The organism is Cytobacillus sp. C11.1 (genome assembly GCF_058145115.1).
The window spans coordinates 2,531,105-2,992,477 of sequence record NZ_CM176935.1; the positions used below are offsets into that span (position 1 = coordinate 2,531,105).

445 protein-coding genes, 3 rRNA genes, 17 pseudogenes, 6 riboswitches and 4 other annotated features (2 of these 475 only partly in view) are annotated in these 461,373 nt (G+C 40.6%); of the genes and pseudogenes, 364 read left to right on the top strand and 101 right to left on the bottom strand.

Translation table 11 applies throughout. The features are described from left to right. A protein-coding gene (locus tag AC3ZVC_RS12585) for an AIM24 family protein (protein WP_490063611.1) crosses the window boundary here: on the top strand, positions 1-509 show its 3' portion. 184 nt of this gene lie to the left of the window's left edge; only the last 509 of its 693 coding nucleotides appear in the window; its start codon lies off the left edge, out of view; it ends in the stop codon at positions 507-509. Between the two features lie 216 nt (positions 510-725). On the opposite strand, the gene metA is transcribed toward AC3ZVC_RS12585, so the two are convergent. After that, entirely contained in the window at positions 726-1,634 is a 909-nt protein-coding gene (gene metA, locus AC3ZVC_RS12590; RefSeq protein WP_490063612.1) for a homoserine O-acetyltransferase MetA, read from the bottom strand. A gap of 181 nt (positions 1,635-1,815) precedes the next feature. On the opposite strand from metA, the gene AC3ZVC_RS12595 reads away from it, so the two are divergent. The 19 genes and pseudogenes from AC3ZVC_RS12595 to AC3ZVC_RS12685 all read left to right on the top strand — a co-directional run bounded on the left by AC3ZVC_RS12595 (position 1,816) and on the right by AC3ZVC_RS12685 (position 25,738). Next, on the top strand, positions 1,816-3,504 hold the full coding sequence (locus AC3ZVC_RS12595; RefSeq protein WP_490063613.1) for a formate--tetrahydrofolate ligase: 1,689 nt from the start codon (positions 1,816-1,818) through the stop codon (positions 3,502-3,504). A 101-nt stretch (positions 3,505-3,605) separates the two neighbouring features. After that, entirely contained in the window at positions 3,606-4,139 is a 534-nt protein-coding gene (locus AC3ZVC_RS12600; protein ID WP_490063614.1) for a hypothetical protein, read from the top strand. A 256-nt stretch (positions 4,140-4,395) separates the two neighbouring features. After that, complete coding sequence (locus tag AC3ZVC_RS12605; protein WP_490063615.1) at positions 4,396-7,473, top strand: GNAT family N-acetyltransferase; 3,078 nt, start codon at positions 4,396-4,398, stop codon at positions 7,471-7,473. 11 nt (positions 7,474-7,484) lie between these two features. Continuing rightward, positions 7,485-8,339 (top strand): amidohydrolase family protein, encoded by an 855-nt coding sequence (locus AC3ZVC_RS12610; RefSeq protein ID WP_490063616.1) that lies wholly within the window; start codon positions 7,485-7,487, stop codon positions 8,337-8,339. Positions 8,340-8,439: 100 nt separating this feature from the next. Next, positions 8,440-9,288 (top strand): DegV family protein, encoded by an 849-nt coding sequence (locus AC3ZVC_RS12615; protein ID WP_490063617.1) that lies wholly within the window; start codon positions 8,440-8,442, stop codon positions 9,286-9,288. Positions 9,289-9,590: 302 nt separating this feature from the next. After that, on the top strand, positions 9,591-10,238 hold the full coding sequence (locus tag AC3ZVC_RS12620; RefSeq protein ID WP_490063618.1) for an HD domain-containing protein: 648 nt from the start codon (positions 9,591-9,593) through the stop codon (positions 10,236-10,238). Continuing rightward, positions 10,235-12,115 carry an ABC-F family ATP-binding cassette domain-containing protein gene (locus AC3ZVC_RS12625; RefSeq protein WP_490063619.1) on the top strand — a complete coding sequence of 627 codons (1,881 nt, stop codon included), beginning with the start codon at positions 10,235-10,237 and terminating at the stop codon, positions 12,113-12,115. The genes AC3ZVC_RS12620 and AC3ZVC_RS12625 overlap by 4 nt, the downstream gene beginning before the upstream one ends. A 140-nt stretch (positions 12,116-12,255) precedes the next feature. Beyond that, positions 12,256-13,392, top strand: a complete 1,137-nt coding sequence (locus tag AC3ZVC_RS12630) for a conserved virulence factor C family protein (protein WP_490063620.1) — start codon at positions 12,256-12,258, stop codon at positions 13,390-13,392. A 249-nt stretch (positions 13,393-13,641) separates the two neighbouring features. Further along, entirely contained in the window at positions 13,642-15,312 is a 1,671-nt protein-coding gene (gene ilvD, locus AC3ZVC_RS12635) for a dihydroxy-acid dehydratase (RefSeq protein WP_490068920.1), read from the top strand. Between the two features lie 373 nt (positions 15,313-15,685). Continuing rightward, entirely contained in the window at positions 15,686-16,120 is a 435-nt protein-coding gene (locus AC3ZVC_RS12640) for a BrxA/BrxB family bacilliredoxin (RefSeq protein WP_490063621.1), read from the top strand. A 631-nt stretch (positions 16,121-16,751) separates the two neighbouring features. Then, the gene (locus AC3ZVC_RS12645; protein ID WP_490063622.1) at positions 16,752-17,525 is read left to right on the top strand and encodes a class I SAM-dependent methyltransferase; all 774 of its coding nucleotides are present in this window, start codon (positions 16,752-16,754) and stop codon (positions 17,523-17,525) included. A 317-nt stretch (positions 17,526-17,842) separates the two neighbouring features. Further along, a pseudogene (locus AC3ZVC_RS12650) lies at positions 17,843-19,022 on the top strand (LL-diaminopimelate aminotransferase). 21 nt (positions 19,023-19,043) lie between these two features. Beyond that, entirely contained in the window at positions 19,044-19,631 is a 588-nt protein-coding gene (locus tag AC3ZVC_RS12655) for a YpjP family protein (RefSeq protein WP_490063623.1), read from the top strand. A gap of 110 nt (positions 19,632-19,741) precedes the next feature. After that, complete coding sequence (locus AC3ZVC_RS12660; protein ID WP_490068921.1) at positions 19,742-20,323, top strand: TerD family protein; 582 nt, start codon at positions 19,742-19,744, stop codon at positions 20,321-20,323. A gap of 81 nt (positions 20,324-20,404) precedes the next feature. Continuing rightward, positions 20,405-21,175, top strand: a complete 771-nt coding sequence (locus tag AC3ZVC_RS12665; protein WP_490063624.1) for a TerC family protein — start codon at positions 20,405-20,407, stop codon at positions 21,173-21,175. A gap of 141 nt (positions 21,176-21,316) precedes the next feature. Beyond that, positions 21,317-22,527: pseudogene (locus tag AC3ZVC_RS12670) on the top strand (HpcH/HpaI aldolase/citrate lyase family protein). Beyond that, positions 22,454-23,830 carry a phosphoribosyltransferase family protein gene (locus AC3ZVC_RS12675; RefSeq protein WP_490063625.1) on the top strand — a complete coding sequence of 459 codons (1,377 nt, stop codon included), beginning with the start codon at positions 22,454-22,456 and terminating at the stop codon, positions 23,828-23,830. The pseudogene AC3ZVC_RS12670 and the gene AC3ZVC_RS12675 overlap by 74 nt, the downstream one beginning before the upstream one ends. After that, a complete protein-coding gene (locus tag AC3ZVC_RS12680; RefSeq protein WP_490063626.1) occupies positions 23,823-24,941 on the top strand; it encodes a cysteine protease StiP family protein in 1,119 nt (372 codons plus the stop codon). The genes AC3ZVC_RS12675 and AC3ZVC_RS12680 overlap by 8 nt, the downstream gene beginning before the upstream one ends. After that, entirely contained in the window at positions 24,938-25,738 is an 801-nt protein-coding gene (locus AC3ZVC_RS12685) for an HAD family hydrolase (protein ID WP_490063627.1), read from the top strand. The genes AC3ZVC_RS12680 and AC3ZVC_RS12685 overlap by 4 nt, the downstream gene beginning before the upstream one ends. Here the strand turns inward: AC3ZVC_RS12685 and AC3ZVC_RS12690 are convergent. After that, positions 25,735-25,983 carry a hypothetical protein gene (locus AC3ZVC_RS12690; protein ID WP_490063628.1) on the bottom strand — a complete coding sequence of 83 codons (249 nt, stop codon included), beginning with the start codon at positions 25,981-25,983 and terminating at the stop codon, positions 25,735-25,737. The genes AC3ZVC_RS12685 and AC3ZVC_RS12690 overlap by 4 nt on opposite strands. 321 nt (positions 25,984-26,304) lie before the next feature. Between AC3ZVC_RS12690 and AC3ZVC_RS12695 the strand changes: the two genes are divergently transcribed. The 7 genes from AC3ZVC_RS12695 to AC3ZVC_RS12725 all read left to right on the top strand — a co-directional run bounded on the left by AC3ZVC_RS12695 (position 26,305) and on the right by AC3ZVC_RS12725 (position 32,991). After that, the gene (locus tag AC3ZVC_RS12695) at positions 26,305-27,948 is read left to right on the top strand and encodes a YceG family protein (protein ID WP_490063629.1); all 1,644 of its coding nucleotides are present in this window, start codon (positions 26,305-26,307) and stop codon (positions 27,946-27,948) included. Between the two features lie 2 nt (positions 27,949-27,950). Further along, positions 27,951-29,057, top strand: a complete 1,107-nt coding sequence (locus AC3ZVC_RS12700; RefSeq protein WP_490063630.1) for a toxic anion resistance protein — start codon at positions 27,951-27,953, stop codon at positions 29,055-29,057. 52 nt (positions 29,058-29,109) lie between these two features. Further along, entirely contained in the window at positions 29,110-29,721 is a 612-nt protein-coding gene (locus AC3ZVC_RS12705) for a TerD family protein (protein ID WP_490063631.1), read from the top strand. Positions 29,722-29,962: 241 nt separating this feature from the next. Then, a complete protein-coding gene (locus tag AC3ZVC_RS12710; RefSeq protein ID WP_490063632.1) occupies positions 29,963-30,664 on the top strand; it encodes an anthrax toxin lethal factor-related metalloendopeptidase in 702 nt (233 codons plus the stop codon). Between the two features lie 133 nt (positions 30,665-30,797). Beyond that, a complete protein-coding gene (locus AC3ZVC_RS12715) occupies positions 30,798-31,592 on the top strand; it encodes a thymidylate synthase (protein ID WP_490063633.1) in 795 nt (264 codons plus the stop codon). Then, positions 31,589-32,074: a dihydrofolate reductase gene (locus tag AC3ZVC_RS12720; RefSeq protein ID WP_490063634.1), complete on the top strand. Its 486-nt coding sequence runs from the start codon at positions 31,589-31,591 to the stop codon at positions 32,072-32,074. Before AC3ZVC_RS12715 ends, AC3ZVC_RS12720 begins: the two co-directional genes overlap by 4 nt. A gap of 185 nt (positions 32,075-32,259) precedes the next feature. Continuing rightward, positions 32,260-32,991, top strand: a complete 732-nt coding sequence (locus AC3ZVC_RS12725; RefSeq protein WP_490063635.1) for a lysophospholipid acyltransferase family protein — start codon at positions 32,260-32,262, stop codon at positions 32,989-32,991. 61 nt (positions 32,992-33,052) lie between these two features. Here AC3ZVC_RS12725 and AC3ZVC_RS12730 read toward each other — a convergent pair whose 3' ends face one another. After that, positions 33,053-33,289 carry a hypothetical protein gene (locus AC3ZVC_RS12730; protein WP_490063636.1) on the bottom strand — a complete coding sequence of 79 codons (237 nt, stop codon included), beginning with the start codon at positions 33,287-33,289 and terminating at the stop codon, positions 33,053-33,055. Between the two features lie 173 nt (positions 33,290-33,462). Here AC3ZVC_RS12730 and ilvA point away from each other — a divergent pair, with 173 nt between their 5' ends. From ilvA to AC3ZVC_RS12780, 10 genes and pseudogenes are all read left to right on the top strand, one after another. Next, positions 33,463-34,731 carry a threonine ammonia-lyase IlvA gene (gene ilvA, locus AC3ZVC_RS12735; protein ID WP_490063637.1) on the top strand — a complete coding sequence of 423 codons (1,269 nt, stop codon included), beginning with the start codon at positions 33,463-33,465 and terminating at the stop codon, positions 34,729-34,731. 144 nt (positions 34,732-34,875) lie between these two features. Continuing rightward, a complete protein-coding gene (locus AC3ZVC_RS12740; RefSeq protein ID WP_490063638.1) occupies positions 34,876-35,079 on the top strand; it encodes a twin-arginine translocase TatA/TatE family subunit in 204 nt (67 codons plus the stop codon). Positions 35,080-35,231: 152 nt separating this feature from the next. Continuing rightward, positions 35,232-35,972, top strand: a complete 741-nt coding sequence (gene tatC / locus AC3ZVC_RS12745) for a twin-arginine translocase subunit TatC (protein ID WP_490063639.1) — start codon at positions 35,232-35,234, stop codon at positions 35,970-35,972. Between the two features lie 106 nt (positions 35,973-36,078). Next, on the top strand, positions 36,079-36,330 hold the full coding sequence (locus tag AC3ZVC_RS12750) for a DUF2535 family protein (RefSeq protein ID WP_490063640.1): 252 nt from the start codon (positions 36,079-36,081) through the stop codon (positions 36,328-36,330). A gap of 172 nt (positions 36,331-36,502) precedes the next feature. Further along, positions 36,503-37,348 carry a DegV family protein gene (locus tag AC3ZVC_RS12755; RefSeq protein ID WP_490063641.1) on the top strand — a complete coding sequence of 282 codons (846 nt, stop codon included), beginning with the start codon at positions 36,503-36,505 and terminating at the stop codon, positions 37,346-37,348. A 207-nt stretch (positions 37,349-37,555) separates the two neighbouring features. Beyond that, positions 37,556-39,172: an ATP-binding protein gene (locus tag AC3ZVC_RS12760; protein ID WP_490063642.1), complete on the top strand. Its 1,617-nt coding sequence runs from the start codon at positions 37,556-37,558 to the stop codon at positions 39,170-39,172. 87 nt (positions 39,173-39,259) lie between these two features. Continuing rightward, positions 39,260-40,239: pseudogene (locus AC3ZVC_RS12765) on the top strand (nucleoside hydrolase). Between the two features lie 271 nt (positions 40,240-40,510). Further along, positions 40,511-41,089 (top strand): SCO family protein, encoded by a 579-nt coding sequence (locus AC3ZVC_RS12770; protein ID WP_490063643.1) that lies wholly within the window; start codon positions 40,511-40,513, stop codon positions 41,087-41,089. Between the two features lie 55 nt (positions 41,090-41,144). Beyond that, positions 41,145-42,053, top strand: coding sequence for an SGNH/GDSL hydrolase family protein (locus tag AC3ZVC_RS12775; RefSeq protein ID WP_490063644.1), 909 nt, complete (start codon positions 41,145-41,147; stop codon positions 42,051-42,053). Continuing rightward, positions 42,037-42,627, top strand: coding sequence for a YpmS family protein (locus tag AC3ZVC_RS12780; protein WP_490068922.1), 591 nt, complete (start codon positions 42,037-42,039; stop codon positions 42,625-42,627). Before AC3ZVC_RS12775 ends, AC3ZVC_RS12780 begins: the two co-directional genes overlap by 17 nt. Before the next feature lie 79 nt (positions 42,628-42,706). On the opposite strand, the gene AC3ZVC_RS12785 is transcribed toward AC3ZVC_RS12780, so the two are convergent. Further along, entirely contained in the window at positions 42,707-43,477 is a 771-nt protein-coding gene (locus AC3ZVC_RS12785) for a DUF4397 domain-containing protein (RefSeq protein ID WP_490063645.1), read from the bottom strand. 387 nt (positions 43,478-43,864) lie between these two features. Between AC3ZVC_RS12785 and rsgA the strand changes: the two genes are divergently transcribed. The 4 genes from rsgA to AC3ZVC_RS12805 all read left to right on the top strand — a co-directional run bounded on the left by rsgA (position 43,865) and on the right by AC3ZVC_RS12805 (position 46,554). Next, complete coding sequence (gene rsgA / locus AC3ZVC_RS12790) at positions 43,865-44,923, top strand: ribosome small subunit-dependent GTPase A (protein ID WP_490063646.1); 1,059 nt, start codon at positions 43,865-43,867, stop codon at positions 44,921-44,923. 138 nt (positions 44,924-45,061) lie between these two features. Beyond that, complete coding sequence (msrA, locus tag AC3ZVC_RS12795; protein ID WP_490063647.1) at positions 45,062-45,601, top strand: peptide-methionine (S)-S-oxide reductase MsrA; 540 nt, start codon at positions 45,062-45,064, stop codon at positions 45,599-45,601. After that, entirely contained in the window at positions 45,598-46,038 is a 441-nt protein-coding gene (gene msrB, locus AC3ZVC_RS12800) for a peptide-methionine (R)-S-oxide reductase MsrB (RefSeq protein WP_214727555.1), read from the top strand. Before msrA ends, msrB begins: the two co-directional genes overlap by 4 nt. Positions 46,039-46,056: 18 nt before the next feature. Beyond that, positions 46,057-46,554, top strand: coding sequence for a PTS sugar transporter subunit IIA (locus AC3ZVC_RS12805; RefSeq protein WP_490063648.1), 498 nt, complete (start codon positions 46,057-46,059; stop codon positions 46,552-46,554). A gap of 49 nt (positions 46,555-46,603) precedes the next feature. On the opposite strand, the gene AC3ZVC_RS12810 is transcribed toward AC3ZVC_RS12805, so the two are convergent. Both AC3ZVC_RS12810 and AC3ZVC_RS12815 read right to left on the bottom strand, forming a co-directional pair. After that, positions 46,604-47,203, bottom strand: a complete 600-nt coding sequence (locus AC3ZVC_RS12810) for a DUF502 domain-containing protein (protein WP_490063649.1) — start codon at positions 47,201-47,203, stop codon at positions 46,604-46,606. A gap of 38 nt (positions 47,204-47,241) precedes the next feature. Then, complete coding sequence (locus AC3ZVC_RS12815) at positions 47,242-48,333, bottom strand: SGNH/GDSL hydrolase family protein (protein WP_490063650.1); 1,092 nt, start codon at positions 48,331-48,333, stop codon at positions 47,242-47,244. A gap of 192 nt (positions 48,334-48,525) precedes the next feature. Here AC3ZVC_RS12815 and AC3ZVC_RS12820 point away from each other — a divergent pair, with 192 nt between their 5' ends. From AC3ZVC_RS12820 to AC3ZVC_RS12895, 16 genes are all read left to right on the top strand, one after another. Further along, positions 48,526-48,693 (top strand): YjcZ family sporulation protein, encoded by a 168-nt coding sequence (locus tag AC3ZVC_RS12820; RefSeq protein ID WP_214727551.1) that lies wholly within the window; start codon positions 48,526-48,528, stop codon positions 48,691-48,693. 594 nt (positions 48,694-49,287) lie between these two features. Further along, entirely contained in the window at positions 49,288-50,754 is a 1,467-nt protein-coding gene (locus tag AC3ZVC_RS12825) for an NAD(P)/FAD-dependent oxidoreductase (protein WP_490063651.1), read from the top strand. Between the two features lie 122 nt (positions 50,755-50,876). After that, on the top strand, positions 50,877-51,851 hold the full coding sequence (locus tag AC3ZVC_RS12830) for a S66 family peptidase (RefSeq protein ID WP_490063652.1): 975 nt from the start codon (positions 50,877-50,879) through the stop codon (positions 51,849-51,851). Between the two features lie 205 nt (positions 51,852-52,056). Then, on the top strand, positions 52,057-53,193 hold the full coding sequence (locus AC3ZVC_RS12835; protein ID WP_490063653.1) for a hypothetical protein: 1,137 nt from the start codon (positions 52,057-52,059) through the stop codon (positions 53,191-53,193). 59 nt (positions 53,194-53,252) lie between these two features. Beyond that, positions 53,253-56,264 carry a tetratricopeptide repeat protein gene (locus AC3ZVC_RS12840; RefSeq protein ID WP_490063654.1) on the top strand — a complete coding sequence of 1,004 codons (3,012 nt, stop codon included), beginning with the start codon at positions 53,253-53,255 and terminating at the stop codon, positions 56,262-56,264. A gap of 242 nt (positions 56,265-56,506) precedes the next feature. After that, on the top strand, positions 56,507-57,865 hold the full coding sequence (locus AC3ZVC_RS12845; RefSeq protein ID WP_490063655.1) for an aspartate aminotransferase family protein: 1,359 nt from the start codon (positions 56,507-56,509) through the stop codon (positions 57,863-57,865). Position 57,866: 1 nt separating this feature from the next. Continuing rightward, on the top strand, positions 57,867-58,559 hold the full coding sequence (locus AC3ZVC_RS12850; RefSeq protein WP_490063656.1) for a CoA transferase subunit A: 693 nt from the start codon (positions 57,867-57,869) through the stop codon (positions 58,557-58,559). After that, on the top strand, positions 58,544-59,206 hold the full coding sequence (locus AC3ZVC_RS12855) for a 3-oxoacid CoA-transferase subunit B (protein ID WP_490063657.1): 663 nt from the start codon (positions 58,544-58,546) through the stop codon (positions 59,204-59,206). The genes AC3ZVC_RS12850 and AC3ZVC_RS12855 overlap by 16 nt, the downstream gene beginning before the upstream one ends. 55 nt (positions 59,207-59,261) lie before the next feature. Further along, positions 59,262-60,527, top strand: a complete 1,266-nt coding sequence (locus AC3ZVC_RS12860; RefSeq protein WP_490063658.1) for a peptidase — start codon at positions 59,262-59,264, stop codon at positions 60,525-60,527. 251 nt (positions 60,528-60,778) lie between these two features. After that, complete coding sequence (gene ablB / locus AC3ZVC_RS12865; RefSeq protein ID WP_490063659.1) at positions 60,779-61,636, top strand: putative beta-lysine N-acetyltransferase; 858 nt, start codon at positions 60,779-60,781, stop codon at positions 61,634-61,636. Between the two features lie 352 nt (positions 61,637-61,988). Further along, the gene (locus tag AC3ZVC_RS12870) at positions 61,989-63,440 is read left to right on the top strand and encodes a sigma-54 interaction domain-containing protein (protein WP_490068923.1); all 1,452 of its coding nucleotides are present in this window, start codon (positions 61,989-61,991) and stop codon (positions 63,438-63,440) included. Between the two features lie 167 nt (positions 63,441-63,607). Continuing rightward, a complete protein-coding gene (kamA, locus tag AC3ZVC_RS12875) occupies positions 63,608-65,038 on the top strand; it encodes a lysine 2,3-aminomutase (protein ID WP_490063660.1) in 1,431 nt (476 codons plus the stop codon). Positions 65,039-65,048: 10 nt separating this feature from the next. Beyond that, positions 65,049-65,333 (top strand): YokU family protein, encoded by a 285-nt coding sequence (locus AC3ZVC_RS12880; protein ID WP_490063661.1) that lies wholly within the window; start codon positions 65,049-65,051, stop codon positions 65,331-65,333. 127 nt (positions 65,334-65,460) lie between these two features. Beyond that, positions 65,461-65,652: a hypothetical protein gene (locus AC3ZVC_RS12885; protein ID WP_214727538.1), complete on the top strand. Its 192-nt coding sequence runs from the start codon at positions 65,461-65,463 to the stop codon at positions 65,650-65,652. 242 nt (positions 65,653-65,894) lie between these two features. Next, a complete protein-coding gene (locus AC3ZVC_RS12890; protein ID WP_144541832.1) occupies positions 65,895-66,116 on the top strand; it encodes a YozE family protein in 222 nt (73 codons plus the stop codon). A gap of 416 nt (positions 66,117-66,532) precedes the next feature. Continuing rightward, positions 66,533-67,228, top strand: a complete 696-nt coding sequence (locus tag AC3ZVC_RS12895; RefSeq protein WP_144541834.1) for a hypothetical protein — start codon at positions 66,533-66,535, stop codon at positions 67,226-67,228. 24 nt (positions 67,229-67,252) lie between these two features. Here AC3ZVC_RS12895 and AC3ZVC_RS12900 read toward each other — a convergent pair whose 3' ends face one another. After that, positions 67,253-67,417: a hypothetical protein gene (locus AC3ZVC_RS12900; RefSeq protein WP_490063662.1), complete on the bottom strand. Its 165-nt coding sequence runs from the start codon at positions 67,415-67,417 to the stop codon at positions 67,253-67,255. Positions 67,418-67,615: 198 nt separating this feature from the next. Here AC3ZVC_RS12900 and AC3ZVC_RS12905 point away from each other — a divergent pair, with 198 nt between their 5' ends. Then, positions 67,616-67,789, top strand: coding sequence for a YozD family protein (locus AC3ZVC_RS12905; RefSeq protein WP_463445612.1), 174 nt, complete (start codon positions 67,616-67,618; stop codon positions 67,787-67,789). A 364-nt stretch (positions 67,790-68,153) separates the two neighbouring features. Further along, positions 68,154-68,924: a sporulation protein gene (locus AC3ZVC_RS12910; protein WP_490063663.1), complete on the top strand. Its 771-nt coding sequence runs from the start codon at positions 68,154-68,156 to the stop codon at positions 68,922-68,924. A 62-nt stretch (positions 68,925-68,986) separates the two neighbouring features. Here AC3ZVC_RS12910 and AC3ZVC_RS12915 read toward each other — a convergent pair whose 3' ends face one another. Beyond that, positions 68,987-69,856 (bottom strand): glycerophosphodiester phosphodiesterase, encoded by an 870-nt coding sequence (locus AC3ZVC_RS12915; protein ID WP_490063664.1) that lies wholly within the window; start codon positions 69,854-69,856, stop codon positions 68,987-68,989. 705 nt (positions 69,857-70,561) lie between these two features. On the opposite strand from AC3ZVC_RS12915, the gene AC3ZVC_RS12920 reads away from it, so the two are divergent. Then, on the top strand, positions 70,562-70,870 hold the full coding sequence (locus AC3ZVC_RS12920; RefSeq protein WP_490063665.1) for a YodL domain-containing protein: 309 nt from the start codon (positions 70,562-70,564) through the stop codon (positions 70,868-70,870). Between the two features lie 45 nt (positions 70,871-70,915). On the opposite strand, the gene AC3ZVC_RS12925 is transcribed toward AC3ZVC_RS12920, so the two are convergent. Both AC3ZVC_RS12925 and AC3ZVC_RS12930 read right to left on the bottom strand, forming a co-directional pair. Continuing rightward, the gene (locus AC3ZVC_RS12925) at positions 70,916-71,065 is read right to left on the bottom strand and encodes a hypothetical protein (protein WP_009332577.1); all 150 of its coding nucleotides are present in this window, start codon (positions 71,063-71,065) and stop codon (positions 70,916-70,918) included. Positions 71,066-71,080: 15 nt separating this feature from the next. After that, a complete protein-coding gene (locus tag AC3ZVC_RS12930) occupies positions 71,081-71,209 on the bottom strand; it encodes a hypothetical protein (RefSeq protein ID WP_009332576.1) in 129 nt (42 codons plus the stop codon). A 154-nt stretch (positions 71,210-71,363) separates the two neighbouring features. Between AC3ZVC_RS12930 and deoD the strand changes: the two genes are divergently transcribed. The 4 genes from deoD (at position 71,364) to AC3ZVC_RS12950 (ending at position 75,825) form a co-directional block, all read left to right on the top strand. After that, positions 71,364-72,068, top strand: coding sequence for a purine-nucleoside phosphorylase (gene deoD, locus AC3ZVC_RS12935; RefSeq protein ID WP_490063666.1), 705 nt, complete (start codon positions 71,364-71,366; stop codon positions 72,066-72,068). Positions 72,069-72,270: 202 nt separating this feature from the next. After that, on the top strand, positions 72,271-73,161 hold the full coding sequence (locus AC3ZVC_RS12940; RefSeq protein WP_490063667.1) for a M15 family metallopeptidase: 891 nt from the start codon (positions 72,271-72,273) through the stop codon (positions 73,159-73,161). A 787-nt stretch (positions 73,162-73,948) separates the two neighbouring features. Then, on the top strand, positions 73,949-74,155 hold the full coding sequence (locus AC3ZVC_RS12945; RefSeq protein ID WP_490063668.1) for a heavy-metal-associated domain-containing protein: 207 nt from the start codon (positions 73,949-73,951) through the stop codon (positions 74,153-74,155). Positions 74,156-74,346: 191 nt separating this feature from the next. Beyond that, positions 74,347-75,825 carry a lmo1851 family serine protease gene (locus AC3ZVC_RS12950; RefSeq protein WP_490063669.1) on the top strand — a complete coding sequence of 493 codons (1,479 nt, stop codon included), beginning with the start codon at positions 74,347-74,349 and terminating at the stop codon, positions 75,823-75,825. Between the two features lie 202 nt (positions 75,826-76,027). On the opposite strand, the pseudogene AC3ZVC_RS12955 reads toward AC3ZVC_RS12950, so the two are convergent. Next, a pseudogene (locus AC3ZVC_RS12955) lies at positions 76,028-76,216 on the bottom strand (transposase); the annotation flags it as partial. 429 nt (positions 76,217-76,645) lie between these two features. Here AC3ZVC_RS12955 and AC3ZVC_RS12960 point away from each other — a divergent pair. Further along, on the top strand, positions 76,646-77,572 hold the full coding sequence (locus AC3ZVC_RS12960; RefSeq protein ID WP_490063670.1) for an LCP family protein: 927 nt from the start codon (positions 76,646-76,648) through the stop codon (positions 77,570-77,572). Between the two features lie 99 nt (positions 77,573-77,671). Here AC3ZVC_RS12960 and AC3ZVC_RS12965 read toward each other — a convergent pair whose 3' ends face one another. Further along, positions 77,672-78,286, bottom strand: coding sequence for a class I SAM-dependent methyltransferase (locus AC3ZVC_RS12965; protein ID WP_490063671.1), 615 nt, complete (start codon positions 78,284-78,286; stop codon positions 77,672-77,674). A gap of 116 nt (positions 78,287-78,402) precedes the next feature. Here AC3ZVC_RS12965 and AC3ZVC_RS12970 point away from each other — a divergent pair, with 116 nt between their 5' ends. From AC3ZVC_RS12970 to AC3ZVC_RS12985, 4 genes and pseudogenes are all read left to right on the top strand, one after another. Further along, complete coding sequence (locus AC3ZVC_RS12970) at positions 78,403-78,804, top strand: hypothetical protein (protein WP_490063672.1); 402 nt, start codon at positions 78,403-78,405, stop codon at positions 78,802-78,804. Next, a complete protein-coding gene (locus AC3ZVC_RS12975; RefSeq protein WP_490063673.1) occupies positions 78,797-79,717 on the top strand; it encodes a CobW family GTP-binding protein in 921 nt (306 codons plus the stop codon). The genes AC3ZVC_RS12970 and AC3ZVC_RS12975 overlap by 8 nt, the downstream gene beginning before the upstream one ends. A gap of 87 nt (positions 79,718-79,804) precedes the next feature. After that, positions 79,805-79,966: pseudogene (locus AC3ZVC_RS12980) on the top strand (DUF2188 domain-containing protein); the annotation flags it as partial. A 308-nt stretch (positions 79,967-80,274) separates the two neighbouring features. After that, positions 80,275-81,111 carry a hypothetical protein gene (locus tag AC3ZVC_RS12985; RefSeq protein ID WP_490063674.1) on the top strand — a complete coding sequence of 279 codons (837 nt, stop codon included), beginning with the start codon at positions 80,275-80,277 and terminating at the stop codon, positions 81,109-81,111. Between the two features lie 59 nt (positions 81,112-81,170). On the opposite strand, the gene AC3ZVC_RS12990 is transcribed toward AC3ZVC_RS12985, so the two are convergent. Continuing rightward, positions 81,171-81,413 carry a DNA alkylation repair protein gene (locus AC3ZVC_RS12990; protein WP_214729017.1) on the bottom strand — a complete coding sequence of 81 codons (243 nt, stop codon included), beginning with the start codon at positions 81,411-81,413 and terminating at the stop codon, positions 81,171-81,173. Positions 81,414-81,527: 114 nt separating this feature from the next. On the opposite strand from AC3ZVC_RS12990, the gene AC3ZVC_RS12995 reads away from it, so the two are divergent. The 7 genes from AC3ZVC_RS12995 (at position 81,528) to AC3ZVC_RS13025 (ending at position 87,409) form a co-directional block, all read left to right on the top strand. Beyond that, complete coding sequence (locus tag AC3ZVC_RS12995; protein ID WP_490063675.1) at positions 81,528-81,794, top strand: hypothetical protein; 267 nt, start codon at positions 81,528-81,530, stop codon at positions 81,792-81,794. A 185-nt stretch (positions 81,795-81,979) separates the two neighbouring features. Next, a complete protein-coding gene (locus AC3ZVC_RS13000; protein WP_490063676.1) occupies positions 81,980-82,960 on the top strand; it encodes a YncE family protein in 981 nt (326 codons plus the stop codon). Next, positions 82,957-83,637, top strand: coding sequence for a response regulator transcription factor (locus tag AC3ZVC_RS13005; protein ID WP_490063677.1), 681 nt, complete (start codon positions 82,957-82,959; stop codon positions 83,635-83,637). The genes AC3ZVC_RS13000 and AC3ZVC_RS13005 overlap by 4 nt, the downstream gene beginning before the upstream one ends. Beyond that, positions 83,634-85,037 (top strand): sensor histidine kinase, encoded by a 1,404-nt coding sequence (locus AC3ZVC_RS13010; RefSeq protein WP_490063678.1) that lies wholly within the window; start codon positions 83,634-83,636, stop codon positions 85,035-85,037. The genes AC3ZVC_RS13005 and AC3ZVC_RS13010 overlap by 4 nt, the downstream gene beginning before the upstream one ends. Positions 85,038-85,074: 37 nt before the next feature. Then, a complete protein-coding gene (locus AC3ZVC_RS13015; protein WP_490063679.1) occupies positions 85,075-85,551 on the top strand; it encodes a FixH family protein in 477 nt (158 codons plus the stop codon). Positions 85,552-85,990: 439 nt separating this feature from the next. Then, positions 85,991-86,752: a CAP domain-containing protein gene (locus AC3ZVC_RS13020; protein WP_490063680.1), complete on the top strand. Its 762-nt coding sequence runs from the start codon at positions 85,991-85,993 to the stop codon at positions 86,750-86,752. A 159-nt stretch (positions 86,753-86,911) separates the two neighbouring features. Further along, positions 86,912-87,409, top strand: a complete 498-nt coding sequence (locus tag AC3ZVC_RS13025; protein WP_490063681.1) for a GNAT family N-acetyltransferase — start codon at positions 86,912-86,914, stop codon at positions 87,407-87,409. On the opposite strand, the gene AC3ZVC_RS13030 is transcribed toward AC3ZVC_RS13025, so the two are convergent. Then, positions 87,406-87,903, bottom strand: a complete 498-nt coding sequence (locus tag AC3ZVC_RS13030; RefSeq protein ID WP_490063682.1) for an Hsp20/alpha crystallin family protein — start codon at positions 87,901-87,903, stop codon at positions 87,406-87,408. The two genes, AC3ZVC_RS13025 and AC3ZVC_RS13030, sit on opposite strands and share 4 nt — an antisense overlap. Before the next feature lie 27 nt (positions 87,904-87,930). Then, positions 87,931-88,410, bottom strand: a complete 480-nt coding sequence (locus AC3ZVC_RS13035; RefSeq protein ID WP_490063683.1) for an Hsp20/alpha crystallin family protein — start codon at positions 88,408-88,410, stop codon at positions 87,931-87,933. 473 nt (positions 88,411-88,883) lie between these two features. Here AC3ZVC_RS13035 and AC3ZVC_RS13040 point away from each other — a divergent pair, with 473 nt between their 5' ends. Next, complete coding sequence (locus AC3ZVC_RS13040) at positions 88,884-89,657, top strand: SDR family oxidoreductase (protein ID WP_490063684.1); 774 nt, start codon at positions 88,884-88,886, stop codon at positions 89,655-89,657. Between the two features lie 272 nt (positions 89,658-89,929). On the opposite strand, the gene AC3ZVC_RS13045 is transcribed toward AC3ZVC_RS13040, so the two are convergent. From AC3ZVC_RS13045 to AC3ZVC_RS13055, 3 genes are all read right to left on the bottom strand, one after another. Next, the gene (locus tag AC3ZVC_RS13045) at positions 89,930-91,297 is read right to left on the bottom strand and encodes an MATE family efflux transporter (protein WP_490063685.1); all 1,368 of its coding nucleotides are present in this window, start codon (positions 91,295-91,297) and stop codon (positions 89,930-89,932) included. Positions 91,298-91,490: 193 nt separating this feature from the next. Further along, the gene (locus AC3ZVC_RS13050) at positions 91,491-92,315 is read right to left on the bottom strand and encodes a sulfite exporter TauE/SafE family protein (protein WP_490063686.1); all 825 of its coding nucleotides are present in this window, start codon (positions 92,313-92,315) and stop codon (positions 91,491-91,493) included. A gap of 182 nt (positions 92,316-92,497) precedes the next feature. Beyond that, positions 92,498-93,607, bottom strand: a complete 1,110-nt coding sequence (locus tag AC3ZVC_RS13055) for a mechanosensitive ion channel family protein (protein WP_490063687.1) — start codon at positions 93,605-93,607, stop codon at positions 92,498-92,500. Between the two features lie 530 nt (positions 93,608-94,137). Here AC3ZVC_RS13055 and AC3ZVC_RS13060 point away from each other — a divergent pair. After that, positions 94,138-94,296, top strand: coding sequence for a hypothetical protein (locus AC3ZVC_RS13060; protein ID WP_214728989.1), 159 nt, complete (start codon positions 94,138-94,140; stop codon positions 94,294-94,296). Between the two features lie 320 nt (positions 94,297-94,616). On the opposite strand, the gene AC3ZVC_RS13065 is transcribed toward AC3ZVC_RS13060, so the two are convergent. The 4 genes and pseudogenes from AC3ZVC_RS13065 to AC3ZVC_RS13080 form a co-directional block, all read right to left on the bottom strand. Next, complete coding sequence (locus AC3ZVC_RS13065) at positions 94,617-95,177, bottom strand: GNAT family N-acetyltransferase (RefSeq protein ID WP_490063688.1); 561 nt, start codon at positions 95,175-95,177, stop codon at positions 94,617-94,619. A 311-nt stretch (positions 95,178-95,488) separates the two neighbouring features. After that, positions 95,489-96,612: pseudogene (locus AC3ZVC_RS13070) on the bottom strand (amidohydrolase). Positions 96,613-96,930: 318 nt separating this feature from the next. Next, positions 96,931-97,515 carry an undecaprenyl phosphate transporter UptA gene (gene uptA / locus AC3ZVC_RS13075; RefSeq protein ID WP_214728983.1) on the bottom strand — a complete coding sequence of 195 codons (585 nt, stop codon included), beginning with the start codon at positions 97,513-97,515 and terminating at the stop codon, positions 96,931-96,933. Between the two features lie 34 nt (positions 97,516-97,549). Then, positions 97,550-98,329 (bottom strand): undecaprenyl-diphosphate phosphatase, encoded by a 780-nt coding sequence (locus tag AC3ZVC_RS13080; protein ID WP_490068924.1) that lies wholly within the window; start codon positions 98,327-98,329, stop codon positions 97,550-97,552. A 317-nt stretch (positions 98,330-98,646) separates the two neighbouring features. Between AC3ZVC_RS13080 and AC3ZVC_RS13085 the strand changes: the two genes are divergently transcribed. The 9 genes and pseudogenes from AC3ZVC_RS13085 (at position 98,647) to AC3ZVC_RS13125 (ending at position 105,722) form a co-directional block, all read left to right on the top strand. Beyond that, complete coding sequence (locus AC3ZVC_RS13085) at positions 98,647-98,985, top strand: DUF4870 domain-containing protein (RefSeq protein ID WP_490063689.1); 339 nt, start codon at positions 98,647-98,649, stop codon at positions 98,983-98,985. 58 nt (positions 98,986-99,043) lie between these two features. Beyond that, positions 99,044-99,184 (top strand): annotated as a pseudogene (locus tag AC3ZVC_RS13090) (WCX domain-containing protein); the annotation flags it as partial. A 340-nt stretch (positions 99,185-99,524) separates the two neighbouring features. Next, on the top strand, positions 99,525-99,725 hold the full coding sequence (locus tag AC3ZVC_RS13095) for a PLDc N-terminal domain-containing protein (protein WP_490063690.1): 201 nt from the start codon (positions 99,525-99,527) through the stop codon (positions 99,723-99,725). Beyond that, positions 99,725-100,630, top strand: a complete 906-nt coding sequence (locus tag AC3ZVC_RS13100; protein WP_490063691.1) for an ABC transporter ATP-binding protein — start codon at positions 99,725-99,727, stop codon at positions 100,628-100,630. The genes AC3ZVC_RS13095 and AC3ZVC_RS13100 overlap by 1 nt, the downstream gene beginning before the upstream one ends. Continuing rightward, on the top strand, positions 100,627-101,403 hold the full coding sequence (locus tag AC3ZVC_RS13105; protein ID WP_490063692.1) for an ABC transporter permease: 777 nt from the start codon (positions 100,627-100,629) through the stop codon (positions 101,401-101,403). The genes AC3ZVC_RS13100 and AC3ZVC_RS13105 overlap by 4 nt, the downstream gene beginning before the upstream one ends. Before the next feature lie 84 nt (positions 101,404-101,487). Further along, a complete protein-coding gene (locus tag AC3ZVC_RS13110; protein WP_490063693.1) occupies positions 101,488-102,333 on the top strand; it encodes a patatin-like phospholipase family protein in 846 nt (281 codons plus the stop codon). Between the two features lie 278 nt (positions 102,334-102,611). After that, positions 102,612-103,952 (top strand): S8 family peptidase, encoded by a 1,341-nt coding sequence (locus AC3ZVC_RS13115; protein ID WP_490063694.1) that lies wholly within the window; start codon positions 102,612-102,614, stop codon positions 103,950-103,952. Between the two features lie 307 nt (positions 103,953-104,259). After that, positions 104,260-105,048 (top strand): hypothetical protein, encoded by a 789-nt coding sequence (locus tag AC3ZVC_RS13120; RefSeq protein WP_490063695.1) that lies wholly within the window; start codon positions 104,260-104,262, stop codon positions 105,046-105,048. Positions 105,049-105,146: 98 nt separating this feature from the next. After that, positions 105,147-105,722, top strand: a complete 576-nt coding sequence (locus tag AC3ZVC_RS13125) for a TlpA disulfide reductase family protein (protein WP_490063696.1) — start codon at positions 105,147-105,149, stop codon at positions 105,720-105,722. 42 nt (positions 105,723-105,764) lie between these two features. Here the strand turns inward: AC3ZVC_RS13125 and AC3ZVC_RS13130 are convergent, their stop codons facing one another. Next, positions 105,765-106,568, bottom strand: coding sequence for an EcsC family protein (locus AC3ZVC_RS13130; protein WP_490063697.1), 804 nt, complete (start codon positions 106,566-106,568; stop codon positions 105,765-105,767). Between the two features lie 351 nt (positions 106,569-106,919). Here AC3ZVC_RS13130 and AC3ZVC_RS13135 point away from each other — a divergent pair, with 351 nt between their 5' ends. The 7 genes from AC3ZVC_RS13135 to AC3ZVC_RS13165 all read left to right on the top strand — a co-directional run bounded on the left by AC3ZVC_RS13135 (position 106,920) and on the right by AC3ZVC_RS13165 (position 113,748). Then, entirely contained in the window at positions 106,920-107,108 is a 189-nt protein-coding gene (locus AC3ZVC_RS13135; protein ID WP_490063698.1) for a hypothetical protein, read from the top strand. A 45-nt stretch (positions 107,109-107,153) separates the two neighbouring features. Then, complete coding sequence (gene ribD, locus AC3ZVC_RS13140; protein WP_490063699.1) at positions 107,154-108,251, top strand: bifunctional diaminohydroxyphosphoribosylaminopyrimidine deaminase/5-amino-6-(5-phosphoribosylamino)uracil reductase RibD; 1,098 nt, start codon at positions 107,154-107,156, stop codon at positions 108,249-108,251. Beyond that, positions 108,251-108,904, top strand: coding sequence for a riboflavin synthase (gene ribE / locus AC3ZVC_RS13145; protein WP_490063700.1), 654 nt, complete (start codon positions 108,251-108,253; stop codon positions 108,902-108,904). Before ribD ends, ribE begins: the two co-directional genes overlap by 1 nt. Positions 108,905-108,934: 30 nt before the next feature. Further along, positions 108,935-110,128 carry a bifunctional 3,4-dihydroxy-2-butanone-4-phosphate synthase/GTP cyclohydrolase II gene (locus AC3ZVC_RS13150; protein ID WP_490063701.1) on the top strand — a complete coding sequence of 398 codons (1,194 nt, stop codon included), beginning with the start codon at positions 108,935-108,937 and terminating at the stop codon, positions 110,126-110,128. Between the two features lie 15 nt (positions 110,129-110,143). Then, entirely contained in the window at positions 110,144-110,614 is a 471-nt protein-coding gene (gene ribH, locus AC3ZVC_RS13155; RefSeq protein WP_214728955.1) for a 6,7-dimethyl-8-ribityllumazine synthase, read from the top strand. Positions 110,615-110,946: 332 nt separating this feature from the next. After that, positions 110,947-112,245 carry an NCS2 family permease gene (locus AC3ZVC_RS13160; RefSeq protein ID WP_490063702.1) on the top strand — a complete coding sequence of 433 codons (1,299 nt, stop codon included), beginning with the start codon at positions 110,947-110,949 and terminating at the stop codon, positions 112,243-112,245. Between the two features lie 258 nt (positions 112,246-112,503). Then, positions 112,504-113,748, top strand: coding sequence for an EAL and HDOD domain-containing protein (locus AC3ZVC_RS13165; RefSeq protein WP_490063703.1), 1,245 nt, complete (start codon positions 112,504-112,506; stop codon positions 113,746-113,748). A 120-nt stretch (positions 113,749-113,868) separates the two neighbouring features. Here AC3ZVC_RS13165 and AC3ZVC_RS13170 read toward each other — a convergent pair whose 3' ends face one another. Further along, positions 113,869-114,174 carry a hypothetical protein gene (locus tag AC3ZVC_RS13170; RefSeq protein ID WP_490063704.1) on the bottom strand — a complete coding sequence of 102 codons (306 nt, stop codon included), beginning with the start codon at positions 114,172-114,174 and terminating at the stop codon, positions 113,869-113,871. A 111-nt stretch (positions 114,175-114,285) separates the two neighbouring features. Here AC3ZVC_RS13170 and dapF point away from each other — a divergent pair, with 111 nt between their 5' ends. Beyond that, positions 114,286-115,269 carry a diaminopimelate epimerase gene (dapF, locus tag AC3ZVC_RS13175; RefSeq protein WP_490063705.1) on the top strand — a complete coding sequence of 328 codons (984 nt, stop codon included), beginning with the start codon at positions 114,286-114,288 and terminating at the stop codon, positions 115,267-115,269. A gap of 15 nt (positions 115,270-115,284) precedes the next feature. Here the strand turns inward: dapF and AC3ZVC_RS13180 are convergent, their stop codons facing one another. Then, entirely contained in the window at positions 115,285-117,123 is a 1,839-nt protein-coding gene (locus AC3ZVC_RS13180; protein ID WP_490063706.1) for a DNA ligase D, read from the bottom strand. 145 nt (positions 117,124-117,268) lie between these two features. Between AC3ZVC_RS13180 and ku the strand changes: the two genes are divergently transcribed. From ku to AC3ZVC_RS13220, 8 genes are all read left to right on the top strand, one after another. After that, entirely contained in the window at positions 117,269-118,123 is an 855-nt protein-coding gene (gene ku / locus AC3ZVC_RS13185) for a non-homologous end joining protein Ku (protein WP_490063707.1), read from the top strand. A gap of 344 nt (positions 118,124-118,467) precedes the next feature. Next, positions 118,468-119,127 (top strand): phosphatase PAP2 family protein, encoded by a 660-nt coding sequence (locus tag AC3ZVC_RS13190; RefSeq protein WP_490063708.1) that lies wholly within the window; start codon positions 118,468-118,470, stop codon positions 119,125-119,127. Positions 119,128-119,193: 66 nt separating this feature from the next. Continuing rightward, positions 119,194-119,739, top strand: coding sequence for a glycerol-3-phosphate responsive antiterminator (locus tag AC3ZVC_RS13195; protein ID WP_490063709.1), 546 nt, complete (start codon positions 119,194-119,196; stop codon positions 119,737-119,739). A gap of 188 nt (positions 119,740-119,927) precedes the next feature. Beyond that, positions 119,928-120,752: an MIP/aquaporin family protein gene (locus AC3ZVC_RS13200; protein ID WP_490063710.1), complete on the top strand. Its 825-nt coding sequence runs from the start codon at positions 119,928-119,930 to the stop codon at positions 120,750-120,752. Positions 120,753-120,787: 35 nt separating this feature from the next. After that, entirely contained in the window at positions 120,788-122,278 is a 1,491-nt protein-coding gene (gene glpK, locus AC3ZVC_RS13205) for a glycerol kinase GlpK (protein WP_490063711.1), read from the top strand. Positions 122,279-122,461: 183 nt separating this feature from the next. Continuing rightward, positions 122,462-124,126 carry a glycerol-3-phosphate dehydrogenase/oxidase gene (locus AC3ZVC_RS13210; protein WP_490063712.1) on the top strand — a complete coding sequence of 555 codons (1,665 nt, stop codon included), beginning with the start codon at positions 122,462-122,464 and terminating at the stop codon, positions 124,124-124,126. A gap of 258 nt (positions 124,127-124,384) precedes the next feature. Further along, positions 124,385-125,350, top strand: coding sequence for a nucleoside hydrolase (locus tag AC3ZVC_RS13215; protein WP_490063713.1), 966 nt, complete (start codon positions 124,385-124,387; stop codon positions 125,348-125,350). 92 nt (positions 125,351-125,442) lie between these two features. Then, positions 125,443-126,336 (top strand): NAD-dependent epimerase/dehydratase family protein, encoded by an 894-nt coding sequence (locus AC3ZVC_RS13220; protein ID WP_490063714.1) that lies wholly within the window; start codon positions 125,443-125,445, stop codon positions 126,334-126,336. A 28-nt stretch (positions 126,337-126,364) separates the two neighbouring features. Here the strand turns inward: AC3ZVC_RS13220 and AC3ZVC_RS13225 are convergent, their stop codons facing one another. Together AC3ZVC_RS13225 and AC3ZVC_RS13230 are read right to left on the bottom strand one after the other, a co-directional pair. Continuing rightward, entirely contained in the window at positions 126,365-126,490 is a 126-nt protein-coding gene (locus tag AC3ZVC_RS13225; protein WP_490063715.1) for a DUF2500 family protein, read from the bottom strand. Then, positions 126,477-126,584, bottom strand: coding sequence for a hypothetical protein (locus AC3ZVC_RS13230; RefSeq protein ID WP_490068925.1), 108 nt, complete (start codon positions 126,582-126,584; stop codon positions 126,477-126,479). Before AC3ZVC_RS13230 ends, AC3ZVC_RS13225 begins: the two co-directional genes overlap by 14 nt. A 130-nt stretch (positions 126,585-126,714) precedes the next feature. On the opposite strand from AC3ZVC_RS13230, the gene AC3ZVC_RS13235 reads away from it, so the two are divergent. From AC3ZVC_RS13235 to AC3ZVC_RS13260, 6 genes are all read left to right on the top strand, one after another. Beyond that, a complete protein-coding gene (locus AC3ZVC_RS13235) occupies positions 126,715-127,209 on the top strand; it encodes a hypothetical protein (protein ID WP_490063716.1) in 495 nt (164 codons plus the stop codon). Between the two features lie 844 nt (positions 127,210-128,053). Beyond that, positions 128,054-128,136, top strand: a riboswitch (ZMP/ZTP riboswitch). Between the two features lie 86 nt (positions 128,137-128,222). Then, complete coding sequence (locus tag AC3ZVC_RS13240; RefSeq protein ID WP_490063717.1) at positions 128,223-129,101, top strand: bifunctional 5,10-methylenetetrahydrofolate dehydrogenase/5,10-methenyltetrahydrofolate cyclohydrolase; 879 nt, start codon at positions 128,223-128,225, stop codon at positions 129,099-129,101. Positions 129,102-129,309: 208 nt separating this feature from the next. Further along, positions 129,310-129,510 carry a cold-shock protein gene (locus tag AC3ZVC_RS13245; RefSeq protein WP_009332508.1) on the top strand — a complete coding sequence of 67 codons (201 nt, stop codon included), beginning with the start codon at positions 129,310-129,312 and terminating at the stop codon, positions 129,508-129,510. 308 nt (positions 129,511-129,818) lie between these two features. After that, the gene (gene cshA, locus AC3ZVC_RS13250) at positions 129,819-131,264 is read left to right on the top strand and encodes a degradosome RNA helicase CshA (RefSeq protein WP_490063718.1); all 1,446 of its coding nucleotides are present in this window, start codon (positions 129,819-129,821) and stop codon (positions 131,262-131,264) included. A 156-nt stretch (positions 131,265-131,420) separates the two neighbouring features. Further along, on the top strand, positions 131,421-131,621 hold the full coding sequence (locus tag AC3ZVC_RS13255) for a cold-shock protein (RefSeq protein ID WP_110064024.1): 201 nt from the start codon (positions 131,421-131,423) through the stop codon (positions 131,619-131,621). A 106-nt stretch (positions 131,622-131,727) separates the two neighbouring features. Continuing rightward, complete coding sequence (locus AC3ZVC_RS13260) at positions 131,728-132,225, top strand: metallophosphoesterase family protein (RefSeq protein ID WP_490068926.1); 498 nt, start codon at positions 131,728-131,730, stop codon at positions 132,223-132,225. Positions 132,226-132,256: 31 nt separating this feature from the next. Here AC3ZVC_RS13260 and AC3ZVC_RS13265 read toward each other — a convergent pair whose 3' ends face one another. Continuing rightward, on the bottom strand, positions 132,257-133,096 hold the full coding sequence (locus tag AC3ZVC_RS13265) for a GNAT family N-acetyltransferase (RefSeq protein WP_490063719.1): 840 nt from the start codon (positions 133,094-133,096) through the stop codon (positions 132,257-132,259). A 168-nt stretch (positions 133,097-133,264) separates the two neighbouring features. Between AC3ZVC_RS13265 and AC3ZVC_RS13270 the strand changes: the two genes are divergently transcribed. Then, positions 133,265-133,666 (top strand): cytosolic protein, encoded by a 402-nt coding sequence (locus AC3ZVC_RS13270; RefSeq protein WP_214728919.1) that lies wholly within the window; start codon positions 133,265-133,267, stop codon positions 133,664-133,666. 39 nt (positions 133,667-133,705) lie between these two features. On the opposite strand, the gene AC3ZVC_RS13275 is transcribed toward AC3ZVC_RS13270, so the two are convergent. Beyond that, positions 133,706-133,906 carry a DUF6509 family protein gene (locus tag AC3ZVC_RS13275; protein WP_490063720.1) on the bottom strand — a complete coding sequence of 67 codons (201 nt, stop codon included), beginning with the start codon at positions 133,904-133,906 and terminating at the stop codon, positions 133,706-133,708. 392 nt (positions 133,907-134,298) lie between these two features. Here AC3ZVC_RS13275 and AC3ZVC_RS13280 point away from each other — a divergent pair, with 392 nt between their 5' ends. The 6 genes from AC3ZVC_RS13280 to rrf all read left to right on the top strand — a co-directional run bounded on the left by AC3ZVC_RS13280 (position 134,299) and on the right by rrf (position 142,645). Next, a complete protein-coding gene (locus tag AC3ZVC_RS13280) occupies positions 134,299-134,508 on the top strand; it encodes a cold-shock protein (protein WP_490063721.1) in 210 nt (69 codons plus the stop codon). A 655-nt stretch (positions 134,509-135,163) separates the two neighbouring features. After that, the gene (locus AC3ZVC_RS13285) at positions 135,164-135,847 is read left to right on the top strand and encodes a hypothetical protein (protein WP_490063722.1); all 684 of its coding nucleotides are present in this window, start codon (positions 135,164-135,166) and stop codon (positions 135,845-135,847) included. A 96-nt stretch (positions 135,848-135,943) separates the two neighbouring features. Beyond that, positions 135,944-137,197, top strand: coding sequence for a two-component system sensor histidine kinase NtrB (locus AC3ZVC_RS13290; RefSeq protein ID WP_490063723.1), 1,254 nt, complete (start codon positions 135,944-135,946; stop codon positions 137,195-137,197). Positions 137,198-137,534: 337 nt separating this feature from the next. Next, positions 137,535-139,085, top strand: a 16S ribosomal RNA gene (locus AC3ZVC_RS13295). A 307-nt stretch (positions 139,086-139,392) separates the two neighbouring features. Further along, a 23S ribosomal RNA gene (locus AC3ZVC_RS13300) occupies positions 139,393-142,326 on the top strand. Between the two features lie 202 nt (positions 142,327-142,528). Continuing rightward, positions 142,529-142,645 (top strand): 5S ribosomal RNA (rrf, locus tag AC3ZVC_RS13305). The 16S, 23S and 5S rRNA genes sit together here, the layout of an rRNA operon. Before the next feature lie 379 nt (positions 142,646-143,024). Here the strand turns inward: rrf and AC3ZVC_RS13310 are convergent. Then, positions 143,025-143,648 carry a LysE family transporter gene (locus tag AC3ZVC_RS13310; protein WP_490063724.1) on the bottom strand — a complete coding sequence of 208 codons (624 nt, stop codon included), beginning with the start codon at positions 143,646-143,648 and terminating at the stop codon, positions 143,025-143,027. A gap of 169 nt (positions 143,649-143,817) precedes the next feature. Here AC3ZVC_RS13310 and mgtE point away from each other — a divergent pair, with 169 nt between their 5' ends. Together mgtE and AC3ZVC_RS13320 are read left to right on the top strand one after the other, a co-directional pair. Continuing rightward, positions 143,818-145,173 carry a magnesium transporter gene (gene mgtE / locus AC3ZVC_RS13315; RefSeq protein WP_490063725.1) on the top strand — a complete coding sequence of 452 codons (1,356 nt, stop codon included), beginning with the start codon at positions 143,818-143,820 and terminating at the stop codon, positions 145,171-145,173. A gap of 72 nt (positions 145,174-145,245) precedes the next feature. After that, the gene (locus tag AC3ZVC_RS13320) at positions 145,246-145,425 is read left to right on the top strand and encodes an H-type small acid-soluble spore protein (protein WP_110067783.1); all 180 of its coding nucleotides are present in this window, start codon (positions 145,246-145,248) and stop codon (positions 145,423-145,425) included. Positions 145,426-145,458: 33 nt separating this feature from the next. Here the strand turns inward: AC3ZVC_RS13320 and AC3ZVC_RS13325 are convergent, their stop codons facing one another. Continuing rightward, complete coding sequence (locus AC3ZVC_RS13325) at positions 145,459-145,611, bottom strand: hypothetical protein (RefSeq protein ID WP_490063726.1); 153 nt, start codon at positions 145,609-145,611, stop codon at positions 145,459-145,461. A 193-nt stretch (positions 145,612-145,804) separates the two neighbouring features. Between AC3ZVC_RS13325 and AC3ZVC_RS13330 the strand changes: the two genes are divergently transcribed. The 5 genes and pseudogenes from AC3ZVC_RS13330 to AC3ZVC_RS13350 all read left to right on the top strand — a co-directional run. After that, a complete protein-coding gene (locus AC3ZVC_RS13330) occupies positions 145,805-146,146 on the top strand; it encodes a metal-sensitive transcriptional regulator (protein WP_214988252.1) in 342 nt (113 codons plus the stop codon). 13 nt (positions 146,147-146,159) lie between these two features. After that, on the top strand, positions 146,160-146,366 hold the full coding sequence (gene copZ, locus AC3ZVC_RS13335; protein WP_490063727.1) for a copper chaperone CopZ: 207 nt from the start codon (positions 146,160-146,162) through the stop codon (positions 146,364-146,366). Between the two features lie 150 nt (positions 146,367-146,516). Further along, positions 146,517-148,952 (top strand): heavy metal translocating P-type ATPase, encoded by a 2,436-nt coding sequence (locus AC3ZVC_RS13340; RefSeq protein ID WP_490063728.1) that lies wholly within the window; start codon positions 146,517-146,519, stop codon positions 148,950-148,952. Between the two features lie 29 nt (positions 148,953-148,981). Next, positions 148,982-149,122, top strand: a complete 141-nt coding sequence (locus AC3ZVC_RS13345; RefSeq protein ID WP_490063729.1) for a hypothetical protein — start codon at positions 148,982-148,984, stop codon at positions 149,120-149,122. A gap of 118 nt (positions 149,123-149,240) precedes the next feature. After that, a pseudogene (locus AC3ZVC_RS13350) lies at positions 149,241-149,465 on the top strand (glutaredoxin family protein); the annotation flags it as partial. 40 nt (positions 149,466-149,505) lie between these two features. On the opposite strand, the gene AC3ZVC_RS13355 reads toward AC3ZVC_RS13350, so the two are convergent. Further along, complete coding sequence (locus tag AC3ZVC_RS13355; RefSeq protein ID WP_490063730.1) at positions 149,506-149,751, bottom strand: hypothetical protein; 246 nt, start codon at positions 149,749-149,751, stop codon at positions 149,506-149,508. Positions 149,752-150,149: 398 nt separating this feature from the next. Then, positions 150,150-150,344: riboswitch (cobalamin riboswitch) on the top strand. Between the two features lie 137 nt (positions 150,345-150,481). Between AC3ZVC_RS13355 and AC3ZVC_RS13360 the strand changes: the two genes are divergently transcribed. From AC3ZVC_RS13360 to AC3ZVC_RS13375, 4 genes are all read left to right on the top strand, one after another. Then, the gene (locus tag AC3ZVC_RS13360) at positions 150,482-152,704 is read left to right on the top strand and encodes a ribonucleoside-diphosphate reductase subunit alpha (protein ID WP_490063731.1); all 2,223 of its coding nucleotides are present in this window, start codon (positions 150,482-150,484) and stop codon (positions 152,702-152,704) included. Between the two features lie 12 nt (positions 152,705-152,716). After that, positions 152,717-153,754 carry a ribonucleotide-diphosphate reductase subunit beta gene (locus AC3ZVC_RS13365; protein ID WP_490063732.1) on the top strand — a complete coding sequence of 346 codons (1,038 nt, stop codon included), beginning with the start codon at positions 152,717-152,719 and terminating at the stop codon, positions 153,752-153,754. Between the two features lie 104 nt (positions 153,755-153,858). Beyond that, positions 153,859-154,533 carry a response regulator transcription factor gene (locus AC3ZVC_RS13370; RefSeq protein WP_490063733.1) on the top strand — a complete coding sequence of 225 codons (675 nt, stop codon included), beginning with the start codon at positions 153,859-153,861 and terminating at the stop codon, positions 154,531-154,533. Continuing rightward, positions 154,530-155,909, top strand: coding sequence for a sensor histidine kinase (locus AC3ZVC_RS13375; RefSeq protein WP_490063734.1), 1,380 nt, complete (start codon positions 154,530-154,532; stop codon positions 155,907-155,909). Before AC3ZVC_RS13370 ends, AC3ZVC_RS13375 begins: the two co-directional genes overlap by 4 nt. A 342-nt stretch (positions 155,910-156,251) precedes the next feature. Here the strand turns inward: AC3ZVC_RS13375 and bioB are convergent, their stop codons facing one another. Both bioB and AC3ZVC_RS13385 read right to left on the bottom strand, forming a co-directional pair. After that, positions 156,252-157,244, bottom strand: a complete 993-nt coding sequence (bioB, locus tag AC3ZVC_RS13380) for a biotin synthase BioB (RefSeq protein ID WP_490063735.1) — start codon at positions 157,242-157,244, stop codon at positions 156,252-156,254. A gap of 18 nt (positions 157,245-157,262) precedes the next feature. Further along, positions 157,263-157,859, bottom strand: coding sequence for a biotin transporter BioY (locus tag AC3ZVC_RS13385; protein ID WP_490063736.1), 597 nt, complete (start codon positions 157,857-157,859; stop codon positions 157,263-157,265). A gap of 193 nt (positions 157,860-158,052) precedes the next feature. Here AC3ZVC_RS13385 and AC3ZVC_RS13390 point away from each other — a divergent pair, with 193 nt between their 5' ends. From AC3ZVC_RS13390 to AC3ZVC_RS13400, 3 genes are read left to right on the top strand one after another with little or no spacing between them, the layout of a single operon-like run. Beyond that, positions 158,053-159,120 (top strand): ABC transporter permease, encoded by a 1,068-nt coding sequence (locus AC3ZVC_RS13390; RefSeq protein ID WP_490063737.1) that lies wholly within the window; start codon positions 158,053-158,055, stop codon positions 159,118-159,120. Further along, positions 159,120-159,836 carry an ABC transporter ATP-binding protein gene (locus AC3ZVC_RS13395; protein ID WP_490063738.1) on the top strand — a complete coding sequence of 239 codons (717 nt, stop codon included), beginning with the start codon at positions 159,120-159,122 and terminating at the stop codon, positions 159,834-159,836. Before AC3ZVC_RS13390 ends, AC3ZVC_RS13395 begins: the two co-directional genes overlap by 1 nt. Next, entirely contained in the window at positions 159,820-160,209 is a 390-nt protein-coding gene (locus tag AC3ZVC_RS13400) for a hypothetical protein (protein ID WP_490063739.1), read from the top strand. The genes AC3ZVC_RS13395 and AC3ZVC_RS13400 overlap by 17 nt, the downstream gene beginning before the upstream one ends. 45 nt (positions 160,210-160,254) lie before the next feature. Here the strand turns inward: AC3ZVC_RS13400 and AC3ZVC_RS13405 are convergent, their stop codons facing one another. Further along, positions 160,255-160,761, bottom strand: a complete 507-nt coding sequence (locus tag AC3ZVC_RS13405) for a DoxX family membrane protein (RefSeq protein WP_490063740.1) — start codon at positions 160,759-160,761, stop codon at positions 160,255-160,257. Between the two features lie 251 nt (positions 160,762-161,012). Here AC3ZVC_RS13405 and AC3ZVC_RS13410 point away from each other — a divergent pair, with 251 nt between their 5' ends. The 12 genes from AC3ZVC_RS13410 to AC3ZVC_RS13465 all read left to right on the top strand — a co-directional run bounded on the left by AC3ZVC_RS13410 (position 161,013) and on the right by AC3ZVC_RS13465 (position 170,348). After that, the gene (locus tag AC3ZVC_RS13410) at positions 161,013-161,246 is read left to right on the top strand and encodes a hypothetical protein (RefSeq protein WP_490063741.1); all 234 of its coding nucleotides are present in this window, start codon (positions 161,013-161,015) and stop codon (positions 161,244-161,246) included. A gap of 146 nt (positions 161,247-161,392) precedes the next feature. Further along, positions 161,393-161,662 (top strand): DUF2188 domain-containing protein, encoded by a 270-nt coding sequence (locus AC3ZVC_RS13415; protein ID WP_490063742.1) that lies wholly within the window; start codon positions 161,393-161,395, stop codon positions 161,660-161,662. 273 nt (positions 161,663-161,935) lie between these two features. Continuing rightward, the gene (locus AC3ZVC_RS13420) at positions 161,936-162,088 is read left to right on the top strand and encodes a hypothetical protein (protein ID WP_490063743.1); all 153 of its coding nucleotides are present in this window, start codon (positions 161,936-161,938) and stop codon (positions 162,086-162,088) included. Positions 162,089-162,564: 476 nt separating this feature from the next. After that, positions 162,565-163,317 (top strand): DeoR/GlpR family DNA-binding transcription regulator, encoded by a 753-nt coding sequence (locus tag AC3ZVC_RS13425; RefSeq protein ID WP_490063744.1) that lies wholly within the window; start codon positions 162,565-162,567, stop codon positions 163,315-163,317. Beyond that, the gene (pfkB, locus tag AC3ZVC_RS13430; protein WP_490063745.1) at positions 163,314-164,243 is read left to right on the top strand and encodes a 1-phosphofructokinase; all 930 of its coding nucleotides are present in this window, start codon (positions 163,314-163,316) and stop codon (positions 164,241-164,243) included. Before AC3ZVC_RS13425 ends, pfkB begins: the two co-directional genes overlap by 4 nt. A 1-nt stretch (position 164,244) precedes the next feature. After that, a complete protein-coding gene (locus AC3ZVC_RS13435) occupies positions 164,245-166,116 on the top strand; it encodes a PTS fructose transporter subunit IIABC (protein ID WP_490063746.1) in 1,872 nt (623 codons plus the stop codon). A 651-nt stretch (positions 166,117-166,767) separates the two neighbouring features. Then, on the top strand, positions 166,768-167,637 hold the full coding sequence (locus tag AC3ZVC_RS13440; RefSeq protein WP_490063747.1) for a GNAT family N-acetyltransferase: 870 nt from the start codon (positions 166,768-166,770) through the stop codon (positions 167,635-167,637). 60 nt (positions 167,638-167,697) lie between these two features. Further along, complete coding sequence (locus AC3ZVC_RS13445; RefSeq protein ID WP_490068927.1) at positions 167,698-168,513, top strand: DUF2935 domain-containing protein; 816 nt, start codon at positions 167,698-167,700, stop codon at positions 168,511-168,513. A gap of 82 nt (positions 168,514-168,595) precedes the next feature. Next, positions 168,596-168,880, top strand: a complete 285-nt coding sequence (locus AC3ZVC_RS13450; protein ID WP_490063748.1) for a hypothetical protein — start codon at positions 168,596-168,598, stop codon at positions 168,878-168,880. A gap of 96 nt (positions 168,881-168,976) precedes the next feature. Further along, positions 168,977-169,066 carry a putative holin-like toxin gene (locus AC3ZVC_RS13455; protein ID WP_219993454.1) on the top strand — a complete coding sequence of 30 codons (90 nt, stop codon included), beginning with the start codon at positions 168,977-168,979 and terminating at the stop codon, positions 169,064-169,066. 282 nt (positions 169,067-169,348) lie between these two features. Then, positions 169,349-169,474, top strand: a complete 126-nt coding sequence (locus tag AC3ZVC_RS13460; RefSeq protein ID WP_490063749.1) for a hypothetical protein — start codon at positions 169,349-169,351, stop codon at positions 169,472-169,474. 112 nt (positions 169,475-169,586) lie between these two features. Beyond that, positions 169,587-170,348, top strand: a complete 762-nt coding sequence (locus tag AC3ZVC_RS13465) for an alpha/beta fold hydrolase (protein ID WP_490063750.1) — start codon at positions 169,587-169,589, stop codon at positions 170,346-170,348. Positions 170,349-170,472: 124 nt separating this feature from the next. Here AC3ZVC_RS13465 and bcbE read toward each other — a convergent pair whose 3' ends face one another. Further along, entirely contained in the window at positions 170,473-171,732 is a 1,260-nt protein-coding gene (bcbE, locus tag AC3ZVC_RS13470; RefSeq protein ID WP_490063751.1) for a bacillibactin exporter BcbE, read from the bottom strand. A 177-nt stretch (positions 171,733-171,909) separates the two neighbouring features. On the opposite strand from bcbE, the gene AC3ZVC_RS13475 reads away from it, so the two are divergent. The 13 genes from AC3ZVC_RS13475 to AC3ZVC_RS13535 all read left to right on the top strand — a co-directional run bounded on the left by AC3ZVC_RS13475 (position 171,910) and on the right by AC3ZVC_RS13535 (position 184,326). Further along, positions 171,910-172,551 (top strand): MOSC domain-containing protein, encoded by a 642-nt coding sequence (locus AC3ZVC_RS13475; RefSeq protein WP_490063752.1) that lies wholly within the window; start codon positions 171,910-171,912, stop codon positions 172,549-172,551. 306 nt (positions 172,552-172,857) lie between these two features. Beyond that, positions 172,858-173,110, top strand: a binding site (T-box leader). Between the two features lie 42 nt (positions 173,111-173,152). Then, positions 173,153-173,401 (top strand) — a binding site (T-box leader). Positions 173,402-173,466: 65 nt separating this feature from the next. Then, positions 173,467-174,861 (top strand): anthranilate synthase component I, encoded by a 1,395-nt coding sequence (trpE, locus tag AC3ZVC_RS13480; protein ID WP_490063753.1) that lies wholly within the window; start codon positions 173,467-173,469, stop codon positions 174,859-174,861. Then, positions 174,858-175,469 (top strand): anthranilate synthase component II, encoded by a 612-nt coding sequence (locus tag AC3ZVC_RS13485; RefSeq protein ID WP_490063754.1) that lies wholly within the window; start codon positions 174,858-174,860, stop codon positions 175,467-175,469. Before trpE ends, AC3ZVC_RS13485 begins: the two co-directional genes overlap by 4 nt. Continuing rightward, positions 175,441-176,466, top strand: coding sequence for an anthranilate phosphoribosyltransferase (gene trpD, locus AC3ZVC_RS13490; RefSeq protein WP_490063755.1), 1,026 nt, complete (start codon positions 175,441-175,443; stop codon positions 176,464-176,466). The genes AC3ZVC_RS13485 and trpD overlap by 29 nt, the downstream gene beginning before the upstream one ends. Next, positions 176,467-177,261 (top strand): indole-3-glycerol phosphate synthase TrpC, encoded by a 795-nt coding sequence (gene trpC, locus AC3ZVC_RS13495; protein ID WP_490063756.1) that lies wholly within the window; start codon positions 176,467-176,469, stop codon positions 177,259-177,261. It abuts the gene before it with no gap. Next, complete coding sequence (locus AC3ZVC_RS13500; RefSeq protein WP_490063757.1) at positions 177,258-177,881, top strand: phosphoribosylanthranilate isomerase; 624 nt, start codon at positions 177,258-177,260, stop codon at positions 177,879-177,881. Before trpC ends, AC3ZVC_RS13500 begins: the two co-directional genes overlap by 4 nt. Continuing rightward, a complete protein-coding gene (trpB, locus tag AC3ZVC_RS13505; protein ID WP_490063758.1) occupies positions 177,878-179,083 on the top strand; it encodes a tryptophan synthase subunit beta in 1,206 nt (401 codons plus the stop codon). Before AC3ZVC_RS13500 ends, trpB begins: the two co-directional genes overlap by 4 nt. Further along, positions 179,080-179,865: a tryptophan synthase subunit alpha gene (gene trpA, locus AC3ZVC_RS13510; protein ID WP_490063759.1), complete on the top strand. Its 786-nt coding sequence runs from the start codon at positions 179,080-179,082 to the stop codon at positions 179,863-179,865. The genes trpB and trpA overlap by 4 nt, the downstream gene beginning before the upstream one ends. A 204-nt stretch (positions 179,866-180,069) precedes the next feature. After that, the gene (locus AC3ZVC_RS13515; RefSeq protein WP_490063760.1) at positions 180,070-180,858 is read left to right on the top strand and encodes an ABC transporter ATP-binding protein; all 789 of its coding nucleotides are present in this window, start codon (positions 180,070-180,072) and stop codon (positions 180,856-180,858) included. Further along, positions 180,842-181,597 carry an ABC transporter permease gene (locus AC3ZVC_RS13520; protein WP_214726503.1) on the top strand — a complete coding sequence of 252 codons (756 nt, stop codon included), beginning with the start codon at positions 180,842-180,844 and terminating at the stop codon, positions 181,595-181,597. The genes AC3ZVC_RS13515 and AC3ZVC_RS13520 overlap by 17 nt, the downstream gene beginning before the upstream one ends. 15 nt (positions 181,598-181,612) lie before the next feature. Then, complete coding sequence (locus AC3ZVC_RS13525; RefSeq protein WP_490063761.1) at positions 181,613-182,605, top strand: aliphatic sulfonate ABC transporter substrate-binding protein; 993 nt, start codon at positions 181,613-181,615, stop codon at positions 182,603-182,605. Between the two features lie 405 nt (positions 182,606-183,010). Next, positions 183,011-183,589 (top strand): LemA family protein, encoded by a 579-nt coding sequence (locus AC3ZVC_RS13530; protein ID WP_490063762.1) that lies wholly within the window; start codon positions 183,011-183,013, stop codon positions 183,587-183,589. Then, on the top strand, positions 183,586-184,326 hold the full coding sequence (locus AC3ZVC_RS13535) for a TPM domain-containing protein (protein ID WP_490063763.1): 741 nt from the start codon (positions 183,586-183,588) through the stop codon (positions 184,324-184,326). The genes AC3ZVC_RS13530 and AC3ZVC_RS13535 overlap by 4 nt, the downstream gene beginning before the upstream one ends. A 459-nt stretch (positions 184,327-184,785) precedes the next feature. Here AC3ZVC_RS13535 and AC3ZVC_RS13540 read toward each other — a convergent pair whose 3' ends face one another. Next, on the bottom strand, positions 184,786-185,262 hold the full coding sequence (locus AC3ZVC_RS13540; protein ID WP_490063764.1) for an SAM-dependent methyltransferase: 477 nt from the start codon (positions 185,260-185,262) through the stop codon (positions 184,786-184,788). A gap of 334 nt (positions 185,263-185,596) precedes the next feature. Between AC3ZVC_RS13540 and cdaS the strand changes: the two genes are divergently transcribed. Then, entirely contained in the window at positions 185,597-186,196 is a 600-nt protein-coding gene (cdaS, locus tag AC3ZVC_RS13545; RefSeq protein ID WP_490063765.1) for a sporulation-specific diadenylate cyclase CdaS, read from the top strand. Positions 186,197-186,225: 29 nt separating this feature from the next. Here the strand turns inward: cdaS and AC3ZVC_RS13550 are convergent, their stop codons facing one another. After that, positions 186,226-186,381 (bottom strand): hypothetical protein, encoded by a 156-nt coding sequence (locus AC3ZVC_RS13550; protein ID WP_214726497.1) that lies wholly within the window; start codon positions 186,379-186,381, stop codon positions 186,226-186,228. Positions 186,382-186,547: 166 nt separating this feature from the next. On the opposite strand from AC3ZVC_RS13550, the gene AC3ZVC_RS13555 reads away from it, so the two are divergent. Both AC3ZVC_RS13555 and AC3ZVC_RS13560 read left to right on the top strand, forming a co-directional pair. After that, positions 186,548-187,897, top strand: coding sequence for a TrkH family potassium uptake protein (locus tag AC3ZVC_RS13555; RefSeq protein ID WP_490063766.1), 1,350 nt, complete (start codon positions 186,548-186,550; stop codon positions 187,895-187,897). A gap of 30 nt (positions 187,898-187,927) precedes the next feature. Then, a complete protein-coding gene (locus AC3ZVC_RS13560) occupies positions 187,928-188,599 on the top strand; it encodes an SOS response-associated peptidase (protein WP_490068928.1) in 672 nt (223 codons plus the stop codon). Positions 188,600-188,628: 29 nt separating this feature from the next. Here the strand turns inward: AC3ZVC_RS13560 and AC3ZVC_RS13565 are convergent, their stop codons facing one another. Beyond that, entirely contained in the window at positions 188,629-189,093 is a 465-nt protein-coding gene (locus AC3ZVC_RS13565) for a DinB family protein (protein WP_490063767.1), read from the bottom strand. 248 nt (positions 189,094-189,341) lie between these two features. On the opposite strand from AC3ZVC_RS13565, the gene AC3ZVC_RS13570 reads away from it, so the two are divergent. Next, positions 189,342-191,474, top strand: a complete 2,133-nt coding sequence (locus AC3ZVC_RS13570; protein WP_490063768.1) for a peptidoglycan D,D-transpeptidase FtsI family protein — start codon at positions 189,342-189,344, stop codon at positions 191,472-191,474. A 96-nt stretch (positions 191,475-191,570) separates the two neighbouring features. On the opposite strand, the gene AC3ZVC_RS13575 is transcribed toward AC3ZVC_RS13570, so the two are convergent. Then, positions 191,571-191,750 (bottom strand): hypothetical protein, encoded by a 180-nt coding sequence (locus AC3ZVC_RS13575; RefSeq protein ID WP_214726494.1) that lies wholly within the window; start codon positions 191,748-191,750, stop codon positions 191,571-191,573. 99 nt (positions 191,751-191,849) lie between these two features. After that, a complete protein-coding gene (locus AC3ZVC_RS13580) occupies positions 191,850-191,987 on the bottom strand; it encodes a hypothetical protein (protein ID WP_490063769.1) in 138 nt (45 codons plus the stop codon). A gap of 154 nt (positions 191,988-192,141) precedes the next feature. Here AC3ZVC_RS13580 and AC3ZVC_RS13585 point away from each other — a divergent pair, with 154 nt between their 5' ends. Further along, positions 192,142-192,420: a hypothetical protein gene (locus AC3ZVC_RS13585; protein ID WP_490063770.1), complete on the top strand. Its 279-nt coding sequence runs from the start codon at positions 192,142-192,144 to the stop codon at positions 192,418-192,420. Between the two features lie 187 nt (positions 192,421-192,607). Further along, positions 192,608-193,021 carry a VOC family protein gene (locus AC3ZVC_RS13590; protein ID WP_490063771.1) on the top strand — a complete coding sequence of 138 codons (414 nt, stop codon included), beginning with the start codon at positions 192,608-192,610 and terminating at the stop codon, positions 193,019-193,021. A 330-nt stretch (positions 193,022-193,351) separates the two neighbouring features. Here the strand turns inward: AC3ZVC_RS13590 and AC3ZVC_RS13595 are convergent, their stop codons facing one another. Continuing rightward, positions 193,352-193,864, bottom strand: a complete 513-nt coding sequence (locus AC3ZVC_RS13595; protein WP_490068929.1) for a DUF3231 family protein — start codon at positions 193,862-193,864, stop codon at positions 193,352-193,354. 164 nt (positions 193,865-194,028) lie between these two features. Between AC3ZVC_RS13595 and AC3ZVC_RS13600 the strand changes: the two genes are divergently transcribed. Then, complete coding sequence (locus tag AC3ZVC_RS13600) at positions 194,029-194,349, top strand: hydrolase (protein WP_490063772.1); 321 nt, start codon at positions 194,029-194,031, stop codon at positions 194,347-194,349. A gap of 278 nt (positions 194,350-194,627) precedes the next feature. Here AC3ZVC_RS13600 and AC3ZVC_RS13605 read toward each other — a convergent pair whose 3' ends face one another. Both AC3ZVC_RS13605 and AC3ZVC_RS13610 read right to left on the bottom strand, forming a co-directional pair. Next, positions 194,628-194,831, bottom strand: coding sequence for a hypothetical protein (locus AC3ZVC_RS13605; RefSeq protein ID WP_490063773.1), 204 nt, complete (start codon positions 194,829-194,831; stop codon positions 194,628-194,630). Between the two features lie 64 nt (positions 194,832-194,895). Continuing rightward, positions 194,896-195,225 carry a hypothetical protein gene (locus tag AC3ZVC_RS13610; protein WP_490063774.1) on the bottom strand — a complete coding sequence of 110 codons (330 nt, stop codon included), beginning with the start codon at positions 195,223-195,225 and terminating at the stop codon, positions 194,896-194,898. A 331-nt stretch (positions 195,226-195,556) separates the two neighbouring features. Here AC3ZVC_RS13610 and AC3ZVC_RS13615 point away from each other — a divergent pair, with 331 nt between their 5' ends. The 12 genes from AC3ZVC_RS13615 to AC3ZVC_RS13670 all read left to right on the top strand — a co-directional run bounded on the left by AC3ZVC_RS13615 (position 195,557) and on the right by AC3ZVC_RS13670 (position 205,805). Next, positions 195,557-196,639 (top strand): hypothetical protein, encoded by a 1,083-nt coding sequence (locus tag AC3ZVC_RS13615; protein ID WP_490063775.1) that lies wholly within the window; start codon positions 195,557-195,559, stop codon positions 196,637-196,639. Further along, positions 196,626-198,794, top strand: a complete 2,169-nt coding sequence (locus AC3ZVC_RS13620) for a molybdopterin oxidoreductase family protein (RefSeq protein ID WP_490063776.1) — start codon at positions 196,626-196,628, stop codon at positions 198,792-198,794. Before AC3ZVC_RS13615 ends, AC3ZVC_RS13620 begins: the two co-directional genes overlap by 14 nt. Next, on the top strand, positions 198,795-199,355 hold the full coding sequence (locus AC3ZVC_RS13625; protein ID WP_110065303.1) for a 4Fe-4S dicluster domain-containing protein: 561 nt from the start codon (positions 198,795-198,797) through the stop codon (positions 199,353-199,355). Between the two features lie 12 nt (positions 199,356-199,367). Then, positions 199,368-199,892, top strand: coding sequence for a Rieske (2Fe-2S) protein (locus AC3ZVC_RS13630; protein WP_490063777.1), 525 nt, complete (start codon positions 199,368-199,370; stop codon positions 199,890-199,892). Then, entirely contained in the window at positions 199,882-200,073 is a 192-nt protein-coding gene (locus AC3ZVC_RS13635) for a hypothetical protein (protein WP_214726483.1), read from the top strand. The genes AC3ZVC_RS13630 and AC3ZVC_RS13635 overlap by 11 nt, the downstream gene beginning before the upstream one ends. Before the next feature lie 4 nt (positions 200,074-200,077). After that, a complete protein-coding gene (locus AC3ZVC_RS13640; RefSeq protein ID WP_490063778.1) occupies positions 200,078-200,389 on the top strand; it encodes a hypothetical protein in 312 nt (103 codons plus the stop codon). Continuing rightward, positions 200,376-200,651 carry a hypothetical protein gene (locus AC3ZVC_RS13645; protein ID WP_490063779.1) on the top strand — a complete coding sequence of 92 codons (276 nt, stop codon included), beginning with the start codon at positions 200,376-200,378 and terminating at the stop codon, positions 200,649-200,651. The genes AC3ZVC_RS13640 and AC3ZVC_RS13645 overlap by 14 nt, the downstream gene beginning before the upstream one ends. Before the next feature lie 5 nt (positions 200,652-200,656). Further along, on the top strand, positions 200,657-202,165 hold the full coding sequence (locus AC3ZVC_RS13650) for a nitrate/nitrite transporter (protein WP_490063780.1): 1,509 nt from the start codon (positions 200,657-200,659) through the stop codon (positions 202,163-202,165). A 43-nt stretch (positions 202,166-202,208) separates the two neighbouring features. Further along, positions 202,209-202,859: a sensor histidine kinase gene (locus AC3ZVC_RS13655; protein ID WP_490063781.1), complete on the top strand. Its 651-nt coding sequence runs from the start codon at positions 202,209-202,211 to the stop codon at positions 202,857-202,859. 92 nt (positions 202,860-202,951) lie between these two features. After that, entirely contained in the window at positions 202,952-203,605 is a 654-nt protein-coding gene (locus AC3ZVC_RS13660; protein WP_490063782.1) for a response regulator, read from the top strand. Next, entirely contained in the window at positions 203,595-204,053 is a 459-nt protein-coding gene (locus AC3ZVC_RS13665) for a GAF domain-containing protein (RefSeq protein ID WP_490063783.1), read from the top strand. The genes AC3ZVC_RS13660 and AC3ZVC_RS13665 overlap by 11 nt, the downstream gene beginning before the upstream one ends. 24 nt (positions 204,054-204,077) lie before the next feature. Beyond that, a complete protein-coding gene (locus AC3ZVC_RS13670; RefSeq protein WP_490063784.1) occupies positions 204,078-205,805 on the top strand; it encodes a PAS domain-containing sensor histidine kinase in 1,728 nt (575 codons plus the stop codon). Positions 205,806-205,969: 164 nt separating this feature from the next. Here the strand turns inward: AC3ZVC_RS13670 and AC3ZVC_RS13675 are convergent, their stop codons facing one another. From AC3ZVC_RS13675 to fbpA, 4 genes are all read right to left on the bottom strand, one after another. After that, positions 205,970-207,160 carry a chromate transporter gene (locus AC3ZVC_RS13675; RefSeq protein WP_490063785.1) on the bottom strand — a complete coding sequence of 397 codons (1,191 nt, stop codon included), beginning with the start codon at positions 207,158-207,160 and terminating at the stop codon, positions 205,970-205,972. A 13-nt stretch (positions 207,161-207,173) separates the two neighbouring features. Further along, positions 207,174-207,482 (bottom strand): PadR family transcriptional regulator, encoded by a 309-nt coding sequence (locus AC3ZVC_RS13680; RefSeq protein ID WP_490063786.1) that lies wholly within the window; start codon positions 207,480-207,482, stop codon positions 207,174-207,176. Between the two features lie 154 nt (positions 207,483-207,636). Next, positions 207,637-207,774: a hypothetical protein gene (locus AC3ZVC_RS13685; RefSeq protein WP_490063787.1), complete on the bottom strand. Its 138-nt coding sequence runs from the start codon at positions 207,772-207,774 to the stop codon at positions 207,637-207,639. A 13-nt stretch (positions 207,775-207,787) separates the two neighbouring features. Then, positions 207,788-207,952, bottom strand: coding sequence for a Fur-regulated basic protein FbpA (fbpA, locus tag AC3ZVC_RS13690; RefSeq protein ID WP_490063788.1), 165 nt, complete (start codon positions 207,950-207,952; stop codon positions 207,788-207,790). Positions 207,953-208,133: 181 nt separating this feature from the next. Here fbpA and AC3ZVC_RS13695 point away from each other — a divergent pair, with 181 nt between their 5' ends. The 16 genes and pseudogenes from AC3ZVC_RS13695 (at position 208,134) to AC3ZVC_RS13770 (ending at position 225,875) form a co-directional block, all read left to right on the top strand. Further along, entirely contained in the window at positions 208,134-208,457 is a 324-nt protein-coding gene (locus AC3ZVC_RS13695) for a MerR family transcriptional regulator (protein WP_490063789.1), read from the top strand. A gap of 158 nt (positions 208,458-208,615) precedes the next feature. After that, positions 208,616-209,368 carry a threonine/serine exporter family protein gene (locus tag AC3ZVC_RS13700; RefSeq protein ID WP_490063790.1) on the top strand — a complete coding sequence of 251 codons (753 nt, stop codon included), beginning with the start codon at positions 208,616-208,618 and terminating at the stop codon, positions 209,366-209,368. A 42-nt stretch (positions 209,369-209,410) separates the two neighbouring features. Beyond that, positions 209,411-209,854 (top strand): threonine/serine exporter family protein, encoded by a 444-nt coding sequence (locus tag AC3ZVC_RS13705; protein ID WP_490068930.1) that lies wholly within the window; start codon positions 209,411-209,413, stop codon positions 209,852-209,854. A 74-nt stretch (positions 209,855-209,928) separates the two neighbouring features. Beyond that, positions 209,929-211,446, top strand: a complete 1,518-nt coding sequence (locus AC3ZVC_RS13710; protein WP_490063791.1) for a M3 family metallopeptidase — start codon at positions 209,929-209,931, stop codon at positions 211,444-211,446. A 113-nt stretch (positions 211,447-211,559) separates the two neighbouring features. Next, positions 211,560-213,275, top strand: a complete 1,716-nt coding sequence (locus AC3ZVC_RS13715; RefSeq protein ID WP_490063792.1) for an ABC transporter ATP-binding protein — start codon at positions 211,560-211,562, stop codon at positions 213,273-213,275. 516 nt (positions 213,276-213,791) lie between these two features. Continuing rightward, positions 213,792-215,390: a serine hydrolase domain-containing protein gene (locus tag AC3ZVC_RS13720; protein ID WP_490063793.1), complete on the top strand. Its 1,599-nt coding sequence runs from the start codon at positions 213,792-213,794 to the stop codon at positions 215,388-215,390. 68 nt (positions 215,391-215,458) lie between these two features. Next, complete coding sequence (locus tag AC3ZVC_RS13725; protein WP_490063794.1) at positions 215,459-217,573, top strand: glycoside hydrolase family 3 protein; 2,115 nt, start codon at positions 215,459-215,461, stop codon at positions 217,571-217,573. Between the two features lie 201 nt (positions 217,574-217,774). Then, entirely contained in the window at positions 217,775-219,034 is a 1,260-nt protein-coding gene (locus AC3ZVC_RS13730) for an exo-beta-N-acetylmuramidase NamZ family protein (protein WP_490063795.1), read from the top strand. A gap of 154 nt (positions 219,035-219,188) precedes the next feature. Beyond that, on the top strand, positions 219,189-220,565 hold the full coding sequence (gene nagE, locus AC3ZVC_RS13735) for an N-acetylglucosamine-specific PTS transporter subunit IIBC (protein WP_490063796.1): 1,377 nt from the start codon (positions 219,189-219,191) through the stop codon (positions 220,563-220,565). Between the two features lie 345 nt (positions 220,566-220,910). Next, positions 220,911-221,051, top strand: a complete 141-nt coding sequence (locus tag AC3ZVC_RS13740; protein WP_490063797.1) for a hypothetical protein — start codon at positions 220,911-220,913, stop codon at positions 221,049-221,051. A 152-nt stretch (positions 221,052-221,203) separates the two neighbouring features. Then, the gene (locus tag AC3ZVC_RS13745) at positions 221,204-221,635 is read left to right on the top strand and encodes a hypothetical protein (RefSeq protein ID WP_490063798.1); all 432 of its coding nucleotides are present in this window, start codon (positions 221,204-221,206) and stop codon (positions 221,633-221,635) included. A 126-nt stretch (positions 221,636-221,761) separates the two neighbouring features. Beyond that, positions 221,762-222,103 (top strand): nuclear transport factor 2 family protein, encoded by a 342-nt coding sequence (locus AC3ZVC_RS13750; protein WP_490063799.1) that lies wholly within the window; start codon positions 221,762-221,764, stop codon positions 222,101-222,103. Between the two features lie 126 nt (positions 222,104-222,229). Further along, entirely contained in the window at positions 222,230-223,105 is an 876-nt protein-coding gene (locus tag AC3ZVC_RS13755; RefSeq protein WP_490063800.1) for a carbon-nitrogen hydrolase family protein, read from the top strand. Between the two features lie 3 nt (positions 223,106-223,108). Next, the gene (locus tag AC3ZVC_RS13760; protein ID WP_490063801.1) at positions 223,109-223,777 is read left to right on the top strand and encodes a GNAT family N-acetyltransferase; all 669 of its coding nucleotides are present in this window, start codon (positions 223,109-223,111) and stop codon (positions 223,775-223,777) included. Then, positions 223,774-223,935 (top strand): annotated as a pseudogene (locus AC3ZVC_RS13765) (GNAT family N-acetyltransferase); the annotation flags it as partial. The gene AC3ZVC_RS13760 and the pseudogene AC3ZVC_RS13765, both read left to right, overlap by 4 nt. Before the next feature lie 581 nt (positions 223,936-224,516). Beyond that, entirely contained in the window at positions 224,517-225,875 is a 1,359-nt protein-coding gene (locus tag AC3ZVC_RS13770; protein ID WP_490063802.1) for an LVIVD repeat-containing protein, read from the top strand. Positions 225,876-226,128: 253 nt separating this feature from the next. On the opposite strand, the gene AC3ZVC_RS13775 is transcribed toward AC3ZVC_RS13770, so the two are convergent. Continuing rightward, positions 226,129-226,470, bottom strand: a complete 342-nt coding sequence (locus tag AC3ZVC_RS13775; RefSeq protein ID WP_490063804.1) for a cupin domain-containing protein — start codon at positions 226,468-226,470, stop codon at positions 226,129-226,131. 189 nt (positions 226,471-226,659) lie between these two features. Here AC3ZVC_RS13775 and fdhF point away from each other — a divergent pair, with 189 nt between their 5' ends. From fdhF to AC3ZVC_RS13800, 5 genes are all read left to right on the top strand, one after another. After that, positions 226,660-229,629, top strand: a complete 2,970-nt coding sequence (fdhF, locus tag AC3ZVC_RS13780) for a formate dehydrogenase subunit alpha (RefSeq protein ID WP_490063806.1) — start codon at positions 226,660-226,662, stop codon at positions 229,627-229,629. Continuing rightward, entirely contained in the window at positions 229,622-230,188 is a 567-nt protein-coding gene (locus AC3ZVC_RS13785) for a helical membrane plugin domain-containing protein (RefSeq protein ID WP_490063807.1), read from the top strand. The genes fdhF and AC3ZVC_RS13785 overlap by 8 nt, the downstream gene beginning before the upstream one ends. A 280-nt stretch (positions 230,189-230,468) precedes the next feature. Next, positions 230,469-231,368 (top strand): HD-GYP domain-containing protein, encoded by a 900-nt coding sequence (locus AC3ZVC_RS13790; protein WP_490063808.1) that lies wholly within the window; start codon positions 230,469-230,471, stop codon positions 231,366-231,368. A 14-nt stretch (positions 231,369-231,382) separates the two neighbouring features. Beyond that, positions 231,383-231,703 (top strand): 8-amino-7-oxononanoate synthase, encoded by a 321-nt coding sequence (locus AC3ZVC_RS13795; RefSeq protein ID WP_490063809.1) that lies wholly within the window; start codon positions 231,383-231,385, stop codon positions 231,701-231,703. Between the two features lie 194 nt (positions 231,704-231,897). Beyond that, on the top strand, positions 231,898-233,025 hold the full coding sequence (locus AC3ZVC_RS13800; protein WP_490063811.1) for an NADH-dependent flavin oxidoreductase: 1,128 nt from the start codon (positions 231,898-231,900) through the stop codon (positions 233,023-233,025). Between the two features lie 338 nt (positions 233,026-233,363). On the opposite strand, the gene AC3ZVC_RS13805 is transcribed toward AC3ZVC_RS13800, so the two are convergent. The 3 genes from AC3ZVC_RS13805 to fdhD form a co-directional block, all read right to left on the bottom strand. Beyond that, positions 233,364-233,696 (bottom strand): hypothetical protein, encoded by a 333-nt coding sequence (locus AC3ZVC_RS13805; RefSeq protein WP_214988547.1) that lies wholly within the window; start codon positions 233,694-233,696, stop codon positions 233,364-233,366. 125 nt (positions 233,697-233,821) lie between these two features. Beyond that, positions 233,822-234,247, bottom strand: a complete 426-nt coding sequence (locus tag AC3ZVC_RS13810; RefSeq protein WP_490063812.1) for a CBS domain-containing protein — start codon at positions 234,245-234,247, stop codon at positions 233,822-233,824. A 189-nt stretch (positions 234,248-234,436) separates the two neighbouring features. Further along, on the bottom strand, positions 234,437-235,240 hold the full coding sequence (gene fdhD / locus AC3ZVC_RS13815; RefSeq protein WP_490063813.1) for a formate dehydrogenase accessory sulfurtransferase FdhD: 804 nt from the start codon (positions 235,238-235,240) through the stop codon (positions 234,437-234,439). A gap of 214 nt (positions 235,241-235,454) precedes the next feature. On the opposite strand from fdhD, the gene AC3ZVC_RS13820 reads away from it, so the two are divergent. The 21 genes and pseudogenes from AC3ZVC_RS13820 to pssA all read left to right on the top strand — a co-directional run bounded on the left by AC3ZVC_RS13820 (position 235,455) and on the right by pssA (position 261,648). Beyond that, positions 235,455-235,814: a Na-translocating system protein MpsC family protein gene (locus tag AC3ZVC_RS13820; protein WP_214726946.1), complete on the top strand. Its 360-nt coding sequence runs from the start codon at positions 235,455-235,457 to the stop codon at positions 235,812-235,814. Positions 235,815-236,421: 607 nt separating this feature from the next. After that, complete coding sequence (locus AC3ZVC_RS13825; RefSeq protein WP_490063814.1) at positions 236,422-237,696, top strand: C40 family peptidase; 1,275 nt, start codon at positions 236,422-236,424, stop codon at positions 237,694-237,696. Between the two features lie 267 nt (positions 237,697-237,963). Beyond that, complete coding sequence (locus AC3ZVC_RS13830) at positions 237,964-238,656, top strand: FadR/GntR family transcriptional regulator (protein WP_490063815.1); 693 nt, start codon at positions 237,964-237,966, stop codon at positions 238,654-238,656. A 64-nt stretch (positions 238,657-238,720) separates the two neighbouring features. Then, entirely contained in the window at positions 238,721-240,046 is a 1,326-nt protein-coding gene (locus AC3ZVC_RS13835) for an FAD-binding oxidoreductase (RefSeq protein ID WP_490063816.1), read from the top strand. After that, a pseudogene (locus AC3ZVC_RS13840) lies at positions 240,047-241,401 on the top strand ((Fe-S)-binding protein). Beyond that, complete coding sequence (locus tag AC3ZVC_RS13845) at positions 241,401-242,858, top strand: FAD-binding oxidoreductase (RefSeq protein ID WP_490063817.1); 1,458 nt, start codon at positions 241,401-241,403, stop codon at positions 242,856-242,858. The pseudogene AC3ZVC_RS13840 and the gene AC3ZVC_RS13845 overlap by 1 nt, the downstream one beginning before the upstream one ends. A gap of 205 nt (positions 242,859-243,063) precedes the next feature. After that, complete coding sequence (locus AC3ZVC_RS13850; protein ID WP_490063818.1) at positions 243,064-245,241, top strand: malate synthase G; 2,178 nt, start codon at positions 243,064-243,066, stop codon at positions 245,239-245,241. A 64-nt stretch (positions 245,242-245,305) separates the two neighbouring features. Further along, positions 245,306-246,085, top strand: coding sequence for a fumarylacetoacetate hydrolase family protein (locus tag AC3ZVC_RS13855; protein WP_490063819.1), 780 nt, complete (start codon positions 245,306-245,308; stop codon positions 246,083-246,085). A gap of 68 nt (positions 246,086-246,153) precedes the next feature. Next, on the top strand, positions 246,154-246,930 hold the full coding sequence (locus AC3ZVC_RS13860) for an IclR family transcriptional regulator (protein WP_490063820.1): 777 nt from the start codon (positions 246,154-246,156) through the stop codon (positions 246,928-246,930). A 236-nt stretch (positions 246,931-247,166) separates the two neighbouring features. Then, a complete protein-coding gene (locus AC3ZVC_RS13865; protein ID WP_490063821.1) occupies positions 247,167-248,957 on the top strand; it encodes an L-lactate permease in 1,791 nt (596 codons plus the stop codon). A gap of 266 nt (positions 248,958-249,223) precedes the next feature. Next, positions 249,224-249,622, top strand: a complete 399-nt coding sequence (locus AC3ZVC_RS13870) for a GntR family transcriptional regulator (protein ID WP_490063822.1) — start codon at positions 249,224-249,226, stop codon at positions 249,620-249,622. After that, the gene (locus AC3ZVC_RS13875; protein ID WP_490063823.1) at positions 249,606-250,502 is read left to right on the top strand and encodes an ABC transporter ATP-binding protein; all 897 of its coding nucleotides are present in this window, start codon (positions 249,606-249,608) and stop codon (positions 250,500-250,502) included. The genes AC3ZVC_RS13870 and AC3ZVC_RS13875 overlap by 17 nt, the downstream gene beginning before the upstream one ends. Further along, entirely contained in the window at positions 250,477-252,435 is a 1,959-nt protein-coding gene (locus AC3ZVC_RS13880) for a DUF6449 domain-containing protein (RefSeq protein ID WP_490063824.1), read from the top strand. The genes AC3ZVC_RS13875 and AC3ZVC_RS13880 overlap by 26 nt, the downstream gene beginning before the upstream one ends. 27 nt (positions 252,436-252,462) lie before the next feature. Then, positions 252,463-252,990, top strand: coding sequence for an RNA polymerase sigma factor (locus tag AC3ZVC_RS13885; protein WP_490063825.1), 528 nt, complete (start codon positions 252,463-252,465; stop codon positions 252,988-252,990). An 865-nt stretch (positions 252,991-253,855) separates the two neighbouring features. Beyond that, positions 253,856-254,422, top strand: a complete 567-nt coding sequence (locus AC3ZVC_RS13890; protein ID WP_490063826.1) for a competence protein ComK — start codon at positions 253,856-253,858, stop codon at positions 254,420-254,422. Positions 254,423-254,496: 74 nt separating this feature from the next. Beyond that, on the top strand, positions 254,497-255,264 hold the full coding sequence (locus tag AC3ZVC_RS13895; protein WP_490063827.1) for a 3-hydroxyacyl-CoA dehydrogenase: 768 nt from the start codon (positions 254,497-254,499) through the stop codon (positions 255,262-255,264). A gap of 175 nt (positions 255,265-255,439) precedes the next feature. Continuing rightward, entirely contained in the window at positions 255,440-256,585 is a 1,146-nt protein-coding gene (locus AC3ZVC_RS13900; protein WP_490063828.1) for an acyl-CoA dehydrogenase family protein, read from the top strand. A 12-nt stretch (positions 256,586-256,597) separates the two neighbouring features. Then, positions 256,598-257,749 carry a thiolase family protein gene (locus AC3ZVC_RS13905; protein ID WP_490063829.1) on the top strand — a complete coding sequence of 384 codons (1,152 nt, stop codon included), beginning with the start codon at positions 256,598-256,600 and terminating at the stop codon, positions 257,747-257,749. A gap of 20 nt (positions 257,750-257,769) precedes the next feature. Further along, positions 257,770-259,338 (top strand): fatty acid--CoA ligase, encoded by a 1,569-nt coding sequence (locus AC3ZVC_RS13910; RefSeq protein ID WP_490063830.1) that lies wholly within the window; start codon positions 257,770-257,772, stop codon positions 259,336-259,338. A gap of 20 nt (positions 259,339-259,358) precedes the next feature. Continuing rightward, entirely contained in the window at positions 259,359-260,486 is a 1,128-nt protein-coding gene (locus tag AC3ZVC_RS13915; RefSeq protein ID WP_490068931.1) for a CaiB/BaiF CoA transferase family protein, read from the top strand. 466 nt (positions 260,487-260,952) lie between these two features. After that, positions 260,953-261,648, top strand: a complete 696-nt coding sequence (gene pssA, locus AC3ZVC_RS13920) for a CDP-diacylglycerol--serine O-phosphatidyltransferase (protein ID WP_490063831.1) — start codon at positions 260,953-260,955, stop codon at positions 261,646-261,648. A 121-nt stretch (positions 261,649-261,769) separates the two neighbouring features. On the opposite strand, the gene AC3ZVC_RS13925 is transcribed toward pssA, so the two are convergent. The 3 genes from AC3ZVC_RS13925 to AC3ZVC_RS13935 all read right to left on the bottom strand — a co-directional run bounded on the left by AC3ZVC_RS13925 (position 261,770) and on the right by AC3ZVC_RS13935 (position 264,159). Further along, positions 261,770-262,144, bottom strand: a complete 375-nt coding sequence (locus AC3ZVC_RS13925; RefSeq protein ID WP_214728228.1) for a nucleotide excision repair endonuclease — start codon at positions 262,142-262,144, stop codon at positions 261,770-261,772. A 112-nt stretch (positions 262,145-262,256) separates the two neighbouring features. Continuing rightward, positions 262,257-263,597 carry an FAD-dependent oxidoreductase gene (locus AC3ZVC_RS13930; RefSeq protein WP_490063832.1) on the bottom strand — a complete coding sequence of 447 codons (1,341 nt, stop codon included), beginning with the start codon at positions 263,595-263,597 and terminating at the stop codon, positions 262,257-262,259. Positions 263,598-263,703: 106 nt separating this feature from the next. Continuing rightward, positions 263,704-264,159, bottom strand: coding sequence for a hypothetical protein (locus tag AC3ZVC_RS13935; protein WP_490068932.1), 456 nt, complete (start codon positions 264,157-264,159; stop codon positions 263,704-263,706). A 266-nt stretch (positions 264,160-264,425) separates the two neighbouring features. On the opposite strand from AC3ZVC_RS13935, the gene adhP reads away from it, so the two are divergent. From adhP to AC3ZVC_RS13975, 8 genes and pseudogenes are all read left to right on the top strand, one after another. Next, a complete protein-coding gene (adhP, locus tag AC3ZVC_RS13940) occupies positions 264,426-265,442 on the top strand; it encodes an alcohol dehydrogenase AdhP (RefSeq protein ID WP_214728266.1) in 1,017 nt (338 codons plus the stop codon). Between the two features lie 596 nt (positions 265,443-266,038). Beyond that, positions 266,039-266,809: an ABC transporter ATP-binding protein gene (locus tag AC3ZVC_RS13945; protein ID WP_214728234.1), complete on the top strand. Its 771-nt coding sequence runs from the start codon at positions 266,039-266,041 to the stop codon at positions 266,807-266,809. Positions 266,810-266,867: 58 nt separating this feature from the next. Further along, positions 266,868-268,775 (top strand): AMP-binding protein, encoded by a 1,908-nt coding sequence (locus AC3ZVC_RS13950; protein WP_490063833.1) that lies wholly within the window; start codon positions 266,868-266,870, stop codon positions 268,773-268,775. Beyond that, complete coding sequence (locus tag AC3ZVC_RS13955; RefSeq protein ID WP_214728238.1) at positions 268,775-269,659, top strand: branched-chain amino acid ABC transporter permease; 885 nt, start codon at positions 268,775-268,777, stop codon at positions 269,657-269,659. The genes AC3ZVC_RS13950 and AC3ZVC_RS13955 overlap by 1 nt, the downstream gene beginning before the upstream one ends. 3 nt (positions 269,660-269,662) lie before the next feature. Next, positions 269,663-270,723, top strand: a pseudogene (locus tag AC3ZVC_RS13960) (branched-chain amino acid ABC transporter permease). 96 nt (positions 270,724-270,819) lie between these two features. Further along, the gene (locus AC3ZVC_RS13965) at positions 270,820-271,998 is read left to right on the top strand and encodes an ABC transporter substrate-binding protein (RefSeq protein WP_490063834.1); all 1,179 of its coding nucleotides are present in this window, start codon (positions 270,820-270,822) and stop codon (positions 271,996-271,998) included. Between the two features lie 273 nt (positions 271,999-272,271). After that, positions 272,272-273,059 (top strand): annotated as a pseudogene (locus AC3ZVC_RS13970) (ABC transporter ATP-binding protein). Then, the gene (locus tag AC3ZVC_RS13975) at positions 273,059-274,231 is read left to right on the top strand and encodes a phenylacetate--CoA ligase family protein (protein ID WP_490063835.1); all 1,173 of its coding nucleotides are present in this window, start codon (positions 273,059-273,061) and stop codon (positions 274,229-274,231) included. The pseudogene AC3ZVC_RS13970 and the gene AC3ZVC_RS13975 overlap by 1 nt, the downstream one beginning before the upstream one ends. A 752-nt stretch (positions 274,232-274,983) precedes the next feature. Here the strand turns inward: AC3ZVC_RS13975 and AC3ZVC_RS13980 are convergent. After that, entirely contained in the window at positions 274,984-275,598 is a 615-nt protein-coding gene (locus AC3ZVC_RS13980; protein WP_490063836.1) for a class I SAM-dependent methyltransferase, read from the bottom strand. A 99-nt stretch (positions 275,599-275,697) separates the two neighbouring features. After that, entirely contained in the window at positions 275,698-276,495 is a 798-nt protein-coding gene (locus AC3ZVC_RS13985; protein WP_490063837.1) for a DUF169 domain-containing protein, read from the bottom strand. Positions 276,496-276,687: 192 nt separating this feature from the next. Between AC3ZVC_RS13985 and AC3ZVC_RS13990 the strand changes: the two genes are divergently transcribed. The 7 genes from AC3ZVC_RS13990 (at position 276,688) to AC3ZVC_RS14020 (ending at position 284,041) form a co-directional block, all read left to right on the top strand. Continuing rightward, a complete protein-coding gene (locus AC3ZVC_RS13990) occupies positions 276,688-277,104 on the top strand; it encodes an SRPBCC family protein (RefSeq protein ID WP_490063838.1) in 417 nt (138 codons plus the stop codon). Next, positions 277,104-277,466, top strand: coding sequence for an ArsR/SmtB family transcription factor (locus AC3ZVC_RS13995; protein WP_490063839.1), 363 nt, complete (start codon positions 277,104-277,106; stop codon positions 277,464-277,466). The genes AC3ZVC_RS13990 and AC3ZVC_RS13995 overlap by 1 nt, the downstream gene beginning before the upstream one ends. A gap of 577 nt (positions 277,467-278,043) precedes the next feature. Further along, on the top strand, positions 278,044-279,414 hold the full coding sequence (locus AC3ZVC_RS14000) for an MATE family efflux transporter (RefSeq protein ID WP_490063840.1): 1,371 nt from the start codon (positions 278,044-278,046) through the stop codon (positions 279,412-279,414). 144 nt (positions 279,415-279,558) lie between these two features. Then, entirely contained in the window at positions 279,559-280,614 is a 1,056-nt protein-coding gene (locus AC3ZVC_RS14005) for a hypothetical protein (RefSeq protein WP_490063841.1), read from the top strand. A gap of 71 nt (positions 280,615-280,685) precedes the next feature. Further along, positions 280,686-281,372, top strand: a complete 687-nt coding sequence (locus tag AC3ZVC_RS14010; RefSeq protein ID WP_490063842.1) for a response regulator transcription factor — start codon at positions 280,686-280,688, stop codon at positions 281,370-281,372. Continuing rightward, on the top strand, positions 281,356-282,777 hold the full coding sequence (locus tag AC3ZVC_RS14015; RefSeq protein WP_490063843.1) for a sensor histidine kinase: 1,422 nt from the start codon (positions 281,356-281,358) through the stop codon (positions 282,775-282,777). Before AC3ZVC_RS14010 ends, AC3ZVC_RS14015 begins: the two co-directional genes overlap by 17 nt. A 232-nt stretch (positions 282,778-283,009) precedes the next feature. Continuing rightward, a complete protein-coding gene (locus tag AC3ZVC_RS14020; RefSeq protein WP_490063844.1) occupies positions 283,010-284,041 on the top strand; it encodes an STAS domain-containing protein in 1,032 nt (343 codons plus the stop codon). Positions 284,042-284,074: 33 nt separating this feature from the next. Here AC3ZVC_RS14020 and AC3ZVC_RS14025 read toward each other — a convergent pair whose 3' ends face one another. After that, entirely contained in the window at positions 284,075-284,776 is a 702-nt protein-coding gene (locus tag AC3ZVC_RS14025; RefSeq protein ID WP_490063845.1) for a hypothetical protein, read from the bottom strand. 229 nt (positions 284,777-285,005) lie between these two features. Between AC3ZVC_RS14025 and AC3ZVC_RS14030 the strand changes: the two genes are divergently transcribed. The 6 genes and pseudogenes from AC3ZVC_RS14030 to AC3ZVC_RS14055 all read left to right on the top strand — a co-directional run bounded on the left by AC3ZVC_RS14030 (position 285,006) and on the right by AC3ZVC_RS14055 (position 289,558). Then, positions 285,006-285,392, top strand: a complete 387-nt coding sequence (locus tag AC3ZVC_RS14030; RefSeq protein ID WP_490063846.1) for a VOC family protein — start codon at positions 285,006-285,008, stop codon at positions 285,390-285,392. A 15-nt stretch (positions 285,393-285,407) separates the two neighbouring features. Continuing rightward, a pseudogene (locus tag AC3ZVC_RS14035) lies at positions 285,408-285,518 on the top strand (GNAT family N-acetyltransferase); the annotation flags it as partial. A gap of 17 nt (positions 285,519-285,535) precedes the next feature. Then, positions 285,536-286,051, top strand: coding sequence for a GNAT family N-acetyltransferase (locus tag AC3ZVC_RS14040; RefSeq protein ID WP_490063847.1), 516 nt, complete (start codon positions 285,536-285,538; stop codon positions 286,049-286,051). Positions 286,052-286,153: 102 nt separating this feature from the next. Next, complete coding sequence (locus AC3ZVC_RS14045) at positions 286,154-286,831, top strand: NAD(P)H-dependent oxidoreductase (RefSeq protein WP_490063848.1); 678 nt, start codon at positions 286,154-286,156, stop codon at positions 286,829-286,831. A gap of 273 nt (positions 286,832-287,104) precedes the next feature. Then, positions 287,105-287,920 (top strand): GNAT family N-acetyltransferase, encoded by an 816-nt coding sequence (locus AC3ZVC_RS14050; RefSeq protein ID WP_490063849.1) that lies wholly within the window; start codon positions 287,105-287,107, stop codon positions 287,918-287,920. A 273-nt stretch (positions 287,921-288,193) separates the two neighbouring features. Further along, positions 288,194-289,558: a S8 family peptidase gene (locus AC3ZVC_RS14055; protein ID WP_490063850.1), complete on the top strand. Its 1,365-nt coding sequence runs from the start codon at positions 288,194-288,196 to the stop codon at positions 289,556-289,558. A gap of 414 nt (positions 289,559-289,972) precedes the next feature. Here the strand turns inward: AC3ZVC_RS14055 and brnQ (AC3ZVC_RS14060) are convergent, their stop codons facing one another. Both brnQ (AC3ZVC_RS14060) and AC3ZVC_RS14065 read right to left on the bottom strand, forming a co-directional pair. Next, the gene (gene brnQ / locus AC3ZVC_RS14060) at positions 289,973-291,310 is read right to left on the bottom strand and encodes a branched-chain amino acid transport system II carrier protein (RefSeq protein ID WP_490063851.1); all 1,338 of its coding nucleotides are present in this window, start codon (positions 291,308-291,310) and stop codon (positions 289,973-289,975) included. A 50-nt stretch (positions 291,311-291,360) separates the two neighbouring features. After that, positions 291,361-291,603, bottom strand: a binding site (T-box leader). 178 nt (positions 291,604-291,781) lie between these two features. Further along, positions 291,782-292,153, bottom strand: coding sequence for a cyclic-phosphate processing receiver domain-containing protein (locus AC3ZVC_RS14065; protein WP_490068933.1), 372 nt, complete (start codon positions 292,151-292,153; stop codon positions 291,782-291,784). A gap of 457 nt (positions 292,154-292,610) precedes the next feature. Between AC3ZVC_RS14065 and AC3ZVC_RS14070 the strand changes: the two genes are divergently transcribed. From AC3ZVC_RS14070 to AC3ZVC_RS14080, 3 genes are read left to right on the top strand one after another with little or no spacing between them, the layout of a single operon-like run. Beyond that, positions 292,611-293,117 (top strand): GNAT family N-acetyltransferase, encoded by a 507-nt coding sequence (locus AC3ZVC_RS14070; RefSeq protein WP_490063852.1) that lies wholly within the window; start codon positions 292,611-292,613, stop codon positions 293,115-293,117. A gap of 12 nt (positions 293,118-293,129) precedes the next feature. Continuing rightward, entirely contained in the window at positions 293,130-293,306 is a 177-nt protein-coding gene (locus AC3ZVC_RS14075) for an amino acid transporter (RefSeq protein WP_490063853.1), read from the top strand. An 18-nt stretch (positions 293,307-293,324) separates the two neighbouring features. Continuing rightward, positions 293,325-293,804: a GNAT family N-acetyltransferase gene (locus tag AC3ZVC_RS14080; protein WP_490063854.1), complete on the top strand. Its 480-nt coding sequence runs from the start codon at positions 293,325-293,327 to the stop codon at positions 293,802-293,804. Positions 293,805-294,079: 275 nt separating this feature from the next. Here AC3ZVC_RS14080 and modB read toward each other — a convergent pair whose 3' ends face one another. Together modB and modA are read right to left on the bottom strand one after the other, a co-directional pair. Then, positions 294,080-294,733 carry a molybdate ABC transporter permease subunit gene (gene modB / locus AC3ZVC_RS14085; protein ID WP_490063855.1) on the bottom strand — a complete coding sequence of 218 codons (654 nt, stop codon included), beginning with the start codon at positions 294,731-294,733 and terminating at the stop codon, positions 294,080-294,082. Further along, on the bottom strand, positions 294,733-295,488 hold the full coding sequence (gene modA / locus AC3ZVC_RS14090; RefSeq protein ID WP_490063856.1) for a molybdate ABC transporter substrate-binding protein: 756 nt from the start codon (positions 295,486-295,488) through the stop codon (positions 294,733-294,735). The genes modB and modA overlap by 1 nt, the downstream gene beginning before the upstream one ends. A gap of 404 nt (positions 295,489-295,892) precedes the next feature. On the opposite strand from modA, the gene AC3ZVC_RS14095 reads away from it, so the two are divergent. After that, entirely contained in the window at positions 295,893-296,513 is a 621-nt protein-coding gene (locus AC3ZVC_RS14095) for an HAD-IA family hydrolase (RefSeq protein ID WP_490063857.1), read from the top strand. A 273-nt stretch (positions 296,514-296,786) separates the two neighbouring features. Continuing rightward, positions 296,787-297,341: a DUF3231 family protein gene (locus AC3ZVC_RS14100; protein WP_490063858.1), complete on the top strand. Its 555-nt coding sequence runs from the start codon at positions 296,787-296,789 to the stop codon at positions 297,339-297,341. 213 nt (positions 297,342-297,554) lie between these two features. On the opposite strand, the pseudogene AC3ZVC_RS14105 reads toward AC3ZVC_RS14100, so the two are convergent. Then, a pseudogene (locus AC3ZVC_RS14105) lies at positions 297,555-298,755 on the bottom strand (iron-containing alcohol dehydrogenase). A gap of 198 nt (positions 298,756-298,953) precedes the next feature. Here AC3ZVC_RS14105 and AC3ZVC_RS14110 point away from each other — a divergent pair. The 6 genes from AC3ZVC_RS14110 (at position 298,954) to AC3ZVC_RS14135 (ending at position 303,673) form a co-directional block, all read left to right on the top strand. Then, the gene (locus tag AC3ZVC_RS14110) at positions 298,954-299,382 is read left to right on the top strand and encodes a MarR family winged helix-turn-helix transcriptional regulator (RefSeq protein ID WP_490063859.1); all 429 of its coding nucleotides are present in this window, start codon (positions 298,954-298,956) and stop codon (positions 299,380-299,382) included. A 105-nt stretch (positions 299,383-299,487) separates the two neighbouring features. Next, complete coding sequence (locus AC3ZVC_RS14115) at positions 299,488-300,429, top strand: ring-cleaving dioxygenase (protein ID WP_490063860.1); 942 nt, start codon at positions 299,488-299,490, stop codon at positions 300,427-300,429. 19 nt (positions 300,430-300,448) lie between these two features. Continuing rightward, entirely contained in the window at positions 300,449-301,051 is a 603-nt protein-coding gene (locus tag AC3ZVC_RS14120; protein WP_490063861.1) for an alpha/beta hydrolase, read from the top strand. 111 nt (positions 301,052-301,162) lie between these two features. Then, the gene (gene wrbA, locus AC3ZVC_RS14125) at positions 301,163-301,774 is read left to right on the top strand and encodes an NAD(P)H:quinone oxidoreductase (RefSeq protein WP_490063862.1); all 612 of its coding nucleotides are present in this window, start codon (positions 301,163-301,165) and stop codon (positions 301,772-301,774) included. 72 nt (positions 301,775-301,846) lie between these two features. Continuing rightward, positions 301,847-302,695 carry a pirin family protein gene (locus AC3ZVC_RS14130; protein WP_490063863.1) on the top strand — a complete coding sequence of 283 codons (849 nt, stop codon included), beginning with the start codon at positions 301,847-301,849 and terminating at the stop codon, positions 302,693-302,695. A 555-nt stretch (positions 302,696-303,250) separates the two neighbouring features. Next, a complete protein-coding gene (locus AC3ZVC_RS14135) occupies positions 303,251-303,673 on the top strand; it encodes a DUF1801 domain-containing protein (protein WP_490063864.1) in 423 nt (140 codons plus the stop codon). Positions 303,674-303,918: 245 nt separating this feature from the next. Here the strand turns inward: AC3ZVC_RS14135 and AC3ZVC_RS14140 are convergent, their stop codons facing one another. Further along, on the bottom strand, positions 303,919-304,695 hold the full coding sequence (locus AC3ZVC_RS14140; protein WP_490063865.1) for a PAS domain S-box protein: 777 nt from the start codon (positions 304,693-304,695) through the stop codon (positions 303,919-303,921). 357 nt (positions 304,696-305,052) lie between these two features. On the opposite strand from AC3ZVC_RS14140, the gene pepF reads away from it, so the two are divergent. The 3 genes from pepF (at position 305,053) to zupT (ending at position 309,564) form a co-directional block, all read left to right on the top strand. Further along, entirely contained in the window at positions 305,053-306,873 is a 1,821-nt protein-coding gene (gene pepF / locus AC3ZVC_RS14145) for an oligoendopeptidase F (RefSeq protein WP_490063866.1), read from the top strand. A 205-nt stretch (positions 306,874-307,078) separates the two neighbouring features. Then, positions 307,079-308,431, top strand: coding sequence for a glycosyltransferase family 2 protein (locus tag AC3ZVC_RS14150; RefSeq protein ID WP_490063867.1), 1,353 nt, complete (start codon positions 307,079-307,081; stop codon positions 308,429-308,431). 323 nt (positions 308,432-308,754) lie between these two features. Continuing rightward, complete coding sequence (zupT, locus tag AC3ZVC_RS14155) at positions 308,755-309,564, top strand: zinc transporter ZupT (protein ID WP_490063868.1); 810 nt, start codon at positions 308,755-308,757, stop codon at positions 309,562-309,564. Between the two features lie 58 nt (positions 309,565-309,622). On the opposite strand, the gene AC3ZVC_RS14160 is transcribed toward zupT, so the two are convergent. Next, a complete protein-coding gene (locus AC3ZVC_RS14160; protein WP_490068934.1) occupies positions 309,623-310,489 on the bottom strand; it encodes a YitT family protein in 867 nt (288 codons plus the stop codon). A gap of 166 nt (positions 310,490-310,655) precedes the next feature. On the opposite strand from AC3ZVC_RS14160, the gene AC3ZVC_RS14165 reads away from it, so the two are divergent. Then, positions 310,656-311,147 (top strand): NUDIX domain-containing protein, encoded by a 492-nt coding sequence (locus AC3ZVC_RS14165; protein WP_490063869.1) that lies wholly within the window; start codon positions 310,656-310,658, stop codon positions 311,145-311,147. A gap of 805 nt (positions 311,148-311,952) precedes the next feature. Here the strand turns inward: AC3ZVC_RS14165 and AC3ZVC_RS14170 are convergent. Then, on the bottom strand, positions 311,953-312,972 hold the full coding sequence (locus AC3ZVC_RS14170) for a DUF3231 family protein (protein WP_490063870.1): 1,020 nt from the start codon (positions 312,970-312,972) through the stop codon (positions 311,953-311,955). Positions 312,973-313,459: 487 nt separating this feature from the next. Here AC3ZVC_RS14170 and AC3ZVC_RS14175 point away from each other — a divergent pair, with 487 nt between their 5' ends. Continuing rightward, positions 313,460-313,993 (top strand): P-loop NTPase family protein, encoded by a 534-nt coding sequence (locus tag AC3ZVC_RS14175; protein ID WP_490063871.1) that lies wholly within the window; start codon positions 313,460-313,462, stop codon positions 313,991-313,993. 216 nt (positions 313,994-314,209) lie between these two features. Then, positions 314,210-314,617 (top strand): NUDIX hydrolase, encoded by a 408-nt coding sequence (locus AC3ZVC_RS14180; protein ID WP_490063872.1) that lies wholly within the window; start codon positions 314,210-314,212, stop codon positions 314,615-314,617. 117 nt (positions 314,618-314,734) lie between these two features. On the opposite strand, the gene madM is transcribed toward AC3ZVC_RS14180, so the two are convergent. Beyond that, on the bottom strand, positions 314,735-315,499 hold the full coding sequence (gene madM, locus AC3ZVC_RS14185; protein ID WP_490063873.1) for a malonate transporter subunit MadM: 765 nt from the start codon (positions 315,497-315,499) through the stop codon (positions 314,735-314,737). Then, the gene (gene madL / locus AC3ZVC_RS14190; protein ID WP_490063874.1) at positions 315,480-315,893 is read right to left on the bottom strand and encodes a malonate transporter subunit MadL; all 414 of its coding nucleotides are present in this window, start codon (positions 315,891-315,893) and stop codon (positions 315,480-315,482) included. Before madL ends, madM begins: the two co-directional genes overlap by 20 nt. 292 nt (positions 315,894-316,185) lie before the next feature. Here madL and AC3ZVC_RS14195 point away from each other — a divergent pair, with 292 nt between their 5' ends. The 9 genes from AC3ZVC_RS14195 (at position 316,186) to AC3ZVC_RS14235 (ending at position 324,159) form a co-directional block, all read left to right on the top strand. Next, on the top strand, positions 316,186-316,833 hold the full coding sequence (locus tag AC3ZVC_RS14195; RefSeq protein ID WP_490063875.1) for a GntR family transcriptional regulator: 648 nt from the start codon (positions 316,186-316,188) through the stop codon (positions 316,831-316,833). A 14-nt stretch (positions 316,834-316,847) separates the two neighbouring features. Then, positions 316,848-317,774 carry a malonate decarboxylase subunit epsilon gene (gene mdcH / locus AC3ZVC_RS14200; RefSeq protein WP_490063876.1) on the top strand — a complete coding sequence of 309 codons (927 nt, stop codon included), beginning with the start codon at positions 316,848-316,850 and terminating at the stop codon, positions 317,772-317,774. Between the two features lie 34 nt (positions 317,775-317,808). Continuing rightward, on the top strand, positions 317,809-319,455 hold the full coding sequence (gene mdcA, locus AC3ZVC_RS14205) for a malonate decarboxylase subunit alpha (RefSeq protein WP_490063877.1): 1,647 nt from the start codon (positions 317,809-317,811) through the stop codon (positions 319,453-319,455). 22 nt (positions 319,456-319,477) lie between these two features. Continuing rightward, positions 319,478-320,347 (top strand): triphosphoribosyl-dephospho-CoA synthase, encoded by an 870-nt coding sequence (locus tag AC3ZVC_RS14210; RefSeq protein WP_490063878.1) that lies wholly within the window; start codon positions 319,478-319,480, stop codon positions 320,345-320,347. Positions 320,348-320,365: 18 nt separating this feature from the next. Continuing rightward, positions 320,366-320,677, top strand: coding sequence for a malonate decarboxylase subunit delta (locus AC3ZVC_RS14215; protein ID WP_490063879.1), 312 nt, complete (start codon positions 320,366-320,368; stop codon positions 320,675-320,677). Continuing rightward, on the top strand, positions 320,655-322,346 hold the full coding sequence (locus tag AC3ZVC_RS14220) for a biotin-independent malonate decarboxylase subunit beta (protein WP_490063880.1): 1,692 nt from the start codon (positions 320,655-320,657) through the stop codon (positions 322,344-322,346). The genes AC3ZVC_RS14215 and AC3ZVC_RS14220 overlap by 23 nt, the downstream gene beginning before the upstream one ends. After that, entirely contained in the window at positions 322,340-322,981 is a 642-nt protein-coding gene (locus tag AC3ZVC_RS14225; protein WP_490063881.1) for a malonate decarboxylase holo-ACP synthase, read from the top strand. Before AC3ZVC_RS14220 ends, AC3ZVC_RS14225 begins: the two co-directional genes overlap by 7 nt. A gap of 273 nt (positions 322,982-323,254) precedes the next feature. Beyond that, complete coding sequence (locus AC3ZVC_RS14230) at positions 323,255-323,668, top strand: Rrf2 family transcriptional regulator (RefSeq protein ID WP_214724271.1); 414 nt, start codon at positions 323,255-323,257, stop codon at positions 323,666-323,668. A 158-nt stretch (positions 323,669-323,826) separates the two neighbouring features. Then, on the top strand, positions 323,827-324,159 hold the full coding sequence (locus tag AC3ZVC_RS14235) for an IDEAL domain-containing protein (RefSeq protein WP_490063882.1): 333 nt from the start codon (positions 323,827-323,829) through the stop codon (positions 324,157-324,159). An 88-nt stretch (positions 324,160-324,247) separates the two neighbouring features. Here the strand turns inward: AC3ZVC_RS14235 and AC3ZVC_RS14240 are convergent, their stop codons facing one another. After that, a complete protein-coding gene (locus tag AC3ZVC_RS14240; RefSeq protein ID WP_490063883.1) occupies positions 324,248-325,024 on the bottom strand; it encodes a manganese catalase family protein in 777 nt (258 codons plus the stop codon). Between the two features lie 161 nt (positions 325,025-325,185). Beyond that, positions 325,186-327,231: a molybdopterin-containing oxidoreductase family protein gene (locus AC3ZVC_RS14245; protein WP_490063884.1), complete on the bottom strand. Its 2,046-nt coding sequence runs from the start codon at positions 327,229-327,231 to the stop codon at positions 325,186-325,188. A gap of 297 nt (positions 327,232-327,528) precedes the next feature. On the opposite strand from AC3ZVC_RS14245, the gene AC3ZVC_RS14250 reads away from it, so the two are divergent. The 7 genes from AC3ZVC_RS14250 to AC3ZVC_RS14280 all read left to right on the top strand — a co-directional run bounded on the left by AC3ZVC_RS14250 (position 327,529) and on the right by AC3ZVC_RS14280 (position 335,312). Then, positions 327,529-328,209 carry a response regulator gene (locus tag AC3ZVC_RS14250; protein WP_490063885.1) on the top strand — a complete coding sequence of 227 codons (681 nt, stop codon included), beginning with the start codon at positions 327,529-327,531 and terminating at the stop codon, positions 328,207-328,209. A gap of 149 nt (positions 328,210-328,358) precedes the next feature. After that, positions 328,359-329,603 carry a helix-turn-helix domain-containing protein gene (locus AC3ZVC_RS14255; RefSeq protein ID WP_490063886.1) on the top strand — a complete coding sequence of 415 codons (1,245 nt, stop codon included), beginning with the start codon at positions 328,359-328,361 and terminating at the stop codon, positions 329,601-329,603. Between the two features lie 20 nt (positions 329,604-329,623). After that, entirely contained in the window at positions 329,624-329,875 is a 252-nt protein-coding gene (locus AC3ZVC_RS14260) for a PTS sugar transporter subunit IIB (protein ID WP_490063887.1), read from the top strand. Positions 329,876-330,155: 280 nt separating this feature from the next. Next, on the top strand, positions 330,156-331,217 hold the full coding sequence (locus AC3ZVC_RS14265; protein WP_490063888.1) for an SDR family oxidoreductase: 1,062 nt from the start codon (positions 330,156-330,158) through the stop codon (positions 331,215-331,217). A gap of 320 nt (positions 331,218-331,537) precedes the next feature. After that, complete coding sequence (locus tag AC3ZVC_RS14270; RefSeq protein ID WP_490063889.1) at positions 331,538-333,076, top strand: spore germination protein; 1,539 nt, start codon at positions 331,538-331,540, stop codon at positions 333,074-333,076. After that, a complete protein-coding gene (locus AC3ZVC_RS14275; RefSeq protein WP_490063890.1) occupies positions 333,073-334,176 on the top strand; it encodes a GerAB/ArcD/ProY family transporter in 1,104 nt (367 codons plus the stop codon). The genes AC3ZVC_RS14270 and AC3ZVC_RS14275 overlap by 4 nt, the downstream gene beginning before the upstream one ends. Then, a complete protein-coding gene (locus AC3ZVC_RS14280; protein ID WP_490063891.1) occupies positions 334,173-335,312 on the top strand; it encodes a Ger(x)C family spore germination protein in 1,140 nt (379 codons plus the stop codon). Before AC3ZVC_RS14275 ends, AC3ZVC_RS14280 begins: the two co-directional genes overlap by 4 nt. Positions 335,313-335,425: 113 nt before the next feature. On the opposite strand, the gene AC3ZVC_RS14285 is transcribed toward AC3ZVC_RS14280, so the two are convergent. Further along, positions 335,426-336,520 (bottom strand): aromatic acid exporter family protein, encoded by a 1,095-nt coding sequence (locus tag AC3ZVC_RS14285; protein WP_490063892.1) that lies wholly within the window; start codon positions 336,518-336,520, stop codon positions 335,426-335,428. 215 nt (positions 336,521-336,735) lie between these two features. Between AC3ZVC_RS14285 and AC3ZVC_RS14290 the strand changes: the two genes are divergently transcribed. Further along, a complete protein-coding gene (locus AC3ZVC_RS14290) occupies positions 336,736-337,251 on the top strand; it encodes a YbaK/EbsC family protein (protein WP_490063893.1) in 516 nt (171 codons plus the stop codon). 303 nt (positions 337,252-337,554) lie between these two features. On the opposite strand, the gene AC3ZVC_RS14295 is transcribed toward AC3ZVC_RS14290, so the two are convergent. Then, positions 337,555-338,346, bottom strand: coding sequence for an alpha/beta fold hydrolase (locus tag AC3ZVC_RS14295; protein WP_490063894.1), 792 nt, complete (start codon positions 338,344-338,346; stop codon positions 337,555-337,557). A 239-nt stretch (positions 338,347-338,585) separates the two neighbouring features. On the opposite strand from AC3ZVC_RS14295, the gene AC3ZVC_RS14300 reads away from it, so the two are divergent. Beyond that, positions 338,586-339,761, top strand: a complete 1,176-nt coding sequence (locus tag AC3ZVC_RS14300; RefSeq protein ID WP_490063895.1) for a M20 family metallopeptidase — start codon at positions 338,586-338,588, stop codon at positions 339,759-339,761. Between the two features lie 124 nt (positions 339,762-339,885). On the opposite strand, the gene AC3ZVC_RS14305 is transcribed toward AC3ZVC_RS14300, so the two are convergent. From AC3ZVC_RS14305 to AC3ZVC_RS14315, 3 genes are all read right to left on the bottom strand, one after another. Next, complete coding sequence (locus AC3ZVC_RS14305) at positions 339,886-340,095, bottom strand: methionine aminopeptidase (protein WP_214729399.1); 210 nt, start codon at positions 340,093-340,095, stop codon at positions 339,886-339,888. Positions 340,096-340,220: 125 nt separating this feature from the next. After that, complete coding sequence (locus tag AC3ZVC_RS14310) at positions 340,221-340,514, bottom strand: HesB/YadR/YfhF family protein (RefSeq protein ID WP_490063896.1); 294 nt, start codon at positions 340,512-340,514, stop codon at positions 340,221-340,223. Positions 340,515-340,604: 90 nt separating this feature from the next. Beyond that, a complete protein-coding gene (locus AC3ZVC_RS14315) occupies positions 340,605-341,507 on the bottom strand; it encodes a LysR family transcriptional regulator (protein WP_490063897.1) in 903 nt (300 codons plus the stop codon). 195 nt (positions 341,508-341,702) lie between these two features. Here AC3ZVC_RS14315 and AC3ZVC_RS14320 point away from each other — a divergent pair, with 195 nt between their 5' ends. Further along, positions 341,703-343,511, top strand: coding sequence for an assimilatory sulfite reductase (NADPH) flavoprotein subunit (locus AC3ZVC_RS14320; protein ID WP_490063898.1), 1,809 nt, complete (start codon positions 341,703-341,705; stop codon positions 343,509-343,511). Positions 343,512-343,536: 25 nt separating this feature from the next. Next, positions 343,537-345,255 (top strand): assimilatory sulfite reductase (NADPH) hemoprotein subunit, encoded by a 1,719-nt coding sequence (cysI, locus tag AC3ZVC_RS14325; RefSeq protein ID WP_490063899.1) that lies wholly within the window; start codon positions 343,537-343,539, stop codon positions 345,253-345,255. 237 nt (positions 345,256-345,492) lie between these two features. Here cysI and AC3ZVC_RS14330 read toward each other — a convergent pair whose 3' ends face one another. After that, positions 345,493-346,524: a M14 family zinc carboxypeptidase gene (locus AC3ZVC_RS14330; protein ID WP_490063900.1), complete on the bottom strand. Its 1,032-nt coding sequence runs from the start codon at positions 346,522-346,524 to the stop codon at positions 345,493-345,495. 251 nt (positions 346,525-346,775) lie between these two features. On the opposite strand from AC3ZVC_RS14330, the gene AC3ZVC_RS14335 reads away from it, so the two are divergent. The 5 genes from AC3ZVC_RS14335 to AC3ZVC_RS14355 all read left to right on the top strand — a co-directional run bounded on the left by AC3ZVC_RS14335 (position 346,776) and on the right by AC3ZVC_RS14355 (position 349,924). Further along, complete coding sequence (locus AC3ZVC_RS14335) at positions 346,776-347,936, top strand: pyridoxal-phosphate-dependent aminotransferase family protein (RefSeq protein ID WP_490063901.1); 1,161 nt, start codon at positions 346,776-346,778, stop codon at positions 347,934-347,936. A 15-nt stretch (positions 347,937-347,951) separates the two neighbouring features. Further along, a complete protein-coding gene (locus tag AC3ZVC_RS14340; RefSeq protein WP_490063902.1) occupies positions 347,952-348,428 on the top strand; it encodes a GyrI-like domain-containing protein in 477 nt (158 codons plus the stop codon). Positions 348,429-348,594: 166 nt separating this feature from the next. Then, a complete protein-coding gene (locus AC3ZVC_RS14345) occupies positions 348,595-349,122 on the top strand; it encodes a DinB family protein (RefSeq protein ID WP_490063903.1) in 528 nt (175 codons plus the stop codon). 32 nt (positions 349,123-349,154) lie between these two features. After that, positions 349,155-349,628: a GNAT family N-acetyltransferase gene (locus tag AC3ZVC_RS14350; RefSeq protein ID WP_490063904.1), complete on the top strand. Its 474-nt coding sequence runs from the start codon at positions 349,155-349,157 to the stop codon at positions 349,626-349,628. Beyond that, positions 349,625-349,924 (top strand): class I SAM-dependent methyltransferase, encoded by a 300-nt coding sequence (locus AC3ZVC_RS14355; RefSeq protein ID WP_490063905.1) that lies wholly within the window; start codon positions 349,625-349,627, stop codon positions 349,922-349,924. The genes AC3ZVC_RS14350 and AC3ZVC_RS14355 overlap by 4 nt, the downstream gene beginning before the upstream one ends. Before the next feature lie 225 nt (positions 349,925-350,149). Here AC3ZVC_RS14355 and AC3ZVC_RS14360 read toward each other — a convergent pair whose 3' ends face one another. Then, a complete protein-coding gene (locus AC3ZVC_RS14360; protein ID WP_394140201.1) occupies positions 350,150-350,290 on the bottom strand; it encodes a hypothetical protein in 141 nt (46 codons plus the stop codon). A gap of 68 nt (positions 350,291-350,358) precedes the next feature. On the opposite strand from AC3ZVC_RS14360, the gene AC3ZVC_RS14365 reads away from it, so the two are divergent. The 4 genes and pseudogenes from AC3ZVC_RS14365 to AC3ZVC_RS14380 all read left to right on the top strand — a co-directional run bounded on the left by AC3ZVC_RS14365 (position 350,359) and on the right by AC3ZVC_RS14380 (position 353,798). Then, positions 350,359-350,922 (top strand): phosphoglycerate mutase family protein, encoded by a 564-nt coding sequence (locus tag AC3ZVC_RS14365; protein ID WP_490063906.1) that lies wholly within the window; start codon positions 350,359-350,361, stop codon positions 350,920-350,922. A 15-nt stretch (positions 350,923-350,937) separates the two neighbouring features. Further along, positions 350,938-351,959: pseudogene (locus tag AC3ZVC_RS14370) on the top strand (DUF2332 domain-containing protein). Between the two features lie 159 nt (positions 351,960-352,118). Further along, positions 352,119-353,069, top strand: a complete 951-nt coding sequence (gene trhO, locus AC3ZVC_RS14375) for an oxygen-dependent tRNA uridine(34) hydroxylase TrhO (RefSeq protein WP_490063907.1) — start codon at positions 352,119-352,121, stop codon at positions 353,067-353,069. Positions 353,070-353,177: 108 nt separating this feature from the next. Beyond that, entirely contained in the window at positions 353,178-353,798 is a 621-nt protein-coding gene (locus tag AC3ZVC_RS14380) for a LysE family translocator (RefSeq protein WP_490063908.1), read from the top strand. Between the two features lie 68 nt (positions 353,799-353,866). Here the strand turns inward: AC3ZVC_RS14380 and AC3ZVC_RS14385 are convergent, their stop codons facing one another. Next, complete coding sequence (locus tag AC3ZVC_RS14385; protein ID WP_490063909.1) at positions 353,867-354,628, bottom strand: hypothetical protein; 762 nt, start codon at positions 354,626-354,628, stop codon at positions 353,867-353,869. Positions 354,629-354,727: 99 nt separating this feature from the next. On the opposite strand from AC3ZVC_RS14385, the gene AC3ZVC_RS14390 reads away from it, so the two are divergent. The 4 genes from AC3ZVC_RS14390 to AC3ZVC_RS14405 all read left to right on the top strand — a co-directional run bounded on the left by AC3ZVC_RS14390 (position 354,728) and on the right by AC3ZVC_RS14405 (position 359,468). Next, positions 354,728-355,195: a hypothetical protein gene (locus AC3ZVC_RS14390; RefSeq protein WP_490063910.1), complete on the top strand. Its 468-nt coding sequence runs from the start codon at positions 354,728-354,730 to the stop codon at positions 355,193-355,195. 115 nt (positions 355,196-355,310) lie between these two features. Beyond that, positions 355,311-358,520 carry a DEAD/DEAH box helicase gene (locus tag AC3ZVC_RS14395; protein ID WP_490063911.1) on the top strand — a complete coding sequence of 1,070 codons (3,210 nt, stop codon included), beginning with the start codon at positions 355,311-355,313 and terminating at the stop codon, positions 358,518-358,520. Positions 358,521-358,533: 13 nt separating this feature from the next. Continuing rightward, complete coding sequence (locus AC3ZVC_RS14400) at positions 358,534-358,746, top strand: helix-hairpin-helix domain-containing protein (RefSeq protein WP_490063912.1); 213 nt, start codon at positions 358,534-358,536, stop codon at positions 358,744-358,746. A 275-nt stretch (positions 358,747-359,021) separates the two neighbouring features. Further along, a complete protein-coding gene (locus AC3ZVC_RS14405; RefSeq protein ID WP_490063913.1) occupies positions 359,022-359,468 on the top strand; it encodes a GyrI-like domain-containing protein in 447 nt (148 codons plus the stop codon). Positions 359,469-359,497: 29 nt separating this feature from the next. Here AC3ZVC_RS14405 and AC3ZVC_RS14410 read toward each other — a convergent pair whose 3' ends face one another. Continuing rightward, complete coding sequence (locus tag AC3ZVC_RS14410) at positions 359,498-360,124, bottom strand: metal-dependent hydrolase (RefSeq protein WP_490063914.1); 627 nt, start codon at positions 360,122-360,124, stop codon at positions 359,498-359,500. Between the two features lie 228 nt (positions 360,125-360,352). Between AC3ZVC_RS14410 and AC3ZVC_RS14415 the strand changes: the two genes are divergently transcribed. Both AC3ZVC_RS14415 and AC3ZVC_RS14420 read left to right on the top strand, forming a co-directional pair. Beyond that, the gene (locus tag AC3ZVC_RS14415; RefSeq protein ID WP_490063915.1) at positions 360,353-361,519 is read left to right on the top strand and encodes a TraB/GumN family protein; all 1,167 of its coding nucleotides are present in this window, start codon (positions 360,353-360,355) and stop codon (positions 361,517-361,519) included. Positions 361,520-361,691: 172 nt separating this feature from the next. Then, positions 361,692-362,699, top strand: a complete 1,008-nt coding sequence (locus AC3ZVC_RS14420) for a DUF3231 family protein (protein WP_490063916.1) — start codon at positions 361,692-361,694, stop codon at positions 362,697-362,699. A gap of 131 nt (positions 362,700-362,830) precedes the next feature. Here the strand turns inward: AC3ZVC_RS14420 and AC3ZVC_RS14425 are convergent, their stop codons facing one another. Both AC3ZVC_RS14425 and AC3ZVC_RS14430 read right to left on the bottom strand, forming a co-directional pair. Next, on the bottom strand, positions 362,831-363,994 hold the full coding sequence (locus AC3ZVC_RS14425) for an ABC transporter permease (protein WP_490063917.1): 1,164 nt from the start codon (positions 363,992-363,994) through the stop codon (positions 362,831-362,833). Then, positions 363,954-364,883, bottom strand: coding sequence for an ABC transporter ATP-binding protein (locus AC3ZVC_RS14430; protein WP_490063918.1), 930 nt, complete (start codon positions 364,881-364,883; stop codon positions 363,954-363,956). The genes AC3ZVC_RS14425 and AC3ZVC_RS14430 overlap by 41 nt, the downstream gene beginning before the upstream one ends. A 309-nt stretch (positions 364,884-365,192) precedes the next feature. Between AC3ZVC_RS14430 and AC3ZVC_RS14435 the strand changes: the two genes are divergently transcribed. After that, the gene (locus AC3ZVC_RS14435; protein WP_490063919.1) at positions 365,193-366,611 is read left to right on the top strand and encodes a hypothetical protein; all 1,419 of its coding nucleotides are present in this window, start codon (positions 365,193-365,195) and stop codon (positions 366,609-366,611) included. A 162-nt stretch (positions 366,612-366,773) separates the two neighbouring features. After that, positions 366,774-367,337: a maltose acetyltransferase domain-containing protein gene (locus AC3ZVC_RS14440; protein ID WP_490063920.1), complete on the top strand. Its 564-nt coding sequence runs from the start codon at positions 366,774-366,776 to the stop codon at positions 367,335-367,337. A 194-nt stretch (positions 367,338-367,531) separates the two neighbouring features. Here the strand turns inward: AC3ZVC_RS14440 and AC3ZVC_RS14445 are convergent, their stop codons facing one another. After that, positions 367,532-367,873 (bottom strand): hypothetical protein, encoded by a 342-nt coding sequence (locus AC3ZVC_RS14445; protein ID WP_490063921.1) that lies wholly within the window; start codon positions 367,871-367,873, stop codon positions 367,532-367,534. A gap of 593 nt (positions 367,874-368,466) precedes the next feature. Here AC3ZVC_RS14445 and dnaN point away from each other — a divergent pair. The 10 genes and pseudogenes from dnaN (at position 368,467) to AC3ZVC_RS14495 (ending at position 380,861) form a co-directional block, all read left to right on the top strand. After that, the gene (gene dnaN / locus AC3ZVC_RS14450; RefSeq protein ID WP_490063922.1) at positions 368,467-369,597 is read left to right on the top strand and encodes a DNA polymerase III subunit beta; all 1,131 of its coding nucleotides are present in this window, start codon (positions 368,467-368,469) and stop codon (positions 369,595-369,597) included. Between the two features lie 15 nt (positions 369,598-369,612). Beyond that, the gene (locus AC3ZVC_RS14455; RefSeq protein ID WP_490063923.1) at positions 369,613-369,882 is read left to right on the top strand and encodes a hypothetical protein; all 270 of its coding nucleotides are present in this window, start codon (positions 369,613-369,615) and stop codon (positions 369,880-369,882) included. A 197-nt stretch (positions 369,883-370,079) separates the two neighbouring features. Then, positions 370,080-370,772 carry a response regulator transcription factor gene (locus tag AC3ZVC_RS14460; RefSeq protein WP_490063924.1) on the top strand — a complete coding sequence of 231 codons (693 nt, stop codon included), beginning with the start codon at positions 370,080-370,082 and terminating at the stop codon, positions 370,770-370,772. Then, positions 370,750-372,993: a sensor histidine kinase gene (locus tag AC3ZVC_RS14465; RefSeq protein ID WP_490063925.1), complete on the top strand. Its 2,244-nt coding sequence runs from the start codon at positions 370,750-370,752 to the stop codon at positions 372,991-372,993. The genes AC3ZVC_RS14460 and AC3ZVC_RS14465 overlap by 23 nt, the downstream gene beginning before the upstream one ends. A gap of 6 nt (positions 372,994-372,999) precedes the next feature. Further along, positions 373,000-373,509, top strand: a complete 510-nt coding sequence (locus AC3ZVC_RS14470) for an RNA polymerase sigma factor (protein WP_490063926.1) — start codon at positions 373,000-373,002, stop codon at positions 373,507-373,509. A 271-nt stretch (positions 373,510-373,780) separates the two neighbouring features. Next, on the top strand, positions 373,781-377,464 hold the full coding sequence (locus AC3ZVC_RS14475; protein ID WP_490063927.1) for a nitrate reductase subunit alpha: 3,684 nt from the start codon (positions 373,781-373,783) through the stop codon (positions 377,462-377,464). After that, positions 377,454-379,000 (top strand): annotated as a pseudogene (narH, locus tag AC3ZVC_RS14480) (nitrate reductase subunit beta). Before AC3ZVC_RS14475 ends, narH begins: the two are co-directional and overlap by 11 nt. After that, the gene (gene narJ / locus AC3ZVC_RS14485; protein ID WP_490063928.1) at positions 378,975-379,532 is read left to right on the top strand and encodes a nitrate reductase molybdenum cofactor assembly chaperone; all 558 of its coding nucleotides are present in this window, start codon (positions 378,975-378,977) and stop codon (positions 379,530-379,532) included. Before narH ends, narJ begins: the two are co-directional and overlap by 26 nt. After that, a complete protein-coding gene (gene narI / locus AC3ZVC_RS14490; RefSeq protein WP_490063929.1) occupies positions 379,529-380,239 on the top strand; it encodes a respiratory nitrate reductase subunit gamma in 711 nt (236 codons plus the stop codon). The genes narJ and narI overlap by 4 nt, the downstream gene beginning before the upstream one ends. A gap of 145 nt (positions 380,240-380,384) precedes the next feature. Beyond that, positions 380,385-380,861, top strand: coding sequence for a hemerythrin domain-containing protein (locus AC3ZVC_RS14495; protein WP_490063930.1), 477 nt, complete (start codon positions 380,385-380,387; stop codon positions 380,859-380,861). Positions 380,862-381,205: 344 nt separating this feature from the next. Here AC3ZVC_RS14495 and AC3ZVC_RS14500 read toward each other — a convergent pair whose 3' ends face one another. Next, on the bottom strand, positions 381,206-382,699 hold the full coding sequence (locus AC3ZVC_RS14500; RefSeq protein ID WP_490063931.1) for a nitrate/nitrite transporter: 1,494 nt from the start codon (positions 382,697-382,699) through the stop codon (positions 381,206-381,208). 408 nt (positions 382,700-383,107) lie between these two features. Between AC3ZVC_RS14500 and AC3ZVC_RS14505 the strand changes: the two genes are divergently transcribed. From AC3ZVC_RS14505 to AC3ZVC_RS14530, 6 genes are all read left to right on the top strand, one after another. Then, positions 383,108-383,587 carry a hypothetical protein gene (locus AC3ZVC_RS14505; RefSeq protein WP_490063932.1) on the top strand — a complete coding sequence of 160 codons (480 nt, stop codon included), beginning with the start codon at positions 383,108-383,110 and terminating at the stop codon, positions 383,585-383,587. A 109-nt stretch (positions 383,588-383,696) separates the two neighbouring features. After that, positions 383,697-384,137, top strand: coding sequence for a hypothetical protein (locus tag AC3ZVC_RS14510; RefSeq protein WP_490063933.1), 441 nt, complete (start codon positions 383,697-383,699; stop codon positions 384,135-384,137). Between the two features lie 507 nt (positions 384,138-384,644). Further along, positions 384,645-384,827, top strand: a complete 183-nt coding sequence (locus AC3ZVC_RS14515; RefSeq protein ID WP_214723300.1) for a DUF3934 domain-containing protein — start codon at positions 384,645-384,647, stop codon at positions 384,825-384,827. Positions 384,828-385,291: 464 nt separating this feature from the next. Then, positions 385,292-385,642, top strand: coding sequence for a nuclear transport factor 2 family protein (locus AC3ZVC_RS14520; RefSeq protein WP_490063934.1), 351 nt, complete (start codon positions 385,292-385,294; stop codon positions 385,640-385,642). A 19-nt stretch (positions 385,643-385,661) separates the two neighbouring features. After that, positions 385,662-386,030: a hypothetical protein gene (locus tag AC3ZVC_RS14525; protein WP_490063935.1), complete on the top strand. Its 369-nt coding sequence runs from the start codon at positions 385,662-385,664 to the stop codon at positions 386,028-386,030. Between the two features lie 150 nt (positions 386,031-386,180). Beyond that, positions 386,181-386,720, top strand: coding sequence for a DUF1572 family protein (locus tag AC3ZVC_RS14530; protein ID WP_490063936.1), 540 nt, complete (start codon positions 386,181-386,183; stop codon positions 386,718-386,720). 151 nt (positions 386,721-386,871) lie between these two features. On the opposite strand, the gene AC3ZVC_RS14535 is transcribed toward AC3ZVC_RS14530, so the two are convergent. The 4 genes and pseudogenes from AC3ZVC_RS14535 to AC3ZVC_RS14550 all read right to left on the bottom strand — a co-directional run bounded on the left by AC3ZVC_RS14535 (position 386,872) and on the right by AC3ZVC_RS14550 (position 390,108). Beyond that, positions 386,872-388,173, bottom strand: coding sequence for a hemolysin family protein (locus AC3ZVC_RS14535; protein WP_490063937.1), 1,302 nt, complete (start codon positions 388,171-388,173; stop codon positions 386,872-386,874). 89 nt (positions 388,174-388,262) lie between these two features. After that, a complete protein-coding gene (locus AC3ZVC_RS14540) occupies positions 388,263-388,457 on the bottom strand; it encodes a hypothetical protein (protein WP_490063938.1) in 195 nt (64 codons plus the stop codon). A 57-nt stretch (positions 388,458-388,514) separates the two neighbouring features. Continuing rightward, positions 388,515-388,682 (bottom strand): annotated as a pseudogene (locus AC3ZVC_RS14545) (MerR family DNA-binding transcriptional regulator); the annotation flags it as partial. Between the two features lie 199 nt (positions 388,683-388,881). Continuing rightward, positions 388,882-390,108, bottom strand: a complete 1,227-nt coding sequence (locus tag AC3ZVC_RS14550; protein WP_490063939.1) for a dicarboxylate/amino acid:cation symporter — start codon at positions 390,106-390,108, stop codon at positions 388,882-388,884. 146 nt (positions 390,109-390,254) lie between these two features. Continuing rightward, positions 390,255-390,395: riboswitch (cyclic di-AMP (ydaO/yuaA leader) on the bottom strand. An 866-nt stretch (positions 390,396-391,261) separates the two neighbouring features. On the opposite strand from AC3ZVC_RS14550, the gene AC3ZVC_RS14555 reads away from it, so the two are divergent. Then, on the top strand, positions 391,262-391,492 hold the full coding sequence (locus tag AC3ZVC_RS14555; RefSeq protein WP_490063940.1) for a hypothetical protein: 231 nt from the start codon (positions 391,262-391,264) through the stop codon (positions 391,490-391,492). Positions 391,493-391,603: 111 nt separating this feature from the next. Here the strand turns inward: AC3ZVC_RS14555 and AC3ZVC_RS14560 are convergent, their stop codons facing one another. Further along, on the bottom strand, positions 391,604-392,143 hold the full coding sequence (locus tag AC3ZVC_RS14560; RefSeq protein ID WP_490068935.1) for a helix-turn-helix domain-containing protein: 540 nt from the start codon (positions 392,141-392,143) through the stop codon (positions 391,604-391,606). A gap of 257 nt (positions 392,144-392,400) precedes the next feature. Here AC3ZVC_RS14560 and AC3ZVC_RS14565 point away from each other — a divergent pair, with 257 nt between their 5' ends. The 5 genes from AC3ZVC_RS14565 (at position 392,401) to AC3ZVC_RS14585 (ending at position 395,629) form a co-directional block, all read left to right on the top strand. Then, positions 392,401-393,186 (top strand): DODA-type extradiol aromatic ring-opening family dioxygenase, encoded by a 786-nt coding sequence (locus AC3ZVC_RS14565; RefSeq protein WP_490063941.1) that lies wholly within the window; start codon positions 392,401-392,403, stop codon positions 393,184-393,186. Positions 393,187-393,205: 19 nt separating this feature from the next. Beyond that, positions 393,206-393,634: a DoxX family protein gene (locus AC3ZVC_RS14570; protein WP_490063942.1), complete on the top strand. Its 429-nt coding sequence runs from the start codon at positions 393,206-393,208 to the stop codon at positions 393,632-393,634. 142 nt (positions 393,635-393,776) lie between these two features. After that, positions 393,777-394,985, top strand: a complete 1,209-nt coding sequence (locus tag AC3ZVC_RS14575; RefSeq protein WP_490063943.1) for a S1C family serine protease — start codon at positions 393,777-393,779, stop codon at positions 394,983-394,985. Between the two features lie 366 nt (positions 394,986-395,351). Continuing rightward, complete coding sequence (locus tag AC3ZVC_RS14580; RefSeq protein WP_490063944.1) at positions 395,352-395,492, top strand: hypothetical protein; 141 nt, start codon at positions 395,352-395,354, stop codon at positions 395,490-395,492. Then, positions 395,483-395,629, top strand: a complete 147-nt coding sequence (locus AC3ZVC_RS14585; RefSeq protein ID WP_490063945.1) for a hypothetical protein — start codon at positions 395,483-395,485, stop codon at positions 395,627-395,629. The genes AC3ZVC_RS14580 and AC3ZVC_RS14585 overlap by 10 nt, the downstream gene beginning before the upstream one ends. Positions 395,630-395,930: 301 nt before the next feature. Here AC3ZVC_RS14585 and AC3ZVC_RS14590 read toward each other — a convergent pair whose 3' ends face one another. Continuing rightward, positions 395,931-396,476, bottom strand: a complete 546-nt coding sequence (locus AC3ZVC_RS14590; protein WP_490063946.1) for a GNAT family N-acetyltransferase — start codon at positions 396,474-396,476, stop codon at positions 395,931-395,933. Positions 396,477-396,617: 141 nt separating this feature from the next. On the opposite strand from AC3ZVC_RS14590, the gene AC3ZVC_RS14595 reads away from it, so the two are divergent. From AC3ZVC_RS14595 to AC3ZVC_RS14685, 19 genes are all read left to right on the top strand, one after another. Next, positions 396,618-397,079, top strand: coding sequence for a GNAT family N-acetyltransferase (locus tag AC3ZVC_RS14595; RefSeq protein ID WP_490063947.1), 462 nt, complete (start codon positions 396,618-396,620; stop codon positions 397,077-397,079). Positions 397,080-397,218: 139 nt separating this feature from the next. Next, the gene (locus AC3ZVC_RS14600; RefSeq protein WP_490063948.1) at positions 397,219-397,803 is read left to right on the top strand and encodes a DUF899 family protein; all 585 of its coding nucleotides are present in this window, start codon (positions 397,219-397,221) and stop codon (positions 397,801-397,803) included. Between the two features lie 341 nt (positions 397,804-398,144). Beyond that, positions 398,145-398,669 (top strand): DinB family protein, encoded by a 525-nt coding sequence (locus AC3ZVC_RS14605; RefSeq protein WP_490063950.1) that lies wholly within the window; start codon positions 398,145-398,147, stop codon positions 398,667-398,669. A 38-nt stretch (positions 398,670-398,707) separates the two neighbouring features. Further along, positions 398,708-399,574, top strand: a complete 867-nt coding sequence (locus AC3ZVC_RS14610) for an amidohydrolase family protein (RefSeq protein ID WP_490063951.1) — start codon at positions 398,708-398,710, stop codon at positions 399,572-399,574. Positions 399,575-399,717: 143 nt separating this feature from the next. Next, complete coding sequence (locus AC3ZVC_RS14615; protein WP_490063952.1) at positions 399,718-400,884, top strand: endonuclease; 1,167 nt, start codon at positions 399,718-399,720, stop codon at positions 400,882-400,884. Between the two features lie 164 nt (positions 400,885-401,048). Next, positions 401,049-401,231, top strand: a complete 183-nt coding sequence (locus tag AC3ZVC_RS14620; protein ID WP_490063953.1) for a DUF3896 family protein — start codon at positions 401,049-401,051, stop codon at positions 401,229-401,231. 98 nt (positions 401,232-401,329) lie between these two features. Further along, a riboswitch (cyclic di-AMP (ydaO/yuaA leader) is annotated at positions 401,330-401,480 on the top strand. 77 nt (positions 401,481-401,557) lie between these two features. Further along, positions 401,558-402,214, top strand: coding sequence for a potassium channel family protein (locus AC3ZVC_RS14625; protein ID WP_490063954.1), 657 nt, complete (start codon positions 401,558-401,560; stop codon positions 402,212-402,214). A 52-nt stretch (positions 402,215-402,266) separates the two neighbouring features. Next, positions 402,267-403,634, top strand: a complete 1,368-nt coding sequence (locus tag AC3ZVC_RS14630; protein ID WP_490063955.1) for a TrkH family potassium uptake protein — start codon at positions 402,267-402,269, stop codon at positions 403,632-403,634. A gap of 582 nt (positions 403,635-404,216) precedes the next feature. Continuing rightward, the gene (locus tag AC3ZVC_RS14635) at positions 404,217-405,008 is read left to right on the top strand and encodes a DUF4240 domain-containing protein (RefSeq protein WP_490063956.1); all 792 of its coding nucleotides are present in this window, start codon (positions 404,217-404,219) and stop codon (positions 405,006-405,008) included. Between the two features lie 871 nt (positions 405,009-405,879). Beyond that, the gene (locus tag AC3ZVC_RS14640) at positions 405,880-406,305 is read left to right on the top strand and encodes a hypothetical protein (RefSeq protein ID WP_490063957.1); all 426 of its coding nucleotides are present in this window, start codon (positions 405,880-405,882) and stop codon (positions 406,303-406,305) included. A gap of 97 nt (positions 406,306-406,402) precedes the next feature. Then, positions 406,403-406,672 carry a DUF1450 domain-containing protein gene (locus AC3ZVC_RS14645; RefSeq protein WP_490063958.1) on the top strand — a complete coding sequence of 90 codons (270 nt, stop codon included), beginning with the start codon at positions 406,403-406,405 and terminating at the stop codon, positions 406,670-406,672. A 375-nt stretch (positions 406,673-407,047) separates the two neighbouring features. Beyond that, positions 407,048-407,491, top strand: a complete 444-nt coding sequence (locus tag AC3ZVC_RS14650; RefSeq protein ID WP_490063959.1) for an ArsI/CadI family heavy metal resistance metalloenzyme — start codon at positions 407,048-407,050, stop codon at positions 407,489-407,491. A gap of 175 nt (positions 407,492-407,666) precedes the next feature. Then, positions 407,667-408,035 carry an ArsR/SmtB family transcription factor gene (locus AC3ZVC_RS14655; protein WP_490063960.1) on the top strand — a complete coding sequence of 123 codons (369 nt, stop codon included), beginning with the start codon at positions 407,667-407,669 and terminating at the stop codon, positions 408,033-408,035. Continuing rightward, a complete protein-coding gene (locus tag AC3ZVC_RS14660; protein WP_490063961.1) occupies positions 408,028-410,157 on the top strand; it encodes a heavy metal translocating P-type ATPase in 2,130 nt (709 codons plus the stop codon). Before AC3ZVC_RS14655 ends, AC3ZVC_RS14660 begins: the two co-directional genes overlap by 8 nt. A gap of 170 nt (positions 410,158-410,327) precedes the next feature. Beyond that, a complete protein-coding gene (locus AC3ZVC_RS14665; protein ID WP_490063962.1) occupies positions 410,328-411,644 on the top strand; it encodes an MFS transporter in 1,317 nt (438 codons plus the stop codon). A 371-nt stretch (positions 411,645-412,015) separates the two neighbouring features. Then, positions 412,016-412,236 (top strand) — a binding site (T-box leader). Positions 412,237-412,297: 61 nt separating this feature from the next. After that, positions 412,298-414,001 carry a 2-isopropylmalate synthase gene (locus tag AC3ZVC_RS14670; RefSeq protein WP_490063963.1) on the top strand — a complete coding sequence of 568 codons (1,704 nt, stop codon included), beginning with the start codon at positions 412,298-412,300 and terminating at the stop codon, positions 413,999-414,001. An 887-nt stretch (positions 414,002-414,888) separates the two neighbouring features. Continuing rightward, positions 414,889-415,395 (top strand): GNAT family N-acetyltransferase, encoded by a 507-nt coding sequence (locus AC3ZVC_RS14675; protein ID WP_490063964.1) that lies wholly within the window; start codon positions 414,889-414,891, stop codon positions 415,393-415,395. A 25-nt stretch (positions 415,396-415,420) separates the two neighbouring features. Then, on the top strand, positions 415,421-415,882 hold the full coding sequence (locus AC3ZVC_RS14680; RefSeq protein ID WP_490063965.1) for a GNAT family N-acetyltransferase: 462 nt from the start codon (positions 415,421-415,423) through the stop codon (positions 415,880-415,882). A gap of 92 nt (positions 415,883-415,974) precedes the next feature. Beyond that, the gene (locus AC3ZVC_RS14685) at positions 415,975-416,847 is read left to right on the top strand and encodes an AraC family transcriptional regulator (RefSeq protein WP_490063966.1); all 873 of its coding nucleotides are present in this window, start codon (positions 415,975-415,977) and stop codon (positions 416,845-416,847) included. A gap of 44 nt (positions 416,848-416,891) precedes the next feature. On the opposite strand, the gene AC3ZVC_RS14690 is transcribed toward AC3ZVC_RS14685, so the two are convergent. Together AC3ZVC_RS14690 and AC3ZVC_RS14695 are read right to left on the bottom strand one after the other, a co-directional pair. Then, a complete protein-coding gene (locus tag AC3ZVC_RS14690; protein ID WP_490063967.1) occupies positions 416,892-417,752 on the bottom strand; it encodes a transporter substrate-binding domain-containing protein in 861 nt (286 codons plus the stop codon). A gap of 366 nt (positions 417,753-418,118) precedes the next feature. Then, the gene (locus tag AC3ZVC_RS14695; protein WP_490063968.1) at positions 418,119-420,314 is read right to left on the bottom strand and encodes an FUSC family protein; all 2,196 of its coding nucleotides are present in this window, start codon (positions 420,312-420,314) and stop codon (positions 418,119-418,121) included. Positions 420,315-420,509: 195 nt separating this feature from the next. Between AC3ZVC_RS14695 and AC3ZVC_RS14700 the strand changes: the two genes are divergently transcribed. From AC3ZVC_RS14700 to clpP, 11 genes are all read left to right on the top strand, one after another. Then, positions 420,510-420,848: a YolD-like family protein gene (locus tag AC3ZVC_RS14700; RefSeq protein WP_490063969.1), complete on the top strand. Its 339-nt coding sequence runs from the start codon at positions 420,510-420,512 to the stop codon at positions 420,846-420,848. A 170-nt stretch (positions 420,849-421,018) separates the two neighbouring features. Continuing rightward, a complete protein-coding gene (locus AC3ZVC_RS14705) occupies positions 421,019-421,171 on the top strand; it encodes a hypothetical protein (RefSeq protein ID WP_490063970.1) in 153 nt (50 codons plus the stop codon). A 271-nt stretch (positions 421,172-421,442) separates the two neighbouring features. After that, positions 421,443-422,459, top strand: a complete 1,017-nt coding sequence (locus AC3ZVC_RS14710) for a DUF3231 family protein (RefSeq protein WP_490063971.1) — start codon at positions 421,443-421,445, stop codon at positions 422,457-422,459. A gap of 184 nt (positions 422,460-422,643) precedes the next feature. After that, a complete protein-coding gene (locus AC3ZVC_RS14715) occupies positions 422,644-423,123 on the top strand; it encodes a tetratricopeptide repeat protein (protein WP_490063972.1) in 480 nt (159 codons plus the stop codon). Between the two features lie 137 nt (positions 423,124-423,260). After that, the gene (locus AC3ZVC_RS14720; RefSeq protein WP_490063973.1) at positions 423,261-423,818 is read left to right on the top strand and encodes an MEDS domain-containing protein; all 558 of its coding nucleotides are present in this window, start codon (positions 423,261-423,263) and stop codon (positions 423,816-423,818) included. 29 nt (positions 423,819-423,847) lie between these two features. Then, positions 423,848-424,603 (top strand): GNAT family N-acetyltransferase, encoded by a 756-nt coding sequence (locus AC3ZVC_RS14725; RefSeq protein WP_490063974.1) that lies wholly within the window; start codon positions 423,848-423,850, stop codon positions 424,601-424,603. 203 nt (positions 424,604-424,806) lie between these two features. Beyond that, entirely contained in the window at positions 424,807-425,430 is a 624-nt protein-coding gene (locus tag AC3ZVC_RS14730; protein WP_490063975.1) for a YhbD family protein, read from the top strand. 11 nt (positions 425,431-425,441) lie between these two features. After that, a complete protein-coding gene (locus AC3ZVC_RS14735; RefSeq protein ID WP_490063976.1) occupies positions 425,442-426,161 on the top strand; it encodes a polymer-forming cytoskeletal protein in 720 nt (239 codons plus the stop codon). A 566-nt stretch (positions 426,162-426,727) separates the two neighbouring features. Continuing rightward, positions 426,728-426,806: riboswitch (ZMP/ZTP riboswitch) on the top strand. A gap of 68 nt (positions 426,807-426,874) precedes the next feature. Next, on the top strand, positions 426,875-428,074 hold the full coding sequence (locus tag AC3ZVC_RS14740) for a phosphoglycerate dehydrogenase (RefSeq protein ID WP_490063977.1): 1,200 nt from the start codon (positions 426,875-426,877) through the stop codon (positions 428,072-428,074). A 353-nt stretch (positions 428,075-428,427) separates the two neighbouring features. Then, a complete protein-coding gene (locus AC3ZVC_RS14745) occupies positions 428,428-429,105 on the top strand; it encodes a sigma factor-like helix-turn-helix DNA-binding protein (RefSeq protein WP_490063978.1) in 678 nt (225 codons plus the stop codon). 26 nt (positions 429,106-429,131) lie between these two features. Continuing rightward, the gene (clpP, locus tag AC3ZVC_RS14750) at positions 429,132-429,713 is read left to right on the top strand and encodes an ATP-dependent Clp endopeptidase proteolytic subunit ClpP (RefSeq protein WP_490063979.1); all 582 of its coding nucleotides are present in this window, start codon (positions 429,132-429,134) and stop codon (positions 429,711-429,713) included. Positions 429,714-429,857: 144 nt separating this feature from the next. Here clpP and AC3ZVC_RS14755 read toward each other — a convergent pair whose 3' ends face one another. Next, a complete protein-coding gene (locus AC3ZVC_RS14755; RefSeq protein ID WP_490063980.1) occupies positions 429,858-430,517 on the bottom strand; it encodes a GntR family transcriptional regulator in 660 nt (219 codons plus the stop codon). Between the two features lie 313 nt (positions 430,518-430,830). On the opposite strand from AC3ZVC_RS14755, the gene brnQ (AC3ZVC_RS14760) reads away from it, so the two are divergent. The 9 genes from brnQ (AC3ZVC_RS14760) to AC3ZVC_RS14800 all read left to right on the top strand — a co-directional run bounded on the left by brnQ (AC3ZVC_RS14760) (position 430,831) and on the right by AC3ZVC_RS14800 (position 438,949). Next, positions 430,831-432,180: a branched-chain amino acid transport system II carrier protein gene (gene brnQ, locus AC3ZVC_RS14760; RefSeq protein WP_490063981.1), complete on the top strand. Its 1,350-nt coding sequence runs from the start codon at positions 430,831-430,833 to the stop codon at positions 432,178-432,180. A 264-nt stretch (positions 432,181-432,444) separates the two neighbouring features. Beyond that, a riboswitch (purine riboswitch) is annotated at positions 432,445-432,548 on the top strand. A gap of 135 nt (positions 432,549-432,683) precedes the next feature. Further along, on the top strand, positions 432,684-433,556 hold the full coding sequence (locus AC3ZVC_RS14765; RefSeq protein WP_490063982.1) for a 5'-methylthioadenosine/S-adenosylhomocysteine nucleosidase: 873 nt from the start codon (positions 432,684-432,686) through the stop codon (positions 433,554-433,556). Between the two features lie 116 nt (positions 433,557-433,672). Next, positions 433,673-434,401 carry a ZIP family metal transporter gene (locus tag AC3ZVC_RS14770; RefSeq protein WP_490063983.1) on the top strand — a complete coding sequence of 243 codons (729 nt, stop codon included), beginning with the start codon at positions 433,673-433,675 and terminating at the stop codon, positions 434,399-434,401. 85 nt (positions 434,402-434,486) lie between these two features. Continuing rightward, the gene (locus AC3ZVC_RS14775) at positions 434,487-434,642 is read left to right on the top strand and encodes a hypothetical protein (RefSeq protein WP_490063984.1); all 156 of its coding nucleotides are present in this window, start codon (positions 434,487-434,489) and stop codon (positions 434,640-434,642) included. Next, on the top strand, positions 434,639-434,770 hold the full coding sequence (locus AC3ZVC_RS14780; RefSeq protein ID WP_490063985.1) for a hypothetical protein: 132 nt from the start codon (positions 434,639-434,641) through the stop codon (positions 434,768-434,770). The genes AC3ZVC_RS14775 and AC3ZVC_RS14780 overlap by 4 nt, the downstream gene beginning before the upstream one ends. Before the next feature lie 136 nt (positions 434,771-434,906). Beyond that, positions 434,907-435,116, top strand: coding sequence for a DUF2187 family protein (locus AC3ZVC_RS14785; protein WP_214724332.1), 210 nt, complete (start codon positions 434,907-434,909; stop codon positions 435,114-435,116). Positions 435,117-435,579: 463 nt separating this feature from the next. Beyond that, on the top strand, positions 435,580-435,906 hold the full coding sequence (locus tag AC3ZVC_RS14790) for a YnfA family protein (protein WP_490063986.1): 327 nt from the start codon (positions 435,580-435,582) through the stop codon (positions 435,904-435,906). A 165-nt stretch (positions 435,907-436,071) separates the two neighbouring features. Then, on the top strand, positions 436,072-437,754 hold the full coding sequence (gene ggt / locus AC3ZVC_RS14795) for a gamma-glutamyltransferase (RefSeq protein WP_490063987.1): 1,683 nt from the start codon (positions 436,072-436,074) through the stop codon (positions 437,752-437,754). A gap of 40 nt (positions 437,755-437,794) precedes the next feature. Beyond that, positions 437,795-438,949 (top strand): M20 family metallopeptidase, encoded by a 1,155-nt coding sequence (locus tag AC3ZVC_RS14800; RefSeq protein WP_490063988.1) that lies wholly within the window; start codon positions 437,795-437,797, stop codon positions 438,947-438,949. Between the two features lie 963 nt (positions 438,950-439,912). Here AC3ZVC_RS14800 and AC3ZVC_RS14805 read toward each other — a convergent pair. Continuing rightward, complete coding sequence (locus AC3ZVC_RS14805) at positions 439,913-441,058, bottom strand: MFS transporter (RefSeq protein ID WP_490063989.1); 1,146 nt, start codon at positions 441,056-441,058, stop codon at positions 439,913-439,915. A gap of 702 nt (positions 441,059-441,760) precedes the next feature. Here AC3ZVC_RS14805 and AC3ZVC_RS14810 point away from each other — a divergent pair. Next, positions 441,761-442,258, top strand: coding sequence for a GNAT family N-acetyltransferase (locus tag AC3ZVC_RS14810; RefSeq protein ID WP_490063990.1), 498 nt, complete (start codon positions 441,761-441,763; stop codon positions 442,256-442,258). Positions 442,259-442,839: 581 nt separating this feature from the next. Here the strand turns inward: AC3ZVC_RS14810 and AC3ZVC_RS14815 are convergent. Next, on the bottom strand, positions 442,840-443,334 hold the full coding sequence (locus tag AC3ZVC_RS14815; protein ID WP_490063991.1) for a MerR family transcriptional regulator: 495 nt from the start codon (positions 443,332-443,334) through the stop codon (positions 442,840-442,842). A 229-nt stretch (positions 443,335-443,563) separates the two neighbouring features. Between AC3ZVC_RS14815 and AC3ZVC_RS14820 the strand changes: the two genes are divergently transcribed. Next, positions 443,564-443,854 carry a hypothetical protein gene (locus AC3ZVC_RS14820; RefSeq protein ID WP_490063992.1) on the top strand — a complete coding sequence of 97 codons (291 nt, stop codon included), beginning with the start codon at positions 443,564-443,566 and terminating at the stop codon, positions 443,852-443,854. A gap of 159 nt (positions 443,855-444,013) precedes the next feature. Here AC3ZVC_RS14820 and AC3ZVC_RS14825 read toward each other — a convergent pair whose 3' ends face one another. Beyond that, entirely contained in the window at positions 444,014-444,256 is a 243-nt protein-coding gene (locus tag AC3ZVC_RS14825; RefSeq protein WP_490063993.1) for a DUF2164 domain-containing protein, read from the bottom strand. Positions 444,257-444,566: 310 nt separating this feature from the next. On the opposite strand from AC3ZVC_RS14825, the gene AC3ZVC_RS14830 reads away from it, so the two are divergent. The 4 genes from AC3ZVC_RS14830 (at position 444,567) to AC3ZVC_RS14845 (ending at position 447,926) form a co-directional block, all read left to right on the top strand. Then, the gene (locus AC3ZVC_RS14830; RefSeq protein WP_490063995.1) at positions 444,567-445,040 is read left to right on the top strand and encodes a hypothetical protein; all 474 of its coding nucleotides are present in this window, start codon (positions 444,567-444,569) and stop codon (positions 445,038-445,040) included. Then, complete coding sequence (locus AC3ZVC_RS14835) at positions 445,037-445,546, top strand: hypothetical protein (RefSeq protein ID WP_490063996.1); 510 nt, start codon at positions 445,037-445,039, stop codon at positions 445,544-445,546. Before AC3ZVC_RS14830 ends, AC3ZVC_RS14835 begins: the two co-directional genes overlap by 4 nt. Positions 445,547-446,009: 463 nt before the next feature. Beyond that, positions 446,010-447,137 carry a YVTN family beta-propeller repeat protein gene (locus AC3ZVC_RS14840; protein ID WP_490063997.1) on the top strand — a complete coding sequence of 376 codons (1,128 nt, stop codon included), beginning with the start codon at positions 446,010-446,012 and terminating at the stop codon, positions 447,135-447,137. Positions 447,138-447,719: 582 nt separating this feature from the next. Further along, entirely contained in the window at positions 447,720-447,926 is a 207-nt protein-coding gene (locus tag AC3ZVC_RS14845) for a transcription initiation factor TFIIIB (RefSeq protein WP_490063998.1), read from the top strand. A 48-nt stretch (positions 447,927-447,974) separates the two neighbouring features. Here AC3ZVC_RS14845 and AC3ZVC_RS14850 read toward each other — a convergent pair whose 3' ends face one another. Then, positions 447,975-449,387: a vWA domain-containing protein gene (locus AC3ZVC_RS14850; protein WP_490063999.1), complete on the bottom strand. Its 1,413-nt coding sequence runs from the start codon at positions 449,385-449,387 to the stop codon at positions 447,975-447,977. A 197-nt stretch (positions 449,388-449,584) separates the two neighbouring features. On the opposite strand from AC3ZVC_RS14850, the gene AC3ZVC_RS14855 reads away from it, so the two are divergent. Beyond that, positions 449,585-450,130 carry a GNAT family N-acetyltransferase gene (locus AC3ZVC_RS14855; RefSeq protein WP_490064000.1) on the top strand — a complete coding sequence of 182 codons (546 nt, stop codon included), beginning with the start codon at positions 449,585-449,587 and terminating at the stop codon, positions 450,128-450,130. A gap of 77 nt (positions 450,131-450,207) precedes the next feature. On the opposite strand, the gene AC3ZVC_RS14860 is transcribed toward AC3ZVC_RS14855, so the two are convergent. Together AC3ZVC_RS14860 and AC3ZVC_RS14865 are read right to left on the bottom strand one after the other, a co-directional pair. Further along, a complete protein-coding gene (locus AC3ZVC_RS14860; protein WP_490064001.1) occupies positions 450,208-451,443 on the bottom strand; it encodes a Bcr/CflA family efflux MFS transporter in 1,236 nt (411 codons plus the stop codon). A gap of 478 nt (positions 451,444-451,921) precedes the next feature. Then, complete coding sequence (locus AC3ZVC_RS14865) at positions 451,922-452,647, bottom strand: MurR/RpiR family transcriptional regulator (RefSeq protein ID WP_490064002.1); 726 nt, start codon at positions 452,645-452,647, stop codon at positions 451,922-451,924. 268 nt (positions 452,648-452,915) lie between these two features. Here AC3ZVC_RS14865 and AC3ZVC_RS14870 point away from each other — a divergent pair, with 268 nt between their 5' ends. Both AC3ZVC_RS14870 and AC3ZVC_RS14875 read left to right on the top strand, forming a co-directional pair. Further along, entirely contained in the window at positions 452,916-454,352 is a 1,437-nt protein-coding gene (locus AC3ZVC_RS14870) for a glycoside hydrolase family 1 protein (RefSeq protein ID WP_490064003.1), read from the top strand. A gap of 357 nt (positions 454,353-454,709) precedes the next feature. Further along, positions 454,710-455,483, top strand: coding sequence for a TerC family protein (locus AC3ZVC_RS14875; protein WP_490064004.1), 774 nt, complete (start codon positions 454,710-454,712; stop codon positions 455,481-455,483). A gap of 161 nt (positions 455,484-455,644) precedes the next feature. Here AC3ZVC_RS14875 and cysP read toward each other — a convergent pair whose 3' ends face one another. Beyond that, the gene (gene cysP / locus AC3ZVC_RS14880) at positions 455,645-456,724 is read right to left on the bottom strand and encodes a sulfate permease (protein WP_490064005.1); all 1,080 of its coding nucleotides are present in this window, start codon (positions 456,722-456,724) and stop codon (positions 455,645-455,647) included. Between the two features lie 590 nt (positions 456,725-457,314). Here cysP and AC3ZVC_RS14885 point away from each other — a divergent pair. Further along, positions 457,315-457,755: an SRPBCC family protein gene (locus AC3ZVC_RS14885; RefSeq protein ID WP_490064006.1), complete on the top strand. Its 441-nt coding sequence runs from the start codon at positions 457,315-457,317 to the stop codon at positions 457,753-457,755. 403 nt (positions 457,756-458,158) lie between these two features. Further along, a complete protein-coding gene (locus AC3ZVC_RS14890; RefSeq protein WP_490064007.1) occupies positions 458,159-458,857 on the top strand; it encodes a Type 1 glutamine amidotransferase-like domain-containing protein in 699 nt (232 codons plus the stop codon). Between the two features lie 173 nt (positions 458,858-459,030). Here AC3ZVC_RS14890 and AC3ZVC_RS14895 read toward each other — a convergent pair whose 3' ends face one another. After that, the gene (locus AC3ZVC_RS14895) at positions 459,031-459,594 is read right to left on the bottom strand and encodes a cysteine hydrolase family protein (protein ID WP_490064008.1); all 564 of its coding nucleotides are present in this window, start codon (positions 459,592-459,594) and stop codon (positions 459,031-459,033) included. 117 nt (positions 459,595-459,711) lie between these two features. Between AC3ZVC_RS14895 and AC3ZVC_RS14900 the strand changes: the two genes are divergently transcribed. Further along, the gene (locus tag AC3ZVC_RS14900; RefSeq protein WP_490064009.1) at positions 459,712-460,167 is read left to right on the top strand and encodes an Lrp/AsnC family transcriptional regulator; all 456 of its coding nucleotides are present in this window, start codon (positions 459,712-459,714) and stop codon (positions 460,165-460,167) included. A 386-nt stretch (positions 460,168-460,553) separates the two neighbouring features. Here AC3ZVC_RS14900 and AC3ZVC_RS14905 read toward each other — a convergent pair whose 3' ends face one another. Then, positions 460,554-461,373: the 3' portion of a DUF3231 family protein gene (locus tag AC3ZVC_RS14905; protein ID WP_490064010.1), read on the bottom strand. The gene runs 188 nt beyond the window's last position; the window shows 820 of its 1,008 coding nt (coding positions 189-1,008); its start codon lies beyond the right edge, outside the window; the stop codon is at positions 460,554-460,556.

Sequence of the window (461,373 nt, forward strand, 5' to 3'; positions counted from 1 at the left end):
AGCATGGATTAGGCAAAATGTTTAAAAAGGCGCTCACCGGAGAAGGTACATCTCTCATGAAAGCAACTGGTAATGGAAAGCTATATCTTGCAGATCAAGGGAAAAAAATATCTATCTTGAATCTCGATGGCGATTCTATTTTTGTAAACGGCAACGATCTGTTAGCATTTGAGCCTTCCATTAAATGGGATATTAAGCTGATGAGAAGGATGGCCGGAATGCTTGCGGGAGGCCTGTTCAATGTACGTTTGGAGGGTTCCGGAATGGTTGCCATTACCTCGCACTATGAACCGTTAACCTTGATGGTAACAGCGGATAACCCGGTGTACACAGACCCGAATGCTACGGTTGCCTGGTCAGGTGCATTGGAACCTGAATTTGTGACAGATATCTCATTTAAAACCTTTTTGGGCAGAGGGAGCGGTGAATCGATCCAAATGAAGTTTTCCGGAAACGGTTTCGTAGTAGTCCAGCCGTTTGAAGAAGTATACTACGCACAGCAGTCATAAGAAAAGCCGGTTTTGCGAGGGAAACCTCTTCAAAACCGGCCTTTTTGATATTAGCTAAACATGTTTTATTGTTTTATCCGTGTACAAATCAATTTTACCGCGAAATATCAACACCGGGAAATATCACGTATATCCGGAAAACCGCATATTTGCCATTGAAAATCCATCAGAGCACCAAACTCCCCGAACAAAAGCTCAGCAATGCGGGGCTCAAAATTAATCCCACTCGAAAGGGGTTTCCTGATAGACATAGTAGTTCAGCCAGTTAGAAAACAATAAATGAGCATGAGAGCGCCACTTGTTATAGGGTTCCCTGCCTGGGTCGTCATTGGGGAAGTAGTGTTTAGGAACAGGTACTTGCAGCCCTCTGCTTCTATCCCTTGTGTATTCTTCAGCAAGAGTTGCAGCTTCATATTCCAAATGACCGGTTATCATGATCTGTTTGCCGCCATTAGCACTCATAATGAAAGGGCCGGCTTCTTCAGAGGATGATAGCAGTTTTACTTCAGGGTGCTCGAGCAGTTCTTCTTTATAGACGTCAGTATGGCGTGAATGAGGAGCGAGGAAAATGTCATCGAATCCTCTTAGCAGCTTCTCGGTTCTGTCATGAACTTCATGCGCATAAATACCGGAGCATTTTTCAGGCAGCTCGTATTTGCCGATTCCGAAGTGGTAAAATAACGCTGCCTGTGCACCCCAGCAAATATGCAGGGTAGAGGTAACATTGGTTTTCGTCCACGCCATGATCTCGGTAAGTTCTTCCCAGTAATCTACATGCTCAAAGTCAAGGAGCTCTACAGGAGCGCCTGTAACAATCATACCGTCAAACTTTCGATTTTTAACCTTAGCAAAGGTTGTATAGAACTGCTCCAAATGCATCGGACTAGTATTTTTTGACTGATGTGTGGCAGTTTTTAAGAATGAGATGTTAACCTGAAGCGGAGTGTTGCCAAGAAGCCGCAGAAGGTGTGCTTCCGTTTTTTCCTTTTCTGGCATCAAATTTAAAATAAGAATATTTAAAGGACGGATATCCTGGTTTCTGGCACGGTCCTCATCCATCACGAAAATATTTTCTTCCTCTAAGATTTCCCTGGCCGGAAGCAGCTTAGGAATTTTAATTGGCAAGTGATCATCTCCCTGAGCAAAATTTCAATTAAACTTATTATAAAGACGATTCACAATTGTATCAATGCTTTAGTGTACGAAAATCTCAAAAATATCAAAAGTAACTGGCAATTATCCGACTAAGGAATGGTACAATATATCTGTAAGGAACCTATACATATTGGATTCTAGGGGGATACAAATGAATGTGAAACCGGTTGTGAAATCAGACATTGAAATCGCTCAAGCATCAACAATGAAACCTATTAAAGAAATCGCTGAAAAAATCGGGCTTCAGGATGATGATCTAGAGCTTTTCGGTAAGTATAAAGCGAAACTTTCATCAGAGGCTTTAAAAAAAATCAGGACGAATGAAAGCGGAAAAATAATCCTGGTCACTTCCATAAATCCTACACCTGCAGGGGAGGGGAAATCCACTGTAACGGTTGGTCTTGGTGACGCTTTTAACCGGCTAGGGAAAAAAGCAATGGTCGCCATGAGAGAACCTTCCCTGGGACCTACAATGGGAATTAAGGGAGGAGCAACCGGCGGCGGCTATTCGCAAGTCCTGCCAATGGAAGATATAAATCTTCACTTTACAGGTGACCTCCATGCCATAACAACAGCCAATAACGCGCTGGCGGCTCTGATCGATAACCATCTTCAGCAGGGGAATCAACTGAAAATCGATCAGAGAAGAATTGTATGGAAACGCGCACTTGACTTAAATGATAGAGCTTTACGCAAAATCGTAATCGGGCTGGGCGGTCCTGTGCAGGGTGTTCCGCGCGAGGATGGCTTTGATATTACCGTTGCTTCTGAAATTATGGCGGTTTTATGCCTTGCATCCGATCTTAAGAACTTAAAAGAAAGACTCGGAAAAATGGTCATTGCCTATAATTATGAAAAGCAGCCGGTTACAGTTGCTGAGCTTGGTGTGGAAGGCGCCCTAACCTTGCTTCTAAAAGAAGCGGTTAAACCGAATCTGGTCCAAACAATCGAGCATACGCCAGCATTAATCCATGGCGGCCCGTTTGCAAATATTGCACATGGATGCAACAGTGTCATTGCCACGACTGCAGCATCCAAGCTAGCTGACTATGTAGTGACAGAAGCCGGCTTTGGCGCTGATCTTGGTGCTGAAAAGTTTCTTAATATCAAAGCCAGAACAGAAGGAATAGACCCGGAAGCGGTAGTCATTGTAGCTACCATAAGGGCCTTGAAAATGCATGGCGGTGTGGCAAAGACTGAGCTGAGCAGAGAAGATACAAAAGCCCTTACTGCAGGATTCTCGAATTTAAAGAAGCATGTTGAGACCATTGAAAGCTTTGGGCTGCCTTACGTTGTGGCCATTAATCGATTTATTTCCGACAGCGAAAATGAAGTGAATACACTTAAGGATTTATGCAATCAGTCCGGCATTCCTATTGCGCTGACAGAGGTTTGGGAAAAAGGCGGGGAAGGCGGCATCGAGCTTGCAGGCAAGCTGCTGGAAATTTTAGAAGAAAAAGAGGCACAATTCAATCACTTATATGAACTTTCGCTTCCGATTGAAGAAAAAATCCAAACGATTGCCCAGAAAGTTTATGGTGCAGATAAAGTTGAGTACTCATCTAAAGCTAAAAAGCAAATCAGTGATTTTGAAAGCTTTGGCTGGGGCTGTCTGCCGATTTGTATGGCTAAAACGCAGTATTCCCTATCCGATGATCCCGCAAAGCTGGGAAGGCCGTCCAATTTTACAATCACTATCAGGGAGCTCAAGCCTTCCATCGGGGCTGGATTTATTGTCGCCCTTACCGGAGATGTCATGACAATGCCTGGGCTGCCTAAAGCTCCTGCAGCCATGAATATGGACGTGGATGATGACGGTAATGCACTTGGTTTATTTTAAGAAGGTTTGTACTTGGTAACTGTCTAGCTACAGCGTCTACCCCATCAAGTTGTCGGGGTTACCAAGTCGCTTGCGGCTTTTTTGTAAGGGAGGTTCTGCACATGTTTGACCCTACAGCGTTTGAAAATATGAAGGTTGTGTTGGATGGCGGCTTTTATGATCGGGATCTTAGCGGTGAGATTAGAATCATTGACCGAAATGATGTCTTAAACTCTGCAAAAATGTCCCGTAGTTATGAGGTAGCCTTTAAAGAAAATGTTGAAGGACATGACGGTATTACCTGTACTTTTACTATGGAGGCTGGGCTCAAAAATCTGGCTGCTGAGCTTTTGCCTGAAGCACAATCAGAAAAGCTGGCAGGGTGTAAAGTATATGTAAAGTTTACAATTAAGCAAAAAAATGACTTAAAGCTCTTTCAAGAAACGCGTGAAATTTTGAGAGATATTTGGGGAAGAGAGCGAAGCATAATACAGATTGCAAAATTCAATCCGGAGGAGATGGATAATCAGATTGAAGCGGAATCTGTTGTACATTTCAACCGCCTGATATATGAAGAACAAATTGATGATCTTAGCGATATGATTGCCTATATGATTACTTCCTTGCAGGCTCTGAGAAACATTAGGTTTTCATAATTCCAGCTGGTTTTTAATAAAATAGCAAATAGCGTCTTGCTCATAAAGGGAGCGAGGCGTTTTTTTATTAAAATTATCCTGAAAATTCAAAATTATATTTACAAACAAATGCTCTGACTAATACGATTAAGAAGGAATGGGAAAACATTCCTAAAAATACATTAAAGGAGGAGAAGGAAATGGTGAAAAAATTTTTTATTAACAAGGAAAAGGAAGAGGAAAGGCATGAAGTAACGTAGTCAAGGAGGATAATTTGATGATCCAAGGTACGGACACGATTAAAATTACTGAGTATGATGAGGGCCATGCAGCAGGTATCGCCAAAATGTGGAACCTTAGCCGCGATAGCTGGGGCGGGGATACAAGCGTCATGACTGAAGAACAGGTGAAAACAAAGGAAGCCAATAACGGAAATATTGCTTTATATTTAGCTATGGATGGCGAAGAGGTAATCGGTTACTGTGGACTATCAGAATATAAGGAGGATACAGGTTCATTATATATCCCGCTTCTAAATGTGAGGCCTGATTATCATGGACGAAAAATAGGAAAGCTGCTCGTTTTAAAAGCGCTTCAAAAAACGATAGAATTGGGTTGGCCTCGTTTGGATTTATATACATGGCCAGGAAATGTAAAGGCTGTTCCACTTTATAAAAAATGCGGGTTTTTCTGGGAGGACAGGGATGATACCACCCATTTGATGAATTTTATCCCGGCCGTCCATCAAACTCCGCTGCTAAAATCGCTCCTAAAAGATCTTGATTGGTATAAGGACAGTGTGAGAAAAATTGAGGTTAAGCCTGATGGTGTCAAGGAAGATGGCTTTACTTTTTATGAGTATGAATGGAGTAATGAACAGACATCTGCGCGAGTTAGGTTTGAGAAAACCGGCAGGGGAATCAGTTTAATAGAGACAGAGAAGTATTTTCTTGAACTAACCATGAATAGTCATGAAACAATAGAAAATGAAACCCAGAGTTTCCTGCTGAAGTTTGTGAATAAAACTGGAAGACCTGTTTCTTTTAGGGCAGCAGGAGACAATCATGGCAGAATAGAGTCAGCTTATTCATATGAGAAGCTGGTTGAAAACGAGGCGGCTATTAATGGTCAGTTAATTGTTCATGAAGGAGAGGAACCAAGTGTATGGAAAACTCACCCTTCCATGGGGGTAAAGGTTTGGGTGGATGGAGAAGAATGTGAACTGCGCCTTGGTTTGCTTCCCAAGCAGCCTGCCAAAATAACCGGCGGTGCAAAAGGAAACCTGCGTTTTCTAATTCAGGAAGCGGAACTGGAACTTGAAGTGGAAAATAACCTGAAAGAGGATGCTATATTTTGCCTATCGGTTCAGGAGGATGAGCATGTTTCATTAAATCAATGTGATTATTCCATAAAACTTCTTAAGAATGAACGGAGGCTTATAAAAGTACCTTTCATTGTGAAAAAGTATGGCTTTTATCAGCCGGAGATCGATATTACAGTAAAGAAAAAAGATGGAAATGAGCTGACTTTTAAAAGCAAAGCAGTTGGTGTTCCCCTTAAGAGTTTTGGGCAGAAATTCGGCGGGGAATCAAAAGATTATTGGCACATCTGTAATGGAATCTGCCAGGTAAATATCAGGAAATTGGATTATAAAATTACTGCAGGCCGGAACGAAAATGTAAATCAGCATTTCGCCTTCTTCGTTCCTAAACTGGGCAAGCCATATTCAACCGAATTTTCAAAGGCACAGCCTGAAAGTGCAGTTTGGTTTACAGATGAGACAGCGATAACCTTCAAACTGGTTTTCCGTTCAAAAGATTTCCCTGGAATACTTGTCTCTATGTATACGTCTTTATATGGCGAAGGAATCGTAAAAACATGGGCTGAACTAAACAATAAAGGGGAGATATTTTCTGATAACTTATCTTTCAATCAGCCTCTATATCATGAGAAGCACCATACCTATTTCCCTCTCGACAATCAAGTTGTAGAGTTCTCGAGTGTCAAAGACCTTGAATTTGGGGAGATTTCTGCAAGCAATTTGACGGAAAATTGGTATTTCTCCACAAATATAAGAGAACCGATTGGATTTTGCTGGCCGAAAAACGCCAAGGCCCACCCGGATGGCTGGCAGTTTTATTATGAGTATGAAGTGGGGAGCATCAAACCTGGTGATCGAGTTAAATTGGAACCGGCCTATTTATCAATAGGCGCTTTTCAGACTTGGGAGGAGCTGCAGGCGTTCGCCAATATGGCTGTTCAAAAGAAAAACAAGGGTGTGCAGAATGAAAAAGCGCTCATTATAAATGGAGGCAATCCTGTGGCAGCCGATCTGGAAAAAGTGAAAGTCACCTTGAAAACACACCGTTCAAGCTATCTCAACGGCAGTATTGAGCTTTTCCTAAATAGTGATAAAAAACAATCCGCAATTGTAAATCAAAAAGAGGAAATGATAGATTATTCAGCGAAGTTGCCTATTAGAGGGGCAGCCCCTCTATCAATTGTGAAAGCTAATTTGAATATGGATAGTGAAAGAAAGCAGCTATGTGATCTGCTTCTTGTGCCTTCGGGTGATGTCCGTACGTTTACGGAAAAACAGGTTGGCAACACTGTTTATATGATGGACAATGGAGTCATTCGTTTGAAAGCAGCACCAAGTTTTTATCCCGGACTTTTTTCGCTCGCCTATCAGGAGCAGGAATGGCTTGATACCTCATTCCCTGAAAAAGTTGCTAAAGGCTGGTGGAATCCATGGGCTGGGGGCATGAAGACAGTCCCTTCTCAAATGAGTGTTTTTTCTTTATTAAAGGAGGATATTGCTGCAATATTTACAAATATTAAAGACTCCCATGGAAATGAGTGGACAGCTCTTGCCCTGCGGACAAAAGTTATTCAGCATTCCCTGTGGAAAGGTCTTGATTACACCCAGTACTTTGCGCTGCTGCCGGGGGTGCCGGTTATGGCGCATTGGGTAAAAGTGGCTGATTCAGGCGGAAAAACGTTCTTAAATGAGAAATGGATTACAGATCTATTTTTGTCAGGCGATTCTTTAACAGATCTTACTCTATCAATGCTAGATAAAGGTACTGAGTCAAACTATCAAGCTGGAATTGAGGAGCAATCGTTCACGATGGAAAACGGCGCTTATATTTCAAACTGCCATGGACATGCAAAAATGTATGTGGCAGGGAGTCATGATCGTGAATACCTTGGGGCTTACATGAACAAAGAAGCTTTTCAGATTATTTCTGAACGGCAAGCAATCCCTATGGCAAAACCCGGATATATCCTATTTGATGAAAGAAGCATCAGCGGAACAGTGCTTAAAAGTCTGCATAATCTAGAATTCCATTAGAAGGAGAAATCATGAAAGTCATAGATGCACATATTCATTTTTCCGATATTAAGTCATTTCATCAAACAGCAAAGGAGCTGTCTATTGTAGATTATTCGTTAAAAGGACACCAAGTAGAGATTCAAAGAGCGAATGTAGTTCTTAGCATTGCAATGGGCCTAACGGAAACAGATCAAATGGGCTTTCCTGACTACGCAGCAAGGACACCAATGGGTCTAGATCTTGATGCAGCCATACCGGATCATATCGTTTACTGCCCGGGCATAAACCCATATGATTTGAATGAAGCAGCACTTAAAAGATTGGAGATGGACCTGCAAAAGCCCAATGTAGTAGGGATTAAAATTTATTTAGGCTATTACCCTTATTATGCGTATGATGAGGTCTATGAGCCAGTGTATGCCCTTGCGGAAAAATATAGTGTTCCGGTTGTTTTTCATACTGGAGATACTTATTCTGAAAGAGGGCTCCTGAAGTATTCCCATCCTTTGGCGATTGACGAAGTCGCAGTAAAACACCGTAATGTGAATTTCATGATGGCCCATTTTGGGGATCCTTGGACCTTGACGGGAGCTGAAATTATTTATAAAAATTCCAATGTCTATGCAGACCTATCCGGTTTGATTGTAGGAACCGAAAAAGAGCTGAAAAAACGCAGCGAAGGTCGATTTTTGGATCATCTCCGACATGCTTTGGTTTTTGCCGATTCTTATGATAAATTGCTTTTTGGGACCGATTGGCCGCTTGCACCTATTGGGCCATATATTGATTTTATTAAAGGGCTGATCCCGGAGGAGCATCATGATGATGTTTTTTACAACACTGCTATAAGGGTTTTTCCAAAGATTAAGCCATTCCTGCCATAATGAACAGAGGCTGGGGTGAATGAATTTGTTCGCTGCCAGCCTTTCATATAGTCTTATTTACATACATACATGAATAAATAATTAAAAAGGGGGCGCTTAAATGGCAAAAGTTGCGTGGGTTACCGATAGTACCGCATTTTTAAATGATGATTTAAGGAATCATCCGGATTTGTATCAGATACCAATGACAATCATTATGGATGGCAAAGAATATACCGATGGTGTTGATTTAACCTCTGAAGAGCTTTATGCGCGTTTGAAGACTCTAGAAACTCCCCCAAAAACATCTCAGCCTGCGATAGGGGCTTTTCAGGATTTATATGAAAAGCTGAAGGAAAACTATGATTATATTATTGCAGTCCTTGTATCCGCTAAGCTGAGCGGGACTGTTTCATCAAGTGAACAGGCATCTCAGCTGGTTGATATACAAGTGTATAGTGTAGATTCCAAAATTCTATCATACCCTTTAACCAGAATGATTTTAAAAGGGATGGAATGGACAGAATCAGGAATGGAAGTTGAAGAAGTTATAAATAAGCTTGAGATGCTGCGGGATACAGGTGAAACGTATGTGCTGATCGGAAGCCTGGAACAGCTTCATAGAAGCGGAAGGATGTCGGGCGTCCAATTTTTCCTGGGAAGCATGTTAAATGTAAAACCGATTATCTCTGTCCATGATGGTGAACTTAGTGTCAGGGAAAAGGCCAGAAGCGAGAAGAAGGCAAAAGAAAAAATTGTGAAGCTGCTAAGGAACGCGCATGAAAAGAAACCGCTGAAAGAGGTTTTTATTCTATATGGCTTGCATCCTGAAGAAGCAGAAAAGTGGAAAGAAGAGCTTCAAGAAGAATTTCTGAATATTAAATTCGGCTGCTACTCTTTGGGGGCTACAATTGGAGTGCATGCAGGGGAAAACACGCTCGGAATCAGCTGGTTAAATGGCCTTGACTGACAGTGAGTGAACTGTTTAATAGAAACCTGGTTCAGAGAAATCTTTTAAAATGGTTTCTTGGACCAGGTTTTTATGCTTGCTGCCTAGGTTAATGGTTTATTCGCTAATTCTCATGATCTTTATTCGCAAGTTATGCCTGGTTTATTTGAAGATTCCTAAGTTTGTTCGCATATTCTTCAGTCTTAATGGTAATGTCCATATTTCGGCCCACAAGTCTAAGGATATGGAATAACCTTGGCAATGTTCCTTTTTCTCGACTAGTGTTAAAATGGACTGTGGAGTTTGAAAGCAGGTGAAGATTAATGAATAACAAAATCATACATATAACAGAAAAATTTGTCCGGAATACGCTAGGAGAAGATTCAACCGGGCATGATTGGCATCACATCGAACGGGTGCGAAAAAATGCACTTTACATAGCTGAAGAAGAGCAAAGAGGCGATTTGTTTATTATTGAGATGGCAGCACTGCTTCACGATATTCCTGATGAGAAGCTTAACGCATCAAAAGAGGCAGGGGAAAAAAAGCTTTCCGATTTCCTGCTGGCCTTGGAAATAAAAAAAACAGCCATAGCTAGAATCAGTGAAATTATTTATTCTATTTCCTTCAAAGGCGGAAAAAACACGAAGCTTTTAAGCCCGGAAGCAGAAATTGTGCAAGATGCGGACAGGCTGGACGCTATCGGAGCTGTAGGGATTGCGAGAGCCTTTGCATATGGGGGCAAGAAAGGGCAGGTAATTTACGATCCGGGCTTAGAAAGCAGAAATGAAATGACGGAAGATGAATACCGGCATGGAAAATCATCATCCATCAACCATTTTTATGAAAAACTCTTAAAGCTGAAAGAAAGGCTGAATACAGATACAGCAATAAAAATGGCAGAAGAGCGTCACCAGTTTATGGAGAAATATTTGCAGCAATTTTATAAAGAATGGAATGGTCAAGCATGAAAATGATCTCTGTGGAGAATGTAACAAAAACCTATGGGGAAAAAGAACTTTTTAACAATATTTCTTTTACAATCTCCGAAAAAGAAAGAGTTGGCCTTATCGGTGTAAATGGGACTGGGAAATCTTCACTGTTGAAGGTTATTGCCGGAGTTGACCAGCCAGACTCGGGTGAAATTGTTACTCCAAAGGATTATACAATTTCCTATTCTGCCCAGCAGCCTGAACTAAATTATGAACTGACAGTACTTGAACAAGTTTTTGCCGGTAATGCCCCTATCCTGGTATTGCAGAGAGATTATGAACTTGCCCTTATGCAGCTAAATCAAAATCCCGAAGACTCAGCTATACAGGAAAGACTTTATGAACTTCAAAAGAGAATGGATGCGCTGAATGCCTGGGAAGTAAACACAGATGCTAAAACGATTTTAACAAAGCTGGGAATTGAAGATTTCAGCAAAAATATCGGAGAGCTATCGGGCGGGCAGAAGAAAAGGGTAGCCCTTGCACAGGTGCTGATCCAGTCACCTGACTTATTGATTCTTGATGAGCCCACAAATCATCTCGATTTTGAGTCTGTCAAATGGCTTGAAGAATATCTCGGGCGATACAGGGGAGCACTTTTGCTGGTAACCCATGACCGTTATTTCCTTGATCGGGTGACAAATCGAATGTTTGAACTCGAAGGTGGAAATCTTTACAGCTACAAAGGCAATTATGCGGCTTTTTTGGAGGCTAAGGCAATAAGAGAAGAAAATGAGGCCGCGACTGTCGAAAAGCAAAAAAACCTCTTTAGAAGAGAACTTGAATGGATCCGTAGAGGGGCAAAAGCAAGAACAACAAAACAAAAAGCCAGGATCCAGCGTTTCGAGGCACTCGATAGCCAGCTTGCTTCTGTAAAATCCTCAGAAAAGCTTGATATGTCGTTAAGCGGCAGCCGGCTGGGTAAGCAGGTCTTTGAATTGGAGTCCGCTTCAAAAAGCTACGGCAGCCAGGTGATATTGGATCAGTTTGACCTCTTGGTAAAACCAGGAGACCGTATTGGAATCATTGGCAGGAACGGAAGTGGAAAATCCACGCTGCTTAACATCCTGGCAGGAAAGATTCCGCTTGATTCCGGTGAACGGATCATCGGCCAAACAGTGAAAATCGCTTACTACACCCAGGAAAGCGAAGATATGGATGAAACTAAACGCATGATCGAATATTTAAAGGAAACAGCCGAGGTAGTGGAAACCTCTGATGGCAAAACGATATCTGCCGCCCAAATGCTGGAACGCTTCCTGTTTCCGTCCTTTACGCATGGTACTCCAATCCGAAAGCTTTCAGGAGGAGAAAAACGGAGGCTCTATCTCCTGAAAATCTTAATGTCTGAACCGAATGTACTGCTTCTCGATGAGCCCACTAATAATCTTGATACCCAAACATTAACGGTTCTTGAGGATTATTTGGAGGATTTCCCGGGAGTAGTCATAACGGTATCCCATGACCGTTATTTTCTTGATAAAGTTGCCGATCAGCTTCTTGTTCTAAAAGGCAAAGGGAAAATTGATTCTTTTTATGGAAATTACAGTGAATTTCTTGAAAAAGAAAACGCGAAGCCTGTTCAGGAAAGTATACCTGCTGATGAAAAGCCAAGAGAAACCAAGCAGAAAAAGAAGAAATTGACTTATATGGAGAAAAAAGAATGGGAAGAAATTGATAGTAAGATTGAGAAAGTCGAAAGCAGATTAGAAGCCATAGCCTCTGAAATGGCCAATATAGGCAGTGACTTTGAGAAAGCACAGACTCTTATGGAGGAAGAAGCTAAATTAAATGATGAGCTGGAGCACTTAATTGAAAGGTGGAGCTATCTTTCAGAAGCAGCGGAAAATGAATAAGCAGTTCGATAAGAGGCTCGGGGCTAATGCTCCGGGTTTCTTTTCATTTCTTAATGAAAACAGATGAAATGCTACTCGATTTTTCTTGTGTTAAAATATAACCAGTTACCAACGTGAAAATACTAAAAAGGGTGATACTTTTGAAGATAAAGGCAATTGAACCAACCCCAAGTCCCAATACAATGAAAGTTATTCTTGATGAAGAACTTCCGATGGGAAAAAGCAATAACTATAAAAAAGATAAAAGTGAGGGTGCTCCTAAGGTCATTCTGGATATCCTCCACATAGAAGGAGTAAAAGGCGTTTATCATGTTGCAGACTTTTTGGCAGTTGAAAGAAATGCCAAATATGACTGGAAAGAACTGTTGCCTCAAGTCCGATCTGCATTTGGCGAAGATGTAGAAAATGAAAACAGCGATGAAACAAAGATTGATGAGCACTTTGGAGAAGTGCAAGTGCTCATTCAAATGTATAAGGGAATTCCGATGCAGGTCAAGCTAACCGATGGTACGGAAGAAAAACGCTTTGGCCTGCCTGAAAACTTTATTAAAACAGTATCAGAAGCTCAAGATCCAGCTGATAATGTTGTGATGGTCCGTAAGTGGAAGGAATTCGGCGTCCGTTATGGCGACTTTGAACAGGTCGGCCATGATATTGTTGAGGAGCTTATGGCAGCCTATCCCGAGGAGAGGCTCCAAGCACTTGTCCAAATAGCTAAAAGTCCGGAAAAAACAGAGGAAAAGCATGCCCGTCCGCGATTAAAACTTTCGATTGAAGACCTTGACTCTCCTGATTGGCGAGTCCGCTATCAAAAATTTGAACAAATGGAAGATCCTGCAGTGGATGATCTGCAGGTCCTGGAAAAAGCCCTGAATGATGAAAAAGCTTCGATTAGAAGGCTTGCAACTGTTTACCTGGGCATGATAGAAGATAAAAAAGTCCTACCTCTTCTATACAAAGCTTTAAAGGATAAAACGGTAACTGTAAGGCGTACTGCTGGAGACTGTTTATCAGATTTGGGCTTTAAAGAGGCGATGGATGCCATGAAGGAAGCATTGCAGGATAACAGCAAGCTTGTCCGCTGGCGTGCAGCCATGTTCCTTTACGAAGTGGGAGATGAGAATGCCCTTCCTGCTCTCAAGGCGGCTGAGGATGATCCAGAGTTTGAAGTAAGCATGCAAATCAAACTGGCAATTGAAAGAATCGAACATGGTGAAGAAGCAAAAGGTTCAGTATGGAAGCAAATGACTAAATCACGTAAACAGGAAAAAGAATAAAAAGTTAAGGCCGCTCGAAAGGTACACACACCGAGGAGCGGTTTTTTGCTATTTTCTTGCACGGACTGCTGTTTTACCCTTTTAAAGTAAAAAATTATATTAAATTAGTGAAAATTATTGAAATTGTTTGAAAAAAGGTCTATATTGAAAAGAAAATATTTGGGGGATTCACATTAAACAATCCCATAGAGTAATAGTTTTTGAATCTAGGGTAAATTGGAGGTTTTACATACTATGTCTGATACACAGATGAGAAGTGACATGATTAAAAAAGGAACGGACCGTGCCCCGCACCGCAGTTTATTGCGTGCTGCCGGCGTAAAGGAAGAAGATTTTGGGAAACCATTTATTGCAGTGTGCAACTCTTATATAGATATCGTTCCAGGGCATGTCCATCTGCAGGAATTCGGAAAAATCGTTAAGGAAGCTATTCGCGAAGCGGGCGGTGTCCCGTTTGAATTTAATACAATCGGGGTTGACGACGGGATTGCTATGGGTCATATCGGAATGCGTTATTCCCTGCCAAGCCGTGAAATCATTGCTGATTCACTGGAAACAGTCGTTTCTGCACATTGGTTCGATGGAATGGTTTGTATTCCGAACTGCGACAAAATTACACCAGGTATGATGATGGGTGCTTTGCGTGTCAATATTCCTACTGTTTTTGTCAGCGGAGGCCCAATGAAGGCCGGAGTAGATTCAAGCGGCAAGCCTTTATCCTTAAGCTCTGTATTTGAGGGAGTTGGTGCCTATGAGTCTGGGAAAATCGATGAACAAAAGCTGCAGGAAATAGAACAGGTTGCTTGCCCGACATGCGGATCATGCTCCGGAATGTTCACTGCCAACTCCATGAACTGCCTTGCTGAAGGCCTTGGTCTTGCATTACCTGGAAACGGGACAATTCTGGCTGTATCAGAAGAACGTAAAGAGTTTGTTAAACGTTCTTCCAAGCAATTGATGGAGCTTATCAAAAAAGATATCAAACCACGCGATATTGTTACCATTGATGCAATCGATAACGCGTTTGCTTTGGATATGGCGATGGGCGGCTCAACCAATACAGTACTTCACACTTTGGCATTGGCACATGAAGCCGAAATTGATTACCCAATTCAACGCATTAATGAAATTGCCAACCGGGTGCCGCACCTTGCTAAGATCGCGCCTGCTTCGGATTATCATATTGAAGATGTGCATAATGCTGGAGGTGTCAGCGCCATCATCAATGAATTGCTAAAAAAGCCTGATGCTCTAAATGGAGACTGTCTGACAGTAACAGGTAATCCGCTGCGCGAGAATGTTGCCGGCAGCGAGATTTTGGATAAAAATGTGATCCGTCCATTGGATAATCCGCACTCCGAGCGCGGTGGTCTCGCTGTATTATTCGGAAACCTGGCGCCGCAAGGTTCCATCATTAAAGTCGGTGCAGTTGATGAATCTGTCGGCGGCTATCATAGAGGACCTGCTATTTGCTTTGATTCCCAGGAGGAAGCTCTTTCCGGAATCATTACGGGAAAAGTACAGGAAGGCCATGTTGTCGTAATTCGTTATGAAGGCCCTAAAGGCGGGCCGGGTATGCCTGAAATGCTTGCCCCTACTTCCCAGATAGTCGGCCGGGGTCTGGGTGCGAAAGTTGGCCTGATCACAGATGGCCGATTCTCCGGTGCATCCCGCGGCATCAGTATCGGACACATTTCTCCTGAAGCAGCAGAAGGCGGCCCGATTGCTTTTGTTGAAAACGGAGATATCATAGAGCTTGATTTAAACAACCGGACGATCAACCTGGAAATTTCCGATGAGGAATTTGAAAATCGGAAAGCTAATTGGAAGGGTTTCGAGCCAAAGGTTAAGAAAGGCTACCTGGCACGATACTCCAAGCTTGTTACCAATGCCAGCACAGGCGGCGTGATGAAAATATAAATTGCTAAAGGAAGCCAGTCTTTTTGGACTGGCTTTTTGCTGTTAAGGGCTTTGGCCGATAAATGTATAGATTTGGCCGATAAATAGTCTTGTATGGCCGATAAAATATATAAAATCTTTTAAAACTGGCAAGAATTTAGATATTTAAGCCGTTACCCCATTTGGAAATTTTTAATTGTTGTTCCTAAAATCGTTTTATTAACTAAATCGGTGAAAAAGGCACCTTATAAGGCGAGTTTTACTCTTTTAACAGCAGAATCATAGTTGAAGCAATTAATAGCCTAATAGGCAGCCTCGAAAAATTGCATTAACGTGAGTGATTATAGTATGCTTACTTTACAAAATGCAGTAGCAGTAGAAGGAGGCAATAAATATGTCAATGGCGTATGAAGAATACATGAGACAAATGGTCAAGCCAATGCGTGAAGAGCTTGTACAGGCAGGATTTAAGGAGCTGACAACGCCTGAAGAAGTAGAGCAGTTTATGGAAGGCCTTGAAGGTACAGCGCTTGTTGTGGTTAATTCTGTATGCGGATGTGCAGCAGGTTTAGCGCGTCCTGCAGCAACGCAGGCAGTTTTAAGAAGCGAAAAGAAACCGGATCATTTAGTAACAGTGTTTGCAGGCCAGGATAAAGAAGCAACTGCGAAAATGCGTGAATACTTTGAGGGATATGAGCCTTCATCTCCTTCAATGGCCCTTTTAAAGGGGAAGGAAGTTGTTCACTTCATTCACCGCTATGATATTGAAGACCATCCAATGGAAGCAATTATGGAAAATCTACTGGCGGCGTTTGAAGACAACTGCTGATTTATTAAGGTATATTTTTTTAAAGGGGTGTCAGCTGGCACCCTTTTCTTTGTAAATTTTATTGGCTGTTTTCGCAAAGTTTGTTGCTTACAAACTAGTTTTAATTACTGAGTTGATTGGAGCGGAAGGCACTTGATCCTCGAAAATGCATTCGCATTTTCTTCGTGCGGTGCTTATTCGGGAGGCTTATTCAATGTCCTGCGGGAAGAGAGGGAGCGGGAGACCCCGCAGGCGTGAAACGCCGAGGAGGCTCCCGTTCCTCCCCGCGGAAAGCAAGTGACTGGAGCGGAAATCAACGAGCAAGCTTTATAGTCTAAAAACAACAATCTATATGAAAAGAGTCATTTTATTATTAAAAGCTATTTAATAACTTTTGCACTCCGTTGATTGGAGCTAAGGGCGCGAGACTCTCGAAAATGCATTCACATTTCCATTATGCGGTGTTTATTCGAGGATGCTTATTCAAAGTCCAGCAGGAGAAGCGGATCAAACAGGCTTAGTGCTTGATGAGCGTCGGACCGTCCGCGGTTCGCTGAGTTTCTTGAAGGGAAATCAACGGGCAAAGTTTATAAGCAAAAACAACAATCTATGAGAAAAGAGTCTTATAAAAAAAGAGCCAGGTGAACTCGATTTGATAATTACAACTGCAGGACGGACCAATCAGGAAATGAAGGAAAAGGCCAGAAGAATTGCTGCCGAATTGGACGCAGAATATATTGACAGAAATAAAAGGTCCGTGGGAGCCATTCAGAAACAAGTGCAGGATGATTGCATTGTAGTGGGGAAGGAGCGCCTTGAGCTTTTTCCAGTGGGTGAAAACCAGCCATTCTTTTTCCACCCCAATTCAGCAATGTTTAGAATAAAGCGACTGATAAAGGGAGAAAGTGATCCTTTTCTTCAGGCAGCCCGACTTCAGAGAGGCAAAAGTATGCTGGACTGTACGCTTGGACTTGCCTCTGACAGTATTATGGCGAGTTATACTGTTGGTCAAGAAGGGGAAGTAACAGGGTTGGAGGGCAACCGTTACCTCGCTTTTCTAGTAGGAAATGGGCTGAGGCAATGGGAATCAGGGTTGGAATCAATGAACCAATCAATGAGGAGAATCCACGTTAAAACCACAAACTCTTTTCCTTATTTGGAAACGCTTCCTGATAATAGTTATGATGTAGTCTATTTTGATCCGATGTTCGAAGAAAGTATCCTTGAGTCAGATGGAATCAAAGCTCTCAGCCGATTTGCTGTATATGCAGACCTGTCGGAGGAAATGCTTTTTCACGCAAAGAGAATTGCCAAAGAAAGAGTTGTATTGAAAGACCATTTTAGAAGCTCCAGATTTCAGCAATATGGCTTCAGAGTTTATAAAAGAAAAACCTCCAAATTTCATTTCGGTGTCATTGAAAAATGAAAAAGGTGCCGAGTTTACGGCACCTTCACAGTTAATCAGCAATGGCCAGATAAACAAAATAAGCCATCAAAAGTAAGCTTGCAATAACAAAGACAAGAGACCAATCCATCCTGATTTCCCCCTTTTTCTTCTTCTGAACTCGTATAAAACGATTTGTTCCTTATTATTCCCGCTTTATTGCTTTGTAATCACATGATACTTATTTTTCACTATATATCTATTGTTTTAAAAACCGAAAAATGAAATCAATTTTCATTTGCTCCCAAAAGCAGTATAATAGAAAAATAGAAAAGAGATACATAGTGAGGACAGATATTATGAAATTCCCTATTTCAAAAAGAATGGCATCTTTTCAGGAAAGTGTCTTTGCGGAGTTGGCGCAAATTAAGAATTCTAAACTTTCAGACGGAATTCCGATGATTGACCTTAGCATTGGCAGCCCTGATTTGCCGCCGCCAAGTTTTATTACAGATGAATTGGCTAAAAGTTCGCTGAATCCGGATTTATACGGCTATTCTTTAACGGGTACAAATGAGTTCCATTCCTCGGTCTGTGATTATTATAAGAGTAACTTTGGAGTATCCCTTGATCCTGATTCCGAGGTGCTCCTGTTGATGGGTTCCCAGGATGGACTTGTGCATTTGCCTATGGTTCTCTGTGATCCCGATGACTATATTCTTGTACCAGATCCGGGATATACAGCCTATGCTGCAGGTGCAGGCATGGCTGGGGCTCAAATGTATTCTATGCCGCTGAAAAAGGAAAACAAGTTTCTTCCTGATCTGGGTGAAATTCCTGAAGAGATCCTTATAAAAACAAAGTTAATGATATTAAATTTTCCAGGTAACCCTGTTCCCGCGATGGCTACTGAGGAATTTTACCTTGAAGCCATTTGTCTTGCTAAAAAGTATAACTTTGTTATTGTGCACGACTTTGCTTATTCGGAGCTTTACTATGAATGCAAGCCGCTAAGTTTTTTGTCTGTAGAAGGGGCCATGGAAGTCGGGCTGGAAATGAATTCCCTGTCCAAAAGCTTTAACATGGCTGGCTGCCGGGTAGCTTATGCGGCCGGAAATAATCAGCTGATTACAATGCTGGGTAATTTCAAATCCAATTTGGATTATGGAGTATTTCTGCCGGTTCAGGCTGCAGCTTCTAAAGCGTTAAGAGATCGAATCGGGCTTCTTAAATAGCTTGAGGGATATTTACAGGAACAGAAGAGATGTTTTGGCAGAGGGTTTAAATGAAATCGGCTGGAATGTCAGCAAGCCAGAAGGCTCTATGTTTTTATGGGCAGAGGTGCCTGGGCCATACAAGTCCAAAGAATTTGCAATTGAATTAATTAACCGGGCGAATGTTGTGGTAACACCAGGCAATGCCTTCGGCGAGTGGGGAGAAGGATATGTGCGAATTGCTCTGGTTCAGCCTGAAGAAGTTTTGAAACAGGCTGCAGCCAATATCGGAAAAAGCGGTATATTGAAAGAAGTCCGTGCTTAAAGGGAAAGGTGGATGAAAAGAATGCCAAAATGGCTTAGAAAATCCTTTGTTGTGCTGGTAACCATTTTAACCTTTGGCATGGTTACACCGTCTCAAGCTTTACTTTATGAAAATACGAACCAGTTAAAGGCTTCTAAAGCATCAAATGTTGAAAATACAGATGGAAGTGCGGAATCTTCTGCTGAAGAAGACCAGTTTATTGATAAAGAAGTCTTTATCAGGCAAATGGTCAAAGAAGCAGAACTGCAGTCATATGAAAAATTCGGAACAAAAATTGGCCCGGTTATTGAAGATGAGTTCAATGAAGTTATTCTTCCGAAAATTGAAAAAGCCATCCAGGATGTGACCGTTCAATTTCCTGAAGAAAGCATGGCACACTTAATGGTTACTGAAACCCCTGGGGGTGGTTTATCCGAAAAGATCTTTCATATCGCCAATAGCCAAACGAATGAAGACGTCATCCGCTTCCATGTAAGAAGAGACCATCCGCCTCAGCAGGGCTATTGGTTTAATTTCCATTATCATACACATCATGACAACTTTCAGGCTCATCACGAATTAGGGGCAATTTATTGGGACAAAAATACTCCTCCAAAATGGATGAGTTAAAAGTTTGAAATAAATTTCATATTATGAAAAAATAATTTTATGGATTATGAAACTTTCCATAATATCTACCGTATATACATTTATTCTATTTAATGGAGGTTTGATTGGAAATGGCAGTAAGCTTATCAAAAGGACAAAAAGTGGATTTAACAAAAACAAACCCTGGAATGACTAAAGTAGTAGTCGGTCTTGGATGGGACACAAACAAATATGATGGCGGAAATGATTTTGATTTAGATTCTTCCGTTTTCCTTCTTGGAGATAATGGAAAAGTAACCTCTGAAAGCGATTTTGTTTTCTATAACAACACAACTGGTGCTGGCGGGGCTGTTGTACATACTGGCGATAACCGTACAGGTGAAGGGGCTGGCGATGACGAGCAGGTGAAAATTGACTTGGCGAATGTACCTGCAAGCGTTCAGCGCATTACTTTTACTATTACGATTCATGATGGTGAAGCACGCAGCCAAAACTTCGGACAGGTGTCCAATTCTTATGTGAGAATCCTAAATGAGGATTCAGGTGAAGAGTTGATCCGTTATGACCTTGGTGAAGATTTCTCTATTGAAACAGCACTTGTAGTGGGTGAATTATACAGACATAATGGAGAATGGAAATTCAGTGCAATTGGCAGCGGATATCAGGGCGGCCTTGCTGCATTGGCAAAAGATTTTGGTTTACAGGTTGGGTAATTAAGAGGTATATTTGCATAATCAGGCTCGGCAATGCCGGGTCTTTTATACGGACAAATACATGGGGGGAATAATACAAGAATGGAAGTTTTAGAGGCAATTCTGAATACTTATGCCGCATTTTTTGACTGGGAGATGTGGGTAAAGGCTTTATCCAATCCTGTTAACTGGGGGTTAATTGGTACACTAGTTATTATGGAAGGCCTTTTGTCAGCAGATAACGCATTGGTTCTTGCGGTTATGGTTAAACATTTGCCGGAGGAAAAACGAAAAAAGGCTTTATTCTATGGTTTGCTGGGTGCTTATATTTTCCGTTTCATTGCAATCGGAATTGGTGTATACCTCATTGAATTTTGGTGGGTTAAAATTATTGGTGCGGGTTACCTGGCCTGGTTATCCATCAAATACTTTATAGACAAGAAAAAGGGTCTGGGCGAAGAGGAAGAAGATATTGAAGGCATTAATCAGAAAGGCCTTCTAATCCGTTTATTCGGCCCTTTCTGGGGAACAGTTGCAGCTGTTGAGCTGATGGATATCGCATTCTCTGTTGACAGCGTATTAGCAGCTTTTGGGATCAGCCAGGAAATTTGGGTTCTGCTATTAGGCGGAATGCTTGGCGTATTGATGATGCGTGGAGTTGCCGGAGTCTTCTTGAAGCTTATTGATAGAATACCTGAACTTGAGACTGCAGCTTATGTATTAATTTTAATTATCGCAGCAAAGATGCTTTTAGGCGTATTTGGTGTTCATGTGGAACATGTTCATTTCTTTATTCTTCTGCTTGTTGTATTTGGAGGAACATTCATTGTTCACTACAGAAACAAGAAGAAAGCCCAAGAAACTGCCAATTAACTATAAAATAAATATTCATAACTAACTATCAGCAAAAGGGATCAGACACATGTCCGCTCCCTTTCTTTTTATCTTTTTTTGCATAAAAGGGGTAAAATGTATTGGATTTTAACCTATATAAGAAAGAGTTGAGCAGCAAAAATGAGACTATTTTCCGATCTCCCGGATGAAAAATTAAAACAGGTCTTTTATAAAAAACCTGGATATTTTAATAAAAGATCCGATAGGGATTTGTTGGCATACTCGCTGGGTGCAACCTTATATATGCCGGCAACGAGGCCGAATATTCATCAGGATCTCTCTCAAAAAAGCATTCCGGCCTGACCTCCATGGTCATTTGCCTGGAGGATGCAATAGGGGATGATGAGGTAGAAAGAGCAGAAGAACTGCTGTCTGCAGAGTTGGAAAGCCTCAGTTTGGATTTGGCAAAAGGCCTATGCCACGAAGAAGACCTCCCTTTAATTTTTGTGAGAATTAGAAGCTTTGAGCAGCTCCTCAGATTAAAAAGGAAAGTTCCTAATGGTTTGCATCTCTTAACAGGATTTGTGCTGCCCAAATTTTCTCCAGCAGAGGGAAGCAGAGTCTTAAGCGAAATTAATAATCTTAATAACAATGGTTATTGCTTATATGCAATGCCGATTCTTGAGACCAAACAGATCATACAAAAAGAAACCAGGCTTCAGGAGTTAATCGGCATTAAAAAGGTTCTGGACCGGTACGAGAATTTAATACTCAATGTCAGAATTGGAGCTACTGACTTTAGCGGCCTGTACGGTATCCGCAGAAATTCGGATACGACAGTTTACGATATCGCGGTGATTAGGGATTGCATTTCCGATATCATTAACGTTTTTTTGCGCGCTGACAACCCGTACGTCATTTCCGGCCCTGTATGGGAATATTTCTCATCAAAGGAACGTCTTCTTAAGCCACAGATCAGGCAGACTCCTTTCCGGGAACGGCTGGGGCAAGATGGAATCAAGATGCGCACTGATTTGATTGATAAGCATATGGATGGGTTAATTAGGGAGATAGCCATGGATATCTCGAATGGACTGACTGGTAAAACCATTATTCATCCTACCCATATTCGGCCTGTACAGGCTCTTAATACGGTTACTCTAGAAGAGTACCTTGATGCAAAGAGCATTGTGGACCAGGCAGATGGAAAAACTGGTGTGATGAAAAGCTCTTATCAAAATAAAATGAATGAAATTAAGCCTCACTTGTATTGGGCTAAAAAGATATTGTTAAAATCTGAAATTTACGGGGTGCTGCATGAGGAATACACATACATTGACATTCTCCAAAACGAAACATTCACTTCAGATCCTCAACTCGTTAAGCGTTGAGATAGATATTACAGACAATCCATATGAGATTCCTGCAGAGGACTTATTTGTTATGGCCGCGAGAATTAACAAAAAAAGATCCTTTTTGTTTGTCAGCAAAGTTCTCGGGAAGCATATTCCGATTAATCCGCAAATCGGGCTTCTGACTGGCGAACTCCTTGCCAACCGTTATATGGAAAAGGTTAAGAATAAAGAGACTGGAAAAACTTTTGAGCTTCTTTCTGCATTTAGGAATGGCACAATGGCCTATAACACAAGACCTTTTATTGATGATGATGAAAGACCAGTTATTATTGGATTTGCAGAAACTGCAACCGCTCTCGGACATGCTTTTTTCCAATCGTTTAATAAAGCGGATTTCTTTCATACTACGAGAGAGGAGCTTGTGGACAAGGATTCTGTTATTGCATTCGAAGAAGAGCATTCCCATGCCACTTCTCACCGCTGCTATATTGATGAAAGCCTTTTGGATAATAAAAGGGAAATTATTCTTGTCGACGATGAAATGACTACCGGAAAAACAGCCATAAATATCATCAGGTCCATACATGAGAGATTTCCTAGAAAAGTATATACTGTTGTATCTATTTTGGATTGGCGTTCTGATAAAGATCATAAAAGTTTTGATGATCTTGAAAAGGAATTGGGTATCATCATCAATAGCGTTTCACTTCTAAAAGGCATCATTCAGGTAGTGGGCTCACCTGATATAAGTGAAGTTCATGTAAAGCCTGGAACGGACAAAATTTCTGCTGTCATTTCATATATTTATATAAACAAAGAACTCCCGAATCTGCTGAATCAGGCAGCCTACCCATCATTAACACTAGGTGGAGATATTAGGCATGTCCCTTATGTAAAGGAATCCGGCCGGTTTGGAATGGATGCGGAAGGCCAGGCCAGGCTGAACCAGTCACTAGAGGAGATTGGGCAATATCTTTCCAGTAAACGGGATGGCCAGAACACGTTATGTTTGGGAACAGGGGAATTTATGTATATCCCGATGAAACTAGCGTCATTTATGGGTGAAGGTATAAAGTTCCACTCCACAACCCGGAGCCCGATATTTGTAAGGAATGAAGAAAATTACGGTGCTCAATATGGACTTTCTTTTCCAAATCCTGAAGATCCTGATATGTCACAGTTTGTATATAACATTCCTGAAGATCGCTACGATGAATTATTTCTATTCTTTGAGAGAGAGGTATCTCGTACCGCACTTGAACCTTTCATCAGCAATTTAAAGAGCTGCTTTAAACATATTAAGATCGTTTTCTTCAATGGAGGTGAATCAAATGACTAGAGTTGTAGATCAAAAGAATCAATTTGGTTCATATAGTGAAAATGATGTCGTTTTTTTATTAAAGGATTTAAGCAGTTTTTCTCTTGAGGGGACAATTGAGCAAAGGGAAAAGAATATTCAGTCCGGTCAGCATTACAGTGAGACACTCCCGATTGAGTATCAGCCTCCCGAGAATTACTTGAAGGTTTTTTGGGAAACACTTGAAGAGTACAAACGAAAAGTAGCTTTGTGCACAGGCATTGTTTCTGAACAGATATGGAGACAAAAAGGTAAAAATACCATTTTAGTATCATTAGCAAGAGCAGGCACCCCGGTAGGCATTTTAATAAAGCGGTATCTTTCTGAAATTTATGGGGTGAACCTGCCGCATTACAGTATATCAATTATCCGGGACAGGGGTCTTGATGAAAACGCAATTAAGCATATTTTAAACTCTCACCCTGGAAGCAATATACAATTTGTTGACGGCTGGACCGGCAAAGGGGCTATTTCGATTGAATTGACTAAGGCTTGCAAGGGGTTCTATGGGACTCATGGGGTTATGCTGGATGATACATTAGCCGTACTTGCAGATCCAGGGCATTGCACAACTCTTTATGGGACCAGGGAAGACTTTTTAATTCCAAGTGCCTGCCTAAATTCTACGGTTTCCGGGCTGGTAAGCAGAACTGTTTTAAATCATAACTTAATTGGGCCTGGTGATTTTCATGGTGCCAAATATTATAAAGAACTTGAAAATGCCGATGTTTCGAATGAATATCTTTCAGTTGTGGGAAATGAGTTTCAATCCATTAAGCAAGAAGCTGCAGAAACAGCTGCAGTCCTGATGTCAAACCCAGGGGAAGCAACCTTTCAGGGAATGAAGGAAATCCGGGAAATTAAAGAAGAATTTAAAATTGAATCAATTAATTATGTAAAGCCTGGTGTTGGAGAAACAACAAGAGTTCTTCTCAGAAGGCTTCCATGGAAAATTCTTATGAAAGATCCGGAGAGTCCGTATGTCCGCCATATTGTAATGCTGGCCAGGGATCGCAATGTGGAGATTCTCCATTATCCCAACATGAGTTACACCTGCTGCGGCTTAATTAAAAAGGCGGGGAAAGAGCAATGATGATGTTTGCATCGGATTTGGACAGAACGCTTATTTATTCAGACAGAGCCCTCGCTGATTTAGGACATCCTGGCAAAGGCAGCTTAGTAGCGGTTGAGCGCAACGAGGGAAAGGAAACCGCCTTCATGACTAAGGAGGCACACGAGAAATTAAAAGAGGTCAGCTCTCAAATCCTCTTTGTTCCTGTAACGACCAGAACGTACGAACAATTTAACCGGGTATTTATTTTTCAAGAGGACTTTCCTGCACCATACGCTGTTACATCGAACGGAGCGAAAATTCATTTAAATGGAAAGCCTTTGGAGGAATGGACGGGGATAGTCCTGGACCGTTTAAAGACCGAATGTGCAATTTTTGAGGATATGATAGAGAAAACTAAAGGGTTTGAATTGGATGGTACACTTAAAACAGCAGATAATCTTTTCTTTTATTATATCTTGAATGAGAAACTAACAAGTGATGCAAAAAGCATTATAAGCAATCTGGCTGAATCATTTGGCTGGAGAGTCTCCGTGCAGGGCCGAAAGCTTTATTTTATGCCTAACCCAATATGTAAAGGCGAGGCAGTAAAGTTTATTAAGGACCGGGAAGGAATAAGCTCTGTTTATGGAGCGGGGGATTCAGTGCTTGACCATGATTTTCTGCAGTTTTGCGATTATCCATATGTTCCGAACCATGGGGAGCTTGCCAAAAATAAAGCACTTTGCCTCCCATATAAAATTTCCAATAACACGGGAGTTAAGGCCGGTGAAGAAATTCTGGCTGACATCTTGAACAATATTAAGCAAAAAATTTAATCCGGCTGGTCCCCCAGCCATTTTTTTAAAGCCAAAAACAGGCAAAGCCCGAACGAATATGCCCCTATAAATATCAAGCTTCCAATAGCAATTGATTGATGCAGGGAAAAAGTAAGCATTGCCAGAAGAAAAGACCAAAAAAAGACATCCATAAAAACAAAGGCACTTGAACACAAAACATTTTTAATGATTTCCAAATCGTCCTCTATACCTCGGTATCTTGCTCTTCCAAAAAGCAGCCTCATACTGACTCACCTTCTTCTGCGGGGTACTCCAATTTATGCGGGGACGGGAAAAAAGGTGAAAGCGGCTATTTAGGTTTATAATTTATATTCATGTGCAGGCAGCGATGATTTTATCGAAAATGAAACTTTTTTCTCTGTTGCTCCGTAAAAGAAAGTGAATCTAATTTAGAAATAGCATACATACCTATGATATGATGGTAATAAGTTTACATATTTCTGCCGGCTTTTTTAGTCAGCAAAGGCGCTTTCGTGGAAAGGCGCCGGTTTACTAGTTTTAAATAATGCTAAGCCATCTTTCGCTCATAGAGGGAAGGGATATAAATGAACCCATCATATAATCAAATAAAAGCTCACATGCTGCAGGTTACATATGAAAACTGGCTTTCACAGCTGAAACAGACCAATCAGGAGAGAGAGAAATTTTTTGAGGAACAGTATACCCTTCATATAGGACAAATTGTTGCCCGTTTTCTCGGAATCCCCCTGGACGAAGATGATTATTATAATCGGCTGTTTGATCTTAATCATACAGAAAGTGCAGGCCTGCTCCTTTTAAGTGAAGACCAACTTGATAAAACCATTAATAATCAGCAATTTCAAGCGATCCAAAAGGTGCTGAATATTAACCGCGAGCAAAATTTATCCATAAACCGATTTGCTGCTTTTCTCGATGGTGAACAGCTGCTGATGAAATCTCCAGTACCTTCATTGCATAGAAAAATTAGAGAAGCAATGATCAAAATGCTTCAGCTGTTTTCTGAAAATGAACCGGATGGTTTAAAGAGCCAGGAAATTCGCAGGGTACTGGTGGATGTCATTAAGTGGTCCTTTAACCACCTGGGACAAGAGATATTGGAAACTGATCCAGAAAAAGCCATGCCTAAAATCCTATGGTATGGGGATGGGAAAAAGAGCCATTTGTATTTTTTATACTACTTGTTAAGTCTGGGCTGCGACATTATTTATTTTTCTCCATCGGGCGAGGATCTTCTTGCAATGATGGGTACTGACATTCAAGAGTCATTTGTTCATCATTATCCTGAGAAGAAGAAGCCGGAGCCGTTTCCGAAAGAAAAAAGGAGAAGAAGCGCAACAGTTGCCTACAGAGCGTCAAGGGAGATAGAAACAATTCTGAACCATGAGGGTTCAGGATTGTATAAACCATGGCAGCTCCGGGATTACACACCTTCTTCAGTCACACTAAAAACCACCTATGATGAATTATTTATTTTGATAAAAGAGAAGGCCATGATACGGCCCAATTTTGAAGTGAAAGAAGGGCGGGTCAACATTCCTTCTGTTTTCGCAAAAATTCAAGGTGTAAGCAAGAATCGGAAGGAGTACTGGGATCGGATACAAACGATAAGCCAGTATGAGCAAAGTTTATTGATTCGAAGGTTTCCTTTCACAAACAGCGTTAGTAATGATTTTCGGTTCCATTACCGAAATGCTTTGGATAGCGAAGGGCTGCTTGATCCTGAAAAAATGGCAGCTGCCCACTATTGGAAATATCAGCATCTGCCTGCAGGGCTGCAAAGCGGAATAGCGATGGCGATTAGAAATATCTGTGCCCGCCCATATTTAAAGCCCCTCCCCCAGGAATCGGAAGAGGAGCTGAAAATTTATCTTTTTACCCAGAGCATGCAAATTCCGCCCAGCATATTAAAGCTCATGCAGCAATTTGATTATTCTCAGGACGTGCCAAAGCTCATTCTTTACAATAATGAGCTGAATGGGACCATGGTAAGAACGGATGCCGCTCTTTTATTGCTGCTCAATCAGTTTGGGCTGGATATTGTGTTGTATAATCCCCCGGGCCATAACGATATTGAAAATTTCATTTCTGAAGGTTTATATGATGTCCATTGGCTGGAGGATGTTGTATTTGAGCAGGAATTTAAAGAGCCTTCTTTTTTGAAGAAGGTCCTCTTTCAAGGATTATTAAAAAATTTAAAGGGTGATTGAAAATGAATCCGACTCAGCAAACAGATTTAAATTTAACAACCCAGGCTCAGGATGACAAATTAACTGAAAATAAGGTATCTGAAATTAAGCTGGCATTAAGGCAGGAGCCTGAAGTGCAAAATTTGGCCAGATCTATTGATGAAAGGGATCAGATTCAGATCCTTGAATTCGGTAAAGAACCGGCTGTCCAAATCTCCCGCTTTTCTGATCAAATATTAAGCAATATGCGAACTACGAAAGTAGAAGATTCTGGTGAACTATTAAAGCAGCTTGGCAAGATTATGGACAAATTCGACAAAAAAGATTTTGAACAAAGCTCTAAAGGGTTATTTGGAAAGCTTTTCAAACGCGGAGAAAAAATGATTGAGAAGCTTTTTGGAAAGTACCAGACAATGGGGCAGGAAATTGACAAAGTCTATGTTGAAATTTCCAAATATCAAAGCGAAATGGTAGACTCCACTACCATGCTGGAACAAATGTATGAACAGAATTACCAGTATTATTTGACGCTGGAAAAGTATGCGGTTGCCGGGCAAATGAAAGCTGATGAACTTAAGGGCAATCAGCTTCCACAGCTTGAAGCACGGGCTGAACAAGGCGACCAAATGGCAACCATGCAGCTTGATACTTTAAGAAACGCCATTGAGCTGCTGGAACAAAGGGTTTACGATCTTGAAATGGCTAAGATGGTTGCCCTGCAAACAGCACCGCAAATTCGTCTCCTGCAAAGAGGAAATACGAAGCTAATTGGAAAAATTAACTCAGCATTTGTTACGACCATTCCAATCTTCAAGAACGGTCTTATCCAGGCAGTTGCTGCAAAAAGGCAAAAGCTTGTTGCAGATTCTATGAGCGAGCTTGATAGAAGAACCAACGAAATGCTGGTGCGCAATGCTCAAAATATTTCAAATCAAAGTGCAGATATCGCACGTCTGGCTGGAGGTCCAAGCATTAAGATCGAGACAATTGAGGAATCCTGGAATATTATTATGAAGGGCATGCAGGAGACAAAATCGATCGAAGAAGAAAACAAGCGCTTGCGTCAGGAAGGTACGAGAAGACTTGAGCAGCTTCAGGATAATTTTAAAAAAATGAAGCAGCAAGGATAAGCTGACTGCTCATTTTGATTAATAGAAAATAAATTAATGAGGTGGAAATGATATGGCAATTAACTTGCAAAAAGGACAGCGTGTTGACTTAACAAAAGGAAATCCAGGACTAACTAAAATTATGGTAGGATTGGGCTGGGATCCGGTTCAAAACCGCGGAGGCGGCGGGCTCCTTGGGTCATTATTTGGCGGAGGCGGCGGTGCGAATATCGACTGCGACGCTTCTGTAATTATGCTTGGGGAAAATGAAAAGCTTAGAAACAACAGTGACGTCATTTATTTTGGTAATTTAAGAAGCGGAGATGGAAGCGTTCAGCATAGCGGGGACAATCTTACCGGAGATGGTGACGGTGATGACGAACAGGTCATGATTGATCTAAGCAGAGTGCCAGCGCATATCCATAAGATGGTTTTTGTTGTAAACATTTATGATAGCGTAAAAAGGAAACAGCATTTCGGTATGATTCAAAATGCATTTATCCGTGTTGTAAATTCTTCCAATAACCAGGAAATGATCCATTACAATCTTACAGATGACTATAGTGGAAAAACTAGTTTGATTGTTGGCGAGATTTACCGCCACGGAAGCGATTGGAAGTTTGCTGCTGTTGGAACTGGAACAGCATCGCCAGGACTTTCCGACGTTGTGCGCTCATACACTTAATAAAAGCTAAATACCTTAAAAGGACCCGCTATTCAAACGGGTCCTTTTTGAATTTTCACTTAATTTCCCATGATTTGTTTCCTTCAAGTTGATTCTTGATATGTTATAATTTTAATAGAGTATTAGGACATAAATCATAGAAATTCTCCTTACTGGCAGTTAACTCCACCTACTAAACATCCCGCAAAGCCCTGTTACTCATAATTTATACATCTTAGACTTCCAGAAGGGATAATGATAAATGCGTAAAATGGCTCTTACTTTTGCTATAATGATTGTTTCCCTTGCACTTTTAGGGAATTCACAGGCTGCTTTAGGCGGCATAAAACTTAAAGACTATCCTCAATCATCTAAACTTAAAGAATCGCTCATCCTAAATTCTCCAGATCAGCTGGGCGAAATCTTTATTTTGCCATTGGAGGCTTTTGATGAAGCTGAGGCTTCAAATATGATTTCAAGAGTAGACAATCTGCCCGCTTCGCTGTTATCAAAAATTCAGAATGAAGATATCTCTGTTAAATTATTTGTTGGGAAACTGACTGATAACCCCACTGCCCAGCATCTTGAGGGAGTTATCCCCCGGGGCTATAACGGAGATACAACCTGGGATGATGTGCCTGGCATAGGGGGAGCTAAAACGGTCCTCGTAAAAATTGGCTTCAGTGAAAAAGGAAAAGGACATGGATCCATTAACCTGGAGCTGCATGAACTTGCTCATTCGATAGACCGGCACGTTTATGACGGCATCCGTTATAACCAAAAATTTCTTGCCGCGTGGAAAGCAGAAAAGGCTAAGCTATTTCCTGGACAAAGTTATTTTTTAACATTCCCGGAGGAGTATTTCGCTGAAGTCTTTGCAATGTATTTTGCCGGGGGAGAGTCACGAAAAATAATAAGGGTGAATGCACCGAAAACCTATGAATTTATAAAAAAATTAAAATAAATTCCCCTGTTTACATGCAGGGGTTTCTTTGTTTGCAGACTATTCAATATTAACTCATTATAGGTAACTGCTAGTTTTTTTCGTTAAGTTTCCGTACAATAGCATTAAGCATTTTAAAAAAGGTTGGGTTGATATGAAACAGTATTTGGAGCTTTGTAAGCATGTATTGGAAAATGGAACAAAAAAAGAGGACCGGACGGGTACAGGCACCATCAGTACCTTTGGTTATCAGATGCGCTTTGACCTGCAGGATGGTTTCCCGCTCGTTACAACGAAAAAGTTGCATTTAAGATCTATAATCCATGAGTTGCTTTGGTTTTTAAATGGCGATACAAATGTAAAATACCTTCAAGAAAATGGCGTGCGAATTTGGAATGAATGGGCTGACGAAGAAGGCAATCTTGGGCCGGTTTATGGCCATCAGTGGAGATCTTGGACCGGTGCTGATGGAAATACAGTTGATCAGATCAGCGGCCTGACTGAACAGATTAAAACAAACCCCGATTCCAGAAGATTGATTGTTAACGCCTGGAATGTTGGTGAGCTTGATAAAATGGCTTTGCCTCCGTGCCACTGCATGTTCCAGTTTTATGTTGCAGACGGTAAGCTTTCATGCCAGCTTTACCAAAGATCGGCGGACGTATTTCTTGGCGTGCCGTTTAATATTGCATCCTATGCTTTGCTGACGATGATGGTTGCTCAGGTTTGCGATCTGGAGCCTGGTGAATTCGTTCATACCTTTGGCGATGTGCATATCTACCAGAATCATATTGAGCAGGTGAATCTGCAGCTTAGCCGCGATCCGCGCTCTCTTCCAAAAATGGTTATTAATCCTGCAGTTAAGGATATCTTAGGTTTTAAATTTGACGATTTCGAACTTGTAGGGTATGAACCCCATCCACATATTAAAGGGGTTGTCAGTGTATGATCTCTTTAATGTGGGCGATGGATGAAAATCGCGTAATTGGAAAAGACAATAAACTTCCCTGGCATTTGCCTGAGGACTTGAAATTTTTTAAAAGAACTACTATGGGGCACCCAATCGCAATGGGGCGTAAAACCTGGGATTCAATTGGAAGGCCTCTTCCAGGGAGGGAAAACATTGTGATTTCCCGGAACCAAACCTTTACGTGCGAAGGTTGTACAGTTTTAAATTCAATTGAAGAATTGCTTAAATACAGCGGGGAGAACGAGGATGAAATCTTTGTCATTGGCGGTGCAGAGATTTTTAAAGCAATTCTTCCCGCAGTTGATCGGCTTTATTTAACAATGATTTATAATCAATTTGAAGGGGATACATTTTTCCCTGAATTGGATATGGCAGAATGGGAACTCATTTCAAATGAAAAGGGTATTAAGGACGAAAAAAATCCATATGATTATGAATTTTTAATTTACAAAAGAAGCTAGCTTGTAAAGCAGCTCCCATATGGGGAGCTGTTTTATTAATATTTCCAATAAAAACGTGGGCTTATAGCCTGGTTTTTGCATGGAAAGAGACTTAACCGGCTGGCTGTACAAAAAAATTTAAAACATATAGTGAATGAAATTTTATTAATATATAATGAGAGACGTCTGAACATCAGGAGGTTATTATGCTTCGATTGATTATCTTTTTCCTTTATATGGGTGGATACCTGACTTATAGTCTGCCTGCTTTGTACCGCATGAAAAAGTTGGATCCAAGTCTGTCAGCGGAGGAGCGTGATAGAATTATTCACAATGTACCGCAAAGGTGGTCCCGAACGGTTATGAAAATATCAGGTTCAAAAGTTAACGTTTCAGGGCAGGGAAACATTCCTGAGGGACCTGTTGTAATGGTTTGCAATCATGAAGGCGATTTTGATATTCCTGCTCTTTTAGCTTCTATTGATAAACCCTTTGGATTCATTTCCAAGGTAGAAGTAAAAAAAGCTCCCATTATCTCATCATGGATGAAAGTCATGAATTGTGTTTTCATTGACCGAAGGAACCGTGAAAGTGCCATAAAATCCCTTAGGGAAGGTGCTGAGCTTTTGAGACAAGGACATTCTCTTGTTATTTTTCCTGAGGGAACCAGAAGCAAAGGGGGCCCTATAGCTCCTTTCAAAGTAGGCGGTTTCCGCCTTGCACAGGATGCAGGTGTGCCGATTGTTCCTATTTCAATCAAGGGGACTGCAGACGTATTTGAAAAGAAAGGCAGGCTTATTAAGCCCGCTCTAATAAATATTCGCGTATGCCCCCCTGTCAATCCGAGAATCGTCAAAGAAAAGGATGCGAAGCTTCTTGCACATGATGTTAGAGAGATTATTTGCAGCAGTTTGTCCGAAAAGAGAATTGCTTCATAATTGGAAAAGACCCCAATTTTCCGGGGCCTTTTTTATATGGCTTTCTCTATTGCCGTTTGTACTAAAGATTCGGATTGACCAGATAATCGGATAACTTTTGGATCATTCCATGATACTCCCTTGGGTCGCAAAACTCGTCCGCTGAGAAATTCGTTTTAACCCACTGTATTAACTCATTGGCGCTATTAAAATACTCTCCGCTCGTGTCGCTCTTCCGAATCATATATCTTCCATTGTCCTCATCCAATGTAACTTCTACCGGCAACGCACTATCCAGACTGCATAAAGAAAACTCCATACCTGCACCCCTTTTAAAATATGAATTAACTTTTGCTTATTATATGTTAGTTTCCTTCAATTCTATCCATAAAAGAATTCGAAAACTGTAAATTTTTAAAAAATGAGATTGAAATCACGATTTCGCATGGTATAATGTACAAATTAATAACTTGTAAAGAAGAGGGTGGCAAAATGGAACAGAAGGTAATGACAAAGAAATGGGTGCAGTTGGAAGATATTTTGATTGCATACCAGCAGCTCAAGGATATTGTTGCCCATACGCCTTTACAGAAAAATGAACGGCTATCTGAAAAATATGGGTGCAATGTTTATTTGAAAAGAGAAGATTTGCAGCATGTCCGCTCATTTAAATTAAGAGGTGCCTACTATAAAGTTAAATCCTTAAATGCATCTGAACTTGAAAACGGCGTTGTCTGTGCTAGTGCAGGAAACCACGCACAGGGAGTTGCATATGCCTGCAGGCACCTGGGCGTCCAGGGGAAAATTTTTATGCCGGCAACTACGCCTAGACAAAAAGTAAGCCAGGTGGAGCTATTCGGCAGGGACTCCGTGGAAATCATCCTCGTAGGAGATACTTTTGATGATTCCTATCATGAAGCTATAAAATGTGCTGAGGCGGAAAGCAGAGCATTTATACATCCATTTGATGATGAAATGGTGATTGCTGGACAGGGTACCGTAGCAGTTGAAATGCTGAATGACTCCGAGGAACCTGTGGATTACGTTTTTGCCAGTATTGGCGGAGGCGGATTGATGGCGGGATTAAGCACTTACATAAAAAGCATCTCCCCGGAAACTCAGATGATCGGGGTAGAGCCTGCAGGGGCACCATCCATGAGCGAGTCAATCAGGACCCAAACAGTGGCTCCTTTGGATGAGATTGATAAATTCGTAGATGGGGCAGCGGTCAAGTGTGTCGGTGAAAAAACCTATGAAATTTGCAGTGAACTCGTAGATGATATTTTCATGGTTCCTGAAGGAAAAGTCTGTACCACCATTCTTGAATTATACAATGAGCATGCAATTGTCGCTGAACCGGCTGGAGCCATGCCGATTGCGGCCTTGGATTTGTGCAGCGAACAAATAAGAGGAAAAAATGTCGTCTGTGTAATCAGCGGCGGAAATAACGATATTGGGCGCATGCAGGAAATTAAAGAAAGGTCATTGCTGTATGAAGGCCTTCTTTACCACTTTATTGTTAATTTCCCGCAGCGTGCCGGAGCGTTAAGGGAGTTCCTTGATGAGGTGCTTGGGCCAACAGATGATATTACCCGCTTTGAATACACAAAGAAAAATAATAAAGAAAACGGCCCTGCGCTTGTTGGAATAGAACTTAAGCATAAAGAAGATTATAGTGATCTAATTTTAAGAATGAATAAAAAAGGTTTCTCCTATACAGAGATAAACAAAGACAGCAATCTTTTCCATTTGCTGGTATGAAGTCTCCGTCGAAAGATACGCGTAAGGTATAAAAAGTTTCTTTTGTGAATTTAATATGAACTTTTTTCTGTATCTGCGACAATTACCCTGAAAAATACTATAATCGAATTAGATTTAATATGTATTTTAAAGGGGATGTATTGCATGCTTTCGAATATCGGTGTTCCAGGGTTAATTTTGATTCTTGTGTTGGCCCTTATAATTTTTGGACCAAAGAAGCTGCCGGAAATCGGGCGTGCTTTTGGGGAAACTTTAAGGGAATTCAAGAAGTCAACTCGTGACCTGACAAGTGATGTAATGGAAGAGCTTGAAGATGATACAAAGAAAAAACGGTTAAATAAGGTGTGAGGAATTACTTCTTGCGCCTTTTTTCTTTTTAGCTGGAAATGTTATAGCCCATTTTTGGACACTATGTTGATGGGAGAGAAAGGCGAGCCTCTCGGATAAAGTAATAGAGGCTGTGTTAGATTCCGGCTTCATTAAATTTGCAGGAGAATAATATGGAAGATAAAGAGCTTAATTTAGTCGATCACCTGGATGAATTGAGAAAAAGGCTTATCATAACAGCAGCAGCATTTATTGTATTTTTTATTGCAGGTTTCGTATTTGTAAAAGATATTTATCAGTGGCTCGTAAAAGATTTAGATGTTAAATTAATTGTTTTGGGGCCCAGCGATATTATTTGGGTGTATTTTATGCTTGCGACTGTCATTGCGGTGGCAGGAACCATTCCGGTCTTGGCTTTTCAAATTTGGCTGTTTGTAAAGCCTGCTCTAACTGCGGCTGAACGAAGAGTTTCACTCTCGTATGTACCGGCGCTTTTCATATTATTTATTGCAGGCTTATGCTTCGGGTATTTTGTTATCTTTCCAACTGTCTTAAGCTTCCTTGTCGAATTGGGAGGAGAAATGTTTGAGGCCAATTTCACAGCTGATAAATACTTTCGTTTTGTCCTTCATATGACCCTGCCGTTTGGGATTTTATTTGAGCTCCCAGTGGTCATTATGTTCCTGACTTCTCTCGGGATTATTAATCCGTATGTGCTTACTAAAATAAGGAAATATGCTTATTTTGTTCTAATTGTAATATCTGTAGTCATTTCTCCACCTGATTTTATGTCTGATATTCTCGTAACAATCCCTTTGCTGCTTCTATATGAAATCAGTATAAACTTATCTAAAATTGTTTATAAACGAAAGCTGAAGAAAGACCAGAATGCGGAAGCTTCGAAATATAGTTAATAAATCTTTTTAATAAAAAAATTAGTTAGACAGCATATTCAGACACATTTCGAGCCATAATTGGGGTATAATATAAACAAACGGGTGAAAAAAGAGGATTGATATTTTGCTATTCAAAAGCCTAGAGTTCAAAAATGCTGTTGGACAGAAGGTAAAAATCGTGGAAATTCCTGTATTGGAGAAAGATAGCCATTATTATTTTATGATCCAAGTCCGTTTACAAACTTTTATTACCGCCGTATATGGCAGTGGAAAAACAAACAGAAGCCACTCATTTAGAGAGTACCTAAAAAGAGTTTTAAAGTGGCCGGTTTATGAAGAAATTTTTAAAACTCCTGAGCTAAAGAATAATGCCTAACACTTTGGGTACCGGCAATTGCCGGTACTCTTTTATTATGGGCCTGATTTGTTTAAAGCAGTCAGGCAGACAAATATAGTAAGCGAATGCTCGTTTTATGTTTCGCTTTATTTGTAGATTGCTTAAAGGTATAATATGAACTAATTGTTGATGCTAGGGATGTGAAATCATAATGAGCAAAATTAAAATTGTAACAGATTCTACTGCCGATCTGTCTATTGAAATGATTGAAAAGTATGATATTGAAGTCGTTCCATTATCGATCCATATTGATGGAAATACATATTTAGACCGGGTTGACATTACCCCATCTGAGTTTATGCGGAAAATGAAAGCAGCTACTGAGCTTCCTAAAAGCTCCCAGCCTCCCGCTGGAGCATTTGTAGAAGTTTATGACCGATTTGGAAAAGAAGGATATGAGATTCTTTCAATTCATATGACAGGCGGGATGAGTGGCACAGCTCAGTCTGCTGAAAGCGCAGCAGGAATGTCAGCTGCAAAGGTTTCAGTAGTAGATTCCAGATATATTTCCAAAGCACTGGCCTTTCAAGTGTTGGAAGCAGCAGAAATGGCTAAGGAAGGAAAAAGTGTGGAAGAAATTGTTGAGCGGCTGGATACAATTCGTGAGAATACAAAATTATTTGTAGTGGTGGATACGCTTGAAAATCTTGTAAAAGGGGGAAGAATTGGCAAAGGCAGAGCGATGATTGGATCTTTGCTTAATATAAAGCCAATTGCATCCCTTGAAGGAGGCGTATACACACCAGTTGCAAAGGTAAGAAGCCATACTCAGGTTGCAAAATATTTGGCTAAGCAATTTGCCGAGGATGTTAAGGGGAAAGCAATTAAGGGGGTAGGCCTCGTGCATGCAGAAGGTCATGGGCTTGCTTCTAAGCTGAAAATGATGATTGAAGAAATGACTGGTTACGAACACATTAAAATAGAAGAAACAACGCCAATTATCAGCACCCATACTGGTCCTGGAACAATTGGCTTTATGTATTATTTGGAAGATTAACTATTGACGCATGGTTCCTTTATGGAACCTTGCGTTTTTTTTATTTGGCTCTTTATGGATTTGTCTAAAACCTATTTTTGAGTAGTTTTTATACATGAGTAATTGTATGCAATCTTTAAAACTTTTCTCAATTAAGAGGTATTTTTGCGAGCTTTAACGAAATAGGTTAGTTAGCTATTTACAATAGAAGGATTCGGTGAATGTTTTATGAAAGATCAAATCAAAAACCTTCCTTTATTCAGAAAAGTGCTGTTATTCTCCTTTCTTATAACATTCTTCGTTACAGTGTTTACAGCGGGTATCAGCTTTATGGTTGAAACCAAACAGATGGAGGAACAGCTTTCAAACAGGGTAACGGAAATGGCTTCTCTTTGGAGCTCTGTTATTGCTTTTGAAGATGTTGAAAAAGTAAAGGAATTTCGAGATCCTGAACATCCAGCCTATAAAAGGCTTGAATATGTAATCTCTTTAGTAGATGAAAAAGCATCCTTTTCTAATGCTTCCCTGTTTATGCCTAAAAAAAATCATGATAGTTCAGTGATGTACTTAGTAACTTCTAAAAGCCAAAAAAATATTGGGTTGGAACCCTTTTCTAATTATTCAGCAGGAGAGGCATTTTTGGAGGGTTTTTCTAAGTCGATTAGCCATAAGAACACAGCATCCAGCAAAGTTTATCGCGATCAATATGGAATGTGGATTTCTGCCTTTGCACCTATAACAGACTCGCAGGGCAATATTACAGCCATTCTATGTATTGATATTGATGCAGCAGTGATAGACTCATTTCAGAAGGATTTGGCTTTGTATCTGTCAGGTTTCTTTTTAGCCATTATCATCCTTGTATATTTTATTTTAAGACGCGGACTTAAAAAAGTTCTAGAGCCGATCAATGATATAATCTCAGGCTTTAAAGAAGTGAGCAGCGGAAACTTTAATGTGAAGCTAAAGCCATCAAATCAGTCGGATTTGGGGGTTCTTTCCGAAAGATTCAATTTTATGACAAACCAGTTGTCCATTCTTTTTGAGAGATTGTCTGCAACTTCGGAACAATTCGGATCCGTTCAAAGGACCATCCCCTCTTCACACCGGTTTGAAGAAGCTATAGGCGAAATGGAACACATTATGCAAAGAACAAAAATCCTGAGGGAGCTTCAAAGAGCGGAAAAGATGAATGCAATCGGCCAGCTTGCTGCATCGGTCGCCCATGAAATCAGGAACCCAATGACAGTGGTAAAAGGTTTTCTGCAAATCTTTTTGGCAAAAGACCAAATGAGCGAAGAAGAACGCATGTATATAAAGCTAATGATTGATGAAATGGAAAGGGCTGAGACAATTATTAATGATTATTTATCACTCGCTAAACCAGATTTGGATCAGGTTGAAGACCTTGAGGCGGGTGAACTTGCGTCAAAAGTGATGGATTTAATGAATTCTTATGCAATTATGTCTAAAAACATCTCTATTGCATCGAATATTTCCGGTGGTGTTTTCATTAGGGCGAACACGAGTGAGCTTAAGCAAGTACTGATCAATATTTATAAAAATGGCATTGAAGCGATGAAAGATGGAGGAAGATTATCTCTATCGGTCTTTCAAGATGGCCAATATGGAGTTTTTGAAATAAGGGACACAGTGATAGGCATGACAAAAGAGGAACTGGAAAGATTGGGTACAGCCTTTTATTCTTTAAAGGAAAAGGGAACAGGAATGGGACTGCTGGTTTGTTACCAGATCATTGAAAGAATGAAAGGACGAATAGAGGTTGACAGTGAAAAAGGAAAAGGAACAGTTTTTAAAATTTACATTCCAATAGCCAAAGGGTAAAAAGGATACAAGCCAGATGACCTGGAATTGAAAAATTTTGCCATTTCTTTTTCCACCCTGAATACATTTAATTAGGGAGGTGGGGGGATGAAGAAAAAAAATGTTCTATTTTTCAGTGACTTTGGAATTGATGACTTTGTTGCTGTTATTTTTGCCTTTTTCTCTGAAGAGATTAATATAGTTGGCATTGTAGCTGATTATGGGAATGTGTCGAGGGAAGATGCGTTGAGAAATGCTGCTTATCTGAGGGAGTTGACCGGCCAAAAGGACATACCTGTATTTAGCGGAGCCGTTTTGCCCCTGACTGGAGAAGTTCCAATATATTACCCAGATGTTCACGGATTGGAAGGGCTTGGCCCGATTGTACCAAAAATAGAACAAAATGTTGATTTGTTTGAAAACTTTGATGAATTTAAAGAGCTGATTAATAGATATGAGAATGACATCTGCATAGTTAATGTCGGCAGGCTTTCTTCTTTGGCGGCCGCGTTTATCCTTTACCCTGGACTAATGGGAAAAGTAAAAGATTTTTATATAATGGGTGGTGCTTTCAATGTCCCCGGGAACGTTACCCCTGTAGCAGAAGCCAATTTTTACGGTGACCCATACGCGGCAAATGTTGTTTTTGATAATGCACCGGTAAAAATTCACGTGTACCCGCTTGATGTTACAATGTCTGCAATTATAACTCCTGCTGTAATAGATGCTCTGGATGCTTATTATCAATCTGTACAAAATAAGGTGGGTCTCCTAGTGAAACCAATGGTTGACTATTATTTCCAATTTTATAAGAAAACTTATCAAGGCATTAGCGGGAGCCCTTTGCATGATTTATTTACGTTTTGGGCCATGCTTGACATGGCAGAAGTTCAGTATAGGGAAGTGCCTGTAAGATAATAGTAAATAGAGGTGAAGCATTTGGGCAAAGCATCGGTGACTTTAGGAATGTTCCACCTGAGGATAAGATGAAATACCGTATCCATAAAATAGCCGTGCAATTTAATTATTCTTCTTTTATTAAAACATTTTATGATGTTATGACAAACCATAAGACAAGAACACCCTAATTAGCAGGGTGTTTTTTCTCTTCTACTGCCACATGGAGCAAGGGTCAGGGGAGACCCCGCAGGAGCGTAGTGACGAGGAGGCTCCCCGGGCCGCCCTCGGAAAGCGAAGCAACTGGATGCAACCTTTGATATAAAAGTGGAAAATACACTTGTCAGAACAGGTGTAATCGACTAATGAAATTCTGTTCACAGGTTTGTCACAGGTATTTCTTTCTTCTTTCATGAATATTTGCTAAAATTAGCTTCGTAACTAATTAAAGCAGGTGAAATTATGAAATTACGAGTTTTGGCAATGATTAGCTTAGCTGCTATTCTACTTCTTTCAGCATGCGGACAAAGTGGAATAAAAAATGCTTTAAATTGGGAGCTGGCAGATTTTACTTATATCAATCAAGATAATAAGGAATTCGGTTTAAAGGATCTTGAAGGTAAGGTTTGGGTTGCAGACTTTATTTTTACAAACTGTGAAGATGTTTGTATGCCCATGACAGCCAACATGAAAAAGCTTCAGCAGCTGGCTGAAGAAGAAGGCATTGAAAATATTGAGTTTGTTTCCTTTAGTGTTGACCCTAAAGTTGATACACCGGAAGTGTTAAAAGAGTTTGGATCTCAATATAGTGCAGATTTCAGCAACTGGCATTTTCTGACCGGTTATGCCCAGGAGGATATCGAGCAGTACGCTATGGATTACTTTAAAACAATAGTGAAAAAGCCGCAAACTGGAGATCAGGTAATTCATGGGACAGACTTTTACCTAGTCGATCAGGAAGGCAAAGTAATGAAATACTATACTGGACTTGCTGAAATTCCTTTAGATGAGATCATCAAGGATATCAAAGCCTTACAATAGACCTTTATAAGGTCTATTTTTCTTTTTTGTCTTGTTAATCAAACTTTAAGAGGGTTTGTTTTTTCAAATAAGACGCACATGTTATAATATGAATGACTTAATGGGGGCAGGTGATAAAATGTTCAGAAAATTCACCTTCATCTTTTTTAGCTTGTTTCTGCTGGTTTCCTGCAGTTTTAGTCCTTTAACTAATAAGGATATAGTTCAGCCTAACAAACAATCAGAACTATCTGCGAAAGAACAAATTCCACTGGGTTTCTTTCCAAGAAATCTTACGATTGCATCTGTTGGGGATTCCTTAACTCAGGGTGTTGGCGACAGCACTGAACGAGGCGGCTATTTGCCTTATCTCGAAGAGCTATTGGAACAAGAGAGAAGTGTTCAAGATGCAGCTTTATATAATTTTGGTGTTAGAGGCAATCGTTCCGATCAATTATTAAAAAAATTAGCGACTGATGAAGTAAAAAATGCTGTGAAAAATACAGATGTAGTTATCATAACCATTGGCGGCAATGATGTAATGAAAGTGGTGCGGGAAAATTTTTCAAACCTAAAAATGAAAGCTTTCACAAAGGAAAAGATAAATTATGAAAAAAATTTAACTGAGGTTTTAAATACAATAAAAGAGGTAAATCCAAATACTAAGATTGTTTTAATAGGTTTATATAACCCTTTCTTAAAGTGGTTTTCAGAAATTAGGGAAATTAGTGATATTCTTGAAGACTGGAATAATACAAGCCAAGCCATATTGGCACAGTATCCAGGAACCTATTTTGTTGAAATAGATGATATATTCCAAAATACTCAGGAAAATCTCTTATTTACCGATTATTTTCATCCAAATGACAAAGGATATGAATTAATAGCAGGGCGTGTCTATGAAACCCTGACAGAAGAGGTTTTAAAGGAGCTGCCATATAAAAGAGAAACAGCAGGAAATGGAGAGAGTGCAGTTGAAAGATAACAAGTGGAAAAATCTTTTTTTTGTTTTACTGGCGATTAATGCATTCATTATCATATTTTTGCTGATTTTTATTAGCTTGCCAGCTGAAGATGAAGAATATTTAGCTAACAAAGTTAATGAAAGTAATTATGTACCTTTTAATATTCAGGCAAATAAAGAGGATCTTAATAGGGTAATCAACCATTATCTTGAAAAAGAAGGGCTGACTGGAGGAGCGATTGATTATAAAGTGCTGCTGAATAACGAAGTGGATTTATATGGTTCAATCCCATTTTTTAGCCAGGATCTGCAAATGAAGCTTTCGTTCGAACCGGAAGCATTGGAAAACGGGGATGTAGTTCTTCAGCAGAAATCAATATCCGTCGGGCAGATGAATCTGCCTGTCTCCCATGTTCTAAAATTGGTCAGGGATCGTTATAAACTTCCCGAAGGGGTCACCATTCAGCCTAAGGAAGAAAGAATATATGTGTCACTGCAAAAAATGAAGCTTAAAAGTGATGTGAAAGTAAAAGTGGATGAATTTAATTTAAAACAGGATGATATCCGATTTACTCTTTTAGTTCCTGTAAAATAATTAGCATGGATAAGGAATCCTTTCAGAAACTGAAAGGATCCTTTTTTTATTATATGCTGGCTACTTTTTCGAATCAGCATCAGCCAGGAAGAATGATTGCTTCTAATTCAGGCTCACCGGCTACGGAGCCCACTGCCAATAAGGTATATACCTGATCTGCCTTAAATTGGGTGCGCGGTATTGCTAAGGCAACATTGGGAGTACCGGCAATTCTCGCTTCCAAATCGACAGTCATAGGGGTTAAAGCCAGATATTTGCTGGCCTGCCGGAACGATATGTTCGGAAAAATCACATCCCGATTTTTCACAGCAATATCGACAGCCGGGGCATCCGGTGAAAGATGGACAAACCTGATTTTTGTTTCTCCGGATGGCACATCAGGCTGATCTTCTAAAACCACAAGCTTTAACTTTGCGGCGTTTCCTGCGGCAATCACTGTATATACCTTCCCAGATTCAACTGTAATCTTTCTGCTTAATACAGTAGAAACCATATTTCCTGCCGGGTAAATATCAATCTGGTATCTTCCTGCCGGCAATGATAGGTAATCACTTGCTTCTTTATATGGAAAGTCCTTCAATATTCTTGTGCCGTTTACATAGATATCAACCGGGCCAGCATCAGGTGATGTATGAACAATGCGTACTTTTGCTGTTGCTTGCTGGGTTTCTTCACCTGCCGGCATCATATTATTTGTGCGCATCATATGCATTGCATAGTTAAGACAGTGAAGATGTTTCTGATAATAGGCAATATGTTTAGCCGGATCTATATATTTAAAGTATTGTGCTAAAAGGTCATACTTTGCTGCTTTTTGAAAATACCATTGGTGGTTTCTGTCTTTAGCCATACTCCTCGCTCCTATCTCATTTGCTTACATCCATAACATATGCGTTTCTTTGGGTTGGTGTCACAACTTGAAGGAGCCCTTTAATCATTTAAGATTAGGATGAAAATTAAATAAAGTCTTTACTTTTGGCGTAATCTTCCATATAATAAAAATAAATAAACGAAAGCGGGTGATGTGCTATGGCAAAAGGAATTCTTGTTTATACGTTCATTGTAGATAATTCAGGCACAGCCCAATTGGAATTCGTTTAATCGAGCGGAAACTGTAATGTTTTTCCTATGCTTATTAAACCATGGGCTGATGGCCTATGGTTTTTTTGTTTGCGAAAATACGGAAGTGGCATAAGAAGTGCTTTCCAAAATAATAATAAGCATGGAGGAACAAACCTTGACTATTAATAACTATGGATTTGATGATTATTTTAAAGAAGCATTTTCAGCATATGAACAAAAGGAGTATCAAATTGGACGTGTCGCCTTAGAGCATAAAAGGATGTACCGTGTCTGGACGGAAAAAGGGGAATTGCTTTGTGAAGTAACAGGCAAATTCTCATTTGAAGCTACTGCCAGAGAAGACTACCCTGCAGTTGGTGATTGGGTTGTAATTAAAGAGAGGGCTGGTGAACAGCGTGGGTCGATTCATGCTGTGCTGCCAAGAAAAAGCAAGTTCTCAAGAAAATCTGCGGGGGTAAGTACGGAAGAACAAATTGTTGCCGCTAACGTGGATACCATCTTTCTAGTTAACTCACTTAACGAGGATCTAAATTTAAGGAGATTGGAAAGATACTTGCTATTATCCTGGGAAAGCGGTGCTAACCCTGTCATTGTTCTGACAAAGGCAGATCTTTGCAGTAATCTGCTGGAAAAGCTTGAAGAAGTAGAAAGTATTGCAATGGGGGTCCCTATTGTTTCAATTAGTGTAGTAGAAGAGAAGGGAATAGAAGGCTTGAAGCCATTTCTTGGACCAGGTAAAACAATAGCATTGCTTGGTTCGTCAGGTGTAGGAAAATCGACACTCACAAATTATCTGCTTGGGCAGGAAAAGCAAAAAGTTCAGGATATCAGAGAAAGCGATGATAAGGGGAAACACACAACTACTCACCGTGAACTCATTCTGCTTCCTGAAGGCTCGGTGCTGATTGACACTCCGGGAATGAGAGAGCTTCAGCTGTGGGAAAGCGAAAGCGGACTTGCTGAAAGCTTTACTGATATAGAATCAGCCGCAAAAAACTGCAAATTCAGGGACTGTACACACGAGAATGAACCTGGATGTGCTGTTATCCTGCAGGTCGAGAAAGGTACCCTTTCCGGTGCGCGCCTTAATAGCTATAAAAAGCTTCTGAAGGAGCTTGCTTATTTAGACAGAAAACAGGATAAGCGGGCACAATCGGAGGAACGCAAACGCTGGAAAAAAATCAGCGCCGGCGTAAAGCATAAAAGAGTATAAAATTTCAGAAACCTCTTCATTGAAGGGGTTTCTTTTGCATATGAAAGATATTTTCATTAATCTTATGTATATGGCGTAAAATCTTCTTTTAAAGGGAAAAAGTAAAAGGTAGAGAAGTGCCGGAAAGAGGTGGACAGAATGGGAGATAAACAATACGAAGCAGCAACATTTGCAGGAGGCTGCTTTTGGTGTATGGTGAAGCCATTTGATGAACAGCCCGGAATCAAGGAAGTGATATCCGGCTATACCGGAGGAAATGTGAAGAACCCTACCTACCAGGAAGTATGTTCAGAGACAACTGGCCATTATGAAGCAGTCCAAATCGTGTTTGATCCCCAGGTTTTTCCTTACGAAAAGCTCCTGGAATTGTATTGGCAGCAGATTGATCCGACAGATGAGGGCGGCCAGTTTTACGATAGGGGCCAGTCATACCAGACAGCCATTTTCTATCACAATGAAAGCCAAAAACAACAAGCAGAGGAATCGAAGCAAGAGCTGGAGAAAAACGGTCCTTTTACAAAACCGATTGTGACAAAGATCCTTCCGGCTTCAGACTTTTACCCTGCAGAAGATTATCACCAGCATTACTACAAAAAGAATCCAGGAAGGTACGAAGCATATCAGACCGGATCAGGAAGAAAGGCCTTTATAAAGGCACGTTGGGGTGAAAGCATATGAAGAGCAATAAAGAGGAATTAAAGCAGAAACTCAATCCTATGCAGTATGATGTAACTCAGAATAATGGTACAGAACCTCCATTTCGCAATGAATACTGGAATGAATTTAAAGATGGAATATATGTGGATATTGTATCTGGAAAACCTCTCTTCAGCTCAAAGGATAAATATGATGCAGGATGTGGATGGCCGAGCTTTACCAAGCCTATCGAAGAGAATGAAATTTTGGAAAAAGAAGATCAGAGCCATTTCATGGTCAGGACAGAAGTGAGAAGCAAAACAGCAGATTCACATCTTGGCCATGTTTTTGATGATGGGCCGGGACCTGCCGGCCTGCGTTACTGCATTAATTCAGCTGCTCTTAGGTTTATTCCTAAGGAGAAGCTAGAGGAAGAAGGTTACAAAGAATATCAGAAATTATTCGATGATGCAAATTAAGAATTGGAAGGTGTTTTTATGTTTAAAAAGCTATTTGGAAAAAAAGAAGCCTTAAAACCTTTAGAAGTTAGGGCTGCATTAACAGGCAGAGCTATTAATCTTGAAGAAGTTCCGGATCCAGTGTTTGCTGAAAAAATGATGGGGGATGGCATTGCTATCGAACCTTCAGAAGGGGTAGTTGTCTCACCAGTAAATGGAGAGATTATGCAAGTTTTCCCGACAAAGCATGCCATTGGAATCCGTGCTGAAAATGGGGCGGAAATTTTAATTCACATCGGTCTTGAAACGGTCTCCATGAAAGGGGAAGGATTTGAGACACATGTTTCTGAAGGCTCAAAAGTTAATGCAGGCGAAAAGCTAGTTACGTTTGATTTGGATCTTGTTAAAGAGAAAGCGAAAAGCACGGTTACTCCAATCATCGTAACAAATGGCGACAAGATTGCATCACTTGAGAAAAACGCTGAAGGTCCTGTAACAAGAGGTAACTCTCCAATCATGACTATTACGGCGAAATAAAAAGAAAAGCCGCCTTGTGAAGGGCGGCTTTCCTTTTTATAATTTATTATTACATAGAATGTTCCTTCACTGGATTCCCCTTTGAAGTCATTCCGCCTGAGAGAATAAACTTCATGGCGTTTTCAGGCTTAACATCAATAATCTCAACATGTTCTTTGGGGATTAAAAAGGTGAAGCCTGCTACCTGAAAAGTTTGGGGAACATATACAGCTATATATTCCTTTAGGGGATGATAAAAATCCTCCAGCTCTTCCGATGTTATGAACCCAAGGCTCTTCATTTCAGTTCCTGGTATCGTAACAAGTGCTACTTTTGAGAATGACTTTTTTTCGCCCAAAAAAGAGTGGACAGTATCCTTAATCACCGAGTAAATTGTTTTAACAAGGGGAATTTTTTCAAGGAGGCGATCAACTAGCTTGATAATGGAACCGGTAATAAATTTTGTTGAAAGCCACCCAAATAGAGTAATCAGTACTAATGTAGCCAAAAGTCCGACACCTGGAATATAATCTTCTTTCAGGTAGGGCTTCAGAACATTCCCCATAAGGCTATCCAAAAATAAAAAAGTTTTGACGACTACAAAAATCGCTAAAATAATGGGTACAATGGTTATAATCCCATTAATAAAATTCTTTAACAAGCTTTTCATTACTTTATTTCTCCTCTTCCAAGCGGGAAAAAATTTTTCTATTCTGCTTTTGTCAGGATGGAAGAAATCTGTATGACAGAATCGTCCAAATTATTATTGACTGATTTTTCACCCGTCACAATAAACTTTACATGATGGGGACCATTTTCGAGCCCGCTCGCAATATACTGATATCTTTCTTTTGTTAAAGGCCACCATGCAGAAAGCGATGTAACAAAAACTTCATCAATAAAAACATCCATCTTGCTGCCCATTTCGCTTCTGATCATATTTACTCCTAAAAAAGGACCGGTAAACTGATATTCCAGGCTGTCACCAGGTTGGCTGCTTTCCCAAATGCCGTCCTTGTGTATAAATGAACCTGATATGTCTGTTACATGCGGTATAGAAGCAATTTCAAAGTCTGTATCCTCATTAATTGGAGCGGATAAGGCAGCTGTTTCTGCTTTATTAGCAATAAATTCTTTTAACTGTTTATATAATGTATCTGCATAGATTTCATAGCCTGCATCATTGGGATGGACCATATCCTTTGTCAGTTCCTCGATAGGCTGTCCTGATTGTTCAAAGGGTTTTCTCATATCAATATTTTTTGCTCCATAATGTTTTGAAATAGTTGTTATAGCCTGGGCAAACGCTGCATTGTCAAGCGGGCTTTCAGTAATTGTAATAATTTCTGTATCTGGATAAAGCTGTTTAGTCTTCCGGATTAAACCTTCATAAAAAAAAGAGAATTCCTCTTCATTCATATATTTACGGTCATTTTCCCCAAAAACGATAAACGTTAAGTCAATTTTTCCAAAATGCTTTGATTGCTGCAGCTTATAGAAACCTTCAAACGCAGTTGCGCCGCTTTGTACTAATGAATGTCGCTTGGCTTTAATCCCATACTCTTTATGCAAAAGGCGTTCAAGCCGGGAAAACCATGCCGTTGATTTTGAGGTTGCGCCTGAACCCCTGCCGATGCTATCTCCAATGATAAGATAATTGATATTCTCTTTGCTGGCCAGTTTTTCATAAACACTAGTAGGATTGGCGCTTTCTACTTTTGTTATGCTATCAAATAATTGATACAAACCATAAATAAAAGTGATGATAAAAAAATATATGCCAATCTTCCTTTTTTTCATTGGTTTGCCTCCCCATTTATATACAATTTCCTTATTGTTATCGTACCCTAATAATGCCTATGGTGAAAAGCTTAAATATGAGGTAAAGCGATTTTTTATTAAAAATGGGCAAATGCACATGCGGGTCAAGTCCCTGCCACATACATTAATATTGAAAATGCCCAAGAAATCTTTGTTGAGGAGTGATTGTTAATGTATAAAGGTGCAGTTGCTGGTGCAGGTTACGACCAATGCTATCCTGGATATGGATATCCTGTAGCAGGTGCTCATTACGGCGGAGGTTATGGCGGATTTGCCTTAATCGTTGTATTGTTCATTTTATTAATTATCATCGGAGCATGCTGCTGCGGCAAGTGGTAATATAATGGATTTAAAGAGGGCTGTCCTTAAGGGGCAGCCTTTTTTATATTTGGCTGTTTTCGCAAAGTTTGTTGCTTACAAACTAGTTTTAATTACTGAGTTGATTGGAGTGGAAGGCACTTGACTCCTGCGGGAAGAGAGGGAGCGTGAGACCCCGCAGGCGTGAAACGCCGAGGAGGCTCCCGTTCCTCCCCGCGGGTTCGCTGCGTGACTGGAGCGGAAATCAACGGGCAAGCTTTATAGTCCAAAAACAACAATCTATACGAAAATAGCCTTATATTTTGTTCCTTTGGGGGAGGTCCATTTTGAAGGGAGGCGTAAAGAGAACGTAACGTAGGAACGCCGCTCGGAAATACATTAACGCTCGTGAAAAGCAAACGACCTCGAGCGTAAACGCCGTGAATACGGCACTATCCCCATCCATACATATCTTTATCTGAATTTATACAATTAAAAGTAAATTGCTTAAAAACCGAACGTTAATCATTTTTAATAAAATATAGTTCGTAAATAAATTGACCGATTAAGTTAAATTTGATATAGTTACATTTGGTTAAAGAAATAAACGAAAAATGCGTCTGGGGGAATGGGACGATGAAAACAAATTATGATGTAATAGTTGTCGGCGCTGGGCCGGCGGGAATATTTACTTGCTATGAGCTAACGCTGAAAATGCCTGAAGCTAATATCTTATTAATTGATAAAGGTCATGATATATATAGAAGAAATTGTCCAATTTTACAGAAAAAAATTGAGAAGTGCCCGCCGGCTGCAGGGAGAAAAGAGTTTGCAGGATGCCTTCCCGCGTGTTCTATCACAAATGGTTTTGGCGGAGCAGGGGCTTATTCAGACGGAAAGTTTAATATCACAAGTGAATTTGGCGGCTGGATGACCGATTATCTTCCTGATTCCCAAGTTGTTGAATTGATTAAATATGTAGATGAAATTAACCTGCAGCACGGGGCGACTGAAAGCATTACCGATCCGATGACTGATGAAGTGAGGGACATCGAGCGCCGCGGATATGCAGCCGGACTTAAGCTTCTACGTGCCCAGGTGAGACATTTAGGTACAGAACAAAACCTTGAAATTCTAAAAAGCATTTATGAATATCTTCGTGAAAAAATTGATATGTCCTACAAGACAGAGGTTGGAGATCTAATCACAGAAAAAACAGCTGATGGCCATAAGATTGTGGGAGTGAAGCTGAAAGCAGGAAATGAAATACATGCTGAAAAAGTGGTTGTTGCACCTGGAAGAGATGGATCTGTCTGGCTTGCGAACCTTCTAAAGTCGCGCCGTTTAAAAATGATCAATAATCAGGTGGATATTGGTGTTCGTGTTGAAACATCCAATATTGTCATGGAAGAGATAAATAAGCATCTTTATGAAGGAAAATTCACCTTCAACACTTCAGTTGGAACTAGAGTCCGAACCTTCTGCAGCAACCCATCAGGGCACGTAGTAGTTGAGAATCATTCGGGAATTATGCTTGCAAATGGCCACGCTTATAAAGACCCAAAGCTGGGAAGCCCGAATACAAACTTTGCGTTGCTTGTTTCCCATACATTCTCTGAGCCCTTCGATAAGCCGAATGAATACGCTCACGAAATTTCAAGGCTTGCGAACAGTCTCTCAAATGGCGGGATCATCGTTCAAAAGTATGGGGATATTTTAAAAGGCAGAAGATCTACAGAGAAAAGAATTAAAGAAGGCTTCCTGGAGCCAACTTTAAAAGAGGCTGTACCAGGAGATTTAGGCCTTGTTCTTCCATACAATACAATGAAAAGCCTAGTAGAAATGACAGAGGCGTTAAACCATGTTTCACCTGGCCTTGCATCCGAGCATACACTTTTCTACGGTGTTGAAGCAAAATTCTATTCGGCCCGCCCGAGGTTAAACGATCGATTTGAAACAGAAATCAGCGGCCTTTATGTCGGTGGAGACGGTGCAGGAATAACAAGAGGGCTTGCCCAGGCAGGTGCTTGCGGAGTTTGGATTGCAAGAGACATTGTTGAAAAAACAAAGAATGCCCCAAGAAGGGAACCTGTAACTGTATAAAGTAATAAAGGGCCTTGCTGCAAAGCAGGTCTTTTTTTGTTATACAGTGATAACCATCATTCCAGGATCTGCAAATCTCTGTTAAAATATTTGTATTTAACAGTATAAGGAGAGGAAGTACAATGCTTGCAGAGCGCTTGAAGCCTGGTGATGAAATCAGGGTGATTGCACCGTCCAGAAGCATGGCAATCATTAAGGGGGAGCAATTAAGAATTGCACAGGAGCGATTAAACCAACTTGGTTTCACAGTTACTTTTGGAAAAAACGCAGAAATCCATGATGAGTTTTTCAGTTCTTCTATCGAAGACAGAGTGGAGGACTTGCATGAAGCCTTTACCGATCCGAAAGTAAAAGGGGTTCTAACAGTAATAGGAGGCTATAACGCAAACCAGCTTTTAAAATACATAGATTTTGAACTTATAAAAAACAACCCAAAGGTATTTTGCGGATTCAGTGATATTACTGCATTGCAGGGTGCGATTTATAAAAAAACGGGATTAATTACGTATTCGGGTCCCCATTTTTCAAGTTTCGGTGTTAAACATGGGTTCGAGTACACCCTCGAATCCTTTATTAATGCCGTCACAAATGATGCGCCGTATGAAATTGTCCCTTCTACCCACTGGAGTGATGACCCGTGGTATTTGGATCAGGAAGACAGGAAATTCTTAAAACAAGATGGCTATATAGTCCTTCAGGAAGGAGAAGCAGAAGGCGTTTTGATCGGCGGGAATCTTTGCACCCTTAACTTGCTTCAGGGAACCGAATTCATGCCTTCACTTAAAAACTCAATCCTATTCATTGAGGATGATGAAGAATCCCACCCACTCGCATTTGACAGGGATCTTCAATCATTGCTTCATCTTCCAGATGCACAAAGTATACAAGCAATTTTAATTGGCAGATTTCAGAAAAACTCCCAGGTAACTGAAGAAGCTCTGCGAAAAATTATTGATTCTAAAAAGGAGCTTAAAGGGATACCGGTCATTGCCAATGTGAACTTTGGCCATGTGCATCCTTTTGCCACCATCCCGATTGGCGCAAAAGCAGCTATTTCTGCCAATGGGACAGATACTGAAATTTGGATTGAACAATAGTAAAATTAAGCTCCGGCGGTAATGTCGGGGCTTTTTATTTGCAAGGCTTTGTTAAAGCAGACTGTTGATTTTGGCACTCTGCTGATTGAAGGGAAAATAACAGACATGCTTAACAAACCTATTTGTAAAAAATACAACCATTTCCTGTAGTATTTATCTGTTAAACTTTGTATGATATTTCTAACTTATCCAAATGAGGTGCAGGATGGAAATCATCAATGAGCTAAAAAGATTAGTAGAAAACAGGGCATTTATAAGTGCACTTAGTGTTTTATCAAAAGAATTGGACGAAATAAATAAATTAAAGCTTTCAGATATCAAAAAAAAATTGGCGGAAATCTCTTCGGTTGAAGATTTTAAAATGCTCCTTCAATTATTTGACCGGGGGATCATGTACCAATACAGCGGGTTCCTTGCTCGGTATGCACATCGCCGTTTCAACACGCTTCAAACTGCAGTTTGGTATTGCGAGGAGTTGAATGACAGCGGAAAAGCATTGGAAGCTGATGAGATTATATCTGAATATTTGAGTGAACAATCAGGGGAAGAAAATTCAGAGCTGGCAGTAAGTGCTTTGTTTACAAAGATTCATAGCCTTTTGGAGATGAAGAGAATGAAAGAAGCCGAAAAATGGCTTGCTGAAATGGAGGCTATTGCCAAGAAGCCGATATGGGATAAGACAGGATTTTTTTACCTGCAGACTGGTGATCGGGCTAAAGCAGAGATTTGCTTAAAGAAAGGTCTGAAGGAACAGGAGCGCGGCCATGTATGCTATCTTTTGCTATCCGATTTATATGCAGCAAATGGTGAACCGGAAGAATCTCTGAGCTTGATAAAAGAAGGAATCGTGCAGCATCCAGAAGTCCCGGCTTTACATATGGAACTGATCCGCCGCTACAGAGATGCAGGTTTAACTGATGAAATGCTTTCAGTAATGGACCAGCTTGATAGTCTTGTTCCCTCTCACGGATATAGACAATATTTTGAACATCTCAGGACTCTTTCTTTTTATCAGAAAAATGATCTTAAAAATCTGAAAGAATATGTGGATAAAAAGAAACTGAAGGAAAGTCCCTTTTCACTAAAAAATGCAATCAATTATGAAACGACCGTGAAGAAGCTTTCTATCACACCTGTTATTCAGAAAAGCAATTATTGTGTCCCTGCCAGCTTTGAAATGCTCTATTTATATTACGGAAAAAAAGCAAATCAGGATGAAATTGCCGAACATATTTTTGATGTATCAGGTTCAAAGCTATCTGCCTCTGTGATTATCTTGAAAAAGAAGGCTTCTCTTGCCGGTTTTTTACAGGAAGTGAAAAACGATATAAAGCTTTACTGAAAAAAGGTATACCGATCATACTTAGCGTCGATTTTGAGCATTCATCCCATGTCCAACTAATGACCGGATTTGATGACCGTTTTGGTTTTTATATGGTTCAAGATCCAAATTTTCTTGAAACTATGTATGTTACATATGGAGAATTTCTAAAGCTTCATATGAACACAAGCTTTTTGTCAATTGCAGCAGTTCCTATAGAGAAGGAAGACGAGCTGAACTTTTTAAATATTGTGGAAGATCAGTATTATCGGGAACTGCACTCCCTATCAGAGAAAGTTGAAGAGGATGAAAAGGAAAACACACCCATTATTGCCGATTTCTTAGCCTCCAATATGAATGAACCTTATACGCTTATTTATGCAGTAAAGTATTTATCTGGCGATATGCATAAGGAATTTGTTATAACTTGTGCAGCAAAACTGCTGGCCAGCCATCCAGAGTCTGACTTTTTTAAACTTCATGCAGCTCAGGCTTATATCCGTTTACAGGAAATGGATAAGGCGGAGAGGGTATTATCGATGGTTGAAAGAAAAACCTTTAGTCCTTTATATCAGTTTTTGCTGGGAAGGATCCATCTTTATAAAGACAAATACGAGTCTGCTATAACTTTATTCAGAAAATCTTTGGAGCTTGACCCTGATCAATTCTACACATGGAGTTATGTTGCTTTATGCTTCCTTTATAATTCTGAGCCTAAAAAGGCAAAGGAAATTTCAGATATTGCGATGTCGTTTTATGTACATGACCGCTTTATTAGGGTCAACCATGCTTTAATTCTCTCCGATTTGGAATTGGCAACAGAAGCCCGCTTTATTTACGATCAATTGCTGCGGGAGGATAAAGGTGATGCACATGTATGGTACGAGAGAGCAAAACTCGACCAAATAAAAGGAAAGCTGCGCAAGGCTGAGAGAGGGTTTATCGTTTCGGCCAGCTTGGATCCGGAAATCCCTTACCCATATTTGGCTCTTGCCGATTTGTATGAATATAACTTGGAAGACGAAACTCGAGCTGAAGAAATCTTAACTAGAGGCAAGAAGCTTGTCAATAGTCCTCAGCTTCTTATTCGTTTAGGTGACTTTTACAAGGATCATGAGGAATTTGAAAAAGCAGAGCAAGTTTACGATTCTTGCATAAATCACTACCCGGAAGAGATATTCGCATATCTTGGTTATGCATATGTTCTTTCAGAAATAAAGAGGATAGATAGGGCAGTTGAATTTTTAAGAAAACATGCTGGACGTTTTGGAGGGGATAGTGAGTTTTTGATTAATGGAGGAAAGATGTTTGCCGATTGGGCTGCAGAATCAGAAAACAGCAGCCTGCTAGAGGAGGCATTAACCTTAATTGAAAGAGGTTTTGACTATATTGATCAAAATCTGGTTGAGGCCCTGGAGCTCTATGTGAATATCCTGGAAGAGACACCATTTCTAGAGCGAGGCATATCTTTCCTTAAAGACAAAGCTGAGGAAGAAAAAGATCAAATTGAGTATCTTTGCTATGCAGGGACTTTATATGAAAGTGCTGGCCAGTATGGAGAGGCAATTCGTATTTACGAAAAGGCCATTAGGATACACGAAACTGGTTTTCCTTATTACAGGCTTGGCGAAACTTATTTTAAGCTTGAACATTTCGAACACGCTCTTGAAGCGTTGAATCAGAGTATAGTTCTTAATCCTAATGCAGAAGGAGCATATACTAGGCTTGCACAGATATACGGAATACTAGGTGATAAAAAGCAGGAAGCAGCCTATATGCTTCAGCTGCTCGATATTGCTCCTCTTAGAGTTAATGTTGAATATTTAACAAGCTTGATTACCAGTGAAGGTCTTAGTGAGTTTATAGAAAGATTGCACCTGAAAAAAGGCGAAGTTCTTGAAACATGGAGGCTGGACAGCCTGGCATATGCGTATGGTGCAGCAGGTGACAGTAAAGAGGAAGAGAGATGCCTGCAGGAAGCTTTGCAGCTATATCCAGACTTGTCTGAGGTAAAGCATCATTATTCAAAATTTTTCATGAAGAAAAAGAAAAATAAAGAAGCAAGACGTTTGCTGGAAGAATTAATTCAAGAAAACTGGGAAGATGAAGATTTATATGAGACTTTAATTGTGTTATTTGCAGAGACTAAAAAACTTCTTCAGCTTCCTATGTTTATGGCTAAGGTTAGATCAGATAAGAGTGAAAAAAGCCGGGTTTTTTACATGGCAGCACAAGCTTTGGAACAGTATGGAAGCGCCATAGATTGGGAGACTGAGCAAAGGCCTTCGCTCTTCGGAAGGGTTGTTCAGAAAATGAGGGATAAAACAAGGCAGATTACCTTATATGGGGTAATTATTGATCTATATGAATTATCGATCAAACATGACCCTATGAATAAGAGTGCCCCGGTTGGCCTGGCCAGATTCTATGAATCTGTCAATTTAGAGGAAGATGCAAAGAAGGTATTAAAAACTTCCCTTGAGAAAGGATGGGATTTCTTAACAGCCTACCAGCTTGCCCAGCTGCATCTATCTGGGGGCAGTGATCCACTCGAGGATGCAGCAGAAGTAAATAAAGCTATAAAGCTGCTGGATGCCTGTCTCGAAGAAAATCCTGGCGATACCCATCTTATGCTTTTAAAGGCGATTGCTTATACACAAAGAATGAGATTTACCCAGGCAGAAGAGCTTTTCACCAAAATTATTATGGAAAATCCCTATGAAACTGAAGCACATTTTAGATACGGCAATCTTTTAAACACAAGAAGGAGATATGAAGAAGCGATAGCAGTTATGGAGGAAGGTCTAAAAATCCATCCGAAAGATTCTTCACTTTTTATTGAAATGGGCATCTCTTATCATAAAATGAAAAACGTGGAAAAATCCCTCCAGCTTATGGATGAAGTGCTTGGTATAGATCCGGATCTATTAATGGCAAGATATAATAAAGCATGTTATCTATCAATCTTACACCGGCTTGTAGAAGCTGAAGCAGAACTGGATTATGTATTTGCTCATGACGAAGATGGATTTTTTCATGAACTTGCAGAAGAAGACAATGACCTTATTAATTTGAAAAAAAGCATGATTTAATTATGCTTTCAGCCACCATTGTGTGGCTGTTTTTTTTTTGCCTTCATTAGTATATTTCATTTTGGGGATATCGGCATTCTTTAAGAAAGATTTAATAATTCATTTCATACAATTTAATATATTGGCCAAAACACAGGATAGGTTTTTAAGCCAGAAGGCTGTTTGGATGTTAAGCCAGCAGCAGAGAACATATAAGCCGCAGGCGATTTTTCGCATTTTTTAGGGTGGAGGGAGTATTCTTAATGGACCAGTCGAACTTAATTAAGCCGATGCTTGATGGGCAATATCCGGTGATTGACTACGGCAAGGGCGTCTATTTATATGATAGCGATGGAAAGGAATACCTGGATGCGTCATCTGGCGCGATTACCGCGAATATCGGCCACGGTGTAAAAGAGATTATTGATGCCATGCATGAACAGGCAAAGAAAGTCTCCTTTGTGTACCGTTCTCAATTTACAAGCGAGGCAGCAGAAAAGCTTGCCCGTAAAATAGCTGAATTATCGCTTGGTGAATTAAATTGGAGTTTCTTTGTGAACAGCGGTTCGGAGGCCACAGAAACAGCTATGAAAATTGCAATCCAATATTGGCAGGAAAAAGGGATTCAAACAAAAACAAAGGTTCTCTCAAGGTGGATGAGCTATCATGGTATCACACTTGGAGCCTTGTCGATGTCAGGGCACACCGGAAGAAGGGCTCGTTTTATACCGCTTCTTGAGGACTTTCCTGTCATCCACCCTCCATATTGCTACAGATGCCCCTATAATCTCGAAGCGCCTGATTGTGGCTATTTATGTGCACATGAATTGGATACAGTAATCAAGCGTATAGGTGCGGAGAATATAGCTGCATTTATTGCAGAGCCGGTGATTGGTGCTGCCGGAGGAGCTATTGCCCCTCCCAGGGACTACTACAAGGTTATTAAAGAAATATGTGATCGAAACGAAATTTTATTTATAGCAGATGAGGTTATGACCGGATTTGGCAGGACAGGCACGATGCTTGCTTCAGAACAATGGAGTGTCGAACCTGATATCGTCGCACTGGGAAAAGGAATGGGGGCAGGATACGCACCGATAGCCGCTGCCCTTGTCAGTGATAAGGTTATGGAGCCGATTCTGGAAGGATCCAAAAGCATCATGAGCGGCCATACTTTAAGCGCTAACCCTCAATCCTGTGCAGTTTCACTGGCTGTTTTGGAATATATCGATAAAAATAAAATCATTGCTGAGGTGGGCAGCAAAGGAGTGTATTTAAAAAACAAGCTGTTAAAGCTGCAAACCAGGTTTCCTTTTATCGGTGACGTAAGAGGAAAAGGCCTAATGGTCGGACTTGAATTTGTAAAAGACCCTTTCACGAAAGAGCCATTTTCAAGAGAACTGGCGCTTACTCAAACAATAATAAATGTTGCACAGAGCCAGGGGCTGCTCATTTATCCTGCAGGTGCCGGTACTAATGGCAATAACGGAGATGCTATCTTGATTGCACCGCCATTGACAATAACCAAAAGAGAAATTGATGAGCTGGTGAAGCGCCTTGATACAACACTGCAAGTTTTTACTGAGAAATATCTGACCCTTGCTGAGGAAGAGGCTGAGTAGAATGGAGAACACTTTTCATAAAATCATCGATATTAATACAGCAATGGAACATTTTTGGGATGGCATGACCATAATGTTTGGAGGATTCGGTGGAATTGGTACACCTCCGACCATGATAGACGGAATTTTGGAAAAAGGGATAAAAGACTTAACCCTAATCGGAAATGATTCTGGCTTTCCCCATATTGGCATTGGAAAGGTAGTGAGTCAGGGGAGAGCAAAAAAAATGATTGCCTCCCATATAGGTTCGAATCCGGTCGCTGGCCAGTTAATGACAGATGGAAAAATGGAAGTGGAATTTTCGCCGCAAGGAATACTGGCAGAGAGAATTCGTGCGGGAGGAGCAGGTATTCCTGCAATTCTTTCTGATATCGGCATGGATAATGACATCGTAACAGGCAATAAACAAAGATGCAGATTAAATGGAAAAGAATATCTGATTGAGACAGCTTTAACTGCGGAGATATCCATTGTGTTTGCGAAAAAGGCCGATCCATATGGGAACTTGATTTATGACAAGAGTGCCAGAAATACCAATCCGCTTGTAGCAATGGCCGGGGATATGACTATTGCAGAAGTGGAAGAGATCGTCCCGCTAGGAAGTCTTGATCCGGATGAAATAGTTACGCCCGGCGTTTTTGTCGATTATATTGTCCCTTCGAAAGGAGTAAATTGGAAATGGGCATGGGAGTAGAAATCAGGAACCGTATAGCAAAGCGTGCTGCGGAGGAAATAACGAACGGAATGATTGTCAATCTTGGCATTGGAATCCCTTCGCTGGTTCCGAACCACTTGCCTGAAGGTACGAAGGTTATGTTCCATGCTGAAAATGGCATTACAGGAATGGGGCCTAGTCCGGAGAAAGGGAAGGAAGACGAAAATCTCTGCAATGCCGGCGGTTTTCCTGTTTCAGCAGTGAAGGGGGCATCTTACTGCGATAGTGCTGTTGCCTTTGGAATGATCCGAAAGGGAAGGGTAGATATGACCATTCTTGGCTCCTTACAGGTAAGTGAAAAGGGGGATTTAGCCAACTGGATCGTGCCCGGCAAAAAAGTGCCAGGGATGGGCGGTGCAATGGAGCTCGCACAAAAAGCCAAAAAAGTTATTGTAGTAATGAACCAGACAGACAAACATGGAAATTCAAAAATCGTTAAGGAGTGTACGCTCCCCCTCACATCCGCCAACTGTGTCGATATGATTATAACGGAAATGGCGGTTTTTCAATTGTCCCATGATGGACTGAAATTAATGGAATTATTTTCTCCTCATTCGGTTAACGAAGTAAGAGCTAAAACGGGCTGCAGCTTTACTATTGCTGAAAATATAAGAGTGATTGGTTAATATACCTCTGCTCACCTCATAGTGTTAAGGAATTAGAATAAGGGAGAGAAATTATATGGAAGCTCAACAAAAAATTAAACAATGGCTAGAAGAAAATAAACAACGGGGAGTAAGAATTCTCCAGCAGCTTGTCCAAGAAGGCAGTACCCGCGGAAATGAAAGCAGGGCGCAGGCTGTGATCATTGAAAAATGCCGGAAACTGGGACTAAACCTCGATATTTGGGAGATTGGAAAGGATGTTTTGATCAAACATCCGGCCTTTTCCTCTGACAGAAAGGATTTTTCCGGAAATCCCAATGTAGTAGCAACCTTGAAAGGAGCAGGTGGCGGGAGATCCCTGATCTTGAATGGGCATATCGATGTAGTGCCTGCAGGGGACAGGAATGATTGGGAATATGATCCTTTCAGCGGCAGGATCGAAGACGGAAAGCTATACGGGCGGGGTTCGACAGATATGAAAGGCGGAACTGTCTCACTTCTGCTTGCAATGGAAGCAATTATCTCTTTAGATATTAAGCTGAAAGGCGAGGTGATTTTTCAAAGTGTCATAGAAGAAGAGAGTGGCGGCGCCGGTACACTGGCTGCTGTCTTGCGGGGATATAAAGCCGATGGGGCGATTATACCCGAGCCTACTAATATGAAGATTTTTCCAAAACAGCAGGGGTCCATGTGGTTCCGCATAACAGTCAAAGGAAGATCTGCGCATGGAGGCACCCGCTATGAAGGAGTTAGCGCAATAGAAAAAGCAATGATTGTTATGACAAAGCTGCAAGAATTGGAGAAAGCTAGAAATTTAAAAATAACAGACCCTCTATATAGCAACATTCCTATTCCGATTCCTATTAATATTGGGAAAATAAATAGCGGTGAATGGCCTTCTTCAGTTCCCGATGTTGCGGTAATTGAAGGAAGGATGGGCGTTGCTCCGGATGAAGATATGAAATCAGCTGAAAAAGAGCTCGAATTATGTATGAAGAAAGCTGCTGAAAAAGATGACTGGCTTAAAATGAACCCTCCTCAAGTCGAATGGTTTGGCGGACGATGGATCCCAGGGACCCTGGAAGATAATCATCCGCTTATGTCCGTTCTATCCAATTCCTTTGAAGCAGTTAAAGGGAAGCAGCCTGAAGTAGAAGCCTCTCCCTGGGGAACGGACGGTGGAATTTTATCCAGGATAGGAGATACCCCTGTTGTTGTGTTTGGCCCGGGCGTTACAGAAGCAGCCCATGATGTAAATGAGTATATTCCCATTCAGGAAGTGTTTGACGCTGCTGAAATAATTGCTCTTGCTATTATGGATTGGTGTGGTACTGAAAATTGATCGGCACAATTGAAGAAAATCTTTTATTAAACAGGCATGGGTCGTGAAGGCTTTAAATATGCAGTCGAAGCAATGGCGGTAAAGAAGGCTGATTGGCTTTAAGGTTGGATAAGTGCAGCATTTTGAAGTTGGCCTAAATGGTCCGGGTTGGCCGGAATTTTAGTGAAATCGGCCGGTAAATCATGATGAACCTTATATTGCCTGGCCGAATGGCCGGGTAATTTTATTAAAAAATAAGGGGGTCTAGATAGATGAATAGTACTGCAACCATTAAAACGGTTAAAAAAGAAAATTTCTCAGTGGAAATGTACATTGATTCTTTCAATAAACGTGTAAGAGTGGATGGTTATTTAGGAAATTTACAGGAAGCGATCCTCGAAGCAGAAGCAGCTGTGAACGCACATCAAAGTGAAAAATTAATATTCAGAGGAAGAGCGGAGAATTACGCTGCCCTGCTGGCCCACGGTTTTCAGTGCGAGGCGATCATCGATGGTTATTTCCTTGGGTCTGACCAATATTTTTTCTGCAAATATTATTCGGATCAAAGAAGGACAAGCGGACATTGGATTACTGAGGATAGTATTGTTAAAAATGTTCTTGCCCTTGAAAAAAACAGGGACGTGATTATGCCTCCTGCCGAATACAAGCTAATAAAAGTAACACAGCTGGATGCCGAGAAGCTTGCCGCCCTCTATCGAGAAGTTTTTCAGATTTATCCCACACCGCTCCATGATCCCGTATATATAAAAAAAACAATCCAAGAAGGCACCATTTATTATGCATTTCAGTATGGAGAGAATCTGGTCAGCGCAGCTTCCGCAGAAGTAAATCTTTTTTATAAAAATGCAGAATTAACAGATTGCGCTACACTTCCTTCCCACCGCAAACACGGCTTGATGAAAATTCTGCTTGAAAAATTGGAAGAAGATTTGCAGTCGCAGGGAGTCTATTGCGCCTACTCCATTGCCAGAGCCCTGTCATTTGGCATGAATGCGGTCCTTCATCAGCTTGGCTACAAGTATCGGGGCCGTCTTCTCAATAACTGTTATATTTTCGATAAACTTGAGAATATGAATGTTTGGATAAAGGATTTGGCGGCATTGGATTGAAAATTCGCCTCTTCTAAGAGAGGTTGAATTTCTTTACTATGGTGGTAGTTAATCCAGTTGAATGACGATAAAAAAGATGCGGCTCTCCAGAGAAAAATCCAGCTGATTAACGACGAAAAAGGGAGCGTCTCTCGAGGTATGGTAGTTAATGCTTAGGGCGAACAACGATAAAGATTCAGTCCTTAAGAAATAGCATTTAATCTGCTTTTACCGGTGACACTTTTAAAAACTGCAAAGACAGCCCTTCATCAAAAGAATACTCTCCCATAACCCAAAAAAAGCGCCAGATTTTCGGCACCATGATGACAAGTTTTCGGCACTCCCTCATATACATGTAGGGGAGGGGATCATGATGTCCGATACACAAGCTATGTCAAAGGAAGTTCTTGCTGCCATTTTAAAAGGTATCGATGAAGGGATCCATGTAGTGGATTTGAATGGGAAAACCATTTTTTATAATGAAATTGCTGCTAAGCATGATGGTTTGGACGTCTACGAGGTTCTGGGCAAATCAGTTCTGAATGTTTTTCCATCATTGGATGAAGAGACAAGCACGCTATTAAAGGTAATCAAAACCAAAAAACCGATTTACAATCAAACACAATCGTATGTTAATGTCCATGGCGTACAAATTGAAACGATCAACACAACACTGCCAATCCTGGTAAATGGGAAAGTAGCCGGAGCAGTTGAAATTGCAAAAGATTATTCAAGACTGAAGCTTCTCTCGGAAAGCCTGCTTGATTTGAGGAAGAAAATAAATAAGCCTGCGAAAAAGACAAACAAAATGAACACTGTCCAATACACCTTGGACAGTCTCCTTACGATTAACAAGGAAATGCAGAAAATAAAAAATGAAGCAGCTAAACTGGCAAAGTCAGACTCTCCCATTCTTGTATTTGGAGAAAGCGGATGCGGAAAAGAACTATTTGTCCAAGGGGTCCACCATGCTTCGTCAAGGAGTAACGGCCCTTTCATTGCCCAGAATTGTGCAGCTATTCCGGAGTCGCTTCTGGAAAGTATTTTGTTTGGGACTGCAAAAGGGAGCTATACCGGTGCAGTAGACAGGCCTGGATTGTTTGAGCTGGCGGATGGCGGCACTCTTTTTCTGGATGAAATCCATGCGATGCCCATTGAGCTTCAGGCTAAACTGCTCAGAGTACTTGAGGATGGGATGGTAAGAAGAGTAGGCAGCACGAAAAGCTTCCAGGTGAATGTGAGGGTGATTGCGGCCATGAATATCCATCCCGGTGTGGCACTTGAAAAAATGCAAATTAGGACAGATTTATTTTATCGTTTAAACGTCCTTACATTCGGGCTGCTTCCATTAAGGGATAGGACAGAGGATATTGAATTCCTTGCGATGCATTTTATAAAGCAGTTCAACCGGGTGTTTAATAAAAATATTACAGACATTGGTAATGAGGTAAATCAATTTTTCAAACGCTATACCTGGCCGGGCAACGTCCGGGAGCTAAAGCATACGATCGAGTACATGATGAATGTATGCGAGAAAGACTTTCTGGAGGAAGAAGATCTGCCAGTCATGCTGAAGCAGCAAATACAATCACATAAAAAAGACCTGACAGCAAGGGGGTTATCATTAAAGACGAACATGGAGGGTCTTGAAAAAGAACTAATTGAATTTGCCCTTAAGCAAACAGATGGAAATATAAAAAGAGCGGCAAAGCTATTGGAAGTTCCCCGTCAAACCCTTCAATATAAGCTATCAAAGTATAAAATCAGGATTCAAGAAGAAAACTCCAGTAGCCTAAATGAATATAACCATCAAAGTGCCGATTAATCGGCATTTTTTTAGGTATATGAAAAACCACCTTAATAATAATATCCCCCAAATCAAAAGCAACCTTCCATTTCAGTCCCTTTTTCATAGGATAATATAAAAATTCTTTAAATTGGCACACTTCTTGCAAGATAACTAGATAAGAATCTGACATAGGGGGAATTTGTATGAAAAACTTTTTATATAAGCCAGATCGGCACTGGAAGGACATAGAGCTTTGGAAGGATGTCACGGAGGAGCAGTGGAATGATTGGATCTGGCAGCTGACAAATACGATTCGCACAGTTGATGATCTTAAAAAAGTCATTAACCTTACTCCTGATGAGGAAGAAGGAGTGAGGATTTCCACTAAAACCATTCCATTAAATATTACGCCTTACTATGCATCGCTTATGAATCCGGATGATTCGCGCTGTCCAGTCAGAATGCAATCCGTCCCAATCTCAAAGGAAATCTATAAAACGAAATATGATCTCGAAGATCCGTTGTATGAGGATGAAGATTCTCCGGTGCCAGGGCTGACTCACCGCTATCCTGACCGTGTCCTTTTCCTGGTAACTAATCAATGTTCCATGTATTGCCGGTATTGCACAAGAAGAAGATTCTCGGGGCAAATTGGCATGGGAGTCCCGAAGAAACAGCTTGATGCAGCAATTGATTATATCCGTAATGCTCCTCAGGTCAGGGACGTACTAATTTCTGGTGGTGATGGTCTATTAATTAATGACAATATTCTTGAATACATTCTGAAAAACCTGCGGGAAATCGACCATGTCGAAATCATTAGAATCGGAACAAGAGCTCCGGTTGTTTTTCCGCAGAGAATCACTGAAAATCTCTGCAATATTTTAAAAAAGTATCATCCGGTCTGGTTAAATACTCATTTTAATACATCCATCGAAATTACCGAAGATTCCAAGAGGGCATGTGAAATGCTTGCCAATGCAGGGGTGCCGGTTGGAAACCAATCCGTCATCCTCGCCGGAATAAACGACAGCGTTCCAATTATGAAAAAGCTTATGCATGATCTTGTAAAGATCCGTGTTCGCCCTTACTACATTTATCAGTGTGATCTTTCTGAAGGAATCGGTCATTTCCGTGCGCCTGTATCAAAAGGACTTGAAATCATCGAAGGTTTAAGGGGGCATACTTCCGGCTATGCTGTTCCGACTTTTGTTGTCGATGCACCTGGAGGGGGAGGGAAAATATCGCTTCAGCCAAATTATTTAATCTCACAAAGTGCAGACAAAGTGGTGCTCCGCAATTTTGAAGGTGTAATCACCACATATCCGGAGCCGGAAAATTATGTACCTGGCCGGGCAGAGGGGTATTTTAAAGAAATTTATCCAGAGATGGATGAGAAAAGATCAAATGTTGGTATAGCCGCTTTGATGAATGACCAGCAATTTAATCTTGTACCTGAAGGACTTGCAAGACTTGACCGCCGTGAAAAATATGAAAGCGACCCTTCACATAGCTCACTAAAAGATAAGCGTGACAAGCGGGATGAATTAAAGGAAAAAAAATTTAAAGCCCAGCAGACAAAGCAGAAACCGGAAGATATAAGTGATGCGGAGCCGGCAGCGGCAAAGGAATAGGAGGAAAAGAATGCAAAATATATGTGCTTGGTGTGAAAGTAAAAATATATCTGGTAGCAGGGAAACCGTCTATTGGGAGCTCCCGGATGGAACCCGGGCCATTCAAATTAATGACACACCTTCAACGGTCTGTAGGGATTGTGACATGGTGTATCAGTCTGATGATCTTGTGAAGGAAATTGAGGATCAATTGTTTTTAATCGACACGAAGAAAATTGGAAAAGAAATTAGTTATGCAAAGCTAATGGAGCAGCCAAGGCTTCTGAAAAGAAATTATTTTGATTTTACTTCATAGGAGAAAAATCACAGTCAGGAAATAATTCACAGTTTTTTCACCGGTTCGTCACAAACTTCAGATTCCCTTTCTTTATAATAGACTAGAGGGTATACAGTATTTATATATAGTCACTGGGGGAAGAGCGATGGAACTAGCGTTAATGTTAATGCTGGCAGCAGCAATGGGCGTTTTATTCTTATGCGGTTATTATGTCGGTGTTATAAAAGAAAAGTACGGAAAGAATTGGCTTCATGCTGTGCCTGTTACGGTAGCCATTCTTATGTTTAATGTGATATGGGCAATTACTGAAATAGCCAAAACAGACCGCTGGCAATAATAATGAAAAAACTAAAAATCAAGCACGTTGCACTGGAGCTTGTTGAAGACAATTTTTCACAGTGTTATTTGCACCATTGGATACTATAAATTAATTGGTATTGAAAAAAGCAATCCGGATTCCGGATTGCTTTTTTTCTCCTAAAATGGTCCTGTGAGTAGACGCACCCAAGGGGTTTATCTTATAGTAGTAGATAAAATACTGAAGGAACCAGTTGAATAAATTTAGAGGAAGGCGTTAATATGTCCAAAACCTTTTACCATTTTTTAATGAAGTACAGGCATCCTGAACCAAAGGATAGCATCAGCCATTTTGCCAACCATGCATACGAGGACCACAGTTTTCCGAAAACATCCTATGATTATGATGAAATCAGCTCTTATTTGGAATTGAACGGAACCTATATGGAAAGCATGTCGGTCTTTGATGAAGCATGGCAATTGTATGTGCTTTCCGAAAGCTGATGGCCCTATAAATGTAGTTCTCATACATTTAAGACATAGCGGCATTTGAAACACTCCTGCAGAGGAGTGTTTTTTAGTTAAAGGCTCTGTTAAAGGTTATTGTTTTTTTTAGCACCCTGTTGATTGGAGCGGAAGGCACGAGACTCCTGCGGGAGTGCGGATCAAAGGGAGACCCCACAGGAGCAAAGCGACGAGGAGGCTCCCGGACCGCCCGCGGAAAGGGAGTACCTGCAGCGGAAATCAACAGGCCAATTTAACAGAGCCTAGTTAAAAATAACTGGGGGGTGGGCAACAGTCCACCCCATGCGCCAGCGCTTTTCTGTTTGATTGTAATGAACGTACGGACGATTTTCAGGAAAAGTGCATATACTATTGTATTCAATACTCACGACTCAGTCATTGAGAGGATGGAGGACATGAGCAAAAGGAAAAAACCAAAGTACAAAATCGGTGATACAGTCGTGATCACTATTTATGGTACAGTCGGTAAAGTGACGGATGTAAAGTGGCTTGATGATATGTACGTCTATGAAGTCAATAAAAGTGAAGGTCTCTATATGGAATCCAGCCTTCAAATGCTGTCTGAGTATGAAGGTGAGATCATGGAAAAGGAGCATATTGACATCGAATATAAATACTTTTTTGGCGATCTTGTCCAGGTGAAGGGGTATGGTTCGGATCTTTTCAAAATAGTTGGCTTCAGGACAGAGATTTGGAGATACAAAGAGGATGCGTGGGAAGATGTAATTTATGAGCTTTCCAGAATAAATGACGGAGAATGGCTTGAGGCGGGAGAAGAAGAACTGACACTCGTTGCAGATGCAGAAAGTGCGGATGCCTTTATTCAAAAATTAGGCCTGCTTTATATGATTAACAAGAAAGAAAAGCTTCCTGAATTAAAGGAAACGGCCAATTCATTCCGCAAAGCTGAAAAGGAACTGCTTGAAGGCATAAAAGAAAGAAAAGTGCTGATAGATGGTTTACTTGATATATATAATGATTATCGCATTCTTTATGAAATGTTTCATGATGATGAGTATAAGCATATCATGCGCGTCATACTCAGAAAGCTGAAGCACCTTGCCAATAATGATGGAAAAAGCACCGTTTAATATTTAGCAAACGCTTAAATGCTGCTAATAGAACCAGGACATCAAAATATAAACCATGAACGGAATGCCAAACCAAACAACAAGCTTGTACCATCCATTTAATAGATTCCCAAATAAGCTAATAATCGAGCTTTCTTCGTTATTTACATCATCTTTTATTAGAGCGGCTAGTCTGGATATGCTGGACATTTTAGTTTCCTCCCCAAAAATATTTTCTGTAAACCGATCATCATTTTAAGCTGCTTATCCCATATGTATGTCCTAATTAAGGAAAAATGCCAAAGAATATTAAAAATTTATATGAAATAAAGAAAAAGACTTTTCTGACAGTTGTTTTGCATGAATTTAGAGAGAGCATCATACATTTTGTACAAAGGGGGCGATGCTGTGAAGGAAATAGAGGTCGTGATTGATACGGAGGAAATTGCCGAATTTTTCTTTCATGAGCTGGCAAAAAGGGGATATGTGCCTACTGAAGGAGAACTGGATGAACTCGCAGATATCACGTTTGAGTACTTATTGAAAAAATGTATTATCGATGAGGAAATTGAAGACGACTAATATAGAAAAATGACGAGGAAAGACGCTCGTCATTTTTTTGCGCGGTAAGAGGCAGGGCTCCGCATTAAATAGTTTGCTAATCATACATAGGTTGGGCCAATACCGCTTTAAAAATTCGCTGCAATAATAACGGCTGCCGACATAACGGCAAAAGGCTTTTCCGGCAACGGATAAAAAATTTATGGCAGCCCACGGGAAAAGTGAAACTTTCTTTTTCTTTAAACGTATATCTTTTTATGAAAGAAATTCTTTGTTTACAATTGTAGAAGCCGCCGGAAAAGGTAGAAAAAGTTGGCGGGATGGAAGGTGAAACTTCTTTGTAAAGAGAAATTTATAAATATAATTTGACTAGGGAGAGAAGAACATGTCATTTTTTAACAAGGTCTTAGCAAGTGTGGGAATTGGGTCTGCAAAAGTGGATACCAGGCTTGAAAGAGATACTGTTTCACCCGGAGATGTTTTAAAGGGAGTTGTTGTAATTTCAGGCGGCAATACCGAACAGAAAATAGACGATATTTATCTTTCTTTGAATACGACTTATATAAAGGAATCGGATGATAAAAAGTATACGGTCTCAGGGTTGATCGACCGTTTCAGGCTGGCGGAATCGTTTACCCTCTCTGCAAATGAGCGAAAGGAAATTCCGTTTACCTTTAATTTGCCTTCTGATACCCCGTTATCTTTTGGAAAGACAAAAATTTGGGTTGCCACTGGGCTGGATATAAAAAATGCGGTGGATCCTACTGATCAGGATTTTATCAGGGTCGTCCCCAATCCGTTAATGGATTCGGTTTTAAACGCTGTATCCAATATGGGCTTCCGATTACGGGAAGCTGAATGCGAGCAGGCTTCGCACCGTCTACGCCGCAGGCTGCCATTTATACAGGAATTTGAATTTGTGCCAGTATCCGGCCCTTATAGAGGCCGCCTTGATGAATTGGAAGTTGTATTTTTCCCTCAGCCAAGCGGAGAGACAGAAATACTTATGCAGGTAGACCGCAGAGCAAGAGGGCTAGGCGGATTCCTGGCAGAAGCGCTTGAAATGGATGAATCATTTGTTCGATTTACAGTAACAAATGGAGATATCCCTTATATGCAGCAAAAGCTTCAATCAATGATAGCAAAATATGCTTAATGTAATATCTTAATAAATAGAAACGATGGGGGAATTCCCATCGTTTTTTAATTTCTGAAAAATTATGTCAGCAAGGTTTTTATAAAATCCTGTCCTTTCAAAAAGGGTGTTATTAACGCATACAGCCTTGAATCCGGTATTCTTTTTTCTTCATCAGAGATTATCCCATGAACGCCGAGCCGCTGCATGTCTGCGAATTGGTACTGTTTTTTTATGGTCCAGGAGTATATTTCATATCCGAATAACTCAGCTTGTGTTATGAAGGATTTGGAGAGTAAAAGGTGGTGGACAGATAGAAAAGAGGCGAATTGGCGGTAGGAAGCCAAATGAAGCATATCCAGCTGCTTGCTTAGGAGTATGCCTGCTGGAATATCTGGAGCCAGCTGGTGAAATTTTTTCATTTCATTCACATGGAAGGATTGGACCTTAATGTTTTTTACAAGTTGTCCGTCTTTCTTGTAGCTCATTAACATCTCAGCAAGCACCTCCGTCATGCCAGGCTGATTTTCCGGGGCTTTCATTTCAATCAGTAATCCGATTTTTCCGATAAAACGATCTAATACTTCATAAAGCAGCGGTACTTTCTCCTCCGCAAATTCAGGGGAATACCACGAACCAGCATCAAGTTTTTTTATTTCCTCAACAGTCAGATCCGTAATAAAGCCCTCACCGTCTGTAGTCCTTTGGACATCTGCATCATGAATGACAACAAGGTGTCCATCTTTACTGAACCTCACATCCAACTCAATATAATCAAAACCTAAATCGACCGCTTTTTCAAAAGAAGCTATCGTATTTTCTGGCGCATAAGTAGATGCTCCCCTGTGGGCTATGGATTTAAAGGATATGAGAGGCTGAAAAAAGTAAGAAAATGACGTTAAAAGAAGACTTACAATGATTGAAAACAAAAATGTTTTTTTAGAAACCCTCAACTTTTCATCACCCCTAAAAAAGTCTTTTGTATATACTATGCAGGGTGGACTCGTTTGAAAGCGGTTTCATTATAAAAATTTTCGCGAATCGACAAAACTAGTACTTTTTTGCTGAAGGAAACGACAAGAAAAGTGCCTAATTAAACAATAATAATACCTGATTATATTAGTAAGGACCAGATTATGCAGTGTTGAATGGTGCAATAGAGCTTCATGAAGCCGAAATTCTTTGGAGAAGGGGCGGGATAGTCGTCATAAAGCGTTCGTGGGGACGATATTCTTCTGAGAAGAAGGAGAATGGTCGCCATAGGGCGTTCATGCGGCCGATATTCTTGTAAGAAGAGGGAGAATGGTCGCCATGGAGCGTTCATACGGCCGATATTCTTGTGAGAAGAGGGAGAATGGTCGCCATGGAGCGTTCATGCGGCCAATATTCTTGTGAGAAGAAGGAGAATGGTCGCCATAGAGCGTTCATGCGGCCAATATTCTTGTGAGAAGAAGGAGAATGGTCGCCATAGAGCGTTCATGCGGCCAATATTCTTGTGAGAAAAAGGAGAATGGTCGCCATAGGGCGTTCATGAAGTCGAAATACCACCCAGAAAGAGGAAAATGGTCGTCATAGAGCATTTCATCAGGAAATCTACATAAACAGAAGAAGTATTCAAGGAGTTAAAGGGTGATACCACAAAACCGAGGGGGATGCATATGCTGAAGGAATTAACCAGGATCAGAAGAAAAGAATATGATGTGACGATTTTCCAAACACCCAAGTTTAGGGAGACAAAGGGGTTTCAGCAAGTTTATCGCTTGAATGTTGAAGGATCAACCCATGAGGAATGCCTTGATAATGTTTTTAGTCGATTTAATGTACCAGATAGGATTCCAGTTGACTTTAGCGGCCGGTTTATTTCAACGGGAGACATTCTTTTTATTGATGAAGGCCGGAGAGGACAGTATTATTACCAGCTTAAGCCTGGCGGCTGGGAAGAAATAAATCGTATACATATCCGATAACAAAATTTTTGAGAGGAAGGCAAGCTGTGCCTTCCTCTTTTCTATTTACTCGGTTATGTTGGACCCGGGGCTGTTTTTACGCTTATTGGCCGTATATTCTTTACCGTGGGCCTCTTGTTCGGCAATTATGGCTTCGGCAGGTATATGATTGTTTTTCTTTGGCGAATTTATGCGGTTGCGATGCTTTTTGCCCATCTGAATCCCTCCAAATTATCGATTGCTTTTTGTTTTAACTGTTTTAGATGTATGCGGTTCAGTATTTGCCCTGGAAGACGGGTTTGTTTCATTTGCATGCTGAACGGCTTGTCTCAGTTTTTTGCTCATCCCTTTTTGTGGCATGTTTAGAACCTCCTTTGGAAAAGCTAATGATAGCTTTCCCGAAAAGGGAGAAAACATGCTTTTACTTATTTGTTTCTAAGTTCTTGCCACATATGGTATAGTGTGACTTGGAAGCATTTACACAGGCTTCAGAAGGAATTGGAGGTAATGATTGATGAGTGTACATATTGGTGCTAAAGAAGGTCAAATTGCGGAAACGGTCCTTCTTCCGGGAGATCCGTTACGTGCAAAATATATTGCAGAAACATTCTTAGAAAATGCGGAATGCTATAACGAAGTCCGTAACATGTTCGGCTATACAGGAACCTATAAAGGCAAGCGCATTTCTGTACAGGGGACAGGCATGGGTGTTCCTTCCATATCCATTTACATTAATGAACTAATGCAGAGTTATAATGTACAAAATTTAATTCGGGTGGGAACTTGCGGTGCGATCCAAAAGGACGTAAAAGTCCGGGATGTTATTTTGGCAATGAGCTCTTCGACGGACTCCCAGATGAACAGGCTTACATTCGGCGGAGTTGATTTTGCTCCCACAGCCAACTTCGACCTGCTGAAAAAAGCATATGATGCTGGTGTAGAAAAAGGTCTTAATCTTAAAGTAGGAAATGTTTTCACAGCTGATATGTTTTATAATGATAACGCCGAACTTGAAAAATGGGCTAAATATCAAATTCTTGCCATTGAAATGGAAACAGCCGCGCTTTACACGCTTGCTGCAAAGTTTGACCGCAAGGCCTTATCTGTTCTGACAGTAAGCGATCATATCTTAACTGGCGAAGAAACAACAGCTGAAGAAAGACAAACCACTTTCAATGAAATGATTGAAGTTGCACTTGAGGCGGCTATTAAGGAATAACTCTGAAAACTGGTTCATATTTATGAGCCAGTTTTTTATTTTTATTTATGCTAAGGATTAAATTGGAACGATTCGGCGATTAATTGAATGACAAATGCAGAGATCTATGCCGTTTGTCCTGTTTTTTCCGCAGGTATGGAATAGTTGACTTGTAGTGTTAAAATAGTAATGTTGCAAAGAAATTTGAAGATAGGTGAAATGAATGAATAAGATTTTGATATTAGCTGGAGCGCTTAGCCTGTTTCTCTCTGGCTGCAGCCAACTGGATCCATATATGGATAAAGTTAAGCCGCTAATCGAAAAAGTACCTTTCCTGCAAGAAGAGAAGAGTATGGAGGAAAAACAAGATAAAGAAACATCTTTACAGGAAGAAGAGAGTAACACCAATGAGGATTCCGGGCATGCCGGCACAGAGAACAATAATGAAACTTCCACCGAAAAAGATCCTCTATCATTGGAAGCTTCGTACTTTAATGATGTTAAAGTAGTTAATGGAAAAAACGTAATCCAAAACCCCGAGAACGTTATGGTTCTTGTGAATAAACAATTTAGCCTGCCAAATGGTTATGAACCTTCGCAATTGGTTATTCCTGATGTTTCTTTTTCTTACGGAAAATTAGATTTGGAAAAAAGCTATATGCGAAAAGATGCTGCAACGGCTTTAGAAAACCTATTTAAAGAAGCCCAGGAAGCAGGAGTGGAACTGTTTGCTGTTTCAGGCTACCGCTCTTATGATCGCCAGACTCAGGTATTTGAAGCTGAGGTAAACAGAGTTGGTGAAGAGAAAGCTGTGCAGGCAGTAGCCTTTCCCGGCAGCAGTGAACACCAGACAGGCCTTACAATGGACATCTCCAGCCGAAGCGCAAATCTGGAGTTGTCTGAGAAATTCGGGGAAACAAAAGAAGGAAAGTGGATTGCAGAAAATGCTCATCGCTACGGATTCATTCTCCGGTATCCCAAAGGAAAAGAAAGCATTACTGGATACAAATATGAGCCTTGGCATTTCCGATATGTTGGCATTGATGCCGCTGCAGTCATTTACGAAAAAAAATGGACGCTAGAAGAATACTTTAATATTGTTAAGAAAATTTAGAGGCCTGATTTAAGGCCTCTTTTTAATTTCCTTTTTGTTTTTTAGCTTTTTGGCCCGTTTGAAAAAAATAAATGATTGCCAATATAAAAGGAACGGCAGGAAGAAACATTAGGTAGCGCAGGCCGTTCTCTGCCCCTGATAAGAAGAAAGCTAAGGGGAGCAGAAGGAGGCCGCTGAGTGATGCTAGCTTCCACGACTGATTCATTATTCCGGAAATAAGGCTTATAAGAGAAAGGGCAAAGCTTAGCCATAATAAAGCGGTTATCATCATGTGATCACTCCTTTAAAGAAATTCTGAAACTCTTGAGGTTTGCAGCGGGCTGTTGAAAGGGAAATGGAGATGGCTGGCGGTCCATTAGAAAAAGCTGGTTATATAACAAAATATGTTTATATTGGCAAAACAATTAATCTTTTATTTTTCTTGATATTTCCATACGGATTAAAGCGCTTGAAAAACACTTACCATTTATTGGCTTGATGCATAATCCCAAGGTCTATTATAAGAACCTGATTTAGTACTTTAGTTCAACCGATATAAAAAGCAGTTACCCCCGCATTAGGCACCATCCAAGGTGCATTTCTTCTAGAGAAGAAATCACCAAGCTGCATCATGAACTTCTGCGTTCTAAATATCAATCCTTTTATTCATTAACTATTCGTCGTTATTGCTCTTGATAACTACTTTTTTCTTGTATGAACCGCAGCATAAATCAGCCAAATGTTTATCTTAATCCTCAAATGAGGTAATAATAAAGTAAGGTCAACTGGTAAGAAGGAGGCGCTGATATTGGAAAAGGTTGCATTAAAGGTTGTGGGCATGACTTGTGGCCATTGTGAGGAAGCTGTTAAAAATGCACTAATGTCTGTTGATGGCGTGGCAAGTGTCTCAATAGCTTTCCATGAAGAACAGGTTGAAGTGGAGTATGACCCAGAAAAAGCAACTGAGAAAAATCTAATAAATGCAGTCAAAGGTCAAGGCTATGGAGTGGCCTGATATAAAAAGCGCTTAGCATTTACGCTAAGCGTTATTTTAAGTTTAAATGGGAGGAGTTTAGCTTACACCAGGAAACTAATTTAAGAAACCGGTTTCGTGCATTTTTCTTTGTTATTTTTTCGATAAAAATGTTATTCTAATCATTAAGGATTGTACATAGTAATTTTACGGTCATGAAAGTGGTGAAGAGTTTGCAAAATGAAGATTTAAACAACGGGACATCTGAAACTCCGGATAAAAACAACTCAGGTTTTATCCGCATGAAAAAGTTTCATTTTGTTATGCTGCTGTTTTTTATCGTCTTCTTATCAGCGGGCATTACTACATTTGCCCTGGCGTTTGGAGATGAAAAAGCAGTAGATGTAGGAACCAGCGAGAGACGGGAATTCGATAAGCTTTATACAGCTTATGATACGTTAAAAGCAAACTATTTCCAGGAAGTAGACCAGGAAAACCTTATCAATGGTGCAATTAACGGCATGCTTGAAGCTCTGGATGATCCATATTCGGATTATATGAATGAGGAGGAAGCGAAAAGCTTTCATCAAAGCATCTCATCCTCTTTTGAAGGAATCGGTGCAGAAATTCAGGAGCAGGAAGGCTATATTGTGATTGTTTCGCCTTTGAAAGGTTCTCCAGCAGAGAAAGCAGGACTGAGACCGAATGACAAGGTTCTGTCTGTTGATGGTAAGAGCCTGCAGGGGATGAGTTCAACAGAAGCGGTGATGCTGATCAGAGGTGAAAAAGGCACAAAGGTTGAACTTGCTATTCAGCGCCCGGGCGTGGATGAACCAATGAATATCTCTATTACACGTGATACAATCCCGCTTGAAACCGTGTATGGTGAAATGCTGGAGGATGGAATTGCTAAGGTGCAAATTACAACCTTCTCAGAAAATACTTCTAAAGAGCTTGTTGAAACTCTGAATGAGATGCAGCAGCAAGGAATGAAAGGCTTAATCCTTGATTTAAGACAAAATCCGGGCGGCCTGCTAGATCAGGCAGTCAAAATTTCAAGTCTTTTTGTTCCAGATGGTGAAATTTTATTCCAGATTGAGGACCGCAATGGCAACAGAGAAGAAGTGAAATCAACTAAGGAAGAAAATCCTAATATTCCTTTAGTGGTTGTCATCGATAAAGGAAGCGCAAGTGCATCCGAAATTTTGGCCGCAGCTGTCAATGAATCAGCAGGTGTTCCGCTTGTTGGTGAAAAATCGTTCGGGAAAGGAACTGTCCAGCGCGCACAAGACTTCTCTGATGGCTCTAACATGAAGTTTACTACAGAAAAATGGCTCACACCTGATGGCAATTGGATCCATAAAAAGGGAATAACTCCTGACCATAAAGTATCATTGCCTGAGTATGCAACATTGCCATTTATCAATCCAGATACAGAATTAAAACTTTCTTCATCTTCTAATCAGGTAAAAGCAGCACAGCAAATGCTGAAAGCTCTTGGATATGAACCTGGCAGAGAAGATGGTTTCTATGATGAAAAGACAGAGCAGGCTGTTAAAGAATTCCAGGCTGCTGAAAAACTTGAAGAAACTGGCGTGTTAGCAGGACAGTCTACAATCAAGCTGATGGAAAGACTTCGTGAGGAAATCGATAAAAATGACACACAAATTCAAAAGGCTGCTGAAATTTTAAAAGAACAAATAGGTTCCTAAACAAAAAGCTCTCCAATTTTTGGTGGCCACTGAAAATCTGTCGATTTTTTAGGTTTTCTTGAGAATCCAAACGAAAAGAGCCGATTCAATTCCATGTTTTTGGAATTAAATCGGCTCTATTTTTTTTGTGTTTTTTGCTTTTATTTTTGCACTAGTAGTTTTAGAATTCTTTTTAAATTTACTGTAAATATGGCCATGGCACCTTGAACATGCGGATGGGATCGATTGCGTTCCGGCAATTATCAAGGCAATACTTATTCTTAAGCTCTTCATAAACAAAGGTAAAGTCGACCAAATCATTAATCCGGCGCAACATATTATCCTTTGGCACGATAAGGTCATAGAGACCCATATAAGGACTTAGCTTGATTGATTGTTGCATTGACATCATTGGAACCACCCATTTCGAATAGATTATCTCCTTTATAAAACAAAGAAAGACCAAGTCCCTTAAAAAATCAGGGACTTGGCCTTTTTAATAGTTTGGTTAAGGTTACCGGTTTAACAGCACTAGGTTGATTGGAACGGAAGGTGCGAGACTCCTGCGGGAACAGCGGGACAGGTGAGACCCCGCAGGCGCTTTAGCGCTGAGGAGGCTCACCGCACGCCCCGCGGAAAGCGAAGCATCCTGGAGTGGAAATCAACCGGCCCATTTATCAAAGCTATCCTTTAAGGACTTTTTCAGTGGCCTCAATTTTAGGAGGGCTTTTTTTATGAAAACATGTATTGCTTCTATAGAAAGTGGGTATATAAAGCATTTTTCTTTCCAACAATGATACTAAACTTAATCTAAGAGCATTAACAATCAGGGGTGAATAACATGAAGAAAATTTTGATTGTATTTTTGTTTGCTGCGGCGATCCTTTCTGGATGTACTAGTTTCTTTCAAAAAGAAAACGCTAAAAAGCTTTCTGAAAATAGCCAGGCAGAAAATAAGTCTGAAAATCAGGAAGATAGGAATCCTTTTAAGCTCTCTAATGAAACCAGAAATTTTTTATTAATCGGTGTAGATAGCCGGGGAGAAGAAGATTCTCGTTCCGACGCAATCTTGCTTGCAAGGTATGAGCCTTCAGGTGATTCAATCAAATTGGTTTCTTTGATGAGGGATAGTTATGTGAAAATCCCTGATTATACATACACCTATAGCAAGCTTAACCATGCCTACTATATAGGCGGCAAGGAATTATTAAAAGAGACGATTGAACAAAACTTTGGTGTGCCAATTGATTATACTGCAGTCATTGACTTTCAAGGCTTCATAAAGATGCTGGACGCCATTGCACCAGATGGAATTGAAGTGAACGTAACCTCTGCTATGATTGAAGATATGGGGCTGGAACTTGAACCAGGGCAACAAAAGCTTAAGGGAAGCGATCTATTATCTTACGTCAGGTTTCGCCATGACGGGCAAAGTGACTTTGGAAGAGTGGACAGACAGCAGGAAATTTTAATCTTACTAAAGGACCAGGTGATGAAAGAATTCACTTCGCCAGCCGGCATTGCACGATTTCCGGATGTTGTAAGCCAGACAATGAAATATGTTGATACCGATTTAAAGCTTGACGAAGCTCTAGCCATCGGCGCCTCTTTCTTGATGAATCCTGTAACTGAAATTGAAACACTGAAGGTACCTGTTTCAGACAGTTACGAAAATAAAACTTATGAACATGCTGGAGCGGTCCTCCAAATAAACTTTGAGGAAAATACAGAAGCTCTTAAGCAATTTCTGGAGGCTGAAAAGAAATAGAGAAAGAAATAAAAAAGAGGACTAGAAAAATGGAGATGCAAATTTCCAAGCTGGATATCGTGTCTGAACAAAGATAAAGAGGAGCTTGTATGCTCCTCTTTACTTTTTTCTGCAAACCGCAATACCGATCGGATAATGTTTACCTACTCTTTTAGGTTCGATAAGAACGCTTCGCTGATAATAAAATTCCGTGTCATCGTACGGTTCAAACAATTCGATAAATTCTTCTTCAGTCAGCTGGTGAATATGGAAAGGTTCCCTTGTCGGCTTGCCTCTGCCTGCGCCGAAAGGGGTGGACAAAATAAGTATACCTCCAGGCTTAAGCATTTTAAAAAGATTATCAAGGAATGCTTCTTCAGTATCAAGATGCTCAATGGTCTCAAAGCTGGTTATAACATCAAAAAAACCTAACTCGTCAGGAAGTTTATCATCTGCGGCGTTTGCTTTAACATATTGGACGAGAGGATGGTAATGGTGGTGCCTGGCATACTTCAATGTTTCTTCATCAATATCCACAGCAATAATTTCATCAATTTCTTCCTTTTTGGATTTAGCCATAATCTTGGAGCCATAGCCCGTACCGCATGCAATATCGAGGACCCTGCCTTTTGCGTAATAGAGGGAGAAATAATAACGGGCCAAATGTTCAAGCAGCATGCCATTTGTAATAGGCAATTCCTCTGGAATAATTCTTTCTCCGGTATTTTCTAGCATTCAATACACCATCCTTTAATAAGGAGATTATAACAAATATGCCTTATGGTTTGTACGCACTCAAAAAATCATATAAAATGTCTCATTAGACAGGATAGCTATAAAGAGGTGATCCTTTGAAACAAATAGTAGAACTCCATGAACGAACTCGGGATAAAATAGCCTTTATAGAAAAAGAATGTGAAAAGCTGGCGAAAAAGCTTCATAATAAATATAAACAAGACTTCCAAATCGTAAACGAACATCTTGTTATAGATCTAGTAAGGAGCATTAAAGGAAGGAATGTCAACAATAATGATGTTTTTACAGTTGATTATGAATCTTCCCTGGAAGTTGGAATCGAAACAGAAGATGACTATTTTCCAAACGCCTATATTCCTATTTGGAAATGCAAGCAGGAGATGTTTCAATCTGTAGGATATTTAACAGATTTGAATATGGATTTGATCGAGAAAAAAATGGAAGTGATGATTGAAGAAATGCTGTCAGAACGTGAAGAAGGGGAAAAGCATGAATAAAACAGAAATTTATATATTATCCGGATTTCTCGGAAGCGGGAAAACCACACTGCTTAAACAGCTGCTGGAAGATGAAAAGCAACAAGGCAGAAAAGTAGCAGTAATGATGAACGAGCTCGGAAAAGTGTCGATTGACTCAGACACAGTAGATGAAGATGTCCCTCTGAAGGAGCTTCTTGACGGCTGCATTTGCTGTACGATTTCAGATAAGCTTGAGGCACAGCTTCAAGAGCTGCTTACAGTTGAAAAGCCGGAAGCCATTTACATTGAAACAACTGGGGCTGCGCATCCTGTTGAAGTGCTCGATAGCATCCTCTCACCCCTATTTGCAGACCGCATGGTTGTTAAGGGGATTATATCTGTAGTGGACGGCCCTCGATGGCTAAATCGCAAATCGTTGAGCCCACAGGTTCAGCAGCTGTTGATCGAACAAGTCCGTCATGCGGACTTAATATTATTAAATAAGTCAGACGCATTGACGGAAGCAGAGCAAGCTCGTCTCACCATGGAAATCCAAGCTCTGAATAGCCATGCATTTTGTATATTAACATCATATTCAAAAGTCGCTATAAAACAGGTCAGGAGCATGTCCTCGGGTGAAAAGAATAAAGCATCCAGTTCACATGTTTTCTCGGATTTAAAGTTAAGTACATATGTTTATCAGTTTCAACATCCAGTAAACCAGTCTGGCTTTGAAGACTTTCTAAGGAGCCTTCCTGATACTGTCTACAGAATTAAAGGATACTTGAAATTGGATTCATCACGTTACCCTTTTTTATTTCAATTCTCTTATGGAATGCCGTTGTATATGCAGGAAAATATCAATATGCCGCTGAACATGGTCTTTATTGGAGAAAACTTGGATTGGGACAAGATTGAACAGCAGCTTCATACACTTGAAGCTAAGACATAGAAGAGCCCTTAGTGCTGAATTTTCCTTTGTTTATCAGAAAGGCATCCGGGTATACTTTCATTAAATACGATTAAGGAGATGGTAAGAATGCCATGGACCAAAAATGATTATCCTGATGCAATGAAAAATCTCGAACCTGATGTCCGTGACAAAGCAATTGAAATTGCAAACGCATTGCTGGAAGAGGGATACGAAGATGGAAGAGCTATTCCGATTGCTATAGACAAAGCAAAAGAAACAGTTAAAAATTAATACAACCGGCCTTATGCAAAAGGCCGGTTTTTTCGTAAATGAATAAAGATTTTTTTAAAATATGCTTCTCCTAAAAATTCTGCCCTGTCACCGGAAACCTGAAAGGTCATTGAATTTGCGGGGAAGGCACTCATTATCATTTCAGCTGCTGTTAACTTAGTGCCAATTATTTTGACTATTATTTAATTCAATCGTGCCTGGTTTAGGTGCGATTTTTTACGGTTCCATGAATGAAGTTAGCAGGCTTTTGGAAAACTTCTTTATATAGTGCTGAACTGAAAAATAATAAAAAATGAGTGGAGCTAATGAAAACTTTTAAAGCAATGGTTTTGGCAGTTGTTCTCCTGTCTTCAGGCGGTTCATCGGTATTTGCAGAGGAAGAGGGGATAAGCTGGCAAATCGAAATGCTTCCCTGGGAAAAAGTAAACGGAATTCTGCCGAAATACAGCAAATTTACGGTTTTGGATGTTGAAACAGGCAAAAAATTTAAAGTCCAAAGGAGAGCAGGGAGCCATCATGCGGATGTGCAGCCATTAACTGCCAAGGAAACGAAGATTATGAAAAGCATTTATGGAGGGAAGTGGAGCTGGAAAAGGCGCGCTATTATCGTTATCCATGGTGACCGATGGATTGCTGCTTCCATGCATGGCATGCCTCATGGAGGCGGCGCATTAAAAAATAACTTTCCCGGCCACTTTTGTATACACTTTTATGGCAGTACAACACACCGTACGAATTTTATGGACTTATCTCATAAATTGATGATATTAAAAGCAGCCGGCAAGCTTGAAGACTATCTGAATGGGGCAAATCCTTATGATGTAATAAGTGCATTTGTTGCAGGATTGAAGCAGCAAGATCCCAAGATAGTAAGGGCTATATCCCTTCAAACATTGAATTGGAACAAATTGATGCCAAAAATAGCGAATGTAAGACTAAGCGCAATGCCAGTTTTACCTGCTGAAGACTTAGCAGAAGAAGTAAGCCTCGAAATACCGGTGGAAATAGATTGGTTTATAAAAGATCAGGGGAGGAAGCATTTTAGAGGAAGCATTTACTTGGTCCGTTTCTCCCCGGCAGACTCATGGAAGGTGGATAACGATCGGTTTCTGCAGGATAATGGTTTCATCTCAAAGAAATAAAAGCTCGGGAAAAATCTCGAGCTTTTATTTTTTACTATTCAAGGAGACCAGCATTTTTCCTATAGCTTTTCACCAAATTTAACAAATGTACGTTCATCCTCTACAAGTCCGCATGCAGCACATTGTACTCTTTTTTCAGGGCCTTTATATGGCATGTGAAAAGGGGACAGCTGTTCACTGCTATACTCCTCGAGCACCTGCCCTGTCTGAGGATCCATCTTGATCGATTGTGGAACCTGCTGAATAATATTAAAACGGCTTCTGTTCGTCTTGCAGTTTGGGCACCGATATGGTGAACTCATATAATCATTCTCCTTTCTAGCATATTAGCTATATTTTTTGCATTTGCAAATTTATTTATGTAAAAATACATCTATAGAATATTAATTTTCCTGAATTGGAAGGATGTGCATAGAGTGGAGCCGAACTTTGCTCATTTACTTAATGAATATAGAAAACTCTGGAATAATCGAAAGCTTGCCGGAGATGAAGATGCAGAAGCCGTTTTAAAAGAAGCAATCGAAAGAGAGCTAAAGGATGAAAATTCCCATCCGAGAGTCCGTAAACCGCTTTATGAAAAGTTTTTCCTTGCTGTGAAAAGAGTGACAGGCTCAAATTTGGATCCCGCTGACAAAAATGTCCTCATCCAATTACATATTGATAAGCTTGAAGGTTTGAAATAGGAAGTGTCAGCTTCCTATTTTTTTGTAAGCTAGAATTTCTTTCAATTTTATTGCCGTATGGTTCTTGCCAAAACTTTGGCAAACGCCATAATCATTCGCTTTTCTTCAAGATTCAAAGTCCCTTCACATTTAGCACACAAAATTAATGTATGATGGAGTTAAGATTGTCTTAAGGAGAAAATGGTATGTTTAAAAAATTTTGGTTTTTCGCAGTGATTTTGATAACCCTCCTTCTTTCTTCTTGTACAGAAAAAATACAGCCCTCAATACCGGAGGATCTTTCTTTTGCCGCAACTGTCAATGTAAAGGATATGACAATTTCGTTTGTGGACTTAAAGAAACTAGTTCTTGCAGAGGAATGGAAAATGGAAAAGCCTTATACAGGTGCACTTATCCTGCCTGATCGGGATACGATCCTCTTTTACGGGAATCAGCTGGAAACTGCTGATTTATATTCTTTAAAAGAAGGAAAAAAGATAGGCAGCTGGGAAACGGGAACCGGTATTGTAAACGGAATTTTGCTGGATAACATGACAGAAGTCGCTCTGGTTGACCAGGACCTGAACAAAATACGCTTTTTTGATATAAAAGGGAAAGAACTCAAACAGATCGATACTGAAAGCGATCCGCTTACAATCTTGGAGTCAAAGAAAGCCAAAAAGCTATTTGCGCTAAGCTTTAATAATGAAAAACTGGCTGTGATCGACCTTCAAACAAAAGAGAAAACAGATGAATTTGTCATCCATCCTTCTGCTGCCGGCGCTTGGCTAAATGAAGAAAGTAATGAAATATGGATTGGCGGCCATGGAGAAGGTATTGAAATTGAACAAGATATTCATATCTATGATACGGAGACAGGAGAGATAAAGAAGACGATCCCGGCCCCGTCCATGCCAATTAATTTTCTTGAAAAAGATAACCACGTATATGTTTTAAGCCATGGGTCAAACATGTTATATAAACTAAAAGAATCAGGTGAGCTGGATGCCTCTGTTTCCATCGCTGCCAATCCTTTTGAAATGGCTTTTACCGAAGGGAAATTATTGGTTGCCGGCTATGACAGCAACGATGTCCATATCTTGGATCCTGAAAATTTAAAATCGCTGAAAACGATAAAGGTTGGGGAAGGACCCTTCAAAATTGTTTTAAGGGAGAGAATGAAATGAGCATGCTGAACATCCTAATTATTGATGATGAAGCAGATATGCGGCACCTAATTGAAATGTACCTGGGGAATTCCGGGTTTCAATGCTATGCTGCAGCAAACGGAAGTGAAGGGTTTAAAATTCTTGAAAATAGATCGATCGATTTAATCATTCTCGATATTATGATGCCAGAGGAAGATGGATTTGAGGTCTGCTTAAGAATCAGGGAGAAATCCGATATACCAATTATTTTTCTTTCGGCAAAAGGAGAGGAATGGGATAAAGTAAAAGCCCTTCAACTCGGGGGAGATGATTATATTGTTAAACCCTTCAGCCCTGGAGAACTCATTGCCAGAATGAATGCGGTACTCCGGAGAACAGGCGGAGTGAAGGTTGATACAGGTTCACTGCAAATTGGAAAAATTACAGTTGAAAAGAAGGCAAGGAAAGTATCTGTAGAGGGAAAGAATATTGCACTAACTCTGAAAGAATTCGAACTTCTCCTGTTTTTTATCGAACATAAAAACCATGCATTAAGCAGAGAGCAGTTGCTTGAGCGGGTATGGGGGATGGATTATACAGGCAGTTTGAGAACGGTTGATACACATATAAAAACATTAAGAATGAAATTGGGTGTTGGCGACTATATCCAGACTGTTTGGGGAGTGGGCTATAAATTTGAGGTGCCAGGTGAATGAGGTTTTTGACTAATAGTCTGGCCAAAAAAATGTGGCTGACTGTAACAGCTGCTATTTTAATTACAATCCTTTATTCCTACTTTTTATCTTATCTTTTTTATGAAAAAATTTATGTGGAAAATGTCGAGAATTCCCTGTTGGCTGAAGGAAAACGTCTGGCAATGGAGTATGGTGGCGGTCCATTGGAAGATGATCTCCGGGAGAAAATTGACTGGTATAATTCCAAATCGGAAACAGAAATTTTTATCGTCAGCAACCCTAGGGAGCTAAGTGCCTGTTTGCCTTTTGAAATAGATTATCAGACTTTGATAGGACAGGCTGAGCGGGAAGAACTCCTTAAAGGCAATGCTGTACAAAAATTGGGCTATGAAGAAAGGTTCGACCGTAAAATCATGGGTGTGATCATCCCGCTGCTGGATGAAGATAGGCTTCAGGGCATCATTTATTTATATTTGCCTCTTGCAAAAATTTCCGAAATCACCCAAGGTTTTGCTTATCTCTGGTTCATTGCAGCTACTATTTTTACAGTAGTCAGTATTGTTTTTGGAACCATGCTCATCAAAAAACTGACCAAACCGCTGCTGGATATGAAGAATGCTGCTGAGCATGTATCCCAGGGACAATATGGTGTGCATTTGGCCATTGATTCTAAAGATGAGATCGGTCAGCTGGCGTATGCATTTAACCATATGTCTTCTTCTATACAAAAAGAGGACGAACGGAAAAGAGACTTTCTGGCAAATGTCTCACATGAGCTCAGAACACCTATAAGTTATGTTAAAGGCTATAGTGATGCCCTTATGTCTGACATGGTCCAATCAGATGAAGAAAGAAACAATTATTTAAGGCTCATTCATAGAGAGGCGGGAAGAATGGAGCGACTCGTTGGGGATTTGCTTGATTTATCCAAACTTGAATCAGATGAATACAAACTGGAGAAAATGCCTCTGCCGCTGGCACAGCTTATAGAAGATGCTATAGAAAAATACGAACCTTTTATTCAGGAAAAAGGGCTTGAGCTTCAATATGATTTAGACCCGGACATTATTATTAACGGAGATGAAGGCAGAATTGAGCAGGTAATCCAAAATATTATGGATAACTCACTTCGTTACACAGAAAAAGGGGAAATAAGCATCCGGTTATTTCGAATGAAAGAAAAATGCTGGATCGAAATAGAAGACACCGGGATAGGTATTCCTGAAGGACACTTAAACAAAATTAAGCAAAGATTTTATAGAGTGAATAAAGGGCGTACTAGATCAGATGGAGGTACCGGGCTTGGACTTGCTATCGCAGAAAAGCTTGTGAAACTCCATCAAGGTGATTTAATCGTATTAAGTGAAGTTAATAAGGGAACAACGGTGAGGATTATTCTTCCTGTCCTTGCATTGGAATAGATAGATCAACTAACTGATATATTAAAGGAGATATATAATGAACAGAATAAAACATATTATTCTTCCTATGCTATTGCTGGTCTTTGGCTTATCAGCATGCGGAGATAATAACGCTGTTGAGGAAGAGCCACAATTTCTTGAAGTAGAATTATCTATCAACCCGGAGAAAGCAGAAGTAAATGAACCGGTAGTTTTTGAAGCAAAGGTTACTTATGGAGAGGAAGAAGTGACAGATGCAGATGAAGTAAAGTTTGAAATCTGGAGAGCAAATGATGAAGAGCATGAGAAAATTCTTGTTGAACACGCTGAAAAAGGGATCTACCGTTTGGAAAAAAGCTTTGCAGTAGAGGGAACCTACTATATATACTCCCATGTAACTGCACGGAGAATGCATAATATGCCTAAAAAAGAGTTTATCATTGGGCAGCCTAGTGAACCTGAAGAAGATTCCTCAGGTTCTGAAATGAAAGATAAGGAAGGTTCCGAAGACACGGAAGAACATAGCAGCCACTAAAAAAGCAGCCAATGGCTGTTTTTTTCTATTTTTGCTCAGGTTTTTATCCATCATAGGCACTATTACCCATATTTTCATAAAAAACCTATCATTTTTGTTACATCGCTGTAATATACGTAAAGATACCGGTCCATCTAAAAACCTGTCAACAGCAATGTTTTAGTATATAACTGGCATTGATTTGGGAGGTTTTCCACTATAGTAAAAAACACCCATTCATAATAGTACCCGTTTTTATAAGTCCATAAACCTTTTAATATAGGGATTTACTATTTTTTTTATGATTTTTACAGTCTACTAATTTTCTAAAAAGGGAGCTTTTTTTGCACAATTGTAAAATCGAACCAAAAATATTACGAAAAACCCTGTGATATGATTATGTTGCAAGTCACACAGCAACAACAACAAAGAAAACAAACAACAGGGAGGATTTTAATAGATGAATAAAAAAGTAATTTTTTCAGTAGCAGCGGCAGCAGCATTACTAGTATCTACTCCAGGAGTTAATAAGGCAGACGCAGCTTCAAATTGTCCTACTCCTGAACAAGCAAAAATAGTTCAATCACAAGCTGGCAATCTAAGCCAGGAACAAATCAATAGTATTCTTCAAAAATATATGAAAAACTTCAATATTAATTGGGGAAATGTTCAAGTAAATAAACAAGAAGTACAACAGCCGAAAGCTCCAGTACAAGAGCCGAAAGCTCCAGTACAAGAGCCAGCTAAAGCTCAGGAACCTGCAAAAGCACCAGCTCAACAGCCTGCACAACAGCAGCAAGCACCTGCTGAGCAGCCAAAAGCAGCAGCACCGGCTACTTCTGAAGTAAGTGCATTTGAACAAAAAGTATTCGAATTAACAAACCAGGAACGCGCAAAAGCAGGCGTACCAGCACTTAAACTAGATGTTGAATTAAGCAAAGTAGCACGAGAAAAATCTCGTGATATGAATGCTAAAAACTACTTCAGCCATACAAGCCCAACTTACGGTTCACCATTTGATATGATGAAGCAATTTGGCATCTCTTACCGTACTGCTGGTGAAAACATTGCAATGGGTCAGCGTTCACCTGAAGAAGTTGTAAATGCATGGATGAACAGTGAAGGCCACCGTAAAAACATTATGAATGCAAGCTTCACACATCTTGGTGTAGGACATGTTGCAGACGGCAACTACTGGACACAAATGTTCATTGGAAAATAATATATGATTTTTTCAAAAGGGCAGCCTGACAAGGCTGCCCTTTTTTATATTTTATTTGCTGTAACTATATATTATACTTGTTTATTTAATGTATGTATTTACTTCGCGAAAGGAACATTATTTAAAAGACATTACATCAGAAATGACAGGTGATTTTAAGTGGAAATACGCAAAGGTACAGAACAGGACCTGGGAAAAATTATGAATATTGTTAAACAAACAGTTGATATCATGGAATCTGAGGATAATGACCAATGGAATCGCACATACCCACAGGATCAGGATTTTTTAACTGATATTAAAGCAGGAACATTATATACTGCTGTCCTGAATGGAAGTGTCACTGGTTCCATTACAGTTGATCAAGTTCAAGCTGAAGAATATAGAGGTGCCGGGTGGAGAAAAGATGCGCCATGCTATGTATTCCACCGCCTTGCAGTGGATCCTGAAATCAGGGGAGAGGGAATTGCCAGCAAGCTTATTAAATTTGCTGAAAGTTATGCTGTAGGCCAAGGTGTTACATACATGAGAACGGACACATACTCACTAAATAAAAAGGCACAAAGCTTGTTTGAAAAAAACGGATATACAAGAGTTGGCACGATATTCATGGACAGAGACAATCCGTTTTATTGCTATGATAAAATTTTAGTTTAACTCTTTCCATCATTCTTCATATAAATAGGCACCTTTTCATCCCCATTATCTTCAATTGGAAGGATGATCGATAGAATTCCATGGCTGAAGGAGGTTTCGATACTGTTTTTATCAATGGGCAGAGGAATCGTCAGTTTCTTTTCAAAAGTTCTGCTCGGCCTTTCCTTTAAAAAATAACGAAAATGATTCTGAAATGAACTGCACTTTCCTTTAATAACAAGGTCATGGTGTATAAGGGATACCTTTATATCGTCTTTCTCCAGTCCAGGAACCTCTGCTTCAATAATAATCCTTCCGTCGGCTTCGTACATATCACAGCGGGGATAAACTTCTCGGGTGGAAAGGAAAGCATTGATTTTTCCTTGTTCAAGACCGGAAATAGATCGTTTTTTGTTTAAGTCCGAACTTTCCTGCGCCCAAAACCCCTTCCAAAAGTCTAGATCTTGATACTGGGAAGACAATTTAATCAATTCTGTCCATTTTTGCATATCCATGATCGGTCTCCTTCCTTAACACAGAAGTTAAAGGATTTCAGTTACATCTATTTCCGAATATTGCATATCCACATTTTTCGGTATCTTAATCTCCAAAAATCCGTCCTTGAAGTGTGCAGTTGAACCTTTTCTTTTTACTATAGCAGGGAGGGTAATAATATGCTTATCATCCTTCTCAGGTATATGTTCAATAATCATTTGATTTGAGGTGTGATAAAGCTTCATATCTTTGAGCCAATTTTCCTTTTTAATGGGCACTCTAACATATACATAATCATGGGTCTCAAAGACAGAGGAATCCAAAACTGAGGGATTCGGCTGTTTTTGACCTGCTGCCGCTGTATTGAATCCTTTCATAAAGTCCGGGGTGCCGGACATTCCTTGCGTATTTGGAGGGAACATTTGCCCCATGATATTTTGGACATATTTATCTATCTCTTCCGGCTTCATCTGTTGCATAAGATTTTTCATATCTTTATTAAATGGAAAAAGATTCCACGGGAACATCCTTCTCATCCTTTCCTTGCAATACTGCTGACAAGGCTCAGCCAGGCATTTAAAGTCCTTTTATACTATGCTGAAAAGAGCCTATCCGTTAAGGATTTTCACTGTAAAAGCTTGCCTGCCCTTAAATATTTGGCTCTGTTAAATTTGCCTGTTGATTTCAGCACGAAGCACTCCCTTTCCGCGGGCGGTCCAACGCTCCCTGCGGGGTCTCCCTTTGATCCGCACTCCCGCAGAACTTTGAATAAGCTTCCTTGAATTAACACCGCACGAAGGAAATTGCGAATGCATTTTCGCGGGATTAGTGCCTTCCGCTCTAATCAACAGGGTGTTAAAAAACAACAATAAGTTATAACAGAGCCAAATATTTAAATGGAAGGAAGAAAAAACTTCTTATTATTTGCATAAATACAGCGTAGTTACTAGTATATTGTTAATGGCTTATATAAATTTTTAAAAAATTGAGGGGTAATTTTGTGAGAGATAAAGCAGCTTTAATCACGGGAGGAGCAACAGGGATCGGTAAAAGAACGGCGATTGCGCTCGCTCAAAATGGTGTCCATCTGGTGATCAATTACCGTAGCAGTCAAAAGGAAGCTGTTTCATTGTGCAAGGAACTGACCGATAAGTATAGAACGAGAAATATAGCTATTCAAGGAGATATTACCATATCCTCGGATTGTGAAAAGATGGCTGAGGCTGCACTTAGCGAGTTTCCTGCAATTGACATTTTAATACATAATGCAGGCCCATACGTTCACGAACGGAAAGAGATGGCAGATTATACATTTGAACAATGGAATTACCTTATTAATGGAAACCTGAATGCAGTTTTTTATTTATCAAAGCTGCTTCTTCCGAAGATGAGGGAAAACAAGTGGGGACGGATTGTTACCATCGGTTTTGATAGGGTTGAAGCAGCCTCAGGCTGGATTTATCGCTCTGCTTTTGCGGCTGCCAAAACAGGTGCAGCTTCATTGACAAAATCAATTGCGCTTGAGGAAGCTCGAAATGGAATAACCGCAAATATGGTGTGTCCCGGCGATATTGTAGGAGATTGGAAGGAAAAAACCATTGAAGATACCCATCAAGCTGAAGACAGCTCCTCACCTGTGGGCAGGCCCGGAACAGGTGAAGATATCGCAAGGGTAATCAGTTTTCTGGCCGATGAAAAATCAGGTTTCATTACAGGCAGCATCATCCCTGTTACAGGCGGGAAAGACGTTTTGGGAAAAATATTTCAGGAATAACAAAAGCCATCGCTAAAACACGATGGCTTTTGTTTTCTTTTTGGCTATGTTAAGGCTTGGTACCATGTGGTTGGAACGGAAGACCGAGATTCTTGAAAATCATTCGTATTTCCTTCGTGAGGTAAAAATTCAAGGATGCTAATTTAACGTCGAGCGAGAGAAGCGTGTCAAAGGGAGCCCCCCATTGGCGCTGGGCGCGAAGGAAGTTCCTAGACCGCCTGTCATTCGCTGACTGTCTGGAGTGGAAATCAACTGTTAACAGAACCTTCCTTTTAAGAATTTTTCTGCAATCCGGCAGGAAATTTACTTTTTTGAATATAAATTAGGCGGGTTGTTAAGGTGATTGCACCTGCAGCCAGTCCAGTAATTAAACCGATCCAATAGCCATATGCTCCCCAGCTTGTATAATTGGCAAGATAATAGCCGAAAGGAAGCCCGATCACCCAGTAGGAAATAAGCGACATAATAAAGGTGACATTAACATCCTTGTAACCGCGCAATGCCCCTTGGACTGGTGCCTGAATGGCATCGGAAAGCTGGAAGAACATCGCATATATCAGGAAATTTGCCGTCAGTTCTAAGACATTAGTATCTTTTGTATAGATGGAGGCCACTTCTTCCGGAAAAAGCAGAAGGATTGCAGCGCATACCAATGCCATTAAAACAGCTATGATTACCCCGATCCAGCTGTACTCTTTCGCATCCCCATACCTTGCAGCCCCGACTTCAAAACCTACTACAATCGTTAAAGCCATTGAGATGCTAAGTGGAATCATATAAAGCAAAGAAGCAAAATTCAGTGCAATTTGATGGGCGGCAATTACCTTTGTTTCAAAATTGCTCATGAATAGAGTAACGGCAGAAAATATGCTCGTTTCGAAAAAGATCGATAAACCAATAGGGATGCCGATCAATAGAATTTCTTTCCATTTTGCCAAAGAAACTGCATAAAGCTTTCGGAATACTCCATAAGATGAAAAAGGAGTATGTTTGTGAATAATATAAAATGAGATAATGGTAATAAGCCAATAGGTAATGGCAGAAGCAAAGCCAGCTCCAGCGCCGCCCAATTCTGGAAAGCCAAACTTTCCGTAAATGAATAAATAATTAAAAACCACGTTGATAGGCAGGGATATGAGTGTGATAATCATGCTTACCCGTGTCTTTCCGAGAGCATCGATAAAAGATCTTAACACATTGTAAGCAAATAGGGGAATCAATCCAATGCTTAAAGCTGCCAGGTAATCAAATGCAGTTTCGTGTACCCGGCTTTCCAGACTCATCCCGCTTAAAATGGGCGTTAGAGAAAATGTACCTGCTGCAAAAACAATGAGGCCCATAATAACTGACAAATAGACACCCTGTATGACGGAAAAAGCAACATCACCCTGTTTCTTCGCCCCAACCAAATGCGAAACGATCGGTGTAACAGCCAGAAGGATACCGCTCAGCCCAGTAAAAACAGGAACCCAAAGGGAAGAGCCAATAGCTACTCCTGCCAGATCATCTGAACTGTAACGTCCCGTCATCAAAGTATCAATAAAAGTCATTGAATAGATGGCAAGCTGTGTAATAAGAATAGGAATTAAAATAAATAAAAGCTGTCGCAGTTTGTCTTTTTTGTTGTATGTCTGATTCATGAAATTTCCTCTTTCTGTGAAGTGACGAAAGAATTATAACATAGAAAGGGGAAGCAGGCTTGTTTTTATCTATATGGGATTAATTAGTTATATGAATTATCCTTAACAATCAAGTTTAATTGCAAAAAAGCGCCTCAAAATTGGGACGCTTTCCTGAAATTTATTCATTTAAAGGTTTGTTTACTATAACAAACTAAAATATTTGCAAGGTTGAGGTCACGCCTACAATTATTAACAAACTAAAGACCAAACGCTTAAAGTTTTGTTCGTTGACTAATTTACGGAGTGGATGACCAAGTAAAAATCCTATAAAGGTAGGCAATATCAGAATTACTACAGTTAGGAGAACTTCAGGGTCATTATGTTTATTAAATACGAATAAAGATAATGAAAGGGCAATAGAGTATTGTATAAAAAAATAATTAACTGTAGTTGCTCGGAAGATATTCCTTGGTAAAAATTGAACTAATATCGCGACTACTGGAGGGCCGGGCAATCCTGCTACACCGGTTAGTAATCCAGATAATAAACCAGCTGCATAAAAGCCTTTTGGAGTGGTATTTGTTTTCGAATGAGGGTCGCTTTCTGCCGAAATGCCAGTTGCTGAGGTTTCGGCAGCAGTATTGTTTGAAGTGCCTGGGTTTCGTTTTTTCTTATCAAGTTTAAACCATTGCAATAAAACATAGATTAAAACCGTAGCACCTACTATTGCTTTAAGATGGCCAGCATTTAACTTTTCGCTCCATATAACCCCAATCAAAAGCCCTGGAAAACCAACTAGTAAAAGTCGCCATATAAGATCCCATCGAGCCAGTCTAAAGCTCTCCTTTACCTGCAGAGATAATGTGAATAATGATAAGATCATACAGATTAATATTGCCTGATAACCTGGAAATACATATAGTAATAGGGGAATAGCAACAAGTGAAAAACCAAACCCAGTCAATACTTGTAAACCTGCAGCTATCATTACAGCAATACTGCCTAACAATAAATTAAACAAGAAAGCGTCAATCATAGGGTTCCTTCTTTCTACTCAATCTGTTTTATTAAAAATCATAATATTTTTAATATTCATTAATTATGATATACAACTTCCGCTACTCATTCAATCTTGATTTTCTTACCTTTTAAGAATCATTAAGAAACAGGCTGCCAGGAAGCAAAAAAAGTGCCCCGCAAGCAGGGCACTTTTTCCTCTTAAGAATGTGAATGCAATCGTTCTTTTTTGAGCAGATCTTGCTGTTCTTCAACTGCCAATCCGTCTTTTTGGACAATAAGTGTACGGGTAGGGAAGGCGACTTCTACACCTTCTCCTTCAAGCAAGTCCATAATCCGGAAATTAACATCCTCTTTGATGTTTAAGTACTCAGCAAATGTAGTAACAGTGGTAAAGAAGTAAAGGTATATATCGAGACTGGAATCGTTAAAACGATCAAACTTAACAAGGATTGTATCGTTATGAATTTCTTCGTGCTCAATGAGCATCTGCTCGATTCTCCTCACCAATCTTTCAAGCTTATGTTTTGGTGTAGTATAGGTAACGCCCAGATGGAAAGCAATCTGCCTTTTACCCATTTTGGACCAGTTGATGATCGGTTCATTGGCGAGCGTAGAATTCGGAACCGTTACAAGCGCCTGGGCGAACGTTCTGATTTTTGTACTTCTAAAAGTAATATCCTCTACTGTTCCCTCCACACTCGGTGTCTTAATCCAATCGCCAATAGTAAAAGGCTTTTCTGTCACGATGACGACTCCGCCAAAGAAGTTGCTGACTGTTTCTTTTGCAGCAAGGGCGAAAGCCAACCCTCCAAGCCCCAGGCCGGCAATAAATCCGTTTATGTTATAATTCCACTCCTCCGCAATAATAGTAATGCCCAACACAACGATAATCAGTTTTGCTATTTTCGTTATGAAAGGAATAACAATCCTGTCGACATCAATGTCAAGCCTATTCATGATGCGCGGGAAAAGGAGCGTAATGGTTGTACTTAAATTAAAAAGGCCCCATGTGATTAATAAAACAAAAAGTGACCGAAAAAATTGTGCTTCCCGATTATCGGCAATAAGATCATAAGGGAAAAATTTAAGTGCAAGCTGAAGTCCAATGATGACAAAAAGCCACCTTACCGGCTTCTCAAAAGCAATTAGGATATTTGCGGCGGTTTCGACTTTTCTCTTTTGCATAAACGAAAGAATCATTTTGAAAACGTATGTTGTAAACACCTTTCTCAGTGCTAAAAACAGTAAAAGTATACCTGCCGAGATGCCTATCTGCACCCATGTGTTTTCTAAATTTAAGAATTCCATCCATTATCCTCCATATCTAAGGTTATTACTATGCTGACAGTTGAAGAAATAACCCGATTACTTTACCATCATTTCAAAAATAGTTTAATAGTGAAAAAGATTTATTTTTATTGGATTTTAACATAGTTTGATATTTTATCAAAAATTATAAGTGGTCATGAAATCCAAGACCAGGCACATAGGTTATAAGGAAAAGCTTTTGGAGAGGGTGTTGAAGGTGGCATATCAGGGCAAAGGATGTTATTCAAAACTTAGAGAAAGTAAGTTATGCCTTTAAAGAACGCTAAAGGAACGTAGTCAGAATCCTGTAGGTATAGGAATTACTGCTTTACTCCTCACCGAAAAGAAATAATCATGTGGAAAAAAAGTAAAAATATTGACATAAGATTTTTTCAATTATGTGAACTTTTAAAAATTGTGAATGGAAACGCTTACATATGTGGAATATATATTAATAAAGATACCATTTCAATTTTGTTATGCATTGTTATTCCTGTCTGCAACATATTTTTTTGAAGGGGGCAATGGAGATGAGCTTTAATTTAAACAGGATTAATCCGAATCAAACTCAAGTCATGTTTTTTGATGGCCGTTTTGAAACACTGACAAATGAAGAATTGGAAGAGCTGCTGTCACAGATGGGAATTAGTGAAAAAGCGGAGGAACAGGAATCCAGTGTAACCAGTTAACAGCTGCCCGCATTGGGGCAGCTGTTTTTTCTCTTATGGACTCTGTTAAACTTGCCTGATAATTTCCGTTCCAGCGATAAGCGAACCCCTGACCCGTTGGGCACCCCGGTTTCCGGCGCTGAGGTATCTCAATTTTACTCTCTTCTCCCGCTAAACGTTGAATTTACTTCCCGGAATTTATATTGAAAGAAAATGCGAATGCACTTTAGAGGATCTGCGTCCCTGTTCCAATTAACAGGTACCAATGTTATCAATGAGCTCTAACCGAGACAACATAATAAAAGCACTGGCTTAAAAGAGCCAGTGCTTTTACATCTCTGCTAAGCCTCCAGTAATTGGGACGATTCTTGGGCTGCAACTCCTTGCCGCATAACATGCAGCGTATATAAATCCTTTGGAATTTCGTATAAATTGTATATATCTCCAGCCGCATTTAGCTGATCATAAACAGACTTTCTTGTTTCATTTGCAAGGATGACATAAGGAAGCTTTTCTGCCGCTTTTTGCGAGCGAATATTTTCTTTTCGAATTCTCATGAAAATGGTTTCAATGCCTGTTTCATAAAAGAGTTCTTCAAAGAATGCATCCTTGGCTAATTCGTTGTAGCCTTTTCCATGGTAGGGTTTTCCTAACCATGTGCCTAAGAATCCAGCATTATCCTGGATATCGAATAAATTAATCGTCCCAATCGGAGTGCCCCATTCATCAAGAATAGTGCGTGAAATCAATTCACCGCGTTCTTCTGCTTCGATTGTCTGCTTTGTTATAAACATAAATTCATCATGGGAATCGGCTTTTTGGCGAACAAAAGGGAAGACATCAGGGTGCGTCATTAAATCATACAAAGCATGGCAGTCGTGAAGTTCACGTTTCTTGAGCATAGGTTATCCCTCCAATTGAGGGCAGTCCTACTCCATGCCAAATAGAGCCTTCGGTCCACCCTCGAAATTTTTTATAATGTTGCAAAAAATTTCGGGGTGGGAATCGAACCCACTAGAACCAGATAACCTGGTGGCGCACCATTTGCCTTCCCTATAACTATCGTTTCCGATATTTGATTGTCTGTCGTTTAGAAGCAAAATTTTCACTTCACTTAAGGTATAATACTAAAAAAAATTCAAAAAGGAAATAGGTTTTTCGATTATTTTTTTTGCGGTTTTCTGTCAAATAACACCAGCAATTTTCGACAGATTCACGACTCTTTGTAAGCAATATTTCCTCCTATGATCGTCCACTTTGGCTTAGCTGAAAAATGGAATGGATGGTGGCTCCATAAAACCAAATCAGCATCCTTTCCTTCTTCTATGCTGCCAAGCTGGTTATCAATCCGCAAATTTCTTGCCGGCAGAATTGTAATCCCTTCCAAGGCTTTTTGCTCTGATAGGCCCTCCCGGACAGCAATGGCCGCACACAAATTTAAATATTGTACAGGTGTGTAAGGGTGATCTGTTGTTATAGAGACTTCCACTCCATGCTCGGTCAGCTGCTGATAGGTTTTCCAGGTTTTGTTTTTCAGCTCAACTTTTGACCGCCTTGTCAGCGTGGGCCCGACAGATACTTTTAAATTTAGCCCTTCTAGTTCCTCTGCAATTAAATGGCCTTCCGTACAATGTTCGATACGAGATCGAGGTTAAATTCTTCAGCAAAACGGATGGCTGAAATAATGTCATCAGCTCGATGGGCGTGTATTCGGACTGGAATCTCCCTTTTTAAAGCTTTAACGAGAGGAGCAAATCTCAAAGCTTCCGGATTATCACAATGAATTGCCTCATAAAAAGCTTCCCTAAGCATCCCCATAATGCCCATTCTTGTGATGGAGTCTTTGTTTCCCTGGCTGTGAATCCGCTTGGGATTTTCTCCAAGGGCGATCTTTAGTCCTGCCGTTTCCTGAATGAGCATCTTTTGAATATTCTTTCCCGTCGTTTTAATAACAGAAGTTGTACCGCCAATAACGTTGGCGCTGCCGGGCATGATATGGGCTGTTGTTATTCCATACTTCACCGCATCCGAGAAAGCAGGGTCCAAGGGATAAACTCCATCCATTGCCCTGATATGCGGGCTAAGCGGCTCAATTGTTTCGTTGGCATCGTTGCCGGCCCACCCCGTTCCTTCATCATAAAGACCAAGATGTGTATGGACATCTATGAAACCGGGAAGAAGATGGAGGTGATTGCAATCAATAATTTTTACATTAGAATCAGTTTTAAGGTTTTTACCGAGCTTTAAGATTTTCCCATTCTCTATCAAAACGTCACCGTGAAAAGAAGCTGAAGTGACAGGGTAAATTTGTGCATTTTTTAATAAGGTTTTTGTCATAGTTTTCGTCCTTTAGTCCTGTAGTATTTTTTCTATTTTACAAAAATGGAACGAAAAGGGGAACAGGAATTTTTAAAAAAAGAACGTTTTCAGCAAGCACATTGTAATATATGCAGGGCCAGGCTAAGTTGATGATATATTAAAAGTGTGACGATATTTTGCTATCGCTGACAATATATATTCAGTTGATAACTTTTCAGCCGAAGTTAAAGATAAAAGCTTCTCCAACTATAAAAGAGCGTGAAATTAGCATTCCACACTCTTTCTTAAATTTAATAATTTTTTCATCATCTTTTAACGATAAATTATAAAAGGCCATCATTCTTTCCATTTTTTATAAAGAAAATAAAGCAAACCCGAAGAAAAGGCGAAGATTACAATCGGTATAATAAAGGGCTTCGCATACTCCTTGATATCTCTCCAATGATCTCCAAGTTCCATTCCCAACAATAAAAAGAGGACAGTCCATGGCACCATTGCCGCTATAGTATAGACTGTGAAAACGGAAAGGGGCATTTTTGCAATGCCGGCAGGGATGGAAATGGCATGGCGGACTACGGGGATAAATCTGGCTGTAAAGATAACTCCTGTCCCGTATTTTTCAAACCATTTTTCGGAGGCATCCAAATGGCTTTTCTTAATCAATAAATACTTTCCATACTTATCAAGAACGGGTCTTCCTCCATATGCGCCAAGCCAATATAAAAACAATTGGGCCAAGGTTCCTCCTGCAATGCCGGCAAGCAGGGCTCCGGCAAAGTGAATGTCGCCTGCACTGACTAAGAAACCGCCATAGCTTAGGACTATTTCACTTGGGATAACCTCAACCATTAAGCCAAGTGCAATTCCAGCATACCCCAGCTGGGAAAGCACTTCAAAAATAACGCTAATCAAATCTTTCAATCGGAAACCTCCCCAGCAGGATTTTAATGAAAAATTAAAATATCCCGGTCATCTGCAGGACTAATACAGTAAACCCAAGAATCCAAACGTAAACAGCAAACACTTTCAACGATTTTCTTTTTAAAAAGTTGATCATCCAAACAACGGCCATATATCCAAAGATGGCAGATGACAAGGTTGCCATAAGCATACTGCCAAGGGTTACCGCTTCTGTATGACCTGACATTAACTCACCAAATTGGAGGACAATACCCCCTGCGATGGCAGGAATGGAAAGCAGAAAGGAAAAATAGGCGGCTGTTTCCCTGTCCAATTTCCGAAAAAGGCCAGCTGCAATGGTTAGCCCAGACCTGGATACTGCTGGAAAAATTGCGGCAGCTTGGAAAGTGCCGATGAAAAGGGCGTCCCCGTAGCTGATGCTATCCATCTTTTTGGCACCTTTTTTTATGCCGTCAGCCATCCAAAGAATGAACCCGGTAAATAAAAATTCCCACCCGATGGTAACTCCTGATTTTGAAATGGAATCAAACAGGTCACTAAGCAATAAACCAACGATTACTGCCGGAATTGTGCCGATTACAAGCAGCATGGACAACTTGCCAAAAGGCTTCTTTAAAATTTGGAGCAATTCATTTTTGTATACGACGAGGACTGCCAGCAGTGTTCCGATATGAAGCATGGTATCCAGGAACAGGCCAGCTTCGTCAAGCCCGAAAAGATGCCTCCCCAAGTACAAGTGGCCTGTACTGGAAATGGGCAAAAATTCCGTAAGTCCCTGGATGATTCCAAGAATAAAAGCTTCAAGCTTTGACATCATCTATATCACCTTCCTAATCGCATAAATAACAAAATTAGGCAAAAGGACAGCAAAAATGCCTGTCTCTTTCATATGTATTCAAGTTGTCCCAATCAAGAACTGAAAAAATCAGGCTTTTGCGGTTCAGGAAGTGCAGCCATAAAAATTAAGCTTCATTGCTGATTTTAATCCTCTAACGAATATCAACGGTCAAGTTTAACAGAACCAAAAATTAAAAATTCTTGAAACCTTTTTGAATGAATAACGTAAATAATATAGAAGCAGGAATTATCAATTTAATTTTTAATTAAAGTGAAATTTTAGGAGGAAGCAGAATGAACGATTTAAAAATGCCTTCCAATGATGAAAGGCTTTTAGCAGCTGCCATCTATGTAACCAGTTTTTTTACCACTTTTATCGGACCGCTTATTATCTGGCTTTTGAAGAAAAATGACTCGGAGTTTGTTGATTATCATGGAAAGGAATACTTAAACTTCCTGATTTCTTATACAGTTTATAGTGCAATCAGTGTTGTTTTAATGATTATCTTAATCGGTGTCATTACTATTTGGATCGTAGGGATTCTGGCCTTTATTTTCACGATCATGGCTGCAGTCAAAGCATATGAAGGAAAGGAATATAGAATACCGCTGGTTTTCAGGATCTTGAAGTAATCGAGGAAGAGCCCATGGCCGTTGCCACTGGGCTTTTTTTAATAGATTAACAGCCAAGGCAATCGTAAGTGATGGTTTGGTAAAATGGCTGCTGAATTGGGGTAATAAGGCCAAGGTTCTTTCTCCGCCTGCCCTTGTTGAAGAAGTAGTAAATGAAATCCGCCAAATGATGAAAGTGTACGAAAACGCGGGAGATTGATCCAGTTTTTATTGAAATTTTTAATTTTTCATAAACACTCTATTCATAGGAGTGTTTTTTTATTTAGCAATGTAAAAGCTCCTTGTTGATATTAGCACATGTTGATTGGAGCGGAAGACTCCGGGCTATTCCAAAGCCAAGCGGGAAAAGGATAGCAATAGGAATCACCGCAGGCTTAGAGCATGTGGAGCGTCGTACCGCCCGCGGAAAGTGAGTACCTGGAGCGGAAATTAACAGCCAAATTTAACAGAGCCTATTTAATAAATTTTATTTTCCAGTGAACGATTTCTCGATCTGCACGTCATATGGATGACAAAAGCGATTGAGGGAGGAAATTAAATTGGAAATAATAGAAGGCATTAACTGGGCAATTCTTGCTCCTTTTATAATAATACAGCTTATTTTAATGATTGTTGCCATTATTGATTTAGTAAGAATAGAAAAAGCAAATGGCCCAAAATGGGTATGGGCTTTAATCATTCTGTTTATTAATCTGCTTGGCCCGATTATTTATTTCATTTTTGGAAGGAGAAGTTACTGATGCCTGTCGTAAGCATTAATGGATTAATGAAAAGGTTTCAGGAACAGGAAGTGATTAAGGGGCTGAACTTCGAATTAACAGAAGGTAAGTGCGTAGCACTTCTTGGTGCTAACGGAGCTGGGAAGACAACAACTTTGAAAATGCTCTCGGGCCTGATGAAGCCTGACTCCGGAACGATTGTTTTCGAGGGAGCAGAAAAAGGGGATTTTCGAAGTTTAATAGGCTATCTTCCACAGTATCCTGTTTTTTATGACTGGATGACAGGCAGGGAATTTCTTGAATATACAGGTAAGCTTGCGGGGCTTTCCAATAAAGAAGCTAAAGGAAGAGCGCAGGGGCTTCTTGAGCTTGTCGGTATCGCTGAGGCAAAAAATCGTCGCATCGGAAAGTATTCAGGAGGCATGAAGCAGCGGCTGGGTATTGCACAGGCCATTATCCACCGGCCAAAACTAGTAATGCTTGATGAACCTGTTTCTGCACTTGATCCATTTGGACGCAGGGAAGTGCTTGAGCTTATGGAACAGCTAAAAAAAGAAACAACCATTCTGTTCTCAACCCATATATTGAATGATGCTGAAGAGGTTTGTGATGAAATATTATTTCTCCATAATGGTAAACTGGTTGAAGCAGGGACCATGTCTCAACTGAAAGATAAACATCAGCAGGCCAAAATTGACTTGGTTTTTAAAGAAAACACTTCTCGATATGCCGAAGAATTATCAGCTCTTTATCCAGTTACCTCTTTAAAAATAAATGGTGAAAAGGCCAGCTTGTTCGTTGAGGATGTAGAAGGAGCCAAAAAGTTATTCTTAACAGAGATTACCAGCCGCAGTCTGCCTTTAATTAAGTTTGAGATTAGCAGAACAAGTCTTGAAGATGTATTTATGAAGGTGGTGCAAAAATGAAGCAATGGCTGACATTATATAAGAAAGAGCTTCTCGAAATGGTCCGGAATTATAAATGGATTTGGGTTCCTCTTACTTTTATTTTAATTGCTGTAAAAGAGCCGCTGACATTATTTTATATGCCGCAGATTATTGATTCGCTGGGCGGGCTGCCGGAGGGGGCTGTCATAGAACTCCCTGTTCCGTCTGCAGGTGAAGCCCTCGCGGCAAGCCTTAGCCAGTTTAATACATTCGGTGTACTAATTATTGTTTTAATTACTATGGGGGTAATAGCCGGAGAAAGGAAAAGCGGTGTAGCAGGAATTATTTTAGTTAAGCCGGTATCTTATGCCCGTTTTGTAACAGCAAAGTGGGCTGGTGTTATGCTGCTCATTTGGTTCTCTTATTTTTGCGGCTATTTTCTCTCCTGGTATTATGTAGGAATCCTGTTTGAGTTTATTTCTTTCACCGATTTTATACAATCCTTTTTTGTTTATGGAATTTGGCTGACATTTGTTCTAACGATTACAATTTTTTTCAATAGCTTTTTACAATCGCCTGGTGCTGTTGGTTTTATCACTATGGGCATCACCATCCTATTAAGCCTGGTAAGCAGCTCCCTATCACATTTGCTTGACTGGAGTCCTGCTTTGCTATCTGCTTATACAAATAGTTTTATAATGGGCAGCGGTTATCCGGAGGAATTGATGCCGACCATTCTTATCTCCTTATTCATGATCATTCTGTCCCTTTTTGCCTCTATAGCAATCTTCCGAAAAAGAGAACTTGCCTGAGGCAGGTTCTCTTGGGCAAATTTGTATAACAGAGTAAATTGTTTTGATAGTATAGTTTTATAAAAAATGAAAGGAAGATTACCATTGATCAGTGAAACAGGCCTGGTTCTTGAAGGGGGAGGTATGCGGGGAGTCTATACAGCTGGTGTCCTCGAATATTTCCTGGAGCAGGAGCTCTTTTTCCCATATGTCATAGGCGTATCAGCAGGTGCGTGCAATGCCGCTTCTTACTTGTCCAAACAAAAGGGCCGAAATAAAATTGTGAATGTTGAATATATAACAGACCCTCGCTATATTTCATGGCGGAACTACTTTAAATCAAGGCAGTTTTTCGGCATGGATTTTATTTTTGATGAAATCCCTAATAAGCTCGTACCCTATCACTATGATGAGTTTTATAAAAACCAGTCTGAGTTTGTGATTGGAGTAACAGACTGCCATACGGGTGAACCTGTGTATTTTAGGAAAGAAGACTATGGAAAAGACATGCTGAAAATATTAAAAGCATCCAGTTCTTTGCCATTTATTGCACCGGAAGTAAATTTTCAGGATCGCATACTGCTTGATGGAGGAATCAGCGATCCAATCCCAATAAAGAAAGCCCAGCAAGATGGGTTCAAAAAAAATATAGTCATATTGACAAGAAACAGGGGGTACACAAAAAAACCTTCCAAATTCGAGTTTCTTGTTAAAAGAAAGTACCCGGAATATACGGGACTGCAAAACGCTCTATCAGACCGTTATCAAATTTATAACGAAACACTTCGTTATCTTGAGCAGGAAGAAAAGAATGGCACTGTCCTTGTCATCCAGCCGCAGCAATCGCTGGCGGTTGGGCGAATGGAACGAAATCCGCAAAAATTAGAAAAGCTTTATCTGCAAGGGTATGAAGATGCCAGAAAGTCTTTGGAGAAAATTAAGCAATTTTAACAAACCGCAGCCATTAAGGTGCGGTTTTTAAATTATTTAATACTAGGAAGATAGAATTGTATTTTCGACAAAGGGTGAAACGGTTCTCCAGTAAAGTGTCCGCCTAATTAGGTTAAAGTATCCATGGTTTTTGAATAAAATGGGATAATTTTCAATTTATCTATATTATTAGCAGGGTGAAGCTGCAGAATCCAGAAGGTTCGTGTCGAAACACGAAGATTGCGAGCGTCAAAATTTTAAATATAATGAAAATTAGGAATCATAAGGGGGTCTAAATAATGAATATGAAAAAGAGTGTCTTTGCCGGCGCATTAAGTTTGGCTTTGTGTGCATCGACGGTGTTTGCTGGTGCATCCAGCATTGGACAAGCACAATCTATTGAGAAGAAATATCTGGTGGTCTTCAAGGATGAATCAAAGCTTCCTGCAGGCTATACAGATTTAGTGAAGAAGGCTGGCGGTCAAGTAGAGAATAAGCTTGATAAATTAGGAGCTGTTGAAGTTACATCCACCAATCCTAACTTCCTGAATGAAGTGAAGAAGTCTTCACTGGTATCAGCTGCTGGAGCTGAAAATGTCATTTATCCGGAAGGACCTGCGGCAGAAGCAGATCTTCCATTGGAAAGTGCAGATTTATATAACGAACTCCAATGGGATATTAAACAGGTTACAAACAATGGCAAGTCATGGGATCTTCCTGGAGGAACCGGAAAAACGGCATCTGGAGAAGATATCGTAGTGGGTGTTATTGATACTGGTATTGACTATACCCATCCTGATTTAAAAGATAATTACGTATACGGAAAGTCTTTTGTTCCTGGCTATCCTGATGCAATGGATGAAAATAGCCATGGTACGCATGTTGCCGGTTCGATTGCTGCGAAAGGCAGAACAATGGGTGTGGGGCCTGATCTGAAAGTGGCAGCCTACCGTGTATTCGGACCTACTGGCGGAGCAGCGACTTCCCATATTGCAGAAGCATTAATGACGGCTGCAGATGATAATGTCGATGTTGTGAACATGTCCCTTGGCGGCTATGACTGGTTCCAAAACCCTGATTATGCGACAAGTGAAACAGTTGCGGATGTACAAATGTTCAACAGAGCAATCAAATATGCCATTCAAAAAGGTGTAACAGTAGTTGGTTCTGCAGGAAACAATGCTGTTGATTTAAAGAGCCCAGGACAGCTTTCCGGAACTGATACGGGTGCAACACACAGGAGCCCCAGCAGCCAGTTGATGATCCGAGTGTCTGCGGGAGGAGCCTTAAAGAACCTTGCTTTCTATTCCAACTACGGTGTGGGTAAAATAGATGTTATGGCTCCGGGCGGAGACTTAGGACCGAACTATGATCCTGCAACTGGAACTGGCAGGGACAATACTTACCTTGCGTATGCTACTATCCCAGGCGGAAAATATGGCTATAAAGGCGGCACTTCCATGGCTGCTCCGAAAGTCGCAGCATTGGCTGGTGTGATTATTGCCAAGCATGGCAAAGACCAAATCACGCCTGCACAAGTAAAACAAATCATTCAGTCTTCTTCAGAAGATATTTTCGAGCCAGGATATGATGCAAAATCTGGCCATGGACTAATTAACGCAGTTAATGCATTAAAATAATAGTTTAAAAAGCTGGCGGAAGATTCCGTCAGTTTTTTTTTGCTTTGAAGGTCATCCAAAAATAGGTAGAATTGTGAACTTTATGAATAAACTGAAGGAGCTTGCGAACAAGTAATAAATCTTGCGAATAAACCTAAAATTATACGAATAAAACTGGAGAATTTGCGAATGAATTTCAGTTTTTCAAGAGCAAATGTGATTCAGCAATATCCCCAACATTTTCTGCACAAAATCCTTCCAAAATTCATTTTTACGGGAATCTATTAATAGAATATAAAAGAATCATATAAAGCAGGGAGACTAAACAATGAATATCCAGCAATATTATCGAAAAACAGCTGACATTTCTTTGAATGGCAGTCTGGCAGCACTTGTTCCTCCTTCATTTTTCTTAATATATGCAATTATTGCCGTTCCCCGGACCAATTTGTTTCTGATCGTGACTCCTTTTATCATTTATAGTTTTTTCTGCTATCAAACCTATTTACTGAATAAGCAAAGAGCAGAGGAGGTAGTGGAAAGAAGTATACTCAGCAGCGGCCATTATGCACAGCCACTGCTTTCGCAGTCTATTGCCTTGATTGCTTTTATGCCGGCGCCCTCCCTTAGAATGGTCATCTTTAACTCAGAAGGAAGGCGATGTGGAGAAATCAGGGATATGAATTTGTGGAAGATCAGATGGTTCTTGCCCTATCTTTTCGATCGTTTTTTTTCTAAAAAGCTGGGCATCTTTAATGATGATGACACTCTCGTAGCCATGATTATGATTAAGAGAAACAGAGTTGAAATATTAGATTGCAAAGGTTCAGCAAAGGAAACGATATTTTTAAAAAAAGAAGGATCAAATCTAATATATATACATAGCAGCGTAAAATACTATATTCCTAAACGGTTTTTCCATAATGATTTGCAAGTTTACAAAGAAGACTCCATTAGAATTGCCCGCTTCCGCAAAGGCTGGATGCCGCTTGAATGGGGCCAGCGTTTTAAGGATCCCAATACACCAGTGCTTACCTTTGAAGCAGGAGTCGCTGCAGAAGAAAAAATCAGGATTTACGCCATTTTTGCTTGTATTTTTCATTATCAGAATCATTAAAAGGCCAAGTGCAGAAAGGTGGATTCCCTATTCCCCGTATAGTATGATAGATTTAGCTAACGTACGGGGAAAATAGTAATCGATATAGAGGTGTTCAGATGAAAAAGTTTTTGCTGGGAGCGGCAGTTATTGTCCTATTGCTGTTTATTGTTGATAAAACAATTCTTAAGGATAAAGGGGTAGTAGAACAAGCTGAACAAATGCAAAAGTATGAAAAAATAGAGAATCCAAAAGAGCTGCCTGTTGGATTGGAGAAAGGAAATCTTGCTCCTGATTTTGAACTGACAGATATGGAAGGCAACCAGGTAAAGCTAAGCGATTTCAGAGGCAAAGCGGTACTATTGAACTTTTGGGCAAGCTGGTGCCCGCCATGCCGTGCAGAAATGCCTCATATGGAAAAGCTATATAAGAAATATAAAGCTGAAAATTTTGATATTGTTGCAGTTAATTTGACTAATACAGAGAAAAACAGCGGTGACGCAGAAAAGTTTGTTGAAGAACTTGGACTAACATTCACCATTCCAATGGATGAAAAAGGGGTTGTCGGTGCTGATTACGAAGTGCTTGCATACCCTACAAGCTACTTTATCGATTCGGACGGGGTCATTAGAGGAAAGGTTCTTGGAGCATTAAATGAGGAATATATGGAAAAGGAAATCACGAAACTTCCATAACAGTTGGAAAAGCCGGAGAGCTGCGAACAGCTTTCCGGCTTTTTATTCAGGATTATCCTGTTCTAGGCGATGAAGAATGGCTCTTTTACGGTAGAGCAGCATTCCAGCTTCAGCAATATCGTTTACTGCAGAGCGGTTTATGAAAGCTCCAAATAGAAGCCCGGCAATCGGGACCATTTGAAAAAGCTTTTTCCAGCCAATTTGGTCACGATAGGAAAATACAACCTCTCTCCATCCCTGAAGCTCAGAAACAACCTCTCTTTTAGGTTCGCCTGCATTAGAGCCAAACAAGGAGAGCTGTTGCAAAATGGCCTTCTTGCCAACTATATCAGAGGATACAAATTGTAATATTTTAACGATGAACATTCTTTCATTTTTATCAGCAGGATCGAAACCGTAACAGATCGCAATGTCCTGCAGGGTTTTAAGCTGGATGCCGAGCAGGAGGGGGATATCAATCGTTAGAGTGAAAATGCCTCCGATCCCTGTACTTGCCCCTTGAAATGCTGCAGCTCTTTTCCGGTTGGAAGACAGCCTGGCAGCAGCTTCATCCATTCTGGCAATCGGCAGGCTTTCGACATCCTTTAACGTATGAATATTTTGATCTGGATAATAATTTTTTAAGGAGGATACTGAGCTAAGATACCTGCCTCCTGATTGGATGTATGTGCCTAGTTCATCAATAATTACTCCAACTTTTTTTTGAATGAATTCAGGTGTAAATCTGTCAATGAGTTTGAAAGGAAGCCGCCCAAGCTTTTCCCAAAACCATAAGTCCCCCTGGCTTTTTTCCCAGTCTTCGCATTTTTTTAACTCGATTCTTAAATGCTCTCTCGTTTCTATCATCTATTTAGCGCCCTTTCAATTACTTGATAACATTCATACGTACAATGGCCACAAAAGTTTCAATTTATTGAGCCATTTCTCTTTGTATATTCCGATAATTCGTGATAAGATTCTTATAATAGAATAGGATTTCCTTCGGGGCAGGGTGAAATTCCCAACCGGCGGTGATGAGGGTACGCCCTCTTAGTCCGTGACCCGGTTTTGTTATTAGACAGTAAGTTTAAGCATTGAGATTCGATTACTGTCTAGCTCCAGCGCCTACCCCCTCGAGGTCACAAGCCAATCCTCCCAAAAAGAAAGAACGCCTTTCTGTGAGGCTCGACTTGTGCATGTCAGGGGTGAGCGAGGCGCTTGCGCTTTTCTAATGAAAACGGTGGATTTGGTGAAACTCCAAAGCCGACAGTTAAAGTCTGGATGGGAGAAGGAATGATTAGAAGTTTGCGTTTAAAAAAGTATGATTTAGACGCTTATTTAGTCATGAAATTTTTGCCCCGTATCTCCTTTGTTGGTGTACGGGGTTTTGCCGTTTTTAATACTTAAATTGCATAACTGGAGAAATAATAAAGGAAGGAGGCTGAAAGTAAAGTGCACGATATTGATTATATGAAGTTGGCAATAAGCTTAGCATCTGCTACTAAAGGGCAAACAAGCCCGAATCCCCAAGTAGGAGCTGTGGTGGTTAAAAATGGTGAAATTTTAGGGATGGGCGCTCATTTGAAAGCAGGTACCCCCCACGCCGAAGTTCATGCCATTGCGGCAGCTGGTGAAAAGGCCAGAGGAGCTGATATATATGTTACGCTTGAGCCGTGCAGCCATTTTGGAAGGACGCCGCCATGTGCAGATTTAATTATTAACTCAGGCATAAAAAGGGCAGTTATTGCTTCGGTAGATCCGAATCCGCTTGTGGCGGGCAAAGGGATCGCCAGGATGCAAGAGTCCGGTATAGAAGTTGTAACCGGGCTATTAAAAGAAGAAGCAGACGCTCTTAATGAACCATTTTTTCATTTTATTAAAACAAAGACACCTTACGTAACGATTAAAGCAGCCTCGTCATTTGATGGAAAAACGGCTGCAAAAACCGGTGACAGCAAGTGGATTACCTCTCCAGAATCCAGGCAGGATGTCCATCGGCTACGGCATGAACATGACGCAATATTGACAGGTGTAAATACCATCATTCATGATAATCCCCTTTTAACCGCCAGGCTGCCCCGAGGCGGAAAAAATCCCATTCGAATTATATTAGATACAAATTTAAGAATACCGGCTGATGCCAATGTCATCACAGACCAGACTGTTAAAACGATCATTTATACAGGCTCGGAAATAGATGAATCAAAAGCAGAAGCTATCAACAAGTTTGGTGTGGAAATTTTCTCGTTTCCTTCCAAAAATGTTCCTATTAAAGATGTGTTAAAAGATTTGGGTGAAAGGAACATAATGACACTTTTTGTTGAGGGTGGATCAGAAGTTCACTATTCGTTTATAAAGAGCAATTTCTTTCAGCAAATTATTCTTTATATGGCTCCCAAAATAATTGGTGGAAAGGAAGCAATCCCTTTTGTCGGGGGTAGCGGTGCAGACTTTGTAAAGGACGCACCTGTCCTTGAATTTGCAAAAGTTGAAAGGCTAGGCGGTGATCTTAAAATTACGGCGAAACCTCTAAAGGAGGCGAATGATTAATGTTTACAGGAATTATCGAAGAGCTTGGCACAGTTAAAAAAGTAGTTCAACAGGGAAAAGCAATGAAACTCACCATTCAGGCCTCCAAAATTTTATCCGATCTTCACCTTGGGGACAGTATATCGGTTAATGGCGTGTGCCTTACAGTAACTGAATATACAAATGAAGGATTTTCAGCTGATGTAATGCCCGAAACATTCAAAAGCACTTCCCTATCAGCCATAAAAGAACGCACAAAAGTTAATTTGGAGCGGGCGATGTCAGCCAATGGCAGATTTGGTGGTCATTTTGTGACAGGCCATGTAGATGGCACTGGAAAGATACTAAAAAAATCAGCGAATGAAAATGCTATCTATATACAGATTTCTGTACCTTCTGCATTAAGCCATTTGCTTATCATGAAGGGGTCTATTGCAGTGGATGGCATTTCCCTGACTGTCTTTGGCAACGAGGAGAATACAGTTACTGTATCAATCATCCCGCATACGGCCAGTGAGACAGTTCTAGGCTTCAAAAGCGTGGGAGATGTGGTCAATCTGGAGTTTGATATGCTTGCCAAATACCTGTATTCCTTTATGAATAAACAGCAGGAACAAGCAACGCCTAAACAAGGAATATCAGAGCAATTTTTGCAGGAAAATGGCTTCTTATAAAATATTGCAGCAGAAGGAGGGGGCAGTGATATGTTCAGTGAAATTAAAGATGCTATAGAAGATTTAAAGGCAGGAAAAGTCATTATTGTCTGTGACGATGAAGATAGGGAAAATGAAGGTGACTTTCTGGCTATTGCCGAATATGCGAAGCCTGATACCATCAATTTCATGGCCAAAGAAGGAAGAGGTTTAATTTGCGCTCCCATAACCGAGGAGCTGGCTGAAAAGCTGGAATTGAACCCTATGGTGGAAGTGAATACAGACAGCCATGGAACGGCTTTTACTGTTAGCATTGACCATGTTAAAACCACCACAGGAATCAGTGCGTTTGAGCGGGCTTTTACAATAAAAGAAATGCTTGAAGAAGATGCAGCTCCCTCTGACTTTTCCCGCCCGGGACATATCTTTCCATTAGTGGCGAAAAAAGGCGGAGTATTAAGGCGAGCCGGCCATACAGAGGCTGCGGTCGACCTGGCCCGTCTTGCTGGTGCTAAGCCAGCCGGGATTATCTGTGAAATCATGAAAGATGACGGAACGATGGCGAGAGTCGATGACCTAGAAAAGGTGGCAGAAAAGTTCGAGTTGAAAATGATTACCATTCAGCAATTGATAGAATATCGATTGAAGCATGATTCGATTGTGAAAAGAGAAGTGGAAATCCAGCTGCCGACAGAGTTTGGAGATTTTAGAGCTGTAGGCTATACAAACACTGTTGATGGAAAAGACCATGTTGCTTTGGTTAAGGGAGATATCAATGAGCATGAACCGGTTTTGCTTAGGGTTCATTCGGAATGCCTAACTGGTGATGTGTTCGGTTCTAACCGCTGTGACTGCGGACCTCAACTTGAAGCGGCCTTAAAACAGATTGAAGAAGAAGGGACAGGGATTCTCCTTTATATGAGGCAGGAAGGCCGGGGCATCGGCCTGATTAATAAAATGAAGGCATATAAGCTTCAAGAAGAAGGCTATGATACTGTCGAAGCCAATCATAAGCTGGGCTTCAAGGATGACCTCCGTGATTATGGAGTCGGAGCTCAAATCCTTAGAGATTTAGGTGTAAAGAAAATGCGGCTTTTAACTAATAATCCGCGGAAAATAGCAGGTTTGGGAGGCTATGGACTAGAGGTAGTTGAACGTGTACCGCTGCAGATGCCTTCCAAAACAGAAAATGAAATTTACTTAAAAACGAAAAAGTCTAAGCTGGGACATTTATTACAATTTTAAGGGAGCGATAAAGAGATGAAAAAAGTAATTGAAGGACATTTAGTAGGAACAGGATTAAAAATGGCGATCGTGGTTTCCCGTTTTAATGAATTTATTACAGGCAAGCTTTTAAGCGGAGCAGAAGATGCGCTTAAGCGCCATGGTGTAAATGAAGAAGATGTTACAGTTGTCTGGGTTCCGGGAGCATTTGAAATTCCGCTTGCAGCCAAGAAGCTATCAGAATCAGGTAAATATGATGCCGTTATTACACTTGGAACAGTTATCCGCGGAGCAACTCCTCACTTTGATTATGTCAGCGGTGAAGTGGCAAAAGGGGTAGCATCAACTGCAATGCAAAGCGGCGTACCTGTAATATTCGGTGTCCTAACAACCGACACAATTGAACAGGCTATTGAGCGTGCAGGCACAAAAGCTGGAAATAAAGGATATGAAGCAGCTGTCGGCGCTATTGAAATGGGCAACTTGTACAAACAGCTCGCAGATTAATGGGCAGTAATCCCTTGCTTCAAAGGCTTATTTAGGGGAAAGCTGTCGCGTTTCACTTTGCGATGAAGCGCTGCCGCAGCTTTCCCTGTGCGATGTCTGAGTGCCCGTTTTCTACTAGCTTCAGCTAGCCATCATTGGGAAAAAGGCTCATACTGATGAAAGTGCACTTTATCTGAATAGACGTCTGACCTTTCTATTGGCAAGCTTCATATTTTTTGTTAAAATATAGTCTTGTGGCTCACCTGATTTTAAGGCTCCTCTTCGCATGAAGAGGCCAGCTTATCGGGGAGAGCGGGTAGGGAGAGGGCTAATTGAATAGATAGGTAGTATATATGAATAAGTGGCTTAACCAGCTTTTTCAGCTAAATTCAAACGGAACAAATGTAAAAAGGGAAGTTATGGCTGGAGCAATAGGCTTTTTTACAATTGTCTATATTATTGCTGTTAACTCCCTAATTCTCTCAGAAGCAGGAATACCATTGGAAGCTGCTATTCTGGCAACCATTTTAACATCAGTTGTCGGCTGTCTGATAATGGGCTTCTGGGCCAACGTTCCGATCCTTCTTGTACCTGGTATGGGGATAAATGCATTATTTTCCTATACAATGGTCCAATCCATGGGTCTTTCCTGGGAGGAAGCATTGGCTGTTGTTTTTATTTCGGGTCTTATCTTTGTTTTCGTAGCGTTCTCACGTTTTGCAAAGACATTAAGCGAATCCATTCCACAATCACTTAAAGAAGCGATCACAGTTGGATTGGGTCTTTTCTTAATGCTGATCGGACTTGAAAAAGGCGGTATAGTTGAAAAAGGTACAAACTCCATTATTGCTCTTGGCGAACTTGGAGATCCGCAGGTGCTCGCAACCATATTAACCTTCTTGCTTGCAATCATATTATTTATGCGCAATGTACCTGGCAACTTTTTGATTACGGTTGTTGCAGGCACTTTTATTGCATGGGTTTTTGGCCTTATAAATGTGCAAAGCACAGAAGAAAAATCGTTCTCGGTTTCTGATTATATGGAAGTCTTTGGAGCGATGTCATTTGATAATATTCTTTCCATTACTTTTTGGATTGCTGTCTTTTCTTTGACAATGGTTCTTGTATTTGAAAATATCGGATTGGTTCATGGGCATGTAGGCTTCATCAAGAGACCCGAACAGTTTTCCCGCGCGTTTCAGGCAAACTCGGTTTCAGCTTTGCTATCCGGTATCTTCGGAACAAGCCCGACTGTTTCGACTGTTGAAAGTGCAGCCAGCATGGCAGCAGGGGGTCGGACTGGGCTGACTACTGTAACAACAGGTTTGTTGTTTCTGTTATCGGCATTCTTTATCCCGATCATAAAGTTAATTCCAAATAGTGCCATTGCGCCAATTTTAATTATTATTGGCGGATTAATGCTCCAAAACATCCGTAACCTTGATTTAAAGGATATGAGTGAAAGTTTCCCGGCTATCTTTATCATCGCTATGATCCCTTTCACATACAGTATCGCAGATGGAATCGCTATTGGCTTTATTCTTTATCCGATACTAAAGATTTCAATTGGAAGAGCAAAGGAAGTCTCCGTTGCGTTATATGTAATTGCTGCGCTGTTCTTGTTTAACTTTGTTTTTCATGTCATAAGTTAATATAGTAAAAGGATGCCCGGAAAAGGGCATCTTTTTTCATATAGGCTATTGGCAATTCTCCTTTCCTTTCATCCCCTTGTTCAATGCAATAATTCACTAAATGACATGATGTACGCATTTTACAGTGAAAAAAGAATAAATTTTTGGAAAACTTAAAAATTTTTGTTGTTTCAACAAGTTTCGACAGACTTATAAAAGTTGTTTGTATAGAATGAGAACACAAAATACGGCAGTAGTTTAGTTCCCGGAGGTATAAGGATGGAAGTATTTGTTGCGAGGCAGCCTATATTTAATGTAAAAGAAGAGGTTTTTGGCTATGAACTTCTTTACAGAAACAATCAGGATAATGCTTTTCCTAACATAAATGGAGATCAGGCAACAGCGGAGGTCATTATTAATAGTTTTTTAAACATTGGGATTGACCAGCTTTCAGACGGCAAGCCATGCTTTATAAATTTTACCGAAAAATTGCTTAAATACAGGCTGCCTACCTATTTCAGGCCACGGGAGATCGTCGTTGAAATACTGGAAACAGTTGAACCCAGCGAGGAGCTGGTCGGCATATGCAAAGACATTAAAGGGCTTGGCTATCAGATCGCTCTTGATGATTTCGTTTTTAATGAAGGCAATCCTTTTGCAAGCGAGCTTTTAAAATATGCGGACATTATCAAGGTGGATTTCCTGCATACTCCTAGGGAGATACGGGAAAAAATTGAACTGCTCGTTAAAAAGCTGGATATTAAAATGGTAGCCGAAAAGGTAGAAACTAGAGAAGAATATGAAGAAGCGAGAAGAAAGGGCTACGATTATTTTCAAGGTTATTTCTTTTCCAAGCCTGTTATCATGTCTACACATGATGTACCTGCATATTTTCACTCTTATTATGAAATGATACAAAGCCTTTCCAGCGCAGATCCAAGCCTTGACCGTATTACAGAGCTAATTGAAAGAGATATTTCTCTTTCATATAAACTGCTAAAATTAATAAACTCACCGGCATACAGGCCAAAGCAAAAAATTAATTCAATTCGTCAGGCAATTGTTCTTCTTGGACTTATTGAACTAGAAAAATGGATCTATGTATTGGCTGTGAGGGAATCGACCAGCCAAAAGTCTGAAATGGCAGAAGAAGCAATAAGATTGTCAATGACACGAGCGAAAATGTGCGAGGAGATTGAAAGGTTAAGGTCCGGCAAAAACCCTTCATCCAGCTATTTCATGACAGGGATGTTTTCATTAATGGATTCACTGCTTAGCATTCCGATGAATCAATTTTTAGCAGATCTTCCTCTGCAGGATGATATTTGCGAAGCTTTGAACGGAAAGAACAATATGCTGAAAGAGGTCCTTGACCTTGCGATTGCATTGGAAAAAGCTAAATGGGGCACAATCAGCGAAAAATGCAAGAAAATGAACATTGATGAAAAAGACCTTTTTAAAATTTATGCTGAATCATTGAATTGGTCCAATAAATTACTTAACCCTGAAAAAATTTTTCAATAATAGAACGCCTGCAGGGGACTTTCTGCAGGCTTCTTTCATAAGGCTGTAGTAAAGCTCATTGCTGGTTTCAAAAGCCTGTTGATTGGAGCAGAATTAAACAGGAAAATTTAACAGGGCGTTTTATAAAAACGGTTTTTGCGGCCGGATATATCTTTTTATTTCAGTTGCCATCTTTCTTTTAACAGAAGAGGGAAGTTCAGCAGCAGTAAGATCTTGGGGAAAAGGAAAAACTCCATAGTCATTGAATTGTACCCGGATCACTCCCTCAAATACAGGAGCTTTATTAAAGACTGCTGTTGCTTCAATGAAGGCCGTCTTCTCATTATTGTGGCTGTCCCAGTCTTCAGTTCGCTGGATAAAAAATTTAAATTTATAAAGCTCAGTGTTTATGGCAGTCAGCTCCCTGGGATGCAACATAAGAATCATATTCTCCAAATAGTATATTATTAATATAATATAGAAAACTATTATTGAATAATAAACGGTTTTATGGCACTCTTACTATAAGTTATTCAGAATTGGTTTGGAGGTTTTATTTTGAAGATCGACCTTATTAAATGCCACGGTTCAGGAAATGATTTCTTTATTATAGATGAAATTTCTAACACATATGACTTTTCAGAAGGGCAGCGGGCCGAGCTGGCAAAGGCGTTGTGTGATCGCAGTACTGACCTTGGTGCTGATGGTATTCTTTTTGTATTGAAAAGTGAAAAGGCAGACGCACGGATGAGAGTGTTCAATCCGGACGGTTCTGAAGCTTCAATGTGCGGAAATGGGCTGCGCTGTGTGGCCCGATATGTATGTGAGCTTCTTGGTTTGAAAGAAGCGATCATTGAGACGATGAAAGCGAATCTGCAGGTGAAAAAGCAGGAAGATATTTTTGAAGATATTCCGACCTACCTGGTAGAGATTTCGCCGGTGTCTTTTAACTTGGGTGATCTGCCGCTTAATCTTGAAAAAGAAACACTAATCAATGAAAAAATCAGCAAAATTTCTGAGGAATTAACTTTTACAGCTTTAGCAGTCCCGAATCCTCATTTTGTTTCAATTGTTGATAGGGAGCATCTTTCTTCCGATTTGCAAAAAAAGATTAGCGAATACTTGAATGGACCGAATGAATTTTTCCCTGACGGGGTAAATGTCAGTTTTGTTAAACCATTGAAAAAAGGCCATATCTATGTCCGTACCTTTGAGCGAGGTGTTGGCTTTACTAATGCTTGCGGAACGGCAATGTCTGCTTCAACTCTTGTTACGTGCATGAATGGCCTTAATGAAATAGAGGAACCCGTTGAAGTTTACAATAACGGAGGGAAAGTACGCTGTGTCGTTCATGAGAAAAACGGCAGGCAGCATATCGACTTAATCGGGAATGCCAGCTACGTATATCGCGCTGAAGCGGATGTGAATATGGAAAATCCGGCTGAGTTTACTCTTTCGCCAAAAGTGGAATTCGCTGAAGAAATAAAACAGTATGCAAAGCTACAGGAATTTGCGCAGCAATTTTTAAAGGAATGGATGTAGGATAAGGCATAGGCCTTATCCTTTTCTTTTCTGTTGCTTTAAAAAGTCGAGCACCGGAAAGAAGTTCTGAATATTTTTTGTCTGAAAATAGGATTGGAAGGGGTCCCCGCCACTGTTAATCCGTATCATTAAATTGGGTATTTGAAATTGTTCCATCGTTAAACGCTCATTCACCTCTTCCCAAAATAAAGGGGTGGCGACGGTTGCTGCTTTGTGTCCTCTTGCTGAATAAGGGGCGATAATCGTCTTCCCTTCCGCATGCTGGATATAATCCACATAAAGGCGGCCGCCCCGGTTTTTTTTCATTCGTTCAGTTGTGAAGGAATCCGGATCTTTGGAGACAAGATATTCGGCTATAAATTCAGTAAACAGGCGCGTTTCATCAAAGGAATACGTATTTTCAGGCAATGGGATATATATTTGCAGGCCTTTATTGCCTGATGTTTTGATAAAACTAATCAGCTCCAAGTGATCCAGCACCTCTTTAATATATAAAGCCGCTTTGATCGCAAGAGAAAAGGCATCCCTTGAAGGTGGATCCAAATCAAATACAATCTCGCTTGGACCCTTGCTTTGAATCGTTTTAAACGGAATATGGTATTCAAATGCCAGCTGGTTTCCGAGCCAAAGAAGCGTCTTTAAATTATTGCAAACGATATAGTTAATGCCTTCAGCCATTTGTGTTTCTACAAAATCTGGTGCGTAATCCGGGCAATTTTTCTGATAAAATGGTTCTCCGAAAATGCCATGCGGGTAACGGATTACGGTAAGCAGCCGGTTTTTCAAAAATGGCAGCATATAGGGAGCGATCTCCCGCAAAAAATGTATATAATCGATTTTTTGTACAGAAGGCGTTTCCCATAAAGGCTTATCGGGATGTGTAATTTCTATTTCTTGCGGCAGGTTCTTTTGATGCTGTATAAATTTATCATATGTGCAATCATCAGGCTTAAGATCAAAACGGAATTTATGGAAGTGGGGTTCGCGCATTTGCTCTTCATAGATCTCCAGATATTTAACTTCCACGCAGATCGCCGGTTCCACATAAATAAATCGGCTGTCTTCATCTGTTTTATTATCTTTGATTATTTGGAATAAAGCTTGTTTTTCATCAGGTTTTAAGCCAAAGATAAACTGTCCGATCGGATAGATTTTTTCATCTTGTAATACGCCTGCATAAAAGTAGCCATTCGACTTTTCGTAGGCGGTAATGATGCACGAGACATACTTCCAATTTTTAAATTTTAACCATAAAGAAGATCTTTTGCCTTCCTCCCAATGATTTTTTGTTTGTTTTGCCACTATGCCTTCACCGTCATGAAGAACAACTTTTTCCCATAGTTCATTAAAGCTCTGATAATTAGGTATTAATTGAATAAGCTTCGGATTAGTCTCATCAGGTTTCAAAGGAAGATCACACTCTTTAAAAAGTGACTCGAGTTCCCCTTTTCTGAAAAGATACTCCTGATTGCTTATTTTTTTTCCTTTTAGCATCAGGACATCAAAAATAAGCAGGCGGCAGGGGGCAGATTTTGCTTTTTCAGCAATCTTCTTTTCTGATCTCATTCTCCCTCGTACCTGAATGGAACCAAAATGAGCTTTAAAGGCGTTTTCTAAATAAACCAATTCACCATCTAATGTGAGCGGAAGAAAGGGCTCAAACTTAACTTTGTTTTGTTCTAAAAATGCTTTTATTTCAGGGAATAAGTCTAATAATGGTTTATCATTTCTGCTTGTCAGGGTGATTTCCTTATCCCAGTCCAGAATCGCCCTGAATCCGTCATACTTCGCTTCAAACAGCCACTCCTCGCCTTGGGGTACATCAAAAGTTAATGTAGGAAGCATTGGTTTCATTAAAATTGGCCTCCTTGCGGATAGTCCAAGTTAGTTTTACCTTTTCCGCAAAAACTACTCTGTTTCCAATTCTTTTAGGGTATGTGCTAAATTGTTAAAACACAAATTAAGAGTACATAAAACATAATGAGAATGGAGTTTTACTATGCATACAATGTGGAAAGGAAGCATCAGCTTTGGGCTTGTTAACATACCGATTAAGCTTCATGCCGCTACAGAGGATAAAGATATAAAGCTGAGAAATCTTCATAAAGAGTGCCACTCGCCAATTAAGTACGAAAAGACGTGTCCTGTTTGCGAAGTGGAAATCAAAAATGAGGATATTGTGAAAGCCTACGAATACACCAAAGGAAAATTTGTGGTATTAGAGGACGAGGATCTCGAAAAGCTAAAACAGGAAAATGAAGATAAAGCTGTAGAGATTATGGACTTTGTTAAAATCCAGGAAATTGATCCTATTTATTTTAACCGTACGTATTTTATGTCCCCAGGAGATGGAGGGGGAAAGGCTTATTCATTATTAAGAAAAGCGCTTGAGGATTCCGAAAAAGTAGGTTTGGCAAAAATTATCATTCGATCAAAGGAACAGCTGGCAGTTGTCCGTGTATATGAAAATACACTGGTTATGGAAACAATTCATTATCCGGACGAAGTGCGTAAAGCGGCAGATGTTCCAAATGTACCAGCAGAAGATAAAGTAACTGATAAAGAAATCGATACTGCGATCATGCTGATTGACCAGTTAACTTCCGAATTCCAGCCTGAAAAATATAATGATGATTACCGGACTGCGCTTCTCGAACTCATTGAAGCCAAACGAACTGGAAAAGAAATTGTTACACCAGTTGAAAAAGAACCAGCCACCAATGTTACCGATCTTATGGCTGCCCTGCAGGCATCCATTGATAAAACAAAGCCTGCCGAAAAGGAAACAGCGAAAAAACCGGCAGCTAAAAAGAAACGAGCAACAGCAAAGGCAAAAGTGAAAAAACAAGCTTAATTCACTAGAATACCCGCATGCGATAAATATTTAACCGGTTTTACTTTAAGTAAAATCGGTTTTTTATAGTAAATGTACTATATTTTTTGAATACCAAAACGGAAGCACCATTTTTCACCGAAGAACGGAAATAGAAACCTGAAGGGAACTGAAGGCCGCGAATAGTGCCCATGGAGTCGAAAAAGAGAAAGGGAGAGTTATTCATCGTTAATAAATTGCATGAAAAGATAGTGAACGTCAAATGGAGTGAATCCACAAATTCTTTTTCTTCTTATAAAAATCCAAAATCACGTTCACTTCCCCCGACTTTGTGGTAATCCTATAACTAAAAAGGATTTGTGCGTATGAGTTGGAAGACGTTAACTTTAAAAAATATTATTTATATTGCATCGGCAGCAGCTATTCTTGGCGTGTTTTTGTTTCTGTTTATTGAGATTGTTGATGAATTGCGAGAGAAAGAGCTCGTCCGTTTTGATGAGCGGGTGATTGACTATGTTCAAGCTTTTATATCTCCGCGACTTACGGAGCTCATGCAAGTGATTACTTTTCTCGGCTCTGTAAAGTGGCTGGCATTTGCTGTCATAATAGCGGCAGTCCTGCTGTTTATTTTTAAAAAGCGCTCTTTAGCACTTTTTATGGTTATTTCATCGGGAGTTGGCGCGCTTTTCAATATATTATTAAAGTGGATTTTTAAAAGGGAGCGCCCCGATATCAAGCCTCTGATTGAGGAACAGGGGTTCAGTTTTCCGAGTGGGCACTCGATGGGTTCATTTATTTTTTATGGTTCTCTTGCTTATATGATTGTCCATCTGGCAAAGAGAAGAAGATGGAAGGCTGCGTGGGTTCTGCTGCTGAGCTTTTTTATAATCGCAATCGGACTAAGCCGTATTTATTTGGGAGTGCATTTTCCGAGTGATGTAATTGCAGGTTTTGCTGCAGGCGGTGTATGGCTGACAATCATGATAATAGGATTCCGATATTATGAATTCCGCAAAAATTTGTAATAAGTATTGAGAATTGCTCACTTTCCTTATAACATTGGGAGAATAACGGAAACGGGAGTGGAAAAAATGAATCAAAAGATTTTGCCTGCTTCTTCAAACATGAAAGAGTTTGAAAAGTTCCTGAAATGCCCATATGAAATAGGGGTTTTTCTCGACATTCATATCTCTCAGCTAAAGCATGTTTCACAGATGGCAAAAGAACATCAAAAAAAAATGATCTATCATGTAGATCTGATCCATGGAATTAAGAGTGATGATTATGCAACTGAATACATATGCCAGGAATTTAAGCCATACGGGTTGATCTCCACGAAGTCCAGTGTCATTCTAAAGGCGAAGCAAAAAGGGGTTGTCGCGGTCCAGAGAATTTTCCTTATTGATTCACACGCTCTTGAGAAAAGCTATAAGCTGTTAGAAAAAACAAAACCTGATTATATAGAGGTTTTGCCGGGGGCAATGCCTTGGATGATAAAAGAAGTGAATGAACGCTTGAATACGCCAATTTTTGCAGGCGGTCTAATCCGTTCAAAAGAAGAAGTATTAAATGCTCTTGATGCGGGAGCTGCAGCGATTACTACCTCCAAGGTGGAACTATGGGAAATTTTCTCATAAAATAATTTTAAAAATAATTGATGTGCAATTGACAACGTTTTCATAGGCTTGTATACTCTATTTAACAAGTTAATTCACGTGTCGGAGATTAGGAGATTCACACAGTTTAGCCTTTCAGGGTTTATTCTGTCGTGGATCTCCTTTTTTTATTTTCCGATACACATATTAAGGGAAAGGGGATTTTTAAGATGTCTGCTTTTATGGGAGAAGTAATTGGAACAATGATCTTGATTCTTTTTGGAGGAGGCGTTGTAGCAGGGGCGAATTTAAAAAAGACCTTCTCATTTAATGGCGGCTGGATTGTCATCACCATTGCATGGGGCCTTGCGGTAACTATGGGTGTTTTTGCAGTCGGATCGATTAGCGGTGCTCATTTAAATCCGGCTGTAACAATTGGTTTAGCCCTTAATGGCGACTTTCCTTGGGCGGATGTGCCTGGCTATATAATTGCCCAGCTGATTGGCGGCTTTTTAGGAGGCGTTCTCGTTTTCCTGCATTACCTGCCGCATTGGAAAGAAACCGAAGACCAGGGTGCGAAGCTTGCTGTCTTTTCTACAAGCCCTGCGATTCCGCATACATTTTCTAATCTATTAAGTGAAATCATTGGTACTTTTATTCTTGTATTAGGCTTGCTGTTTATAGGAGCCAATCAATTTACTGAAGGGTTAAACCCAATTGCTGTTGGTCTCCTTATAGTCGTTATCGGGATGTCCCTTGGGGGAACTACAGGTTATGCAATCAATCCGGCCCGTGATCTAGGCCCTCGCATTGCTCACTTCCTGCTGCCGATTCCGGGTAAGGGGAAGTCAAATTGGGGATATGCATGGGTACCCGTCGCCGGTCCGGTCCTTGGAGGTGCACTTGGCTCTGTGTTCTACCAATTTATGTTCGCAGGCAAAACTTCAGGAATGTTATGGGGAGTGATTGCTGTTAATATAATAGTATTAATTCTTTCATATACTTTAGGAAAAAAGCAGCCAGCAGAAACGGATTCTTCGAAAGTGGCAGCCTAAAACATATTATTTAAAATAATTGGGGGAGCGTTATAATGGAAAAGTATATTTTATCTTTAGATCAGGGAACTACAAGTTCACGTGCAATTCTGTTTAATAAAAAAGGTGAAACTGTGCATACTGCTCAAAAAGAATTCACTCAGCATTTTCCAAAGCCGGGCTGGGTAGAGCATAACGCGAATGAGATATGGGGCTCAATATTATCTGTTATTGCTGGCGTCCTTTCAGAATCTGGAGTCAAACCTGAACAAATTGCCGGCATCGGGATCACAAACCAGCGTGAAACAACCGTTGTCTGGGATAAGGAAACAGGTGTTCCAGTTTATAACGCTATCGTATGGCAATCGCGGCAAACAAGCGGCATTTGTGATGATTTAAAGGAAAAAGGATATAATGATTTATTCCGGGAAAAAACAGGACTTCTAATTGATGCTTACTTTTCTGGAACGAAAGTAAAGTGGATCTTGGAACATGTAGAAGGAGCGCGTGAAAGAGCTGAACAGGGGAAATTATTATTCGGAACAATTGATACTTGGCTGATTTGGAAGTTATCTGGCGGTAAAGCGCATGTAACTGATTATTCCAATGCTTCCCGCACGCTTATGTTTAATATTTATGATTTACAATGGGATGAAGAGCTGCTTGAAATTTTAGGGGTTCCTAAGTCAATGCTTCCTGAGGTAAAGCCTTCCTCGGAATTATATGCCCATACGGTTGATTATCATTTCTTTGGGAAGGAAATTCCGATTGCAGGAGCAGCAGGAGACCAGCAGGCAGCATTATTCGGACAAGCGTGCTTTGAAAAAGGGATGGCCAAAAACACATACGGAACAGGCTGTTTTATGCTAATGAATACGGGCGAAAAAGCAGTCCGTTCGGAACATGGCCTTTTAACTACCATTGCATGGGGCCTTGATGGAAAAATTGAATATGCACTTGAAGGAAGTATTTTTGTTGCGGGATCTGCTATTCAATGGCTCCGTGATGGAATGCGAATGCTCAAGGATGCAAAAGACAGCGAAAGCTATGCGAAGAAAGTGGACTCTACTGATGGTGTGTACGTTGTACCTGCGTTTGTGGGCCTGGGGACACCGTACTGGGATAGTGATGTACGCGGTGCAATATTCGGAGTGACTCGCGGGACGTCCAAGGAGCATTTTATTCGCGCAACTCTGGAATCACTTGCTTATCAGACGAAGGATGTTTTATCTGCTATGGAAGCGGATTCAGGCATTGAGCTAAGAACGCTCCGTGTAGATGGTGGAGCCGTTAAGAATAATTTCTTAATGGACTTCCAGTCTGATATATTAAATGTTCCTGTTGAAAGACCTAATATCAATGAAACAACAGCCCTGGGAGCAGCTTACCTAGCTGGCTTGGCTGTCGGTTATTGGAATTCCCAGGAGGAAATCTCTGAGCAATGGGCAATAGATAAATCATTTAACCCATCAATGGAAGAGGAAGTCCGTAATATTCTTTATGGAGGATGGAAAAAAGCAGTCAAGGCCGCGATCGCATTTAAATAAAAGTACTCAAATAGACTAATTTATGTTACAATGAAATCAAGTTAATAGTTCGGCAGGAGATGCGGAGAGACCACAAAATCATTATCGGCTAATCGATAATGTATTTTGTGGTCTCTTTTTTATTCCCTGCAAATAAAGGGTAGTAAGAATACAGGCTAGCCTTTCATTAAGGAGGAGACAGCAATGACATTTTCAAATTTAAATCGTAATGAAATGATAAATAAACTGACTTCTGAAAAATTCGATGTCCTGATTATTGGAGGCGGTATCACAGGAGCAGGGATAGCCCTTGATGCAGCAACGCGGGGAATGAAGACAGCACTTGTGGAAATGCAGGATTTTGCGGCAGGGACTTCCAGCCGCTCTACCAAACTGGTACATGGCGGTTTAAGATATTTAAAACAATTTGAAGTAAGAATGGTTGCGGAAGTTGGTAAAGAGCGTGCAATCGTCTATGAAAACGGACCGCATGTTACCACTCCGGAGTGGATGCTGCTTCCAATGCATAAGGGCGGCACTTTTGGCAAATTCAGCACCTCAATTGGCTTAAGAGTGTACGACTTTTTAGCAGGAGTTAAAAAGTCTGAACGCAGAAGCATGCTATCTGTGCATGAAACACTTGCTAAAGAACCGCTTGTTAAAAAAGAAGGATTAAAAGGCGGCGGGTATTATGTGGAATATCGGACAGATGATGCGCGATTAACGATTGAAGTGATGAAAGCTGCTGCTGAAAAGGGTGCCGTGCCTGTTAACTATCTGAAAGTTGAAAAGCTGCTATATGACGAAAAGGGTATAGTGTGCGGTGTCGCGGCTGCAGATCAGCTAACAGGTAAACAGCATGAACTAAAAGCAAAGAAAGTTATCAATGCAGCTGGTCCCTGGGTAGACTCCATTCGTGAGAAAGATGGTTCGAAAAGCGGCAAAACATTGCGGCTGACAAAAGGGGTTCACCTTGTAATGGACCAGTCGAAATTCCCTTTAAAACAGGCTGTGTATTTTGATACACCAGATAAAAGGATGGTTTTTGCCATACCAAGAGATGGAAAAACCTATGTGGGCACAACGGATACTTTTTATGATTCAGACCCGGTTAACCCGAAAATGACGACAAGTGACAGAACATACATCATAAATGCTATCAATTTTATGTTTCCTTCTGTAAAAGTTACAGAAAATGATATTGAATCCAGCTGGGCTGGAGTACGTCCGCTTATTTGGGAGGAGGGAAAGGACCCTTCTGAAATTTCCCGCAAGGATGAAATTTGGGAATCAGAAACAGGACTGCTGACAATCGCAGGAGGCAAACTAACAGGATATCGTAAAATGGCCGAGACCATTGTCGATCTGCTTGCAGATAAATTCAAACAGGAATTTAAGCAGGCTTACACGAGCAGTGTAACGAAGAATCTGCCTATTTCAGGCGGGAATGTTGGTGGCTCAAGTAAATTTAAAGAATTCATTGGTTTCCAGACAGATAAAGGGACAGCTATAGGCTTAACAAAAGAAGAGTCCTCTCACCTTGTTCAAATGTACGGTTCAAATGTACCTATTATTTTTAAAATGATTGAGGAAAAAGGAAGCGAAGCAAAGAAGTTTGGATTGCCAACTGTATTATGGGCAAAGTTAAAATATGCTGTTGAGCATGAAATGGCAGCAACGCCTGTCGATTTCTTTAACCGCAGAACAGGTGCTCTTCTCTTTGATATCGAAACCGTAAGAACTTATCAAGATAAGGTTATAGAATATATGGCCGATTCCTTTATATGGGATTCATCCGAAAAAAAGAATTTTGAACAACAGCTAAATCAGGAAATCCGATTTGCTGCAATTCCGGCAGACCAAAACTAAAACTCTCCTTTTGGGGAGTTTTTTCTTTAAGGCTGTTTTTTTGCAAACTTTGCTGCTTTTTAAGCAAATAGTGAGGAGTTGTTGATTTCCGCTCCTGGATGCTTAGCGAACTGCCCCAAGGAGGCTTCACCGCCCGGCTGCAAAGCTCCTGTATCTCATTTGTTTCACTCCTCCCTTTCTTTAAAGAGGAAAACAACATTTTTTAACAAAATGGACATTCCTGCGGCATACTATAGTAGAAAGTTATGGAGGTGGGCAATGTATAATGTTTTGATGTTCGTTGACTCTGGAGTTGATGATTCGCTTGCGTTGATGTATGCCCTCCAGCATCCCGATATAAATGTTGTAGGTGTAGTAAGTGCATACGGAAACATAACAAAAGAGCAATCGATCAATAATACTGCCTATTTAATAAAGCTCGCCGGCCGGGAAGACATTCCGGTTATTGCTGGCGCGAGTGGGCCATTGTCAGGGGAGACTGCTGTTTTCTATCCTGAAATTCATGGTGAGGAAGGGCTTGGGCCTATACAGCCGCCAGAGGATTTTGAGGGTTTAGACGTATTTGATATTAATAAAGTGATCCAGATAGTAAATGAATATAAAAACAATCTTGTAATTGTAGGATTGGGAAGACAAACGGACTTGGCTTTGCCTCTTATCCTTTATGGGAAAGATGCCTATAAGGACGTTAATGCCCTTTACTTAATGGGCGGTGCATTTCTTGTACCCGGAAATGTCACTGCAGAGGCAGAGGCAAATTTTTATGCAGATCCAATTGCGGCAAACTCGGTATTAGAAAAGGCGAAAAACATATATCTTTTTCCTTTAAACGTGACTAATAAAGCTATAATACGTCCAGAAACTATCGATTTTTTGGCCAATAATACCCAATCGCCCTTTAAGGCGTTAATCAAGCCTGCATATGATTATTACTACGAAGCTTATAAAAAGCTAGTACCCGGGATAGAGGGTGCTCCGCTGCATGATGTTCTGGTATTAAGCGTGCTAACAAATTCTGACCTGGTTAAGTATATCCCGCGAAGGGTTATAGTTGAGCTTTTTGGAAGAGCCAAAGGAAAAAGCATAGCAGACTTTCGGCCAAAACCTGATGAGGAACCACCTGAAACACTTGATAACATAGCGATTGAACTAGATGTGGAAAGGTTTGTGATTGATTTTATGGAGGTATTCCTTTCCCAAACCAAAACGTACAAAAGCCTTTAACTATGTTAAGGGCCTTTTTATTCTTATGAAGGGAATTAGCCTCTTTGTATAGAAATAGTATGGAAAACATTTGCAGAGAAGGAGACCTCTTAATGCAAGACATACTTGTTTTGGGCGGCACACAATTTTTTGGGAAAAGGCTTGTTGAAAAGCTGCTAAGTGAAGAGAAGAAGGTAACAATAGCTACCCGAGGACTTACAAAAGATCCATTCGGCGACAATGTGGAACGCTTGACTATTGACAGGGGAAATAAGGAATCACAGCTTGATGCTTTTTCGGGGAGGAAATGGGATGTGGTGTATGATCAATCATGTTTTTCCCCACAGGAAGCGAAGGACACTGCAGAGGCTTTAGATGGAAAGGTGGCGCATTATATATTTACATCCTCAATGGCTGTCTATGATTTTGGGACAAAGCATAAAGAAGGAGATTTTAAGCCGGAAAAATATTCTTTTACTTATAAACCAAGAAATGAATATAAGGGGTACGAAGGATACCAGGAAGCAAAGCGTGCTGCAGAAGCAGTACTATTACGTCAACAAGGGTTTAAATCATCTTCTATAAGATTTCCGATTGTAATCGGAAAAGATGATTATACAAACCGCCTCAAGTTTCATGTTGATAAAGTCAAAAATGGGGAGCCAATCGGAATTCATGATATTGACGCCAGGTATAGCTTTATATTATCAGGTGAAGCAGCAGATTTTTTATACAGGATTGGTGAGACGGCTCATACCGGGGCGTTTAATCCAGGTAGCGAAGGAGATCTCTCGCTAAACGAGCTCCTAAATAAAATTGAAAACATTACACTTAGAAAAGCATTTGTAACGGATAAAATAGATTCAAATAATGCTTCGCCATATGCTTTGCCGGGTTCTTGGTCGATTAGTACAGAACGAGTGAGAAGCTTGGGATTTACTTTTTCTGATTTGCATGAAACACTTGATAACCTAATCGGGTTTTACTTAACAGAGCAAGAAAAATAAAAAATGTACAGTAACATCTCCTGGAGGTCTACTGCCATCTATTAAATCCTGAAAAGCGAGTACCATGAAATCTTAGTTTTCTATAATCGCCCTCAGAAAGCTGCCCGTATTCCTTTCCGCTTACATGGAACTCCATACGGTCACCACTGTCCACTTCGGAAAGTAATGAAGTAACGGGTAGAGGTATGGTGGTGTACATGCTGTCCGTGGCTATGGGCATTCCTTTTTACCTGAGCCCGTTTTACAATTATTTTGGCGGAGACATCGAGCACAGGCTGGTTATTATTCTCATTACATTAAGTTTGTTATCAATCTATACGAAAGAAAATCCATTTAGTTTCAAATAAAATCAACAGAAGAAAATGGAGGCTCTTGCCATTGCTGAAAAATAAAAAAATTATTACAATCATTTCCATAATCGGTATGATTTTTGCCATAGCCATTGCATACAGTCTTCTTGTGTATTTAAATAATGAGCAGAATACAGCGGGTGAGCAAAATAGTTCCAAGACGGCAGAAATGGCTGCACAGGATTTGATGTACAGTGATTTAGGGGATTTTATTGCTACAAACCATACCTATTATAATGAAACACTTGGCTGGGGCAGGGACCGTTTTGTCAGTTGGTCTAAACAGCGGAAACAAGCTGATTTAATATCAAGCGCTCTAAACAGCCTGTCAGCTGAGAATCAAGATTTGCAGCATGACTTGGATACAATCGGCAATTTAGCGGAATCAGTCGGGAGCGGCTCCAAGGATAAGGAAAATCTCATTAAGCTGCATCGCTTTTTTCATGATCTGGATATAGATTATAATGATTATAAAGATACAACTGATTATTTTGATGTAACAGAATACAAAGGGGAAGATTAGTGAGCCGTAAATGTTTTAGAAGATTTAATGGTGACAAGTTTTTATCTTGACAGAGAAAAAATTATGAGGTAGTATAGGTATTGAAGTATTTGAGGTACAATTTTGAAGTCGTGAATTCACGTGAGTGTCGGCGCCTTTGCTCCTTCATTTTGTGTGGAAGTCCGGCTTTTTGTTATGTTTAATGCTCTTTAGGATTTTGAAAGAGTAAGCATGTGTTTGTAATTAAGAAATAATTTGTGTGGACGGCTTTATGCCGAATTTCTTCTTAATCATCTTCTATAAACCAGACACTTCTCCGTTTTTTACTTCAGTAAGTTTCTTACCATTTTAATTGAAATCTCAGAGAGCATCGATTCGGATCATAATCCGATATACCTGATTCCCGCTGGCGCGGTCAAGGAGCCGCAAGGATGGAAGAGAGGAAGGGCTTTCATTGTGTTAGGTAATAATTAAATAACTCAAATATATCAATATAAAGGACAGCATTTCTTGTGCTGTCCTTATTTATTCTCTTTTTTTGGCTGTTTTCTAAATGGTTGTTGTTTTAAATAGATTATGTGAAAAACTGACAAATAAGGTTGGTTGATTGGAGCGTAAGGTGGGAGACTCCAGCGGGAGGAGTGGGACAGGTGAGACCCCACAGTCGCTGAGCGCCGAGGATGCTCACCGCCCGCCCCGCGGAAGCTTGAGCATCCTGGAGCGGAAATCAACCTCGCCTCACTACTTGTTTAAAAAGCAACAAAGGTTGCGAAAACAGCGTTTTTGTGAAAACACGAACATTTAGGTTAAAAAAACTTGAAACATATGTATTTTGTGGTATGATGGCATTATTAGTATAAGTAAGCCAAATCGCAGTGACTGACGACAATGCGGAATTAACCGCTGGGGAGCTGCGTCTATGTATAGCCGGTCGTCTGGGCAGAGATAAGGGATACCCTTGTCTCTTTTTTCATAATTAAATGGAGAAGCCCGCCAGCCTTATAATGCGCTTTTCCATATCTGGAGGGATATGCATGGAAAATAAGCTTATACTCGATGGAATCGTTGTCGCAAATCATGTGAAGGAACAACTGAAAGGTAGAATCGCCGAATTAAGGTTGCTCGATGTACAGCCGTGCCTGGCAACCATTCTGGTGGGGGATGATCCTTCCTCTGAAACGTATGTCAAGATGAAAGGTAATGCCTGTGAAAAGCTTGGAATTATTTCAAAACGTATTCATCTCTCAAGGGATATTACAACGGATGATCTTCTTCAGACAATAACGGAACTAAATGAAGATCCTGCAGTACATGGGATTCTTCTGCAGCATCCAGTGCCAGGTCATATTGATGAACGAAAAGCTTTTGAGGCAATTGCTATCGAAAAAGATGTTGATGGTGTTACTAGTTTGGGATACGGACAAACCGCCTTCGGATTTGGCGAATACCCTTCCTGTACGCCGGCGGCCATTTTAGAGATTATGGACTATTACAAGCTTGGTGCAGATGGGCTGCATGCGGTTGTTGTAGGCAGAAGCCCGATTTTGGGAAAGCCTGTCTCTGCGCTTCTTCTTAATCGCAACGCAACAGTGACAACATGCCATTCGCACACACGAAACTTACCGCAAATCCTGAAGCAAGCTGATATCGTTGTAGCTGCTGTAGGCAAACCCAACTTCATAAAGGGTGAGTGGATCAAGGAAGGATCCATAGTCCTGGATGCTGGCTATAATAAAGGAAATATAGGCGACGTTGAATACACGAGCTGCCACCAGAAAGCTTTTGCTATTACTCCTGTACCAGGTGGGGTAGGGCCAGTTACCATCTCCATGCTTTTAAAGCATACAGTCCAGGCGGCTGAAAAAGCGAGAAAAAAGAAGGAAGGCGCAAATAGTCAATTTGTCACTATTTGAAAATGATTGCTAAAAAGATTGACTTATAACTATGTGTCGTTTATTATTAGGTTAACGCTGTAAAGTTCGTTATATACTTTTTGGATAAGTCGTAGCTGCAAAGAAATGTAGGCGATCGTTCATCCTCATTTCTTGCGGCTGCGACTTTTTATGTTTAAGTTTATATGGTACATTATAGTGAAAAACAATTTTTCAGGAGGCAACACAAATGAACACAGGTAAAGTAAAATGGTTTAATGCAGAAAAAGGTTTTGGATTCATCGAATCTTCAGAAGGTCAAGATGTATTCGTACACTTCTCCGCTATCCAAACTGAAGGTTTCAAAACTTTAGAAGAAGGCCAAGACGTAACTTTCGAAATCGTTGAAGGTAACCGTGGACCTCAAGCTGCTAACGTAACAAAAGCATAATCTTGCTTAAAATGAGGTGATGCATGTCTAATCATGCATCACCTTTTTACGTTATTTTACTCATCCACTTTGTAGTCTGCATGCATTCCTCAAAACAGATTCTTCCCATCTAACTGCTTTTTAGGAATAAAGTATTTTTCATTTCTTCTAAATAATTTACTTCACTTACAAAATAAAGTTTAAAATTAGTACATTTGGAAATGTAAAAAAGAGATACAAACTGGAAAGCCTAGTAACGTAGTGAACGTCATCAAATTAAATGTTACAGTCTTATTAAAAAGGCTTTAGTACAAGGAGGAAAATTTATTTTGACAACTTTTTCAGATTTCGGTTTAAGTAATGAAATAGTAAAAGCCCTTTCCAATATGGGGTTTGAAGAACCAACACCAATACAGGCACAAGCAATTCCTATCGGTATGCAGGGCAAGGATATGATCGGACAGGCGCAAACTGGTACAGGAAAGACAACTGCATTTGGAGTACCGCTTTTAGAACAAATCGACATTAATGAAGGTATTCAGGGACTAGTGCTAGCTCCAACGCGTGAGCTTGCTGTCCAGGTAGCTGAAGAATTGAATCGCATTGGACAGGTAAAAGGAGTTAGAACCCTTCCTGTATATGGCGGCCAGGATATTAATCGCCAAATTCGTGCTCTTAAAAAACACCCGCAAATTATTGCGGCAACACCTGGAAGGCTAATTGACCACATCGAAAGAAAAACAATCCGTTTAAGCAACATTAAAATGGTTGTTTTGGATGAAGCGGATGAAATGCTTAATATGGGTTTCATTGAGGATATTGAACGAATCCTCAGTGAAATTAAAGGTGAGCGCCAAACCCTTCTTTTCTCTGCTACAATGCCAAAGAGAATTCAGTCTCTTGCGGAAAAATTCATGCAGGAACCTGAAATGGTTAAAGTAAAAGCAAAAGAAATGACTGTTAAAAATATTGAACAATATTATATGGAAGTACATGAAAAGCAAAAATTTGATGTGCTTTGCAACCTTTTGGATATTCAATCTCCTGAGTTGGCAATTGTGTTTGGAAGAACCAAAAAACGGGTAGACGAAGTAGTAGAAGGTCTTATTAAGAGGGGATATTCAGCCGAAGGAATTCATGGAGATATTCCTCAGGCAAAGCGTGACCAGGTTATCCGCCGTTTTAAAGAGCAGACAATCGAAATTATGGTGGCGACAGATGTTGCTGCCCGTGGATTGGATATTTCCGGTGTTTCCCATGTTTACAACTTTGATATCCCGCAGGATCCAGAAAGTTACGTTCACCGTATAGGCCGTACCGGACGTGCTGGAAACAAAGGGCTGGCTATTACTTTCGTTTCACCAAGAGAAACTGATCATTTGAAAATTATTGAAAGTGTAACAAAAAGTAAAATGACCAAAAAGCCGGTACCATCATTCAAGGATGTGGTTGAAGGCAACCAGCAGGCTACCATCAACAAATTAATGGAAGTTATTGATAAAGGCGAACATGCGGACTTTAAGAGAGCTGCAGAAACGCTTCTTGAGGATACCGATTCTGTTACGATGCTGGCAGCTGCTTTAAAATTGCTGACAAAAGGTCCTGATGTGACACCTGTTAAATTGACTGCTGTTGAACCTATCCGTGTGAGAAAGCCTAAAGGCGGCGGTGACCGCGGCGGAAGAAGATTTGGCGACAGATCCAGAAGCGGCAGCAGGGACCGAAGAGATTTTAAAGGCGGTAGAGACAGACGCAGCAAAAATCGCAGTAAATAATGATAATGTGTGTTCAAAAGAAGTGCGAAAATGACTGGACTTGTATTTTTAAGGACTTTTTGAACATTTTATTATAAAATCTGATTAATTTACCCATATTAGTAAATGCAGGGTAAAATATCATCCTGTGAGTTATAGATATTAGGAGGAAATAAAATGGCAACAGGTAAAGTAAAATGGTTTAATGCAGAAAAAGGTTTTGGTTTTATTGAAGTTGAAGGCGGAGAAGATGTATTTGTTCATTACTCTGCAATTCAAACAGAAGGCTTTAAATCCCTTGATGAAGGCCAAGAAGTTAACTTTGACATAGAGCAGGGCCAACGTGGACCTCAAGCTGTTAATGTAACAAAGTTATAATGCTAAAATAAAGGAGCCCCTTGCTAATAAGGGGCTCCTTTATTTTTTATTGAAATAATAGAGGTAGCTAACTACACAGTGGGAAAGTTAAGGAGGAGGAGCACCTATAAAGATTATAATTGTGTCGGATACCCATATGCCTAAAAAAGCCAAGAAGCTTCCGAGTGTCCTTATGCGGGAATTAAATGGCTGCGATTTAATTATTCATGCCGGAGATTGGCAGACCATTGATGTATATCATGAATTTAAGACCTTTGCCCCTGTTGAAGGCGTATATGGGAATACGGATAGCGAAGAGATATGCGGACTTTTTAGTGAAAGCCTGCTGCTTGAGATAAAAGGTTATAAAATTGGGGTCGTTCATGGACATGGGCAGGGAAAAACTACGGAAAAAAGGAGTATCGCGGCTTTTGGCAATGAGAGAGTGGATTGCATTGTATTTGGGCATTCGCATATTCCGGTCCATAAAGATGAAAGTGGACTTACCCTATTTAATCCGGGTTCGCCCACAGATAAGCGCAGACAGCCGCAATATTCATTTGGCATTATGGAAATAGAAGATAAAATGCACCTCAGGCATATCTTTTACGATTCAAAAGTTTGAAAAGGGAAACTTTAGCCCTTTTTCCGGACTGCTAAAGTTTATTCAGGTTGTATTCATAATAATCCTGGGTGCCGTATGGCTCAAATCCGCATGATTTGTACAAGCCCAGTGCATGCTCGTTTTCAGCTGCTACTTCTAGATGCACCCTTTCAATCCCTTTGTTTTGTTCATTCAAAACAATTTGTGAAAGTGCGCTTCTGCCGATTCCATTTCCCTGCAGAGAGGGTTCGATGGCGAAACCATAAATCCAAGTTGCTTCATCAACTTTTTGAATCCTTATTTTCCCAGCTTCTTTCCCAACGTATTCAACGATATAGGTTGGTTCATTTCCTCCAGCCCAAATTTCTTTATTAAAAGCTATTGCCTCCTGCTCGGGGATATTAAAGCAGACAGAATCCAGGTAACTGATGAATTTGAGGTCGCTATCAACTGCATTTCGCAAAGTTACTTGTGGATTTACTACTGCTAATATCTTGGTTGCCTGGCGTTTCATTTGGTATTCAGAAAACGAGTAGGTGCAGGGCCAGGATTTTAATAAGCTTTTTGCAGATTGAGAGTTGGCGGGAGCATTTATAAGCAACTTGCTGGCTTTTTCCAGCGAATTCCTTGCCTGCTTAAACAGTTTGCTGAAAATACCGTTTTGCCTGTAATCAGGGTGAACCATTCCGCATAATTCCATTGGCCCTCCGAAAGTGTAGAGAGCGAGATAACCGAGTAATTTACCATTATCATCATATTGGAAAAAGTCATTTTGCTGCTCATCAGGCCTGTTCCGCAAGCTATCCCAATTAAGCTTTAACTCAATATTTTCTTTCGCTTCGCATATCTGCTGCAGAGATCTAATATCTTCTAATTGTTTATTTGCCAGCACATCTTTCTGCCTCCCTGGAATTATTCAGTCTAAATTACTTCTTACATATCATATAGGAAAAAATTACAAACGAATAGACCTAAATTGGGTTACTGCCTTTTAGAGAGGGTAATAATAGGAATATAATATTCTTTATGTTAGCATGGGATGAGTAGAGGGGGAGAATCCATGAAAACTTTTACTGTAAATTTCCACAATGAGGATCAGGTGCAGCCTATGCATGTTCAAAAACTAAGTGAAAAAGACTTTGAGCAATACACTGAGGGCGGAACGAGGCATTTATTTGAGTTGGATACCAACATTGGCTATTTTATTTTTTTTGATGGCCTTGATAATGATGGCCAAGAATCTTACATGGTTTTGCAATATGAGGAGGACCAGGATGAGCCGAGTGCTTGCTATGCTTTTGAATTAAAAGACTTTTATCAATTTACAGCACTTCACCTGAATGATTTGGATTTTAATGAGGAAAATGATCAGAATGAGGATGAAGAGTTGTATACGCCTATTCAACATTTAGCCCACTTAATGTACCACATTTCAGAAGAAGGAAAGAAAATCGAGGTATAATATACATATAAAAAGAGCAGGGAAAAAACCCTGCTCTTTTTATTCGGCTTGAGAAATGTTTTCGCTGCAAAAATGGGACACTGTTTTCTCTTCTTCTTCATCCAACGCGAATTCTAAGACCTTTCCTGTCTGGTTTTCGAGAAAGTGATAATTTAGAATCTTTTCGTCCTCCTGTTTTTTAAAGAAAAGAACTCTTAATTTAATGCCGTTTTCTGAATACAATTCATCTTCTTCATCCACATCGATATCTAAAAAGAATTCATAACGGTCACCCGATAGGATGCCTGTCGGATCTTTATGTACTCAACTGAATATCCTGTAATGTTCATGGCCTCCATCCTTTCCTACATAAACATAACCTGCCGTACAAGTCATTATACACTTTTCCCTGAATAGGATGATAGTATTTACTCTGTTTGTTATTTTGAGTATAATTATGGTTTTATAATAAAACTAACTAAAAAGTATATATTTTTGACAGGTTAACCCATATATGTTATACTATTTTTAGTTAAAAGAATATAATATTGCCCGTAAACACTTGTTATATAGAGCTGATATTTTTGTCCCTTTATATAGCAAGTGATTTTTATTTTGGGTATAGGGTCTTACTCATTGGGAGGTGCCTGAATATGGCAATGGGATTTGGCAGAAAGAATATGGAAGAAATTAAGGTTGAGGAAGTTAAGGTTTGGGAATGTTCATCAGAATCTTGTAACTGCTGGGTGAGAGACAATTTTAAAAGCAGCCAAGTGCCTATCTGTCCAATTTGCAAAAGTGAAATGAACGAGACGATAAAAGAATTACAGGTCGTTAACAATAACAGCATCTTTTCTAAATAATGAAAAAAAGGGCGACCATTTGTAGTCGCTCTTTTATTTTCGCTGTTTCCGCAAACTTTGCTGCTTTTTTAAGCAAGTAGTTTCCGCTCCAGGATGCTCATCGAACCGCGGGGCGGGCGATGAACGCCTCCTCGTCTTGCACTGCCTGTGGGGTCCCACACCTCCCGCAGGACTTTGAATAAGCATCCTCGAATTATCACCGCACGAAGGAAATGCGAATGCATTTTCTCAGGATTAGCACCTTACGCTCCAATCTTCGTAATCCTCTTAATCCAAGGTTTGAAAATGTTTTGAGAACTTTTGAGCATTTTCACCTTTTCCCTCTACCCGAACCACTAGAATGATAAGTAATTATTTCCCAATCCATTTGATTCAACTGTTTTTCTTCTAATTTGATTTTTCTAGTATAGGAAAGGGGGGTAACGTCAATTCGTTTTAGCTCTTAGTGAAAAGTATATGATTGCGTATGCTGAACAAAATAATGGAAACGAGTCAAATTGGAAGTGGAAAAATGTCAACAAATTTAATATGGTTCTTGGGATTGTTCTTTATAAGTGTATGGATTATGTATATCACATTTAAGAAAACTAAATTTCATTATAATCTTTCTGTATATTTTTTCACTATGGGTCTCTCCTTTTTAATGGAGTACGTAGTGCTAATCTTGGGAGATGCCTATTCTTATTATCCGCGGGTTTTTTCAATCCAATGGTATGATGATGTTTTTGGATCCAGTATTTCTCAGGCCTTTTTCATTCCAAGCATACTTATGGCAATTGCTGCTTTCCGTATAAATCTCAAGTGGGTTATTTTGATTATCGCAGCAATCTTTGGAATTGAAGAGCTTTTCCTCTGGCTGGGGATTTACGAGCATAATTGGTGGAAATCTTGGTATACAGCAATAATCTTGTTCATATCAGTTTTTGTTATAAAATGGTGGAGAAATAGGGTTGAGGGACCAACCTTTTTTATACATTTTGTTACCATCTATATGGCCATCACCACAATTTTTCAAGCTGTATCCTTTTACTTGCCTGCTATATTTGAAACACACGTTTATAAAATTGGGTGGTTTGAATCGCCTTATCAGGACCACATTGCTTTCAACGTTTTAATCTGGATCATCTATACATGTTTATTAACTTTAATTATTATCAAATATTATCGCTTTCTTTGGCTGGCAATCCTTTTCATTGCAGACTATCTAATGCATATCGTGCTTATAAAAATGAATATATTACATATTAACTCTTTTTGGCACCCGATTTTCTTTAGCGTTATTCTTATTGTTTTAATGATACTGATTAGGAAACTTAACGATTATATGTTTCCTCAATAAAAATTTGTGTTTTGGGCCTATAATTAGATTTTCTTAAAAATTAGATTTATTCTATAATAAAAACGCAGGAATTAAAGCTATTAAAAGAGGTATCTGATGAACAATAATGGAACAATCCAGAATAAATTGCAGGACACAGAAAAAGAGCTTCAATTTTATCGAAACCTTATTAGCAAGCTCCCTTTTTCCTTTTCTTTTAGAGATGCTGAAACAGGGCTTCAGCTTGATAAGGATAATGATGAAAGCTATTCTATACTTGAAAATGAGGGAATCCGGCAAACAAAACTGCTGCATCTTGATAAAAAGCTTGTGGATCTTCCATTTACTGAAATTGAAAGCTTTCTAGATCCAATACTTGATCTCGTTCCACACCATATAGTCTTTATCGATAAAGATGGTGTTGTAACTCTATGCAATCTACAGGCTTGCGGGGATTTTCATAAGAATAAAGAAGAGATAGTTGGGCGTCACATAAGAGACCTTTTGCAAATTCCAGACGAGAAAATAAATCTGCTCGAAACATTAAGAACTGAAAATGCTATAGTAAATAGAGAAATACTAGATAAAAATTATGGCATAAATAATACAAGAATCTTCAGGGACTCGTATGGGAATATCCAAAGGATTATCGGAGTTTTTCACTTCATGAACGGAATTAAGGAAGCGGAGAAAGCCGCACTTGCAGGCAGGATAGCAGCAGGTATAGCCCATGAAATCAGAAATCCTTTAACAACTGTAAGAGGTTTCCTGCAGATACTACAAAGTAATTTAGATGATGTAACGGCGGATTTGTTTAAAACCTTGCTGATTCCTGAGATCGACAGAGCCAACAAAATTATTTCAGATTTTCTCAGAATTGCAAAGCCAGCTGAGATTACAACTGAAGAGATAAAGGTGAATGAATTTATCTATGATTATTTAGGTAAATTCTTAAATAGTGAAGCGTTGCTTTATAATATTTTTATTGAATATGAAACACAACCGGAAATGCTTAACTGCACTTTTAAAGCGAATCGTGAAGAACTTTTGCAGGTTTTTATTAACCTGTTTCAAAATTCGCTTCAGGCAGTGGGGAGTGCTGAGTTGCAAATCCAGTTGAAGGCTGAAAGGGCAGGGAATGATATTAGGTTCACTTTTAAAGATAACGGCAAGGGTATTAGCGAATCGATTATTGAACATATATTTGATCCTTTCTTTACAACCAAAGATGATGGGACAGGTCTCGGTCTTTCTGTTTCGCAGAAGATAATTGAGAATTATAAAGGCACGATGGTTGTTCAAAGTGACAGCTCTGGAACGAGCTTTATTATAAATTTGCCAATCCTAAATCATGAGAATGAAAAGGAATAATCTACCATGCATAAAGCGTTGACTTGAATCCAAGCTGGTGCTATTATTTAGGAACAGCTTTCGGGCAAACAGAAAACAGTTTTTAATGAGTTGAAAAGCTTTAATAAAATTGTTGACATCGAAATCTGTACGTGATATATTATTAAAGTTGCTTGTGAGCGACTAATATTGAAGGTTTAACTCATCAGCTTGTTGCTAGGTAGCATGATTGAAGTAAATTCACTGAAATATTAACACTTGCTCTTTGAAAACTGAACGAACAAAAACGTCAACGTTAATTCTTTAGTCTTTTTTGAAAAGACAACACATTCGTGTGTAAGTGAGCTTAATCAACTCTTATATGGAGAGTTTGATCCTGGCTCAGGACGAACGCTGGCGGCGTGCCTAATACATGCAAGTCGAGCGGACGGATGGGAGCTTGCTCCCAGACCGTCAGCGGCGGACGGGTGAGTAACACGTGGGCAACCTGCCTGTAAGACTGGGATAACTTCGGGAAACCGGAGCTAATACCGGATAACTCTTTCCTTCACATGAGGGAAAGCTGAAAGATGGTTTCGGCTATCACTTACAGATGGGCCCGCGGCGCATTAGCTAGTTGGTGAGGTAACGGCTCACCAAGGCAACGATGCGTAGCCGACCTGAGAGGGTGATCGGCCACACTGGGACTGAGACACGGCCCAGACTCCTACGGGAGGCAGCAGTAGGGAATCTTCCGCAATGGACGAAAGTCTGACGGAGCAACGCCGCGTGAGTGATGAAGGTTTTCGGATCGTAAAACTCTGTTGTTAGGGAAGAACAAGTACCGGAGTAACTGCCGGTACCTTGACGGTACCTAACCAGAAAGCCACGGCTAACTACGTGCCAGCAGCCGCGGTAATACGTAGGTGGCAAGCGTTGTCCGGAATTATTGGGCGTAAAGCGCGCGCAGGCGGTTCCTTAAGTCTGATGTGAAAGCCCCCGGCTCAACCGGGGAGGGTCATTGGAAACTGGGGAACTTGAGTGCAGAAGAGAAGAGTGGAATTCCACGTGTAGCGGTGAAATGCGTAGAGATGTGGAGGAACACCAGTGGCGAAGGCGACTCTTTGGTCTGTAACTGACGCTGAGGCGCGAAAGCGTGGGGAGCAAACAGGATTAGATACCCTGGTAGTCCACGCCGTAAACGATGAGTGCTAAGTGTTAGAGGGTTTCCGCCCTTTAGTGCTGCAGCAAACGCATTAAGCACTCCGCCTGGGGAGTACGGCCGCAAGGCTGAAACTCAAAGGAATTGACGGGGGCCCGCACAAGCGGTGGAGCATGTGGTTTAATTCGAAGCAACGCGAAGAACCTTACCAGGTCTTGACATCTCCTGACAACCCTAGAGATAGGGCGTTCCCCTTCGGGGGACAGGATGACAGGTGGTGCATGGTTGTCGTCAGCTCGTGTCGTGAGATGTTGGGTTAAGTCCCGCAACGAGCGCAACCCTTGATCTTAGTTGCCAGCATTCAGTTGGGCACTCTAAGGTGACTGCCGGTGACAAACCGGAGGAAGGTGGGGATGACGTCAAATCATCATGCCCCTTATGACCTGGGCTACACACGTGCTACAATGGATGGTACAAAGGGCTGCAAGACCGCGAGGTTAAGCGAATCCCATAAAACCATTCTCAGTTCGGATTGCAGGCTGCAACTCGCCTGCATGAAGCCGGAATCGCTAGTAATCGCGGATCAGCATGCCGCGGTGAATACGTTCCCGGGCCTTGTACACACCGCCCGTCACACCACGAGAGTTTGTAACACCCGAAGTCGGTGGGGTAACCTTTTGGAGCCAGCCGCCTAAGGTGGGACAGATGATTGGGGTGAAGTCGTAACAAGGTAGCCGTATCGGAAGGTGCGGCTGGATCACCTCCTTTCTAAGGATATTTACTTGAGACGTGACGTGTTTTGTTCGTTTAGTTTTGAGAGAGCAATCTCTCTGGAATATTCGTTCTTTGAAAACTAGATAATGTTAATGAAGAAGCAATAACCGAGTAATCGCCATCTTAGTTTTTTTCTCTTATGTAAGTTTTTTAAAACCAAGTAAGAGTACAAACCATGAGGACGATGAGCGGCAAGAAGATCAAGGAAGCGACCGAACGAGCACCGGAGCGTACGAGAGTACGTGAGGAGCACAGTGACGAAGCTGACGCAGAGATTCGCAGTCGATCAGCGGCCGAAGTAGGTTAAGTTAGAAAGGGCGCACGGTGAATGCCTTGGCACTAGGAGCCGATGAAGGACGGGACTAACTCCGATATGCTTCGGGGAGCTGTAAGTAAGCTTTGATCCGGAGATTTCCGAATGGGGAAACCCCCTATCCGTAATGGGATAGGATCTTTACCTGAATACATAGGGTATTGAAGGCAGACCCGGGGAACTGAAACATCTAAGTACCCGGAGGAAGAGAAAGCAAACGCGATTCCCTGAGTAGCGGCGAGCGAAACGGGATTAGCCCAAACCAAGAGGCTTGCCTCTTGGGGTTGTAGGACACTCTACACGGAGTTACAAAGGAACGAGGTAAATGAACAGGTCTGGAAAGGCCGGCCAGAGAAGGTAAAAGCCCTGTAGTTGAAACTTCGTTCCCTCCAGAGTGGATCCTGAGTACGGCGGGACACGAGAAATCCCGTCGGAAGCAGGGAGGACCATCTCCCAAGGCTAAATACTCCCTAGTGACCGATAGTGAACCAGTACCGTGAGGGAAAGGTGAAAAGCACCCCGGAAGGGGAGTGAAAGAGAACCTGAAACCGTGTGCCTACAAGTAGTTAGAGCCCGTTAATGGGTGATAGCGTGCCTTTTGTAGAATGAACCGGCGAGTTACGATTACATGCAAGGTTAAGTTGACAAGACGGAGCCGCAGCGAAAGCGAGTCTGAATAGGGCGAATGAGTATGTGGTCGTAGACCCGAAACCAGGTGATCTACCCATGTCCAGGGTGAAGTCCAGGTAACACTGGATGGAGGCCCGAACCCACGCACGTTGAAAAGTGCGGGGATGAGGTGTGGGTAGCGGAGAAATTCCAATCGAACTTGGAGATAGCTGGTTCTCTCCGAAATAGCTTTAGGGCTAGCCTCATGTAGTAAGAGTCTTGGAGGTAGAGCACTGTTTGGACTAGGGGCCCTCATCGGGTTACCGAATTCAGACAAACTCCGAATGCCAAAGACTTATCCATGGGAGTCAGACTGCGAGTGATAGATCCGTAGTCAAGAGGGAAACAGCCCAGACCACCAGCTAAGGTCCCAAAGTATACGTTAAGTGGAAAAGGATGTGGAGTTGCTTAGACAACCAGGATGTTGGCTTAGAAGCAGCCACCATTTAAAGAGTGCGTAATAGCTCACTGGTCGAGTGACTCCGCGCCGAAAATGTACCGGGGCTAAACGTATCACCGAAGCTGTGGATGGACATCTGCGATGTCCGTGGTAGGAGAGCGTTCTAAGGGCGTTGAAGCTAGACCGCAAGGACTGGTGGAGCGCTTAGAAGTGAGAATGCCGGTATGAGTAGCGAAAGATGGGTGAGAATCCCATCCACCGAATGCCTAAGGTTTCCTGAGGAAGGCTCGTCCGCTCAGGGTTAGTCGGGACCTAAGCCGAGGCTGAAAAGCGTAGGCGATGGACAACAGGTTGATATTCCTGTACCACCTCTTTACCGTTTGAGCAATGGGGGGACGCAGGAGGATAGGGTAAGCGCGCTGTTGGATATGCGCGTCCAAGCAGTTAGGCCGGTAACGAGGCAAATCCCGTTACCATACAGGCTGAGCTGTGACGGCGAGGGAAATTTAGTACCGAAGTTCCTGATTCCACACTGCCAAGAAAAGCCTCTAGCGAGGGAAAAGGTGCCCGTACCGCAAACCGACACAGGTAGGCGAGGAGAGAATCCTAAGGTGAGCGAGAGAACTCTCGTTAAGGAACTCGGCAAAATGACCCCGTAACTTCGGGAGAAGGGGTGCTCATTAGGGTGAATAGCCCTGATGAGCCGCAGTGAATAGGCCCAGGCGACTGTTTAGCAAAAACACAGGTCTCTGCGAAGCCGCAAGGCGAAGTATAGGGGCTGACGCCTGCCCGGTGCTGGAAGGTTAAGAGGAGAGGTTAGCGCAAGCGAAGCTTTGAATCGAAGCCCCAGTAAACGGCGGCCGTAACTATAACGGTCCTAAGGTAGCGAAATTCCTTGTCGGGTAAGTTCCGACCCGCACGAAAGGCGTAACGATCTGGGCACTGTCTCAACGAGAGACTCGGTGAAATTATAGTACCTGTGAAGATGCAGGTTACCCGCGACAGGACGGAAAGACCCCGTGGAGCTTTACTGTAGCCTGATATTGAATTTTGGTACAGCTTGTACAGGATAGGTAGGAGCCGTAGAAACCGGAGCGCCAGCTTCGGTGGAGGCGTCGGTGGGATACTACCCTGGCTGTATTGAAATTCTAACCCGCGCCCCTTATCGGGGCGGGAGACAGTGTCAGGTGGGCAGTTTGACTGGGGCGGTCGCCTCCTAAAAAGTAACGGAGGCGCCCAAAGGTTCCCTCAGAATGGTTGGAAATCATTCGCAGAGTGTAAAGGCACAAGGGAGCTTGACTGCGAGACCTACAAGTCGAGCAGGGACGAAAGTCGGGCTTAGTGATCCGGTGGTTCCGCATGGAAGGGCCATCGCTCAACGGATAAAAGCTACCCCGGGGATAACAGGCTTATCTCCCCCAAGAGTCCACATCGACGGGGAGGTTTGGCACCTCGATGTCGGCTCATCGCATCCTGGGGCTGTAGTCGGTCCCAAGGGTTGGGCTGTTCGCCCATTAAAGCGGTACGCGAGCTGGGTTCAGAACGTCGTGAGACAGTTCGGTCCCTATCCGTCGTGGGCGCAGGAAATTTGAGAGGAGCTGTCCTTAGTACGAGAGGACCGGGATGGACGCACCGCTGGTGTACCAGTTGTCTTGCCAAAGGCATCGCTGGGTAGCTATGTGCGGAAGGGATAAGTGCTGAAAGCATCTAAGCATGAAGCCCCCCTCGAGATGAGATTTCCCATAGCGTCAAGCTAGTAAGATCCCTGAAAGATGATCAGGTTGATAGGTCAGAGGTGGAAGCGTGGCGACATGTGGAGCTGACTGATACTAATCGATCGAGGACTTAACCAAAAACGAAAAGCGGAGGCGGCTTGATCAGCCCCGACAAGCATAAGACAAGCGCTGCAGGAAGGTGAATTTCCTTCCGGAAGTGATTGGCTTATGACCTCGAGGGGCTAGCCGCCGGAGCTGGACAACGCATTGGTGATACTCGGCAACACTTCTTCATGCATTATCTAGTTTTGAAGGAATGAACTTTCTTCAAACCAAATAGTCTGGTGGCGATAGCGAGAAGGTCACACCCGTTCCCATACCGAACACGGAAGTTAAGCTTCTCAGCGCCGATGGTAGTTGGGGGCTGTCCCCCTGTGAGAGTAGGACGCTGCCGGGCAAATGAAAGAGCACCTGATGGGTGCTCTTTTTGTGTTTTTATTTATTTTCCAGCTATTATATCGCTTAGTTCTCTAAAGTAGACTCCTTTTTTTGGTCACTCGTCCTGTTTTATAGCAAATATCTGTCACTTTCTTAAATTTATCGGTCAGAATTTCATTTTTTCGGTCAGATTTCATTTTTATCGGTCACTTCTTCCATATATCGGTAAGTTGGCTCTGTGGCGCCCTTTTTCGGCCCGAAAAATAAATGTATCGTCCGGGGCCATTATGGCCCAAGCCTTCAATCGGAGTTCTAATGTACAGGCCCTCCTATCTTGAGCTCTGAACACTGCTATAAAAAATAGCTTCCGCCTAATTTAGCAACCTAGCCGTATGTATCTAAAACAACAGCTTATAAGCCTGTATCCCAAAATATATACCAAAACCAATCAAGGACAGTCCGGACAAAATCGAAATGAATGCCAGGATCTTGCCGGTTAAAAATCTTCTGAAGCTGCTGGCAACTCCGGCCATTGTTAAATCCCATAGTAATAGCCCGATAAAGATGGCGCCACTGTATAAAATCACGTGTGTTTTATCATACTCAGCTGCTGTTTTTGCAAGGACTGAACCATAAATGCCAAGCCAGAATAAAATAGTTAAAGGATTTGACAATGACATAAGAAAACCGGACATAAACGATTTTATGGAAGATTCGTCATTCCCTCTTGTGCTAGAAATAACTTTTCCGGCACTTAACAGGCTTTCCACACCTGTGTAGACTAATACAAAAAATCCAAAGCACCATAAAAAGGCTTTCATAAATGGTATTTCTAAAAAATGCACGACACCCAGATAGACGGCAAGCATGTAAACGGCGTCTGCAGTCATGGCTCCCAGGCCGACAAGCCAGGCATGGAAGAAACCGTTTTTGATTCCTTTATCAAGCTGTGCTGCATTGATAGGGCCAATCGGTGCCGCCAGAGAAAGACCCAAGAATACATACCCTAGAAAGATACTCATATATACAACTCCCTAACTTCAAACATTGTTTGTACACATTCTATTCAGTCTTGAAGCAGGATAGGACAACTTTTACATGAGCAGGATATCCTAGTCGTTTTATTGTGTGGCATTTTCGGGAATAACAAAAAGGATATATAAGATACAGTGAACTTCTGGAGGGGAAAACATGGCGATAAGCATGTCTGAGAATCAAATTACCCTTGAAATTATAAAAGCATTGAAAGAAACACGGAGGTTTCATTTTCAGAGTATAATAACGGAGCTTCAGCCTTATGATATTGCCCGAATTTTTGAAGGTTTGCCGGTAAAGCATCACCCGCGATTTCTTCTTTATATGACCCCCGATCAGATCGCCGAATTAATTCAGGAACTTGAACAGGATCACCAGGCAAGGGTACTTTCATTATTAGGAATTGAAAAATCAGGTGAGGTTCTTGACCTGATGGATAATGACGATATTGCCGCTTTATTGGAAGGGATGTCAGCAGAGAGAATGGAAGAGCTTCTATCTGGCATGAAGCTTGAAGAATCCCGTATCGTAAAAAGCATTATGAAATACCCGCCTGAAACAGCAGGGAGGCTAATGACAAATCGTTTTGTCTGGATACCCCAGCTTTATACGGTCAGGGACACTGTGGAAAAAATGAAATCATTTGCTGAATACTCGGAAACAATAAACTATCTATACGTCATAGATGATGACAAAAAATTGGTTGGTGTTGTTTCTTATCGCGATTTAATCCTTGCCTATGAGCATGAAAAGATTCAGGACATTATGTACAGCAGAGTCATTGCAGTAGCAGCGGATACAGACCAGGAGGAGGTTGCAAGGCTGATTGAGAGGTACGATTTTCTGGCTATTCCTGTAGTGGAAGAAGGGCAGCTTGTTGGGATTGTTACATTCGATGATATTATTGATGTCGTGATCAGCGAGGCCAACGAGGATATTGAAAAGCTTTCTGCTTCAGGAAGGGCGATCGATTTTGATACAAAGCCTCTTGTTGCTGCGTATAGAAGGCTTCCATGGCTCATCCTTCTATTATTTATTGGTATAGTTTCGGGTACCATTATCAGCGGTTTTGAAGAAACACTATCTCAAGCTGTAGCACTTGCCTTCTTTATGCCTATGATAGCTGGAATGACAGGAAATACGGGAACTCAATCATTGGCCGTTGTCGTCCGTGGACTGATAAATAGAGATTTGGATAAAAGACTAGTAACAAAATTGGTTTTTCGGGAGCTGAGCGTCGGGATCATTATCGGAGTGACCTGTGGATTCTTGATAGCAATAATTGCATATGTATGGCAAGGAAGTTTTATCCTGGGTTTAGTGGTTGGCACATCTTTAATTATAACCTTAATCATCGGAACTCTTGCTGGAACAGTTATTCCACTCATTTTGTACAAATTCAATATTGACCCTGCTGTTGCGTCCGGACCCTTAATTACAACATTAAATGATATTTTGTCATTACTTATTTATTTTGGGCTGGCAACCATTTTTATAACTAAACTGACTTAATTTGTGTTTTTTAGCATAAAAATTGCTTCCCTGCAAAAAATAAAATGAAAAAAAATAGGGGAGTGTTTAAAAGTGGATGTTAGACGTGTGAAACAAATTCTTTCATCATCAGCAGATATTGAAGTAAAATACAATGGCGCTTCTGTTTGGATTGATAAGTTAAATGAAGATGGCCGAACAGCTACAGTTCATTTGCGCGGTCCTCTTGAAGAAAGATCGGAAGTAGAAATTGCTGAGCTTAAAGAACTGTAAACATTCAAAGGCCGCCAAAAAAGGCGGCTTTATTTAGTATATTTCATTATTTGATTCTTTTTCGGTGCGTTCATTTAAATATTGGTTTTCAGCCGCAGCAAAGTTAACTGACTGAAGGCTAACATCTTTGTCGATTCCATATAAGTCCTTTCCGGTATCTTCCAAAAATGTTTGTTTCCTTTTCATTTAGATCTCCTCCTTTTAAAGATATGTTTCCGTTAGTATGGACAGGGAATTTGAATATCATAATAGGGAAAAATGAACAAGAGCCTTTTACAGAAGTGGGAAAATGTGAAGAAAAGTAAGTAAATATTTTTAAGCAAAATCCTTTACATAGGATACGGGGGTATAATACTATTAGCTTAAGGGGGCGGATCAAATGGCTTTTGAATTGGAAAATGATGAATTATTGGCAGAGAGCTGTTGTTCAATTGACTCAGACCGGAAAAGTCACCATTCTGAAAAAGTAAAAAAGAATCTGACAACTCGATTAAATCGGATTGAAGGACAAATACGCGGTATAAAAGGGCTTATAGAAAAAGATACCTATTGTGATGATGTTATAACACAGATTTCTGCAACTCAGTCTGCCTTGAACAGTGTAGCAAAGCTTTTGCTTGAAGGCCATTTGAAAAGCTGTGTAGTAGAAAGAATTCATGAAGGCGATGATGAAGTCCTGGATGAATTTTTGGTAACCATTCAAAAATTAATGAAAAAATAAGGAGCTGTTAAATATGGAAAATGTAACATTAAAAGTTAGCGGCATGTCTTGCGGTCACTGTGTAAAAGCAGTTGAAGGCAGCGTTGGAAAATTAAAAGGTGTTGAAAAAGTATCTGTTGATCTTGATAACGGACAGGTGCAAGTACAATATGATTCTTCATCGGTATCACTTGAGCAAATCAAGGAAACAATTGATGATCAAGGATATGATGTAGAATAGTTTTTAAACGATGGAACGTGTGGGTTAATAGCACGTTCTCTTTTTTTAAAAAATTTGTCTAATTATTTTTGGTTGACATATAGGGTAGTGGGGTATAGTATAATGAGTGAAATCAAAATTATACGTCACTTAATTTAAGGAGTGGTATTTATGAATGATGCGGCTTTAAGAGAAGTTCAGCTTCCTATATCAGGCATGACCTGTGCGGCATGTTCTTCACGCATCGAGAAAGGGTTAAATAAGCTTGAAGGTGTTCAGGAAGCGAATGTTAATCTTGCACTGGAAAAAGCATCAGTCAAGTATAATCCAGATGTAACATCTGTTGAAGCGTTTGAGAAAAAAATTGAGGACCTGGGTTATGCAGTTGTTTCTGAGAAAGCTGAATTTGAGTTGCTTGGCATGACCTGTGCCACTTGTTCGCAGCGGATAGAAAAAGGGCTTAAGAAGATGGCCGGTGTCAAAAAAGCTGTTGTCAATCTTGCCCTTGAGACAGCGACTGTTGAATATAATCCTGAACAGGTAAATGTCCAGGACATGATAAAGAAAGTAGAGAATCTCGGTTATCAGGCCAAAGTAAAACAAGATGCAGAAAAAGATGGCGCAGATTACAGGGAGAAAGAGATCGAGAAGCAAAAAGGGAAATTCATTTTTTCCTTAATCCTGTCCATTCCTTTGTTCTGGTCAATGGTAGGCCATTTTGAATTCACACAATTTATTTATGTTCCTGATATGTTTATGAATCCGTGGGTGCAGCTTGCACTTGCAACTCCTGTTCAATTTTTCATCGGAAAGCAATTCTATATAGGTGCATATAAAGCGCTTAAAAATAAAAGTGCCAATATGGACGTCTTGGTGGCTCTTGGTACTTCAGCTGCCTATTTTTACAGTCTTTATCAATCGCTTTTGTCAATTGGCACGGATACTCACATGGTTGAGCTTTACTATGAAACGAGTGCCATATTAATTACCCTGATTATTTTGGGTAAATTATTTGAAGCTCGTGCCAAAGGCCGTTCTTCAGAGGCTATTAAGAAGCTGATGGGGCTGCAGGCAAAAACAGCCACTGTTTTGAGAAATGGGGAAGAGCTTGAAATCCCCCTTGAAGATGTACTTGTTGGCGATATCATATATGTAAAGCCAGGCGAAAAAATCCCTGTGGATGGAGAAATCACGGAAGGCCAGTCCGCTTTGGACGAATCCATGCTCACCGGGGAAAGTGTACCGGTTGATAAATCAGTCGGCGATACAGTTATTGGATCAACAATCAATAAAAATGGCTTCCTGAAAATTAAAGCTACTAAAGTAGGCAAAGATACGGCCCTTTCCCAAATAATCAAAGTGGTTGAAGAAGCACAGGGCTCCAAAGCCCCAATACAGCGCCTGGCAGATAAAATTTCCGGAATCTTTGTCCCTATTGTCGTGTCAATAGCTGTTATTACCTTCTTTGTTTGGTATCTATGGGTTAGCCCTGGCGAGTTTGCAGAAGCCCTTGAAAAATTAATTGCTGTGCTTGTTATTGCATGTCCTTGTGCATTAGGTTTGGCCACGCCAACATCCATAATGGCAGGTTCAGGCCGTGCAGCGGAATATGGAGTTCTTTTCAAAGGCGGAGAGCATTTGGAATTAACTCATGAAATAACTACAGTTGTTCTCGATAAAACAGGAACCGTAACCCACGGAAAGCCTGTATTAACAGATGTGATTGTGGAAGGGAACATGGAAGAAAACATTTTCCTTCAGCTTGCTGGTTCAGCCGAAAGGCAGTCAGAGCATCCATTGGCTGAAGCAATTGTTAAGGGAATAAAGGAAAAAGAGATAACTTTATTAAATCCTGAAGAGTTCGAAGCCATTCCAGGCTTCGGAATTAAAGCCAGAGTGGACGGCAAAGATCTGCTTATCGGGACAAGAAGGTTAATGCAAAAATATGATATAGACATTGAGACAGCACAGGCAAAAATGGAATCCCTTGAGGACAATGGGAAGACGGCGATGCTTGTCGCGGTTGATGGACAATATATCGGCATTGTAGCCGTTGCGGATACTGTAAAGGAGACATCCAAAGAAGCGATCAGGCGCCTGAAGGATATGGGTCTTGAAATTGTAATGATCACAGGTGATAACAAGCGGACTGCCCAGGCGATTGCAGATGAAGTGGGAATTGACGCCGCTATTGCGGAAGTTCTTCCAGAAGGGAAAGCAGATGAAGTTAAAAAGCTTCAGGAACAAGGCAAAAAAGTCGCAATGGTTGGTGACGGCATTAACGATGCTCCTGCCCTTGCGGTGGCGGATATCGGAATGGCTATTGGAACAGGTACGGATGTTGCGATGGAAGCTGCCGATATTACGCTGATGAGAGGCGATCTCAATAGTATTGCAGATGCGATCCTAATGAGTAAGAAGACAATACGCAATATAAGGCAAAACCTGTTCTGGGCTTTCGCTTATAATACGCTTGGAATTCCGGTAGCAGCTTTAGGTTTCCTTGCCCCTTGGCTTGCAGGTGCTGCGATGGCTTTCAGTTCAGTCTCAGTCGTATTAAATGCTCTCAGATTGCAAAGAGTAAAGTTAAATGAAAAGAACGGTTAAAGAATAGCAGACGGAAGGAGCTGGCTATTATGAAAAAATGGGCTGGTGCTGCCATTGCTTATTTGGTACTTGTTATGGCAGGTTATGCTATATATGATGGATTCCTTGCTGATCCTGAGCAAGAACAGCATGAAATTGAGAACCACGAAGTAAATGAGGATGCTGAATAACATCCATCCATAAGTTCGGGTAGTAAAAGAAATAGATAAATTATTCGAAAGGGAGGCTGCTGAGTTGAAGGCAAACATTACACTTTATACAAGGCCTACTTGACAGGATTGCCAGGCGGCGAAAGAGTTCCTTTCGCAGAATAATGTAACATATAATGAAGTAGATCTTGCCAAAGACCCAGATAGGGAACAGGATCTTATCAATTTAACCGGCAGCCGAATTGTTCCAGCCTTTCTGTTTGAAAAAAAGAAATGGTATGGCGGAACAAAGAAAAAGCATGTAATAGGCTTTGAGATGAACCATGACGAAATTAGAAATATCATTGAGAATGATGGATTTTAAGAAGAAAACAGAAGGAGAGATAATCTCCTTCTGTTTTTAATTAGTGCATCATATTTTCCATTGTGCTAAAGCCTTTGCTCGGCATCGCACCTTTGGTTCCATGGCAGCTCTCATACATTTCTTTCAGTTCCTGGTTGGAAAATTCGGGGTGCATTTCCTGCATGAGCGGCTTCATTTTTCCAAAGTTCAATAAACCTTCAGGTGATTCGTTTCCTGCTGCTAGAATGGCAGTACCTGAACCAAGAATAAGGGAAACGGAGAATATTCCAGCAATCAATTTTTTCATTTTTGAATCACTCCTTTTTTTATTGCATCTTTAGATTACAGTTTAATTGTCGAGAAACTATCGAGGAAAATTGAACTAAATGTGAATTGATTAATTAAGGCTGTTTTCATAAAGTTTGTTGCTTTTCAATAACTCAGTTTAATTCGCTGAGTTGATAGGAGCGGAGGGCAATTGACTCCTGCGGGAGGAGAGGGAGCGGGAGACCCCGCAAGTGAAACCGAGGAGGCTCCCGTTCCTCCCCGCGGAAAGCAAGTGCCTGCAGCGGAAATCAACGGGCGTAATTCATAGGAAAAAATAACATTCTATACGAAAAGAGCTTAAATTAAATAATTTGTAATCTAGTATTCCCTATGATAGAATTACCTACAATATATAGTGATTATTATAAAATGAAAAACTACATATAGATCGTGATTGGTGTTCTTAAATGGACTTAAAAGGGAATCCGGTGGAAATCCGGAGCTGTCCCCGCAACTGTAAGTGCAGACGAAAAAAGCATGCCACTGTACAAGCCGCTTTATGGCGCTAGTATGGGAAGGGCTTTTAGTAGATTGAAGCACAAGCCAGGAGACCTGCCAGGGCGATCGAAAGTTTCTTATCTTCGGGGATTGAGATGATGAAACGATGGTGTAATGGCTTTCCATAGAAGAACTGGATCCTGCTATTAACTTTCGTTTGATCCGCTCATTTTCCGGGCGGATTTTTATTTTGCCATTTAGGAGGAAGCAAGATGGTATATACCTTACAAACGAATACAGTAATAGAGGAACTGAAATCAGAATTTCCAAGCCTTGATTTTGAATTATTATTGAAAAGATCTGAAGAGATGAACCATCTAAAGGAAGAAGCGCTGTATGATCAGCTGATTTTAGAATGTTTGTCATGGATAAGTATGGATGAGCCTGATTGGACCTTTGCAGCTTCACGCCTTCTTTTAAAAAAATTGTATCAGGAAGCAGGTGAAAACAGAGGTTGTTTGCCGGAGGATTGCTACGGACACTTTTATCAATTGATCGAGCGGCTGACAGCTCTGGAAATCTATGAAAAAGATTTATTGGATACCTACTCACAGGGCGAAATCAATGAGCTGGCAGAAACTATTATAAAGGAAAATGATCATTTATTTACATATTTGGGGCTGAAAATGCTTGCAGATAGGTATCTTGCGAGGGATAGACAGAAAAATCTATATGAGCTGCCACAGGAACGGTTTATGATCATAAGCATGGTTTTAATGAAAAGGGAACGGCCGGAAAAGCGGCTGAAGCTTGTGAAGGAAGCCTACTGGGCCATGAGCGGCTTATATATGACAGTGGCCACGCCTACACTGGCAAATACGGGAAAAAACTGGGGACAGCTTTCCAGCTGTTTTGTTGAAACGGTCGATGACAGCCTTGAGGGAATCTATGACAGCAATACAGATATAGCCTCTCTGTCGAAGAATGGCGGGGGAATCGGTGTCTACTTGGGGAAAATCCGCAGCAGAGGCAGTGATATTAAAGGTTTTAAAGGCGCTTCATCAGGTGTCATTCCATGGATGAAGCAGCTGAATAATACAGCGGTCAGTGTGGACCAGCTGGGACAGCGTCAGGGAGCGATCAGCGTTTATCTGGATGTATGGCATAAAGATATCTTCTCCTTCCTGGATGCAAAGCTTAATAACGGAGATGAAAGACAGCGAACCCATGATTTATTTACCGGAGTGTGCATCCCGGATTTGTTTATGGAGAAAGTAGAATGCCGCGGGTATTGGTACTTGTTTGATCCTCATGAAGTACGGAAGGTAATGGGTTTTTCGCTTGAGGACTTTTATGACGAAGGTGAACGGGAGGGATCTTTCAGGCAGAAATACAAAGAATGCCTTGACAGCCCCCTGCTTTCAAGAGAAAAGGTACCTGCAATCGAAATTATGAAGTCAATCATGAAAAGCCAGCTCGAGACAGGAACTCCCTTCATGTTTTATCGGGATGAAGTAAATCGGAAAAATACAAATTCCCACTCCGGAATGATCTATTGTACAAATCTTTGTACAGAGATTGTTCAAAATCAAAGTATAACTAAGAGAACGGAAGAGTATACCAAGGATGGGAAGATCATTATTGAAAAGATACCTGGAGACTTTGTCGTTTGCAATCTTTCATCTATTAATCTGGCAAGAGCCTCCCAACATAATGTCCTTGAAAGGCTCATTCCGATTCAGGTACGGATGCTAGATAATGTGATTGATATTAACAGGATTCCAGTACTCCAAGGACAAATCACCAATCAAAAGTACCGGGCGATTGGTTTGGGGACATTTGGATGGCACCATCTGCTTGCACTGAAAAAGATTCCCTGGGAAAGCATGCAGGCAGCAGACTTTGCTGACAAGCTCTATGAAAAAATTGCCTATTTAACGATAATGAGCTCTATGACCCTTGCAGAAGAAAAAGGGGAATATCCAGCTTTTGAGGGATCTGATTGGGAGACAGGCGCCTATTTTGAAAAAAGAGGATATTTGAACACGGACTCCAAATTTAATTGGACCGCATTAAAAGAAAAAGTAAAGAAAGTTGGAATCCGCAATGGGTACTTGATGGCGGTTGCTCCCAATGCATCAACCGCCTTGATTGCAGGCAGCACACCAAGTATAGACCCTATTTTTAATAAACAATATTCCGAGGAGAAAAAAGATTACCGGATTCCTGTGACAGCTCCTGACTTAAACAGCGAAACCATCTGGTATTACAAGTCTGCCTACCATATTGGCCAGGAGTGGAGCATCCAGCAGAATGCCAAAAGGCAAAAGCATATTGACCAGGCGATTTCATTTAATTTTTACATCCCTAACAATATAAAAGCGGTACATCTTTTAAATCTGCATCTTAGTGCCTGGAATAATAAATTAAAAACAACCTATTATATACGTTCTACATCATCAGAAATAGAAGACTGTGAATCTTGTTCAAGCTAAGGGGAGAATCCTATGAAAAAATTAAAAAAGCGTCAACTAATCAACACTGCTGCACCAAATCGTGCAACTTCAATCTTAAACGGGGAATGCTCTAATATTCTTAATTGGGATGATGTCCGTTTTTCCTGGGCATACCCGAAATATAAAAAAATGCTGGCTAATTTCTGGACGCCATTTGAAATAAATATGTCACAGGATATAAAGCAATTTCCTGCGTTAAAAGAAGATGAACAAGCAGCTTTTTTGAAGATTATTGGATTGCTGGCATTGCTCGACAGCATTCAGACGGATTATGCAGGTAAGGTTGCTGATTATTTAACGGATTCGAGCCTCTCAGCACTTATGATCATTCTGGCACAGCAGGAGGTGATCCATAATCACTCTTATTCATATGTGCTGTCAAGCCTTGTACCAAAACAAAAGCAGGATGAGGTCTTTGAATTTTGGAGGACGGAGCCTATATTAGCAGAAAGAAATCAGTTTGTAACGAATGGGTATCAGGACTTTACCGAGAATCCAAACCCTGAAAATTTGCTGAAATCGATTGTGTATGATGTCGTGTTGGAAGGATTATTTTTCTATTCGGGCTTTGCATTCTTTTATCATTTGGCAAGAAATCAAAAAATGGTAGCAACATCCACGATGATAAATTATATTAATCGGGACGAGCAAATCCATGTGGATCTGTTTGTGAAAATATTCAAGGAAATTTTGCATGAAAATCCGGAACTGGAAACAAATGAATTGGAGGACTTTGTCCTGGGTACTTTTAAACGGGCTGCTGAATTGGAAATAAAATGGGCTCGTTATGTGATAGGCGAGAAGACTGAAGGAATCCTGCTCTCTGATGTGGAGGCATACATCAAATTTTATGCAAATGTGCGCTGCAATCAGCTGGGCTATGAGCGTCCATTTGAGGGTTATCGTACAAATCCGCTTCGCTGGATTGTAGCGTACGAAGAAGTGGACCATGGCAAATCGGATTTCTTTGAACAAAAGTCACGGCAATATACAAAGGTACAAGTGGATAATGGATTTGACGAATTATAGATTTAGAATTTATTCTATAAACCTTGCTGTTCTGGCAAGGTTTATTTCTATGCCCTAATTTAATACAATAGATTCAGTAGATTATATAGTGAGCAGGTGCAGGTATGAAGACAATTTTAATAACAGATGATGATCAGCATGTCCGTTTTTTAGTAAAAGAGCTTTTAAACAAGGCAGGTTTTCAAACCGTTGAGGCGGCAAATGGCTCAAAAGCTTTTGATTTTATTAAAAATGAGGCCATTGATCTTGCCATTATTGACCTTATGATGCCCTATATTGACGGCTATAGACTGACAGAAGAAATAAGAAAATTTTCCGAGGTCCCTATTATAATGCTGACCGCAAAAAGCCAGCTGGAAGACAAGGAAAAAGGCTTTTTATTGGGGACAGATGATTATCTTGTCAAGCCTTTTGAGCCAAAGGAGCTATTGTTCAGGGTAAATGCTCTTTTAAGAAGGTATGGAAAAAGCGAGGTGGAAAATCTTCGAATAGGAAGTCTGCTTATTAATAAAAAAAGCTATGAAGTAGAGATGGATGGCAAGACCTATATGCTCCCTTTAAAAGAGTTCGAATTGCTACACTTTCTTGCTTCCCATCCTAATCAGGTATTTAGCAGGGGCCAATTAATTGAACAGATTTGGGGCATGGATTATGAAGGCGATGAACGCACGGTTGATGTTCATATTAAACGCTTAAGGGAGCGTTTTTCAAAGGGTTTGACAGAATTCAACATAAAAACCTTGCGAGGAATCGGCTATTCTTTGGAGTATCGGCAATGAGATCATTGTATTCCAAGTTTACACTTACTACCATCATTATTATGGTTGTAAGCGGCCTTATTTCTTTTTTTACATCAAATGCGTATTATCAAAAGGAATTGAAAAGTCAAAATGATACTAAAATGGCCAATATCGCTATGGAAATGGCTGATTTTATTGGTTCACATGAGGATACGGATTTACATAGCTATTTCGCACACATCGGTTCCATTGGATATCAAATATTCATCGTGAATAAAAATGGTGAAGAGACTTATTACGGTTCTGGTTTTAGAGAGAATAATTTACCGGAAGAAGCAAAGGAAATGGTGCTGGACGGAGAGGAATATCATGGGATTGCGGCCTTTCCCCATAAGACATTTGTTACTGGTTTTTTTGCCAATGAATTAAAAAATACTGTGGGAATTCCGTTTGAATATAGAGGGTTAAACTATGGTTTATTTATACGTCCAGATATCAAGCTCCTTTTTGGGGAGCTTCACTCACTGATTGCATGGCTCGTTGCAGGTATGATTTTATTGACCATAATACTCGTTCTGTTCAGTACAAAATACCTTATTCGCCCAATCGGAAAGCTTAATCGTGCAACATCGCTTCTTGCTGCGGGAGACTTTGGCATTAAGCTCAATATTAATAGGCGTGATGAAATCGGAGAATTGGCTTCCAACTTTACAAAAATGGCAAATAAGCTTGAAAAGACCAATGAAATGCGCAAGGAATTCATTGGCAATATCTCCCATGATATTCAGTCTCCTCTTTCAAATATAAAAGGGTACATCGAGCTAATAAAAGGAGGAGGAACACAGGAGGAGACCTGGAAAAACATTGGTGCAGTCGATTCTGAAATTGATCGCTTATCAACACTGACACGGCAGCTTCTCCTTTTGTCATCAATCGATAGCAGGGCCGACCTTCTTAACGTCCAAAAATATGACCTTAGTGAACAAATCAAAAAGGTTATTCGCCAATATCAATGGAATTTAAGTGAAAAAGGAATGATGGCGAGCTATTCTTTGCCGAAAGCCTATATAGTGGCAGATCCTCCTCTTCTCTATTCCGTATGGGAAAATCTGCTGACAAATAGCATTAAATATTGCAGCGGAAATGGGGAAATAGACATTACATTAGTTGAACAAGAGAACCATTATGAAATCTTTTTTAAAGATAATGGAATTGGAATGGAGCAGGATGAGCTTTCAAGGATTTATGACCGATTTTACAGGGCCGATACTTCCAGAACTCGTTCTATTGAAGGATCAGGACTGGGGCTGGCAATTGTTTATTCCATTGTTGATTTGCATAATGGCAAAATAGAAGTAATGAGCAAGAAAGGGGAAGGTACCACTTTTACAGTGACTCTGCCAAAAAAGCTCTAAAAACGCAGTAACAGAAAGATCCTGCTTAACCGCAGGATCTTCTTTTAATTTGGCTGTTATCGTAAAGTTTGTTGCTATTTGAAGGCAAACTTAGTTTTTCTAACTGAGCTGATTGTAGCGGAGGGCATTTGATCCTCGAAAATGCATCCGCATTTTCTTCGTGCGATGTTTACTCAAGGATGTCTATTCAATGTCCTGCGGGAAGAGAGGGAAGTGGGAGACCCCACAGGCGAAGCCGAGGAGGCTCGCATCGCTTCCCGCGGAAAGCAAATGCCCGTAGCTGAAATCAACGGTCTGAATTCAAAAGCAAAAACAACTATTAACTAGAAAAGAGCCTTTAATTTAAGTTAAAATTGCATTATCAGAAACAAAGTCAATTTCAAAACCAAGATCTTTCAGCATTTGATGGTCAGCTGTACTTTCCTGGCCGGCAGTGGTCAAATAATCGCCAACAAAAATGGAATTGGCCGGATATAAGCCAAGCGGCTGAAGACTGCGAAGATTAACCTCCCTGCCCCCGGAAATGCGGATCTCCTTAGAAGGGTTTATAAAACGCATCAGGCATAGCACCTTTAGGCAGTAGCGAGGGTTCAGCTCATTTGTTCCTTCGAGCGGTGTACCATCAATCGCATGCAAAAAGTTAACTGGAATTGAATCTGCATCAAGAGCTTTAAGGCTTCTAGCCATCATGATTACATCCTGTTTGGTCTCTTTCATGCCGATGATCACACCGGAGCATGGAGATATTCCGGCTTCCTTAATTAATTGGACCGTGTTGACTCTGTCCTGATATGTATGTGATGTAGTAATAGTTTCATGATGAGTTTCTGAGGTGTTGACATTGTGATTATAGCGGTCCACTCCTGCTTCCTTCAGCTTTTCAGCCTGTTCAGGCTTTAGGAGCCCTAGACAGGCACAAACCTTCATATTATAGGATTCCTTTATTTCTTTAACAGCTGATACAACTTCATCTAATTCTTTATTGCTTGGCCCTCTTCCGCTCGCCACAATACAATAAGTGCCAACGTTCAGCTGGTGAGCTTGTGTCGCTCCCTTGAGTATGGATTTTTTATCCATCATTCTATACTTTTCAATAGGAGCTGTGGATATGCTCGATTGCGAACAGTAGCCGCAGTTTTCAGGACATAAGCCTGATTTAGTGTTAATAATCATATTCAGCTTGACTTGATTCCCATAGTAATGATGGCGTATCTTATAGGCGCTATGCAATAAATCAAGCAGTTCTTCATCGGGGCAATTTAGAATTTCCAAAGCCTCCGAATCTGTCAGTTGATATCCTTCCAATACATTTTGCGCTAACTCTCGATAATTCATGAAACTCCTCCTCTTGTGTTATGCTGCGTGGTTTTTCTTTCTGAATTGGCTGCGCGCAAATACTCTATATTCCAAGCGGTAAGCCATCATTCCGGCAAAAACGGATAGAATTATATCTTTTGGAAGCGGGACAACCATCCACAGCCATGCCATTTGATAGGTAAAGCCTTCTGGCGCTGTAAACCATAGCTTGTAAGCCATAAACATCCAATTCGTCCCGAAAACATAGTTGATTATCATGCCTAATAAGGCAGCAGTAACATAAACAGGCAGGGATTTTTTCTTTTCAATGATTTTGCCTGTTACATAAGCTGTAAAAATAAAAGATAGGATAAATCCAAATGTGGGGCTTATTAATGTAGCAAACCCTCCGCCAAATTTAGCGAAAACCGGAGCACCTGCAAGACCGACAAAGGCATATACTCCCATTGTTATAGCACCTAAGCGGCTTCCTAAAATGGCCCCTGCCAAAATGGCAAAAAAGGTTTGCAGAGTAATAGGAACTCCGCCAATCACCATAAAAGGAACAAATGAGGTAATATTTGCTCCTACAGCCATAAGCGCAACAAACATTCCAGCCAGTGTTAAATCAATTGTTCTTAATCCTTTTTTCATAAGATGCCTCCTGATGTGAATTAATATTTATATAATTTAGAATAATAGCAGGGTATATAATATGTCAACCTGTTTTTATATATAGTTAACATTAATAAGTCTTCTACTCTTATAATTTGTAACCATCTGTTCATTTTCTGTTCATATTCACTTTTTATAGTAAAGAGGAAGAAAGAAGAGGAAGGTGATTGAAATGTTCATATTATCCTTTAAGGAGATGCGCTTTTTTAAGGTAAGATATCTGCTAATAAGCTTTATTCTGTTTTTTATCGCTGGGCTGGTTTTTATTATAAATGGCCTTGCAAACGGACTATCAATGGATAATGCATCGTCATTCAAAACAATGGATGCGGAGGCTTTTTTTATTTCCAGTGATGCAAAGTTACGATTAGACCGTTCAAACTTAGAGATTAGCCAGGCACAATTTGAATCCTCTTCGGCAAATGTTCAGCCTGCAGCCATCCAAATGGCATCGCTGAAAGGAAAGGATAATCAAAAGCTGGATGTAACCTTCATGGCTATTAATCCAGGAAGTTACTTAGAGCCTCACGTGATTGAGGGTAAAGCACTTACTGATAATAATTCCATGCTTGCCGACAGTTCTCTTAAGAAAGAGGGAGTGAAAATTGGTGATGTGCTGGAGGATGAACGCACTGGTGCAATATTTACAGTTTCAGGATTTACGGAACATCAAACCTATAGCCATACACCAGTTGCGTTTATATCCCTTGATTACTGGAGTAGGCTAACAAATGGAAAAGCCAGCTTTCTGGCATTGCAGGAGAAGGATCAAGTTCTGCAGGATAAAATCACCAAAGCTGCAGATGGTATTTGGGCGGAAAAAGAGAAGGTTATTAGCGGTATTCCAGGCTACGAGGCTGAACAGAATTCTCTATTCATGATGCTTTCGTTTTTGATTGTGATTGCTGTATTTGTCCTGGCAGCTTTCTTCTATATAATGACGATCCAAAAGAAGGGCCAGATGGGTATTTTAAAGGCAATTGGAGCCAAAACGGGCTTTTTAATAAAAAACACTTTAGCACAGGTTCTAATGCTGACAGTGATAAGTATTGGAGCAGCTATAGGCTTTACATGGATGGCAGGACTTCTCCTTCCCCCAAACATTCCTTTTGTATTTGATATTGTTCAGATCATTAAATATGCTGCAATCCTGTGTATGGTATCACTTTTTGGATCACTTATTTCCAGCATAAACATCATAAAAGCAGATCCAATTCAGGCAATGGGAAGGGTGGAATAATGGGAAATTATCCTTTGGTTCTTAAACAAATTAATAAATCCTTTAATGACGGTGATAAAAATATTAAAATATTAAGTGATCTTTCTTTTTCAATTGAAAAAGGCGAATTAGCAGCAGTTATAGGGCCCTCTGGTTCAGGAAAAAGTACTTTTCTATCCATTGCCGGAGCTCTTTTGACCCCGGATGATGGAGAAATATTTATAAATGGAAAAGAAGTTTCCAGTCTTTTTGGTTTTGAAAAAGCTGACGTCAGGCTGCATTCCATTGGCTATATCTTTCAAACTTCAAATCTGGTACCTTACCTGAAAGTAGAAGAGCAGTTGGGCCTTGTTCTGAAAATGGCTAAGCATAACACGGAAGAAAAAAGTGATTATGTTAGAGATTTATTAATATCAGTTGGCATGGAACATAGGTCAAGCCATTATCCCCATCAGCTTTCAGGTGGTGAAAAGCAAAGGGTGGCAATAGCCAGAGCCTTTGCTAATGACCCGGATATCATATTAGCGGACGAGCCGACAGCCAGCCTGGATTCAAACCGGAGTGCGGCGATTACCGGATTAATTTCCAGGATTGTAAAAGAGAAAAACAAGGCGGGTATCATTGTGACGCATGATGAAGGGGTTTTGCCATTCTGTGACCGGATTTATGCCATGCAAGATGGCCAGCTATTAGAACAAACAGCGAAAAGGAGAACAAACAATGCATCAGTACAGTAAATTTTTATTAAGACTTTCCGCAATTTTTGCTTTAATTGGCGCTGGCTTAGGAGCTCATATGGCTGGATCGAATGATTATGCCATTAGGCCAATCCATGCACATATTTTGGTTGTTGGATGGTTATCGCTTTTTGCTTGGGCTGTTTATTATAAAGTGTTTACTCCAGCCAGCAAGGTATTGTCAAAGCTGCATGTCATGACTGCGGCTGCCGGTTCTATTGGATTAACAGGCGGAATGGCACTGCATATTTACCAGCCGGCTTTTTTGTCAGAAGCAGTCAACACAGCTCTTTATATCTTCGGTGGAGTTATTCTGCTGATTAGCTTCCTGCTATTTGTCATTTTAACCTTTTTAAAAACAAGTGAAGACTAAAAAAAGACCCGTTCGAAATCGAACGGGCTTTATATAATAGGTAGATTAAGAGGCAATTGTTTCATTTCTTCCCAGTTTCCCTTTGAATAGTTTGCGCAGGAATGGGGTGACATAGCGATCAAGACCGAATTTTCCGGCGTTATAGCCTGCAACAAGAATGAATATGGTTAAAAGGACCATTTGTGCGTTTGTGCTGACTGTTCCAGAGAACAAGAAAGCAAAATTCATGATAATTCCAAAGAAGGCAGCGGCAGTGGTCAAGCATCCTAAAATCAATCCAAGACCTACAAGCAATTCTCCCCAAGCTACCAAAAAGCTGAATAATTCTGCGTTTGGAACGGCAATGCCTTCAAGGAAGGCTGCCCACCAGCTTTGAACAGCTGGGTGATCGCCAGTTGCTTTAGCAACCGCTCCTTGCAAAAATCCGGATGCATCGAAGCCATCCACTACTTTATGGTAACCGGCAGTCAGCCAAGAATACCCAAGATATAATCTGATCACAGTGAGAAGTGCAGCAGCAATTTGATTTTCTCTAAGCCATTTTACAAACATCCTAATCGCTTCCTTCCAAAAATTTAATTGATGATTACACTTATAATATACTCCGAAGGAAACAAAAATGGATCGATTTAAAAGAGTGTTCACACATCTGCAGAAAGATTATGGCAATAATATGAAATTGGTTAAAAAAGAAGGACACACTGCAGTATAGCGGGATTAAACAGAATATTTTTACCGGCGATATTGTACCAAAATAGAGATAGGATTATAATAATTATAAAGAAAGAAAAGGAGGGCGAGGCATGATTCGAATGTCAGTCGCTGGTATTGGAGGATTTTTCCTCGTATTTGTTGAAGCTTATATTGTCATGTTCTTGAAAGGCTACCAAACGATTGACTTTGGCGGGATCAGCCCTTTTGTAACGATATGGGCGATGAACTTCTTTTTTCTGTTCACAATCCTCACCCACCTGAAGCTGTGGCATGATGATCGGCAAGCAGCCAGAGAAGAAACTTGTTCCGAGAAAGATTATTAATCCTGGGATGCTCTTTTTGGGGCATCTTTTTTTGTTGCATAAATCTGTATCCCTCCTTTTTAGGTTTTCTTCCATTCCAGGAGGGTAAAGTAAAACTGCTCAACACTTTGATGATATCAAACTAACAACATCCAGGAGGTATGACCATGGCAAACAATAACCAAAATAATCGCAGTGAAGAACAGGAACAATATTTTAAAGACCGTGCAGGGACAGATGAAGCGAGATTCCATGTAGTACCGCATGATGATGAAGGATGGGCAGTCAAAAAAGAAGGCCAGGATAATCCTGAATATACTGCTGAATCCAGGTCCGATGCAGTGGAGGAAGCCAAACGTATGGCAGAGGAAGCAGGAACAATGGCCATCCTTCATAATGAAGATGGAAAAATAGAAGACCTTGTTAATTATGAATAAATGGATAAACAGCCCGGCAATGCTTCGGTATTTACCGGGCTGTTTTATGCCATTTTATTCTCTCCTTTTTATCAGTTTGTACAGCGGCATTCAAAGTGAGGTGTAACAGCCTATAGCGTTTATTTTAATCATTATGCGAACTGATTCCTTTGATTGGACAGCCCTTTTTTTAGCATTAGGGATATTCGTTTATACTTGTCCATCTTAACTACATAGAATGAATTATGTAAGGGGCCCCTTATAGAACTTCTTATTCAGAAGGGGGGGAGATTAATGCCGCTTCAAGGTATTCTTTGTCAACTTGGGAAATTACTGTTACTTGTTCTGTTATTGGTTGCTAGTTTACTTGCTGGTTTAGTGCCTGGCGCAGGAGATGTCATTCAAAGATGTCAAGCTGCAATTAATGCATTGCCTTGTCCTGTGTAAAATTAAAACAAAAACTTACTTGCGTTTTTCTTTTTAGGGTATTCCTATGAGAGCGCTTGGACCTAAAAGTTTATTTTTGAATAGGAACAGCAAACAACACTCCGGAAAATTGGGAGTGTTGTTTTTATTTCTAAAAACAAAAAATGTCCGCTTTCAAGATAGAAAGCGGACCAAAAAGAGACCTTGGAACGAGTAAATTCAAAAAATGAAACAATATATAGTATTATTGGAAGAATAGAAAAACTATATATTGTTATTTTTGATTCTAGCATAATAAAGCTCAGAGGGCAAACTATTATTTTGATATATTTAAATATTCTTTTAATTATTGACCGCATACTGAAACATTGCAAAACAATCAAAAACAATCATATTAATGACTGTTTTTGAATATTTTTGGATGAAAATGATTGATTTTTGCAATCGGTTTCAGTATGATGTAATCAAGGCAAGAAACAGTATTTAGGGGTGATGTTATGTTAACACCGGAGCGCCATAAATTGATTCTGCAGCTTTTAAAAGAAAAAGGTGTAGTGAAAATTCAGGATCTGGTTGAGATAACAGAGACATCCGAATCAACAATCAGAAGAGATCTCTCTCAGCTGGAGGAGGGAAAATACCTAAAAAGGATTCATGGCGGGGCAGCAAGGCTCCAGGGAAAGCTGCAAGAACCGAGCATGACTGAAAAATCCTCCAAAAACCTTCAGCAAAAACGCCAAATTGCTCAATATGCAGCAAATATTGTTGAAGAGGGAGATTCAATTTATTTGGATGCAGGCTCAACTGTGACAGAAATGATCCCATTTTTGCCCTCTAAAGATATCGTCGTTGTAACGAACGGGTTAATGCATATCAATGCACTGCTCGAACGGAATATAAAAACATTTTTAATTGGCGGTTTTGCCAAAGAGCAGACAAAAGCTATTATTGGCAGGGGAGCGCTGGCAAGCCTTGAGCATTATCGCTTTGACAAATGCTTTATGGGGGTTAACGGAATCCATCCACAATTTGGATATACCACACCGGACCAGGATGAGGCCATGGTTAAACAAATGGCTATTTCGCTTTCAAGGGAGGCCTTTGTGCTTGCTGATGATACGAAGTTCTCGGAAATAGCTTTTGCCAAAATTGCCGATCTGCATACAGCAACAATCATTACAAATGAGCTGGATAGGGAGCATCAGGAGCCTTATACCAGCAAAACTACAATAAAGGTCGTGACAGCATGATACACACATTGACGTTAAATCCGTCAGTGGACTACATCGTAGAGCTGGATGAGATTAAAGTCGGCGGGTTAAACCGTATGCAAAATGACACTAAATTCCCCGGCGGTAAAGGGATCAATGTTTCAAGAGTGCTAAACAGAATGGGTGTTAAAAGCAAAGCTCTTGGTTTTGTCGGCGGATTTACAGGAAACTATATCGCTGATTACCTAAAAAATGAAAACATTGATACTGACTTTGTTCCAGTGGCTGAAGACACTAGGATTAATGTAAAGATAAAGACTGGAAAAGAAACAGAAATCAATGCTAAAGGTCCAACTATTTCAGAAAAGAATCTTCAGGACCTTAAAAAGAAAATAGCCAGTCTTTCTGATGAGGATTTGCTCGTTTTAGCTGGTAGTATTCCTTCCACATTGCCAGAAACAACATATGAAGAACTGGTCAAAATTTGCTCGGAGAACGGGACAGCATTTGTAGTTGATGCTGAAGGCGAATTGCTGAAAAAGGTCATTCCTTACAAGCCATTTTTAATAAAGCCTAACCACCATGAACTGGGAGAAATATTTGATACAGAATTTAAAGCCGCCGAAGAAGTCATTCCATATGGCCAAAAGCTTGTGGACATGGGCGCACAAAATGTAATTGTGTCATTAGCAGGGAAAGGTGCAGTCTTGATCACAGATGAAAATGCATATATAGCTAGCGTCCCACAGGGGGAAGTGAGAAGCTCAGTCGGGGCAGGCGATTCTATGGTAGCTGGTTTCCTGGCAGCTATTGAAAAATATAGAGATATAGAAAAAGCTTTTCAATACAGTGTGGCATCCGGAAGCGCAACCGCGTTTTCATTGGGTCTTTGCACGAAAGAAAAGGCAGAGGGGTTGCTTCCTCAGGTTTCCATTACAAAGATCAACCTAAAAGGGGAGAATTAGGATGAAAATTACAGAATTGCTTACAAGAGAAACAATCCTGCTCTCTATGAGCGGAACAGGGAAGATTGATGCAATAAATGGCCTGGTAGACCAGCTTGATAAAGCTGGAAAGCTAAATGACCGCTCAGCATTCAAAGAAGCCATTTTAAAAAGGGAAGAGCAAAGCACAACAGGCATTGGTGACGGAATTGCCATCCCGCATGCGAAAACGAGCGCGGTGAAGGAGCCTGCAATTGCGTTTGGCAAGTCAGAAGCAGGGGTGGATTATGAATCTCTTGACGGGCAGCCTGCCCATTTATTCTTTATGATTGCAGCCCCTGAAGGCGCCAATAATACGCACCTGGAAGCATTATCTAGGCTTTCATCTATATTAATGAATGAAGAAGCCCGCAAAAAGCTGCAGAATGCGGCTTCAGCTGATGAAGTTATAGATATTATTGACAGCTATGATGAAACAGAAGAAGAGGAAGATCAAAATATTGCAGACAGCAAACGTTTTATCGTTGCGGTAACAGCTTGCCCTACAGGAATCGCACATACGTATATGGCAGCAGATTCTTTAAAAGCAAAGGCAGCTGAACTAGGTGTAGATATTAAAGTCGAAACAAATGGTTCCAGCGGTGCTAAAAATGTTTTGACACCTGAAGAGATTGCAAACGCAACAGCAGTCATCGTTGCTGCGGACACAAAGGTTGAACTGGAGCGATTCAGCGGTAAACACCTGCTGGAAACTCCAGTTGCGGACGGAATTCGCAAACCACAGGAATTAATTGAAAAAGCGTTAAAAAAGGATGCTCCAGTTTATAAAGGTGGAGGCTCAAATGGCACTGCTGGGTCTGAAAATAAAAAAGAGCAAAAGGCCGGCATCTATAAGCATCTGATGAACGGTGTATCCAATATGCTTCCATTCGTAGTTGGAGGCGGAATCTTGATAGCCATTTCCTTTATGTTCGGGTATAAAGCTGCAGATCCTAACGATCCTTCCTATCACCCAATTGCAGAAGCATTGATGACAATCGGAGGCGGAAATGCCTTCGGATTGATCGTACCGATTCTTGCAGCATTCATTGCAATGAGTATTGCAGATCGTCCTGGTTTTGCAGCAGGTGCTGTAGGCGGAATGCTGGCTGCTTCTGGCGGAGCTGGCTTCCTTGGCGGTATTATTGCCGGTTTCCTTGCGGGATATGTTGTAGTCGGTTTAAAAAAGGCCTTTGCAGGACTGCCAGTTTCCCTGGAAGGAATCAAAACGATCTTGCTTTATCCGCTTTTCGGAATCGCTATTACTGGTTTGCTGATGCTTTATGTGGTAAATAAGCCAGTTGGAGCTTTGAATACTGCCATTACTGAGTGGCTTTCAGGTCTAGGAACTGGAAATGCAGTGCTTCTTGGTGTTGTCCTCGGACTAATGATGGCCTTCGATATGGGAGGCCCGGTTAATAAATCAGCATATGTCTTTGGTACCGGACTATTGGCTAACGGCGTATACGAACCAATGGCTGCCATAATGGCTGCAGGTATGGTTCCCCCCCTTGCAATCGCGCTTGCAACAACTTTGTTTAAGAATAGATTTACGAAACAGGAACAGGATGCAGGAAAAGCAAACTATATTATGGGATTCTCGTTCATAACTGAAGGTGCTATCCCGTTTGCTGCGGCAGATCCATTGCGCGTCATTCCATCCATCATGGCGGGTTCAGCCGTGGCGGGTGCCATTTCAATGATGGCTGGGATTGGATTAAGGGCGCCTCATGGCGGGGTATTCGTTGTACCTCTTGTTGATGGTCCGTGGGTTATTTACCTTGTAGGAATCATCGCAGGTGCATTTGTATCTGCACTATTGATTGGATTACTGAAAAAACCTTTAAGTAAATAATTATGTCTAAAGCCGATACTGTGTGCGTATCGGCTTTTTTACATATGCTCTTTTCTAAAGGCTGTTTTCGCAAAGTTTGTTGCTTACAAACTAGTTTTAATTACTGAGTTGATTGGAGTGGAAGGCATTTGATCCTCGAAAATGCATTCGCATTTTCTTCGTGCGGTGCTTATTCGGGAGGCTTATTCAATGTTCTGCGGGAAGAGAGGGAGCGGGAGACCCCGCAGGCGTGAAACGCCGAGGAGGCTCCCGTTCCTCCCCGCGGGTTCGCTGCGTGACTGGAACGGAAATCAACGGACAAGCTTTAGAGTCCAAAAACAACAATCTATACGAAAAGAGCCTTTCTAAAAGATTGTTTTTTTAAGTAGTTTTTGTAAATAAGAATAATTATAAATCAACCTCTTCACATACTTGCCTTTTTAAAAATCAACGTTAAAAAAGTGTAAATAAAACTTAAATTTATTGAAAAAACTGAAAATTAATGGTTTAATAAAATAAACTGAGTAGTCTTTTTTAAATTTTTTTAAATGGAAATAAACTAATCAGTCTATAAAGGGGTGACTTAAATGGCGATTATTATTGTTATTAAAAGAGGCAGCAAACAAAAATAAGGTGAGAAGATGTTAAGCCATATTAAAAGGAGAAAGATTTATGAAGATTAAAAAGCTGTCACAATGCACCTTGGAAGATGCGTTAACTGCTTGGAATAAAGGCTTCACAGGATATTTGGTACCTGTAAAAATGGATGTTCAGGCCTTTATGAACCGGATGGCCCTCGAAGACCTTTCACCTGAAAAATCGATTATTGCTTTTATGAATGGAGAACCCTCTGGTATTATTATGACGGGAATCAGGGAGATTGACGGTAGAAAAATTGCCTGGAATGGGGGAACCGGCATTGCTCCTGAATATAGGGGGAAAGGCCTTTCTGTTGCAATGATGGAAGAAGTGATGAAGATCTATAAAGAAGAAAATGTTAATACTGCTGTCCTCGAGGCAATTGAAGAAAATGAAAGAGCAATTCGCCTATATAAAAAAATGGGATATGAGGTCACAGACCATTTATTATATTTAAATAAAAAGGTTGAGCGAGAAGAGTTTAAAGCCCTTGGAAATAGCGAATTAATAATTAAAAAAGTTTATCCGGAACAATTGAAGACTCTAGGTTTTTATGATAGGGAAGCAGCTTGGCAATGTCAGTGGGAAAGCGTTAAATTTGGAGAAGCCGCTGTTTTTATCAGTCCGGAGGGAAATGAGAAAGGGTACATTTTATATAAACGGATGCTGGATAGCGGTGGAAACACAGACAGGATTACCATATATCAGCTGAAGTATAGTCATAACAGCACATTTAAAGAGGATGAGGCAGAAGGTATCCTAAGTACTCTTTTTCAAGACTATGATGATAGGATTCATTTTACTGCTGTGAATATTTCTGCTAATAATCCTTTTTCAAAAGCTCTTTTAAAAATGGGGTTCGAAAAAAAGTTGGTCCAGGTAATGATGAGGAAACATCTATAGGATCAGGATTATCTAATATATGGAATAAATCCCCTGGCTTACTGATATGTATTTATGAGTATGGTTGAAAGGGGAGATATTTTGGCTGCTTTTGAAAATGCTGCAAAATTTGAACATGGCTTTTGGCTACAGATATTGGGAGATCATGCCCGGTTTATCCATGATTCGCTATCACCGAAGGAAGAAGATAGTATCGAGCTTGCAAATTATTTCATCCAAACCTTTGATCAGCTTCTTGGAAGAGTGGAAGTGGATGACCTGAAGGAATTAAGCAGAAGGGCTGAGGAAGAGGGAAAAAAGCTGAGAAAGTTTAAGCTGAATATAATGGAACGCCATTTGACCGGTAAAATTTCCATTCACCTTGGGCCCGTATTTATTAATCATATGGTAAATGAATTGGAAGAATATTTACTTGTTCTCCAATATCTCAAAAAGGGAGAGGAACCGCCTGTATTTCATGAGCTTCACCATCACTTAATTTGGCTTCTCGATGCAGCCGGCCATGCAGGAGCAATATCGGACAATATGGAACTGGTTGAGAAGAAAATTAAAAAAATCAGTGATAATTATGTGAAGGACTTTGAAGCCTTTTATTTAAAAGCAGTCGAAATGTCAGGATTCCTCCGCACAAATATCACATCATTTCCAGCACTTCAAAGATTCAATAAAGATGTCGCACTTGAAATGAAGCTGTTCATGAACTTCCTGGAAGAGATTGAAGAACTTGAATTAAGCAAGGAAGCTTTAGGAACGTTTGCTGCTTTAATGGCTGATCATATGTTCCGTGAAGAATGCTACTACCTGACAAAGCTGGCAGAATCCTCACAAACCGAAAAGCCAAAATGTGACCCCGCTAAGCCAAGACTTAAAGAGTAAGAAACAGCTGCCATGATTGGCAGTTTTTTTTTGGAGTGCTTAATCGTTTTCAGGGTAAAGGAGATATAAAAGGTCTGATTTCATGAAACTGAAAAGATGGAGCTATATGCGGAGAAATCAGGTAAAGGGAGTCTTTGATTGCTGTCCTGATTCGGTTGTTATCTTTAAAAGGATTAAAAATTATTATTTTATCCATAGTGTAGATTGGAAAGGATGCCCTCGAAACTTAAAAATAGAACAGCTGGAAGAAATGGAGTATCTGCTTAATAATGAGATGGGCTTTCTTGAGGGTTATTTAAGACGGAAATTTCTCAAAAATAACATTAAAAGAAAAAATAGGAAAGAAGGCTCAATTTCAGAAAAATAGAACACTTGTTCGAATAAATGGACAAGAATGTGTTATAATAGAGAAGCAATGGGAGTTTCTCAAGGGTGGTCGGCTAGCCCCGTATGAAAGGGGGTGATGCCTTTGACAGTATTCGAATCGATCATGATGATGATATCATTTTCTAGTCTGATCATTGCTGTCATGACTTTTAACCATAAAAAATAGACCTCCCTTGATCTGATAATTGAGGGAGAGGTCTATGTCTTTGACAGGCCGATCCCCTAAGGGAACGACTATTGCAAATGACCGTGGGTGCGGCAACACCTGCGGTCGTTTTTTTTCATAATCTTAATTAAAGAATATCATATACGGCTCTGAAAGTCACGGAAATAAGCATAAACTCATTAATGGTTATAGTATATGCCAATCTTGTTCGGAAAATCCATAAATGATTTCGAGTGCTTAGAGCCATACTAAAATCGTATCCCTGTAAAGGAGGAGCACTTCATGACAAAGCGCAATATTAAGACCAAATCAGGATTGCAAAGCACAAAGAAGAGCATTAATGACATGGAATTCTCGAAAGAGATGAGTCCGCAAAGCAAGAAGGCTGAAAAGACGAAGCCTAACTGATGTTGGAATAAAAGTATATACCGAAATGGGGCAGACTAAGACTGTCCCATTTTTTATTTATTTGAAAAGGGGACGGATAATAACAAAAGTGAAATGGAAAGGACGATTTAAAGTGCCTGCATTTCTTTATGGCGATACAAGCATTTTCTATGAAACAAAAGGAGAGGGCATACCAATTATTTTCATCCATCCTCCTGCCATGGGGAGGAAGGTTTTTTACTATCAGGGTCTATTAGCGGAATATTTTCAAGTTGTTTTTCCTGATTTGAGCGGAAATGGCGATACAAAGGGTCCTGAAAAAAAGGTAACGATGCTTGGCTATGCTGAGGAAATCAGGGCTGTTTTGGATCACTTGAATATCGACAAAGCCATAATACTGGGATATTCTTCCGGTGGGGCAATTGCACAGGAATTTGCTCTTTCTTTTCCTGAAAGGACTCTGGGTGTCATTCTTTCAGGAGGATTTCCGGAGGTCTTATCAGAAGCATTCATGTATGAACATATACTGGGAATGTATTTTGTAAAACATTTTCCCGGTTTTCTTCGCTATGTAATAGCTACAAGCCATACAAATGATAAAGTGGTAAGAAACGAAATACTTGATCACATGAAAAAAGCAAACCTTAACATGTGGTTTGAATTTTACGATAAATATCTTCATTACTCATGTACTGACCGTCTTGAGAACCTTGATGTTCCTCTGCTCCTTATATACGGTTCAAGAGACTTTGTGAATCAGCACCTAAGAAGCTACAGAAGATATGTCAGCTTCCAGACTGCGATTATCAAAGGTGTTTCCCATCAGGTTCCAACAAAAAAGTGGCAGCTGTTTAATCAGGTTGTAACCGGTTTTGTTCAGCAGCAGTTTAATTAAGTGTTTCTGTTAAATTTGGCTGTTGATTTCCGCTCCAATCAACAGGGTTTAAATATCATCAAGTAGCTTTTAGAGCAAATTAAATAAAAAAATCCGTATCGGCAAATCTCGATACGGATTTTTTTTATGCTTCATTTTTATCGGGTTTTATAGCCATAATTGTCGCCAGGGCTGCAAGAATGGTTATAGCACTTAATATATAAAAAAGCGCCTTGTCAGAGTGCTTCATTAGAATTGCAATTGCCGGGGGACCCGCAGCAACTCCAATAAATCTCATTGAGCTGTATATGGATGTAATGGTTCCTCTTTCCGCTTTTTCAATGCCTTCAGTTATAAGAGCATCCAAAGATGGGAGGGCAACCCCTATTCCAATACCAGCAAACAGAAACATGCCAATCATAAACCACATATTGTTTGAAAAGCTGAGAATAGCAGTCGCTGCAGCAACCAGAACAGAACCTAAAAAGATTATCCACTTCATCAGAATTTTATTTTCTTTTATTTTTTTGCCGGTCAAATAGGACGAAATACAAAGCGCACCCAGTGGAACAGCCAGGAGCAGCCCTTTTTTAACATTTTTAATTTCATACGTTTTTTCCAGTATATCAGATAAATAAAAAAGGATTCCAAAAAGGACAAACATAAGAATTGCACCGATAAAAAAGATAGCGTAAAGCCATTTACCATTGTTCTTAAAGGTATCCTTGATATTTCCCCAAAATTTCTTCAACGGCAGCGGTTCTTCACGTTTATTTGGCGTTTTTACAAGGAAGAACACCAACAATATGGATATGGTACAAAATACAGGAAAAGAAAAAAACGGCAAAAACCAAATAAATCCTGCCAAAAAGGCACCAAGAATAGGTGACAAGACTTTCCCGAATGTATTGGATGTTTCAATTAAACCTAGCGAGCTGCTTACATCATTATCATTCTTGAACATATCACCGACCAATGGCATAACAATTGGTGCCGCTCCAGCAGCACCAACCCCCTGCAATGCTCTTCCGGCCAATATTATCCAATAGGCATCATTCACTTTCCAGGCAGCCCATCCTGAAATCAGACCGCCAATTCCCGCAATGAGAAGACTTGGAATGATTACTTTTTTACGGCCTATATGATCGGATAAAAAGCCGGCGATAGGTATCAAGATTATAGCTACAATACTGTAAACCGTAATAATCATGCTTGATTGGAATGAAGAAATATTTAGTTTGTTTTCCATTTCAGGCAATACTGGAATTAACATAGAATTTCCAAGGGTCATAACGAGAGGAATTGAAGAAAGTGAAAGAACGGCCCATTTTTGGTTATGAACATCATCTCCGGACTTCTTTTTGGCTTTTGAATTTACGGATTGTAAATTTTCAACATGCTCCATATTTCTTACCTTCCTTTTCGTTAATCAAACTAATATTAATATGAGCTTATAACTCAGAAACTAATTAGAAAAAGCGTTTACTTTTTATGGGAAAAATCAAATTATGGAAATAAATGTTCGTTTTACTAAAAAAAAGAGTTAAAATATAAAGAAAACAAACTGGGCGAGGAGAATTTAATGGAGACAAAGGGGATCATCAAGTCTTTAAGCGTAGGAAAGCCACAATTGCATTATTGGAAAAATAAAGAGGAGATTTCAGGGATTGGCAAAAGTAAAACTGCTGATGCTTTTTTAACGAAGGAAGGGTTTATCGGAGATGGTGTGGCCAATACAGATTTCCATGGCGGACCTGACAGGGCTGTCTGCCTTTATCCATATGAGCATTATCAAATGTGGGAAAAAGAATTCAACAAGGTTTTCAATCCGCCATCATTCGGGGAAAATATTTGTGTAAGCAATATGCTTGAAAAGGATGTTTTTATCGGGGATATTTATTCACTGGGGGAGGCAATGGTCCAAATAACACAGGGCCGCATTCCATGTTCAACCATATCGAACCATAATGGTGAAGACCAGCTTTTGGGCAGAATTGTCGAAACAGGATACACCGGTTATTTTTTCAAGGTTCTTAAAGAAGGAAGAGTGGGAGCTAATTCCTGCCTTAGGCTGGTGGAAAGAAAACAGGAAAATATTTCGGTCCTTGAGGCAAATTATATATTGTTTCATAACCGCAAGAATCGGAGTGCTGTTGCAGAATTGCTGAAGGTTCAGGAGCTTGCTGATGTTTGGAGAGAGAAGCTGGAAAAAGCACTTTTATAAAGTCTTAAATAGATTTTGTAAATAAAAAAATGGTTAAATAAGGTTGAAGATTGGAGCGTAAGGTGTGAGATCCTCGAAAATGCATCCGCATTTCCTTCGTGCGGTGATTATTCAGGGCCGCTTATTCAAAGTCCAGCGGGAGGCTCACCGCCCGCCCCACGGAAGCTTGAGCATCCTGGAGCGGAAATCAACCTCTACACTACTTGTTTGAAAATCAACAAAGTTTGCGAAAACATTTTTTATAAAAATTTATTGTTCATCCCTTGACATTTTTTATTTATCGGAATATTATAATAAGCAATATATCGAAAGGCAATGACAAAGAGTAGTAACTTCTGCGGAAGCTTTAGAGAGCTGATGGTTGGTGCAAATCAGTGCGAATGCTGAAGTGAATGGACTTTCGAGCCTCCAAACCGAACCTTTTTAAAGCAGTAGGCTTTGGCGAACGGTCTCATCGTTACAAGGGACAGATATTCAGGCGTTTTTCGTTTTGATATCTGTTAAAGTGAGCTGAAATTTCAGCTAATGAAGGTGGCACCACGGGTTTCTCGTCCTTTTTAAGACGAGGAGCCTTTTTTTATTTCATTTAAAACTTTATAGCTTTAAATCGTTGAGCAAGAAGAGTACATTGATGCTTTCCGTTCCAGAGAGCCGGGGCAGGTGGGAGCCCGGTACGGAAAATCGATCGAATGGACTTGCGAGAGGCTTTCTGAAAACAGTAGGAAAGCACGGTTTCCGCCGTTAAAAGGATAGGGTATCGATTGTTGATTTATCTAATCCGTACCCGAAGAGGGAGCAGCTAGCTGCTCTGAAATGAGGTGGCACCACGGTCACATGATACGTCCTCTATACACACGATCTCTGTGTGTATAGAGGACTTTTTTATTTCTGTAAACGAACTGGAGGAGAAATAACTTGAAGACGATTATTGATGAGCCATACATTATCGAAGAGCTTGAGGGTGATACATTAACACCCATTTTGATTTACCAGAGAATGAGCGGGAATAAGAAGTTCCTTTTCGAAAGCTCATTAAAGCATGAAAAGTCAGGCAGGTATTCATTCATTGGCGCAGATCCAGTGATGGAGCTTAAGGGAGATGGAAACCTTACAACCATCACAACAGATGGAAGTGATGAAGTTTTTTCTGAAAAGCCGCTCGATGTCTTAAAGAAGATAATGCCGGAGGATAATAGACCGCAGCTTGAACGATTTCCGTTTTGCGGAGGGGCTGTGGGATATGCAGGCTATGATGTTATCAGACAGTACGAGGATATTGGAAGGGTTCCAGACGATGAATTGAATGTTCCAGATGTTCACCTTATGTTCTTTGAAGAGGTAGCTGTGTTTGACCATCTGGAGCAAAAGGTTTACCTTGTCGCAATGCCTTTGACTGAAAATGCAGATTTATTACGACTTCGCCAAAAAGTGGAGAAAAGAAAGGCAGAAATCCAAAAAGGAAACAGCAATCTGGAATCCAATGAAGCTGCACTTAATGATTTTAAAGCTTCCACTTCAAAGGAAGACTTTGTTGACAAGGTAATAAAAGCAAAAAAATACATCGAAGAGGGCGACATTTTTCAAGTAGTTCTGTCACAGCGATTGAAAGCTGAAATGACAGGCGACCCTTTCTCCTTTTACCGAAAATTAAGAGTGCAAAACCCGTCGCCATATATGTATTATCTTGATTTTGAGGATTATGCGGTTGCTGGAGCATCACCGGAAAGCCTCATCAAAGCGACTGGCGATAAGGTGATAACAAACCCCATTGCTGGAACAAGGCCAAGAGGGAAAACGGAAGCAGAAGATTTCCAGCTTGAAAAAAGCTTAAAAGAAGATGAAAAGGAGCTTGCCGAGCATCGCATGCTCCTGGATCTCGGCCGCAATGACCTCGGCCGTGTCTGTGAATTCGGTACAATCACTATTGAAAAAAACATGGTAATCGAAAGATATAAGCATGTTATGCACCTGGTATCAGAAGTTGGTGGCAAGCTGAAAAATCCTTACTCAGCCATTGATGCCTTAATCGCATGCTTGCCGGCTGGAACAGTGTCCGGAGCACCGAAAATAAGGGCTATGGAAATCATTAATGAACTCGAAACAGTTAAAAGAGGCATCTATTCAGGGGCAGTCGGCTATTTTTCCGGAAATGGCAATATGGATTTCGCTCTTGCGATCAGAACCATGGTCATAAAAGATGGCAATGCATATATACAGGCTGGTGCGGGGATCGTCCATGATTCGGTCCCAGAAAGTGAATATGAAGAAACACTTCATAAACTAAAAGCATTTTTGGAGGATAAAAAATGATTTTGCTGATTGATAATTATGATTCATTTACTTATAACCTTTATCAATATTTAGGGGAGCTTGGGGAAGAAATTAAGGTTGTCCGCAATGACCAAATTACCCTTGAAGAAATAGAGCAACTGGATCCTGAGGCAATTGTGCTTTCGCCGGGTCCCGGCAGGCCGGAACAAGCCGGGGTTATTGTAGAACTCATTCGTAATTTCCATAAAAAGCTGCCAATTCTCGGGATTTGCCTGGGCCATCAGGCAATCGGTTATGCATTTGGCGCCAAAATCGAAAAAGCAAGGAAAATCATGCATGGCAAGGTTTCGAACCTGAAGCATAATGGTTCGCAGCTGTTCCAATACATGCCACAGCCCATTAATATCATGCGTTACCATTCTTTAATCATTCAATCCGGCACTTTGCCAGGCAGCTTTCAAGTATTGGCGAGGTCCATGGATGACAATGAGATAATGGCCATCAAGCATGAAGCATATCCGCTTTACGGTTTGCAATTCCATCCGGAGTCAGTGGGAACGGAACTTGGCAAAAAGATATTAGAAAATTTTTTACAAACAATAGGGAGGGAAAAGAAAGATGAAAACAATACTGCAACGGTTATCTGATAGAGAGTCTTTAACAGAAACAGAAATGAAGGAAGCAATGGATACTATTTTTTCAAATGATGTAACAGATAGTGAAATAGCCGCTTTTATGGTCAGCCTGAAGACGAAGGGAGAAACGGTTGACGAAATTGCAGGAATTGTAAGAGCTATGAGAGATAAATCACTAACATTTAGCAAGAAGATTCCCAATGTTTTGGATAATTGCGGAACAGGCGGAGATGGTTCTAGCAGCTTTAATATCAGTTCCACCTCGGCATTTGTTATTGCCGGAGCGGGAATCCCCGTTGCAAAGCATGGAAATAGAAGTGTTTCCAGCAAAACCGGCAGTGCTGATGTACTGGAGCATCTGGGGATTAACTTAGATAATTCGCCGGAACGGACTGAAGAAATCCTTGAAGAAATCGGCATTGCATTCCTGTTTGCTCCCCATGTTCACCCGAACATTAAGAGAATCATGAAAGTGCGCAAGGATTTAAGAATTCCGACAACATTTAACTTAATCGGACCGCTGACTAATCCGGTTGAACTTGATAATCAGCTCCTTGGCATTTACCGAAGAGATTACACCATGATGTTCGCAGAAGTATTGAAGACATTGGGAAGAAAACGTGCTGTTGTCCTGAATGGTGCAGGTTATATGGATGAAGCCTCGCTGCAGGGAGAAAATCACTTGGCTATTCTTGACAATGGCAAAGTAATCGAAAAAATATTGCATCCTGAAGAGGTTGGACTGCCTGTTTACAGCAATGACGCCATCAGAGGCGGAGATTCCAGAGAAAATGCGGAAATTCTCTTAAATGTCCTTAAAGGTGAAAAAGGGGTAAAAAGAGATACAGTGCTGCTGAATGCCGGAATTGGTATCTTTACTGGAGGCAAAGCAGACACCATTCAAAGAGGGATTGATATAGCAAGAGAAAGCATTGACTCAGGAGCAGCTTTTGATAAACTCCAACAATTAATTAAAGCAAGCAAAAGCTTTCAAAAAGAGGTGATATAAATGGAAACCATTTTAGATAAAATTTTAGCTAAAAAAAGAAAAGAAATTATGGAGCTTCATGAAGAAAAAGAAGCAGGAAAGGCAGCTTTAAAATTTGAAAAACATTCCTTTATTTCCCGTCTTGAGAAGGAAAATGAACTTGCTGTTATAGCCGAATTCAAAAGGGCTTCACCATCAAAAGGGGATATTAATATTTCTCAGAAACCTGATGAACAGGCATTATTTTATAAAAAATTTGGTGCAGATGCGATTTCAGTTTTAACCGATAAAAGCTTTTTTAAGGGCAGCTTTTCTGATTTAACTGCTGTAAGGCAAACAGTTGACCTCCCGATCCTTTGCAAGGATTTTATTATAGATGAGTCACAAATCTTAAAAGCAAAGGCGGCAGGTGCGAATCTTATTTTACTGATTGTTGCTGCAATGGATGCGGAAAGGCTGAAAGAGCTTTACGATTTTGCTCTTGAGCAGGAACTTGAGGTGCTGATGGAGATCCATAATGAAGAAGAATTGGAAACAGCACTAGACACGGGGGCAAAATTAATTGGTGTCAACAATCGAAATTTAAAAACCTTTGAAGTGAACCTTGAAGCAACGGAAAAGCTTGCACCAGCTATTAAGAAGGCGGGCAGATTCCTGATTAGCGAGAGCGGCATCAAAACGGAAGAGGATGTGCATCGTGTAATTGCGGCAGGAGCAAACGGCATTCTTGTCGGAGAAGCGTTTATGAAAGCAGATAATCTGGAAGGGCTGCTGAAGGCAATGAAGATTCCTTTGCAAGGGGCTGTAAAACAATGAAGGTGAAAATTTGCGGAATTAGGGACATTAAAACTGCATTGTCAGCAATTGAAAGCGGTGCAGATGCCTTAGGGTTTGTTTTTGCGCAAAGCAAGAGGAGAATTGACCCTGTGGAAGCAGGGGAGATTATACGCCAGCTTCCGGTGGATTTATTAAAAGTAGGCGTGTTTGTAAATGAAACAAAAGAAAACATAGAGAAGATTGTTGAGATCGCAGGTATAAATATGATACAGCTGCATGGTGATGAAACACCTGAATTTAGCAGCGGATTTTCTCTTCCTGTTATAAAAGCATTGAGCGTTGGCTCGGCTGAGGATTTAACCATGCTGGATGAGTACTCAAGTGAATACTTCCTGCTGGATAGTCCAAAGGGTAAGTATCGGGGAGGCAACGGTGTTTCATTCGATTGGAGCATTCTTAATGAGAATCTTTTATTAGGTAAAAAAATCATCCTCGCTGGAGGCCTGAATCCTGAGAATGTGGCAGAAGGCATTAAAACAGCTAACCCGTATATGGTTGATGTAAGCAGCGGGGTTGAAACAGAAGGAAAAAAAGATCTTTTGAAAATTAAAAGATTTATAGATGAAGCAAAGAGCATGGAGAAGGAGGAAGTAAAATGACAGAGACGTACACATTGCCAGATAAACGGGGGCACTTTGGTGAATATGGGGGCAGATATGTACCGGAAACCTTAATGCAGGCTATTCTTGAATTGGAAGAGGAATATAAAAAAGCACGTGCAGATGAGAGCTTTCAGGCGGAACTTCAAGCTTTATTAAAGGATTATGTCGGCCGTGAAACGCCATTATATTATGCTGATAACCTCACAAAATTTGCAGGCGGTGCGAAAATCTATCTTAAGCGGGAGGATTTAAACCATACAGGTGCTCATAAAATCAATAACTCATTGGGCCAGGCGCTTTTAGCAGCCAGAATGGGCAAAAGGAAAATTGTTGCCGAAACGGGTGCAGGCCAGCATGGAGTGGCAACAGCAACGGCTTGTGCGCTATTAAATCTTGAATGTATTATTTTTATGGGTGAAGAGGATATCCGCAGGCAGCAGCTGAACGTTTTCCGGATGGAACTGCTCGGAGCCAAAGTGGTAGGTGTTAAATCAGGCAGCGCGACATTAAAGGATGCTGTGAACGAAGCCCTCCGCTACTGGGTGACAAACGTTGAAGATACCCATTATATTTTGGGGTCTGTCATGGGACCGCATCCTTTTCCAATGATTGTCCGCGATTTTCAAAGTGTTATAGGCAATGAAACAAAGCAGCAATATCTGGAAAAGGAAGGGAAGCTTCCAGACGCAGTTGTAGCCTGCATAGGCGGCGGCAGCAACTCCATGGGCATGTTTTATCCTTTTATAAAAGATGAAAGTGTACGCATGATCGGTGTGGAAGCAGCAGGCTTAGGTACAGATACAGAAAAGCATGCTGCATCGCTAACAAAGGGCTCGCCAGGAGTCCTTCATGGGGCACTCATGTATTTATTGCAGGATGAGCACGGGCAAGTTCAGGAAGCGCATTCGATTTCTGCTGGTCTTGACTACCCCGGTGTCGGCCCGGAGCACAGCTATTTAAAAGATAGGGGAAGAGCGCAATATGAATCCATTACAGATGATGAAGCAATGGAAGCATTAAAGCTGCTATGCAAGCTTGAAGGCATTATTCCTGCATTGGAAAGCTCCCATGCAGTTGCCTATGCTTTGAAGCTGGCACCTCAAATGAATAAAGATGAAGGCCTTGTAATCTGCTTATCAGGCAGAGGCGACAAAGATGTAGAAACAGTAAGAGCTAGATTAGGAGGGGAAGGAAATTGAACCGGATCGAAAAAGTATTTCAGACTCTAAAGAAAAATAATGAAAAAGCGTTTGTGCCATATATTATGGCTGGTGATGGAGGCTTGGACACACTGGCTGAAAAAATAACTTTCCTGGAAAAAGCGGGAGCAACAGCTATTGAAATTGGTATCCCATTTTCAGATCCTGTAGCAGATGGACCTGTTATACAGCAGGCTGGAATCCGGGCCTTACAGGCAGGTACAACACTTCGGGGTGTTATGGAAAAAATTGCTGAGATCCGCCCCATTGTCCATATTCCGCTAGTTTTTATGACATACATGAATCCGATCATGGCATATGGAATTGGGAACTTTATTTCTGATGCCTCAAAGGCAGGTGTGGATGGCTTAATTCTCCCTGATCTCCCAGCTGAGGAAGAAGAGATTATAGCTCCTATTGCAGAGCGGGCTGGAATTGAGATTATCCGGCTTGTAACCTTAACGAGTCCAATAGAGCGAATTCAGGGAATTGCAGCCAAGGGAAAAGGCTTTTTATATGCCGTAACGGTTAACGGTATTACTGGTGCAAGAAAAGGATTTAATGAAGAGCTTGGCAAACACCTTGAAAAGGTGAAGGAAGTAAGCCCGATACCGGTCCTTGCAGGATTCGGAATCTCCGAGCCCTCCCATGTTGAAAAAATGAATATGCATTGTGATGGCGTCATAGTCGGAAGCAAGATTATTGACCTGTTTGAGAGCGGGAACTTGACTGAAATTGAAGTGCTGATTGCTGCATCTAAGGCAGAGAAAATTAAGGTGTAATGGAATGAGCTTTCTCCTAAATAGGAGGAAGCTCATTTTTATTCTTGGAGCTCTGGGCTTGTTGATTTTGGCAATTTGTTTTATTTTTTTGAAAAAGCCCATTTTTAAAAAAATTTACAAGAAAGGTTGACATGCAAGTTGAATACATTATAATTACAAGTAATCCGAGTAAATTAATATGCTTTATAGGAATAGGTGATTTTAGTGTTCATTGAGATAAATGAAGTTAATAAACAATATAGCGATAAAGAAAATCAGCCTGTAGATGTATTGAAGGGTATTAATCTTTCGGTTGACAAAGGTGAGTTTGTTTCGATATTAGGTCCATCCGGATGCGGGAAATCCACGCTTCTCTCGATCGTTGCAGGTTTGACTAAAACAACCTCCGGACAAATTATTATCGATGGAAATACCATCACTAAACCTGGCAAAGACAGGGGAATGGTTTTTCAGCAGGCTGCCCTATTTCCCTGGTTAACCGTTATGGAAAATGTTACGTTCCCTTTGAAAAAAGAAATGAAGAAGAAGGATGCAGAGGAAGCCGCACTAAAATACCTGCAAATGGTTCAGCTGGGGAAGTATTTATCACATTATCCCCATGAACTATCAGGGGGAATGCAGCAGCGGGTTGCAATCGCAAGAGCACTTGCCATGAATCCAGAGACACTTCTAATGGATGAACCTTTCGGTGCCCTAGATGAGCAAACCCGCTCCCGCTTACACGTGCAGCTTGAGAATATCTGGACCGAGACTAAGAAAACGATTCTGTTTGTCACTCATAGTATCTCTGAATCTATTAAGCTTTCAGATCGGATCATTGTGATGGGTACAAAACCGGGTACTATTTTACAGGACATCACTGTAGATATCCCAAGACCGCGTGAAGAATACAAAAAAGAAATGCTGGAGATTGAAGATCATATTATGAGCTATTTAAAGAAGGAAATTGACAAAGTCGTAAGTGAGGAACTTCAATATGCAAACAGCCATTAAACGAATTATCTTCTTCGCTGCCATCATTGCTTTTTGGGAGGCTGGTTCCCGGCTGGAGCTATGGCATCCGCTAATTTTCCCTTCTTTGTCCAGTGTTTTCAGCGCTTTGGTGGAAGGGTTTCAGGATAAAACGCTCATATATGATTTAATCGCGAGCTTTAAACGTCTTGCAGTAGGGTTGGCCATCAGCCTTGTAATCGGTACATTAATTGGCATTCTTCTTGGAAAATCGAAGACAGCCGATGACACATTGGGAGCTGTCATTCTTGCCCTGCAGAGTGTTCCGAGCATTGTGTGGCTGCCTATCGCTATTATGTGGTTCGGTCTAAATGAAAAGGCGGTTATTTTTGTAACTATCCTTGGCGGAACATTTGTAATGGCACTGAATATGCGGACAGGAATCAAGAATGTATCACCTTTATATATAAAAGCAGCACAAACCATGGGGGCAAATGGGATTGACCTATTCACAAGGGTTATCTTCCCAGCTTCTATACCATATGTCGTCACTGGATCCCGTCTTGCATGGGCATTCGCGTGGCGGGCATTGATGGCCGGTGAGCTTTTAAGCACTGGTCCAGGATTGGGATATACACTCCGATATGCTTCAGATTTTGGAAGAATGGATATTGTTATTGGCGTCATGATTATCATTGGTACGATTGGGATGATCGTCGACCAATTAATCTTCCAGCGCATTGAAAAGTCAGTTATAAAAAAATGGGGACTTGAGTCTTAATCAGGAGGGGTAAATATGAAAAAGGTATTTATATGGTTCGCTGTATTATTCACATTCGCGGGGCTGCTTGCAGGCTGCGGTTCATCTGAAAAGAGCAGCGGAAGCGAAAACAAAATTGTCATCGGATATTTTCCGAACATCAATCATGTCCCAGCAATGGTGGCAAAAGACCAGGGCTACTTTGAAAAGCAGCTTGGGGATGGAACAAAAGTGGAATATAAAACATTTGCTGAAGGCGGATCGTTTATGACAGCCCTTAAAACTGGCGACATTGATGCCGGTCTTGTTGGGCCAGGGCCAGCAATGAACAACTACTCAACTGGAGCAGATGTGAAAATCATCGCGGGAGCCTCGACTGGCGGGACGGTTGTCCTTGCGAGAGAAGGGGTAGAAATCAACTCCCTTGAAGATTTCCAAGGGAAAACGTTTATCACTCCAGGTGTTGGCTGCACACACGATGTTCAGTATGAAACGTATTTAGAAGAAGCTGGCATCACATCTGCCCGAATCGGCGGCACAATGAAGCATCTGACAGGTAACCCTGCTCAGTATGCAAGTATGCTGAAAACTGGAAAAGTTGATATTGCAGTTGCTCCTGAACCATGGGCAGCAGTAATTGAACAGGAAACAAATGCTCAAGTCGTAATCGGCTGGGATGAAGTATCCTTCGGTGAAACTTTACCGGCATCGGTATTAGTAGCAACTGGCGAAGCGGTAAAAAATAGCCCTGATAAAGTGCAGAAAATAGTAGACGCTCATAAGGACGCTGTAAAATTCATCGAAGAAAATCCCGAAGAGGCAAAAGCAATTACCATTAAAGATATTAAGGAAGTAACAGGCCAGGAGCTTGAAAAAGAAGTAGTAGACCGCGCCTGGGAAAGAATCGGATTCACCTATGAAGTGGACGCCGAAGCCATCCAAGCATTTGCTGATTCATCCTATACTTTAAAATTTCTTAAAGACAAACCTGAATTTAGCGAGCTTATTGCGAAAAACTTTATTCAGTAATAGGAATTTTTCACCGGAGCCCACATTGGGTTCCGGTTTTTTGATTTGAAGAATTTGGGATATGAAGCAGAGGAATTCCAGGTATCCACAAAGAGGGTAACGTAAAAACTTCAAGGAAGACGCAATCAAGAAGAAACGACGCAAAAAGGGCGTGATGGAGCAAAAGGGAGAGATGATGATAATTAAACTTCAGGAAATGAGGCCAAAAACACCCGAGACAACTTAATAACTCTATTTCTAAAAGTAGGTCTTCTTCAGATTCCGCGTGTAAATGGCGGACCCTGCGTAATTATATCCTACACTCATCCGCCATCACATCTGCAATAAGGTTTAACTTCCGCTCAAAAAAGGAAAAATACCATGCAAGTGGCACAATACAACTTAGAAACAGGAGTGGCGCAAAATATGAAAAAAGGAATGGGAGTTTTAATTGCCGTTATTGCGGTAGTTGTTGTGCTGGGGATGATGCTGATGTCCAGCTATAACGGATTTGTAAATGCAGAGGAAAATGTAGACCAGGCATATTCGCAAATTGAAAACCAGCTGCAGAGGAGGCTGGACTTAATACCGAACCTGGTGAATACGGTTAAAGGTTATGCTGCTCATGAAAAGGAGACGATTCAGGCAATTTCTGATGCTCGTGCGAGATTGGCCGGTGCTCGGTCTCCTGAAGAGGAAGCTGCAGCAAATGCCGAGTTATCAAGCGCTTTGAGCAGATTGCTTGTTGTGGTTGAAAACTATCCAAATTTAAAAGCGGACAAGCAATTTACTCAATTAATGGACGAGCTTGCCGGGACTGAAAATCGAATTTCCGTTGCCCGAAAGGATTACAATGAACAGGTTGCTGTGTATAACAAGAAAGTGAAAAGGTTTCCAGGTGCGATCGTAGCCGGAATTACTGGCTTTGATGAAAAAGAATACTTTAGGGCAGATCCGCTGGCTAATGAAGCGCCGGAAGTTGACTTTGGAGGAAATGGAGAATGACCATTCTCAGGGTCAGCTCGATCCTGCTAATATTGCTTTTAACAATAGGGGTATTGCCAGCTCATTCAGATGACCACATATCCCAGCGGGTCGGGGACATTTATGTTCAGGATTTTGCAAATGTTCTTAATGACCAGGAGAAGTATGAATTAAATCATTTAGGCAGGCAGATCGAGGATCAGACTTCTGCGCAGATTGCTGTCCTTACCGTTAATACGACCGGAGGCAGGACCATTGAAGAGTACGCAAATGAAGCTTTTCGAACATATGGAATAGGAAGCGCTGCAGAAAATAATGGTGTTTTATTAGTAGTTGCCATGGAGGATCGTCAGGTTCGAATTGAGGTTGGATATGGACTTGAAGGGCGGATTCCCGATGGAAAAGCCGGCAGAATCCTAGATCAGTATACAATCCCGTATCTTCAGGCAGGACAGCCGAATAAGGCAATTGTTGAAACCTATAAGATTCTTGCACAGGAGGCTGCCGGTGAAAATATTGTTCAGGGCAATGGCGGAAATGCCAATGCCGAAACCCAAGACACTGGGGTGGGCATTCCATCCTGGCTGCTCATCATTATTGTTATCGGCTTTTTATTCCTTGATATTAAATTTTTTGGCGGAGCATTTTCATATGCCATTTTATCCATCCTCTCAAGAGGCGGCGGGGGTGGACGCGGCGGTCCCCGAGGAGGGGGAGGCGGTTCTTCCGGAGGCGGAGGCGCCAGCCGCGGCTGGTAATGCAGCATAAAAAAGGAGTGGAGAATATCATTTCTCCACTCCTTTTTAATTATGGCTGTTTTCTAAAAGATTGTTGTTTTTGAATAGATTTGTGAATAAAACACTAAATAACGCCGGTTGATTGGAGCGTAAGGTGCGAGCTCCTCGAAAATGCTACCGCATTTCCTTCGTGCGGTGTTTATTCAAGGAAGCTTATTCAAAGTCCTGCGGGAGGAGTGGGACAGGTGAGACCCCACAGGCGCTGCGCGCCGAGGAGGCTCACCGCCCACCCCGCGGAAGCTTGAGCATCCTGGAGCGGAAATCAACCTCTCTTAAATTCTTGTTTAAAAAGCAACAAAGTTTATTTAATTCCTGTTACACAGACAGCTAACACTGGGCGTGCATTCTTATAAGAAACAGATATGGAATGGAAGCCGGCTGCTTCCATATCTGCTTTAATTACCTGTCCCAGACTATTCGTTATCCTTTCATTTGCTCCTTCTTCTCGCGGCTGCACAGTAATCGCGATTTTTCCCTTGCTTTCAAGCATTCCGTATAAATAATGCAGGGATTCTCTTGGTTTGGTCCACAAAGGATAATTGTTAACAGAGAGATCTTGTTATATTTTTTATCCGGAAAGAAATCATGTATATCCTTTACGAATAACCTGACTTTCCCTTGTTGGATACAATCGTCATTCAGCTTTGCGGCAGCTGATTTCATATCTCTTGAAACGTCGACTCCATCAGCTTCCACATGGCGGTAATTGTCCATAATATAACGAATGCTGTATCCGGGACCGTAACCTACCTCTAAAATCGAATCTCTGCGTTTTATCTTGAGTTTTCCTACTGTCCATTTATTAATTTTTCGGTTTTCAAAATACATAATTTTGCCTGCAAGTTTACCCATTATTCCTTCAGGTTTTTCAAATTGTTTTGCCAAAATATCAAACATGTCTCTCACCTCGTTGCGTAATACTTATATTTAATCCTTTTTTAGGGTTTCTAAACCTATTTCTGTTAAACTTGGCTGCTGATTTTCGATCCATGCATCCTCTTCTCCGCAGATGGTCCGGGAGCATCCTCTAGCATTAAGCCTGCAGGGACTCCCTTTGACTCGCTTGTCCCGCTGGCACTTACAATAAGCTTTCTGAGGAACGCGCGACTTCCGTAATAATCAACAGGGTGCAACACAGAGCTTTAACAAAGTATTCTGTTTAGTATGTAAGGGGATAAATATTTTTTTACAGGAAAAGGTACTAATATGAAAAATGATTGGAGGAAGTCCAGTGATTTATGGCGAGGAACAATATCGTAATGACTTAAACCGATATATTGGCAATATAGATCAGCAGCTTCATTCACTTTCCAAAACACTGGAGGACTTCAACTGCTGTATTTTATCCGATTTTGAAAGATTGCAGAAAATGGTGACAGATGCCCACAATATTGCTTCCACTTATTATTTGCAGTCTTATTTATCACCATATACAAAGGAATATTCAAACTTGTCATTGGCAGCCCAGCATTTATCGGAAAAAAGGCATGGCGGGCTCATTGTGGTGGAAAGAAAACAGCCGCTTGATGATTATATGCATAATGGAACGCCAATCGGTGCAAAGGTTAGCCATACCTTGCTGGAAACGATCTTTTATCCCGGAAATCCCCTCCATGATGGAGGGACCCTAATAAGAGAAGATATGATTGTCTCGGCAGGCAACATTTTACCTCTAGCAAGGAAAAGCATAGAGGGGAAGAAACTCGGGACAAGGCATCGGGCTGCCTTGGGAATTACAGAGAAAACAGATGCGGTTGTCATTATTGTTTCTGAGGAAACAGGACGAATTTCATTTGCTGTTGATGCTCAGCTTTATACAGTGAGAACATAAAAAATCCCCCATAACCGGGGGATTCCATATTACTTCTTGTTAATTTGTTTACCGCTTTTCTTCTGGCTTTGGGAGTTATTGTTCCCGATCTGGAACTCGCTTCCTAGCTCAATATCATTTCTTTTATCCTGCTTTTCAATTTGTTCTCTCGTTTGGTTTGCATTTTGTCTGCCTTGTTTTGTCATGTCAAATCCTCCTTTAAATAAAGTGCTCAACAGTTTTAATATGCTCCATCTTGCAAAATAGATTAATGTCTTCAGTAAAAAACCGGAAAAAAATTTTAACTTGCAGGATTACATATTTTGATTTATCGTAAGGGTATTTCAAAGACATAATGAATTGGTGAGTCAAATGAACTGGATTAAGGAAAAAATCAATGCTTTAACACCAACACAGCTAATCGTCTCTTTCTATGTTGTCGCAGTATCGATTTCTGTTGTTTTATTAAGTTTGCCTGTCGCTCATAAACCGGGGATGACCTGGTCTTTTACAGATGCCTTGTTTACCGCGGTTAGTGCAGTAAGTGTAACTGGGCTTTCCGTTGTATCAACAGTAGATATATTCAGTACCACGGGTATTTTCTTTTTAATGTTCATTCTTCAGTTTGGCGGTATTGGCATTATGACGCTTGGAACCTTTTTATGGCTGGTAGTCAGAAAAAGGATTGGCCTTAAAGAGAGGCGCTTGATAATGATCGATCAAAATCAGACCAATCTGGCTGGACTGGTTGTATTGGTTAAACAAATCCTGCTTTTGATCCTTGCAATTGAATTCACTGGCGCATTAATACTTGGCTTTTATTTTCTTAATTACTACCCAACTTGGCAGGAAGCATTCCTGCAAGGGGCATTCGCTTCTGTAAGTGCCACCACAAATGCAGGCTTCGATATTACAGGCTCATCACTTGTGCCATTTGCAAATGACTATTTTGTGCAATCGATTAATATTCTTTTACTTACTCTAGGTGCGATCGGATTTCCTGTTTTAATAGAGTTAAAAGCCTTTTTATCTAATAAAGACAAATTCTTCAGGTTTACGCTATATACGAAATTAACAACTCTTACCTTTTTCTTTTTAATGCTTTTAGGTACCATTTTAATTCTGTTATTGGAATTTAATCACTTTTTTAAGGGTAAAGAGTGGCATGAAGCTTTCTTCTATGCGTTTTTTCAATCTTCGACAACAAGGAATGGGGGATTGGCGACAATGGATGTTGCCCAATTTTCTGAACCGACTTTGCTTGTGATTAGCTTTTTGATGTTTATTGGTGCCTCTCCAAGCTCTGTAGGGGGAGGTGTCCGGACAACCACATTCGCTCTTAATGCTTTGCATATTTATCATTTTGCCAAAGGGAAGAAGACGATTAAAATCTTCAAAAGAGAGATTCATGAGGAGGACGTAAATAAATCTGTCATTGTCACAATGATGGCTGTTGGGCTCTGTTTTATCGCAGTTATTCTTTTATCCATATCAGAAAAATTTACTCTCATGCAAATAATCTTTGAAGTATGTTCCGCCTTCGGGACAACGGGTTTGTCGATGGGAATTACTCCTGATCTAAGCACATTCGGGAAATACGTTATTATTGCTCTTATGTTTATCGGAAGAATTGGAATCCTATCCTTCTTGTTCCTTATCAATAAACATGAGCAGTACGATGATAACTACCATTACCCTAAAGAGAGAATTATCGTTGGCTAACAGGATTGTTTTAGAATGGAGGTAGGTTTAATGTGCGGGCGTTTTACCCTAACAGAGACAATTAATAAACTTCAAATGACATTTGAATTTGAATATTCAGGGGGCGAGATTGTTCCCAGGTATAATATTGCACCTAGCCAGAATATATTAACGATCATTGGCAGCGGGGAGCAGCGGATTGGCAAACAGATGAAGTGGGGACTTGTGCCTTTTTGGGCCAAAGACGAAAAAATTGGCTATAAAATGATTAATGCCAGAGCGGAAGGCATTGATTCAAAGCCCAGTTTTAAAAAACCTTTTAAAAGCAAAAGGTGCCTTATCCCGGCTGACGGCTTTTATGAATGGAAGAAAACAGAGGAAGGAAAACAGCCTTACAGATTTATTATAAAGAATGAGTTGCCCTTTGCTTTTGCTGGAGTATGGGATACGTGGGATAAAGGCGATAATCCCCTAATGAGCTGTACAATCATTACAACAGTCCCTAATGAAGTAACAGAAGAAGTCCATGATCGGATGCCGGTCATATTAAAAGAAAGCGATTTTGAGGATTGGCTTAATCCCAACTTTGATGATACTGAATACTTGAAATCATTACTAGTTCCTTATCCGGCTGAGAAAATGGATAAGTATCCGGTATCATCTAAAGTTAATTCTCCTAAAAATGAGCTGGCAGAATTGATTTCCCCGCTTAATAGTTTATAAAAAAGGACGCCGCCGGGGCGTCCTTCTTCTTATCCTCTGCTTACAAACATCGGCAGGTCCGTATGTCCCATCTCACGAACATAAACAAATAAGTTGCCTTTATGATGGATTTCATGGTCCATGGCAATCTGAAGAAGCTGGCTTCCTGTTAACTCCATTCCAAAGATCAACTTCATATCAATGCTTCTTTCCAATTCCTCATTTGTCAGTGAAGATATTAAATCTTTTGTCTTTTCTGTGAGGCTCGCAGCTGCTTCAGATAGATTCTGCGGCACGTCATCCAATTTTTCTCCAAAGACCGCTCCATTTCCTTCTTTTACGGTTCTTGCAAACATGTAAAAGGAAGTGAGCATATGAGTGACTAATTTTCCCGCAGGCATGCTTGTTTCAGTTGGTTTGTAATCATAATTTGCCGCTTCAATTTTTCCGACAAGTTCATTTGTTACGCTGCGATGCGATAAAAAATAATTTAAAAGCTTTTGTGATCTTTCCATCCTAATCCCTCCTGGAATGAATACTTCGTATAACATTTTCAACTGCAATCTTAAAAATCCTACCATGAAATTTTCTTTTTCGGAATTTATCTGCCTTTAGCCTGGTATGTTTCTGCAATAATCATTACTTCCGTGCAGGATCTGGCAGGAATTTTACAATATTCGTGGAATAAATTAACAGAGTATAAAAGATTTTGAAGGATCTCTGCAAAACAGCCATAGTGTTCATAAAGGGGGGAGATTCCAGCATGGGAAAAAAGAAAAAGAAAAGCCATGTGCCATTTAGGGTCAATTTATTATTCTTTGCAGTTTTTATCCTATTTTCATTGCTTATCTTAAGGCTGGGTGTTGTTCAGATTGTCAATGGTGAGACATATAAAAAGGAAGTTGAGCGGACAGAAGACGTCATCGTGTCCAACCCGGTTCCAAGGGGAAGGATGCTGGACAGGAATCATCAGCTGATTGTTGATAATGTCCCAAAAAGTGCGATTACGTACACAAACCGGAATGCCAAACAGGAAGAAATGGTGGAGGTTGCAGAACGGCTGGCTGTGCTGATTGATAAAAAGCCTGATAAGGTAAGGGAACGTGATAAAAAGGATTTTTGGATCATGAGAAATCCTGAAGCTGTTAAAGAAAAAATTACTGAAGAGGAATGGGAGCTTTTTGAAAACAAAAAGCTCACCAATAAAAAAATCTATGAGATGCAGCTTGAAAGAATTACAGATGAAGATCTTAATCAGCTAAGTGAACAAGATCTTGAGGTTCTCGCAATCTATAGAGAGTTTACAAGCGGCTATGCCATGACACCTCAAATTGTAAAAAATGAGAGTGTAACACCTGAAGAATACGCGGCTGTCAGTGAAAACCTGCAATATTTGCCGGGAGTCAATACCACTACAGATTGGGATCGTACATACGCTTTTGGCAATACACTTCAAACAGTTCTCGGGAAAGTTACAGATTCTAACGAGGGGCTTCCTGAGGAGCGGCTGGATTATTTTCTTGCAAGAGATTACAGCAGAAATGAACGGGTAGGGAAAAGCTATCTTGAAATGCAATATGAAGATGTCCTTCATGGACAAAAATCAAAAGAACGGCTTATTACAAAAAAAGGTGAAATTCTTGGAAGTGATATGGTTTCGGAAGGTAAGAGAGGAAAAGACCTTGTACTTACGATTGATATGGATCTCCAGAGGGCAGTGGAAAAAGTATTGGAAGAGGAAATATGGAAGGCAAAACGGACGGGCGGAACCTATTTAATGGATCGTGCATTTGTTGTGTTAATGGATCCCCATACAGGAGAAGTCATGACGATGGCTGGAAAGATGATCGGCAAAGATAAAGACGGCAAGACCGTTCTGCAGGATTATGCGCTTGGAACAATCGCCTCCTCATATAATGTTGGTTCATCAGTTAAGGGAGCAACGGTTTTGACAGGATATAAAACAGGTGCCATTACTCCAGGAACAACTTTCTTGGACGCTCCAATGAAAATTGCAGGAACTCCGCAGGTGAAAAAATCCTGGTTTAATTTTCAGGCTGTCATGAACGAGACCAGGGCTTTGCGTATTTCCTCCAATGTTTATATGTTTAAAACAGCTGTCGAAATTGCGGATGCACGATATGCTTATGATCAGCCTCTTGGTTTTAAAAATCCAAGGGCCTTTGAAGATATGAGAGATTCCTTCGGTCAGTTTGGTCTCGGGGTCAGGACTGGCATTGACTTGCCAAATGAGATGGCAGGGTATGAAGGTCCGCTTCGGTTGCCTGGCTTCCTGCTTGACCTTGCAATTGGCCAGTATGATACCTATACTCCAATGCAAATGGCACAATATATATCAACCATTGCGAATGGGGGCTACCGAATTCAGCCGCGCCTTGTAAAAGAAATTCGAGAGCCATCTAATGTGCAAAGCGAATTAGGGCCAATTTGGAAGGATATTCAGCCAACTGTTCTGAATACAATCGATGTGACGGATAGAGAGCTAAGCACTGTGAAAGAAGGATTAAGGCAGGTTATGCAGCATCCGGAAGGAACAGCATACAGACGATTTGCTGATGCTCCTTATTCTCCGGCTGGAAAAACAGGTACAGCGGAGGCTTTTTACGATGGACCTCTTAGAAAAAAAGGAGATCCCCTAATTGATGTGATGAATTTAAGCCTGGTTGCCTATGCACCGCATAACAATCCTGAAATTGCCATGTCTGTTATTGTTCCGTGGGCGTATCAGGGCCGAAGCGGACATACAGCCAACTATGAAATAGGCAGAAGGGTTTTGGATACCTATTTTGCATTGAAAAAGCAGCGGATGTCCGGAGGAAAACAAGTACTGCCTGCCGAAGAAAAAGAAGAGAATACAGAAATAGGAGAATCCTAATTTCTTATTATTTCTAAAAGGATAGCTAAGATCGATCAAGGATGGCCATTTCATGGCATGCCGCCGAAACTGCATTTATAGAAGAAAAGCCTTTCCTTATTGGGAAGGGCTTTTCTTGTGCACAAATTTATTCTTTACATGCCGGAAGTTCTCTTTTAATTTAAACTGTTTTTCACTTTTTCCAAAAATTTTACGGTTAACGATAAATTGAATTGTTTCTTCCAAAATAGCCAAGATTATAATAGGAATGGAGATGATCAGAATCCAAAACCACATGCTTCTGCTCCTTTCATCCGAATCAACATACTTTTATATATTCAAAAATCCAGAAGGAATGAACGAATTGGAGTTTTTTTCCTTAGGCAAAAGGGATATTTAATGAAGTACCTGCCCGATGAGTCTGATATCATCCAGGAGAACCTGTTTCATTTTCTCATCACGGCATTTGTAATAATCATTAAACAGACGACCAATTTCTTTAATAAACGCCAAATACTCTGTTTCCTTAATCATCTATCAAGCTCCCGTTCTAGTTGTTATTTTACTTATAACCTATTTTTAGTACCATAAACAGTTTATTGAAAATAAATTTACCATTTTAACAGCAGCTGCTGTAGTTTAAGAAAAGGACATTGGGGAAAGTAATTTTAAAAAGGAGGTCGCTATCATGAAAACAATTAACGTCGAGCTTCAATACGATGAAAAGGAATTGAATAAGGACCAAACAAAGGTATTTGATCATTTGAAGGAACAGCTGGGTGGAACAGGTTTTCATGTTGTAACGATCATGGAAAATGATAAATATCTTCAAGAGCATTCTGGCCTTCCAAACCAAAAGAAAAATAAAGTACTGCCATCACAGCCTGAAGGAGCTGACCCTGATATCAATTCAAGCGGTGCAGGGGGTATGGTGTCCCCTGATTCTAGTGATAGTAAATATACTTAAACAAAAACGAGCCTTAGTCTTATTCAAGACTAGGGCTTTTTTTTATTTGGCTATGTTAAAGCTATAAGCTGATTTGCATGTGTTATTTGGAGCGGAAATCTACACTCAAGTTAACAGAACAAAAAAAGGAATTAAAAGTTTTGGATAGAATTAACAATAGGAGAATTTAATTGAAGGGGGATTTTTAATGAAACAAAAGCTGCTAAGGGTTGGAACAGCCTACATACCTGTTACAAATGTTAGTAACTCACTAAAATGGTATACGGATAAACTCGGAGCCGTTGAGAGCTACAAAGATGAAAAGGGGAAAATGGCCATTATCAATATGGCCAGCCAAAGTTTCTTCCTTGTTGAGTCTCCTGAACAAGAGAGCATGAACTTTTTTGATTCTGAAGGTAACAAGCGTTTTTCTCTTACTTTTGAAGTAGATGGTCTCGCGCAATTGGAAGGTTTGCATGAAGAGCTTCTTTTACAAAATGTTAAAATAGGTGAGATTGAAAACCGCGGACATCCAGGCCGAAATTTTGTTTTTTCCGATCCGGACGGAAACCTTTTCGATGTCTGGAGTGAATTAAGCCCTAGCTTTAAAAAGCGTATATGATGGAAAAAGAGCAGACATTAAACAGGGTCTGCTCTTTTCTTTAGGCTCTTTTCTCAAAGAGTGTTGTTTTTAAATAAATCTGTGAATAAAAAATGAAAATAAGCTTGGTTGATTGGAGCGCAAGGTGCGAGACTCCAGCGGGAGGAGTGGGACAGGTGAGACCCCACAGGTGCTACGCACCGAGGAGGCTCACCGCCCGCCCCGCGGAAAGCGAGCATCCTGGAGCGGAAATCAACCTCACCTCACCACTTGTTTAAAAAGCAACAAAGTTTACGAAAACAGCCTTTCTTTAAGTATTGATAGTTGTACAGCTCTCGCTCTGCTTTTTTATTAGCAATTATCCGATTTATGAAGATGAAGCGGAGGAGGAATAAGCCAGCCTTTTTCTTTATTCATACGGAGAACCTTAACACCCAGGGCAGCTTTTTGTGTATGGAATTGGCCGAACATGCCGGCAATGTCCTCACGAATACATTGGCCCATAATTGTACTGCATCCAACCAATCCTGCTGCGATGTCCCCGGATAATTTGGCAGCTACTTCAGGATCCATAAACCTTGCACCAGCTGGAATATCATTCACACATGCATCAGGGCGATCCGGCGGTGCTGGAGGCAGCCCAACCCCGTTCTCCTTTAAGAGTGCCTCGATTTGTTCTTCTTCTTGCTTGGAAAGGCGGATAGCTTCTTCAAGCAATTTCTTCAAGTCTTCATCTCCAGAATGGCTAAGCATCGTTTGATAGGCTGATGCCATGCCCTTGCCTGCCAACAAGTAGGACCAGGCACTATAGACCTCGCCATAGTGCATCGGCTCGTCTTTCGGATTACCGCTTAAAATACCCATTGTATACCTCCTGAAAAAATTCATGATATGTGCCACCTTCCTAAAATTGCACAGGTATATTATGCCCAAAGGCAAATTTAAAATGCTTTCTAAAAATGAAGAGGAGGGGGTTAAAGTCCGTCCATTTGTGGTAAATACCCATAAAAGAAAGAGGAGATGAAATCATGGAACATGCTAAAAAGCCATACTATATAGATATTGAAAATGCTCAAGTATATCCTGTACCAGATGAAACTGCTGACTGGCAGTTTAAAATTTTTGCTACAGATAAAGAAATAGCAAAATTAGCCGATTATATCAGACAAAATTATGACGCGGATATGAAAACATTTGAACTTGCACATGTTCCATTGGTGGAGGATAAGGAAGAAACTCAAAATCACAAATATGATGCCACAATGGAAGGGATATATCGGATGATTTATGAGTTAGGTGATGACCAAACTCGCAGGAATATTGAAGAGATGGGTATTTTAAGCAGATAATTAAATATATTAGGAAGGAATGCGGCTATTTTGGCCGTGTTTTTTCGTCTTAAGGGGATTTTTTTTAGGAAATGGGACAAAAAATGCTTTTTAGTAAAACTATAGGTGTCTGGCTGGTTACCTAAAAAGCTTTTTCAAAGCGAAAAATAAATTTATCAACGAAAAATCAATTTTATTAACGAAAATTAGGATATATCAACGAAAACAGGGATTATTTTAACGAATTCTTCAATATATCAACGAATGAATCCAAATCAACAGGCCAGTTTAACAGAGCCTTAGGGTAAATAAAAAGAACCATCTCTCCTGTCTCGATCAGAAAAGCGGTTCTTATATTTGCAACTATATAATTTATCTTTCTTGGTCTTCGTTTGTCTTGTACGCATATCCTCAAATGCAAATGGACTGCGGTTTGATTCAGGATTTCTTTTTCCCTCGCGAACAGCTTTATCACGGAATTTTTTTGCAGCTGATTTAGCCATAATAACAACTCCTTCGAAAAGATTAAGTTCATTTTATCATATGCAAAAGGTCGCCTGCACTTTTTTAAGCAGGAGGGATCACGTTTGTTAAAAGCAAAACAAAAAAAGCCAATCCAACAATAAGGAAAATCGCAGAACCCAGAACAACATTATTTGGCCTGAAGTGAAACTCTTCACGCTTTGTTAAAAATCCAGTTCGGGCACTTGTTGTGATGTCAATAAACCTCGTGACTGTTCCTCCGCTCCCAGAGAACCATACACTTAAAGCGGTAAAAACCACTCCTGCAAAAAACATAACTTCTATAAATCGAATGGATAATGCTCTCGAAATAAAGAGGGTAATCACAAATTCCACCAATAATGTAATGAGCAGTATAATCAAATTCCTTTTCATCAGCCCGCCTCCTCATGTGATATACGAATGATTGTTATATATAGTTTCAAATTGAAGACCTTAAAATAGGTCTATTTTTTGTTTCCCTCATAATGTACAGAAATTTCTTGCTTACAAAAAGAAATGAGCAGTAAGTTTACTTACAAAAAGAGTGAACGGCTACAACTTCCGATAAATGCCCGATTTATTCAACTTAACACTATGAAAGTTTCCTTTTGTCAAAGATAGGGGAATTTCCCCCTCCTAATGGGGAGTTTCCCCGATATGGAAAATCTCTTCCCGCTTTTACAATAAGGTTAAGGTAATTGTTTGTGAATGAGGAGGAGTTAATATGCAGGCAAAAGCTGCAGTCAATCAAAAAACAGTAAATACACTAAACAATGCATTTGCATCACATTTCGCAAAGTCGATGTTTTTATCAGTAACAGCACTGGCAATCTTATCTTTTATCGGTACAAGAATGTTTACACATGTTGATTTAAACCTTTACGGATATATGGTTGGAACAATCGTTTTTATTGGAGGTTTCTTTTACCGGTTTATTGCCTGGGGTGAACGGCCGCCGACAAAAATCATCCTTAAAAAGGGACTTAAATTATTATTCAGGAAGTCAACACCAAAAACTTCTGTTGAACATCTTGCCACTTACAATTTCATCTGGAATAGGGGAATTTACCGATGGACCCAGCACGTGTTAATCGGTTGGGGATGTATTCTATCCTGCTTTGTAACTTTTCCGCTCGTTTTCGGCTGGATGTATTTTACGATGGATGACAATGGGTACTACAACATTATTGCATTAGGAATGCAGGTGATGACAGTTCCTGCTGATGGCATCATCGCAAATCTTTCTTATAACGCATTGAATATTACGGCTGTAATGGTTATCGCGGGCGTTTGCATGGCTCTATACCGCCGCTTGAAAAATATGCAGGCAAGAGCGGAACAGAAATTCCTTTATGATTTCATGCCGTTATACATGCTGCTTCTTGTAAGTGTTACTGGATTAGCTCTTACATTTATGAATATCTTTTTACACGGTGCTGGACAGCCCGCAATGTCCCTGATTCATCAATGGTCAGTTATTATTACACTAATTTATTTGCCATTCGGTAAGCTTGCACATATTCCATTCCGTCCAATGAGTGTTCTGGCAAGAAACTATAGAGAGCATTATGCTGAGCAAGCTATGAAGGAATGTAAAGTGTGCGGAGATCAGTTTGTTTCATCAGAACAATCACAAGATGTCGTCGATGTGCTCGGCGTGAACGATATTCAGTTTAAAACAAAGGAAGGCCACCATCTTGCAGAAATGTGCCTTCCTTGCCGAAGAAAATACCGGATTGCACAATTTTCCGGATTCCCTACTCATGAAGTGAAGGTCAAGGAGGCAAACCAGAATGCAAAGGGATAAGTTTTTTAAAGAAATCGAGAATTTAAACCATCCAAATGAGAAATTAATCAAAACTCATTGCAGCTATTGCGGTATGCAGTGCGGAATGAACCTGCGGGTTAATACACAGACAAATAAAATAATCGGAGTTGAACCCCGATATGATTGGCCGGTTACAGTTGGAAAGATGTGCCCTAAAGGGGTTACTGCCTATCAGCAGACAAACCATAAAGACCGGCTTTTAAAACCGCTGATAAGGGAAGATGCTTCCTTAAAAGGAACAACTGAAGGATTCCGGGAAGCAAGCTGGGATGAGGCATACGATCTAATTGCAAAGAAATTTACTGAACTACAATCTGCATATGGCAAAGATACACTGTCTGTATTCAGTGGCGTATCCATGACAAATGAGAAATGCTATTTGACTGGCAAGTTTGCAAGGGTTGCAATGGGAACTCGGTATATCGATTATAACGGCCGCTTCTGTATGTCAAGCGCAGCCGGCGGTTTCCTCCGATCTTTCGGAGTAGATAGAGGTTCAACGCTGCCATGGACAGATATCCATGAAACAGATTGCCTGTTTATCGCAGGAAGCAACACGGCTGAATGCCATCCAACTTCCATGTTCAGAATCTGGAATGTCCAGGAAAGAGGCGGCTATATCATTGTCGTAGATCCACGCGAAACCCCGATTGCAAGAAGGGCAGATCTTCACCTTGATTTACAGCCGGGCACTGACCTTGCGCTTGCAAATGGGATTGTTAATCAGCTAATCGAGTTAGGCTATATAGATGAGGAATTCATCAATAACCATACAAACGGATTTGAAGAAACAAAAGAACTTGTTAAAGATTTTACTCCGGAATACACGAGCATGCTGACTGGTGTGGCACCAGAAAAAATCATTCGCGCAGCAGAGCTTTACGGCAAAGCTCCAAACGCAGTGGTTATGTTTGCTCGTGGAGTCGAACAGCAGCATAAAGGTGTAGACAATGTGTCAGCTTACACAAATATGGCACTTGTCACAGGAAAGATCGGCCGCCCGAAATCAGGAGTAGCCACTTTTACAGGGCAGGGTAACGGCCAGGGCGGAAGGGAGCATGGACAAAAGTCCGACTTGCTCCCAGGCTACCGTAAAATCACTAATCCTGAGCATGTGAAAGAAGTTTGCCAGGTATGGAACATCACACCAGACGAAATGCCGAAACCGGGTGTTTCTGCTTATGAAATGTTCGAATTAATGGAAGAAAAAACAATCCGCGGATTGTATCTGCTTTGCTCAAACCCGGCAGTCTCAGCGCCAAATCAGAACTTCGTAAGAAAAGCGCTAAAGAGTTTAGACTTCATGGTATGTTCAGACTTCTATCTTTCTGAATCCGCGGAATTTGCAGATGTCATACTCCCAGCGGTAACCTGGTCCGAAGATGAGGGAACTGTAACAAACATTGAAGGACGAATTATTAAAATCAATAAAGCACAGGAGCCTGTAGGAGAATCCAAGCCAGACTGGCAGATCCAAGTAGAGCTGGCTGAACGGCTAGGAAGAGGAAAGCAATTTTCCCATCTGAAAACAGCAAGAGATGTTGCAGATGAATTCAGATTGGCAAGTAAAGGCGGCTATGCTGACTACTATGGTGCCACATGGGATAAGATCGAGAAGCAAGACGGCGTATTTTGGCCATGCAAGGATGAGAATGACCAGGGAACACCGCATATGTTTCTAGATAAAAAGTTCTATCACCCTGATGGCAAAGCGAAAATTTGCGCACTTCCATACCGTCCGCCGGCAGAAGAGCCTTGTGAAAAATACCCGCTCCGCTTAACAACCGGACGTGTTGTATATCACTATTTATCCGGCAACCAGACAAGAAGGATTCCGTTCCTGCATGACATGTGCCCTGAGCCATTTGTAGAGGTTCATCCTGAAACAGCAGCAAAATACAATATGGATCATGAAGAAAGAGTACGCCTGTTTACTAGAAGAGGCGAAGCCATCTATAAAGTGAAAATAACAGAGGCAATCAGAAAGGATACGGTTTTCGTTCCTTACCATTTTGGACACGAAGACTCTATTAATCTATTAACAATTGCAGCGCTGGATCCAATTTCCCGTATGCCAGAATTTAAGGCATGTGCTGCACAGCTGGAAAAAGTCGAAATAAAGAAGGTGCAATAAATGAAAAAGAGGCTGTACTTGGAACTGGAAAACTGTATAGGATGCCGTTCATGCCTGGCAGCATGTACGCAATGCGGAGGACATGAGGAACGCAACCGGAACTATGTTTACGATGTAAACCCTCTGGTTAACCGGCAGACGATGCCTCTTATGTGCCTTCACTGTGAGAATCCGGCATGTGCGAGAAGCTGTCCTGCCCAGGCAATCCAGATCCATGAAACAGGGGCAGTTTTATCTGCCCTCGTTGAAAAATGCATTGGGTGCCAAAACTGTACGATTGCTTGCCCTTACGGCATACCGAAGTTTGATACTGAACAGAACTTAATGTATAAATGCGATTTATGTATTGACCGGACGAAGGATGGCATTCCGCCAATGTGTGCAAGTGTGTGCCCATCCAATACACTGCAGTGGCTGACAGATGAGGAAATTGAAAACAAAAAGAAACAATTTAACCTTGATAACGGCAAATGGGTTACAAGCATGCCATACCTGGAAGGCGAAACAAACGTGAAAGTAAATCTGCCGGGAATCCTGCAGGGAATTACAAAGCTGTATTAGGAGGGATTAGGGATGTCAGATAAAAATAATAAAATTCCCTTTAACGAAGATAACTATACTCATAATATTGAACGGAATAATGAAAGAAAGCTGGATAGACGGGGATTTATGAAAACATTGGTTGGAGCTGCAGGCGTATTTGCAGTTTCCTCCCTTCCATGGGGTGCTGTAGCTGCTAAAGAATTAATGGGGCTCGGTGAAAAAGAATATCCGCATAAAAAAATTACAGATGTTAGCAAATTACCGATTGGCGATGCTGTTGATTTCAAGTTTCCAGGAGATCATGATGATGCCATACTCATTCGATTATCAGAAAAAAATTATGTTGCCTACCAAAACGCCTGTACACATCTGCGCTGTCCAGTTTTTTGGGTGAAGGAACAAGGGGAAATGGTTTGTCCTTGCCACCACGGAAAGTTTGATGTAGAAACTGGCGCACCGACTGCAGGACCGCCAAGAAGGCCGCTTCCAGAAATACAGGTAAAAGTGGAAAACGGTGCAATCTATGCAGTGAGGGTGAAACGTTATGAAGCGTAGCTATATAGGCGTCATCATTTTGGCCGCTATATTAATGATGAATATTGTATTTACCCAGTATATGGTCCATCAATATTATTACGAAAACTATGTGAATGTGCTAATTTTCGGCGGGTTAAATATTGTATTATTTCCCTTGGCCGTATTCGCTTATAAAAAGACCATTAACATGAGGGCGTGATTTAATGAACAGTGAGACTTATCTTGATTTTTGTTTTGTCAGAGAGGCATCTGGAAACTTTGCGCCAGAGGTTGATCAAATACTTTCCGAGTTATTTAAAGGAGTTCGCTTGAACTGGTACCTTGACGAAAAGAATGAGAGCGGTATGGATATTGTTATAGCCGAAGTAAAAGGTATGAGCAAATGGGAGTCTGAGGATGAAACCATTGATTTTATTGAAGACCATGCCGGTGACTCTTTCTGGAGATATTTGCAGGGCTACCAAATGTATATCTATCCTGCAAAGAGAGGGTGCGGCAGCTGTGGAACTCATTAAAAAAGAAGATTTGGATGCATTTGTTCTGCAAGATGTTCAGGTAGCGATTTTAGATGAAGAGGGGAATGACAAAGCCCCCTTTGTTCCTAAAATCATACAAAAAACCGGGCTGTGCCCTGATGGAACACACTTGCGCATTTATTTTGACCATATGAATTTCTTTGCGGTTCCTCTAACTTCCTCTGTGGAAGCATCGGAGCAGGAATGGGCCGCATTTGATCAGGATGCTGGTTTAAAATATGTAATTAAGAAGAGAGCGTGAAAACAATGATAAGAAAAATACAGCTTCCTTTGCAGACGATGAATTTAATAGCCGGCTTTATGGTATGGGTATTAATATCATCACTTATGCCTTTTATCAAGGAAGATATTAATATTCCAGCTGATAAGCTGGCGCTTGTTACGGCAGTTCCGGTAATCCTCGGATCCTTGCTTCGCATACCTCTAGGCTACTATGCCAATCAATTCGGCGCTAGAAAGATTTTTATGTTCAGCTTTATCCTGCTATTATTTCCTGTTTACTATATCAGCATAGCGAATTCTATTACAGATCTATTGATTGGCGGGTTATTCCTTGGACTCGGAGGAGCCGTTTTCTCAGTCGGGGTGACATCACTTCCAAAGTATTACCCAAAAGAACGCCACGGCTTTGTAAATGGAATTTACGGTGCCGGTAACCTGGGAACAGCTGTTACTGCTTTTGCTGCTCCTGTTGTGGCTACTAAATTTGGATGGTCAGCAACGGTACAAATTTACCTTGTTATTCTTGGAATCTTTGTTGCCGCCAACTTCTTTCTTGGTGATAAAAAAGAGGTTAAGGTTAATACGCCACTCCTTGAACAAATCAAAGGGGTTTATAAAAATGAAAAGCTTTGGCTGTTAAGCCTGTTCTATTTTATTACATTTGGATCTTTTGTTGCTTTTACCATTTATCTACCAAACTTCCTTGTTGCACATTTTGAATTAGATAAAGTGGATGCGGGGTTAAGAACAGCTGGTTTTATTGTCCTTGCAACTGCTATGAGACCGATTGGAGGCTGGCTTGCTGATCGCTTCCACTCTCTGATTCTGCTTATGTTCGTTTTTGGGATTTATACCGTTTCTGCAGTGATTCTTTCTTTATCTCCATCTATCACATGGTATACATTTGGCTGCCTGAGCATTGCATTTTCAGCAGGGATTGGTAATGGCGTCATCTTTAAGCTTGTGCCAATGTACTTCCAAAAGCAGGCTGGTATTGTTAACGGAATTGTCTCAGCAATGGGGGGGCTTGGCGGATTCTTCCCGCCGCTTATCCTGACATTGTTATTTAACATAACGGGACATTATGCAATTGGCTTTATGGCATTGTCTGAAGTAGCGCTTGCCAGTCTAATACTTGTTATATGGATGTATTTCCAAGGGAAAATGGAAGTTGCAAGCCAGGTCATTAACCACACTGTTGAGGGGATACTGGTAACAGATAAGGGCGGAAAAATTATTTCCGTTAATCCCGCATTTACAGAAATTACAGGTTTTCAGGAAGAAGAAGTGATTGGCAAAAACCCTAATATACTTAAATCCGGCAGACAGACAAGTGGCTTTTATCAGGACTTATGGAACACGATCGAAACAAAAGGGTTCTGGCAAGGGGAAATTTGGAACAGCCGTAAAGATGGGGAAGAATACCTGCAATGGCTCACCATAAGTGCAATTAAAAATGATGCCGGAGATGTGATTCAATATGCGGGAATGTTTAGTGATATTTCAAGCCACAGAGTGAAACAGGCGAAATAACTAGCCAGGCTAGTATTCTAATAAAAAGGAGGAGGGGTGAAAAATGGAAACCCAGCCAGCAAAGAACAAGATCAGCTCCTACATTATCCAATCTCAGGAAGAGGAGATTAAACGCATTGCCCTGGAGCTTCATGAAGGGGTCGGGCAAACATTATACAGTCTATATACTGGTATGCAATTCATTGAAGCAGCTGTAAATATGCCGGATATGAAAGGGTATGTAGGCGATATGGCACAAATGCTTGAAAAAACGATTCAGGAAATCAGGCTTCTGGCTGTGGAATTGCATCCCCCTACTCTAGAAACACTTGGGCTTCTTCCTGCCATGAAGAGTTATCTAAAGTTATATACTTCCACCTATGGAATCACTGTTGATTTGCAAAACGAAGGGATGGAGGTGCCGATCAGCGCGAGAGAGAGCATCACCCTATTCCGAGTTTGCCAGGAAGCTTTAGCGAACATAGCAAGATATGCTGATACCATGAATGCAAATATTGTATTTAATTGGGGGCCAGGCCAGCTTTCAATCAGCATAAAAGATCAGGGTAAAGGTTTTGATGCAGACACCGCTATGAAAAAATCTACAGGTCTTGCAGCTATGATTGAACGAATGTGCTTAATTAATGGAAAATGCCGGATAAATTCTAAAATTGGGGAAGGTACTTCAATAGATATTACCCTTCCGTTATACTAAGATTAGACTGAACAAGGGATGCGCAAAAGCGAATCCCTTGTTGTATATATGAAATCATTTTTATATACGAACAATGTAAAGGGGGAGCCGGCTTGATAAAAATTTTACTGTGCGATGACCACGCAGTAGTCAGAATGGGTTTGAAAATGCTATTAAATAATCACGAAGATATGCAGGTAGTCGGTGAAGCTTCGGAAGGTAATGAGGGGATCCAGCAGTCACTTGACTTAAAACCTGATGTAGTAGTTATGGATTTAAGCATGCCTCATGGAAAGGATGGCATGTCTGCTACTTCAGAATTAAAAAAGCTTATGCCGGATGTCGCCATCCTTATTCTGACCATGCATGATGATGAGGAATATTTATTCAGGGCCATTCAGGCTGGTGCTTCCGGCTGTATTTTAAAAAGTGCTCCGCATGATGAGCTGGTAGCTGCCATCCGTTCTGTTGCCGGTGGAAATGCATACTTGCATCCATCCGCAACGAAAAGGCTGATGGAGGAATATATCGGAACCGTAAAGCAAGGAAACACCGATACATTCAATCTCCTGTCTGACCGCGAGAAGGAAGTTCTGACATTAATCGCCAAAGGTTTCTCGAATAAAGAAATTGCCGAACAGCTTGTCATAAGTGTTAAGACAGTTGAAACACACAAAGGCAATCTGATGGAAAAGCTCCAAAGGAAAACAAGGCCAGAACTTGTTTCCTATGCACTAAAAAAGGGGCTGTTAGGGTATGGAATATAGGGGATGCAGCCAGGCTGGCAGCGGCCAGATTAATCAGGCCTGTGAAAAAGTTCTATCTGAATTGGAATGTGATTTTGTCGGTCTTGCCCTTCAAAATACGGATGGGCCGGATGTGAGGTGGCACTATGCTGCAGGCAATAGCAATGAAAAATATAAACGGATTACTGTCAGGTACGGCAAAGGCATTGCAGGGAAGGTCATATCAACCGGAAGGCCGATGTATTTGGAGAATTTCCCTGAGAATATTTCAGGCAAAGTGCTTGAATATCCGATTATGCTTGCAGAAAGCCTAAATTATGCCTATGCAGTCCCGATCCACTTTAAGGGCATTCCTAAAGGTGTTCTTTTGATTGGAAATCGAACCGGTCAGGCTATTAATGAAGATGAGCAAAGCACAGTTCAGTCTGCCGCCAGAAGGCTGGAAGAAAAGCTAAGCGGCTTAATCTAAATGCAACTGGAGGAAAGAAAGAAAATGGACAGGAATAATCAAACACATAATAAAAGAGAGATTGCTCCTGATTCCAGCGATGCTACCATTCTTATTAATGAATCGGGCAACATCTCCTATGCGAATCAGCAGGCACAAGAACAATTCGGGTACAGGGACAATGAATTGCTGGGTAAGAGCCTTAAAGAGTTATTGCCTGAAATAACTCCACTCGATACAGAGGAGGGCAAAGTAGTCCATCAGTACGGAAGGCATCGGAATGGGCAAAGTTTTTCGATTTTTTATAGAATAAATTCTTTCAAGCTTAACCAGGAGAGCTATTTATTAATCGTTTTTAATTCTGTAAAAGACCGATCACGTTTGAAAAAACAGCAGTCCTATCCATTGAATGAACTGGTTGACCTTCAATTCGCTCTGGATGAATCAACGATTGTCGCCTTTACCGACCAGAATGGGAAAATTAAATATGTGAACGAAAAGTTCTGTGAGGTTTCAAAATATCCGGCTGAAGAGCTGATTGGCAAAGACCATAGAATCATTAATTCCGGTTATCATTCCAAAGAGTTTATGAAGAACCTCTGGACAACCATCTCCAGCGGGGATGTATGGCGCGGAGAAATTAAAAATAGAGCTAAGGACGGAACTTTATATTGGGTTGATACAACAATTGTGCCTTTCATGGATGAAAAAGGAAATCCCTACAAATACCTGGCTATCCGCAAGGAAATAACCGAGTATAAACGTGTCGTTTCGGAACTGAAAAAATCGGTCAATGAACTGATAGACTTAAAATTTGCCCTTGATGCATCATCAATAGTGGCGATCACAGATCAAAAAGGCACAATAAAATATGTAAATAATCAATTTTGTAAAATCTCCAAGTATACAAGAGAAGAATTGCTTGGGCAGGATCATAGGATTATAAACTCCGGCTATCATCCTAAAGAGTTTTTCACAGATTTATGGAAAACGATTTCCTCAGGCCAGGTGTGGAAAGGGGAAATCAAAAACAAAGCAAAGGACGGAACATATTATTGGGTTGATACAACCATTGTGCCTTTCCTTAATGAAAATGGGAAGCCTTACCAGCATCTTGCCATTCGCCATGAAGTTACCCAAAGAAAGAATGCTGAAGAAGAACTTCAAAAAATGATGACAAGAATTATTGATGTTCAAGAGGATGAACGGAAGAGATTGTCGAGGGAGCTTCACGATGGCATTGGCCAGAATCTGTACAGCCATCTAATTACGATTAACAGGCTGCAGGCAGAAATAAGCCATCCTCTCCTTGATCAAATGCAGGATGAAGCAACTGAGATTATTGAAGAGCTTCGTGATCTTTCATGGGAGCTTAGGCCTTCTGTTCTTGATGACCTGGGGCTGATTCCGGCTATACGTTCCTATTTGGTCCGTTATTCAGAACATCATAATATAAATGTCCATTTTGATTGTTACCTGACCTCCCGCCTTAGTTCCAACAAAGAAATTACTATCTATAGGATTATTCAAGAGGCGCTGACCAATGTCAGGAAATACGCCGTTACAGAAGAAGCGACTGTTACAATCCGTCAAAATGATGAAGAAATCCGCGTAGTCATCGAAGATAAGGGAAAGGGCTTCGATGTCGAAAAAGTAACACGCGGCGTTGGGCTCTTCAGCATGGAAGAAAGAGCCAAGGCTGCAGGAGGTTCTATAAAAGTCCATTCAGCAGAAGAAAAAGGAACCAGGGTCGTCCTTGAAATTCCTTTATAGTAAAAGAGCTGCCGGAGCATTCGGCAGCTTTTTCTTAACGGCAATTTTGTTCCCTGTATGCAGAGAGATGGCGTTCATAAGGATCTTGTCGAAAAAACAGAGTAAAAGAGTAGTGAAAAAGTCCTCATTGGTGTGGAGGATAAATATCACTTAACAGAACTCTTTTAAAAGATTGAACCTAATATCATTCCGCCAATTGCACCAGTCACAACAATAATCCATGGCGGCAGCTTCCAATAGACCAGCATGCTGAATAGAACCGCCGCAAAAGCGAAATCAACTGGCTCCAGTATGCTGCTTGTCCAAATGGGATGGTAAAAGGCGCCTATTAAGATTCCCACCACAGCTGCGTTCACACCCATCAAAGCTCCTTTAATTTTCGGGTTGCGGCGCAGGCTGTCCCAGAAAGGAAGTGTACCTAAAATTAAGAGAAAAGCAGGCAGGAAAATGGCTGCTGTAGCAAGTAAACCGCCTTGCCATCCATTAATTGCTGCACCGATATAGGCAGCGAAAGTAAATAAGGGTCCCGGCACTGCCTGGGCTGCACCGTAACCTGCCAAAAAGGCTTCTTCACTTAGCCAGCCAGTCGGGACAAACTCGCGCTCCAGCAGTGGAAGTACTACATGGCCTCCACCGAAAACGAGCGAACCTGAACGATAAAAGCTATCGAATAAAGCTACCCAGTTTAGGGCAGTTAACTCCCTTAGGATAGGCAGCAATATTAACAGAGCAAAAAATAGCACTAAGCATCCAATGGCAAAGCCCTTTGAAATAGGAAAATGGATCTGTGCATCATCATTCTCTGCATGCCTTTTATAAATTAAAAATCCAATAAAGCCTGAGATTAGAATGATTGCGACTTGTGTAAATGCTGTTTGCCATAATAAAACAGCAATCATTGCAATTAAAGCAATTGTTTTTCTTGGCAGGTCAGGTACCAGCTTTTGGGCCATTCCTAAAACAGCATGAGCAACTACGGCCACTGCGACAATTTTTAAACCGTGTATCCAGCCCGCTTCTGCCACATCTATACCCTGCAGCAAGATGGCAAAGATAATCAGGGCAATGACAGACGGCAGGGTAAACCCAAGGAAGGCCATAATGCCGCCGGCTACACCAGCCCGCATCACCCCAATGCCGATGCCAACCTGGCTGCTTGCCGGACCGGGCAGAAACTGGCATAAAGCCACCAAATCAGCATAGCTTTTTTCATCCATCCATTTCCTTCTTCGCACATACTCATCGTGGAAATAACCTAGATGTGCCACAGGTCCGCCAAAGGATGTGAATCCGAGTCTTGTTGAAACAATTAGTATTTCCAGTAAAGATTTTAAACTGATATTATTCCTGTCCATTATGCATCCCCTTTTAATCTTTTATTTCTTTGAAAAGTTCATAGGCTTTCTTTCTCGCTTCCTCTAAGACCATAATCCCTTTTTCAGTAGCTGTATAATACTTTCGGATTTTACCTTCCACGTTCTTTTGCTCCTGATGGAGAAGGCCATCAGATTCCATGGAATGAAGAATCGGATACAGTGTCCCGGAACTAATGCTATATCCATGCTCCTTTAATTCTTCAAGCATCCACATGCCAAATATGGGATGCTCTTTTGCGTGGTGAAGAATGTGGATTTGTATAAAACCTAAAAACAGCTTTCTTACTATTTTTTCCTCCAAAGAGAATCCTCCTTACTTCAATTTCGAAAGCCAATATCGAAAACCGATATTGGCATAATAACAAATTGAACAGAATATGAAAAGAGGGAGAGAGTAATCTTTACAATTCCTTTATTTTTACATAAAAAAGAACGCTCTATCCAAGCGTTCTTTGTTAATTATTCTGTACATTTCTCAAGATTTCATAAGCCTGGTCTCCGGCTGCAGCAGCAAAGCTTTCCCACATCTCATCACGCAATATATCAAGTTCAATTATTTTTCTCGCCAGGTCAATCGCATCCTTCGTCTCCATGTTCATCCTCCTATTAAAAGCTGTTTCCGTTTTTGTGCTTTTTAAATATAACCTCCAGCTCTGTTAATGTCAGCTTTTGCAGAGCGGGTTCGGTATACTGATATTCTCCTCCTGATTTAATCAGCAAATCAATCAAATATTGTTTCTTCTTTTCTATTGCCTTTCGTAAATATTGCATCTGGATCTCCTCTTTTCTTTAATGTTTCTGTCATTCTATAAAAAGATAAGTTCTCTGTCATTTATCATGTGAGGTTTTCTAACGTATTTTTTAAATGTTGTCAGATTTTCTAACATATTTGATGAAATTAACTCTGAGATTAGTATAATGAAAGAAATAGTTGAATTTGAGGTGACATTGATTGGAGAATGAAGCTTCTTACAAAAACAGAAAAGTCATATCGATCGGAACGGTGAGTGAATTGACGGGCCTAAGTGAACGGCAGATTCGCTATTATGAAGAAAGGAAGTTAGTATTTCCTGAAAGATCGGACCGGGGAAGCAGGAAGTATTCTTTTTCCGATGTTGAGAGGCTTATTGATATTGCAAACAAAAGGGAAGAAGGAGTCAGAACGGAAGAAATACGGTCTGAATTAAAAAGGAAAAAGAAAATGGACGACAAGGCGGCACGGTCAAAAATGATACAGGGGCAGCTTAATGCACAATTCGGGATTCGAAAAAAATAAAGCTCTAAATGCGGTTATTCTTTAGAAGAATAATCGTTTTTTTGACTTCTAATATAAATTTTTCCTCAAAAGCACTTTCTTTCGTTTATCATTTCCTTTAAGATTTAACCTTATAAAAGAGGGTTTCATAAAATTGGGTAACTAAAGCGGGTGAAAGAATGGGGAGAGAGTTTCCTCCAACTATTGAAGTAATCGAATTATGCCTGCTTGCAGGGAAAATTATGCTGCAGGGAGGCGCAGAAACGTACCGTGTAGAGGACACAATGACTAGAATTGCAGCTTCTTTGGGGATTCCGCATTCACATAGTTATGTGACACCTACCGGGATCATTTTTTCAACGGATGGAACAGAACCGGCGAAACTAATCCGGATTTCCGAGCGTTCAACTGATTTATATAAAGTAACACTTGTTAACGGCATATCGCGAAAAATCAGCAGCGGTGAGCTGGATGGGAAAGAGGCCTTAGCCAAACTGAAAGAGATTGAAAGGGCTGACTATACTTTTCCCGTATACCAGCAGGTTTTGGCAGCTTCTATTGCAAGCGGCTGTTTCTTGATTATGTTTTTAGGGCAATGGACAGATTTTGTTCCGGCCATGATTGCAGGTGGATTGGGCTTTGCTTCATTTATATATGTCCATAGGGTCGTGCAGATTAAGTTTTTTTCAGAGTTTATTGCTTCTTTGCTAATTGGGCTATTAGCTTATCTGTTTGTCTCACTTGGTATAGGGACTGAATTGGATAAGATAATCATCGGCTCGGTAATGCCGCTGGTGCCGGGGCTGCTTATTACGAATGCAGTTCGTGACTTAATGGCCGGCCACCTTGTTTCAGGGTTATCCAAGGGAGCGGAGGCCTTTCTTACAGCCTTTGCAATAGGGGCAGGCATTGCTCTTGTGTTTACTTTTTAAATGTATAAGCTAGTTACGGTTAATACGGAGGAATGAATTTTGATGTTAACTCACTTAATCACAAGTTTTATAGCATCCGCAGGATTTGGTGTGCTTTTCAATGCGCCGAAAAAATCATTGCTGAAATGCGGGTTTGTCGGCATGGTGGGCTGGTTCGTTTATATATGGCTGGTTACCCGCCAGTATGATGCTGTTATTTCTTCGTTAATTGCTGCATTTACGATTGCAGTCATCAGCCAGGTTTTTGCCAGAATGTATAAAACGCCAATCATTATTTTCAGTGTAGCAGGCATCATTCCGCTCGTGCCAGGCGGACTGGCTTATGATGCAATGCGGAATTTCGTTGAAAATGATTACAATACAGCTATTCAGCTGGCTGCCAAAGCCTTTATGATTTCTGGTGCGATAGCTGTCGGGCTGGTAATATCTGAAGTTCTTAATCAAATCATCCGCAAGGTTCAGTTTAAATCGGAAAGAACTTATTGATTTCTGAAAATTCTTTCTCTATAATTTATTTAGCAGTTATTTCGGAGTGCTAAATAAATAAGAGGAGTTTAGTGATGGCGACACAAACGAAGATTGAAGAAATTTACAGAGAAATACATACCCATTACACCCAGTACAGCAGGATGCAATGGACACTATATACAGCCGGCTATGACTTTGGGCTAAAGGAACAATATGCAAAAATCACTGACATAATGAAAAATAAGGCTAATTATGAGATCGTTCTCGAATATTTGCAAAAGGACATATCTCCGCTCGAAAAAAGAAAGGCAGAGATTGTTCTGAACAGATTAAAACCTTACCATCTTTCTGCCGAATTGAACGAGCTTGATATGGAGATAAGCGATAAAGTAAATGCTCTTTCTAAAATATTGAATACTTTTCGTTATCGATTTGAGGGAAGAGAAGTTTCTTCTGTAGAGCTTAATCAGGTATTGAGTTCTGAAAGCAGCCGGGAAAAAAGAAGGGAAGCCTACTTTGCGAAGAACCAAATTAATAAACCGATGATTGAAGGCGGTTTTATTGATCTGATAAATCTTCGCAAGGAATATGCCAGGGCATATGGAGCGAAAAATTTTATTGCTCACAAGCTTGAGCAGGATGAACTTGATCAAAAAATCTTTGATGGCTGGCTTCCGCAGCTTCACGAAGCACTGCCTCAAATGAACGCAGCAAGGGAAAAATATGCACTGGAGTATTTAAACGATGGGCGGATTTTGCCATGGGATGAACAATATATTGATTCCAGGATTGCACCTTCTCTGAATCAGCATGTAGACATGTCGGATTTCTACGGGAATATAAAAGAGCTTTTTGATTTATTCTCTATAGATATTTCAAAGTTTAATATCACTTATGATATTTTCCCGAGAACCAATAAATCAGAATGGGGCTACAATTTCCCTGTTGAAACAGCAAAGGATTCCCGAATTCTTGCCAATGTCAAAAATAAATATCATGAATATGGCGTATTGCTTCATGAAACCGGCCATGCCGTACATTCTTTCCTCCTAAATCCTGACGAGGAAATTCTGAACCGTGGTGTCAGCGGAATTATCAGTGAAGGCATCGCCAACCTGTTCCAGGGCTTTTTATACAGTCCCGTATTTTATAAAAGGTTCTTTAACGAAGAAATGGGTGCAGGGAATCAATTCAAGAAACTGAAGGGATATCGAAAGCAAAATTCATTGCGGGCAATCAATAGAATCTTCTTTGACCATAGCTTATATAAAAATGATATAAGCAGCCTGGATGATATTTATGATTTGTATTGGAAAAATCAGATGAACGTTCTAAAAGAAGAACCGTTTGGCGAAGAGCCGCCATGGGCGTTCACTATTCACTATACCACCCACCCGATATACCTGCATAATTACTTTATGGGTGATGTAACCTGTGCCATGCTCTCTTCTGTATTTAAGCAAAAGACAGGTGCAATCATGATTGAAAAGCCCAAGGAATTTGATGAGTTTTTAATTAATGAAGTTATTAAACCCTCAGGAAGATACCCATTCGGCGAGCTTTTCAGAAGGATAAGCGGGCAGGACTTTAAATTGGATTATATGCTATAATTTTTGAATCGTTCCAGATACGACAATTCTGGGACGATTTTTAACTTGGTATTTTTTATTTCACAGGTTTATCTGAATACTGTCTTTTATTCATTTAGAAAAGGAGAACAGCAATGATTCGACGTTTTTTTACCTATTATAAGCCGCATAAGCGCTTATTTATTCTTGATTTCAGTTCAGCTGTAATTGTGGCAGTTCTGGAATTGGGTTTCCCATTAGCGGTCCAGTGGTTTATCGATAGCTTGCTTCCCAGCGGCAATTGGTCAATGATTGTCTCTGTTAGTGCCGGCCTTCTGGCTCTTTATATGATGAGTACATTATTGCAATTTGTTGTTAACTATTGGGGGCATAAGCTTGGGATTAATATAGAAACAGATATGCGCCAGCAGCTGTTTCAGCATGTGCAGCGCCAATCATTCCGCTTTTTTGACAATACTAAAACGGGCCACATTATGAGCAGGGTGACAAACGACCTCATGGATATTGGGGAACTTGCCCATCATGGCCCGGAGGATATATTTATTGCTGTGATGACTTTTGCCGGTGCTTTTGGGATTATGCTGACCATTAACGTCAAGCTTGCTCTTGTGACGATATTCGTTCTTCCGTTTCTGGTATGGCTCATTGTGTTCTGCAACATTAAAATGAACAGTGCATGGAAGCGAATGTATCGTGAAATTGCCGATGTTAATGCCCAGGTGGAGGACAGTGTTTCCGGGGTGCGTGTGGTTCAATCTTTTACAAATGAAAATTATGAGATTAAAAGATTTACAGAGAACAATGGCAGGTTCCGCCTAGCCAAGCTTGCTGCTTATAAGATTATGAGTTTTAGTGCTTCCGGCATTTATATGCTGACAAGATTAATCACTCTAATTGTATTGGTGTACGGTTCCTGGCTGAGCTTCAGCGGGCAGCTAACCTACGGGGAGCTTGTAGGTTTTGTCTTATACGTGAATGTCCTGCTAAAACCTATCGATAAAATCAGTGCGCTGATGGAGCTATATCCCAAGGGAATGGCAGGCTTCAAACGCTTTACAGAGATCATTGATACAGAGCCGGAAGTAGAGGATACTGAGGATGCGGTTGAGGTTGCATCTCTAAGAGGGGATATCCGCTTTAATGAAGTATCCTTTAGCTATGATAAACATAAATCAGTTCTGGAAGGGATTAACCTTCAGATTAAAGCGGGTGAGACAGTTGCGTTTGTTGGACCATCAGGCGCTGGCAAGACAACGATATGTTCCCTTATCCCGCGTTTTTATGATGTGAATAGCGGCAGCATCACTTTAGATGGCATGGACATCAGGGATTTGACGAAAAAATCATTAAGGTCGCAAATTGGTATTGTCCAGCAGGATGTTTTTCTCTTTACCGGCACGCTCAAAGAAAATATTGCGTACGGAATGCTTGAAGCAACAGATCAGCAAATTGCAGAAGCTGCAAAGAAAGCACATTTGCAAGATTTCATTGCTTCGCTGCCGTTTGGCTATGAAACTCAAATTGGGGAAAGGGGATTAAAACTTTCGGGCGGCCAAAAGCAGCGGATTGCAATAGCGCGAATGTTCTTGAAAAATCCGCCGATTCTCATCCTGGATGAAGCTACATCCGCATTGGATACTGAAACGGAACAAATTATCCAAACAGCATTAACAGATCTTACCGTGGACAGAACTACTTTAGTTATTGCCCACAGACTTGCGACCATTCGCAATGCTAATCGGGTTGTCGTTGTAACTGAAGAAGGAATAGCAGAAGAAGGGACACATGACGAATTAATCAAGCAAGGCGGAATCTTTGCCAGCCTTCATAATGTGCAGTTTCAAAGATAAGGGCGGAGTCCGATTAGGATTCCGCTTTTTTACATGGTACAGACGATTTCTAATTGGGTACTTTGCGAATAAAAGTATCATCTTAGCGAACAAGGTTTTGAAGTTAGCGAATAAAAAATGAATACTGCAAAGAAATCATTAGATTTAGCGAATAAACAGGAAGGACATGTGGTTGGGAAGGAACGTTAAATACCTATGAAAAGATTAGGTCAATAATTTTTCAGAATAGTCAAATATAACTAGCTTTATAATCTTTTTAATTGGAAGTTTTTAACTAGAACAGGACTTATGTGGTATAGACAACTATACTCTTGCTCTATTAAGCTTAAAGTATGAAATGTAAACCTTTTCAAATGTAAAGGAGGTTATTGTAAGGGCAAAAGTCATAATAATAAAGGAGGCAATATGAAAAGCTAATCATTACTTGTTGTGCTTTCTGCTGCACTAAGTACTTCACTCTTTATTCCGGCAGTATATCCAGTATCTGCACAAAGCGGGGAAGGAGTTACGCCAACAATGGAAATAAAGGGTAACAAGAGTACGAAACACAAAGTTCATCCGGTTTTTGCATGGGATCGTCCTGGACCTGTATCTCCTGTTCTTCATCCAGGGTCTGCAGTCGGAGCGGGAATGGTTCAGCAGCAGCTTGATAAAATTGATTTAATTATGGAGGACATGATAGCAGATGGAGTTATGCCCGGTGCTGTGGCTTTTGTAGCAAGAAGGGGACATATTGTAAAACATGATGCATATGGATATGCCTACCGTTATACGGATGATAAATTTACCGAAGCTGAAAATCCAGTTGAAATGACGGAAGATTCGATTTTCGACCTAGCTTCCATCAGTAAAATATTTACAACTACAGCTGCAATGATGTTATACGATGAAGGTTCCTTTCAGCTCGATGATCCTGTAGCAAAATATATTCCTGAGTTTGCCGAGAACGACAAGGAAAATGTTACTATTCGCCAGCTGATGACCCATACTTCAGGATTTGCCGCATGGATTCCGTTACATTCCCAGGGCAGCAGCCGTGAAGATCGCATGCAGATCGTTTTTAAGTATCCTTTAGCCAATGAACCAGGCGAAGCGTATACATACAGCGACTTGAACATGATTACGCTTGGTGCACTAGTGGAACGTTTATCGGGGCAAAGGCTTGATGAATTTGTGAAAGAGCATATTACAGAGCCGCTTGGCATGAGCGATACGATGTATAACCCGCCTGATTCCTTGAAGCACCGTATTGCTGCAACAGAATATCAGCCTGCTATCAACCGGGGACTTGTATGGGGGGAAGTTCATGATGAGAATGCCTGGTCACTTGGTGGTGTGGCAGGCCATGCAGGCGTCTTTTCAACAGCCGCAGATCTTGCGAAATTCGCCCATATGTATGTGAATGACGGCCGATACGGAGGCAAGCAAATTCTAAAAGAAAAAACCGTAAAAGTGCTTGTTGAAAATCAGATCCCGCAATTCCCTGGCGACGACCACGGACTTGGCTGGGAGCTCGGTCAGGGATGGTTTATGGATGCACTATCTGAGGGGAATTCACTTGGGCACACTGGCTATACGGGAACTTCCATCGTTATTAATCGAAATAACGGAACAATTGCCATTCTCCTGACAAACCGTGTACATCCATCACGTAATACGGTAACAACCAATATTGCCAGAAGAGACTTTGCAAGGCAGGTTGCTGATTCGATTCCTGTTTCAATCCCTGGAAAAGGCGATGCCTGGTTCTCTGGATATGGAGATAAAGCGCAGCATAATTTGACTGCAAAAGTGGATGTAGCAGATGATGCAGTTCTGTCCTTCAATACATGGTACAGAACTGAAGCTAATTTTGACAAGGCCTATGTGGAGGTTTCTGAGGATGGCGTTAATTGGACTCAAGCAGCCCAGCCATTCACAGGCAGCAGTGTCGATTGGAATAATGAAGAAGTTGAAATTCCTGCTGGAACAACACATATTCGATTCCGATATCAGACAGACAGCACTGTAAATGGAAGGGGCTGGTATGTAGATAATGTGAAGTTAAAGCTTTCTAATAACGAAACAATTGAACCAGATTTTACAGGTGAGGGCTGGCAAAAAAGAAATTACTAGTTTTCCATCATTTGGAGAAAGTAAGCATAAGCGCATTAGGAAAATATGCAGTTAGGACGGTGTAAAAAATGAAGAAAGCGCGAAAAGTATTTTTCCTTTCTCTTCTCACATTAACCTTGGCAGTATCCCAGCTTTGGATCGGAGCTCCCGCGCAAAAGGCAGTCGCTGAAAGTGCAGTCAAGGATTTAATTATCCTGCAAAATGTTTCACAAGCTGTTACGGACGCCAATGGCGGGGATATTCAATTTAACGCCCTTCACGTTTTTGAAGGAGGGCATTTCATGGGTGTTTCTTCCGGAATGGAGTGGAGGTCTTCCAATAAAAACGTCGCAAAAGTGGACCAGAACGGAAAAGTGGCACTTACTGGACAAAAGGGCAGAACTTTTATCAGTGTAACAGATGGTCAATTTACAGACCGGATTGCCATTGATTATAAAGTGGACTCAAAGGAAAAAGGCGAGGGAAAGCCAGCTTCCAAAGCGGAGGTTATCAAGGAGCAGGGAGATCGTTATGATGTCATTGGCCACGCAATCAGAAACCTTACAATTGAAGAAAAAGTTGGCCAAATGCTGATGCCAGATTTCCGCAATTGGAATGGCGAAAACGTAATAGAAATGCTTCCTGAAATTGAGCAGCATGTAAAAGACTATCATCTGGGCGGAGTTATTTTATTCCGTGAAAATGTTGTGACAACAGAACAGACAGCCACTCTAGTTTCGGAATACCAGGAGGCTGCTGAAAAGTTCGGGCTGTTAATGACAATTGACCAGGAAGGCGGAATCGTTACACGTCTTCAATCAGGGACTGATATGCCTGGAAATATGGCTTTAGGGGCAACACGTTCCGAAGAAATTTCCCGCAAAGTCGGTAAGGCAATTGGAGAAGAGTTGGCGTCACTTGGAATTAACATGAACTTTGCTCCAGTAATGGACGTTAATAATAATCCGGATAACCCGGTAATTGGTGTTCGCTCCTTCGGGGAAAATCCTGAGCTAGTGGCAAAAATGGGAGTAGCCTACACAGAAGGACTGCAATCAGCAGGCGTAGCGGCAACAGCCAAGCATTTTCCGGGGCACGGAGATACAGCAGTAGATTCACATTTGGGCTTGCCTGAAGTGCCGCACGATAAAGAACGTCTAAAAGAGGTTGAATTGTATCCTTTCCAAAAGGGAATGGAAGCGGGAATCGATGCCATTATGACTGCACATGTTACTTTTCCTAAAATTGATGATACAAAAGCGATCTCGCAAAAAACAGGAGAAGAGATCGCAATTCCAGCAACACTTTCTTATAAAGTGCTGACCGAGCTTATGAGAGAAGAAATGGGCTATGAAGGTGTCATTACAACAGATGCGATGAATATGAAAGCCATTGCAGATCACTTTGGACCAGTTGACGCAGCTATCCGAGCAGTTAAAGCCGGTACTGATATTGTGCTAATGCCGGTTGGTCTGGAGGAAGTTGCAGGAGGTTTATTGAACGCTGTTGAAAGTGGAGAAATCTCTAAGGAACGCATTGAAGCATCTGTTGAAAGAATTTTAACATTGAAAGTAAAGCGCGGGATTATTAAAGAAGAAATACCTCAGCCGATAGATGAGAAAATAGCTAATGCACTTGAGATTGTAGGATCAGAAAACCATAAACAAGTAGAAAAAGAGGCGGCAGAGAGGTCAGTTACACTAGTGAAAAATGAAGGTGCAGCATTGCCTTTAAAGGTTGAAAATGATGATAAGATTGTTGTCGTAGGCAACAGCTTTATTGAAGACCTGGGTAATGCAGTAAAAGAAATTTATGGAAATACAGATGTAATTCAACCGGTTAATAATGAATTGACCGCAGATCAGCTGGGACAAATCAAGGATGCCAGCGCAGTAATCGTTGGATCCTACACCTTTAATGTATCCGGGCGTTCGCCGGACAGCGCTCAGATGCAAATGATTAACTCGATCATTACTGCAGCAGACGCTCCAGTTATTGCTGTCGGCATCCGCAATCCATATGACATTATGGCCTATCCGGAAGTTGATGCTTACCTCGCACAATACGGATTTAGAACAGCGAGCTTTGAAGCAACTGCAGCATCCATTTTCGGTAAAAATAACCCTTCCGGTAAGTTGCCAGTTACAATTCCAGGCGTTGAAGGCAATGTTTTATATGAATTTGGGCATGGTTTGAGCTATTAAGCAGGTTTTGTTGTACGAAAGATCAATTGATAAGTGCTTCGCATGGAAGATACCAACGAAATAATGTATCAACGATAAAGGCACGTTTATCAACGAAATTTTCAATATATCCACGAATTTGGGTAATCTTTCAACGAAACGGTCCGGACAAGTTTCTCTGGGCTTTGTCCGGCTTCGTTTTCAAACAGGGAGGGAAATCTAATGAAAAAGTGGTTTATGTCTTTTTTGACAATGATTCTAGTACTCTCTTCTTTATCCGTTGTGCTCGCAAAAAATGGAAATGGCGAAGCAAATGGCAAGGACAAAAAGTTCGAATTGGGTGTGGAAGTGCTATTAAATGAGCAAAAGCATCTAATTGAAGGGAAAAGGGTCGGCCTGATTACGAATCCAACTGGCGTTGATCAGGAGCTAAACAGCATTGTGGATCTTTTGCACAATGATCCTGATGCTGAATTGACCGCTTTATATGGACCAGAGCATGGAGTCCGTGGAAGCGCTCAGGCAGGGGAGTATGTTGAATACTATATCGATGAAAAAACCGGCCTGCCTGTTTACAGCTTATATGGACAAACTAAGAAGCCAACGCCAGAAATGCTTGAAAATGTCGATGTCCTTCTATTTGATATCCAGGATGTAGGAACGCGTTTTTACACATATATTTACACAATGGCTTATGCCATGGAAGCTGCCAAGGAAAATAATATTCCATTCATCGTGCTGGACCGCCCAAATCCCCAAGGCGGAGCAAAGGTTGAAGGGCCTGTTTTGGATATGAAATATTCTTCATTCGTAGGTAATTATGCGATTCCGCTTCGCCATGGGATGACTGTTGGTGAACTTGCGAAGTTATTTAATGAAGAATTCGGAATTGGGGCCGATTTGACTGTTGTAGAAATGAACGGCTGGAAGCGCAATATGTATTACGATGACACCCAGCTACCATTTGTCATGCCTTCTCCCAATATGCCAACGTTAGAAACGGCTTTGGTTTATCCGGGTGCGGCCTTAATTGAAGGAACGAATGTATCTGAAGGACGTGGAACGACTAAGCCTTTTGAATTAATCGGTGCTCCATTTATTAATGCAGATGACTTGTCAGCACACTTGAACAGTCTTAAATTGCCAGGTGTAACATTTAGGGCTGCTTCATTTACACCGTTCTTTTCAAAGCACTCTGGAAAGCTTTCTCATGGTATCCAGATTCATATTACAAATCGTAATTCCTTTATGCCTGTAGAAACGGGGCTTCATATCGTAAAGTCGATTCATGATATGTATCCGGAAGACTTCCAATTCCGTGCAGAAAACAGTGCAGGCATTTCCTTCTTTGATAACCTGATGGGCAACGGCTGGGTCCGTGAAGCGATAGAAGAAGGAAAATCAGTAGAAGAAATCTCTGCACAATGGCAGGAAGAACTGAATCAATTCAATCAAACACGCGAGCAATATCTTCTCTACTAAACTAGCAATCCGAAAAAAGAACTTGGTGGCAAACGCCCCCAAGTTCTTTTACATTTTACTGGAATCTTTCGACAAAATTCGGGTGGTACCTGGTACTAAAAAGGAATGCATGTTCATATTTATTATTAAATTGAGAAAGAGAGAGGTGTTTGGGATGTTGGGGTTTTTGCAGAAGATTGGTAAGTCTTTGATGCTTCCGATTGCGATTATGCCGGCGGCTGCGCTTTTGCTGAGGTTGGGGCAGGATGATCTTTTGGGGATTCCGTTTATCTCTGCAGCAGGTAATGCAGTTTTTGGTCATTTGGCCCTGTTGTTTGCAATTGGTATTGCAATTGGTTTCTCGAAGGATAGCAATGGAGCAGCAGCGCTTGCCGGAGCGGTTGGCTATTTTGTTTTAACGGAAGGTGCCGCTGCCATAAATGAAACGATTAATATGGGCGTTTTTGGCGGCATCATTTCCGGTATTATTGCAGGGCTATTATACAATAAATATCATGATATTAAACTGCCGGATTGGCTGGGGTTCTTCGGAGGAAAGCGGTTTGTCCCTATTGTAACATCACTTGTTATGCTTGTTATTGCGTTCCTGTTCGGCTATGTATGGCCTCCGGTCCAGGCAGGCATCAACAGTGTCGGTGATTGGATTATTGGGGCAGGTGCTGCGGGTGTAGGTGTCTTTGGATTCTTGAACCGTCTATTAATTCCGATTGGCCTTCATCATATTTTAAATACACTCGTATGGTTTGAGTTTGGCGAATTTACAAATGCAGCTGGTGATGTCATTAAAGGTGATCTATGGCGTTTCCTCGCAAAAGATCCATCCGCCGGAATTTTCATGGCTGGATTCTTCCCAATCATGATGTTCGGGTTGCCTGGAGCAGCGTTTGCGATGATTGCCGCAGCTAAAAAGGAGCGAAGAAAGGCAATGGCCGGGGCGCTTGCCGGTCTTGCCTTTACTTCTTTCCTGACAGGCATCACAGAACCGATTGAATTCTTATTTATGTTCTTATCACCTGTTTTATATTTCATTCATGCAATTTTAACAGGACTCGCAATGTCTATTGCCTATGTTCTGGATATACACCACGGCTTTGGGTTCTCAGCAGGCGCGATAGATTACTTCTTGAACTTTGGTATTGCCCAGAAGCCGGTACTGCTGGCAGGTATAGGATTCATCTATGCACTTCTGTATTTTGTTATCTTCTTCTTCCTGATTATAAAATTAAACTTGAAAACCCCAGGACGTGAAGATGAGGTTGAAGGTGAATTTGAAGACAATTTTTCTATTAAAGGAAATTATGCTGAAGCAGCAAATCGTTACCTTGATGCATTAGGAGGAAAAGAGAATCTTATTGAAGTCGATAACTGTGTAACCCGGCTTCGATTGAAAGTAAAAGATATGTCATTAATAGACGAAGCTCGATTAAAACAGCTTGGCTCAAAAGGCGTAATAAAACTGAGTAAAACTGACCTTCAAGTGATAGTAGGGACTGATGTGGAGTTTCTATCCAATGAATTGAAAAAGAAATAAATGATAAGCTGGCTCTTTATCAAAGGAGCCAGCTTTTTTGTGGTTAAATACAAGTGATACCTAAGAGTGTTCATTACCAACAAACATACGCAATAAAGGTAATTAGTTAGTTTCGGTCTTTGAAATAGAGTGTTAGACATAGTTACCAAATCCTAATTTGTTTTCCGGTAGTCTCACAGTTTTTCCAAAGGATCTTATGGTTTTCCCTGCATACTAAGAAATGAACCCAAGGACAAGGCCCTTTTTCCTGAACTATGACGTTCGTTTACGCATGTCCAATTTTCAAACATAACATAACAAGGTAAGGGTTTCCTTATTAATTGATTGTAAAGGGGGGAATGACCAATGGTAGGACCTTTAACGGCTTTACTTGTTATTTTTTTGGCTTTTGTTTTGTTTTTTGCCAGTATTTGTGTACCTTCATTAGAAGATGACATTCAAGAAAAAATTTGCAGGCTTTTGGGATGCACTCCAACGAATGGATAGAAAAGAGCTGAACAAAGCTTGACTAAAAACCCTGGTATACAACACCAGGGTTTATCTTTTAGGCAATCCCCCAAATTCTTTATCCTTGGATGTTTGTACATATCCATACTGCCATTGCTTCATAGAATGTTAATTAGGAAGGGGGAAGGAATATGGAAGAAAAAAATAAGGAACAACTGAATACATTCGAAAATGATGCTTTTAAAAAAATGGCCGAAAACTTAATTAAGGAAGAAGACCTTGACTTTGGCTCAATCTTTAAAATGGCCAATAACCTTCTAAAAGATGATTCTCTTATGGAATTAGTTGAAGAAATCGGCAAGACATCTATGCAAGCTGAAGATAATGCTGATGAAGAATTATCTAATGAAGGTGGTAAAGGCCAAGATAGTGAATTTGAGGCATTAAAAAAAGATATAGCAGCATTAAAGGCGGAGTTGAAAAATACTAATAGGGAAGTAGCCGAATTAAAGAAAGAAAATGCTTCACTGTTACGCCTTTATCTAAAAGTGTTAAATGCAGCAAACAATGATTTTAAAAAAAGTGTTAGTCTTATAACAGGTTTTAGCAAGCTTCTAAAATAGCTGCCAAAAAGCATTACTTTAACGAGTAGTGCTTTTTTTGTATTCAGAACGGTTTGTTAGTGATAGACCTGCTCACTAAAAAAACATTAAAATAATATTAAAATCTATTGAAAGACGGTGAGCCATTTGGAAGATAAAGCAGCATTATTGGCCCAGCAGCAGCTGGATGCCTATAATCAGCAGAATATTGAGGAGTTTTTGGAAGTATACAGTGAGGATGTTGTAGTCATGCACTTTCCTGGCGACGAGATAGTATATACAGGGAAAAATAAAATGAGGGAAAGATACAGCCAGTTGTTCAGAAATAACCCAAACCAGCATGCTGAGCTGCTTTCCAGAATGGTAAAAGGCAATATTGTTATTGATCATGAGTATGTTACAGGACGATCGAACGGGCCTGAAATAAAAGCAATAGCGATGTATGAAACATGGGATAATAAAATCCAAAAAGTCTGGTTCGTAAAATAAAATACTGTGAATTAAAAAGTTCGGGCAGCGATAAAAAAGGTATTGTGATTTTAGTGAAAATCATTGATAATCTTTTAAAGATAGAGTGATACTCATCTATAAACTTTGCTGATGAGGGGGAGTACATTGAAAATTCGTGTTTCCGCTGTGCAGTATCATCTGCACACCATTCGTTCATTTGAAGACTTTGCTAAACAGTGTGAGCATTATATTAAAACAGCCCAGGAATTCGGGTCGGAATTTGTTTTGTTTCCGGAATTTTTTACAACACAGCTTCTGTCAATTGGGAGCGAGCAGGGAACATGCCTGACGATTAACGAATTGCCTGGTTTTACTGATCAATATCGAACACTTTTCTCTACTTTTGCTAAAGACACAAATATGCATATCATTGGCGGTACTCACGTGATTAACAGGGATGGCCGCTTATATAATGTTGCCCATTTATTTTATCCGGACGGAAGGATTGAAGAGCAGGCCAAGCTGCATATAACGCCAACTGAGGTTCATGAGTGGAATATGTCTCCTGGTGAAGGGCTGCAGGTATTTGATACTGAAAAAGGCAGAATTGCTGTTCTGACTTGCTATGACATTGAGTTTCCTGAAATCGTCCGCATGGCTAAGGCAAAAGGTGCAGACGTTATATTCTGTCCTTCTTGCACAGATGATCGACATGGATTCCATCGGGTCCGCTACACAAGCCACGCTCGTGCGATTGAAAACCAGGTATATGTAGTAGTGACCGGTACAATCGGATCTCTCCCGACAGTTGACTTCATGCGTGCCAATTTCGGCCAGGCTGCAGTCATAACGCCCAATGATATTCCTTTCCCGCCTAAAGGGATTATGGTGGAAGGCGAGCTGAATGACGATATGATTGTAACAGCTGACTTGGATTTAAGTCTTTTATACGAAGTGCGTGAGCAGGGGTCTGTAACGACCTGGCGTGACCGCAGAACCGATTTGTACACAGACTGGGAAAAAGAGAATATTGAAGGTTAAATAATGGCATACAGAAGCGATTTCTATGTTTATGATACTGAAAAGCCGGTGCCTGTTACCATTCGGAACTATACAAAGGCAGACTTTGGAGAGTTGATTAAGATTCAGTCTGATTGTTTTCCACCGCCCTTTCCATCTGAGCTTTGGTGGAATAAGGAACAGCTGACAAATCATATTGAGTTATTCCCTGAAGGTGCATTATGCATTGAAGTGGATGGCGAATTAGCAGGATCGTTGACAGGTCTGATTGTTGACTTTGATCCTTTGCATCCACACCATTCTTGGGAGGAAATAACCGATAATGGGTATATCCGCAACCACAATCCGGGTGGAAATACTTTATATATTGTTGATATTAGTGTGCGCCCGAAATATCGTAAGCTCGGATTAGGTAAACTGATGATGCAGGCTATGTATCAGGTTGTTATTCAACTGGGGCTGGCTAGGCTGCTTGGAGGCGGCAGGATGCCTGGGTATCATAAAGCAGCGAAGGAAATGTCAGCCGAGAAATATTTGCAAAAAATAATTGCAGGAGAGAAGAAAGATCCGGTAATCACTTTTTTGTTAAGATGCGGGAGAACACCTATGGCTGTTGTAGAAAATTATTTAGAAGATGAGGAGTCACTTAACTGCGGAGTTTTAATGGAATGGAAAAACCCATTTAAGCAATGAGTGGCTTTGTCCGCCGTGAAGTTTTGTCACACCTGGGATATAAAAAGCTTGGTTTTCCATATATCCATCCTTCATGGGAAAATGGTGGTGAAGCGGTTAAAGGTCTTGATTTTTGTTTTATGCCTTTTGATGAAAATGTTAGTGATGTCTCTTCGGAATAAGTAGTTAATTTCCTAACTAAGTACTATTCTGTACTTTCAACGAAGCCACAGGAATCCGATCACAAGCCCTTGTATTCAAGGGCTATTTATTTTGCAATGTTTAGCCTGACCAAGGGAAAGGTAAAGGAAACAAAATTGCTGTATGAATGAAAGAGAGGGATATAAGATGGTTTTAAAAAGAATTATAAAAGCATTTATTGTAAAGAATGGTGTTACTTTGGTAAAAAGGTACGTCGTCCCGGCTGTAAAAAGAAAGCTTAAAAGCAAAAGATAAATATATGGCATCTTCCATAAAGGAAGGTGCTTTTTTATTTAGTAAGGGTCTAAAGCTATAAAGGTAAACCAGTTATCCGTAGTGAAAACTTCATATATTTTAAAATTTACTGGTTCAATAGAAAGATAAAAAGCTTGTCTATTTATGTAGAAACATTAGGAAATATTGGTTATATGAAAAGTTCTGAATTTTCATTAATATTAAGACTACACTATTTCGGGTCACTTAATTTATAGGAGTCCTAAATAGATCATGATTTGACTACATAGGTGATTATTGATTTCTAATTAAGGGAGGAATTACATTGAAAAAGAGAATTTTAGTTCATACTGCATTGGCAGGTGCTTTAGTTTTTTCGGCAGGAGGAGCCTCAGTTTCAGCTCATGATGAACTAGGCGGAGGGGCAGAAAAAGGTGATAGCCTGGCTGGTGTTGAATTAGCAGTTCCTTTGCTTGAAGGCAGCAAAAATACTGGTAATCTTCAGGAAGTGGCTGCTGTTCCGCTTAAGGAATTACGTGAAGGTGTAAAAAACTCAACAGGTGATGTATATGCTCACAAAGGTTATGCATATTTAGGGACACATTCAGCAAATGGGGGTGCAGGCGGTGTTCGTGTTTTTGATATGAAGGATCCTTCAAACCCAGTAGAGGTTGCTGCATTTGCAAATATCCCTGGAACCTGGCAGGAAAAAGTGATTGTTAAAACAGTCGACACTGAGAATTTCAAAGGTGACTTGGCAGCTGTCAGTGTGCAAAAGCTGGACCGTTTTGATCCTAACTCAAAAGGAGGTTTTGTCTTATATGATGTGACAAATCCCCGGGAGCCGAAGGAGCTTGGTTTTTGGGAAGATACTTCAGGAGCGAGAGGAACTCATGAGCTCTATTTAACAGTTCAGGGAAATAATGTTTATGTGCTGACTGCTAATTGTTATGCTGACTACTACTCGCATGGTGAAAGTATGGATGTTACGATTGTTGATGTGTCCAAGCCAGCAAGTCCGGAAACCATTTATGAATTTAATCCACGCGACTATATTTCCGAAGTAAGTGACGAGAACTACGATGGCTATAATTGGACTGACGAAGAAGGAATTCAGAGAACTGCTTTTGCTCATAGTGTAAAAACAGATGGAACTGGTAAAACAGCTTTCCTCTCTTACTGGGATTTAGGAACGATTATGCTTGACATCAGTGATGCCAAAAATCCGGTCTATCTGGGAAGAACGGACTTTGCCAATGATGTACAAGGCGCGGCACATTCCATGGATTTGGCAAAAGGGGGCACAGTTTTAGTTGAGACCAGAGAAGTTTTCGGGCCAAAAAGGGAAGGCTTTGAGTCAGCATATGGCTATACGATGATTTATGATATTAAAGATAAAACAAATCCAAAGCTTTTAAGCACATTCAGAACAGATTTTACGGAAACGATTCCAGGCGGGGCTACAGTCCATGATCCAAAGGTACAGGGAAACACCCTTTATTTATCTCATTATTCCGGTGGGGTTAGAACAGTTGACATTACTGATCCATCTAATCCGGAAGAAATTGGAGTCTATATCCCTAGCAGATCAAACATTTGGGGAGTTTTTGTAGATCGGAATTATGTGCTGGCATCAGATATGGGTACAGGATTGAAGGTTCTCCAGAAGAACGGCAGCCAATAATCTAGCGAAAAGGGTTTATTATATGGGACTCCTGTTCTTTCACGAAAATCATTTTATAAAAAATGATAAAAAGGGAGGACCATTGGCAAATTCATTTTCATTAGAAAAAGCGAAGGATATACCAAAAACACATCATTTTAACCTATGAGAAGCGTCGGAAAATTATAAGGCAATTGCATAGGAACGTATCCCCTCCTTTTAGTCTTTTTTTATATGAAAACCGGCTGGTTTCTCAGCCGGTTTTTTCATTTGCTTATATATTCTGCGCATATCTTTCATCCGGAATTTTGTTTAGCATTACATAAAGGCTAACTGGTTCATCTCCACTGTTTTTAAAAGAAAACTCTTCCTCACCACTAGCATGTATGACATCTCTTTCAGCAACCTCAGAAGGACTTCCATCAATCGTCAGTGTTCCTTCTCCTTGAAGAACCATCAAATATACTTCAGTACCCGGATGCTTATGGGCAGGAAGCTCCTGACCAGGCATAAAGTTAAGGACGAATACGGTGCTCTCACCCTTTTTAAAAAGAATCCGTTTTGTAAACTGTTTATCGCTATATTCCATTGCAGAGACAATTGATTGTTTCTCCATATTAATAACCTCCAAAAGTTTATTGTCTGCACCTTAATGATAATGAACTTCATTGATCAAGGTGATGATATAAATCACTTCCTTTGCTTTTTATGACAATGCCTAGCCATATTAATCATTATCATCTACTAAAGTTTAACTTTTTTAATCAAGGGTAGTGAAAACCTATGAAACTGATTTTTTGAAAGGATGTTGATTGAGTTGCCAGATTCTCTGAATATAAAAATAAATGGAGTAGAATTGAAGGCAAATCCGGATAAAACCGTTTTGCAATTATTAAATGATAGTTCGATTGAAATTCCACAGGTTTGCTACCACCCGAGCCTGGGTGCAATCGAAACATGTGATACATGCATTGTTTCTGTAAACGGAGAACTGGTGCGTTCCTGTTCTACAAAAATAAAAGATGGGGACGTTATTGATACGATTGATCCTAATGTAAAAGAAGCCCAGACCATCGCCATGGATAAAATTCTCTTTAATCATGAATTATATTGTACAGTTTGTGATTATAACAATGGGGGATGTGAAGTACATAACACCGTTAAAGCAATGAAAATTAACCATCAAAGCATCCCTTTCGATCAAAAACCATATGAAAGAGATGATTCACATCCTTTTTATAGATACGATCCCGACCAGTGCATACTATGCGGCCGATGTGTCGAGGCATGCCAGGATGTCCAGGTCACAGAAACGCTTACGATCGACTGGGAAAGACAGCGCCCAAGAGTCATTTGGGACAATGATGTACCAATCAATGAATCCTCTTGTGTTTCATGTGGACATTGTTCCACCGTTTGCCCATGTAATGCCATGATGGAAAAAGGAATGGAAGGGGAAGCAGGCTTTTTAACAGGCATCGCTAAAAATACGCTGCGCCCAATGATTGAAATCACCAAAAATGTCGAGACTGGCTATGGATCAATCCTGACAATATCTGATATGGAAGCAGCAATGCGTGAGGAAAAAATCAAAAAAACAAAGACTGTCTGCACGTACTGTGGAGTTGGCTGCAGCTTTGACGTGTGGACAAAGGGCCGGGAAATCCTGAAGGTTGAACCTCAGGCTGAAGCGCCTGCAAATGGAATCTCAACTTGTGTGAAAGGGAAATTCGGCTGGGACTTTGTTAACAGTGAGGAACGCTTAACGAAGCCATTAATCCGGGAGGGAGATTCATTCCGGGAAGCTGAATGGGAGGAAGCATTGGATCTGATCGCACGGAAATTCACTGAAATCAGAGAGCAGAACGGACCTGATGCCCTCAGTTTCATTACATCATCAAAATGTACAAATGAAGAATCATACTTAATGCAGAAGCTTGGAAGGGCTGTATTAGGAACAAATAATGTTGATAACTGCTCAAGGTATTGCCAGACACCTGCGACTGTTGGATTATTCCGGACAGTCGGGCATGGGGGAGATGCCGGTTCTATCGAAGATATAAAGAACTCTGAATTGGTGCTTATTATCGGTTCCAACACGTCTGAATCGCATCCTGTATTATCAACCAGAGTGAAACGTTCCCAAAAGCTAAACGGCCAAAAGGTCATCGTTGCTGATTTGAGGGAACATGAAATGGCCGAGCGTTCTGATCTTTTCGTTCGTCCTCGTGCAGGTACCGATATGGTTTGGCTGTCTGCGGTTACAAAATATATTATCGACCAGGGATGGGCAGATGAGAAATTTTTAAAAGAAAAAGTAAATGGATTAGAGGAATTTGTACAAAATCTTGATAAATATACGATCGAATACGCAGAAAAAACAACAGGCATTTCTAAGGGGAATTTAATTAAAATAGCAGAAATGATCCATGAAGCAAATTCAGTTTGCGCATTATGGGCAATGGGGGTTACTCAGCACCTTGGCGGAAGTGATACTAGTACCGCCATTTCCAACCTGCTTCTCGTAACAGGAAATTACGCTAAACCTGGTGCAGGCGCCTATCCTTTAAGGGGCCATAATAATGTCCAAGGTGCAGGAGACTTTGGAAGCAGCCCGGATAACTTGCCGGGATATCAAAAGGTTACAGACCCTGAAGTGAGAAAGAAGTTTGAGAATGCATGGGGAGTGAAGCTGCCAGAACAGGTGGGAATGAACAACCACGAGATGGTAGAGGGTATCCATGAAGGCCAGTTGAAAGCAATGTATTTAAAGGGCGAGGACATGGGCCTTGTTGATTCCAATATCAACTATGTACAAGCTGCTTTTGAAAAACTGGATTTCTTTGTAGTCCAAGACATTTTCCTCTCGCGTACTGCTGAATTTGCGGATGTCGTTCTTCCTGCAAGTCCAAGCCTTGAAAAAGAGGGAACATTCACAAATACAGAAAGAAGAATTCAGCGATTATACCAGGCATTTGAACCGCTTGGAGATTCCAAGCCGGACTGGCAAATAATCATAGAGATTGCCAATCGTCTGGGAGCGGGATGGACATACACTCATCCAGGAGAAATAATGGCTGAAGCAGCTATGCTCATGCCGATATACTCAGGTGTAACATATGAGAGATTGGAAGGATACAAGAGTCTGCAATGGCCAGTTACGGAGGACGGAACAGACAGTCCGCTCTTGTATACAGAAGGCTTTCCATTCCCGGATGGCAAAGCAAGGCTTTACCCTGTCGATTGGACACCTACTCTTGAGTTCCCGATTGAATATGATATTCATGTCAATAATGGCCGCTTGCTCGAGCATTTCCATGAAGGGAATATGACATATAAATCAAAGGGAATCAGCTCAAAAACACCGGAAGTCTTCTTGGAAGTCTCACCTGACCTTGCTGCTGAACGTGGCCTGAAAGATGGGACACTGGTTCGTTTAACCTCTCCATACGGGAATGTTAAAGTAAAATGCCATATAACCGACAGGGTTAAAGGCAAAGAGGTCTATCTGCCGATGAATGATAGAGGAGAAGCAGCAATCAACCTATTGACAAGCAGCTATGCCGATAAAGATACGGATACGCCTGCATACAAGGAAACAAGGGCAAAACTTGAAATTCTAAGTGAAGAAGGAATCAATCCACTTCCAAAAATAAATCACCGCTATGGAAATCCGCAGCCGCAGATCGGTGTCAATGTTCAGAAAAAGTGGGCACGAAAGGATTATATTTTCCCTGGAGATATGGTGAAAAAGGAGCGGAAGCAGCATGGCTAAAGCGATTAATAATATAAAGCGTTTCGAATTAAGTCCCGAGGACAAACGCAAAAAGGACTTGGAAGAAGTCGAAAATGCCCTTATTGATAATAAGGAATCCATTCTCGAACTCCTTTCAGTTGTTAACCATATGCATGATAGAGGTGTTCTTTCCCTATTAAACGGCTTGTTTGGACAGGGAGACAAAGTATTGAACGTGCTTGTAAAAGCGGTAGACAAACCAGAAGCCACAAACACGATTAAAAACCTGCTTCTAATGGTTGGAACACTGGGTACGATAAATGTCCAGCAGCTGGAGCCATTGCTGCTTAAATTAAATTCCGGTATAGCCCGAGTTGCCGAATATAAAGAAACGGATGAAAGAACGAGCTATTTTGATTTAGTAAAAGTATTAAAAGACCCAGAAGTAAACAGGGCTGTCACACTGCTGATTACCTTCCTTAAAGGAATGGGAGAAGATACAAGCGGAATGGAAAGAACGACACAGCTTCCCGAAGACCAGAATCTTCATAAAAGGGAGAATAACGAAAAAGATGTTTCACCAAATAAAAGAGAGTAATATAGCACAAACCAGAGACCTGAGCGGTCTCTGGTTTTTTTAATTAGTCATACAAAATACTTTATTTGGAAGAATAGTGGGTAAATAGACATATTAATTGGTAACATTATCATGAAAATCAAGGAACTAGTAAAATTTTTGTGGAAATATGGAAAATCATGTACTAGAATGTCACTATAGGGAAAAAAGAGTTACATAAAATCTAAAAAGACTAGTTTCTATATAAAAAACATTAAACATACAGCACCATAAGAGAAAGTTTTAGAAAGAGGGTAATTAAGTGGGCATCATAAATGAAGATAGTTTCATTGAAACAGTCCACATGAAGGGTGTGCAAATTTCTCTAATCGCTTCAGGAGATGGTACTGAAATAATATATCACAGACTTGATCCGGACACCCGCTGGGGACTCGAACCTTCAGAAGGTTGGGATGCCTTAGAGTATTTGCATGTCCTTTCTGGAAGTTTGAATTTAAAAACTAAAGTTGGCACAAAAGCGATAAAAGCAGGCGATTCATTTTATAAAAACCCTGTTGATGAACATTATATATTTCAAGCACAAGGAATGACTGAATTCCTATACGTCACATCACAACCTGTTTTTCATCAATATAGTAAAGTTACCAAAGAATTAATGGAATTATCAGTAGCAATAGAACAAAAAGACGGTTATACTGTCGATCATTGTCATCGAATAAATCGTTTATCTATGATGGTCGGGGAAAAGATAGGGTTAAATTCAAAGCAAATGAAAAGTTTGAATATAGCTTCTTTCCTGCATGATGTTGGCAAGTTGAAAATTCCACTTGAGATTCTTCAGAAACCAGAAGCGTTAACATCTGAAGAATGGGATATTATGAAGAAACATTCTTCATACGGGAGAGAAATCCTAGAGGAAATTGGATTACCTTTTTTAGTAGATGCGGGCAAAGTCGTGGAACAACACCATGAAAGGTACGATGGTAAAGGCTATCCTAAAGGGTTAAGTAAGGATGAGATCAGAATAGAATCTTCTATTATATCTGTAGTAGATTCTTTTGACGCAATGACATCTGATAGGGTTTATCGAAAAGGAAGAACAATAGAGGAAGCTTTAAAAGAAATTGTAGACAATAGCGGTAAAATGTATCATCCAAGAATTGTAGAAGTATTTTTATCATTAAAAGATAATATTAGTTAAAAGGGGAGTATACATTGAAAAAAATAGCATTGTTACTAATGGTAGTTTTAATTGGTTCAATTTTTAACTTAAAACAAGCAGAAGCTGCATACTTATCAGAACACGACAAATACGTAGAAGTATCTTATGAAAAAGCAAGAGAAATAGCCGATTTACTTGGACTGGCAAATGTGCCATTAGGGGAAGAAACAGCAAAAATGTCTTTTGAAATGCAAGAAAACTTAATCTCTAAAATTGAAAAAATTCTTAATACTGAAATTGACCATTACTATATTTGGTTAACTGTTAATGGTGAGCCAGTCTTAGGAATTGATCCACCATTTGTATTATATTAATATTGATTAGAAGACACTTAAAGGGATTACTTCTTAAGTGTCTTTTTAAGTTTTTGGATAATTGAAGAACAAACTGTTTGATGACATGAATTTAAAGGTATTACATAAAAGTGGCCGATTATAAGAATAATAAAATCTGTATTTTTAGGAACTGGTAGAAAAATATAAATTTATTACAGAGAGGGTAGACAGCGATGAATCCAAAATTTCAGCCGCTTTTTGAAGACTTTATTTTTTCGAATGGGATATCGCTTAAAAACCGTGTCGTAATGGCACCAATGACTAATTTTTCATCCAATGAGGATGGGACAGTAAGCGATGCAGAAGTAGAGTATTATGCCCGCCGCTCAAAAGGCGTTAGTATGGTAATTACCGCTTGCACTTTTGTAACAGCTAACGGAAAAGGGTTTCAAGGAGAGTTTGCAGGGCATACGGATGAGATGGTTCCCAGCTTAAAAAAGCTTGCATCTGCTATAAAAGAGCAAGGTGCAAAAGCTATTCTGCAAATCTTTCATGGAGGACGAGAATGTCCACCTGAGCTGGTGCCGGATGGTGACATTGTTTCCGCCAGTGCTGTTGCGTCAGAACGCGGCGGTGCTAAAGAGCCCAGGGCACTTAGCGGACAGGAAACAGAAGAAATCATTAAAGCATTTGGTGAGACAACACGGCGTGCTATAGAGGCAGGTTATGACGGAGTTGAAATTCATGGAGCAAATGGCTATTTAATTCAGCAATTCTTCTCCCCGCACTCTAACCGGCGTGAAGATCAATGGGGAGGCAGTCTTGAGAAAAGAATGGCATTCCCATTGGCGGTAATTGAAGAAGTAAAGAAAACAATTACTGAACATGCTAAGGAGCCTTTCCTGGCAGGCTACCGTTTTTCGCCTGAAGAGCCAGAAAAACCAGGAATAACAATGGCTGATACTTTAGCTTTAATTGATGTTTTGGCGGAGAAGGGCCTGGATTATCTTCATGTATCCCTGCAGGATTTCTGGTCTGAACCAAGAAGAGGGGTGGAGGATAAACGATCCCGCATGGAAATTATTCAGGAGCGTGTTGGAGACCGTATACCAGTTATTGGGGTTGGCTCTTTATATAGTGCAGTTGAAGCCCTGCATGCATTAGAAAAAAGTGGTGTTCCTTTGATTGCACTTGGTCGTGAGCTTATAATAGACCCGGATTGGGTAGAAAAGATACAAAGCGGGCGCGAAGAAGAAATTGAAACAAAGCTCGATAAAAATGCTCAGGGTCGTTTGGTTGTTCCAGACCCGCTCTGGCAGGCAATTATAAATACACCTGGCTGGTTCCCGGGTGTTGAATAGCAAAAAAACCCAAGGTGCTGCCAAAAGCCCTTGGGTTTTATTCTTATCTTAATAATAGGCTGTTTTCGCAAAGTTTGTTGCTTACAAACTAGTTTTAATTACTGAGTTGATTGGAGTGAAAGGCACTTGATCCTCGAAAATGCATTCGCATTTTCTTCGTGCGGTGCTTATTCGAGGAAGATTATTCAATGTCCTGCGGGAAGAGAGGGAGCGGGAGACCCCGCAGGCGTGAAACGCCGAGGAGGCTCCCGTTCCTCCCCGCGGGTTCGCTGCGTGACTGGAGCGGAAATCAACGGGCAAGCTTTATAGTTCAAAAAGACAATCTATACTATAAGAGTCTAATAATAAAAAGGAAATGGGAAAATGAATGGAAAAGCGAAAGCATAGAATGGAAAACGGCGTCTCCGGTATCTGCGGTATCTTCTTCTTCCATATCCGCCATACCCTCCATATATTCTTGACTCATTTTCTTCAACATCCTCAGGCACCATCATTGTTACGCCTTCATCATCCATATCCTCGATGATTCCTTCAACTTGAGAACCGTCCTTCATTTGGGCGATCACATGGTAATTCATATATTTTTGGCATTGGCTCTTGGCATCCCGGAAGTCCTGATCCTCACGGTTCCATGAAACAGGCAGGTTTCCATGTGCATTAAAATAATACATAAGCATTCCTCCTTTGCATAATCAGGGTATTCACCTATATGGAAAAAAGTGAGTTGCTTAAGAAGTTTTTACCAGTCAAAATACAAAAGAAATGGATCTCCAAAAGGAGATCCATTTCTTTGTTGTTATTTATTTGGTTCCGAAGGATAGGAGATCTCTTCCAGAGCCTCTCCAGCATCAGATTCAGTTCGGTTATGGACGGCTAGATCACCTAAAGACACAATTCCTACAAGTTTGCCGTCATCTACGATTGGAAGGCGGCGAATTTGTACATCAGCCATAATATCAGCCGCTTCTTCAGGTGTCATTGTTACAGTTCCCCTCACCGGATCGCCGGTCATTACCTGTGACACCGGTGCATCGAGCGGCAACTCTTCAGCAAGGCCTTTTATTACCAGGTCCCGGTCAGTTGCTAAGCCCACTAATTCATTATCTTGTGTAATAGGCATTACACCAACATCCAATTCCTTCATCTTTGCTGCCACATCCATAAGGGTATCATTTGGTGAACAGCTTTCTACCTCTGTTGTCATCATTTCAGTGATTTTCATAGGTATTACCTCCTTATCCGAATTTGTTATTCTGATATTAATGATTTCCCCGAGGTAGCAGGTGCGAAACGTAATATAAAAAATAACCAATAATTGATAAATTTAAGGTTCGAAATCCTATAACAAAAAAAGAACCCAAATCGGATTCTCTCATTTGTTATTCTTATATATTTATGTTGTTAGCATAAATTAACTTTGCTTCTCAGAAATAATTCTTTCCGGGTGTGAATAGACATTGAAGGTGTTTCCGCGGATAAAACCAACTGCGGTAATATTCAAATCATCTGCGAGCTTAATAGCGAGATTAGTAGGGGCAGATTTTGAAAGGATGATGCCAACTCCAATTTTTGCCGCTTTTAATAATACTTCTGAAGATATTCTGCCGCTAAATGCAATAATTTTATCCCTGACAGGAATACGGTTTTCAATACAGTAGCCAAGGATTTTATCTAATGCATTATGGCGTCCGATATCAGTCCTGCTGGCAATCAACTCATCAGCTGAAAATAATGCGGCATTATGTACCCCTCCGGTTTCCTGGAACGTAACACTGCCTTCCTGAAGCTGCTCCATAAACGAGATACATTGCTGTGGAGTCAAAGTCATTTTAGAAGTGGAGGTTTTAGCAGTTCGGGCATCATTATGGAAATAAAATTGCCTGCTTTTTCCGCAGCATGAACCGATAAATCTTTTTGAATGAAATTCATGGCTTGCTGTGATAGTCTTAGCGTGTAAATCTACATATGAATAGCCTTTGCTTTCGTCTATTTGTATATTTTTAATTTCGTCTATTCTCCGGATAAAACCCTCTGAAGCCAGAAAGCCAATTGTCAGCTCTTTGATGTTATCTGGGCTGCAGACCATAGTGGCGAACTCCTCGCCATTCAGATGAATGGTTAATGGATGTTCTGATACAATTTCATCATGTGTTTCCTGCAAAACCCCATCCTGAAATTTAACAATTTTACTGCTGTTGCTGATTTGGCTGTCCATGTAAGCCGCCTCCTAATTTCTGTTCAACTAACAAAAATATTAGCACAAAATCACAATTAGGCAAGAAATTAATATTGGCATAGTGTTAATATAGATGCGGTACCTGGTACCGGCTTATTTGTTTGACAATAATGGCGATAATTGCTTAACTTATAAAAGTGAGTAGCAGTTTATGTTTTTAGGGAAAATAAATGGATATTAGAGGGTTGGATAGATGAATAAGTATGAAGCTGAATTTAGTAATTTAGTGCGCTCCTTCAGGAAAAAGCATATGGGTAAAGGGCCAAGCCAGGTTAGGACAACTTTCTGTAAAAATTGGGCTATTTGTGAGATGGAAGGAAATCTGTCTCCTGTAGAAAAGTTTATTGCCAGTGCAGATGAAGGAAAACAAATGCTTCGTGCAGCCCGAACTGAAATGGTAAAAGAAATGTATAAAAAAAATCGTCCTTCAGAAATGGAAGACTTCCTGCAGGCGAAACTTATCGACCTATTTGTTGACATTGATATAGAACGTGATTTTGGGATGTCCGTTTTTGTTTTTGATCAGGATATTCAAAGCAAATTTAGGAGTTAGCAAATAGAATTATTTGTCGTGTTCCTTCTATAATTAAAAGCATCATAACTAAAGGCTGAAATTCCGAGGAGCTCAACTCGGTTTTTAGTCTTTTTTTATTGGCTCTGTTAAAGCTCATTGTTGATTTTTTTCATCCTGTTGATTGGAGTGGAAGGAGCGAAATCCTCGAAAATGCATTCGCATTTCCTTCGTGCGGTGTTGATTCAAGGATGCTGATTCAACGTCCAGTGGGAGAAGAGAGTCAAAGGGAGACCCAGCAGGCTTAATGCTTGAGGAGGCTCCCGGACCGCCCGCGGTTCGCTGAGCTCCTGGAGCGGAAATCAACAGGCGAGTTTAACAGAACCTTTTTTATTAAATGAAGAAAAAAACACGAAAAATGTCATACCCAATTGGCGAAAAAAGGGGTTTAATGTCACGAATGAAATATTTTTGTAATGTTTATATTACAAGCCTGTCAAATAACGGTGGTATAATCCTCCATAGAAAGACAAATTTACTATAAGTTTATTGTAATCGCTTAATTTTAAAATACATAGTGCAAAAGTTATATATATTTCATAAGCTGGCGGGGTTTGGCCGAGTACATATCAGAAAGCAGGGAGTAATTTTGAAAAGAAAGCTGCTCGTTTTAAATACTACAATTATGCTTGGGCTTGGAAGTGCTTTTTCTATTCCGGGCGTTAATGCGGAATCTATTAATAAATTACATAATCAAAAAAGTGAAATCCAGCAGCAGAGATCAGACATACAAACCAGCCTTGCCAAGGCTGATCAGGAATTAGTTTCAGTATTAAAGGAAATATCCGAACTAAAGATAAAGATTCAAAGAGTAGAGAAAGCGATTGAAGATAATAATAAATTAATAGAAGACACACAAAGCAATATTACGAGCACTCAATCCGAATTAGATGAATTGCAAGCGGAAATGGAGATCATCGAAAAAAGAATCGAAAAGAGAAGCTCTGTTTTGAAACAGAGAGCTCAGTCGTTCCAGGAAAGCGGCGGAACAGTAGCTTATTTAGATGTTCTGCTTGGTGCTTCAAGCTTCAGTGATTTTGTTGACCGTGTTGATGCAGTTACGACTTTCGTTCAGGCAGACAAACAATTAATGTCGGAACAAGAAAAGGATAAAAAAGAACTTGAAGAGAAAAAGGCTGCAGTTGAAGAAGAGTTGTCCAAATTGAACGGTATGTTGACCGAGCTGGAAGGCATGCAGGCTAATATGGCGGAACAAAAACAGCAGAATAACTTGCTGATTCAGCAGCTGAAAGTAAAAGAGGGCAGTATTGCTGAAAAGAAGGCGAAGCTTCTAACTGAGGATAGCAAATATGCTTCTATGATTGCTGAAATCGAACAAAGCTTAGCTGCTCAAACTGCGACTATATCACCATCATCTCCAGGGGCAGATAGATCTAAAACACAAACAACAGTAAGAAAGGACAAGCCGGGCAGCTCCAGCAGTACTGCACCTAAGCAAACAGTTAATGGAAGCAGTGCAGTTAATATTGTCACAACTGCTGGCAACAAGTATATCGGCAATTCGGTTTATGTGTTTGGCGGCGGCAGAAATGCTTATGATATTGCCAATGGAAGATTTGATTGTTCTGGATTTGTTAATTGGTCATTTGCTCAAGCAGGAATTAAGGTAGGAGCCAGCACAGATTCTCTTAAATACGCTGGAAGCCAGGTTTCTGCCAGCGAAATGAAGCCTGGAGACCTCGTTTTCTTCGATACGTATAAAAAGGATGGACATGTGGGCATTTACCTTGGCGGCGGAAAATTCATCGGCTCCCAAAGCTCAACTGGGGTCGCGATTGCCAATATGTCAAGCGGCTACTGGAAAAATGTATTTAATGGCCGTGTAGTCCGGGTAATAGAATAATAGTTCAAACCTGATCACCATGCGAAAGCATGACTGGTCAGGTTTTTTTGTTCTCCAATATCAATTCCTGCTGGAGTGGCAGCAAGATTAATAAGTAAGCCCTTCTTCCTAGTAAAACACTAAAGTATAAGAAAGAAGATATAAAATACTTAAAATCTTAATTAAATTCTAAATATTTTATTGATTAATACAATTCATCGTGCTTTAATAATAAATAACAAGTAACATATCAGATATGTGATGTCTGAAATGGAAGGAGGCATACGCGTGAATGTAAAAAAGATTTCAAATCGGAAAATTTCAGATTTGGTTGCAGAGCAAATCGAAGAAATGATTGCGAAAGGTTCATTTCAGCCGGGGGAGAAGCTGCCATCCGTTAGAGAGTTATGCGAATTATTTGGTGTTGGGCGCTCCGCCGTCAGGGATGCTTTAACATCACTGCAGGGGAAAGGAATTGTTCATGTTAAGCAGGGAGAAGGAACCTATATTTGCAAATTTGATTCCTCGAAATTATTTAACAGCCACCACTTGCTTCCTGGCATTAAAGACATCCAGGAACTGTTCCAAGCGAGAAAAATGGTCGAATCCGGTCTTGCTGAAATAGCGGCGAGAAATCGCACGGAAGAGGATCTCAGCAGAATGACTGGGTTGATTTCAGATACAGCCATTCATGGATGGGAGGAGGATTACCAGTTTCATAGGGCGATTGCCCATGCAGCGGGAAATGATATCCTCATCCAGTTTGTTCAGTTTATTTCGGAAACAATGAAAAAGTCGATGATAGATTTCCACCAGCATATCCAAACACAACCTGAAACTGCCAAAAAAATTGGGCAGCAGCATCTTGAAATCTATTTATCTATTAAAAACCAGCAACCTGAACAGGCGCATAAACACATGATTGAACATTTAGAATTGGTGGAGCAGCTTTTGCAAATGAGTATTCTTCAGGAACAATAAAGTATTTTTTTGAAATTTACGAGAAACGTTGTTTGTTATTACGGAACGATAGGTGGTGTTTGTTTTGATTGTAGCAGAATCGATTAGCGAGTTAAAAACAATCCTTAAAGAAGATCAATTGCTAGAAGGTGAAAAAGAAGTCCATCCCTTTGGGAACTCAGGACATGTAAAAGCGTATCCAGAATCAGAAGATGATATTTCAGGAGTATTAAAATATGCCAATGCACATGGTTTAACCATTAACATAATGGGTGGAGGAACAAAACGGGGGTTTGGAGGCCTTGATGAAAAGGCAGATATCCTGCTTTCTCTTGAAAGGTATACAGGAATTGTAGAACACACGCCTGGAGATATGACATTAACAGTAAAAGCAGGAACTCCTTTCAAAGAACTACAGGATTACCTGGCAAAGCATAATCAAAAGATTTCACTTGACCCATTCTGGCCGGAAAAATCAACAATTGGCGGAGTGATTGCTGCAAATGAAAGCGGACCCAAAAGATTGGGATACGGATCCGCCCGTGATGCGGTAATTGGGTTGAGGACTGTTTATCCTGATGGAAAGGTTATCAGCTCTGGCGGCAGAGTCGTGAAAAATGTTGCCGGCTACGATATGAATAAGCTATTTATCGGGTCAATGGGAACGCTGGGGGTTGTCTCCGAAATTACGTTAAAACTAAGACCGCTGCCTAAAAGTGAAAGCCTGGTTCTCGTATCGTTCCCGCAAGAAAACCTTCAGGAAATAAGATCATTCACCGTTAAGGTTCTGGATTCCATGATTGAGCCAGTAACAATGGAGCTATTAAACCCAGCACTTTCAGAAAAGCTTACCGGAATAAACTTCTATACTCTTGCGATGAGCTTTGAAGATGTAGAAAGCTCTGTCCGATATCAGGAAGATTTTATAAAAAACATTTTGCCAGCAAATGCAAAATTAAGTGTAAATTCAAAAGAAGAAGCAGATTTCTTCTGGAAGCGCTTTTACCAGCATAATCCGAATGGGACATCTGAAGTATTGGGAGCTGAAACAGAGGCTTGCTTGAAGATTGGTACGGTTAATTTGAATGTGCTGAATGTTATAAAGGAAACTGAGCTTCTAATAGATATGTTCAATGTATCGGTAGAGTCACACGGAGGCTTGGGCCATGGATTGAGTCAGGTATCAATCAGAGGAGCTGCCGAGGATGTAGCTTCTGCGGTTAGGAAAGCAAGAGAGATCGCTGAGAAGGCTGGTGGATATGCAATTGTGAAGCATTTGCCATTTGAACTGCGAAAAGAAGTAAATATCTGGGGAAAGAATCCATCGTACTTCTTTCTTCTGCAAGGAATTAAAACAAAAGTGGATCCGCATAAAACATTGAACCCAAACAGGTTTGTAGGAGGAATTTAAATGAGTGTCCGGGAACTCGATTTAAAACAAGATCCGCCATGTACGTCAGGCTTGGGCAACTATCTATGGAGCGATCCGCCGGATGAAAAGAAATGGGCAGACTGTGTCCATTGCGGAATGTGTCTGGAATCCTGCCCTACTTATGAGCAGACAGGACAGGAACAGCATTCGCCAAGGGGGCGCGTTCATCTGATTAAATCAGTGGCTGAAGGGAAGCTTCTAGTGAATGAGCAATTCATGGATCCGGTATTTCAGTGCCTGGATTGCCGTGCCTGTACAACTGCCTGTCCTGCTGATGTTGATGTAGGAGGTTTGATTGAAGAAGCCCGCGGGCAAATCCGCCAGGCAATGCCGTTAACAGGGGTAAAGGGAGCTGTCAGCAAGTTTTTCCTTCATGATTTATTCCCTCATCAAAATCGCTTGAACACTCTTGGGGGCCTATTAAGGTTTTATCAAAAAAGCGGCATGCAAAAAGTGGTACGGAAGACGAAGCTGATTAATATCATGCCTCAGCATCTTGTTGATATGGAATCAATCATGCCAGAGGTGAAAGAGCCCGTTAAAAAGAAATATAAAGATGTTAAGGTGATTAAAGCAAAAGGTGAAACCAAGCAGGAAGTTGCCATGCTAACCGGCTGTGTAATGGATGTTATGTTCAGCGATATTAATGAATCTACCATAAATGTACTCACCAGAAATGGAAATGATGTTGTCATTCCTCAAAATCAGACCTGCTGTGGAGCACTTCATGTCCATGCTGGTGACCGCGAAATGGGAAGAAAGCTCGCAAAACAGAATATGGAGGCCTTTAAGGATTTTGATAAGGTGATTGTGAATGCAGCAGGCTGCGGATGCATGATGAAGGAATATGCAGAACTATTCAAGGAGATCCTGAACTGCATGCGAAGGCAGAGGAGTTTTCAGAAAAGGTAGAGGATATTTCTAAACACCTTCATGATACAGGATATGAAAAGCCAAAAGCGGAATTAAATACACGTATCACATACCATGATGCCTGCCACCTTGCACATGGCCAGGGAATCCGCCAGCAGCCGAGGGACATTTTATTGGATATACCTGGAGTAGACATGGTCCATATGCCAAATTCAGATCGTTGCTGCGGAAGTGCTGGAATTTATAATATAACCAATCCAGAGATGGCCAATGCTGTCCTTGAAAGCAAAATGGAGAATGTGCCGGATGATGTAGAAATGATTTCAATGGGAAATCCGGGCTGTATGCTTCAAATGGCGATGGGGGTTCAGAAATACGGCCGTAACCAGAAAATCGTCCATACTGTACAGCTGCTTGACTGGGCGTATAAAAAGGAAGACGGCATGAAGGAGGGTGAATAATGAAGGTAAAGAATATTAAATCGAAGGATAAACATATCTTGAATTTGGCTAATATTGTTGGCGGCGCCCGTTCCATTCTCTATCAAAAGGAGGATTTGCTTGCCTATGACTGTGATGGTTTTACGATTCACAAGCATTTGCCAAAAGCAGTCGTTTTTCCGAAGAACACCCAGGAAGTAGCTGAAGTGGTAAAGTACTGTTCAGAAAATGAGCTGCCTTTCCTTGCAAGAGGGGCAGGAACAGGATTGAGCGGAGGTGCCATACCGCTTAATGGGGAAATCATAATCAGCATGGTACGGATGAAAAAGCTTATTAGTGTGGATCTTGAAAACCGCCGCGCTGTTGTGGAACCGGGATTTGTTAACCTTAAACTCACAAATTCAATATCAGACAAAGGCTATTACTATGCTCCCGATCCCTCCAGCCAATATTGCTGTACAATCGGCGGGAATGTTGCTGAAAATGCTGGTGGTGCCCATTGTTTGAAGTACGGGGTAACCACAAACCATATTCTTGGACTTGAAGTAGTTATGCCGAATGGCGAGATAATTGAAATTGGAAATGATGGCATCCCGGATGCGCCCGGGTATGATCTGCTTGGACTGATCACAGGCTCGGAGGGCACATTGGGAATTGTTACTAAAATAACTGTCCGTATCCTTAAGAACCCGGAAGGAAAGCAAACTGTACTCGCCTATTTTGATAATGTCGAGGATGGCAGTCAGGCAGTTTCAGATATTATATCCGCGGGCATCGTACCAGCGGCGTTGGAAATGATGGATAAGACAGCGATCGAAGGTGTAGAAGCAGCAGCCTTCCCGGTTGGGCATCCGAAGGATATTGAAGCTGTTCTGCTGATTGAAGTGGATGGAATTGCTGCAGGGATTGATGAACAAATTGATCAGATTCTTGAGGTATGCAGAAAGCGGAATGTCCGTGAAGTCCGAGCAGCCAGGAATGAAGAAGAAAGAGCAAGATGGTGGGCGAATCGAAAGACAGGCTTTGGTGCAATGGGAGCAATCTCTCCAGATTACCTGGTACAGGATGGAGTTATCCCTCGAAGCAAACTGCCTGAAGTACTCCGAAGAATCAACCAGATTAGCGATGAATCTGGATTAAGAATTGCGAACATTTTTCATGCTGGTGATGGAAATTTGCATCCGCTTGTCTTGTTTGATGCCAGAATACCTGGAGAATCAGAGAAAGCGCTTGAAGCTGGAAGCCAATGCTTGAAGGTATGTGCGGATGTTGGGGGAACAATAACCGGGGAACATGGGGTCGGTATTGAAAAGCGGGAAGAGATGCGATTTGTTTTCACTGAAGAAGAAATTGCTGCCCAGACAGAAATTCGTGAAGTCTTTAATCCTCATAACCTGCTTAATGCAGGGAAGCTCTTCCCATCACCGAGCCGCTGTGTGGAGATAAAGAAAGAGTTGAAAGCCCAGGCGATTTCATAACCATCAGCAGCCGCCTATAGAAGGCGGCTGGCTATCAAAAATGAAAAGAATCTTTAATTGCTTGAAAATTATTGAAAATATAAAGAAAACCATGCTATTATTTTTTTAAGAACAATATGAGAAACGGTGTTTTGTAATAACAAACACTTTATCTCGGCATCTTGCCAGCCTTAAAAATAGGGCAATTCTAAGGAGGAAATGACCAATGGGAAACTATGTGAAATCTGGAAACCTGCAAGTTGCAAGTGAACTCTATGAATTTATTAATTCAGAAGCTCTTCCGGGAAGCCGGGTTGATCAGGAGCAATTCTGGTCAGGTTTGGAAGCGCTTGTAAACGATTTGACGCCTAAAAATAAAGCACTTCTTGCAAAGCGTGATGAAATTCAAAATCAAATTAATACATGGCACCGTGAAAATAAAGAATTCGATTTTAATAGCTATAAAACATTTTTAGAGGAAATTGGTTACCTTGAACCAAAAGCAGAAGATTTCAAGATCACGACAGAAAATGTGGATGATGAAGTGGCTGTCCAGGCTGGCCCTCAATTAGTTGTGCCTGTTAACAATGGACGTTATGCAATCAATGCAGCAAATGCGCGGTGGGGCAGCTTATATGATGCACTTTATGGCACCGATGCCATTAGTGAAGACGATGGTGCTCAGCGGGATGGTGGCTATAACCCTGTCAGAGGTGAAAAAGTTATTTCATTCGCCAGAGAATTCCTTGATCAAACAGTTCCATTAATTGGCGGTTCGCATAAAGACGCTGTGCAGTACAAGGTAGAGGATGGAAAGCTTGCTGTTCTCCTTAGCAATGGAGAAATTGCAGGATTGGCAGATGAAGCGAAGTTCGCCGGCTATCAAGGAGAGCAGGATCACCCAACCGCAATTCTTTTGAAAAATAACGGCCTTCATTTTGAAATTCAAATTGACAGAAGCCATCCTATCGGAAAAACAGATGATGCCGGCGTAAAAGATGTACTTCTCGAAGCAGCTGTTACAACAATCATGGACTGTGAAGACTCTGTTACAGCAGTTGATGCAGAGGACAAGGTTCTTGTTTACCGAAATTGGCTTGGATTAATGAAAGGCGACCTTTCTGCAACGTTTAGTAAAGGCGATAAAACAATGACACGTGCATTAAATCCTGATCGTACGTATGTATCCCCGACAGGAGAAGATTTATCTCTGTCAGGTCGTTCACTCATGTTCGTCCGCAATGTTGGTCATTTAATGTCTAACAATGCTATTTTGGATGCAAATGGCGATGAAATTCAGGAAGGAATTCTTGATACAGTGGTAACAAGCCTTATCGCCAAGCATACCATTCTTGGAAATGGACCTTACCAAAATTCATCAAAAGGCTCCATCTACATTGTTAAACCGAAAATGCACGGTACTAAAGAGGTTGCTTTCGCGAATGAATTATTTGACCGTACAGAAGATTTGCTAGGACTTGAGCGGAATACATTGAAAATTGGTGTTATGGATGAGGAACGCCGTACTTCCTTAAACCTTAAAGCATGTATCCGTGAGGTAAAGGAGCGCATTGTATTTATAAACACAGGATTCCTGGACCGCACAGGCGATGAAATGCATACATCGATGGAAGCTGGACCGATGATCCGCAAGAACGACATGAAATCAACTTCCTGGCTTAAGGGCTATGAAAAGTCCAATGTTAACACCGGTCTTGAAACAGGCTTCCAGGGTCGTGCCCAAATCGGAAAAGGAATGTGGGCTATGCCGGACATGATGGCTGATATGATGGAGCAGAAAATTGGCCATTTGAATGCAGGAGCCAATACTGCATGGGTTCCATCTCCGACAGCTGCAGCACTGCATGCTTTGCATTACCATAAGGTTGATGTTAAGGAAGTACAAAACAAGCTAATGGAGGATATTTCTGATCTGCGCGATGATATTCTGCAAATTCCGGTTACTGAAAATCCGCAATGGACTCCTGAAGAAATTCAAGAAGAGCTTGAGAATAACTCACAAGGCATTCTGGGATATGTTGTACGCTGGGTTGAACAGGGCATTGGCTGTTCAAAAGTGCCAGATATTAACGATATTGGTTTAATGGAAGACCGTGCTACATTAAGGATATCCAGCCAGCATGTTGCGAACTGGCTGCACCATGGCATTTGTACAAAAGAACAGGTGCTTGAGACTCTTAAGAAAATGGCAAAAGTGGTAGACGAACAAAATGCTGGAGATCCGGCATATCGCCCAATGGCAGCTGACTTTGAGAGCTCGGTTGCATTCCAGGCAGCATGCGATCTAGTATTTGAAGGCTATGATCAGCCAAACGGCTACACAGAGCCAATTCTGCACCGCCGCCGTCTTGAAGCAAAAGCCAAGTATGCTGTAAAACAATAAATGATTAGGAATAGGGCATGAAAATGCCCTGTTCTTTACAGATAACTGAAGGGAGATGCAGAAAATGAAGTTTACAAGGTTCGAAGTTAATTCAGCTGTACATACAGGTGTAATAGAAAATGAAACAGTTAAAGAAATTAAAGGTGATATTTTTGGAGAATGGGAGTATACAGGGAATTCTTTCTCAAAAAGCGAAGTAAAGCAGCTGGCCCCCCTTGTGCCAAATCAGATTATCGGTATTGGAGCTAACTACGTAACTGCAAAAGCTGATTTACCTGAAACGACTCCTGAGATTCCAGTATTCTTTTTCAAGCCAGTTTCGTCAGTTATTGGACCAGAGGAAAACATCGTAATTCCGGAGGGCATTGAACAGGTTAAATTTGAATCGGAACTTGCTGTAGTTATCGGGAAAGAGGCTAAGAATGTAGCAGAATCGGATGTGCTTGATTATGTCTTTGGCTATACAGTAGGGAATGATGTAACAGCGCCGCAATTCTTCCATAGTGACGGACATTGGACGGTAGGAAAATCATTCGATACATTCACTCCGCTGGGACCAGTTATTGAAACAGAATTGGATCCATTCCAAGTAAAGGTTGAAGCGAAATTAAACGGGCAAGAAAAGCAGAACAGCAGTACAGAATTAATGATTATACCGATCCGCAAAATGATTTCTTACCTGACGAATGTGATGACACTGAAGCCAGGGGATGTCATTTTGACTGGAAGCCCAGTTGGAGCTGAAATGGTTGGTTCCGGCGATGTTATTGAGTGTGAAATTAAAGAAGTAGGAACACTTCGCAATACATTTGCCGCAGCCCGAGAAGGTGCAAAAACAGTTTAATCATTTTCACATTTTCTTGTATGCTATAATGTTTTAAAGATAAAGGTTTTGCACCAGAGGTGAACGTTTTGGAAAGAGAAAATATGGTTAAATCTGTTAGCAGAGCACTTGATATCATCACGCTGGTTAGCATGAAAAAAGGCGGCCTTGGGGTTACGGAGATAGCCAAACAAATAGACATAAATAAAAGCTCGGTTTACCGAATCCTTTCTACACTTGTACAATATGGGTATATTGAGCAGGATGGCGAAACAGGCAAATATAAGCTTGGCTACAAGTTCCTTGAGATCAGCTCAAAGCTCCTTGAATCAATCGATTTGAGAGCGGAAGCAAGGCCTTTTTTACAAGAACTTGAAAATGAGACTAACGAAGTTATTCATTTAGTGGTATACGATCAGGGAGAAGTTGTATATATCGAAAAGCTTGAGGGCAATGAAACATTGAGGATGCACTCAAAGGTTGGGAAAAGGGCTCCTATGCACTGCACATCTGTAGGGAAAGCCATTCTTGCACACCTGCCCTCCAGTGTTGTAGTTGATATCCTGGAACGGAAGGGGATGCCGGTCCATACGGATAAAACTATAACTGATAAAGAAGAATTTCTTAAAGAACTCAGCCAAGTTAGGCAAAAGGGATATGCGCTTGATCTGGAGGAAAACGAATATGGCATTACATGTGTAGCTGTTCCTATTTTTGACCATTTGGGAAAAGTGATTGCAGCGGTCAGTATATCTGGTCCTACTCTGAGAATGACCGATGACAGGATGAAGACGCTGACATCGATAATGGTTAAAACAGGAAAAGATATTTCTGTCCGTTTAGGTCATGTCAGCCGTATCAGTTAAATTTATTAGCCCGATTTATCTTATATTAAAGATATATCGGGCTAATTTTTTTATTAAAAAATATATATCTAATTTTCTTAATATTGTTGAAATTACAAAAAAGGACTGTATAATAAAGTATAGGCAAAGTAGTTGTTGTATAACAAAACTGTTATAGTTATATAACAATGTTTCTTCGTCCGCAACAAAATGCAATTATTGTTTGTCATTACGAAACAAAAGGAGGAAATGTTTTTATGAGTACTGGAACTTTAGCTTTTCTATCTCTTTTGCCGATTATTGCTGTTGCAGTGTTCCTTGTTGGAATGAGATGGCCGGCAAGTAAAGCGATGCCCATTTCATACCTTGTGGCGGTCGTTTTAGCGCTATTTATCTGGAAAGTGCCCGGCGTTAATGTTGCTGCTGCCTCAATTAACGGTCTTGTAGTCGCTGGAACACTCCTGTACATTATTTTTGGTGCAATTCTGCTCCTTAACACCCTGCAGGAAAGCGGAGGCATTAAAACAATCCGCCAGGGATTCACGGATATCTCTGCAGACCGGCGTATTCAGGTCATTATCATCGCGTGGCTGTTTGGGTCGTTTATTGAAGGTGCATCAGGCTTTGGAACTCCTGCAGCAGTAGCGGTTCCGCTTTTAGTTGGATTAGGGTTCCCAGCAATGGCAGCAGTTGTTGCCGGTATGGTTATTCAAAGTACGCCTGTTTCCTTTGGCGCCGTAGGAACTCCTATGCTGGTGGGAGTACAGACTGGTTTATCGGGTAACGCCAGCCTTACGGACAATCTGTTGGCACTAGTTACACAAATTGCTGGACAGGTTGCAATTCTCCATATGATAGCAGGCACATTAATTCCTTTATTTGTAGTGGCTTTAATGACAAGATTTTTTGGAAAAAACAAATCCTTTTCTGAAGGAATTAAAGTCTGGAAATTTGCCCTATTTGCTGCTTTTGCCATGACAATCCCATATGTAATTGTAGCGAATGTCCTTGGACCTGAGTTCCCATCAATGGTTGGTGGATTAGTCGGTTTGGCAATTGTAGTTTCTGCAGCAAAAAAAGGCTTTCTTATGCCGCCAAAGGATCAGGTTTGGGATTTTGAAGAAAAGTCTAAATGGGATCCTGAATGGACTGGAAAACTTGAAATTAAAGAGGTAACACACAAAAGCGGAAGCATGAGCATGATGCGTGCATGGGCTCCTTATGTTTTAGTCGGCCTGTTTTTAGTATTAACCAGATTGAAATCGCTTCCATTCCTTGGCTGGATGCAGTCCTGGACTGTAAAGTTCGAGAACATCTTTGATTCAGGAATCACTTCGAGTTTTCAGCCGCTGTACTTGCCTGGTACCATCTTTATTTTGGTATCAGTTATCACCTATTTCATTCATGGAATGAATTCAAATTCATATAAAAAAGCTTGGGCTGATTCAGGTAAAACAACAGTAGCTGCTTCTACGGCTTTAATTTTTACAGTGCCAATGGTTCAGGTATTCATTAATACAGGCGGAGGAGCTGCTGGCTATAACCAAATGCCGATTGAATTAGCAAATGGAGCTGCAGCCCTCGCAGGAGAATTCTGGCCGTTCTTTGCAACATTTATTGGTGGTCTTGGTGCCTTTATTGCCGGAAGTAATACAGTTAGTAATATGATGTTCTCCTTGTTCCAATATGATGTAGGATCACAAATCGGTGTGGATGCTACGTGGATCGTTGCCCTTCAGGCAGTAGGCGGAGCAGCTGGCAACATGATTTGTGTGCATAACGTTGTAGCAGCATCAGCTGTTGTAGGATTAGTAGGAAAAGAAGGAGCTGTTATTCGAAAAACATTATTCCCGTTTTTCTATTACGCTTTATTAGCAGGATCTGTCGGATACTCGATTGTCTGGTATTCACAAAAAGGCATCTTCAACCTTGGGTCATTCATTGCAGTCGGTATTGCAGTCGCTGCCGTTTACATTATCGCAACAAACAACAGACGCTCCAACATGATTTTGCCTCCTCCTCCAGTGAATGTGAAGTCTGCTAAATAATGATTTTTTCAACTGGCTTAGCTGTTATGCTAAGCCAGTTTTTTATTGTGGATTTATAAGGTAGGCTCCATGTGACCTCCGCTACAATCAACTCAGTTGGTAAAATACATTTGCCCTCAAAAAGCAACAAACTTTACAAAAACAGCCATAAGTTATTAAAAAACTTCTAAGATCCCTATTCCTTTTTCCAGTTACTTGTAATATAATCTAACTGTATTAACTGTATTATGAATCATAGTACACTATATACAGATGGGAGGGTTAGCATGTTTGAATTGGACGTAAGGAGCCGGAAGCCCATATATGAACAATTGGTTGAACGGTTAAAAGAGCTGATCATAACCGAGGTTTTAAAGGCTGATGAACAGCTGCCTTCCGTAAGAACGCTGGCCCAGCAGCTGACGATAAATCCTAATACCATTCAAAAGGCATACAGGGAGCTGGAATCCCAAAGCTATATCTATTCAATTAAAGGAAAAGGAAGCTTTGTCAGTCCTGCAACTCCCAAGCAAAACAGTGAAAAAATAGTAAAGGTAAAAAGTGAGCTTTCAAAGCTCCTTTCTGAGGCATTATACCTCGGCATCTCAGCCGATGAATTATACAAGATGATTAAAGAGATAGAAGCAACAGTAGGGGGAGGGATTGAAAGTGATCAAAATCAGTAACGTCCGGAAATCTTTTGAGGAACTGGAAGCTGTTGAAAAGGTTAGCATTCATGTGAACAAAGGATCTATATATGGATTGCTAGGTTCCAATGGAGCCGGGAAAACAACACTCTTGAAACTATTGTCAGGCATTTATGTACAGGATGAAGGATCAGTGACGATAGATAGCGAGCCAGTTTTTGAAAACAAGGCCATTAAGGATAAGATCTTCTTTATTCAGGATAATCCCTTTTTTCTTCCACAATATACGGTAAAGCACATGGCACAGTTTTATAAGAGCATTTATAGCGGATGGGATGAAGTTCGATTCGACGAGCTGGCTGCCCTATTTGAAATGGATGTACATAAAAAGATTCATAGATTTTCAAAAGGAATCCAGAGACAGGCTGCATTTATCCTTGCTTTGTCGGCGAGACCGGAAGTCCTGATTCTTGATGAACCAATGGATGGCCTGGATCCTGTTATGCGAAAAAAGGTTAAAAGCCTTCTAATTAATGAGGTTGCAGATAGGGAAATGACTATTTTGATTTCATCTCATAATTTACGGGAAGTGGAAGACTTGTGTGATTATATAGGCATTATGCATAAGGGGCGGATCATTCTTGAAAAAGACTTGGATGATATCAAATCAGAGACCCATAAAATCCAGGTAGCTTTTAAAGGACCGGTACCTGCCATCTTCGATTCTATGAATCTGCTGCATAAAGAAAAAAGAGGAAGTGTCATGATTTGTATTGTCAAGGGAGATGCTGAGGAAATCTCAGCATATGTTGAGCAATTCAAACCAGTCATTTTTGATCTGCTGCCCCTTACACTGGAAGAAATCTTTATTTATGAAATGGGGGATGTTGGATATGCCGTCCAAAATATCCTTGGTTAATAAAGAAATTTGGAAAACCATCATAAGGAGTATTGGCTGGGTTTCGATTATCTATTTTTTAGGGCTGTTTTTTACCATTCCGCTTGAGATTTTGATGACCACTTCAGAGGAACAGCGTAAATTCATAGATATTGACAATCTGTTTCAATATCATTTTCAAATTCAAATAATTTTGAATATGAGCGTACCGGTGCTTATGGCAGTCTTTTTATTTCGGTTTCTGCAGGTGAAACCCTATAGTGATTTAATGCATAGCCTGCCGATTAAGAGAGAAGCCATTTTTCATCAATATGCAATTACAGGACTTATTCTTTTAATTTTGCCGGTTCTGCTCATTGCCATTATCGTTTTGCTTCTTTACCAGCCGCTCTTCTTGAATGAATTTTATGAAATTGGCGAAATTTTTAAATGGCTGGGCATCACCCTTATGTACAACTCCATAATTTACTTGGCTGGTGTTTTTGTAGGAATGGTTACAGGTTTATCTGCTGTACATGGTGCCTTAACCTATATTGCTCTGCTGCTGCCGGTTGGGCTAATTATTCTGCTCGCTTTTAATTTGCCATTTTATTTATATGGATACCCTAACCAATACTATTTGGAGAGTAGGCTGGAAAAATTTTCTCCATTGGTCTCATTGGTTCAAACCGATTACCGATCTCCTGGAGCAAGCGAGATTATGGTTTATCTTATTCTGATACTTTCGCTATATTGGCTAAGCCTGTGGGTTTATAAAAAGAGAAAGCTTGAGGCTGTTACCCAGGCGCTTGTATTTCCAATTACTAAACCAATTTTTAAATACGGAACAACATTTTGTACCATGCTTCTTGGCGGGATGTACTTTGGCGAGATGCGGAACGGCGTGGGATGGCTAATTGCAGGTTATGTGTTCGGAGCACTGATCGGATATGCAATGGCAGAAATGGTTTTGCAAAAATCCTGGCGTGTGACTATCCATGTTAAAGGACTAATCATTTATACAGCTGCAATCGCAGTATTGTTCATGCTATTTCAATTTGACTTTACCCAATATGAAAAAAACATCCCTTCAGCCCGAGAGATAAATCGAGTCCATATTAGCGAAAGTTATTATCTATATAGTGACATTGATCGGGATGAGCCTTTATATCTAAGAGAATATGAAAATATTGATCTGGTCAGAAGGCTTCATAAAGAGATTGTTGAAAATAAAAACATGGAACACATGCAGGCCAATGACCTCGATACTGCTTTTATCGTGTATGAGCTCAAAAATGGCGAAAAACTTGTTCGAAATTACAAAATAGATAAAACGAAATACACACCATTTTATAAGCTTATCTTTGAATCGGATGAATATAAAAAAGCAACAAACGAAATCTATAAAGTTGCAGCTGAAGAAACAACCAAAATTACCATCACACCTTCAGGTCCTGTAAATAAGCGGGCTACGGTTACAAATCCTGATGATCTAAAAGAAGCAGTTGAAATTTTGACAGAAGAAGTGGATTCAGCAGCCTATGAAGACAGCATGAATTATGTCGAGCCGTATGCCTATATCGAAATTTATTATAGCAACAGCAAGAAAGCATACATGCAATGGAATCCTTCCTATACTAAATTTGAAAAATGGCTGAAGGAAAAGTCACTCCTTGATGAAGCCAGGGTAACAAGTAACGATGTTTCATATGCCCTTGTTATGAAAGCAGAGGATCTTAATATTAATCATGCAAGAGGTTTTTCATACGAGGAAATTTTTGAAGATATGAAACAAAGCAACCAGGCATTGAAAATCACTAATAAAGAACAAATTGAGAGCAGTCTTAAGAACGCAAGAGGTTTTGTTGATGGAGAATATTTAATTGCCTTCTATTTTGAAGAACAAAGAGCAATTGATATTAAAAACTTCAATGGAGAAAACGTGCCAGACTTCATTAAAAAACATTTTGAATAGAAGCTATATAGCTGGAAAGAGAGGGGGATGAGAGTGAGTAAACATTCAGTTGATATGAGAGAAATCTGCAATCTGTATAATAATCGGCTTTTTCACATTGCTTACTGCATTACCCGTGATCACTATCTTGCACAGGATGTTGTGCAGGAAACACTCATTAAAGCATATAAAAAAATAGATACCATTAAGGATCAGGAAAAATTAGGTGCATGGCTATCGGCGATTGCTACCAGAACAGCGATCGATTTTGTCCGAAAAGAAAGAAGGACAAATGAGAGAATAGCAGTCTGCACCGATTTGGAAAAATGTCTGGAGAGAACACATCTAGATGCCGGTCAGGAAGCAGAGGTAAACATGCTGCAGGAACAGATATACACATATGTCGATTCTCTCTCACCTGAACAGAAAAGAGTATTCCTGCTCAAAATAAGATATGGGTTAAAGGAAAGGGAAATAGCGGACATCCTTCATCTTAACCCTAATACAGTTAAAACAAAATTGTACCGTGTCAGGAAGCAGCTGAGAGAAATGCTCGAAGATCGGTCTTCTGCCTGATTTTTAAAAACAGCTTCTGAAGGGGAGCTGTTTTTTATATTTCATTGGAACAGTTGCTGATATTATTAAGAACATTTTGATTATAATGCCTGAATTGATAATGGATAGAGCCGTGATATGGTAGTTAATCGTGAGGAATAACGACGAAAATCTCAGGGATGCTGGTAGGATGGTAGTTAATTGAATGGAATAACGACGATAATCCAGTGATACCTGTTGATATGGTAGTTAATAGGAGTTAAAACGAATATGGTCCATGTTTTGCGCATCTGAGGCATTTTAAAATGTGAACATTTTTCGAAAGTTTTTATAGGGAACTTAACTCTTTAAAAAAAATTTACATTTACCTATGAAATCAATAGAATGCTGACAATTCTATCTTCATTTAATTAAGAAGCCCAAATATTATATTCCTATACCCGCAGAGGTGTCAATGAAGTTAATCAATAAGGAGGGAAGGAAATAATGCTGCTCTAAAAATTGCAAGAATTATCGAAATATATTTTTACATTTAATAGAAATTATAGGTATAATAGTCCCGAAAGCTGCAGAATTTGTCGTAATCTATTATGGCTCTAGCAGGATATCCTCTTAGTTAGGCTCCTCATACCTGCTGCCCCTTAGAATATTGTCCTCAACATGTGTATTCATAAATTTTATTGACAAAATATTTTCCCTAAAGGGAAAATAAAGCGCTTTCTTTTTTAGGGGGTGTTTGCGGCAGAAAAGAAAATCTCTCTTGCCTCAGCCTGGCGGACTCACACAAGAGAGAGTGGTGAAAGGAGTATACCTTTCCATGTAAGTATACTCCTTTTTATTAAAATGTGAAATATGTCACAAAAATTTTAAAAAGGGTGATTCGAAAATGATGGGGAGTTTTAAAGGGAAGTTTGTAATACGACGTGATACGCAGGCGATCTTACCAGTATTCTCGCCAAGCGGAAACTACTCAAAAGTAATAGAAGGGGACCATAGTTTTGGTGTGGATACATCACCTTATGAATTAATGAATGGAAGTCTATTACATTATTGCTCTGATTTAAAGGGAGCCATGCGGGGTACAAAAACCATTCTCGGAAATATTAATTTCCCGCCGGTACGGATCAACGGGAATCCGGATATGTACTGGCTTCCTCATAAATCTCCAAATGAGGTAGACTGTGTTTGGATTGCTCTGCATCATATTTCAGATATTGTCTATTATTCCAAAAGCCATACTGGAGTATTCTTGAGTAATGGCTGTACAATTACTTTGGAGATTAGTTTAAAACAGCTTAAATTAAGAATCGATTCTGCTGAACAGCTCCAATATAAAATGAATAAAATGACGGATAGGACAAGATCCTTTATCCTTGATCCAGAAAATGGAATTAACTTCATGCGGAATGAATATAACAAATACCAAAGTAATGATTTTAAGCATGGTTTTTAAATTAAATTAGCAGGAAAAACCAGCATGCAAATGGAAAGAACTCCTGAGAATGCTTATTTAAAGGGAGGCTCATTATGAAACTTCAGGATTGCAGGGCAATAATCACTGGCGGTGCTTCAGGGCTAGGAGAGGCGACTGCCAGGAAACTAGCGGGAAGTGGCGGCAAAGTACTTATCGTTGATCTGGCAGAAGAGCGAGGGAATAAGCTTATGGAGGAATATGGTGAAAATATCCTCTATATAAAAGCGGATGTAACCAAGGAAGACGACATCCGTAAAGCAGTTGCATATGCGGCAGATCAGTTCGGGTATATGAATGCGGTTGTCAATTGTGCAGGTATAGGGATAGCTGCTAAATTATTGAGCCGCAAGGGGATTCATGAGCTTGAAACATTCTCCAAAGTTATCTCTATTAATCTTATAGGGACTTTCAATGTTATCAGATTAGCTTCGGACCAGATGACAAAGAATGCACCAAATGAACACGGAGAAAGAGGGGTCATTATTAACACGGCTTCTGTCGCAGCCTTTGAAGGGCAAATAGGGCAGGCCGCCTACAGTGCTTCAAAGGGCGGTGTGGTCAGTATGACTTTGCCGATTGCAAGAGAGCTTGCCTCCTATGGAATTCGTGTTATGACCATTGCACCCGGGTTATTCCATACACCTATGTTTGAATCACTCCCGGAAGAGGCGAGAGATTCTTTGGGGAAAATGGTGCCATTTCCATCAAGGTTGGGGTATCCGGAAGAATATGCAAAGCTGGTTCATAGTATTGTAGAAAATCCGATGCTGAATGGAGAAACGATCCGTCTGGACGGTGCCATTCGCATGCAGCCAAAATAGAGAATAAAGAAAACTAACCTTTATAGCAAAAAGGTTAGTTTTTTTTGAATTTTATAATTCTAAATGTTCTAAAAATAATGACAATTATTGTACAATAGACATGAAAGCCTTTGCAAAGGCGGAGATGCATCAATATGAATTATGGCAATAAAATTTATAGATTCGGAGGGAAACCATGGCTGCACCATTCATACAGGAAGAGCATGAAATTTTTCGAGAGTCTTTACGCAAATTTCTAGAGAAGGAAGCCTATCCGAATTATGAGGAATGGGAAGAGGACGGAATTATTCCTCGGGAGTTTTGGCGCAAAATGGGTGAGCAGGGCTTTCTATGCCCCGATATAGATGAGAAGTATGGCGGCAGCGGAGTGGACTGGGGTTTTGCTGTTGTCATCAATGAAGAGCTGGAACGGGTTGGTTCAGGTCTTGTCGGAATCGGGCTTCACAATGATATCGTAGTTCCATATATAACCGCATATGGAACAGAGGAACAGAAAAAAAGATGGCTGCCAAAATGTACAACTGGGGAGATCATCACAGCGATTGCCATGACTGAACCTGGGGCTGGTTCGGATTTGGCAGGGATTAAAACGACAGCAAAGCTTGAAGGGGACCATTACATTGTGAATGGAGAAAAGACCTTCATAACAAATGGTATCCATTCAGACTTGATCATCGTAGCCTGCAAAACGGATCCGAATGCAGAGCCAAAGCACAAAGGCGTAAGTTTGCTTGCTATAGAGAGAGAGACACCCGGTTTTAGCCGGGGAAGGAAGCTAAAAAAAGTAGGGCTTCATTGTCAGGACACAGCAGAGCTGATTTTTGAGGACTGTAAGGTTCCAAAAGGGAATTTAATTGGTGAAGAAGGAAAAGGCTTTTTATATTTAATGGAAAAACTGCAGCAGGAACGGCTTGTAGTTGCAATCGCTGCACAAGTGGCTGCAGAAGAAATGCTGAAATTGACACTTGAATATGTCAAGAACCGGGAGGCTTTTGGAAAACAGATCAGCCGATTCCAAAACACTCAATTCAAAATAGCTGAAATGGCTACGGATATTGAAATGGGAAGGGCTTTTCTTGACAATTTAATTGCCGAGCACATGGAAGGCAAAGATGTGGTTACAAAAGTATCCATGGCGAAATGGAAATTGACAGACAATGCACGGAAAATTGCTGCTGAATGCATGCAGCTTCATGGCGGCTATGGCTATATGGAAGAATACGAGATTGCCAGAAGGTTCAGGGATATTCCTGTCGCCAGCATATATGCCGGTACAAATGAAATTATGAAAAGTATTATTGCAAAAAATATGGGGTTATAAGGAGGAGCAAATATGCGTGAAGTTGTCATTGTAGAAGGAGTCCGTACCCCTGTAGGCAGAAAAAATGGACTTTTAAAAGATTTCCGGGCCGATGATCTGGCTGCAGAGGCTTTAAAAGCGCTGGTAAATCGCGCAGGCATTGACCCGGCCATCATTGATGATGTCATCCTTGGATGCGTATCGCAAATCGGGGAGCAAACGGGAGATATTGCGAGGGTAGCCGCATTGATTGCCGGTTTTCCTATTGAGGTTCCTGGAACAACTATTGACCGCCAATGTGGTTCAAGCCAGCAGGCTGTCCATTTTGCTGCACAGGCTATTTTAGCAGGAGATATGGATGTTGTCATTGCAGGCGGAGTTGAAAGCATGACCCGTGTGCCTATAGGCTCCAGCTATCAAGGTGTTGGATTCAGCGAAAAGCTGACAAGCAGGCATGAAATTATTCACCAGGGATTGTCGGCAGAACGAATTGCAGAAAAGTATGGATTTACAAGAGAGCAATTGGATCATTATTCATATGAAAGCCATCAAAAAGCTTTAAAAGCACAAGCTGAAGGCTATTTTGCCCGTGAGATTGCACCAGTGGAAGTAACTCAGCCTGACGGACAAACCGTTACTGTAAAAGAAGATTCCGGGCCCCGGAAAGAAACATCTGTAGATGCCCTGAGCAGCTTAAAAACAGTTTTCAAGGAAGATGGAGTTATTCATGCAGGCAACTCCAGCCAAATAAGTGATGGAGCAGCGGCCCTTTTGATTATGTCCCGTGAAAAAGCCATGGAACTGGGTCTTAAACCCAGGTTTAGGATTCTTGCCCGTTCAGTAGTAGGTTCTGATCCTACCTTAATGCTGACAGGACCAATTCCAGCAACAGAAAAGGTCTTAAAAAAAGCTGGTTTATCAATTAATGAGATTGATATTTTTGAAGTGAACGAAGCTTTTGCCCCAGTCCCACTTGCATGGCTGAAGGAAACAGGGGCCGATCCGGTCAAGCTTAATCCAAACGGTGGCGCGATTGCGCTTGGCCATCCGCTTGGAGGGAGCGGAGCCCGCTTAATGGTTACCATGATGCATGAGCTGGAAAGGACCGGAGGCCGCTACGGTCTGCAGACAATGTGCGAAGGCCATGGAATGGCAAATGCCACAATTCTTGAACGATTAAATTAAAATTAAGGGGAGGAATGAAAATGACGACTACAATTGGGAGAATTTTTGACTTGACTGCCGGAAAGTTTCCGAACAAAGAGGCATTGTTTGATGTCAGAAAAAATCTGCGTTTTACCTATAAAGAATGGAGCCTGGAGATAAATAAGCTCGCGAATGCCCTGTTAAATGCCGGTGTAAGGAAAGGTGACAGGGTTTCAACCTATTTATTTAACACTGAAGAACTGGCAACGGCGTTCTTTGCCTGTGCGAAAATTGGTGCGGTGTTCAATCCGATCAACTTCAGGCTGATGTCCGAGGAAGTAGCTTATATTCTTCAGGATGCAGAACCAAAAGTAGTGTTATTTGAGCAAATGCTGGAATCCGGCATAACTCCCATTGCTCAGCGTTTCCCCCATACATCCTTCTGGTATATCGATGAAAACTTGCCAGAATATGCAGCATCTTATCGTGAAAAAGTCGATTCGGCACCGCACACCGATATAGAGGCGGAAATAGAAGAGCAAGACTTATATGCTATCATGTACACCAGCGGTACAACCGGAAGGCCAAAAGGTGTGGTTCATCGCCATCGGGATATGGTGGAACAAAGCCTTATCGTCATCGGGGCGACAAAGCTCGAAAGCAGTGATAATGGCCTCGTAACCGCACCTATGTTTCATTGTGCAGAGCTTCATTGTGCCTTTTTGCCCCGTGTGCATGTGGGTGCAACAAATACAATCCTCCATCATTTTGAACCGAAAGAAGTTTTACGGTTAATTACCGAAGAAAAAATTACAAAATTTTTCGCAGCACCAACAATGTGGAATATGCTTCTTCAGGAAAAACTCAGTAATTATAATCTTGAAAGCTTAAAACTGGGGCTTTATGGAGCAGCTCCAATGGCTCCGGCACTCGTTTATGCTTGCCGAGATAAATTGGGCATTTCCCTTGTGCAGGCATATGGAATGACGGAAATGGGCCCTGCTATCACGTTCCTGTCTGAACACGACCAGATCAGAAAAGCCGGTTCTGCTGGGCAGGCATGCTTAAATCATGAAATACGAATTGTCAGGCCAAACGAAAACGGCCCTTCGGATCCGGAAGATACCGTTCCAGCTGGAGAGACAGGCGAAATAATCGTGAAAGGCCCATGTATGATGAGTGGCTATTTTAATCGGGAGGAAGCTACCCAAAATGCGATGCATGGCGGGTGGTACCATTCGGGCGATATTGGGTTCCTGGATGATGAGGGGTATTTATTTGTAAAAGATCGTGTCGACGACATGATCATAAGCGGAGGAGAAAATATCTATCCGCGTGAAGTGGAAGATGTTTTATATACGCATAATGGAGTTCTTGATGTTGCAGTAATCGGCCAGCCTGACGACCGATGGGGAGAAACGGTTACGGCATTTGTTGTAAAAAAAGATCTTTCCCTGTCAGAACAAGAGCTGGACGAACTTTGTAAAAAAAGCATCGAGCTCGCCAATTATAAACGGCCAAGAAAGTATGTTTTTTGTGATGTTCTGCCAAGAAATGCAAGCGGTAAAATCCAAAAATTCATGCTTCGCAAACAGCTTGAGGATTTATTTGCAGATGGGAAAATATAAGCCGCAGAAAGGAATGGATGATGTTAAAAGGCATAAGAATAATCGATTTTTCAAATTATCTCCCAGGCCCGTATGCCTCAATGAGACTTGCGGAAATGGGAGCTGAAGTCATTAAAGTAGAACCTGTCAACGGAGACCCGGGCAGGCATCTGGATATTAAAATTGAGGGAACAGGTGCTGTATTTGTGGCGAATAACCGCGGTAAAAAAAGTATAACGCTGGATTTAAAAAGGGAAGATGGGCGGGATGCTGCCCTGAAATTGATTGCAGAAAGTGATGCTGTCCTAGAAAGTTTCCGCCCCGGAGTTATGAAAAAGCTTGGGCTTGACTATGAATCTGCTAAAAAGCTGAAGCCCGATATCGTCTATTGCTCCCTTACAGGCTACGGTGAGATTGGAGGCAAACGCAATCTGGGAAGCCATGATTTGAACTATATGGCGGTAAGCGGCGTTCTTGCCCAGCTAAAGGATCGAAACGGAAGGCCAGTCCATCCTGCCATTACAATGGCAGACTATATGGGAGGCATGGCAGCGAGCGAAAGAATACTGGCTGCTTTGCTTTCCTGTAAGCATACCGGCAAGGGAGGTTATCATTGTATTTCCATAGCAGAGGTTATGGCTTCAATCATGGGTAACCATCTGCTGATAGAGAATGAGACAGGCTATTCCAATGGAGTTTCTATTTTAAATGGGGACATCATTGCTTATTCAATCTATGAAACAGGGGATAAACGTTTCATGGCACTTGCTGCTCTGGAGCCTAAGTTTTGGGTGAACTTCTGCAAGGCAGCAGGAAGGGAAGATTGGATTGAGGCCCAGTTTTCCAAGACTAATAGTGATAATCCTATTTTTATGGAAGTAACGGAACTATTCAAAAGCAGGACAATGAAAGAATGGTCTGAATTTGGGCAAACAGTTGATTGCTGCCTGGCTCCTATATTGGAAACGGAGGAACTGAAAGACTTTCCTCTTTTCAAAAGAACTTTTGAAAAGAACCTAAGTTATCCTGCTATTAAAATGCATGGAAATCTAAGGACAGAAGCGTCATTGCCTCCCAACAAAGGCGAGCACACTGAAGAGGTTTTAACAGAGATTGCGGGAATTACAGCTGAGAAAATCAAGACAATGAAAAAAGAGGAAGTACTTTAAAAGTAAGCAATGGACGGATGGCGATTTGTTTTTTTGCCGAATACTGCTGTTAGCCAGGCGGAATTAGAGGTTCAAAAAATGAGCCGACCCTTAATTTATGAATTAAGGGTCTTTCCATTAGCAAAGTTAGCAAAGTTTCGAAAAAGTACTACTGGTAAAATTAAAACGAATCACTGTCCCTGATGGGATTGTTAAGGGAAAAGAACTTGTAGTATAAGTTTTGGCGGAAGGGGTAATGGCGGTGTTTTCTATTCAAACCGAGCCATTCGTAGGCATCGGTCTGCATCTCCTTGTATTTACAATATATATGGAGAGCTTAAAGGTTGTGTTATATGATAAGTAACTATAAGATGTATATTTGCCGCTATTTGAAAGAAGGCAACTGTGCATATAGATTAAATGATATAATGAATGGGAATACATACTAAAATAAACTTTTATTAAATTTGGAGTGTGATGGTCACGAGTGCGTTTTATTAAAACAATCCCAAACATCGTTACGTTGGGTAACTTATATTGCGGTTTTCTATCAATCGGTTTAGCTGCCAATGGACAATTCAAAAATGCAGCTATTCTCATCTTAATTGGCATGATGCTTGATAGCATGGACGGCAGGCTTGCCAGAATGCTGAAAGCGGATAGTACGCTTGGAAAAGAGCTAGATTCACTGGCAGACATCGTTACGTTCGGAGTGGCGCCATCATTTTTGGTATTTTATACATACTTTTTTCAATTTGGAATACTTGGATTAATTGTATCAGGTCTATTTCCATTATTCGGAGCCTATCGTTTAGCCAGATTTAACATAAGCCCTCCTAAATCCTCCCTGAACTATTTTATCGGTGTGCCCATCACGGCAGCCGGGGGGATTATGGCGACTCTGACTCTGTTTGGTGACCGGATTCCAAATATCATTACAACTGTTGTGTTCACGGCTTTATGCTTTTTAATGGTAAGCAGAATACGAATACCCAGCTTTAAGGAAGTTCCACTTCCAAAGTACGGGACAATCGTTACAATCTTTTTGGGAAGTGTGTTGTATGTAATCTATAAGGGATCATACGGGCCATTTCCCAACCTGATTTACATAGCGATTCCGTTATATATTGCGTATTTGGCCTATAGGTTTATTAAAGGGAAAAATAAAAAAGAAATCGATTAGCAGACTCTATTATAGGGTCTGCTTTTTAGTGGGCTGTTTTCGCAAGCTTTATAGTCCAAAAACAACAATCTATACGAAAAGAGCCTTTTACTAAAACGAAAAAAAGGCCTAATTGGCCTTTTTACTTGTAGAAGACTTTGTCAATATTATATTTTGCTTGCAGTGTATTGATAATATAGGTTTCATAAATTTCCCGTTCCATGCTATCTTCCACATAGATGACGGCAATTTTATATACGTCATCCCGGTGGTTTTTGATTGGCGATACATTGTCTTCAAAATGCTTTTTAACACGCTGCCTTAACTTGCGGGCTTTCCCTACAAACAGCAGATCTTCATTCACGTCAAAAAACAAAATCATGCCGCCTTTGTCCCTGGGGATTTTATGATAGTCTGTGAAACCATAGACACTGCTAAGCTCACTTTCGCTTGCCTGTCCAGTTTGCCTGTTTTTTGTAATAACGAGATTTGGTTCAGGGATTTCAATTTTAATCAATAATATCACTTCCTATTCTGAACTAAAGGGTACCATAAACTTAATAAGTAATCCACAATCAGGAAAAAAACCGATAATTGCATTTATTTTATCCAAGGTCAGGATTCGTGATTCATACCCTGGCAGAAAATCTGAAAATACCTCTCAATACCCTTGGAGTGATTAAACTAAATGGATGTGCCTGCAAATGGAGAACCTTCATAAAGCGCCCATATATGTAAGAATCATGGGAGCAAGCCAGCACCACTTTTTTTACATACCATTGAAGCAGAGGAAGGCCAACTGGCTTGGTTCCCTTTGTTTGAGAAAATCTGAAGTCTTCTGTTAAAGCAATTAACCATGGAATATCAACGATTTTGCTGATTCTATGGTGAAAAACTTTCGGATCAACTTCTGAATCTCCTGCTGCTTTAAATATCTCTTGTAAAGCTTTTGCTTCTTTTGCAGCAATACTCATTCCCTGGGCAAAAACCGGATCAATTCGGCAAAAGGCATCTCCCATCACAATAAGCCCTTTTGGAAATGACTTTAACTTTTCAAAATGAATTCGGCGCAATGCTGGGAAACGGTAAGCTTCAGTATCTGTAACCGGTTCGCCATCCTTAATTGCTTCATATACATGCGGCTGCTCTAAATTCTTTGCAAATTCCAGAAAAGCATCGTTATCAGCCGGAGGTGAGCTGAATCCATATCCTAAAAGCGTAACCATCCATTGGTTATCTTCAGTTGGAGAAATACCGCCGCCACAAACTTGAGCAGGCGGATTCGGATAAACCAATAAACTTTTCCATTCTCTCTGGATAGGGGAAAGTTTTCGGTAAATCCGGTTAGCATAAAATAAATTTACTTTAATCTCTGTTTTCTCTGGTGCCGCAAAGCCTAGCTTTTTAAGCCATTGGACTGCTAGTGAACTGGCCCCGGAAGTTTCCACTGTTAAGTCTGCGCTTAATTCAATCACTTCATCAGCAGTTTCAGCTTCAATTCCGGTTACTCTGGACCCGTCGGTGAGCAGCCCTTTGACTTTTGTATTATATAGTGTATGTATATTATCAATCCTATCCATTCTTCTTCTGATATGCCCCTCAAGAAACGGGCGGCTTTGCTGGATGATGGATAGGCCTGAATCATATTTAATTTTCCATCCTCCATGATGGTACCAGGCCAGGTCATTGGCAAAATCAGCAGGCACAGATCCTTCTTTAATCATTTCATCTGTCAGTCCAGAGAAAAATTCCTCGAGTATTTCTTCACCGCTCTTTAAAAGAACATGCCCTTGAGCTCCTTGTGGAATTCCTTTTCGAATTTGTCCTTTTGTGTTTTTCGGGTCTTTTTCGATTATAATAACCTCTTCAAAAAAATCTGACAGTACCCGTGCAGCCAGCATCCCTGCAATACTTCCGCCGATCACTAAAGCTGTTTTCTTTTCTATGTATTGTGTTTTACTTTCACTCATTCATAATCCCCCAAAATATCTGCTAGCTTTTTTAATAGTACCCGAAGAGGTTCCTTTTTGGACAGGAAAATTTTCAAAGTAATTAAAAAAGGATCCCTTAAGATCCTTAGTAAGCGTTTATCCTTTCCTTTCTTTCGTTTGTCAGTTTTATAAGCAATTCATTATTAAGTGAGCGGGCCATATTAAGCGTAAGATCGAGCACTTTTTTCAAGCCTTCCTTCTGTCCGTTATTAACAGCAATATGGTCGCAATTGATTTCGTTTTCCACACTTATGCAGTTACGCCCAACAGGGTAAGTGATATGCCCAACCTCATGCCAGATAATTGCTTCTTTAACTTCTCTATCTATACAGAACATCTGATAATCATAAACGACAATAAACCAGTCATACCGGGAATCAAGTGATTGATAAAACATTGTTAGAAGTCTGCAGTCAATATTCCATAAACGCAGCCAATTTCCGTCCCTTAATCCAAAATTTTTTAATATAGTCTGTTTATCTTCGACGATGGCTGCTTTTCCGGAAAGGCCATAACGGGGAGGACCTATCTCTTCGCACACACAGATCAAGTGAAATTCTCCTTTTTAAAAAGTCTTACTAGCATTGTTATGTTTATTTTTGAGTTTTAATCAACATGTAATATAAAAATCAAGCAATTTATTAATTTGTTAAAAAAAATGTAATAAATGTTCGTCTTGTATGTGAAGACATTCACAAAAATATTGTGGAATAACGGCATTTCTAAGACAATAAATACGTGGTTGATAGACCAAAATAACGCTTGAGGTGAAGAGACATGTGTGAACAATGCAGCAATGAAAAAATGATGAAAGCAGCAGTTGTACATGAATTTAAAGAAAACCTGGCAATTGAAAACGTAAAAATTCCATCAGTAGGAAAGAATGATGTTTTAGTAAAAATCAAAGCTTGCGGCGTTTGCCATACAGATTTGCATGCAGCCCATGGAGACTGGCCGGTTAAACCAACACTTCCGCTCATTCCCGGTCATGAAGGTGTAGGGGAAATTGTCGAGGTCGGAGAGGGAATCACACACTTGAAGGCAGGAGACAGGGTTGGTGTTCCTTGGCTGTATTCCGCCTGCGGACAATGTGAATATTGCTTAACGGGACGTGAAACTCTGTGCCATAACCAGCTTAATGCCGGCTATTCAATCAATGGAGGCTACGCTGAATATTGCTTGGCAGATGCAAGGTATGTCGTAAAAGTGCCAGATTCGCTTGATTATGTAGAGGCTGCACCCATCTTTTGTGCCGGGGTGACTACATATAAAGCCCTAAAGGTAGGGGAAGCAAAACCGGGTGAGTGGGTGGCTGTGTATGGAATCGGCGGACTAGGCCATGTGGCAGTCCAATACGCAAAAGCAATGGGATTAAAAGTGATTGCAGTGGATACGTTTGACGAAAAGCTGCAGCTGGCAAGGGATTTAGGTGCGGATTTAACAGTTAATCCGAAAGAGGGGGATTCAGCAAACTTCATCCAGCGTGAGATTGGCGGTGTCCAGGCATCTATTTGTACGGCTGTTTCCAAGCATGCTTTTAATGAAGCATACAGAGCTGTAAAACGCGGCGGAAAATGTGTGGCAGTAGGCTTGCCGCCAGAAGTAATGGAGGTGCCAATTTTTGATACTGTACTGAATGGTGTCAGTATCGTCGGATCCATTGTAGGAACAAGGAAGGACCTACAGGAAGCATTACAATTTGCAGCGGATGGTAAAGTTAAAACGATAGTAGAAACAGCAAACCTCGAAGAAATTAATAAAGTTTTTGATGACTTGGAACAGGGAAAAATCAATGGCCGTATTGTTATTAAGTTTGAAGATTGATAGGTTGATATAGTTTGTTATGGGGCTGGACACCTTGGTGTCCAGCCTGTTTTAGATGTAGCTTGCAGAATACATGGCATTTAAGGTTTTGTTCTGCATCATTCTTGCCAGTAAATGTGAAAGCATCGAGAAAAGGAAAGTAAGGATCCTATTCGTGCTAGTAGAATCCGTATAGCAGTGCGAATTGGCAATAACCTTCTCCATTAGGGTCCAGGGGAAGGAAAAAGCAAAGAGAAATGGAACTAATCGTCCTGATTCGTGCCCGTTAGAAAGAAAAAGCAGAGAGAAGAGGAACTAATCGTACCCAGTACTATCCGTAAAAAGGCATAAGCATAGAGAAAAGACCCCCATTTTTCAAATTCCTAAACGATCATCTAAAAGTCTCTTGAATTTTCCTATATCTATAGTGAAAAACACATCTCAATAAGAAATATGTCATATCAAAAATTCAAAGAACATAAAAATGAGAAAGTGCTGGGGACGTGAAAAAATATTCTTAAGAAAAAAAGGAAAATAGTATTAAATAAAGAATATTTAAACTATTCATAATTTTATAAAAATATATTTCGCTGCACGTAAAAAGGGGGATTGATCGTTTGGGTATTTTAGAGATTAAAGATGTCACACTACGATTTGGCGGAGTTGTTGCTCTGGATCATGTCTCTTATGAAGTGAAGGAAGGAGAAATTTTTTCACTCATTGGGCCAAATGGTGCTGGTAAGACGAGTATGCTGAATTGTATAAGCGGTCTTTATAGGCCGGCTTCCGGGTCGATCAACTTCAAGGGGGAAGATATTACCCGCTATAAGCCCCATAAAAGAGCAAGCCTCGGAATTGCCCGAGCGTTCCAGAATATTGAACTTTTTCCGCATTTATCAGTATTGGACAATCTGATGCTCGGCCGCCACGTGAGGATGAAAACAGGGGTTCTGGCTGGAGGCCTTTATTGGGGAAAGGCACAAAGAGAAGAAATCGAACATCGCAAAAAGGTTGAGCAGGTAATCGATTTCCTCGAAATTGAGCACATTCGGAACACGCCTGTGGGAACACTTTCCTACGGTTTACAAAAACGGGTTGAAACGGGCAGGGCGCTTGCATTGGAACCAGAGATCCTTCTTTTGGATGAACCAATGGCCGGGATGAACAGCGAGGAAAAAGAGGATATGGCCCGCTATATTATCGATATCCACGAGGAAATGAATACAACCATTATTTTAATAGAGCATGACATGGGCGTTGTCATGGATTTGTCGGATCATATTGCGGTACTGGATTTCGGTAAGCTCATCGGCTATGGGACACCAGAAGAAATCCAGAATAATCCTAAAGTAATAGAAGCTTATTTGGGAGAAGAAGATGCCGTATAAAAAACAAAAAGCGGCTGCAAATAGAGCTTTAATTTTTTAAGGAGGGGGGATCAATTTTATGAGTATGACGTTTCCGCAGCTTTTAATTGAAAGGGCTTACAAAGATGGGTCTCAAGTAGCTTTGAGAGAAAAAGAGTTTGGAATTTGGAACGAACTCACATATGAATCTTTTTTAGACCAGGTTATAAACTTCAGCCTTGGATTAGCAACACTGGGGCTTGAAAGAGGAGATAAGCTTGCCATTATAGGAGAAAACAGGCCTGAATGGGTAATCAGTGAACTTGCGGCACAGAGCCTGGGAGGCATATCCGTGGGGATCTATCAGGAATCCCTTTCTGCTGAGCTCAGCTATATTATCGATGATTGCGATGCCACGATTGTGGTAGCCGAAGATCAGGAGCAAGTGGATAAACTGCTGGAGATAAAAGAAACCATTCCAAAAGTGAAAACGATCATTTATTACGATCCTAGAGGGATGAGAGATTATCAGGAGGATTTTCTTCTTAAATTCGAAGATGTACTAGCACTGGGCAATACATTTAAATCACAGCAGCCGACTTTTTTCCAGCATGAAGTTGATAAAGGTACTACGGACGATGTTGCCATTCTTTCTTACACTTCCGGAACAACCGGAAATCCGAAAGGAACAATGCTAACTTATCAAAATCTGGTAGAAATGGCTAAAAATCTATCAAGCATTGATCCGCTGACAGATAAAGATGAATACGTCTCTGTTCTGCCGCTTGCCTGGATTGGCGAGCAAATGATGACAATTGCTATGGGGCTATATAACGGGATGACAATTAACTTCCCGGAAGAACCGACAACTGTCTTGGAGGACTTGCGGGAAATTGGCCCGCAGGTAATGTTTTCGCCGCCAAGAATCTATGAAGACATGGTTTCCCGCTTTCAGGTTAAGATTCAGGATAGCGGCTGGCTGAAAAGAAAGGTATATAACTGGTGCAAGCCTATTGGAGAGAAAGTGGCTAAGGCCCATTTTGAAAATAAACCAATAAGCTCGGGCACAAAACTTCTATATAAAATTGCGGACTATCTGATGTTCAGTGCAATTCGCGACCATTTGGGGTTATTGAAAATCAAGCGTGCCTATACAGGAGGGGCCCCGCTAGGACCGGATGTGTTTGAGTTTTTTCACAGCATCGGAGTGAATGTGAAAAGTATTTACGGTCAAACAGAGGTTTCCGGTATATCAATCGTGCATCGTGATGGAGATATCAAGCTCGATAGCGTTGGTATCCCCATCCCTGGAACGGAAGTAAAGATTTCCGATGAAGGTGAAATTCTTATTAAAAGCTCAAGTGTCTGTAAGGGCTACTACAAAAATGAAAAAAGTACGAAAGATACCATTCAGGACGGCTGGCTGCATACGGGGGATGCGGGCAGTCTGGATGAGGAAGGGCATTTGTATGTTATTGACCGAATTAAGGATGTTATCCGCCTTGACACTGGTGAGATGTTTTCTCCGCAATTTATTGAGAACAAACTGAAGTTCAGCTCTTATATCCAGGAGGCAGTAGCAATTGGCAAGGACCGACCTTATGTAGTTGCAATGATAAATATTGATATGAAAAATGTGGGGCGCTGGGCGGAGAAGAACCAGATCAGCTACACAACCTATACGGATTTGTCTTCAAAGCCGGAGGTCCTCGATTTAATTGAAAAACAGGTCCAGGAAATCAATCAGTCCCTTCCAGAAAAAGCCCGTGTGAAGAAATTTGTCCTGCTGTACAAAGAATTGGATGCAGATGATGAAGAACTAACGAGAACAAAGAAAGTACGCAGGCAATTTGTTGCCAAAAAGTATGAATTGCTTATCGATGGTCTGTATACCGAGGATAAAAAGATTAAGGTTAATGGAACGATCAAATATCGTGACGGTATGGAACAAACGATTCAAACGACACTTCAAGTCATCTTTATGGATGAAGGAGAGGGGGCAGCTTAATGACTTTTTTCTTGCAAATGATCGTAACAGGAGTTGTAGTAGGAAGTGTCTATGCTTTGGTGGCACTCGGGTTTGTTTTAATTTATAAATCCAGTGATGCCATCAACTTTGCACAAGGAGAGTTCCTTCTCATTGGAACCTATGTGTGTTTGACCCTGATCACAGCATACAACATACCCTTTGTTGCGGCATTAATGATTGCATTGATTTTTAGTGCGGTACTTGGATTTGTAATTGAGCGAATTGTACTCAGGCCATTTATCGGGGAGCCGGTTATTTCAATGATCATGGCAACGATAGGGTTATCCAGTGTGCTGGCAGGAATCGTTCATATAACATGGGGACATGAAACGCGCGTGTTTCCGAAAGTTTTCTCTGAACAGCCGGTTAAGCTGGGAGAAATCGTGATAGCACCGGTGTATCTCTGGTCGCTTTTAATAGTTGTTATTATGCTTGTGATCTTCACGCTCTTCTTCAAATATTCAAAGCTAGGCATTGCAATGAGAGCTACTGCAGATGACCAGCAGGCAGCGATGTCGATGGGGATTAGCGTCAAAATGATTTTTGCGGTAGCCTGGGCGATTGCTGCTATTGTTTCAGCAGTCGGAGGCATCCTGCTAGGGAATATTAATGGCGTTAACGCTTCCCTTTCGGCTATCGGATTGAAGGTTTTGCCGGTTGCCATCCTCGGAGGGCTTGACAGTATACCAGGCGCCATTATCGGCGGGCTCATTATCGGCATACTAGAAAGCTTGACTGGCGGTTACCTGGATCCATTGGTTGGAGGCGGTCTGAAAGAAGTGATGCCGTTTGTCATCCTCGTATTAATCCTGATGTTCAAGCCGTATGGTTTGTTCGGAAAAAAAGAAATCGAGAGGGTGTAAACGATGAGAAATCCCTTTGTAATGGATTGTGGAGAATTCCATGTGAATTATAAACAGGATATGGCCATCTGGAAGATTTCCAGAGTGCGGATGCGGGTCTTCATTCTTCTAGCTGTTTTCGCGATATTCCCAATGTTTGCCTCCGATTATGTAATTGGTTTAGCTACACTGTGTGGAATTGCAGCAATAGGTGCAATCGGATTAAATATCCTTACCGGTTTTACGGGGCAAATTTCAATAGGGGTCGGTGCATTCTTGGGTGTGGGAGGTTATACTTCTGCCATTCTGACAGCCAAGCTGGGGTTAAGCTTCTGGATTGCCATGCCGACTGCAGGTATTATAACTGCGATTGTGGGCGGATTGTTCGGATTGCCATCGCTCAGGCTGAAAGGATTGTATCTAGCTATCGCCACCCTGGCTGCACAAGTTATTATCCTATTTGTCATTTCCCGGTGGGATTCGCTTACAGGAGGCACAGCCGGTATGGTGTTATCCAGGCCGGAACTGGGAGGATTTGTTTTTTACAGCGAGCGCAGTTATTACTATCTGATGTTTGCAGTTCTCGTTATTACTACTATTTTCACCCTTAATTTATTTCGATCACGGGTTGGCCGGGCATTTATAGCTGTGCGTGACCGTGACGTGGCGGCAGAAGTAATGGGAATTGATTTGTTTAAATTTAAGGTTCTGGCATTTATTGTAAGTTCCTTTTTCGTAGGAATTGCAGGTGCCTTGCTTGGTCATTACACGATGGTGGTTAGTCCTGAGCTGTATAGCATTACAGTGTCCATCGAGTATTTGGCGATTATACTTGTAGGCGGATTGGGCAGTGTGTTCGGGTCAATTTATGGAGCAGTGTTTATAACTCTTCTGCCAGTTGTTCTAAGATCTGGTGTAGAGCTTTTAAGCGGGTTTTTCCCTGACTTATCGACCGTCTTAATCGGGATGAAGGAAGTTGTATTTGGCCTGGTAATTATCTTGTTCTTAATTTATGAACCACAGGGTCTTGCGAAATCTGGAAGAATATTAAGGATTATTTTAAACTTTGGCCGTTTTCTTATTAATTCCCGGGCAATAATATCTGAAAATTTTGAAAGTATATTTAAAAGGATGTATACTTTCAATTTTTAATAAAAATAGAAGTAATAAGGGGGAGCATTATGAAGAAATTTTGGGCAGGTTTATTGGCAGCAACACTAATGACTGGAATGCTGGCTGGCTGTTCAGGCGGCAGTGAGGAAGCTGCGGCCGACAAAAAAGGTACAGTAAAAATCGGCGGTATTTTTGACCTGACTGGAGGTACGGGTGATGTAGGTACACCTTATGCAGAAGGGGAAAAAGCATTTTTTGAATACATTGCAGGCGAGGATATCAACGGAAATAAGCTGGAATTAATCGGTGACGATTATGCGTACAAAATTCCTGAAGCACAGAAGCTATATCAAAAGTTAAAGTCCAAAGATAAAGTAGCTGCCATTTTAGGATGGGGTACAGGTGATACGGAGGCACTTCGCCAGCAGGTTGCAGCTGACAAACTTCCATTTATCTCAGCTTCTTACTCTGAGAACCTAAAAAATATTGATGAAAGCCCATATAACTTCCTGGCTGCTGCATCCTATTCTGACCAGGCAAGATCTGTATTAAAGTGGATAAAAGACAATCACACTGGTGGAACCCCGACTGTAGCTTTAATTTACAATGATACCGCATTTGGGAAGTCTCCCATCGAAGATGCCAAGAATTATGCAAAGGAAAATGGCATAGAAATTGTTGATGAACAAATTGTTGACTTGAAGACGCTTGATGCAACATCACAATTATTGAATATGGAAAAGAAAAATCCTGATTATGCGATTATTAACCAAACATGGGGAGCAACGGCAACTATTCTAAAGGATGCTAAAAAGCTTGGTTTGGATACACAATTTATCGGTTTAAACTGGGCTACCGGGGAAGGTTTGCTTCCAATTGCCGGCGATGCTGCTGAAGGGTTTATCGGTGTCGTAACTCATGCATTCCCATATGAAGATCTTCCTGGTATGGAAGAGGTTAAAAAGTATGTAGAGAGCAAGGGTGAAAAGCTGGAAGACAAAAACCAGAAGTTTATCCAGGGGTGGGTGTCTGCAAAGATTATGGTTGAAGGCATAAAGCTTGCTGAAGATCCGACAACGGGCGAAGGCATCCGAGCCGGACTTGAGAAAATTTCAAACCTTGACCTTGGAGGATTGGCTGCACCAGTTACGTTCACAGCTGACAGCCATGCAGGCACAAATCAAATCCGTTTGGCAGAAGTCAAAAACGGGAAGTTCGAAGTGTTCACAGACTATATCGGCTACTAAAAAGACTGGGGGCGAGGTTGATAACCCGCCTCCTGTTGAATTTTAAGGAGTGTGCAAGCTTTAATTGGCCGAGTGAATTTAGCTAATAAAGTGGGGAATTTAGCGAACAATCTGTCAAGGATTGGCGAATAAAATGCTTAAAACAGCAAAGAAATGTCAGATTTAGAGAATAAAAGTCGAAAACTGAAGAATAAACCTTGGACGGCTTAATAGATAAAGATAATAACTAATAAAATAAGGTTCAGCGAGATTAAGAAGCTGGGAGGATAAAGCATGCTGACAATTAACAATGTTGAAGTGATGTACGATAAGGTCATCCTAGTTCTAAAAGGGATGTCAATGGTCGTCCCTAAGGGGAAAATTGTTGCCCTGCTGGGTAGCAATGGTGCAGGGAAGACGACTACACTGAAAGCTATTTCCGGTTTGCTAAAAAGCGAAAATGGCGAAGTAACTGATGGTTTTATCGAATTATACGGCGAGCGGATTGATGTAAGCGATGCAGAAACCATTGTGAAAAAAGGCATTTTTCAATGCATGGAAGGCAGGCGCGTTTTCAAGCATCTTTCTGTAGAAGATAATTTAATTGCTGGCGCACATACCCGTAAGGACCGAAAAAATATTAAAAGTGATATCCAAAAAGTTTATCATTATTTTCCGAAGCTTGAAATTCTGAAGCACCGCCAGGCGGGCTATCTTTCAGGCGGGGAGCAGCAAATGCTCGCCATCGGCAGAGGCATCATGGCTAAACCTAAAGTGCTCCTCTTGGATGAACCATCGTTAGGACTCGCGCCGCTATTAGTGAAAGAGATCTTGGCATCATTAAAAAAATCAATGAAGAAGAGGGAACGACAATTCTGGTAGTTGAACAGAATGCCAATGTGGCTCTTTCGATTGCAGACTATGGCTATATCATGGAAAATGGCCGGATTGTAATGGATGGAACAGTGGAACGATTGCTTTCCAATCAGGATGTGCGCGAATTTTACCTGGGCATGGGCGATAAAGGCCGGAAAAGCTATAAAGATATTAAATCCTATAAAAGAAGAAAGAGGTGGCTCTAGTGGAAAAGCTGCAGGATTTGATTCAGCATGCATATGAAAAAGCTCCGGGTTTTAAAAGGCAGCTTGATGCAGCCGGCCTATCATCCTATGATATTCAATCGATTAAGGATCTGGTAAAAATACCTGTACTTAAAAAAGATCGTTTGCCTGAACTGCAGTCTGCCAGCCAGCCTTTCGGAAACTTGGCCGCCATGGAGCCAAATGAAATGGCAAGGATCTTTATGTCGCCCGGACCAATCTATGACCCGCAAACCCATGAAAAAGATTTTTGGCGTTTTTCAGAAGCCCTTCAGGCAGCGGGGTTTAATCAGGATGATATTGTACAAAACACTTTTTCCTACCACCTGTCACCCGCCGGCTTTATGTTTGACTCGGCTCTTCGTGAATTAGGTTCAACTGTGGTTCCTGCCGGAACAGGGAACCGCGAGCTGCAGATCCAGGTGATGAAGGATGTGAAGGTAACCGGTTATGTAGGGACGCCAAGCTTCTTTAACCTTTTGCTTGACGCAATAGAAGAAAAGGGCTGGAAAGTCGGCAAGGAAATAGTCATCGAGAAAGTATTTTTTACAGCAGAAATGCTGACTGTACAAATGCGGCAAAGGTGCGAGGACAATGGCATTGCAGTTTTTGAAGGATATGGGACAGCGGACTGCGGCTGCCTGGCGTTTCAGGATAAACAAGGGCCTGGTTTAAAAGTGACGGATACAGCTATTGTGCAAATTTGTGATCCCCAAACTGGTAAGGAAGTTTCAGCAGGCGAGGGAGAGGTAGTTGTCACACTGTTTGATAAAAGCTACCCGCTCATTCGATTTGGAACGGGTGATCTTTCACGCTGGGTTGAAGGCTATGAAGGAAAAAGGATTGCCGGAGTGCTTGGCCGTGTAAGCGATGGCGTTAAAGTGAAAGGAATGTTCGTAAGGGAAAAGCAGCTTGCTCAAGTATTGGAGGAAGCAGGGTACTCAGATTTCCAAGCTATTGTCACAAATGATAAGGGGCAGGACGAATTTAAGATCTTAATTGAATCTGAAAGGGAATTAGATCCTGGGCTTTCTGTGAAAATTCAGGATGTGATAAGGGTAAAATCGATTTTGGAAAAAGCAGCAGCCGGCACCATTAAGAAGGATGATAAAAAGCTGGTCGACAAACGGAATTACGAATTAAAAAAGGTTTAAGCTAAAGGAGGGCTGTTGGGCCTTCTTTTTTATGGCGTTGTAAAAGCTTATAGTTAATTTTGTCTTATGTTGATTGGAGCAGAAGGCTCGAGATCTAGAATATGCAAACGTATTTCCTCCGTGCGGTGTTTATTCGCGGTTGCTTATACAATGTCTTGCACGCAAAGCGAGTCATAGGGAGAACCCGCAGGTGTATAAAGCCGAGGGTGCTACCGGACCGCCCTTGGAAAGCGAGCTTCTTGAGCAGAAATCAACAGACAAGTTAAACAGAGGTTTTTTAATAGTATCATGCTGTCAAAACAAGATGGAAAGGATGGGTTAACTACCATAATGCCATTGAATGATGAGTAGTCTATAACAAGCCGGAATAACGACGATAATGGCCAGAGCAGGAGGGAAAAGGTCGTTAACAAGCCGGAATAATGACGATAAAGTCCCGAGCAGAAGGAGAATGGTCGTTAATAAGCCGGAATAACGACGATAAAGTCCCGAGCAGAAGGAGAATGGTCGTTAATAAGCCGGAATAACGACGTAAAGTCCCGAGCAGAAGGAGAATGGTCGTTAATAAGCCCGAATAACGACGATAATGGCCAGAGCAGGAGGGGAATGGTCGTTAATAAGCCCGAATAACGACGATAATGGCCAGAGCAGGAGGGGAATGGTCGTTAATAAATCGGAATAACGACGATAAAGGCCAAAGCAGGAGGGAAAAGGTCGTTAACAAATCAGGATTAACGACTATAATCGGTTAATCACAGAGAGTGATGATGGATTACTTTGTCATTCTCACTCTCTACCACCAAAAACAATCCTTTATAATAAGATGTCACGTTTGTGACCTGCAGCCCGGATTCCTGGATAATTTGCAGTGTGTTCCTGTTTAAGTGACAGCCATCGCAGACTCGTTTCCAAAGAGGATTTAAGGCTTCCTGGGCAAATGCGAGAATGGGCTGTTCCATTTTCACATGTTCAAAGAATAGTATTTTTGCATCGGGCTTACTTACCCTTTTGATTTCCTTTAGTGCTTTTACTGGATCTGGAATCGTACAGAAAACGAGCGTGGCAACAACCGTGTCAAAGGTGCCATCAGGAAAATCAAGCTTTTCAGCTGATTGCTTATGGACCTGAATTGGAATAGAGGCAGCTGCCTTGCGCGCGTGTGACTGTTCAATCATACCTTGATTTGGTTCAATGGCGTCAACATACTCTGCATTTTTATATAATGGGAAGTTGATGCCAGTGCCTGCACCTATTTCCAAAACACGGCCGGCAGCGTGGGAGAGTAACTCTTTTCGTATTTGCTGGAATTTCCGTTTTTCAAGCGGGCGCATGGCTAGGTCATATATGGATGGGAAGAAGTTGTTCATTATATTCATCTCTTTTCACAATTAGGTTCTTTCTCTATTTTACCTTTTTGTAAAAATGAAACAAGCTGGTACCTCTATAGAAGTCCCAGCTTCAAGGGATTATTGTTTGTTTTCGAACATGTCGTTCAGTTTTTCATAGGTATCCGGATACTTAGCCTCATATTGCAGGTAGGTTGGAACGGGGTAGCGGACCCCGCCTTTGTGGGTTTGCTTTAACCCTTCAATGAACTCATCTGCCATGGAATAAGGAATCGTAAAGGCCATTTCATGATCATGAGTCTGGCCGAAAACACGGTCACCATAACATGGCAGGATGACTTGAGGTTTGTCGGTCTTTATCGTTTTAATGACAATATCTGCACAATCAGCCCTGGCGGTAAAGCTGGAAGTAATTTCCCCGCCTGTGTGATAGAGGGCTCCAGCGACCATTCTCATAACCTGTGCTGAATTTCCGTAGACAGCGATTACATCTGGTTCAAACGATGCCCTACCCAGTGGAGCTAACAAAACTGTTCCTGCTTCTTCTCTTGTAAACTTTGGAACAGCTGCTTCCGTAAACGCTCCTAAATCACAAGTTTTTGTGTACATGCCATCTGTCAGGCTTCCTTTTGTGTAATAGTCAAGTTCTTCTTCAAATCCAAATGCAATTTTTGCAATTGGGCAGGATAAATCCTCCCCACCCATGGCAAGAGACCAACCGTATCGCCTTGCCATTGTCACACCCTGGCATATGCTGAACGTTTTGCCGAAGTCTTTAGCAGGACGCTTTACCCGTTCAGGCAGAATTTCCTCTTTTTTCATTACTCTAATAGCAAGCGGAAAGGTGTCAGGCCGTACATATGTATGAATCGCAGTCTCCAGCTCCGATAGCTTTTGTGTATGGACAGTTTGCTGCATCGTTAACCCTCCTTAAAAACTGGTAAATATAATATTCTGTTAATTATATGGTTTAACCTGCCTATTTAGCCTTAAATTCAGGAATCATTTGTTAAAGCTAAACTTGTTATGGAGATTGACATGAAACCAAAAGGTTTTATATAATAAGTGAAACCAAATGGTTATATTTTTACTATAAAGGAGAATTTATAAATGGAAACATTGCAGGATATCAAACAAACCGTTATTTTTAATGCGCCAATTGAAAAAGTATGGAAGACTGTTACAACTTCAGAAGGAATTGAATCCTGGTTTATGCCGAATGATTTCAAGCCTGAATTGGGTTATGAGTTTCATTTGCAATCACCGTTTGGTCCGTCCCCATGCAAGGTCATTGAGTTGGATGAGCCAAATCGTCTTTCTTTTACCTGGGATAAAGATGGCTGGGTAGTTTCATTTATTTTAAAAGATTTGGGCGGAAAAACAGAGTTCACTCTTATTCATGGAGGATGGAAACAGCCTGAAGCAATTCTTCCGAAAGCTAATGAAGAAAGCGCGGTTATCCGTGAAAGAATGTCGCATGGCTGGACTGGAATTCTGGAGAACCTTGGCAAGGTTTTAGAGAAATAATGAGTTCGTCTGCCCCGAAGCATGATGTGTTTCAGGCAATTGCCGATCCGACTAGAAGAGAGGTTCTAAGGCTGCTTGCTGAAAAAGAGCGTCCTATTTCCGAGATCAGCGCTCATTTTCCGATTAGCCGTACGGCGATATCAAAACATCTTCACATATTATCAGAGGCTGAACTGGTCAGCGGGAAAAAGGTTGGAAGGGAAAAAATTTATCATTTGCAGCCTGAACCGCTGACAGAATTAAAGCAGTGGCTGTCGTTTTACGAGCAATTTTGGAATAATAAGCTGCTAAAGCTCAAACATATTGTTGAAGACGGGGATGATGGGGTAAAAGTAGTAGAGATTGATGAAAAAAGTGAATGATTTTGAGAAAAAGAGCTGAGATAGGCTCTTTTTTCTTGTTTTAAGGGCGTTTCACCCTCTATTAAGGGAAGATTTGGAACCGAAAAGATAGGATATTAGCAACTTTGCCATTTTTATTGTCAACTTGTTAAATATAGGCTCTTTTCGTATAGATTGTTGTTTTTGCTTAAGAACTCTGCCCGTTGATTTCCGCTGCAGGCACTCGCTTTCCACGGGGCTACCGGGAGCCTCCTCGACGCTCTGCGTCTGCGGGGTCTCCCTTGGAACGCTACTCCCGTAGGACGTTGAATAAGCTTCTTCGAACGGACACCGCACGAAGAAAATGTGGGAGCATTTTCGAGGATCTCGCGCCTTCCGCTCCAATCAACTCAGTGATTAAAATTGGTTCGAAAGCAACAAACTTTGCGAAAACAGCGTAAATATATCATCAACTGATCAAAAAAAGATCGTCAACTTGCAGTTAAATATCATCAACTGCCAGGATGATAAAAATTTTCACTTGAAAGTTTAGGTCTTTCTCAAAGAAGATATAATATAATGAAATTTGTGTTCATTATTTGTAAGGGAGTCCTTGGCAATGTATCAGACATTTACTTTACAAGAGAAGGTTAAGCAGATTTCGATTATGCTGATCCCGATTTTGATTACGCAGCTTGGCATGTTTGCAATGGTCTTTTTTAATACAATCATGTCAGGCAGATATAATGCTTCCGACCTTGCCGGAGTAGCGATTGGTTCCTCGATTTGGAATCCTGTTTTTACCGGGCTTAGCGGTATTTTGATGGCTGTATCACCGATTGCTGCACAGCGATTTGGCGAGGTAAAGAATAAAGAAGTGACATCGATTGTAAAAAATGGAGTGTATCTCGCCATTATCCTTGCATTTGCTGTGATTGCCATCGGGTCTGTTTTGCTGAATGCTATACTGAACAGCATGAATTTGCCGCAAGCTGTAGAAGGAACTGCACGCGGCTATTTGATTGGCCTTAGCTTCGGAATTATTCCGTTATTTGTTTTTAACGTACTTAGATCTTTTATCTATGCACTTGGCAAAACTCGGGTGGTTATGGTCATTTTATTTTGTTCGCTCCCGATAAATTTCTTTTTAAATTACGTGCTTATTTTCGGCCATTGGGGTTTTCCGGAATTGGGAGGAGCAGGCGGCGGTTATGCAACTTCGTTCACCTATTGGTTTATCCTTGTCATGACTGCTTTGATTATTAAAACGAAAGAACCATTTTCAGGGTACAATATTTTTAGGAATCTACAGGACTTTTCATGGGAAAGATGCAAAGAGATCTTGAAAATTGGTGTGCCAATGGGGCTGTCAATCTTTTTTGAAACAAGTATGTTTGCAGTTGTGACTATTTTAATAAGCAAGTTTAATGTGACAACGATTGCCGCTTACCAGTCAGCATTAAATATCGTTTCTTTCCTGTATATGATCCCAATCAGCATTTCGATGGCACAGACTGTACTAGTCGGTTTTGAAGTTGGAGCAGGAAGGTATAAGGATGCAAAGGCCTACAGCTGGCTCGGCATCTATTTATCGATTTTGATCGCTTTGTTAACCGGTCTCCTGGTGGTTCTGTTCCGCTATGAGGTTTCTGGTTTTTATTCGAATGAAAGAGCTGTTATTGCTCTTACTGCCCATTTCCTTATATATGCTTTGTTCTTCCAGATTTCTGATGCCATTCAAGCTACAGCGCAAGCTGCATTAAGGGGCTATAAGGATGTGAACATTTCTTTTATTATTACACTGATTGCTTACTGGCTGATCTGTCTTCCTGTTGGCTACGTTCTGGCAAACTATACAAGTTTGGGAGCAACTGGTTATTGGATTGGCTTAACAATCGGATTGCTTGCTGCAGGAATTTGCCTTTCAATGAGGCTGATCTATATCCAAAAGCGAAAGTTTGTAAGTGCAGAGGTTCAAGAAGCAGGATAAATATATCGCCTGGCCTATCCATGGTACAGGCGATTTTTATTTTTTGCCATAGGATCTTTGACATCTTCCTGACATATTGGGCCGATATAGTAAAGGCGAGGGTAAGCGATGCTTGTCCTTATAAAAAGTTCAGGAGGTATACGTATGAAAAAGGCATTAGCAGGTTTAACGATTGCAGGTGTATTACTGGCAGGAGGGTATGCAACAACTTCTTATGCGATAGATGCGGAAACATCGACCGAAACAGGAAAGGCCCTAACATGGAACTTTAAAGGAAAGGGATTTGGTCATCATGGATTCGCTGGTGATTCTGAATCGATCCTGGAAAAAGCTGAGGAGCTTGGCATTAAGACAGATGGAAAAGACGCTCAAACCCTGATGCAGGAAATCCGGGCTGCCGAAATTAAAAAGGAAGCAAAGGAACTGGGAATCAAAACGGAAGGGAAGGAGACGGCTGAGCTTATGGAAGAGGTAATGCTAGCAAAGGTAAAAGAGGAAGCGGAAAATCTAGGCATCAAAACAGATGGGAAAGATGTACAAGCTCTTAAACAAGGATTACGTATAGCAAAACTTCAGAAACAGGCTAAAGATCTTGGTGTAGCGACGGATGGGAAAGATGCAGAGACCCTCATGCAGGATATTCAGACAGCATCAATAAACAGCCGAGCCAAAGAACTTGGAATTTCTATAGAAGGAAAGGATTTACAGACTTTGTCTCAGGAAATATTCACGGTTTCAGTAACAAATGAAGCTAAAAAGCTTGGAATAACGGTTGAAGGCAGGGATATCCGCGAAGTCGCCCAGGAGGTTGCATCCGAAAAGGTGAAAAAAGAAGCAAAAGAACTGGGAATCACAATTGATGGCAAATACCTTCAGCAAATTGCTCAGGAAGTCAGGGAAAAGAAAGTCGTGAATCTTGCCAAGGAACTCGGGATTTCCACTAAAGATCAAACAACAGCTGAGCTGATTGCAGAAATAGATATAAAAGATAGTGAAAAATTACAAGAAGTTCTTGGCGAAGACCTTTTAGGAATGAAAGGGTTTGGAATGAGGGGAATGGGCATGAAAGGCGGTCATGGTATGGATTTTAATGGTCCGGGGAAGGGCCACGACGGAAAATTCCATGAGGGCGGTATGGGAGAGCAAGGATTCATGGGCGGCGAAAATGAAGCTGAGCAAACATCTGCCGACGCTATTTAAAAGGATTGTAAAATCCCCGTATACAATTTCGGGGATTTTTTTGTATAGTAAAGTTATTGGAGGGCGGTAATATGAAAAAAATCCTGGTCGCAGAGGATGAACTGGCTATCGCCAAGGTTCTAAGTGCATACTTGCAACGTGAAGGGTTTGAAGTCCTGTCGGCTTATAACGGGAAGGATGCACTTGATTTATTTTTCAAAGATTCGCCCAATCTGGTGCTTCTGGATATCATGATGCCCGAGATGGATGGCTGGAGTGTTCTCGAAAAAATCCGTGAAAAAAGCGCCTGTCCTGTCATTATGCTTACGGCCCTTGGTGATATTGATTATAAATTAAAAGGCCTCAATACAGGTGCTGATGATTATATTTCCAAGCCCTTTATAGGGGATGAAGTAGTTGCACGCGTGAATGCTGTTTTAAGGCGTTCTCCGAATGTTTACCTTGATGAACATATAAAGCAATTTGGCAGTCTGGCCATTAATTTTGATTCCCATACAATATTCTTAAATGGAAAAGAAGTAAATTTGACGCCTCGTGATTTATCATTACTGTTATTTCTGGCGGAAAGGCCGAACAAAACCTTTACAAGGGAACAGCTGATTGAACATGTTTGGGGAATGGATTATGATGGAAGCGACCGTGCAGTCGATTTGGCTGTAAAAAGAATCCGGCAGGCCTTGTCAGATTGGCCGGTTTCGGAAGGTGAAATCCGCACACTAAGAGGAATGGGGTACCAATTCCATGTTTATGAAAAATAGAAAACGGACCACCTTGCTCCGTTATTGGACGACCCGCTATCTTTTTACCCTTTTAGTTGGACTCATTATCTTAGCGGCGGGTTCGATGTGGTGGATCAGGCAAACAACCCTTGAAAACCGGCTGAATTTAATGCAGTATGTAGCTGTTGAAACAGCGGATCGGGTGGTGCAGCAGGACGGCAATATTGAATTTGATCCTTTTTTCAATCGAATGCTGGAGGAAAGGGCAAAATTGCTGGAATTTAAATTTGAGCCGCAAGTCCTTATTAGTGATTTAACTGGCCAGGTTCTTTATAAAAAAGCAGGCCGCATGCCAAGAAATAGTCAAGCTGGCCCTGGGCTTGGAACACTGCCCGCTGAATTGCTGGAAAATGAAAAAAATGTTAAAAGGATGAAAACACAGGATGGCCAGTCTGTTTACACAGTCAAGACGCCAATAACAGTTGATGAAAACCAAGTTGGCTGGGTTGTCGTCGTACAGAGCGCTGATGATTTGACGGATGTGAATCAGGAATACCGACTATTATTTATTATGCTGGTCGGATTGGGGCTGCTCGGCTGGAGTGTGATTTATTTCCTATCGCTTAAAATATCACGGCCCATCCAGGAAGTAGCATTTGCTGCTGCCAAAGTGAGTGAAGGGGATTATGAAATTGACTTAAAAGCTTCAGCTAATGAGGTAGAAGTTCATAATCTCATCACCTCATTCAAAGAAATGACGGAAAGGCTCATGCATCTTGAAAAGCTTCGGGCAGAATTACTGGCTGGTGTCACACATGACCTGAAAACACCGGTTACCTCCATCAGCGGGCTTGTCCAGGCTGTCCGGGATGGGGTTGTCCACGGTGAAGAAAAGCAGGAGTTTCTTGATATAACGTTAAAAGAAGTCAATCGATTGCAGAAGATGATAGAAGACTTACTGGATTTCAACTCCCTTTCGGCTGGTGCTTTTTCAATACGGCCTGAAATCTGTGATATGAATAAACTTGTTCAGGACATTGTCCGCCAATGGGCATTAACCCAAAAAAGCGATTTTCAATATAGCGTCGAAGTACCAAATGAAACGATTTATCGGTCAACGGATCCCTACCGACTTCAGCAAGTGTTAATTAATCTGCTAAATAATGCTTATCAGGCAATTGATACAAATGGCCATATCACAGTAACTTTAAAGGACGGATATATTGATGTTCAAGACACCGGAACTGGTATTCCTGTTGAGGAGCAGCCATATATTTTTGAGCGCTTTTACAGAGGCGAACAAAAAAAGCTAAAAGTAAGAGGGCTTGGATTGGGTTTGCCCTTCAGCAAGCTGCTCGCCAAAGCATTAAACGCCAATTTAATCTTAAAGGATAGTTCAAATACTGGAAGTGCATTTTCAATCGTATGGGTAGAAAAAGGATAGATGTAAGCAAGGTACTTTTGCTTCGTTTATCCTTTTTGTTGTTTTTTGTGCACTTTCAGACTCTAGGATGCGAAACTCAACCACTATAACATAGCTTGAAATTTAATTAATTTTTACCAGCCGGCATATCTATTTTTGACTCCAAAATAACCTAGAGGGTAGAATAGTAATATTCATAAACAGATGACTGCAGAAAAAAATTCAATCTTCTAAAACGCAGGGAGGACATTCGATGGAATCTAAATCTACCAAGTATGAAGTGGATGTCAATGGTTCTCTTTTTGATTGGGATCTTGATGAGGGAACCTTTAATTTTGAAAATGACGAAGTTGTTCTTTTTTGGGTGAATACAGCCTTTAAAACCCTGCTTGACTCAATTGAGGAAATCTCGGGTGCAAAGCCGGCCAAGCTGGTTCTTGAAACTGCTGGCTATCGTACGGGTAAAATCGTAAGCAAATTTTATTTGGAATCCGATAAAGAAAAAGAAACCGTCATAAACCACCTTCCGAATATTTACTTAACTGCCGGCTGGGGGAAAACCGACATTGTATCGTTCTGCCTGGAGGAAAAGAAAGCTATCGTGCGTGTCAAAAATAGCTGGGAATATAAAATTAATATGGCCCAAAAGAAAGAAACAGAAGGCACTTTTCTGCCGGGGCATTGGGCAGGAGTATTAAGCGGCTTATTTGAAACCAAGGTGTGGTACAAGGTAGTAAAAAGCCAGGTACAAGGGGACGAGTATTCCGAATACGAGTTCTTTGAATCTGAAATAACGCCATCACTGAATGTAAACGCCATGATCCAAGAACAATCTCAGGCTGCCCAAAAAGAAATGGAACAAAAAATCACTGAACAGACCAGAGTATTATCTGAAATTATTAAAGAGATATCATCACCGATCATTCCGGTCATTGATTCCATTTTGGTCATTCCTTTGGTTGGAAAATATGAAGAGCTTAGAGCAGAGGAACTTTTAAACAGGACACTGTTGAATTTACCTAGATATAAGGCTGAGTACCTTATATTGGATTTAACGGCTTTAAAGGGTGTCGATCAATACACACTCGACTTCCTGCAAAAATTTGTAAAAGCAGCTTCATTGTTGGGCACTCAATGCATATTCGTCGGCATATCACCAGAATTAAGTGTGCAAATAATCGAAAGAGGCCATACCGAAACAAAAATTCCGTGTTTTTCCATCCTGCAGCAAGGTATATCATATGCTTTGGAACAATTGGGGCTTGAGATTGCAAAAAAGAAATAGTGTAAAAACAGCATTGGGGATCAATGCTGTTTTTTACGGCTCTAAAATATACTCTTTTATTGAGTCTGGTAAAATGGCTGTTTCCCATGGGTGCCAGTAATAGACGGTGCCGTCAAACTGCATATTGAATTTGTAGGCAACTGGTTCACCTGTATAAAAAATCATATTATAGAAAATAGGGTCTCCTTTTGCTGTATTCGGATTAAAACTTGGCTGGTTCTTGCTGTCTTTTAGCAACTGCAGGAATTGGGTAAGATCATCCTTCTGTTTTAATTCTGATATTTTTTTGTCTCCTTTCTGTGTGTAGAGCCTGTAGATTTCAATTCGTTCTACACGCTCAGCAGGCATGTCATCAAAATGCCAGTTAAACTCCTCATTTTCCACTGAATAGTAGACAGAATATCCGTTAATTTCGTCCGGATTTTTAACAGCAATTAGATCTGGCCGCCCTTTAATGGCATAGATTTCTGTTCCTTTTTCATGAAAAGCTGCATCTCCATTTTGAATTTTGTAATTTGGGTTCGTGACATTGTCTGCAACCCGGAATTTTACCTCTCCAGCCTTTTCTCCCAAGAACTTTTCGTCTGCTAAAAAACCTGTATAAATGCCGTTATATTCCCTGCCTTCCCATTTGATAAAATCAACCCAATCAATTACTGTATGTGTATCAAAAGGCGTTGATCTGCAGCCGGATAGCAGCGCTAAAAGTATGATAAAAACAAAAGAAATTTTCATATTATTCCCCCTTACTAAATGGACGGAAATTCCAAAAAATAGTTACGCTGTTATGATAGCTTTTTATGTTTTCATATATTGATAAGTAATCCAACTTTACATCAGGGAGCGAACCTAATGTATTACGCACGGTTTTAAATTTGAGTTATTTAACGATAAAGCTGCAAAGCAGGAAACAGAAAAGGTTTACCGAAATACATAAATTGGAATAGAACAGGAGGGTTGTTGTGTGATCTATGAGATGACGGTCCAAATTCGCGTATCGGATATTAAAGAAGGCCAGAGATGGTATGAGACATTGCTTAATAAGGAACCTGATTTTGTTCCCCATGAGGGATTTGCAGAGTGGGAGCTCCTTCCTGGGTGCTGGCTCCAGGTGGCTGAAGGGCTTTCCAGTGACCGGAGCGGTCCGATTCGGCTGGGTGTAAAAGATCTGGAGGGTGAGCGTGAAAGGGTTATGAATGAATTAAAGGTAGAACATTTCGAGATTTTTTCAAGAAAAGAGGTTCCTGTAAAATGGGCGACCTTTAGCGATCCATGGGGAAATGCGATAGGTTTTTTTGAATACATTGAAGAGCAAGAGAAGCAGACGCAGATTAATCGCATTTTTGGCTAATAGATTAGGAACAGATTTAGGATTACTGGTGTCGATCGGGATTATTTTGTGCGCCATTATAAAGAAAACATTTTTGAAAGTGGGATACAATGCAAAGCGATGCTTAGGCTTTCGATGGATTTATAGATTAGGAGGTATGTGTGATGCAGGCAAATATTCTTGATGGTTATCAAGTTAGAATGGCAAGTGAAGGTGAATGCGGACAAATCATAGATATGCTGAAAGAAGTGGCAATATGGATTCAGTCGCAAGGAATTGACCAATGGCAATATTTATTGGAAGGCGGCGAAGATGATGAAATAAAGGAGTCCGTCTCTAAGGGAAATACATATCTTGTTACAAAAGCTGATGAATTAGCGGCAACCTTTACTTTATGCTCTGAGCAAAACGACTGGGACAAGCATATTTTTGGTGAGGAAGCGAATCATGACTCTCTTTATCTGCATAGGCTTGCGGTGAAGCCAAAATTTATGAAAACAGGGCTGGGTGCAGCCGTTTTAAAATGGATTGATAAAGAAATAACTACTGATAAACAGTACCTTAAGCTTGATTGTGTTGAAAACAACCCAAAATTGAATGGTTTTTACAAAAATAACGGGTTTGAACGCATTGGAGTAACTGACGGGCACAGCAAATACCAGAAGCGCCTTAAAAACTAATAAATTCACAATAATAGGATAAACTAAAATGCTTATTTCATGAATGTATTTTTGCTATGTGTTACTTTTAAGAAAGATATAAATGAAAGGAGTGTTTTGGTTTTGCGCAATAAGGAAATTTTAAAAGAAGAAATATTGAGTGCTTACCATTTCAGGCATGCAACAAAAGAGTTTGATCCGAATAAAAAGATTCCAGACGATGATTTCCGTTTGATTTTGGAAACAGGGCGTTTGTCACCAAGTTCATTCGGGTTTGAACCTTGGCGTTTTGTGGTCGTCCAAAATGAAGAGCTTCGCGATAAGATTAAAAATGCTTCCTGGGGGGCATTTGGGAAACTCCCAGAGGCAAGCCACTTTGTATTAATTCTGGCAAGAACCAAAAAAGATACCAGGTATGATTCGGAATATTTGCAGGATCATTTTAAAAATAAATTAGGTATGCCGGAAGAATTTATGGCCAATTATTTAAAGCGGATTGAAGAATTCCAAAAGTCTGATTTTAACCTTTTGGATGGGGATCGTCCGTTATTTGATTGGGCGTGCAAACAAAGCTACATAGCACTTGGGAATATGATGACAGCTGCGGCCCAGATTGGCATCGATTCTTGTCCAATTGAAGGCTTTGATATTGAAAAAATGAATAAGCTATTGAATGATGAGGGATTGCTGGAAGAAGGAAGCTTTGGCCTTTCAGTTATGGTTGCTTTTGGGTACCGTGTAAAAGAGCCAAGGGCAAAGACCCGCAGGCCGTTTGATGATATTGTTAAGTGGATCGACTAGGAAAAGAGCTTGTACTCTTTTCCTTTTTTTTAGGCAATAAAAAAGGAAATGGCATTCAAACAGAGAAGAATTATTCTAAGGGAAATGCTGGGAAATCTGGACTTTTACATAGAACAAATTTCAAGTGATGGGATTTGGGATATTCCCTGGAGCTGGGGACAGTTTGAAAATGAATTTCAGATTGCACGAAGACAGTGGCAAGGCATTCTTGCAGTTATAAGATTCTTCATGCCTTTGGCCGCTTGAAAAAAGATGAAGATTGAGGTGGCAACTATGAATCTGGTAATGAATACTGAGCTTGCAGAGAAACTGGACCAGGCAGAAACTGATGCACTTGTGTCCAGGCTAACGGCTATTAAGAATAGGAATGGAAATCCCATGGGTGTAGGCATAAAAAAATTTCGAAATGCCATAGCCTTTTCAGTGAAAAATATTCCTGGGCCAGCTTTTAATCTTGTTAAAGGCTTAAAAGACGGGGACGAAGAAGCTGTTGATAATATAATCGATTTCTACAGCACAAAAGAAATACCTCTCCGCTTAGAATTAACACCATCGCATGCTTCACCTGCTTTACTAAAATTTCTTCACAACAAAGGGTTTTATCAATGTGACTTCCATACAACGATGTTTGCAGAACCCTCTTATCTAGTTGACTCACCCATAAATTCTGCTATTGAAATTCGCAGGCTGCAGAAACACGAATTCAATCTATTTGGCGATATTTATACAAAAGGATTTGGGATGCCTGATTTCCTGAGGAACGGTATATCAGAAAACAATGAGGTCCTTTTTGACAGCTGCCATTGGAGGTTTTACCTTGCTAGTGTTGGCAATGAGCCAGCTGGCATTGGAGTGCTTTATATGAAAAATGGCATTGCAAATCTTGCTGCAGCCGCAACTATTCCGGAGCTACGGAACAAAGGAGTCCAATCAGCATTAATTCAAGCACGTATCTATCAGGCCATAACCCATAATTGCAGCCTCATCACAGGGCAGGCAAGGTTTGGTTCAATCAGCCAGAATAATATGGAAAAGGCAGGGCTTAAAATCGCCTATACAAAAGCAATTTGGATCAAAGATTATATTTAAAATGAATAAGTATAAGATAAATTAAGAGGCTATATTTAATAAAAAGCTAGAAGGCGAACAGATAAAGCCCACCGATTCTTTAAGGAAAAGGGCTATCAGGATAAAAAGTATTGTCAAAAACTTGTATAGACTAGTTTAATAGCATATTAATAAATAGAGGGAAGGCCTGTCAGCCTTCCTTTATTTTGTCATTCTTTTAGCGTATTGGACAAACACCGTTCCCTTTTTCTTCCTTTTCATAGCTTGTTACTAGCTTATGAAAGGAGGACAAACATGTTTGGATTTTCAATGATACAAATGGTGCGTGCACATGCAGATAAACTGGATCTGCACCTGCGCCAGGATTTGATTCACCTTTATACACCTTTTAAATGGACACCTTGTTTTTTGCATTCTCCTTTGGAAAAAGTGCTAAAAAGAACAAAAAGCTTCCCGGTAGTCGTTGAATTTAAAAATGACTGCAGTTTTTCTGATGCAGTAAAAGAATGCCATGTTATTTCTGAAAGGCATTTTAGAGCAAAAGTAAACAAAAGCTTTTCTAGTATTTCCTCCTGCAGTATGGAAATGACACCAGCTGCTCTGGACGATCTATTAACATCTTGCTCCTATATACACAAAATCTATTACGATCGAAAAGTACAAGCTTTACTAGACGTTGCCACCCCCTCAGTTGAGGCAGGAGCAGCGCTGGGGGATAGCAGTTCCTTTACAGGACAAGATGTTACGATAGCTGTCATCGATACGGGTATTTACCCGCACCAGGATTTGCAGAACCCTGATACGCAGCAGACTCGAATTATTGAATTCCAGGATTTTATTAATAACCGCCCAGATGCTTATGATGATAATGGCCATGGTACCCATTGTGCAGGGGACGCTGCTGGAAATGGCATCGCATCCGGAGGGGTTTATCGGGGACCTGCTCCGAATGCAAACCTCATAGGGGTAAAAGTTCTTGATAAGCTTGGATCAGGGTCCTTATCTACCGTCATGGCAGGTGTCCAGTGGTGCATCGATTATAACAGGGACCTAAATAATAATCCCAAAATTGATATTATCAGCATGTCCCTTGGAAGCTCACCTGTAGGCGATCCAGAAGAAGATATGATGGTAAAAGCGGTAGAGGCTGCATGGGATGCAGGTATTGTTGTATGTGTTGCAGCAGGGAATTCAGGTCCGAATTTTGGAACGATTGCCAGTCCGGGCATCAGTAAAAAAGTTATAACAGTCGGTGCAATGGACGATCGTGACACGCCTGACCGTGAAGGTGATACAATAGCAAACTTTTCAAGCAGGGGAACGCTGGCAAGTGAGCTGGTTAAGCCCGATGTAGTAGCACCTGGTGTAAATATCATATCATTGCGGTCGCCAAACTCCTATTTGGATAAGCTTCAAAAATCAGCACGAGTAGGCACTGAATACTTCTCCTTATCTGGAACATCAATGGCTACACCGATTTGCGCAGGAGTTGCTGCCTTAATCCTGGAAAGCAACCGCCAGCTGTCACCTGATCTGCTAAAAATGAAGCTTAAGGATGGGGCAGATGCATGGGGGGATTTTCCAGTAAATCAAAATCCCTATGTGTATGGGGCTGGTTATATAAGTGCCAGAAATTCAATTTTTGGAAAAGAAGATTAGTAAAAAATTCAAAGCGATTCTCTCTAATGGGAATCGCTTTATTATATTATTAGATACATACTAGAGAAAAGAAATCCTCCAAAGGGGGAAAATAACAAAACAGTGCAAACTTTGTTGCTTTTTAAACTAGTAGTGAGGAGTGGTTGATACCCGCTTAAGGATGCTCAGCGAACCGCGGGCCGAGCGGTGAACCTCCCCGCGGAAAGCAAGTGATTGGAGCGGAAATCAATGGGCAAGCTTTTTAGTCCAAACACAACAATCTATACGAAAAGAGCCATTAAAAATAAATAATCTTATAGAAAAGAGCCAAAAAATAATTAACAGGCTGCCGGCAAGCGAGCAGCCTGTTTTTTTCGGATTAGCTGTGTTAAAGCTTAATGTTGATTCAACACTCAAGTTTAACAGAGACTATCATTAAGAAGCTTTTGCATCCAGCTGCTCTGCTCCAGCGGGTTCCTGTTTGCCGGTATTGCTTAATAGCATTCCGATTACTGTACCTGCAAGGGCAGGAACGACCCATTCCATACCGACTGAAGCAAAAGGAAGGATGTTTCTCAAGCTTTGAAGAGCTCCAAGGTCTAGGCCGAATGCGCTTAAACCGCCAAATGCAGCAAATACTCCCGTGAATAGCATCGCGCTTCCATAAACCTTTCGCGGATTTTTAAAATAGCGATTAAAAAAGCTTAGTGTAATAAGTACGATGGTTAATGGGTAAGCAGTAACAAGGAAAGGCACCGATACTTTCAAAATCTGGCTTAATCCTAGGTTTGATAATGTAAAACCAACAAGTGTAACCGCAATGACAATGGTTTTATAGCTTGCTTTTGGCAATAGATTTGAAAAATATTGGCCACATGCTGTTGTTAAGCCAACAACAGTGGTAAAACAGGCAAGCGTAAAGATAAAGCCGATGAAGGCTGTGCCAGCTTTACCGAATAATAAAGTAGATGCAGATGAAAGAATAGCTGTACCGTTTTCAAATGTGCCGTTAGCAGCCATTTTTCCGCCCATCAAGCCCAGAGAGACATATACTAATGCCAATAAAGTACCTGCAACCAGAGCAGCTTTTAAAGTATGGCGGGATAATTGCTTTTCATCACGTACACCTTTTTTCTGAATGGCTGTAAGGATCACAATTCCAAAAGCAAGTGCAGCAAGTGCATCCATGGTGTTATAGCCTTCAAGAAAGCCTTTGAAAAATGCGCCGCTCTCATAGCCGCCTGCAGGTGCAAGTTGTGTTGCGTCCAAATTAACCAGAGCTACAGTACAAAGGGCAACCACTGAAAGAAGTAAAACAGGTGTAATCCAGCGGCCCATGAATTTCTCCATTTTGGTTGGGTTTAAACTGATCACATACACGAGTAAGAAGAAAATCGCTGTATACAAGAACAATACCAGTGTGGAATTCCAGGACTCATTCGAGAAAGGCATAACGCCCATCTCAAAGGCAACACTTGCATTTCGCGGAATGGCAAGGAACGGCCCGATTGATAGATAGATAACAACCATAAATACTGTGCTGAAGAGAGGATGCACACGGCTGGCAATCGCATCTACACCACCTTTAGCAAGGGAAATAGCAAGAAGGACAACAAAAGGCAATCCAACTGCTGTTAAAATAAATCCGGCCATGGCCATCCAAAAGGAAGTGCCGGATAAGGCTCCAAGAAATGGAGGGAATATCAGATTACCTGCTCCGAAAAACATTGAAAATAACATGAGTCCGATAAATAAGCTGTCAAATTTCTTCATAGTTTGTAAACTCTCCTTTGTTTTTAAAAATAAAAAAGACCCGTCCCTATGAAAGGGACGAGTCTGTGCTCGCGATACCACCCTAATTCTGCAGTTACAAAAAACTGCAGCACTCAGCTACGTACAATCATACGCGTTCCATTGTAACGGCGGAAAACCCGTCAAAGCTTACTCTGTTTCAGCTTTGCATCTCGGAGATGATCTTCAGACAGGCACTGAACGCCAGCTTTCACCAAGTGCGGGCTCTCTTTGGAACAGTGATCCTGACTTACTCTTCTCGTCAGCGATTTATTATTTAAAAATAATTTATCAGACAAAAATAGAGAAGTCAATATTTTTAGGCAATTTAAATTCCTTTTTTTTAAATAGCAATAACGCATCCCAGCGATAAGAAGTATATATCAAAAAAAGAACTCCATTTCGGGGCTCTTTTTTTGATATATTATTAATTTATATTCACTAAGCAGTTGTTTAAATGGTTTCCAAATAATGCTCCATAAAACCTGGCGGATAAAAATTTAAAGGCAGAGGTCTTAAAGCAACAATAATTGATTGACACATAATCGCATCTTCCTGTGCTTGTTTTAAATGCTTGTACATTGCTTTCCCACCGACTGAATTGGCAGAATGGATGGTAATGCGGTTAGCAAATAATTTTTTCTGAACCATCAATTGTACGAGCAAAAAGCCATTTCTGTCTGGATGCACTAAATCATGATCTAATGAGAGATGTTCAATTGAAAAAGTCTGCAGCAAATCCATACATTCATCGAGGGTTTCTGCTAAAACATATCCCTCTGGCGCTGATCGATAGTCATCAAGGAAAACACTAATTTTCTCGATAAGTTATTGCTCCTTAATAGGGATTCTTAAGAAAATGTTAGCCCCTTTAGTATTTTCATACAGTTTTATTGTACCACGTTTAACATAGAATGGCGAACTTTCCCGAAAACAGATATTATTGCCGATGGTTCAAAAAGAAAGGCTGGTTTAGATAGTTAAACTAACTGAATTTATAGAAAATGCTGTGTCGCATTGAGGCTGACACAGCTTTTTTGTTAGAAAAATTTTTCTCCCAAAAAGTAGGCATATGAAGGAAATCAAATTATAGAATGGAATATTTATAGAGAATGCTGTTTGAAGGGTGAATTGAGCGTGCTCTGGTTCGTAATTGTCTTAGTCGTATACCTGCCGATTTTTTATACATCCATAAGCGGCTTGATTAATTGGAGGAAGAGGTCAAAAGGCTAAAGTGAGAAGAACTGATTTAACAGTTCGAATTAGAGAGAGAGGGTGACGTATGGAGAAACTAGAGATACTGGAGGTCTATTCCATTAAAGAATATGAAGCCGAGTTAGCAGATCTTTTAATAAATGTAGTAGAAGAGGGAGCTTCAATAGGTTTCTTGCCGCCATTAGAAAGGTCGGAGGCGGAGGAATATTGGGCAGGAATCATAAAGTCGGATGATGTCATCTTATTTTTAGCACGTATGGATGGTAAAGTTGTTGGCTCAGTACAGCTGCATTTATGCACCAAACAGAATGGCAGCCATCGCGCAGAGATCGCAAAATTAATGACAGATACTTCTAGGCGCCGGAAGGGCATTGGACGCTTACTCATGCAAACGGCTGAGGAGAAAGCAAAGCGGGTTGGCAGAACCCTGCTCATTCTTGATACAAGAGAAGGAGACCCATCAAATGATCTTTATCGATCATTGGGCTTTATCAAAGCCGGTAAAATTCCTGGTTATGCGAAATCTGCTGGCGGAGAACTAGATGCAACAGTTCTTTATTATAAAAATGTATAAGGAGAGGACGGCTTGCCTGATAAAAAAACATTTAATGATGCGACGGACCATTTAAATAAGATTGAAGGGTGTCCAGCTAAAGTGGAATTAAAGAAGCTTCCGAGACCATTAAGATTTTTTGGATACTTCTTTATTAGCTTCTTTGCTGTATCGATCCTGTTTATTATCATTATGAACTTTTTTGATTGACCTTTCAGGAGGATGGATATGAATAAAGAGAAAATCGTTCTGCAAAAATTGTGTACAGAGCATAAGGACGCGCTGGTTTCCTTCGAGCTTCCGGAGGAGCAGGAACAGTTTACTGCATTGCCGAAAGAAGTTTTGGAAACAGGAGAGGGTCAATTCCCCGTTGTTATAACCAAAGATGATCATCCTGTAGGCTTTTTTATCCTGCATACTACCGAAAGAGTTAAAGAGTTTACTGAAAATCCCTCAGCTATGCTTCTGACCGCGCTGTCCATTAATTTTTTGCAACAGGGGAAAGGTTATGCCTGGAAGGGCATGGCTCAGCTGCAGCCATTTGTGAAAAAGGAATTTCCGCGCTGCAGCGAGGTTGTTTTGGCAGTGAACAGACGAAATATAGCTGCCCAGAAACTATATGAAAAAGCAGGATTCCAGGATACCGGCCGAAGGAAAATGGGGAAGATTGGTGAGCAGTACATTTATAGTTATTTAATGGAAAGATAGTGAGTTCGATCTACATAGTGGATTGGAGCGGAAGGGGCGACATCCCCGAAAATGCATGCATTTGCTTAGTGCGGTGTAAATTCGGGGAAGCTTATTCAAGGTCCTAGAGGAGAAGTTAGTCAATGGAGACCCTGCAGATGGGAATGCTCTAAGGAGCGTTGGACCGCCTGCGTTCGCTGTGTCCCTGGAACGGAAATCAACAGGCCAATTTTATAAAACTATTTTTTGGGAAAAAAGGAGGGTGCCCAAAAACTATACTATTGGGACACGCTCTTTTATTTAAACCACCTGTGTATAATATACAAAAAGAAAATCGTGGCGCTTGTTAAGATGATAACCATTAGATGTGCGTCTGACATCCTGTCTGCCTGGACAGCATCATAAATAGCGATAGAAAGTGTCTGCGTTTTACCCGGGATATTGCCTGCAACCATTAATGTGGCGCCGAACTCTCCCATCGCTCTTGCAAATCCGAGCACAAGCCCGGCTAATATTCCTTTGTATGCGAGCGGAATAATGATATAAAGCAGAAGCTGAAATTGATTGGCTCCATCGAGCTCGGCTGCACCAATTGTATCTTTATTGATTGATTCAAAAGCTGCCTGAATGGGGCTAATCAATAAGGGCAGAGAAGCAATCATAGCTGCAATGACAGCCGCTTTCCAAGTGAAAATGACCGGCCCTCCGGTTACCGTCTCTAACCACTGGCCAAGATGCGTATTTCTGCCAAGCAGCAAAATTAAATAGTAGCCTAAAACCGTTGGCGGTATAACAAGAGGAATCGTAACAATTATAGATAAAAATTTCGTCAATCGATTTTTCTTAAAAGCAAACCACCAGGATAAAAAAATACCAAAAATAAATGCTAAAATGGTAGCAAAAATAGCAATCCTTAAAGATAATGTTAAAGGTACAATAATCGTTTCCATTACGGCAAATCAAACCCATACTTTTCTAATATTTCTTGCCCCTGTTTACTCAAAATAAACTCAGTAAATTTTTTGCTTTCTTCTTTTTTCTCTGATTGTATAGGAATTGCAAGTGTCTGCTTAATTGGTGAATGGGCTTTTTCATCAATGAGTTCATATGGCAAATCGGTTTCCTGCAGTAAGGCCAATGCTATAATCCCGGCATCTGCATTCCCTGATTCCACATATTGAAAGGCCTGCCTTATATTTTCCGCATATACAATCTTAGGCTCAATTTCACTCCAAATACCTAAGGCTTCCAATGCTTCTTTTGCTGCTTTTCCATATGGGGCATGTTCAGGATTTGCAATCGTTATGGATTTCATTTTTGGGCTTAAGAGATCATCAAGTTTTATCTCTTCACTGTCAGAATCCGAACTTAAAATGGCAATCCTTCCCAATGCGTAATATTCTTTTGAGTCTTTTTCAACTGCATTTTTATCAATTAGCTTATCAATATAAGACTCCTGGGCTGCTGCAAATAAATCGAAAGGAGCACCTTCCTGGATTTGCTGCGTGAGAAGGCCAGTGGAACCAAAGGTGAATTCAACCTCAATACCCGTTTCCCTGGTGAACTCATCACCTATTTCTGTTAACGCATGATACAAATCCGATGCAGCTGCTACATATAGTTTTTTTGTTTCTTTCTCCTCTTGGCCGCAGCCGCTAAGCACAAATATATAAACTAAAAATACCATAACCAATTTTCTCTTCATTAAATCCGAACCTTCCATATTTATGTATGATTTCAATATAAGGACATTATAACACCATCATTCATTATTTCGGGAATGATAGCTTTGAAAAACATAGACATTCTCTTCGAAAAAGCATATTCGTTGATATATCGGCTTGTTTCGTTGATATTTGGCTCGTTTTCGTTGATATATTTAAAAATTTGTTGATATATAGGAGAAAGGGTTTATCTTGCTTGCATTTTTAAAATCTTAAAGGAATTCTCCAAACAATCTCGAATTATTATGTGTTATTTACACGTATTGGTGGTATACGGTGAAAAATACATTCTGTCACTTATATAAACACAATAACCTGGAGGCGATTCTGTCAGAACGGATCGCTTTTTTTGAAGAATAATCAGCCAGGCTCAAGGAGCAACAATATGATTAAACATGTAATCTTTGATTTCGATGGTACAATCGCTGATTCGAAAGAAGTTTTCATCTCGGCTTGGAATAGTATGGCGGATAAGCATAATTTTAAGAGGATAAACTTAGAAGAATTGGATGCATTAAGAAAAATGACAATCAGGGAGAGGAGCGAAAAGCTGAACTTTCCATTGTATAAGATGCCACTGATCATACCTTTGTTTTATAAAAGGTATCAGCAAACTATTCAGGACATACAGTTGTTTCCCCAAATGAAAAATGTCCTGGAGGAACTAAATGAAAGAGGAATACAAACAGCAATTATATCCTCGAATTCTGAAGATAATATTAAAACCTTCCTAGTTCGCAATGAAATTAAAAGTGTCACAAATATTTTTTGTTCCAGCCGAATATTTGGCAAGGATACATTAATAAAAAGATACCTGAAACAGAAAAACTTAAAAATTGAGGAAGTTATTTATGTGGGCGATGAGCATAGGGATATTATTGCGTGTAAAAAGGCAGGTATAAAGGTCATTTGGGTGGGATGGGGCTATGATGCAGTAGAAGTGGTAAAAGCTGCAAAGCCCGATTATAAGGTTTATGAGCCAAATGATATTTTAAGAATAGTATAAGCAGGGGAAAAAGATTTGCAAAAAGGTAAATACTTTTATTAAACAGTTTCTCCAGTGCCGGAAAAACTTCTTTATCAAAGGAACTGGTGAGGAGGATGCCAGATTTCTTTCTTATCATTAACTTTAAACAAATTAACTAATACAGCATTATGCAAAAAAGGTGTGACTTTAAACAACTAAAGGCAGCAAGGCTAGGTAGCCTGCTGTCTTCTTTTGTAGAGATCTTTACATATTTTCCATATTAATGGATATCGTAAGGTTTGAGGTGATTAGATGCCAAACCCATTGGAAGCAGTTTGGAATACACTTAAAACAACGATTGATAACATAAATGAACCCTCTACTCCATTGCACATTATTGAAGCAGGCGATTGCTGGACCTATTTAACAATGGTGGAAGAGTTTTTGCGTTATGAGGAAATTGGATTAAATACAACAACTGATGATGAAGTAAGGGAAATGCTGACTGATATCCTTAAGACATGTGAATCCCAGAAAAAATTACTAAATGAATTTATGATAAAAGAGGGCATTCCTTTGCCTGATGTCACATCACCAAAACCTAAATCAAGCTCAAAGGATATTCCTTTAGGCGTAAAATTGACTGATGAAGAGATTGCTAATGGTGTGGCTTTTAAATTGGTGGTTTGTTTACAAGCATGCGGTAAAGGTCAAGCAGATTCTATTCGGAATGATGTGGGGATGATGTGGCTTGGATTTTACCTGGAGTGGGCCACCGTTGGTAAGGTTCTAAAAACCTTAATGATTAAGCGCGGATGGATTAAAGTTCCACCGTATTACTATCCTCCTGGCTCTCCACAACAGTAAACCAACTTTAACTAAAAAGTTGGTTTTTATGTTGGGGAAAATTATTTACCTTTTATAATCGGATCCCGGTCCACAAAACATTTAGACTATTCCACCCATCAGTGTTCTATTAGCTAGTCCTTCTCTCCTTAAGTTCTGCAGATTACTTTTATTGTGGAAATATTAAATACATAACGGTCGAATGTGGTAACGCGTCAAACACCGTTCCGGTCATTATTCTTTTATAAGCTGGTAGAGCTTAAGCATATCATCTCTGTTAAAGATTTTGGGGACTGGATAAAGCGGATTTGCTTCTTTTAAAGCACGTTCAGCCATGACCGGGATATCAATATCTTTGATGCCGCTGATCTTGGGCGGTATATCCATTTCTTTGTTGAGGGATTTAATGCTGTTAATAAACTTTACTGCCTTTTCATCAACAGAATCTGAATCCTCAACAATCCCGGCTGCCTCAGCCAATTCGGCTAAAGACCGATACACAGGCTTCCCATAGTGCTCAAGAACATACGGGAGAATCACTGCATTTGCCAGCCCGTGAGGAACTGAATAAAATCCTCCGAGCGTATGGGCGATGGCATGTACATTCCCTACATACGCTCTAGTAAAAGCTGCTCCGGCTAAATACGCAGCTTTTTGCATATTGGCTCGTGCTTGCAAATTCGTTCCATTGCTGTATGCTTCGTAAAGATTCCCGTAAATTAGCCTAATGGCGTCCTTACTGTATTTCCTTGTCTCCTGCGTGTTGCTTCTGCCAATATAGGCTTCAACTGCATGGGTTAAGGCATCAAGACCTGTTGCTGCTGTAATATGGGGGAGGTAGTTTTACAGTAAGCAGCGGATCAAGCACAGCATAATGAGGCATAAGGCTGAGATCAATAATTGCATATTTTTCGTGGGTGCGGCTATCCGTTATCACCGCTGCTACTGTTCCTTCACTGCCTGTACCTGCAGTGGTAGGAACGGCAAATAGAGGAGGGATTTCTTTTCTGATTTTAAATTGTCCTTTCATTTGTGAAATGCTCTTTTCAGGCTTGGCAACACGGGCACCTACACCCTTTGCGCAGTCCATTGGCGAACCCCCGCCAAAAGCGATAATCCCCTGGCAATGATTGTTATTATATAGTTCAAGTGCTTCCTCGATATTCTTGATAGTTGGATTTGGAACCGTTTTATCATAAATAAAATATTCGATACCTTTGTTCTGCAGCCCTTGAAGAAAGCTATCCATTAACCCCAGCGAACGAATTCCGTTGTCTGTGACGATTAATAACCTGCGGATTGCTTTAGTCTTAATAAATTCAGGCAGTCTGTCCAGGCTATTTACTCCCTCTATCAATTCTGGATTGCGCCAGGGCAGTATAGGCGATAACAGCTTAAAGGTTTTCTGATAGATTCTGCAATATGATTTGTACACTTCATCACCTCGTTACTTTCTGAAAATTCAAATATCATAATTCATTTATACCTTTATGTTTAAAGGGGAGTCAATATGTGGAATGAGGATAATATAATTTTTAACATAGGACTCACTTGACATGATTCTAAAGGTATTTTATAATTATCTCGAAATCAAGATAAATCAACTCGAGATATAAAAAGAGAGGGTGATAAAATGGAAAGATCTTGTCCCAACCTAACTTTCCTGCTGCTGATGCAAACGTCCAAGGCAATCCAGGAACGTGTTAGGACAAATATCACCAGCTACAGCCTGAGCATGACGGAATTTTCGGTTTTAGAGGTTCTTTATCATAAAGACATGCAGACAATCCATGAGATTGGGAAAAGGATTTTAATTTCGAGCGGTTCTATGACTTATGTGATTGATAAGCTCGTGGAAAAAGGCTTTACGAAACGGGTTGCATGTCCGAAAGATCGCCGGGCTATCCATATTGCCCTAACAGACAAAGGAAAACAAATACTCCAGGAGATTATGCCGGAGCATGAAAAATGGGTGGATTCCTTTTTTGAAGAGTTAAATCCAGTTGAGATGGAAAATTTGAACAACCTTCTTGAAAAAATAAAAAGAAGAACTGAATTATAAATTTTTTTAATTTATATCTCGAATTAAAAATGTTTGAATTAGAATGAGATTGTTCGGATTCAGATAGGATAAATTAATATGATAGAGAGAAAGAGGTGTTATAAAATGGGCAGACAAACAATGGGAATCCATCATATTACTGCAATCGTGGACCATCCTCAAGAAAATGTTGACTTTTATGCGGGGGTATTGGGTATGCGCTTGATCAAACAAACCGTTAACTTTGATGACCCTGGCACTTATCACCTTTACTTTGGAAATGAGGGAGGGAAACCGGGCACAATCATTACCTTTTTCCCCTGGGCAGGAGCTTATCAAGGTGTAATTGGGGATGGACAGGTTGGCGTCACTACTTATGCAGTCCCAGCAGGAACTATGGCTTATTGGAAAAAGAGACTGGAGAAGTTCAAGATCCCCTTCTCAACCGAAAAAAGATTTGGTGAAGAATATTTAAAATTTATAGATCCCCATGGATTGCTTTTGGAAATCGTTGAAAGAGGAGAAGGAGAAAACAATCCCTGGTCTTTTGGCGATGTGACTCGAGACGTTGCAATTAAAGGGTTTGCAGGAGCGACTCTTTATTCATCACAGCCTGAAAAAACAGCGGAATTGCTTGAAGAAGTGATGGGGCTTGAACAGATTGGAAAAGAAGGACAATGGATGCGATTCCGATCTGCGGCCAATATTGGAAATGTTATTGATCTGAAAACCGTTCGAGGCACACGCGGCCAAATGGGAGTCGGAACAGTCCATCATATTGCATGGCGCGCAGAGGATGATCAGGATCAGCTGGAATGGAAAGAATATGTTAAGGCAAAAGGCTATGCTGTTACACCAGTTCAGGACCGAAACTATTTTAATGCTATTTATTTTAGGGAGCATGGAGAGATCCTTTTTGAAATTGCTACTGATCCGCCGGGGTTTACTCATGATGAATCGCCGGAAGATATGGGGGAAAAATTAATGCTGCCTGAGCAATATGAGAAAATTAGAGACCGCATAGAGCGTGAATTGATTCCATTTAAAGTAAGAGAACTTGATAACTGAAAATAAAGGAGATGATTGAATGAAACATATTTTTCAACAAGGAAAAGATCCTTCTAAACCCATTTTATTATTGCTGCACGGAACTGGTGGTACCGAATCCGACCTGCTTCCATTAGCCGGTCATATTGACGCAGAGGCTTCTGTATTGAGTGTTCGCGGTAATGTGCTTGAAAATGGCATGCCGCGTTTCTTCCGCAGGTTGGCTGAAGGCATTTTTGATCAAGAGGATTTGATCTTCCGCACTAAGGAATTAAATGGGTTCCTTGATGAAGCGGCTGAAAGGTATGAATTTGACCGTGAAAATATTGTGGCGGTTGGATACTCAAATGGAGCTAATATTGCAGGCAGCTTATTATTCCACTATCAAAATGCTCTAAAAGCGGCCATTCTTCACCACCCGATGGTGCCAAGAAGAGATGTGGAGCTTCCGAATTTACAAGGTACTCCAATATTTATAGCTGCAGGGACAAATGATCCGATCTGTCCTGCTGAGGAATCAACAGATTTACAGTCATTATTGGAAAATGCCGGAGCAAAAGTAGAACTTCATTGGGAGAATCACGGACACCAATTAACCATGGGGGAAGTGCAAGCTGCAGCCCGCTGGTATAAACAGATATAAAAATAGTTAATTGGATTCCTAATAAGGGAAGAGAATAAAGGAATAGGCGGTGCAGGCATGGGTTTATTATCAAGGTTATTTGGAAATTCAACTAAAAAGGAGACGGTAAATATGGCAAACGTAAAATTAGCAGTTATCTATTACAGCATGGGCGGAACAAATTATCAATTATCAAAATGGGCAGAAGAAGGTGCAAAGGAAGCGGGTGCTGAAGTAAAGGTATTAAAGGTTCCCGAATTGGCGCCACAATCGGCAATCGAAGGCAATCCCGCATGGAAAGCAACGGTTGAGGCTACGAAAGACGTTCCTGAAGTAACAGGTGATGATCTTGAATGGGCAGACGCAATCATATTCAGCGTTCCAACTCGTTTCGGCAACATGCCTTCGCAAATGAAGCAATTCCTTGATACAACTGGCGGCCTTTGGGCTCAAGGAAAGCTTGCCAATAAAGTTGTAAGTGCGATGACCTCTGCTCAAAATCCGCATGGAGGCCAGGAAGCAACAATCCTTTCACTTTACACAACGATGTACCACTGGGGTGCGATTGTCGCTACGCCGGGATATACGGATCCTGTAATTTTCGGAGCAGGCGGAAATCCTTATGGAACAAGCGTAACCGTTGACCAGAATGGAAAAATGATTGAAGATGTTGAGGCAGCAGTTAAGCATCAGGCAAAGCGTACAATAACTGTTGCGGAATGGGTTAAAAAAGGAAATCAGTAATTGAAATAGTTTGGAGAGCAATCAGTTGAGACAGATTGCTCTCTTTACCATTGTAAAAGGGGAGAATTAAGAATGGGAAACAAGGACATTTTTAAACGCGAGATTGCTGAAGTCAGGAAAGTACATCTGCATGAACACAGTCCTATCCATGCAGCTGGCCCTGTCATTGAGCCGGGTAATTGGGAAAAGTATGATCCATTTTTGCTGCTGATGGAAGATAAGTTTCAAAAAGGAGCCTTTGATATCCATCCTCATCGTGGAATCGAAACCGTTACATATGTCATTGATGGAGCAATCGAGCATTATGACAGCCATTCAGGAAAAGACGGCGTTTTGGGACCGGGTGATGTGCAATGGATGACTGCCGGCAGCGGAGTGGTCCATAATGAAGTGCCATCTGAAGGTATAACAGCTCACTCCCTGCAGCTGTGGATTAATCTCCCTCGTGATAAGAAAATGACAGCTCCAAGGTATCAAAATCTTCAAGGCAATGAAGTGCCGGTTAGAGAAGAGAAGGGGGCTACCATCCGTATTTTTTCTGGTTCATCAAGAGATGTCGTTTCCCCTACGTTAAATCATGTGGCAGTAACGATGATCGAGGCTAGGATGGAAGCGGGTGTTTCAGTATCCCAGGACTTGCCTGGCAGCTATAAGGGAATCATATATATAATAGAAGGCAGCGGTGTTTTTGGGAAAAATGAAGTTCGCGCTTCTAAAGGAGAGGTCCTCGAATTAGGTACTGGCGGGAAAAATGATACTGGCGAAATCGATTTTACAGCAGAAGAACCGTTGCGCTTTTTGCTGTATGCAGGAGAGCCTGTAAAAGAGCCGGTTGTAGCCCGCGGTCCATTTGTAATGAATACAGAAGAAGAAATCCAGGAAGCTTATCAAGAATACATGCAGGGGACTTTCTTAAAATAACGGGATATAGAGAAGAGCAACTGATTTGGGTTGCTCTTCTTTGATGATTTAGTATGAAATTTCTTTGAAAATGGAAGAATTGTTAGGAAGTATAGATGAGCCGACCCTTTTTTGAGTGCAACTTTTTACTTATGTTCAACTTTATAAATTAAGGCTGTTTTATAAAAGATTGTTGTTTTTAAATAGATTTGTAAATAAAAACATTGATAAATAAGATTGGTTGATTGGAGCGTAAGGTGCGAGACTCCAGCGGGACGAGTGGGACAGGTGAGACCCCACAGGCGCTGCGCGCCGAGGAGGACCACCGCCCGCCCCGCGTTCGCTGAGCATCCTGGAGCGGAAATCAACCTCTCCTCACTACTTGTTTAAAAAGCAACAAAGTTTGCGAAAACAACCTAAATTTATGAAGTACTTAACGCATGTATTGTGTTCAACTTTTCCGATGTATTGTACAACTCCTTGCTGCTACAGGGTTCTGATAAAAGGCAGCCAAAAGAAGGAATGCGAATAAATTTGCAGAAATCTATATCATCCCAATATAAGGAGGATCTGATTATGTACGAACTAAAAACTAAAGAGAATGATAACAGTGTCATCGAGTTTATAGAAAAGGTCGAAAGTCTGAAAAAACGTGAGGATGCTTATAAGCTCCTTGATTTATTTACTGAAACGACCGGTTATCCGGCCAAAATGTGGGGACCGAGCATTATAGGGTTTGGGTCCTACCATTACAAATATGCGACTGGCCATGAAGGCGATGCGCCTCTTGTCGGATTCTCGCCAAGGAAAGCAAAGATAAGCTTATATTTTGCAACAGGTGATATGGAGCGGCATGTGCTACTTGAAAAATTCGGAAAACATACTGCTGGAAAGGCCTGTGTGTACATAAACAAATTGGCGGACATTGAGGTGAATGTTTTAAAGGAGCTAATTCTTCAATCCATCAAATTTTTGCGGGAGACCTACCCGGAGAAATAGAGACGGAGGGGCTGGGAGTTCGGAGGATTTGAAAGAATTTATAGATAGGACTATTGTTCATTGCCTGATTATCTCCTGTTCAGGGATTTAAGTTTTGGATTGCATATTATGTATGGATGTATATTGGAAAATTAATAAGAAAAAGTATCAAATGAATGGCAAATAAAGTTAGCCTCAACCGCTAGGCTAACTTCATTTAAAAATATAGTTATAATTGCATGTAATTCCAGTTGAAAAGTCGGTTTTTATCGTTTTAAGAAAGTTAAAGCTTGTTTGACAGATTTCATCGTTATAATTGATTGATGGCTTCTTCCCATATTTTCAAGTGCTTTTTGTGCAAGTTCCGGACGTATTCCTGTAATTATTGGCTGAATACCGAGCAGACGCATAATCGAATCAATTTTAATTAAGAAATCGACAACGACTTCGTCAAGATTAAAAATTCCTGAAAAATCTATAATAATATGTTTAACATCTGTTTCAGCTTTTAGTTTTGTTGGCAATGTTTCCAACAGGATTTGAGCTTTATCATAATCGATCGTCCCGACAAGCGGAATGATTGAAATTTCATCCAGCACAGGAACAATGGGGGTTGAAACCTCGTTCTGCCTTTTTTTATATTCCCGTTCCGTTTCCTTTTGGTCTGTGATATCTCTTAAGACTGAGAGTATGGCCCGCTTCTCACCATATGGGAAGGGGTGACACGACAGCTCCACCTCTAATGAAGACCCGTCTGAAGTAACAATTGTTTGCTCTATAAGTGCGCCTATTTCATTTTCCTCTAATGCTTTCCGTATTCGCTCTCTAATTCTTATTTTTGCATCATCAGGGAAAATATCAAGTACTTCCGCTCCGATTAAGTCTTCCTTAGCTGCCCCTAGCATTTCTGCACCGGGATTGTTGATATATAAAACCTTGTAATTACTATGAACGATAGTGGTTTCAAAGGTATTTTCAACTATTTGCCGGTATAACTCGTTCCTTGCATGATCGGGAATAGTACCAGTGGAAAGTTCTTGCATCTTATTTCCCTCCTAACTTCGTAGTTTCAATAACTATAACATAGTAAGGGTAGAGATAAAAATCCTTAGGGCATAGAAAGAAACAATACAGGAAATTAAAAGATTTTCGTTTTGCGACTCACAAAATTCCGGAAATTTATTAGAATCTAGTAAAAACTAGGCTGTTTTCTTCCACTCGATGCAATTCCCCTGACTCTTGAAGAAAGCAGGGTACAGCTTCTTTATTCAAATCCATAAATAGATCATAATGATCCAATTATCCAAAAAAGGTTACTCCATTCTTGTTGTGGTATAGCTAGAAATAGGAGTAATAATTGAACTCCAGATATTATAAAGTCTCGAAATGGAGGTACAAAGATGAAAAATAAAACAACAGACAGACAAAAGCGGGAAGATGTCCCAAAGAATCAAAAGTGGGATCTGACCGCTCTTTTTGAAACCAAGGATGAATGGGAAAAAGTATTACAGGCTGTAAGAGAGGATCTTTCAAGCGTAACAAGATATAAAGGCAAACTGAAGGAGAGCGCAAAAGTACTACTGGATTGCCTGGAAGCAAAAGAACAGCTGCTTGAGCGATTTAATCTAGTTTCAATGTATGCAGATTTGCGCTTGTCTGTTGACAATACAGAGACTGAGAGACAGAAAGACGCAGCAAAAGCATCGGAGGCGCGTTCTGAACTGAATGCAGCACTTTCGTTTGTAGAAACTGAAATTATAGCCCTGCCTGAAGAGACGGTTAAAAAGTTTATGAAGGAGGAAAATGGTCTGCTGCTCTTTCAAAAATATTTCGCTGATTTGCATGAAAGAAAGTCCCATGCACTAGGCGAGGAAACAGAAGAGGCTTTTGCAGCCCTTGGCTCACTATTTAGTGCACCGTACAACATTTACAACCGTGGAAAACTATCAGATATGCAGTTTGATTCATTTACAGATGAAGAAGGAAATGAGTGGCCTCTTTCTTTTGCTATGTATGCAGGAAAGTACAGCTCATCTCCTTCCACAGAGGTTCGCAGAAAAGCCTATGATTCTTTTAATAAAACATTAAACCAGTATAAGCATACTTTTGCAGCCGCTTATTCTGCGAATGTAAACCATGAAGTAACCATGTCTCGTATGCGCAACTATAACTCTGTAACGGATATGCTGCTTCAGCCCCAGCAGGTAACGAAGGATATGTACCATAACCAGCTGGATGTCATTCAGGAAGAATTGGCGCCGTATATGCGAAAGTATGCGAATCTGAAGAAAGAAGTTCTGGGATTGGACAAGATGACTTTTGCTGATATTAAAGCACCGCTTGATCCGGAATTTAAGATGGAGACAAGCTATGAGGAAGCTTCAGAAACAGTGAAGGGTGCCTTGGAAATTATGGGTCCGGAATATATGGATATGATTAATAGAGCTTTAACGGAAAGATGGGTGGATTATGCAGATAATATCGGGAAATCAACAGGTGCATTCTGTTCCAGCCCATATGGAGCTCACCCATATGTATTGATGACTTGGCCGGATACCATGCGCGGGGCTTATACGCTTGCACATGAACTGGGTCATGCGGGACATTTTTATCTTGCAGGAAAAAAACAGAGAATGGTGAATACAAGGCCCTCACGATACTTTATTGAGGCACCTTCCACTATGAATGAGATGCTGCTCAGCAACTATCTGCTTTCCAAAACAAATGATAACCGAACAAAGCGCTGGGTTATTCTTCAGCAGCTGGGTACTTATTATCATAATTTTGTCACTCACTTGCTGGAAGGTGAACTGCAGCGGAGAGTTTACCAATTAGCAGAGAACGGCGAGCCGTTAACAGCAAGTGTGCTGTCCGAGCAAAAGGCAGATGTTCTTAAGAAGTTCTGGGACGATTCGGTTGAAATCGATGAAGGAGCAAGCCTGACCTGGATGCATCAGCCTCATTATTATATGGGACTGTATCCATATACTTATTCAGCTGGTCTTACTGTATCTACAATCGTGTCCAAACGAATCCTTGAGGAAGGCAAGCCTGCGGTCGAAAGATGGCTGGATGTATTAAGAGCAGGCGGAACTCTTAAGCCTCTTGATTTGATTAAAAAGGCAGGCGTTGATATGTCCAAACCGGATCCTATCCGTGAAGCAGTTGTCCATGTTGGCAGTCTGATTGATGAGCTTGTGGAAAGCTACAGAGGACAATAAAAAGGTTAGAAATAAATAATTAAAAATGTTAAATGTTTATGTCGATTTTCCCCTGCAGCAGACAGACATAAAGGAACAAGTTATGATGTTTCTGTACAGGGGATTTTTTTGTTGAATAAAATCATCAGATAGCATTAATTTACCAGTTACTTCCCCTCTAAAATAATATATTTTGAATTTATATATAGTATTTGAAGGTGATTTAATGCAGCCAAGCCTGAATCCTGTAGAACGAAAAATAAAACGCAGGAAAAATAAGTTTTACATATCAATTAATAAGAAATTCGTGTTCAGCCATCTTATTTCGATAGCTTGGCTTGCTCTTTCCTTTTACCTTTCATTACCCTGGCTGGAGGATTTGTCTGCTATTATTTCTTTGCCCTTAGCCGTCATCGTAATCGGAGGAATCGCTTATGTACCTGGTTATATGAATGCTTTTCTAGTTATGAGTCTTCTTCTGGACAGGCAGCCTCCATTTAAAAATCAGCAGCCTGATAAGGAAGTAACCATGCTTGTAGCAGCATTTAATGAGGAAAAATCCATTTTTCAAACCTTGAGTTATGTGGCAAATCAGGATTATGCAGGTAAAATAAACATTATTGTTATTGATAATAATTCATCTGATCGTACATATGAACAGCTGATAAAAGCCCAAACAGAATTGCCCCTGGACATGAATATTTTAATAGAATCCCTGCCAGGCAAGTTTCACGCATTGAATAAAGGTTTGCTGCATGTGACAACCCAGTACGTAATTACCCTTGATGCTGATACTCTGCTGCATCCATCAGCCGTCCGCTTTTTGGTTTCACGGATGGAAAGCAGCCCGGCAAATGTCGGGGCTGTTGCAGGTTCCATGCTTGTAAGGAACAGCCGGGACAACATTTGGACGAAAATTCAAGAGTGGGACTATTACCTGGGGATTTCATCAATAAAAAGATTACAAGGTTTGTATCAAGGGACACTGGTAGCTCAAGGGGCATTTAGTTTATATAAAACAGAATGTGTCCGCCAGGCGGGTGGCTGGCCGGATGCTATTGGGGAAGATATTGTTCTGACCTGGCGTCTCCTCCAAAATGGGTGGAAGGTTTATTTTGAACCGCTGGCAGCCGCATTTACAGATGTCCCCTCAGATATTTGGCATTTTGCTAAACAGAGGTCTAGATGGGCGAGGGGAATGATCGAGGGATTGAGTGAAATCAAGCCATGGAATCAGCCGCAGATGTACACCAAGTATCTAACAGGTGTAAATTTAGTAATGCCTTACTTGGATATTGTGTATACTTTCTTCTGGATTCCTGGATTGGTGCTAGCATTCTTCGGTTATTATTGGATTGTCGGTCCAATGACACTATTTGTTTTGCCTCTTACAGTATTAAGCTATGGGATTTTGTATTTTTATCAGAAACATTATGTTTTTAAAAACTTAAACTTAAAGGTAAGGAAAAATACAATTGGATTTATTTTATTTATTCTCTGCTATCAGATGATTATGTCTCCCATTTCTGTCTGGGGGTATTTTCAGGAGTTTTTTAAGTTAAAGCGTGTTTGGAAATAAGCTGCTAAATAAAACCTCGCTGTGTACCACAGCGGAGTTTTTTTGTATGAAATGTTTTTGTGGTTATTTGCTTTTAAAAAAAGTGCACATTTACAAAAGAAAATCTTATAATATCTAAGGGAAATTAAAAGAATTTATTTGCAGATTTATAGTAACTAAAAACCTTTTTATTGCATTTAGTTTGCCTTGGAGATAAAATGTTTACCAAAGTAAACTTTTTCGAGTATGTGCATATACTTTATAAGCAATGGATATATATTTTTTTAAAACAAAAGTTGCCCTGAAGAAACATTTTTTACATCAGTTAAAAAGGAGAGAAGAAAATGTCGCAAGAAGTATTATTTGCGTTTAGTTTAACGTTGTTTGCCGGTTTAGCGACAGGAATAGGCAGTTTAATGGCATTTTTTACTTCTAGAACAAATACAAAGTTTCTGTCTTTAGCACTTGGCTTTTCTGCAGGGGTCATGATTTATGTATCCATGATTGAAATTTTTGTAAAAGCGAAGGATGCACTGGTAGGAGCAATGGGTGTCGTAAGCGGGAACTGGGCAACAGTGGGCGGCTTTTTTGGCGGAATGCTCCTGATTGCATTAATAGATAGATTTATTCCTAAACAGGATAATCCGCATGAAGTGAGAACAGTAGAGGAAATGAATGACCCTAGCAAGGTTGCTGAGCATCAAGGGCTGCTAAAAATGGGAACCTTTGCAGCATTGGCCATTGGCATCCATAACTTTCCCGAAGGTATTGCGACTTTTACATCAGCACTGCAGGACCCGGGTCTGGGGATTGCCATTGCAGCCGCAATTGCCATCCACAACATTCCTGAGGGGATTGCTGTGTCGGTACCAGTTTATTATGCAACAGGAAGCAAGAAGAAAGCTTTTAAACTATCATTTTTATCCGGGCTGTCAGAACCGATTGGGGCATTGGTGGCTTATTTAATCCTTATGCCTTACTTAAACGATATAATGTTTGGCGTCATTTTTGCGGCAGTTGCAGGCATCATGGTTTTCATCTCTCTTGATGAATTATTGCCGGCTGCGCAGAAATATGATGAAGCACATACGTCCATTTACGGTCTCGTTGCCGGGATGGCCGTTATGGCACTAAGCCTCCTGCTGTTTATTTAACAAAAAGGCAGTCTCTCATTAGAATGAGGGGCTGCCTTTTTTCTTGTTTATGTTCTGATTAATGTGCTGGCCCTTTATCAAAATTGCTTCCGCTAACATCTGCAATATTCTCAATTGCAACTAAGGCATTAGGGTCGATGTCCTCCACAATCGAACGCAATGTAGATAATTCAATTCGGGTCACAATGGTATAAATAATTTTCTTTGGCTCGCCTGTAAAAACACCTTGTCCTTGAATATAGGTCATTCCACGGCCTAATTGTTTGATGAGTGCATCGGAAATTTCTTCGGGAACATCCGAAATAATTGTAACTGATTTTAATTCTTCCAAACCTTCGACGACAATATCAATCATCTTATAAGCGATATAATAAGTGATAATCGAGTACATAGCTGTTTCCCAGCTAAAAACCAGGAAGGCAGCAAGTATGAAGATGAATACATTGACAATCATGATAAATTGGCCGACTGATACAGGACGCTTCTTGCTGACGAGGATAGCAATAATTTCAGTCCCATCTAAAGATCCGCCGGTTCTAATTACGAGTCCGACACCTGTTCCGAGAATAACTGCACCAATAATCGTCGCTAAAAATAAGTCATCTGTTACCGGTTCAAAATGATGCAAGTAGGCTGTGCTAGCAGATAATACGATAACCCCATATAAAGTATGTATCGTGAATTTGATCCCGATTTTTCGATAGCCAATGTAAAGGAATGGCAAATTCAAAATAATCAGGAATAAACTCATGGTCATCCCGGTTAACTCAGCAGCAATGATTGAAAGGCCGATCACTCCGCCATCCAGAATGTTATTGGGAACCAGGAAAAACTCAAGCCCTGCTGCAGCAATTATGGCTCCAATTGTAATCATGACTATTTGTCTTACTTCTTTTAAAATACGCTTTTTCTTCGTCATTGCCAATGGGATCAAGCCTTTCTCTTTGAAAAATACTTTACTATTATAGCATTTTTCAGAAAAAGCTTTAAGTCAAAGCATGCCGGATAAAATTTACACCTTCGAAAGGTATGATGTATTTTTCTGGAGAATGTAATCAAGTGGAAGAATCAATTGAAACGAGGAAAAGAAGATGACTGCTACGTATGTGAACTGGGGAGAGGCCAGAATTAAACTGATTTGGCAAGAGGCAAAAAATCTGCCTGAATTTAAGTTAATCACTAGCGTTCATGGGCTTTGTTTTTATGAAGGGAAACTTTTATTGGTTAATTTAAATAATCGCGGCTGGGATATTCAAGGCGGCCACATTGAATGTGGTGAATCCCCCGAACAATGTTTTAAACGTGAAGCGATGGAAGAGGGCTATGTAGAAGGTGATTGTAAGCTTATGGGACATGTTATTGTTGATCATAGTGAGAATTTACTATGGAATGAAAGCAGTCCATATCCAAGGTTAGGGTATCAGGTATATTACCGAATGAATATTAAGGATATGCATGACTTTGAAGGAAAATTTGAATCTAAGGAAAGAATATTAATTGAGCCAAAAACAGTAACAGATTATTTAAAAGGGTGGCATGAGGTACTGGCAGAGGTGCTGGAGTGTGCTTTGCGAGAAGAATAGAAGAATTACATTGGAACAATGGCCGCTCATTCATTCAAGTAACCAATTGTGTTCCATACACATATTCGTTTTCCAAAAAATAAAAAAAGAGCGACTATGCTTAACGGGTTCTTTTACCTGTCACAAAAATCCAATGTGTATATTAAAATGACCATCAATTTGTATGTGAATTTGATGGTCATTTTTCATTGATATAACGCGAATAATTATAAAAATAGGCTTGAAAATGTGGTCCAATTTGTATTTCGAAATGTAAGGTTACAGAGATTTCTGTTACCTCGCAAATTGGATTGCAAAATGCTGTGTTTTTTAGTTACAAAACTAAGTTTCTCTTTGGCTCTGTAATTATTCATTGATGATTTTCGTATAGGTATGAGAATTAATAGGCGGAGAATTTCCGGCTATTGTATATAGAGGAAGCTTAAGAAGCAGAGATAAGCTGAGGAATTCCGGTTAACTGCTCTAAATAAGCCAAAATTCAAAGATTTGGATCATATAAGCGAAAAAACTCCGCTTGTTCTTAAGGAAATAGGGGTATTTCCCAATTTAAACGGAATTTTTCCGGTTATTTTTCAAACACAGTGAAATCAACATTTAGTTTTATAACAGTACTTTGGCCATAAAATGCATTATACATTAGGTGGCACTTTGTAATATTCTTACATAACAAAAAGCCCTGCATTTTGCAGGACACAATGTATAACAAATATAAGCAGATTTTCAAACGTATTTTTATAAAAAGTGACAGGTATCCGAACCCGTTAGACTAAGCTCTTCTTTCTTTTATCGTACGGTCCTAAACCCCTCAAGAGCCGCTTTTATTACTGGCCAGTTTTTTTCGGTCTTTCGTGCCGGGAGGCTTTTCCATCCAGTGATGTTTGATCATGATATCGGCTCCGGTTTTAGCATATTTGGCAATTTCAATAGATAAACGTTCATAATTCATGGCCAAATCGCTTCGTTGACTGGCAGCTGCCGCAGTTGCATAATTTCCCGTTCCAGCAGCGCTAATTAAACTCATATGAAACATAACCAGCTTATCTGAGAAGGTTTGTGTAACTGAATTGCTCACACTGACATCAGGCAAACGAGGGGTAGGAATATCATTTTGCAGCAAAATATCTGTAAAAATCTTAATATGCTTATTTGCTATTTCAGCCCCTCTGAGCATAAAATCTGAAACCTCTTTAGTGGGGGAGGTCTGGGCAAAACTGAGGCTTAAATTTACTCCCATCGCGTTGGTCATAACATTCATATATAAATGGGAAATCTCAATTGCGTTTAAGGGCCGTTTATTCGCCAGCGGATTTAATCCGCTTAAATAACTCTTGCTATCTATATACTCCGTTACTTTTGATGTTTCAATATAAGGATGTCTCGCAAGCAATCCTTTCGTTAGGGCGATCCTATTGGATTTGTTATAAAGAACCGATGTTTCATATAGCCCTTTTGTATAATAATCGGATATGTCCTCCCGTGAACTCATGGACAGAAAGCCGCCATACGAAATCAGCCCCGTTCTTGCCATATGGTTCACATAGGTTAAACAGAAAATATTAGAAAATAGCCAGGGTGCACTCATATTGACGTCATTGTCTGAAAAACCATCAGGAAGGGCAAGTTTGTCCTGTTTATAGAACTTCACCAGTTTCTTCAAATGTCCGGATGCTAAATCATATGCATATTGGACCATGCCTTTTATTTCCTTATCTTCCAGATGCTTAAGCATGAATCCTAAAACGCATTTTGCCATGCTGTCATTCATATAAGATGTCCATAGGCAAGCGATTTCAGCTGCCGTTAAATGTGTCTTGTTCTGGTGCATTCCTAAAGCCTCCTGAAAAAGCGGTTGGGTTGTATAAATTATATATTTTTCCTTATGTTGGGTTATTATTCCTATATGAAAGGTATTTTTTATGAACCTGTATAAACTAAAACCAGTGTCCTTGGATGATTCTGTACGTTATAAAGCCTGGAGCAGTGAACATGAAAATTTTTATCCGCTCATAAATAAGGTTATCCGCACATAAATAAGGGCTTATGCGAACATAAATTTTTTTATCCTCATACAATGACTGCTATCCGCATATAAATATCTTTCAGCCAAAAAAGACCTATAAAAATAGGTATTTATGAATCCTTTTTTCAGAATTTTTCGTAAACGGTTTTAGCAGAGGATTAAATTATACTATTACCGTATATTTAAAGAATCATGGCAAGGAGCAATATTCTCAAAATGAGCTAATCAAAATTGCAGATTCAATGGAGCTACATTATAGGAGTAAATAGTTTTCGAAAGCGGGCTGATTTTTTTGAACAGGATTATGGTAATTGGGATCTCGGCAGGGGCAGGCAAGTCTACGTTTGCAAGGCAAATCGGAAAAGCATTAGGAATAGAGGTTACTCACTTGGACTCCCTATATTGGAAGCCTGGCTGGGTTGAGAGCAAGGTTGAAGAATTTTCTGCAGCACAGCGGGAAATTGTCAAAAAGCAACAGTGGATCATGGAAGGCAATTACAGCAATACCTTTTATATTAGGGCGGAGAGGTGTGATACGGTTATATACCTCGAGATTCCCTTATATATCTGCCTGTATCGGGTTTTGAAAAGGTGGATAACCAACATTGGCAGAACCCGGCCGGACATGGCAGAGGGGTGCCAGGAAAAAATGGACTGGCCATTTATTAAATTCATCATTACAACTTATAAATCCCGCAAGAAAAAGATGGAAGAACGGCTAATGAAATTTCAGGCTGCAGGAAAAAAGGTCATTGTGTTGAAGAGTATCGAGGAGATTGAACTTTATGTAAAAGGCTTGGAAGCCAAGGGAAACAGGGCTTGTTAGTTGGAAGTATGTAAACCTGTTAAGGACGATAAGAGATGCATAAATTTAAAAAATGATGCAAAGTAAGTCAAATGTGGTTCATAAATTGAAAAAGTTGCACACAAAATTCCCAAAGTGGTTCATAAAGGAAAGTGACGCATAACTACCAAACAGCGGGAAACTTTTTCCCATAAAACGATCAAAATATAAGATGTTTATGAAAGCAGGTTGATAAAAATGAACCCGCCAAAACATATTGTGTCAGCAGCTGCCATTGTCTTAAATGAAAATAATGAAATTTTGCTGATCAAAGGTCCGCAAAGAGGATGGGAAATGCCAGGCGGACAGGTTGAAGAGGGAGAGTCTCTTAAAAATGCAGCTATCAGAGAGACGAAGGAAGAGTCAGGGATCGAAATTGAAATTATGAAATTCTGCGGTGTTTTCCAAAATGTCAGTGACTGCATATGCAATACTCTATTTCTGGGAAAACCAGTTGGAGGCAAATTGACAACCAGTTCAGAGAGTCTGGAAGTTGGTTTCTTTTCCATTGAGGATGCCTTGAAAATGGTTACATGGAACAATTTCCGGCAAAGGATTGAGTATTGCCTGAATGATGAGTGTCATCCTTTTTATGTTGATTTTTAATATCGTAACAACAAAAGTATAACCATAGAAATAGTGAAATCCTGTTCAATGTATTTTAAGCACTGTGTAAAAAGTAAAAAAGCGGCAAAAAAGCCGCTTTTTTAAAATCAAATACTTTTATCCGAAAACAGCTTTTGTCATTAAAAAAAGAACAGAAGGAGCAAGCAGACAACCTAATCCAGTGTAAAAAGTTGCAGTAACAGCTCCATATGGAACAAGTTTTGGGTCAGTTGCTGCCAATCCCCCGGCTACTCCGCTTGTTGTACCCATTAATCCCCCATAAACCATGGCCGTACGAGGGTTATTTAAACCAATGTATTTTGCAATAAAAGGAGTTCCGATCATAGTAAGAATGGATTTAACCAAACCAGCTGCGATACTGAGGGTGATCACTTCAGAACTAGCTCCAATGGCTGTTCCTGTTACAGGGCCAACTATGTACGTTGCAGTACCGGCACCAATGGTTGTTAGGCTGACCGCGTCTGTGTATCCAAATGCCAAGGCAATTCCTACTCCGATCACAAAGGAGAGGACTACTCCCAAAAAGAGGGAAACAACACCATTTACGCCCGCCTTTTTGATTTCACTGAAATTGGCGCCAAAGGCGGTAGCCACAATGGCAAAGTCACGGAGCATTCCTCCACCCATCAAACCGATGCCAGCAAATATGCCGATGTCTGATAAGCCTTTTTGCCCTCCTGTAACAACTCCGCCAATATAGGCAAGCACCAGACCAAGAGCTATGGCAATCGCAGAGCCATGGATTCGGCCTTTTGTCAATTTATCGGAGAGAAAATAAGAGAGAAACATTGTAATCCCTACTACTGTAAATGCAACGATAAGACCATTGTCTAAAAGAGCATTACCTAATATTTCTAACACGCTGGCCACCTCCAGTCATATCACTTTCGAGAGTTTCATTTACATTGCCGCCTTTGCTTAAAAGAGGAACTACTGCCCAGCTGATAAAAACCGCGGCTACACCCGCTGTAAGGGCTAAAGGTCCTCCATCAAGAGCCGCTACAACATTTTGCTGTGCTGACATGGCAATAACAATCGGGATATACATGGCACTCCAGAAGGACAATCCTTCTTGGGTCTGGTTGTTTAATTTATCTTTCTTCTTTAGGTATTCGACAAGAAGAATTAGCATAAGCATGGCAATTCCCACACCGCCGACATTCGCGTCGATCCCGAGGACTTTTCCAAAGAGATCTCCCACAAACACACCCGATAATAAGCAAAACGCTAATAAAGCAACACCATAAATGACCATTTCATCTCTCCTTTTAATTTTTTTTGCTTAGGGCTAAGGGACAGAAACTGCAAAGTAAATCCTACTTTTATAAACTGTCTGGACTAAGGGGTAGGGTAAAATAAAAAAAAGAAAGCGCTTGCATTTCGAAAATCTACAGTCGACTGTATTCCTAGAACTCATAATAAAACGAAAGAAAAGGTAAAGTCAATTAATTTTTATAATTTTCTCAAAATATTGAATTATCGAAAATGAAGAGTTATAATATAATCGACAGTCGACCAAATCATATTTCCGTGAAGGAGACAGTGCCATGAAAACGGATAAAATCAATCAAAATGCATTATCAAATCATATAGCTGAACACATTACTGAACAAATCATTAAGGGGGAGCTGGTTCCTGGAGAAAAACTTATTGAACATATTTATGCGGAGGAATATGGAACTAGCCGTGCCCCAGTCAGAGAGGCTATTTATTTACTGTCAATTGAAGGCCTTGTTGAAAGAATTCCCAGGAAAGGTGCAGTAGTTAAAAATTATACGGAAAATGAAATTTACGATCTCCTTGAAATTCGTATTATGCTAGAGTCAATGGCTATGGATAGAATCAACAGAAATGGGATTGATCAACAAGGACTGCAAAAAATGTTTCTACTTTTAGAAGAAATGAAGGGGGTTACCGATATCCATCAGTACACACAATTAAACCACTCCTTTCATACAACACTTGTTGAAATGAGCAGAAGCGAAACAATAAAGACAATGTACTCCCGGCTTGGCTGGCCTTTGTTGAGAATCCAGAGTCTTTCCTTCGCACACCAAGGCAACATTGAAAAGTCAGTACGTGAACATGAAATGTTAATCAGTCTCTTAAGAGATGGAAAAATAACAATGGCAGCAGAGTTGCTGACCCGCCATAATCAGGACGTTATTGCCAGCATGAAAAGTAAGCTAGGTTAGTAGGAGGTTAGAATATGAAACTAGCATTCTTATTTCCTGGCCAAGGTTCACAAAAAATAAACATGCTACACAGCTTACCAGAGCATTCTGTCGTTGGTGAAGTTTTACAAGAAGCAAGTGAAGTACTGGGTGAAAATATTAATAACCTCGATACTGTGGATGCATTGACGTCTACTGTATCAGTTCAATTGTCTTTGCTAATTGCGTCTGTGGCTGTATCAAAAGCTTTCGAAGCAGAAGGGGTGAGGCCTGATTTTGTGGCAGGTCATTCAGTCGGTGCTTTTGGTGCTGCAGTTACTTGCGGAGCGATGGATTTTGCCGATGCATTGATGATTGTGAAACATAGAGGCAAACTAATGGAAGAGGCTTTTCCGTCGGGTTATGGGATGGGTGTCATCACTGGTTTGGATGCAAAGTGGGTAAAAGATATGGTTGAAGCAATGTTTTCAGAAGAGAACCCAGTATATTCCTCCAATATTAATGCAGCCGACCAAATCACTATATCTGGCTCCATAACAGGTATCAATATGGTTCTCGCTCAAGCGAGTCAAAGTGGTGCAAGGACAGCTGAGCTTCTTAATGTAAGTGTACCATCACATTGTCCCTTACTATTTTCTGTTGGTGATTCCTTATATGACAAGCTGGCACATATCAATATTCGTTCTCCAGCTGTTCCCTATGCCTCAAACAGGAAAGCCAGATTATTAAGGAATTCGGAGCAAATTAGGGAGGATCTTGCTTTTAATGTTTCCCATCCAGTACGTTGGTATGAAGTCAGCTCTTTGCTTTGTGAGTATGGAACAAGACTTCTAATAGAAATGCCTTCAGGGAATGTTCTAACCAATTTAAATAAAAAAACGCTGCCGGGCGCCCGCTCTGTCTCAGTGGATGAAAACGGTTTTGAAAATTGCTTATTCTTAGCAAAGAGATTTTGTTCTTAAATATAAAATTGATATCAGAGAGGGGATATATATAATGCAGGCTGTTAAACAACGATCTTGGAATAGTCGTCATGAAGCTAAGCAAAAAAAAATTGAGAAAATGAAGGGAATCACCTGCAACAGAATTATACCCACACACCAAATCGTCGAGGCTTTAGAAACGCTGATTATGCCAGGGGATCGGGTTGTTCTGGAAGGCAACAATCAAAAACAGGCGTCTTTCCTATCAGCTGCCCTTGCCCAGGCGGATCCCAAAAAATTATTTGATTTGCATATGATTATGTCCAGTATATCTCGCCCTGAACACTTGGATTTATTTGAGAATGGGATTGCTAACAAAATAGATTTTTCCTATGCTGGCCCCCAAAGTCTGCGAATGGCGCAAATGCTGGAAGATGGAAAGCTGACTATGGGTGAGATTCATACATATGTAGAGCTATATGGCAGGCTATTTATCGACTTAATTCCTTCAGTGGCTTTAGTGGCTGCAGATAAAGCTGATTCATCAGGAAACTTATATACAGGGCCAAACACGGAAGAAACTCCGACCCTTGTTGAAGCAGCGGGGTTTAGCAGCGGCATTGTTATTGCACAGGTCAATGAATTGGCTGATGAATTGCCTCGTGTTGATATTCCAGGTTCTTGGATTGATTTTGTAGTTGTTGCCGACAAGCCTTATCAGCTGGAGCCGCTGTTCACCCGTGACCCGCGGCATATTACAGATATACAGATTCTTCAGGCAATGATGGTGATACGGGGAATATATGAAAAACACGGAGTTAAATCTCTTAACCATGGTATAGGCTATAATACTGCCGCGATTGAACTTCTTCTCCCAACTTACGGTGAATCCTTAGGACTAAAAGGTAAAATATGCAGGAATTGGGCTTTAAATCCACATCCGACTCTTATCCCAGCTATTGAAAGCGGCTGGGTAGAGAGTGTCCATTGTTTTGGCGGAGAAGTAGGAATGGAAAAATACGTCGCTGCCCGGCGTGATGTATTTTTTACAGGCAAGGATGGCAGTTTGCGTTCAAACCGGACACTTTGCCAGCTTGCCGGCCAATATGCTGTAGATTTATTTGTAGGGTCAAGTCTGCAGATTGACGAAGCAGGGAATTCTTCAACCGTAACGAGGGGACGCCTTGCGGGCTTTGGAGGAGCACCGAACATGGGACATGATCCAGGAGGAAGGCGTCATTCCTCCCAAGCATGGTTGGACATGATGACAGACACAAACCCGCTTGCACGCGGCAGAAAATTGGTTGTTCAGGTAGTTGAAACATTCCAAAGCGGGAATAAACCAGTTTTTGTTGAATCGCTGGATGCTGTGGGCGCCAAAAAGGATATAGGGCTTGAAACAGCACCTGTCATGATTTATGGAAATGATGTGACACATATAGTCACAGAGGAGGGCATTGCTTATCTATATAAAACGGACAGCATGGAAGAACGGAGACAGGCAATCGCAGCAATTGCCGGTGTAACCCCAATTGGCCTGAAACATGATGTGAAAAAGACTGAAAAATTGAGAAGAGAAGGGTTAATTGCTCTTCCGGAAGATCTCGGAATTAGAAGGACGGATGCAAAAAGGTCACTGCTGGCTGCTAAAAATGTTGAAGAGATTGTGGAATGGTCTGAAGGTTTGTATGAGCCGCCGGCTAAATTCAGAAGCTGGTAAAAAGAGACGGAAGTGATAAAAAATGAAGGACTTGCAATCTTATAGCTTTAAGCTTGGAAAGTTGGCGGTACAATCACTAATTGAAGAGGCCGAGCTTACGCCAAAACCAGGTTTAGTTGATAAGAATAGTTCTGGTTCGCATACAGATATGTCCCTAAAAACGATGATTATGTCTGCTAAAGCACTTGAATCCACATTTAGAGAAATAGCGGAAACAAGCTTTAACCGGATTCCTTCACAAGAACTCCGGGAAGAGATTGCAATCATTGGACGGCGGGGGGAACAGGCTATGTTTAAGGCCACTGGTGGCGTAAATACTCATAAAGGAGCTATATGGGCTTTAGGCCTGCTTGTCTCCAGTGCAGCGATGGACTTAGGGAAAAGCACAATTGAGGAGGTAGCAATTCAAGCAGGAAGGCTGGCTCTCTTTACTGATCGAAATTTGAGTGCAGTTAAAACAAATGGCAGCAATGTTAAAGCAAGGTTTGGAGTAGATGGTGCCAAGGGTGAGGCGGAGCAAGGCTTTCCTCACGTCAGGCATTTTGGACTGCCAATTCTTTATGAATCCAGAAAAAGATGTATGAATGAGATTCTTTGCAGGTTAAACATACTCATTGCACTTATGGCAGAACTAAATGACACCTGTATTTTGCATAGAGGCGGGGCAGAAGCTTTGAAAAGTACAAAGGAGTCCGCAAAGGAAATTTTAAAAGCTGGAGGAGTTTCTACGGCTAAAGGCTGGCAGTTACTGGAACAATTGGATCAATCATTATGCGGCCAAAATGTATCACCTGGCGGAAGCGCGGATTTGCTTGCTGCCACCATTTTTATGGACCTTGTAGATCAGAATACAAGAAGCAAGCTTAAGAGACAAGAAGCTTTACTAATCTAATAGAAGGGGAGCTGCCATATGGAAAAATTAAACTTTAAGTTCCCTGCAACTCAAATGCTGGAGTCAGATGCTCAAGTTGGAGTTGTAGGGTCAGGTGACCTGGAGATATTAATGGAACCATCCGACCAAGGACATGCAGATGTGACTGTCCGGACAGGAACAACAGGATTTAATCAAATATGGGAAACGGTATTAGAACGGTTCTTTAGTAATAATGATATTTCAGCAATTGTTAAAATCAATGATTTTGGAGCAACTCCGGGTGTTGTATCACTAAGGCTTTCACAAGCATTGGAGGTGGGCAGAAATGCTGGATACGCTAAAAAATAGCTTTGTTGAATGCGGAGGAAGGGAACGTGCCCGTGTTTTGCTTGATCAGGGTACTTTCAGGGAACTTTTAGGACCATTTGAGGGATTTGAGTCCCCGCATTTGGAGCCGCAAGGCATGGTCCCTCAAAGTGATGATGGAGTCGTGATTGGCAAGGGAGAGTTAAATGGCAATCCAGCAGTAGTCATTTCCATTGAAGGAAATTTTCAGGGAGGCGGAATAGGAGAAGTCTCCGGTGCCAAGATTGCAGGAGCTTTAGAGATAGCACTTGAAAAAAATAAATCTGGCAATCTGGTATATCCCATTTTTATTTTTGATACTGGGGGGGTCAGACTGCAGGAAGCCAATTATGGCCTCTTATCAATTGCTGAAATAGGTGCAGCCATTGTGGCGTTAAGGGAGTATGTTCCCGTTATTGGTGTAATTCCGGGGAAAATTGGAGCTTTTGGCGGGATGTCAATTAATGCAGGTTTGTGCAGTACTTTAATCATCACGAGGGAAGGCCGGCTTGGATTAAATGGACCGGAGGTAATCGAGCAGGAAGCTGGTATACAGGAATTTGACTCGACGGATCGCCAGCGTATTTGGAATACTATTGGAGGCAGACAGAGAGTGGCTGCTGGTTTCGCCGATATAGAGGTTGAGGATGATATCAGCTCTTTTAGAGAGGCCATATTGTCTGCAATCCGGCAGGGAGCAGTGGAAAAACCGAGAAGCTCACAGGTTGAGAGATACCTATCTTTTATATGCTCTGTAAATACATCAGAAGTGCTCACCCCTCAGAAAGTGCAGGATTTGTGGGCAGAATTAAATCTATATCATTCAGATGAATCCAACAAAGTTATTGATAATAGTGTTATTAAAATTAAAAGCAGGGGACATAGATGGTTTAATCTTTTGACAGCCGGCAGCAAAAATATCGGAGTTGTTCCTTCAGTCTTATGTTCTGATGCAATAATCGGCGGCAAGCCTGTTCGTTTCCTTGCTGTTGTCCCCGATGAATCAAGCCGGTTTCCAAGAGCACGTTCAGGGGAATTTGGTCTTGAGCAGGGTTGGATGATTGCCAAGCATATCCGGGACGCTATTGAAGATGACAGAAACAATGAAGAAAAACGTGCAATTATAGCAATTGTTGATGTTCCTAGCCAGGCTTATGGGTACCGTGAAGAGCTTTTGGGAATCCATCAAGCCTGTGCTGCAGCGGTTGATGCTTATGCATCAGCAAGATTAGCAGGGCATCCGGTAATTGCATTTATTCCTGGAAAGGCTATTTCAGGTGCATTTTTATCACATGGAATGCAGGCTAGCCGGTTAATCGCTTTGGATGATGACGGTGTTAATGTGCATGTAATGTCCAAGCAATCTGCAGCAAGAATAACTCAAAGAACCATTGAGGAACTAGAAGAAGCCACGAAAAAAGTGCCGTCAATGGCCTATGATATCCGGTCCTTTGAAAAATTGGGTGCACTTTATGAACTTATTTCGGGTATTAAGGCCGATGAGCCTGCTGGTGCAGACCGGGATGTAATTTATAAGAGTTTAATAACAGCGGTAGAAGATATTCAAAATAGTCCACGTGATTTGAGCAGAAGGCTTACTTCAGATTTTGCGAAAGAAGGTGGCCGGTCAGCATCGATTTTAGTTAGAAAGAAACTGGCGGAGCAATGGTAATAGACCCGCATGACTTATTGGAGATCGATACAAAAAATCTCATCAGCCATTCTCCAATCCCGGACTGGGCGATTGAATCGCTGAGTGTTGCACCCTACGGTGTTGTCCGCAGAGCACATGCGCCAAGTGGACAGATAGCTATAGGGATTAGGGGGAAGTCCAGGGGTGAAAGATTTGCAGCATTTTTACCGGAGCATGCTGTAATTGGTCATATCAAGCCTGAGCATTTGACTGGCAGGCATCTCTTGAAATATAAGCAATCACCTGTGTTTGAATCACTTGAAATAGCAGGGGAAATACTGGATAGATACAAGCTTGTGTGGGGGCCCGGGGGAAGTGCGGGTTTTGAACTTGCAAGCGGAGTTGAAACTGTTACAGCTAAAAGTGATTTGGATCTTATTGTACGGGCCATTAATCCACTTCCTATAAATATAGCTGTCCAAATGCTAAGTGATTTACAGAAGTGCCCGGCTAGAGCAGATGTACAGGTTGAAACACCTAAGGGTGCATTTTCATTAGAGGAATATGCAAGAAATACATTTCCAATACTATTAAAAACTCAAAATGGTCCACTTTTAATTGAGAATCCTTGGGTGGATAATGTAGTTACCTCAAATTTCGCTTGTGAAATCTAAATAGTGAATTAGATCTTCTTATGAAAATTTGAAAGCTGCCGTTTTGGCAGCTTTCGCTCTCATCATCCACTTATATTCCCAAAAGCACCATTTATAGCATAACTGTAGTGATTTGATTATCAAATATAAAGTTGTTCTTAATACTTGTTTGTCTGTTTTCCTTCACGAGCATAGCAGCTGCCCATTGCCGCCTGGGCGGTGCAATGCTTGACATCCTATACTGTAACGTTTATTATTACAGTAAGATAATTGCTTATCATTTAGGAGGCGGACATGAACAGTGAATTCACACTTGCCATTCATAGTTTAACCCTGCTTGCGCTGCAGCCGGATCGGATGTCAACAAGCGATGCCATAGCCGAGAGTGCAGGTGTTCACCCTGTTCGCATTCGGAAAGTGTTAAGTCTGTTAAAAAAACATGGATTTATTAAGTCAAAAGAAGGTAATGGCGGCGGATTTATTTTTGCGCTTGACTTAGATAAAGTTAATCTCTGGGATCTTTATAAAATTACTTCTGAGGGTACACTCCAGCCTAAATGTCCGGAATCAAATGAACAGTGCATTGTGGGTGCGAATATGCAGAGAGTTCTATTTGCCATTTTTTTAGGTGCTGAAGAACATATGGGAGAGTATTTAAAGACCTTTACCATAAAAGAAATTATCGACCTTATCAATCAGGAACAATAAAGCGGTAATGGTGACTCCATACCGCATGATTTTTTCTTATTTAAATGTAATAAAAAAAGTTACAGTTTGACCTATCGGTGTAAATCACTTAATTTGGGGTATGGTTTAGAATACAGTTTAAATTAATGGAACTAAAATAATATAAGAAGGTGAAACAAATGCAGGCTAATAATAATTCAATATTAAAAGTAGGGGATTGGATCAAGGGAAAAACACAAAAAGGTGAATTGATTCTAGGTTATATTGAAACTCTTGATATAATGAAAGGTATAGTACAAGTAAAAGTAGTGACAAGTGATAATCAAGAAACGATTGGAAAAACCATACAAATGTTAAGCAGGAGGGTTAAGCGATTACCTGAGTCTAAAGTGGCCAACAAGGAACAAATTCACTTTCTAATAGACTTGGCACTTTCAACAGGGGATGAAGAATGGTTCATTGAGCTTTCTGACAAATTAAATTCAATGAAGGAGCTAGTTAAGGGAGTATAATAGACATATAGATACCCGTAACAAATTAGGATGACCCAATAAGGAACAAAAGTCCCTCTGAAACATTTTCAGAGGGACTTTTTTCTATTTATCTCTTCTTCGCAATAGGACCTTCAAACACTTCGGAGTTTTTGGCAAACTTAAATTCAGTCATAGCTTGCCCGCCGGAAGATAGGTTCGGATAAAAGTTCACATGGTTTCCGGTGTTTTCAGCCTTTTTATTTTCCATCCCTTTTGCACGTTCGATTGCTTCTTCGAAAAGGGTTGCATGAGCTGCTTCTCGGTCGATTAAGAATTGGAACATTTCTCTTGCACCAGGGTCTGCTACGTGGCGATACAGTTCTTCATAAACTTTTTTAGCGCGGAGCTCGGCTGCCAAGTCTGATTGAAGGTTGGCGACAAGGTCACCGACATTATTAATGAAATTTCCGGTAAACGGAGTGCCTGATGAATCCACAAAATCAAGGCCATGGCCATCAAGGATTGTGCTTTTTTGCACCGTTGAATTTTGATGGATCATATGATTGACATAGCCTTTTGCGTCAGAAAGCAGGTTTCCTTCTCCTGCCATTTTCCGCTCGTCACTGCCCAGTTCATCCATCATCTGTTCTTTATCCGGGCCACCCATAAGCTGTGAAATACATGCCCCAACCATCTCAAGATGGGAAATTTCCTCTGTAGAGATATCCATCAAAAGATCACGAATAGCTGGATCAGGAGTGCTAAAGCTCTGTGCAAAATATTGAAGGCAAGCCTTTAATTCTCCATTAGCTCCCCCAAATTGCTCAAGTACTGCTGCAGCATATGCAGGATTTGGTTCTTTCACATCAACGGGAAACAATAGCTCTTTTTTGTGGATATACATATTCAACCTCCAAATATTAGATTTACATACTAATCATTCCCATTAGTCTTTTACATAAACATAAATTTTGTTAAATTAGTAGAATTGTAAAGGATAAAAATTAAAATTCCCCTGCAGTTAATCTGCAGGGGTTAATGCGATTCTCTTATATATATTTTGCTCTACAATTTGCCTTTTTCTACGTTAACTCTTCCGGAAAAAAACACAGCTCCCCCGCCCATATCAGAAAGCCGGTCAGGGGTCAGGGAGTTGACAAGCTGATTGGTGCCAGGAGCTTCGGCCCAAAGGCCTTGTGAAACTACCACACCAGGCAGGACGTTTTCACCCACAGCTGCTTTCATTTCACAGTCTCCACGAACATTCCATATTCGCACCATATCTCCATCATTGATTCCTGCCGCTATTGCATCTTTTACATTCATATGAAGGCGAGGCTCCTTTTCCAGCTGAACATGCTTTTCATTGTTGGAGAAAGTAGAGTTTAAGAAATTATGGTTCGGTGCCGGGACAAATAGGAATGGGAAGCTGCCTTTTTCCTCCAAAGGAATATAAGTTGGCAGAGGCGGGAAACCATCATCTTTCATTCTCTGAGAATATAATTCTATTTTCCCGCTTGGTGTTGGAAGCCTGCCAGGGAAAAGCGGTTTTACATTCGCTTTTATAAATTGGTTTTCCTTTAAAGATTCCATATTAATCTCTTCTATAAAAGGATTAGCAGGAAAATTAAGCGCCTGTTCAATCATTTCCTCTTCCGTTTCCTGAAAAACAGATTCATCAAAGTTCATCCCATCAGCAAGCAGGCGGAAGACCTCCACATTCGATTTAGACTCCCCATAAGCATCCATGACTGGCTGCTGGATTTGCAAGTAATGATGCCAGTAAGAAGTATAAAGGTCAGTATTTTCATAGGAAGAAGTAGCGGGCAGTACAATATCAGCGAATTTAGCCGTTTCTGTTAAAAATAAATCATGGACTACAAGAAACAAGTCTTCCCGCTGCAATCCTTTACGTACTTTATTGCCATCCGGCGCTACAACTGCCGGGTTCGTACCATACACAAACATAGACTTAACCGGCTTCCCCATTTCCAGCAGGGCTTGGCCAAGCTGATTCATATTAATCATCCGCGTATTTTTATTTTTCAGAAGGTCAGAACGCTGCAAGGCTGCAGTGTTAATAGCAAGGTAACCTGAATTTCCTTTAATGGCCCCGCCGCCTTTTAAAACCCACTGGCCAGTTAGGGCAGGAAGGCAGGAAATGGTGCGGATGCACATTCCGCCATTATCATGATGCTGGGGCCCATTACCAATCCGGATAAAAGAAGGAGACGTACTTCCATACATACGAGCCAGCTTGTAAATGTCCTCAATTGGAACTCCAGTAATGCCAGAAACTGTTGCCGGATCGTATTGGACTACATGATCGCGCAGCTCTTCGTGTCCGACTGTGTACTCCTGCAGAAAATGGTCATCCACCATGTTTTCGGCGAAAAGTATATGCATTATTCCCAGCGCAAGTGCGGCATCTGTACCAGGTGTGATCGGAATAAACCAATCGGCCATTCTGCCAGTCTGATTTTTATGCACATCAATCACAACGATCTTAGCACCCTTTTTACGCGCCTTTTGTGCCAGCACAACCTGGTGCATGTTGGTGCTGACTGCATTGATGCCCCAGAAAATGATCAGCTGTGAATGGTTGGTGTCTTCAGGATCGATGCCAAAGCTGCCTCCCATTGTATAGCTGTACCCGACAGTACCCGCAGATTGGCAGATGGTCCTGTCCAATCGTGAGGCGCCGAGTTTATGAAAGAATCGGCGGTCCATTCCTTCGGCGCTGAGTCTGCCCATATTTCCATAAAAGCTGTATGGCAGGATACTTTCCGCTCCCTCTCTTTTAATTAGATCTTTCCAGCGTGAAGTAATAGTGTCTATGGCTTCTTTCCAGCTGATACGCACAAAATTGCCTTCGCCTTTGCTGCCAATCCGCTTTAAGGGATATTGCAGCCGCTTCTCATCATATAACCGTGCAGGCATGTTCCGCACTTTATTGCAGATATTGCCTTTTGTAACCGGATGATTGGGATCCCCTTCAATCTTTACGATTTTTCCGTCTTTTTTATGGATTAGTAGCCCGCATTGATCCGGGCAATCCAGTGAGCAAACGGAAGGAAATACACCATTCGAAATATCCTTGTAAGAGCTCATGCCAAAACTCCCTCCCTGATCTTATTAAACTGATAATATCACAAAAAACAGATTAATTAATTTAGTTAAATGTTATGGACACTTCCCACTTACTCCCAGTGAATTTCTATGTTGAAACAGAAAAGCTCACATTTGAAACAAAGAAAGCGAATCTTTTTTGTAAAATAGGATTATTCAGGAACAATTTAACCATGAATCATCATATAACCATTGGATGGGTTATTTGAAATTGCCCACTTATCTATATGGAGTAAGGATAGGTGTTATGAATACAATTGAGTAGGAGTGCAAAGCTAAATGACTACTAGAATTGCTATTATAGACGATCATAAACTTTTCAGAGAGGGAGTAAAAAGGATCCTTGAGCTTGAAGAGAATTTTGAAGTAGTAGCAGAAGGTGATAATGGCCGGGATGCACTTATGATAGAAAAGACCTATAAGCCTGATGTTTTTATTATGGATATCGACATGCCTTATATGAATGGGATTAAAGCAGCCAGCAAACTGATTGAAAAAAAATCAAATAGCAAAATCATTATTTTATCCATTCATGACGATGAGAACTATGTGAGCAAAGTCCTCCAGCTTGGTGCGACAGGTTATTTGCTAAAAGATATGGGGGCAAAGGCACTCGTTGAAGCAGTTGAAGTTGTTGCGGATGACAAGTGTTATTTGGACCCAAGGGTTACTCAGAATATTATTGAAGAATATCGTAAACTTGCCTCATCAAATCTTAGCAGTGCTGCAGCTTCCGGACCAAGAGTGGAGCGTCCGCTGCACTTGTTAACCCGGCGGGAATGCGAAGTCCTTCAGCTGCTTGCAGATGGCAAAAGCAATATTGGCATCAGCAAAGCTCTTTTCATTAGTGATAAAACCGTTAAAAACCATGTGAGCAGCATTCTGAGAAAAATAAGAGTGACCGACCGGACACAAGCAGTTCTTTTGGCAATCAAAAGGGGCTGGGTCAGCATAAATTAGTCACGGCTAAGGCTATTATATTGAGTACATCAATAAAGGCATGTTCTTGTGAGCATGTCTTTTTTTGCTGGCATGAAAGTTTGGTAAATGGAGACAGTTATATAGGATACTTTTTATTGTAAAGAGAGAGAATAAGGAAGAAACCTTATATGATAGGTGATAAAATGAATCGGTTTTACAAACGTTATTCAGATATTATTTTTTATTTGCTTAGTGAAAATAAATGGAATAGTTTAGCACAATTAGCAGACAAAACTGGGTTTTCCAAAAGCACCATTTGGCGTGACCTTGAATTTCTGGAAACGATCTTACCTGATGATTGGAAGCTTGAAAAGCATGAAACCCTCGGGGTGCGGCTGTTTAAGCCTGAAAGCGGAACGCTTGAAAGCATATTGCGGCATATAAGGGAAAAGAATTCCTATTTTCATACTTTGAAATTGATTCTTTTAAATGATGGTGTGGATATTTCGCAAATTTCGCAGGAGGTCCATATTAGCCGTTCCACTGCATACCGCCATATTGAAAAGCTTCAGGAAGTCCTGCAAGAGGCGGAGTTAACGTTGTCTGCCAGCCCGTTTAAACTAGTTGGTGATGAAAAAAATATTAGGCGATTTATTGTGCAATATTTGGATTTGATGGCCTTTAAAACAGAGGATGCTATTAGTTCGGTCAATTTTGCAGAATTTCAAACCGCATTACTTCAGCAGCTATCAAAATATTCCATGTCATTGCGAACCGGGGCGCTGCAGCGACTTAAGATGATTATCTATATTTCTAATTTGCGCGTTTCAACGGGATATTTTGTTTCATTTTCTAAATCCATTCTAGCAGCTTATGAGGAAAGTAAGTTTTTTCTAATTGCCAAAGACTTGGTGAATTTTATGGCCAAAAGTCCATCTCGTGAAATACAGCTGCAAGAAATACTCTTTTTTGCCATTTATCTTATGAGTGAGGAAAGACCGATTAACAGGTCACAGCATCTCCGATATCTCCGCGGGAGAAAGATAGGAGAGCGAGAGCACCCGTTTGCCATTTTCCTGGATAGTCTTTCAAATTATGTTGGGTTTAATCTTACTGACGATGATATTTTTTTATTTCATATTTATCAAACATTGAAGAGAATTTCGCTTGAAAATGAATTTAAAACGGAAACCATTCGCAATTCAATGCTTCAATACCTGCCTTATTATGAGTCCAATACGATTTTCCAAACGATAGAGGAGCACGCAGTAAAAGCTTTTTCGAGGGTTCCTCTTATTATAAAGAAACTGGATGTACTCGAGATTTTTACACTCCTTGAGGCTGCCATTTTACGAAAAAAAATCAGCACACGATACAAGTTGCTTTGGTGTGCCGAACATATTATGAAAAAGATTATATTAGAGAAATCTTAAAGTATCATCATGGGACTCAGTTGGCAATTTCAACTTTGGATGCTTCAAGCATGGATCTGATTTCTAAATACGAAGAGTTTGATTTGATCATTTCTACAGATTATCATGATTCATCCAATCTAATTGGGTACATCCCTACCATAAAAGTCTCTACTTTTCCGACTCCATCAGAATTAATGGAAATTAAAGAATTTATTCAGGATCACTTCTTTGAACAAATTGGCCTTGATAAAGAAATGGTCTATCCTTTTGGGAAGAGAGGAGATTCTTAGTAGCGTTGTGATTAAAAGGTGATTAATACTATATGACTGAAGGGTATTCTGCCAAATGAAAATGCAGGCTTGTCCTTTTCAGGGATTTGTGCCGGGATGATTCTGAAAACAGTCATAAGCTTCAATTGTAATTATTGAACCAGGAGCAGCCTTTTCGCTTGGCGGAGAATGTTTTTCCTGTTCAGCCTGAGGGTAGTGAAAGGTATTTCCATTGCTTTTAGATGAAATTCCCGCTAAAGTTTTAAACAAGATGGTTGGTAGGAAAGGTTGAGATTCTTCTTTGAAAATATTGATTACTGGCGCAAATGGATTTTTAGGAAAAAAGCTTTCGCTAAGGCTTTTGAAACAGGGACATGAACTATATTTATTAGTAAGAAATAGAAATCGATTGAATACTTTCATGGATAAAGAAGGAGAGGACTACTCCAGGCAGATTCATATTTTAGTAGGTGATGTTACCGAAAAGAATCTCGGTTTAAACATGGAGCTCGTGAAATCTTTATCTGGTGAGCTCGATGCAATCTATCATGGTGCTGCATTACTATCATTTGATGAAAAAGATCGGGAAAAAACTTATCAAGTGAATGTAGAAGGAACAAAGAATGTGTTGGAGTTTTCATTGGAAATTAGCTGTTGTAAAGTATTCTATATAAGTACTGCTTATACGGTCGGACAAGAAACGGCAGGGTCAGAAACGCTTTATTCTATGGATAGAAGCTTTGTAAATCCATATGAAGCATCAAAGTGCGAGGCAGAGCATTTGGTTTACGGTTACAGTAATAAACTTGAGACAGTCATTCTCCGGCCTGGCATTATTATCGGAGATTCAAAAACTGGAGAAGCAGACACCAATTTTGGCCTATATGGATTTTTAAAAGGAGTTAAGATTTTAAAAAAACGAGCAGACCGGAGACAGGGAGACAAGAAATACAGGATCTTTTTAGATCCGGAAGTTGCCCAAAATTTTGTCCCTGTCGATTATGTTATTGAAGTGCTGGAAGCAGCTTTGATCCATAGCAGGAATCGAGATATTTTTAACATCACAAATCCTAACCCGCCGCGGCAATCAGAGATTTTATCGATTGTGAAAGAGATCCTGGACTTCCCGCAATTAGAGATGCATTCACTATCATCAAGCGATGATATGACAAATGAAGAAAAAGCCTTTTATGATTCAATGAGCATTTTTCATAGCTATTTTCAGCGTACAATTGATTTTCCAACAGGTCATACAGAAAGAATGCTCACATCTGCGGGGCTTTCTTTGCTGAATATGGATAGGGAAGTGTTAAAAAGGATTATAGAAGGGTTTTTAACGGATAAGGCGAGGGTTCCTTCGTGATAAATAGAAAAGACCGCGGATAATAATTCACGGTCTTTATCATTTTGTTACATTAGTTGTACTTTTCTTCGAGAATCATGAGATTATAAATGGCTGATACTTGAAAGAAGCCTTTTACAGCTTAATGACTGTACAGCCTCATCCCCTATAAAGGAAGCTCTTCCGTAACAGCGGCAAGATGTATTTATTCAATATCCTCACTAGATTTTTTCCTTTTCCAATTGCTTATATGGAGTGAACCCCTGATATAGCAAATTCCGTATAATTTGCCTGTTTCTTCAACATCCTTTAATTATAAGGTTTAGCAGAGGGATGAAAAGATGAAGCCATTTCGCAGAAGAAAGACTAATAAAAAAGAAATTCAATCACAGCAGGATGCCAATATTATTTTACAATCCCCATTTTCTTCTAATATTGATGTTAATGTCTATATTATGGAGCAATTGTTCACAGATATCCCCGACATGGTTATGCGCCATTTTCAATTAAGCACAGGCTCGAACGCATTGTTGATTTATATGAAAGGTCTGGTGGACAAGGAACAAGTACATCTGCATGTTCTCCGTCCTCTTATGAATTCGAGCACATTAAATAACGGGAATATCGAATCAGTCATATCAGTGGGAAAGATTCTGAAATTGGAAAAATGGCAAATGGCGGAAGAACTAATCTTTAACGGGTTTAGCATTCTGTTTATTGATGGCGTACCATTGGCATACGCAATGGAAACAAAAGGCTGGCCTCAAAGAGCCATTGAAGAGCCGGCTACTGAATCAACAATTAAAGGAGCGCATCAAGGCTTTATTGAAACGGGTGTAAGTAATGTTGCATTAGTCCGCCGCTATATTCAAAACCGCGAGCTGAAGATAAAGGAATTTGATGTTGGGAGGAGAAGCAGAACAAAGCTTTCTGTCCTATATATTGAGGATCTGGTTCATCCAGAAGTTTTACAGGAATTAGAGGATCGGATTCAGCAGATTGATATTGATTCCATCTTAAACACTGGGGAATTGGAGGAGCTTATCGAAGACAATCCATTTGCGCTATTTCCACAGTCTTTAACAACGGAACGTCCCGATGGAACTGCATCTCATCTCTTACAGGGAAGAATAGCCATTATTGTCGACGGGTCGCCAAGTGCGTTAATTGCCCCAATGACATTCACCGCTTTTTTTCAGACTGTAGACGATTATAGTATGAGATGGACTGTAGCGTCCTTTATAAGATTATTGCGGTTTGGCGCATTTTTTATCGCTGTGCTTTTGCCTGCTTTATATATTGCGTCCATTTCTTTTCACTATGAAATAATTCCGGTCAGTTTGCTAATTTCTGTTGGGGAATCACGTGCAGTTGTTCCGTTTCCGCCTATAATAGAAGCCCTATTAATGGAACTCGCTTTAGAAATGATGAGAGAGGCGGGTTTAAGACTGCCTGCTCCGGTAGGCCAAACAGTCGGCATTGTGGGAGGTATTGTTATCGGCCAGGCTGCAGTTGAAGCAGGTATCGTAAGTAATATTATGGTTATAGTAGTTTCCATTACAGCCATTTCATCCTTTATCATTCCAAACCAGGATATGGCGACTCATATTCGCTTATTGAGATTTCCATTTATGCTTATTTCATCTTTATTTGGGATGGTGGGGATTGTAATTGGAATAATGATTGTGATCGCACATTTTATCTCTCTTGAATCGCTTGGTACACCTTATGGCAGTCCGATTGCTCCATTGCGCCTGTCAGATTGGAAGGATAATTTTATACGCTTTCCGAGATGGGCGATGGTTAATCGCCCTAGATCTGCAAGAACAATACAGCTAAAAAGGCAAAAGTCTAAACGAAATCGCGGGGATCAAAAATGAAGAAATATGGACTAAATGAAATTACCACTTCACAGTTCATCTTCTTTATATATAAAACACAGGTAGGCATGGGAATATTAACAATGCCAAGAATAACAGCAGAAGAAGCTGGGACAGATGGATGGATTTCGGTTGTTTTTGGATATTTTCTGGCGATATTTATCAGTATTATCATTATAAAAACTATGGAAAAACATCCTGACGATACTTTATTTGATCTGCTGCCTAAGGTCTTTGGCAAATGGATTGGGAGACTATTCATTATTGGCTGGATTGGTTATACAGGTTATTTTGCAATCGGGTTATTATTGACGACTGTTTTTATTATTCAGGTGTGGATTTTTCCGGAAACGCCTTCATTTCTGGTTACGTGGCTTTTTCTTATTCCAATCTATATGATCACTCGAAATGGGATAAGAGTTATTGGAAGATATGCTGAATTTGTTTATTTCATCACATTGTGGATGATTCCGCTCCTGTTATTCGGGTTAAAAGATGCACACTGGCTAAACCTGCTCCCCATCCTGAAAGAAGGTTGGAAACCAGTCTTGATCGCAATGCAAAAAACGGTGGTTCCATTTATCGGCTTTGAATTAGCGTTTATTTTATACCCTTTTTTGAAGAATAAAAAATCAGCCTTAAAAGGCATTATTATTGCGAATACATTGACCTTTTTATTATATATATATGTCATCATTATCACCTTTGTATATTTTAGTCCGGATGAAATTAAAGAATATAGGTGGCCGACATTAAATATCCTGAAATCGATTGAACTCCCTTTTCTAGAGAGATTTGAGATCATATTTCTCTCTTTTTATCTAATTATTCTCTCGATGACCATTATTCCATTTCTTTTTACGGCTGCCTTCGGAACAAGCAAGCTATTTGGGCAGAAAAGTCATAAAATCCACATTAGGATTTACATTGGAGTTATCGCTTTTTTTTCCATATTTTACACACCGGTCAGCCAGAACATGGAAACATTGGGGAAATGGGCCGATTATCTTGGAGTAGGTTTCGGTTACGCCTTTCCTATTTTCTTCGGACTGTATGTCTTTATTTATACAAAGCTGAAGAATAGGGGGTCAAGCGCATGAAAAAACCATTCTTATTTCTAATTTGTTCCACCTTTTTATTTGTTTCCGGCTGTGGGGACCGGATGGATTTAGAGAATGCTGCCTTCGTCCTTGTAATGGGGCTTGATTTGGATGAAGAAGGACGCTTACTTGTGCATACTTCAAATCCTGTGTTTAGCCAAGAAGCCGAAAAAAGGCAGGACTTGAAGAAAACAACTGCTTCATCTTTACACAATTCACGTGTTCAGCTTAATGCACAAAGCAAAGGTTTCCCGGTAACAGGGAAGCTGCAAGTTTTACTGATAAGCAAAAAATTAGCTGAGCAAATCGATCCGTTCCCGTTACTAGAATACTTGTATCGTGAAGCAAAAAATCCAACAAATGCACGAGTTGTGATCGTTGACGGATCAATTGAAGGCTTATTCAATGCCCAGGAGCAAATGAAGGATAAACCACGGATTGGCGTTCATTTAAAGGACATTGTCGATACAGGGTTTGAAGGCAATGAAACAGTAGATCTCAGACTGCAAAAATACCATTATCAGGTTTTTGAAAAAGGTATAACCCCTAGTTCAACTGAGCTATCATACAATAACGATGAAATTAAAATTACAGGTACTTCTCTTTTTAATAGTGAGGGGCTGTATACCACATCTTTGGACCTTAAAGAAACTCCCTTGTTATTAACATTAACAAACGAGATTGAAGCTAAATCTGCACAATTTACCTTTCCTTTTTCATCGAATGGATCAGATGAAGAGGGGGATGGAGAGGGACAAAATTTCAAAAACATAACCTTTACTATCCAAAAAGTAAAAAAGAAAGTTAGGGCTTCAGTTCAAAATGGCCAATTTTCTTTTAAGGAATCTATAAAAATGGATATAGACCTAACGGAATTACCAGTGGATGTTGACCTTGAAAAAGATAAAAACAAAATTAAATATGCGATTGAAAACTATTTAAAGCAAGAGTTTTCTAATCTAATCAATAAGTTACAGGAAAATGAAATTGACCCGGTGGGCTACGGGCTTTATGCCCGCTCATTTCAGTATAAGGATTGGAAAAACGTTCAAGATGACTGGCCTAAAGCCTTTTCTGAAGCAAAAGTTGATTTTAGCATTGATGTAGCAGTTCGGAACCAGGGGGTAATGAAGTAAAACGCCAATTAGCGTTTTTTTTAGCCTGTGCCTTTTCGCAGTCTAAAGAAAGAAATAGAACAAGCCACGTTTTAGCGTGGCTTGTTCTATTTCCGAAATTCCTATTCCTTGCCCTAGATTCCTTTATAGGAGTCTTTCAAATGCTGGCTTTTTAGAAGCCTCCGGTGTTTAATTTCAAGCTTTTGAATATGATTAAGTTCCTCTATCAAATCATGGATGGACAAGATTTCATATAATATCGCTGTCTCAGGCTGGACATGGTGATGGGTACGAGGTTTTAATCCACCCGCTGGATTTTGCTGCTTTTGTTCAATAAACCATTGTGTGACTTCGCTGATTTTTTGATGATGGTTATCCGTTATCAGAAAGCCCGGATCGTACAAGCTGTCCTTCAGATCATCCAAAACTGAAAGGACGAATTTTTGCTTATTTTTATCAAGCTCGATATGGCTAGGCGGCAAAAAAATTAAGTTTCCAACGTGATAGATAATCTGCCTTAAAATGGTGAGTTTTTTATATTCATAATGAAAGTCCCGCATATCGTCTCGGCTGAAGCGGTGATATTTATATTCAGCTTTTTGGTAATTACATAATGTCTCTGTTTTTTCAATATCCTTTACAAGTCTTTGAAATTCTGTACGGAGATTTTTATCGTTAACCTCAAGATGAAAAATTTCTAAGCCTCGTTTATGTAAAATATCGCCAGTTCTCCTGTATAAGGAATGAATGCTGCTCATAATCGATTTAGAGTAATTCGGCGGCATGACAAAAAAGTTGACAGCAGTTGACACCACAATGCCAGTAGTGGTTGTCCCCAATCGGATGAAAAAAGAAGACAAGTAATGATCTTGCACTGTAGAAATCATTGCTACACCTGTTAAGGTGGCAACCAGCATTCCGTCATGGAGCTTCAGTTTATGGCAAGCGATAATCGTAGCCAGGGATACAGAAGCATAGCTGAATGGGCTGTCACCAAATAAGAAGGTAAAAAGAACAGCGAATCCAGCCCCAATGGCTGCGGCAGGAAACCGTACATAAGCTTTCCGGATTGAATCTGCAACAGTTGGTTCAATGGTAACGATCGCTGTAATGACTGCAAACATGGCTGGCCAATTCAGAATATGACAGATTAATGCCGTTATAAAAACAGCCAATCCCGTTTTAGCAATCCTTCCGCCAATAAAATTATAAGGTATAGGTAGGTTCATAAACAGATCCTTCTTAAAAGCGAGTATATTTCAAGTTTCAATTATATATCTATATTAGTGCACCAAAACAACAAGAGCAAATGTAAATTTTCTGATAAAAGGGGGTATCTTCCGTGACAGTACAGGATAATATGTTAAAATATACAACTATAAAGAAAATATCTGCCGGGTATTTATACCAAGAGCCAGTGTTACATAGGGGAAGGGTGAGTTGAATGTCTATTGAAAGTGTGAAGGCCTATTTTAAGAAATGGGACCGGGAAAAAGATGTTATGGAGTTCGAATCTTTAAGTGCAACAGTGGAACAGGCTGCTGAAACAATCGGTGTCATACCAGCACAAATTGCCAAAACCTTATCCTTCAGAGGGAATGAAGATCATGCCATCCTTGTTGTTGCAGCAGGAGACGCTAAAATAGATAATAAAAAATTCCGCAATTCATTCGGCTTTAAGGCGCGCATGCTCTCTGCAGATGAGGTGCTGGACCAGACCGGCCACGCGGTTGGAGGAGTATGCCCATTTGGCTTGGCAAATGACCTTGATGTTTACCTTGATATATCGATGAAAAGGTTCGATACCCTTTTCCCGGCTTGCGGAAGCAGCAACTCTGCAATCGAACTAACACCCGCTGAAATTGAGGAATTTTCATATGCAATAGGATGGGTGGATGTGTGCAAGGCATGGGAAGATGAAGTCATTATTGAGCGTTCCACGGAGACGATTACGAAATAATAAAAAGGTCCGTGATTATCTTTATAAAAGGGCTTTTTTCTGTTTTCTAAGAGATTGTTGTTTTTGAATGTATAAGAGCTAAAACGAGGTTGGTTGATTGGAGCGGAAGGTGCGAGACTCCAGCGGGAGGAGTGGGACAGGTGAGACCCCACAGGCGCTGCGCGCCGAGGAGGCTCACCGCCCACCCCGCGGAAAGCGAGCAGCCTGGAGCAGAAATCAACCTCCCCTCACTATTTGTTAAAAACAACAAAGTTTCGAAAACAGCCTTATAAAATAATTTTTGATGACAGGTACCTAACCAGTTCAAGCAATTGGTTCAGGTACCTGTCCCTTTTTATTTATAAATTGGTGAATCAGTTGGTTAAGTTCTTTTGCAGCCTTTGTCGGGATACGGTGGTCAACATTCTCGATAAGATGCAATTCGCTTTGAGGCAATTTCTCATGCAATTGCCGGGCATAGGAATGAAAGGGCTTATCCTTTTTTCCGTAAACCAATAAAATGGGAAGAGTGATCCTGGTTAGCTGATTTACACAATTGTATTTTAAACTAAAGCGATAATATTGCTCGATGTTTCGGTAATCGCCTTTTGTTGCTTCTGAAAACATTTGCTTAAAAAGCTTTAAATTATTTGAATTACTCCAAGAAATAGACCATGCCAAGATGCTGATAGCACTCTTGCTTGAAAGCTTGATCCCCAATGAAATCTTCTTCCTCAAGTAATCGTCATTTACATCGGCCATTGCCCCGATTATGACTCCTCCCAGTGCTCTTTCAGCAAATCTGAGCATGAATTCCAATACAATAGAACCGCCCGTAGAATATCCGCACAAGAACGCTTTGTTTATATTTAGGTGATTCAATATACGAATGATATCTTTTACAATCAGAGGATAGGTTATAGGCTCAGGGGAGTATGGACTTTTTCCGTGTCCGCGTATATCAAAAGTAATAACCTGAAAATACTTCGATAATTCTTCTATTTGATATTTGAAGTTCACTGAAGTCAATACAGGCGGGTGGATAAAAACAATCGGAGTACCGCTGCCTAATATATTATAATGCAGTCTTGTCCCGTCAACGTTCAGCATTGGCATGGATATGACACCTCATTTACTTATGCATGTCAACTTCTAAAATAAATTCTTTAATTAATATGTCTGTTCAGGACAGGTTTATACGGTAAACCATTACACTTTTATCACAACAGGTTTCCTGCTGAAAATTTTTTTTGTTAAAATAAAGAAAGTATTAAATAGTGAAAAAATAAGAAGACTGTATTATCATTGGTTATTATTAATAATCACATAGAATAATAGGTTGGGGGATCATCATCATGAAGAAAATGGTTATCGATTACATTGATCGTTTGCAAGCTGAATTTTACAACATTAGTAAATATATCGGTGAAAATCCCGAACTTGGGCATGAAGAGTTCAAGGCATGTAAAGTATTGACGGAAGAGCTGGAAAAGTACGGGTTTACTGTGGAAGTCGGTACATGCGGTTTGCCTACAGCATTTACAGCAACTTTTGACAGCGGAAAAGAGGGACCAATTGTTGGCTATATGTCTGAATATGATGCGCTGCCAGAAGTCGGACATGCATGCGGCCATAATTTAATCGGCACGATGGGAATTGCTGCTGGTATTGGACTAAGCAAAGTGATTAGCGAAACTGGCGGAAAAGTCATTGTATTTGGCACGCCGGCTGAAGAGACAAAGGGCGGCAAAGTGACAATGGCTGAAGCAGGTGTATTCGATTCTCTTGATGCAGCTATTATGGTTCATCCTTTAGACAATTATGTGAAGAGCGGTTCGTCATTGGCAATGGACGCCATACAATTTGAGTTTTTTGGAAAATCAGCACACGCTGCTGCAAACCCTCATCTGGGCATTAATGCATTAGATGCTGTTCTCCAAACCTTCAGCAGTATTAATGCCTTGCGCCAGCATATCACTCCTGATGCAAGAATTCATGGAATCATTACAGAGGGCGGAAAAGCAGCCAATGTAGTTCCAGATTATGCCGTGGCACAATTTTACGTCCGTGCTGCAAAAAGGGAGTATGTAAATGAACTCGTAGAAAAGGTAAAAAAATGCGCAGAAGGTGCCGCGCTGCAAACCGGCGCTACGATGAAATGGTCATTCTATGAACTTTCCTATGACAATATGATCACCAATAATCCTTTATCGGAAGCTTTCAATAAAGAGCTGGTTTCATTAGGAGTAAATGCAGGTGAAATTATGGACCAAAAAGACGGCTCCGGATCCCTTGATATGGGAAATGTCAGCCAGGCAGCCCCATCCATTCATCCTTATATAAAAATTTGTAATGAGGCATATGCATGCCATACACATGAATTCCGTGAAGCGGCAATGAGTGAGCAGGGGAGGGAAGCTATGATCCTCGGAGCAAAAGCAATGGCGCTAACCGGGTATGAGGTTTTAACTAACAAGGAGCTTTTAAAACAAATAAAAACTGAATTTGAATCCAAGAAAGCTTTAGTATAGCAGAAGAAAAACCATGATACTTCCCTATCAGTACAGGGATGATCATGGTTTTTATTTTTGGTGTTGATTTCCGCATCAATCAGCAGAAGCCCTAAATAAACAGTAAGCACAAGAAAGCCTTATTCTAAGAAAGACTATTCCATTCAGAATAAAGTCCTGTTCCGTTACAGCCTGGGCAATCAAATTGGTTTGCGTGATAAGCGAACTCATTGCCTGGATATAGAGAAAAGCCTCTGCCATAACAGTCCGGGCACTTATTTTCTTCTTTCATGCGGTTGACATGATTTTGATATCTCATCTCACGCCATTCATTAAAGGCATTCAATAATCCCATCTTTTTCACCTCAGCCATTTTTTCCTTATTTTGAATAAAATGGGCAGATTTTATACATTCCGTTACAATATGTATATGAAAAAGAGGGGACAAGTGTGAAAAAGTGCTCGTCCAATTGTTTTAAATTACTGTATCTCTTTATATACGGTGAAAATTTCTTTTATGGCATCATTATATTTTATCTCAATATCAGTGTCATCAAAGAACCATTTGTCATTGAATTCTACATAAAAAGTGATTCCATCCCGTTCTTGCTGTTCACAGCAAATTGTGGGGTCTTCCAGTGAGAAAGCGAGGCTATAGCCTTTGTTTTTTTCTCCAAAGCCAGCATATTGCGGGTAAAGCCGGATAGAAAATGGTTTTGCTGACTGGAATTCATTTTCAAACCATTTAAATGCTTTGTCATCGATTGAGATCATAACAGGTGCACCATCCTTTCTTGTTTTTAGTGTAAGTGAAGGATAAAGCTGCTGTCGGTGCTTGATGTCACAAAGCTGCAAGCCAAGGCGTTATTTTTTCTGGATTTTGTCCGGCCACTTTTTGCTGAGTGCTTCTACAAAAATGCTAACATTCTTTTTCTCTTGCATGATCGGGGAAAGAACATATGAAAGAGTTCGTTTGAATTCCTGGTTTTTAATTTTGATGATTGAAAGGTTTTTTTGGTTAACATCTCTTTCTACTACACTGCCTGAAAGGATGCTGATACCCATTCCGTTTATAAGTGTTTCTTTAATCCCCTGGTTGCTGCTGATGGTAAGAAGGGATTTCACTTTTAACCCGTTTGAACGGATAAAATGATTAAAGTATTCGCGTGTGCCAGAGCCAGTTTCCCTCATAATCCATGCCTCGTTTTGGAGATCTGTAATGGCTACTTCCTTTTTATGGACTAAAGGATGCTTATTTGAAGAAACAATAAATAATTCATCTTGCATAAAAGGGATAACTGCAAGCTCTTTTTCATTCGTCTGGCCTTCAATTAACCCAATATCAACGTGATGGGACCGAGTTGACTGGATAATTTCCTCCGTGTTTCCGATCGTCACTTGGAGTTGGAGCTCAGGGTAATTTTTTTGTAAATCAAGCAGCAAGGGAGGCAAAATATATTCTCCTATTGTAAAACTGGCGCCAATTTTCAGTTCGCCTTTAATGGTGTTTTGCTGCTCTAAAATATCCTGCCGCGTCTGCTCATAAATGGTAATCATCTGCTTGGCCCGGTCATATAATATTTCACCGCTTGGGGTAATTTTAAGAAATTTAGGTGAACGGTGGAACAGCTTGGTCTGGAACTCTTTCTCAAGGTTTTTAATGTGCAGGCTGACGCTCGGCTGTGACATAAGAAGGAGCTCAGCAGTTTTTGTAAAGTTTTTTACTTCCGCCAAGGTTACGAAGGTTTTTAAGGCATCATAATACAAAAAATCACCGCTTTGTCATTAGTTTTATTAATAATTGTGATAATTAATATTTATTTTACTAATGTTAAATCATTCGGTAAAGTAATAGATATATATTTTTTAGGTTTAAAGCCGACTTTTTTTATAGGAAAAGAGGAAATTTAAAGAAAAACAATAAAAATCAGCCATATTAGCTGGTTTGTGAGGTGGATTACGTTGCAACTTCAGGTAATGAACAGTCCGTTTAATCAGGAGCAGACAGAGCTCCTTAATCGCTTGCTGCCGACTTTGACAGAAACTCAATCTTTATGGCTGAGCGGCTATCTTGCAGCAGTGCAGTCATCATCATTACAGGCCGCACCGGCAGTAGAGGAATTGCCTTCCGTGGCTTCCGGTTCGACAATCTCTAAAGAAGTGACGATTTTATTTGGATCGCAAACAGGGAATGCGCAAAGCCTTGCAAAAAAGGCTGGTAAAACACTGGAAGGTCATGGCTTTCAAGTAACCGTATCCTCCATGAGTGATTTTAAGCCAAATAACTTAAAAAAAGTAAAGAACCTTTTAATTGTAGCTAGTACTCATGGGGAGGGAGATCCTCCAGATAATGCATTAACTTTTCATGAGTTTGTCCATGGCAGACGAGCGCCAAAGCTAGAGGACTTGAGTTTCTCTGTATTGGCACTTGGGGATAGCTCCTATGAGTTCTTTTGCCAGACTGGGAAAGATTTTGATAAGCGACTGGAGGAGCTTGGCGGGACAAGGATTGCTCCCCGCGTAGATTGTGATCTTGATTTTGATGAACCAGCTGCGGAGTGGGTGGAAGCTGTACTTGCCGGATTAAGTGAAGGGCAAAGCAGCTTAAATTCATCAGGAACTGCACCTGCTGCCCAAGCTCCGGCCGCCGAATCTGTATATTCCAGGTCTAATCCGTTCAGGGCGGAAGTGCTGGAAAGTATTAATCTTAATGGACGCGGATCTAATAAAGAAACACGCCACCTTGAATTGTCGCTTGAAGGCTCCGGGTTAGCTTATCAGCCTGGGGACAGCTTAGGTGTTTTGCCGGAAAATGACCCGGAATTGGTAGATTTGCTCTTAGAAGAAATGAATTGGGATCCTGAGGAAGCGGTGAAGGTAAAGGATGAAGTTGTTACCTTGAAAGAAGCGCTGCACTCTCATTTTGAGATTACAGTTCTGACAAAGCCGCTTGTGGAAAAGGCAGCAAAGCTTTCTGGTAATGAAGATTTACAGCAGCTTGTTTCACAGAGTGATCAATTAAAAGCCTATCTTGATGGCAGGGATTTATTGGATTTACTACGTGATTACAAACCGTGGAATGGATCGGCGCAGGATTTTATCTCTATTTTACGAAAAATGCCTGCACGCCTTTATTCCATTTCAAGCAGCCTTGAGGCAAACCCGGAAGAAGTGCATTTGACAATTGGGGCAGTACGTTATGACGCTCACGGACGCGAAAGAAAAGGTGTGTGCTCGATTTTATGTGCCGAGCGACTGCAGCCAGGGGATACTTTGCCTGTATTTATTCAGCACAATAAGAATTTTAAACTGCCGGGAAATCCTGAGACTCCACTTATCATGGTTGGACCTGGTACTGGAGTTGCACCGTTCCGCTCGTTTATGCAGGAGCGTGAAGAAACAGGTGCAGCAGGAAAATCATGGATGTTCTTTGGTGATCAGCATTATGTAACAGATTTCCTTTATCAGACGGAATGGCAAAAGTGGCTTAAGGATGGGGTACTTTCGAAGATGGATGTTGCTTTTTCCCGCGATGGCGATGAAAAAGTTTATGTGCAGCATCGTATGCAGGAGAACAGCAAGGAATTGTTCCAATGGCTAGAAGAAGGGGCAGCTGTCTATATCTGCGGAGATGAGAAACACATGGCGCATGATGTCCATAATACTCTTATTGACATAATTGAAAAAGAAGGCGGTATGAACCGTGATCAGGCTGCAGCTTATCTTGCTGAAATGCAGCAGAATAAACGCTATCAGCGCGACGTATATTGATTTGGAATGAAAGGAGTTTTTCAGCATGGTGAACCCTAAATTAAAAGCGCCGGATGGCCCTCCGAGTGACGTTGAGGGCATTAAGGATCGAAGCAATTATTTGCGCGGAACATTGGCAGAAGTGATGCAGGACCGGATTAGTGCGGGAATTCCGGACGACGATAACCGCTTAATGAAGCACCACGGCAGTTACCTGCAGGATGACCGTGATTTAAGAAATGAACGCCAAAAGCAAAAGCTGGAACCGGCTTATCAGTTCATGCTGCGTCTGCGTTTGCCAGGCGGAGTAGCAACACCGGACCAATGGCTTGTGGTGGATGAATTGGCTGATAAATATGGCAATGGAACTTTAAAGCTGACAACGCGTCAAACCTTCCAAATGCATGGAATTTTAAAATGGAATATGAAAAAGACAATTCAGGAAATCCATGCTACAATGCTGGATACTATTGCTGCGTGTGGGGATGTCAACCGAAACGTTATGTGTATCTCAAATCCTGATATTTCGGAAATACATTCGGAAGTCTATGAATTAGCGAAAATGCTAAGTGATGATTTGCTGCCTCGGACGAGGGCCTATCATGAAATCTGGCTGGACGAAGAAAAAGTTGCCGGTTCGCCTGAGGTGGAAGAAGTTGAGCCGATGTACGGTGCGCTCTATTTGCCGCGTAAGTTCAAGATTGGAATTGCGGTACCGCCTTCCAATGATATTGATGTATTTTCACAGGATCTGGGATTCATTTCTATCGTGGAAAATGGCAGGTTAGCAGGTTTTAATGTTGCGATCGGAGGCGGCATGGGCTTCTCTCATGGCGATAAAGAAACATATCCGCAGCTTTCTAAAGTTATCGGTTTTGTTACGCCGGATAAGATTTATGATGTCGCGGAAAAGGTTATTACCATTCAGCGGGATTATGGAAACCGCTCTGTCCGGAAAAATGCTCGCTTTAAGTATACGGTTGATCGACTTGGTTTGGAGACAGTTAAAGAAGAGTTAGAGAATCGCTTGGGATGGAGCTTGGATGAAGCGCGTCCGTTTCAGTTTGATTCCAATGGAGACCGCTATGGCTGGGTGAAGGGTGTCCGTGGAAAATGGCATTTTACAATGTTCATTGAAGGCGGCCGTGTTGCCGACTTTGATGGATATAAGCTCAAAACGGCTTTACGAGAAATAGCGCGGGTTCATAAGGGTGACTTCCGATTAACTGCGAATCAGAATTTAATCATCGGTAATGTTGCTACAGGAGATAAGAAGAAAATCGAGGCGCTCATTGAACAGTATGGCCTGACAGACGGCAGCCGTTATAGTGCGCTGCGCCGCGGATCTATGGCATGTGTTGCGTTGCCGACTTGCGGACTGGCAATGGCGGAAGCCGAACGCTATCTTCCAGTTTTGATTGATAAAATTGAAGAAATCGTAGAAGAAGCAGGCTTGCGGAATGAAGAAATCACCATACGGATGACCGGCTGTCCTAACGGCTGTGCACGCCACGCACTGGGCGAAATCGGCTTCATCGGAAAAGCTGTCGGTAAATACAATATGTATCTGGGTGCAGCCTTTGACGGCAGCCGGTTGAGTAAAATGTACAGGGAAAACATCGGGGAAGAAGACATATTGAACGAGCTGCGCGTTATTTTGCCGCAATATGCTCGGGAACGCCTTGACGGCGAGCACTTTGGCGACTTCGTGGTTCGTGCTGGGATTATTGAAGCTACAACTGATGGGACTAACTTTCATAATTGAGATTGAGAGAAGACGGGGATCTGGGGGTCCCTGTCTTTTTTTATTGAAATTTTGACGGGGATTAAGATTAAGATTATAGGATCAATTTTTTTGTGCAGAGAAAAAATTTTATATGCAGAGAAATGTTAGCTATACGCAGACAAAATTTTTTATACGCAGAGAAATTATTTTATATGCAGCACCTACACTCTAGTTTTTCCAAATAAAAATACCTCCCAATAAAGGGAGGCACTAAGATTAATAGCTATAATGCTGTTCCGGCAGGTTGTCATAGACAGCAGGGTCAGCGTTTTGAATAGTTCCGTCAGCAATTGCATTGGCGGTGACATCCATTGCGTTAAAGGCCTGCTTAATCAGGTAGCCGTTCGATTTTTGGCCAAGTACGTATGGTTCATAGGAGTGGTCAGCCATGCCGCGCATTTCGAATAGCATGACAGCTATGTCGTATTGGAGTGCCATGGCATTGGAAGCTACTGCAGGGTTTGTTGTCGGTTCATCAAATTTTAGAATAAATGACCAGCCTGCGGCGTCAACGCCCTCATAGAGTGTGGCTGCGAGTTTTTTAGAATTAAGAACAACTTCTGGATCCACATTCGGGCTTTGAGGAGTAAGAATGGCTCCAGAGGTTAACTTCCCATAATAGTCTTCCTGCGTGCCCTGGTGATGTAGGTCAATCATATAATCTATATTGTATTTTTGCAGCACATTCTTATGAAGAGCTAGAGTTTCAGGAGCAGCTAAATTAATGTGGTCTCTATTTAAGTCAAGGCGATCTGCGTTATACCGTGTTAGATGGCGTCCGCTCGCCATGTAGTTATCAAGCTGAAAGTTTACATCTCCCATAGCTCCGTCTGCATTTAGCATAGGCATAATCAGGATATTAACATTTTGCAGCATGTCCTGGACTTTTTGGCTGTTAGAGCCAAGGTGGCGGATGTAATTTAAAGCCCCTTCAGTTGTCATAGCCTCATTCCCGTGCTGCTGGGTCAGGTAAAGGATTGTTGGGTTTTCAGGATTTGTTATGTATTTAGCAAGAAATAGGTCACGTCCTTTCACGGACTGCCCAATAACCTCAAGCTCCATATGCCCCTGCGTAGCATCTTCTTTTTTCAGGAAAGCGGCCATTTCGTCATAAGTGGTTAGCATGGCAGTTTGAACAGTTTCATTTCCATTTACATCTGGACCTCCACCGGCAGCAAAGGCTGGTGCTGTAATTCCGGAGATTGCTAATGCAGCAGTCAGTGATAAGGTAAGCATCTTTTTCTTCATCTAATTTCCTCCTTTTGGTTATTAGTAGAGTTAAATTATAAAACTGAATAAACAGGCAATTCTAGCAATTAGGGTGGTCTGGAAGGAAAAATGATTATATTTTACCAGTAAATAGGTAATTGGAGGTGGTGTGAATTTAGATAAAATAGCATTTGCTAATCCGGCAACCTATAAAGAAAAAGAGGTTTTCCGATAAAAATGTCGAAACATTTAGATAGTTATAAAGCTACTATCGAAAAGGGGGATGAATCATGCGGAATGAAGAGATGCTGCTTATTCCTGGACCGACACCGGTTGTGGATTCGATTTATGATGCGATGGCACAGGAAACGAGGGGACATACCGATCCCAGGTTTGCGGCTATTTATAAAAGTGCGATTGAGAAGACAAGAGAGATGCTGAAGACGGATGGCGAGGTTTTTGTCATTTCCGGGTCCGGGACGATTGCGATGGAGATGGCTCTTGTCAATACGGTTGCAGCAGGGGAAAAGCTTTTAATCATCAGCCAGGGATTTTTCGGAGATCGATTTATTCATCTAGCAAAAGCATTCGGGATTGAGGCAGACGTAATTCAATCCCAATGGGGCAAGCAGGTGGACCCAGTCTTAGTGGAGGAGAAGCTTGCAAGTAAATCTTACAAAGCAGTGACAATTACGCATGCGGATACATCTACAGGAGTTGCGGCCGATTTGGATGTGCTTGTTCCTGTCATTAAGAAGCATGGTGCCCTTGTAATTTTGGATGGTGTCTGTGCGACTGCCGCGATGGAAGAGGATATGAGCAAGACTTATGGAGACGGAAAAATCGATGTTGTATTAACAGGTTCTCAGAAAGCAATCGGTGTTCCGCCAGGTTTAGCCATCGTTGCATTTAATCAAACCGCACTGGCTGCACGGGAACAAATCGATAGAGTTGCGGCCTATTATTGTGATATTTACAACTGGATTCCGATTATGCATGACCCACAAAAGTATTTTGCTACTCCTCCTGTCAACCTTATTTATGGTTATGAAGAAGGAATGAGATTGGTTTTGGAGGAAGGAATGGTGAATCGCTACAAGCGGCATGAGGCATACGGAAAAGCGGTTCGTGCAGCTCTTGCCGTGTATGGCATGAAGGCGATTGCTGATGAAAATGCAGCAGCAGCAACTCTTAGCTGCATCCTTTATCCTGAAGGAATGAACGATGCAAAATTCCGGGCGGCCTTAGCTAAAAAAGGTGTGATCGTTGCCGGAGCACTGGCGCATCTGGCAGGAAAGGCATTCCGCATCGGCCATATGGGCAACACAACAGAAGCAATGCTTGAAAAAGCAATCGTGCGGATCGGTGAAACGGTAACAGAACTTGGGTATGATGCTGACATCGAAAAAGCAGTACAGCAGTTTAGAGAACTTGCTTTGCCGGTAGCTTAAAAATGGGAGGAATAAATGTTTGAACACACTAGGGTCCATGCGGAAGTTAAAGAGCTGGGTAAGATGAAACTGATTGGATTTCGGGTGCTTTGCCCGGGGGATCAATATTTAAAGGAAATTCCAAAAGCTATCACATTATTAAATGAACGAAGCGGTGAGATTAAGCACGTATTGAATCCTCACCAGCTAGTAGGTGCCTTTTTTGTAGAGGAAAGCTCACAGGTTGAAGACGGCTATTGGATTTGTGTTGAGGTGAAGGAAATAGACCAAGTCCCAACCGGGATGACATCATTGGAAATCCCTCCACAAAAATATGCTGTTCTAAGACATAACGGATCAAACCATAATTTAGGGAATTCATACAATAAATTGCACGGATGGATAGAAGAAAAAGGGTACAGCAGGCTTAAAGGCACATGGCATTTGGAGATTCATCATAAATGGAATAACCTGGATGATCTTGACATAGAGCTGCTGGACACAATTAAATAGAATGATTTTAGGCTGCTGCAGGCCGTCTTATACATCAAAAAGCTGCTTTCATTACAAAGCAGCTTTTTCAAGTCACCTATATTATACCATTATTATCCATTAAATATCAGTCTTTTTCTATTTCTCTATATTGGTAACCTTATAGGGAAGGGTAGGAGGCGGAATAATGATTGATTATCGAATAAGACCTGCTGAAGGTTTTGATGAAAAAATGGGGGAGTTTGTATCGATGCTGGAACATGCCAGGGCAGTGACCTTACAGGATATTGCATGTTTGACTAAGTCTGAACTGGATTATCTTCCTGAAGAAACCAGCAACTCGATCGGTTCACTTTTAATGCATATGGCTTTCATTGAATATGTCCATCAAGTCATCACGTTTGAAAAAAGAGATCTGAACGAGGCGGAGCTCCAGAAATGGGATGCAGCTATGGAACTTGGCGAGAAAGTAAGAGCAAGGATTAAGAATGAACCTCTTGAATACTACATAAATGAACTGGCAAGCATCAGAAAGAAAACTTTAATACTGCTTAAAACAAAGCAAGACAGCTGGCTATTTGAAGAAGGAAATTGGCCAAATGGAGTTCCTTTCAACAACTATTGGTTTTGGTATCACGTTATGGAGGATGAGATCAGCCACCGCGGGCAGATCAGGGTGATTAAACGGCAGCTGGCTATGAAGAAAAAAGGGTGAGCAGTACAGTACAGTTAAGGGGGGTCCCTTTAATGAACATTCAATTAAAACCTGTTACAAGAGACAACTGGGAAGAAGCGATCAATTTAAAGGTGAAGGAATCGCAGCGTCATTTCGTTCCTTCTGCAGCGGTATCGCTGGCAAAGGTGTATATCAAACCAGATGGGGACAAAGTCGAGTATATTCCATTTTCTATCTATGATCATGATCAAATGGTTGGTTTTATTATGCACGCTTACGAAGCGGGTACAGTTAATATGTATTGGATAAACGGATTTTTTATAGATGAAAAATTCCAGCTGAACGGTTTTGGCCGGGCAGCGTTAACCGAGATGATCACCTGGATAATAAATCAATTTCCAATATGCGAGGAAATCCGGTTAACTGTCCATAAAGATAATCATCATGCACGGGATCTTTATAAAAGCTTTGGTTTTCTCCCAACTGGAGAGGTTTGGGGAGAAGAAGAAGTGTTCAATTTTACGGTAAAAGGGGTTATTAGATGAATACTGAATCACTTAGGGTGAACAAACAAAGCTGGGAGGAGGCTGCGGAACGGTTTTATGGGTGTAATCCTTTGCCAGAATACGGCCCGCTTGCGCCAACTGAAAATGAGCTGAAATTGTTTGGAGATGTTCGTCACTTAAAAATGTTGGAGATAGGCTGTGGAAGCGGCCATTCGCTGAAATATTTGGATCAGCGAGGTGCCGGGGAGCTTTGGGGACTGGATTTGTCAACAACCCAAATTTCCGCCGCCAAGGCACTCTTAGAAAAACACGGCTTCACCTGTAAAGTTATTTGAATCGACGATGGAAAAAAATCCGGGAATACCTGCTGATTATTTCGATATTGTCTATTCCATATATGCCTTGGGGTGGACGACTGATCTGGAGAAGACGATCACGCTAATCAACCAACCTTATTTACCAATGTTTTATTTACAAAATCTAATTGAAAAGCAGGAAAGTAAACGAAAACAGCCTTTTTGAAAAACACCCTCTATCCCAGAGGGTGTCCATCATTTTAGTTATAAATCCGATTTAGGGTTGGTATTGAATTTACCGTTTTTATTTTCTTTTTCATGACCGCGGACCTGGTCGCCGCCGTTGCCTTTTTCTCGTACCTTTTTTCCTCCGAGCTTTACGTTTGGATATTCTTGTTCTGACATGGTCTTCACCTCCATGTTATTTAAATTATCCATATTGGAAGAAAATATATAAGTTTTGGGGGATTTGCATGGAAATTACTCTTATTAGACATGGCCGATCGGCCCATATAGATGATACACAAATGACCATCTCAGATTTTAAGATATGGGTTGAAAAGTATAATAGTAACGGGATTAATTCAAATGAAGCTTGTCCTCCAGAAGCAATTGAAATGGTAAAATCAGCACCTTTGCTGATTACTAGTGATCTAAACAGGTCCATCGAGTCGGCCAGGCTTTTGAATCCCGGTGCAAAAATAAAAGAATATCCGCTTTTTAGAGAAACAGAATTGCCCGCGCCTGCAGGGGGACTAATGGCCATGAAACTAAAACCGAATAGTTGGGCCGTTTTGTTAAGGATCGCATGGTTTTGCGGTTATTCGTTCCGCTGTGAATCTTACCGGGATGCCAAGGTAAGGGCAAAGCATGCCGCATTAAAATTAATCGCCTGTGCAAGCAAATACAATTCAGCGATACTGGTGGGACACGGCTTTTTCAACCTTTTAATCGCGAAGGAGCTTCAAAAGATGGGCTTGAAAGGAAAAAGAAAAACCGGTTCAACACATTGGAATGTGACGACCTATAAAAATTAATAGGCGGGATGCAATATGGATACAAAGCTTTTATCAGAGAGGTTCAAAACCTTCGCAGGACAAGAGTGCCAAGGTTCCAGTGATTTATATGAATGTTTGTCATTAAAAATTGCGGAGGATGAGGAGTTATTAGCCATGGCATCCGAAGCTGGGAAGATCAGCCTGTGCCAAATCTCCTTTTTGGAGCGGTACATTATCTGCTATTGAAGGGTACGGATCATAACCTTAAAGAATTTTACCCTAGTATCGTGGAGAATCCGCAGAAAGCAGAAGAGTCTTTTGATTATTTTAAGGATTTTTGTTGGCTTCACTCAGAACAAATAAAGGAGCTTTTGAAAACAAAGCTTGTCCAGACCAATGAGGTTAGACGATGTTCATATCTCTTTCCGGTATTTAATTATATCTTTGCCCAAACAAAAAAGCCTTTGGCATTGATTGAAATTGGAACAAGTGCAGGGCTCCAGCTTTTATGGGATAAATATAGCTATTCTTATGGAACAAGCACAGTTTTTGGTGATAAAGAGTCAAAAGTTCATTTATGCACTGAAATAAAAGGAGATCGTGTTCCTATATTGCCTGATGCTATTCCGCCAGTTGCGTCCAGAGTTGGTGTGGACCTTCATACGAATGACTTAAATAATCCAGAAGATTACCTGTGGCTGAAATCTCTCATTTGGCCGGAACACAGGGAAAGAAGAGAATTATTTGAGAAAGCAGCTACATGTGTAAAACAAAATCCAATCACCTTAATAGAAGGAGATGGAGTCCACTTGCTGCCTAACTTGATTGGTAATATACCGAATGAACATGCGATCTGCGTCTTCCATACTCATGTTGCAAATCAAATGCCCTTAGGAGTTAAAGAAAATCTGCTCCGGCTAATAAGAACCATTGGCCAAAGGAGAGACGTTTTCCATATTTATAACAACATACACGATCGGGACCTGCATCTTGATTATTATCTAGAATCAAACGAACATAAAAAGTTAGTGGGCCAAACAGAAGGACATGGGAAATGGTTTACATGGGAGCTATAATTAAAAGGAATTAGGTAAATATAGCACTTCATGGTAAATTTCGAACCCCTAAAATTTTGAAACTTGACAGCATTTGTTATACTTATCTAGGTAAGAGTATATGTTTAAACCTATTAACAGATATATCTTGCAAATATTAAGTGATAGGTGGAAATAAAAATGAGTCAAAAATCATATAGAGTTTTGCTGTATTATATGTATGTTCCGATTGAGGATCCAGAGGAGTTCGCGAAGGAGCATAAAGCGTTTTGCAATGAGCTTGGACTTAAGGGGCGTATTCTTGTTGCAAATGAAGGGATTAACGGGACTGTTTCAGGACCAGTTGAACAGACCGATCATTATATGGAAGTGATGAAAGAGGATCCGCGTTTTGCGGAGATGGTCTTCAAGATTGATGAAGCGGATGGGCATGCTTTTTCTAAAATGAAAGTGCGTGCGCGTAAAGAGCTAGTGACATTACGTTTGGAAGATGATATTAATCCAAACCAGATGACTGGCGAATACCTTGAGCCAGCAGAATTTTATAAAAGGCTGCAGGACGAAGATACTGTCGTGCTGGATGCACGAAATGATTATGAGTATGATCTTGGTCACTTCAGAGGGGCAATCAGACCTGATATAAAAAATTTCCGTGACCTGCCTGAATGGGTTCGTGAAAATAAAGAAATACTTGGTGATAAAAAGATTATCACGTATTGCACAGGCGGAATCCGCTGTGAAAAATTCTCCGGATGGCTTGTAAAAGAAGGCTTTAAGGATGTCGCCCAGCTTCATGGCGGAATTGTCACATACGGAAAAGATCCCGAAGTTCAAGGCGACCTGTGGGACGGCCAGCTTTATGTATTCGATGATAGAATCGGCGTACCGGTCAATCAGAAGGAGCATACAGTCGTTGGAAAAGATTACTTCACAGGCGAGCCATGCGAACGCTATGTGAACTGTGCTAACCCATCATGCAATAAAAAGATTCTTTGCTCAGAAGAAAATGAGCATAAATATTTGCGCAGCTGTTCAGATGAATGCCGTACACACCCAAGAAACCGTTATATTGCGGAGCATGGATTAACTGAAACAGAAGTAAAAGAACGATTGGAAAAAGTGAATGCCTAAGATAGTGAGCAGATTTTCTTTGGAAAATCTGCTCTTTTTATGTTGGAAAATCCAAGAAACCTGTTATAATAAATTCAATATTTTTGAAATTGTCTGGAAGGAGAAAACATGGAGAATTTTCTTTTGTTCCTGCTTATGTCGTTTCTGTTAGTGATCCTGCCGGGACCGGATACAGGGATTTTAATTCAAAATACAATATCCAGCGGCAAAAAAAGCGGGATTCAAACCATGTTTGGCTCTGTGGCAGGGCTGCTTATCCATACAATGGCTGTCGTTTTTGGCTTATCGGCGCTGATTGTAAAATCAGCCTACATTTTTTCGATAATAAAATATGCAGGCGCGATGTACCTCATCTACTTGGGAATTGTTTCGCTGAGATCTTTATCATCAAAACAGGAGAGTTCGGAAGGAGTTAAAAAGCACAGAAAAAACAAATCCCATTTCCTGCAGGGTTTTTTCACGTGTGTGTCCAATCCGAAGGTTGCCGTATTCTTTTTAACTTTCTTTCCTCAATTTATAAGCCCAGATGGAAACCACTTTGTCCAATTCATGACTATGGGATTAACTTATAGTATTATTACAATCGTTTGGTTCTTTTTTTATGTTTATTTGATCGACACTTTCAGAAATTGGCTGAAAAAGCCTGCAGTTCATAACGTACTTCAAGGTGTTTCCGGAGTTGTTTTGATGGGTTTTGGAATTAAATTAGCACTGGAGAAACAGCCGTAAGGACTGCTTAAAAGGGGTTAACCGGATGAGCAGTCTTTTTTGGTGTCTAATATAGATAGAAATTTTCCTCAAATTTGCAAGTTCTTTTTTTGCTCCGACCACTTTCTGACTGTCTCTGCAAGCGAATATTTTTGTTCCTCAAATTGCCTAATCCGATGGCCGTTTGCCCCAGATGGATGCGGGAATCCGAATAAGAATGTATGTCCTGTGAGCTTGTTGTCCCCCAACAGATGGCGGATGGTGCTTTCAACTGTTTTTCCAAGAGGGATGATGAGCGCATTTTCATTTAATTCTCCAATTTCTTCTGCAAAAATTTTTGTTGCATATTCAGCCAACAGGTTTGACTGAAAGATGCCAGGCTGATGGCCAGTATAATTTTGGCCTCGGTAGAAGACAGGGTATTTTATGATTGAAGTTGTATGCAATAATGATCTTTTTTCATGAAAGAGAGCGTTTGAGCTATTGATGTGGAGGGCTTGTGGAATGCCGCATTGATCAAGCATTGATATTAAGTTAGCCCGCATGGATCCGGCAAAGCCGGCTGCCCTCTTAGTATCCTTCAATATACCTTCCAATTCTTTTTCAGCTGCCAATCCCTTCACAAAATGTTCATAGGCAATCTTCATTTGGTTCCAGCCGGGCGTGATCCCCACAATAATAATTCTGGCAGCTTTATTGATATATTCGTTGTGGGGAGCGTAATACATTTCCAATTCCCCATCCTTTTTAATTAAAAATTTCTCTCTTAATAAGTCTTCTTTTGTTAACGGCATTGAATAATTTAAGGTTCGGATGATCGGTAAAAAAGCAGGCAGCAAATGATTTGGCATGTTAAACTCTTCTCCCAAGTTGATTTTTCCATATTATTACCAAATGATGAATAATAAAAGCCGCTCAAGGGACATTAACAAATAAAAAGGACTATGCATATGATAGGACTGCTTATTTCAATTGGCCTTTTAAATCTTGTGGCTTTTAAAACAAATAAACGCCTGACCAAAAATCAGGTTGTACATATATGGACATTTACGATTGCAGCTCAGCTGGTTTTTGACTGCATGATAGAATTCAAATACTGGGGGTACTGGTATTTTACAAAAGAACCGAATTGGGGCGGTCTGATAGCGCACATTTTCTTGGTGCCTCCAGTTAATATGATGTATTTGAACTGGTATCCCTTCAAATCAGACCTTATTAAACGGGTATCCTATATCATCTTCTGGGTAGTTGCGATTCTTCTTTATGAAGTAGTGACGTTGCTCCCTGAACCATGGGGTTATTTTCGATATGGATGGTGGGAGCTATGGCATGCAGCCCTCCTTGATCCGATTCTTTTAGTGATTATGCTGAAGTATTATAAGTGGATCTTCAGGCTGGAAAAAGAGGCATGTAAATGAAATTTGCTTTCTAGTAGAGAGAGGTCTCTCTTTTTTATTTGCTTGTCCATTTGCTGAATTTTACTCCTTCCTTATGGTACAATTTTTATATCTTTTCCCTGGAAGGAGATTGCTTGTGGATATTAAAATAACTCATAAAATGATAAAAGAAATGTGCGGCACAGTCTCCTTCAAAAGAGGGGACGCTTTTTTTCGGAATAAAAAAGTAAGTGTTAATGAATATAATCCTGATCGCTGTGAAGCAACGGTGGCTGGAGTGGAAGATTTTTATGTCACGGTTGAAAAGGATTCGGGAAACAGCTTTAAAACTTCATGCAGCTGTCCGAAGCTGGCATCGTTCGATAAAGAATGTCAGCATGCTGCTGCAGTGCTGCTGGCTATTAATGAACGGCAGCAGCAGGGAGCAGAGATTTTGGAAAAACAAAAGGGTGACGTGCAAGAAAATATACTTACTAACGAATTATTGACGCTTTTCAGCGGTTCTCCTGTCAGGTCGAGCGGACATCAGCTGCATTTTGAAAACAGACAAATGCTGGATTCCGAATATACATGCCAGCCGGTGTATTTGGGAAAGGGTCAATTTTTGTTCGCTATAAAGTTAAAAATCGGAAACACCCCCGTACTTGATATTCGTAACTTTCTCCAATCGGTACAAGAGGGAAAACCATGTTTGTTATCCCTAACTTTTACGTATGATTCGAATTTGCATTGTTTTTCAGCCCAGACGGATGCCGTTATTCAGCAGCTGATCCAGGTTGTACATGATGAATCGATTTATGTGAATGCTTTGCTGGACGAATTTGACTATACTGCGAGCAAGCACATGCTGCTGATACCGCCATCATCATGGGAGCGGCTAAAGCCATATATTGCACATGCGGAAAAAATAAAGCTTGAGATTGAAGGAAAGACCTTTGATAAGCTTCATTTTTCAGAGGAAGGATTGCCTTTACGGTTTGAATTAACTGAAGTCCATCGGAAATATTATTTGAAAATGAAGGGACATGACCGTTTGCTTGTCCTGAATTCTTACTGTTCCGTATTATACGGCGGCAAGTTTATCACGCTTAAAAAAGAGGATTGCCAACGGCTGTTCGATCTCACACAAATGTTTGAGGCGGCCGGACAGAATATGATTCCGATCGCTGCAGAGCAAATGGAACTTTTTTTAGAAAAAGTAGTCCCGGGCTTAAGGAAGTTAGGAGAAGTCCAAATTTCTGAGGAAATGGCTAACCAGTTTATGAAAACTCCGCTGGCTGCCAGGCTTTACCTGGACAGGGTGAAAAATCGCCTCCTTGCCGGCCTGGAATTTCACTATGAAAATATTGTGATTAATCCTCTGGAAAGAAGGGAACCACGAGGCGGAGCAAGGATTATTCGGGATGTTGAAAAGGAAGATGAGATTTTGCAGCTAATGGAGGATAGCTCATTTGCGAAAACGGACGGCGGCTATTTTTTGCAAAATGAAGAGCTTGAATATGAATTTCTTTATCATGTTGTCCCGAAACTGCAAAAGCTCTTGCAAATTTATGCTACTACAGCCGTCAGAAATCGAATTTTTAGAGAAAACACCAAGCCGCAAATCCGGATAAGAATGAAAAAAGAGCGGACCAACTGGTTGGAGTTCAAGTTTGAAATGACAGGAATCGCCGATCAGGAAATACGTGATATTCTATATGCTTTAGAAGAAAAACGGAAATATTACCGACTGCGAAACGGCTCGCTGCTTTCCTTGGAAGCAAGGGAATTTGAAGAAATCCAGCGGTTTTTGAGTGCTGTACCAGATCAGGCTGAAGACCTGGAAAGCGGATTGAATATGCCGTTTGTCGAGGGCCTTAGAATGCTGGATACGGTTGGAGATCAGGATACATTTAGGCAGGAGGAGTCTTTCCGTGCTTTTTTAGACACTCTTGAAAACCCGGATAGCCTGCAAATCGAAGTGCCGGAAAGCCTGGATACGGTTCTCAGGGATTACCAGAAGCATGGCTATCGATGGATGAAGACATTGGCTCATTATGGTTTTGGCGGTATTTTGGCGGATGATATGGGCTTAGGCAAAACCCTGCAAAGTATTGCGTTTATTCGCTCAGAGCTTCCTGCTATCCGTCAAACGAAACGTCCCGCTTTAATTGTGTGCCCTTCTTCTTTAACGTACAACTGGTTAAGCGAACTGATGAAATTTGCACCGGAGATTCAAGCGGTTGTAATAGATGGCAATCTTCGTGAACGGGCAGAGCTGCAGAAGGATTTTACTGGCATTGATGTTGTTATTACTTCTTATCCGCTGCTGCTTAAAGATATTAAATGGTACGAAGTCCAGGAATTCCATACTGTATTTTTTGACGAAGCACAGGCGTTTAAGAATCCGGTAACACAAACAGCGAGAGCAGTGAAGAAGATACAGGCTAACAATCGATTTGCGCTGACAGGAACCCCGGTTGAGAATTCGCTCGAGGAACTTTGGTCTATTTTTCATGTGGTGTTTCCTGAATTATTTCAGGGTTTAAAGGATTATAGTAATTTGAGCAGGAAAACAATTGCACGGAGGATTGGGCCATTCATGCTGAGGAGGCTGAAGGAGGATGTACTTACCGAGCTTCCTGAAAAAATGGAATCTATTGATTCTGCTGAACTGCTGCCAGAGCAGAAAAAACTGTATGCTGCCTACTTGTCAAAACTAAGGGAAGATACTTTAAAGCATCTTAATAAGGATACCATTCGGAAAAATCGCATCAAGATTCTTGCCGGGTTAACCCGTCTTCGGCAAATTTGCTGCCACCCTGCTTTGTTTGTTGAGGGTTATAAAGGCAGTTCGGCCAAGTTTGAGCAGCTCAAAAAAATTATAGAAGAATCCAAACGATCAGGCAGAAGGGTGCTTATTTTTTCACAGTTTACGAAAATGCTTGATTTAATTGGCAGAGAACTGGCCTTGGAAGGATTGCCGTTTTTCTATCTTGATGGGCAGACACCTTCCGAGGAACGAGTCGAGGTTTGCTCCCGCTTTAATGAAGGAGAGAGGGACTTTTTCCTCATTTCCTTAAAAGCTGGTGGAACTGGCCTTAACCTGACCGGCGCAGATACAGTCATATTATATGACTTGTGGTGGAATCCTGCTGTGGAGGAACAGGCAGCCGATCGGGCACACCGGATGGGCCAGACAAATACGGTACATGTTATTAAACTGCTGGCCCGCGGAACGATTGAAGAAAAAATGAATGAGCTGCAGGACAAAAAGAAAAACCTTATTGAAGAAATTATCGATTCGGATGACAGAGCAGCGAAGGGTCTGTCTGAAGAAGATATCCGTGAAATTTTAATGATTTAAAAGGAGGATACAGATGCCGGAAAAGCAAATCAGAGAGAATGACCTGCCAGTAAAGCTTGCAAAACCAGCTCAACGGGCGCTGGAAGGTGCTGGCTTTTATCGGCTGGAGCAGCTAGCAGGTGCCACTGAAACTGACATTTTGAAGCTGCATGGAATGGGGCCGAATGCCATGGAGAAACTACGCAAGGCTATGGCTGAAAAAGGATTAGCATTTGCAGAGGAATGAGAAGGGACGCGTCTTTAATGGCGCGTCTTTTTATGTTAGGGGTCGCAGCGGAAAAAAGAGTCATGAAACTAGCTGGGATTTATTAATCTCTATTCGCGGTCATATTGTGTGTAATGTTAGATAAATTTCAAATCATGCTAGATAAAACTCCAACCATGTTAGATAAACCAGAGATCATGTTAGATAAATTTCTAAGCCTGCCAAATAAAGAAAGGAAAATTCCAAATTTTAGAGAAAGGTATATTGATTTATTATCATGCTTGGAGGTAATTCGAATGTGTAAAGTGGTTTTGAAGGAATTTGAAGCAGCAGTGATGAGGAACAAAGGACTTTTTAAAGATTATGCTGAATTGGTCCCTAAGGCGGCACAGCATTTTTTGCAGATGGTACATGATATACCGAACAGTACAGGTGTGGAGGTTTCCATTTATGAACCTAAGAAAGATGAAAGCCATTTGGAAGGAACCTTTTATGTAGGTGTAATTGTGAATGGCAAGGCTGAGCCGCTCCCAGAGGGAACGGAGTACATACAGGCAAAGAATTCCTATGCAATGGTTAGGGGAAGGTTAACAGAGATAGAACAATTGTACAGAAAATTGGACAAGTGGATTGGGGAACAAGATGTTCAATATCCTTCGGCTGAGGTGTATATTGTTGAAGTTTATTACCCGGTGGAAAATAATGAAGAGGACGTGGAGGTTTATATTCCAATTAAAGTATGACCGCTCAGGTTCTGAGCGGTTCATCCCAATTATATTTCTTTGGAAGAGATGGGCAGAAATAGCTTAATCCCTCGTTTGTTAAATGGCAGCATCTTGATATCGGCGATCAAATGGCTTATGTAGGCTGCAAGGCAGGTATAAAAAACCCCATTGATCCCAATTGACATTTCAAATCTTGAAGCGATGCAGCCAAAGAAAATAACACCAATTATGGAATGGGTATAGCTGCGGTGAGAAACAAATGAAGCTATTAAAATATAAATCCCAAACAATATCAGCCACAGTTCCTGGAGGGAAAACCCGCCTGCCAGGACGCCTATTCCAGTAATGGTGAGCATATGTTTTTGCCTGATGCGCGATGATATGGCAACCATCCCTAAACCTATGATGATGCCAAGCCATTTCTCTTTGGAGTTTCCTTCATAAAAACTGTAAATAATCATTAAAATTCCGATTAGCTGGGAAACTGTCTGAACCACTTCATGTGATAAGGTGATCCGGTCGCGAAGCTTCCCATCAATATCCAAGTCGGGAATTAATCCGGACACTCCTCCTAAACCCACCAATACAAGTGTTGCGGATGGGCTGGCATGAACAGTGTTCGCAACCACGTATCCTGCTGCTGCTCCGATTGCTGCATGGGCGGTACCATTCAATATTTTTTCCACCTTTATGAGATATTTGCATATTTTTCATGCTCTATTATTTTATAACAAAACATTTGTTCTGTTTAGGTTTTTGCTTAATTTAGTTCTTTCTTCCCGATTGGGCTAATTATCTTGGTCATTCCTAGAAAGGTTCGTGGTATAATGAATAAATACGCATACATAAGATTGTAGCTTTTACGTTTGCAAGAATTTGTTTTTTTTAAAAGGAAGGTATTTATGGCTGAGGAAAACATAACGAGAATTCATTTAGATGGCAAGGAATACATATTGATTGGAACAGCACATGTTTCAAAGCACAGTGCAGAGCAGGTAAAAGAGGTAATTGAAGCAGAGCAGCCAGACTCTGTTTGTGTAGAATTGGATGAACAGAGGTATCAATCCATTACTGAAGGCAGCAAGTGGAAGGAAATGGACATTATTCAGGTTATAAAGGAAAAGAAAGCTTCACTCCTTTTAATGAACTTGGCTATTTCGTCTTTTCAAAACCGCATGGCCGATCAATTTGGCATTAAGGCTGGACAGGAAATGATTCAGGGAATTGAATCAGCGAAAGAAACCGGAGCCAAACTCGTCTTGGCTGACCGCAACATCCAGATTACGTTTGCACGGATTTGGGGAAATCTCGGCATAAAGGGGAAGGCACTCCTGCTTAGCCAGGTGATCGCCAGCATCTTCAGTAAAGATACGATTTCAGAAGAAGAATTGGAAAAAATGAAAAACCAGGATACGATCAATGCAATTTTGAATGAATTTACGGAGTCTTTTCCGCGATTAAAAACACCTTTAATTGACGAGCGGGACCAATATCTGGCGCAAAAAATCAAAGATGCACCAGGTGAAAAAATCGTTGCAGTCCTGGGAGCAGCCCATGTACCTGGGATTAAAGAGGAAATAAAAAAAGAGCAGGATATGGCTCGTTTGACGGCACGGCCGCCTAAATCCAATCTTCCCAAAATAATTGGGTGGAGCATTCCGGTATTTATTCTAGCTATCATTGCTTACACATTCTATGCGAATCCTTCTGCAGGTTTTGCGCAGACCATAAGCTGGATTATTTGGAACGGGTCGTTATCAGCACTGGGTGCGGCCATTGCAATGGGGCATCCGCTTACGGTTTTGACAGCCTTCGTGGCAGCGCCAATTACATCGTTAAACCCGCTGCTCGCCGCAGGCTGGTTTGCAGGTCTTGTGCAAGCCTACATCCGCCGTCCAAGTGTAAAAGACTTTGAAAACCTTTCGGAAGATGTCTTTAGTGTAAAAGGTTTCTGGCAGAACAAGGTCAGCCGCATTTTGCTTATTGTTGTGCTTGCTAATCTGGGCAGCTCACTTGGTACCTTTATTGGCGGGGCAGATGTCATTAGGGTGTTTTTGGATAATTTATAAATTGATTTGGGGATGGAACATTAGGTTTCATCCTTTTTTATTTTATATAAAATTATTTAGTGCTGATTTTAAAGTTTACGGAAAACGTTATATTCATTTTTACGTTTTTTTATTAATAAACAAGCAGGATTCGGAAATACTATTTAAGACAAAAATGGCAGGAGGCAAAGCAATGCTGAACGGAAACCATGAAGATAAACTTACTGCAGCCGAACTCGCAACCCTTTGGTCACAATACATTAATGACAGTTTATCCGTTTGTATCCTGCGGTTTTTTTTAAATCATATTAATGATAAAAAGGTTCGTAAAGTACTTGAATATGCCCTTAAATTATCAGAAAGCCACATAAGAAAAATCAATGAATTTTTAACAAAAGAGAATTATCCCATCCCGATTGGTTTTACTGATGAAGATGTCAAAGTGGATGCACCGTTATTATTTACCGATACTTTTATGGGTGTATATATACATATAATGTCCATACACGGGGGAACCAGATATGCTGGTGCTTTGGCCAATTCTATCCGGACGGACATTAGGAAATATATGATTCAGGTTATAAATGAAACGATGGAATTATATGACCGTTCTACAGATGTCCTTATCGATAAAGGAATTATTGTAAAGCCGCCGATTTTAAACAACCACCAGGAAATTGATTTTATAAAAAAACAAAATTATTTAACCGGATGGCTTGGAAAGAGAAGGCCTATTAATGCAGTCGAAATCAGCGGAGTCTATCTAAATATACAGAAAACAATGGCAAAAATCGTTTTAGAATTAGGGTTTGGCCAAGTAGCCCAATCAAAAGATGTTCAAAAATATTTGGAAAGAGCCAAACTGCTTTGCCGCAAACAGCTTGATACCCTTTCTGGGATGTTAACAGAATCTTATTTGAATTTGCCAAGGACATTTGAGGCGGAGGTAACTGATTCAACCATCCCTCCTTTTTCAGATAAGCTCATGCTGTATCATATAGCAACCCTGCTGTCTTCTGCTGTTGGATATTATGGTGAAGCGATGTCTATGGTCCAGCGGAGGGACTTGTCCGCAAGCTACGCACGAATGATTATAGAAATTGGAGTATTAGCTGAAGACGGGATGAATCTATTAATTGACAATGGCTGGTTTGAACAGCCCCCTATGGCGATAGATCATGAAGGTTTGGCAAAGAATTAAAGTTTGAGGAATCAAAGTATGACGTGAAGCTGATTCTTTATGAATATTGTATTTTTTAATGGTCTGAGCAGTTAAAAGTAAAAATCAAAAAAGTGTTAGTTGTCTAAAGTATGCAACTAACACTTTTTCGTTTATCTGTCTGCTACTACTGCTTTTGTTTTATACAGCCAGGATCCCAGAATGAAAGTGATGGCTCCCCAAATCACCATCACGCCAATACCAAGCCATAGTGAGCCAGAAACTATACTTGTTTCATATACCATGCTTTCTCTTAGTCCGTCAGCAAAATAGGTAAGAGGAAGAATATTGGAGACTGGCTGCAGCCATTCAGGCATCGTTTCAACCGGAAAAAACACGCCGCTTAAGAACATCATAAGGAAGCTGACAATGTTTGCAACGCCCATATAGGCTTCAGTCGTTTTGCTGAAAGAAGAAAAGAAGTAGCCAAGAGCATTAAAGGATAAGGCTCCCATTAGGAATACAACGACGAGGCTAATAGGGCTTATATAAAGGTTGGCACCAAAGACGAGGACACCTATTAATGATAGCAAGATGATTTGTATGATGCTGAACAGCAATCTCATGACCATATCGCTTAAACCAAATATGCCCATGTTTGCAGGCGTCATCCGCAGTCTCTTGATTAATCCTTTCCTGCGCATTTCAACGAGGTCAACCATTCCAAACATTCCGCCTTGAGCGATGGATAAAGCAATCATGCCGGTTAAAAGAAAATCGGTATAATTTAATTCATTGTTCCCTGAAGAAACGGATTCAAATTTTAATTCATAGGCAGGATCTGCACCGGCAGCAAATAAATTGGCCTGCTGCACAAAATTATCCAGTATGCCGGAAACAGCTTGTGTTTCGACACCTTGTTCATCCTCTTTATTCACGATCAGCAAAACAGAAGAGGCATCTGCTGTTTCGGGCAGGATGATGGCTGCATCCACCTCCTGCTCTTTTACCCAATCCTCTGCTTTTTCCCGGCTTACAGGCTTGCCGGATTTCACGTCAAATACGGGAAGGCCGCTTATTTGCGTTAACAGCATCCCCGAAGCAGGGTTCGGATTGGAATCTACAATGGCAATCTCAGATTGAAACTCTTCATCTGAATTTCCGCTGAAGATTACCATAAAAATAACCATCAGGATGACGGGGAAAAAGATACCCCAAAACCAAGCCTGTTTTTCACGGAGCGTCAATTTTAACTGAGCTGAAAGCATCATTTTAAATTGATGGAAATGGTTAATTTTAATCCCTCCATTCCTTGCCGGTAAAAGCAATAAAAACATCTTCAAGGCTCATTTCCCGAATGGAAACCTGCTCCACCTGATACGATTTCTCCTTGGTGAACTTGAACAGGTCCAATAGTGTCTCCTCCGGTTTAACGGCCCAGACTTTTAAGGAAGCCCCTTCACGCTCAGTTCTTGCGACAGAATCCAGGTTCCTGGAAAACTGGTCAGCTTCCTCTGAAGCATTCTCTCCATCAAGGAAAGATAATCTAATTTCGCGCTCATTTGTTAGTCTCTCAATGAGAGCAGAAGGGGAATCCAGAGTAATAATGCTGCCTTGGTCCACGATGCACACACGATCACTTAATTTTTCGGCTTCTTCCATATAATGAGTGGTTAGAATGGTGGTTTTGCCTAATTGCTTGAGGTGGAGAATAATATCCCAAATATTTCTGCGTGCCTGGGGATCCAGGCCGGTTGTCGGTTCATCCAGAAAAATAATGTCCGGATCACTGATCAGCGCAAGGCCTATAGCCAGCCTTTGCCGCTGGCCGCCGGAAAGCTTTTTCACCTGACTTTTACGATGGTCAGTTAGATTTACGATCTCGAGAATTTCATCAGCAGGCCTGGCATGATCATAAAAGGAAGCAAAAAGATTTAGGTTTTCTTCTGGTGTTAATAAATCAAACATGGCGCTCGATTGGGGCTGGACGCCAATTTTCTTTTTAATGGCCACAGCGTTTTTGTTCCAGTTAAGATTGCCAAAATAAATTTCTCCATCATCGGGCGGTACCAAACCTTCGATCATTTCCAATGTCGTCGTTTTCCCAGCTCCGTTTGGACCGATAATTGTGAACACTTCCCCGGCTTTTACTGAAAAACTAATGTCCTGCACCGCCCGTATTTTACCGAACGATTTTTGCAGATTCCTCACTTCTAAAACGGTCATCCTTCTTCCTCGCTTTCATGGCGCTTCTGGGTTGGATGAAGAGAGGTGTTGAATGTGCACCACCCAAAAAATTTATTAATCTTCTATTTAATACGTTTGTGACTATGAAAAAATTCATTTTTCAAATAAACTTAATAAATAGCTGATGACAAAATTTGGTTAACATTGGGAAGAATGGTCGTTGAAGAACTGACTAGTCCCATTGCATTCTGGGACGGTCGCTTTTTGAAATCTGTTGGCGTATAATGAATCTAAAGAAACATTTTCCTTACCTTTTTCCATCCGATTCTATAGGAGGCTGAGTGTAGCATGAAAAATGAACAAATGTTGCCAACCCATATAACTTTTAAATCGAAAAAAGCCATAAAAAATGGAGTAGTGATCCGGACTGCGCTTTTCGCAAGATTTAAGGTTGCAGAGGTCGAGACAAAGCTTAAGGAAAAATACTATTTCATTTTCTACAAAAACAACCTCATTTATGGCGATCTGATTGAACACATTGAACAAGGCACCTTCATAGATAAAGCGATGAAAGAAGGAATTGTATTAGAAAGAAACCACCCCTTAATATCCAGTCTATATCAAGCTGTACCCTTAACCATCCCTGCAAAAAATAAGCTCTTCACGATGCTTCAGCGCAATTATTCCCTCCTCGAAATACCGTGCATAGCTGCTGCTCTCGATTCTTTTTTTTCAAAAGAACAGCTCAGTAAAACCATCGAAAAAATCTTTTTCCACTTTAGAAGAAACGGCAGTTTTTTAAAGGCCTTTCAATCCATCCATATATTATCTGACCTTTCACCTTCCTTAGTTACAGTGAGAGATATCCTCAACACCCGCGAGTTCAGTTCATATGCCAACTTCTATAACTCATCACCCATTTCAGCCATCCATCAAAAGGATCCCTTGTACTCAGAATTTTACTGCTTCGCAAAGCGCAAAGATCCCAATCACCATAAAATGCTCGAAACCTTGCTGAAAAATCAGGAACGATATGCAGAATGGCTGCTGGTTTGGATGGAAGATAAAGAAAACCTTACGCCAGAGTCCGTGGAAAGCAATACGGATCTCGCGCTGCATTATATACCGCTGGATAATTGGATTGCTGCTTTATCTCAGGCAAAAATAAATCCATTTCAAGGTGTACAGCAATCTTTTGGGTTTATTGAAGAATTGATCAGAAATGGACAGCTGGAGAAAGCTGCCGGTTATTTGTTCCCATTTATCGAGGATCTGCCAGATGAATATAATAAGGTTCTAAATGATTTGAGAAAACACCTGGATGCCCAGTTTGTCGCATCCAATTTGGATGAATTTTTGCTTCTCCTCCAGCAGATCGACCAGGAAGATGAGCCGATGCAAACGGAACAGCGGATTTTGCAGTTGATTGCCAAACTGATGGAGGGGCATGATGTATTGGAAGTTTCCGCTAAACTAAAGCCAGTTTCAAAAAAGTTCCCGCACAGCCTGGCCATCCGAAAAATCAATAAAATGGCAGCCATATTGGAGGATCCAGACCGAATGATGGAATTAGGCCAATATTATGCAGAGTTCAGCCAGTATGATCAAGCCATCGAATGCTTCTTCTGGGAAATGGAACTCAAACCAACTGACCCGGACCCTGTATGGCAACTATGCAAAATGTATCAGCAAAAAGGAATGGTTCAAGAGGCCTCTGCCTATCAGCAAATTTACACTCAATTGAGGAGCAGAAGGGAAATAGGGTAAGAAAGCGGAAGCTTTACTCTGCTTCATAGCTGATCAAAAGTATTTGGTTCGCATATAAGTCCTGTCTATGATTATCAAATGATAACTTCGAGGATAAAACTTGTATTTCTCCCATAAACCTGTTTTCATAAAGGAAAGTTATTGATAATAGGGGATGTATTTATGAAAACAGAAAAAGAAAAAATGCTGGCCGGCGAAATGTATGATCCAGCAGATCAGGAGTTGTTAAGGGATCGTGAAAATGCAAGGCGCCTTGTTAGATTAATTAACCAAACAACAGAGATTGAAGGGGATAAACGGATCAGCCTGCTAAAAGAATTGTTTGGATCAACGGGTGATCATCTTTTTCTGGAGCCGGCTTTTCGATGTGATTATGGCTACAACATCCATGTGGGCGAAAACTTTTTTGCCAACTTCGAATGTGTGATTCTTGATGTATGCGAGGTGCGGATAGGAAACAACTGCATGCTTGCCCCGGGAGTACATATTTATACGGCTGCTCATCCGCTAAATCCGGTTGAACGCAATTCCGGCAGGGAATTTGGGAAGCCTGTAACAATCGGAAATAATGTCTGGATTGGCGGGGGAGCTATCATCAATCCTGGAGTGAATATAGGCGACAATGCGGTTATTGCTTCTGGTGCTGTCGTCACCAAAGATGTCCCTGGGAATGTGATTGTAGGCGGCAACCCGGCAAAAATAATTAAAAATATTGAGATTAATTAAGTAAATAAGATGCTTTACTTCCTAGGAGGTAAAGTCAGGGTGAAGACAAACTCGATGAAAATGGGGTTTGTCTACAGTATTTTTAACCTATTTTAAAATAGATCTATATAACGTTTGGGATGATGAACATGCTTTCGAAATAGCCGTAAAAAAATGAGCTTCTCCAGAAGAGAGAGCTCATTTTCGCATCTTATTTAGGTTAATTTCATCGGATTATTTAAATCATAAGTATCCCGGTATGATCGATAGGATACAAATTGTTTTCCATGCGAAGAGCCATCGAGCTGCAAGATACGGTCATTGTTGGTTTCCATATAAAGAAAATCCTCATTTACTTTTAGCCGATAAAAAGTGTATGTGTTTCCGAGCAGCTCTTTTTTTGATATTTGTGTGTCAGGATGCTGCTGAATGAATTCGGCCAGCTGCTTAACTGAAACTGAGGGTATATCTGCCATTTCAAAGAACTTACCTTTTAAATTTGCTGTTATTTTACTAACAGCGTTCATAGCCTTGTCTTTGTATTTGTTTTTAGACATATGGTCACTCCTTGTCGGTGAGATTATTAAGCATAATTCCCATTTGTTAAAAGAATAAACAATATTATGCAGAAAGTAGAATATCTGAAATTTTTCTGCTTAGTTAAAAAGGTTTCTAATCCTGCCATAATTCGTTTAACCCTAAACAAATTTGAAATAGTGATTAAAATGACTCAAAGTGGCATTGTGCTCGTTGCAAGCGTAACAATATTGATGGTCAGTATGTGATAATGATAGGCTCTTTTCTAAAAGGTTATTTTTAAAAAAAGAATTTGTAAATAAAAACATTGATAAATAAGGTTGGTTGATTGGAGAGCAAGGTGCGAGACTCCAGCGGGAAGAGTGGGACAGGTGAGACCCCGCAGGTGCTGCGCGCCGAGGAGGCTCACCGCCCACCCCGCGGAAAGCGAGCATCCTGGAGCGGAAATCAACCACTCCCCATTACTCGTTTAAAAAGCAACAAAGATTGTGAAAACAGCATAATGATAGAAGAGAATAAGTCTTTAAAGAGAAGTTAAACAAATGAAGAAAAAGGGATTTTCAGGAATTTTGTCGAATAAATATCCTATTGATTAATATAGGGTGGGGTATAGATGGAATTTAAGGTAAAGCACGAATTTTTTAATCATGCCATTGCAGATGTAAGTAAAGCGGTATCTTCAAAGACGCCTTTTCCCATTTTAACGGGCATCAAAGTTGCCGCAGAAAACGATTGTTTAACACTTACCTGCAGCAATTCGGATATTTTCATAGAAAAAGTCATTCCAGCAGTCATTGATGGAGTGAAAGTCCTGGAGGTTTTTAAGTCCGGAAATGCTGTTATAACGGCAAAATTTTTAAATGAAATTGTGAAGAAATTGCCGAGTGACATTCATATTAAAGTAGACGAAGAGCAGCATATGACCATCACATCAGACGACATTCTTACAAACCTAAATGGCTTCCCCCCTGAAGAGTATCCCAAACTTCCGCAAATGGAACATGCCGAGCATTTTAAAATTCCAGCTATAAAACTAATGGAAATCATTAAGCAAACTGCTTTTGCTGCATCCAAGAATGAATCAAGGCCCGTACTGACAGGTGCCCATATGTCTTTTAAGGAAAACCGCTTTTCATGTGCAGCAACTAATTCACATCGTTTGGCATTAAGGGAAACTGAGATTGATTGCACGATCTATGGCTCTTTTATTGTTCCAGGCTCCAGCCTCCATCAGCTCGTCAAGTTAATGAATCATGAAGCCGGTGAAATACATATATTTCTAACAGATAGCTATATTCTCTTTAAAGCTGAAACCATTTTATTTTACTCACGCCTGATTGAAGGCAGGTATCCGGATGTTTCCGGCCTTATTCCCCAGGAGGCTGCGACGGTTATTACTTTGAATACCAATCAGCTTTTAAAGGGGATTGATCGGGCAAGTCTGTTTGCGGGTGAATGGAAAAATAATAATGTTCATTTGGAGATCAAAGAGGACTCAACATTAAGAATTTCCTCTAATTCTTCGGCAATAGGGTTTATTGAAGAAACTCAAAAGATAAATGATATTAGCGGTGAAAGAGCATTATCCATTTCACTGGATGGAACCTTTTTAATGGAAGCTTTAAAGACAATCCAGGAAGAAGAAGTTAGATTAAGCTTTGGAAGTTCAATGAGGCCGGTTTTGATAGAGCCGGTCGGCAATGATTCCTATCTTCATCTTATTTCGCCAGTGCGGTCTTACTAAGTAAGGAGGTCCCGGATGAATCGGATATTATTATTGAGTTTTCTTGTTTTCCTTACGGTTACTTTAGCATTTAAAGGTTTTGGTTTATGGTCTCTAGGAGACAATGTGGATGGGAATGGCATAGGAATTCACTTTATGGGCTTTGAGATTAATGATAGGGTTCCTAGGGCTAGTATTCCTTCTTATGCAATTGGGTTCCTTGCTTCGAGTTTAGTAACGATGCTGCTTCCGATCGTTTTGATCGGAAGAAAATTTATAGCACCGTTCATTAGCAAAAATAGCTGATGAGCGGTGCTTTTTTGCTGCCTTTCGATTACAAGTCTATTTTTCCAGTTCCACCCATTATAAAATAGAACCACGCCTAAAAACTTAAGAAATGATTTTTAATCTTAAGAAATTCTTAAGATTTCTATTACTTTAATGTTAAGATTTTACGTTTAATATAAAAATATGAAAACGAGCCGCTGGAAAGTAGGGGGAATATGGAACATTATCATGTGCTTGTAGTAGATGATGAAAAAGAGATCCGGGATGCAATCGAAATTTATCTTAAAAATGAGGGGATTACCGTGCTGAAAGCCAAGGATGGAATAGAAGCACTGGAAATTTTAAATGAGCAGCAGGTGCATCTGATTATATTGGATGTGATGATGCCTAAGCTGGACGGAATTTCGGCTACATATAGAATTCGCGAGAAGAAGAACATACCGATCATCATTTTAAGCGCCAAGAGCGAGGATACGGATAAAATTCTAGGTCTGCAAGTAGGGGCGGATGATTATGTCACCAAGCCATTTAATCCGATGGAGCTTGTTGCACGGGTTAAATCGCAGCTGCGCAGGTATGTGACTTTCGGAACCTTTGAGGGCATCAAAAAGGTGATTGACTTAAACGGCCTTATGCTCGATAAAGAAGCGAAAGAAGTGTCGGTGAATGGAGAGCCGGTGAAGCTGACGCCGATAGAATACAAAATTGTAGAGCTGCTTATGTCAAACGCAGGACGTGTTTTTTCCATAAATGAAATTTATGAGCGGGTCTGGAACGAGCCTTGCTATAACGCGGAAAATACAGTGGCGGTGCACATCCGTAAAATCCGTGAAAAAATCGAAATTGATCCGAAGAATCCGAGATTTCTAAAGGTGGTGTGGGGTATTGGATACAAGATGGAAAAATAAATTTATTATAGCAATCATCACAATCCTGTTTGCATTTGGATTGAGCGGAATTTTGTCTCTATTGAGTTATGGTTCTGAATACACGAACCCTGACTATTTCCATACACCTCAATTCAGAAGTGATATTGACCAATTTGCAGGTTACTTAAGCATGTTTGAATTAAATGATCTTTCTGGAGAGGAAGCGAAAGAAGCAATAACGGTTACAGAAGAAGATATTAATGAGCACCGTTACCGTTATGGCAGTTTACCCGAGCAAATCGACAATATTAAAAGCCAATATGAACAAAGGATTCAAGAGGCAAAGGACGCTAATAATGATGAACTGGTTAAATTTTTCACGGATGAAAGGACCAAAAAAATAGAGGATATCACCAAGAATTTTGAGAGTGATGAACATGTCCGGAATAAGGTACAAGCAGAAAAAGAAAAGCGATTAGAGGCGTATTTTAAAGACAGGGAAAACCTTAGAAATGAATATGAACGATTCGAAAATTCATTTACCTACTATTTTAAAGATACAGCAACAGGTAAAGTATATACGAATTTAAACCTATCAAAAGATGAATCTGTAAAAGACCAAATGAGCCAAAAAAACATGTTATACCTGACTGATTACAGCATGGATAAAGGGTATTTCATAAATTTTGTTATGCCAGGATATGAAGATCTTGCCCAAACATTAATCAAAACAAATAGCGGTTCTTTTGTTGGCCAGATAGGATTGGCAAAAAGCTTGCCGGACACAAACATGTTTGTCATACAGAACAGCCATTTTAAACAAAAGCAGATTGCTTTATTAATATATGTGGGAGCTAGTATTGCAGCACTGATCATCGCTTTGATTGCCAGCAGAAAATCGAAGGCAATCACGGAAGAAATGGAAAGATGGCGGCCGTTATATAACAAACTTCCGATTGACATAAGAATTGCACTATTTGGCTTTACTGCCATAGGTGCGGTGCTGTCACTTTTTCTTTTAAAAGATTTACTCATGTTTAATTATGAGATTTCCTCTGATGCAATTGAAATGATCATTGTTTTAATAGGTGCATCTGGGCTTTGCGGCCTCGCATTTGTACAAGGAAAATATCTTGCAGACGAGTTCAAGGATTGGCAAAATATAAAAAATGCGTGGAAAAAAAGCCTTCTTTATAACATCTGGCTGGTATTAAATAACGTTGCAGTTAAAACAGCTAACAGCTTAAGGGAAGCCTTTTTTAACCGAAGCACCGGCACGCAGCTGTTTGTGATGCTTGGAATGATTTTTGGATTGGGCATGGGCTCGATCATCATGTTATTCCATCCGCTGTTTGCGCTTTTTTACCTGTTTATTCTGGCTTTTATTGGCATCCCGCTGGTGATGGCTCTTGTAAAACGCATCGGCTATTTCAACCGAATTGTTGAAACAACCAACGAGCTGGCTTCCGGCCACATGGGTCAGGATTTGCCGATTAGCGGTAAAAATGTGCTGGCCAAACTTGCAGGCAATATCAATGTCCTTAAACAAGGTGTAAAAACTTCCCTAAGTGAGCAGGCAAAGAGCGAGCGGCTGAAAACGGAACTTATTACAAATGTAAGCCATGATTTAAGGACACCATTAACTTCTATTATTACGTATACCGAGCTTTTAAAATCAGGCGAGGTTTCTGGAGAGGACCGGTCAGCTTATCTGGAGATTATTGACCGGAAATCCCAGCGGTTAAAAGTATTAATTGATGATTTATTCGAAGTTTCAAAGATGGCGAGCGGGAATATTGAGCTGAGAATGGAAAAAGTGGATCTTGTGCAATTGCTTCAGCAGGCACTTGCTGAGCATGATAACTCAATCACTGAATCCAATCTCCATTTCCGTGTCACAAATCCAGGTGTGCCGGTACTCGCTCATGTAGACGGTCAGAAGCTATGGCGTGTTTTTGATAACTTAATAGGCAATATCCTGAAGTACTCATTGGAGAATTCACGCGTTTATATTGCAATCGCTGCTGTTAAAGGCCAGGCAGTCATTACGTTTAAAAATGTTTCAAAATACGAGTTGAATGACCAGAGTGAAGAACTTTTTGAGCGGTTCAAACGAGGCGATAAGTCACGGCACACAGATGGATCAGGCCTTGGACTTGCCATAGCAAAATCGATTGTCGATCTCCATGGGGGCAGTCTGGATATTGATACAGATGGTGATTTATTCAAGGTCTCTATTTCACTGAAGTTAGAGGAGTAAATGAAGATGAACAGGATCGATTTTTCAGAGCTTTACAGCTTGCATTATAAACGCCTTTATCATATAAGCTTTTCAATTACAAGAGACGCATACATGGCGGAGGATGTCGTCCAAGAGACTTTTATAAAAGCAATGAAAAAAGCTGAAACGATACACGATGAACAAAAAGTGGGAGCATGGCTCGCTGTCATTGCTGGGAGAACTGCCCTTGATTTTATCAGAAAAGAAAAGAGGAAGACAGCCATCCCAATGGAGCAGGAAATGATTGAATGCCTGGGAATAAAAACAAAGCAAAACGTCGAGCAGGAAGTGCAGTCAGGCTTTATGGCTGAAGAAATTAACTCGGCAATAAGACAGCTGACACGTGATTATCAGGAGGTTCTTTTCCTAAAGGTCGACCATGGTTTAAAAGAGCATGAAATTGCAAGTATTCTTAATTTAAAACCCTCTACGGTTAAAACGAGAATCTTCAGGGCGAGGAAGCAGCTGAAAATGATCGTGCAGATGAGTGCATAGATAATGAAAAAGAGAGCAGACAATCCCCTGGGGTTAGCTGCTCTCTTTTTCATGTTTAAAGAACTTTTTTGATCTGAGATGCTACCTGTATATAGGAGCCAAACGTTTTCGTTATTGACCGAAAATAGAATATTCAAAAAATAAGTTTAAATCATATTTAGCAGGGTATTCGCTTATCAGAATCTGCCTTTTTCCAGAATTACACCATTAAGGATATCTCCCCCTTATTTTGTAAACAATAGTAACGTTCTGAAAGGAAGGGATGATTAAATTGGTTAAAAAAATGCCGCCGTTTTTGAGGAAATTGCGTTATTTTGGAAAGTCTGAGGACATTACCGACCATGCAACGGTTTCTCCCTATGATCGGGAAACAGAAAAAATCTACAGAAGGCGATGGCAGCACGATAAGGTAGTAAGGACAACTCATGGTGTAAACTGCACAGGTTCCTGCAGCTGGAAGGTTCATGTCAAGGATGGCATTATCACTTGGGAGACCCAGCAGACAGATTATCCGACGACGGGGCCGGATATGCCGGAGTACGAACCTCGGGGATGTCCGCGCGGGGCAACGTTTTCATGGTATACATATAGTCCCATCCGCATTCGTTATCCGTATGTGCGAAGCGCGCTTATCGAATTGTGGAGAGAAGCATACAAAGAGCATAAAGACCCCGTGGCAGCTTGGAAAAGTATAGTTAATGATCCAGATAAATCAGCACGATATAAGTCTGCAAGAGGGAAAGGCGGGTTTGTCCGCTCAAGCTGGGATGAGCTTAATACGTTGATTTCTGCTTCACTTATCCATACGATCCAGGAGTACGGTCCGGACCGCATCTTTGGTTTCTCCCCGATCCCGGCTATGTCGATGGTCAGCTATGCGGGCGGAGCAAGATTTTTGAATTTGATTGGTGCATCTCTGCTAAGCTTCTACGATTGGTATGCAGACTTGCCTCCAGCATCTCCGCAAATTTGGGGCGAGCAAACCGACGTACCGGAGAGCTCGGATTGGTACAATTCCAGCTATTTGATGGTGTGGGGATCCAACCTGCCGCAAACTCGGACACCGGACTCACACTTTATGGTGGAAGCCCGGTACCGGGGAACAAAAGTTGTGGCAATAAGCCCCGACTATGCCGAATTCGTCAAGTTTGCAGATAAGTGGCTGCCTGTACAGGCTGGCATGGATGGTGCCATTGCCATGGCCATGACACATGTTATTTTAAAAGAATTCTATGTTGATCAGCAGGTGGACTATTTTAATAATTATGTAAAGCAATATACAGATTTGCCTTATCTCCTGGTGTTAAAGAAGAATGGAGACTTTTATCAGGGGGACAAGTTTTTAAGAGCATCTGATATTGGCAGAAAAACAGAAAATGGAGAGTGGAAGACGGTCGTTCTCGATAAGAACACAAAGGAGTTTGCCATTCCAAACGGCAGCATCGGCCACCGATGGGAAAATAACCAGAGCTGGAATCTCCATTTAAAAGACAGTGATAATCAGCTGGATGGAATTGACCCGGTTCTCACCCTTAAGGGGATGGAAGATGAAGTCGTGATGGCTGGTTTTCCGTTTTTCGGAACAGAGAAAAAGGAAGTGTTAAAACGTGGTGTTCCCGTCAAAAAGTTTAAAAAGGACGGAGAAACCTATGTTGTAACCACCGTTTTTGATATGATGCTGGCCAACTGCGGGGTAAATCGTGATCTGCCGGGCGATTACCCAAAGGATTATGATGATCCAAAACCATACACTCCTTCATGGCAGGAAGCGATCACTGGGGTCAACCGGCAGGATTGTGCACAAATTGCCAGAGAGTTTGCTCAAAATGCAATCGATTCAAAAGGCAGATCGATGATTATTATGGGTTCGGGAATTAACCATTGGTATCATTCCGATATGATCTACCGAGCCATTTTGAATATGGTGCTGCTCACTGGCTGTCAGGGAGTAAACGGCGGAGGATGGGCACATTATGTCGGCCAGGAAAAGGTTCGGCCGCTTGAAGGCTGGCAAACCGTTGCGATGGCAAGAGATTGGGGCGGACCGCCAAGGCTCCAAAATGGAACCTCCTTTTTCTACTTTGCAACAGAGCAATGGCGCTATGACAACCAAATGTCGGATGAATTGATTTCTCCACTGGTGGATAAGCCGACTTACCTGCATCCCGGCGATTATAACGTTCTTTCTGCAAGGCTTGGCTGGCTGCCATCCTACCCGCAGTTTAATGACAATTCGATTAAAATTGCTGAAAAAACTGGGGCAACTGACAAGGATGAAATCATTCAATCTGTCGTAAAGCAGCTGAAGGAGGGAAAGCTGAAATTCGCGATTGAAAACCCGGAAGATCCGAAGAATTATCCAAAAGTGTTGTTTGTCTGGCGTGCCAACCTCATTGGAAGTTCAGCCAAGGGCCATGAATACTTCCTCAAGCATCTGCTAGGTACGCACCATGGAAATCTGAGTGAGCAAAATGAGGAAGATCTGACCAATGAGATCAGCTGGGTGCAGGAAGTGCCTGAGGGCAAGCTTGATTTGATGATCGATTATGATTTCAGAATGTGCGGTACTGGATTGTATTCAGATATTATCCTGCCTTCTGCTACCTGGTATGAAAAATACGATGTATCGAGCACAGACATGCATCCGTTCATCCATCCATTTAATCCGGCCATCACGCCTCCATGGGAAGCAAAGTCGGATTGGGATGCGTTCAAAAATCTGGCGAAGCGTTTCTCCGAGATGGCAGAAAAGTATTTCTCTGAACCGATAACCGATCTTGTAGCTACGCCGCTGCTGCATGATTCAAGGGATGAAATTTCCCAGGCTTACGGCAAAATTCCTGATTGGAAAAACAGTGACATTGAAGCACAGCCAGGAGTCAATATGCCGCGCCTGCATCTTGTGGAGAGAGACCTGACCAAGGTATACGACAAATATATTGCACTGGGGTCCAATGTAAAAGAATCGATCGGCTCCAAGGGAATTGGCTGGGATGCAGCCAAGGAATATGAAAAGCTGAAAGCCATGATAGGAACAGCTTCGCAAACAAAGGAATACAAAGACCTGCCAAGCCTGTATACGGACCGGAATGTGGCCGAGACCATCCTGACATTGTCAAGCACTACCAATGGTTCGCTGGCGATGAAGGCCTGGGGAGCACTAGAAAAGAAAACAGGATTGCAGCTAAGGGATTTGGCAGAAGAGAGGGCTGAAGAGCATGTGTCTTTTGCTGAGATTACTGCCCAGCCAAGAAAAGTAATCTCATCACCTGTGTTCAGTGGAAGTGAAACCGGAAATCGGCGCTACAACCCTTTTACGACAAATGTGGAACGGCTTGTGCCATGGCGGACATTAACCGGGCGCCAGCATTTCTATATGGACCATGATTTGATGCTTGAGTTTGGAGAAGAGCTTCCGAACTTCAAAGCGCCTCTTCATAAGCTCGCATTCTATGATCGTGACCATGAGCCTGCAGGCAAGGGAAATGAAATTACGTTAAGCTATTTAACACCGCACTTTAAATGGTCGTACCATAGCACATATGGAGATACACTGCCGATGCTGACTCTTTTCCGGGGAGGGCCGCATGTGTGGCTCAATAATGAGGACGCTGCGTCTGTCGGCATTGAAGATAATGATTGGATTGAGATGTATAACCGGAACGGAGTGGTAGTGGCCAGAGCAGTAGTCAGCCACAGAATGCCTAAAGGAATTGTGTTCATGTATCACGTTCAGGAACGTTATATCAATGTACCTGGTTCTCCAATCACCAAACAGCGCGGAGGTACTTTCAACAGTCCGACAAGAATCCATGTGAAGCCTACCCAAATGATTGGCGGCTATGCTCAATTTAGTTACGGATTTAATTACTATGGACCAACTGGGAACCAGAGGGATGAAAAGGTGGTTATCCGGAAAATGAACAGGGATGAGGTGGATTGGCTTGAAGATTAAAGCGCAGTTCGGGATGGTTATGAATCTCGATAAATGCATCGGCTGCCATACTTGCAGTGTGACTTGTAAAAACACCTGGACGAATCGTCCGGGTGTGGAATACCAATGGTGGAACAATGTTGAGACGAAGCCAGGAATCGGCTACCCGAAAGAATGGGAAAACCAGGAGCTGAGAAAAGGCGGATGGGCACTGAAGAATGGCAAGCTTGAACTGAAGGCCGGCGGTCGCGTCAATAAATTGCTCAATATTTTTTACAATCCGGACCTTGCTGAAATTGATGACTATTATGAGCCATGGACATATGATTACGAAAACCTTATCCAAAGCCCTGAAAAAAAGCACCAGCCGGTGGCAAGGCCAAAATCGCAGCTGACAGGCGAGTATATGGATATTCAATGGGGACCGAACTGGGAGGATGATCTGCAGGCGTCCATGTAACCGGACTGAAAGATCCGAATATGGCGGGGTTGGATGATCAAATAAAATTCGAATTCGAACAGGCTTTTATGATGTATCTGCCGCGGATTTGCGAGCACTGCATGAATCCTTCCTGTGTGTCATCCTGCCCATCAGGAGCAATGTACAAGCGGGAGGAAGACGGGATTGTGCTCGTCGACCAGGAAGCATGCCGCAGCTGGCGGTTCTGTATGACGGGCTGCCCATATAAAAAAGTCTATTTTAACTGGAAAACCCACAAAGCAGAAAAGTGCACATTCTGTTATCCAAGAATTGAAGCAGGGCTGCCAACCGTATGTTCGGAAACCTGTGTCGGCAGGCTTCGCTATATCGGGATAGTTCTCTATGATGCTGATAAAGTGAAGGAAGCGGCATCTGTGCTGGATGACAAAGATTTATATGAAGCACAGCTTGATATGTTCCTTGACCCCCATGACCCTGAAGTGATTAGGGAAGCGAAAAAAGAAGGTATTCCGGATGATTGGATCGAAGCCGCGCAAAGATCGCCAGTTTATAAAATGGCAGTGGAACAGCGAATCGCTCTTCCGCTTCATCCTGAATATCGCACGCTGCCAATGGTTTGGTATGTTCCTCCGCTTAGCCCATTTGTGAATGCGTTTGGCGGGCAAATTGATGATTTGGATCCAAACATTATTTTCCCAACCATTAACCAGTTCAGAATTCCAATTGAGTATTTAGCTAATTTATTCACAGCGGGGGATACAGAAGTGATAAAATCTGTGCTTAAAAAGCTGGTTGCCATGAGGACGTATATGCGCCAGGTGAATCTTGGAAAAGAACCGGATACAAGCGTTCTTCATGCGGCGGGAATGACAGAAGAAACAGCGCGTGATATGTATGAGCTTTCTGCCATTGCCAAGTATTCTGACCGTTATGTGATCCCTGCTTCCCATAAGGAGAGAACAGGTGATATGCACAATATGCGCGGAAATGTTGGCTTTGATGATTTGGCCACAGACTGCAATTCCTGCAGTGTAGGTACTGAAAGAGATCCGCTTTACTATTATGGCGAAGAATATTGGAGTGATTTGGATGAATCAAAACCAAGCGGTTTATAATTTAGCATCTGTTCTGCTTCAGTACCCGTCCAGTGAGTGGGAGGACTATTTGCAGGAACTTCACAAAGAGGCCGAATCCTTTGAAGACAAAAAAATAACCGGCTATATGAAAAGGTTTTTGGACTATCTGGATAGTGCTTCTTATGAGGAACTCTGCCAGAACTATGTGCTGACATTTGATTTTAATGAACGCAGCACCTTGTATTTAACCTATTCAGTGTTCAAGGATAATCGAGAAAGGGGTCCGGCGCTGGTTAAATTGAGACAGGAATTCAAGGAAGCAGGGGCAGAGCTTGAAAGTGATGAGCTGCCTGATTATTTGCCGCTTATTTTGGAATTTGCCGCCATTACAGAACCTGAGAAATCGGCTAAAATTCTGAAGCTCCATTTCAGGCCGATCGAGCGACTCTGCCTGGAGCTCGAAGCTCTGAACAGCCCATACCACTTCTTACTTGCAGCTTGTGTGGAATGCATTAAAAAACTTCGTATGTCTGAACAAATTGGCAAAACGGATGAAAGGAGTATCATATGAACAGCCTGGATCTGTTTTTATGGGTAATCTTTCCTTATATATGTCTGACCATCTTCGTCCTGGGGCATATTTACCGTTACAATACCGATCAGTTTGGCTGGTCGGCGAAATCAAGTGAATTTCTTGAAAAAAGAAAACTCAAATGGGGGAGCATCCTCTTCCATTGGGGGATTATCTTTGTTTTCTTTGGCCATGTTGCGGGTGTTTTGATACCGAAAATTGTCTACGATACTGTGGGCATCACAGAGCATATGTACCATTTTGGAGCAGTCTGGTTCGGGGGTGCGGCCGGAGTCATTTGCGTGATCGGAGGCGCATTGCTTTTCTTAAGGAGAGTATCTGTTAAGCGAATTAAAGTAAATAGCCAATTTAAGGACTGGCTATCGCTCGTTATGCTCGGCGTAGTTGTTATCGTGGGCTTTACGAACACAGTCGGCTATACCGCATCAGGCGGGGATTTCGATTACCGGGTCACCATTGGCCCGTGGTTTAGAGGCCTATTAACATTCAGGCCTGATCCTGCCTACATGATTGGTGCGCCTATCGGCTTCCAGGCCCACGTCCTTCTGGCATTTGTACTATTTGCCATTTGGCCATTTACCAGGCTGGTCCATGTCTGGAGTTTGCCTTTGGCCTATTTGAAAAGAAAGTATCTCGTATATCGGAGAATGTCTCCTGTTAAAGATCAAAATGTGACAAAACGCTAATGGAATAAAGAGCAGATAGGGGCTGCATTCGAAAACAGCCTTTGGCTGTGTTGAAGCTTGATATGGTTCAGAGATGTGTTGTTAGGAGTGCATATCAACACTCAAGATTAACACAGCTTTTCCATTAAAAAAGGAGGAGTCTTTGTTGGCTGGTCCAGCGTTAAAAAATCATTATTCACACCAATCCATCCATGATGGCTATTACACGGAAGGCCGTGACCTAACAGAAGTGCTTGTTAAATTGCATAGTGAAAATAGAGAGAAAGAGTGCGCGGTTGCAGCTGATGCACTCGTTGAACATTGGGAAACAAGAACAATTGCCCACGCCGATTCAGAAGAGGAAGGCTTTTATCAGGAAATGATGGAAAAGAAGCCGGAATTAAAAGAGGAAGTCATTAAGTTAATACGAGATCATGATTTATTAAGAATGCTTGTTTCAGATGTCAAAGAGAGGCTTCCTCGTGACGGTGTAACAGAAGAAGTGATTGATCGTTTTAAGACGATTCTTCTCTTGGTGGATATACACAATCATGCGGAAGAAAGAGTATTATTTGGAAAAGAAAATAAGGAATATTTGAAGGAATTACAAGAAGATGATGAAAGAACTGCATCAGGCCAATAGTGCGGGAATAAAAGGGGTGTCCCAAAAGCATAGTTTTGGACACCCTCTTTTTTCCAAAAAAAAGCTTTATAAAATTGGCCTGTTGATTTCCGCTCCAGGGACTCGCTTTCCGCGGGCGGTCCGGGAGCCTCCTCGGTGCATTCGCACCTGCGGGGTCTCCCGTTGACTCGCTTCTCCCGCAGGAGTCTCGCCCCTTCCACTCCAATCAACAGGGTGCAAGAATCAAAATCAGCAAATAAATTAAAGTAAAAAAGAAGAAAATCATCCTCAAAATAAAAATTGACTTAAAAGGAGGGTCGTTACTTAACGACCTTTTGAGTCAAACCTTTTGAGACACCCTCTTTTTATTTCTTTGAAATATCGCTAAACATGGCTACATGCAGTTTTGGTTCATCCGCATCATTTTTAATTGTACTGATTGTAAGCCATTCAAGAAAAATTTCTCCATTTTTCTTTTTGTTCCAGATTTCGCCTTGCCAATAGCCATTTTTACCGATTTTCTCCCACATTTCCTTATAAAAATCTGGCTTGTGTTTGCCTGACTGCAATATGGCAGGCGTTTTGCCAACAGCTTCTTCAGCGGTATATCCAGTAACCTTTGTGAATGCAGGGTTCACTTTTTGAATAATTCCTTTTAAATCGGTAATCATCATCCCAGATTCTGTGCTCTCAAGTACCTGATTGGATAAGCTGAGCTTGTCCTGGTAATACAGCCATACGACAAGGATCAGGCTGGCAAGGGCGAATTCGGAGAGAGCCATAAAGCCAATTGCATAATGTCCCGTCCAGTCAAATAAAATCGTTAAGATGATAGGTGGAAAGAAACCGCCAAGCCCTCCCATTGCTGCTACAATACCGTTCACAATACCTGCCTGTTTGGAAAAATACATCGGTACAAGCTTAAAGATGGTTCCGTTACCGATTCCTGCACAAATCGCAACACCCAGGCAGCCAACCGTATAAATTGGCAGGGAGGGTGTAAAGGAGAGCAGAAAACCGCCGAAGGTTAATCCGGAAAACACCAGCATTAAAATGATAAACGAATTAAATTTATCTCCAAGCCATCCTCCGACTGGGCGCAAAAAGGTAGCAATGGCAATAAATCCAGCGGTTCTAAGGCCGGCATCTACTTTATCAAGGCCAAAATGGTTCACTAGAAAATTTGGCAAATAAATAGTAAAAGCCACAAACGAACCAAAGGTGATGAAATAAAAAAGACTTAGAAGCCACAACTTTGGATTTCGGTATACACCTATTATCTGCGCACCCAGCGAAACTTGGACTTTCTTTTCCTTTCTGTCGCCAAGCAAAAAGTTAAGTATGGCAATGAGGGCCAATAAAATGAGGAACAATTGAACCGTTAGCCTCCATCCAAAGCTGTTTGCCAGCACTGGAGCCATAAATGCAGTGATCGCAGTACCGATATTTCCGGCACCATAAATTCCGTTTACAAAGCCATGCCGTTCTTTGGGATAATACTTCGGCAGGGAGGTGACCCCGACGGAAAACACCGCTCCTCCAATTCCCAGGAGCAAACCGCCAAGAATCAGCGTCATCATCGTACTTGCTGAGCTGATGACAAATACAGGAAGAATCAGAACAATAAAGCTAATTGTGAAAATGGGCCTGGCGCCATAACGGTTCGTCCAATAACCAATAGGAACCCGCAGCAGTGAACCCAAAATCACCGGAATGGCAGTCACTAGTGCTACCTCACCTGAGCTAAGGGGGATATCGGACTGAATATAAGGCATGAGCGAGGACAATATTACCCATACCATAAAGCCGACAACCAAACTGGAGGTCTGCAGAACTAATTGGAAGCTTCCTTTTTGCATAACGATCTCCTTTCAAGAGAATATGATTGCAGTAGATAGACGAATAAACGATGGGAGTAATATGTAGGAAGGACCTATTTTTAAAATACCCAAATGTTTGTCGGTCAATCAGAATATAGGAGAAAAAACAGATAATTACAATCGCTTGAAACAGAACGAATGATTAAGAAATGGGACATTTACTAAGATTTTGAAATGGGGTTACGAAAACAAAACGGATAGGGCCGGCGGATCAGTTTTTCAACTGCTATGGAAAAAGCTTTATAATCCATCTGGGGTAAAATTTATCTATATCATAAGGAGCTTTATTCACATAATTGCGATATCCCGCATACAGGGGTATTTAAATAGGGCATAATACTAAAAAAATTCTCCTTTCAAGGAAGAAAACGAAATAAGGAATTGTTTATGATAGGACTTCTGGTTTCAATTATTATACTTAACCTTATTGCATTTAAGATTAATAAAAGAATTACTCCAAGTCAGATTGTCCAAATTTGGACTTTCACGATTGCTTTTCAGCTGCTTTTTGATTTAATCGTGGAGTTTAAATATCAAAGCTATTGGTATTTTAGTCCAGGAGTTGAATGGCAAGGAATACTGCCGCGAAGTATGTTGATTCCGCCGGTTAATTTAATCTTTCTGAACTGGTATCCTTTTACAAAAAGTATACTTAAAAAACTAATATATCTGTTCTTCTTTGTGTTATGCATGTTGCTTTATGAAATGGCAGCTTTGCTTCCTCAACCTTGGGGATATTTTAATTATGGATCTTGGAAGATATGGTATTCGATTATGATTGATCCCTTTCTTTTATTAATATTATTGGGATTTTATAAGTGGATATGCTGGCTGGAAACGAAAAGTGAGGGTTGGAATAAACCTTAAATTCTAAAATAGTATTCAGAAGGTCTATTTTTTAAACGCTCATTGCAATAGAAATTAATGAATTGGTATATGAGCCCTTTTTGAAAAACGGATTGAAGGTGGTAAAGATGTGTATTGGTTCCCTTATTTAGCATTGGCCATTAATCTTATTGTTATCTGGTTTATGCCAAAGCGTTTATCAAATAAAGAAGTATACATAACTTGGTTTGTTGTCGCACTTATCAATTTGAGTACGGATGTCGTTTTGAGCTTATACTTTAGACTGTATGAATTAAATGCTGGAGGAGTCCAGCTTGGCGTCCACTTCATTGAGTTAACACTTGGTGCATCTTTCGGGATTATTTTCCTTAATTTTATGCCCATGCAGCTACGGCATTTTTCTTTTTACCTCGCAGCGTGGCTCTTATTTTCTCTCCTTTTTGAAATTACCCTTGTGCACTTGAAGTTTATTAATTACTTTAGCTGGAAATGGTGGTACTCGGCTCCTTACTATTTAGCAGCATTTTTATTCCTGCGCTGGCATCTTCACTATATTAGATCGGATAAATAATTTAGAAAAAGGTTTGCATATCCAATAAGATAAAATGAAAACACAGCAAAACAGTTTAATGGAGGAAAACTTTGGTACTATGAATATGAAGAAAATCATCAGAATCTGTTATAGAAATGAGCTTTTTTCATTGTCAGGTGGCAAACTAGAAATTTCTTTTGTGCCTTTTTCGTATATTTCATGCCGGGCTGATCTGTTTTTAAAAAGCTTTCGTGCATCGCGGACTGCTGCCTCACGTATGGCTTTCAATATATTCATTTTTTCATCACCACTATAGAATTATGCGGAAAAAGGTTTACATGTTCAACTGGGGCGGGAGTTTTAATAAAGAATTTGATAATATGAATAGAAATAGGAGTATAATTCACTATGTCTTAAGTTACGCCATTTTAATGTTCTAAGGAAATGCAGAAGAAGCCATGAACTTTTCACTAAAGCTGATTCCTTACTAACTAGAAATGGATATGAATATCACGGCAGCTTATCAAGAAATATGGAGATGATTTAATGAGTAAATCGAAGGCCAAAAGCGGAACAGGCAGAGGAACAGGAAAGAAGGGCTGGAATCGCTGGCAAAAGAGTGCAAACAAAGCCAAAAGCGCAAAACCTTATAAAAGCAAGGGTGTAAAACATGGGGAGAGCACACAGTCGGCAAGCGGCAGCAGAAATGACAGCATGGATAAAAAGTGAGTGCCGAATAATCCGGTTTAATTGCGAAAAAGCTGCAATTTAATAAAAATCCTGGCCATACATGCGGCTGGGATTTTTAATTTGGCTCTTTTCTAAAAGATTGTTTTTTTTTAATAGAGTTCCTAAATAAAAACATTGATAAATAAGTTTGGTTGGAGCGCAAGGTGCGAGACTCCAGCGGGAGGAGTGGGACAGGTGAGACCCCACAGGTGCCGCGCACCGAGGAGGCTCACCGCCCGCCACGCGGAAAGCGAGCAGCCTGGAGCGGAAATCAACCACTCCTCATTACTTGTTTAAAAGCAGCAAAGTTTGCGAAAACAGCCTTTAATTTTTATGAAACCTTTTTAATAAAGAAATCGTATTAAAAGGAAATTTTAATTCTTCTATAAAAGGATTGTAATAAAGAAACGATGTCCCTGGTAAAATTTCATAATTTAAATCTTTAACAGAAAGGAATTTAGGTGATGGAACAATTAAAGCAGAAAATTCTCGAGCTGGAGCTAAAGCTGCTTAAACCTGAAATCCGTACTTCTCCTAAAGAGATTGATAAGCTGCTTGCGGAAGGTTTCTTTGAATTCGGAAGCTCAGGGAACGTCTGGTATAAAAAAGATTGCATTGTACCAGAAGGAATCGGAGTGATGAAGATGACTCTTTTCGAGTTTGATCTTCACCCATTATCAGACGATACAGTGCTGGCAACCTATCGAGTAAGGGACGATACCAGAATGCAGAATTCGTTGCGCAGCTCTATATGGAAATTCATCGATGGCAGATGGCAGATGTTTTTTCATCAGGGAACGATCATAAAAACCTAACTTGATTGGAGGCGGTATCTTGGGCAGGGAACTCCATTTTGGCGAAGAAGAACTTACTTTAAAGTTAACGGGTCTAACAGCATATTTTGCTCTGAAGCGGAAAATCATTATGCCCTACTACATGATCAAAAATGTTGCGGTTGACTATTTTCAAGCTCCCCAATGGATGCTGAGGATGCCCGGTACTTCAATTGCTCCATTAAACATATATGAAGGCAGCTATAAATACGGGAATGATTGGTATTTTCTTTCCTATGAACGAAGAGAGCCGGTAATAATCATTGGTCTGGAAGGCCATGTGAAATATAAATATGTTATTTTTCAAATCGACCAGGCAACTAATTTAGCTGCTGAGGTTCGGAGACGAATAAATGAGTTAGATACTTAAGAAAGGCGTCCCCTCTATAATGTATTGTGGAAGATATGATGCCCGATTCCCATTGGTTTTTTCAGAAGAAATTTTTGCTTATGTATTAAATATAGTGAGTCTTAGTATCGTAAAAGGTATTTATGTTGGTGAAAAAGAGGAGGGTTTTTTATGGATGTGGGCCAAAGTTATTTAAACATTGTAGTGAACAGGTTTCAAAGTGTGAAGAATCTTGGCGATAAAACTATTAAACAGCTTTCGGCTGAAGATTTGAATTGGGCCTATAATGAGGAATCTAATAGTGTGGCGGTGATAATAAGGCATATGAGCGGCAATATGGTTTCAAGATGGACTGACTTTTTAACAACAGATGGTGAGAAACCGTATCGAAACCGTGATGAAGAATTTTCAACAGCTAATGCTCTAAAGGAAGAGCTCATTCAAAATTGGGAAAGAGGCTGGCAAGTGCTTTTCGCCACATTAGATGGTTTAACTGAACAGGATTTAATAAAGAATGTTCAAATTCGCGGTGAAAGTCATATAGTTATAGATGCCATTGAAAGGCAAATGGCTCATTATGCATACCATGTTGGGCAGATTGTCTATATTGGCAAGCTTTTAAAAAATGAGAAGTGGGAAAGTCTGAGTATTCCCAGAGAGAAGTCTGAAGAATATTTGCAAGATATGCTGGATAAACACCAGAACAAGTAATTGAGCTAAAAGATTGGATTACTGTGGAAGCTCTTTTATTTCTTAAGTAAGGAAAAATTTGTATGGTAACATTTACGAATAGGGAACTACGATCCTGAATGAAGCATATATAAAAAAGAGCTGACGGAAATGTCCATCAGCTCTTTGCTTTTTATAATTTAACAACTTCCAAATAATGCAGCTGGTGCCCGTCTTTTTCATGTACTTTAAATGTAAAGCCTTCAGCTTCAATGGCAGTTCCGATATCAGCGTCATCCATGTGCTGAGTCAGGAACCATCCGCCAATTGTATCTACATCTTCGTGGTGAAAATCTGTCCCAAGCAGATTGTTAACATCCTCAATCAGCAATTTGGAATCCAAAATATAATGTTGATCATTTAATTTTCGAATTTCAGGGACTTCATCTTCGTCAAATTCATCCCGTATTTCACCGACGATTTCCTCCAGGATATCCTCAACAGTTACTAATCCGGAAGTGCCGCCATATTCATCGATAAGTATCGCCATGTGTGTCCGTTCCTTCTGCATTTTGACAAGCAGGTCATGTATTGGAATGTTTTCAATAACATGGATGACGGGATTAATGAACGAATCCAAATCCAAATTTTCAGGCTTTACTCTGTTTGTCAAATTGGCTGTCAAAAATTCCTTCACATTAACGAAACCGCGAATATTATCTTTGTCGCCCTCTTCCACAGGGTATCGCGTGTAATTTTCAGATTGAATCGTGTCGATGATTTCTTTAAAGTTGTCGTCAATGGAAATCGTGATCATTTCCGTCCGCGGGACCATGATTTCTTTTGCTACTCTTTCGTCAAATTCAAAGATATTGTTCATGTACTTCAATTCATTCTTATTAATTTCACCGCTTTTATAACTTTCCGATAAAAGGATCCGGAGTTCTTCTTCCGAATGGGCGATTTCATGTTCGGATGCCGGCTTTAAGCCGAAGAGGCCAACAAGGACACGCGCCGATCCATTCAAGAACCAGATAATGGGATAGGCAATTTTATAAAACCATATAATCGGTTTTGCAAATGCCAGGGTAACAGCTTCTGCCTTTTGAATAGCAACCGTTTTGGGAGCAAGCTCCCCAATTACAACATGAAGGAAGGTTACAATGGCAAAAGCAATACCAAACGATAGTAAATGGGTAACCGATTCATTCAGCTCAAAATACTCAAACAATGGGTGTAAGAGCTTCTCGACAGTAGGTTCGCCAAGCCAACCAAGTCCTAATGCAGTCATGGTGATTCCCAGCTGGCAGGCTGATAAATATTCATCTAAATGAGATACGACTTTCTTGGCAGCTGTTGAGCCTTTTTTTCCTTCAGCAATGAGCTGATCGATCCTCGAACCACGGACCTTTACTATGGCAAATTCAGTTGCGACGAAAAATGCGGTTAATGCTATTAATAAAGCAATCAGTAATAAATTTATGGTTGTAGTCAACGAGCAGTCTTACATTAAGTAAGACTTACACCTCCTAAAGATTGGTTAAAGTTTTGGTTCCCTGCACAATTTCAGTGCAGACGTATTCATTAGCTCAGCAATAAGAGCAATGACTGAATTAATGATAAGCTTTCGTTTGATAATTTCTTTTTAAAGTGTTCATATTTATTTGGATCAGATTCCTTCAACTGAGAAAGAGCCTTAGTTACATCCTTCTCCAAATCCTGTATCTTTAAGCGGAGTTCAAGTACATCCACTTCTTCAGAAAATTGGCTAATCACCATATTTTTAATTTCCTCTAATGATAATCCATCATCTTTACATTTTTCAATAAAAGCAATACGTTCGATAGAGGAGTAATCATAATAGCGGTAATTTGAAGGTGAACGTTCTGCTTTTAATAAGCCCAGTGTTGTATAGTAATCTATTGTTCTCTTCGTAACATTAGCTTTCTCAGCCAGCTCCCCAATTCTTAACTTCTCAGCCCCATGAAGACCCCTCCAAACTATAACGTGATGGTTATCGAGTTAATTATACACGTATGGGTGATAGGCTAGCAATAGAAATAATTGTTAGCGTTTGACCTTTACTTCAAGTTCTAAGTAGACCTGTGCAAATCCTGCTAAGGCCAGTGTTGGGTAATGTTTATATGAGTTGCCATTTTAATCAAAAAAAACCCGCACTGCGAAACAGTGCCGGTTTAATTTATTAGTTTACTTTCAGTTCTTCTCTTTTTTCCTCAGTTTCAGCCACAATAACAGCGCATGCAGCATCACCGGTAATATTGACGGCTGTACGAGTCATATCAAGCAGGCGGTCTATTCCGATAATTAAAGCAATACCTTCGACCGGCAGGTTAACTGAATTCAGGACCATAGCCAGCATAATTAGGCCGACTCCCGGTACACCAGCAGTACCAACGCTGGCAAGAACGGCTGTTAGGACAACAGTGATAAGCTGTGTGAAGGTGAGATCCACGTTGAATACCTGTGCAATGAAGATCGTGGCAACACCCTGCATAATAGCTGTTCCGTCCATATTGATTGTGGCGCCGAGCGGCTGGACAAAGCTGCTTATGGACTCGGGCACTTTCAGGTTTTTCTGGGCGGTGCTCATGGAAATCGGCAAAGTGGCGTTACTGCTGGATGTACTAAATGCAACACCCATTGCAGGTGCAAAGCCTTTAAAGAACCATAAGGGACTCTTCTTTGCAAAGATGGCTACTGAAGTTCCATATGTCAAGATGGCATGTATAATAAGTGCCAGTACGACAACAATCATATAAAGGCCCATTGCTTTGATGGCATCAAGTCCCTGGCTGCCGACAGCAGAAACAATCAAACCGAAAGTTCCATATGGAGCAAATTTCATTACCAGATTAACAAGATACATCATTAGGTCATTGCCTTGTTCAATTAAATTCAATATTCCTTTTGTTTTGTTTCCCAGCATGGTTAGGGCAAAACCGACAAATACAGAGAATGTAATAATCTGAAGCATATTTCCTTCAGTGAAAGCTTTTACTGGATTGGTTGGAATTATATTTAATAGTGTGTCAGAGACAGGGGGAGCTTCCTTTGATTCATACTCCACATTGGTTATATCAAATTCTCCAACATTTCCTGGCTGGATCACTGCTGATAGGGCTAAACCTATCGTAATGGCAATTGTTGTCGTAACAAGGAAGAATGTGATCGTTTTAATCCCGATTCGTCCAAGTTTTTTCGGATCGCCAAGACCTGCAGTTCCTAGTGTGATAGAAAAGAAAACAATTGGTACAACCAGCATATTAATAAGGTTTAAAAAGATCTTTCCAAGCGGAGTAAAGATAAATTGGTCGAGCTGTGGGAAAATGCCAGGTGCAAAAATATTAATTAAGAGACCTGTTATACCGCCAGCAATCAAGGCAAGAATAATTTTTGTTGATAACTTCATATTTTTTCCTCCAATGCTAAAAATAAACAAATAAATAGAAGGGCCAGGATTTTTATTTCTTCTATAATGGCCATAATTCAGAAGAATTCCCTTAAAATTGGCAACAAAAAACACAGAGGCAAAAACCACTGTGCAAAACTGCCGTGTTTTCCTCTCAACACGCTTACGAGGTTAGCTGCCGGATTCGGGTCTTGAGAGTACCCTACCTTAAAAAAGGATTCACCCCATATACTTATGAAATAAGTACAATTGGTTCCCCCGCTCAAAAGATTAAGCGAATACGTATAAAGTTTTTATTATATAAGGTTTTTGCGAAATGTTTAGTTTAAAGGCTTTTCCCGTTCGAAGGTTAAAACTATTTCTATTGTCCTGATAGTAATTTAATATGAATCTTAATGTTTGTCAATTTATAAAACAAAAGTTAAACCTATTTTCCTATAATGATCTGTGTAAAATCCTAATCTTAGAAAAGGCAGCTCAAATTAAACTTTATTAGTTCATAATGAGGTGCTTCCCAATGAAATATTTATTTTTAAAAGTTCAACCATCTTAATAATGGATGCCTATTCTTGTCTTTGATTTTCACATCTTTCATAATTACCTGTTCCTCATGCTCTGAAAGCCACTTTTTTAGTTCTGCCTTGTCCTTACAATGTGTATAATACATTTCTCCATTTTTGCCTGTTGCGCTAACGACATATCTGCAAGTATTTCCCATAATACACCCTTTTTCAATTGGCTTTGTTAAACTTGCCTGTTGATTTCCGCTCCAGGCACTTCGACGCTCCTCGGCGACTAGCGCCTGTGTGGTCTCCCGTTGACTGGCTTTTTCCGCTGGAGTCTCGTGCCTTCGGCTCCAATCAGCAGGGGGCTAAAATCAACATTTAGCTTTAACACAGCTTTTCATATAATATCTTAGAGAATTATAACAAGTATTTGCAGAATGTCTACATTTCTTTTAAAAGTATTTTGGGGATGTTTATCTTTTTAAGTAAAAAAGGAAGTTTGCAGGAAAAATAGAATAAGAAAAAAGAAGAAGATAAAATTCTGTAAAAGGGATACAGGAAAATCGCAACTATTTTTGCAAAATAATAAAAAAAGGAGATGCCTGAAAGGACAGGGCATTTACTAACTGGCAAGGAGGGAGAGGTAAATGGGGTATTGGGTTGGTCTTGCATTTTGGTTATTGACTGTGAGTTCTATACTTTTCTTGATTGCTGGTGTACTAAAAAAATCGAAAAAATTACTTGTCATGAGCAGCGTAATGCTTGTCTTGCCGTCACTATATTTCTGGGGTGCAGAGAATGGCTTTAGATTATTAGGCCTGGCACCACTTTTTCCTCTATTTATCGCTAATCGCTTAACCAAAGGACACAGTTATTAAGCGAGTATATCTGTAAATTAGGTAAAGGTCACGACCGTCTTTTGGCGATTATTTTTTAAAAATTAATATCTATTGATTAATGAATGAATGCCCTCTTGCAAGGGCATCTTTTTATAAAACATCATTCAATTCTGTATCAGAATACACGGAGATTAAGACCACGGCTTTTTTATTAGTAACATTTTTGGCAAAATGCGGAACACTTGCGTTCCAGCTGAAGGAATCGCCTGCTTCAACAATAAATGAATCTTCTCCTTGTTCCGCCATAATTTTTCCCTCTAGCACGAGATGGCATTCTTCTCCTTCATGAGCATGCTGTTCCCCCATGGATGCCCCGGGCGGGAATTCAACGATCATCATCCTCAGGCCGCCTTTTGACGTTAAATGTTCTATCTTTAGGTTGTTAAAAGTTGAAGTCGCTCTTTCTTCTTTCCTGACGACCTTCATATGCTGTTTCTTCTCGAGAAGCAAGTAGGGAAGCGGGACGCCAAGAAAATCTGCAATCGTACTCAAAGTATTAATGGAAGGGGACGTATTATTATTTTCCACATTGCTGATAAAGCCTTTCGATAAACCAGTCCCTTCAGACATTTGCGCAATGGTGATTTTTTTGCGATTCCTGATTGCCCTTATCTTTGTTCCAATGTCCAGTATAATCACCTCAAAGGTTTTCTAATAAAAAACATATTTATATATTAGCAAAAAAATAATTGACAATCTAGAGGTAATCTTGTTATCTTATAAGTAATTAATATTCATAAAGGGAAACATTTATTTTTTTGTGAAGTTGTTTTCTAATATGAATATTTAGTTTCTATAAAAATTGCAGGTCTTGTAAATTAAATGAAGCTCTGCATACATTTTTATGTGAGCTGCAAGATACTAGCCCAAAAAGGAGGAATAACACGATGATGCCATCATTTTTTATTGCGCACGGAGCACCATTGCTGGCGATTGAAAAAAATATATATACTCAATTTTTGCAATCCTTAGGCGTTTCATTGGAAAAGCCCAAGGCGATTATTCTATTTTCGGCCCACTGGGAATCAGGTTTGCAAAAAGTAAGTGATGTGGATGAGTTTGAAACCATTTATGATTTTGGCGGATTTCCGGAAGAATTATACCGGATTAAATACAGTGCTAAAGGTAATAAGGAAGTCACAAAAGAAATTACAGAACTATTCACGAAGCAAGGGATTGTTTTTGAAGTGGACAAAAAGCGAGGCTTGGACCACGGTGCATGGGTCGTTCTTAGAATGCTTTATCCTAAGGCGGAAATTCCGGTCATTTCCATGTCTGTAAACCCAAGACTTATACCCGAGGAACAGTATAAAATTGGGAAGTCTTTGGCTGCATTAAGGGAGGCGGGAATGATGATCATTGGAAGCGGAGGCACGGTTCACAACCTTGGTGCAGTGAACATGTTCAAGAACAATGGATCCGTCGACAGCTGGGCCCTTGAATTTGATGAGTGGCTTGAAAAGCATATTAACGACTGGGATTTGGAATCTTTATTCAACTACAAATCTTTGGCACCAAATGCGGATATCGCGGTTCCGCCATATGGCAATGAGCACTTCATTCCGCTTTTTTATGCAATGGGTGCAGCTGATCAAGAAAAATCAGCCACACTATTGCATCGCAGCTACCGATACGGAAATTTAAGCCACAGTGTATGGCAATTTGGAAAATAAAAAATTGGAGGATATGAATATGGAAAACAAATATGAAGTAGGTACATTTATTTTACGCGTAGTTTTAGGATTAACATTCTTTGTACATGGTTTGGTAAAGTTTCAAGGCGGAATTGAAAACACAGCGGGATGGTTTTCAAGTATTGGCCTTCCAGGATTCCTGGCAACAGTTGTAGCAGGTATTGAGCTTATCGGCGGAATTGCATTAGTACTTGGTTTATTCAGCAGAGTGGTTTCTGCATTATTTGTCTTACTGATGGCAGGTGCCATTATTAAAGTGAAATTAGCGGGAGGTTTCCTCGGCAATGGTCAGGGGGCCGGATATGAACTGGACCTTGCTCTTCTTGCAATGGCTGCGGCCATTGCAATCACTGGTTCAAAATTATTTGCATTGGATCAGCTGGTTTTTAAAGGGAAAGAGAATAGCGATTCTGTTTCGGTTAATTAATATAATTTGAAAAAAGGTCTGTACTCCAATCAGGAGGGCAGACCTTTTTTGTGTTAAATACTTACCAATATATAAAAGTTAACAATTAACTCGTTAGGGTATTAATTATTACAAGTCACTAAAAAGAAAGGAAGGTTTATTAATGGAGCCATTTGATCACCAGAGAGAAAATGACAGGAAAGGATCAAAAGGAAAAGTGCTTATGGCAGGCATCATCGGTGCTATTATCGGTGCGCTATTCATATTTTTGATAATCCCTTCTTTGTCAGATGTCGAAAAAGCGAATGATAGTCTGGAAGAGAAAAATCCCTTAAAGCAAACCGAAAAAAACGTTAGTGCTGCTGAAGAAGGGGATGGGGAGTCAAACTCGATTACAAAAGCTGTAGATAAAAGCATGGACGCCGTCGTTAGTGTTATCAACTATCAGGGCGGTGATATGTGGCAGGGAACAGAGCCACAACGTGCTGGTTCTGGATCGGGTGTCATTTATAAAAAGGAAGATGGAAAGGCCTATGTGGTGACAAATCATCATGTGATTGACGGGGCGAGCACAATTGAAATCAATTTAAGCAATGACACCAAGCTTCCGGCTAAATTGCTTGGTTCAGATCCGCTTCTAGATCTAGCCGTTTTGGAAGTGGATAGCGAAAAGATTGAACATGTAATAGTAATTGGAAAATCAGAAGACTTAAAGCCAGGGCAAACTGCTATTGCGATCGGAAACCCGCTCGGTTTTCTGCAAGGGACTGTCACAACGGGAGTCATCAGTGCACCAGACCGCACGATGCCAGTTGATGTAAATCAGGATGGTATGGTGGATTGGCAATCAGAAGTCATTCAAACAGATGCATCTATTAATCCAGGCAACAGTGGTGGTGCATTAATCAATATTAATGGCGAGCTAATTGGGATTAATTCTTCAAAAATAGCGATGGAAGGTGTTGAAGGGATCGGATTTGCCATACCGATCGATGTGGCAATGCCGGTTTTGGAGGATTTCGAAGAATATGGCGAAGTAAAACGCCCATACTTAGGGATCATTCCAATCAATTTAGCCGATATCCCATCACAATACTATCAGAAAAAATTACAGTTGCCTAAAGAAATTACTGACGGCGTTATTGTAAGGCAAGTGGAACCATCTTCGCCATCGGGGCAAGCAGGCCTTCAGCAATATGATGTCATTGTAAAGCTCGATGGGGCAAAAGTTACAAATGTGATAGAATTACGTAAATTTCTTTATACAGAAAAAGAAATTGGCGATAAGGTAGAGGTAACCTATTACCGCGATGGAAAGAAACAGACTGCGATGATAACACTAGAGGAAGAAAAATCGTTGGTTCAGCAATAGTTTTTTAGAGTCAAAAGTATATTTTGAGATGAACATAATAGAATCTAGCCTGAAACGGGCTGGATTTCTGTTATGAAATGAATTTTCATTGGAATATTGGACGTATCTTCACTTGTGAATAGTTTTCTCTGCACATAAACAGATTTCTCTGCGTATAAAAAAAATTCTCTGCACATAAAAAAATTTCTATGCGTATATGAAGATTTCTCTACACAAAAAAATACTTACTTGAACCAGATGATGTTCTCGCATAATTATTTTTCTTTGCTTAGATAAAGGATTTTGACTCCCTTTAATGGAATCTTAAATAGGTGCCAAATTTTTTGAGGAGGGGTCCTATGAAAGTTATAAAAGAAAACCGTGAATATGGAATTTTTCTTCTGGATGATGGATATTCAATTGTCCATCCAGCTTGACCAGAAGGAATTTGGAACATCGGGGATGTTCGTGATATTGAAACAAGAAGAAGACTGTCTGATGAAGAGGTTGAAAAATACATGGAATTAATCGCACCTCAGTTGCCCTGGCGGCAGGCTAAGGAGGAACTTTGGAGAAGCTGTGCCTCACTTGGTGACGCAGGCACAAAAGAAAAAGAACAAAACATACAAAATGCAATCTTGAAACAAGGAACAGATATTATCTAATTAGGTTAGGCCAGAATGTTTTAATGACGTTCTGGTCATTTTTTATAAGAATTCTTAAAGATTAAGAGAGGAGAATGATATGCATCCTCCGCCCCATTTTAACAGAAGGCCTAATCATGGCCTTCTGTTGGAAAGTCCATCCTTATAATCTTTTCAAAAACACATAACTGACCTTGTCATAGTTGCTTCTTTCCATTCCTAAGGATTGTTTAGTTCTTTGATTATAGCACCTGCCATGATTTACCTCTCCTTTGCATGTTACGGTGATGCAATATCTATTTGCAGAAAATTAGCTTACATCTTAAACTTTAAATTTACTAGCCTTTCTCCGTAAAACCGTTATAAAACCATCCAAAACATCATGGCTGACTTGGAATCCCTTATGTTTATAAAACTCCAGGGCATCTGTGTTTCCATTTGAAACATAGATAAAATAGTCCTCCACATCCTCATATTCACTTAACCAATTCATCGACATATCGAAAAGTTTTGATCCAATCCCATATTTCCTGTACCCATCTTTAATAAAAAATTGAGATAAACACCCGACATTCTGTTTTCTGACTGAAGATACATCAAAAAAGGTAGCAAAGTCATTCGAATATGCTTCTTTAGGAGAAATATTGGAATAGACATATGCCACAATTTCTTCATCATCTTTTACGACTGCAATATAGTTATGTAAGGCTGCTTTTACAGAAGGAACCATCCTAGTCTCAAATCTCATATTGTCAAATAGCTCGGGTTTTATGAAAGCTTTGGATTTCTGAAAGGCCATTAGCTCGTTGCACAACTCCCGGCAATACTCGATTTTATCCTCTGTTAAGATTTCATATTTCAAGTTCATCTTTTTCACCCCTTATCCATCATTTTATTTGGAATATAAACATTAGTCCAAGGAAAATTGGACTATCATTTTGACATTATAGAGGATTATCATCATTAGAAGAGAATTTAATTAAGAGAAAATCTAAAATGAGGGATACACTTGATTAAGGAAATTGATATCAGTAATCGAAAAGCGGCTGAAGAAGTTTTAAGCGTTCAAATCCCGTCTTATAAAGTTGAGGCTGAACTCATCGAGTGTTCTGATATACCTCCATTAAAGGACACCGTTGAAACACTGCAAAAATGCGGCGAATCCTTCTTCGGCTACTATATGAATAAGGAGTTGTGCGGAGCAATCTCCTTTAAAGAAGAAAATAACACAGTAGATATACATAGACTAATTGTACATCCCGATTATTTTAGAAAAAGAATTGCCCAGCAATTATTGGATTTTATTCAATGCAGAAAAGGCATAGAAAAGATGATTGTATCAACTGGCTCTAAGAATACGCCGGCTGTAAATTTTTATAAAAAAAACGGATTTAAAAAAGTGAAAGATATAAAATATAATGAACATCTATCTATTAGTTCATTTGAAAAGAAAGTATCTCGAAAGCGGTAAGGGATTGTTTATTTCTAGAAAAGCTGCAGAGATTGCTGTATATGCCTAAGTGGCTCCCGTCAAATTCAGTTTAATAAAAAGAAACAAATCATTTTGCGGGAATAGTAATTTATAAATCAATATTTATAGGGGGGAATATATGAGTTCATTAACATCCGAACAAGTGGAAAAGGCAATTGAAGAGAAGGAAAAGGAACTGATTCGGGTAAAAGAGGAATTAACGGTATTAAGAAAACAGCTTCCTTCATTCACGGTAAAAGATTACATACTAACCACTACAGAAGGAACTAAGATTGCATTGAGCGAGCTGTTTGGAGACAAACAGGAGTTAGTGGTTATTCATAATATGGGAAAATCATGTCCATACTGTACTCTTTGGGCAGATGGATTAAATGGTTTTACAAAGCATATTGAAAATAAAGCATCCTTTGTTTTAACAAGTCCGGATGACTACCAAACACTAGGCCAAATTTCGAAAAGCAGAGGCTGGAGCTTTAATTGTGTATCAACGGAAGGAACGGCTTTTAAAGAAGACCTCGGATTTAAGGATGAAAATGGCCATGTACTTCCAGGAGTCTCAGTTTTATTGAGGAATGAAGACGGCAGCATTCACCATTATACAAAAGCTGCGTTCGGCCCAGGTGATGATTATTGCAGCATCTGGTCATTATTTGAGCTCCTGCCAGGTGGAAGTGGTGATTGGGGTCCGAAAAATAAATACTAAATGATAGACCGATTAAAGGGGCGTTACTTCTAAAATAGAAGTACGCTTCTTTTTAATAATCTCCGTTACTCCCTAAAATAATTGGTTAAATATGTTAAAATTGAAGAAGGAGGGCGTTCTGGTTATATAGAAAGCAACTAAGGAAGGATCTATAATAATTTGGCGAAATAATTGAGGAAGGAACGGAGGAATTGCAGTCATTAAAACAGCAATTCACCTTTTCAATAATTGTTGCGCTTGCTTTGCTTTTGTTTATCAGTCTTTTTCTTATACCGAATTTAAGGGTGATGGGGAGTTTTATTTTCCAAGATTCCTTTTAGAGTGCAGGGAGGAGCAGCTAAATGAATTTTAAATTAATAGAAGCTATCGAGATCCTGGAGCGTACACCGCAAACCTTGGAATGTTTTTTAATAGGGGCATCTGAGGGTTGGATGAAATGCGATGAGGGGGAAGGCACCTGGAATGCTACTGAAGTGATTGAGCATCTCATCGAGGGTGAGAAGAATAATTGGATTCCAAGACTGGAATTTATTCTTAAGGAAGGGGCTGGCAAACCATTTCCCCCGTTTGATCGGTATGCCCACTTATATGAAGTGGAAGCTAAAACGATTAATGAAAAGCTGGCGGAATTTAAAATCATTCGAACTAAAAATATAGCTAAGCTTAGGAGTTTAATAGATCCGGATATTCACTTGGAATTGTCAGGCACACATCCTGCATTTGGGGTTGTAAAGGTAAGGGAATTAATTTCTACATGGGTTGTGCATGATTTAACACATATTTCACAGATTACAAGAGTCATGGCCAATAGATACAGAGCTGACGTTGGACCTTGGATTCAATATTTAGGGATCCTGAAAAGGTAATGCTGACTAACAGAATTCCGCAAAGTAGGGGGATGAACATGATTGTTGATTGCCATTTTCATTTGGATGAAACAATGCTGACTCTGGAAAAAATGATAGAAGGAATGGATAAAAATAGAGTAACGAAAACAGCGCTGATTCCCCCTATGAATGAAACTATGTTTGAAGCAGATAGCACTTTTCAGCATAATCTACAGCGCTTATTCCGTTTTCTCATCCTAAATGTTCCGCAAATTGGGCTAAAGATTTATGATGGTCTTGTTGATGAAGGCTATTTAAAACTCTATGGCAATACATACAAGATTTTCTCCAAGCCAAACAATGAGCTTGTCGCAGCTGCTATTGATCGGTATCCAGACCGTTTTCTAGGCTGGGCAGCAGTTAATCCAATGATACCCGAATCACTGAAAGAGGTGGAATATTATCTTAGTAAACCCGGCTTTATTGGAGTAAAAGCTCATCCGTTCATGCATCAATATCCCATAAGGGCTCTTGATCCAGTTGCAGCGATGTGCCAGGCAAAAGGCATCCCGATGATTATTCATTTGTCTTCAGAACCGGACTCCTATAAATATTTACCTGAAAATTATCCAAAACTTAAAATAATATATGCTCATGCAGGCCTTCCATATTGGAAGAAACTTTGGAAGTACATTATGGAAAAGCCAAATGTATTTATTGATACATCAAGTGACTATCTTAATCCCTCCATTGTAAAAATGGCAGTGCAAACCTTAGGATACCGCAAAATTCTTTACGGTTGCGATGGGCCATATGGAATGAAGGAATTTAACCAATATGACTATTCGGCAAAGAAAAGCTGGATTGCATCACTTAAGATTCCTGATAACCAAAAGGAATACATTCTTGGAAGAAATTTTTTAGGAATTATTAAGCCGATGTAAATCTTTCCCCTTCAGCCATTTTTGGGACCAAAACCTCATGTATCCTTACATTTTATTCCTTTATACTTGGAGAGAATTGTGACTTTTTCGAAAAGAATATTCCATCAAGAAGAGTCCTTTAAAAAAATGCTGGAGGGGAGTTCATGCAAAATAAGAAGAAAAAAGGTTTTCTGTTGTCTTTATTTCTGCTTACCGCTATTCTTATTTTTCTTCAACTAGTGCAAGATTCATTAACAAGAGCAGCTGCCGGTGATGGATCATGGTCTTCACCATATTCTGTTTCACAAGCTATTAACACTCAGAATAATTCTAACAAAACCGTTCAAGGGTATGTTGTTGGGCAGCCTACTGCAACCAATACGGTTATAACAAGCGGTTTTCCAAATGACTATGCTTTGGCACTTGCAGATAGTCCATCAGAGAGCAATACGGCAAACATGATTTATGTTCAAATCCCCTCATCATTTCGTTCTGCTTTTGGTTTAAGATCGACTCCAGCCTTAATGGGAAAGCAGATTAAGGTTACCGGCACTCTTACTGCTTATTTTTCTCACCCTGGACTGAAAAATGGAACAGCTTTTGAACTTCAAGGAGATGGGGTAACACCACCTGAGCCAGAACCTGCTGATGGTTATTATGATGCTGCGGACGGAAAAACAGGAGAGGCGTTAAAAACGGCACTCCACAATATCATTGACGACCACATAGAGATCTCTTATTCAAATGTATGGGATGCACTTCGGGAAACAGATGAAGATCCGAATAATCCCAATAATGTTCTCCTTCTTTATACAGGTCGCTCACAAGGCAAGTTCACCAATGGGACAGGAGTTAATGACTGGAATCGGGAACATGTTTGGGCAAAATCACATGGAGACTTTGGCACAGCCATGGGTGCTGGAACTGACTTGCATCATTTGCGGCCGACAGACGTATCAGTTAATAGCTCCAGAAGCAATCTTGACTTTGATAATGGCGGCATTCAGCATTCAGAGGCAATTGGCAACTATTACGACTCAGATTCGTGGGAGCCAAGGGATAATGTAAAAGGTGATGTAGCGCGGATGCTATTTTACATGGCCGTCCGTTATGAAGGGGATAGCGGAGAAATTGATTTAGAGTTAAATAACCAGGTTAATAATGGATCTGTACCATATCATGGAAAAATGTCTGTTTTACTGCAATGGCATAAAGAGGATCCAGTCGATAATTTAGAGCGAAGAAGAAACGAAATTATCTACACGGACTACCAGCACAACCGCAATCCATTTATTGATCATCCTGAATGGGCATCAGCTATCTGGGAATAAGATTTATGAATGGCGCTTTCTTGAAAAGGAAGTGTCTTTTTTTAGATAAGATTCACAAATCCTCAATATATTCTGATAACTGGAGTGGAATCTGGCATTATAATAAAGATAGAAAGGAAGGCGGTTTCATATTTCCTTTTAATAAATATTTAGGGGTGATGGATATGAACTACTTAGAAGTTAAAGAAAAACTAGAAGCTACCAAGGTAGAATTAATGAATAAAATGAATGACCCAAATGTAGTGGATGAAGAAAAAGAGAAGCTTCAAAACACCATTGCCAATTATGAGTACATGATCGAATTAACGGATATGAATCATTTTGAACGCGAGAAAGTCGTTCATTAAGGAGGCGGATATTGACTCGCCTCCTTTTTTTATTAAATAAAGAAATATGTTGACAACGGAACAGCACGGGAGTAATTTATATTTATCAATTTCATAAACAGACCTTTTTGCTGAATCCTTTATGAGCGGGGGAACCATTTTTGATAAACCTGGTTTATCTTGGGGTGAATCTTAGCATATTAAGTTAAGAAGGGATACTCTCAATCCCTAATCCGACAGCTAACTCCGTAAGCCGAATCGAGAGAAGGGTTAATGATAACCATTGACTATTCTTTTTTTAAGAGTGGTCTTTTTGTGCTTATTTTTAAAAGAAGGGAAATTCTTTAATGAAAAAACAATACGCTGTGTTTGGTTTGGGACGTTTTGGAGGCAGTTTGGTAAAAGAGTTCTATGATATGGGTGTAGAAGTTTTGGCAATTGATGTAGACCAGGAAAAAGTGCACCAATACGCTCAGTTTGTGACTTATGCGGTACAAATCAATGGCATTGACGAAGCTGCCATTAAACAAGCAGGAATTAGAAATATTGACCATGCCTTTGTTTCCTTTGGGGAAAATATTGAATCAAGCATTTTAACATCATTGTTGTTAAAGGAGATGGGAATTCCACAGGTTTGGGCCAAAGCGCATAATGAATATCATGCAAGAGTTCTTGAGAAAATTGGTGTTGATCGAGTGATTCACCCTGAGAGGGATATGGCGAAACGAATTGCCCACCATATTGTTTCGGATAAGATAATTGATTATATAGAACTCTCGGAGGACTACAGTATGGTGGAAATTATTGCTTCAGAGAAAATCCATAATAAATCCTTATTAGATTTAGACATACGCGCAAAGTATGGATGTAACATTGTTGGGATCCAGCGCGGAAAAGAGATTATCGTATCACCGCCAGCTGAGGAAATTATTTTAAAAGGCGATGTACTCATCGTGATGGGCCATAACAGAGATATCAGCAGGTTTGAAAGAATAGGGGTATAGGGCGGTCTTAGAGCTGAAAAGCATATTAACACATTATTAATCTAAGGAGTTAATGATTATGAATAAGGGACCAAGAAGAATGGAACGGCCCACCACGTGGATCAGAATGAATCCTGCCCAGGCTTTGTCGATTGGATTTCTTTGCCTGATTGCTGTGGGAACGCTGCTGCTTATGCTTCCTTTTGCTACCAAAGATAGGCACCATTTGTCTTTTATTGATGCCTTGTTTGAAGCAACCTCTGCTGTCTGTGTAACCGGCTTGGTAGTAGTGGATACCGAAACAACCTTTACTACGTTTGGCCAGGTTGTTTTAATGATCCTTATCCAGATTGGCGGCCTCGGTTTTATGACATTTGGCGTTCTCATTGCTATCATGATGGGGAAGAACATTGGCTTGAAAGGAAGGCTGATGATTCAGGAATCTTTAAATCAGCTTTCTATTGAGGGCATGGTACGGCTCGTAAAATTTGTTGTTGGCTTCACGCTGTTAATTGAAGCAATCGGTGCAATTATATTATCTATTCGCTGGGCAGCTGATTTTGGGTTTCCGCGTTCTATATACTATGGTGTTTTTCACTCAGTATCGGCCTTTAATAATGCAGGGTTTGATATTATGGGCGAGTTCAGAAGTGTAACGGAATACGTTGGCGACTTTACCGTTATACTGACGCTCAGCTTTCTTTTTATAATCGGGGGAATTGGCTATATCGTTGTGCTTGATATTAAAAGAAACAGAAGTCTAAAGAGGCTTTCTTTGCATACAAAACTTGTTCTGCTGATGACACTTATCCTTAATTTATTAGGAGCCATTTTTATTTTTGCGCTTGAATATAGTAATCCCGGAACTTTAGGCGATTTGTCTTTAAAAGATAAAATACTGGGTGCTTATTTTCATGGGGTTGTTCCCAGGACTGCAGGATTTAACTCCCTCAATACGGGAGAATTAACATTAGGCTCCCAGCTTGTTACCATGCTTCTTATGTTCATCGGAGGAGGATCTGGAGGGACAGCCGGCGGAATTAAAGTAACAACCTTCGTGCTGATATTACTCGCTGTCAGAGCTTTAATAAAAGAAGAGGGTGAAGTCAATTTAATGGGAAGACGCATCCCAAAAGATCTGATATTCAGAGCCTTTACGATAACGGTATATTCAATCAGTTTTATATCATTTATATTGTTTATTTTATCGATAACGGAAGATGCACCATTGAACATGCTGCTGTTTGAAGTAATTTCCGCGTTTGGCACAGTGGGAATGTCCCTTGGTTTAACACCTGAATTAAGTGTCACAGGAAAGGCACTAATTTCTTTTATGATGTTTGCGGGCAGGGTAGGACCTTTAACACTTGCGTTTGCACTTGCAAGAAAAAGAGAAAAAGCCAACTATAAATATGCTGAAGAGAAGATTATGATTGGTTAAAAATTTTTAAAAAAAAGTTTTATTTGCCTCTTGGGGGAGGAGTTTTTTTGTTATGTTAAAGCTGTATAAAAACAGGATAGAGAAGAACTCTCTATCCTGTTTTTTGATGAAGTAATGTGGTTTTCACCTATTTAAACTGATTAATTTTAATAGGGGATTTTTCTTTTTATCCGTAATGTTTATCTCATTCTTTGAAAGTTTATCCTGGTTTTCCAATATCCATTTCTGCAATTCTTTCTTATCTTTACATTGGGTATGATATGTTTCACCGCATTTGCCAACAGCGTTGACTACGAATCTGCAATTATTCTCCATCGATACCACCCTATTTCCTTTAGTAGAATCTACATGCATTATAACAAGACAAGATTGAATTTCAATGGTTTTAGTGTAAAAAGTCTTTCCAGTTGATAAAATAAAAACAATTTTCGGTTTGTGAAATTTTCTTTTATAAAAAGAACCTGATAAATAATTTTAATTAACAATAAAAATGTAAAGACTTCTATTATCTTTTTAAAGTAAAATGGAAATATGTAACGGTTAGTAATAATAGATTAAAAATGTAAAATAGGAGTGCCTTTTATGGAAACTTTACTCATATACAAAGACGAAAAATCACATAAATTTTGGAAAATTAATGTTTCGGGAAAGAATTATACCGTTACTTATGGAAAAGTTGGCTCGATTGGATCCGTGAAAACAAAAGAATTTGAATCGGAAGCCATCTGCCAAAAAGAAGCTAATAAACTCATACAATCCAAGCTGAAAAAAGGTTATGCTGGAGCAGCTATAACAGCACAAGTGATCAAAGAAAGCACGATGACCGAAATGCTTTTCTGGGAAATGCTTGAAACAGCCAGGAGAAAAGGGGAAGATCCTGAAGAACAGCTTGAGTGGCTAATAAACCACTTATCGAGAAGACCAGTAAAAGACATTGTCATGTTTGACTATTGGTTTAACCAGAATTATAACAAATCATATACATCTAATCTGTGGGCGGCAGCTTATATTATTATGGGCGGCTGTTCAGATGATTGCTTCGATTATTTTAGGGCTTGGCTGCTTTATCAAGGTAAGGAAACATATGAAGCTATTATGAAAGATCCCGAAGAAATTATCCCTTGTCTTCGCGGTCTTGAAGAAGAAGAAGATATGCCACAGCTGGAAGAATTGCTATATGTCGCCAGTATGGCATATGAAGAGAAGACTGGCTTTGACGAAGACCAATATTATCATTTATACGAAAAGCTATCTGGAGATTCTTATGTTTTGCCTGATATTGAATTGGATTGGGACGAAGATGATGAAGAGGGCTTAAGAGAGAAGTATCCGAAGTTATGGGAAAGATACGGAGAAAATCCGCTGGAATATTAACAAATAGATCGGCTGCCTATTGAGGGCAGCCGATCTATTTTATTGAAGACTGTTGAATAAATAAAGTTATAAATACCTTTTGAATACGAAACTGAATTGAGTCGGAAGAAGATGGTCGCCATGAAGGCTTTATGAAGACGAAAAATCATTCAATAATAAGAAAAAGGTCGTCATGAAGGCTCTATGAAGACGAAAATTCATTCAATGATGAGAGAAAGGTCGCCATGAAGGCTTTATGAAGACGAAAAATTATTCAATGATGAGAGAAAGGTCGCCATAAAAGCTTTATGAAGACGAAAATTCATTCAATGATAAGATAAAGGTCGTCATGAAGGCTCTATGAAGACGAAAAATCATTCAATGATGAGAGAAAGGTCGCCATGAAGGCTTTATGAAGACGAAAAATCATTCAATGATGAGAGAAAGGTCGCCATGAAGGCTTTATGAAGACGAAAAATCATTCAATGATGAGAGAAAGGTCGCCATGAAGGCTTTATGAAGACGAAAAATCATTCAATGATGAGAGAAGGGTCTGCATGAAGGCTCTATGACGCCCAAAGTTCATTCGAATGAGAGAGAAAGGTGTTCATGATCGCTCTATGAAAACGAAAACACATACGAGTGAGAAAGAATGGTCCTCATGACCGCTATATGAAGACGACACAACACTTAATGGAGAGACAATGGTTCTCATGAAGCAGTCTGTTTCTGAAACAAACGATTGCTCATTAAAATCTGAATTTATAGGTAAATAGGTTTAGTTGATTTTAGATAAATAGTATAATAAATACATAAAATTATATGAAATAGATATACTCATTTTATTTGCCGTTGTGAAGATTTCAGGGAGTCATACAGGGGGAAATTTCATATGACAAAAATGATGCAGATAACAGACGAACTGAAGGATTGGATTGTTAGTACGTTAAAAAGTGATTTAAGTCCGATTGTGATCGCAAATGCTTTGATAAAAAAAGGTTTCGATAACCTTTTTGCTTATGAGACGCTTTTACATATTGTTGGAAATGAAGCGATTAAGACGACAGAGGTAAAGCAAATTAGGTATAATTATGAGGTCCCCGAGATTGGAAAAAAGGGGAATACCCTTTACACAAGTGACCGCGAAATAAAGGTCCTTTCCAGAAATGAAAAGCCATTTGTTCTGCATTTGGATTCTGTGCTTAGTCCTGAGGAATGTGATGAGCTCATCAGTCTTTCGAGGAGCCGCTTGCTGCCTTCCCGCGTTGTGGATACATCTTCCGGAGAAGAACGGGCAGCACAGAAGTGTGCCAGTTGAATCAGGAGAAAAATGGGTTGCAACCAAATGGATCCGGGAAAGCAATATTTATCATCATTAACGTTGACCGATTAAAAGTAAAAGGATGTTTTTCCAGGTGAAACTGATTAATAAACTATTCTCTAAGCAAAAGCCTGTAAAAGTTGAATTTTGCAAGCGAAATCTTGACGAGTTTTTAAAGGAAGAGAATTTTTCGGATTATAATGCTTTTCTAAATCAGAAGAATATTATCTATAAAGAATATGAGTGCCAAAGCAAATGTAAGGAATGCAAGCAGTCTCCATATTCAGTTGTAGATGGAGATTTTATTGCTGCGGAGAATTCTGGTGAATTATTGGTGAAGCTAAAAGAGCGGGCTGAGAAGTAAAAAATAACTGGCGTGTGTCTATCCGTACCAACTTGGATAGGCACTTTTTTACTATTCACAGATTACTTGTTAACTAATAAATCAAAAATTTTTGATAAAAAGATTGCAATTAGAAATAATTACTAATATAATCAAATTATAAATCAAAAAAAATTGATTTAAAAAGAAAGGGTGGCTAAATTGAAATTCTTTAAGCGTTTTTTGGGGAAAGAAACAAAGTCTTCTGATTGCTGTGGTGTTGATATTAAAGAAGTGGAGAATAGTCAGGATGAGTCTTGTTGTGTGACATCCGGTTCAGAGGACTTTTGTTGTAAGTAAAGCAGTAAGTAAATTTATACAGCTGCAATAAATACGTTCAAATAGGAGGGCTTATTTTTGAAAATTCATGTTGGAATTAATGTAACGGATTTAGATCAGTCGATTGACTTTTATTCCAAAGTGTTTGGTGCACAGCCTGTGAAAGTAAAGCAAGACTATGCAAAATTTATGATGGAAGACCCGGGCCTTAATTTCACGTTAAATCTGAAAGATAAGGTTTCCGGGAATCAGGTAGGTCACTTTGGGTTTCAGGTGGAAAATCAGGAGGAGGTACTTCAGCATAAAGACCGACTGGAAAAACTGGGCTTTTTTGCAAGAGAAGAGATGGATGTTACGTGCTGCTATGCAACACAGGATAAATTTTGGGTAACAGACCCGGACGGAAATGAATGGGAGTTTTTCTACACAAAAGCGGACGTGGAATCGACGGAAACGGACTCAGCATGTTGTTCAGCTGAGCCTGCGAAAATTGAAATTAAGGATGCCTCTTGCTGCTCATAAAGCTTTGGAAAACGCTGATTATGTCAGCGTTTTTTATTTTGCCTTAAAATAAAAGTAAAGGATTTGGATCAAGCGGATGCCTTTTTACATACATTATTCAAATGGATATTTGAATAATCTTCGTAAAAGGGTATAATATATTCAAGCGAAGGTTGGAATATAGAGGGGGATTAAGTTGGGTTCCAAGGATACTTGCGACATTTATTGTTATGACGAAGAGAAAGTTAATCGCATACAAGGGGAAATGCAGAAGGAAGACCTTTCTAGTGTTGCCCAATTGTTTAAGGCGCTTGCTGATGAGAATAGGGCAAAGATTTCCTTTGCATTGTGCCAGGATGATGAGCTGTGTGTTTGTGACATTGCCAATATCATAGGGGCAACTGTTGCAACAGCTTCCCACCATTTACGCACCCTTCATAAGCAAGGGATTGTGAAGTTTCGGAAAGAAGGCAAATTGGCATTCTATTCACTTGATGATGACCATATTAGACAGTTAATGATGATAGCATTAGCACATAAAAGCGAGGTGAAAGCCGATGTCTGAACAAGCACAATTAGCAGCTGAACAAGAAACGAAAACCTACCGTGTTCAAGGCTTTTCCTGAGCAGGCTGTGCTAAAACGTTCGAAGAGAACGTGAAACGCCTGGATGGCGTTTTAGATGCAAATGTTAATTTTGGTGCTTCAAAAATAACAGTTACAGGAACGGCCGGAATGGAAGCCATTGAAAAGGCTGGAGCCTTCGAGAACCTTAAGCTTCGTGCTGAAAATGAAAAAGCAGTGGAGCGGGGACCGTTCTGGAAACAAAAGGAGAATCTTAAAGTATATATATCAGCTGTTTTGCTGGTGATTAGCTGGTTTTTAAGTAAGCAATACGGTGAAGAACATTTTATTGCAGTCGCTGGATATGCAGCCGCCATTTTAATCGGCGGGTACACGTTATTTCAAAAAGGATTAAAAAATCTTGCCAGATTGAATTTTGATATGAGTACCCTTATGACGATTGCCATTATAGGTGCTGCAATCATTGGTGAATGGGGAGAAGGGGCCATGGTGGTCATTCTGTTTGCCATTAGTGAAGCCCTGGAGCGCTATTCAATGGATAAGGCTCGTCAATCAATTGAATCTTTGATGGACATTGCGCCAAAAGAAGCCTTAATTCGCCGGGGCAAGGAAGAAATGATGATCCATGTTGACGATATTCAAATTGGTGACGTAATGATTGTTAAGCCAGGGCAGAAGCTGGCGATGGATGGCATTGTAATTAAAGGTACTTCAACCTTGAACCAGGCATCGATTACTGGTGAAAGTGTTCCGGTCACAAAGACCATTGATGATGAGGTCTTTGCAGGAACGTTAAATGAGGAAGGCTTGCTGGAAGTAAAAGTATCAAAGCGGGTAGAAGATTCAACCATTGCGAAAATTATTCATTTGGTGGAAGAAGCGCAGGCAGAAAAAGCCCCTTCTCAGCAATTTGTAGATAAATTCGCGAAGTATTACACGCCAGCGGTCATTGTATTAGCCATTTTAATTGCCGTTCTTCCTCCACTATTTGGGGGAGACTGGAGCGAGTGGATTTATCAGGGATTGGCAGCGCTGGTAGTCGGCTGTCCGTGCGCACTTGTTGTTTCGACGCCAGTTGCTGTCGTTACAGCAATCGGCAATGCCGCCAGAAATGGTGTGCTAATTAAAGGCGGGATCCACCTGGAAGAAACAGGTGCCCTTAAGGCGATCGCTTTTGATAAAACAGGCACATTAACTAAGGGTGTACCGGCAGTTACGGATATTATAGCTTACAGCAATAATGAAAAAGAATTGCTGAAAATAACAGCTGTGATCGAGAAAGGCTCACAGCATCCCCTTGCTTCAGCCATTATGAAAAGAGCTGAAGAAAACGGATCTGATTTTAATCGTGTGGCTGCTGAGGATTTCCAATCCATAACAGGTAAAGGTGTCAAGGCTGTTTTCAATGGAGTGCTTTATTATGTAGGAAGCCCCAAGCTGTTTGAAGAGCTGCATGGAACCATTGATCGTGATAAAAATCAGCAGATTTCGGAGCTGCAGACGCAAGGAAAAACGGTCATGGTACTCGGAACCGAAAGAGAGATTCTTTTATTAATAGCCGTTGCGGACGAGATGAGAGACAGTTCCAAAGCGGTTATCAGCAAGCTCAACAGTATGGGAATTGAAACGGTTATGCTGACAGGCGATAATCAGCTAACTGCAGCAGCGGTTGGAAAACAAGTTGGTGTTGCGGACATTAAGGCTGACTTGCTTCCGCAAGATAAGTTAACCTTTATTAATGAGCTTCGTACTAACCATCAGAGTGTTGCAATGGTCGGCGATGGTGTAAATGATGCGCCAGCTCTTGCAGCATCGACGGTCGGTGTTGCCATGGGCGGGGCAGGGACCGATACAGCGCTGGAAACTGCTGATATTGCCCTGATGTCTGATGATCTAAGCAAATTGCCATATACAATTAAATTAAGCCGCAAAGCTTTAGGGATTATTAAGCAAAACATTACATTTTCCTTAGCAATAAAAGCCTTGGCATTACTGCTTGTTGTGCCGGGCTGGCTGACTTTATGGATTGCGATTTTTGCAGACATGGGTGCAACCTTGCTGGTAACACTGAATAGTTTAAGATTGTTGAGAATAAAAGAGTAAACATTTTTGAGGCGGTGCTGCTGGTTGGCATCGCCTTTTTTCTTTAAATTAGACGTGTTAATTACATACCCCATGTGGTATGATTGAGGCAGCAGTTAAGAATTTTGGAAAAAGAAAGGAAGCCTTCAACATATTATATAAGAGGGAGCTCTTGGAAGGGGTGAGTAGAGATGCCAAAAAAAATAGAGCAGGAGCCGGAGTGGCTGCAGAGTTACATTGACTCACCGGAAAAGCAGCAAAAGCTATATAAGCGGACGCTATTTATTGTCGTCCTTTCGCAAATATTCGGAGGTGCAGGGCTTGCAGCAGGCATTGCTGTTGGCGCTCTGCTTGCCAAGGATATGCTGGGCACTGACAGTTATGCAGGTCTGCCGATTGCCTTATTTACACTTGGTTCTGCCGGAGCCGCCTTGATTGTCGGCCGGCTGTCTGAACGATACGGCCGGCGGTTCGGGCTCACAGCGGGATTCCTGGCTGGAGGGGCAGGGGCTCTGGGAGTCGTTGGGGCAGCTGTCACAAATAGTATTCTGCTACTGTTCGTTTCTCTGGTTATTTACGGAGCCGGAACTGCAACAAACCTGCAGGCCAGATATGCAGGGACCGATTTGGCCAATTCACAGCAAAGGGCAACAGCTGTCAGCATTGCCATGGTATCAACAACATTAGGTGCAGTTGCAGGTCCCAACCTTGTTGGTGTGATGGGGACATTTGCGACAGGAATTGGTGTTCCCGCTTTATCAGGACCTTTTATTTTAGCGGGAGCAGCATATATTTTAGCCGGATTCGTTCTTTTGGTATTCCTGCGGCCAGATCCTCTAGTGGTGGCAAAGGCTCTGGCAGGAGTGCAGAATCAAGAAAAGGGTAGCATTCAAAAAGAAAATGCCCATACGGCATCGGAAAATAAAAAGGGAATCATTGCAGCAGGAACCTTAATGGTATTAACACATCTGGTGATGGTGGCCATTATGACGATGACCCCTGTCCATATGGGACATCATGGCCATGGGTTAAGTGCAGTGGGCATGATTATCGGTTTCCATATTGGTGCTATGTACCTTCCATCCCTGCTGACGGGAATTCTTGTAGATAAGCTGGGACGGAGTACGATGGCAATCGCATCAGGAGGTACACTGCTGGCTGCTGGACTCCTGGGCGCCGCGGCACCTGGAGATTCGGTGCTGATCCTTACGATTGCACTTATATTATTAGGTATAGGCTGGAACTTTGGCTTGATCAGCGGCACGGCTATTCTCGTGGATTCAACAGACCTTTCCAATCGTGCCAGAACACAAGGAACGATTGATGTTATGGTTGCTTTGTCCGGGGCAACGGGCGGCGCACTGTCAGGCATGATTGTTGCCAACTCTAGTTACGCAGGACTTTCGATAGCAGGCGGAATCCTGTCATTGGTGTTGATACCGGTTGTCGTCTGGTCACAGAAAAAAACAAAAGTTAAGGAAGATAGTTTGCAGTCACATGATGGCTGATGATTTTAAAAAAATAATGACCAGTATCTTTTTACTTACCTCGTGTTGAGTATTCCTTTTTCTGAGTATATTACATGCTAATTAACCTTCCATAATTTTAGCTGGAAGGTTTTTAGCTTAGTATGGGGGATTCCAAAATAGGATTATGTCGTGGAATGAATTAATGGAATGGGCATGCAAACTGACAGGTATTGTAAGTTCTTTTTGATTTATAATGTTTAGATAAATCACAATCATCTTATTGGATATCAGCAAACATATCCATTATCGAATTTTGAATTAACGGAGCAAATTGTTAAAAAGATTTTCAAAGAAGGGTTGATTATTTTTTAGATCTGAAATAAAATAAGAAAAATCAGAAAAATTGAACAGGAAACACAATGAAAGGGAGTATTAAGGAATATTTATTGTTTAGAGAGCTGCCGGCCGGTGAAAGGCAGTCAGTAAATTCCCCAACTCGCCCTGGAGTGGTAAGGCTGATATGTAGGCCTTAACGGTTGACCGCCGTAATCCAGTCGTTAAGCGGGTTCGTTTTGTTTTTTAGCGAATCAAAAAGAGTGGTACCACGTAGGCATAGCCTGTCGTCTCTTATGAGATGGCAGGCTTTTTATTTTTAACGAACTCAAATTAATTGTGAAAAGGTGGTTGTCAACGTGAAAAATAATGAAAAGTATTCAAGAGGTTATTTTATGCCCCCGGTGAAAAGCTTGAAATGGTCTGAGAAGGAGTATATTACTGAAGCTCCGACCTGGTGCAGTGTCGATCTTCGAGATGGAAATCAGGCCTTGGTAGTCCCTATGAGCTTAGAGGAAAAGCTGGAATATTTTCAATTGCTTTTGAAAGTGGGTTTCAAGGAGATAGAAGTTGGCTTCCCCGCTGCCTCTGAAACAGAATATGCTTTTTTGCGGACATTGATTGAACAGGATTTAATTCCGGAAGACGTAACGATTCAAGTGCTGACACAGTCAAGAGAACATATCATACGAAAAACGTTTGAATCGCTGCAAGGTGTAAATAAAGCAGTGGTCCATCTGTACAATTCAACTTCAGTGGCTCAGCGCGAGCAAGTATTCAGGAAATCGGAAGAAGAAATTATAGACATTGCTGTAACCGGTGCAAAACTGCTCAAGAAATATGCTGCTGAAACCGAGGGAAACTTTCAATTTCAATATTCACCGGAAAGCTTCACCGGTACAGAAATGGAATTTGCCCTTGAAATATCAAACCGGGTACTGGATATATGGCAGCCAACAGCTGAAAACAAGGTAATTATCAACCTTCCCGCTACGGTGTCAATGTCGATGCCTCATGTTTACGCAAGCCAAATCGAGTTCATGAGTGATCATTTGCACTATCGTGACAATGTGATTCTCTCACTGCATCCGCATAATGACAGAGGAACTGGTGTGGCAGATGCAGAGCTGGGCATGCTTGCCGGAGCCCAAAGGGTGGAAGGAACGCTGTTTGGAAATGGAGAAAGAACAGGAAACGTTGACATCGTCACACTAGCTTTAAATATGTTTTCACATGGGGTTAATCCAAAGCTTAATCTTGAAAATATACGTGAAATTATATCAAGTTATGAAGAGTTAACAAGAATGAAAGTTCATGAAAGACATCCTTATGGGGGAGAGCTTGTTTTTACTGCCTTTTCAGGATCCCATCAGGATGCCATTGCTAAAGGGATGAAATGGCGTGAGGAAAGAGAACGCCAGTATTGGACAGTGCCTTATCTATTAATTGATCCAAAGGATATCGGCAGAGAGTACGAAGGGGATATAATCCGTATTAATAGCCAATCCGGCAAGGGGGGAATCGGTTATGTTCTTGAGCAAAACTTTGGGCTTGACCTTCCAGCCAAAATGCGTGAAAGCTTTGGTTATAGTGTAAAAGATGAATCAGACCGCTTACACAAAGAGCTTTTGCCAAATGAAATCTATGATATCTTTATAAATAAATATGTGAATAAAAATAGCCCTGTTGAGTTCATTAATTATAGATTTACTCAAAATGAAAACTACGAAACAATTGTATCTATCAGAATAGATAATGAAGCACATGAATTTATTGGCGAGGGAAATGGAAGGCTGGATGCCATCAGCAATATTCTCAGAACCAAACTCGGCATCAACTTTAAAGATTTAGTCTATAAGGAGCATGCCCTTGAAATAGGCTCTGGGTCAAATGCTGTATCTTATGTAGGTTTCACCGCTTCGGATGGTGAGGTTTATTGGGGCTGCGGGATTGACGCAGATATTATGACATCCTCTGTAAAAGCTCTGTTCAGTGCTGTCAACAACATGATCGAGAATGTCCAGCTTCCGCTTCAAGAAGGATTATCAGCATTAAAAAATTAAGGAATATTAGCCCTTCTAAAAAAAGCCGTAATAACGAGTAATATTCAGAAAAATATAAAAGATAAAGGTGAATTGCCGAAATATAACTAAATATTAGATTTTATTTCTTTTTTTTAATGTTGAAACTATCCTGTGTCTTTTTTATATTAAAAGTGTCAAAGTTATGCATTTCTGTTTAGAAGGAGGGATGCATATCAAATACTTTTGTATCCGCTGTGACTGGAGATGTCATATTGTCAAGGAGAGAGCCAGCACATTTAAGGTTGGGGCTGAGCATGGTGGAATGTAGGACGAGGGACAACCTTGTCCATATTGATGAAAGAGGTTTTAACCAAAGGCTCTGTTAAATTAGCCTGTTGATTTCAGCACGAGGCACTCCCTTTCCGCGGGCGGTCCGGGAGCCTCCTCGTCGCTATGCTCCTGCGGGGTCTCCCTTTGATCCGCACTCCCGCAGGACATTGAATAAGCTTCCGCGAATAAACACCGCACGAAGAAAATGCGCTAGCATTTTCGAGGATCTCGTGCCTTCCGCTCCAATCAACAGGGTGTTAAAAACAACAATAAGTTTTAACAGAGCCTAACCAAATAAACAACTTTTATTGGAGGCGTTAAGAATGACTACGAAAGCAGCACGCAAGCGTAGGAAGATTAAGCGTTTCCTTCAAAAGGAATTAAAAAAAGGCAGAGTAAAAAGGGGCAAAGCGATCGCTGCAGTTTAAGGCGCAATTAACTAGTCCAAAAGCAGAAACCGGGGTATGGCAATACCTCGGTTTTGTTATTTCATTTTAGCTGAATTTAAAAGTTTTCCTCTAATATAGCTGCTGATTTTGGCAAGGCAGATTAAGCATATGGAATGTAACCTACAAAATTTTTTTAGGAGGATTAAAATGAGTACTCCTGTCATAAGCACAGAACGATTAATTTTAAGAAAAATGAATAAAGATGATGTGGAAAATCTAATGCAAATATTTTCAGATTCCGAGGCTATGAAGTATTATCCATCAACTAAGGATGAAAAGCAGACGATGGAGTGGATTGACTGGACTTTGGTGAATTATGCTAAATATGGTGTTGGTCTTTGGATCGTGAAGAGTAAAGAAACCGGAGAATTTCTTGGACAGTGCGGCCTTGTTCCGCAAGAAGTTGATGGTGTGACCGAAATGGAGATAGGATATCTGTTTGCCAGACGTGTATGGGGAAAGGGATATGCAACAGAAGCGGCGTTTGCTTGCAAGAATTACGGTTTTAACCAGATGAAGTTAAAGAAGATAATCTCATTACCCGATGTCCATAATATTCCTTCTGCAAAGGTAGCTGAGCGGATTGGGATGAAGATTGAAAAGACCTTTCATAAATGGGGAAAAGATGTATTCGTTTACTCAATCACAAAATAGTCTTTTATGAGGCAGGTGAAGGGGATTGGAAGTAATTGAACTGCAGAAAATGGAAATCAGAAATGCTCTGGATTTAGTGTGGAATGTTTTTTTGGAATTCGAAGCACCTGACTACTCTGAACAAGGTATTGAAGAATTTAGTAAGTTTATATCCTACGATTCCATCATTACAAAGTTAGGAGAAGGAGAATTACACTTTTGGGGATGTAAAGTTAATGATAAGTTAGTTGGGGTAATTGCAACACGCAGCATTAACCATATTTGTTTGCTGTTTGTAAAAAAGGAATTTCAACGGCGGGGGATAGCAAGGACTTTATTTGAGTTAGTTAAAGAGGGTTGCAGTAAGCATAAACATATTGGATGTATAACTGTTAATTCATCTCCTTATGCGGTCGAAGTTTATCATCGTCTCGGGTTTGAAGATACTGATCAAGTGCTAACGTTAAATGGGATCCGGTTTACGCCTATGTCGTATTTGTTAAAATAAGTTCACTGAGAAGACCCTGCAAAATGGTGCACGAAATGTCGGATGGGAAGTTTCATCACCTGCTAAAGTATGGGTATAAGGAGGTCATCGAAGTGGAATCGCTCAAAACTATGAATAATGCCATGAAATTTATTGAAGATCATCTGACAGAGGAAATTAATTTTAAGGAAGCTGCAAGTAAAGCTTATTGCTCGGAATATCACTTTAAAAGAATGTTTTCCTTCCTTGCAGGAATTTCCCTTTCTGAGTATATTCGCCGCAGAAGACTGACGCTGGCGGCATTCGATTTAAAAGATCCAAACAGGAAGGTTATTGATATTGCCGTCAAATACGGATATAGCTCACCAGACGCTTTTTCAAGGGCGTTCCAGCAGTTACATGGCATCACACCGACAGAAGCAAGAATTAGTGGTCATTCACTTAAAGCGTATCCGCCAATGACCTTCCAATTATCCATACAGGGAGGCAATGAAATGAACTATCGAATTGTTGAAAAAGAAGCATTCCGCATTGCAGGGATTAAAAAAAGAGTGCCCATTGTATTCAGCGGAGTTAATCCTGAGATTGCAGCAATGTGGCAAGGCTTAGATGAAGAAAGCATTAATGAACTTAAAAATCTATCGAATATTGAACCATCTGGAATAATCAGCGCATCAACGAATTTTTCTGAAGGCAGAATGGAGGAAAAGGGGGAGCTGGATCATTATATTGGTGCAGCAACGACAAAGGAGTGTCCCGAAAACTTAGCCATGCTTGAAGTACCTGCATCCACATGGGCGGTGTTCCAATCGGTCGGACCATTTCCTGAAACACTGCAAAATGTATGGGGGCGCATTTATTCCGAATGGCTTCCAGCTTCAAATTATGAACAAAGAGAAGGTCCGGAGATTCTATGGAATGAAAATAAAGATACTGGCTCACCTACTTTTATAAGTGAAATTTGGATACCGGTTTTGAAAAAGTAAGATATGTTAAAAATAGCTTCCCGCAAACGAGGGAAGCTTTTACTCTATTCCATCCACTTTTTATAAAGAGCATCAAATTTGCCCTGCAGCTTCATTTCATCCATCCACATTTCAAGGTAACTGGCATAGATGAAGTCACCGCGGGGAATCATATAGCCTTTTTCGTTGTTTGTAAAAGGGGCGTCTGTCAGGGCTGCATATAATCGTGAATCCTCCTTAGCATAAAGAATTGCTTCCACTGTGTCAGTAATCATAACATCATACGTTCCATCGGCCACCAGGCCAGGAATATCAAGATTGTTCTCTACAACTGTTACATCTGCATTTTTCAAAAATTGTCTGACAAAGACTTCATTTGTACCGCCTGGATTTACGCCAATGCGGACGGAAGGCTTGTTGATGTCTTCGATGGAAAGATACTTATCCTTATCTTCAGCCCGTATTAAAGGTACTTTTCCAAATGAAAGGTAGCCCTGCGATACATACGCAGTTTTTTGTCTGGAAGTATTACGTGTTACACCGCCGACAGCAATATCAAATTTATCTGCCTGCAGGTCTTTCATCATGTTGGGCCAGGTAGTTGCGACAAACCGCACCTCCACGCCGAGATCCCTAGCAAGTTCTTTGGCAGCATCCACGTCATAGCCTTCAAAATCGTTTGTCTCTGGATCCAAATATGTAAAAGGCTTGTAGTCCCCGGTCATGCCTACTCGTATGTATCCTCTCTCGATAATTTCATCCAACTGGGAAGCTTCAGCTTTTTTCTGATGGCCCGGAGCCTTTTCTGATGCGGATTCAGCAGAAGCATTTTGTGCAGAAATCAGGTCGTGGCTGACATAACCGGTTCCAATAAGAGATAAACTGAGAACTCCGGCGAGTAATGCTTTTTTCCATTTCTTTAACATGTGTGTTCCTCCTTTTATGGGTGTGTAAAAAAAAATAATATATATATTGTAGTTTAAATAGTTAGATATTTCTGTTAAATAAAGAGAAATAAATAGATTTACCTACTAGAATTTTACAAACCCCTTCAAAAGTAATAGGGGAAGAGTGTATGCATGCAATGAAAAAAGTAATTTTTAAATGGGGAGCCCACTTTGTAGGCAAGGTAAGAATATAATGTGTTTTTCCTGTGAGGCAAATTTGTACGAGGAACAGCATTAATAGTCTGTTTCTGCAATGAATAGGAGATCCTATTTCCAGCCTTATGGGGATATCGTCAACTCGGCTCATATATCATCAACTGCCAAAATAAAAAGGAAGGAGCATGTTTACTCCTTCCCGGCACCTAATTCGACAGCTAATTCAAGAATTGTTTTATTGATCCGCCATACATAGTAAAGATGGTGAATAAGGTCACGCTGGGATTGTTTTCTGGTTGGAGCGAGTCGTTCAATTTGTTCCCGTTCTTCTTCAAGGCTGTAGACCAGCGCTCCGTCACCGTTGCCTTTTATCACTTCTATCAATGTTTCGATATTCAGATCCAGTTTTTCTTCGATCCTCTTGAAGACATCCACTAATTCGTCCGGGTAGTCAAAGCCCTTCCGATAGGAGGAGGCAACTAAATGTCTGGCATAGTAATTGATTGCAGCGAATATCGTGATCCATCTGTTTACATCCGAGTTGCGGGGGGACCCAGGTTTTTGGGTAAGTGATGCGGCTTCCGTTTTGATTGTCTGCAGTTTTTGATCAAGGGTGAACGCACTCCCGGATAGTTCCTTTACATTTACATCTTCTCTAAACCCCCGTACATACTCCGTTACATAAGGCTTAAGCTCTGTTAAAAATTCATTAAAGGAGTCAGCAACCTTGTCCTTTGTTTTTTTGGGAAAAACAAACGTTGAAACACCGAATGCAATGGCAGCACCGGCAATTGTATCAATGACGCGGGCTCCGATAAGGGAAAAAGAAATTCCGCCAAGTAAAAGGTCATACATAAAAGCGACCAGCATGGTAATGAACATGCTCATTAAGGTGTAAGATACCTCAAGCAAATAGAAGGCGAAAAAGACGGCCACAAAAATCAGCGTGACTTCCAGCTCAGTATGGCCAGATACCAGCTTAGCCAGCGTAAATCCTATCACTGCGCCAATAATGGTACCGAGCGAGCGCTGAAACCCTTTTGTGTAAGTACGGCCTATTGATTCCGTGCCAAGCAGGACGATAAACGCTGTCAGGAGTACCCAGTAAGGCTGGGCAGGCGAGATGATTTGGCCGACAATGATGGATAAAACTGCGGCAACTAAAGCCTGATAAGCTTTTTTAGTGGAAGGCTTTAGACTCTTCTCTTCATCTTCCGAATCGCTTTCATCTGAATCCTTTTCAGAATCTTTGTCCATATCTTCATCAGCTTCTTCAGGCTTCTCTTCAAATTTTTTTACACTATGCAGCGCTTGCTGGATAGTAATCGCACCTTCGATCACATGGTTCGCAATCGACTCAATCCGCCGGATTAAAAAGAACCATCCTGCATGCTGATCTTCACGATTAAATAAATCCATAATTAACAGGCGGAGTGCCTGGACGGCCAGTTCTGCTTCTTGGAGATTTTGTTTTTCATACTGATGGGCTAGTACCTCCGCATCACGGAGAGATTGGATTACCCAAATCAGAAGCCTTCTTAGTTCATCAATGTCAAAGGCGTCAGCTTTTTTTAAGCTTCGTATCGAGTCAGTCAGTGTTTCAATCAGCATACCAGTATCAAAAACGTATAGCCTCAGCTGAGAGGGGGTTAAGCCCGGCCATAGCTTCTGTACATCATCCTCATTTATATATTCAGAAGCAATGATGGCATATTCTCTTAGCTTCAGTACATTCTTCTGCAGCTCTTTTTTTCGCTGGAGGCTTAATTCCTTATCCTGCATACCCTCTATTAAAAGATTAAAGGTAAGGTTACTTTGGATATGAAAAGAACGGATGCTCCTTCTTAAGTTTTTCGCGGAATCCTGGAAAAGGATGAAATTAAACAAGAAAGCATATGTAATTCCGATCCCTATACCTATGTAAAACCAGGGAAGCTGGCTGCTCGTCAGATTTAGGATTGAAGAAAAATAAACTGTCATGAAACCGATCATGCATAAAGAAAAATACCTAACTCCAAAACGGGTTAAATAAAAGCTGCCGAAAATTAAGATGATCATGGCTATATCAATGTAATAGGTATTGTATGCCAAATAGGAGCCAAGCGTAATTCCAGCCATAGCTGAAACGCCAAGTAGGTAAGTGGTCAGGATTTTTTTCCTTTTCGTATCATCCATTACAATCATGATGCCCATCATCCCGGCCATTCCGGAAACGATTGCCGGAGTAAGTGCATTAAATCCGGCTGCATGCATGATAAACAGAGTTGTAAAGACAGAGGCCATTAAACTGAGGGTAGCCCGTCCCGCTTTTTGAAACCGGATAAGTCCGGGGTCAGAAGCCAGTAAACGCCCAAGCCATGGGTGTTTTATATGCAGTTCTTTCATTATGTCACCAATCTTTGCAAAATTTTTCATTTAGAGTGCTAAAGTATATATTAACACTCGCCGTTTTAATAACCAAGTGAACCATATTCAGATGATTTTACCCTATCATCAACTTTTAAAAACCTAAGAGAAATTCTTTATTTTCAGTTTAAAGAGGGAACAAATGTTCTATAATAAAGTATGGAGGGATTTACAATGCCACTTAGGGACAGAGGATTATTAAAATGGCTTCCTGCACACTTTATGCCGGAACAGAGAGCCATGCTAAAAAAACTGGAAATCGAACAGAATTTTCAAAACAAACCGCTTATCGATGAGTATGAAATGCTGGAATACGAAAACAGGGTTCACTATGCCATGGAGTTTGCTTTTTTCGTAAGTGTAAAGGTATGGAGAGAAGGCTATTTTTATGACATCAAGGGAAGAGTGAACAGGCTGGATGGGTTTAGCAAAAAGATTTACTTAGAAACAGACGATCGTTACATACAAAACATCACCTTTGATGAAATAGTCGGGATGGAGGTAGAAGAATAGTCACTGTAAATCTCTTTAATTGACTGTAAGTTTTTTCGAAAAGAACGCGGAGTATTTCCCAAGAGCAAATCTTTCTTCGGTAAAACCGGTAAATGTTTGTAATTAACAGGCACGAATGATAGCCTTAACGAGCATAGTTTATTTTTTCTATGCAAAGGGGATTATCTACGATGGTAAGTCAATCGGAGTATTTACTTTTTCTTAGAGAACTTGGACGCTTGCATATTGATCTCAAAAACTGCAGCGATACCCAAGTCTGCAATGACATCTGCCAGGATATTCTCTTACTTCAAAAGACTTTAGGCTTGACTGCTATTGATTAGCGGTCTTTTTATTGCTTTTATTATTATATATGGCAAGTGCGATGAACTTGCCTGTTTGATTTCCGCTGTAGATCTCAGTGAACCGGGGGTGGTCCGGGATCATCCTCGAATGAACATGCACGAAGAAAAGCGTGGAACTCGCGCCTTCCATTGCATCCACAGTGTGCTAATATCAGCTTTTTAAATCTGTCTTACAATTTGGCTTGTGAACCATCAGAATAAAATGGCCCTCCATTAAAGAAACTAATTAAAAAATGGTAAGGGGTATTGTATGTTTAAGCTAAAGCCGATTAAGATTCATGCAGAAAAATTGGATGAAAGTCAAAAGCTGACTTCTGCAGAGATGGGGAAGCTTTGGGCTACTTATATGGGAAACAGTATGTCCTCGCTAATTTTAAGATATTTTCTGCAGCATGTGGAGGATAAAGAAATTAAATTGCTGCTTCAAAATGGATTAAATCTGAGCGAGAACTTTATGAAGGCAATAAAGGGTTTTTTTGAAAAGGACAATTTCCCAATTCCTTTAGGCTTTACTGATGATGATGTAAACCTTGATGCACCTAGATTGTTTGAAGATGAATTTTATGCCCACTATATTAAATATGCAGCAAAAGCGGGGTTAAGCTTATATGCTGTAGCAATTCCCCTAGTGATGAGAGATGATATTATGGCATTTTTCTCCGATTGCAGCAAATCAACGAGTGAGCTGTTAGGGCAGATTAATCATGTTTTAATCGAAAAAGGCTTCCTTATCAAACCGCCTATTATACCGGTACCGGAAAGCATTAAATTTGTTGAAAAACATAATTATTTTAAAGGGTTTGTGGGAGATATCCGCCCCCTTCACGCATTAGAAATTACGCACCTATTTGATAACGTAGAAAATAACGCAACAAGCAAAGCATTATTAATCGGTTTTACTAAAGTTGCCAAGGATGAAAAGGTAAAAGATTTTTTACAAAGAGGTTTAGACATAACCAATACAGCTGCAACGCAGTTTAGAGACAAATTACATAAAGGAAACCTGCCGTCACCAGCAATTTTGGATCATTTGGTAACCAGTTCTTCATTTCCGCCTTTTTCTGATAAATTAATGCTATTCCACAAGGTGGATATGTTTTCCATGAAGATAAGGTCGTTTGCCAATTCAGCTGCTGTGAACGGTAGAAGAGATTTAGCACTTTTATATGCAAAAGCGATGATGAGAGTTTCTGTATATGCAGAGGACGGTGCGAACATGATGATTGAGAAGGGCTGGATGGAACAACCGCCTCATGCCAGGGATTAATGATTATTACAGGGATAAAACGCTTGGCATATTCATTCGTTCAAGCGTTTTTTTTATAACCGTTACATAGTCCACTCCGAACCACAACGGAAACTTCTATAATAAATAAAAAAACAAGTCTTATCATATCCATTTTTTAGAATTTTTAGATATAATAAAAAGAAAGAGACTCTTGGAGGGAAATATGGGCAATGCATTAGAGAAAGCGATTGTTCTACGCAATATTGGCAAGTATAAAGAATCTAACGAACTACTTTTAAGATTAGTGAGCGAATTCCCGGATGATCCAATTATAAATTTTCAATGTGCCTGGAGTTTAGATGTGCTTGGTAAAGAATCAAAGGCAGTGGGTTTTTACGAAAAAGCGATTGAACTTGGGCTTCAGGATGAGGACCTGCAGGGTGCCATACTGGGTCTTGGCAGTACATATAGGACGTTGGGAGAATATGAAAAATCAAAAAATGTATTGCAACAGGGAATGGATCAATTTCCAGACAGCCGGTCAATCCAGGTGTTTTATTCCATGACTCTTTATAATTTGGGAGAGCACAGCTCGGCAATGGAGCTGCTTCTCAAGTGCCTGGCCGAAACTACAGCTGATCAGGAAATAATAAAATATAAGAAAGCGATCAATTTCTATTCTAATCACTTGGACAAAGCCTGAAATTAAATAAAAGTTTAATAGAAATGGAGAGATATTCAGAGTGAAGGCTCTTTCATATAGAAAAATAAACTTACTTCTTGGTATGGTTACAATGGTATAATAATCGGAAACATCAAGAAGTTTAAGGAGATTTATAAATGAGCGAGTTATTTGTAGATTTGATAGATGATTTGAAAAAGTCGAATGGCGGCCATATCCTTTATCACTACGATCAGATCGACTGTTACCGCAAAAATGCGGTTTCCTATATTGTAGCAGGAGTTGAAAACGGAGGTCATGTGATGTTTGTGGAAAATGACCGAAATCTTCCTCATATAAAAAAAGAATTGGACAAGCATTTAAGCAAGGACGAATGGGCCAGAGTCCATTTTGCTAATAACTTTGATTTCTATTATTCTAATGGTAATTTTAATCCAGAGACAGTTATGAACTATTTCATAAAAAATGTCCAGCCCTATCTGGAAAGCGGTGCAGTGGTGTGTACATGGGGACTTGTGGAATGGGGAAATGTGGAGGAATACATTCCGAAAATAGAAGAGTATGAAAAGAAGTTAGATGAGATGGTACCTGATAAGGGCATTATTTCATTATGTGCCTATGATAACAAGAATACACCTGATGAATTAAAAGAAAGATTAAAGCGCTGCCATGGGGTGCTGATTACAGATCGTGAATACAAATACCTGCAAAATTAAAATAGAAGCTTTTTTTTGAGGAGAAACTAATGGGAAATATAACCTTTAAAGATATCTATAAACCTGGGCAGACCATCCTGGAAAATGAGCTTTACATTCATCATCATAATCCGGAAATGCTGCTGCAGTATGACAGTAATTTTATCAGTTTTAAAAAGATGCCGACCATAAAAGAATTCATAGAAGCTCAAGATTATCTAAGAGACTATCATAAAGAGCATGGACAAAAGCATGTTCGTTTTTATTTTCCGGAAGGTGAGCCGCTTTCACAGGAGTTAAAAGACCTCTTTAGGGAAGAGGAGGATTATTCAATCGGATTCCTGGAGCTTTTCGCAATACAGCCGGAGAACTTTCCTGCTATGAAAGAAATTCCTGAGATTATTGTTGAAAATGTAACGGATGAAACATGGGATGATTATTTAAAGTTTCAATATGAACATGATTCGGTTTATGGGGATGATTATGCTGAAAAAAAGCAAAGTCAGCACTTGCGGAACTATAACCATCAAGGTATTCAGCAAATTCTAGCTTTTTACAAGGGACCGGCTGGATCAGTTGATGTCATTTTAAAAGATCATACAGCTGAAATCGATGGTTTAATGGTGCATGAAGACTTCCAGAAAAAAGGCATTGGCAGCCGTCTGCAGAAATTTGTGATGAATCAATTTCATGATAGAACGGTTATACTGGTCGCTGACGGGGAAGATACCCCAAAGGAGATGTACCGCAAGCAAAACTATCAGTTTCTTGTAAAGCAGTATCAAGCATTAAAAGTATATGAATGAATAAGTGTCTGGTTCTTTGAGAGCCGGACATTTTTTTATTGGAGCGAATGAAACACTGTTCTGTTAGAGGAGATGGAAATCGGGCAAATAACGATGGTGAAACAGTGGTTTTGTCGAAAAAAATCGAGATAGAAAGAAAAAAATCCGTTTCATAGTGTAACAGTGTTATGTTACAATCAATTCACCAGAAGGGAGTCCTGAAATTGAGCGAGGAATTGATTTCTAAAAAAGATGTGCTGGATTTAACAGGCATATCCTACGGGCAGCTTTATCGATGGAAAAGAAAAAACTTGATTCCCGAGGATTGGTTTGTAAGGAAATCTACCTTTACGGGCCAAGAGACGTTTTTTCCAAAAGAGAAAATACTGGAACGGATCGAGAAAATACAGAAAATGAAGGATACACTTTCGCTGGATGAATTAGCGGATATGTTTTCCCCCAGTACCGCCAACCTCAGGATGACAAGGGCGGGCATTATAGCTAAAGGAATTGCATCCGAACCGGTTTTGAATATTTTTCTCGAACAACAAGGTGAAATGAATGAATTTGATTTTCATCACCTAATGAGTTTATATTTTCTTTCTGCCTTGCTGGAATCAGGAGATATTCATTTAGAAGAAGGGAAAATGCTTCTGCAGCTATTAAACGATCACCAGAAAATAGTCCATCAGCAAGATACGGTTATCTACTTCATACGGAAGCTGGGCATTTCCAGCTGTCTATTTTCGGTAAAGGGTGAAGAGCTGTATTTTGAAAAAGGGACAAAAGTTGTCACAACTTTATCAGTAGGCCAAAGTGCAGAAGAATTAAAATCAAAATTGATGTAGGAGGAAGAACTGTGAATACAAAAGCATTAGGCAATTTAGTGATCAACGGAATAGGGTCGTCAAATGGAGGTTTATTTGAAAAAGTTGAGTTAAATGGGAAGGGAACGGTAAATGGAGATACGGAATGCGTTAAGCTTTATTGTAACGGTACCGGTACAATCCATGGGAATGTAAAAACGGATAAGGCGAAGATTAGTGGCGCGGCAAAAATCAATGGAGCAGTAAAAGCGGAGGAGCTCATTATCAATGGTTCTGCCTCCATTTCTGAAACAGTCAGCAGCAAAGTGGTGGAGGTGTCTGGAAAATCATCCATAGGTGGATCTGTAAAATGTGATGACATGATTGTGAACGGAAAGGTATCGATAGAAGGCGATTGCGAAGCGGAAAACTTCCGTGCAGAGGGGGCATTTTCTGTAGCTGGTTTATTGAATGCTGAAATAATTGATATAAAGCTATTTGGAGACAGCAGAGCGAAAGAGATTGGCGGCAGAAATATAAAAGTAGTACAGCATAAAGAAAGCTTATTCAAATTAATTAAATCCATATTGCCATTGAAGCTTGAGGCAGAGGTTATTGAAGGCGATGAAATCGAGCTGGAAGGAACAGTGGCTACAGTTGTAAGGGGGAGAAATGTAAAAATCGGGAAAAATTGCGAAATCGGGCTTGTTGAATATTCAGGTGAATATAAGTGCCAACCGGGTGCGCTGGTTAAAGAATCCCGCAAAATATAAGAAGGGGGGAGTCTCTGTGGCTGGAATAAGTAATATCAGCATCCAATGGACTGGCAGCACCTCGGGTGGCACTCTTAGAAAAATGGCCATTAGAGCTTTTATCTGGGTTATTGGAAGTATAATAAATTCGTAGGCAAAGAACTTCCAGTGTCTGATCTCTGTAATGCTCCAGAGATCAGGCACTTTTATTTTGTTATAGATGAACACATTATCCCCTTATGCCTGCTTCTTTCCCTTTAACATCGGCGCTAATTAATTGGAGCTCGCATACCGTATTAATAGTTTTATTTACAGGCAATTAAATGATTCACAGGTCGAGGTTTTTACCCTAAGGGTTATGAAGAAAGCCAGATAAGTTCATGGGGCAGATTTTGTGTTTATAGTTGCAAAGGAGACCAAATTTTGAACAGGGATATTTAGTTTTTAAGCATAGTGTACAAAAAGAGTTAAATATAATCTAAATATAGTAAATAAAACGACAAAAAAATAAAAAAAATTTTTAAATATGTAAGCGCTTTAAAGGGTTGAAGTTTTCTGAAGACTTTGATAAGATTTAAAAAACTGAAAAGGCTATGTGTGACTGGCGAGACACGGATTACCGTGAGGGAGCACATAGTGTCGAAGCCGTTCGCCTGGGCAGAGGTAAGGGATTCTACCCCTTGCCTCTTTCTGTTTTAAATCTGACAAAGCTATTTAGAAAAGGGGAGAATCCAATGAGTACTATGACTTTAGACAAAGTGAAGACCATTAAAACGTTAAACGCAATTGCAAAAAACGGTCTTGATGTATTTAACAAGGACCATTTTACAATCGATAATGAGTGTGATAATCCTGATGCAATTGTTCTTCGCAGTTTTAATATGCATTCAATGGAATTTGGCGATCGATTAAAAGCAATCGCGCGCGCTGGTGCCGGCGTCAATAATATTCCGGTCGAAAAATGCACAGAGCAGGGGATTGTTGTTTTTAATACGCCTGGTGCCAACGCAAATGCTGTAAAAGAAATGGTGCTAACCACTTTGATGGCTTCATCCCGTAATCTGTTTGCCGGAATCGCCTGGACCAAAACGTTAGAGAACGAAGGCGATCAAATTCCAAAGCTTGTGGAAGCAGGGAAAAAGCAATTTGTCGGAAAAGAAATTAAAGGGAAAACACTTGGTGTCATCGGTTTAGGTGCAATCGGGGCGCTTGTGGCGAATGATGCACTCGATCTTGATATGGATGTTGTCGGCTTTGATCCGTTCATTTCTGTTGATACAGCCTGGAATCTGTCCCGCAATGTCCAGCGTGCGATGTCAATTGAACAAGTCTTTGCGGAGTCTGACTATATCACAGTGCACGTTCCGCTAACAGATGACACAAGAGAAATGTTTAATGAAAACACATTCAGCATGATGAAGAAAGGTGTTCATATTTTGAACTTCTCTCGCGGAGAGCTTGTGAATGAAGCCGATATGGCTGCTGCTCTTGAAAGTGGAAAAGTTGGCAAGTATATCACTGATTTCCCGAATGAAAATGTGCTGCAAATGAAAAATGCAGTCGCGATCCCGCATTTAGGTGCGTCTACACAAGAATCTGAGGAAAACTGCGCTGTGATGGCGGCACGCCAGGTAAAGCATTTCCTTGAAACAGGTAATGTTAAAAACTCAGTGAACTTTCCAAATGCTGCTCTTCCTTATACAGGCAAGCGCCGCGTCACAGCTTTTCATAAAAACGTCCCGAACATGGTTGGTCAAATCACACTGGCAATCTCAAGCTACCAGCTGAACATTGCGGACATGGTGAACAGAAGCCGCGGGGATTACGCCTATACAATGATTGATATTGATAATAAAGTGAATGGCGATGTTATTCCAGGTTTGCTGAATCAGATCAATCAAATCGAGGGCATTGTTTCAACACGGATCATTTAATGATGAAGCCTCAATTCCATTAGGGAATTGAGGCTTTTTGGTGTTAGCTCTAGTTGATTATATAAAAGGAAAGTTGACGATAAAAAGGCCTGGTTGCTGATAAAATAGGCAGAGTTGATCCCAATGCCGGATTTGCAAATAAAATCTTTTCCCGGCTCAAATAAGGATTAAACTGCTGTAAAGAAATGTCCTGAGCAGACTAAATTCTGCGAAAATAGGGATTCTTACACCACCAACCTGTATAAATAAAGATGAACTTAGAATAAACTGATAAAAAATTGCTGTTGCCCGTATCTTTTTGTTTCTTTTATTCGTTATAGGAGCAGAGATGTGTAAAAGGAGTGAGCAGGTTTATGAAGCAGGGGGAAATTCCAATTAAAAGAGGAGTTCATCTAATGCAGGAAGAGGACATAGCCGGATTATATTCTGCTCTTCGGCGTTATGGGCGGTTTCTGGCACAAGACCATTGGGACGGGGATGATCTTGCACAGGAGGCAGTGATCCGTGCTTTTAACAGCTATCCGCCAAGCAAGATAAATCAAGCTCTTTTAAAAAGGATTGCTTATAATTGCTGGATGGATATTGTCCGAAAACGAAAGCAGGAAGTGCTGGTAGAGACTCCTGAACACGTTCGGAAGGAAAGTGAGCGTCAGGCTGGGAGTTCGATTGATCGTCTTCTAAATCGGTTAACGCTGAAGCAGGCAGTAATTTTTACGCTAAAAGAAGGCTTTCGATACAAAACAAAAGAAATCGCTGAAATAATGAATACAACCGAATTCGCTGTGAAATCCTCGCTTAACCGAGCACGTAAACAGCTTAATTATCCGGAAACAGATGAGAAAAAAGCAGCTTTTTCTAGTGAGGAAGAAGAGAAGGTCTCCCAGCTCCTGCAAGATTCATTGGCCATGGAAGACCCATCTATCCTGATTAAAGCCATTCCTGGCCTGCATTCATTGAAAAGTAATTCGGAATTGAAGCCTGTTCTTTCAGTTAAATCGCCTCCTTCAAACACTCTCTGTATGGCGGCATAATTCCGCTAAGAACAGGAGGGATACAGGTGACAGCTATACCATATGTGATTGAACAGTCCAGCAGAGGGGAACGTTCTTACGATATTTACTCCCGTCTTCTTAAAGACAGAATTATCATGATCGGAGAAGAAATTAATGATGTGGTGGCTAACAGTGTGATTGCCCAGCTGCTTTTTCTGGCTGCGGAATCAACGGATAAGGACATCTCTCTTTATATTAATAGTCCGGGCGGCTCAACAACTGCAGGATTTGCTATCTATGATACCATTCAATACATTAAGCCAGACGTGAGAACCATCTGTACGGGAATGGCAGCCTCCTTTGGCGCCATGCTTCTGCTGGCAGGAAAGAAAGGAAAACGATACAGCCTGCCAAACAGTGAAATCATGATTCACCAGCCGCTTGGCGGGGTGAGGGGCCAGGCTACTGAAATCGAAATTTCGGCAAAGCGGATTATTAAGCTGAGAGAGCATATTAACGGCATCATTGCTGAAAGAACCGGCCAGACAGTGGAAAAAGTGGCACGGGATACAGATCGCGATTATTTCATGACTGCAGAAGAAGCGAAGGAATATGGGATCATTGATGAGATTATTTATAAAAGCTAGCAAATAGTAAGCAGCCATTTAGTGGCTGCTTATGTTTTTGGTATGACATTACATAACCATCTCTTAACTTTCCTATGGCTAATTTCATCAACAGGCAGGTTTAACTGAGTAAAAAAAAGAAACCAGCACCTTGGCTGATTCCTTCTATTTTTCTTCAGAGTAATACTCATCAATCGCACGAAGCCAGTTTGTTCTGGCAATTTCAGAAGCTTTGCTACGGTCTTTTTGCTCAAAAGCCTTCAAAATTTCTTCATGTTCTTCAATTGAGCGGGCTTTTAATATAATCGTTTTATTATAATAAAGCCGCATGACATGTGCTTGAAGCATGGAAACGGTATTTGAAATATAGGGGTTTTGTGCAAGTTCAATAATTATATTATGAAACTGTTCATCCTGCTTCAAAGCTGTAAAGGTATCACCTTCATTAAGGGCTTGCGCAAATTTATGATTGATATCCCGAAGTAAATCAATTGATTGCTGGCTGATAACCGGAGCTGCCAGTTCAGCAGCAAGCGCTTGCAATACGCCTAATGGAGGAAGAATTTTGCTTAAGTCTTCGGGATTTACTGAAGTGACTTGAGTGCCAACACCAGGGAACATTTCGACAAAGCCATGGACGTTAAGCAGTTGAAGCGCTTCCCTGATTGGTGTACGGCTGACGCCTAATGCCTTGGCGAGATCGGCATCATTTAATTTTTCTTGCGGCTGTAAAGTCCCGTCGATAATCCATTCCTGAATCTGGGAGAATGCACGCTCTTTTGCTGATATACGTGTAGGTGATGAATAGTTGGAAGGAATCGGCATAGTTGTTACCACCTTTTAATTTCATTAAAGATTACTTTTTAACTACTAATTTAAAGTTATTTCCATTAGATTATAAATTTAGTATATAGAAGAATCTAGAAAAATTCAATATATCGCATAATTCGACAAAAACTTTTGTGCGATATATTGCATAAGTATGTTGGGTGTGTTATCTTGAGTTATGCAATATATTACGTTGATGAAAATAGTAAAATCATTTCTCTGAAATAATTTTTCAGAAGATTTAAATTTAATAGATTGTTAAATAAATGGAAAATTTTCATATGAGTACAGGTTAATAGGAGGAGTTTACATGAGCAGTAAAATACCATTTTCTTATACAGTCGCAGTCGGTTTTATGCTGTTTGCCTTATTTTTCGGAGCAGGTAACTTAATTTTTCCAGCCATGCTTGGCCAATCAGCAGGCACAAATATTTGGTCCGCAAATGCCGGATTTATTATAACAGGGGTTGGACTGCCATTACTCGGGATCCTGGCACTTGGTTTTTCCGGAAAAGGTGATTTGCAATCATTGGCCAGCAGAGTTCATCCACTATTCGGTTTAGCTTTTACAGTCGCTCTTTATTTATCGATTGGACCGCTTTTTGCCATTCCGAGAACAGCTACTGTTTCCTTTGAAATTGGAGTTAAACCATTTATTGCTGAAGGAAGCAGTACAATTGGGTTAATAATATTTTCTATCATCTTTTTTGGAATTACCGTTTATTTTTCACTAAAATCTTCAAACATTGTCGATATTGTAGGAAAGTATTTAACGCCTATACTGTTAATTGTAATTGCCGTTCTGATCGGTGCAGCTTTTATTAATCCTATGGGATCATTCCAGGCTCCATCCGAAAATTACCTAAGTGGTGCGTTCTTTAAAGGTTTCCAGGAAGGCTATCTCACAATGGATGCCCTGGCAGCTTTTGTATTTGGAATTATCGTGGTCAATGCAGTTAAAGACAAAGGGGCTTCAACGAAAAAGGAGATTATGGTTGCTATTGCTAAAGCGGGTATGATTGCTGCAGGCCTTTTAGCTATTATCTATACATCCCTCTCCTTTATCGGAGCTTCAAGTGTAGGCGGACTTGGACTTTTGGATAACGGCGGTGCTGTTTTATCAGGTGCCTCCGAGCATTATTTTGGCTCTTTCGGTGCCATTCTTCTTAGCGTTATCGTATTCGGAGCATGTTTAACAACAAGTATCGGTTTAATTACAGCTTGTTCTTCATACTTCAATAAATTGGTGCCGGGCGTCTCTTACAAAACTTTTGTCATCGTTTTATCTATTTTCAGCGCAGTTTTAGCCAATTTTGGTTTAAGCCAATTAATTGCCATTTCCGTTCCGGTTTTGGTCGGAATCTATCCTTTAGCCATGGCTTTAATGGCACTCACTTTCTTGCATCCTATTTTTAAAGGAAAGAAAGAGGTTTATAAAGGAAGCATGCTATTCACATTTGTGGTAAGTTTATTTGATGGCTTAAATGCAGCGGGAATTAGCTTTGCGCCAATTAACGAACTATTCGGTGCAATCCTTCCATTATATGATGTAGGATTAGGGTGGATTATCCCTGCTATTGCTGGTGGTCTGATTGGGTTTGCGGTTGGATTAATGAAAAGCAGCAATTCACATTCTGCCCAAAATGAAAAAGCTGCATGATCATTTAGCCCCAGAGTTAAACTCTGGGGCTTTGTTGTGTAAAAAAAAGATTAGTGGGCAGTATTTCAATGGAGGTATTCCTTGGAAAATGCCAACGCACACAAAAGAGGCCTTTTCCGCCACTTTTAGGATAAAGACGTAGTTAAGCGACATTAAGGACAATTTCACCTTTAACACTAAAAAACGAACATTAAAATAGTTATTTTGTATCAATGTTCACCTTTTTTATTGAATTCTTCTTGCTGGTTTGTTATATTTGCATAGTAATAATTTTAGTTCATCACTCGTATATGCTCGGTAATATGGTCTGAGCGTCTCTACCTGGTTCCCAATGAAAGAACCGGACTACGGGTTAAAGTATATGGATCTGATCTTTAGTTTGGTTCACGTATATTACTTTAACTCCGCGGGTCTGGAAGGTAGAAGTCATTCTGCTTTTTCAGGCCTTTTTCTATGGCCTAAACCGAGTGTATCAAACAACAAGAGAAGGGGAGAGATTATTGATGAAAAAGAAATTCGCTTTCCTAGCAGCAATTGCCGTGTTATCTGTGTCGATGCTGGCAGGATGCACGTCTGCACCAAAATTTGAAACAGAGGCTGAAGGTGCTCAAAGACCAATCCTGATTCAAGGTCCAATGCCAATAGAAGCTGAAAAATTTGCTGAACGATTAGATAAAGTAAAAATTGAAAAGTCAGGAACGTTCGTGTTTTACAAAGGAAAGTTGGACAAGTATCCTGTCATTGTTGCTAAAACAGGCAAAGGGATGGAGAATACAGCCGCCGCTACAGCAGTTGCGATAGAAAAATATGACCCAATCGCCATCATCAACCAAGGTACTTCTGGCGGACATGATCCAAGCTTAAACGTATTTGATATCGTTTTAGGAGAAAAAACAACAAACATCGGATCATTAAAAACAGGACATTTAGAAGAGAACGAAGGAATCGATCCAACAAATTGGATTCCAATGGACTTAATGGCTTCTGAAGGAAGTGCCGGGGAAGATCCAAATGCTGAAAAGGCCCGTTACTATGAAGGCGATGAAGATCTGCTGGCAGCTGCCAAGGCAGTCAAAGATAAATATACGAAAGGCAAGGTTGTTGAAGGAACAATCGGTTCAGCCGACGTATGGAATAATGAAGTGGACCGTATTAAATGGTTCCATGAAAACTTCGGGACATCTGTCGAAGAAATGGAAGGGGCAGCAGCCGCACAAATAGCCAAAGCTTATGATGTTCCATTCTTAGGTATTCGTGTATTGTCCAATAACAAAACAAATGGCGGCCAATATAATCCGAATACCGCTGAAGCGAATCAGGATTATGTGTATGAAGTCGTAAAGCAATATATTTCTGATAGAACAAGCAAGAAATAATCTTCTAAAGCCTCCAGTTTTGGAGGCTTTTTATTGATGGTTAAATATTATTTTTCACGAGAGGGCAATACTACAGCATAGCTAAAAAGAGACCTTTTCGAAAAGGAGAGGATGGCATGTGGAATGCAGCCATTTGGGGTGGCGTTTCAGGTTCAGCCGTATTATTAGGTGCATTGGCAGCGATGCTTTTGCCCATCCAAAAGAAAATGATCGGCTACATAATGGCGTTCGGGACGGGTGTTTTAATCGGCGCCGCTGCTTATGAGCTTCTTGGTGAATCCGTACATAATGGCGGACTGCTCCCAACTGGTATCGGCTTTCTTGCTGGAGCAGTCACCTTTACACTTTTTGATATTATGATTTCAAATAAAGGAGCACAGCATCGAAAGAGATCAGGGCAGAAAGCGGCTTCCACAAGTGGCATCGTTCTTTTCATCGGTACGATCATGGATGCTTTTCCGGAATCTATCATGATTGGGGCAAGCCTGCTCGAAGAACAGTCCGTAAGCTTTCTCTTGGTTACTGCCATTTTTATAAGCAATTTTCCAGAAGGCCTTTCAAGTACTGCCGGCATGGAAAAAAGCGGTTATTCGAAAAAGAAAATCTTGATTCTTTGGGGTTCGGTATTCGTTATCTCCAGCCTCGCTTCCTTAGCAGGATATATTTTTTTGGATGGCGCTTCAAGAGAAGTGATGTCCGGGATTGCCGGCTTTGCTGGAGGTGCCATAATTGCGATGGTAGCATCCACGATGATGCCTGAAGCTTATGAAGACAGCGGCCCGATGACTGGATTTATTGCTGCACTTGGCCTGATGGTATCATTAATGCTTGATAATTTTTCATAAGAAATATGCACTTCCCAACTAACAGCCGTTGAAATGATGAATGAAAAGCATTTGACGTGGAAAACAAAAACGGGTGTGTTAATGAATGAAAATAAAAAATGTAGTAAGAGAACAGCAGGAAGACGTTCATATTGAAGTGGGGAAGTATCAAATTATTATTGAACACCGCTACCAGGTTATCTCTTTTTTTAATGACCTCTTGCTGGGCGTTTTATACTCATTGGAAGTATTTTGTTTTTGACGGATGTCAGCCAGGCGGTTTCTATTTCATTTTTCCTGGCCGGCAGCATTATGATGATTATCCGCGCCGGTTTAAATATTACGAAGGATTTTCATGTAAGAAGAATTACATCAAACAAGAACAAGTAAACTTCAGCTTCAAATTTTTATAATGGGGTTTTGTGTCAAAGGGAAACGGCAATACTAGCGACATAGCTTAAATCAGCTGCGGACTTAAAGAAGTTAATCCGCAAAAAAATAAATATTTATTAAAGGAGAATCCAAGATGGCAGAAGAAACAGAAAAGGTAAGCAATGTTAAAAAAGCAGATATTGGGGATACAATCAGTATTACAAGCGGTGCGGAAAAAGGCAAAAAGGGCAAGGTAGTTGTTGTGCGCGATAACTCTGTCATTGTGGATTTAGGGATGAATCCCAAGAAGGATGAACCAATAAAAACAGTCATCAGTCATAAAAGGTATAAGGTGGTTAAATAACTTGGAAGGAGTGCTTCTCCACGGTGAAATCTCAAAAGTACCCGAAAGGATCATCTGCTTCAATTCCGCCGGAGGTCCGAGAAAAAATTATCCAAGCGGACCGCGATGAAAAAGCGAAGCGGATGACAAAACGGCCACAATAATAAGATATCCATGATAGTTCTCAGGAGCTATCATGGATTTTTCTATTAAGCAATGTAAAGATCATTTGTGATTATTGCTTCCTGTAATTGGAGCGTAGGGCGCGATTCTTCTTTGCTCCATCCGGTGTTAATTTAAGGAACCTTATTCTAAGTCCTGCGGGAAACGCGGGTCAAAGGGAGACCCCGCAAGTTTTCACGACGAGGAGCGTCGGACCAGCCGCGGTTCACTGACCGCCGGGAGGGGAAATCCCCTCCAAATTTTACACAGCCTTGTTTATAATAAAGTGCATGAAGCTAAATTGTCGGAAGCGGTGGTCAAGATGTTATATGCGATTGTTCTATTTATTACTGCCGGTCTTGCAGAGATTGGCGGAGGCTATATGATTTGGCAGTGGATTAGAGAAGGAAAGCCATATTATTGGGGAATAGGTGGAGGAATCATTCTGGCCCTTTATGGTGTTATTGCTGCTTTCCAGGCCTTTCCTTCATTTGGCAGAGTGTATGCAGCGTATGGAGGCGTTTTTATTGTCCTATCCATTTTATGGGGATGGGGCATTGATAAAAAAACGCCGGATTTCTATGATTGGCTGGGAGCAGGAATTTGCCTTATAGGAGCTTCGATTATTTTATTTGCACCGCGCCAGTAATGTGAGCCCGGTCTTAAGTACCTCTACCGTACTTGGGATCGGGCTTCTTTATGTTTTAGGTTAACTGAGCCGGGTACGAATAGATAAAGGCGCTTAAAAATCTTAACATTGTATCTTACTTGAAAATAGATTCTGTTTTTAAATGACTGGGATGGAGGTAGTTTGATGGATCGCATTGATAATAGGCACAAACCGAGTAAAAATGAGCAGGACTTGAAAAGGTCAACCGGTACACATGGAATGGTGGCATCAGCTGTTCATGAGGCAACTGAGATTGGTGCCAAGGTATTAAGGCAGGGCGGAAATGCGATGGATGCGCTTGCTGCGGTTCAATTTGCACTGGGTGTCGTAGAATTATTCAACACTGGCATTGGAGCAAGCGGATTTATTGTTTACTATGACCAGCAAACAAAAAAGACCAGTGTCATAAACGGACACTCACAGACACCTGCAGGAGCAGAAAAAGAACAGTTTTTAGATGAAGAAGGAGAAGTCATTCCATACTTTCAGCAGTCCATTGATGCAAAGTCAGTAGGTATTCCAGGGATTATGAAGGCAATGGATGTAGGGCTTAAAGAGTTTGGGACAAAGCCTCTGGCTGAACTGATTGAGCCGGCTGCAGCTCTCGCAGAGAAAGGCTTTAGAGTGAACTGGCAATGGGATGAAGTGATCGAAATGCTTCATCTCCGATTGGGAGATGAAGCGAAGAAGCTGTTTATGCCGGAAGGAGTTCCTTTGGTGGAAGGAGACTGGGTGGAGAGCAAAGACCTTGCAAAGACACTGCGAATCCTGCAGCAGCATGGTATTGATGCTCTTTATGAGGGCGAGATCGCTGATGCAATCATTGATACACTGAAAAAGCAGGGCGGTATTATGACGAAAGAAGATCTGAAAAACTACCAGGCTCCGATTGAAGAGGCAATTATGGGAACTTACAGAGGATATGAGATTGCAGTTCCGGGACCTCCAAATGGCGGCGGAATTGCTCTGCTGCAGCTATTAGGCATTCTTGAAGGATTTGAGCTAGAGAAATATAGTCCTTCTTCTTGGGAAAAGTATTATTTACTTGCAGAAGCTATGAGACTCGCTTTCTCTGATAAGCTGGCTTATATGTCAGATCCAAATTTTGCGGAGATTCCAGTTGAAGGCCTTCTTAATAAGGATTATATAAAGGAAAGGCGAAAAAAGATTGACTGGATTTCCAGAAATCCGGAAATTGACTGCGGCAACCCATGGAAGTACCAGGGCAGCGATCGCCCTAAAGGGCAAGTAAAGGTATTTCAGACTGGTAAGGATACGACACATTTTACAGTGGTAGACAAATGGGGGAACGTTGCTGCCTGCACGTCCTCGAATGAGCATATTATGGGATCAGGCATTATGGTTCCTGGATATGGATTTTTGCTGAATAATGATTTGACGGATTTTACACCGGAACCGGACCATATCAATAGCCTGGCACCAAAAAAGCAGCCGGTCAGTGCCAAGGTACCAACAATCGTATTCAAAGATGGTAAGCCTTTAATAACGCTGGGGTCGCCTGGAGGGCCGACCATCGTTGCATCAGTGGCTCAGGTGATTACCCATATTCTTGACTATGGCATGGATATTAAAGATGCAATTGAAGAACCAAGGATTTACAACAGTATGGGTCCTAATATTTGGTCTGAGGAAGGCATAGGCCAAAAGGAAATTGACAAGCTTCGTGAAATGGGATTTGAGTTTGACGATACTGAGAGGCCAATTGGTAATGTCCAGGCGATATTGATGGATCACCACAAAGGAATGCTGCTTGGTGCGGCAGATTCAAGCAGGCCGGGATCAGCGATTGGAATTAATGAAAGGTAAGCCTTTTGGGCAGCAATTTTTAAAAAAAGGAGTGATTTCATTGAAACAATATGAAGCCTATCTGGAAGACAAAATGCCTGAAATGATGGATTTGCTGGAGGAGCTGGTGAACATCGACAGCGGCTCATATGATAAAGAGGGTGTGGATAAGGTTGGATCTGTTTTAAGAAAAGAATTTGAAGAACTGGGCATGGATGTCCTCGTGCACCGTGAAGCTGAATACGGAAATCATTTAGAGATAAAAGCAGAAAAGGGCAGTGATCCGAAAATTATCATTATCGCTCATATGGATACCGTATTCCCCGAAGGTGAAGCCGAAAAGCGGCCATTCAAAATCATCGGGGATAAAGCATACGGACCAGGCGTCAGTGATGAAAAGGGGAGCCACGTATCGGTTTTATATGCCTTAAAGGTATTAAAGGATAACGGTTCAGATGCATATAAAAATGTACATCTGATTTTTAACAGTGATGAAGAAATTGGCTCAAGGAAGTCAAAAGCAATCATTAAAGAAGCTTCAGAAGGAAAACAATTCTCCCTTGTAGTCGAATCCGGAAGGCCGGACGATGGGGTTGTAACAGAAAGAAAGGGAATAGGGAGATTTATATTTGATGTAAAAGGCAAGAGCGCCCATGCAGGGGTTGAACCTGAAAGGGGAAGAAGCGCCATTGATGAATTGGCTCATAAAGTGGTTAAGCTTCATGACCTGAATGACTATGAGAAGGGTTTGTCCGTGAATGTGGGTCTAATTGACGGAGGAATTTCTTCCAATACTGTTGCCCCTGATGCACAAGCACAGGTAGATGTTAGAGTAAAGAGCATGGAACAGGCAAAGGATATTACAACAAAAATTACAGAAATTGCTGAAGAGGAAGAAGTTCAGGGAACGGAAACCAGCCTATCCGGAAAAATTGGAAGGCCACCAATGGAAAAGGTAGAAGGAACGGACAAGCTTCTGGCGGAAATTAAAGCAGCGGGTGAAGAATTGGGCATGTCGATTAGGGAAGTAAGCACCGGCGGCGGATCGGATGCAGCCTATACTTCAACCGAAGGCGTGCCAACTGTTGACGGTATGGGACCTCTAGGAGAGTTTTCCCACAGTGAAACAGATGAATATATTGATTTAGAAACCTTTCCAAAACGCACGGCACTACTGGCGAGAACGATAGAGAGGCTGAGCAGAGCTGTGAATTGATATTTAACTGCCTGGCCACATAGGGGCTGGGCGGTTTTTTATTGATTTTATATTTTATGAAGACGAAATAGCGGAGGCGGGAGGAAAAATGGTCGGCATAGAGGGATTATGAGGACAAAAAGTGATCAAAGGAGGAAGAATGGTCGCCATAGAGGCTTCATGAGGACGAAAAAGGGTTCAAAGGAGGAAGAATGGTCGCCATAGAGGCTTCATGAGGACGAAAAAGGGTTCAAAGGAGGAAGAATGGTCGCCATAGAGGCTTCATGAAGACGAAAAAGTGATCAAAGGAGGGAAAATGGTCGTCATAAAGGGTTCATGAGGACGAAAAAGTGATCAAAGGAGGAAGAATGGTCGCCATAGAGGCTTCATGAGGACGAAAAAATGATCAAAGGAGGGAAAATGGTCGTCATAAAGGGTTCATGAGGACGAAAAAGTGATCAAAGGAGGAAGAATGGTCGACATAGAGGCTTCATGAGGACGAAAAAGGGTTCAAAGGAGGAAGGATGGTCGTCATAGAGGCTTCATGAGGACGAAAAAGTGTTCAAAGGAGGAAGGATGGTCGTCATAGAGGCTCCATGAGGACGAAAAAGTGATCAAAGGAGGAAGGATGGTCGCCATAGAGGGTTTATGAGGACGAAAAAGTGATCAAAGGAGGAAGGATGGTCGCCATAGAGGGGTTTATGAGGACGAAAAAGGGTTCAAAGGAAGAAGAAAGTTCATCATAGAGAGTTTTATGAGGACAAAAAAGGATTAAATGAAGGAAGAGTGGTCGATAGAAGCTCTATTAGCTGTTAAGGATTCACTTTAGAAAACAATTAGAGGCAAAGAACCAAAATAAAAAACCAACGTCAACAAAAAAGCCCAGCAATAGCTGAGCTCCACTGCATTAAGCACTATGATTTATACCTCTAACCTTTTTCTGCTTCCCTACGGAATATATTAGAACCAAAATGCTTGTAGTAATCAGCGTACCATGGAAATCCAAACCATTTTCGGCAGAGATAAAGCTTCCAATAAAACGGGGGCAACCACAAATCCGAGAGCAAATCCTAATGATTTCAGAAGCATTCCGACGCCAAAGATTCTCCCTCTAATATGATTATCCGTTTTCTGAAGAATGGTCGCATGCAGGGTGGTGAAGCAGGCATCAAAAATTCCAGTTAAGAAGGCAAACGGCAGTATGATCCATAAGCTAATATTGGAAAAAAAAGTAATAAAGCCGGCTGACATAAGCATTGCTGTTATGAAGCATGCGTAGTAAAGTTTGCTGCCTTGCAGACTTTTCAGCTTTGGCAGGATCATGGTTGCGAGTACGGAGCCTATTCCCCAAACACCCCAAATTAATCCATAGTAAAAGCTTTGTTTGCTGTTATCGATATTCTCTGCGAGTAAAGGGATTCCTAAATTATGGGAAGCGCCTGCAAACGCACCAACAAGGAAAACAATATTAACAAGCAGGAGCATTGGGGCCAAAAGTATAAAAGAATAAACCTCTTTCAGGTCTCTCTCAATGCCGAAAAGTTTTTCTTTAATACCGTAGGATAGGACTTTAGTTTTTTCTATAGGGCTCGAGGTTTGCCAATTCATTTTGATTAATACAAGCGCGGAAATAACATAGGTTGCTGCATCTATGATTAGGGTGACCTGGTAGCCGAGAAAATCGGTAATCACCCCAGCTCCGATAAAACCAAACACCAGGCTGATTGATGTTAACCTCGAAATCAGGGCATTTGTCTCAAGTACTTTATCCTGGCCGAAAATCTGCGGGATTTCAGCACTATAGCTAACCGTAAAAAAGCTGCTGGTCAAACCGATTAAGAAACACACAATGAGAATCATAATCGGATTTGGAAAGGGGATTAAGGTAAGGATGATTACAGCCCGAAAAACATCCGTCCAAATCATAATTTTTCTGCGGTCAAAGCGGTCTGCAAGCACCCCTGAAATCAAACTGGATAAAACGCCGCCCAGCGTACGGAAAGCCATCGTCGCAGCCAGCCAGGCCGAGCTTCCAGTCGCTACATACATAAGAACATTAATAGCAATCAAATCCATGAACGTTCCCAAGTCAGAAAAAGCTTTTACATATAGAAAAATTTTGCGGTTCATAGTGTCTCCCTTAATCATGTTGTATGTATTCTGCTTTATTTTAAAGATTTTGAATTTGATTCGCAATACGAAATTTCGGAAAATGGAGTTTTCCAACGGCATTTTTGATAAATCGGGTGTATTTTTGCAGAATTAAGGGGTTTTTGAGCATTTTTACTGAAAAATGTTCAAATTTTAATGATTTTTTCTGCAAAAAGCTCTAATTAAAAGGCTCTGTTAAATTTGCCTGTTGATTTCCGCTGCAGGCACTCCCTTTCCGCGGGCGGTCCGGGAGCCTCCTCGTCGCTTTGCTCCTGCGGGGACTCCCTTTGATCCGCACTCCCGCAGGACTATGAATAAGCTTCCCTGAATAAACACCGCACGAAGGAAATGCGAATGCATTTTCGAGGATCTCGTGCCTTCCGCTCCAATCAACAGGGTATTAAAAACAACAATTAGCTTTAACAGAGCCAATTAAAAAGTAATTGCCTCTTGTTTCTTTTGAGAACACAACATATCGTCAAGTTTACCAATTTTATCATCAGCTTCGACCATATATCATCAACTTCGGCCATATATCATCAACTAGGCAGAATATATCATCAACAAGGCAAAGCTGCTAATGCGGATGAGCAGCCAATTCTTCACTATAAAATGATAAAGGAAAAATACGTCCTTTTATTGAAATAAAAGATAGTAGAGAGCGATAAAGAAGGTGGCCAAATGAATATATTAATTGATTTCTTGCAGGCGGAAGATTGGGAAGATGCTCGGGCAATCTATCTGGAAGGTATAGCTACCGGACATGCAACTTTTCAAAAGGATGCTCCTTCCTGGGTAGAGTGGGATGAGGGACATTCCCGGAATTGCCGGTTGGCTGCCCGTTCAGAAGGAAAAGTGTTAGGCTGGGCAGCCTTAAGTCCCGTTTCAAGCCGGTGTGTTTATGAAGGGGTTGCAGAAGTAAGTGTGTATGTAAAACAAGAGAGCAAAGGAAAAGGAATTGGCCGTTTGCTTTTAAAAACCCTAATTAGTGAAAGTGAACGAAGTGGATATTGGACATTACAAGCTGGAATTTTTCCCGAAAATGCTGCCAGTCTTCAATTACACAAGAAATGTGGTTTTCGCGAAATCGGAAGGCGGGAGCGCATAGGCAAAATGGATGGTGTCTGGCGGGACACAATCCTGCTGGAAAGAAGAAGTAATGTAGTTGGAATTGAATAATTGGATGATAGTGAATTGCAAAAAGGGAAGCTAGCCATCGAAGATCTAGTGAGTAGATTGGTCCATGTCGAATGGTTTTTTAATAGGGTAAGGAAAACATCCTATATAAATAAAATCTTTGAATTAACTAAACATCAGCTCCAATGCTTTACGGATTTGAGCAGAAGGAAAGTGATCCTTTAAAGCCTTGGTTACTTATTAGGCGGTTTACAGAAAAAAAGGTACTAATTCGTTTAAGATGAGGAGAATTGTCTTGATGGCATACTATGGGGAGCTTTGTACCAAAATTTATAAGTAATCTGATATTGTCGAGAAGCATAGAGAAGCATAGAGAAGCATAAAATAATCGAGTATATAATCTCACAGGCTCGTATTTTTCGCAAAAAAAATGAGTTTAGGTTCATAATGATGGACAGCCCTATTCAGCAGAAAATGTTTCTTCTCTTCGGACAGGCCAAAAAATCAGTCTGGATGTGACTGATTTAAATAAAGATATTCCCTTCTATCATAAAATAGAAAATATAAAAGTATTAAAAGAACCTGACTGCGCTTTCCTGGACAAGAAATTGTTTTACTGATGACTATAATTGCATTTTACTGTAATGTTCATTAAACACTTTAAAAAGCCTTTCGTCTCCGCCGCGATCGGGATGGAGGGCTTTTAGCAATTTCTTAAATTCTTTTTTGATTAATTGCTCATCGGTTTCAGTGTTTAAGCCCAAAAGCTCGGCAGGGTGTAAGTCTGAGTCGGAAATAGCATGTTGTTTATGTATCATTTTCTTTAAGGAGCGCACCTTAGATTCCTCGATATTTATACGGGTCTGCAGGATTTCGATTTGACCTTTAAGGTTTTTAACTTCCTGAAGGATGCATTCCAATTGCCGCTGATGCCCTTCGGCTTGTTTTTGGATAATGAAATCAGTAAGATCTTTTATTTTAATTTTGTAGGCTGTTTTCCTTCTCTGATTGCGTTCCGCCTTGATTTTTCCTTCCTCAATCCAGCGTACGACTTCCTGGTCACTGGCAGAAATGCCAGCACCCTTTAATTGTTGGGCAGCTTCCGTTACATTCAGCATCTATTTTCACTCTCTTTTTGGATAATCTCAGGTTACAAGGGTATTGCAGTCAGAATTATCATACCACTGATTTATTTCAGAAAAAGAACAGAAATATGACAGAGTATTAAAGTCTTTTTACTGCGTAACAACTTTGTTTCAAGTTCTTACAGTTATTGGATACATGAGTAGTTCTTTAAGAAACTGGTATTAAAGAGATAAGTGAAAATATTTAATTGGAGGGTTGGATATGAAAAAATCAGCGATGGGTCTTGTGTTAGGTTCACTGGTTTCTGCTGGCGGCGTTGCATTGGCTGCCTCAACTTATAGAAAGAAACTGAATGATAATGGTGAAGTGCTAGAGGATTCAAATATGAGAAACAGTGAAAAAATTGACAAAATAGAAAGTGTGGATGCCGATAAAGTTCCTGAAGAAAAAGGGCTTACTCAATATGATTCCGCTTTAAGAGCAGAATGGGTTGCTAACGGTTTTTCGCAGACGCATTTAGACTTGGAAGAAGCGAAGAGACAAAAGATGTAAGGAAGTTTCCTGAGTTCAGGCTGCCAAGTTGGCGGCTTTTTGTTTGCAAGAAAGGATAAAGACAATCATTCCATAGTACCATCTGTTAACACTATGGAATGATTATTATATTCCTTAAAATAACCACTGCCTATTTGGCAAGGAAAAGGGAGTGGTTATTTATTTAATTGGGCGTTCCAGCGTTAAGATTTCATCTTCCATTGCTGCATATTGCTGCTCAACTACATGTTTTGCATCAGCAACAGCAGCATTGTAGAAGTGCGGTGCGAGTGCTTCTTTAGCAAAATCCAAGACTCTTTCCGCACTAAATTCCGATATTTCTTCCCCTCTTTCTTGAGAAAAAAAGGTTTGAATATCCGAAATCATTTTTTGCTGCTGTTCTTTTGTAAGTTTTATAAACAAAAAAATCCATCCTCTCAAACTGTGATACATGTTACTATACATCCGAAATCCCTAAAAAAACAGGCTGGTTTTCAATGAATTTATATGTACAATCAGGAGCCAGCAACTAGACCAGAATGTTCTTGACTATAAGCAGAGTTTTCTTCGGTAAACAATAAAAAACAGAACGACTAAACAAAAACAATTGAACCTATTAACGGCAGGAATCTGCCGTTTTTTTATTCTCTTACATTAGTATCAGGTCATATGCAAAAGAATAAATGTCAGTTTATGGGCAAATAATAACAAAAAAATGTTGGGATGGTGTGTTTTGGGTTTTGTTCTTTTGGTTTTTCTGGCTTGGCTTTTCATCCTATTGTATACAGTGATGAATAAGAAGCTTACCTTTATGGAAAATACCTTCGTTTATCTGGTGACGCTGGTCATAAATATTAATTATACATGGATTGTATATGAAGAGCTGAATATGGCTGATATCTCCGAACAGGCGTTGAATAATAGCGCATTTTTACTTCATCGGAGCATAACCCTTCCTGTAGTGGTCGTTATTACTTTGAATCTTTATCGGACAGCCAATGGTTTTGGTTCTAAATTAGTAAAAACCTTTCTGTCTGTATTATTTCTTGTGATTGCCATTTACATAGCCCGCTATTTTGAAGTTGTGGATTATAAAAAATGGAAGATGATATATGAGGTTATTTATTTATTTTTACTTCATTTTGTGGCCTATTACTCCCTGAAATACTTTGAAAGCCTCAAAACAAAAGAGGTGAGGGCATCATGAAATTATGGGAGAGTTTTGACAAAAATGAAATTGTTCTTCTCTTGATGCTTGTGGCAGCCTATTTGGCGTATTTTCTGGTAATCAGAAAACCAGACCGGCTCGCTCCTCAAATTAGAATACTAAGTTTACTTTGGGGCCTTTCGATTGGGGTACTATATGATTTTACAATAGGTGGGGGACAGACTGATTTCTATAAGGTAAATGATTTAAACAATTATGAAGTTACAGATGTGATTTACTATGTCTTATTTGCTCCTTTTGGCTATTTCTTTTTTTATCTGTATGAACGGCTTAAGATTAATAAAAAAACATTTATTATTTACGTACTGATTTGGGCTTTATTAGGCGTAGCGATTCAGTGGGTCTTAACGAAGGCAGGAATAATAACTCTGCAAGGCGGTTACAGGCTAGCACACTCATTCCCGATCTTTTTGCTCACCCAAACGGTAACGGGAATTTATATTCAGCTTTTAAAAGCAAAAGAGCAGCTTCGGGCGGTGGAATAACATCAGAGGGCGGTCGAGGGTGTCTCGGCCGCTATTTTATCTTAAAAGCTGTGTTAAGCTACTGATGGAGCCAATAGCTGGGGTGCCAACTTAAAGCAGGTAATGGTCAAAAGTTGAGATTGCTCCTATACTTTCACCAGGATTAGCAAGTATGGTATCTTTCCACACGGAGGAGGCTTTCCGTTTCTGTTAAGGAAATGGAACTGTACTCCATTTGCATGAAAAGGATGTTTCATAACCCTTTACTAGATAAAAAACAAACAGAACCAAATGAACAGGCTACAGTTTGATCTGTTCATTTTTTATTTGGAATCTATTATCATACATCCCAAATATGGAGATTTAATGGATTTCAAAAGATTGTTAGACTTTTTGAAAATATATTTGTCCAAGTGAAAAAAATCACTTTTGCATTATCTTTAAATTATTATGATTTCCTTAAAATCAAAAAGGAGGATCATATATGCATAAAGTAAAAAAAAGTATTTTTGTTGTTCTTTTAATGTTAGGAGTGATACTGGCTGGATGCAATTCAGAGAGTAATGCTCGGAATGAGGAAAGTAGTAAAGAGGAACCTTTATCCGAAGCTGAAGATAAAGAACAGCAAGAAGATGAAAATGCAGAAGTGGCTGATGAGAAGACAGCTGGTCAATATTATTACACCGCAAACGAAGGAGGCAGCATCTCTAAAATTGATGCAGCTACCAATTCGATTGTTTCCACATTAGAAGTAGAAGGCTCCGTTCATAATGTGCAGGTATCACCAGATGGAAAAATGATTGGGGCAACGGTTGTGCCGAGTATGGCAGGACATGGCGGAGGTGATGATGGCCATGGAGAAGAAATGGAAATGAGTGCAAAAGCGCTTTTTTACAGCATTGAGAGCGATGAATTAGTCCAGGAGGTAGAAGTCGGAAATCACCCTGCCCATATTGTTTTTACTGAGGATGGGAGGTACGCTGCCGTAACCAACAATGAAGACAATAATGTGAGTGTCATTGATATGGCAAGCTTTAAGGTGGTTAATACAATAGAGACAGGGAAAGGGCCACATGGATTCAGAATTTCAGCAGATAGTAAGAGAGCTTATATTGCAAACATGGGTGAAGACACAATCAGTGTTGTTAACCTTGAAACCATGAAGGAAGAAAAGCGAATCACAGTGGGAACAGCTCCTGTTACTACGGGTGTCACTTCTGATGGAAAAACACTGGTTGCTACTTTAAATGGAGAAAATGCTCTCGCTGTTGTTGACTTGGCTACTGATAAGGTAGAAAAAATCCCCGTTGGTGCTGGGCCTGCACAAGTATACATTGATGAGAATGATCAGTTTGCCTATGTTGCTAACCAAGGAACAGAAGAAGCTCCTTCCAACAGTGTTACAGTAACTGATCTTGCTACAAAGAAAGCTATAGCGGAAATTGAAACCGGAAAAGGATCGCATGGAGTTGTAACAAGTCCGGACAATAAAAGGGTGTATGTTACGAATATGTTTGAAGACACGGTCAGCATCATCGATAAAGAGTGGAATAAGGTAATTGAAACTATTGAAGTAAAAGGAGTACCGAATGGAATTAGCATTACAAATTAACTGAACTACCTAAGTGCAAGAAGTCTCCTACACATATGCGGCTTTACATATCTCACCTGATACCTTGCGTTAACCTTAGCGGCCTCATTGGAGCATTCGCACCTGTGGAATCTCACAATGACAGGGTGCTCCTGCAAAAGTTGAGTCCGCTGTGCTTTAATCAATCAAAATAAGCTTTAACACAATCATTTTAAACAAAACTGTCACCCATTAATAAAGTGGAAAATAAAAAAGCCATCCACATGGATGACAGGAAAGACGATTGAATACCAACTTTACTCTTTCTTATTTAGACTTTTGGCTAGTTAAATTCATCTTTTGGTTTTCAGCTGCTTTCTGGCGCTCAGCATCTTTTTTAAATGCTTCCATCGCCTTGTAGCAGAGGTAATTCACTGCATCCACCTCCCGATATTTTGGATTAGTTATTCTAATGTATTCCCAGTGATGGATGGTTAAAACTTAAATGAAGAAATTTCCTGCAGGGGTTTGTCTATTTTAGGGGCAAGTGAAACTATTTTACTGTTCATTCGTATCTTTAGCAGAAGAGATTTACAGTAAATGGTTTCTTAAAGGGGGATTGGCATGAAACATTCAGTGGACATTACCCAGTGTCCAAAGTGTGCTGCAAAGGAATTGGGAAGAGGAAAACATGCTGGATACGCAGCGATTTATCCAATTAATAAGATGAGCTTGGGTTCAGAGGTTGAACATATCATTTGCACAGAATGCGGATTTATTATCGAAAGCTATGTAAAAAAACCGGAAAAATTTAAAGGGACTATTTTTTAGATATTCAAAAACGCTCAGAGCCATGCCCCTGAGCGTTCTTATACCAGCTTACCAAATATCCCCGCGCTCTTTTTTTAGAGCCTTCATTTTCTCGACCCATTCGTCGACTCGCTGTTTTATTTCAGCACTCTTTGTATTGGCTTTTTCCCGATTTTTTTCATGAAGATCAAAATAGAGGTCTTTCATTTGTTCGCTTCGTTCATAGCCCCAGTCACGCAGTTCCGATTCTTGATCTTCTGTAATCCAGCCTTTTTCGGACATGATAGAAACGGCATCGAGGATACGGTGTGCCTCGCGTCTGCCAATCGTAAACAATTGGCGGGGAAAAACTTCGCCTTTATCATACTCCTCCATCATCTCCCAGCCATCAGGTGCCATTGTAAAGGCCCAAGCAAGATCCAGCGCTGATGGCAGCCATTCATATTGAATAGTATTTTTCAGTTCTTCAGGATTATCAGCTTTAAAATATTCGCCATTGCCCGCTTCAGCTACCGCTTTTAATTGGTCCTCGGTTTTGCCATCTACGTCAAATCCAATAATATTTACAGTATTGCTGCTGTTGTTTTGAATAAGGTCCTTACTTGCCTGGACAGGATCTCCGTCGCATGTTTCTGCACCGTCACTGACAATATAGATGGTGGTTGCGCCATCATAGCCGCTGCTCATTTCTGCCGCTTTTTGGATGGCACCGGCGAGTGGAGTCCAGCCTTTGCTTTCAAAAGAATCAACGGCTTCATGAAATTCTTTTTTGGAATATTGTCCCATTGGATAGACTTCTTCTACTCCTGAACAGGAAATTTCCTTCTCAGCATCCGCTTCAGACCCTTTGTGGCCATAAACAACGAGGGAAACGTCACTGCTCTGTCCGATGGTTTGAGCAAAGCTTTTTACAGCATCTTTGGCAATATCCATTTTGATTTGGCCGCCGGTTTGAAGCAGCATGCTGGAGCTGGCATCGAGCAGGATAATGGCCTTTTCCGCCGCTTCTTTTTCTTCGCCGCCTTCTGATTTAGTTGGATCGGGAAGGTAAGGCTCTTCAAAAGCAGGTTCATAAGCATTCGCTTTTTCGAGCACCTCTTTATAATGAGGGCTGGCAAGAAGGGAAACGAGACCTTTCTTGATTGCTTCCACATCTTTGGTTTCTCTCGTTAATTTTTCAAGCTCGGGGGACATTTTGCTTTTCAGTTCAGAGTCTGTTTCAGGTGTATTAAAGCCGCTGTCTTCAATGTCCTTTTCATATGATAAACCTTCCATCAGCGTTCCTGCCGGTATGTCCTGCAATACCTCCTCGGTTACTTCCAAACTTATATTTTCTGAATCTGTTAAAATCTTTTCCTGTTTTTCTTCCTGTTTCTCCTTTTCCTTTGCAGATGTTTTAGCTGTCACTTCCTCTTTGTCACTGCTGCATGCTGAGAGAACCATTGCCGCAAGCAACAGCATCAATAGAGCATATCGTTTCACAAAAATCCTCCTCAATGCTAATCACTTATCTATGTTGTCGGCAGCTTGCCTAATTATAGAGTTTAACATGGCAGCGTAGAAGTTTGAAGTATTTACCATCTGTGTGTGAAAAAAGGATTTTTTTCCAGCTGGTGGATGATAATTTTGGTATAGTTGTTATTAAGCAAACTCAACTATATGTGGAGAGGAAGGATATTTTGCGAAGCGGATTTCCGAAACTAGAAACAAAAAGGCTAATTTTAAGAGAAGTTACAACAGCGGATGCTAATGATATGCTGGTCTATCTGTCAGATATAGAAGTTGTCAAACATATGGGGATCGTGCCTTGCCAAACGATTGAACAGGTCAATGAAGAAATCGGATGGTATAAATCCATTTATGAACAAGGCACTGGAATTAGATGGGGAATTGCACTCAAGGAATCCGGAAAGATAATTGGCAGCTGCGGTTTTCTTAATAGGGCAGCCAAACATTATCGCAGTGAAATTGGATATGAATTGAGCAAAGAAGAATGGGGGAAAGGATTTGCCAGCGAAGCATTGGCAGCAGTTGTTAAGTATGGCTTTCAGTACCTTGAATTGGAGAGAATTGAGGCGCTGGTCGAACCTGCCAATCTTCCATCTCAAAAACTAGTGGAAAGACAGGGTTTTAAAAGAGAGGGCCTGCTGCGGCATTATGAATATACATGCGGCAAATTTGATGATTTGTACATGTACTCCGTCATTAAGGGAGATATCACATGAAGATAAAGAGATTTGTAAAAGTATTATGTTAACTTAATGTAGGTTAATAATCCACCTTTACATAATAGGAGGGGGAATCACCCCTCCGCATGCATATTTAAATTAGTCCTGGTTCTTTTAGTTTTTTCCTTTGTCAAAGTGAAGAAGGCGATAAAGCCAATGAATGAAGTGACAAATAAAATAGTTCCCATTGGGACTGCGGTTGTTTCATCAATGCTGACAAGAGGAGAGACGGCAGAACCGAGCACTAAAGGCAGCATACCGATTACTGCGCTTGCGCTTCCAGCACGATGTCCCTGATTTTTCATAGCCAGTGTGAAGGAGCTTGTAATGATCATCCCCATAGAAGTCATGTAAATGAAAATGGGAATGACCAGCATGAACAGCGGTCCCTTGATAATCGTCATAACCAAAAGGACAGAGGTGGCACTAACAGCGATACAGACTGCTGTTCGAAGCAGGCTCCTTTCCGGGATAATTCCGGCAAAGCGGCCAATAAGGAAGCTCCCCGTAATTATAGCCAAGCCATTTATGCCAAACAGAATACTGAATACCTGTGGCGAAACTCCGTAAATCCCCTGATAGACAAAAGGTGTTCCGGAAACATAAGCAAAGCTTCCACCGTGGATAAATCCTACAATTAAAGCATAGCCAATGAAAGAACGGTCCTTGAATAAGCCACCCATACTCCTAACTGAATTCCCGATCGAGCTTGGAACCCGCTTTTCCTGCGGAAGGGTTTCTTTTAAGCGCAAGGAGATCACGATCGTAATAAAAACCCCAAGCAAACCTAGAAAATAGAATATGGTTTCCCAGCTGGCGAACGGCAGAAGCAAAAGCGCCCCGCCTGTCATCGGCGCAATCATAGGAGCTGTGGCATTGATAACCATCAGCAACGCAAAAAATTTCGTCAGTTCTTTCCCGGTGAACACATCGCGGACAACTGCACGGGAAAGGACAATCCCGGCTGAAGCGGTTAAGCCCTGAAGAAAGCGGGCAGCAATAAAGGCCGTAATATTTGGTGCAATCGCACATACAAGTGATGATAGAGCAAAAAGCGAAATCCCAATTAAAAGCGGCTTCCTTCTTCCATGTGAATCACTAAGCGGTCCAACAATAACCTGTCCAATAGCAAGTCCGATCAAACACGCCGTTAAACTCAGCTGAACAAGTGAGGCACGCGCACTCAAATCCTCCGAAATATCCGGAAAGCTCGGCAAATACATATCTATATTGAACGGACCCAGAATTCCGAGCATACTGAGGAGAAAAGCCAGGGCAAGCCGTTCTTTTCCTGTTGGATTTTGAAGCATATGTCAAACACCTTTCTTTCTGTAAAACTGCTAATCTTTTACATAAATATGGCTAGTATACGCCAGGGGAGGGAGGATGTCCAGCAGCGAATCTTGAGAATTGTTCGTGTATACAGCCGAAATACTTCAATCACGAGAAAAGACACCGGTATATGACCAGCGTCTTTTCTTTTGGCTCTTTTCGGATAGGTTGTTGTTTTTGGGCTATAAAGCTTGCTCGTTGATTTCCGCTCCAGTCACGCAGCGAACCCGCGGGGAGGAACAGAGCTCCTCTGCGTTTCACGCATGTGGGGTCTCCCGCTCCCTCTCTTCCCGCAGGACATTGAATAGGCTTCCTCGAATAAGCACCTCGTCGTAAGAAAATGCGAATGCATTTTCGAGGATCAAGTGCCTTCCGCTCCAATCAACTCAGTAATTAAAACTAGCTTGTAAGCAACAAACTTTGCGAAAACAGCCTTTCTTTTTGATGAATTTCTTCCTATTCATAAAGCCTTTGAATTTCCCGCGCTATTGCTTCTAAAATGTAAACAACAGGTACTTGTGTCGTAACATTGGATTCTTCATAAAATTCCTCCGTTACATAATAGGCGATGTTTAAATCAGAGATCTTGGCAATGGTTGAAAGCTTACTGTTTGTAATACTGACAATTTTACTTCCTTCGTGTTTAAGCTGGTTTAATTGAGAAATCGTAAAGTTAGTTTCTCCTGAGACAGATAAAGCAATGGTTACACTATTATTTCGAAGTTTGGAATGAATCGGGAAGTGGGGATCTTTGATATACAGCGAAAATTTGCCTAAGCTTGAGAAATATCTTGCCCCATATTCAGCAAGAATACCAGAGCTTCCAATCCCAATAAAAATAACGTTATCTGCTTCAATAACGAGATTTGCAGCCTCTCTAATCTTTTCTTCTATATCCCCTTTTAAGGTACGCTCAATAAATTCGACTATGGATTGCTGGGAACTTTTAATGGCGGTTTTTTTATTCTCTTGTAAATTCATTTTAAGCTTTACTTTGAATTCTGAAAAACCCTCACAATTTAGTTTTCTGCAAAAACGTAAAATAGAGGCAGTTGATACATGTGTTTCATCCGCAAGTTCACGAATTCGCATATACGGGACCTTTTCAGGGTTCTGACAAATGTAGTTGTATAACGATGTTTCTAATTCATTAAAAGAAGCGATGACTTCATTTGTAAACATGGATCCAGATGCTCCTTCAGAAAAAAATATTTTACTCTGCAAAATATATATCTAAAGTCTAACACAATTTCTATGTGTAACATAGCGTTACATCTATGTAACAAATCCCTTTTTTCGTTATAACCAACTAAATGGTCCTCGATCATTTACTATCCTGCTACACCCAGTTATTATGTTTTGTATACTTTTTCCTTGTTTAAGGAAGAGCTATATATAATTTTTCACAAAAATAAATAATCTTAAGTATTAATTTCTGGAGGTAATCATCATGAATAAATATCAATTCCCCCAAGGTTTTTTATGGGGAGGGGCTACTGCAGCGAATCAAATAGAAGGCGGATTTAGTGAAGGGAATAAAGGGCTAAATATAGCAGATGTTCTTCCAGGCGGAAAAGAGCGGTATAACATTTTAATGAATCCAGGTTTTGATTTTGAAATCCATCGTGATCAATACGATTATCCAAATCATGAAGCCATTGACTTTTACCATCGATATAAAGAAGATATTGAATTGTTTGCGGAAATGGGCTTCAAGGCGTTCCGCATGTCTATTGCCTGGACGCGTATTTTTCCCAATGGTGACGAGTTAGAGGCAAATGAAGAAGGACTGGCTTTTTACGATTGTGTATTTGATGAGTTACACAAGCATGGAATTGAACCAATCGTAACCATTTCCCATTATGAAATGCCTCTGAATTTGGTCAAAGAATATGGCGGCTGGAGAGACCGTCAAGTTGTCACCTTTTTTGAGAGATATGTAAAAGCTATCTTCAATCGTTATAAGGATAAAGTAAAGTACTGGATGACTTTTAATGAAATTAATAGCGGCCTTGTGATGCCGATTCAAGGGCTGGGCTTTTCTTATCAAAAAGAAGAGGACAAATACCAGCCAACCTTCCAGGCTTATCACCATCAATTTGTTGCAAGTGCCATTGCGGTTAAAGCATGCCATGAGATCATCCCTGATTCGAAAATTGGCTGCATGATTCTTTTTGCTCCTGTCTATTCCTTTGATAGTAATCCTGAAAATGTCATGCATGCCCTTCAGGAAGAACAGCTTTTCAATTATTATTGTGCGGATGTTCAAGTACGTGGGGAGTATCCAGCTTTCATGAAGAGATACTTCATAGAACATGATATTGAATTGGAAATTCAGGAAGGCGATTTGGAATTAATAAAGGAAAACACTGCAGATTATGTTGGCTTCAGTTATTACATGTCCCGCACCGAGAAGAAAGAAAAGACAGGAGCGGAAGGGGCAGAAGGAAATATTATTGGCGGCGTAAGAAATCCATTCCTGGAAACAAGCGACTGGGGCTGGGAAATCGATCCTGAAGGACTGCGCATCAGCTTGAACAAATTGTATGACCGCTATCAGAAACCGCTATTTGTCGTAGAAAATGGGCTGGGAGCCTATGATAAAGTTCAAGAAGATGGATCGATACATGATGACTATCGAATTGACTATCTTCGTGAGCATATTAAAGCAATGGGTGAAGCCATAGCTGATGGGGTCGAATTAATGGGCTATACAAGCTGGGGATGCATTGATATGGTAAGCATGTCAACAGGCGAGTTCTCGAAACGCTATGGTTATATTTATGTTGATAAACATGATGATGGCAGCGGAACAATGGAACGGAAAAAGAAGAAGTCGTTCTTCTGGTATAAAGATGTTATTGCAACTAATGGGGAAAAGTTATAGAAAACGATTAATAATTGGGTATATTTATTAGGGCTACTGAGGTAGCTCTTTTTTTTAAATGGAAGGCCACTTAAAAAATTGTTTAAAAGGTTCAAGTTATAAAAGTTCTTATCAGCTTGGAAAAGGTATTGATATAGGCATGGATTACCAGCGAAAGCAGGCTCAGTACAAAAATTCAAGTAATTGTATTTTAATTTTGTAGAACTAAAGAAATTCTTATTAATAAGAAAAAAGTGTAGATGAAAGGAAAGAAGCTATAAAAATAATTCAATCCATATTATAAAGGATTTCTTGCCATATAATTGGCAACTCTAATGTAGAAAAACCTATAAAGTTTTTTAGAAAGGAGAGAGGTGTATGGAGTCACTTTGGCTGGAATATGCTTGGGCACTATTAATCTTAATAGGGCTAGAAGGTTTGTTGTCGGCTGACAATGCCCTTGTTCTTGCTGTAATAGCCAAGCATTTACCTGACGATCAGAAAAAAAGAGCTATAAATTACGGAATTATCATGGCGTTCGCTTTCCGATTTGCTGCGCTATTTGCCATTTCTTTTATCGCAAACGTTTGGCAGATACAGGCGATAGGAGCAGCTTATCTTCTTTACTTGGGCTTAAAGCATATCATTCAAGCTCGGTTTGGGAAAGAAAATGAGAATATCCAAAAGGAAGTTGAAGAGGAATCCGCAGGGAAAGGATTCTGGCCTACAGTAGGGAAAATTGCTTTAGCAGATCTCGCTTTTGCCATTGATTCCATTCTCGCTGCTGTTGCTCTTGCCCTTGGTCTTCCAGATTCACCACTTGAAGACTTTGGAGGCATGGATGGAGGACAGTTTATTGTGATCGTACTTGGAGGGATTGCTGGTCTTATCTTGATTAAATATGCGGCCACCTGGTTTGTACAACTCCTTGATAAACGTCCAGCATTGGAAACAACCGCATATGCCATTGTTGCCTGGGTTGGTGTCAAACTTGCTGTGATTACACTTGCACATGAGGATATTGGTATCTTAGATCATGATTTTCCACATAGTACAGCTTGGACATTGGTTTTCTATGGAATATTGCTTGGCATTGCCCTAATCGGTTGGTTTGCACCCGGCAAGAAGTTAAATAAGGAAAATTTAGTCTAAAAGTTACCCAATGGAAGAAAAAGAATTGCGGGTGGATAGCATTTATAAAATGAATCCATCATCTTTTTCTTCCGATTTAAGGGTATGTTTATTCATTGTAATAAATAGCTGTTATGAAATTAAGAAACTGGAAGAGCGAAATGCAGACCTTTTATTTCTATCTAAATTCCCCCGCCAGCATCATAGTAGCTTCTTTTCTCATTTCTCTCAATCCTGGATAAAACGATGCTCCCTACTGCCACAATAATAGCACTTCCAACAATTAAAACATTGTAGATATCAAATTTGCTAAATAAGTTGATTAATAGATAAGACACAATCAGGGAAGCTAAAGGGGAGATCACCCATACTAAAGCGATTCGCTTAATCACACTTTTTTGTAAGATGGCAAACCCATCTTTAGCAGCTCCAACCCCGAGGATTCCACAGGTTGTTACCTGGGTGAGCGGGATCGGAAGTCCGAAGACAGAAGCAATAATTACTAAAGTACCGCCAGTGAATGAAACAGCACTTCCCTGCAACAGTGAAAGTTTGGTTATCTTTTTTCCATTTGTCTCTAACACCCTGCTTCCTAAAAGAAAGGCTCCTAAGGAAACAAATATGGCCCCGATCAAAAGACCATTTGCTGCTGAAATCATGTTGGCACCTACAAGAGGACCAATCGCATTGGCAACGTTATTCATTCCTGCAGAAAAGGCCTCCAAACAGCCGCCAATCACAAGTAATATGGAGAGCCATTTTGTCCAGGGACCAGTTTCTGTAAGTCGAGTCCATCGCTTCTCTGAATATTTGATCAGGTAGCCTAATCCGTATGTAATCAGAAATGAACCAACCGGTATGATGACCCAGAATGAGATAATCAAAAATAAAGTATCGGTGTGTATAGCCTGAAAAGCAGCTCCAACCCCAATGATTGATCCTACCGTTACTTCACTGGTGGATAAAGGAATACCGATAATGTTTGCAATGAAAAGGGTTAAAGTTGCACCCAGTAATATAATGACTACAATTTGCGCATCCAATAAATCAGTAGGGATTAATCCTTCTCCAATCGTTTTAACCACTTCACCGCCGCCTAAAAAAGCACCCAAAAAGGCTGAAGCAGCAACTAACAGAAGCGCTAACCGTTTACTTTTGATTGCTCCGGCCCCATATGGTGCACCCATCGAGGCTGCTGTTCCACTTGCACCAATATTCATCGCAAAGAAAAGGGCGACAGCAACTGCAATGTATGTTAACAAATGAAAAACCTCTTTTCCTTGTTTTTTGTCATTCATGACTTAGTTGTTTTAAAAGAAGGCTGTTTTCGCAAAGTTTGTTGTTTACAAACTAGTTTTAATTACTGAGTTGATTGGAGTGGAAGGCACTTGACTCCTGCGGGAAGAGAGGGAGCGGGAGACCCCGCAGGCGTGAAACGCCGAGGAGGCTCCCGTTCCTCCCGCGGAAAGCAAGTGACTGGAGCGGAAATCAACGGGCAAGCTTATAGTCCAAAAATAACAATCTATACGAAAAGAGCCTAAAAGAAAGATAATTAAAAAATTTAAAACCGAGTAATCCAATATGAATTTATTATTTTAGATTATAAAGCCATCGATGAAAATAAACAAGAGTTTTAAGAGGTAAATGTTAAGGAGTATGAGTGTGATATTAGAGAAAGCAGCTTGCTTAAGAATTCCATTTGCCGAAAGCAAGTCTATTTTTAAGTTCCATCTGACTATCCAGATGATTTCCTGTTAAACTAAAATGGGAAAATAGTTTTTGAAGCATGATACAAATACTTTTGTCATGTATGTAGTTAAGAAAATAAAAAATATAATAAGGCAGGTATAAAATGGTTGATGTTTTTACTGAAATAATAATCCAAGCCCCACGTGTAAAGGTTGCCGAATATGCAGCAAATCCAGACAATGCTCCTTCATGGTATGAAAATATTAAATCATCCGAATGGGTAACTCCCAAGCCTTTAACTATTGGCTCTCAAATAGCATTTAAAGCGCATTTCTTAGGCAGGGAGCTTGCCTATGTGTACGAAATTACAGAGCTAACTCCCGGTGAAAAGCTAGTAATGAAAACAGCAAATGGTCCTTTCCCAATGGAAACGATTTATACTTGGGAAGCCATTGATGAGAATCAAACGAGTATGACCTTACGAAACAAAGGTGTCCCAACTGGATTCGCCAAAGTTTTTAAACCGGTGATGTCTTTGATGATGGAAAAAGCAAATAATAAGGACTTGAGAAAAATAAAAGAAATTCTTGAGGAAGGCAACTAAATGTAAGGTAACTCATGTAGAAAATGGGGCAGAGGCCGATATCGAAAAAGCTCTCGGAGAATACGAAGATGGAACTGAATATAGCTGGAATTTCATGTTTAAGAGACTTAAGGAATTGGTTGAAACTGGACAGATAAACTAACTGAATATTGACTGTATATCGTCAAATATCCATATCGACAACTCGGCTAAAATATCATCAACTTTTTAAATATATCGTCAACTCGGCCAAAGTTGGTTAGCATATGCTTTTCTTCAGCAACTTCTTTTTAGGCACCTCCATTGGCTTCCCCTCTGTCTTTGATGCCTGATCTAAAAGGACTAAAGCAGGTTAAAAAACAAGGAATCATTAGGAAAGAGTAGAAATAGTATTTATTAATCTTAGATGTAGGGGTGTAAAAATATGAGACAAATAATCGCTCTTGGCGGCGGGGGGTTCTCCATGGAGCCAGAGAATCCGTTATTGGATTTATATATCTTAAAACAGTCAGGTAAATCAAATCCCAAAATCTGTTATGTACCTACTGCAACCGGAGATTCAGATATATGTATAAAATGGTTTTATGACTTTTTTGAAAAACAAAAGTGCCAGCCTTCACACCTCTCATTATTCAAACCGCCAACAAGAGATATAGAGGGTTTTGTATTAGATAAAGATATCATTTATGTTGGCGGGGGAAATACGAAGAATTTATTAGCTTTATGGAGAGAATGGGGATTAGATAAGATCATGAGAAAGGCATGGGAACAAGGAATTGTATTGGCAGGCATCAGTGCAGGTTCCATTTGCTGGTTTGAAGAAGGGGTTACGGATTCGTACGGAGATAAACTTGAACCATTAAAGTGCTTAGGATTTTTAAAAGGGAGCAATTGCCCGCATTATGATGGCGAAACGGATCGAAGACCATCGTACCACGAACTTTTGGCTTTTAATAAAATAAAGCCCGGAATAGCAGCAGATGATGGAGTTGCTATTCATTTTATAGAGGAAGAGGTTAGTAAAATAGTAAGCTCCCGGCCTAATGCTAAGGCATATAAAGTCTTTTACGATGAAGAGATTAAAGAGATTGAGCTTGAAACGGAATTCCTGGTTTCATCTTAAAGTAAGGGTGACGGGCAAGCTTTATAGTCTAAAAACAACAATTTATACGAAAAGAGCCTACAGTAAAGTCAGGTAAGTTAAAGAAAGATACTATATTTATTAGTTTTAACATCAGCAAAAAAGGGAGGTTGTTTTCTAAACAAACTCCCTTTTATAATTAATTAGTTAATCTTTTAGTTCGTTTTAGCTTCTTGTTGAAGGAAATCCTCTGTTGAAACAACATTGGCATACATTCCGTTAAGTGCACTGATAAATGCATAATGAACCTGTTCAGCTGGTACGACCTTACCTTGGTAAGTTAAGTCCGTTGTCGCACATGCATCTTCAATAAGTGTAGTTTGAAAGCCTAGTTCCACTGCAGCTCTAACTGTTGCATCAATACACATATGTGTCATCATACCTACAACCACTACCTTGGTTACTCCTTTTTCTTTTAGTTTGCTTTCTAATTCAGTCTTTAAAAAGCTGTTAGGGAAATGTTTTTTGATGATACTTTCGTTTTCTAATGGTAAAACACTTTCATGTAGTTTAACTCCCTCTGTATCTGGAAGAAAGAAGCCTAACCCTGGATTACTTGCGATGTGCTGGACATGAAAAATAGTCTCTTTGTTCTTCTGCCTAAACCATTCAAGAACTTTAGCAGCATTAGCGGCTGCTTTTTCGGGATTTGTTAATTCCATATTTCCATTTGGAAAATAGTCATTTTGAATATCAACAATGATTAAAGCTGTGCTCATTTTTTCACCTCATTTAAAGATTCGATATACTATAATAATAGATAACTTTTTGATTTTTATCGATGCTTTGATGAAACACTTTTAGATAAAATAATTTCACGGTGAAAGGAATTTATAATGGATATTGATCAAATTGACTTTCAAATCCTCCGGTTACTAACTGAAAATTCACGTATTCAATGGAAGGACTTGGGGAAACAAATTCATATGACGGGACAAGCGGTAGGAAATCGTATTAAAAAACTTGAGGAAAGTGGTGTTATTATAGCCTATTCACTAATAATCGATGAAATGAAAGTGGGGCTGATCTTTACAGCGTTTGTCGTTGTACATATGAAAACAGCAAACCATGATTCTTTTATTGGTTTTATTAAAGATCGAAATGAGGTAGTTGAAGCTCATCGAGTATCTGGGGAAGGCTGTTACCATTTAAAAATAAAAGTTAAATCTCAAGAAGAATTGAATCTTTTTCTTAATAACCTTCTCGATCATGGGAATTATAGTTTAAATCTATCAATACAAGAAATAAAACAACACCATCCACTGACTGCCACAATACAACATGAATCTTAAAGAAAATAAGGGTTGTGAATTGTACTTAAACTATCGGGGGCAATCGTAGAAAGGCAACGAAAAACGTGATGCAGCGGTGATCCCGTTTTCTTATTATGCTAAAGGTCAGGTTAGTCAAAGAAGATAATGAAATAGCACCTTTAGTTTGTCAAATACATATGGATAAATATATTATGGTAACCCAAAACCGATGGGGTGCTTATGTTGAATAAGATTGTTTATAGTTTGGATGCGAAAATACATTAAATCAGAAAAATGGCGTGTCAAAACTGATGTCAGTTTACACGCCATTTTCATTGTCATTTACAAATTATGCACCCTAAAACGGAACGGGTTTTTTATAAAAAGCGGATGGTTTTCTAAGATATTTTATTTCCAATTTTTCACTACACTTCTTTTGCAATTTCGTTTCTATTAGGAGCAAGTGGAGGCTGCTCCAGCCATTTATTTTGTACCATAAGGTTATACCACTTTTTAGTGACCATAAGATTTTTAATAATTGTTCCTTCATAAGCGGCTACAAGGTCTGCTCGCATGGCTGATGCTAATCCTGCCCCATGATAGTTTTGTGCAGCTTGGAACAAAAAACCAATATGATACAACATTAACTTATCGGAAAAAGGTGAATCCGTTGAAGTTGTCACTTCTGTTTCCCAGGATTTCGGAACTGGTAAATTATCCGTTTGCATTATTTTTGCAAATTTTATAATTTGTCCATTTGCTGTTTTCGCTGAATCCATTAAAAACTTCCTTACTTCTTTTGTTTGAGCGACTTGACTGAATGCAATAGAAAGGGTTTTAGCCATAATGCTTTTTTTAAGGTTGAAAGAAATACTAATGATTTCTGTCGCTGCTAATTTTCTACCCTTCCCGAAAAATCCATCTGTGAAATCCTGGCTGGAAACAAATTCAGGGTTTTTAGCAGGATAAAACAAAGGGTCTCTTTGAAAATTTCCTTTCTGCAGCAATAACTCAATTGTTTGATGATACATCTTTTTTGCATCGTTATCGCAGGAATCGTAAAATTCCCTTAAGTCTTTTCTAACAGAAACACCTAATGCAGTGCTGTGACCTAGCAAGCCATGTAACGTCATGATATGTAAATAATTCAAGCAAAATATATCCGTGAACAATCTCTGTTTACCCTTAAAGAGGTCCGAATCATTAAATCCAATAGGAACTGGAAACCCTTCACTCTCTATAAAG

What these genes read in the sequence shown, in the direction of transcription:
- AC3ZVC_RS12595 (WP_490063613.1), top strand. Translation starts at nt 1,816, where the DNA reads ATGAATGTGAAACCGGTTGTGAAATCAGACATTGAAATCGCTCAAGCA.
- AC3ZVC_RS12600 (WP_490063614.1), top strand. Translation starts at nt 3,606, where the DNA reads ATGTTTGACCCTACAGCGTTTGAAAATATGAAGGTTGTGTTGGATGGC.
- AC3ZVC_RS12605 (WP_490063615.1), top strand. Translation starts at nt 4,396, where the DNA reads ATGATCCAAGGTACGGACACGATTAAAATTACTGAGTATGATGAGGGC.
- AC3ZVC_RS12610 (WP_490063616.1), top strand. Translation starts at nt 7,485, where the DNA reads ATGAAAGTCATAGATGCACATATTCATTTTTCCGATATTAAGTCATTT.
- AC3ZVC_RS12615 (WP_490063617.1), top strand. Translation starts at nt 8,440, where the DNA reads ATGGCAAAAGTTGCGTGGGTTACCGATAGTACCGCATTTTTAAATGAT.
- AC3ZVC_RS12620 (WP_490063618.1), top strand. Translation starts at nt 9,591, where the DNA reads ATGAATAACAAAATCATACATATAACAGAAAAATTTGTCCGGAATACG.
- AC3ZVC_RS12625 (WP_490063619.1), top strand. Translation starts at nt 10,235, where the DNA reads ATGAAAATGATCTCTGTGGAGAATGTAACAAAAACCTATGGGGAAAAA.
- ilvD (WP_490068920.1), top strand. Translation starts at nt 13,642, where the DNA reads ATGAGAAGTGACATGATTAAAAAAGGAACGGACCGTGCCCCGCACCGC.
- AC3ZVC_RS12640 (WP_490063621.1), top strand. Translation starts at nt 15,686, where the DNA reads ATGTCAATGGCGTATGAAGAATACATGAGACAAATGGTCAAGCCAATG.
- AC3ZVC_RS12655 (WP_490063623.1), top strand. Translation starts at nt 19,044, where the DNA reads ATGCCAAAATGGCTTAGAAAATCCTTTGTTGTGCTGGTAACCATTTTA.
- AC3ZVC_RS12660 (WP_490068921.1), top strand. Translation starts at nt 19,742, where the DNA reads ATGGCAGTAAGCTTATCAAAAGGACAAAAAGTGGATTTAACAAAAACA.
- AC3ZVC_RS12665 (WP_490063624.1), top strand. Translation starts at nt 20,405, where the DNA reads ATGGAAGTTTTAGAGGCAATTCTGAATACTTATGCCGCATTTTTTGAC.
- AC3ZVC_RS12675 (WP_490063625.1), top strand. Translation starts at nt 22,454, where the DNA reads ATGAGGAATACACATACATTGACATTCTCCAAAACGAAACATTCACTT.
- AC3ZVC_RS12680 (WP_490063626.1), top strand. Translation starts at nt 23,823, where the DNA reads ATGACTAGAGTTGTAGATCAAAAGAATCAATTTGGTTCATATAGTGAA.
- AC3ZVC_RS12685 (WP_490063627.1), top strand. Translation starts at nt 24,938, where the DNA reads ATGATGATGTTTGCATCGGATTTGGACAGAACGCTTATTTATTCAGAC.
- AC3ZVC_RS12690 (WP_490063628.1), bottom strand. Translation starts at nt 25,983, where the DNA reads ATGAGGCTGCTTTTTGGAAGAGCAAGATACCGAGGTATAGAGGACGAT.
- AC3ZVC_RS12695 (WP_490063629.1), top strand. Translation starts at nt 26,305, where the DNA reads ATGAACCCATCATATAATCAAATAAAAGCTCACATGCTGCAGGTTACA.
- AC3ZVC_RS12700 (WP_490063630.1), top strand. Translation starts at nt 27,951, where the DNA reads ATGAATCCGACTCAGCAAACAGATTTAAATTTAACAACCCAGGCTCAG.
- AC3ZVC_RS12705 (WP_490063631.1), top strand. Translation starts at nt 29,110, where the DNA reads ATGGCAATTAACTTGCAAAAAGGACAGCGTGTTGACTTAACAAAAGGA.
- AC3ZVC_RS12710 (WP_490063632.1), top strand. Translation starts at nt 29,963, where the DNA reads ATGCGTAAAATGGCTCTTACTTTTGCTATAATGATTGTTTCCCTTGCA.
- AC3ZVC_RS12715 (WP_490063633.1), top strand. Translation starts at nt 30,798, where the DNA reads ATGAAACAGTATTTGGAGCTTTGTAAGCATGTATTGGAAAATGGAACA.
- AC3ZVC_RS12720 (WP_490063634.1), top strand. Translation starts at nt 31,589, where the DNA reads ATGATCTCTTTAATGTGGGCGATGGATGAAAATCGCGTAATTGGAAAA.
- AC3ZVC_RS12725 (WP_490063635.1), top strand. Translation starts at nt 32,260, where the DNA reads ATGCTTCGATTGATTATCTTTTTCCTTTATATGGGTGGATACCTGACT.
- AC3ZVC_RS12730 (WP_490063636.1), bottom strand. Translation starts at nt 33,289, where the DNA reads ATGGAGTTTTCTTTATGCAGTCTGGATAGTGCGTTGCCGGTAGAAGTT.
- ilvA (WP_490063637.1), top strand. Translation starts at nt 33,463, where the DNA reads ATGGAACAGAAGGTAATGACAAAGAAATGGGTGCAGTTGGAAGATATT.
- AC3ZVC_RS12740 (WP_490063638.1), top strand. Translation starts at nt 34,876, where the DNA reads ATGCTTTCGAATATCGGTGTTCCAGGGTTAATTTTGATTCTTGTGTTG.
- tatC (WP_490063639.1), top strand. Translation starts at nt 35,232, where the DNA reads ATGGAAGATAAAGAGCTTAATTTAGTCGATCACCTGGATGAATTGAGA.
- AC3ZVC_RS12755 (WP_490063641.1), top strand. Translation starts at nt 36,503, where the DNA reads ATGAGCAAAATTAAAATTGTAACAGATTCTACTGCCGATCTGTCTATT.
- AC3ZVC_RS12760 (WP_490063642.1), top strand. Translation starts at nt 37,556, where the DNA reads ATGAAAGATCAAATCAAAAACCTTCCTTTATTCAGAAAAGTGCTGTTA.
- AC3ZVC_RS12770 (WP_490063643.1), top strand. Translation starts at nt 40,511, where the DNA reads ATGAAATTACGAGTTTTGGCAATGATTAGCTTAGCTGCTATTCTACTT.
- AC3ZVC_RS12785 (WP_490063645.1), bottom strand. Translation starts at nt 43,477, where the DNA reads ATGGCTAAAGACAGAAACCACCAATGGTATTTTCAAAAAGCAGCAAAG.
- msrA (WP_490063647.1), top strand. Translation starts at nt 45,062, where the DNA reads ATGGGAGATAAACAATACGAAGCAGCAACATTTGCAGGAGGCTGCTTT.
- msrB (WP_214727555.1), top strand. Translation starts at nt 45,598, where the DNA reads ATGAAGAGCAATAAAGAGGAATTAAAGCAGAAACTCAATCCTATGCAG.
- AC3ZVC_RS12805 (WP_490063648.1), top strand. Translation starts at nt 46,057, where the DNA reads ATGTTTAAAAAGCTATTTGGAAAAAAAGAAGCCTTAAAACCTTTAGAA.
- AC3ZVC_RS12810 (WP_490063649.1), bottom strand. Translation starts at nt 47,203, where the DNA reads ATGAAAAGCTTGTTAAAGAATTTTATTAATGGGATTATAACCATTGTA.
- AC3ZVC_RS12815 (WP_490063650.1), bottom strand. Translation starts at nt 48,333, where the DNA reads ATGAAAAAAAGGAAGATTGGCATATATTTTTTTATCATCACTTTTATT.
- AC3ZVC_RS12820 (WP_214727551.1), top strand. Translation starts at nt 48,526, where the DNA reads ATGTATAAAGGTGCAGTTGCTGGTGCAGGTTACGACCAATGCTATCCT.
- AC3ZVC_RS12825 (WP_490063651.1), top strand. Translation starts at nt 49,288, where the DNA reads ATGAAAACAAATTATGATGTAATAGTTGTCGGCGCTGGGCCGGCGGGA.
- AC3ZVC_RS12830 (WP_490063652.1), top strand. Translation starts at nt 50,877, where the DNA reads ATGCTTGCAGAGCGCTTGAAGCCTGGTGATGAAATCAGGGTGATTGCA.
- AC3ZVC_RS12835 (WP_490063653.1), top strand. Translation starts at nt 52,057, where the DNA reads ATGGAAATCATCAATGAGCTAAAAAGATTAGTAGAAAACAGGGCATTT.
- AC3ZVC_RS12840 (WP_490063654.1), top strand. Translation starts at nt 53,253, where the DNA reads ATGACCGGATTTGATGACCGTTTTGGTTTTTATATGGTTCAAGATCCA.
- AC3ZVC_RS12845 (WP_490063655.1), top strand. Translation starts at nt 56,507, where the DNA reads ATGGACCAGTCGAACTTAATTAAGCCGATGCTTGATGGGCAATATCCG.
- AC3ZVC_RS12850 (WP_490063656.1), top strand. Translation starts at nt 57,867, where the DNA reads ATGGAGAACACTTTTCATAAAATCATCGATATTAATACAGCAATGGAA.
- AC3ZVC_RS12855 (WP_490063657.1), top strand. Translation starts at nt 58,544, where the DNA reads ATGGGCATGGGAGTAGAAATCAGGAACCGTATAGCAAAGCGTGCTGCG.
- AC3ZVC_RS12860 (WP_490063658.1), top strand. Translation starts at nt 59,262, where the DNA reads ATGGAAGCTCAACAAAAAATTAAACAATGGCTAGAAGAAAATAAACAA.
- ablB (WP_490063659.1), top strand. Translation starts at nt 60,779, where the DNA reads ATGAATAGTACTGCAACCATTAAAACGGTTAAAAAAGAAAATTTCTCA.
- AC3ZVC_RS12870 (WP_490068923.1), top strand. Translation starts at nt 61,989, where the DNA reads ATGTCCGATACACAAGCTATGTCAAAGGAAGTTCTTGCTGCCATTTTA.
- kamA (WP_490063660.1), top strand. Translation starts at nt 63,608, where the DNA reads ATGAAAAACTTTTTATATAAGCCAGATCGGCACTGGAAGGACATAGAG.
- AC3ZVC_RS12880 (WP_490063661.1), top strand. Translation starts at nt 65,049, where the DNA reads ATGCAAAATATATGTGCTTGGTGTGAAAGTAAAAATATATCTGGTAGC.
- AC3ZVC_RS12885 (WP_214727538.1), top strand. Translation starts at nt 65,461, where the DNA reads ATGGAACTAGCGTTAATGTTAATGCTGGCAGCAGCAATGGGCGTTTTA.
- AC3ZVC_RS12890 (WP_144541832.1), top strand. Translation starts at nt 65,895, where the DNA reads ATGTCCAAAACCTTTTACCATTTTTTAATGAAGTACAGGCATCCTGAA.
- AC3ZVC_RS12895 (WP_144541834.1), top strand. Translation starts at nt 66,533, where the DNA reads ATGAGCAAAAGGAAAAAACCAAAGTACAAAATCGGTGATACAGTCGTG.
- AC3ZVC_RS12900 (WP_490063662.1), bottom strand. Translation starts at nt 67,417, where the DNA reads ATGTCCAGCATATCCAGACTAGCCGCTCTAATAAAAGATGATGTAAAT.
- AC3ZVC_RS12910 (WP_490063663.1), top strand. Translation starts at nt 68,154, where the DNA reads ATGTCATTTTTTAACAAGGTCTTAGCAAGTGTGGGAATTGGGTCTGCA.
- AC3ZVC_RS12920 (WP_490063665.1), top strand. Translation starts at nt 70,562, where the DNA reads ATGCTGAAGGAATTAACCAGGATCAGAAGAAAAGAATATGATGTGACG.
- AC3ZVC_RS12925 (WP_009332577.1), bottom strand. Translation starts at nt 71,065, where the DNA reads ATGGGCAAAAAGCATCGCAACCGCATAAATTCGCCAAAGAAAAACAAT.
- AC3ZVC_RS12930 (WP_009332576.1), bottom strand. Translation starts at nt 71,209, where the DNA reads ATGCCACAAAAAGGGATGAGCAAAAAACTGAGACAAGCCGTTCAGCAT.
- deoD (WP_490063666.1), top strand. Translation starts at nt 71,364, where the DNA reads ATGAGTGTACATATTGGTGCTAAAGAAGGTCAAATTGCGGAAACGGTC.
- AC3ZVC_RS12940 (WP_490063667.1), top strand. Translation starts at nt 72,271, where the DNA reads ATGAATAAGATTTTGATATTAGCTGGAGCGCTTAGCCTGTTTCTCTCT.
- AC3ZVC_RS12960 (WP_490063670.1), top strand. Translation starts at nt 76,646, where the DNA reads ATGAAGAAAATTTTGATTGTATTTTTGTTTGCTGCGGCGATCCTTTCT.
- AC3ZVC_RS12965 (WP_490063671.1), bottom strand. Translation starts at nt 78,286, where the DNA reads ATGCTAGAAAATACCGGAGAAAGAATTATTCCAGAGGAATTGCCTATT.
- AC3ZVC_RS12975 (WP_490063673.1), top strand. Translation starts at nt 78,797, where the DNA reads ATGAATAAAACAGAAATTTATATATTATCCGGATTTCTCGGAAGCGGG.
- AC3ZVC_RS12985 (WP_490063674.1), top strand. Translation starts at nt 80,275, where the DNA reads ATGAAAACTTTTAAAGCAATGGTTTTGGCAGTTGTTCTCCTGTCTTCA.
- AC3ZVC_RS12990 (WP_214729017.1), bottom strand. Translation starts at nt 81,413, where the DNA reads ATGAGTTCACCATATCGGTGCCCAAACTGCAAGACGAACAGAAGCCGT.
- AC3ZVC_RS13000 (WP_490063676.1), top strand. Translation starts at nt 81,980, where the DNA reads ATGTTTAAAAAATTTTGGTTTTTCGCAGTGATTTTGATAACCCTCCTT.
- AC3ZVC_RS13005 (WP_490063677.1), top strand. Translation starts at nt 82,957, where the DNA reads ATGAGCATGCTGAACATCCTAATTATTGATGATGAAGCAGATATGCGG.
- AC3ZVC_RS13010 (WP_490063678.1), top strand. Translation starts at nt 83,634, where the DNA reads ATGAGGTTTTTGACTAATAGTCTGGCCAAAAAAATGTGGCTGACTGTA.
- AC3ZVC_RS13015 (WP_490063679.1), top strand. Translation starts at nt 85,075, where the DNA reads ATGAACAGAATAAAACATATTATTCTTCCTATGCTATTGCTGGTCTTT.
- AC3ZVC_RS13020 (WP_490063680.1), top strand. Translation starts at nt 85,991, where the DNA reads ATGAATAAAAAAGTAATTTTTTCAGTAGCAGCGGCAGCAGCATTACTA.
- AC3ZVC_RS13030 (WP_490063682.1), bottom strand. Translation starts at nt 87,903, where the DNA reads ATGGATATGCAAAAATGGACAGAATTGATTAAATTGTCTTCCCAGTAT.
- AC3ZVC_RS13035 (WP_490063683.1), bottom strand. Translation starts at nt 88,410, where the DNA reads ATGTTCCCGTGGAATCTTTTTCCATTTAATAAAGATATGAAAAATCTT.
- AC3ZVC_RS13045 (WP_490063685.1), bottom strand. Translation starts at nt 91,297, where the DNA reads ATGAATCAGACATACAACAAAAAAGACAAACTGCGACAGCTTTTATTT.
- AC3ZVC_RS13050 (WP_490063686.1), bottom strand. Translation starts at nt 92,315, where the DNA reads ATGATTGACGCTTTCTTGTTTAATTTATTGTTAGGCAGTATTGCTGTA.
- AC3ZVC_RS13055 (WP_490063687.1), bottom strand. Translation starts at nt 93,607, where the DNA reads ATGGAATTCTTAAATTTAGAAAACACATGGGTGCAGATAGGCATCTCG.
- AC3ZVC_RS13060 (WP_214728989.1), top strand. Translation starts at nt 94,138, where the DNA reads ATGAGCTTTAATTTAAACAGGATTAATCCGAATCAAACTCAAGTCATG.
- AC3ZVC_RS13065 (WP_490063688.1), bottom strand. Translation starts at nt 95,177, where the DNA reads ATGCTCAAGAAACGTGAACTTCACGACTGCCATGCTTTGTATGATTTA.
- AC3ZVC_RS13080 (WP_490068924.1), bottom strand. Translation starts at nt 98,329, where the DNA reads ATGTCAAAGCTTGAAGCTTTTATTCTTGGAATCATCCAGGGACTTACG.
- AC3ZVC_RS13085 (WP_490063689.1), top strand. Translation starts at nt 98,647, where the DNA reads ATGAACGATTTAAAAATGCCTTCCAATGATGAAAGGCTTTTAGCAGCT.
- AC3ZVC_RS13100 (WP_490063691.1), top strand. Translation starts at nt 99,725, where the DNA reads ATGCCTGTCGTAAGCATTAATGGATTAATGAAAAGGTTTCAGGAACAG.
- AC3ZVC_RS13105 (WP_490063692.1), top strand. Translation starts at nt 100,627, where the DNA reads ATGAAGCAATGGCTGACATTATATAAGAAAGAGCTTCTCGAAATGGTC.
- AC3ZVC_RS13115 (WP_490063694.1), top strand. Translation starts at nt 102,612, where the DNA reads ATGAATATGAAAAAGAGTGTCTTTGCCGGCGCATTAAGTTTGGCTTTG.
- AC3ZVC_RS13120 (WP_490063695.1), top strand. Translation starts at nt 104,260, where the DNA reads ATGAATATCCAGCAATATTATCGAAAAACAGCTGACATTTCTTTGAAT.
- AC3ZVC_RS13125 (WP_490063696.1), top strand. Translation starts at nt 105,147, where the DNA reads ATGAAAAAGTTTTTGCTGGGAGCGGCAGTTATTGTCCTATTGCTGTTT.
- AC3ZVC_RS13130 (WP_490063697.1), bottom strand. Translation starts at nt 106,568, where the DNA reads ATGATAGAAACGAGAGAGCATTTAAGAATCGAGTTAAAAAAATGCGAA.
- ribE (WP_490063700.1), top strand. Translation starts at nt 108,251, where the DNA reads ATGTTTACAGGAATTATCGAAGAGCTTGGCACAGTTAAAAAAGTAGTT.
- AC3ZVC_RS13150 (WP_490063701.1), top strand. Translation starts at nt 108,935, where the DNA reads ATGTTCAGTGAAATTAAAGATGCTATAGAAGATTTAAAGGCAGGAAAA.
- ribH (WP_214728955.1), top strand. Translation starts at nt 110,144, where the DNA reads ATGAAAAAAGTAATTGAAGGACATTTAGTAGGAACAGGATTAAAAATG.
- AC3ZVC_RS13160 (WP_490063702.1), top strand. Translation starts at nt 110,947, where the DNA reads ATGAATAAGTGGCTTAACCAGCTTTTTCAGCTAAATTCAAACGGAACA.
- AC3ZVC_RS13165 (WP_490063703.1), top strand. Translation starts at nt 112,504, where the DNA reads ATGGAAGTATTTGTTGCGAGGCAGCCTATATTTAATGTAAAAGAAGAG.
- AC3ZVC_RS13170 (WP_490063704.1), bottom strand. Translation starts at nt 114,174, where the DNA reads ATGATTCTTATGTTGCATCCCAGGGAGCTGACTGCCATAAACACTGAG.
- AC3ZVC_RS13180 (WP_490063706.1), bottom strand. Translation starts at nt 117,123, where the DNA reads ATGAAACCAATGCTTCCTACATTAACTTTTGATGTACCCCAAGGCGAG.
- ku (WP_490063707.1), top strand. Translation starts at nt 117,269, where the DNA reads ATGCATACAATGTGGAAAGGAAGCATCAGCTTTGGGCTTGTTAACATA.
- AC3ZVC_RS13190 (WP_490063708.1), top strand. Translation starts at nt 118,468, where the DNA reads ATGAGTTGGAAGACGTTAACTTTAAAAAATATTATTTATATTGCATCG.
- AC3ZVC_RS13195 (WP_490063709.1), top strand. Translation starts at nt 119,194, where the DNA reads ATGAATCAAAAGATTTTGCCTGCTTCTTCAAACATGAAAGAGTTTGAA.
- AC3ZVC_RS13200 (WP_490063710.1), top strand. Translation starts at nt 119,928, where the DNA reads ATGTCTGCTTTTATGGGAGAAGTAATTGGAACAATGATCTTGATTCTT.
- glpK (WP_490063711.1), top strand. Translation starts at nt 120,788, where the DNA reads ATGGAAAAGTATATTTTATCTTTAGATCAGGGAACTACAAGTTCACGT.
- AC3ZVC_RS13210 (WP_490063712.1), top strand. Translation starts at nt 122,462, where the DNA reads ATGACATTTTCAAATTTAAATCGTAATGAAATGATAAATAAACTGACT.
- AC3ZVC_RS13215 (WP_490063713.1), top strand. Translation starts at nt 124,385, where the DNA reads ATGTATAATGTTTTGATGTTCGTTGACTCTGGAGTTGATGATTCGCTT.
- AC3ZVC_RS13220 (WP_490063714.1), top strand. Translation starts at nt 125,443, where the DNA reads ATGCAAGACATACTTGTTTTGGGCGGCACACAATTTTTTGGGAAAAGG.
- AC3ZVC_RS13240 (WP_490063717.1), top strand. Translation starts at nt 128,223, where the DNA reads ATGGAAAATAAGCTTATACTCGATGGAATCGTTGTCGCAAATCATGTG.
- AC3ZVC_RS13245 (WP_009332508.1), top strand. Translation starts at nt 129,310, where the DNA reads ATGAACACAGGTAAAGTAAAATGGTTTAATGCAGAAAAAGGTTTTGGA.
- AC3ZVC_RS13255 (WP_110064024.1), top strand. Translation starts at nt 131,421, where the DNA reads ATGGCAACAGGTAAAGTAAAATGGTTTAATGCAGAAAAAGGTTTTGGT.
- AC3ZVC_RS13270 (WP_214728919.1), top strand. Translation starts at nt 133,265, where the DNA reads ATGAAAACTTTTACTGTAAATTTCCACAATGAGGATCAGGTGCAGCCT.
- AC3ZVC_RS13280 (WP_490063721.1), top strand. Translation starts at nt 134,299, where the DNA reads ATGGCAATGGGATTTGGCAGAAAGAATATGGAAGAAATTAAGGTTGAG.
- AC3ZVC_RS13290 (WP_490063723.1), top strand. Translation starts at nt 135,944, where the DNA reads ATGAACAATAATGGAACAATCCAGAATAAATTGCAGGACACAGAAAAA.
- AC3ZVC_RS13310 (WP_490063724.1), bottom strand. Translation starts at nt 143,648, where the DNA reads ATGAGTATCTTTCTAGGGTATGTATTCTTGGGTCTTTCTCTGGCGGCA.
- mgtE (WP_490063725.1), top strand. Translation starts at nt 143,818, where the DNA reads ATGGCGATAAGCATGTCTGAGAATCAAATTACCCTTGAAATTATAAAA.
- AC3ZVC_RS13325 (WP_490063726.1), bottom strand. Translation starts at nt 145,611, where the DNA reads ATGAAAAGGAAACAAACATTTTTGGAAGATACCGGAAAGGACTTATAT.
- AC3ZVC_RS13330 (WP_214988252.1), top strand. Translation starts at nt 145,805, where the DNA reads ATGGCTTTTGAATTGGAAAATGATGAATTATTGGCAGAGAGCTGTTGT.
- copZ (WP_490063727.1), top strand. Translation starts at nt 146,160, where the DNA reads ATGGAAAATGTAACATTAAAAGTTAGCGGCATGTCTTGCGGTCACTGT.
- AC3ZVC_RS13340 (WP_490063728.1), top strand. Translation starts at nt 146,517, where the DNA reads ATGAATGATGCGGCTTTAAGAGAAGTTCAGCTTCCTATATCAGGCATG.
- AC3ZVC_RS13345 (WP_490063729.1), top strand. Translation starts at nt 148,982, where the DNA reads ATGAAAAAATGGGCTGGTGCTGCCATTGCTTATTTGGTACTTGTTATG.
- AC3ZVC_RS13355 (WP_490063730.1), bottom strand. Translation starts at nt 149,751, where the DNA reads ATGAAAAAATTGATTGCTGGAATATTCTCCGTTTCCCTTATTCTTGGT.
- AC3ZVC_RS13360 (WP_490063731.1), top strand. Translation starts at nt 150,482, where the DNA reads ATGGTATATACCTTACAAACGAATACAGTAATAGAGGAACTGAAATCA.
- AC3ZVC_RS13365 (WP_490063732.1), top strand. Translation starts at nt 152,717, where the DNA reads ATGAAAAAATTAAAAAAGCGTCAACTAATCAACACTGCTGCACCAAAT.
- AC3ZVC_RS13370 (WP_490063733.1), top strand. Translation starts at nt 153,859, where the DNA reads ATGAAGACAATTTTAATAACAGATGATGATCAGCATGTCCGTTTTTTA.
- AC3ZVC_RS13375 (WP_490063734.1), top strand. Translation starts at nt 154,530, where the DNA reads ATGAGATCATTGTATTCCAAGTTTACACTTACTACCATCATTATTATG.
- bioB (WP_490063735.1), bottom strand. Translation starts at nt 157,244, where the DNA reads ATGAATTATCGAGAGTTAGCGCAAAATGTATTGGAAGGATATCAACTG.
- AC3ZVC_RS13385 (WP_490063736.1), bottom strand. Translation starts at nt 157,859, where the DNA reads ATGAAAAAAGGATTAAGAACAATTGATTTAACACTGGCTGGAATGTTT.
- AC3ZVC_RS13390 (WP_490063737.1), top strand. Translation starts at nt 158,053, where the DNA reads ATGTTCATATTATCCTTTAAGGAGATGCGCTTTTTTAAGGTAAGATAT.
- AC3ZVC_RS13395 (WP_490063738.1), top strand. Translation starts at nt 159,120, where the DNA reads ATGGGAAATTATCCTTTGGTTCTTAAACAAATTAATAAATCCTTTAAT.
- AC3ZVC_RS13400 (WP_490063739.1), top strand. Translation starts at nt 159,820, where the DNA reads ATGCATCAGTACAGTAAATTTTTATTAAGACTTTCCGCAATTTTTGCT.
- AC3ZVC_RS13405 (WP_490063740.1), bottom strand. Translation starts at nt 160,761, where the DNA reads ATGTTTGTAAAATGGCTTAGAGAAAATCAAATTGCTGCTGCACTTCTC.
- AC3ZVC_RS13410 (WP_490063741.1), top strand. Translation starts at nt 161,013, where the DNA reads ATGATTCGAATGTCAGTCGCTGGTATTGGAGGATTTTTCCTCGTATTT.
- AC3ZVC_RS13415 (WP_490063742.1), top strand. Translation starts at nt 161,393, where the DNA reads ATGGCAAACAATAACCAAAATAATCGCAGTGAAGAACAGGAACAATAT.
- AC3ZVC_RS13420 (WP_490063743.1), top strand. Translation starts at nt 161,936, where the DNA reads ATGCCGCTTCAAGGTATTCTTTGTCAACTTGGGAAATTACTGTTACTT.
- AC3ZVC_RS13425 (WP_490063744.1), top strand. Translation starts at nt 162,565, where the DNA reads ATGTTAACACCGGAGCGCCATAAATTGATTCTGCAGCTTTTAAAAGAA.
- pfkB (WP_490063745.1), top strand. Translation starts at nt 163,314, where the DNA reads ATGATACACACATTGACGTTAAATCCGTCAGTGGACTACATCGTAGAG.
- AC3ZVC_RS13435 (WP_490063746.1), top strand. Translation starts at nt 164,245, where the DNA reads ATGAAAATTACAGAATTGCTTACAAGAGAAACAATCCTGCTCTCTATG.
- AC3ZVC_RS13440 (WP_490063747.1), top strand. Translation starts at nt 166,768, where the DNA reads ATGAAGATTAAAAAGCTGTCACAATGCACCTTGGAAGATGCGTTAACT.
- AC3ZVC_RS13445 (WP_490068927.1), top strand. Translation starts at nt 167,698, where the DNA reads ATGGTTGAAAGGGGAGATATTTTGGCTGCTTTTGAAAATGCTGCAAAA.
- AC3ZVC_RS13450 (WP_490063748.1), top strand. Translation starts at nt 168,596, where the DNA reads ATGAAACTGAAAAGATGGAGCTATATGCGGAGAAATCAGGTAAAGGGA.
- AC3ZVC_RS13455 (WP_219993454.1), top strand. Translation starts at nt 168,977, where the DNA reads ATGCCTTTGACAGTATTCGAATCGATCATGATGATGATATCATTTTCT.
- AC3ZVC_RS13460 (WP_490063749.1), top strand. Translation starts at nt 169,349, where the DNA reads ATGACAAAGCGCAATATTAAGACCAAATCAGGATTGCAAAGCACAAAG.
- bcbE (WP_490063751.1), bottom strand. Translation starts at nt 171,732, where the DNA reads ATGGAGCATGTTGAAAATTTACAATCCGTAAATTCAAAAGCCAAAAAG.
- AC3ZVC_RS13475 (WP_490063752.1), top strand. Translation starts at nt 171,910, where the DNA reads ATGGAGACAAAGGGGATCATCAAGTCTTTAAGCGTAGGAAAGCCACAA.
- AC3ZVC_RS13485 (WP_490063754.1), top strand. Translation starts at nt 174,858, where the DNA reads ATGATTTTGCTGATTGATAATTATGATTCATTTACTTATAACCTTTAT.
- trpD (WP_490063755.1), top strand. Translation starts at nt 175,441, where the DNA reads ATGAAAACAATACTGCAACGGTTATCTGATAGAGAGTCTTTAACAGAA.
- trpC (WP_490063756.1), top strand. Translation starts at nt 176,467, where the DNA reads ATGGAAACCATTTTAGATAAAATTTTAGCTAAAAAAAGAAAAGAAATT.
- AC3ZVC_RS13500 (WP_490063757.1), top strand. Translation starts at nt 177,258, where the DNA reads ATGAAGGTGAAAATTTGCGGAATTAGGGACATTAAAACTGCATTGTCA.
- trpB (WP_490063758.1), top strand. Translation starts at nt 177,878, where the DNA reads ATGACAGAGACGTACACATTGCCAGATAAACGGGGGCACTTTGGTGAA.
- AC3ZVC_RS13520 (WP_214726503.1), top strand. Translation starts at nt 180,842, where the DNA reads ATGCAAACAGCCATTAAACGAATTATCTTCTTCGCTGCCATCATTGCT.
- AC3ZVC_RS13525 (WP_490063761.1), top strand. Translation starts at nt 181,613, where the DNA reads ATGAAAAAGGTATTTATATGGTTCGCTGTATTATTCACATTCGCGGGG.
- AC3ZVC_RS13530 (WP_490063762.1), top strand. Translation starts at nt 183,011, where the DNA reads ATGAAAAAAGGAATGGGAGTTTTAATTGCCGTTATTGCGGTAGTTGTT.
- AC3ZVC_RS13535 (WP_490063763.1), top strand. Translation starts at nt 183,586, where the DNA reads ATGACCATTCTCAGGGTCAGCTCGATCCTGCTAATATTGCTTTTAACA.
- AC3ZVC_RS13540 (WP_490063764.1), bottom strand. Translation starts at nt 185,262, where the DNA reads ATGTTTGATATTTTGGCAAAACAATTTGAAAAACCTGAAGGAATAATG.
- AC3ZVC_RS13550 (WP_214726497.1), bottom strand. Translation starts at nt 186,381, where the DNA reads ATGACAAAACAAGGCAGACAAAATGCAAACCAAACGAGAGAACAAATT.
- AC3ZVC_RS13555 (WP_490063766.1), top strand. Translation starts at nt 186,548, where the DNA reads ATGAACTGGATTAAGGAAAAAATCAATGCTTTAACACCAACACAGCTA.
- AC3ZVC_RS13560 (WP_490068928.1), top strand. Translation starts at nt 187,928, where the DNA reads ATGTGCGGGCGTTTTACCCTAACAGAGACAATTAATAAACTTCAAATG.
- AC3ZVC_RS13565 (WP_490063767.1), bottom strand. Translation starts at nt 189,093, where the DNA reads ATGGAAAGATCACAAAAGCTTTTAAATTATTTTTTATCGCATCGCAGC.
- AC3ZVC_RS13570 (WP_490063768.1), top strand. Translation starts at nt 189,342, where the DNA reads ATGGGAAAAAAGAAAAAGAAAAGCCATGTGCCATTTAGGGTCAATTTA.
- AC3ZVC_RS13575 (WP_214726494.1), bottom strand. Translation starts at nt 191,750, where the DNA reads ATGTGGTTTTGGATTCTGATCATCTCCATTCCTATTATAATCTTGGCT.
- AC3ZVC_RS13580 (WP_490063769.1), bottom strand. Translation starts at nt 191,987, where the DNA reads ATGATTAAGGAAACAGAGTATTTGGCGTTTATTAAAGAAATTGGTCGT.
- AC3ZVC_RS13585 (WP_490063770.1), top strand. Translation starts at nt 192,142, where the DNA reads ATGAAAACAATTAACGTCGAGCTTCAATACGATGAAAAGGAATTGAAT.
- AC3ZVC_RS13590 (WP_490063771.1), top strand. Translation starts at nt 192,608, where the DNA reads ATGAAACAAAAGCTGCTAAGGGTTGGAACAGCCTACATACCTGTTACA.
- AC3ZVC_RS13595 (WP_490068929.1), bottom strand. Translation starts at nt 193,864, where the DNA reads ATGGGTATTTTAAGCGGTAATCCGAAAGACGAGCCGATGCACTATGGC.
- AC3ZVC_RS13600 (WP_490063772.1), top strand. Translation starts at nt 194,029, where the DNA reads ATGGAACATGCTAAAAAGCCATACTATATAGATATTGAAAATGCTCAA.
- AC3ZVC_RS13605 (WP_490063773.1), bottom strand. Translation starts at nt 194,831, where the DNA reads ATGGCTAAATCAGCTGCAAAAAAATTCCGTGATAAAGCTGTTCGCGAG.
- AC3ZVC_RS13610 (WP_490063774.1), bottom strand. Translation starts at nt 195,225, where the DNA reads ATGAAAAGGAATTTGATTATACTGCTCATTACATTATTGGTGGAATTT.
- AC3ZVC_RS13615 (WP_490063775.1), top strand. Translation starts at nt 195,557, where the DNA reads ATGCAGGCAAAAGCTGCAGTCAATCAAAAAACAGTAAATACACTAAAC.
- AC3ZVC_RS13620 (WP_490063776.1), top strand. Translation starts at nt 196,626, where the DNA reads ATGCAAAGGGATAAGTTTTTTAAAGAAATCGAGAATTTAAACCATCCA.
- AC3ZVC_RS13625 (WP_110065303.1), top strand. Translation starts at nt 198,795, where the DNA reads ATGAAAAAGAGGCTGTACTTGGAACTGGAAAACTGTATAGGATGCCGT.
- AC3ZVC_RS13630 (WP_490063777.1), top strand. Translation starts at nt 199,368, where the DNA reads ATGTCAGATAAAAATAATAAAATTCCCTTTAACGAAGATAACTATACT.
- AC3ZVC_RS13635 (WP_214726483.1), top strand. Translation starts at nt 199,882, where the DNA reads ATGAAGCGTAGCTATATAGGCGTCATCATTTTGGCCGCTATATTAATG.
- AC3ZVC_RS13640 (WP_490063778.1), top strand. Translation starts at nt 200,078, where the DNA reads ATGAACAGTGAGACTTATCTTGATTTTTGTTTTGTCAGAGAGGCATCT.
- AC3ZVC_RS13650 (WP_490063780.1), top strand. Translation starts at nt 200,657, where the DNA reads ATGATAAGAAAAATACAGCTTCCTTTGCAGACGATGAATTTAATAGCC.
- AC3ZVC_RS13655 (WP_490063781.1), top strand. Translation starts at nt 202,209, where the DNA reads ATGGAAACCCAGCCAGCAAAGAACAAGATCAGCTCCTACATTATCCAA.
- AC3ZVC_RS13665 (WP_490063783.1), top strand. Translation starts at nt 203,595, where the DNA reads ATGGAATATAGGGGATGCAGCCAGGCTGGCAGCGGCCAGATTAATCAG.
- AC3ZVC_RS13670 (WP_490063784.1), top strand. Translation starts at nt 204,078, where the DNA reads ATGGACAGGAATAATCAAACACATAATAAAAGAGAGATTGCTCCTGAT.
- AC3ZVC_RS13675 (WP_490063785.1), bottom strand. Translation starts at nt 207,160, where the DNA reads ATGGACAGGAATAATATCAGTTTAAAATCTTTACTGGAAATACTAATT.
- AC3ZVC_RS13685 (WP_490063787.1), bottom strand. Translation starts at nt 207,774, where the DNA reads ATGGAGACGAAGGATGCGATTGACCTGGCGAGAAAAATAATTGAACTT.
- fbpA (WP_490063788.1), bottom strand. Translation starts at nt 207,952, where the DNA reads ATGCAATATTTACGAAAGGCAATAGAAAAGAAGAAACAATATTTGATT.
- AC3ZVC_RS13700 (WP_490063790.1), top strand. Translation starts at nt 208,616, where the DNA reads ATGGGGAGAGAGTTTCCTCCAACTATTGAAGTAATCGAATTATGCCTG.
- AC3ZVC_RS13705 (WP_490068930.1), top strand. Translation starts at nt 209,411, where the DNA reads ATGTTAACTCACTTAATCACAAGTTTTATAGCATCCGCAGGATTTGGT.
- AC3ZVC_RS13710 (WP_490063791.1), top strand. Translation starts at nt 209,929, where the DNA reads ATGGCGACACAAACGAAGATTGAAGAAATTTACAGAGAAATACATACC.
- AC3ZVC_RS13715 (WP_490063792.1), top strand. Translation starts at nt 211,560, where the DNA reads ATGATTCGACGTTTTTTTACCTATTATAAGCCGCATAAGCGCTTATTT.
- AC3ZVC_RS13720 (WP_490063793.1), top strand. Translation starts at nt 213,792, where the DNA reads ATGGAAATAAAGGGTAACAAGAGTACGAAACACAAAGTTCATCCGGTT.
- AC3ZVC_RS13725 (WP_490063794.1), top strand. Translation starts at nt 215,459, where the DNA reads ATGAAGAAAGCGCGAAAAGTATTTTTCCTTTCTCTTCTCACATTAACC.
- AC3ZVC_RS13730 (WP_490063795.1), top strand. Translation starts at nt 217,775, where the DNA reads ATGAAAAAGTGGTTTATGTCTTTTTTGACAATGATTCTAGTACTCTCT.
- nagE (WP_490063796.1), top strand. Translation starts at nt 219,189, where the DNA reads ATGTTGGGGTTTTTGCAGAAGATTGGTAAGTCTTTGATGCTTCCGATT.
- AC3ZVC_RS13740 (WP_490063797.1), top strand. Translation starts at nt 220,911, where the DNA reads ATGGTAGGACCTTTAACGGCTTTACTTGTTATTTTTTTGGCTTTTGTT.
- AC3ZVC_RS13745 (WP_490063798.1), top strand. Translation starts at nt 221,204, where the DNA reads ATGGAAGAAAAAAATAAGGAACAACTGAATACATTCGAAAATGATGCT.
- AC3ZVC_RS13760 (WP_490063801.1), top strand. Translation starts at nt 223,109, where the DNA reads ATGGCATACAGAAGCGATTTCTATGTTTATGATACTGAAAAGCCGGTG.
- AC3ZVC_RS13775 (WP_490063804.1), bottom strand. Translation starts at nt 226,470, where the DNA reads ATGGAGAAACAATCAATTGTCTCTGCAATGGAATATAGCGATAAACAG.
- fdhF (WP_490063806.1), top strand. Translation starts at nt 226,660, where the DNA reads ATGTTGATTGAGTTGCCAGATTCTCTGAATATAAAAATAAATGGAGTA.
- AC3ZVC_RS13785 (WP_490063807.1), top strand. Translation starts at nt 229,622, where the DNA reads ATGGCTAAAGCGATTAATAATATAAAGCGTTTCGAATTAAGTCCCGAG.
- AC3ZVC_RS13800 (WP_490063811.1), top strand. Translation starts at nt 231,898, where the DNA reads ATGAATCCAAAATTTCAGCCGCTTTTTGAAGACTTTATTTTTTCGAAT.
- AC3ZVC_RS13805 (WP_214988547.1), bottom strand. Translation starts at nt 233,696, where the DNA reads ATGTATTATTTTAATGCACATGGAAACCTGCCTGTTTCATGGAACCGT.
- AC3ZVC_RS13810 (WP_490063812.1), bottom strand. Translation starts at nt 234,247, where the DNA reads ATGAAAATCACTGAAATGATGACAACAGAGGTAGAAAGCTGTTCACCA.
- fdhD (WP_490063813.1), bottom strand. Translation starts at nt 235,240, where the DNA reads ATGGACAGCCAAATCAGCAACAGCAGTAAAATTGTTAAATTTCAGGAT.
- AC3ZVC_RS13820 (WP_214726946.1), top strand. Translation starts at nt 235,455, where the DNA reads ATGAATAAGTATGAAGCTGAATTTAGTAATTTAGTGCGCTCCTTCAGG.
- AC3ZVC_RS13845 (WP_490063817.1), top strand. Translation starts at nt 241,401, where the DNA reads ATGAAGGTAAAGAATATTAAATCGAAGGATAAACATATCTTGAATTTG.
- AC3ZVC_RS13850 (WP_490063818.1), top strand. Translation starts at nt 243,064, where the DNA reads ATGGGAAACTATGTGAAATCTGGAAACCTGCAAGTTGCAAGTGAACTC.
- AC3ZVC_RS13855 (WP_490063819.1), top strand. Translation starts at nt 245,306, where the DNA reads ATGAAGTTTACAAGGTTCGAAGTTAATTCAGCTGTACATACAGGTGTA.
- AC3ZVC_RS13865 (WP_490063821.1), top strand. Translation starts at nt 247,167, where the DNA reads ATGAGTACTGGAACTTTAGCTTTTCTATCTCTTTTGCCGATTATTGCT.
- AC3ZVC_RS13870 (WP_490063822.1), top strand. Translation starts at nt 249,224, where the DNA reads ATGTTTGAATTGGACGTAAGGAGCCGGAAGCCCATATATGAACAATTG.
- AC3ZVC_RS13880 (WP_490063824.1), top strand. Translation starts at nt 250,477, where the DNA reads ATGCCGTCCAAAATATCCTTGGTTAATAAAGAAATTTGGAAAACCATC.
- AC3ZVC_RS13885 (WP_490063825.1), top strand. Translation starts at nt 252,463, where the DNA reads ATGAGAGTGAGTAAACATTCAGTTGATATGAGAGAAATCTGCAATCTG.
- AC3ZVC_RS13890 (WP_490063826.1), top strand. Translation starts at nt 253,856, where the DNA reads ATGATGGGGAGTTTTAAAGGGAAGTTTGTAATACGACGTGATACGCAG.
- AC3ZVC_RS13895 (WP_490063827.1), top strand. Translation starts at nt 254,497, where the DNA reads ATGAAACTTCAGGATTGCAGGGCAATAATCACTGGCGGTGCTTCAGGG.
- AC3ZVC_RS13900 (WP_490063828.1), top strand. Translation starts at nt 255,440, where the DNA reads ATGGCTGCACCATTCATACAGGAAGAGCATGAAATTTTTCGAGAGTCT.
- AC3ZVC_RS13905 (WP_490063829.1), top strand. Translation starts at nt 256,598, where the DNA reads ATGCGTGAAGTTGTCATTGTAGAAGGAGTCCGTACCCCTGTAGGCAGA.
- AC3ZVC_RS13910 (WP_490063830.1), top strand. Translation starts at nt 257,770, where the DNA reads ATGACGACTACAATTGGGAGAATTTTTGACTTGACTGCCGGAAAGTTT.
- AC3ZVC_RS13915 (WP_490068931.1), top strand. Translation starts at nt 259,359, where the DNA reads ATGTTAAAAGGCATAAGAATAATCGATTTTTCAAATTATCTCCCAGGC.
- AC3ZVC_RS13930 (WP_490063832.1), bottom strand. Translation starts at nt 263,597, where the DNA reads ATGAGTGAAAGTAAAACACAATACATAGAAAAGAAAACAGCTTTAGTG.
- adhP (WP_214728266.1), top strand. Translation starts at nt 264,426, where the DNA reads ATGAAAGCAGCAGTTGTACATGAATTTAAAGAAAACCTGGCAATTGAA.
- AC3ZVC_RS13950 (WP_490063833.1), top strand. Translation starts at nt 266,868, where the DNA reads ATGAGTATGACGTTTCCGCAGCTTTTAATTGAAAGGGCTTACAAAGAT.
- AC3ZVC_RS13955 (WP_214728238.1), top strand. Translation starts at nt 268,775, where the DNA reads ATGACTTTTTTCTTGCAAATGATCGTAACAGGAGTTGTAGTAGGAAGT.
- AC3ZVC_RS13965 (WP_490063834.1), top strand. Translation starts at nt 270,820, where the DNA reads ATGAAGAAATTTTGGGCAGGTTTATTGGCAGCAACACTAATGACTGGA.
- AC3ZVC_RS13980 (WP_490063836.1), bottom strand. Translation starts at nt 275,598, where the DNA reads ATGAACAACTTCTTCCCATCCATATATGACCTAGCCATGCGCCCGCTT.
- AC3ZVC_RS13985 (WP_490063837.1), bottom strand. Translation starts at nt 276,495, where the DNA reads ATGCAGCAAACTGTCCATACACAAAAGCTATCGGAGCTGGAGACTGCG.
- AC3ZVC_RS13990 (WP_490063838.1), top strand. Translation starts at nt 276,688, where the DNA reads ATGGAAACATTGCAGGATATCAAACAAACCGTTATTTTTAATGCGCCA.
- AC3ZVC_RS13995 (WP_490063839.1), top strand. Translation starts at nt 277,104, where the DNA reads ATGAGTTCGTCTGCCCCGAAGCATGATGTGTTTCAGGCAATTGCCGAT.
- AC3ZVC_RS14000 (WP_490063840.1), top strand. Translation starts at nt 278,044, where the DNA reads ATGTATCAGACATTTACTTTACAAGAGAAGGTTAAGCAGATTTCGATT.
- AC3ZVC_RS14005 (WP_490063841.1), top strand. Translation starts at nt 279,559, where the DNA reads ATGAAAAAGGCATTAGCAGGTTTAACGATTGCAGGTGTATTACTGGCA.
- AC3ZVC_RS14010 (WP_490063842.1), top strand. Translation starts at nt 280,686, where the DNA reads ATGAAAAAAATCCTGGTCGCAGAGGATGAACTGGCTATCGCCAAGGTT.
- AC3ZVC_RS14015 (WP_490063843.1), top strand. Translation starts at nt 281,356, where the DNA reads ATGTTTATGAAAAATAGAAAACGGACCACCTTGCTCCGTTATTGGACG.
- AC3ZVC_RS14020 (WP_490063844.1), top strand. Translation starts at nt 283,010, where the DNA reads ATGGAATCTAAATCTACCAAGTATGAAGTGGATGTCAATGGTTCTCTT.
- AC3ZVC_RS14025 (WP_490063845.1), bottom strand. Translation starts at nt 284,776, where the DNA reads ATGAAAATTTCTTTTGTTTTTATCATACTTTTAGCGCTGCTATCCGGC.
- AC3ZVC_RS14040 (WP_490063847.1), top strand. Translation starts at nt 285,536, where the DNA reads ATGCAGGCAAATATTCTTGATGGTTATCAAGTTAGAATGGCAAGTGAA.
- AC3ZVC_RS14050 (WP_490063849.1), top strand. Translation starts at nt 287,105, where the DNA reads ATGAATCTGGTAATGAATACTGAGCTTGCAGAGAAACTGGACCAGGCA.
- AC3ZVC_RS14055 (WP_490063850.1), top strand. Translation starts at nt 288,194, where the DNA reads ATGTTTGGATTTTCAATGATACAAATGGTGCGTGCACATGCAGATAAA.
- brnQ (WP_490063851.1), bottom strand. Translation starts at nt 291,310, where the DNA reads ATGAAGAAATTTGACAGCTTATTTATCGGACTCATGTTATTTTCAATG.
- AC3ZVC_RS14070 (WP_490063852.1), top strand. Translation starts at nt 292,611, where the DNA reads ATGGAGAAACTAGAGATACTGGAGGTCTATTCCATTAAAGAATATGAA.
- AC3ZVC_RS14080 (WP_490063854.1), top strand. Translation starts at nt 293,325, where the DNA reads ATGAATAAAGAGAAAATCGTTCTGCAAAAATTGTGTACAGAGCATAAG.
- modB (WP_490063855.1), bottom strand. Translation starts at nt 294,733, where the DNA reads ATGGAAACGATTATTGTACCTTTAACATTATCTTTAAGGATTGCTATT.
- modA (WP_490063856.1), bottom strand. Translation starts at nt 295,488, where the DNA reads ATGAAGAGAAAATTGGTTATGGTATTTTTAGTTTATATATTTGTGCTT.
- AC3ZVC_RS14095 (WP_490063857.1), top strand. Translation starts at nt 295,893, where the DNA reads ATGATTAAACATGTAATCTTTGATTTCGATGGTACAATCGCTGATTCG.
- AC3ZVC_RS14100 (WP_490063858.1), top strand. Translation starts at nt 296,787, where the DNA reads ATGCCAAACCCATTGGAAGCAGTTTGGAATACACTTAAAACAACGATT.
- AC3ZVC_RS14110 (WP_490063859.1), top strand. Translation starts at nt 298,954, where the DNA reads ATGGAAAGATCTTGTCCCAACCTAACTTTCCTGCTGCTGATGCAAACG.
- AC3ZVC_RS14115 (WP_490063860.1), top strand. Translation starts at nt 299,488, where the DNA reads ATGGGCAGACAAACAATGGGAATCCATCATATTACTGCAATCGTGGAC.
- AC3ZVC_RS14120 (WP_490063861.1), top strand. Translation starts at nt 300,449, where the DNA reads ATGAAACATATTTTTCAACAAGGAAAAGATCCTTCTAAACCCATTTTA.
- wrbA (WP_490063862.1), top strand. Translation starts at nt 301,163, where the DNA reads ATGGCAAACGTAAAATTAGCAGTTATCTATTACAGCATGGGCGGAACA.
- AC3ZVC_RS14130 (WP_490063863.1), top strand. Translation starts at nt 301,847, where the DNA reads ATGGGAAACAAGGACATTTTTAAACGCGAGATTGCTGAAGTCAGGAAA.
- AC3ZVC_RS14135 (WP_490063864.1), top strand. Translation starts at nt 303,251, where the DNA reads ATGTACGAACTAAAAACTAAAGAGAATGATAACAGTGTCATCGAGTTT.
- AC3ZVC_RS14140 (WP_490063865.1), bottom strand. Translation starts at nt 304,695, where the DNA reads ATGCAAGAACTTTCCACTGGTACTATTCCCGATCATGCAAGGAACGAG.
- pepF (WP_490063866.1), top strand. Translation starts at nt 305,053, where the DNA reads ATGAAAAATAAAACAACAGACAGACAAAAGCGGGAAGATGTCCCAAAG.
- AC3ZVC_RS14150 (WP_490063867.1), top strand. Translation starts at nt 307,079, where the DNA reads ATGCAGCCAAGCCTGAATCCTGTAGAACGAAAAATAAAACGCAGGAAA.
- zupT (WP_490063868.1), top strand. Translation starts at nt 308,755, where the DNA reads ATGTCGCAAGAAGTATTATTTGCGTTTAGTTTAACGTTGTTTGCCGGT.
- AC3ZVC_RS14165 (WP_490063869.1), top strand. Translation starts at nt 310,656, where the DNA reads ATGACTGCTACGTATGTGAACTGGGGAGAGGCCAGAATTAAACTGATT.
- AC3ZVC_RS14170 (WP_490063870.1), bottom strand. Translation starts at nt 312,972, where the DNA reads ATGCACCAGAACAAGACACATTTAACGGCAGCTGAAATCGCTTGCCTA.
- AC3ZVC_RS14180 (WP_490063872.1), top strand. Translation starts at nt 314,210, where the DNA reads ATGAACCCGCCAAAACATATTGTGTCAGCAGCTGCCATTGTCTTAAAT.
- madL (WP_490063874.1), bottom strand. Translation starts at nt 315,893, where the DNA reads ATGGTCATTTATGGTGTTGCTTTATTAGCGTTTTGCTTATTATCGGGT.
- AC3ZVC_RS14195 (WP_490063875.1), top strand. Translation starts at nt 316,186, where the DNA reads ATGAAAACGGATAAAATCAATCAAAATGCATTATCAAATCATATAGCT.
- mdcH (WP_490063876.1), top strand. Translation starts at nt 316,848, where the DNA reads ATGAAACTAGCATTCTTATTTCCTGGCCAAGGTTCACAAAAAATAAAC.
- mdcA (WP_490063877.1), top strand. Translation starts at nt 317,809, where the DNA reads ATGCAGGCTGTTAAACAACGATCTTGGAATAGTCGTCATGAAGCTAAG.
- AC3ZVC_RS14210 (WP_490063878.1), top strand. Translation starts at nt 319,478, where the DNA reads ATGAAGGACTTGCAATCTTATAGCTTTAAGCTTGGAAAGTTGGCGGTA.
- AC3ZVC_RS14215 (WP_490063879.1), top strand. Translation starts at nt 320,366, where the DNA reads ATGGAAAAATTAAACTTTAAGTTCCCTGCAACTCAAATGCTGGAGTCA.
- AC3ZVC_RS14220 (WP_490063880.1), top strand. Translation starts at nt 320,655, where the DNA reads ATGCTGGATACGCTAAAAAATAGCTTTGTTGAATGCGGAGGAAGGGAA.
- AC3ZVC_RS14225 (WP_490063881.1), top strand. Translation starts at nt 322,340, where the DNA reads ATGGTAATAGACCCGCATGACTTATTGGAGATCGATACAAAAAATCTC.
- AC3ZVC_RS14230 (WP_214724271.1), top strand. Translation starts at nt 323,255, where the DNA reads ATGAACAGTGAATTCACACTTGCCATTCATAGTTTAACCCTGCTTGCG.
- AC3ZVC_RS14235 (WP_490063882.1), top strand. Translation starts at nt 323,827, where the DNA reads ATGCAGGCTAATAATAATTCAATATTAAAAGTAGGGGATTGGATCAAG.
- AC3ZVC_RS14240 (WP_490063883.1), bottom strand. Translation starts at nt 325,024, where the DNA reads ATGTATATCCACAAAAAAGAGCTATTGTTTCCCGTTGATGTGAAAGAA.
- AC3ZVC_RS14245 (WP_490063884.1), bottom strand. Translation starts at nt 327,231, where the DNA reads ATGAGCTCTTACAAGGATATTTCGAATGGTGTATTTCCTTCCGTTTGC.
- AC3ZVC_RS14250 (WP_490063885.1), top strand. Translation starts at nt 327,529, where the DNA reads ATGACTACTAGAATTGCTATTATAGACGATCATAAACTTTTCAGAGAG.
- AC3ZVC_RS14255 (WP_490063886.1), top strand. Translation starts at nt 328,359, where the DNA reads ATGATAGGTGATAAAATGAATCGGTTTTACAAACGTTATTCAGATATT.
- AC3ZVC_RS14270 (WP_490063889.1), top strand. Translation starts at nt 331,538, where the DNA reads ATGAAGCCATTTCGCAGAAGAAAGACTAATAAAAAAGAAATTCAATCA.
- AC3ZVC_RS14275 (WP_490063890.1), top strand. Translation starts at nt 333,073, where the DNA reads ATGAAGAAATATGGACTAAATGAAATTACCACTTCACAGTTCATCTTC.
- AC3ZVC_RS14280 (WP_490063891.1), top strand. Translation starts at nt 334,173, where the DNA reads ATGAAAAAACCATTCTTATTTCTAATTTGTTCCACCTTTTTATTTGTT.
- AC3ZVC_RS14285 (WP_490063892.1), bottom strand. Translation starts at nt 336,520, where the DNA reads ATGAACCTACCTATACCTTATAATTTTATTGGCGGAAGGATTGCTAAA.
- AC3ZVC_RS14290 (WP_490063893.1), top strand. Translation starts at nt 336,736, where the DNA reads ATGTCTATTGAAAGTGTGAAGGCCTATTTTAAGAAATGGGACCGGGAA.
- AC3ZVC_RS14295 (WP_490063894.1), bottom strand. Translation starts at nt 338,346, where the DNA reads ATGCCAATGCTGAACGTTGACGGGACAAGACTGCATTATAATATATTA.
- AC3ZVC_RS14300 (WP_490063895.1), top strand. Translation starts at nt 338,586, where the DNA reads ATGAAGAAAATGGTTATCGATTACATTGATCGTTTGCAAGCTGAATTT.
- AC3ZVC_RS14305 (WP_214729399.1), bottom strand. Translation starts at nt 340,095, where the DNA reads ATGGGATTATTGAATGCCTTTAATGAATGGCGTGAGATGAGATATCAA.
- AC3ZVC_RS14310 (WP_490063896.1), bottom strand. Translation starts at nt 340,514, where the DNA reads ATGATCTCAATCGATGACAAAGCATTTAAATGGTTTGAAAATGAATTC.
- cysI (WP_490063899.1), top strand. Translation starts at nt 343,537, where the DNA reads ATGGTGAACCCTAAATTAAAAGCGCCGGATGGCCCTCCGAGTGACGTT.
- AC3ZVC_RS14330 (WP_490063900.1), bottom strand. Translation starts at nt 346,524, where the DNA reads ATGAAGAAAAAGATGCTTACCTTATCACTGACTGCTGCATTAGCAATC.
- AC3ZVC_RS14335 (WP_490063901.1), top strand. Translation starts at nt 346,776, where the DNA reads ATGCGGAATGAAGAGATGCTGCTTATTCCTGGACCGACACCGGTTGTG.
- AC3ZVC_RS14340 (WP_490063902.1), top strand. Translation starts at nt 347,952, where the DNA reads ATGTTTGAACACACTAGGGTCCATGCGGAAGTTAAAGAGCTGGGTAAG.
- AC3ZVC_RS14345 (WP_490063903.1), top strand. Translation starts at nt 348,595, where the DNA reads ATGATTGATTATCGAATAAGACCTGCTGAAGGTTTTGATGAAAAAATG.
- AC3ZVC_RS14350 (WP_490063904.1), top strand. Translation starts at nt 349,155, where the DNA reads ATGAACATTCAATTAAAACCTGTTACAAGAGACAACTGGGAAGAAGCG.
- AC3ZVC_RS14355 (WP_490063905.1), top strand. Translation starts at nt 349,625, where the DNA reads ATGAATACTGAATCACTTAGGGTGAACAAACAAAGCTGGGAGGAGGCT.
- AC3ZVC_RS14360 (WP_394140201.1), bottom strand. Translation starts at nt 350,290, where the DNA reads ATGTCAGAACAAGAATATCCAAACGTAAAGCTCGGAGGAAAAAAGGTA.
- AC3ZVC_RS14365 (WP_490063906.1), top strand. Translation starts at nt 350,359, where the DNA reads ATGGAAATTACTCTTATTAGACATGGCCGATCGGCCCATATAGATGAT.
- trhO (WP_490063907.1), top strand. Translation starts at nt 352,119, where the DNA reads ATGAGTCAAAAATCATATAGAGTTTTGCTGTATTATATGTATGTTCCG.
- AC3ZVC_RS14380 (WP_490063908.1), top strand. Translation starts at nt 353,178, where the DNA reads ATGGAGAATTTTCTTTTGTTCCTGCTTATGTCGTTTCTGTTAGTGATC.
- AC3ZVC_RS14385 (WP_490063909.1), bottom strand. Translation starts at nt 354,628, where the DNA reads ATGCCAAATCATTTGCTGCCTGCTTTTTTACCGATCATCCGAACCTTA.
- AC3ZVC_RS14390 (WP_490063910.1), top strand. Translation starts at nt 354,728, where the DNA reads ATGATAGGACTGCTTATTTCAATTGGCCTTTTAAATCTTGTGGCTTTT.
- AC3ZVC_RS14400 (WP_490063912.1), top strand. Translation starts at nt 358,534, where the DNA reads ATGCCGGAAAAGCAAATCAGAGAGAATGACCTGCCAGTAAAGCTTGCA.
- AC3ZVC_RS14405 (WP_490063913.1), top strand. Translation starts at nt 359,022, where the DNA reads ATGTGTAAAGTGGTTTTGAAGGAATTTGAAGCAGCAGTGATGAGGAAC.
- AC3ZVC_RS14415 (WP_490063915.1), top strand. Translation starts at nt 360,353, where the DNA reads ATGGCTGAGGAAAACATAACGAGAATTCATTTAGATGGCAAGGAATAC.
- AC3ZVC_RS14420 (WP_490063916.1), top strand. Translation starts at nt 361,692, where the DNA reads ATGCTGAACGGAAACCATGAAGATAAACTTACTGCAGCCGAACTCGCA.
- AC3ZVC_RS14425 (WP_490063917.1), bottom strand. Translation starts at nt 363,994, where the DNA reads ATGTTTTTATTGCTTTTACCGGCAAGGAATGGAGGGATTAAAATTAAC.
- AC3ZVC_RS14430 (WP_490063918.1), bottom strand. Translation starts at nt 364,883, where the DNA reads ATGACCGTTTTAGAAGTGAGGAATCTGCAAAAATCGTTCGGTAAAATA.
- AC3ZVC_RS14435 (WP_490063919.1), top strand. Translation starts at nt 365,193, where the DNA reads ATGAAAAATGAACAAATGTTGCCAACCCATATAACTTTTAAATCGAAA.
- AC3ZVC_RS14440 (WP_490063920.1), top strand. Translation starts at nt 366,774, where the DNA reads ATGAAAACAGAAAAAGAAAAAATGCTGGCCGGCGAAATGTATGATCCA.
- AC3ZVC_RS14445 (WP_490063921.1), bottom strand. Translation starts at nt 367,873, where the DNA reads ATGTCTAAAAACAAATACAAAGACAAGGCTATGAACGCTGTTAGTAAA.
- dnaN (WP_490063922.1), top strand. Translation starts at nt 368,467, where the DNA reads ATGGAATTTAAGGTAAAGCACGAATTTTTTAATCATGCCATTGCAGAT.
- AC3ZVC_RS14455 (WP_490063923.1), top strand. Translation starts at nt 369,613, where the DNA reads ATGAATCGGATATTATTATTGAGTTTTCTTGTTTTCCTTACGGTTACT.
- AC3ZVC_RS14460 (WP_490063924.1), top strand. Translation starts at nt 370,080, where the DNA reads ATGGAACATTATCATGTGCTTGTAGTAGATGATGAAAAAGAGATCCGG.
- AC3ZVC_RS14470 (WP_490063926.1), top strand. Translation starts at nt 373,000, where the DNA reads ATGAACAGGATCGATTTTTCAGAGCTTTACAGCTTGCATTATAAACGC.
- narJ (WP_490063928.1), top strand. Translation starts at nt 378,975, where the DNA reads ATGAATCAAAACCAAGCGGTTTATAATTTAGCATCTGTTCTGCTTCAG.
- narI (WP_490063929.1), top strand. Translation starts at nt 379,529, where the DNA reads ATGAACAGCCTGGATCTGTTTTTATGGGTAATCTTTCCTTATATATGT.
- AC3ZVC_RS14500 (WP_490063931.1), bottom strand. Translation starts at nt 382,699, where the DNA reads ATGCAAAAAGGAAGCTTCCAATTAGTTCTGCAGACCTCCAGTTTGGTT.
- AC3ZVC_RS14505 (WP_490063932.1), top strand. Translation starts at nt 383,108, where the DNA reads ATGATAGGACTTCTGGTTTCAATTATTATACTTAACCTTATTGCATTT.
- AC3ZVC_RS14515 (WP_214723300.1), top strand. Translation starts at nt 384,645, where the DNA reads ATGAGTAAATCGAAGGCCAAAAGCGGAACAGGCAGAGGAACAGGAAAG.
- AC3ZVC_RS14520 (WP_490063934.1), top strand. Translation starts at nt 385,292, where the DNA reads ATGGAACAATTAAAGCAGAAAATTCTCGAGCTGGAGCTAAAGCTGCTT.
- AC3ZVC_RS14530 (WP_490063936.1), top strand. Translation starts at nt 386,181, where the DNA reads ATGGATGTGGGCCAAAGTTATTTAAACATTGTAGTGAACAGGTTTCAA.
- AC3ZVC_RS14540 (WP_490063938.1), bottom strand. Translation starts at nt 388,457, where the DNA reads ATGGTGATTAGCCAATTTTCTGAAGAAGTGGATGTACTTGAACTCCGC.
- AC3ZVC_RS14550 (WP_490063939.1), bottom strand. Translation starts at nt 390,108, where the DNA reads ATGAAGTTATCAACAAAAATTATTCTTGCCTTGATTGCTGGCGGTATA.
- AC3ZVC_RS14555 (WP_490063940.1), top strand. Translation starts at nt 391,262, where the DNA reads ATGGGGTATTGGGTTGGTCTTGCATTTTGGTTATTGACTGTGAGTTCT.
- AC3ZVC_RS14565 (WP_490063941.1), top strand. Translation starts at nt 392,401, where the DNA reads ATGATGCCATCATTTTTTATTGCGCACGGAGCACCATTGCTGGCGATT.
- AC3ZVC_RS14570 (WP_490063942.1), top strand. Translation starts at nt 393,206, where the DNA reads ATGGAAAACAAATATGAAGTAGGTACATTTATTTTACGCGTAGTTTTA.
- AC3ZVC_RS14575 (WP_490063943.1), top strand. Translation starts at nt 393,777, where the DNA reads ATGGAGCCATTTGATCACCAGAGAGAAAATGACAGGAAAGGATCAAAA.
- AC3ZVC_RS14580 (WP_490063944.1), top strand. Translation starts at nt 395,352, where the DNA reads ATGGAATTTTTCTTCTGGATGATGGATATTCAATTGTCCATCCAGCTT.
- AC3ZVC_RS14585 (WP_490063945.1), top strand. Translation starts at nt 395,483, where the DNA reads ATGGAATTAATCGCACCTCAGTTGCCCTGGCGGCAGGCTAAGGAGGAA.
- AC3ZVC_RS14590 (WP_490063946.1), bottom strand. Translation starts at nt 396,476, where the DNA reads ATGAACTTGAAATATGAAATCTTAACAGAGGATAAAATCGAGTATTGC.
- AC3ZVC_RS14600 (WP_490063948.1), top strand. Translation starts at nt 397,219, where the DNA reads ATGAGTTCATTAACATCCGAACAAGTGGAAAAGGCAATTGAAGAGAAG.
- AC3ZVC_RS14605 (WP_490063950.1), top strand. Translation starts at nt 398,145, where the DNA reads ATGAATTTTAAATTAATAGAAGCTATCGAGATCCTGGAGCGTACACCG.
- AC3ZVC_RS14610 (WP_490063951.1), top strand. Translation starts at nt 398,708, where the DNA reads ATGATTGTTGATTGCCATTTTCATTTGGATGAAACAATGCTGACTCTG.
- AC3ZVC_RS14615 (WP_490063952.1), top strand. Translation starts at nt 399,718, where the DNA reads ATGCAAAATAAGAAGAAAAAAGGTTTTCTGTTGTCTTTATTTCTGCTT.
- AC3ZVC_RS14620 (WP_490063953.1), top strand. Translation starts at nt 401,049, where the DNA reads ATGAACTACTTAGAAGTTAAAGAAAAACTAGAAGCTACCAAGGTAGAA.
- AC3ZVC_RS14625 (WP_490063954.1), top strand. Translation starts at nt 401,558, where the DNA reads ATGAAAAAACAATACGCTGTGTTTGGTTTGGGACGTTTTGGAGGCAGT.
- AC3ZVC_RS14630 (WP_490063955.1), top strand. Translation starts at nt 402,267, where the DNA reads ATGATTATGAATAAGGGACCAAGAAGAATGGAACGGCCCACCACGTGG.
- AC3ZVC_RS14635 (WP_490063956.1), top strand. Translation starts at nt 404,217, where the DNA reads ATGGAAACTTTACTCATATACAAAGACGAAAAATCACATAAATTTTGG.
- AC3ZVC_RS14640 (WP_490063957.1), top strand. Translation starts at nt 405,880, where the DNA reads ATGACAAAAATGATGCAGATAACAGACGAACTGAAGGATTGGATTGTT.
- AC3ZVC_RS14665 (WP_490063962.1), top strand. Translation starts at nt 410,328, where the DNA reads ATGCCAAAAAAAATAGAGCAGGAGCCGGAGTGGCTGCAGAGTTACATT.
- AC3ZVC_RS14675 (WP_490063964.1), top strand. Translation starts at nt 414,889, where the DNA reads ATGAGTACTCCTGTCATAAGCACAGAACGATTAATTTTAAGAAAAATG.
- AC3ZVC_RS14690 (WP_490063967.1), bottom strand. Translation starts at nt 417,752, where the DNA reads ATGTTAAAGAAATGGAAAAAAGCATTACTCGCCGGAGTTCTCAGTTTA.
- AC3ZVC_RS14695 (WP_490063968.1), bottom strand. Translation starts at nt 420,314, where the DNA reads ATGAAAGAACTGCATATAAAACACCCATGGCTTGGGCGTTTACTGGCT.
- AC3ZVC_RS14700 (WP_490063969.1), top strand. Translation starts at nt 420,510, where the DNA reads ATGCCACTTAGGGACAGAGGATTATTAAAATGGCTTCCTGCACACTTT.
- AC3ZVC_RS14705 (WP_490063970.1), top strand. Translation starts at nt 421,019, where the DNA reads ATGGTAAGTCAATCGGAGTATTTACTTTTTCTTAGAGAACTTGGACGC.
- AC3ZVC_RS14710 (WP_490063971.1), top strand. Translation starts at nt 421,443, where the DNA reads ATGTTTAAGCTAAAGCCGATTAAGATTCATGCAGAAAAATTGGATGAA.
- AC3ZVC_RS14715 (WP_490063972.1), top strand. Translation starts at nt 422,644, where the DNA reads ATGGGCAATGCATTAGAGAAAGCGATTGTTCTACGCAATATTGGCAAG.
- AC3ZVC_RS14720 (WP_490063973.1), top strand. Translation starts at nt 423,261, where the DNA reads ATGAGCGAGTTATTTGTAGATTTGATAGATGATTTGAAAAAGTCGAAT.
- AC3ZVC_RS14725 (WP_490063974.1), top strand. Translation starts at nt 423,848, where the DNA reads ATGGGAAATATAACCTTTAAAGATATCTATAAACCTGGGCAGACCATC.
- AC3ZVC_RS14740 (WP_490063977.1), top strand. Translation starts at nt 426,875, where the DNA reads ATGAGTACTATGACTTTAGACAAAGTGAAGACCATTAAAACGTTAAAC.
- AC3ZVC_RS14745 (WP_490063978.1), top strand. Translation starts at nt 428,428, where the DNA reads ATGAAGCAGGGGGAAATTCCAATTAAAAGAGGAGTTCATCTAATGCAG.
- AC3ZVC_RS14755 (WP_490063980.1), bottom strand. Translation starts at nt 430,517, where the DNA reads ATGCCGATTCCTTCCAACTATTCATCACCTACACGTATATCAGCAAAA.
- brnQ (WP_490063981.1), top strand. Translation starts at nt 430,831, where the DNA reads ATGAGCAGTAAAATACCATTTTCTTATACAGTCGCAGTCGGTTTTATG.
- AC3ZVC_RS14765 (WP_490063982.1), top strand. Translation starts at nt 432,684, where the DNA reads ATGAAAAAGAAATTCGCTTTCCTAGCAGCAATTGCCGTGTTATCTGTG.
- AC3ZVC_RS14770 (WP_490063983.1), top strand. Translation starts at nt 433,673, where the DNA reads ATGTGGAATGCAGCCATTTGGGGTGGCGTTTCAGGTTCAGCCGTATTA.
- AC3ZVC_RS14775 (WP_490063984.1), top strand. Translation starts at nt 434,487, where the DNA reads ATGAAAATAAAAAATGTAGTAAGAGAACAGCAGGAAGACGTTCATATT.
- AC3ZVC_RS14785 (WP_214724332.1), top strand. Translation starts at nt 434,907, where the DNA reads ATGGCAGAAGAAACAGAAAAGGTAAGCAATGTTAAAAAAGCAGATATT.
- AC3ZVC_RS14790 (WP_490063986.1), top strand. Translation starts at nt 435,580, where the DNA reads ATGTTATATGCGATTGTTCTATTTATTACTGCCGGTCTTGCAGAGATT.
- ggt (WP_490063987.1), top strand. Translation starts at nt 436,072, where the DNA reads ATGGATCGCATTGATAATAGGCACAAACCGAGTAAAAATGAGCAGGAC.
- AC3ZVC_RS14805 (WP_490063989.1), bottom strand. Translation starts at nt 441,058, where the DNA reads ATGAACCGCAAAATTTTTCTATATGTAAAAGCTTTTTCTGACTTGGGA.
- AC3ZVC_RS14810 (WP_490063990.1), top strand. Translation starts at nt 441,761, where the DNA reads ATGAATATATTAATTGATTTCTTGCAGGCGGAAGATTGGGAAGATGCT.
- AC3ZVC_RS14815 (WP_490063991.1), bottom strand. Translation starts at nt 443,334, where the DNA reads ATGCTGAATGTAACGGAAGCTGCCCAACAATTAAAGGGTGCTGGCATT.
- AC3ZVC_RS14820 (WP_490063992.1), top strand. Translation starts at nt 443,564, where the DNA reads ATGAAAAAATCAGCGATGGGTCTTGTGTTAGGTTCACTGGTTTCTGCT.
- AC3ZVC_RS14835 (WP_490063996.1), top strand. Translation starts at nt 445,037, where the DNA reads ATGAAATTATGGGAGAGTTTTGACAAAAATGAAATTGTTCTTCTCTTG.
- AC3ZVC_RS14840 (WP_490063997.1), top strand. Translation starts at nt 446,010, where the DNA reads ATGCATAAAGTAAAAAAAAGTATTTTTGTTGTTCTTTTAATGTTAGGA.
- AC3ZVC_RS14845 (WP_490063998.1), top strand. Translation starts at nt 447,720, where the DNA reads ATGAAACATTCAGTGGACATTACCCAGTGTCCAAAGTGTGCTGCAAAG.
- AC3ZVC_RS14860 (WP_490064001.1), bottom strand. Translation starts at nt 451,443, where the DNA reads ATGCTTCAAAATCCAACAGGAAAAGAACGGCTTGCCCTGGCTTTTCTC.
- AC3ZVC_RS14865 (WP_490064002.1), bottom strand. Translation starts at nt 452,647, where the DNA reads ATGTTTACAAATGAAGTCATCGCTTCTTTTAATGAATTAGAAACATCG.
- AC3ZVC_RS14870 (WP_490064003.1), top strand. Translation starts at nt 452,916, where the DNA reads ATGAATAAATATCAATTCCCCCAAGGTTTTTTATGGGGAGGGGCTACT.
- AC3ZVC_RS14875 (WP_490064004.1), top strand. Translation starts at nt 454,710, where the DNA reads ATGGAGTCACTTTGGCTGGAATATGCTTGGGCACTATTAATCTTAATA.
- AC3ZVC_RS14885 (WP_490064006.1), top strand. Translation starts at nt 457,315, where the DNA reads ATGGTTGATGTTTTTACTGAAATAATAATCCAAGCCCCACGTGTAAAG.
- AC3ZVC_RS14890 (WP_490064007.1), top strand. Translation starts at nt 458,159, where the DNA reads ATGAGACAAATAATCGCTCTTGGCGGCGGGGGGTTCTCCATGGAGCCA.
- AC3ZVC_RS14895 (WP_490064008.1), bottom strand. Translation starts at nt 459,594, where the DNA reads ATGAGCACAGCTTTAATCATTGTTGATATTCAAAATGACTATTTTCCA.
- AC3ZVC_RS14900 (WP_490064009.1), top strand. Translation starts at nt 459,712, where the DNA reads ATGGATATTGATCAAATTGACTTTCAAATCCTCCGGTTACTAACTGAA.